This is a genomic window from Cryobacterium sp. PH31-L1 (assembly GCF_030063145.1).
Lineage (GTDB): Bacteria > Actinomycetota > Actinomycetes > Actinomycetales > Microbacteriaceae > Cryobacterium.
This window is the reverse complement of record NZ_JASISM010000001.1, coordinates 452,326-899,593: the sequence shown is the minus strand read 5'-3', so window position 1 is coordinate 899,593 and position 447,268 is coordinate 452,326. Positions and strand designations below refer to the sequence as shown.

General features: G+C 65.5%; 426 protein-coding genes, 1 tRNA gene, 3 pseudogenes and 1 riboswitch (1 of these 431 cut by a window edge). Of the genes and pseudogenes, 146 read left to right on the top strand and 284 right to left on the bottom strand.

The window, feature by feature from the left end:
- Positions 1-199 precede the first annotated feature (199 nt).
- Positions 200-739: a GNAT family N-acetyltransferase gene (locus QMF22_RS04350; RefSeq protein WP_283450710.1), complete on the bottom strand. Its 540-nt coding sequence runs from the start codon at positions 737-739 to the stop codon at positions 200-202.
- A 227-nt stretch (positions 740-966) separates the two neighbouring features.
- Positions 967-2,268, bottom strand: a complete 1,302-nt coding sequence (gene tyrS / locus QMF22_RS04345) for a tyrosine--tRNA ligase (RefSeq protein ID WP_283450709.1) — start codon at positions 2,266-2,268, stop codon at positions 967-969.
- Positions 2,269-2,412: 144 nt separating this feature from the next.
- On the opposite strand from tyrS, the gene QMF22_RS04340 reads away from it, so the two are divergent.
- Both QMF22_RS04340 and QMF22_RS04335 read left to right on the top strand, forming a co-directional pair.
- Complete coding sequence (locus QMF22_RS04340; RefSeq protein ID WP_283450708.1) at positions 2,413-3,030, top strand: DNA-binding protein; 618 nt, start codon at positions 2,413-2,415, stop codon at positions 3,028-3,030.
- Positions 3,027-3,626, top strand: a complete 600-nt coding sequence (locus QMF22_RS04335; protein WP_283450707.1) for a hypothetical protein — start codon at positions 3,027-3,029, stop codon at positions 3,624-3,626. Before QMF22_RS04340 ends, QMF22_RS04335 begins: the two co-directional genes overlap by 4 nt.
- Here QMF22_RS04335 and QMF22_RS04330 read toward each other — a convergent pair.
- The 8 genes from QMF22_RS04330 to argC form a co-directional block, all read right to left on the bottom strand.
- On the bottom strand, positions 3,623-4,219 hold the full coding sequence (locus tag QMF22_RS04330) for a DNA-3-methyladenine glycosylase (protein ID WP_283450706.1): 597 nt from the start codon (positions 4,217-4,219) through the stop codon (positions 3,623-3,625). The genes QMF22_RS04335 and QMF22_RS04330 overlap by 4 nt on opposite strands.
- Complete coding sequence (argH, locus tag QMF22_RS04325) at positions 4,219-5,649, bottom strand: argininosuccinate lyase (protein WP_283450705.1); 1,431 nt, start codon at positions 5,647-5,649, stop codon at positions 4,219-4,221. Before argH ends, QMF22_RS04330 begins: the two co-directional genes overlap by 1 nt.
- 8 nt (positions 5,650-5,657) lie before the next feature.
- The gene (locus tag QMF22_RS04320; RefSeq protein WP_283450704.1) at positions 5,658-6,857 is read right to left on the bottom strand and encodes an argininosuccinate synthase; all 1,200 of its coding nucleotides are present in this window, start codon (positions 6,855-6,857) and stop codon (positions 5,658-5,660) included.
- A gap of 181 nt (positions 6,858-7,038) precedes the next feature.
- On the bottom strand, positions 7,039-7,968 hold the full coding sequence (gene argF / locus QMF22_RS04315) for an ornithine carbamoyltransferase (RefSeq protein ID WP_283450703.1): 930 nt from the start codon (positions 7,966-7,968) through the stop codon (positions 7,039-7,041).
- Positions 7,969-8,074: 106 nt separating this feature from the next.
- Positions 8,075-9,256, bottom strand: coding sequence for an acetylornithine transaminase (locus tag QMF22_RS04310; RefSeq protein ID WP_283450702.1), 1,182 nt, complete (start codon positions 9,254-9,256; stop codon positions 8,075-8,077).
- Complete coding sequence (gene argB / locus QMF22_RS04305) at positions 9,253-10,167, bottom strand: acetylglutamate kinase (RefSeq protein WP_283450701.1); 915 nt, start codon at positions 10,165-10,167, stop codon at positions 9,253-9,255. Before argB ends, QMF22_RS04310 begins: the two co-directional genes overlap by 4 nt.
- A gap of 2 nt (positions 10,168-10,169) precedes the next feature.
- A complete protein-coding gene (gene argJ / locus QMF22_RS04300) occupies positions 10,170-11,351 on the bottom strand; it encodes a bifunctional glutamate N-acetyltransferase/amino-acid acetyltransferase ArgJ (protein ID WP_283450700.1) in 1,182 nt (393 codons plus the stop codon).
- A complete protein-coding gene (argC, locus tag QMF22_RS04295) occupies positions 11,348-12,409 on the bottom strand; it encodes an N-acetyl-gamma-glutamyl-phosphate reductase (protein WP_283450699.1) in 1,062 nt (353 codons plus the stop codon). Before argC ends, argJ begins: the two co-directional genes overlap by 4 nt.
- Positions 12,410-12,892: 483 nt before the next feature.
- Between argC and QMF22_RS04290 the strand changes: the two genes are divergently transcribed.
- Positions 12,893-13,894 carry a hypothetical protein gene (locus QMF22_RS04290; protein WP_283450698.1) on the top strand — a complete coding sequence of 334 codons (1,002 nt, stop codon included), beginning with the start codon at positions 12,893-12,895 and terminating at the stop codon, positions 13,892-13,894.
- A gap of 601 nt (positions 13,895-14,495) precedes the next feature.
- Here QMF22_RS04290 and pheT read toward each other — a convergent pair.
- From pheT to QMF22_RS04255, 7 genes are all read right to left on the bottom strand, one after another.
- On the bottom strand, positions 14,496-17,120 hold the full coding sequence (gene pheT / locus QMF22_RS04285) for a phenylalanine--tRNA ligase subunit beta (RefSeq protein ID WP_283450697.1): 2,625 nt from the start codon (positions 17,118-17,120) through the stop codon (positions 14,496-14,498).
- The gene (gene pheS, locus QMF22_RS04280) at positions 17,120-18,178 is read right to left on the bottom strand and encodes a phenylalanine--tRNA ligase subunit alpha (RefSeq protein ID WP_283450696.1); all 1,059 of its coding nucleotides are present in this window, start codon (positions 18,176-18,178) and stop codon (positions 17,120-17,122) included. The genes pheT and pheS overlap by 1 nt, the downstream gene beginning before the upstream one ends.
- 20 nt (positions 18,179-18,198) lie before the next feature.
- The gene (locus tag QMF22_RS04275; RefSeq protein ID WP_283450694.1) at positions 18,199-19,113 is read right to left on the bottom strand and encodes an amino acid ABC transporter permease; all 915 of its coding nucleotides are present in this window, start codon (positions 19,111-19,113) and stop codon (positions 18,199-18,201) included.
- Complete coding sequence (locus QMF22_RS04270; protein WP_283450692.1) at positions 19,110-19,757, bottom strand: amino acid ABC transporter permease; 648 nt, start codon at positions 19,755-19,757, stop codon at positions 19,110-19,112. The genes QMF22_RS04275 and QMF22_RS04270 overlap by 4 nt, the downstream gene beginning before the upstream one ends.
- 138 nt (positions 19,758-19,895) lie before the next feature.
- Positions 19,896-20,768, bottom strand: coding sequence for a glutamate ABC transporter substrate-binding protein (locus QMF22_RS04265; RefSeq protein ID WP_283450690.1), 873 nt, complete (start codon positions 20,766-20,768; stop codon positions 19,896-19,898).
- Positions 20,769-20,819: 51 nt separating this feature from the next.
- The gene (locus tag QMF22_RS04260; RefSeq protein ID WP_283450688.1) at positions 20,820-21,608 is read right to left on the bottom strand and encodes an amino acid ABC transporter ATP-binding protein; all 789 of its coding nucleotides are present in this window, start codon (positions 21,606-21,608) and stop codon (positions 20,820-20,822) included.
- 131 nt (positions 21,609-21,739) lie between these two features.
- A complete protein-coding gene (locus QMF22_RS04255; protein ID WP_349357070.1) occupies positions 21,740-23,191 on the bottom strand; it encodes an MFS transporter in 1,452 nt (483 codons plus the stop codon).
- A 142-nt stretch (positions 23,192-23,333) separates the two neighbouring features.
- Here QMF22_RS04255 and QMF22_RS04250 point away from each other — a divergent pair, with 142 nt between their 5' ends.
- Positions 23,334-24,185, top strand: a complete 852-nt coding sequence (locus tag QMF22_RS04250; protein ID WP_283450686.1) for a helix-turn-helix transcriptional regulator — start codon at positions 23,334-23,336, stop codon at positions 24,183-24,185.
- 51 nt (positions 24,186-24,236) lie between these two features.
- Here QMF22_RS04250 and QMF22_RS04245 read toward each other — a convergent pair whose 3' ends face one another.
- From QMF22_RS04245 to infC, 4 genes are all read right to left on the bottom strand, one after another.
- On the bottom strand, positions 24,237-25,037 hold the full coding sequence (locus tag QMF22_RS04245; RefSeq protein WP_283450684.1) for a TrmH family RNA methyltransferase: 801 nt from the start codon (positions 25,035-25,037) through the stop codon (positions 24,237-24,239).
- Between the two features lie 155 nt (positions 25,038-25,192).
- Positions 25,193-25,585 (bottom strand): 50S ribosomal protein L20, encoded by a 393-nt coding sequence (gene rplT / locus QMF22_RS04240; RefSeq protein WP_104196972.1) that lies wholly within the window; start codon positions 25,583-25,585, stop codon positions 25,193-25,195.
- A 36-nt stretch (positions 25,586-25,621) separates the two neighbouring features.
- Entirely contained in the window at positions 25,622-25,816 is a 195-nt protein-coding gene (rpmI, locus tag QMF22_RS04235; RefSeq protein ID WP_092341054.1) for a 50S ribosomal protein L35, read from the bottom strand.
- Positions 25,809-26,435: a translation initiation factor IF-3 gene (gene infC, locus QMF22_RS04230; protein ID WP_104127223.1), complete on the bottom strand. Its 627-nt coding sequence runs from the start codon at positions 26,433-26,435 to the stop codon at positions 25,809-25,811. The genes rpmI and infC overlap by 8 nt, the downstream gene beginning before the upstream one ends.
- A 289-nt stretch (positions 26,436-26,724) precedes the next feature.
- Between infC and QMF22_RS04225 the strand changes: the two genes are divergently transcribed.
- Entirely contained in the window at positions 26,725-27,090 is a 366-nt protein-coding gene (locus tag QMF22_RS04225) for a DUF1844 domain-containing protein (protein WP_283450676.1), read from the top strand.
- Positions 27,091-27,167: 77 nt separating this feature from the next.
- Here the strand turns inward: QMF22_RS04225 and QMF22_RS04220 are convergent, their stop codons facing one another.
- The 8 genes from QMF22_RS04220 to QMF22_RS04185 form a co-directional block, all read right to left on the bottom strand.
- Positions 27,168-27,956 (bottom strand): DNA-formamidopyrimidine glycosylase family protein, encoded by a 789-nt coding sequence (locus QMF22_RS04220; protein ID WP_283450674.1) that lies wholly within the window; start codon positions 27,954-27,956, stop codon positions 27,168-27,170.
- Entirely contained in the window at positions 27,949-32,565 is a 4,617-nt protein-coding gene (locus QMF22_RS04215) for an ATP-dependent helicase (protein WP_283450672.1), read from the bottom strand. The genes QMF22_RS04220 and QMF22_RS04215 overlap by 8 nt, the downstream gene beginning before the upstream one ends.
- A 45-nt stretch (positions 32,566-32,610) precedes the next feature.
- Positions 32,611-33,471 carry an SseB family protein gene (locus QMF22_RS04210; RefSeq protein WP_283450670.1) on the bottom strand — a complete coding sequence of 287 codons (861 nt, stop codon included), beginning with the start codon at positions 33,469-33,471 and terminating at the stop codon, positions 32,611-32,613.
- Positions 33,471-34,217: a bifunctional 1-(5-phosphoribosyl)-5-((5-phosphoribosylamino)methylideneamino)imidazole-4-carboxamide isomerase/phosphoribosylanthranilate isomerase PriA gene (gene priA / locus QMF22_RS04205; RefSeq protein WP_092341049.1), complete on the bottom strand. Its 747-nt coding sequence runs from the start codon at positions 34,215-34,217 to the stop codon at positions 33,471-33,473. The genes QMF22_RS04210 and priA overlap by 1 nt, the downstream gene beginning before the upstream one ends.
- A gap of 83 nt (positions 34,218-34,300) precedes the next feature.
- Positions 34,301-34,930, bottom strand: coding sequence for an imidazole glycerol phosphate synthase subunit HisH (gene hisH, locus QMF22_RS04200; RefSeq protein WP_283450667.1), 630 nt, complete (start codon positions 34,928-34,930; stop codon positions 34,301-34,303).
- Positions 34,927-35,550, bottom strand: coding sequence for an imidazoleglycerol-phosphate dehydratase HisB (gene hisB, locus QMF22_RS04195; RefSeq protein ID WP_283450665.1), 624 nt, complete (start codon positions 35,548-35,550; stop codon positions 34,927-34,929). Before hisB ends, hisH begins: the two co-directional genes overlap by 4 nt.
- A 4-nt stretch (positions 35,551-35,554) precedes the next feature.
- Positions 35,555-36,649 (bottom strand): histidinol-phosphate transaminase, encoded by a 1,095-nt coding sequence (locus QMF22_RS04190; RefSeq protein WP_283450663.1) that lies wholly within the window; start codon positions 36,647-36,649, stop codon positions 35,555-35,557.
- A gap of 45 nt (positions 36,650-36,694) precedes the next feature.
- Entirely contained in the window at positions 36,695-37,123 is a 429-nt protein-coding gene (locus tag QMF22_RS04185; RefSeq protein ID WP_283450661.1) for a LysM peptidoglycan-binding domain-containing protein, read from the bottom strand.
- Positions 37,124-37,412: 289 nt separating this feature from the next.
- Here QMF22_RS04185 and lexA point away from each other — a divergent pair, with 289 nt between their 5' ends.
- Positions 37,413-38,117: a transcriptional repressor LexA gene (gene lexA / locus QMF22_RS04180; protein ID WP_092341044.1), complete on the top strand. Its 705-nt coding sequence runs from the start codon at positions 37,413-37,415 to the stop codon at positions 38,115-38,117.
- A gap of 51 nt (positions 38,118-38,168) precedes the next feature.
- On the opposite strand, the gene metE is transcribed toward lexA, so the two are convergent.
- The 3 genes from metE to hflX form a co-directional block, all read right to left on the bottom strand.
- A complete protein-coding gene (gene metE / locus QMF22_RS04175) occupies positions 38,169-40,511 on the bottom strand; it encodes a 5-methyltetrahydropteroyltriglutamate--homocysteine S-methyltransferase (RefSeq protein WP_283450657.1) in 2,343 nt (780 codons plus the stop codon).
- Between the two features lie 88 nt (positions 40,512-40,599).
- On the bottom strand, positions 40,600-41,565 hold the full coding sequence (locus QMF22_RS04170; protein WP_283450655.1) for a methylenetetrahydrofolate reductase: 966 nt from the start codon (positions 41,563-41,565) through the stop codon (positions 40,600-40,602).
- A 219-nt stretch (positions 41,566-41,784) separates the two neighbouring features.
- Complete coding sequence (hflX, locus tag QMF22_RS04165) at positions 41,785-43,377, bottom strand: GTPase HflX (protein WP_283450653.1); 1,593 nt, start codon at positions 43,375-43,377, stop codon at positions 41,785-41,787.
- 41 nt (positions 43,378-43,418) lie between these two features.
- Between hflX and QMF22_RS04160 the strand changes: the two genes are divergently transcribed.
- Positions 43,419-44,027 (top strand): class I SAM-dependent methyltransferase, encoded by a 609-nt coding sequence (locus QMF22_RS04160; protein ID WP_283450651.1) that lies wholly within the window; start codon positions 43,419-43,421, stop codon positions 44,025-44,027.
- 166 nt (positions 44,028-44,193) lie between these two features.
- On the opposite strand, the gene dapF is transcribed toward QMF22_RS04160, so the two are convergent.
- The 15 genes from dapF to thyX all read right to left on the bottom strand — a co-directional run bounded on the left by dapF (position 44,194) and on the right by thyX (position 59,822).
- Complete coding sequence (dapF, locus tag QMF22_RS04155) at positions 44,194-45,075, bottom strand: diaminopimelate epimerase (RefSeq protein ID WP_283450649.1); 882 nt, start codon at positions 45,073-45,075, stop codon at positions 44,194-44,196.
- Positions 45,076-45,119: 44 nt separating this feature from the next.
- Complete coding sequence (gene miaA / locus QMF22_RS04150; RefSeq protein WP_283450647.1) at positions 45,120-46,103, bottom strand: tRNA (adenosine(37)-N6)-dimethylallyltransferase MiaA; 984 nt, start codon at positions 46,101-46,103, stop codon at positions 45,120-45,122.
- A 4-nt stretch (positions 46,104-46,107) separates the two neighbouring features.
- A complete protein-coding gene (gene miaB, locus QMF22_RS04145) occupies positions 46,108-47,712 on the bottom strand; it encodes a tRNA (N6-isopentenyl adenosine(37)-C2)-methylthiotransferase MiaB (RefSeq protein WP_283450645.1) in 1,605 nt (534 codons plus the stop codon).
- Positions 47,713-47,786: 74 nt separating this feature from the next.
- Entirely contained in the window at positions 47,787-48,539 is a 753-nt protein-coding gene (locus QMF22_RS04140; protein WP_283450643.1) for a regulatory protein RecX, read from the bottom strand.
- A gap of 60 nt (positions 48,540-48,599) precedes the next feature.
- Positions 48,600-49,745, bottom strand: a complete 1,146-nt coding sequence (gene recA, locus QMF22_RS04135; protein ID WP_283450641.1) for a recombinase RecA — start codon at positions 49,743-49,745, stop codon at positions 48,600-48,602.
- A 322-nt stretch (positions 49,746-50,067) separates the two neighbouring features.
- A complete protein-coding gene (locus QMF22_RS04130) occupies positions 50,068-50,292 on the bottom strand; it encodes a DUF3046 domain-containing protein (RefSeq protein ID WP_283450639.1) in 225 nt (74 codons plus the stop codon).
- A gap of 96 nt (positions 50,293-50,388) precedes the next feature.
- Positions 50,389-50,697 carry a helix-turn-helix domain-containing protein gene (locus tag QMF22_RS04125; RefSeq protein WP_092341034.1) on the bottom strand — a complete coding sequence of 103 codons (309 nt, stop codon included), beginning with the start codon at positions 50,695-50,697 and terminating at the stop codon, positions 50,389-50,391.
- A gap of 144 nt (positions 50,698-50,841) precedes the next feature.
- On the bottom strand, positions 50,842-51,408 hold the full coding sequence (locus tag QMF22_RS04120) for a CinA family protein (protein ID WP_283450636.1): 567 nt from the start codon (positions 51,406-51,408) through the stop codon (positions 50,842-50,844).
- On the bottom strand, positions 51,395-51,988 hold the full coding sequence (gene pgsA / locus QMF22_RS04115) for a CDP-diacylglycerol--glycerol-3-phosphate 3-phosphatidyltransferase (RefSeq protein ID WP_283450634.1): 594 nt from the start codon (positions 51,986-51,988) through the stop codon (positions 51,395-51,397). Before pgsA ends, QMF22_RS04120 begins: the two co-directional genes overlap by 14 nt.
- Positions 51,989-51,991: 3 nt before the next feature.
- The gene (locus tag QMF22_RS04110; protein ID WP_283450632.1) at positions 51,992-54,901 is read right to left on the bottom strand and encodes an FtsK/SpoIIIE family DNA translocase; all 2,910 of its coding nucleotides are present in this window, start codon (positions 54,899-54,901) and stop codon (positions 51,992-51,994) included.
- 108 nt (positions 54,902-55,009) lie between these two features.
- Positions 55,010-56,236 carry an ABC transporter permease gene (locus tag QMF22_RS04105; RefSeq protein WP_283450630.1) on the bottom strand — a complete coding sequence of 409 codons (1,227 nt, stop codon included), beginning with the start codon at positions 56,234-56,236 and terminating at the stop codon, positions 55,010-55,012.
- On the bottom strand, positions 56,233-56,943 hold the full coding sequence (locus QMF22_RS04100) for an ABC transporter ATP-binding protein (protein WP_283450628.1): 711 nt from the start codon (positions 56,941-56,943) through the stop codon (positions 56,233-56,235). The genes QMF22_RS04105 and QMF22_RS04100 overlap by 4 nt, the downstream gene beginning before the upstream one ends.
- On the bottom strand, positions 56,940-58,001 hold the full coding sequence (locus tag QMF22_RS04095; RefSeq protein WP_283450626.1) for an efflux RND transporter periplasmic adaptor subunit: 1,062 nt from the start codon (positions 57,999-58,001) through the stop codon (positions 56,940-56,942). Before QMF22_RS04095 ends, QMF22_RS04100 begins: the two co-directional genes overlap by 4 nt.
- Before the next feature lie 97 nt (positions 58,002-58,098).
- Positions 58,099-59,076, bottom strand: coding sequence for a 4-hydroxy-tetrahydrodipicolinate synthase (gene dapA / locus QMF22_RS04090; RefSeq protein WP_283450624.1), 978 nt, complete (start codon positions 59,074-59,076; stop codon positions 58,099-58,101).
- A 35-nt stretch (positions 59,077-59,111) separates the two neighbouring features.
- A complete protein-coding gene (gene thyX, locus QMF22_RS04085) occupies positions 59,112-59,822 on the bottom strand; it encodes an FAD-dependent thymidylate synthase (protein WP_283450757.1) in 711 nt (236 codons plus the stop codon).
- 127 nt (positions 59,823-59,949) lie between these two features.
- Here thyX and QMF22_RS04080 point away from each other — a divergent pair, with 127 nt between their 5' ends.
- The 4 genes from QMF22_RS04080 (at position 59,950) to QMF22_RS04065 (ending at position 62,372) form a co-directional block, all read left to right on the top strand.
- Complete coding sequence (locus QMF22_RS04080; protein WP_283450622.1) at positions 59,950-60,405, top strand: TlpA family protein disulfide reductase; 456 nt, start codon at positions 59,950-59,952, stop codon at positions 60,403-60,405.
- Between the two features lies 1 nt (position 60,406).
- Positions 60,407-60,886 (top strand): DUF4395 domain-containing protein, encoded by a 480-nt coding sequence (locus QMF22_RS04075; protein ID WP_283450620.1) that lies wholly within the window; start codon positions 60,407-60,409, stop codon positions 60,884-60,886.
- A gap of 154 nt (positions 60,887-61,040) precedes the next feature.
- Complete coding sequence (locus QMF22_RS04070) at positions 61,041-61,472, top strand: OsmC family peroxiredoxin (protein WP_092341026.1); 432 nt, start codon at positions 61,041-61,043, stop codon at positions 61,470-61,472.
- A 9-nt stretch (positions 61,473-61,481) separates the two neighbouring features.
- Positions 61,482-62,372 carry a TIGR01777 family oxidoreductase gene (locus QMF22_RS04065; RefSeq protein ID WP_283450616.1) on the top strand — a complete coding sequence of 297 codons (891 nt, stop codon included), beginning with the start codon at positions 61,482-61,484 and terminating at the stop codon, positions 62,370-62,372.
- Between the two features lie 8 nt (positions 62,373-62,380).
- Here the strand turns inward: QMF22_RS04065 and QMF22_RS04060 are convergent, their stop codons facing one another.
- Both QMF22_RS04060 and dapB read right to left on the bottom strand, forming a co-directional pair.
- Entirely contained in the window at positions 62,381-62,824 is a 444-nt protein-coding gene (locus QMF22_RS04060; protein ID WP_283450614.1) for a tetratricopeptide repeat protein, read from the bottom strand.
- Positions 62,821-63,588 carry a 4-hydroxy-tetrahydrodipicolinate reductase gene (gene dapB / locus QMF22_RS04055; protein ID WP_349357069.1) on the bottom strand — a complete coding sequence of 256 codons (768 nt, stop codon included), beginning with the start codon at positions 63,586-63,588 and terminating at the stop codon, positions 62,821-62,823. The genes QMF22_RS04060 and dapB overlap by 4 nt, the downstream gene beginning before the upstream one ends.
- A gap of 56 nt (positions 63,589-63,644) precedes the next feature.
- Here dapB and QMF22_RS04050 point away from each other — a divergent pair, with 56 nt between their 5' ends.
- Positions 63,645-64,184, top strand: a complete 540-nt coding sequence (locus tag QMF22_RS04050; RefSeq protein WP_283450611.1) for a GNAT family N-acetyltransferase — start codon at positions 63,645-63,647, stop codon at positions 64,182-64,184.
- On the opposite strand, the gene QMF22_RS04045 is transcribed toward QMF22_RS04050, so the two are convergent.
- Together QMF22_RS04045 and QMF22_RS04040 are read right to left on the bottom strand one after the other, a co-directional pair.
- Positions 64,181-64,783 (bottom strand): histidine phosphatase family protein, encoded by a 603-nt coding sequence (locus QMF22_RS04045; protein ID WP_092341105.1) that lies wholly within the window; start codon positions 64,781-64,783, stop codon positions 64,181-64,183. The two genes, QMF22_RS04050 and QMF22_RS04045, sit on opposite strands and share 4 nt — an antisense overlap.
- A gap of 64 nt (positions 64,784-64,847) precedes the next feature.
- The gene (locus QMF22_RS04040) at positions 64,848-66,191 is read right to left on the bottom strand and encodes a M16 family metallopeptidase (protein WP_283450609.1); all 1,344 of its coding nucleotides are present in this window, start codon (positions 66,189-66,191) and stop codon (positions 64,848-64,850) included.
- A gap of 212 nt (positions 66,192-66,403) precedes the next feature.
- Here QMF22_RS04040 and QMF22_RS04035 point away from each other — a divergent pair, with 212 nt between their 5' ends.
- Positions 66,404-66,994: a TetR/AcrR family transcriptional regulator gene (locus QMF22_RS04035; protein WP_092341016.1), complete on the top strand. Its 591-nt coding sequence runs from the start codon at positions 66,404-66,406 to the stop codon at positions 66,992-66,994.
- A gap of 11 nt (positions 66,995-67,005) precedes the next feature.
- Here the strand turns inward: QMF22_RS04035 and QMF22_RS04030 are convergent, their stop codons facing one another.
- Positions 67,006-68,022 (bottom strand): aldo/keto reductase, encoded by a 1,017-nt coding sequence (locus QMF22_RS04030; protein WP_283450605.1) that lies wholly within the window; start codon positions 68,020-68,022, stop codon positions 67,006-67,008.
- Between the two features lie 329 nt (positions 68,023-68,351).
- Here QMF22_RS04030 and QMF22_RS04025 point away from each other — a divergent pair, with 329 nt between their 5' ends.
- The gene (locus QMF22_RS04025; protein ID WP_283450602.1) at positions 68,352-69,965 is read left to right on the top strand and encodes a peptide chain release factor 3; all 1,614 of its coding nucleotides are present in this window, start codon (positions 68,352-68,354) and stop codon (positions 69,963-69,965) included.
- 66 nt (positions 69,966-70,031) lie between these two features.
- Here the strand turns inward: QMF22_RS04025 and QMF22_RS04020 are convergent, their stop codons facing one another.
- Together QMF22_RS04020 and QMF22_RS04015 are read right to left on the bottom strand one after the other, a co-directional pair.
- Positions 70,032-71,717, bottom strand: coding sequence for a ribonuclease J (locus QMF22_RS04020; protein WP_092341104.1), 1,686 nt, complete (start codon positions 71,715-71,717; stop codon positions 70,032-70,034).
- A gap of 272 nt (positions 71,718-71,989) precedes the next feature.
- On the bottom strand, positions 71,990-72,166 hold the full coding sequence (locus tag QMF22_RS04015; RefSeq protein ID WP_283450598.1) for a hypothetical protein: 177 nt from the start codon (positions 72,164-72,166) through the stop codon (positions 71,990-71,992).
- A 341-nt stretch (positions 72,167-72,507) separates the two neighbouring features.
- Here QMF22_RS04015 and QMF22_RS04010 point away from each other — a divergent pair, with 341 nt between their 5' ends.
- Positions 72,508-73,011, top strand: a complete 504-nt coding sequence (locus QMF22_RS04010; RefSeq protein ID WP_283450596.1) for a glutathione peroxidase — start codon at positions 72,508-72,510, stop codon at positions 73,009-73,011.
- A 128-nt stretch (positions 73,012-73,139) separates the two neighbouring features.
- Here the strand turns inward: QMF22_RS04010 and QMF22_RS04005 are convergent, their stop codons facing one another.
- Genes QMF22_RS04005 through QMF22_RS03985 form a run of 5 tightly spaced genes read right to left on the bottom strand, consistent with a single transcriptional unit; the run spans position 73,140 to position 79,414 of the window.
- Positions 73,140-74,078, bottom strand: a complete 939-nt coding sequence (locus QMF22_RS04005; RefSeq protein WP_283450594.1) for an HpcH/HpaI aldolase/citrate lyase family protein — start codon at positions 74,076-74,078, stop codon at positions 73,140-73,142.
- On the bottom strand, positions 74,075-74,572 hold the full coding sequence (locus QMF22_RS04000; RefSeq protein WP_283450592.1) for a MaoC family dehydratase: 498 nt from the start codon (positions 74,570-74,572) through the stop codon (positions 74,075-74,077). The genes QMF22_RS04005 and QMF22_RS04000 overlap by 4 nt, the downstream gene beginning before the upstream one ends.
- Before the next feature lie 22 nt (positions 74,573-74,594).
- The gene (locus tag QMF22_RS03995) at positions 74,595-75,761 is read right to left on the bottom strand and encodes an acyl-CoA dehydrogenase family protein (protein WP_283450590.1); all 1,167 of its coding nucleotides are present in this window, start codon (positions 75,759-75,761) and stop codon (positions 74,595-74,597) included.
- The gene (locus QMF22_RS03990) at positions 75,758-77,803 is read right to left on the bottom strand and encodes an ATP-binding protein (RefSeq protein ID WP_283450588.1); all 2,046 of its coding nucleotides are present in this window, start codon (positions 77,801-77,803) and stop codon (positions 75,758-75,760) included. The genes QMF22_RS03995 and QMF22_RS03990 overlap by 4 nt, the downstream gene beginning before the upstream one ends.
- 3 nt (positions 77,804-77,806) lie before the next feature.
- Complete coding sequence (locus QMF22_RS03985; protein WP_283450756.1) at positions 77,807-79,414, bottom strand: carboxyl transferase domain-containing protein; 1,608 nt, start codon at positions 79,412-79,414, stop codon at positions 77,807-77,809.
- A gap of 109 nt (positions 79,415-79,523) precedes the next feature.
- On the opposite strand from QMF22_RS03985, the gene QMF22_RS03980 reads away from it, so the two are divergent.
- A complete protein-coding gene (locus QMF22_RS03980; protein WP_283450586.1) occupies positions 79,524-80,132 on the top strand; it encodes an SACE_7040 family transcriptional regulator in 609 nt (202 codons plus the stop codon).
- Here QMF22_RS03980 and QMF22_RS03975 read toward each other — a convergent pair.
- The 3 genes from QMF22_RS03975 to QMF22_RS03965 are packed head-to-tail and all read right to left on the bottom strand — an operon-like array spanning position 80,119 to position 82,316.
- Complete coding sequence (locus QMF22_RS03975) at positions 80,119-80,892, bottom strand: ABC transporter permease (RefSeq protein ID WP_283450583.1); 774 nt, start codon at positions 80,890-80,892, stop codon at positions 80,119-80,121. The genes QMF22_RS03980 and QMF22_RS03975 overlap by 14 nt on opposite strands.
- Positions 80,889-81,656, bottom strand: coding sequence for an ABC transporter ATP-binding protein (locus tag QMF22_RS03970; protein WP_283450581.1), 768 nt, complete (start codon positions 81,654-81,656; stop codon positions 80,889-80,891). The genes QMF22_RS03975 and QMF22_RS03970 overlap by 4 nt, the downstream gene beginning before the upstream one ends.
- A gap of 36 nt (positions 81,657-81,692) precedes the next feature.
- Positions 81,693-82,316, bottom strand: coding sequence for a LysE/ArgO family amino acid transporter (locus QMF22_RS03965; protein ID WP_283450579.1), 624 nt, complete (start codon positions 82,314-82,316; stop codon positions 81,693-81,695).
- Between the two features lie 60 nt (positions 82,317-82,376).
- Between QMF22_RS03965 and QMF22_RS17355 the strand changes: the two genes are divergently transcribed.
- Together QMF22_RS17355 and QMF22_RS17350 are read left to right on the top strand one after the other, a co-directional pair.
- On the top strand, positions 82,377-82,934 hold the full coding sequence (locus QMF22_RS17355; protein WP_349357068.1) for a LysR family transcriptional regulator: 558 nt from the start codon (positions 82,377-82,379) through the stop codon (positions 82,932-82,934).
- Positions 82,868-83,275 carry an ArgP/LysG family DNA-binding transcriptional regulator gene (locus QMF22_RS17350; protein ID WP_349357067.1) on the top strand — a complete coding sequence of 136 codons (408 nt, stop codon included), beginning with the start codon at positions 82,868-82,870 and terminating at the stop codon, positions 83,273-83,275. The genes QMF22_RS17355 and QMF22_RS17350 overlap by 67 nt, the downstream gene beginning before the upstream one ends.
- Positions 83,276-83,278: 3 nt before the next feature.
- Here the strand turns inward: QMF22_RS17350 and QMF22_RS03955 are convergent, their stop codons facing one another.
- Positions 83,279-83,941, bottom strand: coding sequence for a 4a-hydroxytetrahydrobiopterin dehydratase (locus QMF22_RS03955; protein WP_283450577.1), 663 nt, complete (start codon positions 83,939-83,941; stop codon positions 83,279-83,281).
- 349 nt (positions 83,942-84,290) lie between these two features.
- Between QMF22_RS03955 and QMF22_RS03950 the strand changes: the two genes are divergently transcribed.
- Entirely contained in the window at positions 84,291-84,695 is a 405-nt protein-coding gene (locus QMF22_RS03950) for a hypothetical protein (protein ID WP_283450575.1), read from the top strand.
- 171 nt (positions 84,696-84,866) lie between these two features.
- Here the strand turns inward: QMF22_RS03950 and QMF22_RS03945 are convergent, their stop codons facing one another.
- The 3 genes from QMF22_RS03945 to pdhA form a co-directional block, all read right to left on the bottom strand.
- On the bottom strand, positions 84,867-86,273 hold the full coding sequence (locus QMF22_RS03945) for a dihydrolipoamide acetyltransferase family protein (RefSeq protein WP_283450573.1): 1,407 nt from the start codon (positions 86,271-86,273) through the stop codon (positions 84,867-84,869).
- Positions 86,270-87,229, bottom strand: a complete 960-nt coding sequence (locus QMF22_RS03940; RefSeq protein WP_283450755.1) for an alpha-ketoacid dehydrogenase subunit beta — start codon at positions 87,227-87,229, stop codon at positions 86,270-86,272. Before QMF22_RS03940 ends, QMF22_RS03945 begins: the two co-directional genes overlap by 4 nt.
- A gap of 89 nt (positions 87,230-87,318) precedes the next feature.
- Positions 87,319-88,431 carry a pyruvate dehydrogenase (acetyl-transferring) E1 component subunit alpha gene (pdhA, locus tag QMF22_RS03935; RefSeq protein WP_283450571.1) on the bottom strand — a complete coding sequence of 371 codons (1,113 nt, stop codon included), beginning with the start codon at positions 88,429-88,431 and terminating at the stop codon, positions 87,319-87,321.
- Between the two features lie 131 nt (positions 88,432-88,562).
- On the opposite strand from pdhA, the gene QMF22_RS03930 reads away from it, so the two are divergent.
- The 7 genes from QMF22_RS03930 to QMF22_RS03900 all read left to right on the top strand — a co-directional run bounded on the left by QMF22_RS03930 (position 88,563) and on the right by QMF22_RS03900 (position 96,271).
- The gene (locus tag QMF22_RS03930) at positions 88,563-89,024 is read left to right on the top strand and encodes an Lrp/AsnC family transcriptional regulator (protein WP_283450569.1); all 462 of its coding nucleotides are present in this window, start codon (positions 88,563-88,565) and stop codon (positions 89,022-89,024) included.
- Between the two features lie 201 nt (positions 89,025-89,225).
- Entirely contained in the window at positions 89,226-89,696 is a 471-nt protein-coding gene (locus QMF22_RS03925) for an NADH-quinone oxidoreductase subunit B family protein (RefSeq protein WP_283450567.1), read from the top strand.
- Entirely contained in the window at positions 89,693-91,711 is a 2,019-nt protein-coding gene (locus tag QMF22_RS03920) for a proton-conducting transporter transmembrane domain-containing protein (protein ID WP_283450565.1), read from the top strand. Before QMF22_RS03925 ends, QMF22_RS03920 begins: the two co-directional genes overlap by 4 nt.
- Positions 91,708-92,661 carry a respiratory chain complex I subunit 1 family protein gene (locus tag QMF22_RS03915; RefSeq protein ID WP_283450563.1) on the top strand — a complete coding sequence of 318 codons (954 nt, stop codon included), beginning with the start codon at positions 91,708-91,710 and terminating at the stop codon, positions 92,659-92,661. The genes QMF22_RS03920 and QMF22_RS03915 overlap by 4 nt, the downstream gene beginning before the upstream one ends.
- A gap of 12 nt (positions 92,662-92,673) precedes the next feature.
- The gene (locus QMF22_RS03910) at positions 92,674-93,333 is read left to right on the top strand and encodes a hypothetical protein (protein WP_283450561.1); all 660 of its coding nucleotides are present in this window, start codon (positions 92,674-92,676) and stop codon (positions 93,331-93,333) included.
- Positions 93,333-94,781 carry a proton-conducting transporter transmembrane domain-containing protein gene (locus QMF22_RS03905; protein ID WP_283450560.1) on the top strand — a complete coding sequence of 483 codons (1,449 nt, stop codon included), beginning with the start codon at positions 93,333-93,335 and terminating at the stop codon, positions 94,779-94,781. The genes QMF22_RS03910 and QMF22_RS03905 overlap by 1 nt, the downstream gene beginning before the upstream one ends.
- Positions 94,781-96,271 (top strand): hydrogenase large subunit, encoded by a 1,491-nt coding sequence (locus QMF22_RS03900; protein WP_283450559.1) that lies wholly within the window; start codon positions 94,781-94,783, stop codon positions 96,269-96,271. The genes QMF22_RS03905 and QMF22_RS03900 overlap by 1 nt, the downstream gene beginning before the upstream one ends.
- A gap of 34 nt (positions 96,272-96,305) precedes the next feature.
- Here QMF22_RS03900 and QMF22_RS03895 read toward each other — a convergent pair whose 3' ends face one another.
- The 3 genes from QMF22_RS03895 to QMF22_RS03885 all read right to left on the bottom strand — a co-directional run bounded on the left by QMF22_RS03895 (position 96,306) and on the right by QMF22_RS03885 (position 100,009).
- Positions 96,306-96,641, bottom strand: coding sequence for an ArsR/SmtB family transcription factor (locus QMF22_RS03895; RefSeq protein ID WP_198412796.1), 336 nt, complete (start codon positions 96,639-96,641; stop codon positions 96,306-96,308).
- A 51-nt stretch (positions 96,642-96,692) separates the two neighbouring features.
- On the bottom strand, positions 96,693-97,550 hold the full coding sequence (locus QMF22_RS03890; protein ID WP_283450556.1) for an SGNH/GDSL hydrolase family protein: 858 nt from the start codon (positions 97,548-97,550) through the stop codon (positions 96,693-96,695).
- 170 nt (positions 97,551-97,720) lie between these two features.
- Complete coding sequence (locus tag QMF22_RS03885) at positions 97,721-100,009, bottom strand: polyribonucleotide nucleotidyltransferase (RefSeq protein WP_283450554.1); 2,289 nt, start codon at positions 100,007-100,009, stop codon at positions 97,721-97,723.
- A 517-nt stretch (positions 100,010-100,526) separates the two neighbouring features.
- On the opposite strand from QMF22_RS03885, the gene QMF22_RS03880 reads away from it, so the two are divergent.
- Entirely contained in the window at positions 100,527-101,603 is a 1,077-nt protein-coding gene (locus QMF22_RS03880) for a GAF domain-containing protein (RefSeq protein WP_283450552.1), read from the top strand.
- Here the strand turns inward: QMF22_RS03880 and QMF22_RS03875 are convergent.
- The 4 genes from QMF22_RS03875 to rpsO form a co-directional block, all read right to left on the bottom strand.
- Complete coding sequence (locus QMF22_RS03875) at positions 101,593-102,375, bottom strand: hydroxypyruvate isomerase family protein (RefSeq protein WP_283450550.1); 783 nt, start codon at positions 102,373-102,375, stop codon at positions 101,593-101,595. The two genes, QMF22_RS03880 and QMF22_RS03875, sit on opposite strands and share 11 nt — an antisense overlap.
- Before the next feature lie 20 nt (positions 102,376-102,395).
- Positions 102,396-103,103, bottom strand: coding sequence for a substrate-binding domain-containing protein (locus tag QMF22_RS03870; RefSeq protein ID WP_283450548.1), 708 nt, complete (start codon positions 103,101-103,103; stop codon positions 102,396-102,398).
- Between the two features lie 87 nt (positions 103,104-103,190).
- Entirely contained in the window at positions 103,191-104,705 is a 1,515-nt protein-coding gene (locus QMF22_RS03865) for an amino acid permease (RefSeq protein ID WP_283450546.1), read from the bottom strand.
- Between the two features lie 312 nt (positions 104,706-105,017).
- Positions 105,018-105,287 (bottom strand): 30S ribosomal protein S15, encoded by a 270-nt coding sequence (rpsO, locus tag QMF22_RS03860; RefSeq protein WP_092112143.1) that lies wholly within the window; start codon positions 105,285-105,287, stop codon positions 105,018-105,020.
- 206 nt (positions 105,288-105,493) lie between these two features.
- Here rpsO and QMF22_RS03855 point away from each other — a divergent pair, with 206 nt between their 5' ends.
- Positions 105,494-105,826, top strand: coding sequence for a DUF7882 family protein (locus QMF22_RS03855; protein WP_283450537.1), 333 nt, complete (start codon positions 105,494-105,496; stop codon positions 105,824-105,826).
- Position 105,827: 1 nt separating this feature from the next.
- Here QMF22_RS03855 and QMF22_RS03850 read toward each other — a convergent pair whose 3' ends face one another.
- From QMF22_RS03850 to QMF22_RS03840, 3 genes are read right to left on the bottom strand one after another with little or no spacing between them, the layout of a single operon-like run.
- Complete coding sequence (locus QMF22_RS03850; protein WP_283450535.1) at positions 105,828-108,710, bottom strand: aminotransferase; 2,883 nt, start codon at positions 108,708-108,710, stop codon at positions 105,828-105,830.
- Positions 108,711-108,768: 58 nt separating this feature from the next.
- Positions 108,769-109,878: an AI-2E family transporter gene (locus QMF22_RS03845; protein ID WP_283450533.1), complete on the bottom strand. Its 1,110-nt coding sequence runs from the start codon at positions 109,876-109,878 to the stop codon at positions 108,769-108,771.
- Between the two features lie 59 nt (positions 109,879-109,937).
- Positions 109,938-110,822, bottom strand: coding sequence for an LLM class flavin-dependent oxidoreductase (locus QMF22_RS03840; RefSeq protein WP_283450531.1), 885 nt, complete (start codon positions 110,820-110,822; stop codon positions 109,938-109,940).
- 69 nt (positions 110,823-110,891) lie between these two features.
- Between QMF22_RS03840 and QMF22_RS03835 the strand changes: the two genes are divergently transcribed.
- The gene (locus QMF22_RS03835; protein ID WP_283450529.1) at positions 110,892-112,043 is read left to right on the top strand and encodes a M4 family metallopeptidase; all 1,152 of its coding nucleotides are present in this window, start codon (positions 110,892-110,894) and stop codon (positions 112,041-112,043) included.
- 9 nt (positions 112,044-112,052) lie between these two features.
- The gene (locus QMF22_RS03830) at positions 112,053-112,319 is read left to right on the top strand and encodes a protealysin inhibitor emfourin (RefSeq protein WP_283450527.1); all 267 of its coding nucleotides are present in this window, start codon (positions 112,053-112,055) and stop codon (positions 112,317-112,319) included.
- Positions 112,320-112,363: 44 nt separating this feature from the next.
- Here the strand turns inward: QMF22_RS03830 and QMF22_RS03825 are convergent, their stop codons facing one another.
- Positions 112,364-114,115: a BCCT family transporter gene (locus tag QMF22_RS03825; protein WP_283450524.1), complete on the bottom strand. Its 1,752-nt coding sequence runs from the start codon at positions 114,113-114,115 to the stop codon at positions 112,364-112,366.
- Between the two features lie 223 nt (positions 114,116-114,338).
- Between QMF22_RS03825 and QMF22_RS03820 the strand changes: the two genes are divergently transcribed.
- Both QMF22_RS03820 and QMF22_RS03815 read left to right on the top strand, forming a co-directional pair.
- A complete protein-coding gene (locus QMF22_RS03820) occupies positions 114,339-114,782 on the top strand; it encodes a pyridoxamine 5'-phosphate oxidase family protein (protein ID WP_283450522.1) in 444 nt (147 codons plus the stop codon).
- Between the two features lie 68 nt (positions 114,783-114,850).
- Positions 114,851-115,096 carry a DUF167 domain-containing protein gene (locus QMF22_RS03815; protein WP_283450754.1) on the top strand — a complete coding sequence of 82 codons (246 nt, stop codon included), beginning with the start codon at positions 114,851-114,853 and terminating at the stop codon, positions 115,094-115,096.
- Between the two features lie 30 nt (positions 115,097-115,126).
- Here QMF22_RS03815 and QMF22_RS03810 read toward each other — a convergent pair whose 3' ends face one another.
- From QMF22_RS03810 to QMF22_RS03800, 3 genes are all read right to left on the bottom strand, one after another.
- Positions 115,127-115,498 carry an FKBP-type peptidyl-prolyl cis-trans isomerase gene (locus QMF22_RS03810; RefSeq protein ID WP_104197031.1) on the bottom strand — a complete coding sequence of 124 codons (372 nt, stop codon included), beginning with the start codon at positions 115,496-115,498 and terminating at the stop codon, positions 115,127-115,129.
- Positions 115,499-115,699: 201 nt separating this feature from the next.
- Positions 115,700-116,911, bottom strand: a complete 1,212-nt coding sequence (locus tag QMF22_RS03805; RefSeq protein ID WP_283450517.1) for a PrsW family intramembrane metalloprotease — start codon at positions 116,909-116,911, stop codon at positions 115,700-115,702.
- 31 nt (positions 116,912-116,942) lie between these two features.
- Positions 116,943-118,328, bottom strand: coding sequence for an FAD-binding oxidoreductase (locus QMF22_RS03800; RefSeq protein ID WP_283450515.1), 1,386 nt, complete (start codon positions 118,326-118,328; stop codon positions 116,943-116,945).
- Between the two features lie 73 nt (positions 118,329-118,401).
- Between QMF22_RS03800 and QMF22_RS03795 the strand changes: the two genes are divergently transcribed.
- Positions 118,402-119,952: an AlkA N-terminal domain-containing protein gene (locus tag QMF22_RS03795; RefSeq protein WP_283450511.1), complete on the top strand. Its 1,551-nt coding sequence runs from the start codon at positions 118,402-118,404 to the stop codon at positions 119,950-119,952.
- 54 nt (positions 119,953-120,006) lie between these two features.
- Positions 120,007-120,882, top strand: coding sequence for a fumarylacetoacetate hydrolase family protein (locus QMF22_RS03790; RefSeq protein ID WP_283450510.1), 876 nt, complete (start codon positions 120,007-120,009; stop codon positions 120,880-120,882).
- Positions 120,883-121,333: 451 nt separating this feature from the next.
- Here QMF22_RS03790 and QMF22_RS03785 read toward each other — a convergent pair whose 3' ends face one another.
- Both QMF22_RS03785 and QMF22_RS03780 read right to left on the bottom strand, forming a co-directional pair.
- Positions 121,334-122,761, bottom strand: a complete 1,428-nt coding sequence (locus tag QMF22_RS03785; RefSeq protein ID WP_502846903.1) for an NCS2 family permease — start codon at positions 122,759-122,761, stop codon at positions 121,334-121,336.
- Positions 122,762-122,885: 124 nt separating this feature from the next.
- Positions 122,886-124,445: a carboxylesterase/lipase family protein gene (locus QMF22_RS03780; protein ID WP_283450508.1), complete on the bottom strand. Its 1,560-nt coding sequence runs from the start codon at positions 124,443-124,445 to the stop codon at positions 122,886-122,888.
- Positions 124,446-124,569: 124 nt separating this feature from the next.
- Here QMF22_RS03780 and QMF22_RS03775 point away from each other — a divergent pair, with 124 nt between their 5' ends.
- Positions 124,570-125,847 (top strand): uracil-xanthine permease family protein, encoded by a 1,278-nt coding sequence (locus QMF22_RS03775; RefSeq protein WP_283450506.1) that lies wholly within the window; start codon positions 124,570-124,572, stop codon positions 125,845-125,847.
- A gap of 155 nt (positions 125,848-126,002) precedes the next feature.
- Here the strand turns inward: QMF22_RS03775 and QMF22_RS03770 are convergent, their stop codons facing one another.
- Genes QMF22_RS03770 through QMF22_RS03760 form a run of 3 tightly spaced genes read right to left on the bottom strand, consistent with a single transcriptional unit; the run spans position 126,003 to position 128,003 of the window.
- A complete protein-coding gene (locus QMF22_RS03770; RefSeq protein ID WP_283450504.1) occupies positions 126,003-126,335 on the bottom strand; it encodes a peptidase in 333 nt (110 codons plus the stop codon).
- Positions 126,332-127,537, bottom strand: coding sequence for an inorganic phosphate transporter (locus QMF22_RS03765; RefSeq protein WP_283450502.1), 1,206 nt, complete (start codon positions 127,535-127,537; stop codon positions 126,332-126,334). Before QMF22_RS03765 ends, QMF22_RS03770 begins: the two co-directional genes overlap by 4 nt.
- The gene (locus tag QMF22_RS03760) at positions 127,530-128,003 is read right to left on the bottom strand and encodes an 8-oxo-dGTP diphosphatase (RefSeq protein ID WP_283450500.1); all 474 of its coding nucleotides are present in this window, start codon (positions 128,001-128,003) and stop codon (positions 127,530-127,532) included. The genes QMF22_RS03765 and QMF22_RS03760 overlap by 8 nt, the downstream gene beginning before the upstream one ends.
- 57 nt (positions 128,004-128,060) lie before the next feature.
- Here QMF22_RS03760 and QMF22_RS03755 point away from each other — a divergent pair, with 57 nt between their 5' ends.
- Positions 128,061-128,315: a mycoredoxin gene (locus QMF22_RS03755; RefSeq protein WP_092340957.1), complete on the top strand. Its 255-nt coding sequence runs from the start codon at positions 128,061-128,063 to the stop codon at positions 128,313-128,315.
- Between the two features lie 82 nt (positions 128,316-128,397).
- Here the strand turns inward: QMF22_RS03755 and QMF22_RS03750 are convergent, their stop codons facing one another.
- The 10 genes from QMF22_RS03750 to QMF22_RS03705 form a co-directional block, all read right to left on the bottom strand.
- Complete coding sequence (locus tag QMF22_RS03750; RefSeq protein ID WP_283450496.1) at positions 128,398-129,426, bottom strand: 6-phosphofructokinase; 1,029 nt, start codon at positions 129,424-129,426, stop codon at positions 128,398-128,400.
- A gap of 5 nt (positions 129,427-129,431) precedes the next feature.
- Positions 129,432-131,618, bottom strand: coding sequence for a DEAD/DEAH box helicase (locus tag QMF22_RS03745; protein WP_283450494.1), 2,187 nt, complete (start codon positions 131,616-131,618; stop codon positions 129,432-129,434).
- 293 nt (positions 131,619-131,911) lie between these two features.
- Complete coding sequence (locus QMF22_RS03740; protein ID WP_283450492.1) at positions 131,912-132,247, bottom strand: DUF6804 family protein; 336 nt, start codon at positions 132,245-132,247, stop codon at positions 131,912-131,914.
- Between the two features lie 11 nt (positions 132,248-132,258).
- Positions 132,259-134,166: a DUF2207 family protein gene (locus tag QMF22_RS03735; protein WP_283450490.1), complete on the bottom strand. Its 1,908-nt coding sequence runs from the start codon at positions 134,164-134,166 to the stop codon at positions 132,259-132,261.
- 54 nt (positions 134,167-134,220) lie between these two features.
- Positions 134,221-134,781 (bottom strand): GDSL-type esterase/lipase family protein, encoded by a 561-nt coding sequence (locus QMF22_RS03730; protein ID WP_283450488.1) that lies wholly within the window; start codon positions 134,779-134,781, stop codon positions 134,221-134,223.
- 98 nt (positions 134,782-134,879) lie between these two features.
- A complete protein-coding gene (locus tag QMF22_RS03725; protein ID WP_283450485.1) occupies positions 134,880-136,400 on the bottom strand; it encodes an SDR family oxidoreductase in 1,521 nt (506 codons plus the stop codon).
- Between the two features lie 75 nt (positions 136,401-136,475).
- Positions 136,476-137,339 (bottom strand): aldehyde dehydrogenase family protein, encoded by an 864-nt coding sequence (locus tag QMF22_RS03720; RefSeq protein WP_283450483.1) that lies wholly within the window; start codon positions 137,337-137,339, stop codon positions 136,476-136,478.
- On the bottom strand, positions 137,336-138,877 hold the full coding sequence (locus tag QMF22_RS03715; RefSeq protein WP_283450482.1) for an aldehyde dehydrogenase family protein: 1,542 nt from the start codon (positions 138,875-138,877) through the stop codon (positions 137,336-137,338). The genes QMF22_RS03720 and QMF22_RS03715 overlap by 4 nt, the downstream gene beginning before the upstream one ends.
- 9 nt (positions 138,878-138,886) lie before the next feature.
- The gene (gene deoC, locus QMF22_RS03710) at positions 138,887-139,900 is read right to left on the bottom strand and encodes a deoxyribose-phosphate aldolase (protein WP_283450479.1); all 1,014 of its coding nucleotides are present in this window, start codon (positions 139,898-139,900) and stop codon (positions 138,887-138,889) included.
- Entirely contained in the window at positions 139,897-140,853 is a 957-nt protein-coding gene (locus QMF22_RS03705; RefSeq protein WP_283450477.1) for a sugar-binding transcriptional regulator, read from the bottom strand. The genes deoC and QMF22_RS03705 overlap by 4 nt, the downstream gene beginning before the upstream one ends.
- A gap of 115 nt (positions 140,854-140,968) precedes the next feature.
- Here QMF22_RS03705 and QMF22_RS03700 point away from each other — a divergent pair, with 115 nt between their 5' ends.
- The gene (locus QMF22_RS03700; protein WP_283450475.1) at positions 140,969-141,913 is read left to right on the top strand and encodes an ROK family protein; all 945 of its coding nucleotides are present in this window, start codon (positions 140,969-140,971) and stop codon (positions 141,911-141,913) included.
- Positions 141,914-141,919: 6 nt separating this feature from the next.
- On the opposite strand, the gene QMF22_RS03695 is transcribed toward QMF22_RS03700, so the two are convergent.
- Together QMF22_RS03695 and QMF22_RS03690 are read right to left on the bottom strand one after the other, a co-directional pair.
- Positions 141,920-143,143, bottom strand: coding sequence for an MFS transporter (locus tag QMF22_RS03695; protein ID WP_283450472.1), 1,224 nt, complete (start codon positions 143,141-143,143; stop codon positions 141,920-141,922).
- 9 nt (positions 143,144-143,152) lie between these two features.
- Complete coding sequence (locus QMF22_RS03690) at positions 143,153-143,806, bottom strand: ScbR family autoregulator-binding transcription factor (protein ID WP_283450470.1); 654 nt, start codon at positions 143,804-143,806, stop codon at positions 143,153-143,155.
- A 119-nt stretch (positions 143,807-143,925) separates the two neighbouring features.
- On the opposite strand from QMF22_RS03690, the gene QMF22_RS03685 reads away from it, so the two are divergent.
- The gene (locus QMF22_RS03685; RefSeq protein WP_283450468.1) at positions 143,926-144,156 is read left to right on the top strand and encodes a hypothetical protein; all 231 of its coding nucleotides are present in this window, start codon (positions 143,926-143,928) and stop codon (positions 144,154-144,156) included.
- On the opposite strand, the gene QMF22_RS03680 is transcribed toward QMF22_RS03685, so the two are convergent.
- The 4 genes from QMF22_RS03680 to truB are packed head-to-tail and all read right to left on the bottom strand — an operon-like array spanning position 144,153 to position 146,888.
- The gene (locus QMF22_RS03680) at positions 144,153-145,100 is read right to left on the bottom strand and encodes a bifunctional riboflavin kinase/FAD synthetase (protein ID WP_283450466.1); all 948 of its coding nucleotides are present in this window, start codon (positions 145,098-145,100) and stop codon (positions 144,153-144,155) included. The genes QMF22_RS03685 and QMF22_RS03680 overlap by 4 nt on opposite strands.
- Complete coding sequence (locus QMF22_RS03675; RefSeq protein WP_283450464.1) at positions 145,097-145,534, bottom strand: hypothetical protein; 438 nt, start codon at positions 145,532-145,534, stop codon at positions 145,097-145,099. Before QMF22_RS03675 ends, QMF22_RS03680 begins: the two co-directional genes overlap by 4 nt.
- 59 nt (positions 145,535-145,593) lie before the next feature.
- Complete coding sequence (locus QMF22_RS03670; RefSeq protein WP_283450462.1) at positions 145,594-145,962, bottom strand: hypothetical protein; 369 nt, start codon at positions 145,960-145,962, stop codon at positions 145,594-145,596.
- On the bottom strand, positions 145,959-146,888 hold the full coding sequence (truB, locus tag QMF22_RS03665) for a tRNA pseudouridine(55) synthase TruB (protein WP_283450460.1): 930 nt from the start codon (positions 146,886-146,888) through the stop codon (positions 145,959-145,961). Before truB ends, QMF22_RS03670 begins: the two co-directional genes overlap by 4 nt.
- A 73-nt stretch (positions 146,889-146,961) precedes the next feature.
- On the opposite strand from truB, the gene QMF22_RS03660 reads away from it, so the two are divergent.
- A complete protein-coding gene (locus QMF22_RS03660; RefSeq protein ID WP_283450457.1) occupies positions 146,962-147,954 on the top strand; it encodes a ketopantoate reductase family protein in 993 nt (330 codons plus the stop codon).
- Here the strand turns inward: QMF22_RS03660 and QMF22_RS03655 are convergent.
- Complete coding sequence (locus QMF22_RS03655) at positions 147,951-148,553, bottom strand: nucleoside/nucleotide kinase family protein (RefSeq protein ID WP_283450455.1); 603 nt, start codon at positions 148,551-148,553, stop codon at positions 147,951-147,953. The genes QMF22_RS03660 and QMF22_RS03655 overlap by 4 nt on opposite strands.
- A gap of 23 nt (positions 148,554-148,576) precedes the next feature.
- On the opposite strand from QMF22_RS03655, the gene QMF22_RS03650 reads away from it, so the two are divergent.
- The 3 genes from QMF22_RS03650 to QMF22_RS03640 all read left to right on the top strand — a co-directional run bounded on the left by QMF22_RS03650 (position 148,577) and on the right by QMF22_RS03640 (position 150,910).
- Positions 148,577-149,476, top strand: coding sequence for an iron-sulfur binding domain-containing protein (locus QMF22_RS03650; RefSeq protein ID WP_283450453.1), 900 nt, complete (start codon positions 148,577-148,579; stop codon positions 149,474-149,476).
- Positions 149,477-149,633: 157 nt separating this feature from the next.
- Complete coding sequence (locus QMF22_RS03645; RefSeq protein ID WP_283450752.1) at positions 149,634-150,410, top strand: thymidylate synthase; 777 nt, start codon at positions 149,634-149,636, stop codon at positions 150,408-150,410.
- Positions 150,407-150,910: a dihydrofolate reductase gene (locus QMF22_RS03640; RefSeq protein WP_283450451.1), complete on the top strand. Its 504-nt coding sequence runs from the start codon at positions 150,407-150,409 to the stop codon at positions 150,908-150,910. The genes QMF22_RS03645 and QMF22_RS03640 overlap by 4 nt, the downstream gene beginning before the upstream one ends.
- A gap of 99 nt (positions 150,911-151,009) precedes the next feature.
- Here QMF22_RS03640 and rbfA read toward each other — a convergent pair whose 3' ends face one another.
- The 17 genes from rbfA to QMF22_RS03555 all read right to left on the bottom strand — a co-directional run bounded on the left by rbfA (position 151,010) and on the right by QMF22_RS03555 (position 168,767).
- Positions 151,010-151,501: a 30S ribosome-binding factor RbfA gene (gene rbfA / locus QMF22_RS03635; protein ID WP_105034386.1), complete on the bottom strand. Its 492-nt coding sequence runs from the start codon at positions 151,499-151,501 to the stop codon at positions 151,010-151,012.
- A 222-nt stretch (positions 151,502-151,723) separates the two neighbouring features.
- The gene (gene infB / locus QMF22_RS03630; protein WP_283450448.1) at positions 151,724-154,579 is read right to left on the bottom strand and encodes a translation initiation factor IF-2; all 2,856 of its coding nucleotides are present in this window, start codon (positions 154,577-154,579) and stop codon (positions 151,724-151,726) included.
- Positions 154,580-154,655: 76 nt separating this feature from the next.
- Entirely contained in the window at positions 154,656-154,913 is a 258-nt protein-coding gene (locus QMF22_RS03625) for a YlxR family protein (protein ID WP_105034388.1), read from the bottom strand.
- A gap of 8 nt (positions 154,914-154,921) precedes the next feature.
- Positions 154,922-155,959 (bottom strand): transcription termination factor NusA, encoded by a 1,038-nt coding sequence (gene nusA / locus QMF22_RS03620; protein WP_283450443.1) that lies wholly within the window; start codon positions 155,957-155,959, stop codon positions 154,922-154,924.
- Positions 155,960-156,157: 198 nt separating this feature from the next.
- Positions 156,158-157,921 carry a proline--tRNA ligase gene (locus QMF22_RS03615; protein WP_283450441.1) on the bottom strand — a complete coding sequence of 588 codons (1,764 nt, stop codon included), beginning with the start codon at positions 157,919-157,921 and terminating at the stop codon, positions 156,158-156,160.
- 47 nt (positions 157,922-157,968) lie between these two features.
- Positions 157,969-158,205: a hypothetical protein gene (locus tag QMF22_RS03610; protein WP_283450438.1), complete on the bottom strand. Its 237-nt coding sequence runs from the start codon at positions 158,203-158,205 to the stop codon at positions 157,969-157,971.
- The gene (locus tag QMF22_RS03605) at positions 158,202-158,522 is read right to left on the bottom strand and encodes an ArsR/SmtB family transcription factor (RefSeq protein WP_283450436.1); all 321 of its coding nucleotides are present in this window, start codon (positions 158,520-158,522) and stop codon (positions 158,202-158,204) included. Before QMF22_RS03605 ends, QMF22_RS03610 begins: the two co-directional genes overlap by 4 nt.
- Before the next feature lie 158 nt (positions 158,523-158,680).
- The gene (ispG, locus tag QMF22_RS03600; RefSeq protein WP_283450434.1) at positions 158,681-159,835 is read right to left on the bottom strand and encodes a flavodoxin-dependent (E)-4-hydroxy-3-methylbut-2-enyl-diphosphate synthase; all 1,155 of its coding nucleotides are present in this window, start codon (positions 159,833-159,835) and stop codon (positions 158,681-158,683) included.
- Between the two features lie 50 nt (positions 159,836-159,885).
- Entirely contained in the window at positions 159,886-160,962 is a 1,077-nt protein-coding gene (locus tag QMF22_RS03595; RefSeq protein WP_283450433.1) for an alpha/beta hydrolase, read from the bottom strand.
- Complete coding sequence (locus tag QMF22_RS03590) at positions 160,959-161,855, bottom strand: alpha/beta hydrolase (protein ID WP_283450430.1); 897 nt, start codon at positions 161,853-161,855, stop codon at positions 160,959-160,961. Before QMF22_RS03590 ends, QMF22_RS03595 begins: the two co-directional genes overlap by 4 nt.
- Positions 161,852-162,529: a TetR/AcrR family transcriptional regulator gene (locus QMF22_RS03585; protein WP_283450428.1), complete on the bottom strand. Its 678-nt coding sequence runs from the start codon at positions 162,527-162,529 to the stop codon at positions 161,852-161,854. Before QMF22_RS03585 ends, QMF22_RS03590 begins: the two co-directional genes overlap by 4 nt.
- The gene (locus QMF22_RS03580; protein WP_283450426.1) at positions 162,526-164,088 is read right to left on the bottom strand and encodes a class I adenylate-forming enzyme family protein; all 1,563 of its coding nucleotides are present in this window, start codon (positions 164,086-164,088) and stop codon (positions 162,526-162,528) included. Before QMF22_RS03580 ends, QMF22_RS03585 begins: the two co-directional genes overlap by 4 nt.
- Positions 164,085-165,170 (bottom strand): branched-chain amino acid ABC transporter permease, encoded by a 1,086-nt coding sequence (locus QMF22_RS03575; protein WP_283450751.1) that lies wholly within the window; start codon positions 165,168-165,170, stop codon positions 164,085-164,087. Before QMF22_RS03575 ends, QMF22_RS03580 begins: the two co-directional genes overlap by 4 nt.
- Positions 165,171-165,190: 20 nt before the next feature.
- On the bottom strand, positions 165,191-166,066 hold the full coding sequence (locus tag QMF22_RS03570; protein WP_283450423.1) for a branched-chain amino acid ABC transporter permease: 876 nt from the start codon (positions 166,064-166,066) through the stop codon (positions 165,191-165,193).
- Positions 166,063-166,794: an ABC transporter ATP-binding protein gene (locus tag QMF22_RS03565; RefSeq protein ID WP_283450420.1), complete on the bottom strand. Its 732-nt coding sequence runs from the start codon at positions 166,792-166,794 to the stop codon at positions 166,063-166,065. The genes QMF22_RS03570 and QMF22_RS03565 overlap by 4 nt, the downstream gene beginning before the upstream one ends.
- A complete protein-coding gene (locus QMF22_RS03560) occupies positions 166,791-167,546 on the bottom strand; it encodes an ABC transporter ATP-binding protein (protein ID WP_283450417.1) in 756 nt (251 codons plus the stop codon). Before QMF22_RS03560 ends, QMF22_RS03565 begins: the two co-directional genes overlap by 4 nt.
- A gap of 6 nt (positions 167,547-167,552) precedes the next feature.
- Positions 167,553-168,767: a substrate-binding domain-containing protein gene (locus QMF22_RS03555; protein WP_283450415.1), complete on the bottom strand. Its 1,215-nt coding sequence runs from the start codon at positions 168,765-168,767 to the stop codon at positions 167,553-167,555.
- Between the two features lie 204 nt (positions 168,768-168,971).
- Here QMF22_RS03555 and QMF22_RS03550 point away from each other — a divergent pair, with 204 nt between their 5' ends.
- Positions 168,972-170,156: an acetyl-CoA C-acetyltransferase gene (locus tag QMF22_RS03550; RefSeq protein WP_283450413.1), complete on the top strand. Its 1,185-nt coding sequence runs from the start codon at positions 168,972-168,974 to the stop codon at positions 170,154-170,156.
- A 6-nt stretch (positions 170,157-170,162) separates the two neighbouring features.
- On the opposite strand, the gene QMF22_RS03545 is transcribed toward QMF22_RS03550, so the two are convergent.
- From QMF22_RS03545 to QMF22_RS03530, 4 genes are all read right to left on the bottom strand, one after another.
- The gene (locus tag QMF22_RS03545) at positions 170,163-170,525 is read right to left on the bottom strand and encodes an SHOCT domain-containing protein (protein ID WP_283450411.1); all 363 of its coding nucleotides are present in this window, start codon (positions 170,523-170,525) and stop codon (positions 170,163-170,165) included.
- Between the two features lie 115 nt (positions 170,526-170,640).
- Complete coding sequence (locus tag QMF22_RS03540) at positions 170,641-171,315, bottom strand: response regulator (protein ID WP_283450410.1); 675 nt, start codon at positions 171,313-171,315, stop codon at positions 170,641-170,643.
- Positions 171,312-172,559: a sensor histidine kinase gene (locus QMF22_RS03535; protein ID WP_283450407.1), complete on the bottom strand. Its 1,248-nt coding sequence runs from the start codon at positions 172,557-172,559 to the stop codon at positions 171,312-171,314. Before QMF22_RS03535 ends, QMF22_RS03540 begins: the two co-directional genes overlap by 4 nt.
- 58 nt (positions 172,560-172,617) lie before the next feature.
- Positions 172,618-173,997: a M50 family metallopeptidase gene (locus QMF22_RS03530; protein WP_283450406.1), complete on the bottom strand. Its 1,380-nt coding sequence runs from the start codon at positions 173,995-173,997 to the stop codon at positions 172,618-172,620.
- Positions 173,998-174,067: 70 nt separating this feature from the next.
- On the opposite strand from QMF22_RS03530, the gene QMF22_RS03525 reads away from it, so the two are divergent.
- Both QMF22_RS03525 and QMF22_RS03520 read left to right on the top strand, forming a co-directional pair.
- Positions 174,068-175,300: a serine/threonine-protein kinase gene (locus QMF22_RS03525; protein ID WP_283450404.1), complete on the top strand. Its 1,233-nt coding sequence runs from the start codon at positions 174,068-174,070 to the stop codon at positions 175,298-175,300.
- Positions 175,297-175,764: a mucin-associated surface protein gene (locus QMF22_RS03520; protein WP_283450403.1), complete on the top strand. Its 468-nt coding sequence runs from the start codon at positions 175,297-175,299 to the stop codon at positions 175,762-175,764. Before QMF22_RS03525 ends, QMF22_RS03520 begins: the two co-directional genes overlap by 4 nt.
- Before the next feature lie 4 nt (positions 175,765-175,768).
- Here the strand turns inward: QMF22_RS03520 and dxr are convergent, their stop codons facing one another.
- The gene (gene dxr / locus QMF22_RS03515; protein ID WP_283450400.1) at positions 175,769-176,851 is read right to left on the bottom strand and encodes a 1-deoxy-D-xylulose-5-phosphate reductoisomerase; all 1,083 of its coding nucleotides are present in this window, start codon (positions 176,849-176,851) and stop codon (positions 175,769-175,771) included.
- A 211-nt stretch (positions 176,852-177,062) separates the two neighbouring features.
- Here dxr and QMF22_RS03510 point away from each other — a divergent pair, with 211 nt between their 5' ends.
- Positions 177,063-177,746 (top strand): lysophospholipid acyltransferase family protein, encoded by a 684-nt coding sequence (locus QMF22_RS03510; protein ID WP_283450750.1) that lies wholly within the window; start codon positions 177,063-177,065, stop codon positions 177,744-177,746.
- Positions 177,747-177,787: 41 nt separating this feature from the next.
- Positions 177,788-179,134, top strand: a complete 1,347-nt coding sequence (locus tag QMF22_RS03505) for an aminotransferase class III-fold pyridoxal phosphate-dependent enzyme (protein ID WP_283450399.1) — start codon at positions 177,788-177,790, stop codon at positions 179,132-179,134.
- A gap of 149 nt (positions 179,135-179,283) precedes the next feature.
- On the opposite strand, the gene QMF22_RS03500 is transcribed toward QMF22_RS03505, so the two are convergent.
- The 4 genes from QMF22_RS03500 to QMF22_RS03485 all read right to left on the bottom strand — a co-directional run bounded on the left by QMF22_RS03500 (position 179,284) and on the right by QMF22_RS03485 (position 181,588).
- Positions 179,284-179,427 carry a hypothetical protein gene (locus QMF22_RS03500; RefSeq protein ID WP_283450397.1) on the bottom strand — a complete coding sequence of 48 codons (144 nt, stop codon included), beginning with the start codon at positions 179,425-179,427 and terminating at the stop codon, positions 179,284-179,286.
- A complete protein-coding gene (locus QMF22_RS03495) occupies positions 179,424-180,539 on the bottom strand; it encodes a hypothetical protein (protein WP_283450395.1) in 1,116 nt (371 codons plus the stop codon). The genes QMF22_RS03500 and QMF22_RS03495 overlap by 4 nt, the downstream gene beginning before the upstream one ends.
- The gene (locus QMF22_RS03490; protein ID WP_283450749.1) at positions 180,536-180,895 is read right to left on the bottom strand and encodes a PadR family transcriptional regulator; all 360 of its coding nucleotides are present in this window, start codon (positions 180,893-180,895) and stop codon (positions 180,536-180,538) included. The genes QMF22_RS03495 and QMF22_RS03490 overlap by 4 nt, the downstream gene beginning before the upstream one ends.
- A gap of 207 nt (positions 180,896-181,102) precedes the next feature.
- The gene (locus QMF22_RS03485) at positions 181,103-181,588 is read right to left on the bottom strand and encodes an OsmC family protein (protein ID WP_283450748.1); all 486 of its coding nucleotides are present in this window, start codon (positions 181,586-181,588) and stop codon (positions 181,103-181,105) included.
- An 85-nt stretch (positions 181,589-181,673) separates the two neighbouring features.
- Here QMF22_RS03485 and gabT point away from each other — a divergent pair, with 85 nt between their 5' ends.
- Together gabT and QMF22_RS03475 are read left to right on the top strand one after the other, a co-directional pair.
- Positions 181,674-183,050 (top strand): 4-aminobutyrate--2-oxoglutarate transaminase, encoded by a 1,377-nt coding sequence (gene gabT, locus QMF22_RS03480; RefSeq protein ID WP_283450393.1) that lies wholly within the window; start codon positions 181,674-181,676, stop codon positions 183,048-183,050.
- Between the two features lie 5 nt (positions 183,051-183,055).
- Positions 183,056-184,048 carry an asparaginase gene (locus QMF22_RS03475; protein ID WP_283450391.1) on the top strand — a complete coding sequence of 331 codons (993 nt, stop codon included), beginning with the start codon at positions 183,056-183,058 and terminating at the stop codon, positions 184,046-184,048.
- Here the strand turns inward: QMF22_RS03475 and QMF22_RS17450 are convergent.
- The 5 genes from QMF22_RS17450 to QMF22_RS03450 all read right to left on the bottom strand — a co-directional run bounded on the left by QMF22_RS17450 (position 184,045) and on the right by QMF22_RS03450 (position 188,587).
- Positions 184,045-184,374 (bottom strand): diacylglycerol kinase family protein, encoded by a 330-nt coding sequence (locus QMF22_RS17450; RefSeq protein ID WP_502846902.1) that lies wholly within the window; start codon positions 184,372-184,374, stop codon positions 184,045-184,047. The genes QMF22_RS03475 and QMF22_RS17450 overlap by 4 nt on opposite strands.
- A 76-nt stretch (positions 184,375-184,450) precedes the next feature.
- The gene (locus QMF22_RS03465; RefSeq protein WP_283450386.1) at positions 184,451-185,257 is read right to left on the bottom strand and encodes an ABC transporter permease; all 807 of its coding nucleotides are present in this window, start codon (positions 185,255-185,257) and stop codon (positions 184,451-184,453) included.
- A complete protein-coding gene (locus tag QMF22_RS03460; RefSeq protein ID WP_283450384.1) occupies positions 185,254-186,171 on the bottom strand; it encodes an ABC transporter permease in 918 nt (305 codons plus the stop codon). The genes QMF22_RS03465 and QMF22_RS03460 overlap by 4 nt, the downstream gene beginning before the upstream one ends.
- Before the next feature lie 2 nt (positions 186,172-186,173).
- On the bottom strand, positions 186,174-187,373 hold the full coding sequence (locus QMF22_RS03455; RefSeq protein ID WP_283450382.1) for an ABC transporter ATP-binding protein: 1,200 nt from the start codon (positions 187,371-187,373) through the stop codon (positions 186,174-186,176).
- On the bottom strand, positions 187,373-188,587 hold the full coding sequence (locus QMF22_RS03450) for an ABC transporter substrate-binding protein (RefSeq protein WP_283450747.1): 1,215 nt from the start codon (positions 188,585-188,587) through the stop codon (positions 187,373-187,375). The genes QMF22_RS03455 and QMF22_RS03450 overlap by 1 nt, the downstream gene beginning before the upstream one ends.
- 249 nt (positions 188,588-188,836) lie before the next feature.
- Between QMF22_RS03450 and ald the strand changes: the two genes are divergently transcribed.
- Positions 188,837-189,952: an alanine dehydrogenase gene (gene ald, locus QMF22_RS03445; RefSeq protein WP_283450381.1), complete on the top strand. Its 1,116-nt coding sequence runs from the start codon at positions 188,837-188,839 to the stop codon at positions 189,950-189,952.
- Here ald and QMF22_RS03440 read toward each other — a convergent pair.
- The 7 genes from QMF22_RS03440 to QMF22_RS03410 form a co-directional block, all read right to left on the bottom strand.
- Positions 189,949-192,891 carry an FtsK/SpoIIIE domain-containing protein gene (locus QMF22_RS03440; protein ID WP_283450379.1) on the bottom strand — a complete coding sequence of 981 codons (2,943 nt, stop codon included), beginning with the start codon at positions 192,889-192,891 and terminating at the stop codon, positions 189,949-189,951. The genes ald and QMF22_RS03440 overlap by 4 nt on opposite strands.
- A gap of 108 nt (positions 192,892-192,999) precedes the next feature.
- Positions 193,000-193,587: an FHA domain-containing protein gene (locus tag QMF22_RS03435; protein WP_283450376.1), complete on the bottom strand. Its 588-nt coding sequence runs from the start codon at positions 193,585-193,587 to the stop codon at positions 193,000-193,002.
- Positions 193,588-193,596: 9 nt separating this feature from the next.
- The gene (locus tag QMF22_RS03430; protein WP_283450373.1) at positions 193,597-193,950 is read right to left on the bottom strand and encodes a zinc ribbon domain-containing protein YjdM; all 354 of its coding nucleotides are present in this window, start codon (positions 193,948-193,950) and stop codon (positions 193,597-193,599) included.
- Positions 193,951-193,973: 23 nt separating this feature from the next.
- Positions 193,974-194,507, bottom strand: coding sequence for an HAAS signaling domain-containing protein (locus QMF22_RS03425; protein WP_283450371.1), 534 nt, complete (start codon positions 194,505-194,507; stop codon positions 193,974-193,976).
- Positions 194,504-194,887 (bottom strand): PadR family transcriptional regulator, encoded by a 384-nt coding sequence (locus QMF22_RS03420; protein ID WP_283450369.1) that lies wholly within the window; start codon positions 194,885-194,887, stop codon positions 194,504-194,506. Before QMF22_RS03420 ends, QMF22_RS03425 begins: the two co-directional genes overlap by 4 nt.
- A gap of 75 nt (positions 194,888-194,962) precedes the next feature.
- Positions 194,963-195,763 (bottom strand): PP2C family protein-serine/threonine phosphatase, encoded by an 801-nt coding sequence (locus QMF22_RS03415; protein WP_349357065.1) that lies wholly within the window; start codon positions 195,761-195,763, stop codon positions 194,963-194,965.
- Positions 195,764-195,847: 84 nt separating this feature from the next.
- A complete protein-coding gene (locus QMF22_RS03410) occupies positions 195,848-197,284 on the bottom strand; it encodes a gamma-aminobutyraldehyde dehydrogenase (protein WP_283450367.1) in 1,437 nt (478 codons plus the stop codon).
- 123 nt (positions 197,285-197,407) lie between these two features.
- On the opposite strand from QMF22_RS03410, the gene QMF22_RS03405 reads away from it, so the two are divergent.
- Together QMF22_RS03405 and QMF22_RS03400 are read left to right on the top strand one after the other, a co-directional pair.
- A complete protein-coding gene (locus tag QMF22_RS03405) occupies positions 197,408-197,890 on the top strand; it encodes an Lrp/AsnC family transcriptional regulator (RefSeq protein WP_283450365.1) in 483 nt (160 codons plus the stop codon).
- Between the two features lie 3 nt (positions 197,891-197,893).
- Positions 197,894-199,324, top strand: a complete 1,431-nt coding sequence (locus QMF22_RS03400; protein ID WP_283450363.1) for an aspartate aminotransferase family protein — start codon at positions 197,894-197,896, stop codon at positions 199,322-199,324.
- Between the two features lie 75 nt (positions 199,325-199,399).
- Here QMF22_RS03400 and QMF22_RS03395 read toward each other — a convergent pair whose 3' ends face one another.
- From QMF22_RS03395 to QMF22_RS03380, 4 genes are all read right to left on the bottom strand, one after another.
- Complete coding sequence (locus QMF22_RS03395; protein ID WP_283450361.1) at positions 199,400-200,728, bottom strand: DUF4192 family protein; 1,329 nt, start codon at positions 200,726-200,728, stop codon at positions 199,400-199,402.
- 94 nt (positions 200,729-200,822) lie between these two features.
- Complete coding sequence (locus QMF22_RS03390; RefSeq protein WP_283450359.1) at positions 200,823-202,787, bottom strand: ABC transporter ATP-binding protein; 1,965 nt, start codon at positions 202,785-202,787, stop codon at positions 200,823-200,825.
- On the bottom strand, positions 202,784-204,517 hold the full coding sequence (locus tag QMF22_RS03385; RefSeq protein WP_283450357.1) for an ABC transporter ATP-binding protein: 1,734 nt from the start codon (positions 204,515-204,517) through the stop codon (positions 202,784-202,786). Before QMF22_RS03385 ends, QMF22_RS03390 begins: the two co-directional genes overlap by 4 nt.
- A gap of 157 nt (positions 204,518-204,674) precedes the next feature.
- On the bottom strand, positions 204,675-205,637 hold the full coding sequence (locus QMF22_RS03380; protein WP_283450355.1) for an aldo/keto reductase: 963 nt from the start codon (positions 205,635-205,637) through the stop codon (positions 204,675-204,677).
- 113 nt (positions 205,638-205,750) lie between these two features.
- On the opposite strand from QMF22_RS03380, the gene QMF22_RS03375 reads away from it, so the two are divergent.
- Positions 205,751-206,263, top strand: coding sequence for a methylated-DNA--[protein]-cysteine S-methyltransferase (locus tag QMF22_RS03375; RefSeq protein WP_283450353.1), 513 nt, complete (start codon positions 205,751-205,753; stop codon positions 206,261-206,263).
- Between the two features lie 21 nt (positions 206,264-206,284).
- On the opposite strand, the gene QMF22_RS03370 is transcribed toward QMF22_RS03375, so the two are convergent.
- From QMF22_RS03370 to prmC, 14 genes are all read right to left on the bottom strand, one after another.
- Positions 206,285-207,328, bottom strand: a complete 1,044-nt coding sequence (locus QMF22_RS03370) for a malate dehydrogenase (RefSeq protein WP_502846898.1) — start codon at positions 207,326-207,328, stop codon at positions 206,285-206,287.
- Positions 207,325-208,152 (bottom strand): YaaA family protein, encoded by an 828-nt coding sequence (locus tag QMF22_RS03365; RefSeq protein ID WP_283450351.1) that lies wholly within the window; start codon positions 208,150-208,152, stop codon positions 207,325-207,327. The genes QMF22_RS03370 and QMF22_RS03365 overlap by 4 nt, the downstream gene beginning before the upstream one ends.
- 16 nt (positions 208,153-208,168) lie before the next feature.
- Positions 208,169-208,441: a F0F1 ATP synthase subunit epsilon gene (locus tag QMF22_RS03360; RefSeq protein WP_283450349.1), complete on the bottom strand. Its 273-nt coding sequence runs from the start codon at positions 208,439-208,441 to the stop codon at positions 208,169-208,171.
- A 2-nt stretch (positions 208,442-208,443) separates the two neighbouring features.
- A complete protein-coding gene (gene atpD, locus QMF22_RS03355; RefSeq protein WP_283450347.1) occupies positions 208,444-209,907 on the bottom strand; it encodes a F0F1 ATP synthase subunit beta in 1,464 nt (487 codons plus the stop codon).
- A gap of 17 nt (positions 209,908-209,924) precedes the next feature.
- Positions 209,925-210,827, bottom strand: coding sequence for a F0F1 ATP synthase subunit gamma (locus QMF22_RS03350; RefSeq protein ID WP_283450346.1), 903 nt, complete (start codon positions 210,825-210,827; stop codon positions 209,925-209,927).
- Between the two features lie 56 nt (positions 210,828-210,883).
- Entirely contained in the window at positions 210,884-212,521 is a 1,638-nt protein-coding gene (gene atpA, locus QMF22_RS03345) for a F0F1 ATP synthase subunit alpha (protein WP_283450744.1), read from the bottom strand.
- A 102-nt stretch (positions 212,522-212,623) separates the two neighbouring features.
- On the bottom strand, positions 212,624-213,421 hold the full coding sequence (locus QMF22_RS03340) for a F0F1 ATP synthase subunit delta (protein WP_283450344.1): 798 nt from the start codon (positions 213,419-213,421) through the stop codon (positions 212,624-212,626).
- 3 nt (positions 213,422-213,424) lie between these two features.
- The gene (locus QMF22_RS03335) at positions 213,425-213,985 is read right to left on the bottom strand and encodes a F0F1 ATP synthase subunit B (protein WP_283450743.1); all 561 of its coding nucleotides are present in this window, start codon (positions 213,983-213,985) and stop codon (positions 213,425-213,427) included.
- A gap of 29 nt (positions 213,986-214,014) precedes the next feature.
- Entirely contained in the window at positions 214,015-214,254 is a 240-nt protein-coding gene (gene atpE / locus QMF22_RS03330; protein WP_134345972.1) for an ATP synthase F0 subunit C, read from the bottom strand.
- 53 nt (positions 214,255-214,307) lie between these two features.
- A complete protein-coding gene (gene atpB / locus QMF22_RS03325) occupies positions 214,308-215,096 on the bottom strand; it encodes a F0F1 ATP synthase subunit A (protein WP_283450742.1) in 789 nt (262 codons plus the stop codon).
- A 194-nt stretch (positions 215,097-215,290) separates the two neighbouring features.
- Positions 215,291-215,764 (bottom strand): Cg1360 family ATP-synthase-associated protein, encoded by a 474-nt coding sequence (locus QMF22_RS03320; RefSeq protein WP_283450340.1) that lies wholly within the window; start codon positions 215,762-215,764, stop codon positions 215,291-215,293.
- A complete protein-coding gene (locus QMF22_RS03315) occupies positions 215,761-217,041 on the bottom strand; it encodes an MraY family glycosyltransferase (RefSeq protein WP_283450338.1) in 1,281 nt (426 codons plus the stop codon). The genes QMF22_RS03320 and QMF22_RS03315 overlap by 4 nt, the downstream gene beginning before the upstream one ends.
- Positions 217,042-217,044: 3 nt before the next feature.
- Positions 217,045-217,881 carry an L-threonylcarbamoyladenylate synthase gene (locus tag QMF22_RS03310; protein ID WP_283450336.1) on the bottom strand — a complete coding sequence of 279 codons (837 nt, stop codon included), beginning with the start codon at positions 217,879-217,881 and terminating at the stop codon, positions 217,045-217,047.
- 62 nt (positions 217,882-217,943) lie between these two features.
- The gene (gene prmC, locus QMF22_RS03305; protein ID WP_502846897.1) at positions 217,944-218,828 is read right to left on the bottom strand and encodes a peptide chain release factor N(5)-glutamine methyltransferase; all 885 of its coding nucleotides are present in this window, start codon (positions 218,826-218,828) and stop codon (positions 217,944-217,946) included.
- A 105-nt stretch (positions 218,829-218,933) separates the two neighbouring features.
- Here prmC and cysK point away from each other — a divergent pair, with 105 nt between their 5' ends.
- Both cysK and epsC read left to right on the top strand, forming a co-directional pair.
- Positions 218,934-219,869, top strand: coding sequence for a cysteine synthase A (gene cysK / locus QMF22_RS03300; protein ID WP_283450740.1), 936 nt, complete (start codon positions 218,934-218,936; stop codon positions 219,867-219,869).
- A 21-nt stretch (positions 219,870-219,890) separates the two neighbouring features.
- Complete coding sequence (epsC, locus tag QMF22_RS03295; protein ID WP_283450334.1) at positions 219,891-220,478, top strand: serine O-acetyltransferase EpsC; 588 nt, start codon at positions 219,891-219,893, stop codon at positions 220,476-220,478.
- Positions 220,479-220,569: 91 nt separating this feature from the next.
- Here the strand turns inward: epsC and prfA are convergent, their stop codons facing one another.
- From prfA to argS, 8 genes are all read right to left on the bottom strand, one after another.
- Positions 220,570-221,649 (bottom strand): peptide chain release factor 1, encoded by a 1,080-nt coding sequence (gene prfA / locus QMF22_RS03290; RefSeq protein WP_283450333.1) that lies wholly within the window; start codon positions 221,647-221,649, stop codon positions 220,570-220,572.
- Positions 221,649-224,099 (bottom strand): transcription termination factor Rho, encoded by a 2,451-nt coding sequence (gene rho, locus QMF22_RS03285; RefSeq protein ID WP_283450330.1) that lies wholly within the window; start codon positions 224,097-224,099, stop codon positions 221,649-221,651. Before rho ends, prfA begins: the two co-directional genes overlap by 1 nt.
- A 297-nt stretch (positions 224,100-224,396) precedes the next feature.
- Positions 224,397-225,347, bottom strand: coding sequence for a homoserine kinase (thrB, locus tag QMF22_RS03280; protein WP_283450328.1), 951 nt, complete (start codon positions 225,345-225,347; stop codon positions 224,397-224,399).
- Positions 225,344-226,471 carry a threonine synthase gene (gene thrC, locus QMF22_RS03275; RefSeq protein WP_283450326.1) on the bottom strand — a complete coding sequence of 376 codons (1,128 nt, stop codon included), beginning with the start codon at positions 226,469-226,471 and terminating at the stop codon, positions 225,344-225,346. The genes thrB and thrC overlap by 4 nt, the downstream gene beginning before the upstream one ends.
- Positions 226,471-227,808, bottom strand: a complete 1,338-nt coding sequence (locus tag QMF22_RS03270) for a homoserine dehydrogenase (RefSeq protein WP_283450324.1) — start codon at positions 227,806-227,808, stop codon at positions 226,471-226,473. Before QMF22_RS03270 ends, thrC begins: the two co-directional genes overlap by 1 nt.
- On the bottom strand, positions 227,805-229,238 hold the full coding sequence (gene lysA / locus QMF22_RS03265; protein WP_283450322.1) for a diaminopimelate decarboxylase: 1,434 nt from the start codon (positions 229,236-229,238) through the stop codon (positions 227,805-227,807). Before lysA ends, QMF22_RS03270 begins: the two co-directional genes overlap by 4 nt.
- Before the next feature lie 135 nt (positions 229,239-229,373).
- The gene (locus tag QMF22_RS03260; protein ID WP_283450320.1) at positions 229,374-230,135 is read right to left on the bottom strand and encodes an LmeA family phospholipid-binding protein; all 762 of its coding nucleotides are present in this window, start codon (positions 230,133-230,135) and stop codon (positions 229,374-229,376) included.
- A gap of 2 nt (positions 230,136-230,137) precedes the next feature.
- On the bottom strand, positions 230,138-231,814 hold the full coding sequence (argS, locus tag QMF22_RS03255; protein ID WP_283450317.1) for an arginine--tRNA ligase: 1,677 nt from the start codon (positions 231,812-231,814) through the stop codon (positions 230,138-230,140).
- A 41-nt stretch (positions 231,815-231,855) separates the two neighbouring features.
- On the opposite strand from argS, the gene QMF22_RS03250 reads away from it, so the two are divergent.
- Together QMF22_RS03250 and QMF22_RS03245 are read left to right on the top strand one after the other, a co-directional pair.
- Positions 231,856-232,506 (top strand): iron ABC transporter ATP-binding protein, encoded by a 651-nt coding sequence (locus QMF22_RS03250; protein ID WP_283450315.1) that lies wholly within the window; start codon positions 231,856-231,858, stop codon positions 232,504-232,506.
- A gap of 69 nt (positions 232,507-232,575) precedes the next feature.
- Positions 232,576-232,647 (top strand) — tRNA-Arg (locus tag QMF22_RS03245).
- A 138-nt stretch (positions 232,648-232,785) separates the two neighbouring features.
- Here QMF22_RS03245 and QMF22_RS03240 read toward each other — a convergent pair.
- A complete protein-coding gene (locus QMF22_RS03240) occupies positions 232,786-233,148 on the bottom strand; it encodes a MerR family transcriptional regulator (protein ID WP_283450739.1) in 363 nt (120 codons plus the stop codon).
- A gap of 255 nt (positions 233,149-233,403) precedes the next feature.
- On the opposite strand from QMF22_RS03240, the gene QMF22_RS03235 reads away from it, so the two are divergent.
- The gene (locus tag QMF22_RS03235) at positions 233,404-234,924 is read left to right on the top strand and encodes a SulP family inorganic anion transporter (RefSeq protein ID WP_283450314.1); all 1,521 of its coding nucleotides are present in this window, start codon (positions 233,404-233,406) and stop codon (positions 234,922-234,924) included.
- Positions 234,925-234,929: 5 nt separating this feature from the next.
- On the opposite strand, the gene QMF22_RS03230 is transcribed toward QMF22_RS03235, so the two are convergent.
- From QMF22_RS03230 to QMF22_RS03215, 4 genes are all read right to left on the bottom strand, one after another.
- Positions 234,930-236,255, bottom strand: a complete 1,326-nt coding sequence (locus QMF22_RS03230; protein ID WP_283450312.1) for a flavin monoamine oxidase family protein — start codon at positions 236,253-236,255, stop codon at positions 234,930-234,932.
- 108 nt (positions 236,256-236,363) lie between these two features.
- Complete coding sequence (locus QMF22_RS03225) at positions 236,364-237,980, bottom strand: isocitrate lyase (protein WP_283450310.1); 1,617 nt, start codon at positions 237,978-237,980, stop codon at positions 236,364-236,366.
- A gap of 320 nt (positions 237,981-238,300) precedes the next feature.
- Complete coding sequence (locus tag QMF22_RS03220) at positions 238,301-239,461, bottom strand: threonine synthase (protein WP_283450308.1); 1,161 nt, start codon at positions 239,459-239,461, stop codon at positions 238,301-238,303.
- A gap of 9 nt (positions 239,462-239,470) precedes the next feature.
- Positions 239,471-241,207, bottom strand: coding sequence for an Ig-like domain-containing protein (locus tag QMF22_RS03215; protein ID WP_283450306.1), 1,737 nt, complete (start codon positions 241,205-241,207; stop codon positions 239,471-239,473).
- A 171-nt stretch (positions 241,208-241,378) separates the two neighbouring features.
- On the opposite strand from QMF22_RS03215, the gene QMF22_RS03210 reads away from it, so the two are divergent.
- The 4 genes from QMF22_RS03210 to QMF22_RS03195 all read left to right on the top strand — a co-directional run bounded on the left by QMF22_RS03210 (position 241,379) and on the right by QMF22_RS03195 (position 244,286).
- Positions 241,379-241,984 (top strand): gamma carbonic anhydrase family protein, encoded by a 606-nt coding sequence (locus QMF22_RS03210; protein ID WP_283450304.1) that lies wholly within the window; start codon positions 241,379-241,381, stop codon positions 241,982-241,984.
- Positions 241,985-242,204: 220 nt separating this feature from the next.
- Entirely contained in the window at positions 242,205-243,299 is a 1,095-nt protein-coding gene (locus QMF22_RS03205; protein WP_283450301.1) for a type I restriction endonuclease, read from the top strand.
- A 38-nt stretch (positions 243,300-243,337) separates the two neighbouring features.
- Positions 243,338-243,832 (top strand): hypothetical protein, encoded by a 495-nt coding sequence (locus QMF22_RS03200; protein ID WP_283450299.1) that lies wholly within the window; start codon positions 243,338-243,340, stop codon positions 243,830-243,832.
- Positions 243,833-243,848: 16 nt separating this feature from the next.
- Positions 243,849-244,286, top strand: a complete 438-nt coding sequence (locus QMF22_RS03195) for a hypothetical protein (RefSeq protein ID WP_283450297.1) — start codon at positions 243,849-243,851, stop codon at positions 244,284-244,286.
- On the opposite strand, the gene QMF22_RS03190 is transcribed toward QMF22_RS03195, so the two are convergent.
- Complete coding sequence (locus QMF22_RS03190) at positions 244,283-244,555, bottom strand: DUF2277 domain-containing protein (RefSeq protein ID WP_283450295.1); 273 nt, start codon at positions 244,553-244,555, stop codon at positions 244,283-244,285. The two genes, QMF22_RS03195 and QMF22_RS03190, sit on opposite strands and share 4 nt — an antisense overlap.
- Before the next feature lie 82 nt (positions 244,556-244,637).
- On the opposite strand from QMF22_RS03190, the gene QMF22_RS03185 reads away from it, so the two are divergent.
- The 8 genes from QMF22_RS03185 to QMF22_RS03150 all read left to right on the top strand — a co-directional run bounded on the left by QMF22_RS03185 (position 244,638) and on the right by QMF22_RS03150 (position 256,295).
- Positions 244,638-245,411 (top strand): putative protein N(5)-glutamine methyltransferase, encoded by a 774-nt coding sequence (locus QMF22_RS03185; RefSeq protein ID WP_283450293.1) that lies wholly within the window; start codon positions 244,638-244,640, stop codon positions 245,409-245,411.
- A 43-nt stretch (positions 245,412-245,454) separates the two neighbouring features.
- A complete protein-coding gene (locus tag QMF22_RS03180) occupies positions 245,455-246,111 on the top strand; it encodes an IclR family transcriptional regulator (protein ID WP_283450291.1) in 657 nt (218 codons plus the stop codon).
- Positions 246,112-246,134: 23 nt separating this feature from the next.
- Positions 246,135-247,799 carry a urocanate hydratase gene (gene hutU / locus QMF22_RS03175; RefSeq protein WP_283450289.1) on the top strand — a complete coding sequence of 555 codons (1,665 nt, stop codon included), beginning with the start codon at positions 246,135-246,137 and terminating at the stop codon, positions 247,797-247,799.
- A gap of 2 nt (positions 247,800-247,801) precedes the next feature.
- On the top strand, positions 247,802-248,992 hold the full coding sequence (locus QMF22_RS03170; protein WP_283450287.1) for an allantoate amidohydrolase: 1,191 nt from the start codon (positions 247,802-247,804) through the stop codon (positions 248,990-248,992).
- On the top strand, positions 248,989-250,311 hold the full coding sequence (locus QMF22_RS03165) for a formimidoylglutamate deiminase (protein WP_283450284.1): 1,323 nt from the start codon (positions 248,989-248,991) through the stop codon (positions 250,309-250,311). The genes QMF22_RS03170 and QMF22_RS03165 overlap by 4 nt, the downstream gene beginning before the upstream one ends.
- A complete protein-coding gene (gene hutI, locus QMF22_RS03160; protein ID WP_283450283.1) occupies positions 250,308-251,474 on the top strand; it encodes an imidazolonepropionase in 1,167 nt (388 codons plus the stop codon). Before QMF22_RS03165 ends, hutI begins: the two co-directional genes overlap by 4 nt.
- Positions 251,471-253,618 (top strand): S9 family peptidase, encoded by a 2,148-nt coding sequence (locus tag QMF22_RS03155; RefSeq protein WP_283450281.1) that lies wholly within the window; start codon positions 251,471-251,473, stop codon positions 253,616-253,618. The genes hutI and QMF22_RS03155 overlap by 4 nt, the downstream gene beginning before the upstream one ends.
- Positions 253,619-253,739: 121 nt before the next feature.
- Positions 253,740-256,295, top strand: coding sequence for a DEAD/DEAH box helicase (locus QMF22_RS03150; RefSeq protein ID WP_283450279.1), 2,556 nt, complete (start codon positions 253,740-253,742; stop codon positions 256,293-256,295).
- Between the two features lie 6 nt (positions 256,296-256,301).
- Here QMF22_RS03150 and mgrA read toward each other — a convergent pair whose 3' ends face one another.
- The 6 genes from mgrA to QMF22_RS03120 form a co-directional block, all read right to left on the bottom strand.
- Positions 256,302-257,327 carry an L-glyceraldehyde 3-phosphate reductase gene (gene mgrA, locus QMF22_RS03145; protein WP_283450277.1) on the bottom strand — a complete coding sequence of 342 codons (1,026 nt, stop codon included), beginning with the start codon at positions 257,325-257,327 and terminating at the stop codon, positions 256,302-256,304.
- On the bottom strand, positions 257,324-258,082 hold the full coding sequence (locus tag QMF22_RS03140; RefSeq protein ID WP_283450275.1) for a glycosyltransferase: 759 nt from the start codon (positions 258,080-258,082) through the stop codon (positions 257,324-257,326). The genes mgrA and QMF22_RS03140 overlap by 4 nt, the downstream gene beginning before the upstream one ends.
- Positions 258,079-259,479, bottom strand: coding sequence for a bifunctional PIG-L family deacetylase/class I SAM-dependent methyltransferase (locus QMF22_RS03135; protein ID WP_283450273.1), 1,401 nt, complete (start codon positions 259,477-259,479; stop codon positions 258,079-258,081). Before QMF22_RS03135 ends, QMF22_RS03140 begins: the two co-directional genes overlap by 4 nt.
- The gene (locus tag QMF22_RS03130) at positions 259,473-260,498 is read right to left on the bottom strand and encodes an acyl-CoA dehydrogenase family protein (protein WP_283450271.1); all 1,026 of its coding nucleotides are present in this window, start codon (positions 260,496-260,498) and stop codon (positions 259,473-259,475) included. Before QMF22_RS03130 ends, QMF22_RS03135 begins: the two co-directional genes overlap by 7 nt.
- 44 nt (positions 260,499-260,542) lie before the next feature.
- Positions 260,543-261,031 (bottom strand): Dps family protein, encoded by a 489-nt coding sequence (locus tag QMF22_RS03125; protein WP_283450268.1) that lies wholly within the window; start codon positions 261,029-261,031, stop codon positions 260,543-260,545.
- A 151-nt stretch (positions 261,032-261,182) separates the two neighbouring features.
- Positions 261,183-261,506, bottom strand: coding sequence for a hypothetical protein (locus QMF22_RS03120; RefSeq protein WP_283450266.1), 324 nt, complete (start codon positions 261,504-261,506; stop codon positions 261,183-261,185).
- Between the two features lie 137 nt (positions 261,507-261,643).
- Between QMF22_RS03120 and QMF22_RS03115 the strand changes: the two genes are divergently transcribed.
- Entirely contained in the window at positions 261,644-262,201 is a 558-nt protein-coding gene (locus QMF22_RS03115) for an MOSC domain-containing protein (protein WP_283450264.1), read from the top strand.
- A 103-nt stretch (positions 262,202-262,304) separates the two neighbouring features.
- Here the strand turns inward: QMF22_RS03115 and QMF22_RS03110 are convergent, their stop codons facing one another.
- Together QMF22_RS03110 and QMF22_RS03105 are read right to left on the bottom strand one after the other, a co-directional pair.
- Complete coding sequence (locus tag QMF22_RS03110) at positions 262,305-263,147, bottom strand: DarT ssDNA thymidine ADP-ribosyltransferase family protein (RefSeq protein WP_283450262.1); 843 nt, start codon at positions 263,145-263,147, stop codon at positions 262,305-262,307.
- Positions 263,148-263,311: 164 nt separating this feature from the next.
- Positions 263,312-263,986 (bottom strand): HAD-IA family hydrolase, encoded by a 675-nt coding sequence (locus QMF22_RS03105; protein WP_283450260.1) that lies wholly within the window; start codon positions 263,984-263,986, stop codon positions 263,312-263,314.
- A gap of 128 nt (positions 263,987-264,114) precedes the next feature.
- On the opposite strand from QMF22_RS03105, the gene QMF22_RS03100 reads away from it, so the two are divergent.
- Positions 264,115-264,858, top strand: coding sequence for a sulfite exporter TauE/SafE family protein (locus QMF22_RS03100; RefSeq protein WP_283450258.1), 744 nt, complete (start codon positions 264,115-264,117; stop codon positions 264,856-264,858).
- A 2-nt stretch (positions 264,859-264,860) separates the two neighbouring features.
- Here QMF22_RS03100 and QMF22_RS03095 read toward each other — a convergent pair whose 3' ends face one another.
- Positions 264,861-265,622 carry an endonuclease/exonuclease/phosphatase family protein gene (locus QMF22_RS03095; protein ID WP_283450256.1) on the bottom strand — a complete coding sequence of 254 codons (762 nt, stop codon included), beginning with the start codon at positions 265,620-265,622 and terminating at the stop codon, positions 264,861-264,863.
- A 141-nt stretch (positions 265,623-265,763) separates the two neighbouring features.
- Entirely contained in the window at positions 265,764-267,083 is a 1,320-nt protein-coding gene (locus QMF22_RS03090; protein WP_283450738.1) for a short-chain fatty acid transporter, read from the bottom strand.
- A gap of 209 nt (positions 267,084-267,292) precedes the next feature.
- Between QMF22_RS03090 and QMF22_RS03085 the strand changes: the two genes are divergently transcribed.
- Positions 267,293-267,892 carry a histidine phosphatase family protein gene (locus tag QMF22_RS03085; RefSeq protein ID WP_283450254.1) on the top strand — a complete coding sequence of 200 codons (600 nt, stop codon included), beginning with the start codon at positions 267,293-267,295 and terminating at the stop codon, positions 267,890-267,892.
- Between the two features lie 252 nt (positions 267,893-268,144).
- A complete protein-coding gene (locus tag QMF22_RS03080) occupies positions 268,145-268,921 on the top strand; it encodes an ice-binding family protein (RefSeq protein WP_283450252.1) in 777 nt (258 codons plus the stop codon).
- 53 nt (positions 268,922-268,974) lie between these two features.
- Here the strand turns inward: QMF22_RS03080 and QMF22_RS03075 are convergent, their stop codons facing one another.
- Positions 268,975-269,265, bottom strand: a complete 291-nt coding sequence (locus tag QMF22_RS03075) for a hypothetical protein (RefSeq protein WP_283450250.1) — start codon at positions 269,263-269,265, stop codon at positions 268,975-268,977.
- Positions 269,266-269,327: 62 nt separating this feature from the next.
- Between QMF22_RS03075 and QMF22_RS03070 the strand changes: the two genes are divergently transcribed.
- The 3 genes from QMF22_RS03070 to QMF22_RS03060 all read left to right on the top strand — a co-directional run bounded on the left by QMF22_RS03070 (position 269,328) and on the right by QMF22_RS03060 (position 270,347).
- Positions 269,328-269,624, top strand: coding sequence for a hypothetical protein (locus QMF22_RS03070; RefSeq protein WP_283450248.1), 297 nt, complete (start codon positions 269,328-269,330; stop codon positions 269,622-269,624).
- A gap of 47 nt (positions 269,625-269,671) precedes the next feature.
- Positions 269,672-269,944 carry a glutaredoxin family protein gene (locus QMF22_RS03065; protein ID WP_283450246.1) on the top strand — a complete coding sequence of 91 codons (273 nt, stop codon included), beginning with the start codon at positions 269,672-269,674 and terminating at the stop codon, positions 269,942-269,944.
- Between the two features lie 79 nt (positions 269,945-270,023).
- Positions 270,024-270,347, top strand: a complete 324-nt coding sequence (locus QMF22_RS03060; RefSeq protein ID WP_283450243.1) for a hypothetical protein — start codon at positions 270,024-270,026, stop codon at positions 270,345-270,347.
- A 155-nt stretch (positions 270,348-270,502) separates the two neighbouring features.
- Here QMF22_RS03060 and QMF22_RS03055 read toward each other — a convergent pair whose 3' ends face one another.
- The 6 genes from QMF22_RS03055 to QMF22_RS03030 all read right to left on the bottom strand — a co-directional run bounded on the left by QMF22_RS03055 (position 270,503) and on the right by QMF22_RS03030 (position 280,876).
- Positions 270,503-271,522, bottom strand: a complete 1,020-nt coding sequence (locus QMF22_RS03055; RefSeq protein WP_283450241.1) for an LLM class flavin-dependent oxidoreductase — start codon at positions 271,520-271,522, stop codon at positions 270,503-270,505.
- Between the two features lie 84 nt (positions 271,523-271,606).
- Complete coding sequence (locus tag QMF22_RS03050) at positions 271,607-276,448, bottom strand: NAD-glutamate dehydrogenase (protein ID WP_283450239.1); 4,842 nt, start codon at positions 276,446-276,448, stop codon at positions 271,607-271,609.
- Positions 276,449-276,703: 255 nt separating this feature from the next.
- Positions 276,704-277,585: an aggregation-promoting factor C-terminal-like domain-containing protein gene (locus QMF22_RS03045; RefSeq protein WP_283450237.1), complete on the bottom strand. Its 882-nt coding sequence runs from the start codon at positions 277,583-277,585 to the stop codon at positions 276,704-276,706.
- 342 nt (positions 277,586-277,927) lie between these two features.
- Complete coding sequence (locus QMF22_RS03040) at positions 277,928-279,334, bottom strand: M20/M25/M40 family metallo-hydrolase (RefSeq protein WP_283450235.1); 1,407 nt, start codon at positions 279,332-279,334, stop codon at positions 277,928-277,930.
- A complete protein-coding gene (locus QMF22_RS03035) occupies positions 279,331-279,729 on the bottom strand; it encodes a Zn-ribbon domain-containing OB-fold protein (protein ID WP_283450233.1) in 399 nt (132 codons plus the stop codon). The genes QMF22_RS03040 and QMF22_RS03035 overlap by 4 nt, the downstream gene beginning before the upstream one ends.
- Positions 279,722-280,876, bottom strand: coding sequence for an acetyl-CoA acetyltransferase (locus QMF22_RS03030; protein WP_283450231.1), 1,155 nt, complete (start codon positions 280,874-280,876; stop codon positions 279,722-279,724). Before QMF22_RS03030 ends, QMF22_RS03035 begins: the two co-directional genes overlap by 8 nt.
- 140 nt (positions 280,877-281,016) lie before the next feature.
- On the opposite strand from QMF22_RS03030, the gene QMF22_RS03025 reads away from it, so the two are divergent.
- The 8 genes from QMF22_RS03025 to QMF22_RS02990 all read left to right on the top strand — a co-directional run bounded on the left by QMF22_RS03025 (position 281,017) and on the right by QMF22_RS02990 (position 289,682).
- Positions 281,017-282,567: an AMP-binding protein gene (locus tag QMF22_RS03025; RefSeq protein ID WP_283450229.1), complete on the top strand. Its 1,551-nt coding sequence runs from the start codon at positions 281,017-281,019 to the stop codon at positions 282,565-282,567.
- Positions 282,564-283,841 carry a metal-dependent hydrolase family protein gene (locus tag QMF22_RS03020; RefSeq protein WP_283450227.1) on the top strand — a complete coding sequence of 426 codons (1,278 nt, stop codon included), beginning with the start codon at positions 282,564-282,566 and terminating at the stop codon, positions 283,839-283,841. Before QMF22_RS03025 ends, QMF22_RS03020 begins: the two co-directional genes overlap by 4 nt.
- Positions 283,838-284,668 (top strand): IclR family transcriptional regulator, encoded by an 831-nt coding sequence (locus QMF22_RS03015; protein WP_283450225.1) that lies wholly within the window; start codon positions 283,838-283,840, stop codon positions 284,666-284,668. The genes QMF22_RS03020 and QMF22_RS03015 overlap by 4 nt, the downstream gene beginning before the upstream one ends.
- A gap of 263 nt (positions 284,669-284,931) precedes the next feature.
- Entirely contained in the window at positions 284,932-285,864 is a 933-nt protein-coding gene (locus QMF22_RS03010; RefSeq protein WP_283450224.1) for a transporter substrate-binding domain-containing protein, read from the top strand.
- A gap of 2 nt (positions 285,865-285,866) precedes the next feature.
- Positions 285,867-286,829, top strand: a complete 963-nt coding sequence (locus QMF22_RS03005) for an amino acid ABC transporter permease (RefSeq protein WP_283450221.1) — start codon at positions 285,867-285,869, stop codon at positions 286,827-286,829.
- A complete protein-coding gene (locus QMF22_RS03000; protein WP_283450219.1) occupies positions 286,826-287,596 on the top strand; it encodes an amino acid ABC transporter ATP-binding protein in 771 nt (256 codons plus the stop codon). The genes QMF22_RS03005 and QMF22_RS03000 overlap by 4 nt, the downstream gene beginning before the upstream one ends.
- Positions 287,597-287,671: 75 nt before the next feature.
- Positions 287,672-288,886, top strand: a complete 1,215-nt coding sequence (locus QMF22_RS02995; protein ID WP_283450217.1) for a M20 metallopeptidase family protein — start codon at positions 287,672-287,674, stop codon at positions 288,884-288,886.
- Between the two features lie 247 nt (positions 288,887-289,133).
- Positions 289,134-289,682, top strand: a complete 549-nt coding sequence (locus QMF22_RS02990; protein WP_283450215.1) for an HAD domain-containing protein — start codon at positions 289,134-289,136, stop codon at positions 289,680-289,682.
- 6 nt (positions 289,683-289,688) lie between these two features.
- Here the strand turns inward: QMF22_RS02990 and QMF22_RS02985 are convergent, their stop codons facing one another.
- From QMF22_RS02985 to QMF22_RS02975, 3 genes are all read right to left on the bottom strand, one after another.
- Positions 289,689-291,341 carry an ABC1 kinase family protein gene (locus tag QMF22_RS02985; protein ID WP_283450213.1) on the bottom strand — a complete coding sequence of 551 codons (1,653 nt, stop codon included), beginning with the start codon at positions 291,339-291,341 and terminating at the stop codon, positions 289,689-289,691.
- 55 nt (positions 291,342-291,396) lie between these two features.
- The gene (locus QMF22_RS02980; RefSeq protein WP_283450211.1) at positions 291,397-291,945 is read right to left on the bottom strand and encodes a PadR family transcriptional regulator; all 549 of its coding nucleotides are present in this window, start codon (positions 291,943-291,945) and stop codon (positions 291,397-291,399) included.
- 138 nt (positions 291,946-292,083) lie between these two features.
- A complete protein-coding gene (locus tag QMF22_RS02975) occupies positions 292,084-292,536 on the bottom strand; it encodes a hypothetical protein (protein ID WP_283450209.1) in 453 nt (150 codons plus the stop codon).
- Positions 292,537-292,623: 87 nt separating this feature from the next.
- Here QMF22_RS02975 and QMF22_RS02970 point away from each other — a divergent pair, with 87 nt between their 5' ends.
- Both QMF22_RS02970 and QMF22_RS02965 read left to right on the top strand, forming a co-directional pair.
- Positions 292,624-292,854, top strand: a complete 231-nt coding sequence (locus QMF22_RS02970) for a hypothetical protein (RefSeq protein ID WP_283450207.1) — start codon at positions 292,624-292,626, stop codon at positions 292,852-292,854.
- Positions 292,844-293,158, top strand: coding sequence for a type II toxin-antitoxin system PemK/MazF family toxin (locus tag QMF22_RS02965; RefSeq protein ID WP_283450205.1), 315 nt, complete (start codon positions 292,844-292,846; stop codon positions 293,156-293,158). Before QMF22_RS02970 ends, QMF22_RS02965 begins: the two co-directional genes overlap by 11 nt.
- A gap of 13 nt (positions 293,159-293,171) precedes the next feature.
- Here QMF22_RS02965 and QMF22_RS02960 read toward each other — a convergent pair whose 3' ends face one another.
- The gene (locus QMF22_RS02960) at positions 293,172-293,447 is read right to left on the bottom strand and encodes a hypothetical protein (protein WP_283450203.1); all 276 of its coding nucleotides are present in this window, start codon (positions 293,445-293,447) and stop codon (positions 293,172-293,174) included.
- 27 nt (positions 293,448-293,474) lie between these two features.
- Positions 293,475-293,885: a DUF2256 and DUF3253 domain-containing protein gene (locus QMF22_RS02955; protein WP_283450202.1), complete on the bottom strand. Its 411-nt coding sequence runs from the start codon at positions 293,883-293,885 to the stop codon at positions 293,475-293,477.
- A 72-nt stretch (positions 293,886-293,957) separates the two neighbouring features.
- On the opposite strand from QMF22_RS02955, the gene QMF22_RS02950 reads away from it, so the two are divergent.
- From QMF22_RS02950 to QMF22_RS02930, 5 genes are all read left to right on the top strand, one after another.
- Entirely contained in the window at positions 293,958-294,332 is a 375-nt protein-coding gene (locus tag QMF22_RS02950) for a YccF domain-containing protein (protein WP_104133257.1), read from the top strand.
- A 245-nt stretch (positions 294,333-294,577) separates the two neighbouring features.
- On the top strand, positions 294,578-295,318 hold the full coding sequence (locus QMF22_RS02945; RefSeq protein ID WP_283450195.1) for a glucose 1-dehydrogenase: 741 nt from the start codon (positions 294,578-294,580) through the stop codon (positions 295,316-295,318).
- Positions 295,319-295,404: 86 nt separating this feature from the next.
- A complete protein-coding gene (locus tag QMF22_RS02940; RefSeq protein ID WP_283450193.1) occupies positions 295,405-295,992 on the top strand; it encodes a TetR/AcrR family transcriptional regulator in 588 nt (195 codons plus the stop codon).
- Positions 295,993-296,520: 528 nt separating this feature from the next.
- Entirely contained in the window at positions 296,521-296,853 is a 333-nt protein-coding gene (locus QMF22_RS02935) for a helix-turn-helix transcriptional regulator (RefSeq protein ID WP_283450191.1), read from the top strand.
- A complete protein-coding gene (locus QMF22_RS02930; RefSeq protein ID WP_283450188.1) occupies positions 296,846-298,072 on the top strand; it encodes a type II toxin-antitoxin system HipA family toxin in 1,227 nt (408 codons plus the stop codon). Before QMF22_RS02935 ends, QMF22_RS02930 begins: the two co-directional genes overlap by 8 nt.
- A 322-nt stretch (positions 298,073-298,394) precedes the next feature.
- Here QMF22_RS02930 and QMF22_RS02920 read toward each other — a convergent pair whose 3' ends face one another.
- The 6 genes from QMF22_RS02920 to QMF22_RS02895 all read right to left on the bottom strand — a co-directional run bounded on the left by QMF22_RS02920 (position 298,395) and on the right by QMF22_RS02895 (position 303,791).
- A complete protein-coding gene (locus QMF22_RS02920) occupies positions 298,395-298,652 on the bottom strand; it encodes a type II toxin-antitoxin system RelE family toxin (protein WP_283450186.1) in 258 nt (85 codons plus the stop codon).
- Positions 298,649-298,897 (bottom strand): type II toxin-antitoxin system Phd/YefM family antitoxin, encoded by a 249-nt coding sequence (locus QMF22_RS02915; protein WP_283450184.1) that lies wholly within the window; start codon positions 298,895-298,897, stop codon positions 298,649-298,651. The genes QMF22_RS02920 and QMF22_RS02915 overlap by 4 nt, the downstream gene beginning before the upstream one ends.
- A gap of 115 nt (positions 298,898-299,012) precedes the next feature.
- Complete coding sequence (locus QMF22_RS02910; protein WP_283450182.1) at positions 299,013-299,672, bottom strand: BRCT domain-containing protein; 660 nt, start codon at positions 299,670-299,672, stop codon at positions 299,013-299,015.
- A 145-nt stretch (positions 299,673-299,817) separates the two neighbouring features.
- Positions 299,818-301,026 carry a DNA cytosine methyltransferase gene (locus tag QMF22_RS02905; RefSeq protein ID WP_283450179.1) on the bottom strand — a complete coding sequence of 403 codons (1,209 nt, stop codon included), beginning with the start codon at positions 301,024-301,026 and terminating at the stop codon, positions 299,818-299,820.
- A gap of 254 nt (positions 301,027-301,280) precedes the next feature.
- Complete coding sequence (locus QMF22_RS02900; protein ID WP_283450176.1) at positions 301,281-302,384, bottom strand: HindVP family restriction endonuclease; 1,104 nt, start codon at positions 302,382-302,384, stop codon at positions 301,281-301,283.
- A gap of 486 nt (positions 302,385-302,870) precedes the next feature.
- Positions 302,871-303,791, bottom strand: a complete 921-nt coding sequence (locus tag QMF22_RS02895) for a nuclease-related domain-containing protein (RefSeq protein WP_283450173.1) — start codon at positions 303,789-303,791, stop codon at positions 302,871-302,873.
- 161 nt (positions 303,792-303,952) lie between these two features.
- Here QMF22_RS02895 and QMF22_RS02890 point away from each other — a divergent pair, with 161 nt between their 5' ends.
- Positions 303,953-304,450, top strand: a complete 498-nt coding sequence (locus tag QMF22_RS02890; RefSeq protein ID WP_283450171.1) for a DUF2510 domain-containing protein — start codon at positions 303,953-303,955, stop codon at positions 304,448-304,450.
- Between the two features lie 181 nt (positions 304,451-304,631).
- Here the strand turns inward: QMF22_RS02890 and QMF22_RS02885 are convergent, their stop codons facing one another.
- The 5 genes from QMF22_RS02885 to QMF22_RS02865 form a co-directional block, all read right to left on the bottom strand.
- Positions 304,632-304,913: a type II toxin-antitoxin system RelE family toxin gene (locus QMF22_RS02885; RefSeq protein ID WP_283450168.1), complete on the bottom strand. Its 282-nt coding sequence runs from the start codon at positions 304,911-304,913 to the stop codon at positions 304,632-304,634.
- Positions 304,913-305,173 carry a type II toxin-antitoxin system Phd/YefM family antitoxin gene (locus QMF22_RS02880; RefSeq protein ID WP_283450166.1) on the bottom strand — a complete coding sequence of 87 codons (261 nt, stop codon included), beginning with the start codon at positions 305,171-305,173 and terminating at the stop codon, positions 304,913-304,915. Before QMF22_RS02880 ends, QMF22_RS02885 begins: the two co-directional genes overlap by 1 nt.
- A gap of 81 nt (positions 305,174-305,254) precedes the next feature.
- Positions 305,255-305,800, bottom strand: coding sequence for a phosphohydrolase (locus QMF22_RS02875; protein WP_283450164.1), 546 nt, complete (start codon positions 305,798-305,800; stop codon positions 305,255-305,257).
- Positions 305,801-305,826: 26 nt separating this feature from the next.
- Positions 305,827-306,606 (bottom strand): TY-Chap2 family putative peptide chaperone, encoded by a 780-nt coding sequence (locus QMF22_RS02870; RefSeq protein ID WP_283450162.1) that lies wholly within the window; start codon positions 306,604-306,606, stop codon positions 305,827-305,829.
- Positions 306,603-308,054, bottom strand: coding sequence for an ADP-ribosylglycohydrolase family protein (locus tag QMF22_RS02865; RefSeq protein WP_283450158.1), 1,452 nt, complete (start codon positions 308,052-308,054; stop codon positions 306,603-306,605). The genes QMF22_RS02870 and QMF22_RS02865 overlap by 4 nt, the downstream gene beginning before the upstream one ends.
- A 90-nt stretch (positions 308,055-308,144) precedes the next feature.
- Here QMF22_RS02865 and QMF22_RS02860 point away from each other — a divergent pair, with 90 nt between their 5' ends.
- On the top strand, positions 308,145-308,771 hold the full coding sequence (locus QMF22_RS02860; protein WP_283450156.1) for an NrtR DNA-binding winged helix domain-containing protein: 627 nt from the start codon (positions 308,145-308,147) through the stop codon (positions 308,769-308,771).
- 182 nt (positions 308,772-308,953) lie between these two features.
- On the top strand, positions 308,954-309,757 hold the full coding sequence (gene heR / locus QMF22_RS02855; protein WP_283450154.1) for a heliorhodopsin HeR: 804 nt from the start codon (positions 308,954-308,956) through the stop codon (positions 309,755-309,757).
- Between the two features lie 31 nt (positions 309,758-309,788).
- Here heR and QMF22_RS02850 read toward each other — a convergent pair whose 3' ends face one another.
- The 5 genes and pseudogenes from QMF22_RS02850 to QMF22_RS02835 form a co-directional block, all read right to left on the bottom strand.
- A complete protein-coding gene (locus QMF22_RS02850) occupies positions 309,789-310,109 on the bottom strand; it encodes a hypothetical protein (protein ID WP_283450151.1) in 321 nt (106 codons plus the stop codon).
- Positions 310,110-310,206: 97 nt separating this feature from the next.
- Positions 310,207-310,869: an HAD family hydrolase gene (locus QMF22_RS02845; RefSeq protein WP_283450149.1), complete on the bottom strand. Its 663-nt coding sequence runs from the start codon at positions 310,867-310,869 to the stop codon at positions 310,207-310,209.
- Positions 310,866-311,474, bottom strand: coding sequence for a TIGR03557 family F420-dependent LLM class oxidoreductase (locus tag QMF22_RS02840; protein ID WP_283450737.1), 609 nt, complete (start codon positions 311,472-311,474; stop codon positions 310,866-310,868). The genes QMF22_RS02845 and QMF22_RS02840 overlap by 4 nt, the downstream gene beginning before the upstream one ends.
- 95 nt (positions 311,475-311,569) lie before the next feature.
- A pseudogene (locus QMF22_RS17445) lies at positions 311,570-311,830 on the bottom strand (LLM class flavin-dependent oxidoreductase); the annotation flags it as partial.
- 118 nt (positions 311,831-311,948) lie between these two features.
- A complete protein-coding gene (locus QMF22_RS02835; RefSeq protein WP_283450147.1) occupies positions 311,949-313,763 on the bottom strand; it encodes an HNH endonuclease signature motif containing protein in 1,815 nt (604 codons plus the stop codon).
- Between the two features lie 145 nt (positions 313,764-313,908).
- On the opposite strand from QMF22_RS02835, the gene QMF22_RS02830 reads away from it, so the two are divergent.
- Genes QMF22_RS02830 through QMF22_RS02820 form a run of 3 tightly spaced genes read left to right on the top strand, consistent with a single transcriptional unit; the run spans position 313,909 to position 315,639 of the window.
- Complete coding sequence (locus QMF22_RS02830) at positions 313,909-314,532, top strand: LysE family translocator (protein WP_283450145.1); 624 nt, start codon at positions 313,909-313,911, stop codon at positions 314,530-314,532.
- Positions 314,533-314,579: 47 nt separating this feature from the next.
- The gene (locus QMF22_RS02825) at positions 314,580-315,095 is read left to right on the top strand and encodes a hypothetical protein (protein ID WP_283450143.1); all 516 of its coding nucleotides are present in this window, start codon (positions 314,580-314,582) and stop codon (positions 315,093-315,095) included.
- 4 nt (positions 315,096-315,099) lie between these two features.
- Positions 315,100-315,639, top strand: coding sequence for a DNA alkylation repair protein (locus QMF22_RS02820; protein ID WP_283450141.1), 540 nt, complete (start codon positions 315,100-315,102; stop codon positions 315,637-315,639).
- On the opposite strand, the gene QMF22_RS02815 is transcribed toward QMF22_RS02820, so the two are convergent.
- Complete coding sequence (locus QMF22_RS02815) at positions 315,629-316,231, bottom strand: TetR/AcrR family transcriptional regulator (RefSeq protein ID WP_283450139.1); 603 nt, start codon at positions 316,229-316,231, stop codon at positions 315,629-315,631. The two genes, QMF22_RS02820 and QMF22_RS02815, sit on opposite strands and share 11 nt — an antisense overlap.
- A gap of 122 nt (positions 316,232-316,353) precedes the next feature.
- Here QMF22_RS02815 and QMF22_RS02810 point away from each other — a divergent pair, with 122 nt between their 5' ends.
- A complete protein-coding gene (locus tag QMF22_RS02810; protein WP_283450137.1) occupies positions 316,354-318,093 on the top strand; it encodes a CocE/NonD family hydrolase in 1,740 nt (579 codons plus the stop codon).
- A gap of 32 nt (positions 318,094-318,125) precedes the next feature.
- Here QMF22_RS02810 and QMF22_RS02805 read toward each other — a convergent pair whose 3' ends face one another.
- Positions 318,126-319,334, bottom strand: a complete 1,209-nt coding sequence (locus tag QMF22_RS02805; protein WP_283450135.1) for an Acg family FMN-binding oxidoreductase — start codon at positions 319,332-319,334, stop codon at positions 318,126-318,128.
- A gap of 117 nt (positions 319,335-319,451) precedes the next feature.
- On the opposite strand from QMF22_RS02805, the gene QMF22_RS02800 reads away from it, so the two are divergent.
- A complete protein-coding gene (locus QMF22_RS02800) occupies positions 319,452-320,429 on the top strand; it encodes an NAD(P)H-quinone oxidoreductase (protein ID WP_283450133.1) in 978 nt (325 codons plus the stop codon).
- A gap of 54 nt (positions 320,430-320,483) precedes the next feature.
- On the opposite strand, the gene ulaA is transcribed toward QMF22_RS02800, so the two are convergent.
- From ulaA to QMF22_RS02780, 4 genes are all read right to left on the bottom strand, one after another.
- On the bottom strand, positions 320,484-322,034 hold the full coding sequence (gene ulaA, locus QMF22_RS02795) for a PTS ascorbate transporter subunit IIC (RefSeq protein WP_283450131.1): 1,551 nt from the start codon (positions 322,032-322,034) through the stop codon (positions 320,484-320,486).
- Positions 322,035-322,082: 48 nt separating this feature from the next.
- Positions 322,083-322,355, bottom strand: a complete 273-nt coding sequence (locus QMF22_RS02790; protein ID WP_104089755.1) for a PTS sugar transporter subunit IIB — start codon at positions 322,353-322,355, stop codon at positions 322,083-322,085.
- Entirely contained in the window at positions 322,352-322,831 is a 480-nt protein-coding gene (locus tag QMF22_RS02785) for a PTS sugar transporter subunit IIA (protein ID WP_283450126.1), read from the bottom strand. Before QMF22_RS02785 ends, QMF22_RS02790 begins: the two co-directional genes overlap by 4 nt.
- A 134-nt stretch (positions 322,832-322,965) precedes the next feature.
- Positions 322,966-324,126 carry an ROK family protein gene (locus QMF22_RS02780; protein WP_283450124.1) on the bottom strand — a complete coding sequence of 387 codons (1,161 nt, stop codon included), beginning with the start codon at positions 324,124-324,126 and terminating at the stop codon, positions 322,966-322,968.
- A gap of 51 nt (positions 324,127-324,177) precedes the next feature.
- Here QMF22_RS02780 and QMF22_RS02775 point away from each other — a divergent pair, with 51 nt between their 5' ends.
- A complete protein-coding gene (locus QMF22_RS02775; protein ID WP_283450122.1) occupies positions 324,178-326,226 on the top strand; it encodes a transketolase family protein in 2,049 nt (682 codons plus the stop codon).
- Between the two features lie 78 nt (positions 326,227-326,304).
- Here QMF22_RS02775 and QMF22_RS02770 read toward each other — a convergent pair whose 3' ends face one another.
- Both QMF22_RS02770 and QMF22_RS02765 read right to left on the bottom strand, forming a co-directional pair.
- On the bottom strand, positions 326,305-327,966 hold the full coding sequence (locus QMF22_RS02770) for a tetratricopeptide repeat-containing diguanylate cyclase (RefSeq protein WP_283450120.1): 1,662 nt from the start codon (positions 327,964-327,966) through the stop codon (positions 326,305-326,307).
- A 190-nt stretch (positions 327,967-328,156) separates the two neighbouring features.
- On the bottom strand, positions 328,157-329,821 hold the full coding sequence (locus tag QMF22_RS02765) for an alkaline phosphatase D family protein (protein ID WP_283450118.1): 1,665 nt from the start codon (positions 329,819-329,821) through the stop codon (positions 328,157-328,159).
- Positions 329,822-329,929: 108 nt separating this feature from the next.
- Here QMF22_RS02765 and QMF22_RS02760 point away from each other — a divergent pair, with 108 nt between their 5' ends.
- Both QMF22_RS02760 and QMF22_RS02755 read left to right on the top strand, forming a co-directional pair.
- Complete coding sequence (locus QMF22_RS02760; RefSeq protein ID WP_283450114.1) at positions 329,930-330,418, top strand: 2'-5' RNA ligase family protein; 489 nt, start codon at positions 329,930-329,932, stop codon at positions 330,416-330,418.
- 42 nt (positions 330,419-330,460) lie between these two features.
- A complete protein-coding gene (locus QMF22_RS02755; RefSeq protein ID WP_283450112.1) occupies positions 330,461-331,123 on the top strand; it encodes a DUF7002 family protein in 663 nt (220 codons plus the stop codon).
- A gap of 65 nt (positions 331,124-331,188) precedes the next feature.
- Here the strand turns inward: QMF22_RS02755 and QMF22_RS02750 are convergent, their stop codons facing one another.
- Positions 331,189-332,013, bottom strand: coding sequence for a nuclease-related domain-containing protein (locus QMF22_RS02750; RefSeq protein WP_283450110.1), 825 nt, complete (start codon positions 332,011-332,013; stop codon positions 331,189-331,191).
- Positions 332,014-332,331: 318 nt separating this feature from the next.
- Here QMF22_RS02750 and QMF22_RS02745 point away from each other — a divergent pair, with 318 nt between their 5' ends.
- Positions 332,332-332,541 (top strand): hypothetical protein, encoded by a 210-nt coding sequence (locus QMF22_RS02745; protein WP_283450108.1) that lies wholly within the window; start codon positions 332,332-332,334, stop codon positions 332,539-332,541.
- Here QMF22_RS02745 and QMF22_RS02740 read toward each other — a convergent pair.
- Both QMF22_RS02740 and QMF22_RS02735 read right to left on the bottom strand, forming a co-directional pair.
- Positions 332,538-333,008 (bottom strand): heme-degrading domain-containing protein, encoded by a 471-nt coding sequence (locus tag QMF22_RS02740; RefSeq protein WP_283450106.1) that lies wholly within the window; start codon positions 333,006-333,008, stop codon positions 332,538-332,540. The genes QMF22_RS02745 and QMF22_RS02740 overlap by 4 nt on opposite strands.
- 21 nt (positions 333,009-333,029) lie before the next feature.
- A complete protein-coding gene (locus tag QMF22_RS02735) occupies positions 333,030-333,749 on the bottom strand; it encodes a hypothetical protein (protein WP_283450104.1) in 720 nt (239 codons plus the stop codon).
- A 160-nt stretch (positions 333,750-333,909) separates the two neighbouring features.
- Here QMF22_RS02735 and QMF22_RS02730 point away from each other — a divergent pair, with 160 nt between their 5' ends.
- On the top strand, positions 333,910-334,863 hold the full coding sequence (locus tag QMF22_RS02730) for a GmrSD restriction endonuclease domain-containing protein (protein WP_283450102.1): 954 nt from the start codon (positions 333,910-333,912) through the stop codon (positions 334,861-334,863).
- Between the two features lie 15 nt (positions 334,864-334,878).
- On the opposite strand, the gene QMF22_RS02725 is transcribed toward QMF22_RS02730, so the two are convergent.
- Positions 334,879-336,324, bottom strand: a complete 1,446-nt coding sequence (locus tag QMF22_RS02725; RefSeq protein ID WP_283450100.1) for a sensor histidine kinase — start codon at positions 336,322-336,324, stop codon at positions 334,879-334,881.
- Positions 336,325-336,400: 76 nt separating this feature from the next.
- Positions 336,401-337,075: a response regulator transcription factor gene (locus QMF22_RS02720; RefSeq protein WP_283450098.1), complete on the bottom strand. Its 675-nt coding sequence runs from the start codon at positions 337,073-337,075 to the stop codon at positions 336,401-336,403.
- Positions 337,076-337,231: 156 nt separating this feature from the next.
- On the opposite strand from QMF22_RS02720, the gene QMF22_RS02715 reads away from it, so the two are divergent.
- Complete coding sequence (locus tag QMF22_RS02715; protein WP_283450096.1) at positions 337,232-337,915, top strand: hypothetical protein; 684 nt, start codon at positions 337,232-337,234, stop codon at positions 337,913-337,915.
- Positions 337,916-337,992: 77 nt separating this feature from the next.
- Here the strand turns inward: QMF22_RS02715 and QMF22_RS02710 are convergent, their stop codons facing one another.
- A complete protein-coding gene (locus tag QMF22_RS02710) occupies positions 337,993-338,793 on the bottom strand; it encodes a nuclease-related domain-containing protein (protein ID WP_283450094.1) in 801 nt (266 codons plus the stop codon).
- 265 nt (positions 338,794-339,058) lie between these two features.
- Here QMF22_RS02710 and QMF22_RS02705 point away from each other — a divergent pair, with 265 nt between their 5' ends.
- On the top strand, positions 339,059-339,937 hold the full coding sequence (locus QMF22_RS02705; protein ID WP_283450092.1) for a hypothetical protein: 879 nt from the start codon (positions 339,059-339,061) through the stop codon (positions 339,935-339,937).
- Between the two features lie 162 nt (positions 339,938-340,099).
- Here QMF22_RS02705 and rraA read toward each other — a convergent pair whose 3' ends face one another.
- From rraA to QMF22_RS02675, 6 genes are read right to left on the bottom strand one after another with little or no spacing between them, the layout of a single operon-like run.
- On the bottom strand, positions 340,100-340,567 hold the full coding sequence (gene rraA / locus QMF22_RS02700; protein ID WP_283450090.1) for a ribonuclease E activity regulator RraA: 468 nt from the start codon (positions 340,565-340,567) through the stop codon (positions 340,100-340,102).
- A gap of 55 nt (positions 340,568-340,622) precedes the next feature.
- The gene (locus QMF22_RS02695; protein WP_502846896.1) at positions 340,623-341,480 is read right to left on the bottom strand and encodes an amino acid ABC transporter ATP-binding protein; all 858 of its coding nucleotides are present in this window, start codon (positions 341,478-341,480) and stop codon (positions 340,623-340,625) included.
- Positions 341,423-342,406, bottom strand: a complete 984-nt coding sequence (locus tag QMF22_RS02690; RefSeq protein ID WP_283450086.1) for an amino acid ABC transporter permease — start codon at positions 342,404-342,406, stop codon at positions 341,423-341,425. The genes QMF22_RS02695 and QMF22_RS02690 overlap by 58 nt, the downstream gene beginning before the upstream one ends.
- Before the next feature lie 4 nt (positions 342,407-342,410).
- Positions 342,411-343,358 carry an ABC transporter substrate-binding protein gene (locus tag QMF22_RS02685; RefSeq protein WP_283450084.1) on the bottom strand — a complete coding sequence of 316 codons (948 nt, stop codon included), beginning with the start codon at positions 343,356-343,358 and terminating at the stop codon, positions 342,411-342,413.
- 26 nt (positions 343,359-343,384) lie between these two features.
- Positions 343,385-344,494, bottom strand: coding sequence for an o-succinylbenzoate synthase (gene menC / locus QMF22_RS02680; RefSeq protein ID WP_283450082.1), 1,110 nt, complete (start codon positions 344,492-344,494; stop codon positions 343,385-343,387).
- Positions 344,491-345,357, bottom strand: coding sequence for a hypothetical protein (locus tag QMF22_RS02675; protein ID WP_283450080.1), 867 nt, complete (start codon positions 345,355-345,357; stop codon positions 344,491-344,493). The genes menC and QMF22_RS02675 overlap by 4 nt, the downstream gene beginning before the upstream one ends.
- A 105-nt stretch (positions 345,358-345,462) precedes the next feature.
- Between QMF22_RS02675 and QMF22_RS02670 the strand changes: the two genes are divergently transcribed.
- The 3 genes from QMF22_RS02670 (at position 345,463) to QMF22_RS02660 (ending at position 347,716) form a co-directional block, all read left to right on the top strand.
- Complete coding sequence (locus QMF22_RS02670; protein ID WP_283450077.1) at positions 345,463-346,683, top strand: PucR family transcriptional regulator; 1,221 nt, start codon at positions 345,463-345,465, stop codon at positions 346,681-346,683.
- A gap of 37 nt (positions 346,684-346,720) precedes the next feature.
- A complete protein-coding gene (locus QMF22_RS02665; RefSeq protein WP_283450075.1) occupies positions 346,721-346,990 on the top strand; it encodes an acylphosphatase in 270 nt (89 codons plus the stop codon).
- 72 nt (positions 346,991-347,062) lie between these two features.
- Complete coding sequence (locus QMF22_RS02660) at positions 347,063-347,716, top strand: Pr6Pr family membrane protein (RefSeq protein ID WP_283450073.1); 654 nt, start codon at positions 347,063-347,065, stop codon at positions 347,714-347,716.
- A 16-nt stretch (positions 347,717-347,732) separates the two neighbouring features.
- Here QMF22_RS02660 and QMF22_RS02655 read toward each other — a convergent pair whose 3' ends face one another.
- Positions 347,733-349,142, bottom strand: coding sequence for a flavin monoamine oxidase family protein (locus QMF22_RS02655; protein WP_283450069.1), 1,410 nt, complete (start codon positions 349,140-349,142; stop codon positions 347,733-347,735).
- 124 nt (positions 349,143-349,266) lie between these two features.
- Positions 349,267-350,067 carry an SDR family oxidoreductase gene (locus QMF22_RS02650; protein ID WP_283450067.1) on the bottom strand — a complete coding sequence of 267 codons (801 nt, stop codon included), beginning with the start codon at positions 350,065-350,067 and terminating at the stop codon, positions 349,267-349,269.
- 205 nt (positions 350,068-350,272) lie between these two features.
- On the opposite strand from QMF22_RS02650, the gene QMF22_RS02645 reads away from it, so the two are divergent.
- Positions 350,273-351,301, top strand: coding sequence for a hypothetical protein (locus QMF22_RS02645; protein ID WP_283450065.1), 1,029 nt, complete (start codon positions 350,273-350,275; stop codon positions 351,299-351,301).
- A 107-nt stretch (positions 351,302-351,408) separates the two neighbouring features.
- Here QMF22_RS02645 and QMF22_RS02640 read toward each other — a convergent pair whose 3' ends face one another.
- The 6 genes from QMF22_RS02640 to QMF22_RS02615 all read right to left on the bottom strand — a co-directional run bounded on the left by QMF22_RS02640 (position 351,409) and on the right by QMF22_RS02615 (position 358,030).
- Complete coding sequence (locus QMF22_RS02640; RefSeq protein ID WP_283450063.1) at positions 351,409-353,019, bottom strand: DUF7059 domain-containing protein; 1,611 nt, start codon at positions 353,017-353,019, stop codon at positions 351,409-351,411.
- 26 nt (positions 353,020-353,045) lie between these two features.
- On the bottom strand, positions 353,046-354,170 hold the full coding sequence (locus QMF22_RS02635; protein ID WP_283450062.1) for an FAD-dependent oxidoreductase: 1,125 nt from the start codon (positions 354,168-354,170) through the stop codon (positions 353,046-353,048).
- A complete protein-coding gene (locus tag QMF22_RS02630) occupies positions 354,170-354,868 on the bottom strand; it encodes a class I SAM-dependent methyltransferase (protein ID WP_283450060.1) in 699 nt (232 codons plus the stop codon). The genes QMF22_RS02635 and QMF22_RS02630 overlap by 1 nt, the downstream gene beginning before the upstream one ends.
- Positions 354,869-356,074: a type III polyketide synthase gene (locus tag QMF22_RS02625; protein WP_283450058.1), complete on the bottom strand. Its 1,206-nt coding sequence runs from the start codon at positions 356,072-356,074 to the stop codon at positions 354,869-354,871. It lies immediately after the preceding gene.
- Positions 356,075-356,143: 69 nt separating this feature from the next.
- The gene (locus QMF22_RS02620; protein WP_283450056.1) at positions 356,144-356,974 is read right to left on the bottom strand and encodes a phosphatase PAP2 family protein; all 831 of its coding nucleotides are present in this window, start codon (positions 356,972-356,974) and stop codon (positions 356,144-356,146) included.
- A 138-nt stretch (positions 356,975-357,112) separates the two neighbouring features.
- Positions 357,113-358,030, bottom strand: coding sequence for an NADP-dependent oxidoreductase (locus QMF22_RS02615; protein ID WP_283450054.1), 918 nt, complete (start codon positions 358,028-358,030; stop codon positions 357,113-357,115).
- Positions 358,031-358,221: 191 nt separating this feature from the next.
- On the opposite strand from QMF22_RS02615, the gene QMF22_RS02610 reads away from it, so the two are divergent.
- The gene (locus QMF22_RS02610; protein WP_283450052.1) at positions 358,222-359,160 is read left to right on the top strand and encodes a phosphodiesterase; all 939 of its coding nucleotides are present in this window, start codon (positions 358,222-358,224) and stop codon (positions 359,158-359,160) included.
- Here QMF22_RS02610 and QMF22_RS02605 read toward each other — a convergent pair.
- The 6 genes from QMF22_RS02605 to QMF22_RS02580 all read right to left on the bottom strand — a co-directional run bounded on the left by QMF22_RS02605 (position 359,090) and on the right by QMF22_RS02580 (position 366,553).
- Entirely contained in the window at positions 359,090-360,886 is a 1,797-nt protein-coding gene (locus tag QMF22_RS02605; protein ID WP_283450050.1) for a stealth family protein, read from the bottom strand. The genes QMF22_RS02610 and QMF22_RS02605 overlap by 71 nt on opposite strands.
- Before the next feature lie 271 nt (positions 360,887-361,157).
- Positions 361,158-363,131 carry a thioredoxin domain-containing protein gene (locus tag QMF22_RS02600; RefSeq protein WP_283450047.1) on the bottom strand — a complete coding sequence of 658 codons (1,974 nt, stop codon included), beginning with the start codon at positions 363,129-363,131 and terminating at the stop codon, positions 361,158-361,160.
- A gap of 36 nt (positions 363,132-363,167) precedes the next feature.
- Positions 363,168-363,842, bottom strand: coding sequence for a nicotinamide riboside transporter PnuC (pnuC, locus tag QMF22_RS02595; protein ID WP_283450045.1), 675 nt, complete (start codon positions 363,840-363,842; stop codon positions 363,168-363,170).
- Positions 363,843-363,985: 143 nt separating this feature from the next.
- Positions 363,986-364,819, bottom strand: a complete 834-nt coding sequence (locus tag QMF22_RS02590) for an aldo/keto reductase (protein WP_283450043.1) — start codon at positions 364,817-364,819, stop codon at positions 363,986-363,988.
- Between the two features lie 76 nt (positions 364,820-364,895).
- The gene (locus QMF22_RS02585; protein ID WP_283450040.1) at positions 364,896-365,648 is read right to left on the bottom strand and encodes an ABC transporter permease; all 753 of its coding nucleotides are present in this window, start codon (positions 365,646-365,648) and stop codon (positions 364,896-364,898) included.
- On the bottom strand, positions 365,645-366,553 hold the full coding sequence (locus QMF22_RS02580; protein WP_283450037.1) for an ABC transporter ATP-binding protein: 909 nt from the start codon (positions 366,551-366,553) through the stop codon (positions 365,645-365,647). Before QMF22_RS02580 ends, QMF22_RS02585 begins: the two co-directional genes overlap by 4 nt.
- Positions 366,554-366,627: 74 nt before the next feature.
- Here QMF22_RS02580 and hrpA point away from each other — a divergent pair, with 74 nt between their 5' ends.
- Positions 366,628-370,695, top strand: coding sequence for an ATP-dependent RNA helicase HrpA (hrpA, locus tag QMF22_RS02575; protein WP_283450035.1), 4,068 nt, complete (start codon positions 366,628-366,630; stop codon positions 370,693-370,695).
- Between the two features lie 262 nt (positions 370,696-370,957).
- On the opposite strand, the gene QMF22_RS02570 is transcribed toward hrpA, so the two are convergent.
- The 3 genes from QMF22_RS02570 to QMF22_RS02560 are packed head-to-tail and all read right to left on the bottom strand — an operon-like array spanning position 370,958 to position 373,616.
- On the bottom strand, positions 370,958-371,725 hold the full coding sequence (locus QMF22_RS02570) for an amino acid ABC transporter ATP-binding protein (RefSeq protein WP_283450033.1): 768 nt from the start codon (positions 371,723-371,725) through the stop codon (positions 370,958-370,960).
- Entirely contained in the window at positions 371,725-372,708 is a 984-nt protein-coding gene (locus QMF22_RS02565) for an amino acid ABC transporter permease (protein WP_283450031.1), read from the bottom strand. The genes QMF22_RS02570 and QMF22_RS02565 overlap by 1 nt, the downstream gene beginning before the upstream one ends.
- Before the next feature lie 17 nt (positions 372,709-372,725).
- Positions 372,726-373,616, bottom strand: coding sequence for an ABC transporter substrate-binding protein (locus QMF22_RS02560; protein ID WP_283450029.1), 891 nt, complete (start codon positions 373,614-373,616; stop codon positions 372,726-372,728).
- A gap of 163 nt (positions 373,617-373,779) precedes the next feature.
- Between QMF22_RS02560 and QMF22_RS02555 the strand changes: the two genes are divergently transcribed.
- On the top strand, positions 373,780-374,304 hold the full coding sequence (locus QMF22_RS02555; protein ID WP_283450027.1) for a GNAT family N-acetyltransferase: 525 nt from the start codon (positions 373,780-373,782) through the stop codon (positions 374,302-374,304).
- A 96-nt stretch (positions 374,305-374,400) separates the two neighbouring features.
- Here QMF22_RS02555 and QMF22_RS02550 read toward each other — a convergent pair whose 3' ends face one another.
- The 5 genes from QMF22_RS02550 to QMF22_RS02530 are packed head-to-tail and all read right to left on the bottom strand — an operon-like array spanning position 374,401 to position 379,424.
- The gene (locus QMF22_RS02550) at positions 374,401-375,408 is read right to left on the bottom strand and encodes an iron-siderophore ABC transporter substrate-binding protein (protein ID WP_283450025.1); all 1,008 of its coding nucleotides are present in this window, start codon (positions 375,406-375,408) and stop codon (positions 374,401-374,403) included.
- A gap of 50 nt (positions 375,409-375,458) precedes the next feature.
- Positions 375,459-376,322: an ABC transporter ATP-binding protein gene (locus tag QMF22_RS02545; protein ID WP_283450023.1), complete on the bottom strand. Its 864-nt coding sequence runs from the start codon at positions 376,320-376,322 to the stop codon at positions 375,459-375,461.
- A complete protein-coding gene (locus tag QMF22_RS02540; protein WP_283450736.1) occupies positions 376,322-377,401 on the bottom strand; it encodes a FecCD family ABC transporter permease in 1,080 nt (359 codons plus the stop codon). Before QMF22_RS02540 ends, QMF22_RS02545 begins: the two co-directional genes overlap by 1 nt.
- A complete protein-coding gene (locus tag QMF22_RS02535; RefSeq protein ID WP_283450021.1) occupies positions 377,401-378,450 on the bottom strand; it encodes a FecCD family ABC transporter permease in 1,050 nt (349 codons plus the stop codon). The genes QMF22_RS02540 and QMF22_RS02535 overlap by 1 nt, the downstream gene beginning before the upstream one ends.
- Positions 378,447-379,424 (bottom strand): siderophore-interacting protein, encoded by a 978-nt coding sequence (locus QMF22_RS02530; protein ID WP_283450019.1) that lies wholly within the window; start codon positions 379,422-379,424, stop codon positions 378,447-378,449. The genes QMF22_RS02535 and QMF22_RS02530 overlap by 4 nt, the downstream gene beginning before the upstream one ends.
- A 77-nt stretch (positions 379,425-379,501) precedes the next feature.
- Here QMF22_RS02530 and QMF22_RS02525 point away from each other — a divergent pair, with 77 nt between their 5' ends.
- Both QMF22_RS02525 and QMF22_RS02520 read left to right on the top strand, forming a co-directional pair.
- On the top strand, positions 379,502-380,710 hold the full coding sequence (locus QMF22_RS02525) for an MFS transporter (RefSeq protein ID WP_283450017.1): 1,209 nt from the start codon (positions 379,502-379,504) through the stop codon (positions 380,708-380,710).
- A gap of 9 nt (positions 380,711-380,719) precedes the next feature.
- Positions 380,720-381,535, top strand: a complete 816-nt coding sequence (locus QMF22_RS02520) for an aldo/keto reductase (protein ID WP_283450015.1) — start codon at positions 380,720-380,722, stop codon at positions 381,533-381,535.
- A 3-nt stretch (positions 381,536-381,538) separates the two neighbouring features.
- On the opposite strand, the gene QMF22_RS02515 is transcribed toward QMF22_RS02520, so the two are convergent.
- The 11 genes from QMF22_RS02515 to QMF22_RS02465 all read right to left on the bottom strand — a co-directional run bounded on the left by QMF22_RS02515 (position 381,539) and on the right by QMF22_RS02465 (position 394,203).
- Entirely contained in the window at positions 381,539-382,804 is a 1,266-nt protein-coding gene (locus QMF22_RS02515; protein ID WP_283450735.1) for an MFS transporter, read from the bottom strand.
- Positions 382,804-383,790 (bottom strand): aldo/keto reductase, encoded by a 987-nt coding sequence (locus QMF22_RS02510; RefSeq protein ID WP_283450013.1) that lies wholly within the window; start codon positions 383,788-383,790, stop codon positions 382,804-382,806. The genes QMF22_RS02515 and QMF22_RS02510 overlap by 1 nt, the downstream gene beginning before the upstream one ends.
- A gap of 64 nt (positions 383,791-383,854) precedes the next feature.
- Positions 383,855-384,712, bottom strand: coding sequence for a carbohydrate kinase family protein (locus tag QMF22_RS02505; RefSeq protein WP_283450010.1), 858 nt, complete (start codon positions 384,710-384,712; stop codon positions 383,855-383,857).
- Positions 384,713-384,804: 92 nt separating this feature from the next.
- The gene (locus QMF22_RS02500; RefSeq protein WP_283450009.1) at positions 384,805-386,109 is read right to left on the bottom strand and encodes a thymidine phosphorylase; all 1,305 of its coding nucleotides are present in this window, start codon (positions 386,107-386,109) and stop codon (positions 384,805-384,807) included.
- Positions 386,106-386,522 (bottom strand): cytidine deaminase, encoded by a 417-nt coding sequence (locus QMF22_RS02495; RefSeq protein WP_283450734.1) that lies wholly within the window; start codon positions 386,520-386,522, stop codon positions 386,106-386,108. Before QMF22_RS02495 ends, QMF22_RS02500 begins: the two co-directional genes overlap by 4 nt.
- Before the next feature lie 5 nt (positions 386,523-386,527).
- Positions 386,528-387,826 (bottom strand): ABC transporter permease, encoded by a 1,299-nt coding sequence (locus QMF22_RS02490; RefSeq protein WP_283450007.1) that lies wholly within the window; start codon positions 387,824-387,826, stop codon positions 386,528-386,530.
- Positions 387,823-389,115: an ABC transporter permease gene (locus QMF22_RS02485; protein WP_502846895.1), complete on the bottom strand. Its 1,293-nt coding sequence runs from the start codon at positions 389,113-389,115 to the stop codon at positions 387,823-387,825. The genes QMF22_RS02490 and QMF22_RS02485 overlap by 4 nt, the downstream gene beginning before the upstream one ends.
- Positions 389,112-390,632, bottom strand: coding sequence for an ABC transporter ATP-binding protein (locus QMF22_RS02480; protein ID WP_283450005.1), 1,521 nt, complete (start codon positions 390,630-390,632; stop codon positions 389,112-389,114). Before QMF22_RS02480 ends, QMF22_RS02485 begins: the two co-directional genes overlap by 4 nt.
- 94 nt (positions 390,633-390,726) lie before the next feature.
- The gene (locus tag QMF22_RS02475; RefSeq protein WP_283450003.1) at positions 390,727-391,833 is read right to left on the bottom strand and encodes a BMP family lipoprotein; all 1,107 of its coding nucleotides are present in this window, start codon (positions 391,831-391,833) and stop codon (positions 390,727-390,729) included.
- Between the two features lie 142 nt (positions 391,834-391,975).
- Positions 391,976-393,055, bottom strand: a complete 1,080-nt coding sequence (locus tag QMF22_RS02470) for a BMP family lipoprotein (RefSeq protein ID WP_283450001.1) — start codon at positions 393,053-393,055, stop codon at positions 391,976-391,978.
- Between the two features lie 26 nt (positions 393,056-393,081).
- Positions 393,082-394,203 (bottom strand): mannose-1-phosphate guanylyltransferase, encoded by a 1,122-nt coding sequence (locus QMF22_RS02465; RefSeq protein ID WP_283449999.1) that lies wholly within the window; start codon positions 394,201-394,203, stop codon positions 393,082-393,084.
- Between the two features lie 96 nt (positions 394,204-394,299).
- On the opposite strand from QMF22_RS02465, the gene QMF22_RS02460 reads away from it, so the two are divergent.
- The 10 genes from QMF22_RS02460 to QMF22_RS02415 all read left to right on the top strand — a co-directional run bounded on the left by QMF22_RS02460 (position 394,300) and on the right by QMF22_RS02415 (position 403,638).
- Positions 394,300-395,472 carry a glycosyltransferase family 4 protein gene (locus QMF22_RS02460; RefSeq protein ID WP_283449996.1) on the top strand — a complete coding sequence of 391 codons (1,173 nt, stop codon included), beginning with the start codon at positions 394,300-394,302 and terminating at the stop codon, positions 395,470-395,472.
- Positions 395,473-395,582: 110 nt separating this feature from the next.
- On the top strand, positions 395,583-395,996 hold the full coding sequence (gene sdhC / locus QMF22_RS02455) for a succinate dehydrogenase, cytochrome b556 subunit (protein WP_283449994.1): 414 nt from the start codon (positions 395,583-395,585) through the stop codon (positions 395,994-395,996).
- A gap of 11 nt (positions 395,997-396,007) precedes the next feature.
- Positions 396,008-396,460, top strand: coding sequence for a succinate dehydrogenase hydrophobic membrane anchor subunit (locus QMF22_RS02450; RefSeq protein ID WP_283449992.1), 453 nt, complete (start codon positions 396,008-396,010; stop codon positions 396,458-396,460).
- Between the two features lie 17 nt (positions 396,461-396,477).
- Positions 396,478-398,286, top strand: coding sequence for a succinate dehydrogenase flavoprotein subunit (sdhA, locus tag QMF22_RS02445; RefSeq protein WP_283449990.1), 1,809 nt, complete (start codon positions 396,478-396,480; stop codon positions 398,284-398,286).
- A gap of 1 nt (position 398,287) precedes the next feature.
- Positions 398,288-399,049 carry a succinate dehydrogenase iron-sulfur subunit gene (locus tag QMF22_RS02440; protein WP_283449988.1) on the top strand — a complete coding sequence of 254 codons (762 nt, stop codon included), beginning with the start codon at positions 398,288-398,290 and terminating at the stop codon, positions 399,047-399,049.
- A gap of 236 nt (positions 399,050-399,285) precedes the next feature.
- On the top strand, positions 399,286-400,365 hold the full coding sequence (locus QMF22_RS02435) for a YihY/virulence factor BrkB family protein (protein WP_283449986.1): 1,080 nt from the start codon (positions 399,286-399,288) through the stop codon (positions 400,363-400,365).
- 45 nt (positions 400,366-400,410) lie between these two features.
- Complete coding sequence (locus QMF22_RS02430) at positions 400,411-401,268, top strand: exodeoxyribonuclease III (RefSeq protein WP_283449984.1); 858 nt, start codon at positions 400,411-400,413, stop codon at positions 401,266-401,268.
- On the top strand, positions 401,265-402,269 hold the full coding sequence (gene trpS, locus QMF22_RS02425) for a tryptophan--tRNA ligase (protein WP_283449982.1): 1,005 nt from the start codon (positions 401,265-401,267) through the stop codon (positions 402,267-402,269). Before QMF22_RS02430 ends, trpS begins: the two co-directional genes overlap by 4 nt.
- Before the next feature lie 32 nt (positions 402,270-402,301).
- Positions 402,302-402,874 carry a GNAT family N-acetyltransferase gene (locus QMF22_RS02420; protein WP_283449979.1) on the top strand — a complete coding sequence of 191 codons (573 nt, stop codon included), beginning with the start codon at positions 402,302-402,304 and terminating at the stop codon, positions 402,872-402,874.
- Positions 402,875-402,888: 14 nt separating this feature from the next.
- Positions 402,889-403,638 (top strand): HAD family hydrolase, encoded by a 750-nt coding sequence (locus QMF22_RS02415; RefSeq protein WP_283449977.1) that lies wholly within the window; start codon positions 402,889-402,891, stop codon positions 403,636-403,638.
- Positions 403,639-403,795: 157 nt separating this feature from the next.
- Here QMF22_RS02415 and glpK read toward each other — a convergent pair whose 3' ends face one another.
- The 3 genes from glpK to QMF22_RS02400 all read right to left on the bottom strand — a co-directional run bounded on the left by glpK (position 403,796) and on the right by QMF22_RS02400 (position 408,046).
- Positions 403,796-405,310, bottom strand: a complete 1,515-nt coding sequence (glpK, locus tag QMF22_RS02410; RefSeq protein WP_283449975.1) for a glycerol kinase GlpK — start codon at positions 405,308-405,310, stop codon at positions 403,796-403,798.
- 71 nt (positions 405,311-405,381) lie between these two features.
- The gene (locus tag QMF22_RS02405; protein WP_283449973.1) at positions 405,382-406,116 is read right to left on the bottom strand and encodes an MIP/aquaporin family protein; all 735 of its coding nucleotides are present in this window, start codon (positions 406,114-406,116) and stop codon (positions 405,382-405,384) included.
- 187 nt (positions 406,117-406,303) lie between these two features.
- Positions 406,304-408,046, bottom strand: coding sequence for a glycerol-3-phosphate dehydrogenase/oxidase (locus QMF22_RS02400; RefSeq protein WP_283449971.1), 1,743 nt, complete (start codon positions 408,044-408,046; stop codon positions 406,304-406,306).
- A 181-nt stretch (positions 408,047-408,227) separates the two neighbouring features.
- Here QMF22_RS02400 and QMF22_RS02395 point away from each other — a divergent pair, with 181 nt between their 5' ends.
- The 7 genes from QMF22_RS02395 (at position 408,228) to QMF22_RS02365 (ending at position 414,719) form a co-directional block, all read left to right on the top strand.
- On the top strand, positions 408,228-409,130 hold the full coding sequence (locus QMF22_RS02395) for a sugar-binding transcriptional regulator (RefSeq protein ID WP_283450732.1): 903 nt from the start codon (positions 408,228-408,230) through the stop codon (positions 409,128-409,130).
- A gap of 59 nt (positions 409,131-409,189) precedes the next feature.
- Positions 409,190-409,326: riboswitch (FMN riboswitch) on the top strand.
- 90 nt (positions 409,327-409,416) lie between these two features.
- Complete coding sequence (ribD, locus tag QMF22_RS02390) at positions 409,417-410,451, top strand: bifunctional diaminohydroxyphosphoribosylaminopyrimidine deaminase/5-amino-6-(5-phosphoribosylamino)uracil reductase RibD (protein ID WP_283449969.1); 1,035 nt, start codon at positions 409,417-409,419, stop codon at positions 410,449-410,451.
- 7 nt (positions 410,452-410,458) lie between these two features.
- The gene (locus tag QMF22_RS02385) at positions 410,459-411,106 is read left to right on the top strand and encodes a riboflavin synthase (protein WP_283449967.1); all 648 of its coding nucleotides are present in this window, start codon (positions 410,459-410,461) and stop codon (positions 411,104-411,106) included.
- Positions 411,103-412,362 (top strand): 3,4-dihydroxy-2-butanone-4-phosphate synthase, encoded by a 1,260-nt coding sequence (gene ribB / locus QMF22_RS02380; RefSeq protein WP_283449964.1) that lies wholly within the window; start codon positions 411,103-411,105, stop codon positions 412,360-412,362. The genes QMF22_RS02385 and ribB overlap by 4 nt, the downstream gene beginning before the upstream one ends.
- Positions 412,362-412,838 (top strand): 6,7-dimethyl-8-ribityllumazine synthase, encoded by a 477-nt coding sequence (gene ribH / locus QMF22_RS02375; protein WP_283449961.1) that lies wholly within the window; start codon positions 412,362-412,364, stop codon positions 412,836-412,838. The genes ribB and ribH overlap by 1 nt, the downstream gene beginning before the upstream one ends.
- 24 nt (positions 412,839-412,862) lie before the next feature.
- Complete coding sequence (locus tag QMF22_RS02370) at positions 412,863-413,219, top strand: hypothetical protein (protein WP_283449959.1); 357 nt, start codon at positions 412,863-412,865, stop codon at positions 413,217-413,219.
- 141 nt (positions 413,220-413,360) lie between these two features.
- Positions 413,361-414,719 (top strand): MFS transporter, encoded by a 1,359-nt coding sequence (locus tag QMF22_RS02365; protein ID WP_283449957.1) that lies wholly within the window; start codon positions 413,361-413,363, stop codon positions 414,717-414,719.
- Between the two features lie 53 nt (positions 414,720-414,772).
- Here QMF22_RS02365 and QMF22_RS02360 read toward each other — a convergent pair whose 3' ends face one another.
- Genes QMF22_RS02360 through QMF22_RS02350 form a run of 3 tightly spaced genes read right to left on the bottom strand, consistent with a single transcriptional unit; the run spans position 414,773 to position 417,410 of the window.
- On the bottom strand, positions 414,773-415,597 hold the full coding sequence (locus tag QMF22_RS02360) for an ABC transporter permease (RefSeq protein ID WP_283450731.1): 825 nt from the start codon (positions 415,595-415,597) through the stop codon (positions 414,773-414,775).
- 11 nt (positions 415,598-415,608) lie between these two features.
- Positions 415,609-416,472: an ABC transporter permease gene (locus QMF22_RS02355; protein WP_283449955.1), complete on the bottom strand. Its 864-nt coding sequence runs from the start codon at positions 416,470-416,472 to the stop codon at positions 415,609-415,611.
- A complete protein-coding gene (locus QMF22_RS02350) occupies positions 416,469-417,410 on the bottom strand; it encodes an ABC transporter ATP-binding protein (protein ID WP_283449953.1) in 942 nt (313 codons plus the stop codon). The genes QMF22_RS02355 and QMF22_RS02350 overlap by 4 nt, the downstream gene beginning before the upstream one ends.
- A gap of 67 nt (positions 417,411-417,477) precedes the next feature.
- On the opposite strand from QMF22_RS02350, the gene QMF22_RS02345 reads away from it, so the two are divergent.
- Positions 417,478-419,403, top strand: a complete 1,926-nt coding sequence (locus QMF22_RS02345) for an ABC transporter ATP-binding protein (protein WP_502846894.1) — start codon at positions 417,478-417,480, stop codon at positions 419,401-419,403.
- On the opposite strand, the gene QMF22_RS02340 is transcribed toward QMF22_RS02345, so the two are convergent.
- The 3 genes from QMF22_RS02340 to QMF22_RS02330 all read right to left on the bottom strand — a co-directional run bounded on the left by QMF22_RS02340 (position 419,400) and on the right by QMF22_RS02330 (position 425,081).
- Positions 419,400-419,825 (bottom strand): YybH family protein, encoded by a 426-nt coding sequence (locus tag QMF22_RS02340; RefSeq protein ID WP_283449951.1) that lies wholly within the window; start codon positions 419,823-419,825, stop codon positions 419,400-419,402. The two genes, QMF22_RS02345 and QMF22_RS02340, sit on opposite strands and share 4 nt — an antisense overlap.
- Positions 419,826-419,857: 32 nt before the next feature.
- Positions 419,858-422,911 (bottom strand): alpha-mannosidase, encoded by a 3,054-nt coding sequence (locus QMF22_RS02335; protein ID WP_283449949.1) that lies wholly within the window; start codon positions 422,909-422,911, stop codon positions 419,858-419,860.
- A gap of 319 nt (positions 422,912-423,230) precedes the next feature.
- The gene (locus QMF22_RS02330; RefSeq protein WP_283449947.1) at positions 423,231-425,081 is read right to left on the bottom strand and encodes a phosphoenolpyruvate carboxykinase (GTP); all 1,851 of its coding nucleotides are present in this window, start codon (positions 425,079-425,081) and stop codon (positions 423,231-423,233) included.
- Between the two features lie 180 nt (positions 425,082-425,261).
- Between QMF22_RS02330 and QMF22_RS02325 the strand changes: the two genes are divergently transcribed.
- The gene (locus QMF22_RS02325) at positions 425,262-426,704 is read left to right on the top strand and encodes a helix-turn-helix domain-containing protein (protein WP_283449945.1); all 1,443 of its coding nucleotides are present in this window, start codon (positions 425,262-425,264) and stop codon (positions 426,702-426,704) included.
- Between the two features lie 198 nt (positions 426,705-426,902).
- Here QMF22_RS02325 and QMF22_RS02320 read toward each other — a convergent pair whose 3' ends face one another.
- The gene (locus tag QMF22_RS02320; protein ID WP_283449942.1) at positions 426,903-427,538 is read right to left on the bottom strand and encodes a TetR/AcrR family transcriptional regulator; all 636 of its coding nucleotides are present in this window, start codon (positions 427,536-427,538) and stop codon (positions 426,903-426,905) included.
- 72 nt (positions 427,539-427,610) lie between these two features.
- Between QMF22_RS02320 and QMF22_RS02315 the strand changes: the two genes are divergently transcribed.
- Together QMF22_RS02315 and QMF22_RS02310 are read left to right on the top strand one after the other, a co-directional pair.
- On the top strand, positions 427,611-428,582 hold the full coding sequence (locus QMF22_RS02315) for a nitrilase-related carbon-nitrogen hydrolase (RefSeq protein WP_283449941.1): 972 nt from the start codon (positions 427,611-427,613) through the stop codon (positions 428,580-428,582).
- Entirely contained in the window at positions 428,579-429,613 is a 1,035-nt protein-coding gene (locus tag QMF22_RS02310; RefSeq protein WP_283449940.1) for an agmatine deiminase family protein, read from the top strand. Before QMF22_RS02315 ends, QMF22_RS02310 begins: the two co-directional genes overlap by 4 nt.
- A gap of 29 nt (positions 429,614-429,642) precedes the next feature.
- Here the strand turns inward: QMF22_RS02310 and QMF22_RS02305 are convergent, their stop codons facing one another.
- Both QMF22_RS02305 and QMF22_RS02300 read right to left on the bottom strand, forming a co-directional pair.
- Positions 429,643-429,936, bottom strand: coding sequence for a hypothetical protein (locus QMF22_RS02305; RefSeq protein ID WP_283449939.1), 294 nt, complete (start codon positions 429,934-429,936; stop codon positions 429,643-429,645).
- Positions 429,936-430,241 (bottom strand): hypothetical protein, encoded by a 306-nt coding sequence (locus QMF22_RS02300; RefSeq protein ID WP_283449938.1) that lies wholly within the window; start codon positions 430,239-430,241, stop codon positions 429,936-429,938. The genes QMF22_RS02305 and QMF22_RS02300 overlap by 1 nt, the downstream gene beginning before the upstream one ends.
- 155 nt (positions 430,242-430,396) lie before the next feature.
- Here QMF22_RS02300 and QMF22_RS02295 point away from each other — a divergent pair, with 155 nt between their 5' ends.
- Both QMF22_RS02295 and QMF22_RS02290 read left to right on the top strand, forming a co-directional pair.
- A complete protein-coding gene (locus tag QMF22_RS02295) occupies positions 430,397-431,248 on the top strand; it encodes a hypothetical protein (RefSeq protein WP_283449937.1) in 852 nt (283 codons plus the stop codon).
- Positions 431,245-431,589 carry a transcriptional regulator gene (locus tag QMF22_RS02290; protein WP_283449936.1) on the top strand — a complete coding sequence of 115 codons (345 nt, stop codon included), beginning with the start codon at positions 431,245-431,247 and terminating at the stop codon, positions 431,587-431,589. Before QMF22_RS02295 ends, QMF22_RS02290 begins: the two co-directional genes overlap by 4 nt.
- Here the strand turns inward: QMF22_RS02290 and QMF22_RS02285 are convergent.
- The 9 genes and pseudogenes from QMF22_RS02285 to QMF22_RS02250 form a co-directional block, all read right to left on the bottom strand.
- Positions 431,549-432,331 carry a 3-hydroxyacyl-CoA dehydrogenase gene (locus tag QMF22_RS02285; RefSeq protein ID WP_283449935.1) on the bottom strand — a complete coding sequence of 261 codons (783 nt, stop codon included), beginning with the start codon at positions 432,329-432,331 and terminating at the stop codon, positions 431,549-431,551. The genes QMF22_RS02290 and QMF22_RS02285 overlap by 41 nt on opposite strands.
- Positions 432,332-432,374: 43 nt before the next feature.
- Entirely contained in the window at positions 432,375-433,559 is a 1,185-nt protein-coding gene (locus QMF22_RS02280) for a thiolase family protein (RefSeq protein WP_283449934.1), read from the bottom strand.
- A gap of 59 nt (positions 433,560-433,618) precedes the next feature.
- Entirely contained in the window at positions 433,619-434,425 is an 807-nt protein-coding gene (locus QMF22_RS02275) for a TrmH family RNA methyltransferase (RefSeq protein ID WP_283449933.1), read from the bottom strand.
- 208 nt (positions 434,426-434,633) lie between these two features.
- Positions 434,634-435,242 (bottom strand): annotated as a pseudogene (locus QMF22_RS17440) (DUF4397 domain-containing protein); the annotation flags it as partial.
- 213 nt (positions 435,243-435,455) lie between these two features.
- Positions 435,456-435,932: pseudogene (locus QMF22_RS17435) on the bottom strand (DUF4397 domain-containing protein); the annotation flags it as partial.
- 102 nt (positions 435,933-436,034) lie between these two features.
- Positions 436,035-436,874, bottom strand: coding sequence for an anti-sigma factor (locus QMF22_RS02265; protein WP_283449931.1), 840 nt, complete (start codon positions 436,872-436,874; stop codon positions 436,035-436,037).
- On the bottom strand, positions 436,861-437,415 hold the full coding sequence (locus QMF22_RS02260) for an RNA polymerase sigma factor (RefSeq protein WP_283449930.1): 555 nt from the start codon (positions 437,413-437,415) through the stop codon (positions 436,861-436,863). The genes QMF22_RS02265 and QMF22_RS02260 overlap by 14 nt, the downstream gene beginning before the upstream one ends.
- A 253-nt stretch (positions 437,416-437,668) precedes the next feature.
- A complete protein-coding gene (locus QMF22_RS02255; RefSeq protein WP_283449929.1) occupies positions 437,669-439,150 on the bottom strand; it encodes an NAD-dependent succinate-semialdehyde dehydrogenase in 1,482 nt (493 codons plus the stop codon).
- Between the two features lie 86 nt (positions 439,151-439,236).
- Complete coding sequence (locus tag QMF22_RS02250) at positions 439,237-439,866, bottom strand: hypothetical protein (protein WP_283449928.1); 630 nt, start codon at positions 439,864-439,866, stop codon at positions 439,237-439,239.
- A 153-nt stretch (positions 439,867-440,019) separates the two neighbouring features.
- On the opposite strand from QMF22_RS02250, the gene QMF22_RS02245 reads away from it, so the two are divergent.
- The 7 genes from QMF22_RS02245 to QMF22_RS02215 all read left to right on the top strand — a co-directional run.
- Positions 440,020-441,471 (top strand): fumarylacetoacetate hydrolase family protein, encoded by a 1,452-nt coding sequence (locus QMF22_RS02245; protein ID WP_283449927.1) that lies wholly within the window; start codon positions 440,020-440,022, stop codon positions 441,469-441,471.
- Positions 441,459-442,166, top strand: coding sequence for a GntR family transcriptional regulator (locus tag QMF22_RS02240; RefSeq protein WP_283449926.1), 708 nt, complete (start codon positions 441,459-441,461; stop codon positions 442,164-442,166). Before QMF22_RS02245 ends, QMF22_RS02240 begins: the two co-directional genes overlap by 13 nt.
- A 2-nt stretch (positions 442,167-442,168) precedes the next feature.
- Positions 442,169-443,683: a 5-carboxymethyl-2-hydroxymuconate semialdehyde dehydrogenase gene (gene hpaE / locus QMF22_RS02235; RefSeq protein WP_283449925.1), complete on the top strand. Its 1,515-nt coding sequence runs from the start codon at positions 442,169-442,171 to the stop codon at positions 443,681-443,683.
- A gap of 150 nt (positions 443,684-443,833) precedes the next feature.
- On the top strand, positions 443,834-444,910 hold the full coding sequence (gene hpaD, locus QMF22_RS02230) for a 3,4-dihydroxyphenylacetate 2,3-dioxygenase (RefSeq protein WP_283449924.1): 1,077 nt from the start codon (positions 443,834-443,836) through the stop codon (positions 444,908-444,910).
- Between the two features lie 12 nt (positions 444,911-444,922).
- Positions 444,923-445,708 (top strand): 2-oxo-hept-4-ene-1,7-dioate hydratase, encoded by a 786-nt coding sequence (hpaH, locus tag QMF22_RS02225; RefSeq protein WP_283449923.1) that lies wholly within the window; start codon positions 444,923-444,925, stop codon positions 445,706-445,708.
- A complete protein-coding gene (locus QMF22_RS02220; protein ID WP_283449922.1) occupies positions 445,693-446,514 on the top strand; it encodes an HpcH/HpaI aldolase family protein in 822 nt (273 codons plus the stop codon). Before hpaH ends, QMF22_RS02220 begins: the two co-directional genes overlap by 16 nt.
- A gap of 37 nt (positions 446,515-446,551) precedes the next feature.
- A protein-coding gene (locus QMF22_RS02215) for an IclR family transcriptional regulator (protein ID WP_502846893.1) crosses the window boundary here: on the top strand, positions 446,552-447,268 show its 5' portion. 24 nt of this gene lie beyond the right edge of the window; only the first 717 of its 741 coding nucleotides appear in the window; the start codon lies at positions 446,552-446,554; the stop codon falls past the right edge of the window.

Below are 447,268 nucleotides of genomic sequence, written 5' to 3'. Positions count from 1 at the left end.
CGCGCTATAAATGTCCCACTACATCCGGGGGGGGCCCCCCCCCCCCGCCGGGGCCCACCTGTCGGTCGGGGCCCCAAGAATCGAACTGGGCCCTTTTGCGGGCGCCGGGCCGGACACCCCCCCCCCCCCCCCCCCCCCGCACCGGGCCACGAACTCGGGACCGCGGGCCAGGGACCGCGGACTAGCTAGGGCTGCCGGGTTAGGACTCGGGGGCGAACGCCACGAAGAGTTCGCTCACGGAGTTGTAATACTGGTCCGTTCTACCCTTGTGTGTCATGCCTATACGCAGGCACACGCGCTGCGACGGACGGTTGCTCGGCGTGGTCACCGCCACCACCCGGTCGAGTCCCGTCTTCCAGCCTTCGGCCAACACAGCTGATGCCGCTTCAGTCGCGTAGCCGTGGTGCCAGGCGTTCGGGTGAAAGTGCCAGCCGATCTCGGTATCCCCCGACGGCACGAGCGGCGTCACCGGGCTCGACGCCGGAATGGACTTCAGGAGCAGGTTTCCGAAGATTTCGCCGGTGTCGGCATCCGTGACCGCCCGAATGGCATGAACGGGATGTTCCATTCCCTGCCAGCGATTGATCACTGCGATCGCCTCGGCGCGGTCGGTCATCACCCGCGGATGCAGCCCGATGTGTTGTTGCACGGACCACAGCGAATACAGCCCGAAAACGAAGTCGGTGTCATCAAGGGTCCAGGGGCGCAGCAGCAGGCGTTCGGTTCGAAGAGTTTCCACGTCGACATCTTGCCACCCGCACCTGCCCGCCCCCTACTACCGCCCCGCTCTCCAGCCAAAGACGGCTTCCACTCCCCGAGCGCGCGGCGGCGGCGGGGTTTTCCGCGGGGTTGCGAGTTTTCAGGGGTTGCGGGGGCCGCCGCACGCCTTTCGCGGTGGTCCCCGCAACCCCTCAATGTTTGAGCGAGGAGCGGATGACCCTGCCGCCGCCGCACCCCGCCAAACAACTATTCGACGAAAATACCCGCGAGAGTCTTCTTGCCGCGGCGCAACACCGCTACTCCCCCGGGCAGCACCGACCCTTCAATGGTCAGGTCGACACTGGTGACCTTCTCGTTGTTGAGGTAGACCCCGCCCTGTTGCACCGCACGCCGGGCATCACCGATACTCTTCGACAGCTCAGTGTCGACGAGCAGCTGCAGCACGGTCGCGTGCGGTGCCGTCGTTGTGTGCGGAAGTTCGCGCAGCGCGGCCTCCAGGGTGTCCGGGTCGAGTTCGGCCAGGTCGCCCTGCCCGAACAGTGCCTCGGCGGCGTGGATGGCAGCAACCGTCGCCGCCTGGCCGTGAACGAGGCTGGTCACCTCGAGCGCGAGCCGGCGCTGCGCTTCTCGGCGGAACGGTTCGGTTTCGACGAGTTCGGCGAACCGCTCGATTTCACTGCGCGAGAGGAACGTGAACACCTTGAGCCGAAAGACGACGTCGGCATCGTCGGTGTTGAGCCAGAACTGGTAGAAGGCGTACGGGCTCGTGAGGTTCGGGTCGAGCCACACGGCGTTGCCCTCGCTCTTGCCGAACTTGGTGCCGTCACTGTTGGTGATGAGCGGCGTTCCGATGGCGTGCACGGTGCCGCTTTCGGCGCGACGGATGAGATCGGTTCCGCTGGTGAGGTTGCCCCACTGGTCGCTACCACCGGTCTGCAGCACGCAGCCGTAGCTGCGGAACAGTTCAAGGTAGTCCAGGCCCTGCAGAATCTGGTAGCTGAACTCGGTGTAGCTGATACCGGCGTCGGAATTGAGACGCGCGCTGACGGCATCCTTCTTGAGCATGGTGCCCACGCGGTAGTACTTGCCGATTTCGCGCAGGAAGTCGATCGCGCTCAAGGGGGCGGTCCAGTCCAGGTTGTTCACCAGCGTGACGGCGTTGTCGCCCTCGGAGCTGAGAAAGCGTGAGACCTGCGCCTGCAGGTAGCCCACCCACTCGGCGACGGTATCGGTGGGGGTGAGCGTGCGCTCGGCGGTGGGGCGTGGGTCGCCGATGAGTCCAGTGGAGCCACCGACCAATCCCAGCGGATGATGCCCAGCCAATTGCAAGCGCCGCATCAGCAGCAGCTGCACCAGGTTGCCGAGGTGCAGGCTCGCCGCGGTCGGGTCGAATCCGCAGTAATAGGTGATCGGGTCACCATCGAGCAGCGCTTTGAGCTCGGTCTCATCGGTGGAGACGTGCACGAGGCCACGCCAGTTGATCTCCTCCCACACGGAATCGAAGGAGGGATCATTGGTCTGCTGGGCAAGAATGGTGGGGTCTGACACGCGTTCAGATTACCAGCCGGGGCCGCCTCGCTGAATCGGCGGCAGCATCCGCTCTCCTCGCAGGTTGATTCAGCCTAAAGCCTATATTGAGATTGATTTAGCCTGTGGGCTTAATTAGACTGAATGCAGGACGGAGCCTCACCCATGTTTGTCATCACCGCTGACCAGATCGACAGCCGCAACGATCACGATCGTGCGCGGGAGATGATCGCCCGACTTCTGGCGCAGAATCCGGATGCCTTCAGCCTGCCGCCCGACCAGACCGCCGGCGATGAGATTCAGCTGCTCGTGTCGGCGGCCGGGCCGACGCTCTCCACCATTCTCGCGCTGCATCGGTCCGGTCATTGGAGCGTCGGGCTCGGCGTGGGAAGCGTGCGCATTCCCCTGCCGGCGTCGACCCGGCAGGCCACCGGCGGTGCGTTCATCGCGGCCCGCGATGCCGTGGTGCGTGCGAAGCGAACCGAGGCGCACTTTGCGCTCGAGGTCAGTCCAGCCGATGCTGCGGCCCCGGGTATCGAGGCACTCGTCACCATGCTGTTGCTGCTGCGTCAACGCCGTACCCCCCAGGGCTGGGAGGCCGGCGACCTATTCGAAAGCGGGCTGGCCCAGACCGACATCGCTGCACGGCTTGGAATTACGACCGGGGCCGTGAGCCAGCGGATCAAGGCTGCGCAGTACCGGGTCGAGCAGGCAGCGCGGCCGGCCTTGGTTAGGCTGCTAGAGCAACTCGACCGCGACGCGAACGAATCGGAAACCCTATGACTTTCACCGCTCTGACGTTTCTGTACTGGGTCGCCCTGATTTTGGTCACCCTCGCCTCGCTCACCTGCGCCGCGATCGCCTTCAAACTGCACCGCCAGCTCTACGCGATCGCCGCCATGGCCACACTCGCCCTTGCCCTCGTGCTCGCCGCGGTCCCCATGGGCCCCGGCCCCAGCGCCTTCGGCATCGTGCTCGACCTGCTCGCGCTGGCCCTCGCAGTGATCGGCGGCGGCCCGGTCGCGGTGCTCGCCCTCGATCTCGCCACCAACAACTCGGTTCCACCTGGCCAGCACGGCGGAATCATGGTGCTGAACGCCGGCAAACCGGCCCCCAGCATGGCCGGGGTCAGTGACCCTGAGACGCAGGAGGTGCTGCGCGGCGGCGTGACCATCGGCATCCTGGAACGGCTGGCTGTAGCTGGCGCAATCCTCGCCGGTTTCCCCGAGGCCATCGCCATCGTCGTCGCCATCAAGGGTGTCGGCCGGTTCACCGAGCTCGCCGCGGCCGAATCGCGCGAGCGGTTCATCATCGGCACCCTGTCGAGCCTCATCTGGGCCTGCGCCTGCGCCGCCCTCGTGCCGATGGCTCTGGTCTAGCGACGCGCCTGCCGGGTTGATCGCCGATATGGCGAGACGGATGCCTCCCCCGGCACCCAAAACCGCCACGGGTACTCGCTTCCCCCGCCGAGGCCGCTCACCCCGGTGCGTGGCCCGGTCGCGAACTCAGACGGCCGCAGTGGCAGATCGAGGTCGAACGGCGCCAGGCTCAAATCGGCGCCGTCGTCGCCGAGCACGATTCCGAGGGCCTTGGTCAGCCGGGCTGGACCGCGCGCGAGCTCGGCATCCGTTTTCGCGGTGGGGCGGCGAAAGCGGGCCTCGTCGATTCCCGCCACGATCTCGCCGCCGCGCAGCAGCACGGCCGATGCCTCACCGTCCGGCGAGCAGATGACGTTGGCGCAGACGTGCATGCCGTAGCTGAAATAGGCGTAGAGATGCCCGGGCGGGCCGAACATTGTTTGCGTGCGGGGTGTGCGACCGCGAAAGGCGTGCGAACCAGGGTCGATCTCGCCGAGGTACGCCTCAACCTCGGTGATGCGCACGGAGACCGCCCCGCGGGTCAGTACCGCGCCGAGCAGCAGCGGGGCGACCTCGAGGGCGGGTCGCTCCAGCAGGCTCGGCGCGAACGTCACTACCGGCTGAGCGCGGCCGTCAGGTCGCGTACCCGGTTGACCAGGTTCGCACGCTGCTCGGCGACCCGCACCGGGGCGGTGCCGCCGGCGCCGTCACGGCTGTCGACCGATCCGCGAATGGTCAGCACCTCGCGCACCTCGGGAACGAGTTGCGGCGAGATCGCGAGCAGGGAAGCGTCGTTCACCTCGTGCAGATCGAGTCCGTTGGTCTCGGCGAACTTCACCAGGGAACCGGTGATTTCGTGCGCGTCACGGAACGAGACATGGCGTTTGACCAGCCATTCGGCGACATCGGTGGCGAGGGAGAAGCCCTGGGGCGCGAGTTCGGCCATCCGTTCGGTGTGAAAGGTGAGGGTCGCGACCATGCCGGTGAACGCGGGCAGCAGCACTTCGAGGGTGGTGATGGAGTCGAAGACGGGCTCCTTGTCTTCCTGCAGGTCGCGATTGTAGGCCAGAGGCAGGCCCTTGAGCGTAGTGAGCAGCCCGGTGAGGTTGCCGATCATGCGGCCGGATTTGCCGCGGGCAAGCTCGGCGATGTCGGGGTTCTTCTTCTGAGGCATGATCGAGGATCCGGTGGAATAGGCGTCGTCGAGGGTGACGAAACCGAATTCGCGGGTGTTCCAGAGAATGATCTCTTCGGCCAGCCGGGACATGTCGATGCCGATTTGCGCGGTGATGTAGGCGAATTCGGCGACCAGGTCGCGGCTGGCCGTGCCGTCGATGGAGTTCTCGACAACGGCCGCGAAGCCCAAGTCGGTGGCCACGAGTTGTGCGTCGAGACCGAGGGTGTTGCCGGCGAGGGCACCCGAGCCGTAGGGCGACGCATCCGCTCTTCTGCCCCAGTCCGCGAAGCGGTCGAGGTCGCGCACGAGCGGCCAGCAGTGCGCCAGGAGGTGGTGCGCGAGCAGCACCGGCTGGGCGTGCTGCAGGTGGGTTCGGCCGGGCATGATGGCGTCCTCGTGCGCTTCGGCCTGGGCGGCAAGGGCGTCGATGAGCTCGATCACGAGCGAAGCGAGAATGGCGGCGTGATCACGCAGCCACATGCGCACGAGCGTGGCGACCTGGTCGTTGCGGCTGCGGCCAGCGCGCAGCTTGCCGCCCACCTCGACGCCGATGATGTCGATCAGTCCACGTTCGAGGGCGGAGTGCACGTCTTCATCGGCTTCGGCCGGGAGAAAATCGCCGGCGACGACGGCGCGCTCGAGTTCTTCGAGCGCGCCGACCATCTGGGTCAGTTCGGTGTCGGTGAGATATCCGGCCGCGGCGAGGGCCCGCGCGTGTGCCCGGCTGCCCTGCAGGTCGTATTCGGCCAGCATCCAGTCAAACTGGGTCGACTTGCTCAGCCGCGCCAGTTCCGGCGACGGTCCCCCGGCGAAACGGCCGCCCCAGAGGGCGCCAGCTCGGCCGGCGCGGTTTTTCTCACTCGACACTCGATGCCCTACTTCGCGGCAGCGTCGCGGCGTGCGGCGACCTTGCTCGGCAGCGACCACAGTTCGATGAATCCCTTGGCCATGGTCTGGTCGAAGGAGTCACCGGTGTCGTAGGTGGCGAGGTTGAAGTCGTACAGGCTGGTCGTGCTCGAGCGGCCCGTGACGACGGCGCTGCCGGCATGCATTTTCAAGCGGATGTCGCCGGTCACGTACTTCTGCGTGTCCTCGATGAACACGTCGAGGCTCTTCTTCAATCCGGAGAACCAGAGGCCGTCGTAGACCAGCTCCGCCCATTTGCTTTCGACACCGCGCTTGTAACGGGCAACGTCACGCTCGAGCGTCATGTTCTCGAGCTCTTCATGGGCGGCGATAAGCGCCATTCCCGCGGGGGCTTCATAGATCTCGCGACTCTTGATGCCGACCAGACGGTCTTCGACGATGTCGATGCGGCCGACCCCCTGGTCGCCGGCGAGACGGTTCATGAGCTGGATCATCTGCAGCGGGGAGACCTTTTTGCCGTCGATGGCGACCGGCACGCCCTGTTCGAAGCTGATGACTACCTCGGTCGGGGCGCGGGTGATCGAGGGGTCCTGAGTGTAGGTGTAGAGGTCTTCGATCGGCGCGTTCCACGGGTCTTCGAGGAATCCGGTTTCGACGGCGCGACCCCAGACGTTCTGGTCGATGGAGTACGGGCTCTTCTTGGACTGCGCGATGGGCAGGTCGTGCTTGGCGGCGTACTCGATGGCTTTGTCGCGGGTGAGCTCGAAGTCACGCACCGGAGCCAGCGAGGTCAGCTCGGGGGCGAGGGCGGCGACGGCGGCTTCGAACCGCACCTGGTCATTGCCCTTGCCAGTGCAGCCGTGGGCGACGCTGTCGGCGCCGAGCTCGATGGCCGTTGAGGCGAGGTACTTGGCGATCAGCGGCCGGCTGATGGCCGAGACCAGCGGGTAGCGCTTCTGATACAGGGCGTTTGCCTTGAGCGTCGGCACAATGTAGTCGTTCGCGAACTCGTCCTTGGCATCGATGACGATGGATTCGACGGCACCGCAGTCCAAGGCTCGCTGACGGATCACGTCCATGTCTTCGCCCTCCTGTCCGACGTCGACGGCGAGGGCTACGACCTCTTTGCCGGTGGCATCCTTGAGCCAGCCGATACCGACCGAGGTGTCCAGTCCACCCGAGTATGCGAGTACAACGCGTTCCGCCATGGTTCTCCCTAAAATCTTGATCTGTCTAAAGTTTACGTGTTGGGCCGCCACCCCCCGGTCGCCCGCCCTGTTCTCTCACTCTGCCCGGGCCCGGTCCCGGAAAGCGGGCCCATGATCTATCGTGGTCCCAGTTTCCGGGCCCGGGCCCGGTCAAGAAGAATGAGAGCGGATGCTCGGCCGGTCAGGCGGCGTTTTGCGCGAGCAGCCAGACCAGCAGGGCCTTCTGGGCGTGCAGGCGGTTCTCCGCCTCGTCCCAGATGATGCTCTGCGGTCCGTCGATGACCTCAGCGGTCACCTCGTAGCCGCGGTCGGCCGGCAGGCAGTGCATGAAGTGCGCGCCCGGCTTGGCCAGGCCCATGAGCTCGGCGTCGACCCGGTACTGGCCCAGGTCACCGAGCCGCGCGGCCTTCTCCTCTTCCTTACCCATCGACACCCAGGTGTCGGTGATAACCACGTCGACTCCGGTGACGGCCTCACGCGGGTCGGTGAACAAGGCGACCGAGCCGCCGGTGCGCGCGGCGATGGCCGTCGCATCCGCTACGACTTGGTCGGTGGGCGTGTAGCCGACCGGTGACGCGATGCGCACGTGCATACCGGCGGTAGCACCCGCGAGCAGGTAGGACTGACCCATATTGCAGGCGCCGTCGCCGAGAAAAGCGAGGGTCTGGCCCGCCAGATCGCCACGGTGTTCGCGAATCGTGAGCAGGTCGGCGAGTAGCTGGCAGGGATGGAAGTCGTCGCTGAGCGCGTTGATGACCGGCACCGTGGTGCCGAGCGCCATTTCTTCAAGCCCGGCCTGGCCGTAGGTGCGCCAGACGATCGCGGCGACCTGGCGTTCGAGCACGCGGGCGGTGTCGGACGCGGTTTCCTTGCCCCCAAGCTGGCTGTTCGCGGTACTGATGATGAGAGGGCTGCCTCCGAGGTCGGCGATGCCGACGGCGAAGGAGACCCGGGTACGGGTGGACGACTTGTCGAAAATGACCGCGACGGTCTGCGGGCCTTTGAGCGGGCGCACCGCAAATCGGTCTCGCTTCAGCTCCAGGGCCAGATCGAGAATCTCGGCCTGTTCGGCCGGGGAGATGTCGTCGTCGCGCAGGAAATGGCGGGTCACGGTGTCACTTTCGGTTGTCGGTACTTCATTGGCAGAGCGGATGCCGCTCCCCCCACTAGACGCTCCACGCCGGCACGAGACCGGCGCAAAGTGGGATTCGTCCAGCCTAGAGGCTGGCGAGAGCGCGCCCGAACCGCTCCTGGAAGTCGGCGAGCTCACCGTCGCCCACGATCAGCGGCGGGGCGATGCGAATACTGGTCTCGTTGGCGGCATTGACGATGAGGCCCTGGGCCAGGGCGGCCGCGCCGAGCTTCAACGCGACCGGTTCGGTCAGGCCGACGCCGAGCAGCAGGCCGCGCCCGCGTACCTCCTCGATCAGCGGCGAGTGGAAGCCGAGGATGATCTCGCGCAGCTGTTGGCCGCGCATAGCGGCGTTTGCCGCGAGGTCGTCGCGTTCGATCACGCCGAGCACGGCGTTCGCGGTCGCAGTGACGAGCGGGTTGCCGGCGAAGGTCGAGCCGTGCTGGCCACGCCGGAACAGGTCGGACGCCCAGCCGAAGGTGACCAGCGCGCCAATGGGAACACCGCCGCCCATGCCCTTGGCGATGGTGACGGCATCCGGAAGGATCTCGGCGTGGTTGTAGGCGAACCACGCACCGGTGCGGGCGATGCCGGTCTGGATCTCGTCGATGATCAGCAGCACGCCGTGTTCCGTGCAGAGTTCGCGGGCGCGTTTGAGAAAGCCGTCGGGCAGGTCGATGACGCCGGCCTCGCCCTTGACCGGTTCGAGGAACAGGGCGGCGACGGTGTTGTCGATGGTCGCCTCGAGGGCTTTGATCGTGCTGTCGATATGCTCGACACCGCCGGGCACGGGTTCGAACGCCTCCCGCATGTGTGGCTTGCCGGAGAGGGCGAGTGCGCCCATGGTTCGACCGTGAAAGGAGTCGTGCAGCGAGATGATGCGGCTGCGGTGGCCCTTGTTGTTGAGACGCGCAAGCTTGAACGCGGCCTCGTTGGCCTCGGCACCCGAGTTGCAGAAATAAACCCGTCCGGCTTCGCCGGCTCCGGTGATGCGCTTCAGGCGTTCAGCCAGTTCGATCTGCGGCGGGGTGGCGAAATAGTTGGAGACGTGGCTGATCGTGCCGATCTGCTTTGTGACGGCAGCGACGACCTCGGGGTGGGCGTGGCCGAGCGAATTCACGGCGATGCCGGCCAGAAAGTCGAGGTACCGGGTGCCCTTTTCATCCCAGACGTAGCAGCCCTCACCGCGCACAAGCATCGCCAGCGGCGGGCTGAAAGTCTTCATCATCGCGTCGGCGAAGCGATTCTGCCAGGGTTGGTCGGTCATGCCGGTACTACCTCCGTGCCAATGCCGCTTCCAGTGAAAATTTCGAGCAGGATCGAGTGCGGCACTCGCCCGTCGATGATCGCGGCCTTGGCGACTCCGCCGTCGACAGCGTCGAGGCAGGCCGTCATCTTGGGAATCATGCCCGATTCCAGCTCGGGCAGCAGACCTCGTAATTCGGCCACGTCAATGATCGACACCAGCGAATCCCGGTTCGGCCAGTCCCGATACAACCCGGCGACGTCGGTCAGAATCACGAGCTTGGCCGCGCCCAGCGCGATTGCGAGGGCGGCGGCAGCAGCGTCGGCGTTGACGTTCAGGGATTGGCCGGGAACATCCGTATCGGGTGCGATCGACGAGATCACCGGGATCCGTCCGGCGGCGAGCTGGGCGAGCACTGCTTCGGGGTCGACGCCGATGACGTCACCGACCAGGCCGAGGTCGACCTCTTCGCCGTCGATAACCACGCCACGGCGCCGCCCGCGAAACAGGCCGGCGTCCTCACCGCTGAGCCCGGCAGCGAGGGGGCCGTGCTGGTTGATGTGACTGACCAGGTCCCGGTTGATCTGGCCGGTGAGCACCATACGCACCACGTCCATCGCCTCGGGCGTGGTCACTCGGTAGCCACCGCGAAACTCGCTCTCGATACCGAGGCGTTTCAGCATGGCCGAAATCTGCGGGCCGCCGCCGTGCACGACGACCGGGCGGATGCCGGCGTAACGTAGGTAGACCATATCCTCTGCGAAGGCCCGTTGCAGGTCCTCGCTCACCATGGCGTTGCCGCCGAACTTCACGACGATGATCTGGTCGTGAAAGCGTTTGAGCCAGGGCAGCGCTTCGATCAGCGTCGCCGCTTTAACGGATGCTTCGGCCTGGCTGGTCTCGTCGGGCTTCGTTCTGGGTGTCTCGGTCATGGTCAGCTCGAGTACGCGCTGTTCTCTTCGACGTAGTCGTGGGTGAGGTCATTGGTCCACAGTGTGGCCGTTTCGTTGCCGGCGTGCAGGTCGATCAGCACGGTGACGGCGCGCTTCGTGAGGTCGACGAGGTCGCGCGGCTGGTCGGGCTCCCCCGCGGTACACACCTGCACACCGTTGATGGCGACGTCGATTCCGTAGGGGTCGAAAGCGGCGTCCTTGACCGGGACTGTTCCGGCTGCGGCGAGCACGCGGCCCCAGTTCGGGTCGTTGCCGAAGATGGCCGACTTGAACAGGTTGCTGCGGGAGACCGCGCGGGCCACCGTGACGGCTTCGTCTTCGGAGAGCGCGTTGGTGACGGTGATCGCCACGTCATGCGCGGCGCCCTCCGCGTCTCCCTGCAACTGCAGAGTGAGGTCGCGGCAGATCTCGACGAGCGCGGCGGAGAATTCGGCCAGGTCGGCGCTAACACCGCTGGCCCCGGAGCAGAGCAGGCTCACGGTGTCATTGGTCGACATGCAGCCGTCGGAGTCGAGGCGGTCGAAGGTGACCCTGGTGGCCGCGTGCAGCGACGTGTCGAGCTCGTCCGAGTCCAGCACGGCGTCCGTCGTGATGACGACGAGCATCGTGGCCAGTCCCGGTGCGAGCATGCCGGCGCCCTTGGCCATGGCACCGATGCTCCAGCCGGCCGGGGAAGTGTGTGCCGCCTGCTTCGGTCGGGTGTCGGTGGTCATGATGGCCTGCGCGGCCAGGAGGCCGGCGGCGGGCGTGGTGGCGGCATCCGTTTTGATGGCGAGGGTGGCGTCCCAGACGCCCGCGCTGACGAGGTCGAGGTTGAGCTGCTCGCCGATCAGGCCGGTCGAGCAGACCAGAACGTCGCCGGACGAGATGTCGAGGCGCTTCGCGACCGCTTCGGCGGTGGCGTGCGTGGTCTGAAAGCCGATGCTCCCGGTATAGCAGTTGGCGCCACCGGAGTTGAGCACGATCGCGCTGACCTGGCCATCACTCATGACCTGGGTGCTCCAGATGACGGGGTTGGCCTGGCAGCGGTTGCTCGTGAACACGGTCGCGGCGTTCTGCAGCGGGCCGAGGTTCTGTACGAGGGCGAGGTCGAGCCCACCGGACTTCTTCAGGCCGGCAGTGACACCGGCAGCAGCAAAACCGGCGGGAAGGGTGACACTCACGGAGCAACTCCATTCATGGTCAGACCGAGTGTTTCGGTCAAACCGAGGGCAATATTGGCGGATTGGATGGCAGCGCCGGCAGTGCCCTTGACGAGATTGTCGATCGCGGTGATGGTGACGACCCGCCCGGCTGCTTCGTCGACGGCCAGTCCGATCAGGGCGGTGTTGGCGCCGAGCACGTCGGCCGTGCGCGGAAAGTGGCCTTCGGACAGCAGGTGCACGAACGGTTCGTCGGCGTAGGCGCTTGCCCAGGCTTCTCGCACGGCGGCGGCGGTCGTTCCGGGCACCAGGCGGGCGGTCGACGTCGCGAGGATACCGCGCGACATCGGCACGATCACCGGGGTGAAGGAGATGGTGGCGTCGCCTGACAGAGCGGATGCCTGGCTTCCGGCCCAGCGCAGCGACTGCACGATCTCGGGGATGTGCCGGTGCGTACCGCCGACGGCATACGGGTTGGCCGAGCCGAGTATCTCGGCCGCGAGGTTAGGAACTTTCAGGCTCTTGCCGGCGCCGCTCGGACCGACCGCGAGCACGGCCACGAGGTCTCGCGCCTCGATCACACCGGCGTGGATGCCGGGGGCGAGCGCCAGGGCTACGGTGCTGGCGTTGCAGCCGGGGGCGGCGATGCGGCGAGCGCCGACGATATGATCGCGTTGCTTGCCGTTCGCCATCGGCAGCTCCGGAACCCCGTAGGTCCAGGCACCGAAGTAGTCGCCGCCGTAGAACGCCGCCCAGTCGTCGGAATTCTCGAGGCGGTGGTCGGCCCCGCAGTCCACCACGAGCGTTTCGGCGGGCAGATGGGCCGTGAGCTGGCCTGATTTTCCGTGCGGCAGGGCCACGAACACAACATCGTGGCCGCTGAGATTCTCGGGGGTCGTGTCGACGAGGGTCAGGTGGGCGAGGGAACGCAGCGAGGGTTGTACGTCGATTAGGCGCTGCCCGGCGTTGCTGTGCGCGGTGACCGTGCGCACCTCGAATTCGGGGTGTCCGGCGAGCAGCCGCAGCAGTTCGCCGCCCGCATACCCACTCGCGCCCGCCACTGCCACCGAAAAAACCATGTGTTAAACCTAGCGCGGCCCCGGCGGCACCGTTTCCGCGCCGCTACGCGGCGTCACGCGCCAGCTCCCACGTCGCGAAACCCATTAGAGTTCGCGGCACCCCTACCAACGAGTGCACCGAACGTCAAAGGGTGCCGCGGGCGCAGCACAGGCCCGCAGCACCCGTCGCGGCACGCGTTAGAGTTCGCGGCCCCCTACCTAGGAGTGCTCACATCGCCGATGAGTGCCGCGAGGAGCGGACGCCGCGGGCCAGCCCGAAAGGTCGGCCAACGGCATCCACTACCCAAGCGCCGCGTCACCTGTCCCCGTCCCCGTCGCGGCACTCGTTAGAGTTCGCGGCCCCCCTACCTACCGGTGCCTCCATCTCCGAGCACTGCCGCGGGCGCGGCGAGCCCGCTCCTCCCCAGCGGACGCCCTCAGCCAGTTCTCCACAGATGTCACGCCACGCGAACACGGCATCCGATCCCGCGGAAGGCTGGGCACATGTTGGAGACCCTGGGAATGCAGGACGTGCTCGGCGATGGGCTGATCACCGCGGAAGCTCTCCGTTTTGCGGGCCTGAATGAGCATGCCGTCGCTGCCCTCGTGCAGCGCGGCGAGCTCAGGCGCCTGCGACGCGGCTGGTACACCCTCGGCTCGAAATGGCAGGCCATGGGACCCGACGGGAAGTACCGCTTATTCGTTCGCGCCACTGCCGCCGCGGCGGAGCGACAACTCGTGCTGTCGCATCATTCGGCGGCGGTGTTACATGGCCTCCCGCTCATCGGCAAGTGGCCTACTACGGTGCATGCCCTCCTGCCAGACGCCCGAGGCGGGAGCAGTCATCGACTACTGACCTCTCACCGAGCCGTGGCCGATCCGAACTCGACGTTCATTTCCGGTGTTGCGGTGACCAGTCTGTCTCGAACCCTCATCGACATGGCCGCCGGGTGCAGTCTCCTCACCGGCGTGACCATGATCGACCATGCGCTCAATCGGGAGAACACGGGCGCAGCCGGCGAGTACACCACGGGTGCGCCGCCAATCACGAAGGCGTCGCTCCTGACCGAGCTGGAGTTGGTGAACCCGCGCACCGGGCGGCACGCCGCCGAACGGGCCATCGCGTTCGCCAACGGCCTGTCGGCCAACGCTGGCGAGTCGCTCAGTCGAGTGCGTTTCGAGGAACTGGGGTTCCAGATTCCCGAATTGCAGGTGCGATTCGATGTCGCTGGCCGCACGTTCTATGTCGACTTCTTCTGGCGAGACGTGCGCAAGATCGGTGAGTTCGACGGGCACATCAAGTACACCCGCGCGGCAGTCATGAACGAAAAGGACGTGGTCGAGGTGGTCGTGGCCGAGAAGGATCGGGAGAGCCTCCTTCGCCCCGGCGTTGGTAGCTTCGATCGATGGGGCTGGAATCTGGCCCTCAACTCCACGGACTTCTACCGGTTTCTGCTCGAGAAGGGCGTGCCGCGCGCCGTTCCCGCCCATCGCGGCACTCGTTAGAGTTCGCGGCACCCCTACCAACGAGTGCCCTGGTATCTAACAAGTGCCGCAAGCAACGGATGCCGCGAGCCGCCCTGCAGAGGCCGTCCACCCGCCAGCCGCACTCGACGGCGTTTGTGGCGCACGGTAATTTTGCGGCCACTCGACGAAGTTGGCGGCACTCGTTAGAGTTCGCGGCACCCCTGCAACGCGAGCCCCAGACTGTAACGAGTGCCACGAGCAGCGGGTGTCTACGGACCTGGCCCAAAGGGTCAGGTAGCCCGCCGACCGGACTCGACGGCGTTTGTGGCGCACGGAAGTTCCGGGCAGCCGATGACGTTCGCGGCACCCCTTGACGTTCGCGGCACCCCTACGTAGAAGTGCCACCATCGCTAAAGGGTGCCCCAACGAATTGATGCCGCACGCCATCCCCACAGAGGCAGGTCGCCGGGCTGCAGGGCGCGCCTCGCGGCACTCGTTAGAGTTCGCGGCACCCCGACCAACGAGTGCCACCGACTCTAGCCAGTGCCACGACGAGCGGATGCCGCGGGCCGCCCCTGATCGAGCGACTCGCGGCACCCGCTGCCCGCGGGCGGCACAGGCACAGGCACAGGCACCAGCGCTACTCGCGCAGGGTGGCCCCGTAGCGGTCGGCGGCGAGGGCCACGCCGGCCAGACGGGCGGCGCTCGCCTCGGCGGCGGTCAGCGTGCGCTCTTCGCCGCGAAAACGCAGCGCGAAGGTGAGCGACTTCCGGCCGGATTCGACGCCGGCACCCCGGTAGTCGTCCACCAGCTCGATGCTCTCGAGCAGCGCACCCGCACCCTCGGCAACGGCCCCACGCAGGGCAGCAGCCGGTACGGAGGCCGCGACGACGAGCGACAGGTCCTGCGTGGCGGCGGGCATCGTGCGGATCGGCGTGACCGTGAGATCCGCGTCGGCCTGTGCGAAGACGAGCCCCAGGTTGATCTCGGCGACGGCGACGACGGCGGGCAGGTCGTAGTCGTCGGCGACGGTCGGCAGCAGTTCACCGGCGAATCCGACCGTTACCGTCGAAGCAGCAGCGGTCGCGGCACCCAGGGCGGTCACGAATAGTTCGGCGGTCCGGCCCGGGTGCATCGCCGGGTGCACGCCCTGGCGCACCTCGATGCGCACACCGGTGGCCAGCGCCACCTGCTGCACGGTGGCCAGCGCCGACTGCCAGCCGGCAGCCACAGCGGGCAGGCCCGGCTGGTGCCGCACGTCATTGCCCACCAGAACAACCCCGACCAGGAGCGGCTGCGGCACGATTCCCGCGTTCAGCGCTGCCTCCTGCTCGGTGCTCGGACGCGCTGCCCCGGCAGGAAGCACGGCCGTTCCGTAGGTGACGCCGGCTTCGGGCCGAAAGACCAGACCCTGCTCATAGATGGCGACGTCAACCAGCCCGCGAGAACGGTTGCGGTGCGCGATCTGCAACATGCCCGGCAGAATCGACGTGCGCAGGAACGGCGCCTCACCGTCGAGCGGGTTGACGACCTTCATTTGCGAAACCGGCACCCGCACAGCGGATGCCGCGCTCGCCTCGGCAACGCCACCGTCGGCATCCGTTTCGCTACCCACGACAGCGGTCGAAACCGGCATACCGAACAGGTTGTTCGCCTTCTCCGACACAAACGGGTAGGTCAGCACCTCGGTGTGACCGGTGGCCGCAAGGGTCTGCGCGACCGTGCGCCGCAGCGTCTGCGTGCGGGTCAGGCCACGGCCGGGCGGGGCGACGGGCAGCACCGAGGGGATGCGGTCGTATCCGACGATGCGGGCGACCTCCTCGGCGAGGGTCCACTTGTCCGTGAGGTCGGGGCGCCAGGTCGGGGGCGTGACCTGCAGCACGCCGCCGACATCGTGCAGGGAAGCACCGACCTCGACGAGTGCATCGCGCACCTCGTCGCCGGTATAGTTCAGGCCGATCAGGCCCGACACGAATCCGGTCGGCAACACAATCGGAACGGGTGCGGTCGTCATGTCGTACACCGAACCGAGGTCGTCGGCGACTCCCCCGGCGAGGTCCACCAGCAGCTGCATCACGCGGGCGGCGGCAGCGGCAGCAACCTGCGGGTCGACGCCGCGTTCGAACCGTTTGCTCGCCTCGCTCGGCAGCTTGTGGCGGCGGGCCGAGCGCGCGATCGAAACCGGGTCGAAGTTGGCGGCCTCGACCAGCACGTTGACGGTCTGCGCGGTGATTTCGGTGCTCGCCCCGCCCATCACGCCGGCCAGTCCTATCGGCCCGGATTCGTCGGTGATCAGCAGATCTTCAACATTGAGCGTGCGGGTGACCGCGTCGAGCGTGGTGAACTTCTCGCCGGGGGTCGCGCGCCGCACGATGATGCCGCCGGAAAGCTTGTCGAGGTCGTAGCCGTGCAGCGGCTGGCCCAGCTCGAACATCACGTAGTTGGTCACGTCGACGACGAGCGAGATCGATCGAATGCCGACCAGCCCGAGCCGGGCGATCATCCAAGCCGGGGTCGGCCGGGTGGGGTCGACGCCGCGCACGACGCGGGTCACGAACACGGTCGAGCCGATCCGGTCCCGAATCGGAGCCTGGTCGTCGATGGTGACCGGGAACCGGGTGACCGGGGCCACGACGGTGAGGGCCAGTGCGGGATCGCGAAACGGCACGCCGGTCGCGTGCGAGTATTCGCGGGCGACGCCACGAATGGAGAAGGCGTAGCCGCGGTCGGGGGTGACGTTGATCTCGACGGCGCTGTCGTCCAGGCCGAGCAGGGGAATCGCATCCGTTCCCACCGGCGCGTCGATACCAAGAGATTTCAGCAGCAGAATGCCGTCGTGCTCGTCGCCGAGGCCGAGTTCACGGGCCGAGGCGATCATGCCATCGGAGACGTGTCCGTAGGTCTTGCGGGCCGCGATCGGGAACGGGCCGGGCAGCGAGGCGCCTGGCAGGGTCACGACGACCTTGTCGCCGACGGCGAAGTTGTGCGCGCCGCAGATGATGCCGTGGATGTCCGGACCGCCGTCGGCGGCGAGCTCACCGTCGGGCGCCACGCGCACCTGGCACCAGTTGATGGTTTTGCCGTTGGTCTGCTCTTCACCGACGAATTCGAGTACTTCGCCGACCACGATCGGGCCGGAGATCTCGAAGCGGTGGATGTCTTCTTCTTCGAGCCCGACGCTCACGAGCGCGGCGTGCACGTCTTCCGGCGTGGTGCCGGGCGCGAGGTCGACGAATTCACCGAGCCAGCTCAGTGGCACCCGCATCAGAGGTTCATCCCGAACTGCTGGCTGAACCGGATATCGCCTTCGACCATGTCGTGCATGTCCTTTACGTCATTTCTAAACATCACTGCTCGCTCAACGCCCACTCCGAACGCGAACCCGGAGTACACGTCGGGGTCGATTCCGGCCGAGCGCAGCACATTCGCGTGCACCATGCCGCAGCCGCCCCACTCGATCCAGCGGGCACCGTCCTTGAAGGTGGGGTGCCAGACGTCGAGCTCGGCGCTCGGTTCGGTGAACGGAAAGTAGTTCGGGCGCAGGCGCACCTTGGCTTCGGGACCGAACAGTGCCTTGACGAAGTGGTCGAGGGTGCCACGCAGGTTGGCCATGGTGAGGCCTTTGTCGATGGCGATGCCCTCGATCTGGTGGAACACCGGCGTGTGCGTGGCGTCGAGTTCGTCGGTGCGAAACACCCGCCCGGGCGCGACGACGTAGACCGGCAGCTCACGGCTGAGCAACGCGCGCAGCTGAACAGGCGAGGTCTGCGTGCGCAAGACGAGGTGGGCATCCGTCGGCTCGACGAAGAAGGTGTCCTGCATTGCCCGGGCGGGGTGGTCCTCGTCGAAGTTGAGTCCGTCGAAGTTGAACCATTCGCTTTCGAGCTCCGGCCCTTCGGCGACTTCCCAGCCCATGGCCACGAAGACGTCGGCAGCTCGTTCGCTGAGCAGCGAAATGGGATGCCGCGCCCCGGCCTTCCAAGCGGATGCTGCTGCCGTCACGTCCACCGTTTCGGCGAGCAGCCGCGCGGCAGCTTCCGCTGTGCCGATCTCGTCTTCACGAGCGGTCAGCGCCTTGGTGACGACGCCGCGAGCCTGGCCGACGAGCTTGCCGGCGGCGGCCTTCTGGTTGCCGGGCACGCTGCGCATGAGCGCATTGAGCTTCGACAGCGGCGAAGCCTCACCCGCATGCTCGCTGCGTACGAGCTTGAGCGCGGCGGTCGTTGCGGCTACAGCGATGGCGGCCAGTGCGGCGTCAACCGCGGCGTTCACTGCCTCTTCGGTAATGGCGGGTGGGTCGATGGGACCAGCGGGATCAGACACAGTCCCTGAGTTTACCTGCCTCAGGCTCCCTGGCTTCTGCTCTGGGCACCCAAAATGCGCGGGTCGGCCTGCACTGGGTCAATTGGAGGCGCGGAGTCGTCCTTCGTGACGCTGCCGGCCTGCGGGCCGGTGCGCTTGGCAATTCTGCGTGCCAGCCAGGACAGCGACAGGTTCATGGCCAGATAGATGGCGAGCACAATGAAGAAAAACGAGAACTTGTACTGTTCGCCGAAGAAGTTGGCGAGCTGGTTCAGCCCGGAGCGGAGAAGTTCGTTGTAGCCCACGATAAAGGACAGCGACGTGTCCTTGAGCAGCACGACCAGCTGGGCGATGATGATCGGCAACATCTGGCGAAAGGCCTGCGGGAACTCGATGCGGAACCGGGTGGCCACCGGGGTCAGGCCGATAGCGAGTCCAGCTTCGCGCTGCCCCCTCGGCAGTGCGTTGATCCCGGCACGGAGCGCCTCACCGATGATGGCACCGTTGTAGACAGACAGGGCGGCCACACCAGCCCAGAACGATCCGGTGGAGAACACCAGCAGGATGAACAGCATCATGAGCAGCACGGGCATACCGCGGAAGAATTCGAGCAACACCGTGGTGGGCACCCGGATCCAAGCGGATGCCGACAACCGGCCGAAGGAGAACAGCACTCCGATCACCAGCGCGAAGACGGCGGCGACCGCGGCCATGCGCAGGGTCGCGAGTGCACCCAATCCGAGGGTGCGCCAGACCAGAAGGTCGTTGAAAACGTCCCAGCGACTGATATCCCAGAGGCCCGGCTGCACGGCCCCGTTAGCGCTGGTCTTGGGCAGGCCGAGCACCACAATCAGGGCGAGTAAGCCACCGGCCAAGATAATCGTGCCGACAATGGAAATGAGACGCGATCGCGCCCGGGACTTCGGTCCGGGGGCGTCGTACAGTACAGAACTCATCGGAGCACCGCCACCTTCTTCTCGATCCTGCCGGCAATCAGGCCGAGAGGAATGGTGATGACCAGATAAAACGCTGCGACTGCGAGCAAAATCGGGATGACGGCATCACCGCGGTCATTGGTGACCTTGCGAGCGGCGCCGAACAGTTCGAAGACGAAGAACGCACCGGCGACCGACGTGTTCTTGGTGAGAGCGATGAGCACATTGATTAGTGGTGGCACCACCATACGGATAGCCTGCGGCATCACCACGAACGTGAGGGTCTGTCCAAAGGTCAGGCCCACGCTGCGTGCAGCTTCGGCTTGCCCCACATGTACGCCGTTGACGCCGGACCGAAGTGCCTCGGCCACGAACGGAGAGGTGTACACCGTGAGCCCGATGGCCGCCAGCTGGAAGTACCCAGGGCTGAACTCCAGAAGGGGCAGGAGGTAGGCGCAAAAGAACAGCACGAGCGTCAGCGGGGTGTTGCGAACAAGTTCCGTGTAAGCGGTTGCGAACACACGAAATGACGAGATCGGCGAGATGCGCATCGCTGCGACAACCAGCCCGATAGTGGATGCGCCGACTCCGGCGATGAGAAGCAGGCCCAGGGTGTTCCGGAAGCCTTCCAGGAACAGCGGCAGGTTGTCGATGACTGCGTCCACAACTCACCTCCTCGTCTTTGTCTGTCTGTGGTCGGGCTGGAACATGCTGGTGGCCACCGTGGCGCCCCGTCCTAGGACGGGGCGCCACGGATCAATACTGATTAGCGACGCACTGCTTATTGATGTGCCAGGTTCGACCTAGTAGCGGTCGACCGCCGGCGGGGTGGGAGTGTCGAGCACGGTGCCCGCGGTGGATTCCCAAGCCGAGACCCAGCTTCCGTCCGCATAGGACTCTTCGAGGACGTCGTTGATGAAGTTGCGGAACTCGGTGTCGTCGTGCGCGAGGCCGATGCCGTAGGGCTCTTCGGTGAATGCGTTGTTGACGACCTCGAACTCACCGGCGTTCTGGTCGGCCAGGCCGGCCAGGATCACGTTGTCGGTGGTCACCGCGGCGACCTCGCCGCTGCGAAGCGGGCCGAGGCAGTTGGAATAGGTGTCCGAGGCGATGATATCGGTCGTAAACTCGGCGATGTTCTTCTCCGAGGTGGAACCGCTCACGGTGCACACCTTCTTGCCGGCGAGGTCTTCGGGACCGGTGATCTTGTCGGGGTTGCCCGCGAGTACGAGCAGGTCCTGTCCGGCGGAGTAGTACGGTCCGGCGAAGGACACGACCTCCTTGCGGGTGTCGTTGATCGTGTAGGTCGCGATCACCAGGTCGACTTGGCCGTTCTCAATGAACGGCTCGCGGTTGGCCGAAACGGCCTCGGTCCAGTTGATGCCCGAGGCTGGGATGCCGAGCTTGGCCGCGATGAGCTTGCCCATCTCAACGTCGAAGCCGACGGGTTCGCCGCTGGGGCCGAGCAGGCCGAACAGCGGCTGGTCGAACTTGGTTCCGATGTTGATGGAACCGGCGTCGGCCAGGCGGGCCATGGTGCTTCCCTCGGCGAACGACACGTCCGTCTCCACCGGGGCGGCGGCATCGGTGGGGGCTCCCGAGTCCGCGCAGCCACTGAGCACGAGCGCACTTGCGATCGCAACGGCCGAAATCACTAGACCTTTTTTGAGTCTCATGGTTTTTCTCCTGATTGCTGGTACTGCTGCTGTGTAAACCCTGCCCACCGATTAGTGGGCAAGTATTTTGGAGAGGAAGTCTTTCGCTCTCGTGCTTTGGGGGTTGGTGAAGAATTCCTCGGGAGTGGTCTCCTCCACGATCTCGCCCTCCGCCATGAAGATGACGCGGTCTGCGGCCTTGCGGGCGAAGCCCATCTCGTGGGTGACGACGATCATGGTCATACCGTCGTTGGCGAGGTCGACCATCACCTCGAGCACCTCGTTGATCATCTCCGGGTCGAGGGCGCTGGTCGGCTCGTCGAGAAGGATGACCTTGGGATCCATGGCGAGAGCACGAGCGATGGCGACGCGCTGTTGCTGGCCACCGGACAACTGCGCGGGCATCTTCTGCGCCTGATTGGCGACTCCGACGCGGTCGAGCAGGGCCATCGCCTTCTTCTCGGCGTCGGCTTTCTTCAGGCCGCGCACCTTGATCGGTCCGAGCGTGACGTTCTCGAGCACGGTCTTGTGAGCGAACAGGTTGAACGCCTGAAACACCATTCCGACGTCGGCGCGCAGAGTGGCGAGGGCTTTACCCTCTTCCGGCAGCTTGACGCCGTCGATGGTGATGATGCCGTCATCGATGGTCTCGAGACGGTTGATGGCCCGACACAGAGTCGACTTACCCGACCCGCTCGGTCCGATGACTACGACCACCTCGCCGCGGTTGACCACGGCGTTGATGTTCTTGAGAACGTGCAGTTCTCCGTAGTGCTTGTTGATGTCTTTGACGACGACTAGCGGTTCACCCCGACGGACGGTGATGTTCGACGTAGCCGGGGACGAATCTGATGGCTCCATACCTCCCAACTTAGGTCAGAACACGCGTCTCGTCGCGCCAAAGGCCCGGACAGTAACGCATTTGTAACAGTCCGGGCCGTGACGATCTGTGGTAGATAGCGGGTCAGCATCCGCTCACTGACGGGGAGAGTTCATACTTTCGGTGGGTTTGGTATGCGTAAAAAGATCGCGACCGCGAGCGCCGTGGCGACGCACAGCGCCGCGTTGACGACGATGGCACCGAGCACGCCGTCGAGTACCGTCGCCGGAGTCTCGATTCCGAGCCGGTGAACCCGCGCCGCGACGATCGCGCTCATGATGGGGATACCCATCGTGATGCCTGCCTGCTGGCTCATGGTCGCGAGGCCGGTGGCCAGTCCCTGCTCTCGGTCGGGCATGCCAGAGGTCACGGTGACCATGAACCCGACGATGACGACCAGGTTGGCCACACCGCCCACGAAGGTGGCGATGAGCAGCAGCACTATGGAACTTCCGTTCGTGCTGAGCAACAGCAGGGATCCGGTGGCCACAGACTGAACGACAAAGCCCCACACGATCGACGTCTTCGTGCCCCAGCGACCGATGATGCGAGGGCCAACGATTCCGCCGAGTACGGTCCCGATCCCGAGAACGGCGAAGGAGAGACCGGCCAGCAGGGGCGAATAGCCCAGCGTTTTCTGCAGGTAGAGCGTGAGCAGAAACACCAGGGAGGTCTCCGTGACGAAGGCGAGAATGCCGGCGATGTTGCCCCAGGCAATCGTGCTGCGTCGCAAAACGGCAAATGCTACCAGCGGATGCTCCGCCTCGCGTTCGACTGCCCAGAAAGCCACCAGGAGCACGGCGCCGACTGCGAGCGACCCCACGGTCACCGGGTGAGTCCAGGACGTCTGGGCGGCTGAGGACAGTCCGTAGACCAGCGCGAGGAGCGCGGCCGTAACCGTGATCGCTCCCGGAATGTCCATTCTTGATCGATTGGCCGGTCGCGATTCGGCCACTACCAGGGGTGCCAGCACAACGACAGCCAGGGCGATGGGAATGTTGATGAAGAACGCCCAGCGCCAGGACAGCAGGTCGGTCAGCACGCCACCGAGAATCGCTCCGGTGGTGAAGCCGGCGGCCATCAGGGCGCCGTTGAGCCCCAGTGCCTTCTCCCTCAGCTTCCCTTGGGGGAACGAAGTCGTGAGCAGGGACAGCGCGGCAGGGACCACGGCGGCCGTGGCCAGTCCCTGCAGAATCCGCGCGATGAGCAGCAGCGCGGGTGTCGTGGCCAGTCCCCCGATGAGCGAGCCGATGCCGAGCAGCGCCATGCCCAGTACGAAGAGCCGGCGGCGGCCCACCAGGTCTCCGACGCGGCCGAAGAGCAGCGTGAACCCGGCCGCGCACAGTGCGAACGATGTGGCCACCCACTGCAGGGTGTCCAGTCCGAAGCCGATCTCGGCGCCAATGGCCGGCAGCGCCACGTTGAGAATGGAGAAGTCGACGGCGAGCGTGAAGCTGGCGGTCAACAGCAGCAGCAGAATTAGTCTTTGCCGGCCGGCCATGGTGGCGGATTTCGCCGGGGGCCGTGCGGCGACGGTCTCGCGCAGGTCGTTCGTTTGGGTCATGGGTGCACCTGTTTCGTTGCCAGAAGCGGTTGTCGCGTTCTGACCCCAGCCTGTGCAGGTCGGGCGAAAACAACCACACCACGTCGCGCCTAGCCCTCGCAGGGGTAGGCAGATGCCGGCGCGCTAGGTCAGACTGAAGAATATGACTGGCCCTACAGAGCTCGGTGAATTCCTCCGAATTCGGCGATCCGCCCTGCAGCCCGAAGACGTGGGACTGCAGAACTACGGCGTCCGCCGGGTTCCGGGGTTGCGCCGGGAGGAACTCGCCATGCTCGCGGGGGTGAGCATGACCTACTACACCCGTCTGGAGCAGGGCCTGAGCGCCAACGCGTCGCCATCCGTTCTGGAGGCCATCACCCGGGCGCTGCAGTTGAACGAGGCCGAGCGCGCGCACCTGCTGGATCTCGCCACGCCGACCCGCCCCACACGTCGTGCCAGCACGAAACCCGACCGTGCCAGGCCCGGCACGCTGCGACTGATCACTTCCATGTCGAACCTGCCGGCAATCGTGCTGGGACGACGCAGTGAGGTTTTGGCCTGGAATGCTCTCGGCCACAAACTGGTCGGCTCGCACCTCGACTTTGAGAGTCCGCAGAGCACGCTGGATCGACCGAACCTCACACGGATGCTGTTCCTCGACGCCCACACGCGCGAGCTGTGCGCGCGCTGGGGCGAGGAAGCGACCAGGGCCGTGTCATCGCTGCGACTTTTGGCCGGGCGACTCGACGACGATCAGCAGCTCATCAGCCTGGTCGGCGAGCTCACCGTGAAAAGCGCGGAATTTGCGGGACTGTGGGCGAAGCATCCGGTTGCAATCTGCCTGGAGGGGCTCAAATACTTTCAGCATCCGATCGTCGGGTCGCTGGAATTGCACTTCGAGGTGCTGACTACGCCCGACGATTCCGGCCACCGCATCTTGATCTATACTCCTGAACCCGGTTCATCGAGTGCAGCCGCGCTGCAACTGCTGCAGAGCGCACCCGCCTGGAGCTAGAAACGCCCGAGGCCCGGCAGATAGCCGGGCATCGGGCGACGGTGCTGTGGCTCAGGCGCGCTGGGCGAACGCGCTCTCGTACAGGCAAACGGATGCCGCGGTCGCCAGGTTCATCGACTCGGCTTCACCGTAGATCGGCACGCTGACGCTGCGGTCGACCCGGGCGAGGTCTTCGTCGGTCAGGCCGCGAGCTTCATTGCCGAACAGCCACACGGTCGGAGCCGCGAGCAGCCCGTCGTTGCGGGCGGTGAGCAGGTCGGAGCCCTTGATGTCGGCGGCGAACAGCTGCAGGCCGGCGGCACGGGCACGGTCGAGCACGTCGGAAAGGTCGGCCGCGATGGCAACGGGGAGGTGAAAGATGGAGCCGGTCGAGGAACGGATGACCTTGGGGTTGTACAGGTCGACACTGCGACCGGTGAGGATGACGGCGTCGGCGCCGGCGGCATCCGCAGCGCGAATGATGGTTCCGGCGTTTCCCGGGTCGCGTACCTCTTCGAGGATGGCGACAAGTTTGGGTTCGGCGTTGAAGATCTTCTTCACCGACGTGGGGAATTGGTGGCAGACCGCAACGAAGCCCTGCGGGGTGACCGTGTCGGCCATGGCCTCGAGCACCTCTTCGGAAACGAACTCCACCTCAACCTGAGCGTCGACGGCCTTCTGGGCCAGGTCGGTGTAACGGTCAAGCGCGGTCGGCGTGGCAAACAGCTCCACGACCAGCTCTGGACGAAAGGTGAGGGCTTCGGAAACGGCCTGCGGGCCTTCGAGCAGAAACAGACCGGACTCGAGGCGCGCGTCGCGCTTGGCAAGTTTTGCGACGGCACGGACGCGCGGTGAACGTGGATTATCAAGCATGTCGTTAAGTCTAGGTGCGCGAAGTTTAGGTGCACGACGAATGGGGTACAAAAAAGGAGCGGGCGACCAGGCCACCCGCTCCTCAATGAAGCTGCCGAGTGTTCAGCACGTTCACGCCCAGGAGGCAGACGATGCGAAGCAATCGAGATGAAGCATTACGCCGTGACGGCGACCTTCGGTGCCGAGGTGTCGGCGGGAAGGGCTGCCTTGGCGCTCTCAACGAGGGCAGCGAACGTCGCTGCCTCGTTGACGGCCAGGTCGGCGAGGATACGACGGTCAACCTCGATGCCAGCCAGGCCGAGGCCCTGGATCAGACGGTTGTAGGTGAGGCCATTCGCGCGCGACGCAGCGTTGATCCGCTGGATCCACAGGCGACGGAAGTCACCCTTGCGTGCGCGACGGTCACGGTAGCTATAGGTGAAGGAGTGAGTGAGCTGCTCCTTCGCCTTGGTGACCAGGCGTGAACGCTGTCCGCGGTAGCCCTTGGCGCGTTCGAGAATAACGCGGCGACTCTTGTGGGCGTTTACGGCCCTCTTTACTCTTGCCATTTTCTACAAATCCTTATTCGTTACGGGGGCCTGGTGTTACAGACCGAGAAGCTTCTTGATGACCTTCTGGTCTGACTTGGCCAGCACCTGGTCCTGGTTCAAACGGGACTTGCGCTGCGTGCTCTTGACCTCGAGGTTGTGTCGAAGTCCGGCCTGCTGCTTCATGATCTTTCCGCTGCCGGTGACCTTGAAACGCTTCTTGGTTCCGGAGTGGGTCTTCATCTTAGGCATGTGGTTCCTCCTGTTTCGCTGCCTTATCGGCAACCTTGTCTGCCTTATCGGCTACCTTGTCTGCCTTCTCGGCAGCCTTGTGGGCGTTGATCTCAGCCTTGGCTTCTGACTTGTTCTTCAACGGGCCAATCACCATGACCATGTTTCGACCGTCGATCATCGGAGTAGATTCCACGGAACCGTACTCGGCGACATCCTCGGCAAATTTTTGGAGCAGTCGTACGCCCTGATCGGGTCGGGACTGTTCACGGCCACGAAAAAGAATCATGGCTTTGACCTTGTCACCGCTCTTCAGGAAGCCTTCGGCGCGTTTGCGCTTGGTCTCGTAGTCGTGCGTATCAATCTTGAGACGGAAACGAACCTCCTTGAGGATCGTGTTCGCCTGGTTGCGCCTGGCCTCCTTGGCCTTCTGCGCAGCCTCGTACTTGAACTTGCCGTAGTCCATGATCTTGGCCACGGGTGGCTTGGCTTCGGGTGCAACTTCGACGAGGTCGAGGTCGGCATCCTGTGCCAGGCGCAGGGCAACATCAATCGCCACGACCCCGACCTGCTCGCCGTTGGGACCAACGAGACGAACTTCGGGGACGCGTATACGGTCATTTGTACGGGGATCGCTGATGCGTCTCTCCTCTTGGTTAACTTCGTGATCACAACCAGCCAGCGGATGCTGACCGGGGACGAAGAGAGGAAAATCACGCGTTTCTCCTACCAACACTTTCGTTGGCCTGGTTCACACGACACCCTGTCTACCCTCGCCCTGTCACCGTCCCGGAGGAGGTGATAACGCGACGGCGGAGTGCAATCTACCCGGTAACCTTGATGAAGCGGTATGCGCGGGTGGGAGATTCTCCACTTTCGTACCGAGACTATTGTCCCGGAACCAAAGATGAGCCTAGCAGAGGAATGCAGTGAGCCCTAGTTTTGAGCAAGATACAGGTTTTGAGCAAGATGCAGCACAAGCAACACGCGACATTGCCGATGTGGCCGCTGTGGAAATCATCACCACAGCCGCGGTGCACCTGATGAGTGCGGCCGCCGTGAAGTGCGGACTGGCCGACGATCCCGATGCCCAGATCGACCTTGATGAGGCACGCAAGCTGATCACAGCCCTCGCCGGCCTCGTCACGGCCGCCGCTCCGGACATCGCGGACATGCATGCCCGCAGCCTGCGTGACGGACTGCGTTCCCTGCAACTCGCGTTCCGCGAGGCATCCGCCATTCCCGACGCCATCGGCGAGGGCCCCGGCGAGAAGTACACCGGACCGGTCAACTAGCCTTTTTCGAGCGGATGCCGTGGTCGCCCCGACCGACGGCGTCCGCTTTGTGTTGTGAGCACCGGAGCGCACGCGAGCTAGGTCTGGCAGCGGGGGCACCAGAAGGTGTTGCGCTGCTCGACATCGCTCCGGCCCAGGGTGCCGCGACTGATGCGTGTACCGCAGCGCCGGCACGGCTGGCCGCCTCTCCCGTACACCCACACTTGCGCTCCGCGGCGCAGGTTGCCGGTGGTCGTGCGTTCGTCGCGGTCTTTGTTGGCCAGAAGCAGGCGGCGGGCCAGCGCGACGAGCCCGGCGATATCGCTGACCTCGGCCATGGGCCGGGTCGGCAGCAGTCCACGCAGAAAACAGAGCTCGTTGACGTAGACATTGCCGAGTCCGGCGAGATTGCGTTGGTCGGCGAGCGCGAGAATAACCGGTTGGTCGGGCCTGGCAGCGAGTCGACTGGAGGCCTCGACACCGTCGTCGGCGCTCCAAACGGGACCCAACAGGTCGGGCCCGAGATAGCCGACCACCTCAGACTCGGCGTGGGTCGGCACGAGCTCCAGAATGCCCAGCTCGAAACCCACGGCGACCCACGCTGGTGTCTGCAGCACGATGCGCGCCTGGAACGCCGGCCGCTGCCAGCGTGTGCCCGGCCGGTAGAGGTGCCAGGCACCCTCCATTTTGAGATGCGAGTGGATGCTGGTCTCGCCCACCCGGTGCAGCAGGTGTTTGCCGTAACTCACCACTTCGTGGACGGTTTGCCCGGTCAGGTCGACGGTCGCGAAGGCCGGTACCCGAATGTCGCAGCCGGTCAGGATGCTTCCGCGCAGGGCCTGGTCGAGGGATCGAGCCGTGCGGTAGACGGTATCGCCCTCAGGCACGCAGCCTCAACCCCTTCGGCGTCTCGGTGAACCCGGCGGCGCGCAGGGCCGCGCCGAGCTCGGTGCCGATCACGAACGCGCCGTTGGCCGTTTCCACGGCGATCTTCTGAATGCGCCCGGAGGTGACGAGGGTGGCCAGACTTGCTGTCGCCGCCGCCAGCAGGCCTTCATCCGTGTCAAAAGCCACCACGGTCTTACCGCCGCGCTCGACATAGAGTACGAGTGCTCCATCCACGAGTACGACGAGTGCACCCGCCTTGCGGCCCGGGCGATGCGTCGTTTCGCCGGGCAGGATCGGCCACCCAAGCGCGGCACCATAGGCGTTCGCCGGATCGGTGGCGGCCAGGGTCACTGCGGCGACCGGCGAGGTTCGCCCCGCGGGAGTGTCCCCGGAACTGGCGGCGAAGGTGCGCAGCCGGTCGATGGTGCCGCCGGTGGCGAACTGGGCCGCGCCGAGCCCCTCGATGAAGTAGCCGCGGCGGCACCGGGCCATCTCTTCGAATCCGGTGAGCGTGCGGTAGACGAGCGAGAACCCCCCGGTGACACCCTCGGCCATCACCGCGCCACGGGTCACGACGCCGTAGCGTTCCAACAGGGTCTCCCCCAGCGCGTGCGCACGACGGGTCGGCGAGTCATCGGCCACCGGCAGGATCGACCAGCGACCCGACACTGTTGGTGGTCCGCTACGACTCGGCAGGCTGGGCCGCGGCATCGACCGCCCGCGATGCAGGTGGGCCCGAGGCACGGCGCGGCTCTGCCGGTGCGCGGTATGCCCGCCGGCCAGGAGCGAGCGAACCGGGGCGAAGGTGTCGTTGTTGATCAGCCCGGCCCAGACCAGGTCCCAGAGCGCCTGCACCAATTCCTTGTCGTCATGGCTGCCCACGGCATCGGCGAGCTGGCGAAAGAAGTAGGCCCCGCCGCTGCCGAGGGTGGCGAGAATCTCCTGCTGCAGGGGCGTCGTGTCCACATCGATGGGCAGTGGCAGCGTGAGCTGGGCGGTTTCGGCGAGGTGCAGGCTGATCCAGCCGTCGTTGCCGGCGAGGGTTCCCGCGCCCGCCCAGAGGACTTCGCCCGCGTTGGTGAGTTCGTCGAGCATGCCTGGCTGGTAGTCGCTCACACGGGCTGGCAGAATGAGCGTCTCCCAAGCGGACGCCGGGATGCGCGCCCCCTCGAGCTGTTCCACAACGGATGCGACGCCGTCGATACCGCGCAGCTTGCCGCCCACGTGTTGCCAGGCCGGCAAAAACCGGCCGATAGCCTTCTGATCGACGGGTTCGACCTCGTGCCGAAGCGCGGCGAGGGAACGGCGGCGGAGGCGGCGCAGCACCTCGGAGTCGCACCATTCCGGGCCGGTGCCGTTCGGCCGAAATTCACCCGCCAGGATGCGTCGAGCATCAGCGAGGCGGCCGAGGGCAATCTGCACCACGGCCTCGCCCAGCCCGAACCGCTCAGCGACAGCCTGCGTGGTGAACGGTCCATGCGAGCGCGCAAAGCGGCTTACAAGATCGCCGAGCGGGTCCTTGACGGATTCGTTGAACGCGGCCGGTACACCGATTGGGAGCGGAACCCCGAGTGCGTCGCGCAACCGGCTGGCGTCTTCGACGGCTGCCCAGCGGTCGTGGCCGCCGATGCTCACCCGGATAGCGCGGCGGGAGTCGACGAGTGCGCGCAGGGCATCCTCGGCGACGAGCGGGGCGGGCTGCGACTCGGGCGTGAGCATCCGCTCGGCCACTTCGATGGTGCTGAGCGGGCCGAGGGTGCGCAGCAGGTCGGCGACGCCTTCCATGCCCTTCGCTAAATAGTCGGGGGCGAGCCGTTGCAACTCCCGGTCGGTCTGATCGATGACGGCGGGGTCGAGCAGTTCACGCAGTTCCACCCGGCCCAGCAGCTCGGCGAGCAGGCTCGAGTCGATTGCGAGCGCTGTGGCGCGCCGCTCGGCCAGCGGAGTGTCCCCCTCGTACATGAACGCGGCCACGTAGCCGAACAGCAGGGTGCTGGCGAACGGGCTGGCCGTCTCAGTTGTGGTTTCGACCAGGCGCAGTTCGCGGGAGGCGATCTGGCGGGCGAGCGCCCCGAGGGCCGGCAGGTCGTAGACGTCCTGCAGGCATTCTCGCAGGGTCTCGAGAATGATCGGAAAGGTGGGAAAGGTACGGGCCACGTCGAGCAGCTGCGCGGCTTTTTGCCGCTGTTGCCAGAGTGGCGAGCGGGCACCCGGCTTGTATCGAGGCAGGAGCAGGGCCCGAGCGGCGCACTCGCGAAACCGGGACGCGAACAGAGCGGAGCCGCCGACCTCGTCGGTGACCAGTTGTTCGAGCTCGTCGGGGTCGAACACAAAGAGTTCGCTGCCGGGCGGTTCAGTTTCGGTGTCGGGGATGCGTACGACGATGCCGTCGTCGCTTGCGACGCAGGAGCCGTCGATTCCGTAGCGCTCGCGCACGCGGGCGCCGACTGCGAGGGCCCACGGTGCGTGCACCGGGGTGCCGAACGGGGAGTGCAGCACCACGCGCCAGTCCCCGAGTTCATCGCGGAACCGTTCCACCACGAGGGTGCGGTCGGTCGGCAGCTGGCCGGTTGCACCGCGTTGTTCGCCCAGGAAGGCCAGCAGGTTACTGATGGCGCGCTGGTCGAGGCCGCCCGCGGCACAGCGCTCCCGCGCCGCATCGGCCGGCAGGCTTCCGACTTCGCGCACGAAAGCACCGATGGCCTGACCGAGTTCGACCGGGCGGCCAAGGCCGTCACCCTTCCAGAACGGCAGCCGGCCCGGCTGCCCGAACGCGGGCACGACGAGTACCCGGTCGTGGGTGATCTCCTGGATGCGCCAGCTTGTGGTGCCGAGCGCGAAGACATCGCCGACGCGCGATTCATAGACCATCTCTTCGTCGAGTTCGCCGACCCGTTTGCCGGTGATCTGCTCGCCGCCGACCATGAAGACGCCGAACAGACCGCGATCGGGAATCGTGCCGCCGCTGGTGACGGCCAACCGCTGCGCTCCGGGACGACCGGTGAGGGTGCCGGCGTCTCGATCCCAGACGATGCGCGGGCGCAGCTCGGCGAACTGGTCGGACGGGTAGCGGCCAGCGAGCAGATCGAGGGTGGCCTCGTAGGCGGAGCGCGGCAGGGTAGCAAATGGTGCGCTGCGCCGAACCATGTCGAACCAGCCTTCAACGTCGATCGGCTCAAGCGCGCAGGCCGCCACCGTCTGCTGGGCCAGGATATCGAGCGGGTTGGTCGGAACCCGCAGCGATTCGATGGCGCCCGCGACCATCCGCTCGGCGGCGACTGCGGCGTGGATGAGGTCGGCCCGGTGCTTGGGGTAGATCACCCCGCGGCTGATCTCACCGACCTGATGCCCGGCGCGGCCAAGCCGTTGCAGCCCGCTCGACACCGACGGCGGCGACTCGACCTGTACGACCAGGTCGACCGCGCCCATATCGATGCCGAGTTCGAGGCTCGACGTGGCGACGACACAGCGCAGCCGGCCCGATTTCAGATCGTCTTCAATGAGCGCACGCTGTTCTTTGCTGACCGAACCGTGATGGGCACGGGCGAGCAGCGGCTCGGCGCCCTCGGTCTGGCCGCTCGCCCCCATGAGTTCGGCCGGCGGGCGAACGGCCGGAGGACCGCCCACAACGCCTCCGTGCACGACGGGCACGAGAGCGGATTCCGCCAGCCTCTCGGCATAGATTTCGTTGAACCGGGCCGTGAGCCGTTCCGTGAGCCGTCGCGAATTGGCGAACACGATGCTCGAGGCGTGTGCCAGCACTTCGTCGACGATGGCCTCCTCGACGTGGGGCCAGATCGATCCTGTCTGCGGCGCCGCGGCCGACGTGACCCCCTCACGTTGCGGCACGGGCCCTAGGTCGCTCATGTCGTCGACCGGCACGACCACGCGCAGATCGAACCGTTTCAGCGCGGGCGGTGCCACGATCTGCACCGGGGCGGCGCCGCCCAGAAACCGCGCGACTTCGCTCTGCGGGCGTACCGTGGCCGACAGCCCGATGCGCTGGGCCGGCCGATCGAGCAGTGCGTCGAGTCGTTCGAGGGACACGGCCAAGTGGGCGCCGCGTTTGCTCGCAGCGACCGCGTGCACCTCGTCGATGATGACTGTCTGCACGCCGCGCAGCGATTCACGGGCCGCCGACGTCAGCATGAGAAACAACGATTCCGGGGTAGTGATGAGAATGTCGGGCGGCGAGGTGACCAGTTTGCGGCGGTCGGCGGCCGGGGTGTCTCCGGAGCGCACCCCGACCGAGACGTGCGGCGGCTCGAGCCCGAGCCGCCCAGCGGCGCGGCTGATGCCCACGAGGGGTGCCGTGAGGTTGCGTTCAACGTCGACGCCGAGGGCTTTGAGCGGCGAAATATAGAGCACACGAGTAGCGGGAGCATACTCGGTCTGCTCTGTTCCGGGTGCTGGCTCGGTGTAAAGCCGGTCGATGGCCCACAGAAACGCGGCCAGGGTCTTCCCCGATCCGGTCGGTGCCACTACGAGGGCGTGCGAGCCCTGCGAAATAGCGTTCCACGCCCCGAGTTGCGCCGCGGTCGGAGCGTCGAACGCTTCGGTGAACCAGGCCCGGGACGCCGAGGAGAAACGATCGAGAACGTCGGTCATAGGATTATTGTCGCCTACCCCACCGACATTCGTGCTGCGCACAATCTACGCCGAGGCGATGAGCTTCACGCGCAGCGAATCAACACCGGTCGTAATGACCTCGCTCTCCGACCAGCGGGTGCCGAGCCGGCTCAAAATGGTGTCCAGATCGGGCTGGGTGAGGCCGTCGACCAGTTCCAGTTGCACCACTAGCTCGGGCCCCTCCAACCGCCCTAACGGGTCGCCGGCCGCGAGCTGAACGGTCAGCACCGACAGCTCCGTTGCGATGGATGCGGCGAACGCGTCTGCCACATGTCGGCTGGCATAACTCGGTGTCCAGGGCAGCGATTGGGCGATCGCCCAGAGCGCCGGTCGCCGGATGACGAATTCGCCCGGCGTGGTGGGGTCGAGCACCACGAGATCGGTGTTTTCCTGCGCGGCGGCCAGAGCGACGCGCACGGCATCCGCTGGAACGGGTCGCGCGAGGGGATTCCACGCAGTCATGGCGGCCGTGGAGGAGAAGGCGGGCAACACGGTGCGGCCGTCGGGGCCAGCCACGGTGATGATCGACAGCTCCTGAGTCTTATCGATCGTCTGCCCGCGTGCGTTCAGGGCGGCCTCGCCGAGCTTCGTGACCAGCGGAATCAGCAAGCGGGAACCGCGGATGGCGTCGATGACGCTTTCTTCGCCGGCCTCCCTGGCCTGAAAACGGGTGAGCGCCTCGGCCAGCGCGGCGGGGGCTGACCCGTCATCGCCGGCGCCAAGATTGGCCTCAAATTCTCGGCCGGCCCAGGGCTGCCCGGCCGAGTCGGCCAACTCGCCCGGCTCACCGGGCTGGCCCGGCGAGCTTTGGGAACCGGGCTCGCTCTGTGAACCCGGTCGACCGGAGGGATCGCCCGTTGAGCCGAGGTTGCGCGCCTTAGCCATTAGTCCCCCGCGACGTCCAGGGCCTCGGCCAGGGTGAACGCGCCGGCATAGAGCGCTTTGCCCACGATGGCACCTTCCAGGCCGAGCGGCACGAGCTTGCGCAGCGCTTCGATGTCATCGAGGCTGGAGATACCGCCGGAGGCGATGACCGGCTTGCGGGTGCGATCGAGGACCTGGCGAAGCAGGTCGATGTTCGGGCCTTGCAGGGTGCCGTCCTTCGTGACGTCGGTCACGACGTATCGAGCACAGCCGGCTTCCTCCAGGCGTTCGAGCACCTGCCAGAGGTCGCCCCCGTCCTTGGTCCAGCCGCGGGCGGCGAGGGTCGTGCCGCGCACGTCGAGTCCCACGGCCACGGCCTCGCCGTATTGCGCGATCACGCTGGCCGCCCACTCCGGGTTTTCCAGGGCCGCAGTTCCGAGGTTGATGCGTTTGACGCCCGTTGTCAGTGCTGCTTCCAGCGATGCGTCATCGCGGATACCACCGGACAGCTCGATGTTGACACCCTTGACCTGGCGAATGACCTTCTTGATCACGCCGGTGTTGGTGCCGCGGCCGAACGCCGCATCGAGGTCCACGAGGTGGATCCATTCGGCGCCCTGCCGAGCCCAATCGGCCGCAGCATCGACGGGGTCACCGTAATTCGTTTCCGTACCCGCCTCGCCCTGCGTCAGGCGCACGGCCTTGCCTCCGGCCACATCGACGGCGGGCAGGAGGACGAGCCTCGGTGTCTTGTTGAACTCGCTCATTGGTGTCCTCGGTTGTGCGGTCGCAGACTGCGGCCAATTTCATGGTGGTGGGGCGGGTTGTGAAGTCTAGGCGCGCAGTCCTGTTAGCGCAGGGTACCGATCCAGTTTTTCAACAAGCGGATTCCCGCCTCGCCCGATTTCTCCGGGTGGAACTGGGCTGCGGTGAGCGGACCGTTCTCGATCGCGGCCAGGAACGGCGCTCCGTGTTCGGCCCAGGTGAGCCGTGGTTCGGGGAACGGGGGCATGACCTCGAGCGTCCAGGACTGCGCGGCGTAGGAGTGCACAAAGTAGAACCGCTCGTCTTCGATGCCGCGAAACAGCTCGGAGCCCGGTGCGCTCGTGACGGTGTTCCAGCCCATGTGCGGCAAGATCACGGCGGGAAGTTCGGTGACCGTTCCGGGCCATTCGCCGAGACCCTCGGTGTCGATTCCCCGTTCGACTCCGTGCTCGAACATGACCTGCATACCCACGCAGATTCCGAGCACCGGGCGATCGCCAGCGAGTCGACGATCGACGATCTCGTCGCCGCGAACCGCTTTAAGGGCTCGCATGACGGCGCTGAACGCGCCAACACCGGGCACGACGAGGCCGTCGGCTTCAAGCGCGACCGTGCGGTCGCTCGTCAGGGTGACGTCAGCGCCGGCCAGTTCGAGCGCTTTGACTGCGGAGTGCACGTTGCCGGTGCCGTAATCGAAGACGACGACCCGGGTCACAGGGCTCCCTTGGTGGAGGGGATGCCCTGCACGAGCGGGTCGAGGGCCTTGGCGAGACGGAACGCACGGGCGAAGGCCTTGAACTCTGCTTCGGCGATGTGGTGCGGGTCGCGGCCGCCCAGCACGGTGACGTGCACGGTCAGCCCGGCGTGAAAGGTGATCGCTTCGAACACGTGACGCACCATGGAGCCGGTGAAGTGTCCGCCGATGAGGTGGAATTCGAAGCCGGCCGGCTCGCCGGTGTGCACGAGGTAGGGGCGGCCGGAGATGTCGACGACAGCTTGGGCGAGCGCCTCGTCGAGTGGCACGAGGGCATCGCCGTAACGGGAGATGCCCGACTTGTCGCCGAGCGCTTGGCGAATGGCCTGGCCGAGTACGATTCCCACGTCTTCGACGGTGTGGTGCACGTCTATTTCGATGTCACCGCTGGCGCGCACGGTGAGGTCGGTCAGGGAGTGTTTGGCGAATGCTGTCAGCAGGTGGTCGTAGAACGGAACCGACGTGTGGATATCGCTGACGCCGGTGCCATCGAGGTTCAGTGAGAGTTCGATGCTCGATTCACTCGTCTCCCGTTGCAGGTGTGCGACTCGGGGCGCGGAAATGTCAGCAGATGAGCTCATACCGCTAGTTTATCGGTCGCCCGAGGCGGGCCAGGGCGTCGAGGAACACCGAAGTCTCCTTCTCGGTGCCCGCCGTCACCCGCAAGTGGTTCGGGATGCCGACATCACGAATGAGAATTCCCTCTGCCAACAGCGCCTCAAAGGTCTGCTGCGGGTCGGCTACTCCCCCAAATAATACGAAGTTGCTCCAGCTTCGGTGCGGGGCATAGCCCAGTCCGGCCAGTTCCACCACGAGCCGATCGCGCTGCCCACGAATATCGTCGACCATCGCGAGCATCTCCGAGCTGTGCGCCAGGGCAGCGTTTGCGGCCGCCTGGGTGAAGGCGGAGAGGTGGTACGGCAAACGCACCAGGCGCAAGGCATCCGTTGCCGCCGGATCGGCGGCCAGATAGCCGACCCGCGCACCGGCAAAGGCGAAGGCCTTGCTCATTGTGCGGGAGACCAGAAGCCGTTCCCGGCCGGGGAGGAGGGTGAGCGCACTCAGGGTTCCAGTGGGCGCGAATTCGGCGTAGGCCTCGTCGACGACGACGATGCCGTCGGTCGCGTCGTAGGCGGCGGCGATGGTCTCGAGCGAGAGCGGGGTGCCAGTGGGGTTGTTCGGTGAGCAGAGGAAGACGATATCCGGGCTGGTGCGGGTGATTTGCGTCACGGCGGTGGCCGGGGAGAGCTCGTAGTCGGCGTCGCGCGTGCCGGCAATCCAGGTGGTGTCGGTTCCAGCCGCGAGGATCGAATACATCGAATAGGTCGGGGCAAACCCGAGCAGGCTGCGTCCGGGCCCACCGAAAGCCTGCAGTACCTGCTGGAGCACTTCGTTGGAGCCGTTGGCCGCCCAGATGTTGTCGGAGGTGAGTCCCTCGCCAAGATACTGCGCCAGTGCCTCGCGCAGGGCGGTGAATTCACGGTCGGGGTAGCGATTCACCGAACGGATGGCCTCGGCCAGGCCGGCGAGAATATCGCGGGCCACTGCGTCGGGAATGGGGTGCGTGTTCTCATTGACGTTCAAGGCCACCGGAACGTGCAGTTGCGGAGCACCATACGGGGTTAGGCCTTGCAGGTTGGTGCGGAGCGGGAGATCGTCGAGAGTGGTCACACTCTCCATGCTACGACCCTGTACCGGCGTGCACGGCTACCCGCCCATTAGTGCTCAGGAGTTGGCGGGCAGTTCCAGCCGCTGGCCTGGCTGCAGCGTTTCCACGGTGAGCGCATTCAGTCGTTTGATGTCGGCGACGACGTCGCGCGGGTCGGCGGACGGCGAGATCTCTTCGGCGAGGTCCCACAGGGTCTGGCCGGGTTCGACCGTAACGAACCGGGAGGACCCGACGTCGATCGGAGAGTAGGCCAGCGTCGCCACGATTCCGGAGTCGGTCGTGTACGACGTGAGGTCGATGCTCGTGGCGGAATTGGATGCGCCGGCCGCTCCCCCGTTGAGGGCGAACGCGACGGCGCCGATGACGAGCGGCACGGCCGCAAGGGTCGTGAACACCACTCGCCCACGCCGAGTGAGGTGGAGACGGGCGACGGGGGTGCCAGAAGCGCCGTATTCACGGGCTGAGGGTGCAAGTGCTGTGGTCATGTCAAACCTCCAAGGTAGGCGGGCTGCGAGTCTCGTACCGGCCCTCGGCCGGGAAAGCCGGATACGAAACTATGTTCCGAATATAACTTCGAACAATCGAACATGCAAGCTTTTTCTGATCCTCACCCGGATTTTCGCGCAACACACTCGAATAAGTGTTTGTTTCAGGGCTCGGTACTGGATAAACTTTCGATAGGACAATTGCTTGATTTACACTCAACCAGACACCACCGACATCCCCGTGTGACAGGGTTTCAGACAATGCGGGCCAACTCCAGGAGTGCACATCGTGACACAGGACACCAGCGGTACCCGCGACAAAGGCGGCACCCGGCGCCGCAAGAGTTTGAGCCAGCGGCAGCTCGCTATTCTCGACGTGATTCAGCGTTCGGTGAGCTCGCGCGGCTACCCGCCGAGCATGCGTGAGATCGGTGACGCGGTCGGGCTCGCCTCGCTGTCGAGCGTGACCCACCAGCTCAACCAGCTCGAACTCAGTGGCTACCTGCGCCGCGACCCGAACCGTCCGCGGGCACTTGAAGTTCTCATCGAGATTCAACGCGCTCCCGAAGATGTCGGTACCGGCGACCAGGACAGTTTCCACCCCGGCGTTCAGGTCGGCGACGCCGCGATGGTGCCCCTTGTCGGTCGTATCGCCGCGGGAATCCCGATCACGGCCGATCAGCAGATCGACGAGATTTTCCCGCTCCCCCGCCAGCTCGTTGGTCAGGGCGAGCTGTTCATGCTCAAGGTCGTGGGCGAGTCCATGATCGACGCCGCCATCTGCGACGGCGACTGGGTCGTGGTTCGCCAGCAGAAGACCGCGGAGAACGGCGAGATCGTCGCGGCAATGCTCGACAACGAGGCCACCGTGAAGGTTCTGCGCAAGCGCGATGGCCACACCTGGCTGCTGCCACGCAACAGCAACTTCGAACCGATTGTCGGCGACTTTGCGGACATCCTCGGCAAGGTCGTCGCGGTGCTGCGATCGGTTTAGTCGACGTAGGCCCGACCACCAACCGTTGATCGGGCCTTTTCGGTCTGCCCGCTAGACGCCGGCAGTGGCACCGAGGCGTTCGCGCACCACGCGAGTCGCGGCGAGCATGTTGTGCAGCGACAGCACCGTCTCGTCATAGCCACGCGTTTTCAGCCCACAGTCCGGGTTCACCCAGACCTGGCGTTCGGGAATGGATTCCAAAGCGGTGTCGAGCAGGGTCGTCAATTCGTCGACGCTCGGTACCCGTGGCGAGTGGATGTCGTAGATGCCGGGACCGATGCCGTGGTCGAAGCCGCCCGCCTCGATTTCCCGCACAACTTCCATGCGCGACCGGGCCGCTTCGATGCTCGTGACGTCGGCGTCGAGGTTGCGAATGGCTTCGATGACGACGCCGAATTCTGAGTAGCAGAGGTGGGTGTGGATCTGGGTCGCATCCGCCACCCCGGCCGTGGCGAGGCGGAAGGACCCGACCGACCAGTCCAGGTAGTCGGCGTGATCCTTCTTCTTCAGCGGCAGCAGTTCGCGCAGAGCCGGTTCGTCGACCTGGACGATCATGATGCCCGCGGTCTCGAGGTCGGAGATTTCATCGCGCAAGGCCAGCGCCACCTGGCGGGCGGTCTCGCCCAGCGGCTGGTCGTCTCGCACGAAGGACCAGGCCAGAATCGTCACCGGCCCGGTGAGCATACCCTTGACCGGCTTGGTGGTGAGGCTCTGCGTGTAGACCGACCAGTCGACGGTGATCGGTGCCGGGCGCGACACGTCACCCCACAGAATGGACGGCCTGGTGCAGCGGCTGCCGTAGGACTGCACCCAGCCGTTCTCGGTCACGGCGAATCCGTCGAGGTTCTCAGCGAAGTACTGCACCATGTCGTTGCGTTCGGGTTCGCCGTGCACGAGCACATCAAGTCCGATCTCCTCTTGCAACTGCACCACGCGGCCGATCTCGGCGCGCATCAGCTCGCGGTAGGCATCCGCTGCCAGAGTTCCCTTGAGGAACTGTGCGCGTGCCCGGCGAATGTCGGCGGTCTGCGGAAAGGATCCGATCGTGGTCGTCGGCAGTGGCGGAAGGTGGAGCGCCGCCGCCTGGGCGAGAAGTCGATCGGCGTAGTCGCCACGAGTGAAATCAGCCTCGGTCAGCGCGGCGGCACGACCGCGCACGGCTCCGTCACGCACGCCAGGAGCGCTGCGCCTCGCCGCCAAGGCCGCCTCGGCCTCGGCCAGCGGCGCAGCAATGGCGTCCCGACCGGCGACAATACCGAGCGCGAGGGTCGCGACCTGACCGACCTTCTGATCGGCGAAGGCCAGCCAACTGGTCAGCAAGCTCGGCAGCGACGTTTCATCGGCCACGTCGTGCGGCACGTGCAGCAGCGACGTCGACGTGGACACCGTGACCGAGTCGGAGAGGGCGCGCACGCTCTCGGCGGCCTCGAAGGCACCGGTCAGATGGCCGCGCCAGATGTTGTGCCCGTCGATCACGCCGGCGACGAGGGTCTTGTCGGCCAGTCCCGGGACGGCCTGGGGCAGGGTTCCCCGCACCAGGTCAAGACCGATCGCCTCGACGGCGGTGGCCGCGAGAACGGGCAGGGCGTCGCCGAGGCTGCCGTAGGGCGCGGCAACGAACAAAGCGGGCCGGCCGGTCAGCCGTCCGAGCACTCCATAAGCGGATGCGACGGCCGCCAGCGTCTCCGCGCGCGGCACGTCGATGGACTCGCTGACCAGGCCCGGCTCGTCGAGCTGCACCCAGTCGACTCCCGCATCCGCCAACCGCGCCAGAAGGGCCGCGTACACGGGAAGGAGATCGTCCAGCCGCGACAGCGGCGAGAAACCGGATGGGGCTTCGGCGCTGGCCTTGCTGAGCAGCAGGAAGGTGACCGGGCCGACGAGCACCGGGCGGGTGAGGAACCCCGCTGCTTTGGCCTCGATGAATTCGCTCACGATGCGGTCGGCGGCCAGCGAGAACACGGTCTCCGGCCCGATCTCAGGAACCAGGTAGTGGTAGTTGGAGTCGAACCACTTGGTCATCTCGAGGGGAAGGTTCTCGCCCTCGCCGCGGGCGAGCGTAAAGTATCCAGCCAGGTCGAGGGTGCCGTCAGCAGCGACGAGCGAGGCGAACCGGACGGGAATCGCGCCGACGGCAACGATGGTGTCGAGCACCTGGTCGTAGTAGGAGAACGACTCGGGGATGGACGAGTCGGTGCGGCCCAGGCCGAGACTGGCGAGCCGGTCGCGGGTGGACTGCCGCAGGCCGGCGGCGATGGCCTCCAGAGCCGGCGCGTCGATCGTTCCCGACCAGAACGCTTCAACGGCTTTCTTCAGTTCGCGCCGTCGGCCGATGCGTGGGTAGCCGAGGATGGTGCCGGTGGGAAAGGTGCTGGAAACTGGCGAAATGGGCATGGTGATTCCTTCACTGGAGCGATGATGGCTGGAACGATCGGAGGAACGAATGTGGTGGGTGGGCCTCGGCGCCTGAGCGTCGTGCGGCCTAGGGCATGGCAGCGGGCACTGGCAGTGCCCCACACCCTTCCAAAACCTTCAGCACGGTATCGTGCTGGTTGAAGGCGTAGAGGTGGAGCCCGGGGGCGCCGCCCGCGAGAACGTCCTGGCCGAGGCGCACGGCGTAGTCGATGCCGATCTGGCGCTGGCCTTCGTCGGTCGGTTCGACCTCGAGCTGGATGGAGAGTTCGGCCGGCAGCTTTTCACCGGATAACTGCAGAATACGGCGCAACCGGTTCGGGCTAGTCACCGGCATGATGCCGGGAAGGATCGGGAAGAGCACTCCGGCCGAGCGCGCCCGCTGGATGAAGCTCAGGTAGTCATCGGCGTGGAAGAACAGCTGGGTGATCGCCAGGTTGGCGCCTGCGGCCTGCTTGGCCAGCAGAGTGTCGATGTCTTGGGTGACCGACCGCGAGTTCGGGTGGCCGTTAGGGAAGGCCGCAACGCCGATGCGTACCTTGCTGCGTTCCGTTTTCACCCCGCGGGCGCCGGGCAGACCCGGAATCACCGTCTCGATGTACGGCACCCGTTCGGTCTGCACCCGATGGATGAGCTGCACCAGCTCGCCCGCACTGTGTAGGTCGCCGAGAAAGGTGGTGTCGCCCTCGTCCACACCCTGGGGTGCGTCGCCGCGAATGGCCAGAAAGCTGCGGATGCCGGCGTCGAGGAACTCGCGAATGAGGCGGCTGGCTTCTGCGTGCGAGGAGCCGACGCAGGTGAGGTGAGCCATGGCATCCACTGAAGTGTGGTCTTTGATGTAGCGCAGCACGTCGAGCGACGAGTTGCGCGACGAACCGTTGGCACCGTAGGTGACCGAGATGAACTCGGGGCCGGCGGCGGCCAGATGATCGATGGTGCGGGTGAGAGCGGATGCTGCGGCCACCGATTTCGGCGGGTACACCTCGAACGAGAACGCCGGGCGGGCGTTACACGCGGAAGTCCCTATCGCGGTCATGGTTCCTCATTCGGCAGAAGCTGTGCAGCGGTGGTGGCCGGGCGGCCGCGGACACACCAGAAGACTGGTGGGTTTTCGCGGGCGGATGCCGGGCTCGGCTGTCGCTCCATGCCGGGGAAAGAATCCGTCGGCAACGATTGATTAGACACTAACAACACCAGCGCTGGGTCGCACCAATGTGACAGTTCGTGTCATTGGTGCGCCGACGGGCGGTGGAAATCAGGCGGAGAGCGCGGGCAGAATGACGAACGGGGCGAACTGGGGCTCGATCTCGGGAGTGACGAACGCGGTGACGTGGGTGCCGGTCTCGATGTACTCGGTCGTCCCGATGCGGCCCACGTCGTGCAGAACGGCGATGAGGTCGCCGCGATCGTAGGGAATGAGCAGGTCGAGTTCGATCTGCGGTGTCGGCAGCAGCAGAGCAACGGCGGCGAGTACGGTCTCTATGCCCTCACCGCTGCGTGCCGACACGAACGTTGCCTTCGGCTCCAGTCCGCGCAGTACCAGCCGGTCGTCGTCGCTGATCAGGTCGCTCTTGTTGAAGACGACCAGTTCAGGAATATCGCGGGCGCCGACCTCGGAGATGACGTCGCGCACGGTGGCGAGCTGGGCCACGGGGTCGGGGTGGGAACCGTCAACGACGTGCACGATGACGTCGGCGTCGGCGACTTCTTCCAGGGTTGAGCGAAAGGCTTCGACCAGCTGGTGCGGCAGGTTGCGCACGAAACCGACCGTGTCGGTGAGGGTGTACAGGCGCCCGTCGGCGGTCGTCGACTTGCGTACGGTGGCGTCAAGGGTCGCGAACAGGGAGTTCTCAACCAGCACACCGGCCTTGGTGATGCGGTTGAGCAGGCTGGACTTGCCGGCATTGGTGTACCCGACGATGGCGACCGAGGGAACGGCATTGCGCTTGCGGTTGGCGCGCTTGGCCTCGCGAGCCGGCTTCATCTCGACCATCTGCTTACGCAGTTTGGACATCCGGGTGTGAATTCGACGTCGGTCGAGTTCGATCTTGGTCTCACCGGGGCCACGGGAGCCCATGCCGGCACCGGTGCCACCGACCTGGCCACCGGCCTGGCGGGACATCGAGTCACCCCAGCCACGCAGGCGCGGCAGCATGTAGGCCATCTGGGCGAGTTCGACCTGCGCCTTGCCCTCACGGCTCTTGGCATGCTGGCTGAAAATGTCGAGGATCACGGCGGTGCGGTCGATGACCTTCACCTTGACCACGTCTTCAAGGGCACGGCGCTGGCTGGGTGCCAATTCAGTGTCGGCGATGACGGTGTCAGCGCCGAGCGCCTTCACGATGTCGGCCACTTCCTGGGCCTTGCCCTTGCCGAGGTAGGTGCTCGGGTCGGGCGTAGCCCGACGCTGCAGCAGACCGTCGAGTACGGTTGCCCCGGCGGTTTCGGCGAGGGCGGCCAGTTCGCGCATGGAGTTCTCGGCGTCATCGACCGTGCCGTGCGTGTAGACACCCACGAGAACGACGTTTTCGAGCCGCAGTTGGCGGTACTCAACCTCGGTGACATCTTCCAGCTCGGTCGAAAGCCCGCCGACTCGCCGCAGGGCGTTGCGGTCAGCACGTTCGGACTGCTCGCCGTCGTGCTCGCTTCCGTCATACTCGCCGGATGCGTGAGTTTGCAGGGCCTGGGCTGCCCCGCTGCGGAACAGGGAGTACCCGGCAGCTTTGCTGTCCGCGCTGGCCAACACGCGCGCGACGACATCGTCTGCGTCTGGGGCTTCTGCGCCTGTGTTTACTGCCGCGGTGTTTTCTACCGCGTCGTTGCCCGAGGGCGCCGTTGGATCATTCATCCCATTAACCTTAGTTCAACGAAGTTGAAAGGTTCCCTCCTATGTCGTCCGACCACTATTTTTCTCCGGCACCCGGCACCGTACTGAAAACCCGCCAGATCTCGGTGCAGTTGCACGGTCAGGATCGGCTCCTGACGACCGCCAATTCGGTCTTCAGCCCCGCCCACATTGACGGTGGTACCGAGGTTCTGCTCAAGTACGCCCCCGAGCCGCCCCTCACCGGTCACTTTCTCGACCTCGGTTGCGGCTGGGGTCCGATCGCCCTGCACCTCGCCATGGCCTCCCCCGACGCCACCATCTGGGCTGTCGACGTCAACGAGCGTGCCCTCGATCTCGTGCGCACGAACGCCGCCTCGCTCGGTCTGACCAACATCAACGCCGTGCTCGCCGCCGATGTGCCCACCGACATCAGCTTTCGCACCATCTGGTCGAACCCGCCGATTCGCGTCGGCAAGGACGAACTGCACGGGCTCATGACGACCTGGTTGCCCCGCCTCGAATCAGAAGCGGATGCCTGGCTCGTCGTGCAACGCAACCTCGGTTCGGATTCGCTCCAGCGTTGGCTCGCGGCCGAGCTCCCCGACAACTTCGAAACCACGCGTGAGGCCATCAGTAAGGGCTTCCGAGTGCTCCAGGTACACCGCTCTTAATCCCAATTTCCGGTCAACCGGTCGTAGAGGCGGGGTTTCCCGCGGGGCTGCGAGTCTCGCGGGTAAGCAAGGTGCTCCGCACGCCTTTTGCGGAGTGCCCTGCGCACCCGCTATGTCTGAGCGATGAGCGGGTGACCCCGCCGCCACGGCCCCACCCGAAACCGAACTACCCTAAGTTCAGAACCCCGTCGAAGACGAGCTCGGCCGGCCCGGACAGCGACACGTGCTCGCCGTCCTCGGCCGGAAACATGCGCACCCCCAGCACGCCGCCGGGAACCTCAACACGCCACTGGTGCGGCGCCGACTTGCCGGCCCAGTGCCGGGTGGCCAGGGCGGCCGCGACCGCTCCCGTGCCACAGGACAGCGTCTCCCCGCTGCCGCGCTCGTGCACGCGCATGCGGAAGCGTCCGACGCCGTTGACAACCAGCGGTTCGTTGGGCACGACGAATTCAACGTTCACGCCGTCGACCGGTTCCGGATCGAGTTGCGGAATGAAGGTGAGGTCGGCCGCATCGAGTTCGTCGTCATCGGCTAGGGCGACGACCGTGTGCGGGTTACCCACGTTGATGCCGAGGCCCGGGCGCGCCACTGGCAGGTTCTTGGTGCGCACGAGCGGTTCGGTGCCGTCGAGCTTCCATCGGCCGAGGTCCACCTGAAAGCCGGAAGCGTTGCGCTGAACGTCGCGCACGCCGCCGCGGGTGCCGATGGTCAGGGTATCGCCGGGAAGCAGCTCGGCGAGGTCGTTCTCAATCAAGAATTTGGCATAGACACGGATGCCGTTGCCGCACATTTCCGAGACGGTCCCGTCGGCGTTCCAGTAGTCCATGAACCATTCGGCCGCGTCGTCTTCAGCGAGGGCGGCCGCGCCGTCGGGCAGGTTCTTGCTACGCACCGCGCGGATGATGCCGTCCGCACCGACGCCGAACTTGCGATCGCACACAGCCCGAATCTGCGCCGGAGTGAGCTCCGTTGTTCCGTCGGGATCAGCGAACAGCACGAAGTCGTTGCCCGTGCCGTGGCCCTTGGTGAAGTTCAGAGTGATGCCCATGCTGCCAGTTTACGGGGCGGCCGCTGCAAGAGCTTCCGGGCAGCTCAGCGCTTGCGTGCCGGGAGGGCACTGGGCGCACTGCCCCGGTCAAAGTGGGCGAGAACATCATCGACCCGGTCAGCCGCATCGGATTCCACCCAGAGGGCGTGCGCGTAGCGTTTGAACCAGCTCACCTGGCGGCGGGCATAACGTCGGGTCAGCTGTTGGGTTGCTTCGACGGCCTCAGCCTGGCTGAGCGTACCGTGTACCTGGCCGAGCGCCTGGGCGTACCCGATCGCGCGGCTCGCCGTCACTCCGTTTTCGATGCCGGCCGCGAGCAGCCCTCGGGCTTCGTCGACGATGCCGGCCGCCCACATCCGCTCGACCCGGGCGTCAAGCCGCGGGGTGAGCTGTTCGCGCGGAGTGCGCAGGCCGAGCAGCACGCTGGGCTGCCAGTAGATCGGTTCCTCGGGCAAAGCCGCCAGGTGCGGGGCTCCGGTGAGTTCGACGATCTCCAGGGCCCGCACCAGTCGGCGACCGTTGCTCGGGCCAATGCGTAGGGCGGCCTGCGGGTCGACGGCCTGCAGCCGGCTGTACATCAGGCCAGGTCCGCTCGCGCTGAGTGCGGCTTCGAGCCGGGCACGCAATACCGGATCGGTTCCGGGAAACTGAAAGTCGAACACGACCGAGGAGACGTACAGGCCAGAGCCGCCGACCAGGATGGGCACGGCCCCGCGCGCGCGGATCTCGGTGATGGCGGCGCGGGCATCTGTTTGGTAATTGCTGACGGTGGCTTCGTCGGTCACGTCGAGCACGTCGAGTAGGTGGTGCGGAATGCCGCGGCGTTCGGCAACGGTGAGTTTGGCGGTCCCGATGTCCATGCCGCGGTAGAGCTGCATGGCGTCGGCGTTGACGATTTCGGCTGGCTGGCCGCGTTGGATCAGCCGTTCGGCCAGATCGAGCGACAGCTCAGACTTGCCGGTGCCGGTCGACCCGACGATCGCGATCAGAGCCGCTGGGTCGGCTGTCCCCGCTGGTACAGGCGACAAGCTCCTAGCGCTCGTCGTCGTTCACGTTGTAGATGGGGATGGTGGTAGAGCCACCCTCGAGCCGCAGGCCGATCGTCGGCAGACCAAGCGAAACGGGGCCGGTCCCACCGGTTGCACCGCCATGAGCGGGTACCCCGCAGGATTCGGCTTCCATACGGTCCCACGCGTCGCCGGCCCGCGTCGTGCGGATCCGGAGCGGCGCACCGTCGCTGGAGTCGGCGATGAGGTGGAACGGTGCGGCCTGGGTGACAACCACGGTGACCATGTCGCCGGGCCGAGGCCGCGGCGAGCCGGCAGGCACGTCAAAGTGCACGAGACGGCTGTCGGGAGCGCGCCCGCTCAGCCGGTGGGTGTCGCTGTCCTTGCGGCCCTCGTTGGCGACGAGGAGTTCAACCTCGCGGCCGATCATGGCCTGGTTTTCTTCGAGGGAGATGCGCTCTTGCAGGGCCGCGAGTCGCTCGTAGCGATCCTGCACGATGGCCTTGGGCACCTGGTCGGGCATGGTAGCGGCGGGCGTGCCCGGGCGAATGGAGTACTGAAAGGTGAAGGCCGTCGCGAACCTGGCCTGTTCGACAACCCGCAGGGTTTCCTGAAAGTCCTCTTCGGTCTCGCCGGGGAAGCCGACGATAATGTCGGTGCTTATGGCGGCGTTCGGCATCTGGGCGCGCACCCGGTCGAGAATGCCGAGGAACTTCGCGCCGCGGTAGGAACGCCGCATGGACTTGAGGATACGATCGGAGCCCGACTGCAGCGGCATGTGCAGCTGCGGCATGACGGCCGGCGTTTCGGCCATGGCGTCGATGACATCGTCGGTGAATGCGGCGGGGTGCGGGCTGGTGAAGCGGATGCGTTCCAGCCCCCCGATCTTGCCGGCCGCACGCAGCAGCTTGCCAAACGCGAGCTTGTCGCCGAATTCGACCCCGTAAGAGTTGACGTTCTGGCCGAGCAGGGTGACTTCGATTGCCCCGTCATCAACGAGGGCTTGGATCTCGGCGAGGATCTCGCCCGGGCGGCGGTCCTTCTCCTTGCCGCGCAGGGCAGGAACGATGCAGAAGGTGCAGGTGTTGTTACAACCAACCGAGATGGAGACCCAGCCGCTGTAGCTGGAGTCTCTCTTGGTGGGCAGGGTCGAGGGAAAGGTCTCGAGGGATTCGAGAATTTCGAGTTGAGCCTCACCGTTGTGACGGGCCCGTTCGAGCAGGCTGGGCAGGGAACCCATGTTGTGGGTGCCGAACACGACGTCGACCCAGGGTGCTTTCTCGAGGATGGTCGTCTTGTCTTTTTGAGCGAGGCAGCCACCAACGGCGATCTGCATGCCGGCGTGCTTGCGCTTGACCGAGGCGAGGTAGCCGAGGTTGCCGTAGAGCTTGTTGTCGGCGTTCTCGCGAACGGCGCAGGTGTTGATCACAACGATGTCGGCTTCGCCGCCGTCGGCCGAGACGTAGCCTGCTGCCTCAAGTGAACCGCTGAGTCGTTCGGAGTCGTGCACGTTCATCTGGCAGCCGAAGGTGCGCACCTCGTATGTGCGCGCGCGCCCCGACTCGTCGATCGCGGCTGCCGAGGGTGTGATCACGGTTCGGCGGGCTAGTTCGGGGGCGACGATACTCATAGTGAGAACAGTTTACGCGAGCAATTCGGTGTGCGGGCCGTGAGCCGGACCCGCGCCGGCATCAGTGGCCAGCATCAGCGAAACCGTACTCGGGATGCGCCCCCGCCGCCACGGCCGTCCATGGCGGCTTTGACGGCGAGTCGTACCGCTGCCGAGCTGTAGCCCTTACGCATGAGAAAGCCGGTGAGGCGACGGTCGATGGTCTGATCGTCGAAGCGTTCCATTTGCCCAATGCGCTTGGTGGCCAGGTCGATGGCGCGTTCTGCCTCGTCGTCGGGAAGTTCTTCGAGCTTGTCCATCATGACGCCCGGGTCGAGTTTGCGCCTGCGCATTTCGGCTTCAACGCCGGTGCGGCCCAGGCCCTTGCGCACGTTGTGGCTGTGGATGATCTGATCGGCGAGCTTCGCTTCGTCGAGGTAGTTCAGGTCAATGAATTTCTCGATGATCTCGCTGGCTTCACGGGAGTCGACCCCGGTAGCGTTTAGTACCAGGCGGGCTTCGACCGTGGAGAGGGAGCGACCGCGAAGCCGGTGCAACAGCACCTTTTCGGCCCGCTCCCGCTGGTCCCCCGCATCAGCAGCAAAGTCTGTTGCTGTGGATGCGTCGTCGACCTGGTCGCGGTCGATACCCGCGGCCTCGATATCGGCGGCGGACTCTGCCTCCCGAGCGGCAGCCGCCGCGGCGGCGAACCTGTCGACCTCCGCCGGGCGGGGATCGAGCGGCGAGCGGCGCTTCATGCCCGGTGCCGCACCGGGCAGATAGGTCACTGGAGCCAACCCGGAGTCGGCGAGTTCTGCTGCATCGTCCTGAGGTTCGAAGTGCACCATTGGCGTGACCTACCTTCCGTTGTCGTGCTGCGGTACTGCTGTTTTTGTGGCGCGGCCTGGTTAGGCGGTCTTGCGGGCGGGGGCCGCCTTGGTGACGACCGGGCCGCCGCCCAGCAGAGCTGCGGCATCCGCTTCGGCCTTGGCCTTGGTTTCGGCCTCCAGGGCGATAGCGGCAGCGGCCTTTTCGGCGGCCTTGGCAGCGATGCCCTCTGGACCGACGCCGAGCTTGATCAGAATCTTGCGCTCGATCTCGTTTGCCATGTCCGGGTTCTTGAGCAGGAAGTTGCGCGAGTTCTCTTTACCCTGGCCGAGTTGGTCGCCATCGTAGGTGTACCAGGCGCCGGACTTCTTGACGATGCCCTGATCGACACCGAAGTCGATCAGGCTACCCTCACGGGAGATGCCGATGCCATACATGATGTCGAACTCGGCCTGCTTGAAAGGCGGCGCCATCTTGTTCTTGACGACCTTGACCCTGGTGCGGTTACCGATGGCATCCGTGCCGTCTTTGAGAGTTTCAATGCGGCGAATGTCGAGTCGCACCGAGGCGTAGAACTTGAGGGCTTTACCGCCCGAGGTGGTCTCGGGGCTGCCGAAGAACACACCGATCTTCTCGCGCAACTGGTTGATGAAGATCATTGTGGTGTTGGTCTGACTGAGGCCACCGGTGAGCTTACGCAGTGCCTGGGACATGAGCCGGGCCTGCAGGCCGACGTGCGAGTCCCCCATCTCGCCCTCGATCTCGGCGCGCGGCACCAGGGCGGCAACGGAGTCGACGACGATGAGGTCGATGGACCCGCTTCGCACGAGCATGTCGGCGATTTCGAGGGCCTGCTCACCGGTATCGGGCTGGGAGACAAGGAGGGCATCGATGTCGACGCCGAGCTTCTTGGCGTACTCCGGGTCGAGAGCGTGCTCGGCGTCGATGAAGGCGGCAATACCGCCGTTCTTCTGCGCGTTCGCGATGGCGTGCAGGGTGAGGGTGGTCTTACCCGAGGATTCCGGGCCGTAGATCTCCACGATGCGACCACGCGGTAACCCGCCTATACCTAGTGCGACGTCGAGAGCAACCGACCCGGTAGAAATGGTCTCGACGGGGGCGCGTTCGTCGCTGCCGAGGCGCATAACCGATCCCTTTCCGAATTGACGATCGATTTGCGCGAGGGCGGTTTCGAGGGCCTTCTCGCGGTTCGCTTGTGATGCCATGGTGGTGATCTCCTTGGGTTCTGCACTGTCGCCGATTGTGAACGGCGCTGCGGGTGTGCGTGGTGGCGCCTGTAGGCTGTCGGCCCGCGCAGGGTAGGACCCTGATGCACGTTTCGACAAGGCATTTGCCGACTTTCTCTGACAGATTCGACTGTACGCCGCACCTCCGACACTGGTCGGGAGCACGATCAAACGGTGCGCAATCTGTCAGATTGTCTGCTGTGGAGGAGCCTATCAAGCCCGAACAGATATTCGAGCATTGTCGGAGACGTTTTTGCGGCGTGTCGAAATATCGGCCTATTTCGAGGACGGCTGATCGGCGCTACTGGCGCGGAGCAGGAATGCCGGCACCGTGCCAGCGGCTGCGCGGCACGTCGACTTCCGCGCACAGCGCCAGCCAGACGTCGCGGGCGGGAACACCAGCAGCGAGGGCCTGGTCAGCGGTACGCCCATCGAGCGGGGAGAGAACGAGGTCACGTGTGAGCACGCGCCCGTAGGCGTCGCCGAACTCTTCTTTCATCGCGGTGCGAAATTCGCTGAGCCGCACGACACTCCTTCAACCTGAAATGACAACCACCGCCGACACGCTGTGTCGACGGTGGTTGATGATGCTGAAAATCCTGGGAACGCTACCGGTTGGTGACTAACGCACCATGAGATCGGCATCGAACGTGTTGACGAACTCGTCCGGTACCGTGTCGGGGAACTGATCGATTCCCTCGATGACGGCGAGACGGTCACCAACTTCGCGCATGATTACCGAGATCGGGGTTTCCAGTGCATCGGCGACAGAAGCGAGAATCTCCGAAGAAGCCTCTTTCTGTCCTCGTTCTACCTCACTGAGGTAGCCGAGCGCGACGCTGGCTTTGCTTGCGACCTGACGCAGGGTACGCCCCTTTTGCAGGCGGAAGTCCCTGAGCACATCGCCGATTTCCTGACGAACAAGAATCATCGGAACCTCCTTCTTATGCCTAATAACTACCGGAATGCGGTGCTGGATGCTCACAATACTGCATTCATCCGACACTTGGACACTACCGAGAATCACTGGGCTTTGCTTGTGAATGTCTTCGATGTAACCAGCCCGTAACAGGAACTATTCCGCGTCACCCTGCGCTATCAGCGCACGCACAGCATCAATCGCCTGACGCACGGTTTCGGCTCGAATCTCGCCCCGGTCGCCATGAAGGTGAAGCGGAACAGCCCAGGAACCGGTGCCCTTGGAGAGGCCGATGAAGACAGTTCCGGCGGGGTGTCCCCCGTCGGGGCCGGGCCCGGCTACTCCGGTGGTCGACACGCCGATGTCGGCGCGGACATCGTTCACCGCGAGCAGGGTTCGTACCCCGCCGGCCATCTGCTTGGCGACGTCGGCGTGGACGGGGCCGTGCACGTTCAGCACACTGCTGTCGACGTGCAGCAGGCTACGCTTCAGGGCGGTGTCGTAGGCGACGACTCCCCCGCGCACCACAACGGATGCCCCGGGAATGCGCACGAGCTCAGCTACGAGCAGCCCGCCGGTAAGCGACTCAGCCACGGCTATGGTGAGGTGATGGGTGGTGAGATCGGTGATCAGCTCTGCCGTCGCATCCGTTGGCCCAGCCGACTCGGCCGGGTGAGTAGCGGGGAGCGAACCCGTGACCGCGGCCGGGTCAGGCAACGGCATCTTTTCGCAGCCGCCAGGCCGAGACGAGATAGTCGAGGCCCGAGACTACGGTGAGCACGAGCGCGATGGTCATGGTGGCCGTGTTGAGCCAGTCCACCCAGTCGCCGAACACCTGATTGAACGGCAGCAGGGCGAGCGAGATCGACACGGACTGGGCGATCGTTTTGAGCTTGCCGCCGCGACTGGCTGGAATGACCCGGTCGCGAAGCATGACGAAGCGAAACACTGTGATGCCGATCTCTCGCACCAGGATGACGATGGTCACCCACCAGGGCAGCTCCCCCAAAATAGACAGGCAGACCAGGGCACCACCGGTGAGGATCTTGTCGGCGATCGGGTCGAGAATTTTGCCGAGGTCGGTGACCAGGTTGTGGCGGCGGGCGATCATCCCGTCGATGCCGTCCGTGGCGATGGCGATGATGAACAGCACGGCGGCGACCCAGCGCAGGGCATCCTGAGGGCCGTCGGCGGCCAGCAGCATCCAGATGAAGACGGGGGCGAGCAGGATGCGTACGACCGTGATCAGATTGGGAACGTTCCAGTTACTGGGCCGGGTGACGGATTGGTGCGGTGTTGCCATGGTTCAGTCCCTGCCGGTTAGTTTCCAGGCATCCTCGTCGTCCTCGGTGCCGTCTACCTCAGGATACCCCTGTGACATTTTCTCGACCGGGTCGTCGGCGTAACGCGGGTCGGGTGCTGAGGCGGCACGCGAATCGTCGGACTGCGCTTTGAGGGCGTGCTGTTCGTCGTCGGAGCCGCGGAGGCGGGCGAGCACACTCGGCAGCTGTTCCGCGTTCACGAGCACGTCGCGCGCCTTGGAGCCTTCTGAGGGGCCGACGATCTCGCGAGATTCGAGCAGGTCCATCAGGCGACCGGCCTTGGCGAAACCGACACGCAGTTTGCGCTGCAGCATCGATGTGGACCCGAACTGGGTCGACACGACGAGTTCCGCCGCGGCGAGCAGCACCTCGAGGTCGTCGCCGATGTCGGAGTCGATTTCCTTGCGCGGGGCGACCATGGAAACGTCGGGCCGATAGTCCGGACGAGCCTGCATGGTGACATGCTTGACGACCTTCTCGATCTCTTCCTCGGTGACCCAGGCGCCCTGCACGCGAACGGCTTTGGAGGCACCCATCGGCAGGAACAAGGCGTCGCCCTGCCCGATGAGCTTGTCGGCGCCGGGCTGATCGAGGATGACCCGGGAGTCGGTGACGCTCGTGACGGCAAAGGCGAGGCGCGAGGGCACGTTGGCCTTGATCAGACCGGTGACGACGTCGACGCTCGGGCGCTGGGTGGCGAGCACGAGGTGAATTCCCGAGGCGCGGGCCAGCTGGGTGATGCGTACGATGGAGTCCTCGACGTCGCGGGGGGCAACCATCATGAGGTCGGCCAGCTCGTCGACGACAACCAGCAAGTAGGGGTAGGGCTTGAGTTTGCGTTCGCTGCCGACCGGGAGGACGATCTCGCCGTTGACGACGGCCTTGTTGAAGTCGTCGATGTGGCGAAAGCCGAAGCTCGCAAGGTCGTCGTAACGCATGTCCATCTCTTTCACGACCCACTGCAGCGCTTCGGCGGCTTTCTTCGGGTTAGTGATGATGGGCGTGATGAGGTGGGGCACGCCGGCGTAGGCGGCGAGCTCGACCCGCTTCGGGTCGATCAGCACCATGCGCACGTCGCTGGGCTTGGCGCGCATGAGCAGGCTGGTGATCATGGAGTTCACGAAGCTGGACTTGCCCGATCCGGTGGAGCCGGCGACGAGCAGGTGGGGCATTTTTGCGAGGTTGGCAATGACGAAACCACCGCCGACGTCCTTGCCGACACCGATGGTCATCGGGTGGGTGGCATTAGTGGCGGTGCTCGAACGCAGCACGTCGCCGAGGGTGACGATTTCACGATCGGTGTTGGGGATCTCGATGCCGATGGCGCTCTTGCCGGGGATAGGCGAGAGGATGCGCACTTCATTCGAGGCGACCGCGTAGGAGAGGTTCTTGCTGAGCGCGGTGACGCGCTCCACCTTGACGCCCGGGCCGAGTTCGATCTCGTACTGGGTGACCGTCGGGCCACGGGAGAATCCGGTGACTTTTGCGTCGACTTGGAACTGGCGCAGCACCTCTGTGATCGACTTCACGACGTCGTCGTTGGCAGCCGAGCGGGCTTTGGCCGGCGGGCCGGCGGTGAGGGTGGATGCCGCGGGCACGAGATACGGAATGGCCGGGTGAGGGTCTGTGGACGCGAGAGGGGGCAGGGTTGCGCCATCGGCATCCACTGCCTGGCTGAGTTCGGGGAAGACGTCGTCGAAGCCGGGCAGCACCTCGGTGTGCCCGGCCGGGTCGTCGGAGTGCAGGCCCGTGGATGGACCGGTGCCGAGGTCGACTTCGCCGGTGAACCGCTTGACGGCGAGTTCGGCCTTGCGCAGGTCTTCGAGTACCTCGGTGCCGTAGTGGTCTCGTTCCGGCGGAGCGGCATGGTCGGTGACCTCGGGTTCGATGGCGCTGTCGAAGCCGCCGCGCGACTGGTTGCCGCCGAGCAGCACGCTGAGCGGGTCTGGCGTCACCTCAGCCGGGCCGGCCTTCGACTCGGTCGACAGGGCGCTGCCGAAGTCGGGATCTTCCTCACGCTTGCTGTTGTTGCGCCGCCACCAGGGCAGCGCCCCCTCGGATTCGTCGGCTGAATCGTCGTCAACGCCGTCGAGCTCAACCTGCGCGGTCTTGCCCGGCTTGGCACCCTTGGCCGCTTTCGCCGACGCTTGCTCTTCGTCAGCCGTCAGCTGGGCGCCGAACAACCAGTCGTAGAGCTCCCGGGAGCGCTGACCGACCCGGTTCGGCGGGGTCTTGGTGATGATGAACAGGCTCAGAAGCAACAGCAGAATGACGACGATCGTGGCACCGATCGACGTGGTGAGCATGATCAGCGGGGCGGCGATCATCCAACCGATCACCCCGCCGGCCAGCGCGAGGGCTGGCATGCCGTCTTGCGGCTGCGGCTGCACGCCGAAAATATGGCAGAGCCCGGAGATGGTCACGAGTAGCAGGCTGAGTCCGATGCCGATGCGGCCGTTGTCGTGCACCGAACTGGGTTTGCGAAACAGCCAGACCGAGAACAGCAGCAGAATGACCGGCAGGGCGAAGGCGACGCGGCCGAACAGGCCACCGAAGGTATAAGCATCGAGCTGCTGGGCGACGACGTTGTTTATGAGAAACCATTCGACGATGGCACCCGAAATGGCGAGCAGAACGAGAAAGAACGGCAGGCCGTCGCGGCGTTCGTCTTTGGAGAGCTTTTCGGGGCCGAGGGCACGGGCGGCACCGCCGGTGAGGTGGGCCAGGCCCATCCAGGCGCGGGCACCCAGGCTCGGCTTCACGTCGACGGCGGTGAACTTGACGGTTTTCTGCGCGGCGGTACCGCCGGCGCTCGTCGCCCTCGGTTTGCGCGCCGGGGCGCCCTTCGCTGCCGAGGTGCGGGCACGCCCGGTCGACTTAGTGCTCGTAGCCATGAAATAACGCTACCAAGCACCCCCGACATTCGGCCGACCCCACGCCCAACGGCCCGCGCGACCGGCGGGTATTGCGCACGCGGCAGCATCCGTTTGTCGCGCGTTGGTTTAGTAGCGGATGGCGTCGATCACCTTCACGCGCACCGCGACCAGTGCTGGCACCAGCCCGGCCAGAGCACCGACAGCGGTGGCGCAGACCAGACCGAGAACGGCCGCTTCCACCGGGAACGGCGGAAAGTCGGTGACCTGGCCCTGGCTGATGAAGTCCTCGACGAACGGACTCTCCACGATGAGTACGGCGGCGATCACGCCGACAATGCCGGCGACCACGGTTGCGACGACACTTTCCATCATGACGGCAAAGAACACCCGTCCGGCGGTCGCCCCGAAGCTGCGCCGAATGCCGATCTCCCGAATGCGCTGCTTGAGAGTGACCAGGGCGATATTGACCAGGCCGAGAGCTCCGAGCAGCAGCACCAGGCCGGCGATGGCACCGACCGTGAGCTTGAGGGAGAGGTAGGGGTCGCCATCTTGGAAGGCCGCGAAATCTTGCCGGTTCACCTGCACGAACGCGTCAGTTCCCAGTGCACCCTGCACGTCGCGTTGCAGCACGGTGACCAGCTGCTCTGAGATGTCAACGGGTACCCACAGCTCGTAGGACGGGGGTCCGAATTGAGAATTGGGGTCGGTGACGACCGGCGTGATGGCGGTGAGTGCGTCGGCGAGCATGTACATCGCCGGCTCGGTCTCGTAGGAGAGGGCCGCATAGACGCCGGTGACGACGGCCGTCGTAGAGCCTTCACCGAGAAGGGTGGTGGTCGGATGGGTGGCGAGGTCGGGTCGGCCGAGGCGGTCCCAAAAAATTGAGTTGATGAGCACAGCCGGAGCGAGCCGGGTCTGGTCGTCGTCGGTGAACCAGCTGCCCTCCTCGAGTGTTATGCGGTGCATGGTGCCGTACGGCGGATCGACCCCGATCGTCTGAACCGGTACGGCGCCGTCGGCGAATTGCACTGTTTGCTGCGTATTGACGACACGGCTGGCATAGTCGATTTTGTACCGTTCGAGCGCGGTGCGCCAGATTTCAGGCATCTCGGTGGGGGCGGAGCCATCGCCCATCGACGCAGACAGATAGAGACTGGCCGGGCGGCCTCCCGATCGTTCGTTGGATTCCACGGTGGCCTGCTGCGCGACCCCGCCGAGACCGACCACGGTCGTGATGGCGCAGACGGCGACGGCCACCCCGATCAGGGACAGCATGACGCGGGTCTTGTGGATGCGTACTTCCTGCCAGGCCTCGATGACAGCGCCGACCAGGTTGCTCGCGAGGCGCTTCATGCCGGCACGCTACTGGCGGGCACCGTGCTGGCGACCTGCAAAACGCCGTGATCGAGCCGCAGATGTCGGGTGGCGCGGGCAGCTATGGCCGGATCGTGGGTGATAGTCACGAGGGCAGCGCCGGATTCGGTGGCGACCTCGTCGATGAGGTCCATCACCGTCTCGCCGGTTTCGAGGTCGAGGGCGCCGGTCGGTTCGTCGGCGAGAATCAGTCTCGGGCCGCGCACCAGGGAGCGGGCGATCGCGACGCGCTGTTGCTCGCCGCCACTCAACCGGTCAGGCAGGGCGGCGAGGCGGTCGCCGAGGCCGACCCGTTCAAGCATCTCGGTGGCGATGCGCGAGCGCTGCCAGAACTGACGTCCCTCGGCGTAGAGCAGCGGGGTCATCACATTTTCGAGTGCGGTGCGGCCCTGCAGCAGGTTGAACTGTTGAAAGATGAAGCCGACTTCACGGCCGCGGAGGCGGTCGCGTGCGCCGGAGGACAGCGACTGCACGGGGCGATCTTCGAACAGCATGGTGCCGCTCGTGGGGGCATCGAGCAGGCCGAGTAGGTTCAGTAGGGTGGTTTTGCCCGAACCTGAGCGGCCGACAATCGAGACGCGGTCGCCCACGTTCACCTCGAGGTCGATACCGGACAGAATCGTCAGCGGCGGCGCATCGATGAGCTGCACAGTACGGGTCACGCCCTCAAGGTGCAGCAGGGTCACTTGGAGATCCCGGTGCTGGAGATGCTCGGCCCGAAGCACGCCGTGCTGCCGTCGGGCTGTAGGTCGCAGCCTTCTCCGGGGCCAACCGCACTGGCACCGGGCACGAACTGGTTGATCAGGTCGCCCTCGACGAGGCCATCGATGACCTGTACGTTGATGCCGTCGGTCATGCCGAGCGTGACCGGTCGTTCTTCGGTGCCGCCGTCGGGCATCACGAACCAGACGACGCCGGTTTCGGCGGACCCTTCGACCGCCGTGGTCGGAACGACGAGCACGTTTTCGGCGAGGCCCGCGGCGATCGTGATCTGGGCGGCCAGGCCGGAGAAGACGGTCACCTCGGCCGGAATCGCGCAGGTGACGGTCGTGCCGCTCGTGCCCGTCTGGCCGCCGGTCGCACTGTCACCGCCGGCCGCTTCCCCGGCCAGCGGTGTCGTGATCGTCAGTCCCGTGCAGGTGAACGGCGCCGGCCCATTGGTGATCGCGACGGATGCTTCGGTCGGCTTCGACAGCAGCCGATACTGCTGCTCGGGGCTGAGCGAGCCACTCACCGAGAAGCTCGGCGGGGCCACCTGGCCGGTGGCATCCCCCACGGCCACACTCTGGCCGTGGATCACGGTGAGCGAGCTCAGGATGCCGGTGATCGGGGCCAGTACTTTGGCGAAGGTGATCACCGGTTTGGGCTGGGTGATGGTGACGTTACCGTCGGCATCCGTTGTTTCGACCGGGTCTTTGATCGTCTCGACCCGAATGTCGTAGATCTTGTCGTCTTTGTTCACGGTCTGGCCAGCGGCTACGAAGATCTCATCGACCGTGCCGATGGCGGTCGCTTTGACAGCGACGGCCGGGTCGGCGCTGACCGTTCCCGGCAGGGTGACGTCGTTGCTGATGGTGCCGAGGGCGACCGGAATCTGGGGTTCGACGATGATCCCGGTCGGTTCGGCGGGACTACTGTCCACCGCGTTGTCCGGGTAGAACGCCAGCTTGACCAGCGCTACGGCGATGGCCGCGATGACAATCAGTCGAAGAATGGGAAAGACCCATTTACGTGCAACGTTCACGACACTCCCCACACGGCTGACCCGACGTGGTCAAGCTCGATGGGCTGAGCCTAGCGTTTCACGAGCGTATGCGCCTCAGCCGACTCCGGAGCACGATCTAGCGGGTGGTACCGGCGACCTTCGGCAGCGACCCGCCAGCGGCCGCGTTGCGGTCGGGGCGGAAGTTGGAGAAGTCCACGCCGGGAATGTTCTGCACCAGCGACAGCTCGTCCTCGATCTGGGCGGCCTCGGAGTCTTCAGGGCCGACCAGGGGCAGGCGAACGCGTGGGCTGCCGATGCGGCCGAGGCCGTGCAGGATGTACTTCACCGCGACGGTGCCGGGAACGTGGGTCATCACGGCGCGCACGAGCGGTTCGAGCTGCTGGTGCGCTGCCGTAGCCACCTTGAGGTCGCCGCGATTGACCGCGTCGACCATGTGCCGGTACGGGGTCGCCGTGATGTTGCCGGTGACTCCGATCAGGCCGGTCGCGCCGATCGACAGGTGTGCCAGAACGTTGGGGTCGTCGCCGGAGAAGTACATGAGGTCGGTCTGGTTGAGAACCCGGCTGACCTGCGCAAAGTCGCCCTTGGCGTCTTTGATGGCCAGGATGTTGGGGTGTTTGGCCGCGCGCAGGATCGTCTCGTAGGCGATTGCAACACCGGTACGGCCGGGGATGTCGTAGAGGATGACGGGCAGGTCGGTGGCATCCGCGATCATGCGGAAGTGTGTGAGGATTCCGGCCTGGGTCGGCTTGTTGTAGTAGGGGGTGACGATCATGTTGCCGTCGGCGCCGGCCTTTTCGCTCTGCCGGGCGAGCTGCATGGCGTGCGCGGTCTCGTTCGAGCCACCACCGGTGATGATTTTGGCGCGGCCGTTCGCGACGGACTTGCCCACCTCGACCAGGCGGATCTTCTCCGGGTCGGTCAGGGTGCTCGTCTCACCGGTTGTGCCGGTGACGACGATGCCGTCGGCACCGGCGTTGATGACGTCGTCGATGTGCTTCTCCACCCCGGCCCAGTCCACTTCGCCATCAAAGGTAAAAGGGGTGACCAGTGCGACCAGCACCTGGCCAAAGGGATTCGTAGAGGTAGACACGAAGTACAGGCTATCGCCTCCCCGCATCCGCTCTGCTACGGGGAGACTCGGCCGTTCTTATTGAAAGCGGAGTAGGTGAGGGGCATCAACGCCTCGAAGTGGGTTTCCATCTGCTCGGCGCACATTTCGATCTCGCGCTGCGGGAACGACGGGAACTGACTCCCCTCCCGCTTGGTGCGCAGGCTGAGAAAGTTCATCAGCGAGCGCGCATTGAGAGTGACGTACATCGAGGAGTAGATGTTCAGCGGCAGCACGATGCGGGCGACTTCGCGCGCAACGCCGGCTTCCAGCATCCGCTGATAGGCCTCGTAGGCGTGAATCGCGGCGGCGCGGGTCTGCTGCTGCACCAGCGCGGTCTGCTCTGCGGTGCCGGGCAGAAAGTCGTAGGCACCCGCTTTGCCGACCTGCACGAGGTTGCGCTCCGCGGACGGCACGTAGAAAACGGGGTTCAGCTCCCGGTAGCGGCCCGATTCCTCGTTGTAGGAGGCGATGCGGTGCCGCATGAACTCACGGAACACGAAAATGGGCGCGCGCACGTAGAACGTCATTGAGTTGTGTTCGAACGGCGAACCGTGCCGGTCGCGCATGAGGTAATTGATCAGCCCACGGTCACGCTTCTCGTCGGCCTCGCTCGCTGAGCCGTCGAGCTGGCTCTGCTCCAGGGTCTGCTCCCCGAGGGTCGACACCCGGGCGGCAAACAGCACATCGGAATCGTGGGCGCTGGCACGCACCAACTCCACGGTCATTTCAGATCGAAACTCAATTTCAGACACCGCCTCAGGCTAGCTGGTCTGCTCGCCGGCACGCCGGGCGCGGACGTAATCTCTTGTCACAGTCCCCCGAATGGGCCCGCGCCCACGTAACGTCGACACCATGAACCCACTCGAAGCGATTGGACTGCTGCTCGCCCTGTTAGCCGCAACGACCGGTCTTGGGCTCGTCTGGCGAGCCCGCCAGGGACGTGTGGCCCGCGTCGCCGGCGACGTCATCACTCCAGCGGATGTCGCGGCCTCGGCCCAGTTCGGCCCCGCCGCCACCCTGCTGCAGTTTTCGACCGAGATGTGCTCCCGCTGCCCCGGGACCCGTCGCCTGCTAGGCGCCGTGGCCGCCGAGCGCCCGGGCGTCGTGCACGTCGATGTCGATCTCACCCACCGCGCCGATCTCGCCAACCGCTTTTCGATTCTGCAAACTCCGACGACCCTGATTTTGGATGCGACCGGGCGAGTGCGAGCTCGCGTGGGCGGCGCGCCGAACCGGGCTGCGATCGCCGCGACCCTCAACGCGATCACGCAGGACACCCACTCCCTCACCACAACTCAACGGAGCTGACATGTCGACGTCGTCCCGCCCCCCGCTCGATCCGCGTGGACCCCGCTTCGGAGCAGCCATCACGGCCATTCTGTTACTCGCGGTAATATTTTTGTCGCTGACCGCGGCATCCGCTGCCGCGCTTGCGCTGCTCGCGATCATTGCGGCACTATTCGCCTGGGGTGCGTTCGCCGGCGCCGGCCGACACCCCTACGGACTCGTGTTCAAGCGGTGGGTTCGCCCACGCCCGGCACCGCCGACCCACCTCGAAGACGCGGCTCCGCCCACCTTCGCGCAGGGCGTCGGCTTCGTGGTGACCTTGATCGGGCTGGTACTGGGCCTGGCCGGAATACCCGGCGCTGTCCCGATCGCGGCGGCCGCAGCATTCGTCGCGGCCTTTCTCAACGCCGTCTTTGACTATTGCCTCGGCTGCCAGGTCTACCTGCTGCTCGTGCGATTCGGTGTGCTCAACCGGGCCGGCCGAACCGTCGGGAACGCCTGAGCCACCCAGCCCAATGCTGCCAGGACACGCCCGGCAGGGTGCCCCGCCTGCTCCCCGGGCATGTCGGCTGGCTCTCAGGTAATTCCCAGACTAGACTCGTTCGCAGGGCAGGTGAGACGGTTAGGGTGGAATCCAATCACCTGGAGGTAACACCATGCCCACGACGCTCACCAGTGAAGCAACCACCGTCTGGACCGGCGATCTTCCGACCGGCTCCGGCACCGTCACCCTCGATTCCTCGCACGCAGCCGAATTCTCGGTGAATTGGAAAGCCCGCGCCGAGGGAGTGTCGAACACGACCAACCCCGAGGAACTGCTCGGTGCAGCCCACGCGGCCTGCTTCTCCATGGCCCTCGCCAACGCACTCGGTTCGGCCGGCCACACTCCGGAGAGCATCCAGACCACCGCCGCCGTCACCTTCGCGGCCGGCACCGGGGTCATTGGAAGCCACCTTCTGGTCAGCGCCAAGATTCCGGGCCTCACCGAGGCCGAGTTCGAGGTGTTCGCCCAGGACGCCAAGGACAACTGCCCGATCTCCAAGGCACTCGCGGGCATTCCCATCACCATTGAAGCCGAACTGGCCTAGGCCGCCGGCGTGCGCGTTCTGATCGCCGGCGCCTCCGGCCTCATCGGTCGGGAGCTCAGCCGCCAGCTGGCCGCAGCCGGGCATATCCCGGTGCGGCTCGTTCGACGAGAAGCACTCGGCAAAAACGAGGTGCGGTGGGATCCAGCCGCGCACGCCCTCGATGTGAACGTTCTCGACACCATCGACGCGGTGGTCAACCTGTCGGGCGCATCGCTGGCACGGCTGCCGTGGACGACCGGGTATCGTACAGAAATTCTGAGCTCACGGCTGTCGGCCACGCGCACGATCACCGATGCCCTAGCCCAGGCCGCGGCGCCCCCGACGGTTCTGCTGAACGGCTCTGCCGTGGGGGTCTACGGCGATCGGCCCGGGGAGGTCCTGAGCGAAGCATCCGCTGTGGGAAGCGATTTTCTGGCCGACGTCGTCACTCAGTGGGAGGCTGCTGCCCAGCTGGCGCCGGAGCCGACCCGCGTAGTGACACTGCGCACCGGCCTCGTGCTGGCCATGGGCGGCGCGCTGAAACCGGTGCTTCCCCTGGCCAAGCTCGGCCTGGCCGGACCACTCGGTGGCGGAGAGCAGCACTGGGCCTGGATCAGCCTGCACGACGAGGCCGCGGCCATCGTGCATTTGCTGACTTCGACGCTGTCCGGCCCGGTCAACCTGGTCGGGCCCACCGCGGCGACCTCGAACGACATAATCAAGACCCTCGCCACCGCACTGCACCGGCCGTTCGTCGTGCCGGTCCCCAGGCAGATCCTGACGCTGCTGCTACAGGATGCCGCCCGCCAGCTGCTGCTCGCCGACCAGCAGGTCAGCCCCCAGAAGCTGCTGGACGACGGGTTCGAGTTCTTCCATCGCAATCCGGCGACCGCGATCGCCTGGATGCTGCGCCAGCCCTAACCGTGCCACTACTTCGGGGTGCGCTCGAGTGCGATCGCGGTACGGATCGCGCCGCGAGCGCGCTTGCGGTCGCCTGACGCGTCGTAAGCGAGGCCGAGGCGTAGCCAGGCGTGCCAGTTCTCGGGCTCAGCTTCGACCGCAGCCTGTGCCGCGGGAAACTGCTCATCGGCGGCATCGCGGTACGGGCGACCACTCGGACGCACGGGAAGCTCGGTGCTGGGAAGCTCGCCCAAATCGTCGAGCTGACGCACCAGGCGCTCAGAGCGGATGCCGAACGCGACTTCACGCGCGAGGGCCCAGAATCCGATCAGCGGCAGAATGAGCAACGCGAGCCCGATGGCAATGCCGAGCGGTTCCCCGCTCTGGATGAACGCAACGGCTCGCACTCCGGCGAGCACCAGGTAGAAAACCAGCAGCACCGCCATGACGATGACCGCGATCTTGCCCTTCATTTGGAAACTCCCGACCCGGCCGCGTCGGAGCCGAAGCCCAGGTCGACGATCTGGTCGAGGCCGACCTTCACGCCGGTGATGGTTCGCGCGGCCTCCAGCGCCAGCAGGATGCCGGCCTCGTAGGAACTCGGCGACAGCGTGTTGTGGCTGATGGTGAGCGTCTCGCCGGTGCCGCCCAGGAAGACGTCCTGGCGAGCGATCAGGCCGGACACGCGCAGACTGTGCACGGGCACGCTCGACACCTGCTGGCCGCGGGCGCGCTGGTCGGTGTGCGGCGCCGAGACCGGCCCCAATTCGGCCCGCGCCCGGCCGATCAGTTCGGCGGTGCGCACGGCCGTGCCAGAGGGCGAATCCACCTTCGACGGCTGGTGGGCTTCGACGATCTCGATGGAATCGTAGAACCGGGCGGCGAGGGCCGCGAACGTCGTAGCCAGCACCGATCCGATCGAGAAGTTCGGAATGATGATCACGCCGGTATCGGCGCGATCGGCGAGGCGACGGCTGAGCGAATCGACGCCATCCTGGCTCCAGCCTGACGTGCCGACGAGCACCCGCAGACCGTGGTCGGTGGCGAAGTCCACTACGCCGCGGCTCACGTCGGGGCGGGTGAGATCGACGGCGATCTCGGCACCGAGCATCTCGCCCAGCTCGCTGTGCGAGTCGAGCCTGGCCACGACCTCATACCCGTCGGTTCGGTCGATCAGGTCGGAAACCAGGCGGCCCATTTTGCCCGTTGCGCCAATGATGGCCACCGTCGTTGTCATGAAACCAATCTACCAATTGCTGCGGGCAGCGCATGCCCGCGCAATATCCTTAGGGAATGCCTCAGTTTCACACAGTGTCGGTCGCGGATGCCGCGGCCCTCACCCTGCTTACCGAGTACTTTCGCAGTCCCGAACTGGCCTTTCGGCAACCGCAGGGCACCTACCACCCGACCTATCCGGTGGTGGAGCAATTCGTGCCGCCACAGGGCGTGTTCCTCGTCGTACTCGGCGACACGGCCAGGGACGATTCGGACAGCGACGATGCCGACATCGATGACGAGGCGAAGATCCACTCGAGCGGCGCGTATGTCGGGTGCGGGGGCATCCGTCGTCTGGACAATGCCGAGAACGAGCCCGTTCGCTTCGAGGTCAAACATTTGTGGATTCAACCCACAACGCGCGGGCGTGGATGGGGGCGCCTGCTGCTGGCCGAGTTGGAGCGGCGGGCGGCAGAACTCGGGGGCACCGAAGTGGTGCTCGACACCAACGTGAGCCTCGCCACCGCCGGGGCGCTGTATCAGAGCACGGGATACGAAAACATTCCGTCGTACAACGACAATCCCAATGCCACGCACTGGTATAGCAAGCGACTCTAGAACATCAGGGGTTCCGGCAGCCCGGTTCGCAGCTCGACCGGCAGGTGGCCGAGGTCATTGTGGGTGACCAGCGTCCACGGACGGCCCGGCTTTTGCTGGAGCACGGTCAAGCCGCAATTGGCCTGATTGATGCCGACCCAGCGCCAATCGGGAGCGCCGAGAACCTCACGCACAAACCAGGCGATCACGAAATTGTGGGTGATCAGTAGGTCGTGCCGCTGGCTGCGGCGCGGTTGTAGAAATTCGGCGACGGCGTCTTCCATCTGCGCTCGTCCGGCGGCGATCTCATCGTCGGTGACGGAGCCGAAAAACGGGTCGTAGGCCGACGGCGTTTCGGCTGCCCGGCCAGAGGGGATGCAGTCGAACAGCAGCGCCGACGATTCGCTGTGCAGGGCGGGCAGTCGCTCCGCCATGATCTCGGCCGTCTCGGCAGCCCGCTGCAGCGGTGAGTGCCAGGCGCCCGTGAACGGAACTCCGCTGAGGCGGTCGGCAATCAGCAGCGCCTGGCGTTTGCCGCGCGGTGACAGCGGGCCGTCGTGCAGGCCGTGTTCGGCATCCTGCTGCTCGCCGTGGCGTACCAGGTAGATGTACTGGGGCATCATCGTCCATTTCAAAGTTCAGAAGTCCGCCGGGGCGGATAGTGCACAAGCTGTGGGGTGAAGGTCAGCCCGGGAGGATCGCGGCGAAGGCGTCATCCTCGAGGGCCCCGACCGCGGCGATCGAGACTGGACCGCTCGCGAGCTCAGCGGCGAGCGCCTGCACATCGGCCGCGGTGACCAGTGCGAGGCGGCGCAGTGCTTCGTCGAGATCGGCGAACTCGCCGAGGGTGATCTCGGAGCGCCCCAGCCGCGACATGCGGGTGTCTGAGTCTTCCAGGGCCAAAGCGGATGCCCCACTCAGCTGGCCGGATGCCCGCTTCATCTCGTCGGCGGTGACACCGTCAGCGGCGAGGCGGTGCAGTTCGCTCAGCATGAGCTCAGCGACCTGGCCGGCCTTGGCCGGTGTGCACCCGGCATACATGCCGAATAGGCCGGCGTCGGAGTAGCCGGGCGCGAACGAGTACACCGAGTAGGCCAGGCCGCGCTTCTCGCGTACTTCCTGAAAAAGCCGGCTCGACATTCCCCCGCCGAAGATTGAGGTGAGCACGCTCATCGTGACGCGACGGTCGTCCGTTGCCAGCAGGCCGGGCATGCCGAGCAGCAGGTTGGCTTGTTCGAGGGGACGTTTCACGATGGTCAGGGCCTGACCCTGGTGAATCTCGGCTGGGACGCCGCCCCGACGGCTGACCGGGATCTGGGGGACGCTGAGGTCCCAGCCGGCCCGTTCGAGCGCGCGGGTGACGGCGGCGACCAACTGGTCGTGGTCGACAGCACCGGCGACCGTGACGACGAGGTCCTGCGGGCGATAGTTGGCCTGGTAGTGCTCCCACACTGCCGTGCGGGAGGCCGCGCGAATGTCATCGGCGCTGCCGCCTATCGGGCGGCCCAGCGCATGCTTTCCCAGCACGGCTTCGAAAAATCTCTCGTTCGCGACATCGGCCGGGTCATCGTCGGCCATGGCGAGTTCCTCGAGAATGACGCCTCGCTCGGTTTCGAATTCACCGTCATCGAGTTTGGAGGACGTCAACATGTCGGTGAGCACGTCGATGGCCATGCCCAGGTCGCGATCCTGCACCTTGGCGTAGTAGCAGGTGTATTCCTTGGCGGTCATGGCGTTGTGTTCGCCGCCGACCGCGTCGAACGAGATGGCGATGTCCAGGGCCGACCGCGTCGGCGTGCCCTTGAACAGCAGGTGCTCGAGAAAGTGCGTGGAGCCGAAATGCCCCGGTTGTTCGTCGCGCGAACCGACAGCCACCCAGTAACCGATCGTGAGGCTGCGGGCGCCCGGCACCTGCTCGCTGAGAATGCGAACACCGCTCGGCAGAACGGTGCGCCGCACGAGGGCATCGCCGGCGGCCCGAAACGAGAGTTCGGCCTGGTCTAGGGGAAAGTCGACTGCACCGTTCATATCATCCACCACCTTACAAGACCCGATCGGGGCGGCCGGCTCCCCGCGGGAACTCGCAGACCTACCCCCAGTTTGGCCGGAACGGTCCGTGGGGCTGATTGCGACAGACTGGTCTGTCTAGGGTGTGTTACAGTCTGGGAGCCGACCGGGGAAAACTCCCGGATTTGCGCTCATCCGGGGCCGTTTTCTGCCCCCAAATAAAGGAGTGCCGCATGACCACGCTGACAGCTGAAGCCGTTCGGCCGGCGACACATGCCAAGGTGCGCATCCTCGCCACCGCCGACCGGCTCTTCTATACCGAGGGTGTTCACACCGTGGGTGTGGACCGCATCATCAGCGAGTCCAAGGTCACCAAAGCAACCTTTTACAAGTACTACCGCTCCAAGGATGCCCTCATCGTGGTGTACCTGCAGGGCCGCGACCGCCTGGCTCGCGATTTTCTCGCCAGCCTTGACACTCGATACGACACCCCGGAGCAGCGATTGCGCGGAGTCGTCAACGAGATCTCGGCACAGGTCATCCGCGAAGGCTTCCACGGCTGCCCGTTCATTAACGCGGCCGCCCAGTTCACCGACCCGGCCCACCCTGTACGCCAGGCCGTGTCCGCACACCGGGACTGGTACGGGCGCTCGATCGAGGACATGTTCCGCGGCATGGGGCACGCCCGGCCCGGAGACGCCGCCGACGACTTCTTTCTCGCCCGCGACGGCGCCTTCGCCGGCGCCAACCTCGGCGACCCGATCGGTGCCCACACCGCCCTGCTGCGCGCCATTCAGCGCGTCCTCGACGAGTCGGGCGCCTAAAGCTTGCGAACTCAGTAGCCCGATACCCGGTCGAGATCGAGGAGGTCAGTACGTCCGAGACGGATGCCCGCCGCCGCGACCAAAGACTGCACCTGATCGGCCCGGCCGGCGCCGGCCACCGGCGCCACAACGTCGGGCCGCGCGAGCAGCCAGGCCAGGGCAATCGACGCCGGGGCCATGCCCTGCGCGGCGGCGATGCGGTCGACCACAGCGAGTACGCGCAGCGAGCGACGGTTGAGGTAGACCTTGGCGAGCTGACCGCGGGCCGTGCCGGCGACATCCGCTTTGGTTCGGTATGCGCCGGCCAGAAAACCGTGGGCGAGAGCGAACCCGGGCATCAGGGCCAGGTGCTGGGCGCGGGCCACAACGGCGACGTCTTTTTCGAGTTCGGCGCGATGCACGAGGTTGTACGGGGTTTCGGCGGCAACGAACTTGGGCAGGCCGACGGCTGAGAGCACCCGGGCTTCCATGAGCCGTTCCGCCGAGAAATTGCTGGCACCGAGATAGCGCACCTTGCCGGCGCGCATCAGGGCTTCCACGGCAACCAGGCTCTCTTCGAGCGCAACGGTCTTGTCGTCGAAGTGAAAGTAGAGCAGGTCGACGTAGTCGGTACCGAGCCGCACCAGGCTGGCCTCGACCGCCGCGACGATGCTGCGCTGGGTCAGACCGGGGTTGTCGAGATTGCGGCCGATTTTGGTGGCCAGCACGGTCTCGGCCCGCGCGCCCCGAGAACGCAACCACGACCCGATGATCACTTCACTGCGCCCGGCCGCGAAGCTGTCGGCAGTGTCCAGAAAATTACCGCCAAGATCGCGGTGCGCATCAAGGATGGCCAAGGACACTTCATTCGTCGCGGTCCAGCCGAAAGCGTTGCAGCCCAGGGCCAGCGGATGCACGCGCAGCTCGGTTCCCGCGATCTGCCGGCGCACCGGTCGCGAACCCACGGTCGTCTCGGACGGCCCCATCTCGGCCGGTACGCGGTCGACCGACATCGCATCCAGAGACGATGAGACCACCTGTCGGGGCATTTGCGTTCTCCTCCCAGGGTGCTCGCCCGACCTGTGCTTACCGCCGGGTTTTCTCGTCGTAAAGTGCTCTTGGCCCGACTTTAGGCGAGGCCACCGACATTTCCCGGCGGCACGCTAAACCGTTACCAAAATGTACGTCGCGAGCGGCCGAACAGGGGGCGGTGGCTGCAGGCCGCCAGTCGGTGCGCCCCCGATTTGTTAGACTGAAGATTGCGCAAAAATTGGGCTACCTGTGCAGGTGCACATCCGCCCTGGGCCGCCGGCTGTCGAATCACGTGATCGATCGACTGGCTAGGTATCCTGCCCGAATCAGCCGCAGGAAAGCAGCCATGACCACCGACGCCTCCGTGCCCAACCCACAGGTTCCCCGCGAGGCCCTCCGTCGCCGCACATTCGCGGTGATCAGCCACCCCGACGCGGGCAAGTCCACTCTGACCGAGGCCCTTCTGCTGCACGCCCGCGCCATCACCTCAGCCGGTGCCACCCACGGCAAGGCCGGCCGTAGCGGCACCGTCTCGGACTGGATGGAGATGGAAAAGGCTCGCGGTATCTCGGTCACCAGCGCCGCCATTCAGTTTGAATACCATGACGCCGTGATCAACCTCGTCGACACCCCGGGCCACGCCGACTTCTCCGAGGACACCTTTCGAGTGCTCTCCGCAGTGGATGCCGCGGTGATGCTCGTCGACGCCGCCAAGGGTCTCGAGCCGCAAACCATGAAGCTGTTTGCCGTTTGCAAGCAGCGCGGCCTGCCGGTCATCACCGTCATTAACAAGTGGGACCGCCCCGGCGACACTCCCCTGGCCCTGATGGACGAGATCCAGACCCGCACCGGCCTGCTGCCGACCCCGCTGAACTGGCCGGTCGGCGAAGCCGGCGACCTGCGCGGCGTGCTCGATCGCCGCTCCGGCGACTTTCTGCGCTTCACCCGCACGGCGGGCGGTGCGACAGTGGCCGAATCGGTGCGGCTGGATGCCGCCGATGCGGCGATCGAGGAAGGCCCGGCCTGGGCATCCGCTGTCGAAGAATCCGAGCTGCTCGACGTTGAGTCGCAAAATCACGACTCCGAGCTGTTTCTCGACGGTCAGACCACCCCGGTGCTGTTCTGCGCGGCCGTGGCCAACTTTGGCGTGCAGCAGCTGCTCGACACCCTGGTGGAGTTCGCGCCGCCGGCCGAAGCCCGCATCGACATCGACGGCAACCCGCGAAAGGTCACCTCACCGTTCTCCGGTTTCGTGTTCAAGGTACAGTCCGGCATGAACTCCGCGCACCGCGACCACGTGGCCTTCGTTCGCGTGTGCTCGGGCGAATTTCGCCGCGGCATGATCGTCACGCACGCGGCGACCGGGCGGCCGTTCGCCACCAAGTATGCCCAGCAGTTGTTCGGCAAGGAACGCACCGTCACGGACCAGGCCTGGCCCGGCGACATCGTGGGGCTCGTCAACGCGTCAGCGCTGCGGGTGGGCGATTCGATCTTTGAAGACGAGCGGGTGGAGTTTCCGCCGCTGCCGCTGTTCTCCCCCGAACATTTTCGGGCGATCCGCCCCGTGGACTCGAGCAAGCACAAGCAGTTTCGCCGCGGCATCGACCAGCTCGACCACGAGGGTGTCATCCAGGTGATGCGTTCCGAGGTGCGCGGCGAGCAGGCTCCCGTGCTCGGCGCCGTCGGACCGATGCAGTTCGAGGTGGTCGAAGACCGCATGGTGCACGACTTCCACGCGGATATCCGCATGGAAGCCCTGCCCTACCAGGTGGCCCGCAAGACCGACAAGGAGAGCGCGCTCGTGCTCGCCGGCACCCGCCAGGTGGAGGTATTCACCCGCTCCGACGGCACCCTGCTCGCCCTGTTCAGCACTCCGTGGCGCCTGCAGGCCATTGCCAAGGAGAACCCGAAGCTTGTGCTGATCGACATCGCGAACGCGACCGCCGAAGTCTTCATGTAGCTGGTTCTTTCAACCAGAAAGGGCCGCATCCTCGTGGAGGATGCGGCCCTTTCTGTTCGGTGCTGCTTACGCGTCGACCACCACGGAGGTGATGACGGGGCTGCGACGGTACTTGCGGTTCATCCAGCGGCTCACGGACTGCGTGAACAGGTCTTCGAGCTCGGCGCCGTCGACGATCTTGATGCGGTTCGCGGCCTTCATGGCCTCGTCGATGACCTTGGTCGCTCCCTTGACCCATTCGTCGTCGTGCACGAATCCGCGCGCCAGGAACTCGACCGGCTCGGAGAGCGTGCCGGTCTTGGCGTTGAGAATTCCGAGGATGGTGATGGTGCCGTCCTCGGCGAGCTTACGGCGATCTTCCATCGCAGCGGATGCTGCCCCGCCCACGGTCATCCCGTCGACGAAGACGTAGTCGGCGACGACACGGCCGGTGACCTTGGCGTGACCGTCGATGAGGTCGACGACAACGCCATCTTCGACGACGATGACGTTCTCTTCGGCCACACCGGTCGCGATGGCGAGGTCGGCGTTGGCTGTCAAGTGACGCCATTCGCCGTGGATCGGCATGACGTTGACCGGCTTGACGATGTTGTAGCAGTAAACAAGCTCGCCGGCACTGGCGTGACCGGAGACGTGCACCTTGGCGTTGCCCTTGTGCACGACGTTCGCGCCCCAACGGATCAGGCCGTTGATGACGCGGTAGATGGAGTTCTCGTTGCCGGGGATCAGCGAGCTAGCGAGCAGCACGGTGTCGCCCTCGCCGATTTTGATGACGTGCTCGCGGTTGGCCATGCGGGACAGGGCGGCCATCGGCTCACCCTGCGAACCGGTGCAGATGAGAACGACCTTGTCGTCCTTCATGCGCTCGAGTGCCTTCATGTCCACGAGCAGGCCCTTGGGAATGTTGAGGTAGCCAAGCTCGCTCGCGATGCCCATGTTGCGCACCATGGAGCGGCCGACGAAGGCCACCTTGCGGTTGTGCTTGACGGCAGCATCGATGACCTGCTGGATGCGGTGCACGTGGCTGGCGAAGCTCGACACGATGATGCGGCGCGGGGAGGTGCGGAACACGGTGTCGATCGCCGGTCCGATGTCCTTCTCGGCGGTGGTGAAGCCGGGGACCTCGGCGTTGGTCGAGTCCGTCATGAACAGGTCGACGCCCTCTTCGGCCAGGCGTGCGAAGGCGCCGAGGTCGGTGAGGCGCTTGTCGAGCGGGAACTGGTCCATCTTGAAGTCACCGGTCGCGAGAACGAGGCCGGCTTCGGTACGAATGGCGATGGCCAGGCCGTCGGGGATGGAGTGGTTGACGGCGATGAACTCGAGGTCGAACTGGCCGATCGTGCGGCGCTCGCCCTCTTTCACCTCGATGAAGTTCTGGCTGAGGCGGTGCTCCTGCAGCTTCGCAGCGAGGAAGGCCAGGGTGAGCTTGGAACCGACGACCGGAATGTCGCCGCGTTCTTTGAGCAGGTACGGAACTGCGCCGATGTGGTCTTCGTGGCCGTGGGTGAGCACGATGGCCTCGATGTCCTGCAGGCGGTCACGGATGGCGGTGAAGTCGGGCAGGATCACGTTGATGCCGGGCTGGTTGTCTTCGGGGAAGAGAACGCCGCAGTCGATGATGAGCAGCTTTCCCTTGTGCTCGAAGACGGTCATGTTGCGGCCGATCTCGCCGAGGCCTCCGAGCGGGATGATACGCATGCCGCGAGCCGGCAGTGCCGGCGGAGTGCTCAGGTCGAGGTAGTGGTTATTCATGAATCTCATTTCGTTGTCTGCGGTACTGCATGTCCAGGTGTGTGGGGACCGAGATCGGGCATACCGAAAGCCAGCGAGCAATACTCAGGGGGCTTCAGCGCGCATACGCGTACCTCGTGTCGTGCCTGGCGGGCAAGCAAAATACCGGCCAGATACCTCACTAGTCTACCGATGCATCAACACGCGGCGTTTTCGGTCACAAAAAAGGGACCCCGCGCGTGGCGGAGTCCCTCTTTTGGTGTTGCTCACCGCTCAAGCGGCCTGGCCGATGGCTACGCGGAGCGGTGCCCGGCACCGCTCGGCTGCGGGGAGACGTAGTCGCCGGCTTCGAGGTGCTGCGCGGTGCCGCTGACGTAGCCGGTTGCAGTGATCGCGCGACGAACGTCGTGCGTGACGTACTCGTTCGCGCTGGTGCTGCGCTGGGTGGACTTCGATACGTAGGAATTCATGGTGCTCCTGGTGCGATTAGTACTAGCGGATGCCGACGACTAGTCAGAGCACACAGTCTCGTTCGAGAGTGACAGCGGTACGCATTGGCGTAGCTGATTCGAGTGAAACAGGGGTGGTGGCCCGGTCGGCGGAAAGAATGCGCTGCGCCGCGCGGGCTGCAGAAACCCGGATCCTCTAGTGGACCGCCATGATTTCTGAGCTGATACCAGATTACCCGAGCCTGCCACCCATTTGGGGGAAACGCAGGATCTACACAGGCACCGTGCAGGTACATCGACGGCCTGCAGCTACACAGGTGCCGTGCAGCCAGCATGGAGGCTTTCGCAGATAAAATCTTCCAATGACTTCATCTGCGCTGTACGACATCCCCCTCACCCTCATCGACGGAACAGAAACAACCTTCAGCGCCTACCAAGGCAAGACTGTTCTCGTGGTCAACGTGGCCTCGAAGTGCGGTTTCACCCCGCAGTACGCCGGACTGGAGTCGCTCTACCAGCGCTACGCCGACGAGGGACTCGTCGTGCTCGGGCTGCCGAGCAACCAGTTCATGGGCCAGGAGCCAGGAACCGAGGCCGACATCTCGGAATTCTGCGGCATGACCTACGGGGTGACCTTTCCGATGACGGCCAAGGTGGACGTGCGGGGCAAGCACCAGCATCCGCTCTACGCGGAGCTCACCAAGTTCAAGCAGGGACTGCTGCCCGGCCTGATCAAGTGGAACTTCGAGAAGTTCCTGGTCACCCCGACCGGTGAGATCGTCGACCGTTTCGCCTCCTCGGTCGAGCCGGAGTCGACCGAGATCGTCGAAGCCATCGAGAAGGTCCTGCCCGCCAAGGCCGCCTGACCTGCGCTTCCATTCTTTCCGGGCCCGGGCCCGGAAACTGGGACCACGATAGATCATGGGCCCAGTTTCGCAAGATGGGCCCGGCCCGCAAATCGGGCGTTCGCCAACACGTGAGTGCGTGATGGCGGTCAGCGGGCGGCGCGGCGCAACACGGCCTCGGCGTGACGCAAGACCGGGCCGTCGATCATGCGGCCCTCGTGCTGGAAGACGCCGCGCGCGCTGGCGGCGGCCTCGAGCAGACCGAGGGCATAGTCCACCTCGGCGGCCGTCGGCTGGTAGGCGAAGCGAATGACGGCGACCTGGCTCGGGTGGATGCACGCGGTGGCGGTGAAACCGCTGGCGACGGCATCCGCTGCCTCGAGCTCAAGCCCGGCCGTGTCGGTGATGTCCAGGTGCACCGTGTCGATCGCCGCCTTGTCGTGGGCACGGGCGGCCAGCAACACCTGGGAGCGCGCCTGACGGGCGACGTCACGATAGCGACCGTCCGGGAACCGGCTCGACGTGCCTCCGAGCGAGGCCACGAGGTCTTCGGCGCCCCACATGAGCGCGACGACGTTGCGCTCGGCGGAGATTTCGGTGGCCGAGAGCACACCGGCGGCGGTTTCGCACAGGGCAATCACCCGAAACCCGGCCAGTCGTTCGACCTGCCCGGCGCTGACAGTCTTGGCCAGCATGACCTCGCGGTAATCGGTGCGTTCGAGCGCAGCCAGATCGAGCGCGAAATCTTCGGTTTCGGCCGGGTTGATCCGCACGATCGTGCTGGCCGGGTCCAGCGGATGCTCGACCAGCGACCGCCGCGCCGCTGCCCGGTCGGCCGGCGCGACGGCGTCTTCCAGGTCGAGAATGACGGCGTCGGCGCGCTCAGCGGCCTTCTCGTAGCGCTCGGGCCGGTCGGCGGGACAGAACAGCAGTGCGGGGCCAAGGGTGAACGGGGCCGGGGTGAACGGGCTGAGCCCGGCGGGGCTGTCGTCAAACGGATCGGGTCCGACCGGTTCGCTGTTGTAGTCGAAGGTACCCTCGTCGAACGGGTCACCCCCGAATGGGTCTCCATTGAACGGGCCGCTCATGCTGTGCCCCCGCGGCACCAGACCAGCACGGTGCGCACGGCCGAGCCGACGACCACTCCGTGTTGGTTACGGCCGGTGTGTTCGAGCGTGATGATGCCCTGACCGGGGCGGCTCTTCGACAACCGTTTATCGGTGACGATGGTCTCCGAGTAGAGGGTGTCGCCGTGGTGCAGCGGATGCGGAAACGTCACGGTCGAAAATCCCAGGTTCGCCACGATCGTGCCCTGAGTCAGCTGGGCGACGGAACTGCCGACCATCGTCGACAGGGTGAACATGGAATTCACCAGGCGTTCGCCGAACGGCTGCGTGGCCGACCACGCCGCATCGAGATGCAGCGCCTGCGTGTTCATGGTCATTGTCGTGAACAGCACGTTGTCGGCCTCGGTCACCGTGCGACCGGGGCGGTGCTGGTACAGGGCATCGAGATCGAACTCCTCGAAGTAGAGACCGCGCTGCTGAACCAGGTGGCGTGCTGGGGTACCGGGGTGGGTCATCCGCTTCTCCAATTCGATCAGGTCAGCCGGCGAAGCCCAGGGCCCGCGAGATGACCATGAGCTGCACCTCGGTCGTGCCCTCGCCGAGCTCGAGCACCTTCGAATCACGATAGTGCCGCGCGACCGGATTCTCGTTCATGAAGCCGTATCCGCCGAAGATCTGCGTCGCGTCGCGGGCATTGTCCATTGCAGCTTCGCTGCCGACCATTTTGGCTATCGAGGCCTCCATCTTGAACGGCTTGCCGTTGATCATCTTCAGTGCGGCGTCGTAGTAGGCAAGGCGTGCGGTGTGCACGCGCGCCTGCATCCGGGCGATCTTGAAGGCGATGTGCTGGTTGGAACCGATCGACCGGCCGAAGACGTTGCGGCTGTTCGCGTAGCGGATCGACTCTTCGAGGCAGCCCTGCGCAGCGCCCGTGCAGAGCGCGGCGAAGGCGATGCGGCCCTCGTCGAGGGTCTGCACGAAGTTGGCGAAGCCACGACCGCGCTCGCCGAGCAGGTTGGCGCCGGGCACACGCACGTTGTCGAACACGAGCGGATGCGTGTCGGAGGTGTGCCAGCCGACCTTGTCGTAGGGCGGTAGCGCGGTGAATCCGGGGGTCGGGGTCGGAACCAGGATCGCGGTGAGTTCCTTCTTGATCGAGCCGTCGGCCCTGGTCGACTCTCCCGTGACGGCGGTCACCGTGACCAGCTGGGTGATATCGGAGCCGGAGTTGGTGATGAACTGCTTGGTGCCATTGATCACCCATTCGCCGTCTTCCAAGGCGGCGGTGGTCTTGGTGCCGGCGGCGTCTGAACCGGCATCCGCTTCGGTGAGGCCGAATGCGGCGAGCGCGGAGCCGCTCGCGAGGCGGGGAACCCATTCCTGCTTCTGTGCCTCGGTGCCGCTGCGGTAGACCGGCATGATGCCGAGGCCAACGCCGGCCTCGAGAGTGACGGCGATGCTCTGGTCGGCGCGGGCGAGCTGCTCAACGGCGAGGCAGAGCGCGAAGTAGTCCTTGCCCTGGCCGCCGTACTCGACGGGGAACGGCAGGCCGAACAGGCCCAGCTCCCCCATCTGCGCGATGATGCCGTAGGGCAGGCTCCGCTTGGTGTCGTACTCGTAGGCGGCCGGGGCGACGACGGTGTCGGCGAAGTCGCGCACGGTGTTGCGCAGGGCCTGGTATTCGGGGGTGAGTTCGTAGCTCATGCTGAGCCTTCCTTGTCTGCTTCTTGGGTAGTTACCGTTGCGACGATCTGGTCGAGTGACACGAGGTCGCCGGTCTTGAGATTGACAGTGACGCGGCCAGCGGTGGCGGCCACGAGTTTGTGCTCCATCTTCATGGCCTCGACCACGAGGATGGTTTGGCCGGCCGTCACCACGTCGCCGGTGGCGGCGTGTACCGCGATGACGGTGCCGGGCATCGGTGAGCGCACGTCGGGGCTGACCGCACCGGGCACCCGGCCGCGGCTGGCGAGGTGTTCCGCGAGCTGTTCGGCGCGGGAACGGTGTCGCAGCTCGAACGAGAAGCCGTCGGCACCGAGGTACATCCGCGTTCCGGACTGCTCGATGGCAAACGTGCGGGTCTGGCCGTCGTAGTCGACGCTGAACGCGCCGTCTCCGACGCGGACCAGTCCGGCTTCTTTGGCCGGCCCGCCACCGATCGAAACGGATGCCGCCCCCGGCTCACCCACAACCTGCACCTCAACGGATTCGGTCGCGCTCACCCCCAGGGAGTAGCGCACCGGACGCGGTGAACCCGCCCGCCACCCGCTCGGCCGCGTCCACACGCCGTTCGCGTCGGACAGATCGGACTCGGCGAGCGCCCGCGCGACCGCCCGACCGTGCAGGAACAGGGCCGCGGCGGCGAGCACCTGTTCGTCGGCCCCCTGAAACGTGAGGCCCGGAAGCTTGCGTTCGATCAGACCGGTGTCGAGGCGGCCGACGCGCACGTCGGCATCCGCTAGCAGCAGCCGCAGGTATTCGGTGTTGGTCTGCACGCCGAGCACAACGGTGTCGGCGAGCGCCCGGTCGAGCCGGTTGAGTGCCTCCAGCCGGGTGGGAGCCCAAGCGATCACCTTGGCGAGCATCGGGTCATAGTGTGAGGCGATCGCGAGGCCCAACGTCAGCGAGCTGTCCACCCGCACTCCATCACCGGTAGCCTCGTGCAGCTGCAACACCGTGCCGGTGGTCGGCAGAAAACCACGCTCGGGATTCTCCGCGTAGACCCGCGCCTCGATGGCATGACCCGTGAGGCAGATATCGCGTTGGGCGACCGTGAGCGGCTCCCCCGCTGCGATGCGCAGCTGCCAGTCCACGAGGTCGAGGCCGGTGACCAGCTCGGTGACCGGGTGTTCAACCTGCAGGCGGGTGTTCATCTCCATGAAGAAGAATTCGTCTGGCGCGGCCGCGGAGACCAGAAATTCCACCGTGCCGGCTCCGCTGTAGCCCACGCTGCTGGCGGCGGCGCAGGCCGCCTCCCCGATGCGCGACCGAGTGGCCTCATCGAGCAGGGGCGAGGGCGCCTCCTCGATCACCTTCTGGTGCCGACGCTGCAGCGAGCACTCGCGCTCGCCGAGGTGGATCACGGCGCCGTGGTTGTCGGCGAGCACCTGCACCTCGATGTGCCGCGGGGTCGCCACGAGGCGTTCGAGCAGCAGGGTGTCGTCGCCGAAGGCGCTGAGAGCCACGCGCCGTGCGGTCTCCAGGCTGGCGGGCAGATCTTCGGCCCGTTCCACCACGTGCATACCCTTGCCGCCACCACCGGCCGAGGGCTTGATCAGCATCGGATAACCGACGTCGACGGCCGCCGCGATGAGCTGCTCGTTACTCAGGCCCGCCTCTGCCACCCCGGGAATGATCGGCACTCCGTAGCCGGCCACGTGGTTTTTCGAGCGGATCTTGTCGCCCATCACGTTCAGCGCGTGCACGCTCGGCCCGATGAACACGATGCCGGCGTCGGCGCAGGCCTGCGCGAAGGCCTGGTTCTCGCTGAGAAATCCGTAGCCGGGGTGGATCGCCTGGGCGCCGGTTCGCGCCGCAGCAGCCAGCACCGCCGCGATGTTCAGATAGCTGTCGGCCGGGGCGGCGCCGCCGAGGCGCACCGCGGCATCCGCCAGCGACACATGAAGAGCGTCACGGTCGGCGTCGCTGTACACGGCGATAGAGCGGATGCCGCACTCCCGCAGCGTGCGAATGATGCGGCAGGCGATCTCGCCGCGGTTGGCGACCAGCACGGTGTCAAAGGTCATGTCTCACATCCTGAACAGGCCGAAGGCGGACTCATCGAGCGGCGCGGTGGCACACACGGACAGGGCGAGGCCCAGTACCGTGCGGGTGTCGGTGGGGTCGATGACGCCGTCGTCCCAGAGCCGGGCGGTGGAGTAGTAGGGGCTGCCCTGGGTCTCGTACTTCTCGAGGATCGGCGCCTTGAAAGCGGTCTCGGCCTCGGCCGACCATGTCTCGCCGCCGCCCTCGATCTGCTCGCGTTTCACGGTGGCGAGCACGGAGGAGGCCTGCGGGCCGCCCATCACAGAGATGCGGCTGCCCGGCCACATCCAGAGGAAGCGCGGCGAGTAGGCGCGGCCACACATCGAGTAGTTGCCGGCGCCGAAGGAGCCGCCGATGACGACCGTCAGTTTAGGCACGCGGGCGGTCGCTACGGCGGTGACCATTTTGGCGCCGTGCTTGGCGATGCCGCCGGCCTCGGCGTCGCGTCCCACCATGAACCCGGAGATGTTCTGCAGAAAGACGAGCGGAATGCCGCGCTGGTCACAGAGCTCGATGAAGTGCGCGCCCTTCTGCGCGGAGTCGGCGAAAAGGATGCCGTTGTTGGCGACGATGCCCACCGGGTGGCCGTGGATGTGCGCGAACCCGGTGATCAGTGTGGTGGCGTATTCGCGTTTGAACTCGTGGAATTCGCTGCCGTCGACGATGCGGGCGACGACCTCGTGCACGTCATATTGGCCCTGCACATCGACGGGGACGGCTCCGTACAGTTCGCTCTCGTCGGCGACAGGGTCGACCGTGGGCAGCACCTGCCAGGCCGGGGCTTGGGCGGGTGGCAGGGTAGAGACGATGTCGCGCACGATTTGCAGGGCGTGCTCGTCGTTTTCGGCGAGGTGGTCCGTGACGCCGGAGACGCGGGAATGCAGCTCGCCGCCGCCGAGTTCCTCCGCGGTGACAATCTCGCCGATGGCAGCCTTCACGAGCGGCGGGCCGCCGAGAAAGATGGTGCCCTGGTCACGCACAATCACGGTCTCGTCGCTCATGGCGGGCACGTAGGCGCCGCCGGCGGTGCAGGATCCCATGACCGAGGCGATCTGCGGGATCTTGGCCGCGGACATCCGCGCCTGGTTGTAGAAGATGCGTCCGAAGTGGTCGCGGTCGGGGAAGACTTCGTCTTGCATGGGCAGGAAGGCGCCGCCGGAGTCGACGAGGTAGATGCAGGGCAGTCGGTTTTCGAGGGCGATCTCCTGGGCCCGCAAGTGCTTCTTCACCGTCATCGGGTAGTAGGTGCCGCCCTTGACGGTGGCGTCGTTGGAGATCACGAGCACGTAGCGGCCGTGCACGAGGCCGATGCCGGCGATGACGCCCGCACCGGGGCTGTCGTCGTTATACAGGCCGGTCGCGGCGAGCGGCGCGATCTCGAGAAATGGGCTGCCGTCGTCGAGCAACTGGTCGATGCGCTCGCGCGGCAGCAGTTTGCCGCGGGCGAGGTGGCGCTGCCGGGACTTCTCCGGTCCGCCGAGTGCGGCCGTGGCGAGGCGCTGTTTCAGGTCGGCCACGAGCTGCCGCTGGGAAGCGTCATTGGTGACAAAGGCTTGAGCAGAGGAGTCGAGCCGACTCGCGAGTGTCTCCATCGACATCTTCCCATTGGGCCGGAGCGCCCGGCATCAACTACAGTTAGTGATTACTAACTGAAGATAAGGTTAGTCAGGATTAACTGAAATGTCTAGTTGAAAGGTTGGTATGAGCGCCCCGACAGAAACGACGCGGAGTCGGGCCAAGGCCGACCGACGCTCCGCCCTGCTCGATGCGGCCGCCACGCTCTTCTCCCGGTCGGGATTCAACGGGGTCTCCATTGAAGACCTCGGCGCTGCCGCCGGTGTGAGCGGTCCGGCCGTCTACCGGCACTTCAGCGGCAAGCAAGCCGTGCTCGCCGCCCTGCTCATCGACGTGAGCCAGGACCTCGTAGCCGGCGGCCAGGCCGTCGTGACCGAAACGACGGATGCCGCGGCCGCCCTGGGCGAACTGGTGCGCTTTCACGCGCACTTCGCCCTCGCCAACCCCGATGTAATTCGGGTGCAGGACCGCGACCTGGACAGCCTGGCTGAGACCGACCGGCACCGGGTGCGCCTGCTGCAGCGCGAATATGTGGAACTGTGGGTGGCGGTGTTGGGGCACGTGCACCCCACGGTGGATGAAGCTCTACTGCGCATTCGCGCCCACGCCACCTTCGGGCTGCTGAACTCCACCCCGCACAGCGCCCGCACCGCGGCGCGGCCCGCCGTGCGCGCCCTGCTCGAGGAAATGGCGCTGGCCGCCCTGGGCCTGCCGAGCACCGCTACCGACGCGTGAGCTCGGCCGTCTTCCACCAGCGACCGGTGACCCAGACCCCTGCGGCCCCGACCGGAACGGCCAGGAGCAGTTGCAGCGGCGTCACCTGGCTCGCGGCGGGGCCGCCGAGCCCCATCCAGAGTCCGGGGGCCGCGTAGGGAAACCAGGCTCCTCCGCCAAACGCCGTCACCACCTGGGTCACCACGATGACCAGGATCAGGGCCCCGACAGCGGCGAGGTAGCCGCGGGCCGCGCTGGCCACCCAGGCCAGCGGGCAGGCGAGCAGGGTCGTGAGACTCCACGTGACGAGAATCCGCGCTCCGACCGAGAGCGCGGCGGAGTCTGGCGGACCGAGACCGATCGCGAGTCCCAACGGCAGGGCAAGCAGTATGGTGACGAGGCAGAGCAGCAGCGACCAGGCGATCACCACGATGAATTTGGCGTAGGCGAGACGGCGGCGGCTTACCGGCAGAGCGAAGAGGGCCGAAAAGGTGTGATCGGTGAATTCGCGGCCGAAGCTCCAGCTCAGCACGAACCCCACGCCCAGCAGCACCGCCACCGAGAGCACCATGCCGACGGTACTGAGGTAGCCGTTCCAGCCGGTTCCGATGACCATCGCGCTGGCCTTGAGCGCGATCGGCGTGACCGAATCGCTCGTCGCGGCCACGGTGAGTGCAGCGGCGAGCGCCGGAACCACCGCGCCGAGGAGCGCGGAGATCACGCGCACGGTCGGGGCGCGCAGAAACTTGCAGGCTTCGAATTCGAGTTCGGCGGGAATCATGGCCGGGCCTCGTTGGCGGAGTCGGCGCGCAACACGAGGTCGAAGAACTGCCGTTCGAGGTCGATCGAGCCGGGAGCGAGCGACCCGACCATGACCCCACCGTGCAGAACGGTGATGCGGTCCGCCATGCGTGCGACCTCGTCCAGGTGGTGGCTCGACACCAAGATGGCGGCGTTCCGCTCGCGGGCGGCGGTCTGCAGCAGTTCCCGCAACACGATCACGCCGCGGGGATCGAGTCCCCTCGACGGTTCGTCGAGCACGATGACAGTTGGCGCGTGCACGAGCGCGGCGGCGAGGCCGACGCGCTGCCGATTTCCGGTGGAGAGGATGCCGGCCCGGCGCATGTCGTAGGCCGACAGGCCGAGGGAGAGCACGGCATCCGTTGTCGCAGATCTGGCCCGTGGGCGACTCAGCCCGTGCAGACGCGCAGCGGAGTACACGTTCTCTCGCACGGTGAGCTCCGGGTAGGCGAATGGCACCTCGAGCATCTGGCCGACGTGCGACCAGCCAGCTGCCGACAGGGCAGCGACGGGCTCGCCGAACAGGCTGACCGTGCCGCTGGTGGGCGTGAGCATGCCGAGCAGGGTACGCATAAGCGTGGTCTTGCCGGCTCCATTGAGCCCAACGAGCGCGTGAATCTCCCCGGGCTGCACCGTGAGCGACACGTCGCGCAGCACGACGGTGCCGCCTAGGCTCACTCCCAGGTGATCAGAACCAATCCCCGCGCTCGGCCCGGTCATAGCTTCGCCCAGCTCATGGTCCATTGTTGGTCCGTGCGGGCCGGTGGCACAAGGGCCGGGCTAGTGCCCGAGTGCCAGGCGCACACCGAGGGCGATCATCACCACGGCGATCACCGCATCAAGAACTCGCCAGGACGCCGGCTTGGCGAACATCGGCCGCAGCAGGCGCGCCCCGAAGCCGAGGGCGCAGAACCAGACGAAGCTGGCCGCAATGGCGCCTCCCGCCCACCACCAGCGTTCCGTTGCACCCTGCTGGTTGGCGACAGCGCCGAGGAACAGCACGGTGTCGAGATAGACGTGGGGATTCAGCCAGGTGAGGGCCAGCACGCTCACGACGGCGACCCGCATGCCGGTTGATGCCACGACCCCTGAGACGACGAGCGCCCCCGGGCGAATTGCACGGCGAGCCGCGACGAGCCCGTAGACGATCAGAAAGGCCGAGCCGAAAACCCGGATCACGATGATCGCCACCGGCGCTGCGGCGACGACTACCCCGAGCCCGAGCACGCCGGCCAGGATGAGCACGGCGTCCGACACCGCGCAGATCGCGACGACGGGAACGATGACCCTGTTGCGCCCCTCGATGCCGAGTCGCAGCACGAATGCATTCTGGGATCCGATCGCAATTATGAGGGAGAGCCCCGTGGCAAGGCCCAGCAGGGCTGGCAGAAAAGTTGAGGTCACTGGTGCAACGCTAGGCGCTCGCTCTAATTCAGTACAGCTATCGTTTCATAAGCTGATCTAATGCAACGATTTACGCTCGAACAGCTCGCGACCCTGCTCGCGCTCGTGAGCGAGGGGTCGTTTGAGGCGGCCGCTGCCCGACTGCACGTGACGCCGTCCGCAGTCTCGCAGCGCGTCAAGGCGATGGAGCAGACCAGCGGGCGGGTGCTCGTGCAGCGCACGACCCCGGTCCGGCTCACCGACGCTGGCGACGTGCTGTTGCGCTACGCGCGCCAGGTGGAGCTGCTCGAGGCCGACACGGTGCGCCAGTTGCACGAGGGCAGGTCCGACGGTCGGGCGTTTCCTGTGTCGCTCGCGGTGAATGCGGACAGCCTCGCCACCTGGTTTCTCGATTCCCTCGCCGGATTCGGGGAGACCCTCGGTGTGGCCTTCGACCTGCACCGAGAAGACCAGGAACACACGACGAGATTGCTGCGCGCTGGGACGGTCATGGCCGCGGTGACCTCCACGCGGAGGCCATGCAGGGTTGCGTCGCCGAGCCGCTCGGTCAGATGCGCTATCACGCCGTCGCAACGCCCGCGTTCATCGAGCGCTGGCTGCCGAACCATGGCGGCCTGATCGCCCTGCCCCGAGCACCCGTCGTCGCCTTCGAGCGCAACGATGACCTGCAGGAATCGTTTCTGCGTGACCATACCGGCGGTGGCAGCAGCGGGCCGATCCACTACATCCCGACGTCGAACGATTTCGTGCGGGCTATTCTGCTGGGCTTTGGCTGGGGCATGCTCCCCGAACAGCAGTGCGCCGTCGAGATCGCCGATGGTCGTCTGGTCGACCTGGCCCCCAACTCGGCCGTCGATGTTCCCCTGTTCTGGCAGCGGTGGAACCTCTCTTCGCCCCTGCTGGATGCTGTCTCGGCGGCGGTGCGGGACGAAGCCCCGGCGATCCTCCGGCCGTTCTAAGCGTCAGAAGGCGGCGGTGCAGACGCAGAGCTCGTTACCCTCGACGTCGGCGAGCACCCACCAGTCGGGTGCGTGTTCGTCGGCGAGCAGCACTCCGCCGACTTCAAGCACGGCAGCGACCCTGTCCTCGGCGTCATCACTCGGCACATAGACGTCGAGATGGATCCGGTTGCGGTCGGTGCGGGCGATCTCCATATGCTGGAACCAGACCTTGGGCGACAGTCCGCGTGGGTCGACCAGTTCGATGCCGTCGTCGCCGGCCACCTCGGTATAGCCGAGGCCGACCCGCCAAAACGGGCGCACGGCATCCGTGTCGGTGCAGTCGATGGCGATGTCGTAGCGGGTCGGCTGCTGGTCGTCGGCAGTCGCTTCGAGCATGTCGGCAATCTGTTGCACTTGGGCGGCGAGCTGCAGATCGCGCGCGGTTACTCCCCCGGCATCGTGCGAGGTGAGGGTGAGCGAGACGGTGCCGTAACCAAGGCGCAGATCGGGGTGGTGGTTCATCTGCTCGGCCACTGCGCCAACGCGGTTGACCAGTTCCAGCGCGGAAGCAAAGTCCTTGGTGCGAAAGGCCGCGTGCAGGCATCCGTCGAGGTGCACAAATGCGCCGCCGGTCAGCTGCTTCTTCGTCGTGAAGGGGGCAAGGAGTTCGCCTCGAGCATTCATGCTTCCACTCTGCTACGCCTCACCAGCCCGGTCAACTGCCCGCGTCGACTGAAACCCGATTGCGCAAGCTCCAATGTTGATCCGCCTCCCTCCTACTGGCCCATCAATCGAAGCCATGACGGACGGTCAGGGGTAGGCCGTCACGACCCTGCCCGGGCACTACGGCGTTGCGTGTATGCCTGAGCTTGCGAGAGCGCGGCAGAGGTTGCTCCAGGAGGGACGATATGACCGTTCAACCGCTCGCGTCTGTGGGAAGAAACTTCTGAACTCTTTTCTATTTTTTACTGAGATTCTATCGCCTTTATGGGTGACTCGAGCTACAATTGTGGGTGAAAGAGGCACCGACGCCATGACCCTCACCGCCCCGCCCGCCGAACCGGGCTCGATTCCGCGGGGTTCTCGCGTTGAGGCGGTGACACTGGCCGGTGCCATTCTGGCGGAAGCGTTCGACGATGTGCGGTTCGGCCACCTCGACGATGCTGAAGCTGTGGCGGTCATGACGGCCCTCGAAGAACTCGGCCGCAAGGTCGATGGGGCCCAGTACCAATTAACCGCGCACGCTCCACCACCGACATCGGTATGCGCGCCGAAACCGACCTCGGCAACGGGTCGCTGGCCTACCAGAACGGATGCCGCAACCGGGTCGAATTCATCACCCAACTCGCCGGAATCTCCAGCCGCGAAGCCAAACGTCGCCTCCTCTGCTGGTTCCACCACCACACCATCGACACCAGCGGATGGACAATCCGCATGAGCGCAGGCCGACCCCAAGTACGCGGCCCCCTACTCTGGGACCCGACCCAGACCTGGCGGCCCGCCCAGAGCCACCGCGCCAACACTCCCAGCCCCGAACCACCAACCCCCCTGGCGCACCTAAGCAATTTCCGGGGGATTTGGGGACGTGCGCGTCACGTACCGACCAGGCTTAGACCATGGTCAGCACGCGGGCCGGGTCGGCGAGAATCGTGCCGATGTCGGCGAGAAAGCGGGACCCCTGCTCGCCGTCGACCAGTCGGTGGTCGAACGACAGGCTGAGGGTGAGCACCTTGCGCAGCGCGACCTCGCCGCGAAACTCCCACGGCTGAGAACGGATGGCGCCCATCGCCAGAATCGCCGCCTCGCCCGGGTTCAGGATGGGCGTGCCGGCGTCGATGCCGAACACTCCGATATTGGTGATGGTGATCGTACCGCCCGACAGTGCAGCCGGGGTGGTCGTGCCGGACCTGGCGGCCGTGGTGAGTTCGGCGAGAGCGGCAGCCAGGCCGCGCAGGTCGAGTCGGTCAGCATCGACGATGTTCGGCACGAGCAGTCCACGCGGGGTTGCCGCGGCGATTCCGAGGTTCACGTGGTGGAACTGCACGATCTCACCGGCCGGCTCGTCCCAACGGGTGTTGACCGACGGAGTGCGGCCCACGGCGAGGCAGAGCGCTTTAGCCACGACGGTGAGAATTCCGATGCCTGCGCCTTCGAACTGCCGGTCTGAACGCAGGGAATCGAGTAGTTCGACGGTCGGTGTGACGTCAATGGTGAGGAACTCGGTCACGTGCGGCGCGGTGAACGCGCTCTGCACCATCGCTGCCGCGGTGAGCTTGCGCAGGCTCTTGATCGGCGTGCGAGTCTCGCGCAGGTCGTCGCCGCGGCTCGTGGCCGGTGCCGCGGTAGGCGATACATGCGTCCCGTGCAGGGCGGGAGTCGGCACCGATTCAGTGATGTGCGCGCGAACGTCGTCCCGGGTGATCAGGCCGTCCTTTCCGGTTCCGGTCACCGTAGAGAGGTCGATGCCGAGGTCGCGAGCCAGGGCACGCACCGGCGGCGTCGAGCGCGGGCGTTCGGCAAGGGGTGCCGAGACGGGTGCCCCGGCGGGCTGATCGGTGGATACCGCGGACGGCGTCACCGCGGGCACCGGCGAGGCTGTCGTCGGAGCTGCGGCCGCGGGCGCAGATTCCGCACCACCCGCGCGGGCCCGACGCTGGGGGTGGCCGCCGCGCTCGACGGCGGGGCCATAGCCGACCAGGTTGGCTTCGCGCTGCCCGGCCGGCGCGGCGGCCGGAATGGCAGCATCCGTTGGTGCCATGGCAATCGGTTCGGCCGCGCCGCCGATATCGAAGCTGACGATGGGTTCGCCGACGTGCACGACCACACCGGCCGGCTGGTGCAGCACGCTGACCACTCCGGCGAACGGGCTCGGCAACTCGACCACGGCCTTGGCCGTTTCCACGTCGGCGATGTGCTGGTTGAGCGTGACCTCGTCGCCCGGAGCTACGAGCCAGGCCACAATCTCACTCTCGGTGAGACCTTCACCGAGATCGGGCAGCTTGAATACCTTGATCATCGACGCCCCATAACCCGGTCGACACCGTCGAGAATGCGGTCCAGGTCGGGCAGGTGGTGACTCTCCAGCTTGGCTGGCGGGTAGGGCACGTCGAAGCCGGTCACCCGCACTGGGGCGGCCTCCAGATAGCTGAAGCAGCGTTCGGTGATGGTCGCGATGATCTCCCCGCCGAGTCCGCCCGACTGGGCCGCCTCGTGGGTTACCACCAGACGCCCGGTCTTACGCACGGATGCCTCCACCACCGCATAGTCCACCGGTGACAGCGACCGCAGGTCGATAACTTCGATCGAGATTCCCTCGTCGAACGCGGCGAGCGCCGCGTCCTTCGCGGTGGACACGAGCGCGCCGTAGGTGAGGAGCGTGACATCCGTTCCCGGAGACACGATCACGGCTTGCTCCATCGGGGCGCCGAGCTCCGGCACGACCTCACCCTTCACGTGATAGCGACGCTTGGGTTCGAAGTAGAGCACCGGGTCGTCGCTCGCGACGGCCTGACGGATGAGGCTGTAGGCGTCCTGGGCGTTGGAGACGGCGATCACGCGCAGACCGGAGGTGTGGGTGAAGTAGGCCTCGGGCGATTCGGAGTGGTGTTCGGCCGCACCGATTCCGCCGCCGAACGGCACCCGGATGGTGATCGGCATGCGCACTGCGCCCTGGGTGCGGTAGTGGAACTTCGCGACCTGGCTGACGATCTGGTCGAAGCCGGGAAAGATGAAGCCGTCGAACTGAATCTCGCAGACCGGGCGGTAGCCCCGGTAGGCCAGGCCGACTGCTGTTCCGATGATCGCGGATTCGGCGAGCGGGGTGTCGATGACGCGGCGAGCGCCGAACTGGGCGAGCAGGTCGCTCGTGACCCGAAAGACACCGCCGAGGGCGCCGATGTCCTCGCCGAGGAGCACCACCTTGGGGTCGTCGAGCATGGCCTGGCGAAGGCCCTCGTTGATGGCCTTGCCCATGGTGAGGTTCTTCGTCTCGGTCAACGGGACCGGCTTCGGGGCATCAAGGCCGGGCAAGCTGGTGGCGGTCATCAGGGTGGTCATGGTCATCACACCGTTCCATTGTGTTCAGCGATATCGAATTGTGTTCCAAAACTCGTGAGGTACCCGGCATAGTCGGCGCGCTGGCGCTCCAGGGTGGCGTTGGGAGTGGAGTAGACATGGTCGAACACGCTCAGCGGCTCGGGGTCTGGCATGCCGATGCAGCCGGCGCGCAGTTCGGCCGCTGCGGCATCGGCGATCGCCTGGGTGGCCGCCTCGACCTCGGGGGTGAGTTCACCGAGGCTGGTCAGCAGCCGGTGCAGGCGCAGCAACGGGTCGCGGGTCTTCCACTCGGCCAGTTCGGCCGGGTCTCGGTAGCGGGTGGGGTCATCCGCTGTGGTGTGCGGACCCATGCGGTAAGTGACCGCTTCAATGAAGGTGGGTCCATCGCCGGTGCGAGCCCGATCAAGGGCGATGCGGGTCGCGGCCATGACCGCGATCACGTCGTTGCCGTCGATGCGCAGGCTCGGGATGCCGAAGCCCGGCGCCCGATCGGCGATGTTGCGGTGCGCCTGCACCCCGACCGGTTCGGAGATGGCCCACTGATTGTTCTGGCAGAAGAAGACCACCGGTGCCTGGAAACTCGCCGCGAAGACCATGGCCTCGTTGACGTCGCCCTGGCTGGTGGCGCCGTCACCGAAGTAGGTGATGGCCACGGCATCGATGTCGTCGCGCTGGGCGCCGAGGGCCCAACCGGTGGCGTGCAGGGTCTGCGCGCCGATGATGATGTTCGGGGTGGCCATATTGACCGTGTAGGGGTCCCAGCCGGACTGGGCGTTGCCGCGCCAGACCTTGACGATGTCGGTGAGGTTCACGCCGCGACAGTAGGCGACAGCGTTCTCGCGGTAGCTCGGAAAGATGAAGTCGTCGCTGCGCAGCGCACGCGCTGAGCCGACCTGCGCGGCTTCTTGGCCGAGCAGCGGCGGCCACAGGCCGAGTTCACCCTGGCGTTGCAGGGCGGTCGCCTCGGTGTCAATGCGGCGCACCACGACCATGTCGCGGTAAAGGGCCAGCAGGGCAGACCCGTCGAGATCATCGACCCACGGGTCGAAGTCAGGCCGGGGCATCCGCTCGCCGTCAATCGAGAGAAGCTGCACCAGCTGGGGGGAGAAATCAATCATGGGTCGCTCCGAGCGTCATTGCTAAAGTTGACGTGAGCCTATGTCGACCGAACAGGGAGCACAACCACTGTCAAAAATAGTGAGCAGAGTGCCCTATTCAGGCTTGCCAGACCGTGTTAATGTTTTGCACTATGTACAGCCTTGACAAGACCGACACGAAGCTCCTCCAAGCGCTCTCCGCCGACCCGCGCAGCACCTTCGTCGCGCTCGCCGACACCCTGGGCCTCTCCCGCAACACCGTGCAGGCGCGCATGAAGCGATTGGAAGATTCTGGCGCCTTTCTCGGCTTCGATCGCCGCATCAATCCGGCCGCCCTCGGCTATCCGCTGACCGCGTTCATCGAGGTGCACGTGCAGCAGAAACGGCTCGCGCAGATCGTGATCGACCTCGCGCTGATCCCGGAAATCGTGCAGGCGCACGGCATGAGCGGGCAGGCCGACCTGCTCGTGCGGGTGGTTTGCACCGATGCCGCCGATCTGTTTCGGATCGACGGCACGATCCTCGCCTGCGAGGGTATTGAACGTACAGAGACATCGCTGGCCATGGGTGAGGTCATCCCGTATCGCCTCACCCCGTTGCTCGACCGTGGGTAGTGGTCGAGAGCTATTTGCTAAAGTCTTCATATAGTTATATAAAGAAGTAATGAAGTTAACGGCGCTGGTAGTCTTGCACTCACCCAGACGCACCGCAGAATCCGTCGCCTGCCCAACACCTTCGACTTTCGCGCTCCCCACAGAAGGCACCAGCTTCGTGAACATGCATGCACACCGGGGACTCGTATGAGTTTCCTGCGATTGACCACCCTTATTCGTCACGGCTCACGTATCGCTGAGCCGGCCCCGCCCGCCCCGCCGCTGTTGGCGGGAGCTGAAGTGTTCGGTGGCAGCGTACAGGTGCGTTTCATCAACGCCGGCGGCTGCAACGACTGTGCCCTCGAAGTGTCCGCAGCCTTCGGCCCGGTCTACGACGTGGAACGCTACGGCGTGCGCCTCGTGCCCTCACCGCGGCACGCCGACGTCCTTCTCATCGTGGGCAGTGTCACCCGCAACATGGCGGAGCCGCTTCGCCGCACGATTGAGGCCACCCCGACCCCCCGGTTTGTGATCGCGGTCGGCGACTGTGCCTTGCATGGCGGTGCCTTCCGCGACGGCTACGGCATCATGGGGCCCGTTTCTGATTTCGTGCACGTCGATATCGAGGTGCCGGGCAGTCCGCCGGAACCGACCGACATCGTGCGCGCCCTACGTCGAATGACTGGCCGATGACCGGCATCGGAGCTGGGCTCGTCCTGCAATTAGGCCTCGGCGCGCTGGCCGTCGCAAGCGCCCTTCTGGCAGCACCGTCCCTGCGGTCACGGGCGGGCGGCATCCTCTGTACCCTCATCGCCGTCACCGGCTTTGTGACCGGCGTAGCCGCCCTGCTCGGCGCCACCGGCGGCCTGCTCATTCCAATCGCCCTGCCGATGGACCCGCTGCTGCTGGCCCCCGACCGCCTCGGCGGCCTGTTCATGCTGATCGTCTCCGGCGTCGGCATTCTCGTGTCGCTCTACTCGATGAGTTCCACCCGCGGCCCCGACGCGAGCCGCACCGCCTGGGTCGCTATGCCGGTGTTCCTCGTGGGAATGCAGCTGGTACCGGCCGCGACCGACTCGGTCTCGTTCCTGTTGGCCTGGGAGATCATGACCCTCGGCTCCACCGTGCTGCTGCTCGCCGACCATGCCAGCCGCGCCACCGTCGCCTCGGCCGGCATCTGGTACTCGGCCATGTCCCAGTTGAGCTTCTTCTTCATTCTGGCTGGATTCGCCGTGCTCGCTGCCGCTTCGGGCGGAACCAGCTTCACCAATCTGCAGGCGATCGAACCCGGCTCGTGGGCGGCCAACGTTGCCTTCGTGCTGTTCCTGCTCGGCTTCGGCGGCAAGGCCGAATTGGTGCCGCTGCACGTCTGGGTGCCTCGGGTGCTGCCCGAAGCGCCCAGTCACGTCTCGGCCGCGATGAGCGGGGCCATGGTCAAAATCGGCGTCTACGGCGGCCTGTTGGTCTGCGTGCGCCTGCTGCCCGACGGCCCGGCCTGGTGGGGCATTTCGATCATGCTGGTCGGTGGCGCATCCGCTCTTTACGGAATTTTGCAGGCGTCAGTGTCGAGCGATCTCAAGGTGCTGCTCGCCTACTCAACCACCGAGAACATGGGCCTGGTCTTTCTCGGCCTCGGCGCGAGCATGCTGCTGCGCGGCTACGACGCCAGTGCGGCAGCGGATGCCGCCCTCGTCGCCGCCCTGCTGCTCGCCGTCAGCCACGCCGCGTTCAAATCCACCCTGTTCCTCGGCGCCGGCGCCATCATCCACGCCACCGGTGAGCGTAACCTCGACCGGCTCGGCGGGCTCGGCGCCCGCATGCCGGTGACGGCCGCCGCGTTCGGCATCGCGAGCCTCGGCGCCGCCGCCATCCCGATCACCAGCGGCTTCGTCGCCGAGTGGATGCTGCTGCAGTCCCTCATCCACGGCGGTCGCCTCGATGGGGCGGTCGTCTCGGTGGCGGCATCCGTCGCCATGCCGCTGGCCGTGGCCGTGATCGCCCTCACCGCGGGTCTGGCCCTGCTCACCTTTGTCAAGGCCTACGGCATCGCCTTCCTGGCCCGCCCCCGCAGCGCCCCAGCAGCGGATGCCCGCGAGGTGCCGCCGCTCATGCAGCTCTCCCTCGCGCTCGGCGCCCTCTCCGTGCTCGCCCTCGGGCTGCTCCCTGGGCCGATTGCCGCGCTGGTGGCAAACACGGTCAGCTCGAACCCGACGGCCGCGGTGCAGTCGGTCGGCCTCGGCGGGGTCTCGCTGCCCGGTATCGGGGCGGTACTGGACCCGATCATGCTCGTCGTGCTCTCAGCCCTCGTCGCCATCCCGGTGTTCGTGTCGATCGTCGTGTCGGCGCGCCGGCATCCGCATCGCACCGTCGACCTGCCCTGGGGAGGCGGCGGTTCCCGGGCGCGGCCGCGCATGCAGTACACGGCGACGTCCTACGCCGAACCGCTCGTGCGGGTCTTCGACGACGTGCTCAAGCCGTCCCGTGATGTGCAGGTCACCCACGTGGCCGAGTCGCGCTATCTGGTGGAAAAAGTGCGGGTCGAACAACACGTCTCCGACGTGATTGAAACCCGGCTGTATCGGCCGGTACTCAACCTGTTCCAGCGTTACGGCATTGTCGTGCGGCATGTCGCCAACGGCAGCATCCACCGCTATCTGTCCTATTCTTTCGTTGCCCTGCTGATCGTGCTGATTGTGGTCTCGCTGTGAACGCCGTCGTCAGCGCCGTCATCATCGCGTTCGTGCAGGTCCTGCTGTTTGTCTTCCTCGCCCCGCTCCTGATGGGCGTGATCCGCCAGGTGCGGGCCACCGTCGAAGGTCGAGCCGGTGCCGGAATCTGGCAGCCGTGGCGCGACGTGCGCAAGCTGCTTGCCAAAAATCCGGTGCGTGCCGAAGGCAGCAGTTGGATGCTCAAGGCCGGCCCGGTCGCCCTGATGGTCTCCAGCCTGCTGCTCTGCGTGCTACTGCCGCTCGTAGGGACCATACCGTTCCCGTGCATTCCGAGCGACCTGTTCGTGATCGTCTCGGTCATGCTCATCGGCGTGGTCGCGCTCGCCCTCGTCGGACTCGACGGTGGTACGGCCTTCGGCGGCATGGGATCCAGCCGGCACATGACCGTCGCGGCCCTGGTCGAACCAACCCTGTTGCTCTCGGTCTACGCGCTGTCGATTCCGGCCGGCACCAGCACGATATCGGCGATCGTCGAGACCCGGCTGTTCTCCCCCGAGGTGATCATCTCGCCGGTGAGTGTGCTGGCGCTCGTGGCGCTGTCGATTGCGATCATGGCGGAAACAGCTCGGCTGCCCGTCGATAATCCTGGTACCCACCTCGAACTGACCATGCTGCACGAGGCAATGACCCTCGAAGCGAGTGGCCGCGACCTGGCCTGGCTCGAGGTCGGCTCCTGGCTCAAACTGGCCGCCCTGCTCGGTCTGGTCAGCAACTTAGTCGTGCCGTGGGGCGTCGTCACCGACTTCAGCGCCCTGGGCCTCGCGATCGGCGTGGTCAGTATCGCCGTGAAGGTGCTCATGCTCGGTGTTCTGCTCAGTGTCGGCGAGATCTTTTTGGCCAAGGTGCGCCTGTTCCAGGTGCCCGAGCTGCTCGCTGGTTCCTTTGCCCTTGCCTTTTTGGCCGTCACCGCCTCCTACCTGGTCGCCTGAGGAGCATCCGTCGTGTTTGAAACTTTCTACCCCCAACTGATCGGCCTCTGCACGGGTGCCCTGCTGCTGACGAGCGCGCTGATGGTCTGGCGTCATTCCCTGCTCGCCTCGATTCGCCTGCTCGCCCTGCAGGGGGCAGCCCTCGCCGCGCTCGTGGCGGTGATCGGCATCGCCGAGGGCGAGTCCGAACTGGTGCTGGTGTCGCTACTGATTCTGTCGGTGAAGGGCGTCGGCCTGCCCTGGGTGCTCGCGCACCAGTCCAAAGCGTCGATCAAACAGATTCAGGAATCGCCCCGGCTCAACCCGACCGCCGCGCTGCTCGCCGTCACCCTGCTGACGATTCTCAGCTATGTAGTGGTCAGCCGCGTCTTCGGCCTCGGTGACAGTGAGACCGGCCACGCAGCACCGATCGGCCTGGCCATGGTACTGATCGGCTTTCTGCTGCTGATCAGCCGACGCCGTGCGCGCTCCCAGCTCATCGGCTTTCTGCTCCTCGACAACGGCATCGCTACCATCGCCTTTTTGACCAGTGGCGGTGTGCCGATTCTGCTCGAGTTCGCCGTTTCCCTCGACGTGCTCCTGGTCGTGCTCATTTTGCACGTGTTCGCCGGCCGCATGCGCACCAAGTTCGGCGGCACTGCCGTCGATCAGCTCAGAGAGTTGCACGACTGATGTCTTTTGTTCTGTGGATCCCCCTGGTCGGCCCGCTGGCCTTCGCCGGGCTCAGCCTGCTGCTGCGCGGTTCGGCGCACCGCCGTTTCGTCGGCGTTGCCGCCTCGAGCGCTGTGCTCGTCTCCGGCCTGCTCCTGGTCAGCGCGGTGCTCGACGGTGCCGTGCTCGAAAGCGGCGGCGGCATGCTGCGTGCCGACGCCCTCTCGGCCTACATGCTCAGCGTCGTGGGAGCGGTCGGACTCATCTCCACCTGGGGTGGCCTCAGCAGCGCGGCGTCGAGCCGCACCAGGGATGCCGCCGGCTACGAGGCGCTCATCGCCCTGTTCCTGGCCGCGATGTCCCTCGCCGTGCTGGCCGACAGCATCGGCCTGATGTGGGCCGCCGTTGAGGCAACGACCATCGCTACCGCATTTCTGGTCGGACACCACCGCACCCGCCGGTCCCTCGAAGCAGCCTGGAAATACGTCATCCTCGGCTCGGTCGGTGTCGCCATCGCGCTGCTGGGTATCGTGCTGATCTACGCTGCCTCGGTCGGTACCGATACCCCGACCCTGTCCTGGGTGCTCCTGAGCCAGGCCGACCTGGGCCTCGACCCGGCGCTGATCACCGCCGGTGGCGCCTTGGCCGTGCTCGGTTTCGCCACCAAGTCGGGTCTCGCCCCGATGCACAGCTGGCTGCCGGATGCCCACAGCCAGGCCCCAGCTCCGGTCTCCGGCCTCATGTCGGGTGTGCTGCTCTCGGTCGCGCTCTACGCCATCCTGCGCGTCCAGTCGATCACCAACCTCGTGATCGGTCCGGAGTTTCTGCGCGCCATGCTCAGCATCGGCGGCCTGCTCTCCCTGCTCGTGGCCGCGTCACTGCTCATTTGCCAACGTGACTATAAGCGGATGCTCGCTTATTCCAGCATCGAACACATGGGCCTGATGGCGATCGGTGTGGCGATCGGTCCGGCCGCGCTCCCCTCAGTGTTGCTGTACATTCTTGGTCACGGCCTGATCAAGGCCACCCTGTTCGTAATCTCCGGGCGCATCCTCAAGGTCGAGGGAACCCCGGTCATCTCGGACGTACGCGCCCTGCTGGTGCGACGGCCGGGCCTGGCCGTACCCTGGCTCATCGCCATGGCCGCCATCGTCGGATTTCCCCCGTTCAGCATCTTCTTCTCCGAGGTCGGCATCATCATGGCCGGCTGGTCGGTGGGCCTCGGTGGCGTTGTCGGAGCGGCCCTCGTGCTGCTGCTGGTGATTTTCGCCGCGTTCACGCGTCTCACGGTGCAGATGACCATCGGCGCTCCCCCGGACGGTGCCGCGTTCACGCCGGACTACTCGGCCCACGGCCCGCGCCTGCCGATCATCCTGGCCCTGGCCACGACAGCCACGATCGCTTTCGTGGCCGAACCGGTCGGCATTTTACTGTTGCAGGCAACGGCAGTTCTCGGAGGTACCAAATAATGGCTGACGAACTAGTGCCCGGCGAACTCCGCCACCTCGACCGTTCGGAACTGCCGGCCGCCGCCGGGGCGCTGCTCGATGCCGGTAGCCGCCTGGCCCTCGTCGCTTGCCACGAAGACGACGACCACTTTCGCATCGTCTATTCCTTCGTCGGGGCAGCATCGCTGCGTGCCGACCTGATGGTCACGGTGCCACGGGACGACGCCTGGATTCCCAGTCTCGCCGAGATTTCCCTGTCGGCCGGCAACTTCGAGCGCGGCATCCGCGACCTGTACGGCGTCGTTCCCCGCAACCACCCGCAGCCGCACCGTCTGGTGCGCCACGGCCACTGGCCGCGCGGCTGGTACCCGATGCTGCGCGCCAACGCCGTCGTGCCCGAGTTCGAGCCCGACGTCGAGTCATTCCCCTTCGTGCCGGTTGAGGGGCCCGGCGTCTACGAGATCGCTGTCGGTCCCATTCACGCCGGGATCATCGAGCCCGGTCACTTTCGCTTCTCGGTCGTCGGCGAGACCATCGTGCGAATGGAAGCCCGCCAGTGGTATCTGCACCGCGGTGTCGAGAAGGTTTTCGAGGGCAGGACCGCGGCCGAAGGCGTGCTTCTGGCCGAGCAGATCAGCGGCGACACCGCCGTCGGTCACTCCCTCGCCTTCGTCATGGCTGTCGAGCAGGCCGCCGGTATCGAGGTATCGGAGCCCGACCGGCTGCTGCGCGCTCTGCTGCTGGAACTCGAGCGTCTGTACAATCACGTGACCGATCTTGGTTCCCTGGCCAACGACGTGGGGTTCGGCATCATTGACGCTCACGCCCAGGGGTTGCGCGAGCAGCTGCTGCGCATCAATAAGTCGGTCACCGGCCACCGCCTCCTGCGCGGTGCCCTGAGCGTCGGCGGCACCCGGGTGAACGCGCTCCCCGAAGCCGCCGATTTGGTGCGTATTGCCGCGGCCATGGCCGAACTGGCCGGCATCACGCTCGGCCATGCCATCGTGCGCGGCCGTTTCACCGGCACGGCCCGGCTCTCCAACGCGCACGCGACCCAGATCGGAACGCTCGGCTACGTCGCACGCGCATCGGGCATCGACACGGATGCCCGCAACGAGCATCCGTTCGTCAATCTGGGCGAGGTCTTCCACGTCGTGACCGAAGACAGCGGCGACGTCCTTGCCCGGTACACCGTGCGCGCCCGCGAGGTCGAGGTATCGACCGCGGTCGCCGTCGACCTGCTCCGTCGCCTCCAGGGCCACACCGGAACCGCGTTCAGCGTGAACCCGACGACCGCCGGCACCGGACTGGCTCTGGTCGAAGCGTGGCGCGGAACGGCAACCCACCGGGTTGAACTCGCCGCCGACGGCACGCTGGCCCGGGTCAAGGTCGTTGACCCCTCGTTCCTGAACTGGCCGGCCGTACCGGATGCCCTGTCGGAAACTATCGTTCCCGACTTTCCGCTGGCCAATAAGAGCTTCAACCTCTCCTACGCCGGCAACGACCTGTAGGCCCGCTCAGGCCCGCTCGGACCCAAATCGGCAACTACTCCTGCTCGAGGTGGCGGAGCAGGGCGTGCGAGTCGGTGAGGTTGGCCAGCACCATGCGCTTGGCCGCGGCCAGCAGCTCAACCGCACTCGGGTCGCGCAGTGCATAGAAGATGGAGTTTCCCTCTCGGCGGGTGACAACGACGCCGGCCCGGCGCAGCACGCCGAGCTGCTGGGACAGGTTGGACAGCTCGCAGCCGAGTGCTTCAGCGAGTGACCCCACCGATCGCTCGCCGGCGACGAGCTGTTCCAGCACTTGCACGCGCAATGGATGCCCGAGTGACTTGAACAGGTCGGACTTCAATTGGGCGGCGGGCAAACCAGAAGACAACACAGGTTTAGTATATCGTTACCTTGTGATTCTTTCAACTAGATAGGGCCGCTCTCACGGGCGGCGCAGCACCCCTTCATTCACGAGGGCCCGCGCGTACCCGAGGCTGTTGCCGAGGACGTTCGGGTGGAAGTTGGCCGGTGCGAGCGGGTTCAGCGGATCAAACGCGAAGTACGGAACTCGCGACCCGATACCGTGCCCGGCGAATTCCTGGGAGGCATCAACGAAGCGGATGCGCGGTGTCGCCATCGCAGCAACGGATCCGGCTATTACCGTGTTCAGCGCGTCTGTGGCCCCATTGAGTACATCGCCCAGCGGAGAGAAGCCGGGCTTGAACTGGCGCGGGTAGCTCAAGACCGCGATCTTCGCCTTCGGCAGCGTTGCCGCCACGAGTCCGTAGGTCGCCACGAGTTTGGGGGCGAGGACACTTAATTGCGCGACGCTGTTGTTGATGGCACTGAGGCAGACCGGGCTGGCCGGGTCGGGAGCACATGCCGCCAACACCACGTTGGAGCCCGCGTCGATGCCGCCAACGGTGAGGGTGACCAGAGCGGTGCTCGGGCTGACTGCGAGAAGCTGGGCCGGGACATCCGCTGTGCTGGCACCGGAGCAGGCATTGTTCGACACGAGTCGATAGGGGCTGACGACTGCCGCGAAGATCGGGTAACTCGCCCGTTTGGAGCGCAGGCACGCGGTGCCGTCGAGCACGTACGGCGGGGCACCCTGACCCGAGGTGAATGAGTCGCCCAGGGCGACATAGCCGTGAGCGGATGCCGCAACCGGGGCTGCAGAACCGGAATTGGTCTCGGCCAGGGCCGGGGCGCTCACCGCCCCGGCGAGCAGGGCTCCCGTGATCACGGCGACGGCACCGAGGCGTGGCAGAAATCGGGATGCGAATCGTTGATTTGTCATGCCGCGACCGTAGACCCGGTCATCGGACCCGGCAAGGCGTGTCGACGACTCGGATTCGGGCGGCGCGCGCGAAAAGGCCCGCACTGCAAGCAGTGCGGGCCTTCCGTCTACCCGATGCGACCTGGCGAGAGGTGATCGGGAGATCTATTGGGGCAAACTAGACCGCGGTATTAAACCTCGACCGAAGCGTCGGCGCTGTCGGAGGCCGCAGCGCGACCTTCGGTGTCAGCGGCCTCTTCGAGTACCGGGGCGAGCGACAGCTTGCCACGGTCGTCGATCTTCGTGATTTCCACGAGAACCTTCTGGCCGACGCCGAGCACGTCTTCGACGTTCTCCACGCGCTTGCCACCAGCAAGTTTACGCACCTCAGAGATGTGCAGCAGACCATCCTTGCCCGGGAGCAGCGAAACGAAGGCACCGAACGCGGCGATCTTGACAACGGTTCCGAGGAACTGCTCGCCAACCTCGGGGTTGGTCGGGTTCGCGATGGCGTTGACCTGGGCGCGTGCGGCCTCGGCCGACGGTCCGTCGACGGCGCCGATGTACACGGTGCCGTCTTCCTCGATCGAGATGTCGGCACCGGTGGTGTCCTGGATCGAGTTGATCGTCTTGCCCTTCGGGCCGATCAGCTCGCCGATCTTGTCGACCGGGATCTGCACGCTGATGACGCGGGGCGCGGTCGGCGCCATCTCGTCGGGAGCGTCGATCGCCGCGTTCAGTACGGAGAGGATCGTGGTGCGGGCATCCTTCGCCTGCGTCAGCGCGCCGGCCAAAACCGAGGCGGGGATGCCGTCGAGCTTGGTGTCGAGCTGGATCGCGGTGATGAAGTCGCTCGTACCGGCAACCTTGAAGTCCATGTCGCCGAGGGCGTCTTCGGCGCCGAGGATGTCGGTCAGGGCCGCGTAACGGGTCTGACCGTCAACCGTGTCGCTGATCAGTCCCATAGCGATACCGGCGACCGGGGCGCGCAGCGGCACTCCGGCGTTTAGCAGCGACAGGGTGGAGGCGCAGACGGAACCCATCGAGGTGGATCCGTTGGAGCTGAGCGCCTCGGACACCTGGCGGATGGCGTAGGGGAATTCCTCACGCGTCGGCAGCACGGGAACCAGGGCACGCTCCGCGAGCGCTCCGTGGCCGATCTCGCGGCGCTTCGGCGTTCCGACCCGGCCGGTTTCACCGGTCGAGTAGGGCGGGAAGTTGTAGTTGTGCATGTAGCGCTTCTTGGTGACCGGGCTGAGCGAGTCGATGGACTGCTCGAGCTTCAGCATGTTCAAGGTAGTGACGCCCAGGATCTGGGTTTCGCCGCGCTGGAAGATGGCCGAACCGTGTACGCGCGGGATGACCGCAACCTCGGCGTCGAGCGGACGGATGTCTGCCAGCCCACGACCGTCGATGCGGATGCCCTCGTTGAGTACGCGTGAGCGCACAACGAGCTTGGTGACCGACCTGTAGGCCGCGTTGACCTGGTTGTTGGCGCTCGCGTCGAGCTCGCCAGCGTCGACCTTGGCCGCGATGGCGGTCTTGACGGATGCCTTGAGCGCGTCGTCAGCGTTCTGACGCTCGACCTTGTCGGCGATCGTGTAGACCGTCCCCAGCTGGTCGTAGGACAGCGCAGCGACGGCGTCGTAGGTGGCCGGCTGGTAGGGCGGGAACAGGGCGAAGTCGGCGGTCGGCTTGGCTGCGGCATCCGCCACCTGCTGCTGCGCGAAGACGAGCTGCTTGATGAAGGGCTTGGAGGCTTCGATGCCCTCTGCAACGACGGCTTCGTTCGGCGCGATGGCGCCGCCCTTGATCAGGTTCCAGGCGGCGTCCGTGGCTTCGGCCTCGATCATCATGATCGCGACGTCTTGCGCGCCGGCGGCATCCGTGACAACGCGGCCGGCGACGACCATGCTGAAGACGGCATCGTCGAGCTGCGAGTGCTTCGGGAAGGCAACCCACTGGCCGCCACCGTTCTCGTCGGGAATGAGGGCGACGCGAACGCCACCGATCGGTCCGGAGAACGGCAGGCCGGCGAGCTGAGTCGACATGGAGGCCGCGTTGATCGCGAGCACGTCGTACAGTTCGTCGGGCTCGATGGCCAGAACGGTGATGACAACCTGGATCTCGTTGCGGAGACCGTCGACGAACGACGGGCGCAACGGCCGGTCGATCAGACGGCAGGTGAGGATCGCGTCGGTCGAGGGACGACCTTCACGACGGAAGAAGCTGCCCGGGATGCGCCCGGCTGCGTACATACGCTCTTCAACGTCGATGGTGAGCGGGAAGAAGTCGAAGTTGTCCTTCGGCTGCTTGCTGACGCTCGTGGCGGAGAGCAGCATCGTCTCTTCGTCAATGTAGGCGGCGGCAGAACCCTGCGCCTGCTGGGCGAGACGGCCGGTTTCAAAACGGATGGTGCGCTTGCCGTACTTGCCGTTATCGATGACGGTCTCGGCGAACGTGATTTCTGGACCCTCCATGTGGGGGTTTTCTCCTTTAAGTTTGCTTCTCGCCATGCTGGCGACGAAGGCTCGCGTGCCCGTATGACAGACGAGTGGGACGAGGAGCCCGAACAGGCAAGACTAAGCCGCGTGTCAACATTTTCTGTATAAACACTGTCGCTTTGCTGGCCACCAGTAGAAATTCACCAGAAGCCGCGCGCCTCAAAAAAAACGCGATTCTGGGAAACCACCACCGAGGACCAGCTTCCTGCCAGCTGCGCTCCGGTTGCTCGGTCACTTCCGAAGAAGGACCGTATCCAGCTTATCAGACGCAGAATCAGCCCCGAACTGGTGCCACGAAGTCGGCGGGTGTAGGCGGAGTCTCGGGCAAAGTAATAGGGACTGAAATGAGAGTGGCGCGGTGCAGGGACTCAGACGACTGCTGGTTGTCGGGATCATGCGCGCGTGGATGAAACTGGCTCTGCAGGACAGTGAGTCTGTTCCACGCCCGACCGGACCGCCACAGGCCCACTCGCCAGGGACAAACAGCGATCGTGTGCTTATTCTCGGCGGCGGTCCCGCGGCCGGCTGGGGAGTCACGAGCCACGATCTGGCGCTGCCCGGATCGTTGGCCCGTGCACTATCGACTCGAACGGGCCGGGGCACGGATGTGACCCTGGTGGCCGACCCGTTTGGACTTCTCGACGAACTCCCGAATCTGCTCATTGGGCAGGATCTGAGCCGAATCAATGCGGTCGTCGTGTTTGTCGGCGTGAACGATGCCCTGAATCTCACCGCTGAAAAGGCATGGGAGCGAAACATGGGCCTCCTGCTCCGGGCCCTTGAACGGGAAACGTCCAACGAAACGTCCGTTTATGTGATGGACATCCAACCGATTCGATCAATCCCGGTTTTTGACAGCTTGCTCGGGTCCATCGCCAACGCGCACGCTCGTCGCTTGACCGCGCGCACGGAGCGCGTCTGCCGATCCATCCGACGAGCGGTCTATCTACCACTGATCGAGAAGACAATTCTGGTCTCCGCCCCGGTCTCGGGCCGGTATCGAAATTCGTCGGACTACCGACTGTGGGGGGAATTCCTGGCCGGCGAAATGGCCGCTCGACTCGATCTGGCCCACGACCGCCACGGGTCGAACATGGGCAGTCCGGTGCAGATCACAGCGCCGCCCGAAGTCGAAGCCGGTGTGGAATCATACGTGCGCGAGACCCGCTTTGATCCTATCCTCGCGTTGGCGCAACAGTCCTTCGGTACCGAGTCCGCGGCCTTCGTCCTTCGCGACCATTCCGGTTTGCGAGTGGTGGCCAGTGCTGGGGCCACGGGTGACAATCCGACGAGATCCGATTCGATGTCGGCGACGGTCGTTATCCAGCCGGGAGCACTCGTCGTGGGCGACACCGAGACAGACGAGCGTTTTCGCGGCAAACCCTACGTATTGGGTGCACCGTTCATGCGATTTTTCGCGGGTTTTCCGATCGAATCACCGTTGGGTGAACGAATCGGAGTTCTGTGCGTGTTCGACCCACAACCACGCAGTCGTGCGGATACTGACATCGTGCTCCTGCGGCAACTGGCCCTCATGATTCAGAACGAACTGCAGGCGATCAGATCGTAAAGGCATCACGCCAGGCCAGGCCAGCGACGGTCTCCTCGGCTGGCCGATACTCCAGACCGATCCATCCGTCATAACGAAGAAGGCGCAGTTCGGCAAAGAACGAATCCCAGCAGATCTCGCCGGTGCCCGGCTCAGTCCGGCTGGGCGGGTCGGCGATCTGCACGTGGGCAACGTGCTGAAAGAGATTGCGCAGGCGGCTGATCACATCGCCCTGCTGCACCTGGGCGTGGTAGACGTCATAGAGGATTCCGAGGGACTCGCTGCCGATGGCATCAACGACCGAAGCGGCCTGCTCAACGGACTCGAGCACGAATCCGGGAGCATCTCGCTGATTCAAAGCTTCGAGCACAAGGATGACGTCGGTCGACGCCGCCTGCTCGGCGGCCCAGGCCAGGTTGGTCACATAGGTCGCGAATGCGCGATCCCACCGCACACCCTCGGGGACGCGGCCGCCCATGACGTGGATGCGCGTCGCACCGAGACCGGTGGCGTATTCCAACGATCGGGAGATGCCAGCGCGAAATTCGCCGACCGAGTCAGGAACGCAGGCATAGCCGAACGTCGACGGTCCTGGCGTATTGATCAGCACCTGGTGCAACCCGGCGTCCGCCAGGCACCGGCGCAACTGCGCGAGTGGAAAGTCGTAGGGGTTCGCGTATTCCACGCCGGCGAAACCGGCCGCGGCCGCGGCATCGAAGCGTTCCAGAAACGGTCGTTCCGTGAAGAGCCATTTGAGGTTCGCATCCAGGCGCAGCGGAATGAGTTCGCGCATCGTTCGTTCTCCGTCGGCAGTTAAACGGCGCGAAGACCGCTGCGTTCGTAGGCGGCACGGGCGACGTCACCGTTCAAGAATTCCAGCAACGCCAGTGCCTCCGGCTTCGCCGCCGCGGTGCCTAGGGCTGCTGCGAATTCGGTGAGGTGCTGCACCTCGTCGGGGAATGGTCCGACAATGGCAATTCCGGGCACGAAAGCGAGCTCGCTGAGCTGCTGCACCGCGAGATCAGCACGGCCGTCACGGACGGCCACGCCGGTGAATCCCTTCGCGAGTGGCGTGGCTCTGGCATCCACTTCAGCGGCGATGCCGAGTCGCTCGATCAGTGTGCGAAAGTAAATGCCGCTCTGACCGGCTTGGGAGTAGGCGACCGAACGGGCGTTGCGCAGTGCGCTGGTGAGCGCCGGCACGGTCGAGATGTCGGGTTTGTCGGCACCGTCGGCCACTCCGATTCCGATGCCGGTCGTCACGAGGGGGACGACGGTTGATGGGTCGATGACACCGTCGGCCGCCAGACTCGCGAGAGCCGGGGTCGCGACAATGACAAGGTCCGGCCGCTCGCCAGCAGCGAAGCGGCGTTGCAGTTCGGTGGTGGGGTCGAAGTGGGCATCGATCGCTATGCCTGTTTCAGCAGTGAACGCGGCGAAGATTTCGGCTTCGAGGGCCTTCTGAGTCGCCAAGCCGCTGAACAGGACGACGCTTGATTTCGTGTCGATCGGGTTGCTCATGATAGACGTCCTGCCGTCGTTGGTGGATTTTCTGGCCGAGCGAGCACATATTGCTGACGCCCTCCAACTATAGGGGCACTTTATATCCTATAGCGGCTGTGAAGAGTCGACCGGAGGGTTGCGAGCGGCGGCACGCTGCTTGATCCCGAGCACGGAGTGGCTGCGTCCGTAAGCGAAGTACACGATGAAGCCCACGACCAACCACACCGCGAAACGCACCCAGGTGAGGGTCGTGAGGTTCAGCATCAGCCACATGCACAGCACGGCCGAGAGAATCGGGAGCACCGGCGAGAACGGTACCTTGAAGGCACGCGGCAGGTCGGGGCGCTTCTTTCTCAACACAACCACCGCGATGCTGACCAGCACGAATGCCGACAGGGTCCCGATATTGATCATTTCTTCGAGCACGCCCACGTCGGTCAGGCCGGCGATCACGGCGACGGCGGCGCCGGAGATAATTTGAATGCGCGCCGGAGTGCGGCGTTTCTCGCTCGTCACGCTCAGCCAGCGCGGGAGCAGGCCGTCGCGACTCATCGCGAACAGCACGCGGGAAAGGCCGAGCAACAGCACCATGATCACCGTCGTGAGACCGACCAGAATTCCGATCGAGATGATCTGGGCAGCCCAGCCGGCGCCGACTGCGACGAAGGCCGTGGCGAGGGATGCCTTCGGATCGTCGGCCAGCACCGTGTACGGCACCATGCCGGTGAGCACGAGGCTCACACCGAGGTAGAGCACCGTGACGATGGCGAGCCCGGCGAAGATGCCACGAGGCAGGGTTTTCTGCGGGTTCTTGACCTCTTCGGCGCTCGTGGCCACGACGTCGAAACCGATGAACGCGAAGAACACCAGGGACGCACCGGCGAGCAGGCCGAAGAGGCCGTACTGGGCGGGAGCTGCACCGGTCATGAAGGAGAACAACGACTGCATCCAAACATCACCCTCGCCGCCCGTCGTTGGCACCTCGGCCGGAATAAACGGAGAGTAATTCGCCGTGTTAATGAAGAATGCGCCGACGATGATGACGAAGACGACGATGGCGACCTTGATGATCGTGAATACGCTCGCGACCCGGGCCGACAACTGGGTGCCGAGCACGAGCAGCGTGGTGAAGATCGCGACGATGACGAAGGCGCCCCAGCTCACGTCGAGGCCGAGCAGGCTGATCGTGGAGGGGACGTTCCAGCCGGCCAAGTCGAAGACCGTGCTCAGGTAGATTCCCCAGTATTTGGCGATCACGGCGGCCGCGGTGAGCATCTCCAGGATGAGATCCCAGCCGATGATCCAGGCCAGCAACTCTCCGAGGGTGGCGTAGGTGAAGGTGTAGGCGGAGCCGGCGACGGGCACGGCCGAGGCGAATTCGGCGTAGCACATGATCGCCAGCGCGCAGGTGAACGCCGCCAGCAGAAAGGCAAGAGTGACCGACGGCCCGGCGTAGCTGCCGGCGGCCTTGGCGCCGACCGAGAAGATTCCCGCTCCAACGGCCACGGCGACACCCATGATCATGAGGTCCCAGGTACCGAGGGTGCGTTTGAGGCTGTGGCCCTTCTCCAGCGAGTCCGCTATCGAATCTTCAATACTCTTGGTGCGCCAGAGACTCATACGTCGTGGTATCCGTTCGTTATTGCCAACCCCTCATGCTAGCAACCCCGTTCTATCCCCCGTTTGGTGCCTAAATGCGGCGGGCAGGACGGCATCCGCTCTGGTGCGCGCCTCGCGAGGGCAAAGCGGATCCGACACCACCAGCTCCAGATTGGCCAGTGGCCCGGCGGCGGGCATGTCACGAGCCGTTCGACGTGGCGTCGCGCCGCCTGCGGGCACGCAGAACGGGCCGCCACCCGAAGGTGACGGCCCGTTCTGAAGAAGTTCGCGTTGTCAACGCTGCGCTGCTTTCTGCAAGTGAATTACAGAACGTTAGCGACGCAGGCCGAGACTGCCGATCAGTGTGCGGTACCGAGTGATGTCGATGTCCGACAGATAACCGAGCAGACGGCGACGCTGACCAACCATGAGAAGCAGGCCACGACGTGAGTGGTGGTCATGCTTGTGCTCTTTCAGGTGCTCCGTGAGGTCGAGAATGCGCTGCGTCAGCATTGCAATCTGAACTTCCGGGGACCCGGTGTCGCCTGGGTGGGTAGCGTACTTTTCGATGATCGCCTTCTTAGCATCTGGTTCGAGTGCCATAAAGTGGGATCCCCTTTCTCTCACTGCGCGGTGCCCTTGGCTGAATGCCTGAGCTCTCTTTATCCGCGGCCGTTGAACGGCAACCTACATACTTTAGCAGAGTGGGCGGCCGACGCGGTGACGCTGGGGGAATTGGCGTCCAGGAGCCGGTCTGTCCCCTCCCCCGGCTACCGCTACAGTGGTGGAATAATCGAGGAGGTGCACGTATGGGTACATTGCTTTACGGCAATCCGGGCATCGTGATCACCTTCGACGATCGCGCCCTCATGCACTTGCAGATCGTGATCAGCACCAAGCTGCGCCGACGTGAAAGTTTTGTGTTCACCTGGACCGATTCCGCCGACGTCGGCAGCGGCCGGAGCGCGATCTGGCTCGACCCCACGAGCACGCTCTACTACCGGTATTTCGGCAGTCGAATCCCGTCGATCAATCGGGACTGGATCGAAGCGCTCATGCTCTCGGCCAACAGTGCCGGTGGCCTGGTCTTCATCGCCGAGCCCGAGCCGACTCCACCCCTCCCCGCGAAAACGCGCCGCTAGGTCAGCCCGCCAGCTGCTCGAGCACGTCTTCGAGCGCGTGCAGAAAATGGTCGGCGCTGGCGACGGTGAGGCAGAGCGGCGGCTTGATCTTGAGCACGTTCTTGAAGTCGCCGGTGGGCTGCACGATGACGCCCCGCAGCAGCAGTTCGTCGCAGAGCCGGGCGGCCACAGCGGTGGCCGGAGTGAAATCGGCCCGGTCGAGCACCAGTTCGACGCCGAGGTAGAGCCCCATGCCGTAGACCGCGCCGACCAGGTCGAACCGCTCGCCGAGCTGTTCCAGTCCCTGCTTGAGGTGCCCGCCGACGACCTCGGCATTGCCTTGCAGGCCCTCATCGCGCATGATATCGAGCACGGTCAGACCGATGCGGCAACTGAGCGGGCTGCCGCCAGCCGAGGAGAAGAATGGTCCCTCCTGGGCGAAGCGATCGGCTATGTCGCGGCGGGTGATGACCGCGCCGAGCGGATGCCCGTTGCCCATCGCCTTCGCGATGGTGACGATGTCGGGAACCACGTTCTGCTGTTCAGTACCCCAGAAGTGCCGGCCGAGGCGCGCGTAGCTCACCTGGACCTCGTCGGCGATGCACAGCCCGCCGCGTGCACGCACCTTCTCGTAGACACCGGTCAGGTAGCCGTCGGGCAGCAGCACACCCCCGGCGTTGCCGAACACCGGCTCGGCGATGAACGCGGCGACCGTGCGTCCCTCGTCGGCGAGGTCCCGCAGGTCGCCATCGAGGTCATCCAGGTACTGCGGCGCCGATTGCATACCCCGATACTTGCCGCGCACGGCGTTGGGCGCCTCGACCAGATGCACCCAGTTCGGCCGGCTCTGAAGGGCCCTGGGATTGTCGGCGACCGAGGAGGAGACGGCATCCGCTGCCATCGACCAACCGTGGTACGCCTCCCGCACCGAGAGTACGGTGTCATGGCCGGTGTACGTGAGCGCCAGGCGCAGGGCGAGGTCGACGGCCTCGGTGCCGCTGTTGACCAGAAAGACGGTGTCGAGCGGGGCCGGCGCGAGCTGGGCAAGTCGTTCGGTGAAACGCACGAGCTCGTCGTAGTGAAAACGCGAGTTGGTGTTCAGCAGCGACCACTGGCTTCGGGCGGCTTCGGCAATGCGCGGGTGTCCGTGGCCGACGGTCGTGACATTGTTGACCATGTCGACGTAGCTCTGCCCGTGCGTGTTGATGAGGTGGTGCTTCCAGCCGCGCTCGATCTGCGGCGGGGCCGCGTAGTAGTGCTCCTGCACACGCGCGAACGACGCATCACGGCGCTCAAGCAACGCCGCCGGGTCGGCGAGTGGTCGGGCCGTCTCCAGCCCGATCAAGGCTGAGGAGTCAGGGCAGACCCGCTGCCACAGCGCCGCGCCCGAGGGTGCAGCGAAAAACGGCGGGTGGATGCCGCGCAGCCGGCTGGCTTGCACGGTCACCCGGGCGCCGGTCGTTCCGAGGTCGGATCCGGCCTGAATCCGCTGGCCATCGAGCCCTCCCCCGTGAACCCCGGTCAGCCACAGGTCGTAGTCCGCGCCCTCGAGCCGCACGGTGTCGGCATCCACCACCACCACGGTCCCGTCGATCGGCGCTGTCACCGGACTGCCGACCGGCAGATACATCTCGATCCCGAGGGCCAGGGTGACCGACTCCTCGGCCGTGTCGATGCGGGTTTGCGACAGGCGATACTCGCCGTAGCGGGTGACGGCATGGCCTGAGCGGTCGACGGCATCCGCTGCCACCCGCCCGTCGATGCCGGGTTCGAGCCAGACTCCGGCGTCGAACGCTGCGCTGGTGACCGACAGATCGATGATCGCACGCGAGTCGAGCAGTCCGGCCAGGGGATGATCGGTGGCCACGATCAGCGACGGCTCGCCGGCCGCCACAAAGCGAATGAGGGCCTCGAGTTCAGTGCCGTTCTGCTCCGCCGCCGTGGCGAACGCGAGCCACTCGCGCGCGCGGTTGGTGTCGGCATAGTCGTTGTCGTGATCGAGGTACACCTGCTGCTCGCCGCTCACCACGAGCACCGCGGCGCGCAGCACGATCAGCGGCCAGAGGGCGGCGAGTTCGGTGTCGGACAGCGGTACCCGCTGGGTGAATGCCTCGATTGCGTCGAGGACGGCGAGCGGATGCCGCGGGCTGCGATACAGCACGCAGGCGCAGGTCGCGGCCAGTTCGGCGACGAGCCAGCCCTGGGCCACATCACCGAAGTCGATCACTCCGGTGATCGTCTCGGCATCAGGTCGGCTGACCACGTTGTCGTCGGTCAGGTCACCGTGGATGGTCTGCACGCGCAGGTCGGCCGCGACGCGGTCGAGCTGCTGCCGTGCGGCGTCGGTGACGGTGCGGATCCGTTCGCGGCGCACGTCGTCGTCAACGTAGCCAAGGAGGGTATCGATGACCGCCCCGCCACGCCGCAGATCCCACTGCGAGAAGCGGTCCGTCCCCGGGTGCTCGAAGTCGGCCAGGCCCTGTGCCAAACGCCCGGCCACGTCACCAAGCGCGCAAATCTGCCCGACCGACAGGCGCACGGCGTCGGTCAGCGGATGCCCGTCGACGTAGGTCAGCAGGCGCAGGTCGAGGTTCTGCCCGTCTATCGTGACGCGCTGAAGCTCGCCTCCGTCGATCCCGGCGATCGCAGCGGGCAGGTCGAGGTCCAGGTTGGCGAGGTGCCTCAGCGCGGCGTTCTGGGCCTCGAGCTCCAGCGTCGTGATGGCGGGGTTGGAAACTTTGAGAACGAGCGAGCCGGCATCCGTTTCGATCCGAAAATTGCGATCCTGATTGCTGCCGAGCTCGGTGACAACGCCCGATACTCCGAACCGGTCTCGAGCCAGCTCGGTCGCATGCTCGGGCGTCAGGCGCGGGCGCGGCAGGTGAAATGGGCTCTGCTCGGTCATGGTTCTCCAGTCACGCAGGGGGGCAGCGATGGCACGAGCAGTGTTGAACGGATGCCGGTCAGCGCTTTCGCACGCGACGCTTCGGCGGGATGGCGCGCGGGGCATCCGGAGTGTTCCAGGCCTTGGCGATGGCCCAGGCGACGGCCGCGATCGGCACCGAGAGCACTGCGCCGACAATGCCGCCGAGAATGGTTCCGGCGGTCAACCCGACCAGAATGACCAGCGGATGCAGCTTGAGCGACTGCGCCATCACGACCGGCTGCAGAAAATTACCCTCGAGCTGGTTGACAGCGATCACAATGATGATGACGATGAGCGCGACGCCCGGCCCACTCGCGACGAGGGCCACCAGGGCGGCGAGCACGCCGGCCGCGGTCGCGCCGATCAGCGGAATGAACGCGCCGAGGAAGACGATGACCGCCAACGGCAGAGCCAATGGAACCTGCAAAACGGCCAGGCCGATACCGATCGCCGTGGCATCGACAGCGGCGACGATGGCCGTGCCGCGCACGTAGCCGCCGAGCACGCGCAGCGAGGTGTGGCCGATGCGGCGTCCACGGGCGAGGCGCTCACCCTTGAACGGCGTCAGGAAGAAGTTCCAGATCTGGCCGCCGTCCTTGAGGAAGAAGAACAGAATGACCACGAGCAGCACCGCGCCGGTGATCAGTTCGAAGACAGCGGATGCGCCGGCGAGCGCCCCGGTGCCGAACTGGCTACTGGTGAGAAAGTCCACGACGGCGGTGCGGGCGTCGTCTATCTGCTTCTCGTCGACCTGAATCGGTCCATCGGTCAAGAGCTGCTGCAGATGGTCGATACCCTGCGAAGCCGAGGAGAACAGCTCGTTCCACTGGTCGCGCACCGCGAGAACGATGAGCGTGATGATTCCGCCGAAGACGACGATGCCGCCGAGCAGGGTGATCCAGGTGGCCAGGATGGCGGCGACTCCACGCTTGCGTAGCCCGTTGATGACCGGACTCAGCGCCGAGGCGAGGATGATCGCGATCAAAACCGGGATGACGACGAGCTTCAGCTGCACCAGGCCGAAGATGACCACGGAGGCCAGCAGGATGACAAGCAGAATCTGGCCGCTGCGCAGGCCGAGCCAGCCGAGCCGATCAGTCAGCGGGGTGCGGGGAACCAGGGGCGTGGGGTCGTCTTGTGCTCGCATGAACCCAGCCTAGACATCCGCTGGCCGGAAACCCCGATCGACCGGCCTCTTTGGCCGATTCAGCTCAGGGTTGCCGCGACCGTATCGAGGATGGATTCGTCGCCAGCGTAGATGCCGTGCTCGCGCGGCCAATGGCTGATCACGTCGGTGAAACCGAGTTCGGCGGCCCGGCCGACGGCATCCTCAAACGCGTTCATGCTCTGCAAGGAATATGTTCCGCCGCTGTCGAGCGAGAGGTACCGGTCGATCGTGGCCGGGTCGCGGGCGGCGCCTCTGACGACGTCGTCGAGTCGGTCGGAGAGGCCGCGCAGGCCCTCCCACCAGCTCTCCCCCTCGGCACCGTCTGGCCCGGTGGTCACCCAGCCCTGCCCGAACCGGCTGACCAGACCAAGGCCCTTCGGCCCGTTGGCGGCGATCAGGAACGGTACTCGCGCCCGGTCAGAGAAGCCCGGTGTCACCATGCGAGCATTCTTGGCGGTGAACCACTCGCCGGCGAAACTGATTCCGCCAGTGGAGCCCACCTCCTCGCCGCGCAACAGCAGGTCGAGGCCCGTGACGAATTCGGCGAAGCGTTCGTGGCGTTCACGCGGGGTGTACTCCGGCTGGCCGAGCACGCTCGCGTCGAAGCCGGTGCCGCCCGACCCGATGCCGAGCAGAAACCGCCCGCCCGAGACGTCGTCGACCGTCGCGACATCCTTGGCGAACGGCACCGGATGCCGAAAATTCGGCGACGAGACAAAGGTCCCCAGTGCTATCCGTTCGGTCACGGCCGCAGCGGCGGTGAGGGTGGGGATGGTCGCGCTCCACGGCTCGTCAGCGAGCGAGCGCCAGGACAGATGGTCGTAGGTGAAGGCGTGGTCGAAGCCATACTGCTCGGCGCCGAGCCATTTTCTGCGGGCTACCGGCCACGGGTCCTGGGGAAGGATGACGATTCCAAAGCGCATGAGGCGAGTCTATTCAGCGTGACCAAGACGCGCGGTTGCAATGTCGGCGGCCGGTGCCAGACTCTGCACATGGACACTCGCGAGCTCCACACCCCGTGCACGATCGTTCCGCCCTACCTGCTGGTTCGGCTGGCGAAACTTGATGATCCCCGATTTGCGCAGGCCGCGGCGGCCGCCCGGGCTTCGCTGCTGCGGGACTCCCAGATTCGCGAGTTACGAGGCGGGGCGCATCCGTTTCCCTACTCGGGGGCTCGCCCGCTGCCGGCCCGAACCCCCGGAGAGTCTGACCGCACCATTTCGGATGCCGGGGGCCAGGAACGCCTGCCCGGTCGCCGGGTGCGTGCCGAGGGTGCGCCTGCCGGCAGCGACCAGGCCGTGAACGAGGCCTACGACGGGCTCGGTGCCACCCAGAACCTGTTCTGGACGCAGTTCGGCCGCGACAGCATCGACGGTAATGGACTGCCGATGGACGCGACCGTGCACTACGGCAAGCAGTACGACAACGCCTTCTGGGATGGCGAACGCATGGTGTTCGGCGATGGTGACGGTCAGGTTTTCACCCGCTTCACGATTTCGCCCAGTGTGATCGGGCACGAGCTCACCCACGGTGTCACCCAGTTCACCGCCAACCTCAACTACCAGGGCCAGTCGGGGGCAATCAACGAGTCCATCTCCGACGTGTTCGGTGCCCTGGTCGAGCAGCATCTGAAGAACCAGTCGACGGCTGAGGCCAGCTGGTTGATCGGCGAAGGGCTGTTCACGGACCAAGTCGAGGGCGTAGCCCTGCGTTCGATGAAAGCGCCAGGCACTGCATACAACGACGATGTGCTCGGCAAAGATCCACAGCCAGACACCATGGCCGGGTACGTCGAAACCGAGGACGACAACGGTGGTGTGCACCTCAATTCGGGCATACCGAATCGCGCGTTCTACCTGGTCGCCGATGCCCTCGGCGGCAACGCCTGGGAGACGCCGGGCCACATTTGGTACGACACGCTCACCGGCGGTGCGCTGACCAGCACGAGCGATTTCGCGGCGTTCGCCGCGGCCACGACCGATACCGCGGCTCGGCTCTACGGCACTGGCGGCGCCGCCCACGACGCGGTGATGCGCGCTTGGGCGACGGTGGGCGTGGTGGCAGCGATTCCGTCGCCGGTTCCCCAGCAACCGGCCCCGCCAGCGCCCCCGAGCCGGCCAGGCGTACCCCCGCCACCGGAGTAGCATCGCGGTATGAAAGTCATCGTCTCCCGCAGCGGCGGGATGGCGGGAATCCGCCTGACCTGGGAAGTACGAGTTGAAGAACAGCCCGACCCGAACACCTGGGCGGAGTTCCTGAACTCCCTGCCCTGGGATGACGTCACCGACAGCGAGGCCACCCCCGACAGGTTCGCGTACCGTATTCGGTGCGCACCGCACGAAGTGGTGCTCGCCGAACCCCAGGTTAACGGGCCGTGGCGCGATCTGGTCAACCGGGTCAGAGCCGCCAACGGCATGTAGCAGCCCTGTCCCGTCGCAAACCCTGGCCCCGGTGAGTGCTGCGATTAGGCCTTCGGGCGACGGCCCCAGCGTGGTCGGTGAGCCGGATCGTCGGTCAGCGCTGCCTCGATGTGGCCGTCGACCTGATCGCCGAAGTGGTCGTCGAAGTTCTCCTCGAGATGCGCGGTGACGGTCTTACCGATGCGGCGGGCCATCTCCTCCCGGCGCTGGCGGCGTTCGGCAGCCACCAGAACCTCGTGCTCGATTCGGAACGCCTTGTAGGTGGCGATACACATACCGATCATGACTATGCTCACCGGAATGGCGGTCAGAATCGCGCCGGTCTGCAGAGCGGCCAGTCCGCCGGCCAGCAGCAGGGCGATGGCCACGAGCCCGCCGAGCCCGGCCCACATGATGCGGCTCCACTTGGGCGGATTGGTGTCTCCGCCGGAGGCCAGCATGTCGATCACGAGCGAACCCGAGTCGGCCGAGGTGATGAAGAAGATCGCAATGACGATCACCGCGAGCACCGACAGGATCACGCCGAACGGCAGGGTACCCAACAGGTTGAACAGCACGTTCTCGGGCACGATGCCCACTTCGGGGTCGAAGAGACCGCCGCCGTCGCCTTCCCAGGCCTGACGGATAGCACTGCCGCCCATCACGGCGAACCAGATGAATGTCACGAAAGTGGGAACGAGGAGCACTCCGGCGATGAACTGTCGAACGGTGCGGCCACGAGAGATACGTGCGATGAACACGCCCACGAACGGGGCCCAGGAGATCCACCAGCCCCAGTAGAAGACGGTCCAGCCGCCCTGCCAGTCGAGACCGGCCTGACCGGTGTATGCGCTGGTCGCGAAGGTGAGACCGACGACATCCTGGAAGTAGCCGCCGAGGGACTGCACGAGAACGCGCAGCAGGTACATCGTCGGGCCGAGCAACAGCACGGCGACGAGCAGCAGTCCGGCCATGCTGAGGTTGATGTTGGAGAGCCATTTGATGCCCTTGCCGACACCGCTGACGACCGAGGCCGTCGCGACGATGGTGATGACCACGATGAGGATCACCAGCAGCGTGTTGGTGACGTCGCCGACGACTCCGAGATAGCTCAGGCCTGCCGCGATCTGCTGCACGCCGAGGCCGAGCGAGGTCGCGACACCGAACAGGGTGCCGACGATGGCGATCACGTCGATCACGTCGCCGAGTCGTCCCTTCACCCGGCGTGTGCCGAGCAGCGGTTCCAGCGCCCAGCGGATGGATACCGGGCGGCCCTTGCGGTGGATCGAATAGGCCAACGAGAGACCGACGACGGCGTAGATGGCCCAGGCGTGGAATCCCCAGTGCAGGAAGGTCTGCGACATGGCCGCAGAGGCGAGCTCGGCGCTGTCGCCCTCGACGCTCGGCTTCGGGTTGGTGAAGAAGGTCAGCGGCTCGGAGGCACCCCAGAAGACTAGGCCGATTCCCATGCCGGCGGCAAAGAGCATCGAGAACCAGCTTATGATGCCGAACTCGGGTTCGTCGTCGTCCTTGCCGAGCTTGATGTCGCCGAAGCGGCTGAGGCCCATCCAGATGGCGAACACGACGAAGGCCGCCACGATGATGACGTAGTACGGGCCGAGGCCGGCGACAACCCAACCCTGCAGCAGGGCGAGAACGCTGCCAGTGCGCACCGGAAAGGCGATGGCGATCACAACAACGGCCAGAATGATGCCGAGCGCCGGATAGAAAACCCGAGGTGCTGCGACAACGAAGCGACGGGATTTGGGTGGACTGCTGTTCGGCGTTTTCGCCGGTACTTCGGGTAGTGCACTCACGGTGGAACTTTCTCAAAGAAATAGTTTGCGGCGCACGGCAATTTCACTGTGGACCAAGTCGCTCTGGCGCCGACAGGTGCCTGCCCCGCTGGGCAAATTTCCAGCTTACAGGTAAACCACCCCGCGTTGGGGGGCAATATGTTTTCGGTGCCAGTTTGCCTGCCAACGTGCAAAACGCGATTCTCCCGCTCGCCCTGAGGCTCGGGGCGTGTGACGATGGACCATGACTTTCAACGACGTGAACGCGGCTGCATCGGCCGTGCAGAATCTCAGCGAAGAGGAATGCTGGAATGCCCTGCTGTCGGCCAGTCTGGGCCGCCTCGCCGTGGCCGTCGGTGGCATCCCGGATATTTTTCCGGTCAATTTTGTGGCCGCCGACCGGCATCTGCTGTTTCGCACCGCGTCGGGCACCAAACTGATCGAGCTCACGGTCAACAACCGAGTCGCGTTCGAAACGGATGGCGTGGGTCGCAACGACGCGTGGAGCGTCGTCGTGCACGGGACAGCCAGAGCGCTCGATACCCAGCGGGAGATCGACGACGCCGCCGCCCTACCGTTGCGGCCGTTGATCCCCACGGTCAAGCCGGTGTTCGTCGAGATCGTGCCGGAGTCGATCACCGGACGACGTTTTCTACTCGGCCCGGAGCCAACGACGGCTTTGCTCTGACCTCAGCACGCTAGCGTTGTAGAGCGCCCTTCACCACGAACCGGGCAAACAGGAGTGCCGTGCCCGCCATGCTCGATCTCACGGTGCACGTGAAGCCCGGCAGTCGGAAGGGTCCGCTCGTGGTGGACGATCCGGAGAGCGCGCCGGAACACGCATCCGTTACGGTCTTTCTTCAGCAGCGTGCCGTGGAGGGCGCCGCGAACGACGCCCTCGTGGCTCTGCTGGCCAAGCACTTCAAGGTGGCTAAACGCGACGTTAGCATCATCCGCGGTCACACCTCGAAGATCAAACACCTGCGTATCGACCGGTCATAGCAGGGCCGGTCACAGTCTGGGTCGAACGGCTCAGCTCACGCCGAGCAGGTCGATCACGAAGATCAGGGTCTGGCCGGAGAGGCGGTGTCCGGAACCGGCCGGTCCGTAGGCGAGGTGCGGGGGTACAACGAGCTTGCGGCGGCCGCCGACCTTCATGCCGGGAATACCTTCCTGCCAACCGGCGATGAGTGAGCGCAGCGGAAAGTTGATCGACTGGCCGCGGTTCCAGGACGAGTCGAACTCGTCGCCGGACGCAAACTCTACGCCGAGGTAGTGCACGTCGACGGTCGCGCCGGCGGTAGCCTCGGCACCGTCGCCGACGACGACATCGGTGATCTCGAGTTGTTCGGGCGCAGCGCCCTCCGGGAAGTCAATTTCGGGCTTGGAATTCAAATCAGTCATACCCCCATCCAACCGGATCGGCCGCAGAAATGCACACCGGCGGCCCACCGGGCAGGTCGGAAAAAATAATGCTTGCGCCGGCCCGCTCGCGGGTGCACTCTTGGTGTACACCAACTCGTCGCATCGGGAGAGTCGTCGGCACTGCCACACCACCGAAGCGGCGAGTTTCTGTTGGTGCTGCGCCTACGGGACTGCTGCCGCCTAACCCGGCCGCACCTGCCCCAGCACGTCGGCCCGATGATTCATCAATCGTCCGAGCAGGCGAGCCTCGTGGGCGTGCAGCGCCGGAGTGCTCTGGCCACGCACCAGGCGGTCACGCACGAAGGCAAGGCGGGTCGCATCCGCTATGAACAGGCGCATGGCAAGCTTTTTGGGTCGTTGCTGGCGGCGGCCCCAGGCGAGCGCCTGACGTCGGCCGGCGCCGGTGCCGAGCATCGAGATCTCCGCGGCGGTGAACCAGCCGGCCTGCGAATATTCGTGCAGCCGCCGCAAAGTGATGCGGGCTTCCTGCCGCCGCAGCAACACCACGACGAGAATGACGACGACGAACAGCGGTACCTGCACGACCGCGTAGTAGATGAGCACGGAGGCGTCACCGTTGAGTACAAAAGTGGAACCGTTCCACAGTGCGTGCAGAAGGATGGCGGGGATGAGGCCGAGCAGAAAATAGCCGACCGCCCCGCCCTGGCTGGCGCTGCGCCGAGCGGCAAGTCCGAGGGCGAGCCCGGTACAGATCGTGAACGTGACGTGGGCGAACGGCGAAAAAACCCCGCGCAGCAGAAACGTGATGCCGAGGCCCTGCGCGTTGCCCTCGGTCATGGCCAGGCCGAAGTATTGAATGTTCTCCGAGAATGCGAAGCCGGCCGCAATCGTCGCGGCGTAGACGACGCCGTCGACCGGGCCGTCGAAGTGTCTCCGCACGGCCCAGAACAGCACGAGAATGCCGAAGCCCTTGGCGGCTTCCTCCACGATCGGGGCTTGAATGACAGCGGATCCGAAATCACTCCCGGTCAGTGCCCCCGCGCTGGCCGCGATCGTGATCTGAACGCCGAGGTCGAAGAGCAGTGCGGTGACGATGGAGATGCCGGCACCCCACAGCAGGGCGAAGATGAGGGCGGGCCGCGGCTCCGGATCCCAACGGTCGATCCAGCGCACCGCAAGCAGCACGACAGCAAGCGGCAGAAGCGCCAGGATCAGCCCGACGAGCAGGGCACCGGTTCCGAGAAACGTGGTGAGGTACAAGAACACGGCGAGCAGGGCGAGCCCGGCGAGAACGATGCCGATCACGGCCAGTACGATCGGGCCGGCGCGAGACGGGCGGACCGGCTGGCTCCAGACCGGCTGCACCGGGGCCGGACTCGCCTGCACGGGCTGCGGGGCTGGCTGCTGGCCTGGTGGCTGGTCGAGGCTCATTGTTCGAGAATACCGGCCCGGGCGGCTCAGCTCAGGCCGCGAACATGGTGCCGGCGTTCAGAAGACCGAGCGGGTCGAAGACGGCCTTGAGCTGGCGTTGCAGCTCGAGGCTCGTGTCGCCGATCTCATCGCGCAACCAGCGGCGCTTCAGCACACCGACGCCGTGTTCCCCGGTGAGCGTGCCGCCGAGGGCGAGCGCGGCCTGGAACATCTCGTCCGCGGCGGCCCAGATCTCGTCTGGCACCGCGGCATCCGCTTCCCCGCCACGGGGAATGACGAAGTTCGGGTGCAGGTTGCCGTCACCTGCGTGAGCGACGGTGGGGATGGGGATGCCGGTGCGGGCGCTGATCTCGGCGATCGCGGCGAACATCGCGGCCATGCGCGAGCGCGGCACCGACACGTCTTCGATCAGCACCCGGCCGTGCTGCTCCAGGGCCGGGTGCATGGCGCGGCGGATGGCCAACAGGCGGTCGCCGGAGGCAGCATCCGTTGACAGGCTGGCTTCGCCGCCGGACGCCCGCAGCACGGCAACGGTCTGTTCGGCTTCGGCGAGCGCCGCCGGACCGTCGGTCTGCACCAGCAGGAACGCGCCGCGACCGAGCGGCAGACCGGCCGAGCCCTCAGGCCCGAGGTACGCGGCCACCAGACCGAGCGCGACCGGGTCGATCAGTTCCATCACAGCGGGGCGGATGCGTGCCGCCGTGATCGCGGCGCTGGCTGCGGCCGCCGCCGTGACCGTGTCGAAAACCGCACCGATAGTGGCGACGGTGCCCGCGGTGAGCGCGCGCACCCGCACGGTCGCCTCGACTATGACGCCGAGGGTGCCTTCGGAACCGGTGAGCAGCGCCGTGAGGTCGTAACCGGTGACGCCCTTGACCGTGCGATGCCCGGTGCGCAGCAGGCTGCCGTCTGCGAGTACGACGGTCAGGCCGAGCACCGCCTCCCGCGTGACGCCGTACTTGGCGCAGAGCAAGCCACCGGCGTTCGTGGCGATGTTTCCGCCGACGGTGGAGATGGCTTTGCTGGCCGGATCGGGCGCAAACCACAGGTCATGCTTGGCGAGCTCGTCGTTGAGGTGCTGGTTGATCACTCCGGCTTCCACGACGGCGAGTTCGTCGTCGGCGTTGATTTCGAGAATGCGGGTGAGCCCGGCCACGCTCAGCACGATGGCACCGTCGGTGCCGCAGGCTCCGCCGGACAGTCCCGTTCCAGCTCCGCGGGTGACCACCGGCACCCGGAATTCGGTGGCGATGCGCAATACGGCCTGCACGTGGGCGACCGTGGTGGCCCGCACCAGGGCGAGGGGTATGCCATCGGCGATCCAGCCGGATTTGTCGGTGCGGCTGGCCGCGAGGTCTATTGGTGCGGTGCTGACGATGTCGCCAAGCTCGGACTGGAGGCGCAGCAGTGCGTTCATCCGTTCAGCCTATCTAAGGCACCATGTCCGATTTTCGCTACCAGTGCGAACCCGGGCGTGGCAGGCTGAGGGAATGAACCGTTCCGCCGCCGCGCCGCCCGTGGCCGACCCGGTCTTCGCCGAGCGCTACCGGGCCATGTCCGCCCGCGACGCGCGCTTCGACGGCCAGTTCATCACCGGTGTGCACACGACCGGCATCTACTGCCGACCGAGCTGCCCGGCCACCACGCCCAGGCCCGGCAACGTGTCGTTCTACCTCACCGCCGCAGCCGCGCACGAGGCGGGCCTGCGCGCCTGCAAACGCTGCCTGCCCGATGCCGTTCCAGGCTCGCCGGCCTGGAACATGCGCGACGACCTAGCCGCCCGGGCGATGCGGCTGATCTCCGACGGCATCGTGGAGCGGCAGGGTGTGCCGGGACTCGCCGCCCGGCTCGGCTACACCCCCCGGCACGTGACCCGCGTGCTGGTCGCCGAGCTCGGTGCCGGGCCGCTCGCGCTGGCCCGCGCGCACCGGGCGCAGACGGCGCGCCTGCTGCTGCTGAACACGGAGCTGCCGATCACGGACGTGGCATTTGCTGCCGGTTTCGGCAGCGTGCGCCAGTTCAACGACACCGTCGTCGCCGTGTATGAGCGCACGCCCTCGGAGGTGCGTGCCACGCGTCGCGGCCCACCCGCACACGAGGACCAGAGCGTTGACCACGCCGAGACCAAAATTTCGCTCCAGTTGCCGGCCCGGGCGCCGTTCGACGGCACTGGAGTGCTGCGCTTTCTAGCCACCAGGGCCCTGCCCGGCGTTGAGGTTGCCACCGATTCCAGCTACGCCCGCACGGTGCGCCTGCCGCACGGCACGGCAGTGCTCGAGGTGACCCTGGCGGGAACGGATGCTGCCCCATCGGTGGCCTGTAGCATCCGCCTGTCGCATCTCGCCGACCTGGCGCCGCTGGTGAGCCGGGTGCGGCGTCTGTTCGACCTGGACGCCGACGCGCTGGCGATCGACGCGCAGCTCGCCGCCGATCCGACGCTCACGGCGTCGGTCGCCCAGACGCCCGGCCTGCGGGTACCGGGAAGCATGGACGCCGAGGAGACGGTCTTTCGGGCGCTGATCGGGCAACAGGTGTCGGTCGCTGGCGCGCGCACGGCGCTCACCCGACTGGCCGACGCGCTCGGTGAGCGCATGCCGAGCCCGAGCGGCGAACCCGGCCTGCTGTTTCCGACGGCGGCGCGGATCGCTGAGGAAGGGCGGGCGGTGCTGCGCGGACCGGGCGCCCGGATCGACACGATTCTGCACGTGGCCCAGCTGCTGGCGTCGGGCGAACTGTCGCTCTCGTTCGGGCAGAGCCGGGCCGACCTCGAAGCCAGCTTGGTGGCGCTGCGCGGCATCGGCCCGTGGACGGCGGGGTACGTCGCGATGCGGGTGCTCGGCAGCCCGGACATTCTGCTCACCAGCGACCTGGCCCTGCGGCAGGGCGCCGGGCGGCTCGGTCTGCCGGTCGAGCCGCGCGCGCTCGCGACCCGCGGCGCGGGCTGGGCGCCGTGGCGCAGTTACGCGGGAATGCATTTGTGGCAGGCGGCCGGGGCGAAGCCCGTTTCCTCTGTTTCCGTTTCCTCCAAGCAGACCGGATGAGGGTTGGAGCACCCCACAGGGCATTCCCTCGGCCCGGCCAGCTAGCCTAGAAGAGTGAAATTTGCGCATCTCAGAGTTGACGGCCATTCCATTCCCCGATTGGCCGTGGTCTTTGACGACGCGGCACTGTTTCTCGACGACGTCATGAACGACGCCCCGCGAGACCTGCAGGACCTCCTCGAACGTGGCGACGCCGGCTACGAACGGGTGCGCGCGATCAGCCTCGACGCCGTTTCAGCCGGGGCGGCGCTGATACCGGTCGATGAGCTGCGGCATTCCTCCGCGGTGCTGCGCCCGCCGCAGATCATCGCTATCGGCGCCAATTACGCCGCGCACTCCTCCGAGCTGAGCCTGCGTCTCGAGACTGCGGCGACGGTGTTCTCGCTCTGGCCCAACTCCCTCACCGGGCACGGCTCGACCATCACCTGGCCGCGCGACCTCACCAAACAGGTTGACTACGAGGCCGAACTCGGCGTCATCATCGGCCGCCCGGCCCGCAACGTGGCGGTCGCCAACGCCCTGGACTACGTCTTCGGCTACACCGTCGTCAACGACATCACCGCGCGTGACCTGCAGTTCTCTGAGGCGCAGTGGTCTCGCTGCAAGTCGTTCGACGGTTTCACCCCGACCGGCCCGCTCGTCGTCACCGCGGATGAGATCGGCGACCCGCAGAACCTGTGGTTGACCACCCACGTTGATGGCCGCATTCTGCAGGATGCCTCGAGCGGCGATATGGTGCGAACCGTTGCGGAGATCATCTCCTACCTATCCAAGACGTCAACACTCCTGCCGGGAACCCTGATCTCCACCGGCAGCCCGGGCGGCGCCGGCTACAGCCGCAAACCCCCGATCTTTCTACGCGACGGGTCGACGGTGACTATCTCGATCGACAAGATCGGCATGCTCACGACGCACTGCCGCGAAATCTAGTCGCACCAGTAGTCACCCGACAGGAATCCCCATGACGGACACCACCCCGAGAACCTATCCGCAGGGCGTGCCCTCCTGGATCCGGCACCGATTCCGCGGTCCGGAACACCTACATCGCTGTGACGGATGCCGACGCCTCAGCCGCCACCGTCGCCGCGGCAGGCGGCACCGCGCTGGCCCCGCCCGCCGATGCCGGATCCGGCGGACGAGCCGTCGTCTGCGCTGATCGCAGCGGCGCAGACTTCGGCCTCTGGCAGGCCTATCGTCGCTTGGGCGCGAACCGTCAACGTTCCGGGCAGCTGGGAAGACTGTGGCCTCGCAGTTTGCCCGCAAACCATGGAGCCGAACGTGGCGGTTCGTGGTCCGTGCTCTCTCGCCCCGTCGAGGCGACGGCACCGCGCTGCTGCGGTGTCTCGATGAGGCGAGCGAGAGCATCCGCTCGCCCGGCAACTCAGCCGATCAGAGCCTCGACCGGACCCCGCACGAAGTACAGCACGAAACCGACCGCGACGACCCACAACAGCGGGCTGATCTCGCGGCCCTTGCCGGAGAGGCTGCGCACGAGCACCCAGCTGATGAACCCGGCGCCGATGCCGTTGGCGATCGAGTAGGTCAGCGGCATCACGATGATGGTCAGAAAGATCGGCAGCGTGCTGGAGAACTCGGTGAAGTCCAGGTGGCGAATCTGCGAGACCATGAGCGCTCCCACGATCACGAGGGCGGCGGCGGCCACTTCGAGCGGCACGATCTGGGTCAGCGGCGTGAAGAACATGGCGGCCAGAAAGAGGATGCCGGTGACCACGTTGGCCGCGCCGGTGCGAGCACCCTCGCCGATTCCAGCACCGGATTCGATGAAGACTGTGTTCGAGGAAGCGCTCGTGGCACCGCCGGCGACGGCGCCGATGCCCTCCACGATCAGGGCGGACTTGAGCCGGGGAAACTTGCCGTCCTGGTCGGCCAGACCGGCTTCACTGGCGAGGCCGGTCATGGTGCCCATGGCGTCGAAGAAGTTCGTGAACACGAGGGTGAAGACGAGCATCACGGCGGCGAGCATGCCGATGCGTTCGAACGCGCCGAAGGAGACTTGGCCGATCAGGCCGAGGTCGGGCAGGGCCACGACGCTCGTCGGCAGTACGGGCGCGTTCAGGTTCCAGCCGGCCGGGTTCGTGCCGAGCGAGGGGCCGACCTTGAAGATGGCCTCCAGGATCACGGCGATGGCGGTGGTCGCGACGATGCCGATCAACAGCGCTGCCTTGACTTTGCGGGCCAAGAGCACGCCGATGATGATGAGCCCGATCACGAAGACCGCGGTCGGCAGGGTGGCGATCGAGCCGGCGTCGCCGAGCTGCACGGGCGGTGAGTTCGCGCCGCTGGCCCGCACGAAGCCGGAGTCGACCAGTCCGATGAACGCGATGAACAGGCCGATGCCGACCGTGATGGCAATCTTCAGCGGACGCGGGATCGCGTTGAAGATGAGTTCACGCAGGCCGGTCGAGGCCAGCAGCACGATGATGAGGCCGTTGATGACGACCAGGCCCATCGCTTCGGCCCAGGTGACCTGGCCAACAACGCTCACAGCGAGGAACGAGTTGATGCCGAGCCCGGCAGCGAAACCGTAGGGCAGGCGGGCGATGAGGCCGAACAGGATGGTCATGACGCCGGCGGTCAGGGCGGTGACGGCGGCAACCTGCTCGTTGGGCAGCCAGCCGCCTTCCACGTCGACGGCGGCTTGGTCGGCGCTGAAGCCGCCGAGAATCAGCGGATTCAAAATGACAATGTAGGCCATCGTCACGAAGGTCACTACGCCGCCGCGAAATTCCCGAGACCAGGTGGAGCCGCGACTGGTGATCTCGAAGTACGAGTCGACCCGGGCTTTCAGGCCACGTGCTGCCGGTTGGGGCGAGGCCGCATTGGTGGGTGTTTCAGTGCTCGAAATGGTGTGCTCCCGGTGCCGTGGCCTTTAACGCAAGGTTCCAGTCTACGACCAGGCCAGCCAGGTCAACTCAAACGTGCGGTACGAACCGTCCCCAGGCCAGTCGCCGCTCTCGGTGCGGGTCGGATTCGACGTGGTCTGTTTGGTCGATGATGAGAGTTTCCCGGGTGCTTTCGTCGTAGAGCGGCCAGGCCGCCGACGGTACCCCGCCGGTTACGAACCCGAGCCACCAACCCTGCATCCTGGTGCCGATGTCCAGAAAAGTGCGGCGCCCGCCGAGCGCCGTCATGCCGCGGCCGAACCACCCGTCGAGCCGGTCGAACAGCGGAAACAGTTCGAGCCCGTGGGTCGCGTCGAGGCCCATCAGACGCAGCAGCCGCGGGGCGGCGTCGAAGCGGTAGAAGTACACCGGCGCGTAGCGGGAGTGTCGTTCTGCGACCTTCACGCTCGGGTACCAGAACGAATAGTCGCCGCCGAAATCGAGCGACGCCCGCAACGCGGGAATACCCGGGTATTGCGCCTTGAGGGCCTTTTTGGCCTTCTTCTTGGTTTTCTTGAATATCGCGCGGATCCGCGCCGGTGTCGTGGCCAGAATGTCGATCCGGCCGCTGAACAGCGACCCCTCGCGCGCGTTGGTGCCGATGATCAGCGGGATACGCGCGGCCCGACCGTCCCGAAATGCGTCGAGCGGCCGCTCCGGCAGAAAATTGCCGTCGATCACGGGGCAGAGTGGAATCGTGCCCGGGTCCTGGTCAGGCGTGCGCACGGTCAGCGCGGTCGTCGCTGCGGCAAGCTGCGCCGGGCTGGCCGCCAGGAGCAGGCGGACGGCATCCGCGTCGCTGTGCGGGCCGTCGGTCAGGCTGTCCACGAATTCGCCGGCCCAGCGCGCGGTGAGATCGCTCGGGTAGACCGCGTTCGGCGGTGCACTCTGCGCGATGGCCCGGTGGAACACTCCGGCCGCGCTCGGCACGGTCATCAGCGTGGTGACCGCGTTGCCGCCGGCCGACTCGCCGAACAGGGTGACGGCATCCGGGTCACCGCCGAAGGCGTGAATGTTCTCCTGTACCCATTGCAGGGCGGCGACCTGATCTCGTAACCCCAGGTTGCTCTCAAACGGATGCTCCGCCGTGGCATAGCGGGAGAAGTCCAGGTATCCGAGGGCCCCGAGTCGGTAGTTGAGGCTGACGTAAACGATGCCGCCCCGCAGCACGAGGCCTTCGCCCTGCCGCGGAACCTCACGGCTGGAGCCGACGCTGTAGGCGCCGCCGTGGATGAACACCATCACCGGCCGCAGCGCGTCCTGAAGCTGCGCGCCGGGGCGCAGCCGCTCGTCTGGTGCGATCACGTTGAGGTTGAGGCAGTCTTCGCCCTGCGGAATGCGCGGGTGAGCGCCGCGAAACTGGCCTCTGTGACTCTGCGGAGCGATCGGGCCCCACTCGGTCGCGTCGCGCACGCCGTGCCAGGTAGGCGCCGGTTGCGGAGCACGAAAACGCAGCTCACCCACCGGAGCCGCCGCGTAGGGAATACCGCGCCAGGCCAGCACGCCGCGCTCGCGCACCCCGCGGAGCAGTCCGGTGGCCACTCTCACCTCCAGCCCCGCCTCGGTGGTGGGATCAGCGAGTTGACTCATGCGCCCGAGTCTATTCCGCCGTGCTGTGAGGCCGTGCTGTGAGGGCCGGTTGTCGGCTGCGACTACGCTCGACTGTGATCAGGCAACAGGACTGATCACGCAGCATAAAGAAACGAGAACCACGATGGCACTGCCCTGGACCCTGCACGGCGACGGAAAAACAGTCGGGGCCCAGGAGGTCGTCGGTCCGGGCGAACGCCTGAGCTGGCCGCTCACCATCGGCATCGGCTCGCAGCACGTCGTGGCCATGTTCGGTGCGACCTTTCTGGTGCCGCTACTCACCGACTTTCCGCCGAGCACTACGCTGCTGTTCTCTGGCATCGGAACCCTGCTGTTTTTGCTGATCACCGGCAACAAACTGCCCAGCTATCTGGGCTCATCGTTCGCCTTCATCGCGCCGATCACCGCGGCTACCGCCTCGGCAGGAATGGGCAGCGCCCTGTTCGGCATCATGGCCGTCGGTGTGCTGCTCGCCCTGGTCGGCGTCATCGTGCAACTCACCGGAACCGGCTGGATCGACCGGCTGATGCCGCCGATCGTCTCTGGCGCTATCGTCGCGCTGATCGGTTTCAACCTCGCCCCGGTGGCCAAGGACAACTTCGACACGGCACCGCTCACCGCGCTGATCACGCTCGTCGCGGTGATTCTGTGTACGGTGCTGTTTCGCGGCATCCTCGGTCGCCTGTCGATCTTTCTCGGCGTGGTCGTGGGCTACGTCGCGGCCGTCTTCTTCGGCGAGGTCGACTTCAGCCGGGTCGCCGACGCCGCGTGGATCGGGCTGCCGCCGTTCACCGCACCCGCCAACCCGTTTGAGAACCCAGCCGCCGTCTTCGGGGTGCTGCCCGCCTTTATCCCCGTCGTCCTCGTGCTGATCGCCGAGAACGTTGGCCACATCAAGGGCGTGGCTCAGATGACGGATGCGAAGGTGAACCGGCTCACCGGGCGGGCCCTGCTGGCCGACGGCCTCGCCACGATGCTGGCCGGTTTCGGCGGCGGCAGCGGAACCACGACCTACGGCGAGAACATCGGAGTCATGGCGGCGACTCGCATTTACTCCACCGCGGCGTATTGGGTGGCCGGCATCGTGGCGATTCTTCTCGGCCTCTCCCCCAAGGTCGGCGCGATCATCTTCACGATCCCCGACGGGGTGCTCGGCGGTGTGACCACGGCGCTCTACGGGCTGATTGGTGTGATCGGCGTCAAGATCTGGCTCGATAACAAGGTCGACTTCTCCAAGCCGGTGAACCAGTTCACTGCCGCGACCGCCCTCATCATCGGCATCGCCGACTTCACCCTGAACGCGGGCACCCTGAGCTTCAACGGCATCGCTCTCGGCACCGTCGCCGCCATCGTCATCTACCACCTGATGACCTGGCTGGGCCGCCTGCGCCAGACCGCCTGACCCACCCTCACACTGCACGGGGCCGGGGCCCGTCCCCGGAGCCGGCGCCGAGGCATCCGTCAGTCCAGCTCTCAGCAGGCGGACCTGCGTCAAGACACGGGAGTTCCGCGTCGCGCGCCGCGACGCAACTCCCGCGCGGCGTGAAACTGCAGTCGCTATTGGTGCAGGGCGGGCACGATCAGGTAGACGCCGTACAGCACGGCGACGCCGCACAGCACGAAGCAGGCAAAGCCGGCGTAGAGCGCCAGGCGTTTCAGCCCGGGCGTGAGCGGGTTGGCCGCGGCGGCCTTGCGCGCTCGTTTGACCTGTTTCGCTGCCTTCTTCGGGCTCAGCACGGTGATCGCGCCAGTGAATTCGTGCGGCTCGACCAGAGGGATGCGACCGGCCGTGGTGAGCAGGCGCAGGCCCAGCGAGTAGAGACTCACGAGCAGAGCGGCCGCGAGCAATGACGCGACCGAGACGATGAGAAATGCGCTCCAGTCGATCACAGCGACACCTTTCTGCGGTCGCCGCGGCCACGACGCGTGGGCCGGCGCGGCGTCTTCTTGATATTGACCACCCGTCCGGCGTCATCGATGTCGTTGAGCAGGGTGTGGTGGGTAACCCGGTTGCGGCGAGACCAGCGGAACAGAGCCATGATCACGATCGTTCCGATCACCATGTCGAGCACGATGCCTACGGGTCCGAGCAAGGCCAGCCCGGCGGCGAACGCACCCATGATGGCCGAGGCCGGCAGCGTCATGACCCAGCCGAGAGCGATGCGCCCGGCCATTCCCCAGCGGATGGTCGACCCGCGGCGGCCCAGGCCGGAACCGATCACCGAACCGGAGGCAACCTGGGTGGTGGATAGCGCGAATCCGAGGTGGCTGGAGGCGAGAATGGTCGCGGCCGTGCTGGTCTCGGCGGCAAAACCCTGGGCCGGCTTGATCTCGGTCAGGCCGGTTCCCATGGTACGGATGATGCGCCAACCGCCGGTATAGGTACCGATGGCAATGGCGAGGGCGCAGGCGGCGATGACCCAGAAGGTGGGTCCGCTGCCGACGGCCTGAAACCCGCCGGCGATGAGGGTGAGGGTGATCACTCCCATGGTCTTCTGGGCATCGTTGGTGCCGTGGGCCAGAGCTACGAGCGAGGAGGAGAAGATCTGCGCGTATCGGAACCCGCCCCGACCGTCTGGCTTGCCGACATCGCGCCGGGTGATCATGTAGGCCAGGCGGGTGGCGACGAGCGCCACGCCTCCGGCGATCAGCGGGGCGATCAGCGCGGGGAGAATAACCTTGGCGGCCACGACGTTGTAGTCAACGGCCTGGGTGCCGACGCCGATGATCGTGGCGCCGATCAGGCCACCGAACAGGGCGTGGCTCGAGCTGGACGGCAGTCCCATCAGCCAGGTGACCAGGTTCCACACGATAGCGCCGATCAGCCCGGCGAAGATGAGTTCGGGGGTGATCAGTATCCCGCCGTTCCCCTCCTTGATGATGCCGCCCGACACGGTGCGCGCAACCTCAGTGGAGAGAAAAGCCCCGACCAGATTGAGAATGGCGGCAACACCCACGGCGACCTTGGGCTTCATCGCGCCGGTCGCGATCGGGGTGGCCATGGCGTTCGCCGTGTCGTGAAAACCGTTGGTGAAGTCGAAGATGAGTGCCAGGGCAATTACCAGAACGATGATGAGGCTGAATTCAGGCACGCGACACCACGCTTTCCAGATCGGCTCCGAAGGTGAAGGTGGCGCGCACCGGCACTCCGTCGAGCACCCCGGGCAGCCAATGCCGGGCGTCGTCCCACATCTCATCGACCGGCAGGGTCGCCACGTCGAACCAGACGGGGTTCAGCTCGTTCGATTCCCGCGGGGTTCCAGACCAGTCGGTGCAGACGAACACGGTCGATTCCTGGCTCCACTTCTGCCGGTGCGGAAACAGGTAGGTGAGGTACCCCAGTTCCGTCAAAGCGGATGCCGCCACCACCAACCCGGATTCCTCCTCGATTTCGCGCACCGCAGCATCCACTGCGCTTTCGCCGATTTCGAGCTTGCCGCCGAGGCCGACGATGTTGCCCACGCCGAGGCCTTTCTTCTTGCGCCCCAGCAGTACCTGCCGGTTGCCTTCTGGAGATAGTCGGGTGAGGTAGCACACGCATACCTGGGGCAAAGTCATTGCTTCATCTTAACCCGCATGCGGTTCATTCGGAGGCGGCTCGGATAAGCTCGCGTCATGGACTTTGTACCCGCTACCGGAACCATCACCATGTTCACCACCGACTGGTGCGGCTACTGCAAACGATTGAAGAAGCAGCTCGACACCGCCGGCATCGGCTACACCGAGGTGAATATCGAGCAGGTTGACGGCACACCGGAACTCGTGATGAGCCTGAATAACGGCAACCAGACCGTGCCGACCATTCTGTACCCCGACGGATCGGCCGCGACCAACCCCTCACTGGCTCAGGTGCAGGCCAAACTCGCCTGACCAGCCCGCCGCGACTTTGCACCTCGCGGCACTCGTTTGAGAAGCCGGCACTGGTTGGAACAGGTGCCACGAGCTCACTCGTCTAGCCGAACAGTACGGCAGCCTCGTCGTAGCGGGCCGGTGAGACCCGCTTGAGGCCGATCGTGGCCGACGCGATGCTCACGACGTCGATCTCGGTGCCGCGCAGCGACACCATTGAGCCCCACTGCGAGTTGTGGATCGCGTCGACCGCAGCCATGCCGAGGCGGGTGGCGAGCACCCGGTCGTAGGCAGATGGTGCACCGCCGCGCTGGGTGTGGCCCAGCACCGTAGCCCGGCTTTCGATGCCGGTGCGTTCCTCGATCAGCGGAGCGATGATCTCGCTGATTCCACCGAGACGGGGCCGATGAAAGGCGTCGAGGCCCTTGGTGGAGTGCGCCTCCTCCATGCCGGAGAGCAGAAAACCCTCCGAGACGACGATGACCGGGGCACGGCCGCGGTCACGAACGTGCTCGACCCAGTCGCATATCTGCTCGATTGACTTGGGCTGCTCGGGAATGAGGATGGCGTGGGCGCCGCCGGCCATGCCGGAGTGCAGAGCGATCCAGCCGACGTGGCGCCCCATGACCTCGACGACCATGCAACGACCGTGCGATTCGGCGGTGGTGCGCAGGCGGTCGATGGCTTCGGTGGCGATTTCGACGGCGGTATTGAATCCGAAAGAGTAGTCGGTGGCCTCGAGGTCGTTGTCGATGGTTTTCGGCACGCCGACAATGTTGAGTCCGGCCTCGGTGAGGCGGTGCGCTGCGGTCAGCGTGCCCTCCCCGCCGATCGCGATCACGGCATCGATGCCATTGGCGTCCAGGGTGCGCTGGATGTTCGCCGGGCCGCCATGCTCGCCCTCGAACGGGTTGGTGCGGGAACTGCCCAGAATGGTGCCGCCCTGGCGGGACAGGCCGCGCACGCTGTGACGGTCGAGCTCCATGAACTCGCTCTGCACGAGTCCGCGCCAGCCATTGCGGATTCCGACGAACTCGAAATCATGCGTGCGAACACCCTTGAGCACGGCACCACGAATAACCGCGTTCAGTCCGGGGCAGTCGCCACCGCTAGTGAGAATACCGATCTTCATGCGGGTTACAGCTTTCCGTCGAGGGCCTGGGTGAGCAGGTAGATGAGCGCACTTGCCTGCACCGATTCGGTGGCTGAAAACTCTGCCTGGGACCCGTCGAGGGCCCGAGCGGCCAGACCCTCTTTGCTGCCGATCAGATCGGCGATACGTGCATCGATGGTGTGCGCGGCGATGATGCGCCACGCGGTGACCGGCTCGTCCTGGCCGATGCGGTGCACCCGGTCGATGGCCTGGGTCTGCTCGGCTGCGGTCCAGCTGAGTTCGGCGAGCACCACGTTGGACGCGGCCTGCAGGTTGACGCCGACACCGGCCGCGGTGAGCGAACACACCGCGATCGCAACGTCAGGATCGTTGTTGAAGGCGTCGATCGCGGCCTGGCGGGCCAGGGCGCTCTGGTCGCCGCGCAGCGAAACGGTTTTCAGGTCGCGCTTGGCGAAGATCTCCTCCGCGGTGTCCATGACGTCGATGTGCTTGGCGAAAAACACCACCTTGCCCACCGAGCGGGCCAGTTGCGCAGCGTAATCGGCTGCGAGCCCGGCCTTGGCCTGCCCGATCTTGCGCACCATCGTGAAAACGTTTTCGCCGGTGGTCTGACCCTTGGAATCTTCGAGCTCGGCGTGGGCGACGGCGCGAATGTAGGCATCCCGCTGGTCCTCGTCGGGCACAGCCGGGCCGCCGGATCCGGCGTGACGGGCTGCAACGAGGGCCTGGTAGCGGGTGACCAGGCGGGCACCGAGTTCACGTTCGGCCTGACGAATGGATCGGCCGAGGTCATCGTCGAGTTCCACCGGCAGGTCGGCGATGCGCTTGGCCGGCAGGTCGGCGGCGACGTCGACCTTGCGGCGACGCACGATGCCCATATCAATGACAGCGGCGCGGGCTTCTTTGTAGAAGCCCATGTCTGCGGGGGTCAGCCCGGTCTCCTCGAGACGCTTCAGCAGGGCGGGGGCCGGCTTATCGCCGTCGATCCAACCGAGGAACTGCCAGATGGCTCGAAAATCATCGACGTCGTTGATGAGCGGGGTGCCGGTGAGAGCCATCAGCAGCGGGTTGCCGCCCGGAGTACGGCGGCGGATCTGGTCAGCGAGCGACAGCACGTGCTTCGAGCGCTGCGACGACAGGTTCTTGATGAAGTGCGCCTCGTCGACGACCATGCCCTGGAACCCGAGCGTGCCGAGCCAGGCCAGGTGGCGGTCGAGCACGTCGTAGTTCACCACGACCACGTCGGCGAACGCGTCGAGGGTATCGCCGTCGCCATGGATGACGGTGGCCCGCCGGTTCGGCGTCCACAGCTCGACTTCGCGGGCCCAGTTCATCTTGACCACGTTCGGCACGATAGCCAGCAACGGGTAGGCGTTGGCAACGGATGCCGCCAGCAGGCTCTGCGCCGTTTTGCCGAGGCCAGGCTCGTCGGCGAGCAGGTAGCTACGGTGGCCGAGGCGGGCACTCTCGATGAAACGTGCCTGATGGCGCATGAGCTCCATGCCACCCGGGGAAAGCCGATCGAGGCGGGGGGCTTCCGGCATGTCCATGCTGGCCGCCTGGCCGCCGGAACCGTACTCGAAAGATTTGAACAGGGGGCCGAGCAGTTCCCAATTGGCGAGTCGACGCGGGTGCACGATCGGCTGGGCCCCTGCACTGAAGTCGGGGGCCAGGAACGGGTTAGCCAGCTGCCGGGCTTTCACCGACTGCGGGATGACCTGGTTCTGCAGCACCACCGGTGCCGCCTCGGGCTCACGGGTGATGATGAGTTCGTCGGGGCTGAGTTCGGCACCGGATTCGAGCAGCCAATCGCGCCGAAACCGCTGGGCGACGGTGGAGACGCCGGCATCGGGTTCGAGCAGTGTTATCAGGCTCGTGTCGCGGGCGGCCGTCTTGGCCAGAATCTGGGCGATCCCATCGAGGCGTTTGAGCAGCTCTGCTCGGTTCGCGTCGGAGAGCTCTTTGTCGCCCTTGACCCGGGCGCGTTCCTCCCGCATCAGCAGGGCGATGACCTGGTATTTCGTGCGGTTGGTCGGCCCGAGCTTGCTACCGGACTGCGCCTTCGCTTCGACCTCGCGCACCTTGCGGGCGAGAATCGGAATGATCGGCGCGTCATCGTCGCGGGAACGCGGGTGGGCGCGATTGCGGGTGGACCCACTACGACCGAGGTTGTTCCGGCTGCTCGAGGCATCGGTGCGGGTATAAGCCATTGTTCTCCACTTCGAAGCAGCACGGTACGGGTACCGGCTGTACCTATCCGAGCGTGCCGGTCACGGCATTCTGGTGTTACCGAAACGCGCAGTGTACGCACACCGTTTCTCCGGCGTGCGGAAACAAGTGGTACACGAAACACAGCACGGGCCCTGATCATGACGCCGGACCCAAGGTCAAGCGGATGCTGTCGCAACGGTTTTGCAGATGTGACGGGTACTGCCACCGAATGCGAGAGCCAGTAGAGATCTGATCGAGTTCTCTCAACGCGATAGTAGTCTACGCCCGACGTTCATTCCTTGCGAATTGGCACTTTGGTGCGCAGACCGACGACGATGAAAATGATCGCCGCAATGAACTGAGCCGAGACCCAGCCCTGACCGCTGAGGTCGATGATCACCACCGGGTTCCACAGGACAGCCATCGGAACGAGACCGATCAGCCAGTACCAGGACCGGGCCTGAATCACGAAGACGCAGATGATGAGCGCCAGAATGCTGACCGCGTAACGAATGATGATGAAACTCTCGCCATCCAGAAGCGCGAGTCCGGCAAGCAGTACGATGGCGCCCAGCAGGCCAGGCGCGAGAGCCGAGCGGGTGAACGTCGGTGCGGCTGGTGTGCCCATAGCCCGTGCCATCAGACACCTCCCCCGCCGCCGCCGCCGCCTCCGCCGCCCGAGAAACCCCCGCCGCCGCCGGAACTCGACGAGCTCGTGGCGCTGCCCGACCAGGACGCCGTCGTGGCAGTCTGGAACGAGCTGATCGCACCCGCGAAGTAGGCCGCCTGGAATATTCCGGAACCATAATACCAGTCGGGCTGGGTGTTGCTCTCGGCGTAGTACTGGCTCAGCACGCCGGACCAGTCCTTCTCCTGCCCGAACAGTACGGCCAGGGGCAGCACGCGTTCGTAGAGTTTCACGATCTGCACGGCGGGGGCATCCGCTGTCGCGGTGCCACGGCCGAGATTTGGCCGACCGTTTTCCGGCCGATAGACGGAACGCACGGCTCCCTCCGGACTCTGCAACACTCGCAGCCGATCGGCTTCGGCGAGACCTATATACAACTTGACGCCCTTCAGATAGTCACGCAGTTCCGCACCACTCTCGGTGAGCGTTCTAAAATTGGCGACCAACGCGATCGTGGCAACGGCGGCCACAAAGCCCAGCACGATGATCAGCAGGGGCCAGAACCCGCCCACCACGGTGATGACGGCGCCCACGCCGGCCACGACGGCGACACCGCCGCTGACCACGGCAAGCCCGATGAGCCCACTGCGCAGGGCGACGTTTTTCTGTTCCCGCAGACCCAAACGCAGAGATTCCGCGTGGCTTGCCGTGCGTTCCTTCGCCAGCGCTTTGCTCAGCGAAGTGCTCTTCTTTTTCAGGTCACGCTGGTCGCCGGGCTGGAGTCCGGGAAAGAGCTTGCCGAGAATGCGACTCTCGGTCTCGTCGAGGCCGTCGGCGTGCACGAATTCGAGCAGAAAGTGACTCTTCTTGTCGCCGGCCTCGAGAATGCGTACGTTGCCACGCACCGCGAAGCTGATGAACTGGGCCGCCATCGCCTTGCTGGAGGCACCGACGATGTCTCCGGAGGTGAGCAGGTTCACCCCTCGGGGCGGAAGATACTCGGCGATGATGGTGAATCGACCGCGCGCGTCGCGCAATCGGGTGGCGCGTAAAAGTGCGGCCAACAGGGCGGTCAGCAACGCCACGATGGCGGCGACCAGCCCAATGCTGGGGAGGGCGTTGGCAGTGAAGGAATCATCGCGCGGCACGAAGGTACCCGGCGGAAACTCGACGTCAATGGTCAGGTTCTCCTGCGGCCCGAGATCGAGAGCAAGCGCGGAGACGGTCGGTTCAGTGTCGGACCCGGTGAAACGGATGCTGTCGCACGGCAACTCGGAATCTTCCCGCCCCTGAAAACACCGCAGCTTGCCGCTCAACCGGTCGACCAGCTCCGGATCGAAGCGCACCGTTGCGGTGACCCGGCCGAACGGCTGGTCCCATCCGGTGCCGTTCACGTCCCAGTAGAACTCTTCGGTTTCGGCGCTGTCGGGATACAGCGTGACGTTGGATTGCGCGTACGTGATCACGTAGGTCTGCGCGCCGTGCACGAATTCGTCGGCGGCACTCGTCACCACGAGAAACTCTTCATCGCGGTCTTCGCTGGTGGTCTCGGTGTCAAACGGTCGGGGCGTGCCGTTCTCGTCGGCGACGCTCTCGATCACGATATCCGTGGGGCGCCCCTGGTAGTGCGTGGGGATGGCGCGCTGAATGCCGTGGTTTTGGTCGACCTCTGGGAACCGGGCCACGATGGTCTCCACGGTTGTCAGCGTTGACCGGCCGTCAGCGTCCAGGCCGAGGTCGTATTGGGCGTCGAAGGAGTCAAAGCTGAAGTCGTTGACGTCTCCGACCACCAAACTGAGCGGTGCTGTGGCCGCCTGCGCAGGCGGTGCCTCGGCGAGCACGGCTCCCCCGATGACCAGAACTCCACTGATCAGCGCACCGAGAGTAAGGAAGAGTGCGGGGCGAACCGATCTGAGCATGAGTCCACTCTACCGAGCGTGCCGGGCAGCCAGCTGCGCGGTCGCGCCGGGAGCTCAGGCGTGCTGGATGGGAATCGACGTCGTCGACGGAGGGCGTTCGAACAGCATCTCCAGCCCCGGCTTCAGCTCGGCCAGCCAGGCCGCATACCCGGCCGGATTCAGGTGCAGGCGGTCGATGCCTAATGCCGGGTCGAGCTCGCCGTCCGACAGGGCGAGAGCCGGCCACAGGTCGAGGTATTGCACGTGCTCGGTGGGCGCATACTGCCAGACGTGCCGGTTTATTGAGCGGATGGTCTCGGCGAAATCGCTGTCGCGCGGCAAAACAGACAGAACCATGATGCGGGTCTCCGGCAGGGCGCGGCGCAGGGTATGCAGGATGGTTTCAATGTTGCGCACGACGTATTCGTCGGACTTGCGCCAGCCGAGATCGTTGGTTCCGACCCCGATCACGATGGCGTCCGGCCGCAATTCGATCACGCGCTCCATCTGCGCGATCACCTCATCGGTGGTGTTCCCGCTGGCCGCCAGGTTGTGCACGTCGTGCTCGGGAAACCATTCGTCCCATTGACCGCCCGCAACGAGGCCGTCCCCCAAAAAGGCGAGAGAAACAGACATAGTGACCTCCTACTCGTAACCATCATGCCCCGAACCGGGCCGAGTAGCCAGAATTCCCAGACTATACGCACGTTCTACCCACATCGCTGACCGCGGTGTCAGCCCTCGTCAGATCGAGAAACTGCGGCGAGCGGATGCTCCGCCTCGGCTTTGCGCTCGGCCGCAGCCGTCGCGGTGATGCGCGTAGCCATGCCCTCGAAGATGATGCCGTGGAACGGCAGGATCGCCACCCAGTACAGCCGACCACCGAGGCCGCGAGGGAAGAACACCGCGCGCTGGCGGTAGAGCGAGCCGCCGGCATCCGTTGGTGTGACGCTCATTTCGAGCCAGGCCCGGCCGGGGACGCGCATTTCGGCCCGCAGGCGCAGGAAACTTCCGTGGTCGATCTGCTCCACCCGCCAGAAGTCGAGCACCTCACCGTTGTGCAGGTGGTCGGGGTTGCGGCGGCCGCGGCGAAGGCCGACCCCACCGACGGCTTTGTCCATGAGACCGCGAACGGCCCAGGCCAGCGGAAAGGAATACCAGCCGTTTTCGCCGCCGATGCTCTCGATGACCCGCCAGAGCGCGGCGGGGTCGGCCGACGTGGTCTTCTCGCGCAGGTCGGTGTACACGGCATGGCCGGCCCAGTCCGGGTCGCTCGGCAAGGGGTTGCTCGACGCACCCTCGATGGAGGAGTTGCGCCAGCTCGTCTCCACGTCGCCGTCGCGCATTCGGCCGAGGGCCATGCGCACAGCGCGACGATAGCCAGTGAGGCCACCCTCCGGCTGCGGAATGAAATCGTCGATATCGCTCTCGTGCACGACGCAGTCGTACTGCAGCGACGCGATGATGGGAATGGCGAGGTTACGCGGAATCGGCGTGACCAGGTTCACCCACTGCGAGGCGAGCCACGGGGTGAGTACCGGCAGGGCCGCGATGGCGCGCTGCTTGAGGCCGGCTTCGAGGGCGTAACCGTTCATCATCTGGCCGTACCGCAAGACGTCGGGACCGCCGATATCGAAGGTGCGATTCACGTCGGGGGCCAGGTCGGCCGCCGCCTGCAGGTAGTAGAGCACGTCGCGCACTGCGATCGGCTGGATCTTGTTGCGCACCCATTTGGGCGCGGGCATGTACGGCAGCACGTCGGTCAGGTGGCGGATCATCTCGAACGAGGTGGAACCTGAGCCGATGACGACGCCGGCCTGGAACGCGATGGTCGGTACGCCGCTATTGATCAGGATGCGGCCCACCTCCATCCGGGAGCGCAGGTGGGCCGACAACGTATCCGTGTCAGGGTGCAGCCCGCCGAGGTAGACGATCCGCGCGACGTGGGCCGCCGCGGCCGCCCGGGCGACGTTCTCCGCCGCCGTGTGCTCGGTTTTCTCGAAGTCCCCGGCCGCACCCATTGAGTGCACGAGGTAGTACAGCACGTCGATATCGACACACGCGCGCTCAACCGAGGCCAGGTCGCCGAGGTCTCCCTCGACTACCTCGACCTGATCAGCCCAGGGAACATCGCGCAGTTTCGACGGCGTGCGCACGAGCACCCGCACGGAAAAACCGGCCTCGAGAAGTTTGGGAACGAGACGTCCACCGATGTAGCCCGTTGCGCCGGTGACGAGTGCTCTGCGTAAGGTCATGGCGCAGAGTTTATCGCGTTCCCCCGAGTACCCGACGTGACGCCACAACGTCACAGCGGATGCCCGGGGAACCGACTAGAGGATGGCCTTCGTGTGCCAGACCGTCTTCAGCTCCGTGAAGGCGAGGATGCGCGACAGTGCCGGGGCTGCGGCATCCGCTCCCGACTCGGGCGGGAGCACCCGCTTGAGCGTTTCGGCCGCGCTGATCTGCAGCTCCACCCAGTCGAGGTCGCCGGCACCGACGAGGTCGAGGGCGTTGACGTCGGCGTGGCTGGCCAGCCACGGGGCGATCTCAGCCGGGGACCCGCTGACGATGTTGACCACTCCGCCGGGAACATCGCTCGTGGCGAGCACCTCGCCGAGACTGATCGCCGACAGCGGGGCGAGTTCGTTGGCGACAACGACAACGGTGTTGCCCGCGACGAGGGCTGGCGCGATCGCAGAGACCAGGCCGAGCAGCGACTCGCCGCCCTGCGGGGCGATGATCGCGACGACGCCGGTCGGCTCTGGCACCGAGAGGTTGAAGAACGGGCCGGAGACGGGGTTGGCGTTGCCGGCGACCTGCACGTACTTGTCGGCCCAGCCGGCGTACCAGACCCAGCGGTCGATGGCCTCATCGATTTGGGCACTCGCTGCGGCGGCGTTGACGCCCTCGCAGCTCTCGATCTCGTCGATGAATTGCGCACGGCGGCCCTCGAGCAGTTCGGCGATGCGGTACAACACCTGGCCGCGGTTGTAGGCCGTGGCGCCGGCCCAGCCACCGAGGGCGCTGCGGGCGGCGACGACGGCGTCGCGGGCATCCTTGCGGCTGCCCTTCGCGGCATTGGCGAGAAAGTCGCCCTGGTGCGAGAGCACCTCGTAGACGCGGCCGGATTCGCTGCGCGGAAACTTGCCGCCGATGTAGAGCTTGTACGTCTTGGGAATGGCGAGGCGGTTCACTTGGCGGCCTTCTCTGCGGATGTGGACTTCTTGCTGGCGGATGCGGACTTCTTGGTGACCGGAGCGTGTTCCGCGGCCGGGATCGACCGCGATCCCGTGCGTACGGCGGGCTTGAGATACGCGGCGAGGCCGTGGCGGCCGCCCTCACGGCCGTAGCCGCTCTCCTTGTAGCCGCCGAACGGGCTGGACGGGTCGAACTGGTTGAAGGTGTTCGCCCAGATCACGCCGGCACGCAGTTTGTCGGCGACGGCGAGGATGCGGCTGCCCTTGTCACTCCAGATTCCAGCGGAGAGACCGTACGGGGTGTTGTTCGCCTTGGCAATTGCTTCGGCCGGGGTGCGGAAGGTCAGCACGGAGAGCACCGGGCCGAAGATCTCGTCGCGCGCGATGCGGTGGCTGGTGGACACGTTGGTGAAGATGGTCGGCGCGAACCAGAAACCGTTCTCGGGAATGACGCAGTCGGTGCTCCAGCGTTCGGCGCCTTCCTGCTGGCCAAGATCGGACAGTTCGCGAATACGGGCGAGCTGTTCTGCGCTGTTGATAGCACCGATGTCGGTGTTCTTGTCGAGCGGGTCGCCCAGGCGCAGCGTCTGCATGCGGCGCTTGAGCCGCTCGATGACGTCGTCGTGGATCGATTCCTGCACGAGCAGGCGGCTGCCGGCGCAACAGACGTGACCCTGGTTGAAGAAGATACCGCGCACGATGCCCTCGACGGCCTGGTCGATCGGGGCGTCGTCGAAGACGATGTTGGCACCCTTGCCGCCGAGCTCGAGGCTGAGCTTTTTGTCGGTTCCGGCGACGGAGCGGGCGATGGCCCGACCGACCGAGGTCGAACCGGTGAAGGCGACCTTGTTGACGCCGGGATGGTTGACCAGGGTCTGCCCGGTGCTTCCGTCACCCGTGATGATGTTCACGACGCCGGCGGGCAGGTCGGCCTGCTGCAGAATCTCCGCGAACAGCAGCGCGGTGAGCGAGGTGGTTTCGGCGGGCTTGAGCACAACCGTGTTGCCGGCGGCGAGGGCAGGGGCGATCTTCCAGGCGAGCATCATGAGCGGGAAATTCCACGGGATGACCTGCGCCGCGACGCCGAGCGAGGCCGGGTTCGGGCCCACTCCGGCGTGGTCGAGCTTGTCGGCCCAGCCGGCGTAGTAGAAGCACCAGGCGGCGACGAGGGGGATGTCGACGTCGCGGCTTTCCTTGATCGGCTTGCCGTTGTCGAGGGTCTCAGCGACGGCGAGTTCGCGGGCGCGTTCCTGAACCAGGCGCGCGATGCGAAACAGGTACTTGCCCCGGTCGCTGCCGGACAGGCGGGACCAGACGCCATCGTAGGCGTGACGGGCGGCCGCGACGGCGGCGTCGACATCCGCTTCGTTGGCGGTGGCGATCATGGCAATCTGCTGCTCAGTGGCCGGGTTGATGGTCTTAAATGGGGTGCCGCGGCCGGCTGTGAAGTCGCCGTTGATGAACAGTCCGTAGTCGCTTTTGAGGTTCAGCAGGGCCTGCGACTCTGGGGCAGGGGCATAGTCGAGAAATTTCATGGTCGTTCCCTAATCGATCGTCACGTAGTCGGGGCCGGAGTAGTGCCCGGTCGTCATCTTTTGACGCTGCAGAAGCACGTCATTGAGCAGGCTGGAGGCGCCGAAGCGGAACAGGTGGGGCGTGAGCCACTCCTCCCCCACGGTTTCGGCAACCGTCACGAGGTATTTGATGGCGTCCTTCGAGGTACGGATGCCGCCGGCCGGTTTCACGCCGATCCGCACGCCGGTAAGGCGGTGCCAGTCGCGCACGACCTCGAGCATCGACAGCGTCACGGGCAGCGTCGCTGCCGGGGCCACCTTGCCGGTGGAGGTCTTGATGAAATCGCCACCGGCCAGAATGGCCAGCCAGGAGGCGCGGCGCACGTTGTCGTAGGTGTTCAGTTCGCCGGTCTCAAGAATCACCTTGAGGTGAGCCATCGACCCGTCGGCGCGGCGGCAGGCGTCTTTCACCGCGACGATCTCCTCGTAGACCTGGCCGAAACGGCCGGCCAGAAAAGCACCACGGTCGATGACCATGTCGATTTCGTCGGCGCCGGCCGCGACCGAGTCGCGCACGTCGGCGAGCTTGATCGCCAGAGAGGCGCGGCCGCTCGGAAAAGCGGTGGCGACGGCGGCTACGTTGATTCCCTCCGTGCCGCCGGCGGCGTGGGCCGAGCCGAGCGCGGTGACGGCGGTACCGACCATGTCGCCGTAGACGCAGACCGCGGCCACGCGGGGGGTACCGGGGTCGCTCGGGTCTGGCACAAGCGCCTTGGCCACGAGGGAGCGCACCTTGCCCGGGGTGTCCGCGCCCTCGAGGGTGGTGAGGTCGATCAGGCCGATGATGGTGTCGATCGCCCAGCGTTTGGAGCTGGTTTTGATCGAGCGGGTGCCGAGGTCGGCGGCGCGGGCTTCGAGGCCGACTGCGTCGATTCCGGGGATTCCGTGCAGGTACCGGCGCAGGTTGGCGTCGGTGGCCTCCCCGCCGATCAGCGCGAGGGCACGCTGTTCCGGCTGGTAGGTAGCCAGGGGGCTGTGAGTCATGGGGTGTCCTTTTCCTGGAGCAGAGCGTTCGCGGTGTCTTCGTCGGTCACCAGCACGGTGCACAGGCCGTTACGCACGACGGCGCGAGCGATGGCGTGCTTGTTGTTTCCGGAGATGACGGCGATGGTGAGCGGGGCGCGGCGCAACTGGTCGATCTGAATACCGACCGTGCGTTCGTTGAGTTCGGGGTCGACGATGCGGCCGTTGGCATCGATATAGCGGCCGACGACATCGCCGACCGCGCCGCGGGAGACGAGTTCGTCGATTTGCTCGACGGTGAGGTAGCCGCTGTCGACGAGGGCGGAATTCGCATCCGCTTGCCCGGCGCTGAAAACGTAGGCCTGCGCGTTGCGGGCCAGGGCGAGCACCCCGGCGACGGTGCGGTCTGCTTCCATCGCCTGCTTGGTCTCGAGGCGTTCGAAGATGGCCGGACTCGGCAGCAGGGTGGCCGAACCGTCTGCCTTGTGGGCGATGGTGACGGCAGTGGATGCCGCGGTGCCGGTGCGCTGGTTCAGGCTGACGCCGCCGTTGATCTGCACGACGTTGACCCCCGGCGCCCAGCCCTGTTTGAGGTGCAGGGAGACGTCGTGCAGGGTGCGCCCCCAGCTGATGCCGAGGGTTCGCGGAATCGGGCGGAGGCTGGTGAGGTAGTCGGCGGCGGCCTGCGCGGTGCGGGACTGCAGTTCGGCGTCACTCGACACGCCGGCGGAGGAGACCACGATGGCGTCGGTGAGGCCGGTCGATTCACGCAGGCGGCGTTCGATCGGCAGCCGTCGGGCGCGCGGGTGCACGATCTCGATGCGGATGAAGCCGTTGGCCTTGGCACTGGCCAGCAAGCGGCCGACCTTCCACCGGGTCAGGCGCAGAATCACGCCGATCTCGTCCTGGGTCTGGTTCTCTTCGTAATAGAGTTCGGCGGCGCGGATGGACAGGAGTTCGTCGATGTCGCTCATGGAAAGATCGCGGTCCAATCGTTTGAAGCCAGCCTACGACGGTCCGCCGCAGGAATCAACAGTCGTAGGCATTGTTGCTCATCTGAGCAGAGGTGCGATCTTCTACGATGAATGCATGCCCGCCATTGAAGCCTCCACGTACGTTCTCGCCGTCGATGTCGGGGGCACCAAGGTGGAAGCAGCCCTGGTGGATAACCTCGGAGTCGTGCTCAGTACCAGCCGACACCGCGCACCCACCGGGGGGCGCGCGACGAGCGAACAACTGGCATCCGCTGTCCAGGGTGTGGTGCTCCAGACCCTGGCGAGCCTGCCTCCGGGATATCCGCTGGTCGGGGTTGGTATCGGCTGTGCCGGGCCGATCCACTTGCGACAGGGGGCGGTGTCCCCGTTGAATCTGGCGGTCTGGCGCGAGTATCCGCTCAAGGAGCTGGTGGCCGGCCTAGTTCCCGGCCTGCCGGTGCGCCTGCGCATGGACGGGCTCTGCATCACCCTCGCCGAGCACTGGGTGGGCGCCGGCCAGGGCGTCGACAACCTGATGGGCATGATCGTGTCAACGGGCATCGGCGGCGGCCTGATCCTCGGCGGCGTGACCGCGTCGGGGCCGACCGGCAACGCGGGGCATATCGGCCACATTGAGGTCGGCGGTTTTGGCGACCCCTGCGCCTGCGGTGGCGTGGGCTGCATCGAGGCCATCGCCTCCGGTCCGAAGACCGTCGCCTGGGCGCGTCGCCAGGGGTTCACCGGCGAGTCGGGCGAAGACCTCGCGGCAGCCTACGCGGCCGCCGATCCGATCGCGGTCGCCGCCGTCGCACGCAGCGGCGGGGCGCTCGGCCAGGCCATCGCGTCCGCAGCGACACTGCTCGACCTAGACCTGGTGGCCATCGGCGGCGGCTTCTCCAACGTCACCCCCGACCTGCTCGAGTTCGCCCGCGAGGCGATCAAACGGCGGGTGCAGTTCGCCTACGCCACCCGAGTGCGACTGGTTCCGTCAGCCCTGTCGGGCGACGGGCCGCTGATCGGTGCTGCGGCACTGATCCACCGAGCCGAACTGGTGCCCTGAGGTCCGTCAGCGGGAGCGTTCCAGATCGTCTTCGAGCATGTGCGGACGACCGATCACGGTACCGGCGATGATGATGGCCAGAGCGGTGGCGAGCAGAAAGCCGAGCGGCCAGGTCCAGCCGCCGCTGAGCTCGTGCAACAAACCGAAGACCAGCGGCCCCAGGGCTCCCAGGGTGTAGCCGACGCTCTGCACAAAGCCACTGAGAGCCACAGCGCCAGCGTGGGTACGGGTGCGCAGGTTGATCAGCACGAGCGCGAGCGGAAAGAACAACGGCCCCAGGCCCGCAAAACTTACCCAGAGCCAGGTTAGGGTCTCCGGCGCGAACAGCAGACCGAGATCACCGGCCATGAACAGGAATACCCCGATATAGACGAGCGGCCCGACATTGGCCATGCGCGCGGTGAGCACCGGGATGATCAGCGCGCACGGGATTCCCATGCCGGCATAGACCGCGAGCAGCGTGCCGGCCTGGGCCGGACTGACCCCCGCCGTATCGACGAGCAGTTGCGGAAGCCAGGCGAACATGGCGTACGCGTTGAGAGAGGAGGCCGCAAACACCCCCGCGATCGCCCAGGCGATGGAGGATTTCCACAGGCGACCGAGAATGGCAGCGTCAGCCTCGTCCACGACCGGGCCGGGCGTTTGCGTGGTGCGATGCCGCACCAGCATGGTGATCCACGGCACCAGAGCGAGCAGGGCAAGCAGCATCCACATGCCGAGCGAGACCCGCCAGCCGGCGGCATCCGCTACCGGAACGGCGATCAGTGGCGGCACCAGGGTACTCAGGGACACCACGGTCACGTAGACGCTCGTCATGAGGCCGACACGGTCCGGAAAGTATTTCTTGACCAACGGCGGCAGCAGCACGTTGCCGACGCCGAGTCCGGCGAAGGCGATGACGCTGCCGATGATGAGCATGGTGATCGAGCCGGACAGGCCTCGAGTGACGTGACCGAGAAGAATCGCGACGAGGGCGAGCACGAGTGGCACTTCGAGACCGTGGCGGCGGGTGATCATGGGGGTGAAGATGCCGAACAGGGCAAAGCACACCGGTGGCAGCATGCCGAGCACCCCGATCGACACCGCGCTCAGCGGGATATCGACGTTGATCTCGGTCACGATCGGCGAGAGTGCGGCCACCGCGTTGCGCAGGTTTGCCGCGACGAAAATGATGCCCAGCAGGGCGAGGCCGCGCCCCGGCCACAGTCGGCGGGAGACGGCAGTATTCACTCGGTCAGTCTAGGGCTGCGGCTTCCTGCGTTCCTGCTGCACCTCGGTGGCCAGATTCTTCAGGTCGTCCCAGCGTTCGGGGGCGACGAGACCGGGCAGCATCAGCGCCCACATGTCGGTCAGTCGTTGGTCGATATCGCCGCGCTTGGTCAGCACGTCCGAGACGACCTGCACGCCGGTGAAGCCGGCGGTGAAGAAGCGTGCCGCAGCCGCCACATCGATCGTTGGAGCCACGTCCCCCTCGGCGATTCCCCGGCGCAAAAACTCCTCGCAGGCGACCATCCAGTCGAGATAGGGAGCCGACACCGGAGTGGAGAAGTTCACCGCCTCAATGGTCAGGCGCACTCCGGCGCTGACGATGAGGTCATCGCGAAGCTGACGAGCCAGCTCGTAGGACATGGAGACGAGGGCGCGCAGGCCTGGCACGTTTCTGTCGAGCAGCGCTCGGCCGGCACCGACCGATTTCTCGTGCTGGGCATCGATAATGGCCACCGCGAGGGCTTCCTTGGAATCGAAGTGAAAGTACAGGGCCCCCTTGGTTACCCCGGCGGCAGCGCTCACCTGCGCGAGGGACGTGCTCCCGTACCCGCGTTGCTCGAAAGCTTCCGCGGCACCGCGAATTATCGCCGCGCGCGTTTCTATCGCTCGTGCTTGTTGTGACATAAAACCCCCAGGAATTTACTCTTGTTCCCAGCGTACCGGGGCGAACTAGCCCCGACGCGATGACCCAGAGACCTCCACCATTCTCCCTTTGTGGCTGTACAATAAAAATACTATTTGGTATGGTTTCTGCTATGGGGAATGTGGGCGATAACGGCTGGGTGGGCATCATTTTGGCGGTGTTCGCGGGCGTGATGGTGCTGACGCTGTCGCTCGTCGCCGTGGTTCAGATCGGGCGGGCCGCGCACCTCTGCCCCACCGTTCGCACCAACTGGGTACTGGCGGTTTTGCTCGCCCCGTTGTTCGGCGCGACGGCCTGGTTCGCCGTGGGCAACCGGCTGCGGCTGGACTAGTGCGCGTTCGTGCGGCTGAGAATCATTCGAACCCGCGCGACGTCGTCACGGATTTGCGCGATCAACGGGTCGATGCCCGAATAGGCGACCATGCCGCGAATCCGCTCCACGAACGATACGTCGACGATGTGGTCGTAGAGGTCAAGATCCACTTCGTCGAGCACGTACGCTTCTACCTGTTTCTGGGCCACGCCGTCGAAGGTCGGGTTGTTACCCACCGAGATGGCGGCCGGGTAGCGGGATCCCGCATCGCTCAGCCAGCCGGCGTACACGCCGTCGGCGGGAATCAGGCCGTCGGAATCGGCTGACAGGTTGGCGGTGGGAAAACCGAGCTCACGGCCCCTGGCGGCACCGTGCACGACGACGCCGCGAACGGTGGGCAGGTGGCCGAGCAGTTCGCCGGCTTCGGTCACCTCGCCGCTCTCGAGCAGCTCGCGGATCCAGGTCGACGACACCCTTCGGGCGCCGTCGGGCTTCACGTCGTCGATCAGGCGCACTTCGTAGCCGAACTCGGCGCCGAGCTCACGGAGCAGGGCAACGTCGCCCGCGCCCTTCGCCCCGAACCGAAAGTCGCGACCGACCAGCACAAACCGGGCGTGCAGGGCGGTGACCAGGATGCGCTCGATGAACTCACGCGGAGGCAGGCTGGAGAGTGCCTGGTTGAATTCGAGCAGTAGCGTGGCATCAACGCCGGTCTCGGCGATCAGGTTGAGTTTCTGCTCGGCGCTGACCAGCATGCTCGGGCAGGTGGCCGGCGAAAGCAGGGCCAGCGGATGCCGGTCGAACGTGACCACGGCGGCCACAAGTTGTTCCCTGGCCGCGATGGCCTTGAGTTCGGCGATGACCGCGCGATGCCCGGCGTGCACACCGTCGAACTTGCCGATGCTCACCGCAGAGGCGGGCCAGTCGCTCGGCACCGAGTCGACACCGTAGAGAATTTTCATGCGCGCGCCTCGGCCAACGTGACCGGGTGACGTCGAAGCCACCACATGCCCAGCAGCGGGAGTACCAGCGGAATGAAGAGGTAGCCGCTGCCGTAGACCGACCACACGGTGGCGTGCTGGAACAGGGCCGGGTCGACCAGGCTCAGCGTTCCCACGACGAGCACCCCGAGCAGTTCGAAGCTGATCGTGATCCAGGCGATGCGATACCAGAGGGCGCTGCGTTTGACCAGGGCGACCGTGGCCACAATGTAGACGACGGCCGCGAGAGCCGACAGCGTGTAGGCGAGCGGGGCTTCATCGAAAGCCCGCACGATCTGCACGAACGAACGCCCGGTGGCCGCGAGGGCCAGCACGCCATAGACGGCGATGAGGAGTCGGCCGATGCCGCTCACCCGGCTGGAGGGGGCTGGCGTTTCGGAGTCTGATTGTGTCATTGCTCGGCATTCATCTGGTTCGATAATTATTGCAGCATCCGCAGCGGACCTGGAACCGTCTAGCTGCCCTGCACGTTCCAGATCTGGTTCATGCGGTACAGCATGACGGCGACCGACAGGGAGGTGACGCCGAGGATCACCGTGCTCCAGCGGCTGCGTTCGACCAGGGCCCAGAATCCGGCCGCGACCGGCAGCAGGATAGCACTGATCAGGTAGGTATAGAACTCCAGAAGGCTGCCGGTGGCCGTATTGCCGGCCAGCGGCGCCGCGATCGCGGCCGCGAGCTGCACGATCAACAGGAGTTCGACCAGGGCGGTCGCGCCCATAGTGAGGTCGGTGGGTTTGCGCCCGAACAGGCCGAGGACGACGCAGAGAACGCCGCCGGGCACGGCGATGGCCAGTTGCAGCCAGGTGAACCATTCGATCATGGGGTGGGGGTCGATTCGCTCGGGTGGGGTGCTATCGGTTCATCGGGTGGAAAGTTCAGCAGGGACTTGGCCTGGTCGCCACGGTATTCCACCAGTCCGATCAGGCGGCCGTCGGGAGCGATGGCGGCGACCGGTCCGGTACGGGCGGCATCCGGCTCGACCGTGATGCGTTTGCCATGACCGAGGTCGACGGCCTGCTCGCGGGTCAGCGTGAGGCTTGGAAGCAGGCGGGTCGCGGCATCCGCTGGCGAAATGAGCTGGACGGCGACGTCGACTCGTTCGAGGGTCGCCGCATTCTCGATGCGGAACGGACCGATGCGGGTGCGGCGCAGCACGGTGAGATGCCCGCCGACGCCGAGCGCAAGTCCGAGGTCGCGGGCAAGGGCCCGAATGTAGGTGCCGGAGGCGCATTCGACGCGCACCTCGAGGTCAAGAGATCCGTCGTGGCGGGTGCTGGAGAGCAGGTCGAATTCGCTCACGGTCACCGGCCTGGACGGCAGCTGCACGTCTTCGCCGGCGCGAACCCGGGCGTAGGCACGCTTACCGTCGACTTTGATGGCGCTGACCGCGCTCGGCTGCTGGCTGATGTCGCCCGTGAGGTCTTTGATGCCGGCGGCGACGGCCGCGGGGGTGATACCGGCGACCTGCTCGGCGGTGGCGCGGGTGAGGCAGTCGCCCTCCGCGTCATCCGTTGTGGTGGACTGACCGAGGCGGATGGTGGCGAGGTATTCCTTGTCGAGGCCGACGACGTAGGTGAGAAGCCGGGTCGAGCTGTTGATGCCGAGTACGAGCAGGCCGGTGGCCATGGGGTCGAGGGTGCCGGCGTGGCCGACCTTGCGGGTGCCGGCCAGACGCCGGGTTCGGGCGACAGCGTCATGGCTGGTCCAGCCCTGCGCCTTGTCAATGAGTAGAAGGCCGCTGGTCACTCCCTGAGGGTACCAGCGTGCGACTGGGCCTCGGTGCGAATCCTCCGATGGTGGGCCCCGTAGTATGTGAGCCGTGAGAATCGCGGTGATCGGTGCTGGCGCCCTGGGCAGCACCTTCGCCTGCCTGCTGGCGGCCGAGGGGCATGATCTGGTGGTGACTGCCCGCCGGGCGGCGCTGCCGGCTGTGTTGGCGGACGGCATCCGCTTGAGCGGTGGTTTCGGTGACCGGGTCGCGCGGCCGCAGGCCGTTGAACGGCTGACGGAACCGTGCGATCTGGCGCTGATCTGTACCAAGGCGCAGGATGCCGCTACGGCAATCACCGAGAATGCTGCCGTGCTCGACGGCACGCCCGTGATCGTCGTGCAGAATGGGCTCGACGGGGTCATGACAGCGCGCGGGCTGCTCCCCCACTCGGACTGTTTCGGGCTGATCACGATCATCGCCGCGCACTACGAGGGGCCGGGTCGAGTGCGGGTCACCACGGCCGCCCAGAGCTATCTCGGCCGCGGCGATGGCAGAGTGGATGCGGCCACCCGGCGCTGGCAAGCGCTGCTGGACGCCGCCGTGCCCACCCTGGCCCTGGAAAATTTCGTTGGTGCGCAGTGGACCAAGCTCGTCGTCAACATGCTCAACGCCCTGCCGGCCATCATCGGAATGAGCGTGCAGGACGTGATTGGGCGGGCCGGCCTTCGCCTCCTCATGACCCGAAGCATGCGCGAAACCGTGCGGGTCGGCCTGGCCAGCGGAGTACGGTTTGGCTCGTTGCAGGGGCTGTCGCAGTGGCGCCTGCGTCTCTTCGCGCTCACGCCGGTCTGGGCCGGGCAGGTGCTGCCACTCTCGATGCGCGCGCGCATGGGCACCGTGCCGAATCAGGGTTCAACCCTGCAGAGCCTCGCGCGCGGCCAGCGCACCGAGATCGATTTTCTGAACGGCGCGGTGGTGCGGGCCGCCACGGCCACCGGAACGACCGCGCCGGTTAACGCACGGCTCACCGAGCTGGTGCACGAGGTCGAGCAGAGCGGTGTGTTTCTGACGCCGGCCGAAGTGCGGGGCCGGTTTCGCTAGCAGCGGTCGGTCAGCACGCGGCGCGGGGTCTGCGGGTTGGTCTCGTCGACCACAGCCGACACGATATCGCGCGGGTGCACCTCAGCGAGGTAGCGCCTTTGGGACTCGCTGCCGGGTTCGCCCTCGAGCAGCACGCTGAACAGCCAGAGCCCGTGCAGTTCGGGCCGGTTGATGTAGTCGCCGTCGATGATCAGCGTGGCATCGGCGGGCGCGCTCTGCCAGGTCGGCTGAATCCAGGCGTCGCGGTCGGGGTCGAATTCCTCGGTGACGAAGCCGGTGCTTCCGCCCATCCGAAACGGTTCGACCAGTACCCGGCGGAGCGCGGAGTAATCGTAGCCGACTCGGTAGAGCCGGTCTGGTGTGTCGGGTGCGAGGCGCTCTTGTTCGGCGCGGGAGTGCTGAAAGTAGCGCAGGCTGGCTCGAAACACGTGCCGTTCCTGTTCCCGAAAGACCGCGGCGAGGTCGTCGGCGAAGGCGGCGCGACCGGCGGCATCCGTTCCGTCGATGGCGATGATGGTGCGGCCGCGGCCGTAGTTGTGCAGGATCTCGGCGGCGAGGGTGCGCAGAAAATCGATGCGGGGCGTGGAAACCAGCTTCATGAATCGAGCCTAGGTTAGAACGGATGAACGTCACACCCTCTCCGCAGACCAATGCGGCCTCTGTCAGCGCCACGCTCAACGCCTGGTTCACCCAGAACGCCCGCGACCTGCCGTGGCGCCGCGACGGCTTCGGTGCCTGGGGCATTCTGGTGAGCGAGTTCATGCTGCAGCAGACGCCGGTCAACCGGGTCATTCCGCGGCTGGAGGAGTGGCTGGCACGCTGGCCGACACCGGCCTCGCTGGCCGCGGTTCCGCCGAGTGAGGCGGTGCGGGCCTGGTCCAGTCTCGGCTACCCGAGGCGCGCGCTCTGGCTGCACGCCGCGGCGGTGCAGATCACCGAGCTGCACGGGGGTGTGGTGCCGTCCGACCTTGACGATCTGCTCGCCCTGACCGGCATCGGGGATTACACCGCGCGGGCGGTGGCGGCGTTCGCGTACGGCCATCGGCATCCGGTCGTGGATACCAACACGCGGCGGGTGATTGCCCGGGCCATTGCCGGCGCCGGCGAACCCTCCCCGCCCAGCCGCGGCCGCGACCTCGAGGCGATGGGCCTGCTGCTGCCGCAAAGCGCCCAGGAGGCCGCCCTGTTCAACGCCGCGATCATGGAACTCGGTGCTGTCGTCTGCACCAGCCGCAGCCCCCACTGCGATGTATGCCCGATTCGGAATGTGTGCGCGTGGCGGATCGCTGACTACCCGGAATACACCGGCACCCGCAAGGCCGTGCAGAAGAAGTTCGAGGGCAGCGACCGGCAGGTGCGCGGCCTGATCATGGCCGAGCTGCGGTCCACCCACCACTTTGTGACGGATGCCGAAATCACCACACTCTGGCCGGATGCTGCCCAGCTGCAGCGCGCGCTGGCCAGCCTCGTCGCCGACGGACTGGCCATGCCGGCCGCCGACGGGTACACGCTGCCGGACTAGCAGGCCATACCCGCGTACGATTGTGCTGGTGACCTCAACGACTTCTCCTGCCGATCTGCCCGGCGTTGCCTCGGCTGGTTCTTCGGCTGGTTCCTCGGCTGGTTCTTCGGCTGGTTCCTCGGCTGGTTCTACCGCCGCCGATGCCCAGTATTCTGCGCTGCTCCACGACGTCCTCGACAACGGTGCCCGCAAGGCTGACCGCACTGGAACTGGCACCCGCAGTGTGTTCGGCCGTCAGCTGCGCTTCGACCTGGCCGCAGGCTTTCCGCTTGTGACCACGAAACGGGTGCACTTCGCGTCGATCGCCTATGAGCTGCTCTGGTTTCTGCGCGGCGACTCCAACGTGACGTGGCTGCAGGAGAAGGGTGTGCGCATCTGGAACGAGTGGGCCGACGACAACGGCGAGCTCGGCCCGGTCTACGGGGTGCAGTGGCGGTCCTGGCCCACTCCCAATGGAGAGACCATCGACCAGATCAGTCAGGTGCTCGACACCCTGCACACCGATCCGGATTCACGGCGTATGATCGTCTCGGCCTGGAACGTGGCCGACCTGCCGAAAATGGCCCTCGCCCCCTGCCATGCCCTGTTCCAGTTCTACGTCGCCGACGGCAAGCTCTCCTGCCAGCTGTACCAGCGCAGCGCCGATTTGTTTCTCGGAGTGCCCTTCAACATTGCCAGCTACGCCCTGCTCACCCAGCTCGTCGCCGAGCAGGCCGGCCTCGAACTCGGTGAGTTTGTCTGGACCGGTGGGGACTGCCACATCTACGACAATCACATCGAGCAGGTCACCGAGCAACTTTCGCGTGCTGCGTTCCCCTCCCCCACGCTGCGCATCAAGCCGGGCCGCGCGAGCCTGTTCGACTACGAGTACGACGACCTCGTGCTGGAGAACTACCAGCACCATCCCGCCATCCGCGGCGCGGTGGCGGTATGACCCTCGGCCTGATCTGGGCGCAGACCCTCGGCGGCGTCATCGGGGCCGATGGGGTCATGCCCTGGCACCTGCCGGAAGACCTCGCCCATTTTCGTGCCGTCACCAGCGGCAGCGCCGTCATCATGGGCCGCCGCACCTGGGATTCCCTCCCCGAACGATTCCGCCCCCTGCCGGGCCGCAAGAACGTGGTGATCACCAGGCAGCGCGGCTGGGCCGCGGCGGGGGCATCCGTCGCCCATACCCTGGAAGACGCTCTCGCCCACACCGAGGGTGACCTGTGGGTGATCGGCGGCGCTGAAATCTACGGGCTCGCTCTGCCCTACGCCGACGTGCTCGAGGTGACCGAGATCGATGCCTCCATTGCCGGCGACACCTTCGCGCCCGCCATAACCGCCGCCTGGACCCGCGTGACAGCAAGCCCGCCAAGCGGATGGCTCAGCTCGACCACGGCACTCCCCTACCGTTTCGCGCGTTACCAGCGCGCCCCCGCCCGCCGCTAGCAGCCTTAAACCTCTCCGGGCCCGGGCCCGGAAAGCGGGCCCATGTTCTATCATGGGCCCAGTTTCCGGGCCCGGGCCCGGTCGGTGATGCTGGTCGCGCTAGTGCTTCGCGGTGCTCGCGGCGTCGGACTCGTCAGACTCATCGTCATCAGAGTCGTCGTCGAGGTCGTACTCGCGCGGCTTCTTGTACGGGTCGGCGTCGCCGGCGTACGTGGCTGTGCCCTTGCTGTCCTCGGTCGCCGTATCGCGGTCGTGCGCTTCGCGCAACAGATCGTCGATGAGCGCCGCATTCTCCGGGATACCGTCCGCGATGAACTCGATCGACGGAGTCAGCCGCGCGGTGATATTCTTGCCCACTTCGCTGCGCATCAGCCCGGTCGCAGCCTTCAACGCCGCTGCGCTGTCGGTGCGCTCCTCGATCGAGCCGTACACGGTGTAGAACACCGAGGCGTGCTGCAGATCGCCCGTGACCTTCACGTCTGTGATGGTCACGAACCCGAGCCTGGGGTCGCGAAGTCCCCGTTCCAGCCGCTTGGCAATGATGACCTTAATGCGGTCCGCCATCTTCCTGGCGCGTTCCGGATCTGCCATGACTTACTCCTTGTTAGCCGGCACCGAAGCGCCGGGTACTTCTACGATTTCATGCCGTCTTAGACGGATGTTGCCTACCCACTGAGGTCGGAGCAGAATTTTGCATTAAATGGGAATCGGGGTAGGGGTCCTGCGCTCTCTTCCCGTTTAACGGAAAATTCCACGGAGACCCGACCCCAACGGGGTCGGATTCCCAACGGAACCCGACCCCCCAAACCAACGCTAGACGCGCGGCTTCTCCTTCATTTCGATGGTCTCGATCTCATCACCAATCCGGATGTCGTTGAACTTGCCCAGTCCGATACCACACTCGAAGTCCGTACGGACCTCCGTGACATCGTCCTTGAAGCGACGCAGCGACTCGATGCCCAGGTTGTCCCCCACCACGATGCCCTCGCGAATAACGCGAGCCTTGGCATTTCGGGTGATGGTACCGGAGCGCACGATGACACCGGCGACGTTTCCGAACTTCGACGAGCTGAAGACCTCGCGAATTTCGGCGACACCGCTCTGGATCTCTTCGTACTCGGGCTTGAGCATTCCCTTGAGGGAATTCTCGATGTCCTCAAGGGCGGAGTAGATGACGGAGTAGAAGCGCACGTCGACGCCTTCGCGAGCAGCACGCTCGCGGGCTTTCGTGTCAGGGCGAACGTTGAACCCGATGATGATGGCGTTGTCGACGGTGGCGAGGTTGACGTCGCTTTCCGTGACCGCACCGACACCACGGTGGATGATGCGCAGCTGAACCGAATCGTCGACCTCGATCTTGAGCAGCGACTCTTCCAGGGCCTCAACGGCACCGGAAACGTCACCCTTGATGATGAGGTTGAGCGACTCGACCTTGCCCTCTTCAAGGGCGCGGGTGAAGTCTTCGAGGCTGATGCGCTTGCGAGCCTTGGCCAGCAGTGCGTTGCGCTCGGCGGCTTCACGCTTCTCGGCGATCTGACGGGCTGTACGGTCTTCCTCGATGACGAGGAAGGTGTCGCCGGCGCGGGGAACGCTCGACAGACCCTGCACCTGAACCGCACGGGACGGCGTGGCGGCGAGAACGGCAACTCCGTTTTCGTCGGCCATCGCACGAACACGGCCATAGGCCGTTCCGGCGACGATGGAGTCTCCGACGTGCAGCGTTCCGGACTGGATGAGCACGGTTGCCACCGCGCCGCGGCCCTTGTCGAGGCGAGCCTCGATGGCGACACCACGGGCATCCTTGTTGGGGTTGGAGCGCATGTCGAGGGCAGCATCGGCGACCAGGAGCACAGCGTCAAGGATTTCCTTGATGCCGGTCTTGTTCTTGGCCGATACGTCGACGAACATGACGTCTCCGCCGTACTCTTCGGCGACGAGTCCGAATTCGGTGAGCTGCTGGCGCACCTTCTGCGGGTTGGCGCCCGGCTTGTCGATCTTGTTCACTGCAACCACGATCGGCACGTTGGCGGCCTGGGCGTGGTTGAGTGCCTCAATCGTCTGCGGCATGATGCCGTCATCGGCGGCGACCACGAGGATGGCGATGTCGGTGACCTGCGCACCACGAGCACGCATGGCGGTGAACGCCTCGTGGCCCGGTGTGTCAATGAAGGTCATGGCACGGTCGATGCCCTCGTGCTCGGTGATGATCTGGTACGCACCGATGTGCTGCGTGATGCCACCGGCTTCACCCTCGGCAACCTTGGCGTTACGGATCGCGTCCAGAAGCGCGGTCTTACCGTGGTCGACGTGGCCCATGACGGTGACGACGGGAGGACGAATCGCGAGGTCTTCGTCGGTTTCGTCTTCGAGTTCTTGGTCGATATCGATGTCGAACGCGAGCAGCAGTTCACGGTCTTCGTCATCGGGCGAGACCATCTGGATCTTGTAGCCGAGCTCACTGCCGAGCACGTCGAACGTGGCCTCATCGAGGGACTCCGTTGCCGTTGCCATTTCACCGAGGTGGAAAAGTACGGTAACGAGGTTTCCGGGGCTGGCGTCGATCTTGTCGGCAAAGTCCGTAATGGATGCTCCGCGACGCAGACGCACAACGGTTCCGCCGTCGCCGCGGGGTACGGATACTCCACCCAGCGACGGGGCCTCGCGCAGCTCGAACTCTGCTCTCTTCGTGCGCTTCGACTTACGCGCCTTGTTCTTGCCGCCACCGCGACCGAAGGCACCAGCGGTGCCACCGCCCGGACCGCGACCGCGACCGGCTCCACCGCCGCCACCGGCGGGACGAGGCGGGCCGAAACCGGGAGCTCCGGCGGGAGCACCGGGACGAGTGAATCCGGGGCGTGCTCCACCGGCTCCACCCGGAGCCCCGCCTGGACGCTGGAAAGCGCCCGGACGCTGACCGAAACCGGTCGGGCGTGCAGCCTGGCCGGGTCCGCCGGGGCGCGGCGCGCCGGGGCGAGGCGCCGCAGGACGCGGAATGTTGCTCGGGGTGGGTGTTGCGGGGCGCTGGCCCATGCCCTGCGCACTCGCGAACGGGTTGTTACCCGGACGCGGCGGCTGGGCCGGACGCTGACCCATGCCCTGGTTGCTGGCGAACGGGTTATTGCCCGGTCGTGCAGCTCCGGGGCGAGGCATACCCGGCTTGACCGGCGTAGCCGATCCTTCCGTGGTCTTCGCTTCAGGGGTATCGGTGCTGGGCTTGGCGGCGGCCTCAGCGGCAGCGGCCTTGTCGGCAGCAGCAGCCTTCTCGGCGGCGGCAGCCTTCTCGGCCGCCTGCGTCTGGCGCTCGGCGACGGTGAGCGGCGCGACCGGAAGGGGCGCGGCATCCGCTGCGGGAGCGACCTCGGACACGGCCGGGGCAACCGGTTCGGCAGCGGGCTTCGGGCCCGGACGAGCGCCCGGCTTGGCGCCGTGGCTCGGACGAGCCGACGTTGCAGTACTGGCAGCAGCACTGGCAGCGGGCGCGGGCGTTGCAGCCTTGGCGGCGGCGCTGACGGCTTCGAGGGCGACGCGAAGGCGACGCGCTACGGGCGGTTCAACACTGGAAGACGGTCCTTTAACGAACTCGCCCATTTCTTTCAATTTAGCAAGGACATCCTTGCTTTCGAGTCCGAGTTCGGTAGCGATCTCGTGCACGCGTGGTTTCGCAGCCACAATTCTCCTGTTCCGGGTCTGCACCCGGAAAGGGGCAGACCGTTAGTAACGGACGGGTCTCATTTCGAGCCGCTCATTAGTTATCCATAAGCCAATTCAGCCTGTTCTCTAGTTGTTTCGCGTCCAGTGACCTGGTCACGCGAAAGGCACGCCCGAAAGCGTGTCGCCTTACGGCATCCTGAAAGCACGATTCACGGGCGTGCAGCCACGCACCTCTACCGGGGATTGTGGCGGTTTCATCCACTACAATTTCTGATTTCCCAGCAACGATCCGCAAAAGTGAGGATCGAGGGGCGCGCGAACGGCAGCCAATACACGTTCTTACGGAGTCCATCGTACCCCCTATTCGGCATCCTCCAGAATGCTATCCGGCTGAATGTCGATTTTCGCGCCGGTGAGCTTGGCAGCGAGGCGAGCATTCTGGCCCTCTTTACCGATGGCGAGCGAGAGCTGGTAGTCGGGCACGAGGGCTCGCACGGCCTTGATCGACTCGTCGATCACGTAGGCGCTGGTCACCTTGGCCGGCGACAGCGCGCTCGCGACGAAGGTCGCGAGGTCGGGCGAGAAGTCGACGATGTCGATCTTCTCGTTGCCCAGTTCCACGGTCACGGCGCGCACGCGCTGGCCGAGCTCGCCGATGCAGGCGCCCTTGGCGTTGACGCCGGGCTCGGTCGCGCGCACGGCGATCTTGGTGCGGTGACCGGCTTCGCGGGCGAGTGACACGATCTCGACGACTCCACTGGCAATCTCGGGGACCTCGAGTGCGAACAGCTTGCGCACGAGCGACGGGTGGGTGCGCGACACGGTGATCTGCGGGCCCTTGAGTCCGCGACCGACGGCCGTGACGAACACGCGAATGCGCGCTCCGTGCACGTAGCTCTCGGTGGGAACCTGCTCCTCGGGGGGCATGATCGCTTCGATGGTACCGAGGTCGACGTGGATCATGCGCGGGTTCGGACCCTGCTGGATGATACCGGCGACGATGTCGCCCTCGCGGCCTTTGAACTCGCCGAGCACGGCATCGTCGGCCAGGTCGCGCAGACGCTGGTTGATGACCTGCTTGGCAGCGAAGGCCGCAATACGACCGAAGTCGGTCGGGTTGTCGACGGCTTCGCCGATGACGTTGCCCTCGTCGTCGTGCTCGGGAATGTAGATATCCACGTGCCCGGACTTGCGGTCGAGAACGACACGCGCTTCGGGCACTTCCTGGATATCGTGCTTGGCTTCAGCAATCTTCGAAGCTTCAAACTTCGTGACGTCCTGCTGGATGTGCTTGACATAGGCGGTCAGAATCGCCTGTTCGATGATTTGCACGAGTTCCTCGAAGGGAATCTCTTTTTCGCGCTCCAGTAGCCGCAAAACACTGAGGTCGATGTCCATGGCCGGCCTCCTCTACGTACGATCTAGTCGCATGATCTTGCCGCCGCGAAACCGCGCAGCGGGCTGAATACTACGGTACCCGAATCTGCGGCGCCCCGTCACCCACTCGCCCGGACTGGGCCGGTTACGGCGGGTTCGCTGCAGAACGGATGCTGCCGGCGGGGCCAGCCGGCAGCATCCGTTCTCGATACTGACTCGTTAGACGAAGTGCTTGGCGACGTCAGCGACGTCGACCTGCTCGCGGTCGCCGCTGCGGCGGTCCCACAGCTCGACGATGCCGTCGGCGGCGCCGCGGCCGACGATGACGATCCACGGCACGCCGATGAGCTCGGCGTCACCGAACTTGACACCCGGCGACACCTTGCGGCGGTCATCGTAGAGCACCTCGCGGCCGGTGGCCTCGATGGCAGCAACGACGGCCTCCGAGGTGTCGAAGACGATCTCGTCCCGGCCGGTGGCGATCACGTGCACGTCGAATGGCGTGACCGATTCGGGCCAGATCAGGCCCTTGGCATCGTTGTTGAGTTCGGCGATGACCGCGAGGATGCGGGTGACGCCAATGCCGTATGAACCCATCGTGACCGTGACCAGCTTGCCGTTCTCATCGAGAACCTTCAGGCCGAGCACTTCGGCGTACTTGCGACCCAGCTGGAACACGTGACCGATTTCCATGCCGCGGATGAGTTCGACCGGGCCACTTCCGTCGGGGGCCGGGTCGCCGCCGCGCACGTCGGAGGACTCGACCACGTCGTCGATGGCGAAGTCACGGCCCGCGACGAGGCCGAACACGTGCCGATTGTCTTCGTTGGCGCCGGTGATCCACTCGGTGCCGGCGACCACGCGCGGGTCGACCAGAAAACGGATGCCGGTGGTCGATTTGGTACCAAGAACGGCACCCTGGGCGCTCCACGGGCCGATGTAGCCCTTGACCAGGCCCGGGTTTTTGGCGAAGTCACCCTCGTTTGCAGCCTCGACCTCGGCGGGAGCGAACGCTACCTCGACGCGCTTCAGGTCGACCTCGCGGTCGCCGGGAACGCCGATCGCGATGAGTTCGCGCGTTCCGTCAAGACTGGTCAGGGCGAGTACGACGTTCTTGAGCGTGTCGGCTGCGGTCCACTCGCGCCCATCGAGGCGGGGGTGCTCGGCGTTGGCCTTGTCGACCAGCGTCTGGATGGTGGGGGTGTTCGGGGTGTCGAAGACCTGCGCGGCGGGGAGCCCGCCGAAGTCTTTGCTCTCCGGAACGAGGGTGCGGAACGCCTCGATGTTGGCCGCGTAGCCGCCGGGGCTGCGCACGAAGGTGTCCTCGCCGACGGGAGTCGGGTGCAGAAATTCTTCGCTCTTGGAGCCACCCATAGCGCCGGCATCCGCTTGAACGATCGCGTATTCGAGGCCGAAGCGGGCGAAGATGCGCTCGTAGGCGTCGCGCTGCTGCTGGTAGCTCAGGTCGAGGCCGGCGTCGGTGTAGTCGAAGGAGTAGGCATCCTTCATGGTGAACTCTCGGCCGCGCAGCAGTCCGCCGCGGGAGCGTGCCTCGTCGCGGTACTTGTCCTGGATCTGGTAGATCGACAGTGGCAGGTCCTTGTAGCTGCTGTACAGGTCTTTCACGAGCAGAGCGAAGACCTCTTCGTGCGTCGGCGCGAGCAGCATGTCGGAGCCCTTGCGGTCCTTCAGGCGAAACAGACCCTCGCCGTATTCGTCCCAGCGACCGGTCAGTTCGTAGGGTTCGCGCGGCAGCAGGGCCGGGAAGTGCACCTCGTGCGCGCCGGCCGCAGTCATCTCTTCACGGATGATGCGCTCCACTTTCGCTTTCACCCGCAGGCCGAGCGGCAGCCAGGCGAAAATGCCCGGGGCTTGGCGACGGATGTAGCCGGCCCGCACGAGCAGGCGGTGGCTGGTCACCTCGGCGTCGGAGGGGTCTTCGCGGAGAGTACGGAGGAAGTAGTTGGAGAGACGTGTAGGCACCCGTCTACCTTACGCGCGCGCCGCGATCCGCTCCCCCACTGCTTGGTTCAGCCGACCTCACTTAGGGTGCGCTCGATGGCGACCAGTCTGGCATCCATCGCGGTTAGTTTTTCTAGGAGGGCGGCGTTGGTCGCAGCGCTCTCCGCCAGCGCGCGCGTCAGGGCGGCCGACCCCTCGGAACCGGCTGCCTGCCGACGTGACCGGAAGTGCAGCTTGAAGATCGCGTAGGTGATTCCGCCGATGATCGCGACGATGGGAACGAGATACGCGAAGTCGAAGTTCATGGTGTTTGCCCCTGTTGGTTGATTACCGCAGCGTTTGCCACGGCCTCGGCGATGGTGTCGATGGTGACGATGATTGAGAATGGCGCCAAGGCGACGTGCTTGAGCGCGGTTCCCTCCCGGGAGAGTTCCAGCGACGTCGTGACAAATCCGCTTGCCTCGAGTTTTGCCAGGTGCATGTAGAGCAGGGCACGAGACATACCGACGCGACGCGCCAGCTCGCTGATGTGCACACGCCCGCCCTGCAGTTCGGCGAGGATCAGCATCCGTTGCGGACTGGCGACCGCCGCGAGGGTTGCGCTCAGCTGTTCGGTGTTCACTCGACACCTCCTGATGGGTGCAAGTATATTCTTACACCTGCAAGATGCGCAACCCGCGCTTCACCCAACAATCGGATGCCGCGTCCTGCGAAAGCGGGTGAACTGTTGCCTGGCGTGTGCTCAAGCGACCGTTCACCCGCTTTCGCGAATCGGGAATGCTACTTCGCGCCGACGGAGACCGTCGGACTGCCCAACTCGGCAGCGGGCATCTCGGCTGCGAGACGGTTGGCTTCTTCGATGAGCGTCTTCACGATCTCGGACTCCGGGACGGTCTTGATGACCTCGCCGCGCACGAAGATCTGGCCCTTGCCGTTTCCGCTCGCGACACCGAGGTCGGCCTCGCGGGCCTCGCCCGGTCCGTTGACGACGCAACCCATGACCGCGACGCGCAGCGGCACAGTCATGCCCTCGAGCCCGTCGGTGACATCGTTGGCGAGCTTGTAGACGTCTACCTGGGCCCGGCCACAACTCGGGCAGGAAACGATCTCCAGCTTGCGTTCGCGCAGGTTGAGCGACTGCAGGATCTGCAGGCCCACCTTGATCTCCTCGACCGGCGGGGCGCTCAGCGACACGCGGATGGTGTCTCCGATACCCTCGCCGAGCAGGATGCCGAAGGCCGTGGCGCTCTTGATGGTGCCCTGAAAGCTCGGGCCGGCCTCGGTCACTCCGAGGTGTAACGGCCAGTCGCCGCGCTCGGCGAGCAGCCGGTAGGCCTTGACCATGATGACCGGGTCGTTGTGCTTGACCGAGATCTTGAAGTCGTGAAAGTCGTGCTCCTCGAACAGGCTCGCTTCCCAGACGGCGCTCTCCACGAGCGCCTCCGGGGTGGCCTTTCCGTACTTCTGCATGAGGCTCGGCTCGAGCGAGCCGGCGTTGACGCCGATGCGCAGGCTGACACCGGCGGCCTTGGCTGCAGCAGCGATCTTGCCGACCTGATCGTCGAACTTGCGGATGTTGCCAGGGTTGACCCGCACGGCGGCGCAGCCGGCGTCGATCGCGGCGAAGACGTAGTTCGGCTGAAAGTGGATGTCCGCGATCACCGGGATCTGGCTCTTCTTCGCGATGATCGGCAGGGCTTCTGCGTCATCACGCGTTGGCACGGCAACCCGCACGATGTCGCAGCCGGTCGCCGTGAGCTCGGCGATCTGCTGCAGCGTCGCGTTGATGTTCGTCGTCGGAGTGGTCGTCATCGATTGCACGCTCACTTGAGCATTGCCACCGACCAGGACCTTTCCGACCTTGATTTGACGGGATTTACGTCTGGGAGCGAGTACCTCAGGTACTTTGGGCATCCCCAAGTTGATTGCAGCCACTTGCCTAGCTTAGTTGTCATAACCCCAGCCAAGCTGAATGCCGACCCGGATCAGCGCTCCAACTGGGCGAGCAGCGCCGCGAGGAATGCGGCCGGGTGCTCGAGGTGCGGCGAGTGGCCACAGTCGGCGAGTTCCAGCTCGGTCAGGTTGCCGCCGGCGGCCCGGTAGGCGCCAAGCACGGCCCGGGTCTGCTGGATCATCGGCTGGGGAGGGGCCACATCAGCGCCGGGCCAGCCGGGAATCACGCCGAGCTGCCCGAGATAGTTGAGGTCGAAGAACGAAGTGTCCGACACGATGACGTCGTCGCTGCCGTGAATCCAGAGAATGGCCGGCTTCTCGGCCAGGTCGACAATGCCGCTCGTGTTGAAATGAGCGGGAGACATGGTATTGAGCACGCCACAGTCGCCGGGGGCGAATCCGGGCCAGTTCTCTGAAACCGTCGAATCCCCGGGGTAGTTACCGACGCCGGTGGCCGTGGTCAGCATGGACTCGATCCAGATTTCATCGTGCTCAGAGCTGAACGGCGGCTTGACGTACGTGGTCTGGTAGACGGTGCGAGGGCTGGTCGGGTCAGCGCCGTGGTCGCCGTCATGCAGCCTGGCGACGAAGTCGGGGTTGGCCCCGCCGGCGCCCGTTCCGGCGTCGTCAACGCTCAGCCGATGGCCATCCGTTCCCCCGGTGCCGCCGAAGCCGTAGGGTGAAACCGGCGCGACCAGGGTCAGGGTCGCCGCCAGGCTGGGGTGATCGAGCAGTAGCTGCATGGTCACACCGCCGCCCATACTCCAGCCCACGAGGTGTGCCCGGTCGACGCCGAGTTCTGAGAGCACAGCGGCGATATCGTCGGAGTAGTCGGCCAGTCCGCGGGTGGCATCGACCGGCCGGGTTTCGCTGGTGCCGAAGCCGCGCAGGTCGATGGCGAGCGCACGCACCGTCGCGGGCAGAGCCAGCATGAGCGGCTGCCAGAACAGCGATGACGACACGTTGCCGTGCACGAAGACAACGGGCGTCGCGGTCATTACTGTTGCCGGCCGTTCGAGCACTCCGGCGCGCAGGCGCGGGGTGACAACGCTGTGCGCCGTGATGCCGTCGAAAATGTTGCCCGTACTGGTGGTGATGGTGTCGCTCATGATCGGGGTCCTCTCGGGTAGCTGGCGGGGGTAGACAGGTTCACGGCCCGGGCGACCTGGTCGGCGCCCCGGTCACTCATCACGATCGTGTAGTGGTTGACGTCGTCGACCTCCCGAACGGTCAGCTGCGGCAGTCGTGTCGCCCAATCCGCGACAGCCGCCCGTTCGTACAGTGCAGTCGGCTCGTCCAGCAGCCCGCGCGGGGCACGCAGAAATTCGATCGGCAGACTGAGGCCGGCGAGCGCGTCCGCGTAGCCGTCGGCACCGTTGAGCTCCATCGCATTCGCGGCCACCGCCTCCAGCCGCGCTGACGGGTGCAGAGCCGGCGCCGTGCCATCGAGGTCGTAGCGGGCAAAATCGGCCACCCGCGATGACCAGTCTGCGACGAACGCGGGGTGGTTCTGCCAAAAGTTCTGGTAGGCCTCGACCGTCTCGAAGGTCTGCGATAGCCGTTTGGCGGCCGGGCCGAGCATGAGCAGCGGATCAATGCCCACGTCGCGTGGAATCGGCAGGCCACCGTCCACCAGAACGAGCGAGTCAACCCGGTCGGGGTAGAGGTGCGCGAGCCACACGGCGACAAACGCGCCCATGGAGTGCCCGACCACGACCGTGCGGTCGACCTCCAGAAAGTCCAGCAGCCGGGCCAGGTCTTCGGCATGGTGCCGCAGCCCGTAGGGCGCGGGCAGGGCATTGCTGCGAGCGCGACCCCGCAGGTCGGGAGCGATCACCCTCGAGCCGGGCAGGCGTTCCACCAGCCACGGCCAGCAGCGGTGCGAGGCTGTGATGCCGTGGATGGCTAGCACCGTCGACTGCCCGTGGGCAGCGCGCCACTGGCCACCACGCAGGTCTCCCCCGGCGACCGGAACTCGGAACGGCTGATAGTGCTCACTCATCGCTGCCTCATTTCCACGTTGTTGCTGGAGACGGTGTTGCCGGTACCCAGTGCACCCTCGATGAACCGCATCATCTGCTCGAAAACGTGCTCGGGCACAGCGCGGGTTCCGCTCGCGAACGGATCGGCCCCGGCCCCTTCGAGCGCCTCGTCATCTCCCCAGAGAACCCAGCGCATGCCGATCATCTCGCCGATTCCCATGAGCGCCCAGGCCGCAACGGTGGGATCGATGTCGCTGATCTCCCCTGCCGCGCCCGCCGTGCGCAGCCCCGCTATGTAGCCCTCGACGATGCGCGTGTAGTGCAGCCGCAGAGCGCCAGGCGAGACGAACTCTGCCTCACGAATCACCCGGTACAACGCGGGGTGGTCAGCGGTGAATTGAAAGAAGGCCCGAAATCCGGCGCGCTCCGAATCGATCCGATTTTCCGTAGCAGCGGATGCCGCACTCATCGCCAACCGCACCCGGTGGTTGAGGTCTTCGACCAGTTCGTTGAAGATCTGTAGTTTCGAGTCGAAGTAGAGGTAGAACGTGCCCTGGCCGATGCCGGCGGTATCAGTTATCCGCGAAATCGACGCATCGGCGTACCCGACGCGCGAAAACACCTGCTCGGCCGCTTCGATGAGTTTGCGCTTGGTTTCTTCTCCTCGGGCGGTTCGCGGCATTCCGGCGCTCATTGTTTGTTTCCTATCTTTTCGAAATCAAGTCCTTGTTTCCAGTTCTCCAGCAGCTGGCGCCGCAGCACCTTGCTGCCGAGAGATCGCGGAATTTCCGGTACGAAGCGCACGAACGCCGGAACCTTGAACGCGGCCAGTTGGGTGCGGGAGTAGGCAAGAATGCCGAGCTCATCGGCCGCGAATCCGGGTGCCAGCACGATGAAGGCCACACCGACCTCTCCCCACCGCTCGTGCGGCACCCCGATGACCGCCACCTCGGCGACCGCGGCGTGTTCGATCAGCACGGTCTCCACCTCCGCCGGTGCCACGCTCTCGCCGCCCGAGATGAAGATGTCGGTGAGCCGGTCGATCACGGCAAAATAGCCGTGCTCGTCGCGGCGCACGAGGTCACCGGTGTGCAGCCAGCCACCGCGCAGGGTGCGAGCGGTCTGCTCGGGAGCACGAAAATAGCCCGAGAACACGCCGGGCCCCCGCACCAGCAGTTCACCCGTCGCGGCCCCGCCGAGCAATTCGCCGGTGATCGGATCGGCCACGGCGACCTCGACGTGCGGATACGGCTTGCCGGCGTAGCCGACCATGCTGCGCGCCTCGTCGTCGGGCAGACACAACACGTTCGGGGAGGCCTCGGTCAGACCGTACCCCTGCGTGAGTGCCACACCGCGGGCGTGCCAGGTACGCAGCAGGGGCGCGGGCATCGGTGCGCCACCAACCACGGCGTGATTCAGGCTGGACAGGTCGGTCGCAGCGAAATCAGGGTGCTGAGCGAGGAACAGGTAGTTCGCCGGAACGCCCATCATGGTCGTGATGCGACGATCTTTGATCAGGTGCAGCACCCGGCCGGGGTCGAAGGTGCGCTCGAGCACGACCGTGGCGCCCATCCACCAAGCCAATAACGGCTGGATGTTCCAGCCGCCAACGTGATACTGCGGCATGACCGAGAGCACCACGTCTTTGCTGGTGATTTCGGTGATGCGCGAGAGCGACAGGTTGGTCCAGAAACAGTTCGCGTGGGTTAGAACCGCGCCCTTGGCCGGGCCGAGCGTGCCGGAGGTGAAGACGATCAGCAGCGCATCATCGTCTCGAACCGTGCGGGTCACCAGCTCATCGTGCGGGCCGTGTCGCGGGGCCGGTACAAAGTTTTCCACACCCCGCACGCCGACCAAGGTCGAAGGGAGGGGCAGGGGAAGTCGACCCTGGGCATCCGTTGCCAGGGTCTGGAACTCGTCTTCCACCAGCAACAGTGCCGGGTCGGCGAGTTGCAGCTGTGCGGCGAGCTCGCGTGGTGCGAGCCGCCACGACAGCGGCACGAGTACGAGGCCGGCCTGCGCGCAGGCGAAGAACAACACGACCTGGTCTGAGCTGTTGCCGGTGATGGTCGCCACCCGATCGCCGACGCCGTAGCCGGCGGCGCGAAAAGCCGCGGCGAGGTCGCTGGCCCGGTCGTCGAGGTCGCGGTAGCGCAGTGTGACGCCGCGGTCGTCGACGGCGACTCGTTCGGGCGTGGCCCTGGCGCGGTCGCGGGTCCATCGGCCCAACGTGTGCAGGCCGTCATCGGTCATGTCGTCTCCTCTGCGTCATGCATGCGCTCCCGACCTCGAGCCCGAGGCCGTTGCGGCCGGCCGTTGCGCCGGGTCAGCCCAGCCAGCCCACCCGGAAGAAACAACACCACGAGAATAAACAGTGTGCCGAGAATGAACAACGGCTGCGACAAAGGAATCCGCAGAACGTCGGGCAGACCGGCGATCAACTCCGACCCGGCCAGGGCGGTCAGCCGCTGGTCGAGCAGCGTGTAGACCAGCGCGCCGAGGACGGCGCCCCAGCGCAGCCCGACGCCGCCGAGCACGACGATCACCAGCAGGGTCAGCGTGAAGTCGGGCGTGGCGACTCGCGGCGAGACTCCGCTCTGCAGCAGCAGGAACGCCGCTCCAGCGAGGACGGCGAGCGCCCCGGCAATGCTGAAGATCAGCAACCGCACAAAATAGGGACGGATGCCGAGGACCCGTACCCGGAGTTCGTTTTCGCGAGTCGCGGCCACGACATGGCCCGCGCGGGATTTCTCCACCCACAACACCACGAGGTAGACCGTGACCAGAACCGCGAGCGACAGCCAGTACAGGTTGCGGGTGTTGAGCACGCCGACCAGAGCGTCTGGCACATGCGCGACGTCGAGTGTGAGCCCCTCGTCCCCGCCGGTCTGCCCGCCCGGGTTGCGCCGTACCACGACCGAGCCGGCCTGCGCGAAGGCGAGCGTGACCATGGCAAAGGAGATACCGGTGACCCGCAGGCTGACCGAACCCACGAGTGCGGCCACCACGAAGCCGATCAGCACCGTGATCAGAATCGACGCAACGAACGTCGCACCGGCTGGCAGCCAACTCGGTGAGAAGTTGCGCAGCACGATGCCGAGGCCGTAGGCGCCGGCCGCGAAGAAGAGAGCGTGCCCGAACGAGAGCATGCCGGCCAGGCCGAACAAGAGGTGGTAGCTGAGCGCGAGAGCCGCGATGAGCATGGCGTAGGCGAGCAGTTGCAGGGTGCCCGGCGTGTAGGTCGCGCCCGGAAAGACACCGGGAATCGTGATGTTCAAAAGCGGCAGCAGCACCATGAGCAGCACCAGCGCCGCGCTGGCGGTGATTTTGGTCATTGGCCTGGCCCAGAAGGCGCTCATGCTTTCGCTCCCATCAGTCCGCGCGGACGCAGCAACAGCACCGCGGCCAGGGCCAGCACCACGGCGAGGTCGCCGGTTCCGCCCAGATAGAAGTTCGCGAACTGCTGCAGCACCGCCACCAGAACGGATGCTACGGCCGCCCCGGCCAAAGACCCCAGCCCTCCGATAACCGTCACGATGAAGGCGAAGATCAGCAGGGACCCGCCGATGTGCGCCGAAACGTAGCCGTAGTAGATCGAGGCGAGCACTCCGCCGAGTCCGGCGGCGGCGCCACCGATCGCGAACACCAGGGTGAAGGCGCGGCGCACATCGATGCCGAGCGCGGTGACCATGAGCCGGTTCTCGACGCCGGCCCGAATGATCAGGCCATACCGGGTGAACTTGAGGAACAACACGATCGCCACGAGCACCAGCACCGCCACCAGGATGAGCATGAACCGGTTGTTCGGAATGCGCGCGCCGAGAATCTCGGTGGTCTGCCCAAGCCAGGACGGGCTCGTCACGTAGGTCGGGTCGGTGCCCCAGATTCCCTCGAACAGAGCTACAGAGGCCAGGGCGAGGCCGACCGTCACGAGTACCTGTTCGATGTGCCGGTTGTACAGCCGCCTGATCAGGAAGAATTCGGTCGCGGCTGCGACGAGCGCCCCGACCACGGCGCCGGTCAGCATGGCGGCGACCAGTGCCCACCAGGATCCGTCACTGAGGCGGCGGGCGACCTCCCAGCCGATGAAGGCGCCGATGGTCAGAAAGGAGCCGTGCGCGAAGTTGAGCACGCCCATCAGGCCATAGATGAGAGAGAGCCCCGACGCGACCAGAAAATACAGGGCCCCGAGGCCGAGGCCGGTGATCAAGAGCAGAACGATGGTGCTCATGCGTTAACCTCCGCGCTGCCGCTGTGCACGCCGAGGTAACGCTGGATGCGTTCCTGATCGTCGAGCAATTCGGCGGCTTCGCCGGTGAAGACGACGCGGCCGCCGGAGAGCACGACCACCCGGTCGGCGAGTTGGCGAATCACCTGCAGGTTCTGTTCGACCAGAAGGATCGGCACTGTTTTGGCGGCGGCCAGTAAGGCCTGGCTGACCTCGGTGACGATTTTCGGCGAGAGTCCCTTGGTGGGTTCGTCGACCAGGAGCAGCCGGTTTTGGTTGAGCAGGGCTCGGGCGAGCGACACCATCTGCTGCTGCCCTCCGGAGAGGGTACCGGCCAGTTGGGCGTGGCGTTGCACGAGGTCGGGAAAGAGTTCCTCGACCAGGGCGCGGTTCGGGTGGGTGGAGCGTTCGGCCAGTTTCAGATTTTCGGCGACGCTGAGTTTGCCGAACACCTCGCGATCTTCGGGCACGTAGCCGACGCCGAGCTGCACGACCTTGTGGGTGGGCAGCCGGTCGACCCGGCGCCCGGCGAGGGTCACCTCACCGGTGCGGTCGATCAGGCCGAGGATCGATTTGATGGTGCTGGTTTTTCCGACGCCGTTCCGGCCGAGCAGCGCGGTGACGCCGGTGTCTGGTACGTCGAACGAGACGTCTTCGACGACCTGCTGGCCCTCGATGCGTCCGTACAGGTTGCGTACGGTGAGGATATTGGTGCTTGATGTGGTGCTCATACCGGGTCTCCGAGGTAGGCGGACTGAACCGTGGGATTATTCATCACCGCGTCGGGGGTGTCGCAGGCGAGCAGCTCGCCGTGGTGCATGACCGCAACGCGGTCGACCAGGCCGAGCACGACCTCCATGTGGTGCTCGACCATGAGCACCGTGCGGCCGCCGTGGTGCAACGCGCGAATGACCTCCATCAGGCCGGGCACGTCGCCTGAGCCGACGCCGGCCATCGGCTCGTCGAGCAGGATGACGCTCGGGTCCATCGCGAGCAGCATGGCTATCTCCAGCTTGCGCTTGTCACCGTGCGAGAGGCCACCGGCTTTGGCGTCGGCAAGGTCGGCCAGCCCCACCTCGTCGAGGCGATCGGCGGCGAGCCGGGTGGCGGCATCCGTCCTCTTCGGAAACCGGGTGACGAGGCTGCCGCCACCGGCCTTGGCTTGTGCGGCCAGCCGCACGTTTTCGGTGGCGCTCAGCCCGTTGAACAGGCTCGAGGTTTGAAACGTGCGACCGAGGCCGGCCCGTGCCCTGACGTGGATCGGTTCCCGGGTCATGTTGCGGCCGTTCAGCTGCACCACGCCTTCCGTGGCAAACAGCACACCGGAAATCAGGTTGAACAGGGTTGTCTTACCGGCCCCGTTGGGGCCGATCACACCGAGCATCTCGCCCCTCGGGATCGACAGCGACACATCGTTGAGGATGCGGGCACCGCCGATCTGCAGGCCCAGATGCTCGATACTGAGCACGGGCTGGTCCGGCATCGCGATCTACTTTGCTGCGACGATAGGCGGCGCGACGGTCTTGGCGTCGACAGTCTCGATCAGTTCCGGCGCCCAGGTGCCGTCGGTGCCTTCCTTGAGCGTGGCCTGGAACATCGGCTGCAGCACGGCGTGGTCTTCGGCACGAATGGTGATCGAGCCCTTGACCGAGTCGAACGTGTAACCCTCGAGCGAGGCGATCATGTCATCGACGTTGTCACCACCGCCCTCGCCAACGGCCTGAACGAGCATCTGGGCGGCCACGAAACCGTCGGGCGAGAACAGGTCTGCCTGTGCGTCGTTGGCTTTCAGGTAGCTGATCATGGCCTTGCTCTGCTCGTTGTCGGTGGCCGACGCAAAGTAGTGCGAGAGAAAGCTGATCTTGCCGCTCGCGGCACCGTAAGCGCCGTAGGTCGAGACATCACCGAGGCCGGTGACAACCGGAACAGCTTCGAACACGCCCTGCTGCTGCAGCGCGGTCCACATGGCACCGGTGCTGGCGCCGGCCCAGGCCACGAAGACCAGGTCTGGTGAGGCGTCGAGCAATTGCTGCGCGAACGGGGTGAATTCGGTTGCGTCTTCGGCGACAAGTACACCGTCGACGATTGCGCCCTTGGCCCCGAGCACGGCCTTGACGCCGGCCAGGTTGCCCTGACCGAAGGCGTTGTCCTGGGCGAAGACGACGATTTTCTTGCCGCTCGGGTCGCCGATGAACGTTCCGGCTGTCGCAACGTCTTCATAGGTCTGCCGGCCGGATCGGAAGGTGTACTGGTTGATGCCGGTGATGGCATCGGCGGCTGCCGGGCCCGAGATGTAGAGAATCTTGTTCTGCACAGCTTGCTCGGCCAAGGTGACGGCGATTCCCGACACGACGGTGCCGGCCATAATCTGGTATCCCTGCCCGATCAGGTCTTTAGCAACCGAGACCGCGGTGTCGGGGTTGCCCTGGTCGTCTTTCCAGGTGATGTCCAGTTCGCGGCCGTCGACAGTGCCCGTGCCGTCGGTGGCGTAGTCGAGGCCGGCCTCGAACCCGGCGGTGTACGCGGCACCGTAGGCGGCGAGCGGGCCGGTCGCTGAGGTGATCATGCCCACCTGCACCGCGGGCTTCGTGGTGGAATTGTCGGTGTCTGCGCCGCCGGTCGTGGCCGTGGGGGCGCATCCGACCAGGGTCAGGGCTGCGACGGCGAGAATTGCCGGGGCCAGGAACATCTTTGTTACCCGCATGAAATTTGCCTCTCGATCAGTTGAGTGCGTGCTGTTGAGGTGGGGCGTTCTGAAACGCTATGGCGCCAAACCTGACAGGTGGTTCAGGTATCAGGAATCTATGGGCGATCGCCGGTACTGTCAAGAGGCAGGAGTGAACCGATACCCAGACGTGGCCAATATGCTGGGGTGGCACGCATCAATATTTTTGACAAAGGAGTCCTGATGACCGAAACCGACGTCGTAATCCTGGCCGGATCACGCACCCCGCAGGGTCGCGTGAACGGCCAGCTCTCGTCCCTCACCGCCGTCGACCTCGGCGCCGCCGCCATTGCCGGCGCCCTCGCCCGCGCTGGAGTGGCACCGGAGCAGGTCGACTTCGTGCTCATGGGTCAGGTTTTACAAGCCGGGTGTGGGCAGAACCCGGCCCGGCAGTCCAGCGTGGCTGCGGGCATCCCGTGGAATGTGCCGGCCATGACACTCAACAAGGTCTGCCTGTCCGGCCTCGCCGCCGTCATCGATGCCGCCCGCCTGGTGCGGCTCGGCGAAGCGGATGTCGTCGTGGCTGGCGGTCAGGAATCCATGTCCCGCGCGCCCCACCTGCTGCCTGGCTCCCGCCAGGGCTGGAATTACGGAACCGTGTCAGCGCTCGACCACGCCGCTCACGACGGACTCACCGACGCCTTCGACGGCCTCTCGATGGGACTCTCCACCGAGCGCGCCAACGTTGAACTCGGACAGACCCGCCTCGAGCAGGACGAAATCGCCGCTGCCTCGCACCAGCGTGCCGCCGCTGCCGCCGCTGATGATGTGTTCAGCGACGAGATCACGCCGATCAGCGTGCCACAGCGGAAGGGCGAGCCGCTCCTGATCAGCACCGATGAGGGCGTTCGCGCCGAGAGCACGACCGAGACGCTCGGCCGCCTGCGCCCGGCGTTCGACCCGGCGGGAAGCATCACGGCCGGCAATGCAGCCCCCCTCAGTGACGGCGCGAGCGCCGTCGTCGTGACCAGCCGCGCTTGGGCCGAGAAGCACGGCCTGCCCTGGCTCGCCGTGATCAACGCGAGCGGCCAGGTGGCCGGGCCCGACAATTCCCTGCACTCCCAGCCGGCCAATGCCATCGCACACGCCCTCAAGCGCGAAGGCTGGACCGCCGCAGATCTCGACCTGGTTGAGATCAACGAGGCGTTCGCCTCGGTCGTGGCCCAGTCGTCGAAGGTGCTCGGCGTGTCGGCCGATGTCGTGAACATTCACGGCGGCGGCATCGCCATCGGCCACCCGATTGGATCGAGTGGCGGGCGCATTGCACTGCACGCGGCCCTCGAACTGGCCCGGCGTGGCACCGGCAAAGCCGCCGTCGCGCTGTGCGGCGGCGGCGGCCAGGGTGAGGCGCTGCTGCTGTCCCGGTAACGGCTACTAGGCCGGCGGGGCCTGGCTGTCCGGCCGGTTCGCGCGCAGCACTTCGAGCCGGGCGCGATACTCGACCTCGTCGATGTCGCCCTGGGCGAAGCGTTCGGCGAGCGTCTTCTCGGCGCTCGTGGAATCCGCCTGGCCTTGCCAGCCGGGGTGCCGGTTTCCCTCTCGCATGCTGCGACGCCAGCGGCGACCGAAGATGGCGAACAGTACGGCCACGACGATGATCCAGAACAACGGGATCAGCACGAACCACCAGCCGAAGCCGAACCCGCCGTTCATCATTCCGCCATGGCCGTAGCCGTCGCCGTCGCCGGGACGGGCAGCGAGCGCGGTCAGTACTCCGTCGCGCAGTGTGGTCAACATGGCCTGTCCTCTCGTTCGGTGAAGTACAACCAGTCTTGACGACCCACGATACGAGCGCATCGGCTCCCGGGCGTCAGTTGCACTACGCCCGCGGGTGTATCAACGACTTGAGCGATCAGCTGCTGGGGCTGACCAGCCCTGCTTCGTAGGCGATGATCACCAGCTGCACCCGGTCGCGGGCGGCGAGCTTGCTCATGATGCGGGACACGTGGGTTTTCGCTGTCAGCGGGCTGAGGAACAGCTCCGTGCCAATCTCGCCGTTGGTCAGCCCCCGGCCGACCAGACCGAGCACCTCACGTTCGCGATCGGTCAGGCTGGCCAGCAGCGCGGCATCCGCTGTGTGGGAATCGGGGCGCTGACGCAGGCCGGCCGCCATCCGTTCGAGCAGGCGCCGGGTGACTCCGGGCGAGAGCAGGCCGTCGCCGTCAGCAACGACGCGCACCGCGCGAATCAGCTCGGTCGGCTCGGTGTCCTTGACCAGAAAACCGCTGGCCCCGGCGCGAATGGCGTGCACGACGTATTCGTCGAGCTCAAACGTGGTCACGATCACAATGTGCGTGCCAGACAGTCGCGGGTCGCGAACGATCTGTTCGGTCGCCCAGAGGCCGTCACCGCTCGGCATGCGAATATCCATCAGCACGACGTCGGGTCGGTGTCGGCTGACCTGCTCTACCGCCTCGGTGCCCGTGCCCGCCTGGCCGACGACGGTGATGTCCGGCTCGGATTCGAGCAGGGCCGCGAATCCGGCGCGGATCAGCTGTTGGTCGTCGGCGATGACGACGCGAATCACCGCTCGCCGCGTCTCATCGGAATGCGCGCCGCTATCTGCACGCCGCCGCGCGCACTGCGGAGCACTTGCAGGCTGCCGCCGAGCAGTTCCGCGCGCTCCCGCATGCCGAGCAGTCCGCCGCCGGAAGTGAGCGGCCAGGCAGGCGCCAACCCGTCGTCGGTGACCGTGAGCAGGTAGTCGCTGTTCTGGCTCGCCAACACAACGGATGCCTCCCCCGCCCGCGCGTGCCGCAGCACGTTCGTGAGGGCTTCCTGACAAATGCGATACAGCGCCAGTTGCGTTGCCGCCGGCATCTCCGCCTCGGTGTCTCCGGAACGCGCTTCCAGTGCGTCAACCAGGGTCACCTCCAGTTTCTGCGCGCGGAAGGTCTCCACGAGCGCCGGCAGGCTGGCCAGGTCGGGCTCAGGGGTCAGCGGCGCAGTGCCCGGCTCGTTTCCTGACCGCAGGATACCGAGTACCAGACGTACCTCTTCGAGCGCGGTCTTACTGGTGCTCTTGATGCTCGCGAGCGCCTGCGCGGCCTGCTCCGGCTGGCTCTCGATCAGGTGCAGCCCCACCCCGGCCTGCACGTTGATCTGCGACAGGGAGTGCGCGAACACATCGTGCAGTTCGCGCGCAATGCGCACGCGTTCTTGCTGTTCGGCCGACATACGACGGGCGTCAAGCGTGCGCCGCAGCTCGGCAAAACGTTCCCGACGCGAGCGGATGGCCTCCCCGATTCCCATGAACACGGCCAGCGCCAGGGTGGTTCCGGCGATCCGCAGCGGATGGAGCCCCACCCCGAACGCGGCCGCGAGCCCCAGCACCAGGACCCAGGCCGCTGCGACGGAGCCGTACACCCAGACGCGTACCCCACGCACGATGCCGAGAACGATCGCAAGAATCAGCGCAATGTAGGGCACACCAATTTCGGGACGCACGAGGGTGAAAGAACCGGCCGCGACGGCGACAACGGCCACGACCGGGCCGGGAAACCGCCGGGCGCCGATCAGGGCGAGCGGGCCGATCAGAGCCAGGCCTACGGCAAGAAACCAGCCGGCCAGCGCGAGTCCCGGACGCTCAAAGTCCGGGAGCGGACCCGGGCCTCGCATCATGTCGAAGTGATCGAAGCGGCCCCGTCCAGGCCAGGCCAACACGGCCACCGCCGGTACCTGGATCATTACGGAGATCACCACGGGCAACCACAACCGAATGGGCCGCGGCATGCCGTACCCGTTCCCGCTGGACTCCCCGTGTGGTGGCATGGCTTGATGCTACTTCCGTGCGCCGGGCGCCGCATCCGCCCGCGGGAGTAGCTGCCCGCTACCCGAAGAAGTTGATCGGCTTGACGATGTCCGCGTAGATGAGCAACAGGCTCATCCCGCCGAGCAGAACCACGACCGCCAGCGTGAGCGGCATGAGCTTGGCCATGTCGACCGGTCCGGGATCGGGCCGTTTGAACAGCTTCGCGAAGAATCGACGGATGCCTTCCCACAGTGCACCGGCAACGTGGCCGCCGTCGAGTGGCAGCAGGGGCACCAGGTTGAACACGAACAGGGCGATATTGAGCGATCCAAGCAGCTGCAGCATGCTCGCGACCTTCGTAGCGACCGGAATGGTGTCCATGCTGGCCAGTTCGCCGGCGACCCGGCCGACACCCACCACGCTGATCGGTCCGTTCAGGTCGCGCTCGCCCGGGCCGAACGCGGCCTTGGCCACAGCCACGAGCCGGTCGGGCAGGTTGAGAATCACGTGCGCGACGGCGGAGATGTTGTCGCCGACCATTGGCAGCACGGCTGTCGCGGGCTGGGGCACCAGTTCGCTCGCCGCTCCGATGCCGACGAACCCGACTTCCTCGGTAACGGCAGCGCCGGAGGCATCCGTTTTGATCTTGTTGTCAGCGGTATACACGTAGCGTTCGGTGAGTTTGGGGGTGAGCGAGAGGTCGACGTCGGTGCCGTCACGCTCGACCACCACGGCGAGGGTGCGTCCGGGCGCCGAGCGGATGACCTCGGTCGACTGCTCCCAGTTCGATATGGCTGTTCCGCCGATGCTGACCAATCGGTCACCTGGCTTCATTCCGGCAGCGGCACCGGGCGAGGCTTCATCGGTTGACTCGCAGGCCTGCCGGTCACTCGAGGCGGGGAGCACGCACTGGCTCACGCTGCCGATGGTCGTGCTGATCTGCGGGCTGCCGAATCCCATGACCAGAATGGAGAACATCACAATGGCAATGAGTAGGTTCATGGTGGGCCCACCGAGCATGATGATCACGCGTTTGTAGACCGACAGCTGATAGAACGCGCGGTGCTCTTCACCCTCGCCGATGGTCTCGGCGCTGGCTTGGCGGGCATCGTCGACCAGGGTGGACAGGGCGCTGGTCTTCTTCTCCGGTTCGCCCTCCTGAACCATCTGGTCGAAGAACCCGGTGGTGGTGGTACGGGGGGCTCCGCCCTTTTTCGACGGTGGAAACATGCCGATCATGGCGATATAGCCGCCGAGGGGCAGCGCCTTGACGCCGTACTCGGTCTCGCCCCTGGTGCGCGACCAGACTGTCGGGCCGAAGCCGATCATGTACTGGGTTACCTTGACGCCGAACAGCTTGGCGGGCACGAGGTGGCCGATTTCGTGCAGGCCGATAGAGACGGCGAGTCCCACGACCACGATTGCGACGCCCAATATGAACAGAAGTACGGTTTCCACTGTCGTAGAGTAACCGCATCAAGCTGCAAAGCGGCTGGCCGTGAGGCCGAACCTCCCCATCAGGGGGCACATGTGCTTTGCTAGAGGGTGGACGCCCCAGGAGGTCCCCCTGTCTTACGAACCAATTCCCACCCAGCAGCTACCGAGCCCCGGCCCGGTGGGCAGCCTGCTCGCCGACCGTTTTCTGATCGAGACCCTCATCGGTACCGGCGGGATGGCGTCCGTTTATCGGGCAACGGATACCGCGCTCGGCCGTACAGTGGCCGTCAAACTGTTTCGGGCAGACGGCGGCGCCGCTGAGCCGGAGCGTCAGAGCGGCGAGATCGCCCTGCTGGCAAGCCTGAACCATTTCGCCCTGGTCACCCTGTTCGACGCCGGCACCGCCATCGTCGACGGCGTGCCGCGAACCTTCATCGTGATGGAACTCGTGGACGGCCCCGATCTGCGCGCCCGCATCGCGACCGGCCCGCTGCCGAGCCGCGAGGTGGCCGCGATGGGTGCCGATCTGGCCGAGGCACTGCACTGCGTGCACGAGCAGGGCATCATCCACCGCGACGTCAAGCCGGCCAACGTACTGCTGTCCCCCTCCGGCTTTCCCGGCCGCAGCATGCACGCCAAGCTCGCCGATTTCGGCATTGCCCGGCTGCTCGATGAGACCAGGCTCACCGCGACCGGTTCGCTGCTCGGCACGGCGAGCTACCTGAGCCCGGAGCAGGCGCTCGGCGCTGCGATCGGTGCACCGACGGATATCTATTCGCTCGGCCTGGTGCTGCTCGAATGCCTCACCGGCGTGCGCGCCTACCCCGGAACCGCCGTGGAGTCGGCGATGGCGCGGCTGCAACGCCAGCCGGGGATTCCGAGCACGCTGGACCGGGACTGGACCGAGTTACTCGCGGCCATGACCGCCCGCGAGACCGCGGATCGTCCGAGCGCCGCCGAGGCGTCCCTGCTGCTCCGCGCGCTTGCGACCGGAACCGAAGACCAGGCCGTGGCCACGCTGCTGCTACCCGCTCACGCGGGTGAGGCCGCTGCGACCGAGGTACTGCGTGCCGGTCCGCCCCCCAGCCCCAAACCGTCAACTGCAGCCATCTCCTGGAAGCAGACGGGGACCACGCCTGCACCGCGCCGCAACCGGGTTATCCTCTGGATCGTCCTGGCGGCCCTAGTGGTCACCGCGATCGTGCTCGGTGCGCTGTTCCTGGGCGGCGGAGACGATCCACCAGCGGTTCCGCCGAGTTATCCGGCGGTCGACGGCACCCTCGGCACGCACCTCGAACAGCTTCAGGAAAGCGTGAACCCGTGATGCTCAAACGACTGACCCTCGCGCTCGTTTCCGGATTACTTCTGCTCTTGCCGCTGGCCGGTTGCGCGGCTGAACCGGTCGAACTTCAGGCCACCACAGCCGAAAATCTACAGTCTGCAATGCTCGGCATCACCGAGGCGGCGGCGGACGGCAACTTCACCGAAGCCCAGTCGCTGCTCACCGCCATGCAGGGCAATTTGCGCACCGCAGCCGCCGGCGGCCAGGTCAGCGCCGCACGGTCGGAGTCGATTCAGACCGCGATCAACCTGGTCAGCGCCGATCTGACGGTTGAGATCGAAGCTGCTGCTGTCGCTGCTGAAGCCGCTGCCGCAGCGGCGGCCCTCGCCGAGAAGCAGGACGCCGAGAATGCCAAGGATGCCAAGGATGCGGCAGAAAATGCCAAGGACGCACGCGAAGAGTGCCAGGACGGCAAGGACCGGGTCAAGGCGGGCGAGTGCAACTAAGCCGTCAGCGTGCCGCGATCCGCTGATCGGCGGCGGCCCTCGCCCAGAGTTCGGCCTCGGCGAGTGACTCGAGGGTGAGTTCAAGGTCGTGTTCATGGCTTTCGACCACGTGCAGCACGGTGTCGACGATGTCCAGAAAGCCGATGCGCCCGGCGTGAAAAGCGGTGACGGCCTGCTCGTTGGCTGCGTTGAACACGGCCGGATAGGTGCCGCCCAGTCGGCCGACCTTTTTGGCCAGTTCCACCGCGGGAAAAGCCGTGTCGTCGAGCGGTTCGAAAGTCCAGCTGTGCGGTACGGTCCAGTCGATCGGGGCGCCGACGGCGGCGACCCGGTTCGGCCAGTCGAGACCGAGTGAGATCGGCAGCCGCATGTCCGGCGGGCTCGCCTGTGCGATGGTCGACCCGTCGACGAATTCGACCATCGAGTGCACCACGGATTGCGGGTGCACGACGGCGTCGATGCGGTCGTATTCCACGTCGAACAAGAGGTGCGCTTCGATGATCTCGAGCCCCTTGTTCACGAGGGTGGCCGAGTTGGTGGTTACCACCAGGCCCATGTCCCAGGTCGGGTGGGCGAGGGCCTGCGCGGGCGTCACCCGGGCAAGCTGTTCCCGGGTGAAACCGCGAAACGGCCCACCGGATGCCGTGAGCACGAGTCGACGCACCTCGTGCGGCGTTCCCGACCGCAATGCCTGCGCGATGGCGGAGTGTTCGGAGTCGACCGGAACGATCTGCCCTGGCGCAGCAAGATTCTTCACGAGATCGCCGCCGACGATCAGCGACTCCTTGTTGGCCAGAGCCAGAGTTCGCCCGGCTTTCAGCGCGGCCAGGGTGGGGCCGAGACCAACGGAACCGGTGATGCCGTTGAGCACGACGTCGGCTTCGATGTCCCGCACGAGCTGCTCCGCAGCATCCGCTCCCAGTGCGGTGTGCTCGACCTGAAAGTCCAGGGCCTGCGCATCGAGCCGTTCTCGGTTGCTGCCGGCAGCGAGGCCTACCACCTCAAACCGCTCCGGATTGGCACGAATGACGTCAAGCGCCTGGGTTCCGATCGAGCCAGTTGACCCGAGAATGATTACTCTGCGCATACCTCCATGCTAGGTGCCGGGCGCGGCGTATGTTCGATGCCGGCCAGTGGTGGCGTAGTGTCGACGGGTGACTGGTGCCGATGCAGAACCCAAAGACAACGCCGAAACCATCACGATCGATAGTTCTGATCAGGGCGTTCCGGCCCTCGAGCCCGACGACCCGGAGCGTGTCAAGCGACCGGGATTCGTCTATTTTCTCGGCTACGGCATCATGGCCCCCGTCGCCCGAGTTGTTTTTCGCCCGAGCATAATCGGGCGCGAGAATATCCCGGCCACCGGCCGCGTCATTCTCGCCAGCAACCACCTCTCCTTCATCGACAGCATCGTCATTCCCCTCGTCGCGACCCGCCGCGTGCAGTTTCTCGCCAAGTCGACCTACTTCACCGGTACCGGCTTCCAGGGCTGGGTATCACGAACCTTCTTCACCGCCATCGGCGCCATCGGTGTGGAACGCGGAGCCGGCCAGGCCGCTCAGGTCGCGCTCGACGCCGGCCGTGCCGTGCTCGAGGCCGAGGGCGCATTCGCGATCTACCCCGAGGGCACCCGCTCGCTCGACGGACGCCTCTACAAGGGCCGCACCGGCGTCGCCTGGCTCGCCCTCACCACCGGCGCGGTCGTCGTTCCGGTCGGTTTGATCGGCACCCAGGAGATTCAGCCGGTCGGTGCCAAGGTGCCGCGTATCCGCAAGGTCACTGTCACCTTCGGCGAACCGCTCGACCTCGGCCATCACGGCCCGGCCACCTCCGGCAAGGCACGCCGGCAGGCAACGGATGAGATCATGGCGGCCATCCACCGACTGTCCGGTCAGGAATTAGCCAACTCCTACAACGAATCGCCACCGGTCGGCACCCTCAATCGCCTCGCCCACCGGGTCTTTCCGCGCGAACGCCTGTAGCCGCGGTCTTGCCGTCGGCCCGGCGGTCATAGGCTGGAGCAATGACTGTTACGTATTCGGTGCCCCAGAAACGCAAGCTCGTGACGGCTCTTCCCGGCCCCAAGTCGGTCGAGCTTCAGGCCAGGCGAGAGAAAACGGTGGCCCGCGGTGCCGGAACGCTCGCCAACATTTACATGGACCACGGCGCCGGAGCGATTCTGGTCGACGTTGACGGCAACCAGATCATCGACCTCGGCTGCGGTATCGGGGTGACCACGATCGGTCACGCGCATCCGGAGGTCGCGGCGGCAGCATCCGCTCAGGCAGCGAAACTGACCCACACCCTCTTCACGGTCACGCCCTACGAGAACTACGTGGCGGTCGCCGAGAAACTTAGCCAGATCACCCCCGGCGACTTCGAGAAGCACTCGGTGCTCGTGAACACCGGCGCGGAAGCGGTGGAGAACGCGGTGAAGATCGCCCGCAAGTTCACCGGCCGCCGTGCCATCGTGGCCCTCGACCACGCCTTCCACGGTCGCACCAACCTCACCATGACGATGACCTACCGGCCCTGGCCGGAACGCGCTGGAATGGGCCCGTTCCCCGGCGAGATCTACAGTGTGCCGACGAGCTACCCGTTCCGCGACGGCCTGAGCGGTCTCGAAGCGGCCGAGAAGACGATCGACTACATCAACACCCACATCGGTGCCACCGAGATCGCAGCGTTCTTCGTCGAGCCGATCCAGGGCGACGGCGGCATCGTCATCCCCGCGCCCGGTTACTTCAAGCGCATTCGCGAATTCTGCACCGAAAACGGCATCGTCTTCGTCGCCGATGAGATTCAAGCCGGCATCGCCCGCACCGGAGTCTGGTACTCGATCGAGCACCACGACGTCGTGCCCGACCTTGTCACCACTGCCAAGGGCATCGCCGGCGGCTTCCCGCTGGCCGCCGTCACCGGCCGGGCCGACATCATGGACTCCGTGCAGCCCGGCGGCATTGGCGGCACCTTCGGCGGCAACCCGGTCTCCACCGCGGCCGCCCTCGCGGTGTTCAACCTGATCGATCGGGACAACCTGCTCGGTGAGGCCAAGCGAGTCGAGGCCGCACTCTGGGCGCGCATCGGCGACTGGGCTGAGAAGTTCTCCATCGTCGGGGAAGTACGCGGCAAGGGTGCAATGTTCGGCGTCGAGCTCGTGCACCCCGGAACCAAGAAGCCCTACCCAGAGGCTCTGACCGCGGTGATCAAACACGCCACCACGAACGGGGTCATCGCGTTGGATGCCGGTAGCTGGGATTCGGTGCTGCGCATCATGCCGAGCGTCGTGATCTCCGACGAGCTTATCGATGACGCCGCGACCGTGCTCGAAGAGGCCCTGACCGCCCTCGTGGCGGCATACCCCGCGTAAACTGCTCGCGTCGCCGGTCTGCCGTCGCCAAGCAGTGAGTTTCGGTGCCCTGCGCCTCGCGGCACTCTTTACCGTTCGTGGCACCCCTACCAACGGGTGCCGCGAGCGCTAATGAGTGCCGCGAGCACCACTCACGGCTCGGCAGCGCCCTAGGCTCGATTAGGGTCGAGGTTGGCACCCGACCGGCCGTCGTCCGCCCCGACCCAGTCCGTGATGTCAACGGACTTGGTCGCCGGCAAGTCGATGGCTGACGGGCTGATGACCGCCACCAGATCCGCCGCACGCCGCATCACGGTTCGGCCACCGGTGCAGCGGATGCCGTCGGTTCTGGTATCAGCGTCGGTGTTGGCGACGGTGACGGTGACGGTGACGGTGACACCGTCAACGGCTCTTCAGCCAACGGCCGCACCTGGGCGAACGGGAAAGGCGAGGGTGCGGCATCCGCTTGGTAGGCCTGACCGAGATAGTCGTAGGTGTAGTCGACATCTTCGGAAGTCACCAGCCGCAGCGGGTACACATTCCAGCCGAGGCCGCCCGGCACCATCAGACTCGGCACGACCATGTCCTGCTCGCCGGCCGAATCAAGCTGCGGCAGGTACTTGGTGTGGACCGGGTCGTTGACCACGTTGAGCGCGCGGCCGCTCTGGTCGAACAACTGCACGTCGGTGAGCGGCTGGCCGTCGGCGTCGTAGGCGAACACGTTCGTCACTTGCTCACCATTCTGCAGGAGTCCGGGAGTCGGAGCCGGGTTGTAATCCACGTAGGCGCTGTTCTGGGCTCCGGCATTGTGGGCCGTGGCCGACAGCACGATCGGCAGAACGACAACCGCGCACACGCTGACCACGGTTCGAAAACCGGGAAGCCAATGCCAGGGCAGCCACCGGCCGCGCCCCCACTGCACGCTCAAGACCACAAAAGCAGTGAGCACGACCCACCTCAGTGGATCGGTCGGCACAGTGCTGATCCCGCCACCTGCGAGGACTGCGACGACCGCATAGACGACCCAGCCGCGCAGCACCCACCACGCGGGGCGCAACGCGAGGAGAAAGTCGAGGGCCGCCGCACCGGCGGCACTCGAACGGATGCGCCGGGCCGCGCCAGCCCGCGCATCACCGAACCGGGTGTGCAGCCGGCGCAGCCGCGGCACGCGGGCTTCGGGCGTCGCTCCCCGCATCGGAAGCCCGGCAGCACCGCGCAACTCGTCGGCGTAGGCGACCGGATGGCCGAGGTCAAAGCCGGGCGCAGCGGCATCGCCGGCATCCACGTCGGCGGCCTGCTCGGTGAGGTCGGCTTCGAGGCCGTCGGTGAGGTCGTCGACGTCATCGGCGGGAAGATCGTTCAGGGCTGCTCGCACGGCCAGGGCGAAATCAGAAATTGATTGGGGCGTCGTAGCTGTGTCGCTCATGATTTGTCGCCGATCGTGGGTAGGAGAGCGGAGCGCTGCGGATTCTCGAGCAGCTGGGTGAGGGTGTCGGCGAAATGAGTCCAGTTCGCACGCTGTTCGGCGAGCATGGCGCGGCCATTAGCATTCATTCCGTAGTACTTACGGTGTGGCCCGCCGTCGGACGGCACGACATAGCTCGACAACGCCCCCGCGCTGTACAGCCGGCGCAGGGTGCCGTAAACCGACGCGTCCCCGACCTCATCGAGTCCGGCGGCCCGCAATCGGCGCACAATGTCATAGCCGTAGCCGTCGTCGTCAACGATGACGGCCAGAACGGCCATGTCGAGCACCCCCTTGAGTAACTGGGTGGTATCCATCGGCATCCCCTTCATCGGCTCGAGCGTTTGCTCGCGCATTCAACGGATCCCACACTACTATGCAAACCGCACTACTGCGCCATGCGCAATTTCGACCGCCCGTGCCGAGCCGTGAGTTTTGGCCGCCAAATGTGATTTGGAGCCATTTCAGCGGTGAAATGTCCTCAAACTCACACCTCGGCGATGAAATCGGTGGCGAGCTCGGCCTCAGGCGACCGTGACCGGCTCGTGCACGACCGGAAAGTTCACCGAGGCTCCGATGAAGCATTCGCGGGCTGCTTCGGCGTGCAGCGACTGCGCAAATTCAACCTGGGTGGGGTCGGTGATCGTCACGCGGGGGCGCAGGGTAGCGGATGCGAAACTTCCGCCGCCGCCCGGCCGCTGGCGCATCACACCGACCGCGGAGTCGGTGTAGGCGGTGACCGTCACCCCGTGCCGCACTGCCACGTGCAGGTATGACAACATGTGGCACTGGCTGAGCGCGGCGAGCAGCAGCTCTTCCGGGTTCCAGCGTTCGGCATTTCCGTGAAAAGTCGGGTCGCTCGATCCCTTGATGACGGCCTTGACCTCAGCACCCCTGCCAACCGGCGTGATCGTGTGCTGTCGACCGTAGGCCCGATAGTTGCTCGTACCAGTGCCCTCATTGCCGGTCCAGTCGACCCGTACCGCGTAATTGTGCTCGCCGAGCATGATTCCCCCTCGAAATCGCTATCTCCTGCAGCAATTCTGGCAGCACAAGCAGCCCCGTGGGGAATGAGATCGGTAAAGTGGATGCATCATGACTGACACCCTCACAAATTCTGCTACCACTTCCGCTGCGACCACGTACTCCGTCGCGCAAGAACGAAAGATCGTCACGGCCATTCCCGGCCCGATCTCTGCGGCGTTGCAGGAGCGGCGTCGAGCGGTCGTCTCCGACGGCGTCAGCTCCATGCTTCCCGTCTACATTGCCAAGGCCAACGGGGCGATCCTCGTTGATGTTGACGGCAACCAGTTCATCGACCTCGGTGCCGGAATCGGCGTCACCACGATCGGCCACACCGAGACCAGCGTCGTTGCCGCGGCCATCGAACAGTCCCAGGATTTCATCCACACCCTGTTCACCGTCACCCCGTACGAAGAGTACGTGCGCGTCGCGGAGCTGCTCGCCGAGCACACCCCTGGCAATTTCCCGAAGAAGAGCGTGCTCATCAACTCCGGCGCCGAAGCCGTCGAGAATGGCGTGAAGATCGCCCGCAAGTACACCGGACGCCGTGCGGTGGCCGTACTCGACCACGCCTACCACGGTCGCACGGTGCTGACCATGGCCATGAACTACAAGGCGATGCCCTACGCCACGGGCTACGGCCCGCTCGCGAGCGATGTCTACCACGCCCCGAGCTCCTACCCGTATCACGACGGCCTGACCGGTGCCCAGGCGGCGGCCCGCACTATCGCCTACCTCGACAAGGTGATCGGGGCATCCGATCTGGCCTGCCTGGTCGTCGAACCCATCCAGGGCGAGGGCGGTTTCATGGTGCCAGCGGATGGCTACCTGCCCGCTCTGCAGGAATGGTGCACCGCGAACGGTGTCGTCATGATCGCCGATGAGATCCAGAGCGGCATGGCGCGCTCGGGCAAGTACTACGCGAGTGAGCACTTCGGCTGGATCCCCGACCTCGTGCTCAGCGCCAAAGGCATCGCCGGCGGCTTCCCGCTCGCCGCAGTGACCGGCCGCGCTGAAATCATGGATGCTTCCCAGCCCGGTGGCCTCGGCGGCACCTTCGGTGGCAACCCGGTCTCCTGCGCAGCGGCGATCGCCGTGTTCGACGCGATCGAGGCGAACAACCTGCTCGGCGAGGCACAGCGCATCGAGAAGTCCCTCACCGCGGGCCTGACCGCGCTCAAGAACAAGTACGACATCATCGGCGAGATTCGCGGCCACGGTGCCATGATGGCGATCGAACTGGTACAGCCCGGTACCGGTGACACGACGAAGGCGCCGAACGCCGCCGCGGTGAGCGCGATTTCGACCTACGCCGGCCAGCACGGTGTGCTGCTGCTCACCGCCGGAACCTACGGCAACGTGCTGCGTTTTCTGCCGAGTCTCGCGCTTTCCGATGCCCTCATCGCCGACGCCCTCTCCGTGATCGACGACGCCATGGCCACGCTGTAGCCACCGTGACTGAAACCTTTACGGTCGACGATTCCGTCGAGCTCGCCGTTGTTGAGCGCAGCGGCTTCGTCGAATCCCGTCACGCCGGTTCGGCGATCGTGCTCGGCACCAACGGCGAAGTCCTTCGGGCGCTCGGCGATGTCACCAGCCCCGTCTTTCCGCGCTCGGCAATGAAACCGTTCCAGGCCGTCGCCGTCATGGCCAGTGGCGCCGCCCTGCGGGGAGCGGATGCCGCCATCGCGACCGCGAGTCACAGCGGCACCGCTGCGCACATCGAACTCGTTCGCGGGCTGCTCTCCCGGGCCGGAGTGCCGGAGACGGCCCTCGCCTGCCCTGCTGCCTGGCCGATCGACTCCGCCGCCCGAGATGCGCTCGTGCGCCTCGGCGCCACCAAGGCACCGGTGTACATGGAGTGCTCGGGCAAGCACGCGGCTATGCTCGTGGCCTGCCAGCAGAACGGCTGGGCGCTGGACGGCTATCTGGACCCGGCGCATCCGCTGCAAAAGCGCATTCTCGATGTGCTCGAACGCTTCACCGGCGAACGGCCGGTCGCCTCCGGCGTCGACGGCTGCGGCGCCCCGGTGCACGCGATCTCCCTCACGGGGTTGGCTCGCGGTATCGCACGCATCGCCACCAGCAAGTCCAACTCCCCCTTTGCGATCTACCGCGAGGCCGGATTTCTGGCCGAAGCGGTGCGCGCCAACGGCTGGGTGGTCGCCGGACCGGGTCACTCCGACAGCATCGTGATCGACCGGCTCGGTCTGTTCATGAAGGGTGGCGCGGAGGGAATCATGGTCGCAGCCGCGGAAAACGGTACCACCGTCGCGCTGAAGATACTCGACGGCAATCTCCGGGCCGCCGCTGCGGTTGCGCTCAGCCTGCTGGCGGATGCTGGGGCGATCCAGCGAGCGGATGTCGCGCAGTTGCTTCCCGAGCTCGGCCTCACGATGACCGGCGGCGGCCGTCCAGTCGGAGAGATTCGCGCCAGCTATATTTAGCGAGACCCGCCGGGCGCGATCACGTTGAGTGCGCCCGGTCGCACGGCGGCATGAAACAGTAACGGGCGACCGCCGCAGCGTCGCCGGGGATGCCGAGCTGGCGCAAAGTCATTTCCCCGACCCAGCGGTACCAGCCCCAGGGTTCCGCCCGCAGCGACGACAGCACCCGCCAGGGCACCGACGGTGCCAACCGCGACAACCGCGACAACCGCGACAACGATATCGCCCCGGCCGGCGGCTTCGGTCGCCAGTTGGCGACCGTGCGCGGCGCTGCGCGTGTGGGTGACGGTTACCCCGGCGCCAGCATCACGCAGGTGCCGCGCCACCTCGAGGCCCCGGCCGGCGGCCGCGGGCTGGCCGGCCGCCCGGTTGATCACAAGCTCGAAGGATCTCACTGGGCGTTCAGGTGAGCTTGGCCAATCGCCGCGCCTTCGCCGCCCCGGACACCTGCACCGTCACGACCACGACCAGCGCGAGAATGAACACGGCCGACGCGAGCACGTTGGCCTCCGCCGGAATTCCGCGTGCCGCTGAAATGTAGATGTATTTGGGGAACGTCGTCACCGCCCCGGAGTTGAAGTTCGTGATGATGAAGTCGTCAAACGACAACGCGAACGACAGCAGTGCCGCCGCGAGAATGCCGGGCAGCAGCAGCGGAAAAGTGATGCGCGCGAACACCTGCCAGGCGGAGCCGTACAGGTCACGGCCGGCCTCTTCCAGCGCCGGGTCGAGGCTCGCCACCCGCGCCTTCACGGTGACCACGACGAAGCTGATGCAGAACATGGTGTGTGCCAGAATGATCGTCAGCATGTCCTTCGGCACACCAAGCGATAGAAACTGGGCCGCCAGACCGGCGCCGAGCACGACCTCCGGGGTGGCCATCGGCAGAAACAGCAGCAGGCTGGTCTGGGACCGAAACTTGAATCGGTAGCGCACGATGGCGATCGCGATCATGGTGCCGAGGGTGGTCGCGACAACCGTGGCTACGGCCCCGATGAACAAGCTGTTGCCGAAGGCCTGGCAGACGGCGCCGTTTTGTACGTTGCAGACGTTGAGCCATTTGTCGAAGGTGAATCCGCGCCAGGTGATGTTCGATTTGAGCGAATCGTTGAAGGAGTAGACGAAGGTGTAGCCGATGGGAATCATCAGAAAGAGCAGCGCCAGGCCGCTGTAGACGGGCAGCAACCATTTGCCGAGGGAGAGCTTCACAGCAGTTCCTCCGTTCCGGATCGTTTCACGTAGATACTGACTATGACCAGGATCACGGTCATCAGGATGATGGACAGTGCCGCCGCCGAGGGGTAATTCTGCAGCACCAGAAAGTTCGCCTCGATCACGTTTCCCATCATCTGGGTGCCGGTACCGCCGAGAAAGTCCCGGCTCGCGTTGATGTAGTCACCAGCAGCCGGAATGAATGTGAGCAGGGTGCCCGCCACGATGCCGGGCATCGACAGCGGGATGGTGACCTTGCGGAACACCTGGAACGGGCTGGCGTAGAGGTCGTTGCCGGCCTCGAGATAACGCACGTCGAGTCGTTCCAACGTCGTGTACAACGGCAGGGTCATGAACGGGATGAAGTTATAGGTGAGTCCGAAGATCACCGAGAACGCCGTACCGGTCACGTGGGCTTCCGGCCCGAGCAGCGAGAGCGCTTTGAGCGACTGCACGACGAATGACTCATCGGAGAAGAGCTGCTTCCAGGCCAGGGTGCGCAGCAGAAAGCTGATGAAGAATGGTGCGATCACGAGCACGAGCATGAGGCTTTGCAGCAGCGGCCATTTGCGGGCTGTCACCCCGATGAAATAGGCCAGCGGGTAGCTGATCACCAGCGCGAAGAACGTCGCGGCCAACGCATAGCTGAAAGATCGCACGATGTGCGGCCAGTAGGTTGTGATGACCTCGGTGTAGTTCTGCCAGCGGAAGGCATAGTCGTACTGGCCGATGTCACCGAACTCCCGCGGCGTCTGAAACGACGTCAGCAGCAGAGAGACCAGCGGGGTCAGAAAAAACAGCACCAGGTAGAGGATGCCCGGCAACAGCAGAAACAGCGCCACCGGGCTGCGACGCCGGGCGACGGAGTCGGTCGACGGCGCCGTCGCGGTCGAGAATGCGGCGAAGGCCATCCTTAGGCCTCCTCAAGCTCCGTGACGAGCGACGACCGGCGCTGCTGCGCGATGGTCTTGGTGTCGAGGTCCGCCTCGAACCGCGGAGCATCGGCCGGATCGTCGTCGAGCCCGAAGCCGTGCTCGACGTTCCAGCTCAGCCACACCTCGGCACCGACGTGCGCGGCCGGGCCGAAAGCCATGTTTTGGGCGAACACCACGAGTGTTCCGACGCCGGGAACGGCGACAAGGTACTGCGTGCTGACGCCGCTGAACGACACGTCGATGACCTTGCCCGGGCCCATCGTATTGCGGCCGGCGTTGTAGGTTGGCTCTTCGGCGTGGAGGGTGAGTTTTTCGGGGCGCACACCGATAGTGACCTCGCCCGAGATTCGGTGCGCACGCTCAAGCGGCACCACGATCTTCTGCCCGGACACGTCGACCGCGATCGCGGTGCTCGTGGTGGAGACGACGGGGCCGGTGAACAGGTTGGACTGGCCGAGAAAGTTGGCCACGAAGGCGGTCTTCGGCAGTTCGTAGAGCTGCTGCGGTTCGCCCATCTGCTCGATGCGACCCTTGTTCATGACCGCGATGGTGTCGGCCATGGTCATGGCTTCCTCCTGGTCGTGCGTCACGTGCAGAAAGGTCAGGCCGACTTCCTCTTGGATGGTCTTCAACTCGAGCTGCATCTGACGCCGCAGCTTGAGGTCGAGGGCTCCGAGCGGCTCGTCGAGCAGGAGCAGCGCCGGACGGTTCACGATGGCGCGGGCCAGTGCAACTCGCTGCTGCTGGCCGCCGGAGAGCTGCTGGGGTTTGCGGTGGGCCAGGTGATCGAGCTCCACCAGGAGCAGCGCCTCGTGCGCTTTTGCTACCGGGTCGCCAATCTTGCGGCGACGCAGCCCGAAGGCGACGTTCTCCAGCACGGTCATGTGCGGAAACAGGGCGTAGCTCTGGAACACGGTATTGACCGGGCGCTGGAAGGATTTCTGGTTGGTCACGTCCGCACCACCGATGAGGATGCGGCCGCTGGTGGGTTCTTCCAGCCCGGCGACCAGCCGCAGGGTGGTCGTCTTGCCGCAGCCCGAGGGACCGAGCAGCGCGAAGAACGACCCGGCCGGAATCGTGAGGTTGAGATTTTCAATTGCGGTGAACCCGGGGAACCGTTTCTCGATGCCGACCAGCTCCAGGTCGGCGCCACGATCAGCGAACGCACCGACGGCCATCAGGCTGCACCCAGCAGGATTGCCTGGAACTGAGCGTTGAAGGTCTGCTCCTCGGTGCCGTCAAGACCCCGGAAGACGTAGGCATTGGCGAGGGTTGCATCGTCGGGGAAGATCAACGGATCTTCGGCCAAAGTCGGATCGATGGCCATCATGGCTTCCTTGGCACCGACGACCGGCGTGATGTAGTTGACATACGCCGCGACCTCGGCGGCGACCGCCGGGTCGTAGTAGTAGTTGATGAGTTCTTCGACGTTCTTCTTGCCGGGAGAACCGATCGGAACGACGAAGTTGTCGTTCCAGAGCGTTCCACCCTTTTCGGGAACGATGAAGCCCCACTTGTCGCCGTTCTCCGCGTTGAGCTGCACGATGTCACCGGACCAGACGATGGCGGCGAGGGTATCTTCGTTGGCGAGGTCTTCCTTGTAAGAGTTGCCCTTGATGTTGCGGATCTGGCCGTCGGAGACCTGCTTCTTGAACTCGTCGATGGCTGCCGTGAACTCCGCTTCGCCCCAGCTGCCGGAGATGTCGACACCCTGGTCGAGCATGATCAGCCCCATGGTGTCGCGCATTTCGGAGAGCACGCCGACGCGGCCTTTCAGGTCCGGTGCCCACAGGTCTTCGACCGATGTGACGCCCTGTGGATACTTTTCCTTGTTCCAGGCCAGGCCGGCAAAGCCGCCCTGCCACGGCACGCTCATGGCGCGGCCCGGGTCGAAGTCGACGTCCTGCAGCGACGGCAGCAGGTTGGACAGGTTGGGAATGTTGGCGTGGTCGAGTTCCTGGGTGTAGCCGAAGCGAATCATGCGGCTGACCATCCAGTCGGTCAGGCAGGCGACGTCGGCGCCGATGTCCTGACCGAGGGCGAGCTGGTCTTTGACCTTGCCGTAGTACGAGTTGTTGTCGTCGACGGCTTCGGTGTACTTGACCGAGATACCGGTTTGCGCTTTGAAAGCGTCGAGGGTTGGGTAAGTACCGGCATCGTCAACATCGATGTACAGCGCCCAGTTGTCCCAGCGGATGGTCTTGTCGGTGGCCGACGTGTCGGCCGCAGCGGTGGGCTTTACCGCAGCCCCGGAAGAGCACGCGGCGAGCGCGAGCGCGGTCGCACCGGCCCCGGCTCCGGCCAGCAGGGTGCGACGGCCCATCTGGGCGTTCTGCGCTTGGCGAATGAGCTGGCGAATCATGGGATCGGCGGGCAGTGGCTTGGACTTCATCATGGTTCTCCTAGCATTCTGGGCACGCACACGGTCAAACTCGCTGCGTTGCGAGTTGGTCGATAATTGCACATATCGGTGGTAAAAACACCTAAAAGGGTTCAAAACATTGATCTTGCAACCGATTTGTCACGAAATCAGCACAAACTCGCAACATTCGCCCTCGAAATCGTCGGTGCGCCACGACTAGGGTGGTGGCGATGAGCCGCTGGACCTCGGCCGAGGAGCGCGCTTCGAGAGAGGAACACCATGAGGATCGCCATCCCCACCGAGATCAAGAACAATGAGTTTCGGGTCGCGATCACCCCGGCGGGCGTGCACGACCTCGTACTGCACGGTCACGACGTGCTCGTGCAGTCCGGCGCCGGCGTCGGTTCCTCGATCAGCGACGAGCAGTATGTCGCGGCCGGCGCGATGATTCTGCCGGACGCCGCGAGCATCTGGGCGGCCGCCGACCTGCTGCTCAAGGTCAAGGAACCCGTCCAAAGCGAGTACGGCTATTTTCGCGCCGACCTGGTGCTGTTCACCTATCTGCATCTTGCTGCAGAACCCGAGCTGACCCGGGCCCTGCTCACGAGCGGAGTCACCGCGATCGCCTATGAAACCGTGCAGTTGGCCTCCCGAGCGCTGCCGTTGTTGGCACCGATGAGCGAAGTGGCCGGCCGCCTCGCGCCAATCGTCGGTGCCAATGCCATGCTCAAACCGAACGGCGGCCCTGGCCTGCTGGTGCCCGGCGTTCCTGGCACCCACCCGGCAAAGATCGCCGTGCTCGGCGGCGGGGTCGCCGGCACCGCCGCGATGCAGGTCGCGCTCGGGCTCGGCGCCGAGGTGACCGTGCTCGACACCAACCTGTTCCGGCTGCGCGAGATCGATGCCCTGCATTTTGGGCGGGTCAAAACCATTGCTTCGAACAGCTTTGAGATCGACAAGGCCCTCGTCGAAGCTGATATGGTCATCGGTTCGGTTCTCATTCCGGGAGCCAAGGCTCCCAAACTGGTCAGTAACGAGCTCGTGTCGCGTATGAAACCGGGCAGCGTGCTCGTGGATATCGCCGTGGACCAGGGCGGTTGCTTTGCCGACAGCCACCCCACCACGCACGCCGACCCCACCTTCACCGTGCACCGGTCGTTGTTCTACTGCGTGGCGAACATGCCCGGCGCGGTGCCGCACACCTCGACCTATGCTCTGACGAATGCGACCCTGCCCTATGTGCGCGCACTCGCCACGCTCGGCTGGGTCAATGCGTTGCGCGCGGATTCCGCCCTGGCCCAGGGGCTCAATACCTTCGCCGGGCACGTGACCAGCACTCCCGTGGCGCTCGCCCACGGGTTGCCGCACCAGCCTGTCGCCGAGGTGTTGGTCTAGCCGGGGAGGATCGCCCTGGTCACGTCGCCTCCCGGGTGCAACACCCAGACCCGCCCGCGCCCGGGTGCCAACGGCGGCGGCAACTCCCGGCGGTGGCTGATCAGCCGAAAATCCGACAGGCTGCAGCGGTCGAAGACCAGGCTGGCCGCAGTGTTGTTGGCCGTTGGGCCCTGCAGCCGGGCCAGCAACGTCCAGTGCGCCTGCCAGGTTTCGGCGTCACCGACGACGATCAGCTGGCCCGCAGAATCCGTCTGGCCTGCGTCACCGGAAACCTGCAGCGCGGATGCCGCCAGCCCGCTCGTTCCCGCCAGTTCCAACACCGGCACGCCGAGGACGGTGCGCAGGCGGGCGGCTGCGCTCGTCGGCGACGATGACACGATCAGGAGCGGGCCACCAGTGGCCAGCGCATCGGGCAGCCTGGCTGGAGGTACGACCGGGGCCGCAGTCGGAGCCAGCAATTGCACGCGCAGACCGCGCCAGACGCCCCCGCCCGGCGGCAGCGCGGCGGTATAGCTGGCCGATTGCCCACCGGCCGCGAGGTGGTCCTGCACGCTCGGCAGTTTCAACAGCAGGGAGCTCTGGCAGAGTGCAGCCAGCCCGGGAACCACGCTGGTGTGCCGTTGTACGGCAACAACGACGTTTACCCCCGCTGCCGGGCCGTCCCGCAGCAGCCCGACGAGCAGGTCGACGGCGGCGAGCCGGTGGTCGGGCTGCCAGCGAGCGCAGACGGAATCAAAATCGTCGAACAGTATCAACCGGGGTGAGGCCGCAGTCTGCTGCCCGGTTTCCACGCTGGTGCTGAAGCTCGCAAGGGTATCCCAGGCCGATTCGACGTCGGCCGTGACGAGGTGGACCCCGGTGTGAGTTTCGGCCGCACCGGCTACTGCCTCAGCCAGTGTGCGCAGCAGGGCGGATTTACCCGAACCGGCCCCGCCGACGACGAGCAGATGCCCGTCGACCTGCGGGTCGTAGGCGAACACGCGGTACCGTTGACGCTCAGGTTCGTCGAGTAACCCCAGCGGAAAGCCAGATGCCGCCGACGCGCTCGCCAGGTCTGCCGCCGTGACCACCGGCGGGAGCGCATCGAGCCAGGGCCGCCTCGGGACGAATCCGCCCGCTGACGACAAAACCGGAAGTGCCGACAGCGGCGCGGCAGCGATGCCGGCGATGTCGAGTTCCCTGGTCGTCGCGACCTGGCAGAGCACCGGTTCTCCCGTTTCGGTGGCGACCAGGCACCGGCCGGGCTGATTCGGTGCCAATTCGGCTGCAGCATCCGTACCGATCACCGCCTGACTGTCGGCACGGTTGTTCACCCGCAAGGACAGGCGCAGGCTGCAGTTGGCCAGCAGGGCGTCGCGTACTACCCCGGCGGGTCGTTGGGTACAGAGGATGAGGTGCACACCAAGCGACCGCCCCCGCGCGGCGATGTCGACGAAGAGGGCGTGCAGCTCGGGAAACAGCCCGAGCATGGTGGCGAATTCATCGACGACGATGACCAGTCGGGGCAGCGGATGCGTCAGGCGCGCGTCGGTTACGTCCCGCGCACCGGCCGAGCTGAGCAGGCGTTCCCGGTAGCGGAGTTCGGCCCCCAGACTGGCCAGGGCTCGGGTAGCCGTGGCCGCGTCGAGGTCGGTGATGAGGCCAACGCAGTGCGGCAGTCGAGCCAGCGGTTGAAAGGCCGAACCGCCCTTGAAATCGACCAGCAGAAAGTTCACTTGGCCGGGCGAATAGGTCGCGGCCAGCGCTGCCACCCAGGTGGTCAGGAGCTCGCTCTTGCCGCTGCCAGTGGTGCCGCCGACCACGGCGTGCGGCCCGGATCGCACCAGGTCAACGTTTACCGGACCGTCTCGTCCGACACCGATCGGGCAGTCGAGGCTCGGCGGCGCTGTCCCGCCGGTGATTTCCGGGGCATCGCTGCCGTCTTCGAGCAGTTCGGCCAGGGTGAGCGTGGTCGGGAGCGCCCCGGACTCCCCTGCCATCCCGGCGGCACGCGCCTGCTCGGCGAGGGCCACCGCGAAGTCGATCGCCTCGGCCTGGGTGAGCAGCTCCGGGCAAAAGTCGAGGGGCGGCGCGCGATTGGGCGCACGAATGATCTGCGCCCGGGTCGGCCCAGCGATGCGCACGACCGTACCGCAACCCGGGGGCAGATCCTCGAGCCGCGTCGCCACGGCCAGGAGCAGCAGCCCACGATCGGGTTCGTCTCCGAGCGCATGCACGGAGGTGACTGTTCGCAGCAGCAACGTGAGCCGTCGCGGCGTTGCTCCGGCCTGCGGCAGCTGCGCTGCCCGGGCCCAGTCGGTGGTCTGGGCGTCGGTTGCGAGGGCGACTCCCAGGTCGGTCGGCGGCAGAGCGAAGCACAGTTGTACGAGCACGGCCCGGGCAACGGCCGCTGCGAGTGGCATCGGTCCGACGATACCCATTCCGGAAACCAGGTCGACGACGACCGGGGCACCGGTGACGGTCGAGGCCCACTCCCGAAGTTCCCGGTGCTCGTTCGGGGCGCTTGCACCGCCCAGTCGAATGCCGCTCGGGACCGAGCCGACGCCCAGCGCGACCAGCGTGGCATCCGTTTGGCGCCAGCGCGCCGCCGCAGCATTTCCCAGCACAATTTGTCGGGCAGATGGAGTGTGTTGCCAGGCCTCGGCGCGCCAGCGGGCCTGGCGTTCAGTGATGACCGTGCGCAGCAGTGCCAAGGCTTCGGCGTGCGCGGCCGATTCGACCCGGCGGCGTTTGCCGCCCGAGCGCTTGGAGTCGAACATGCTGGCCACCGCGATGATCGGGCTGAGAACGGCGAAGATCAGCGCGAAGGCCGAGCCGGTGATCATCCAGATCAGCCCGGCAGCGACCAGAGGCGCCACGCAGGCAAGCAGGGGAAATCCCGACGGAGGCAGAGGGGCTGGCGCGGGCGGCAGCGCGAGGGTTTCATCGACGGTGGACACGAAACCAGCAGACCAGACTGCAGCCCCGCGAACATCCTCGACGGGGCTATCGGTGCACGATCACAGATTGTGCGTAGCTGTGGAGGAGGTGGCCTGGCTGACCGGCACTCAGTCGATGTTGAAAGAGTTGTCGGCGATCTCCACCCGGGTGCCGCGCGGAAGAACGTACCGTCGCCCCGGTTCGAGCGCCTCAGCCGTTTCACCGGGGCGGCGAATCACCGTGCCGTTGCCCGAGACACGGTCGCTGACCCAAAACTCGCCGTCGTGCTGGCCGAACTCGAGGTGTGTCTTGGAGAGCGAGCGGTCGGCATCCGCTACCCGTATGAGTTCGTCGAAAATCTCATCGGGTTGGGCCAGGGGTTTGCGGCCGATCAGGCCTGAGCCCTGCACGGTTACCCGCTGGCCGGTGCTGAAAGTCAACACGAAGGTCGCCCGGGTCGGCATCACTGCGGCGGGGAGTGCGGGCGGGGCAGCGGTCACCACGGCAATGGCCCGTACCGGAGCCGGCACCTGAGCGGGAATCGGTACGGAGATGACGACGGGCGCGCGCGGTAGGCGGGCAATAATCGTCGTGTCGTTCGGGCGAGGGTCGGGACGCTTGCGCGACTCCACGGTGGCGGTGCGGGAGCTGCCGCATTCGCCGCAGAACATGGCCCCGACCGGCAACCAGGCCCCGCAAATCTGACACGTCGCCATCGAAAGAACCTAGACCTTCTTGACCACACTGGACTTGAGCTGCATGAATCCGAAACCATCAACCTTGCAGTCGATGTCGTGACCGTCGACCGGGTCAACGAGGCGAATGTTGCGCACCTTGGTTCCGACCTTGATCGACAACGCCTGGCCCTTGACCTTGAGGTCCTTGATGATCGACACGGTGTCACCGTCGGTCAGCACGGTTCCGAACGCGTCTTTGACCTGGGCTTCCTGCTCTTGCTCAACCGGCTCGTTCGACCACTCATGGGCGCAGAGCGGGCACACCAGCAGGGCGCCCATTTCGTAGGTCAGGTCGCTGGAACATTCAGAGCATGGGGGCAGGGTCTCATTCACTTGTTCCATAATACGCGACTGATGCTTTGCGACTATCGGCGGCCGATCCGCACGCGCCAGAGCCGCCCGGCGAGGATGGCAGCAGCGATCATGACCATCAGCGGAATTAAGGCAACGACTGAGGATGCTTCCCAGCCGATCCCGATTCCGGACTCCCGGTTGAACGCCGATACCGGCAGCCCGAGAAAGGACGACTCGGCCGACTCGGCGCCGCTGTCCAGCAGCGCAGAGAGCATACCGGCCGTGTAGGTGAAGGCCAGGGTCCACCAGAGCATCAGCAGGCCGGTGAACCAGTAGATCGCCCGATTCCAGGAGGGGCGGCTGCCGCGGCCGGTCTCGGCGAAACTTCGGGCCAGGGTGCGGGGTGAGCCGAGGGAGTCGAGGGCGGCGTCGATGCCGCGGGCTGCGGCATCCACCGTGACGTTGTCGCGAATCTCGCGCAGGATCGATCGGCGCTCGCTTGAAGATAGGGACTCTTCCAGCCAGAGTTCGAGCCGGAACAAATAGGACTCGCGGCGACGCCAGACTCCGAAGGAGGATCTGGCCTCGATGGTTTGCGTGTTCATTTCTGATCCTCTCCGGCTAAATCTTCTGTGGTGGTGACGCCGAGGCCCGTCTCCACGATCGCCGTCAGGGAGCGCCAGCGCGCCGTGGCGAGATCGAGGGCCGCCTCCCCCGCCTCGCTGAGCGAGTAATACTTGCGCGCCGGGCCCGCAGTGGATGCCACCAGGCGGCTGGTGAGCGAGCCGTCCTGTTCCAGGCGCGACAGCACCGGGTAGACCGTGCCGGTCGCGAGGTCGGTGAGGCCGATGTTCTGCAGCCGAACAACGAGTTCGTATCCGTACGACTCGGCAGACTGCAGCTGGCACAGAATGAGCATGGGCAGCACCCCACGCAGGGACTGCGCGTCTTGTGGCACGGCCGGCGTGCGCGATGGCTGGGTCATAGCTACTACCTTACGACAGGTAGTAGGTAATGCCTAATAGCTGCGCACGCCTGCTAGCGCGCTGTGCTCACCTGATTACTCTGGCGCCTTGTAGGGCTCGACCGCGAGCACGTCAACCACGATCGCGGTGACGTTGTCACGGCCGCCGTTGTCGAGGGCCGCTTCGACCATCGCGGCGACGGCATCCGCTGCCAGCTTCTTTTCGAGCAGGAAATGCCGGATGCCGTAGGACGTGAGCTCCTTGGTGAGCCCGTCAGAGCAGACCAGAATGCGCATGCCGGCCTGAATTTGCAGGATGCGGTAGTCGGGAATCGGTGGTTCGTGAAAGCCGACGGCGCGCGTGATGATGTTGCCGTGCGGGTGCACGTCGGCCTCTTCCCGGGTGATGCGCCCGGCGTCGACGAGTTCCTGCACGACCGAGTGATCATTGGTGACCTGTTCGAGTACACCGTCGGTGAGCTGATACACCCGGGAGTCGCCGATGTTGTAGACGATCCAGCTGACCGCATCCGAGACCAGGGCCAGCGCGACGCCGGTCACCGTGGTGCCCGTTCCCTGATCGGTGACGCCGACCCCCTGCGCCATATCCTCGACCGCGAGCGCGAGCGCCCGATCGATCGAACCGGCCTCGGCCACTAGGGTTCCGGAAAGTTCGGCGAGCCGGGTCACCACGGCCGAGCTGGCGAGGTCACCGGCCGAATGACCGCCCATGCCGTCAGCGACTGCGAACAGAGGCGGTACAGCGAGCAGGCTGTCTTCGTTGACCTCACGGCGATGACCGACATCGGTCAGGGCTGCCCACGCCAGCGTTAACGTCGTTGCAACGCTGGGCAGTTCGACACGAAATTCGGTCGAACCTTGACCAATCTGGGTCACGGGTGGTGCCTTCCGAGTGTGGTTCCAACGTTCGCCGAAGGACTTGGACCATAATAACGTCACCGCTTGGGGCCACCGCACCGCCTAGTGTCCGATATAGCTCATCACGTGCTTGACCCGGGTGTAATCCTCGAACCCGTACATCGAGAGGTCCTTGCCATAGCCGGAGTGTTTGAAACCACCGTGCGGCATCTCGGCGACGATCGGAATGTGTGTGTTGATCCAGACGCAACCGAAGTCAAGGTGCTTGGCGAAACGCATCGCGCGACCGTGATCGCGGGTCCACACCGACGAGGCCAGGCCATACTGCACGTCGTTCGCCCAACGCAGAGCCTCGGCCTCATCGGTGAACCGCTGCACGGTCATCATCGGGCCGAAAATTTCCTGCTGCACCGCCTCATCCGTCTGTTTGAGGCCGCTCACAATGGTCGCTTCGTGAAAATAGCCGGCACTGCCGATCCGATGTCCGCCGAGTTCGAGCACCGCGTGGTCGGGCAGCCGGTCGACGAAACCGGAGACCTGGGCGAGCTGGTTGACGTTGTTGACCGGTCCGAACAGGATTCCGCGCTCGCTCGGGGCACCCGTACGGGCATTCTCCCTGGCATGGGCGGCGAGCGCTGCGACGAATTCGTCGTGGATGCCGGCCTGCACGAGCAACCGGGTAGCCGCGGTGCAGTCCTGGCCGGCGTTGAAGAAGCCGGCGGCGACGATGCCGGCAACGGCGAGCTCGATATCGGCGTCGTCGAACACGATCACCGGTGCCTTGCCGCCCAATTCCAGGTGCACGCGCTTGAGGTCGTGTGACGCAGCCTCGGCAACGGCCATTCCGGCACGCACCGAACCGGTGATCGACACGAGTTGCGGGGTCTTGTGGTCTACCATGGCCGCACCGGTCGTACGGTCACCGGTGATCACGTTGAGCACCCCGGCGGGCAAAAATTCCGCCGCGACCTCGGCGAGCAGCAGGGTCGCACTCGGGGTGGTGTCCGAGGGCTTGAGCACGGTTGTATTCCCGGCGGCGAGCGCGGGCGCAAACTTCCATACCGCCATGTTCAACGGGTAATTCCACGGAGTGACCTGGCCCACGACACCGATCGGCTCACGCCGAATGAACGAGGTGTGGTCCGTCATGTACTCGCCGGCCGCACGCCCTTCGAGGTTGCGCGCGGCGCCGGCGAAGAAGCGGATCTGGTCGACCGAGAGCAAAATCTCGTCGTCCACCAGGGTCGAGCGCGGCTTGCCGGTATCGAGCGACTCGGCGTCGGCGAATTCCTCGGCACGCGCCTCAATCGCATCCGCTATGCGAAACAATGCGAGCTGCCGCACGGCCGGGGTGCTCTCGCCCCAGATTTCAAAAGCGGATGCCGCTGCCCGGTAGGCCGTGTCGACATCCGCCGCGGTCGACACCGGGCTGCTTCCGTAGATCGCTTCGGTGGCAGGGTCGATGAGGTCGAACCGATGCGTCGCGGTGGAGTCGACGTACCGGCCATTGATGAAGTTACGAAGTTCGGGGGCGCTCATGCGGCCAAGTGTACCTATTTCAACGTGAGATGCACCCAGATTCACAAATGAAATCCGCAGTGATTTGCATAATGTTCGACGGATTCGCTTGCCGAAGTGCATTTTGACTGACACAATCGATGCATGAATGGACAAAGGCGCGGTCACCCGCCCAAGCCGGCCCAGCTCGACGATGTGTCGAAAAAGATCATCGAACAGCTGCAGGCCGACGGACGTCGGTCGTACGCGGAGATCGGCAAGGCCGTCGGTCTCAGCGAAGCGGCAGTGCGTCAACGGGTGCAGAAGCTCACTGACTCGGGCGTCATGCAGGTCGTCGCCGTGACGGATCCGATGCAGCTGGGCTTCTTTCGCCAGGCAATGATCGGAATTCGCGCGTCGACCGATACTCGCGTGCTGGCCGAGCAGCTGGCCGAGATCGATGCCGTGGACTACCTCGTGCTGACGGCCGGCACCTTTGACATTCTCGCCGAGGTCGTCTGCGAAGACGACGACGAACTGCTCGAACTGCTCAACTCCAAGATTCGCAATCTCGATGGAGTCCTCTCCACCGAGACGTTCGTTTATCTCAAACTCCACAAACAGTTCTATAACTGGGGAACACGGTAAAAAATGACTCTCACCACACCCATCGATTCACCGACCGCGTACAGCGACGCCCACAACGCCGAGCTGCAGCAAAAGGCCAAGGATCACCTCTGGATGCACTTCTCCCGTCAGTCGGTGATGGAATCCGGCGCTGGAGTTCCCATCATCGTCAAGGGCCAGGGCCACCACATCTGGGATTCCAAGGGCAAGCAGTACATCGACGGACTGAGCGGTCTGTTCACGGTCAACGCCGGCCACGGCCGCAAGCGTCTCGCTGAGGTGGCCGCCAAGCAGGCCGAGGAACTCGCCTTCTTCCCGATCTGGTCCTACGCCCACCCGAATGCGATCGAACTCGCCGACCGGCTCGCCAGCTACGCCCCGGGCGACCTCAACCGCGTGTTCTACTCCACCGGCGGCGGTGAAGCCGTAGAGACCGCATTCAAGCTCGCCAAGTACTACTGGAAGCTGATGGGTCGCCCGACCAAGCACAAGGTCATCTCCCGCAACGTTGCCTACCACGGCACCCCGCAGGGAGCGCTGGCCATCACCGGCATCCCGGCGATGAAGGAGATGTTCGAACCGGTCACCCCGGGCGGTTTTCGCGTTCCCAACACGAACTTCTATCGGGCCGACGAGATGGGCCCTGGCCTCGGCCTCGGCGACAACCTCGAGGTGTTCGGCCAGTGGGCCGCGAACCGCGTCGAAGAGATGATTCAGTTCGAGGGCCCCGAAACTGTTGCAGCTGTCTTCCTGGAGCCCGTGCAGAACTCCGGCGGCTGCTTCCCGCCGCCCCCCGGCTACTTCAAGCGCGTACGGGAAATCTGCGACAAGTACGATGTGCTCCTGGTCGCCGACGAGGTCATCACCGCATTCGGCCGCATCGGCAACATGTTCGCCTCGACGACCTATGACATCCAGCCCGACATGATCACCTGTGCCAAGGGCATGACCAGCGGATACTCGCCGATCGGCGCGACCATCGTTAGCGACCGCATCTACGAACCGTTCAAACACGGCGACACGACGTTCTACCACGGCTACACCTTCGGCGGCCACCCGGTCTCCTCGGCCGTTGCCCTGGCCAACCTCGACATCTTCGAAGAGGAAAAGCTCAACGAGAACGTTCGCGAGAATTCGCCGCTGTTCCGCAAGGAACTGGAGAAATTGCTCGACCTGCCCATCGTCGGTGACGTGCGCGGTGCCGGGTATTTCTTTGGCATCGAACTGGTCAAGGACAAGGGCACCAAGGAAACCTTCAACGACGAAGAATCCGAGCGTCTGCTGCGCGGGTATCTGTCGAAGGCGCTCTATGAAGCCGGCCTGTACTGCCGCGCCGACGACCGCGGCGACCCGGTCATCCAGCTCGCTCCCCCACTGACCGTGGGCCCGAAAGAATTCGCCGAGATCGGTGAGATTCTGCACGGCGTGCTGGCGGAGGCGCCGAAGTACATGTAGCGCAACCGCTCAACCCGCGACCCGGTCTGGCATTCAAACGGATGCGAGACCGGGTCTGGTCGTGCTGCACCCGCGTCATCCGTCAGCTGCCCGCTCGTCGTCGTAATCTGCGTCGTCGTTCTCGCCTTCGAAGAACCAGAGGGCGTCGTCGCTGGGCGTCGCGCCGTCGCCGAAGTCCTCATCGTTTTCGTAACCATCGCCCTCAGCATCGTCGTCGTCGTCAGCGCGCGGCACCGCGAAGGCCCATTCCGGCAGGTGCCCGGACGTGAGCAGCAGGTTCAGCAGGGTGGCCATGCTGTACTGCGAGTCGATGGCGAGGGCCTGGTCGACGAAGAAACCGGCCACGGAACCACTGCCGAGCGCCCACGACAGCCACGCCAGCATGCACAGCGGCGCCGGCCTCGCCGAACGCGGCGCCATGGCGACGACGGTGCGCAGCAGGGTGATCGCGATGCGAATGCGGTCGACGTCGGGTCGTTCCGTCTGCAGGCCGAGCATGATGTCGCCGGTGTGTTCGGCGGTCGGTTCGCCGGAGTCGATCTCTGCCGCCACCAGGTCATCGAGGCTTCGCCCGGTTTCGTGCTGGAGTTGCGCGTACCGCCGGTTGATTTCGTACGCGCGCACGCCTTCGTCACGCCCGAACGCGAATTGCACCATCATCTGGTCGCGGTTCGGCGGGGACTGCACGAGCACGAGCAGCGTTGCGGCGTTCTCCTCGGTGGGTGGGTTAGGCCAGGTCAGAGCGTCCTCGGCAATCGCTACCGGGTCGAGGGCAAGGCTGAGAGCGGCGAACAGCTGTGGAGTGTTCTCGCCCCGCGCGAGCAGACGCCGATACCGCCGGTACAGGCGGGCCAGGCGTTCCCTGCTCGCCAGATTGACACCGATCGGGTCAGCGCCGGTCTGCAGTGTGCCCAGTGGGCGCGGCAACTCGAGGGCGACTTCAGGGGGCACCGCCTCAAAGATCGGTGACTCCGTGATATCGCTGAGTGGGTGCCCAGCGGCCGGGCAGTCCGGGTCGAGGTAGCTGCCCCAGGCATCCGCTGCAACGCACAGGGAATCTCGCAACAGAAATCCGCTCAGCTCGAGTCGCCGATTCAGAATCTCGGCGAACTGTTCGCGCGGAATGCCGACCGCAGCGTTGAAGGAATCGTCGGTGTAGATGACCGGGACGACGGCGTCGACTCCAGGAATCTTGCACAGCATTCCGGCCAGGGTCGTCGCAATGCGCTTGTACACCTTGTGGGGTGCGCCGTCTTCGGGCAGGTTGAAACGCAGCGCGCCGCAGGTGCGGTTGCCACGAAACGCCACCAGAACGGCGCTGGACTCGGCAACGAAACCGAGCAGCTGGGGAACGAGTGCCAGAAAGTCCTGAGCCTTCTGGGCTTTGACGATGGTGGGATGCATGCCGCCACTGTGCCAGCGTGGCCCGCACCGCCGCCGGTGCCTACCCGAATCTGGGGATGACACGGGCAGGCGACGGGTTGGGGAGGAGCCCGGGCTAGACCTCGTCGGCGACGGGCGCGGCGAACTGTGCGGCGTACAGCGCCTGATAGGCACCGTTGGCGGCGAGCAGCTGCACGTGGTTGCCTTGCTCCACGATGCGCCCCGATTCCATCACCAGAATCAGGTCGGCGTCCCGAATGGTCGAGAGCCGATGCGCGATGACGAAGCTCGTGCGCTCGGCCCGAAGAGCGCTCATCGCCTTCTGAACGAGCACCTCGGTGCGTGTATCCACCGAGCTGGTCGCCTCGTCGAGGATGAGCACGCTCGGCTTCGCCAGGAATGCCCGTGCGATGGTGAGCAGCTGCATTTCACCGGCACTCACGTTGCTGCCCTGATCGTCGAGGACGGTGTCGTACCCGTCGGGCAGCGAGTGCACGAACCGATCGACGTAGGTCGCGGTGGCGGCTGCGAGAATATCCTGCTCCGTCGCATCCGGTCGACCGTAGGCGATGTTGTCGCGGATCGTGCCGCCGAACAGCCAGGTGTCCTGCAGCACCATGCCCATGCGGCTGCGCAGGTCGTGCCGGGTCATGGTGGCCACGTCGACTCCGTCGAGCAGGATGCGCCCGGAGTCGATCTCGTAGAACCGCATCATGAGGTTCACCAGTGTGGTTTTGCCGGCTCCGGTCGGGCCAACGATGGCGATGGTCTGCCCGGGCTCAGCCACGAGGCTGAGTTCTTCGATCAGCGGCTTGTCCTCGGTGTACCGAAAAGATACGTTCTCGAAGACCAGACGGCCGTGCACCTCTGTTGGGGTCTCGGCCGGATCGGGGTCTTCGCTCTGTTCGTCGGCGTCGAGCAGGTCGAACACGCGTTCAGCGGATGCGACACCCGACTGCAGGAGGTTCGCCATCGACCCGAGTTGCGCGAGCGGCTGGGTGAACTGGCGGGAGTATTGAATGAACGCCTGCACGTCTCCGAGTTGCATGGCACCGGAGGCGACCTGCAGGCCGCCGACCACAGCGATGGCGACATAGACGAGGTTGCCGATGAAGGTCATTGCCGGCATGATCATGCCGCTGATGAACTGTGCACCGAAGCTGGCCTCGTACAGGTCATCATTCTTCTGCTTGAACCGGGCGTCGACCTCCTTCTGTCGGCCGAACACCTTGACCAGGGCGTGGCCGGTGAAGGTCTCCTCGATCTGACCGTTCAGCTCGCCGGTGTTGGCCCACTGGGCCACGAACAGTTTCTGCGAACGCTTGGCGATGAACGCTGTGATCACCAGCGTGAGCGGCACCGTCACCAGGGCGATCAAAGCCAGCAGCGGCGAGAGGATGAGCATCATCACGATTACACCGATCACAGTCAACAGGCTCGTCACAACCTGGCTGAGCGATTGTTGCAGGCTCTGCGAGATGTTGTCGACGTCGTTGGTGACGCGGCTGAGAAGTTCACCGCGCGGCCTCTTGTCGAAGTAGCTCAGCGGCAGGCGGTTGATCTTCGCCTCGATCTCTTCGCGCAGGCGGTAGACCGTGCGCTGCACGACTCCGTTCAGCACATACGCCTGCATCCAGCTGAACACGCTCGACAGCACGTAGAGTGCGAGTGCCCAGAACAACACGGTGGAGAGCATGGCAAAGTCGATGCCGAGGCCCGGCGTGAGCGTCATGCCGCTGAGCATGTCGGCCTGGGTACTGTTGCCGGCTGCCCGCAGGCCCGCGATCACGTCGGCCTGGCTGCTGCCGCTCGGCAGGGACTTCGACACGATGCCGGAGAAGATCAGGTTGGTGCCCTCACCGAGCAGGCGCGGGCCGAGCACCGAGAAGGTCACGCTGATCACGGCGAGGGCCAGTACGAGCATCAGCCAGAGGCGCTCGGGGCGCAACTTGCCGAGCAGTCGCTTGCCCGACGCGGTGAAGTTCATCGACTTCTCGGCCGGCAGGTTCATGCCGCCGAATGGACCACCTCCGCGCTGCGGACGCGGAGCCGGCTTGTCGTCGGCGTGGGTCTCGCTCATGCTGCTTCCTCCGCGGTGAGCTGGGAAGACACAATTTCTTGGTACGTGGTGTTCGAGTCGAGCAGCTGCTCGTGAGTTCCGCGGCCGACGATGCGGCCGTCTTCGAGCACGAGAATCTGGTCGGCGTCGATGATGCTCGACACCCGCTGGGCAACGATGACCATCGTGGCGCCGTTGGTGCTCTGCTTGAGCGCGAGCCGCAGCCGGGCATCCGTGGCGAGGTCGAGGGCTGAGAACGAGTCGTCGAAAATGTACAACTCCGGTCGTTTCACCAGGGCGCGCGCGATGGCGAGGCGTTGGCGCTGACCGCCCGATACGTTGGTGCCGCCCTGGGCAATCTTGGCGTCGAGCCCGCCATCCATTTCGGTGACGAAATCCCGCGCCTGCGCGATCGTGAGGGCCTGCCAGAGTTCGTCTTCGCTCGCGTCGGGTTTGCCGTAGAGCAGGTTACTGCGCACCGTTCCGGAGAACAGATACGGCTTTTGCGGAACCAGGCCGATGTGGCCCCAGAGCAGGTCGGGGTTCAGCTCACGCACGTTGACGCCGTCGACCAGCACGGAGCCGGTCGTCGCATCGAAGAGCCGCGGCAGCAGGTTCACCAGAGTGGTCTTGCCGCTGCCGGTACTGCCGATGATCGCGGTGGTCTCGCCGTGGCGGGCGATGAAACTCACGTTGCGCAGCACTGGTTGTTCCGCGCCCGGATAGGCGAAGCCCACGTCGAGCAGTTCGAGTTCGCCCTGACCGACCGTTGCGTTCACCGGGTTGGCCGGCGGTACGACGCTCGATTCGGTGGCGAGAACCTCACCGATGCGGTCCGCCGACACGGCCGCGCGCGGAATCATGACCGCCATGAACGTGGCCATCATGACGGCCATGAGAATCTGCATGAGATAGCTGAGGAAGGCGATGAGCGTGCCTACCTGCATAGATCCGTCATCGATGCGAAACGCGCCGAACCAGATGACGGCGACGCTCGAGACGTTGAGCACGAGCATGACGATGGGAAACATGAGCGCCATCAGGCGACCGGAGCTGAGCGCCACCTCGGTGACGTCGCGGTTGGCCTGGGCGAATCGGGCCGCCTCTTGCGTCTCCCGCACGAACGCGCGCACCACGCGGATGCCGGTGAGCTGCTCCCGCAGCACCCGATTGACGGTGTCGATGCGGGTCTGCATCTTGCGGAAGAGCGGCACCATCTTCACGACGATGAGGCCGACCGCGATGAGCAGAATCGGCACGCTCACCGCGATGAGCCAGGACAGCTGCACGTCCTGGCGGATCGCCATGATCACACCGCCGATGCTGAGGATGGGTGCGGAGACCAACAGCGTGCACGTGGTCAGCACGAGCATCTGCACCTGCTGCACATCGTTGGTGGAACGGGTGATGAGCGAGGGCGCCCCGAACCGGGTGACTTCTTGTTCCGAGAACTCACCGACCCGGCTGAACACCGCCCCGCGCAGGTCACGGCCGACCTTCATGGCAACCTTGGCTCCAAAATACACGGCCACGATCGCGCAAATGATCTGGGCGAGGGTGATCAGCAGCATGAGGCCGCCCACCCGCAGAATGTAGCCGGTGTCACCGGTAGCCACACCCTCGTCGATGATGTCAGCGTTGAGGGTGGGGAGAAAGAGCGAGGCGATCGACTGGGCCAGTTGAAAGACAATCACCCCCAAAAGCAGCTGCCAGTATGGACGCAGGTAACGCACGAGCAAGGACCACAGCACGAAGTTCTCCTATTACAAGACGGATGCCCGCCCGACCGGATGGGTCGGCGCAGCCTCCACTCCTGCAATAGTGCACTCATTCCGGCAGGTCGTCGACTAAAAACATTGCGCTACGCGCAGAAAACGTCGACTATTTCGCCAACTTCACACCGTGTGTTCAGGCGAAAAGGTTTGAAATGTAGGCAACCTCATCGACCGACGGCTGCCACGACGTCGCCGCGTCCGCGTTTTGTCGAATCTGCTCAGGCTTGGTGGCGCCGGCGATAACGCTGCTCAGGCCCGGCTGGGCCAGAAGCCAGGCGAACGTCGCCGCCAGCATGGTCACGCCGCGCGCGTCGCACCATTCCTGATACTGCTCGATCACGTCCCACGGGGCATCGTCGGCGAGATGGCGCCTGATCATCATGATGCGGCTGTCGGCCGGCCCGCCCGAGCGGGAGAATTTGCCGGTGAACAAGCCGTTGTAGAGCGGGAAGAAGGGCAGAAACCCGAGACCGAACGCGTTCACCGCCGGCAAAACCTCGTCTTCGACATCGCGCACGAGCAGACTGTATTCGTTCTGGCTTGAAATAAACGCTGGGTGCCCGTTCATGCGAGCGGTGAAGTCGGCCTCGGCGATCTGCCACCCGGCCAGGTTGGAGTGACCGATGTAACGGATCTTGCCCTCGGTGATGAGGTCGTGCAGGGTGGACAGGGTCTCTTCGATGGGTGTTGACGGGTCGGGAACGTGCAGCTGGTAGAGGTCGATCCAGTCGGTCTGCAGCCGACGCAGCGATGCCTCAACGGCCAAGCGGATGTACCGGCGAGAGCCCCGCGCGCCCCAGTCCGGACCGTTCAGGCCGCCCATGTCCATGCCGAATTTCGAGGCGAGCACGATCTGGTCGCGCTTGCCGCGCAGCGAGTGCCCCATGAGTGTTTCGCTGAGGCCCCGCTCGGCGCCGTAGATATCGGCGGTGTCGAACAGTGTCACCCCGGCTTCGAAGGCGGCGTCGATCACCGCCGTCGTGCCGTCCTGGGTTTCTGACGCAGTACCGGTGCGCCCGAAATTGTTGCACCCGAGCCCGATCGTCGAGACGGTCAGTCCGGAGGAGCCAAGTCTGCGATATTCAATCTGAGCCATCCCTACAGACTAGGGGCGCAGCCACCTCCTGCACAGGCGCAGGCATTCGGTGGTTGTGCACCGATGTCCGAAACCCGCGAGGCGACGCCGGGGGCGGCAGCTACAGTCGAATCATGGACAGCATCCCGACTGCACTCACTCCCCCGCACCTACTCCGCCTCCCCAGCCCGATCGGCCGGCTCGAACTCACCGCCGACGATGAGGGCATCCTCTCCCTCTCCATCGAAACCGACGGCCAGCTGCCGCTCGACGCGACCCCAGAGGCGCCGTCCGCGGTATTACAACGGGCGGCCGAACAGCTGGGCGAGTACTTCAACGGAACCCGGCAGACATTCGACCTGCCCGTACACCTCACCCGCGGCACCGAATTTCAGCGCAGCGTCTGGGCGCGGCTGGCCAGCCTCAAGTTCGGCGATGTCATCTCGTATGGTGCGCTCGGCAACGACATTGGACGGCCAGGATCGGGCCGCGCCATCGGTGGGGCCGTTGGCGCGAATCCGGTGCCGATCATCATCGGCTGCCACCGAGTGCTCGCGACCAGTGGCCAGATCACCGGCTACAGCGCAGGCGAGGGCATCCCGACCAAGGCCTGGCTGCTCAGCCACGAGGGCATCGCACACCGGTAACCGACCCGTGAGGCCGCGGTTTCAGCGGCGGCCGAGAGGCAGCAGGCCGAGGGCCCGTACCGCGTCACGCTCCTCCACGAGTTCGGCAACAGACGCCGCGACTCGTCTGCGCGAGAATTCGCCGTGTTCCAGCCCGGTCACGATGCGCCACTGCCCATCAACAGAGCGCACCGGAAACGAACAGACCAGTCCGGACGGAACGTCGTACGAGCCATCGGAGACTACCCCGGCGCTGGTCCAATCCGTGCCGCGGCCGGTGACCCAGTCTCCGACGTGGTCGATGGCCGCGTTGGCGGCTGAGGCGACCGATGAGCCGCCCCGCACGGCGATGATCTCCGACCCGCGCTGAGCGACGCGCGGAATGAACGTCTCCGCGAGCCACCTTTCGTCGACCAGGTCACTCACCGCTCGACCCTGGGCGGTCGCGTGGAAGACATCCGGGTATTGAGTCGCCGAGTGGTTTCCCCACACGGTCAATCCGTGAATCGCCCCGACGGACACGTCAAGGTGGTTGGCCAATTGCCCGACGGCGCGGTTGTGGTCGAGCCTCGTCATGGCGGTGAAGCGGTCACTCGGCACGTCGGGCGCGTGCGCGGCCGCGATGAGGGCATTCGTATTGGCGGGGTTGCCCACCACGAGCACGCGCACGTCGTCGGCGGCGCCGGCGTTGATGGCCGCCCCCTGCGGCCCGAAGATGCGACCGTTGGCGCCCAGCAGATCGGCACGTTCCATACCCGGTCCGCGCGGCCGGGAACCGACCAGAAGCGCAATGTTCACTCCATCGAACGCGACAGCGGGGTCATCGGTGACCGTAACCCCGCGCAGCAAGCTGAAGGCACAGTCCTCAAGTTCGAGTGCGGTGCCCTCTGCAGCTTTCAAACCCTGCGGTATTTCCAGCAGGGTGAGACGGATCGGCGTCGTGGGTCCCAGCAATGCGCCAGCGGCAATCCGGAACAATAGGGCGTAGCCAATCTGTCCGCCGGCTCCGGTGACGGTCACGTTGACCGGCTGCCGAAGAATGGGAACGTTGACCGCTGGGGAAAAGATGCTGGCGTCTATACTCACGCGCCCAGCCTAACCCCGGTATAGATGGTGGATGCGGCCGGCCGCCCCGCCGCAGCGAGGTGTTGTTCAACGACGAGCTCCAGTTCGCCGGGTGCACCATGACCGAGGCGGATTCCGACCGATTGGGTCCAGTCGATCAGTTCGCTCGCCGTCGTGAAGTCGTGTTCGTGCTGAAGAAGGGCGCGCGCGAACTCGCCCTTGGATTTCTTGTTGAAGTGGTTCAGGGCACGCTTCTGACCGTCTCCGGAATCGGCGACCACCCGCAGGTACAGAGAATCCGGCCGCACGGGCCTCGCTCCCAACGCGACGTAGGCCTCGGACCGCAGGTCGAGTAGCAGTTCGTCGGTCTGGCCGAGGAGCGTCGCCAGCGCGGCACTCCAGTGCTGTTTGAGCGTCTGGCTGGCCAAGGTCACGTTCGGCACTCGTGAATCGTGCGACAGCCGATATGCCGGAATGGGGTCGAGGGCGGCGAGCGGGCCGAGCAGTGCGGAGTGCACAACCAGATGGGCGTGCGCGAACCCGCGCTGCGCGGCCGACAGGGTGGCAACATTCAGCCCGTCGAAGAGGACCCCGGTGTAGCGGTCGATCACCGGCAGCGTCGGCGACGTCATCAGCTCACGGTTGCGGTCGATTTCGAACAACTGGGTGCGCCCCAGTTTGAGGGCGGTGCGGGCTTCCTCCGGATGCCGCGACAGGGCGACCAGCGCACGCGCCAGTACCCGACGTTTCGCGGTCAGGGCCGGATAAGCGAGTGTGGTCCAGTCCAGTGGTACAGCTTCGCCGCCGGAGCGTTTAGTCTCCGACGGCGGAAGCAGTATCAGCACTGGTGGTTCAGACGGGTTATTTGGAACCCACGAGTTCAGCCTTGCGGGCCACGATGGTGACCATGTCGTTGTCGACCGACAGGAATCCATCCTCGGCCTGGGCCAGAATCTTGGAGCCATCAGCCAGGGTAAGACGAACGTCACCCGCGGCCAGGATCGCCAACATCGGTTCGTGACCGGCCAGGATGCCGATCTCGCCCTCGACGGTCTTGGCGACAACCATCGTCGCCTCGCCCGTCCACACCTGGTGGTCGGCCGAGACAACGCTGACGGACAGCGACTTCGCCATGCTTAGTCGTTCTCCTTCTGAATCTGAGCCCACTTCTCTTCGACGTCGTTGATGCCACCGACGTTGAAGAAAGCCTGCTCAGCCACGTGGTCGAAGTCACCGTTGGCAATTGCCGTGAACGACTCGATGGTGTCCTTGAGCGGAACAGTGGAACCCTCGACACCGGTGAACTTCTTCGCCATGTAGGTGTTCTGGGAGAGGAACTGCTGAATACGGCGGGCACGCGAAACTGTGACCTTATCTTCTTCGGAGAGCTCGTCAACACCGAGGATCGCGATGATCTCCTGGAGTTCCTTGTTCTTCTGCAGAATCGCCTTGACTCGCACGGCCGTGTTGTAGTGATCGGCACCCAGGTAGCGGGGGTCGAGGATACGGCTGGTCGAGGTGAGCGGGTCGACGGCCGGGTACAGGCCCTTCGACGCGATTTCACGAGACAGCTCGGTGGTGGCGTCGAGGTGGGCGAAGGTGGTCGCCGGTGCCGGGTCGGTGTAGTCGTCGGCGGGAACGTAGATCGCCTGGAGCGAGGTGATCGAGTGGCCACGGGTCGAGGTGATGCGCTCCTGCAGGATGCCCATCTCGTCGGCCAGGTTGGGCTGGTAGCCCACGGCGGAAGGCATCCGGCCCAGCAGGGTCGACACCTCGGAACCGGCCTGGGTGAAGCGGAAGATGTTGTCGATGAAGAGCAAAACGTCTTGCTTCTCCACGTCGCGGAAGTACTCGGCCATGGTGAGGGCGGAGAGCGCGACACGCAGACGCGTTCCCGGCGGCTCGTCCATCTGGCCGAAGACGAGGGCGGTCTTGTCGAAGACGCCGGCTTCTTCCATCTCGGCGATGAGGTCGTTGCCCTCACGGGTACGTTCGCCTACTCCGGCGAACACGGACACTCCACCGTGGTCCTGCGCAACGCGCTGGATCATTTCCTGGATGAGGACGGTCTTGCCGACTCCGGCACCACCGAACAGGCCGATCTTTCCACCGAGAACGTACGGCGTGAGAAGGTCGATGACCTTGATGCCGGTTTCGAACAGCTGAGTCTTTGACTCGAGCTGGTCGAAGGCCGGCGGCTTGCGGTGGATGGGCCAGCGCTCGGTGATCTCGATCTTCTCGCCCGGCTTGGCGTTGAGGACATCGCCGATGACGTTGAAGACCTTGCCCTTGGTGACGTTTCCAACCGGAACCGTGATGGGGCTGCCGGTGTCGCGCACTTCCTGGCCGCGGACGAGTCCGTCAGTCGGGTTGAGCGCGATGGCACGAACCAGGTCGTCACCGAGGTGCAGGGCAACCTCGAGGGTGATCTCGTTCGACTCGTCGCCGATGATGATCGTGGTCTTCAGGGCGTTGTAGATGCCGGGGATCGAGTCGTGCGGAAACTCGATGTCGACAACGGGGCCCGTGACACGGGCGATGCGGCCAACAGAACCGGCAGTATCCTCCGCGCGGACTGGCGCGGTTGCGGTGTCAGTCATTGCTCTCTCTTCTCTGGTTACTTCTTGGCGGATGAGAGCGCATCGGCTCCACCCACGATCTCGGAAATCTGCTGGGTGATCTCGGACTGCCGCGCGTTGTTGGACAGGCGGGTGTAGTCCGTGATCAGCTTGTCGGCGTTGTCGCTGGCCGACTTCATTGCCTTCTGACGGCTTGCATGTTCAGATGCCGCCGACTGCAGCATCGCGTTGAACAGGCGACTCTCGATATACACCGGGAGGAGGCTGTCCAGAACCGTTTCGACGTCCGGTTCGAACTCGTAGAGCGGAAGAACCTTGTTGTCGCCTGGTTCTTCCACTCCCTCGACAACTTCGAGGGGCAACAGTCGAACGACTTCTGGCACCTGGGTGACCATGCTCACGAAACGGTTGTAAACGATGTGAATCTCGTCGACGCCGCCGTCGGAAGCGTCCCGCAGGAACGACTCCAGCAGGGCCTCACCGATTTCCTTGGCAGTCTCGAACTGCGGCTGGTCGGTGCCGCCAGTCCAGATTCGCTCCGACGCGCGGTTGCGAAAACTGAAGTAGGCGATGGCCTTACGGCCGACCAGGAAGTAGACGATGTCCTTGCCCTGGCTGCGCAGCAGTTCGCTAAGCGACTCTGCCTCACGCAACACTTGGGAGCTGAAGGCACCCGCAAGGCCACGATCCGAAGCGAAGATGACCACCGCAGCACGGCTGATCGTCTCTGGTTCGGTTGTGAGCACGTGTTCCACGTTGGAGTACGTGGCCACGGCCGATACGGCGCGGGTGACCGCTCGCGAATACGGGGTTGACGCAGCGACTCGCGCCTGCGCTTTCTGGATGCGCGAGGCGGAGATCAGCTCCATGGCCCGAGTGATCTTCTTGGTCGTCTGGGCAGACTTGATCTTCTGCCGGTAGACCCGAAGTTGCGCTCCCATGTGTGTGCTTCCTTGTCTTTCAGTTTGGCGTCGTCAGTTGCTGCAAGTCGTATCGACTAGCGGCGGTGCTTGACGATCTTTTCCTGGTTGACGTCTTCAACTGCGATGGCTTCAAACTTTTCTTTACTGACCGAAGCGAGCGGCTTGCCCTCGCCGGTCTGGAACTCGAGCTTGAACTTGTCGACACCGGCCGTGAGAGCGGTGACGGTCTCATCGGAGAGAACGTTTGTCTCGCGCAGGTTCTTCAGGACCTCAGTGTTGCGACCGAGGAAGTCGAGCAGTTCGCGTTCGAAGCGCAGTACGTCGGGAACCGGAACTTCGTCGAGCTTGCCGTTGATGCCGGCCCAGATCGAGACGACCTGGTCCTCAACGGGGTACGGCGAGTACTGCGGCTGGCGCAGCAGTTCGGTGAGGCGGGCACCACGGGCGAGCTGACGACGGCTAGCCGCGTCGAGGTCGGAGGCGAACATGGCGAAGGCTTCGAGCGAACGGTACTGGGCCAGCTCGAGCTTGAGGGTTCCGGAGACCTTCTTGATCGACTTGACCTGCGCGTCGCCACCGACGCGGGAGACCGAGATGCCGACGTCGACGGCTGGGCGCTGGTTGGCGTTGAACAGGTCGGACTGCAGGAAGATCTGGCCGTCGGTGATCGAGATCACGTTGGTGGGGATGTAGGCGGCAACGTCGTTCGCCTTGGTCTCGATGATCGGGAGACCGGTCATCGAGCCGGCGCCGAGCTCATCGGAGAGCTTGGCGCAACGCTCGAGCAGGCGGGAGTGCAGGTAGAACACGTCTCCGGGGTACGCTTCGCGTCCCGGCGGACGACGCAGCAACAGCGACACTGCACGGTAGGCCTCGGCCTGCTTGGACAGGTCATCGAAGACGATGAGAACGTGCTTGCCGGCGTACATCCAGTGCTGGCCGATGGCCGAGCCGGTGTACGGGGCGAGGTACTTGAAGCCGGCCGGGTCAGAGGCGGGAGCGGCGACGATGGTGGTGTACTCCATCGCTCCGGCATCCTCGAGCGCACCCTTCACCGAAGCGATGGTGGACCCCTTTTGGCCGATTGCGACATAGATGCAACGAACCTGCTTGTTGCTGTCGCCCGACTCCCAGTTGGCCCTCTGGTTGATGATGGTGTCGATGGCGATCGCGGTCTTGCCAGTCTGGCGGTCACCGATGATCAGCTGACGCTGGCCGCGGCCGATCGGGATCATGGCATCGATGGCCTTGATGCCGGTCTGCATCGGCTCGTGAACCGACTTGCGGCTCATGACGCCGGGAGCCTGCAGCTCGAGGGCACGACGGCCTTCAGTTGCGATGTCACCGAGTCCGTCGATGGGGGCGCCGAGCGGGTCGACAACACGTCCGAGGTAGCCGTCGCCGACGGGAACAGAGAGAACCTCGCCGGTGCGGTGCACCTCCATACCCTCAACGATGCCCCCGAACTCGCCGAGTACGACGACGCCGATCTCGTCTTCGTCGAGGTTCTGGGCCAGGCCCAGGGTGCCGTCGGCGAATTTGATGAGCTCGTTCGCCATCACGCCGGGCAAGCCCTCAACGTGGGCGATTCCGTCGCCGGCCGTGGTGACGTAGCCGACCTCGGTCGTTGATGTCTTGTTCGGCTCGTAGGACTTCACGAAGTCCTGGAGAGCGCCACGGATCTCATCGGGGCTGATCGTTAGTTCTGCCATCATCTTCCCTTTTCTGTACGAAAGTACAGGTTCTGTCTGTTCGAGGACGCTGCCGCCCTGAGTCATCTGGTACTGCTGGGGTTGTGGTGCTGCTGAGGTGACTCAGCGAGCGAGCTGGAGTCTCAAATCTGCCAGGCGGGTTGCAATGCTGCCGTCGATGACCAGGTCGCCGATTTGCACGCGCACTCCGCCGACCAGTTCCGGGTCGACGACCTGGTTGATGGTGAGTGCTCGGCCGTGACGCAACTGGAGGTTCGTCTGCAAGCGGGCGAGCTGATCGGCCGTGAGAACGCTCGCCGACGTGATGGTGGCGATCGACGTGCCGGACTCGTCCGCGACGACTGCTGCCGCGTGTCGCAGCAGTTCGCCGATGCGGCGGCCGCGAGGCTGCTGCACCAGGTGACGAACAATGGCGAGCGTCTGACCGGAGACTTTACCGGCCAACAGCTTTTCGGCCAGGGCTGCCTTGGCGCCAGGCTTGCCGAGCTTGCTGGCCAGGGCCAGCTCCAGCTCAGCATCCGAGGACACCGTGTTGCCGAAGGCGAAGAGCTCGCCCTCGATCGACGTTCCGGCCGGAATAGAGAGCGCGGATGCCCGTAGGCCGAGTTCTTCGATCCCAGCGAGCAGGTCGTCGTGGCTGGACCAACGTTCGGAGACGGCCGCTGCGAGCAGGTCGAGTGCCCGAGGCGTCACGTTGGCACCGAAAACGGCGCGTACGAGGGTGACCTTGGCCGCTGCATCCGCTGAGGCGTCGCCGAGTGCTGACAACAGCTGGGACGACGACCCGATTACTCGACCGGCGCCGAACAGGCTTTCGCTCGTCGCCAGATCAGACGTGCCGCCCGGGACGGACAGTGCCGCCCTCGAGGTGGCGAGTGCTTCTCTGGTGGCGCTTCCCATTTGCTAGATCTTTCCTGCTGTAGGTGCTTCGCTGGCTTCGAGTTCGGCCAGGAAACGATCGACAATGGCGCTGGCCTTGGCATCGTCGGACAGGCTTTCACCGATGACACCCGAAGCGAGGTCAATGGCAAGAGTGCCGACCTCGCTGCGAAGCGAGACAACGGCGGCCTGGCGTTCGGCCTCGATCTGCGTCTTGGCACTGGCCGCAATGCGACCGGCCTCGGCCGCAGCCTGCTCCTTGTGCTCAGCGACGATGCGCTGGCCGTCGGTACGGGCCTGTTCACGAATGGCACCGGCTTCGGCACGAGCGTCAGCGAGCTGGGCCGTGTACTGCAAGAGTGCAGCTTCGGCCTTGCGCTGAGCGTCATCGGCCTTGGCGATGTTGCCCTCGATGGCTTCTGCACGGTCGTCAAGAAGCTTCTGCATTCTGGGCAGCACAAGCTTCCAGAAGAAGAACAAAATCACGACAAAGCAGACCGCCGACCAAATGATGTCGTAGATCTCCGGAATGAGCGGGTTTCGCGCCGCTTCTTCCGTCGCGGCTGCAATTACTGCGTGAAGCATCATGCCTCCTAATTAAGTAGTAGTGAGGTTTAGACGCCGGTGAAGATGAAGTAGGTGGCGATACCGATGAAGGCGAGCGCCTCGGTGAAGGCGATACCGATGTACATCAGTACCTGCAGTCGGCCGGCCAGCTCAGGCTGACGTGCGACACCCTCGATGGTCTTGCCAACGACGATACCTACACCGATTGCCGGGCCGATGGCTGCCAGGCCATAACCGACGGTCGCGATGTTTCCGTTGATTTCCGCGAGAACGGTTGTTGCGTCCACGTATGTTTCCTTCCGTGATGGTGAATTCGGCGAGTGCCGGATTCCTAAAGTGTCTAGTGTTCCTCAGCCAGCGCGAGCTGGATGTAGACGGCGGTGAGTAGGGCAAAAATGTAAGCCTGGAGGACGGCGATCAGCACTTCGAAGAGCGTGAAGGCGAAGCCGAAGACGAGGGTGCCAGCGCCGAAGAGCTTGAACCCGCCATCCGCAGTGAAGAAGAAGAACTGGGTAGCGCTGAAGAACAGCACGAGCAGAAGGTGCCCGACGATCATGTTCATCATCAGTCGGAGCGTCAGGGTGACCGGTCGTACCAGGAACGTCGAGATGAATTCGATCGGCGTCACGATGATGTACAGAAACGGAGGTACTCCGGGCGGGAAGAGCGAATTTCGGAAGAACTTCGCCGGGCTCTTCTTGACGCCGGCGTAGATGAACGTTCCGTAGGAGATGACTCCGAGAAGCAGCGGCACTCCGATCACCGAGGTGCCGGCAATGTTGAGCAGCGGAATGATTCCGGTGATGTTCATGAACAACACCATGAAGAAGATGGTCGTCAGAAGCGGCAGAAAACGCCTGCCGTCTTTCTTACCGAGCAGGTCTTCAGCGATGTTGACGCGAACGAAGTCGAGTCCCATCTCGGCCAGGCTCTGGCCGCGGGTCGGAATGATCTTCATGCGTCGGGTGCCGAGCCAAAAGACCAGCATCAGAACCGCCACCGCGAGGAAGCGAATCAGAATGATGCGGTTGATTTCGAACGGAGTGTCCGCGAAGAAAATTACATCGGGGAAGAACTCATTGATGGAGGGACCGTGAAATTCACCGTCGCCGGTGGCAGACGGGACCATCAGGTTTACGGCGATTTCTAGCAGCGCTTTCTCCTGTTTCGGGGCGGTGAGCTCTGCTCGCGCATCGACGAATATGGGCAGGTTTACGACGCTGTAAAGCATGTGCAAACCGGGTGGGATCGCTGTTTACTCTAGCAAAGATCAGGCGCTGAGCCGAATCGTGAGCGGGATCCGTGGGCAGATGGGTCGTAGGGTTACTCGTCGACCGGGGCCGGGGGCAACATGGCGTCGCTGACGTATGGCATACGGCTCTTCATGACGACGACGGCATCGACGACGAGCGATCCGACAACCCCCGCAATAATGCAGAGGAACAGCACCATCGGCTGGATCCACTCGCGGTCCTGCAGCACGACCAGCAGCACCAGGAACACCACGAACTTGAGCAGCCAGCCGCCCATGATGATGCCAAAGAAGCCACCGATGGCGGACTCGGTGCCGGCGACCCGATTGGCCAGCAGAATGCTGCCAGCCGTGATACCCATGAACGCAACGGACATGGCCGTACCGATCAGCGCGCTGAGCACACCGGTGCCGCCGTCGACGAGATAGCCGATGATCGAGCCGACGACGGCGATGGCGATGGCGACCCAGCCGCCGTAAATCAGGATGCGGCGCAGCACCGGGATCGATGTGGGCTGGGTGCGGACGGTGTCGTTGGTGCTCATACGTTCTCCTCGGCAGGCGCCGCCACGATGGCGGTCGCTCGTGTCGTGTGTGGTTCTGATGTGGCAGGGGTCGGCGCGGCCTGGGCGGCCTCGTCGAGCGGGTCGAGCTCGTCCAGCACTGCCAGCTGCACCGGCGCGGACTGGCTGAGCCATTCCCCGGTCTTGCGGCGGCCGAGCGGGGCGAGGGTGACGATGGTGCAGATCAGCAGCGACGTCACCAGGAAGATGGTCGCGTACCAGGTCGGCAGGCCGAAGTAGACCGGCAGGATGTAGTAGAGCAGGCATCCAATGGATGCTGCGGACGTCCACCCGTAGAAGATAAGTACGGCGTGCAGGTGGGAGTGTCCCATATCGAGCAATCGGTGGTGCAGGTGTTTTCGGTCGGCGCTGAACGGGGATTTACCGGCTCGTACGCGCCGGAAGACGGCCAGTCCGAAGTCGAGCAGCGGAATGATCATGATCGCGACCGGCAACAGGATAGGGATGAAGGCCGGGAACAGCTGCGAGCGGTTGATGGCGGTCGGGTCAATCTGGCCGGTGATAGCGATCGCGCTGGTCGCCATCAACAGGCCGACCAGCAGCGCGCCGGCATCTCCCATGAACATCTTGGCCGGATGCCAGTTCAAGGGCAGGAACCCGACACAGGCGCCGACCAGGATGGCGGCGATGAGCGAGGCAAGGTTGAAGTAGTTGGTCGGCGAGGTGTCGCGCACGAGCAGATAGCTGTAAAGGAAGAACACCCCGTTGGCGATGAGGGCCACACCAGTCACCAGACCGTCGAGGCCGTCGATGAAGTTGATCATGTTCATGACCACGACGATGGCGACGACCGTGAACACGATCGACATCCAGCCGCTGCCCACCGTCAGTCCGCCGATCGGCAGGGAGTAGATTTGCACGCCCTGCCAGGCCACGAGGCCGGCGGCGATGAACTGACCGGCGAGCTTGGTCATCCAGTCAAGGTCCCAGATGTCGTCGGCGACGCCGACCAGCACGATCAGTAGGGCAGCACCGAGAATGGCCAGAATCTGCTGCGGGTCGGCGAAGACCAGCCGCAACGGGGCGAACGGAGCGGCAATGAGGTAGGCGACGCCGAAGGCCACGAGGATTCCGAGGAACATGGCGATGCCACCGAGACGCGGAGTGGGCCGGGTGTGCACGTCGCGTTCGCGAATTTTCGGGTACAGGCGGTACTTGTGGCTGAGTCTGTAGACCACGATCGATAGCACGAAGGTGACGATCGCCGAAACGAGCGCGAGTAGCAGGAAGAGAGTCATGGGCTACCGGCTGGCGTCCGTTTCATCCTGAATCTCGTCAGTGCGGTCGTCCTGGGACGGGGCGGCAAGGGTTGGTGCCGCATCCGCGTCGGCCGAGATCGTCGGAAGCCCGGGAACGGCGGGGGCGGCCGCGAGCACGTCACCCACGACGGCCTCGATGGCGTCGCGGGAGATGACGCCGTTGCGCACGATGTGCAGAAAACCGCCGTTGGTCTCGAAACCGGTGGCGTCCACGATCGTCGATGATCCATCGCCCGTCTGACCGAACACGCTCTCATAGGTGCTGCCAGCGGTGCCGCCGTCGAGGTACACGTCGACGCTCTCGCCGAGGGCCGCTTCAGCAGCCTGGGCGTCAGTGGTGGCCGGCATCCCGCTCAGGTTGGCGCTGGACACCGCGAGCGGGCCGGTTTCGGCGAGCAGGTCGAGTGCAACCTGGTTGCTCGGCATGCGAAGCGCCACGGTGCCGCGGGTTTCGCCGAGATCCCAGACCAGCGAGGGCTGGGCGTTGACGATGACGGTGAGTCCCCCGGGCCAGAATGCTGCGACCAGGTCGCGGACCGGCTGCGGCACGTCGACGGCGAGGGCGTCGAGGGTGGGAATACCGGGAATGAGAACCGGTGGCGGCGACTGCCGGCTGCGGCCCTTCGCGTCGAGGAGCAGCTGAACGGCCTCAGCGTTGAACGCGTCAGCGGCCACTCCGTAGACCGTGTCGGTGGGGATGACGACGAGCGCCCCGCGACCGATAGCGGTGCGCGCCAAGGCGATATTCGCGCTGTAGTTTTCGCCCGTAGTGGATTCGCTCGTGGTGGATTCGCTCGTGCAATCGTAGATGCGTGTCATTTCCGGCAATTCTAACCCAGTGCTGTCGTGAAGAGCGTATGCGCCGACTGGCGGGGTTCTTTTTAGGGGTGCAGTGCTGTTGTGGCCCGGTCCCGACTGGTGTAGTCGCGGTGGGTGGCCGGGGCCCGCCAGCCATCGGCTGCCAGCAACTGACGGATCGCGGCGCCCTGCAGCTCGCCGTGCTCGATCACGAGAACCCCGCCGGCGCGCAGTAGGCGCAGCCCGGTTGCTGACACGCTGCGCACGACGTCGAGTCCGTCCGAGCCACCGAACAGGGCGTGGGCAGGGTCAAACAGGCGCACCTCTGGGTCGCGGGGAATCGCATCCGCTGGAATGTAGGGCGGATTAGAGATGACGACGGCCACAGTGCCGTCCAGTTCAACGAAGGCGTCGGCGAGGTCGCCGAAGGCGAGGGTGGCGTTGGCGGCGCCGACCTCGATGAAGTTGCGGGTGGTCCACGGGAACGCTTCCGGCGAGTTCTCGATCGCGAAAATGTGCGCGTGCGGCACCTCGGTCGCCAGGGCCAGGGCGATCGCGCCGCTTCCCGTGCCGAGGTCGATACCGATCGGCTCCGGATCCGGCATGGAACGCAGGGCGTCGATGGCGAACTGGGCAACCTGCTCGGTTTCGGGGCGCGGCACGAACACGCCGGGGCCCACATTCAGCGAAAGGGAACGGAACGGTGCTCGCCCCGTTATGTGTTGCAGGGGCTCGCGCCCGCTGCGGCGGGCCAGCAGGGCGATGATGGTGGCGGCATCCGCTTGACTAACCGGTCGATTCAGGATGCTGCCGGCCTGCACTTCGCCGCGGCTCTGGCCGAGCACGTGGCCGATCAGCAGGTCGGCGTCGACCTTCGGGTCGGTGATACCAGCAGAGGTCAGCGCTCTGATCGCTCGATTTCGTAAGGAAGTGATGGTCTCGGGCAGGGCAGAATCTGAAGAAGGCACGTAGTGAAATGTAACCCACCAACCGCTTTTCGGCCGGGAGACATAGGCTGGAGGCGGCCCCCCCACCGAATTTCACCGAATGAAAACCGAATGAAAGTTGCCCCCGTGCCCAAGATCTATTCCGACATCACCGAAGCCGTCGGTGGGACCCCCCTCGTCAAGCTGAACCGTTTGACCGCCGGCCTCGGCGCCACCGTGCTCGCGAAGCTCGAGTTCTACAACCCCTCCAGCAGTGTCAAGGACCGCATCGGCGTCGCGATCATCAACGCTGCCGAGAAGGACGGCTCGCTCAAGCCGGGCGGAACCATCGTCGAAGCCACCAGCGGCAACACGGGCATCGCCCTGGCTATGGTCGGCGCAGCCCGCGGCTACAAGGTCATTCTGGCTATGCCGGAAACCATGAGCAAGGAACGCCGCGTCATGATGCGCGCCTACGGTGCCGAAATCGTGCTGACCGCTGGTGCCGACGGCATGCGTGGCGCGGTCGAGCAGGCCGCCGAGATCGTCGCGAACACCCCGGGCGCCGTTCTGGCCAGCCAGTTCACCAACCCGGCCAACCCGGCCATCCATCGTGCCACGACCGGCGTGGAGATTTGGACTGACACCGAGGGCACCGTCGACATTCTCGTCGCGGGCATCGGCACCGGCGGCACCATCTCCGGCGCCGGCGGATACCTCAAGGACCAGAAGCCGGGCCTCAAAGTTGTCGGTGTCGAGCCGATCGACTCGCCCATCCTCACCGGCGGCAAGCCGGGTCCGCACAAGATCCAGGGTCTCGGCGCGAATTTCGTGCCGGAAACCCTCAACCGCGAGGTCTACGACTCGATCACCGATGTGACCCTGGCCGACTCGCTCGCCACGGCGCGTTCACTCGGCACCGATGAGGGAATCCTCGGCGGCATCTCCGGTGGCGCCGCCGTCTGGGCTGCGCTCGAGCAGGCAAAGCTCCCCGAGAACGCTGGCAAGACCATCGTCGTGATTGTTCCCGGCTTCGGCGAGCGGTACATTTCGACGGTGCTCTACGAAGACCTGCTGGACTAAGTGAACGCTGTCTGCCCTTAAATGAATCCCTTACGGCGCCTCCGCGAAGATATCGCGGCTGCGCGCACCCACGACCCCGCCGCGCGCAGCAACACCGAGGTTTTCCTGGCCTACAGTGGGCTGCACGCGGTCTGGTCGTACCGGATCGCTAACCGTTTGTGGCGCGCCGGGCTTCACCTCCCTGCTCGCCTGCTGTCGCAGGTGAACCGGTTTCTGACCGGGATTGAGATTCACCCCGGGGCGACAATCGGGCGCCGATTGTTCATCGACCACGGCATGGGCGTCGTGATCGGTGAGACGGCGATTCTCGGCGACGATGTGATGCTGTACCACGCGGTGACGCTGGGCGGTAAGAGCCGTCACGGGCATGCGCGCGGGGTGCGGCGGCATCCGTTTCTGGATGACGGTGTCACTGTCGGAGCCGGCGCCAAGGTGCTCGGCCCGATCACGATCGGTGCCTGGAGCACGATCGGCTCGAACGCCGTAGTGACTAAGAACGCTCCCCCGCGGTCGCTGCTCGTGGGAGTGCCGGCGACAATTCGCCCGCAAACTCCCGCGACGGTTGAGTCAGCCCGTGGAGGCACCCTCGACCCCGAATACTACCTCTAGAAATACGACCGGGCCCGGGCCCGGAAAGTGGGCCCATGTTCTATCGTGGGCCCGGTTTCCGGGCCCGGGCCCGGTTAGGTTGATGCAGGAGCTACTCGGGGTCGCCGAGCTCAGCCAGGCGGGTTTCCTCGTCGGCGTGGATGCAGGAGTCGATGACGGGGCCGAGGGCTCCGTTCATGACGGCGTCGAGGTTGTACGCCTTGTAACCGGTGCGGTGATCCGCGATGCGGTTCTCCGGAAAGTTGTAGGTACGAATGCGCTCTGAGCGATCCATGGTACGAATTTGCCCCTTGCGCACGAGCGACGCTGCCGCATCGATCTCTTCCTGCTGACGGGCCAGAACGCGAGCGCGCAGTACACGCATGCCGGCTTCCTTGTTCTGTAGCTGCGACTTCTCGTTCTGCATGGCCACCACGATTCCGGTGGGAAGGTGCGTGATGCGCACTGCAGAGTCGGTGGTGTTGACCGACTGGCCACCGGGGCCGCTCGACCGATACACGTCGATCTTGAGGTCGTTCGGGTGCAGCTCGACTTCTTCGGGCTCGTCGACCTCGGGGAAGACGAGCACGCCGGCCGCTGAGGTGTGGATGCGTCCCTGCGATTCGGTGGCAGGCACGCGCTGCACGCGGTGCACACCGCCCTCGTACTTGAGGTGCGCCCACACGCCTTCGGCCGGGTCGCTCGAATTACCCTTGATGGCGAGCTGGATATCTTTGATACCACCGAGGTCGCTCGAGGTCTGCTCGATGATCTCGGTTTTCCAGCGGTTCGACTCGGCGTAGTGCAGGTACATGCGCAGCAGATCGGCGGCGAACAGTGCCGATTCCGCGCCGCCCTCCCCCATCTTGATCTCCATGATCACGTCGCGGGCGTCGAGTTCGTCGCGCGGGATCAACAGACGGCGCAGCTTTTCTGCCGTCGTGTCGAGCTGCTCCACGAGGTCCGGGATCTCTTCGGCGAAGGCAGCGTCTTCGTCGGCGAGCTCACGAGCGGCCTCAAGGTTGTCTTCAACCTCTTTCCACTCGTGGTACGCCGCGATGATACGACTCAACTCGGCGTAGCGCCGGTTGACCTTCTTCGAACGGGCCGGATTCGCGTGCAGCTCCGGATCCGCCAACTGCGACTGCAGGTCGTCGTGCTCGGCCAGCAGCGTGAGGACGGATTCGAACATTACTTGTCCTTGTCTGACCCGTTCAGGGTCGGCATCGACTTCTGAACCTGCATGAGGAATTCAACGTTCGACGAGGTCTCCTTGAGACGGCCGAGGATGAGCTCAAGCGCCTGCTGCTGTTCAAGCCCGGCCAGGGCGCGGCGCAGCTTCCAGGTGACCTTGACCTCATCGGCGCTCATCAGCATTTCTTCGCGCCGAGTTCCGGAGGCGTTCACATCGACGGCCGGAAAAATGCGCTTGTCGGCGAGCTGACGCGACAGGCGCAGTTCCATATTGCCGGTGCCCTTGAACTCCTCGAAGATGACCTCGTCCATTTTGGATCCGGTCTCCACGAGTGCGGAGGCGAGGATGGTGAGCGAGCCACCGTTCTCGATGTTGCGTGCCGCACCGAAGAAACGCTTCGGTGGGTACAGAGCGGATGCGTCGACGCCGCCAGAGAGGATGCGGCCGGAGGCCGGGGCCACGAGGTTGTAGGCGCGGCCGAGGCGGGTGATGGAGTCAAGCAGCACGACGACGTCGTGGCCCAACTCGACCAGACGCTTGGCACGCTCGATGGCGAGCTCGGCGACGACGGTGTGGTCTTCGGCGGGGCGGTCGAAGGTGGAGGCGATGACCTCACCCTTGACCGTGCGCTGCATGTCGGTGACCTCTTCGGGACGCTCGTCGACCAGCACGACCATGAGGTGGACCTCGGGGTTGTTGGTGGCGATGGCGTTCGCGATCTGCTGCATGACAATGGTCTTGCCGGCCTTGGGCGGTGCCACGATCAGGCCGCGCTGACCCTTGCCGATCGGGGCGACGAGGTCGATTATGCGCTGCGTGAGCTTGCCCGGCTCGGTCTCGAGGCGCAGGCGCTCGGTGGGGTACAGCGGGGTCAGCTTGTGGAAGTCGACGCGGGCCGCGGCCTCTTCAACGGTCTGGCCGTTGATGGAATCGACCTTGACGATGGCGTTGTACTTCTGACGGCCGGACTGGTCGCCCTCGTGCGGCTGACGGATCGAGCCGACGACGGCGTCACCCTTGCGCAGATTGTACTTCTTGACCTGGCCGAGCGAGACGTACACGTCGCTCGCACCGGGCAGGTAGCCGGAGGTGCGCACGAACGCGTAATTGTCGAGCACGTCGAGAATACCGGCGACGGGAATGAGCACGTCATCGTCGTTGACCTCGGGTTCGAAGTCATCGCCCTGGTTCGGGCCGCGACGCTTGCGGTCACGGTACCGGTTGCGGTTGCCGCGACCGTTCAGGTCGTCGTCGAGCTGGTTGCGTTCCTGGCCCTGGTTTCGGTCCTGACCACGGTCATTCTGACCCTGATTGCGGTCGTTCTGGTTCTGGTTGCGTTCCTGGCCGCGCTCGTTCTGACCCTGGTTTCGGTCCTGACCACGGTCATTCTGACCTTGGTTGCGGTCGGCTTGTGCCTGCGCGCGCTCTTGGTTGCGTTCCTGGTTGCGCTCGTTGCGAGCCTGACGCTGGCTCTGCGCCCGCGTCATGCCCTCGTCGTTGGTGCCGTTCTGGTTGCGGTCGTTCTGGCCACGGTCGTTCTGGTTCTGCGCGTTCTGGTCGCCCTGGTTGCGGTCTCCGCCCTGCGCACGGTCACCACCGCGGCTGCGGCTGCGGCTGCGGCCCTGACGCGGTGCACCGGAATCGTTCTGCTGATCATTCGACTGGTCGGTCGACTCGTCCGTGGATTCATCCGACGTGTCGGTCAGGACCTCTGCAGAATCGGCGACATCGTCAGACCCAGCAGGCGTCTCGTCGGTTACAACGGCGGCAGTGCGCTGCGACGAAGCCCGCCGGGATGGACGGCGAGCGGATGACGCGACCTCTACGGGTGCATCGGCGGGCGCGTCAGCGGTGTCGGCGACCACAGCGGCAGCGTCGTCGAGGTGCACCGGTGCGACCTGCACGCGCTTGCGTGCCTGGCGAACCGGCTTGTCAGCATCCGCTGTGGTAGCGGCAGCATCGTCGCCAGCGGGGGCAGCAATGGTGGACGCCACAACGCCGCGGGCGTTGCGAGCGATGCGCGAACCGGCGGCCGGAGCGTCGGGCAGGATGATGCCGAATCCGGTGCTGGCGTCGGCGTTGACGTGGGACTTGGCGGGAGCGGCGGTCGCGGTACTGGCACGACGCGGTGCACGCTTGCGCGGGGCCGTTTCAAGGGCCTCGGCGAGGCTCTCGACCGGTGCGATCTCGGGAGCGACCTCGACAGGGGCAGCCTCGACAGGGGCCGCCTCAGCTACGGGCGCAGCCGCGACTACGGGAGCCTCGGCGGGAGCAGCGGCGCTCGTGCCGGACTGAGCCGTTTGGATGGCCTCCACGAGCTCTCCTTTACGAAGTTTGGAAGCGCCGGGGATTTTCAGTTCAAGGGCCAGAGCCTGAAGCTCGGACACGCGAAGGGTACTCAGGCGGGGAAGATCCGAGCCAGCGGCGCGGAGGTTGACATCAGTCACGAAGGGGGTTCCTTTCCCCTGCCGAACAAAAATTCAGGTCAGGAGAGATGTATGCAGCGAGAATTGCGCTGCGGGTGATCCAATCCGACAAATGGAGGGGATTGGTGTAAACACCCACCGCTACGCAGAAAATCGCAATAACAGTGAGGTACAGGGAATGCACCGGAGAAGATGTCGCTCAAGGCGGTTTCTATCGGGTGCACAACAACCATAGCACTCTGGAGCCAGTCGCTTCGACAGCCCGCGGACCGGCCGAGCGTACGCGCGCCGCGCATGCCGACTCGACTCGACTGCTCGCTACGCGGCAGTCTCCGCCGGCGTGAGCGAATGCACGGTCGCACCCTGCACGTCGACGGCGAGCATGAGTGCTCGCCACGGGGTATCAGAGTTGCTGGCCACGAGTTCGGCAGCCACCAAGCGCTGACTCGGGTCGCTCGCCAACACCAGAATGGATGGCCCGGCGCCGGACACAACCGCAGCGAAGCCGGCCGCGCGCAAGAGGGTGATCAGCTTGTTCGTCTCCGGCATCGCAGCAGCACGGTAGCTCTGGTGTAGTTTGTCCTCGGTCGCGGCCAGCAGCAACTCGGGGCTCTGGATGAGCGCGGCGATCAGCAGCGCTGAACGCGACAGGTTGAACACGGCGTCTTCGTGCGGCACCGAGGCCGGCTGCAGGCTGCGCGCGAGGGCGGTAGACATCTCCTGCTCGGGCACAAAGACGAGCGGCTTGACACCGCGGTGCACCATGAGCTTCTTGTGGCGAGGTCCCTCCGGCGTCGTCCAGGCAATGGTCAGTCCGCCGAACAGAGCGGGTGCCACGTTGTCGGGGTGACCTTCCATCTCGGTGGCAAGAACGAGCAGCATCTCGGCGTCGATATCGACGATTCCCTCGAGCAGGCCCTTGGCCGCCATGATGCCCGACACGATGGCAGCACCGGAGGAACCGAGGCCGCGCCCGTGTGGGATGACGTTATGCGCGACGATGTCCAGCCCCGGCAGGGGCTGGCCGACAGCGTTGAAGGTGTGGATGATGGCCCGCACGACAAGGTTGGTTTCGTCGGTGGGAACCACACCGGCACCGACACCGTGCACCTCGACGAACACGCCGGGTTCGCTCCGCACGGTCACCTCGAGCTGGTCGTACTTGGCCAGCGCCAGACCTAGCGTGTCAAAGCCGGGGCCGAGGTTGGCCGTCGTCGCCGGAACCTGCACCGAGACAGCGCGGCCGATCAGGGAGACAGAACTGGTCATGCCTTGCCCAGGCCCAGAACGCTGGCGATTTCAGCGGTGTCCACCGGAACGATGGTGGGTACGACATCGGAACCGTCCGCGGTGCGTAGCGCCCACTGCGGGTCTTTCAAACCGTGGCCGGTGACCGTGATGACCACGGTCGATCCCTTCGGAATGAATCCGGCTTCGGCACGCTCGAGCAGGCCGGCGACTCCGATAGCGGATGCCGGTTCCACGAAGATGCCGACCTCGGCCGAGAGAATGCGGTGGGCTTCGAGAATCTTCGGGTCGGTGATAGCGCCGAAGTAGCCGTCGCTCTGCTCACGGGCGTTCAGTGCGAGGTCCCACGATGCCGGGTTGCCGATGCGGATGGCGCTCGCGATGGTGTCGGGGTGCTCGACGCGGTGGCCGAGCACGATCGGGGCGCTGCCGGAGGCTTGGAAGCCGAACATGCGCGGCAGCTTCGTGGTGGCGCCGCGGGCGACCTCTTCGCTGTAGCCGCGAAAGTAAGCCGTGTAGTTGCCGGCGTTGCCGACCGGAACGAACTGAAAGTCGGGGGCGTCACCGAGCACTTCGACGACCTCGAAGGCTGCGGTCTTCTGGCCTTCGATGCGGTCGGGGTTGACCGAGTTGACCAGGTGCACCGGGTAGTTGGTGGCGAGATCGCGGGCGATGTCGAGGCAGTCATCGAAGTTGCCCTGCACCTGCAGCAGCTGGGCGTTGTGCGCGACGGCCTGGCTGAGCTTGCCCATGGCGATCTTGCCTTCCGGCACGAGCACGGCGGCGGTGATGCCGGCGTGGGTGGCGTAGGCGGCAGCTGAGGCGCTGGTGTTGCCGGTCGAGGCGCAGATGACGGCTTTCGCACCGTCTTCCATGGCCTTGGAGATGGCCATGGTCATACCGCGGTCTTTGAACGACCCGGTCGGGTTCATTCCCTCAAACTTGATCCAGACCTTCGCGCCGGTGCGCGCGGAGAGCGCGGCGGCCGGAATGAGCGGCGTTCCACCCTCACCCAGGGTGATGATCGGAGTCGCGGCCGAGATGTTCAGTCGGTCGGAGTATTCGTTCAGCACGCCGCGCCACTGGCGGCAGACGATCGCCGCGGGGTTGGTCAGGCTGGCACTGGTCTCGCTTGGGCTAAACATCAGACTCCTTCAACTCTCAAAACGGATGCGACTTCGCTGACGACACTGTTGGTGGCCAGGTCCTGCACGGTGGCGGCGAGTGCGGCCTCCGTTGCGTCATGGGTCCCGATTACTAGGGTAGCCGTGGCCGAGCGGGCTGCGCGACTCGCGGTGCCGATCACGGCGGGTGTCATGGATTGTTCCACGAGCGCGAGGGAGACCTTGCGCTTGCTGAACACGCTCGCGATGGTCGCGAGCACGCCGGGTTCGTCGGTGACTTCGAGGGTCACGGCATAGCGGGTGGTGACCCGCCCGATGTCGAAAACGGACAGTTCGGCGTGGCTCGACGCAGCCACTCCCGGCCCGCCGGCGACGTGACGCCGGGCGATCGAGACGACGTCGCCGAGTACGGCAGAGGCCGTCTCCACTCCCCCGGCGCCGGCGCCATAGAACATGAGGCTTCCGGCGGATTCCGCCTCGACGAAAACAGCGTTGTTGGCGCCATGCACCGAGGCCAGCGGATGACTGCGCGGAACCATCGCCGGGTAGACCCGCGCCGACACCCCGTCGACCCCGTTCTCATCGGTGACCCGCTCGCAGATGGCCAGCAGCTTCACGACATAGCCGGCCTTGCGGGCCGATTCGATCTGCGCCGGCGTGACCTGCGTGATGCCCTCGCGATAAACGGATGCCAGCGGCACCGTCGTGTGGAATGCCAGACTTGCCAGAATGGCCGCCTTCTGCGCCGCGTCGAACCCGCCGATGTCCGCGGTCGGATCGGCTTCTGCGTAGCCGAGCGCGGTGGCCTCGGCCAGCGCGTCTTCTAGACTGGACCCTTCGGTATCCATCCGGTCGAGAATGAAGTTCGTGGTGCCGTTGACGATACCGAGGATGCGCTTCACCTGGTCGCCGGCGAGGCTTTCCCGCAGCGGACGCACGATGGGAATAGCCCCGGCGACGGCGGCCTCGTAGTTGATCTGGGCGCCGACCTGGTTCGCCGCGGCGAACAGCTCTGGGCCGTGCAGGGCGAGCAGCGCCTTGTTGGCGGTGACGACATCCGCTCCGCTGCTGATCGCCAGCAGGATATGGCTACGGGCCGGCTCGATGCCGCCCATGAGCTCGATGACGATATCGGCCCCGAGGATGAGTTCTTCAGCGTTGGTGGTGAATAGTTCGCGCGGCAGGTCGACGGTGCGTTCCGCGTTCACGTCGCGCACCGCGATGCCGACCAGTTCGAGCGTGGCCCCGACCCGGTTGGCAAGCTCAGGGCCCTGTTCGAGCAGCAGTCGGGCCACCTGGGCGCCGACAGATCCACCGCCGAGGAGGGCGACGCGCAGATTGCGGTATTCGAGCTTCAAGATTCTCCTCCGTTTTTGGTGCCTGATTGAGGTATCCCGGTATCCCGCGCGAGCAGGTCGGCAATCGTTTCGCCGCGCACCAGAACACGCGCTGTGCCATTCAACACAGCGACGACGGGCGCGCGGCCCTGATAGTTGTAGTTGTTGGACAGCGCCCAGCAGTAGGCTCCGGTGGCGGGCACGGCGAGCAGGTCGCCCGGGGTCACATCCCCGGGCAGATAGTCAGCGTCGACGACGATGTCGCCGCTCTCGCAGTGTTTGCCGGCGATACGCACGAGCACCGGAGGTTCGGTCGACGTACGGGCGGCGAGGCGTACGGCGTAGTCGGCGCCGTAGAGGGCCGGGCGCACGTTGTCGCTCATGCCGCCATCGACGCTGACATAGAGCCGCTGCGTACCCGAGACGTCGACGGCTTTGGTCGTGCCGACGCGGTACAGGCTCACTCCGGAACGACCGATGATGACCCGGCCGGGTTCGAAAGCCACGACCGGCAGCGGGATGCCCAGCCGATCGCACTGGGCGGCGACGATGTCGGCCAGAGCGCGAGCGAGTTCGTGAATCGGAGTGGGTTCGTCGGCGCTCGTGTAAGCGATACCGAAGCCCCCGCCCAGGTTGAGTTCCGGCACCGGACCATCCGCCAGCAGGGCGGCGTGCAGGTCGAGCAGACGTGCGGCCGACTCGGCGAATCCGTCAGCGCCGAAGATCTGCGAACCGATATGACAGTGCAGGCCGACGAAGTTGAGCGCCGGTTCAGCGCGAATCAGCGCGACCAGCCTGGGCGCGTCACTGAGCACGATGCCGAACTTCTGATCTTCGTGCGAGGTGGCCAGAAAATCGTGGGTGTGCGCGTGCACGCCACTGTTCACGCGTAGGCGCACATTTTGCACGCGGCCGTTGCGGGCTGCCGCTTCGGCGACGCGGCCGATTTCGACCTTGCTGTCGATCACGATCGTGCCGACACCGACCCGGGTGGCCTCATCGAGTTCGGCCAGGGATTTGTTATTGCCGTGAAAACCGAGCCGGACGGGGTCTGCACCGCCGGCCAGCGCGACGGCGAGTTCTCCGCCGCTGCACACGTCGATGTTGAGGCCGGCGGCGGTCATCCACCGCACGACCTCCGTGGAGAGAAAGGCCTTGCCGGCGTAATACACCTTGGCGCTCGTGCCGATGCGTGCGAACTCGGCCTGGAACACGGCGAGCAGCTCGGCGGCGCGGGACCGGGCATCCGTTTCGTCGATGACATAAAGCGGGGTGCCGAATTCGGCGGCGAGGGCCGTGGCGCTCACTCCGCCGACCACGAGTTCGCCGGTGCCGCTACGAATGGTCGAGGCCGGCCAGAGTCCGGGGGTGAGCGCGTTGGCGTCAGCGGGAATGTGCAGCCAGTCGGGTGCCAGTGGGTTGGACGAGCCGTCCGAGGGATCAAGTGTCACGGGAAGTACCTCACGAGAGTCGAAGGGGAATCTCAGCGAGCGAACCCGGATTGGTCCCTGAAGCCGGAAAATGAGCCAGCCCGCGAATGGGGCGTGCCTGACTGGATTCTACCGCCGCAGGTGGCGAGGTTCGAATTAGCCGGAGCAGGTGCCGAGGGTGGTCAGCGACTGCCGGGTGAGCATGAGCGTGCTCGACTCCAGCGTAACGCGTGCCCGCTCGGGGGAAATGTCGACACCGTTCAGTTCGACGCCTTCGGGCAGGTACCCGGCGACGCAGACGCTGATGGGCGCCTGCTGGAGAATCAGATTGACCAAGGGTGTCGCGTCGATATCGCCGACTCCGCTTGTGACGGTGGCTTCGGTGGGTGCGATGTTCAGCGTGTCACCGGCGGCGGTGGCCGTGGCGGTGGCGCTGTAGCCCACGTTGAACTCGAACAATTTCACCGTGCCGGTGTAGGTGACGACTTTGTCACCGAGTGTCATCACGGCGTCGGCAGGCGCGGTGCCGGAGGCTTGCACCAGCTGATTGAGCGCGGCCTGGTCGATGTCTAGGGTGGCGGTGAGGGAGCCGATGGCCTTGGCGGTGTTGGTCGACACATCACGAGCCACGACGTGAACGGATGCCGGCACGCCGTCTACCGTGAGGCTGGGTGCGGTCAGTTCCACCTGGTCGAAGCTGCCGGCGATGAACTGGGCGATCACCGAGGTGCCGCCGATGGTGACATTGACGTCACCGGTCACCGAGGCGGGCATGCTCTTGGTGATTTCTTTCTCGGCCGTGTCCTGCGCGAAGGCGCGCAGCCCGCCGTCTACCAGAAAGTAGGCAACGACGAGCAGCACGGCGAGCACGCCCACAATGATCAGCGGAACGAGGCCGCGACGTTTGGTTCTGGCCATGATTACATGCGCTCCGGGGCGGTCACGCCGAGCAGGCCGAGACCGTTGCGAATCACCTGGCCGGTGGCGTCGTTGAGCCACAGTCGGGTGCGGTGCAGGTCGGTGATCGGTTCTTCGCCGAGCGGAATGACCCGGCAGTTGTCGTACCAGCGGTGATAGTAACCAGCGACCTCTTCGATGTAGCGGGCCACGCGGTGCGGCTCCCGCAGTTCGGCGGCCTGGGCGACGATGCGCGGGTATTCCTGCAGCACGCCGAGCAGCGCGGATTCGCTGTCGTGCACGAGCAGTTCGGGGGCGAAGACGATTCGTTCGACGCCGCTGGCCAAAGCGTTGCGCGCCACCGCCGACGTGCGGGCATGGGCGTACTGCACGTAGAAAACCGGGTTGTCGTTGGTGCGTTTGCCGAGCAGGTCGAGGTCGATGTCGAGCTGTGAGTCGCTGTTCGAGCGCACCAGGGCATACCGCCCGGCATCGACCCCGACGGCGTCGACGAGGTCGTCGAGGGTGACGATGGTGCCGGCGCGCTTCGACATACGCACGGGTTCGCCGTCTTTGAGTAGGTTGACCATCTGGCCGATCAGAATCTGCAGGTTCATGCCGGGTTTGTCGCCGAAGGCGGAGACCATCGCCATCATGCGGCCGACGTAGCCGTGGTGGTCGGCGCCGAGCATGATCAGGCACTGGTCGAAGCCGCGCTCACGCTTGTCGAGGTAGTAGCCGAGGTCGCCCGAAATGTAGGCGGGTTCGCCGTTGGAGCGGATGATCACCCGGTCGCGATCGTCGCCGAAAGTGGTCGTGCGCAGCCAGATGGCGCCATCCGCTTCGAAGATGTGGCCCTGTTCGCGCAGGCGTTCGATGGCGCGGTTGACGGCACCGGATTCGTGCAGGGAATCTTCGTGAAAGTACACGTCGAAGTCCACGCCGAAGCCGTGCAGCTTCTCCTTAATCTCGGTGAACATGAGGTCGACTCCGATGGAGCGGAACACTTCCTGCTGTTCGTCCCGGGGCAGGGCTGAAACGTCGCCGTCGTACATCGCGAGCACAGTCGCTGCGATGTCGCCGATGTAGGCTCCGCCGTAACCGTCTTCGGGGGTGGGCTCGCCGAGGTAGCTCGCCAGCACGCTGCGGGCGAAGCGGTCGATCTGCGAACCATGGTCGTTGAAGTAGTACTCGCGGGTGACGTCGGCGCCCTCGGCCTGCAGCACGCGAGCGAGGCTGTCGCCGACCGCGGCCCAGCGCACGCCGCCCATGTGGATCGGGCCGGTGGGGTTGGCCGAGACGAATTCGAGGTTGATCCTGAGACCGTCATAGAGGTGGCCGGTGCCGTAGGTGTCGCCGAGGGTCACGATGGTCTGCGCGAGTGCGCCGGCCGCCGCCGCTTCGAGGCGAATGTTGATAAAGCCCGGACCGGCGATTTCAACGGAGGCCACATCGCTCAGCTGTTCGAGACCGGCTGCCAGTTCGGCGGCGATTTCTCGCGGGTTGGCACCGAGGGGCTTGGCAATCTTGAGCGCGATGCTCGAGGCCCAGTCACCGTGGTCGCGGTTGCGTGGTCGCTCGACGGCGACGTCGGCGAGGGTGAGTCCGAGGTCTACCCCAACCGTGTCAGCCTCGCGTCGGCGCTCGCTGACGTCGAGAATGAGGTCAAACAGGGACTGGGAGAGTTCGGCAGGAGTCACCGGTCAATCGTACCGGCCCCTCCAGTTGGTAAGGTCAACGCGTGACTGATACACGCGTCTACCCCACTCTCGTTCGTTCCGCTCGTGGCCGGACCGGCGTCCTGCTCGCCGCTGGCACCCTGTTCGCCCTCGTTCTGACCGGGTGCAGTGGTGGTGACCAGCCCAAGCCGACGAATTCCGCGTCCGCGACCAGCGGGGCATCCGCTGACCCCGCCGAGAGCGCTGCTCCGTCATCGTCTCCGACGCCGACGGCGGAAGCGACCGGATCCGCGATCACACAGACCTGTGGCGATCTGCTCACCCTGCAGGATGTCTACGATTTCAACCCCAACTACGGCACCGCTCCCGATTACTCGCCGAGTGCCGGCAGCCTGGGCGAGACCGCGGCAAAGTACAACGGCCTCACCTGCGGCTGGTCGAACCAGACCAGCGGCGAGCTCATCGAGATCTCGGTCGTGGCCCCCAACGATGTGCTGATAACCACGCTCAAGCAGCAAGCGGATGCCGATAGCCAGGCCGTTCCCAGCTACGGCACCCCGCCGACCGTGGACGGCTTCTTCACCTACGCGAATGGCGTCGGTCAGGCCCAGGTCTTCACGGAAAAGTACTGGGTCACGCTCAGCACCTCCGCGTTCTTCGAACCCGGCGATGCCGAGCCACTCATCTCGACGGTAATGTCGCACCTCGGCTAGCAGATTTTGTCGGCTGGCCCGTGGTGGGTCTTGGCAGCCGGGGCATGATGCTAACCTTGAACCACCCTGGCCCCCATAGCTCAGGGGATAGAGCACTGCCCTCCGGAGGCAGGGGCGGCAGTTCGAATCTGCCTGGGGGCACACTCGTTAGATCCGCGTAATCACGCGGTTCTAAGCCCCTTCTGCAGCTGCCGCCAATGCGGGCAATCCGTCGATGCCCGCATTTTGCCCATCCACACCTATCGTGGAATTCGCTGGTTGTTCGATCTCGGGCAGCTGCTATTGCGCGCGCAGTAGCTCGAGAAACTCGTCGGCCATGCCCAGCTGATCCTGAAGCCTCTGGCGGCGCTCAACAGTGTCGGTGATGAAGGCATCCAGCTGCTGCCTTGATTCGGGAGTGTCGGCATCCGCTCCACCGCCTTGCCGGGAGTCGATGACCGCCAGCAGCGCTGTCATCTCGTCGAGGGTGAAGCCGAGCGGTTTCATGCGACGAATGAGCATCAGCCGAGTGAAATCGTCGGGCGAGTACAGCCGAAACCCGCCCTCGGTACGAGCGGATGCCTTGAGCAGGCCGACCTCGTCATAGTGCCGAATCGTGCGCAGCGAGAGCCCGGTCTTGTCGGCGAGTTCGCCGATATGCATCGTGACCGCAGGGCCTGTCGCGCCTGGTTCCACCGGAAGCCTCTTTCTTTGGGGTCACATTCAACCCTTACGTTAGGGTAGTGTTGCAGAAGTCGGCTGACATTCAACTGTGAGCCCACTCTCCCACCATTGTCCTTGATAGCCCTGCCCGTGCGGGTACGGCCTCAAGGTCCGGTGGAGGTGCGCACTGCGGCGCCCACCCAACTCTTACCTATCCATTTCGGCCGCATTGTCGGCCCAGCTTCTGGAGGCCTCATGGCCGTCGTTCAAAAATCCGCTGCATCCAACCGCTATAAGGCGGAACCCTCGGTGCTCACCGCGCTGCGCACGCCCCGCCTGCTCACCCGCGAAGTGCTCGCCGGACTGGTCGTGGCGATGGCCCTGATTCCGGAGGCCATCGCCTTCTCGATCATCGCCGGCGTCGACCCCCGCGTCGGGCTGTTCTCCTCATTCGTCATGGCCGTCACCATCGCGTTCGTCGGCGGACGCCCGGCCATGATCACCGCCGCAACCGGCGCTGTCGCCCTCGTGATCGCCCCGGTCGCCCGCGACTACGGGATGGAATACTTCGTCGCCACCGTCATTCTCGCCGGGGTGTTCCAAATCGTGCTGAGCCTGGTCGGCGTCGCCAAGCTCATGCGGTTTATCCCGCGCAGCGTTATGGTCGGCTTCGTCAACGCCCTCGCGATCCTCATCTTCACCTCACAGCTCCCCCAGCTGCTCGACGTTCCGTTCCTGGTGTACCCGCTCGTCGCCGCCGGCCTGATCATCATGATCGTGATGCCACGCATCACCAAGGTCATTCCTGCACCGCTCGTCGCGATCGTGGTACTCACCGTGGCAACCGTGGTCATCGGCCTCAACGTGCCGACGATCGGTGACCAGGGCGAACTGCCGAAGAGCCTGCCCGAACTGTTCCTCCCCAGCGTTCCTCTCAACTGGGAAACGTTCACCATCATCGCGCCGTTCGCGCTCGGCATGGCCCTCGTCGGCATTCTCGAGTCCCTCATGACGGCGAAGTTCGTTGACGAAATCACCGATACTCACTCCAATAAGACCCGCGAGACCTGGGGTCAGGGCGTTGCCAACGTCATGTCCGGCATCTTCGGTGGCATGGGTGGTTGCGCCATGATCGGCCAGACCATGATCAACGTGAAAGCCTCCGGTGCTCGCACCCGCATCTCCACCTTCCTCGCGGGCATTTTTCTGCTCGTGCTGGTTCTCGGGCTGGGCGAAGTGCTCGCCGTCGTGCCCATGGCCGCGCTGGTGGCGGTGATGATCATCGTGTCCTATCTCACGTTCGACTGGCACAGCATCCGTTTCTCAACCCTCAAGCGGATGCCGAAGAGCGAGACCACCGTCATGGTCGCCACGGTCGTCGTCATCGTTCTCACCCACAACCTGGCGATCGGCGTCGTCGTCGGGGTCATCGTTGCGATGGTCGCGTTCGCCCGCCGCGTGGCCCACCTCGCTCGGGTGGAACGCACTGCAGAACTCGACCAGCCCGTTCCCACCGCGTATTACACGGTGACCGGAGCGCTGTTCTTCGCCTCCAGCAACGACCTGATGACCCAGTTCGAGTACGCAGACGACCCCGACCGCATCGTCATCGATATGTCGGCCTCACACATATGGGATGCCTCGACGGTCGCCACCCTCGACGCCATCACCTACAAGTACGCCCGACACGACAAGCACGTTGTGATCGAGGGCCTCAACGAGGCCAGCCACGAGCTGCACACCCGTCTCGCTGGCAACCTTGGCGGCGGACACTGACTGATTCAGTCGGCCCACACCTGCGCGATCGGGATCTCTTGGTGCAGAATATTCGACGCCGCTCGGTGTCCGGAGCAGAAGGCTGCGGTAACCGTCGCGGGATCGTCCGTCCAGGTTGCCTCACCGGCGAGATGGAGCGCCCCACCGATTGGCGTAGCGAGATCGTCGTGGTCAGCCGTCGTCGAGCCGAGCTTCATGTAGGCGTACGAACCTCGAGCGAAGGGATCGTCCTGCCAGGCGGTGATGTGCACACTGGTCGGCTGCTCCACCCGGGCGCCATAGAGTCGCCGTAATTGCGCGAGGATCGAGTCGACCACCTTTTGTTCTGACCACTCACGAATCTCACTGGCCACCGGCCCCGCTGCAAACGTCAGCAAGGTCGGCGTTCCGTGCAGGGCCGTGAGGTCGTACCAGGAGTGCCACCGACATCCTTCGGCCCCCTGCTGCCGGATTGCATAGACTCCCTCGTCCCAGAACTTGTTCGAAAACCGCAGAAAGACCTTCTCGAAGGCGTTCATTGTGAGTCGCCCCAGAGCGCTCGCGTTCGGTTCGGGGAGCGCCGGTTCAATGATGAAATCGGTTGACTGGAGCACCCCGATTGGCACCGTCACGACCGCGGTTCCCGCAGTCAGCGTGCCGCCCCCTGTCGTGACAGTGACGCCCTCCGCCGACCAGTGCACCCGGGTGACGATCTGGTCAAAGCGGATGTCCAGCCCGGCCGCCAAACGCCCGGGCAGCTGGTCGTAGCCGTTTGGAAAAACCACCTCATCGCCGTCGATGAGATCGTCGTCGAGACCGTGCGCGGCCAGATCCTCGATCCACGCGCCGTATTGCTCTTCGCTTCGGTGCTGCAAAAATTCACGCACGCGCTGGGTGCGTTCCCCGCCCCAGGCCTGGTCGGCCAAGGCCGTCTCGGTCGCGTCGCGGTAGGAGGCATCCGCTTTCGAGGCAGCGACCGCCGGGACGAGCACGGCATCGACCGCCCGCACGTCGTCGGCGAAGGCCCGCGCGGCATCATCGCCCAGACGCTGGCCGGTCGGACCGTAGTAGGCGATCGGGCGGCTGTCCGGCTGGTAACCCCCGACGGTGAACTCCACGGTCGGCAAGCCGAACGCCGCGGCCGCCCCCGCCACGGGGTTGTCCGTCACGCCGTGGATCCAGGATGCGCCCAGATCGGTGACCAGCCCGTCGGTGCGGTCTGTGCACACCCTGCCACCGACGCGGTCGCGGGCCTCGAGCACGACGACGCTGCGCCCGGCTTGCGCCAGCAGTCGAGCGGCAGCCAACCCTGCTACCCCGGCGCCGACCACGATGGTGTCAAAATGTTCCATGCCTGACTTTGGCACACTTCTGCCATCGCGACCTTGTCTGAAGTCCGGAAGGATACAACAAAGAAGCCCCAGTCTTTCGACGGGGGCCTCTTTGTCACTCAGTGGGAGTTAGTGGCTGCTCAAAGCCGGTTCCTCGAACTGGTTGCTCGTGTTGTTCACGCCGCCAGCCTTGAGGGCTGCTGCACCGGCGAAGTACTCCTTGTGGTTGTCACCGAGGTCGGAACCAGACATGTTCTGGTGCTTGACCGTGGCGATTCCCTCGCGGATTTCACGACGCTGCACGCCCTTGACGTAGGCGAGCATGCCCTGGTCGGCGAAGTAGCCCTTGGCCAGGTCATCCGTCGAGAGTGCGGCCGTGTGGTACGTCGGCAGGGTGATGAGGTGGTGGAAGATACCAGCCTCTTTCGAGCTGTCGCGCTGGAAAGTGCGGATCTTCTCGTCGGCGTTCACGGCAAGTTCGGTCTCGTCGTAGTCGACGCTCATGAGCTTGGCACGGTCGTAAGCGGAGACGTCCTTGCCCTCGGCGAGGAGTGCGTCGTAGGCCTGCTGACGGAAGTTCAGGGTCCAGTTGAACGACGGGCTGTTGTTGTAGACCAGCTTGGCGTTCGGGATGGCCTTGCGAACCTCGTTCATCATGCCGGCGATCTGGCCGATGTGCGGCTTCTCAGTCTCGATCCAGAGCAGGTCGGCGCCGTTCTGCAGCGACGTGATGCTGTCGAGCACGCAACGAGCCTCCCCGGTTCCGGCACGGAACTGGAACAGGTTGCTGGCCAGGCGTTTCGGGCGCAAAAGCTTGCCGCCCCGCTTGATGACGACGTCGCCGTTGCCGAGGTCGGCCTCGGTGATTTCGTCCACGTCGAGGAAGGAGTTGTACTGGTCGCCCAGGTCGCCGGGCGTGTACGTCACGGCGAGCTTCTGGGTGAGGCCGGCACCGAGCGAGTCAGTGCGCGAGACGATGATGCCGTTCTCGATGCCGAGCTCGAGGAACGCGTAACGAACGGCGTTCAGCTTGGCGATGAAGTCTTCGTGAGGAACGGTGACCTTGCCGTCCTGGTGGCCACACTGCTTCTCGTCCGACACCTGGTTCTCGATCTGGATGGCGCAGGCGCCGGCCTCGATCATTTTCTTGGCCAGGAGGTAGGTGGCTTCCGGGTTACCGAAGCCGGCATCGATGTCGGCGATGATCGGCACAACGTGGGTCTCGAAGTTGTCGATCTTTGTCTGGATCGCAGCTGCCTTGGCGTCATCGCCAACGATGCGGGCGTTGTCGAGGCCGGTGAACAGCAGGTCGAGCTCGCGGGCGTCGGCCTGGCGGAGGAAGGTGTAGATCTCCTCGACGAGAGCGGGAACGGTCGTCTTCTCGTGCATGGACTGGTCGGGGAGCGGACCGAATTCGCTGCGCAGCGCCGCAACCATCCAGCCGGACAGGTACAGGTAGCGCTTGTTGGTCGTCTTGAGGTGCTTCTTGATCGAGATCATCTTCTGCTGGCCGATGAAACCGTGCCAGACGCCCAATGACTGGGTGTAGACGGAGGAGTCGGCGTCGTACTCGCCCATGTCTTTGCGCATGATGTCAGCGGTGTACTGCGCGATCTCGAGGCCGGTCTTGAACCGGTTCTGGGCACGCATGCGGGCGACGGACTCGGGGTTGATGGCGTCCCAGCTGCTGCCGACCTGCTGCTTGAGGGCTTCGATGTCCTCGATGTCTTTCTGGTACTCAGTCATGTTCATTCCTTCGACGTATGAGTTGGGCTGAGCCGGGACTGCTGACTCAACTGGCCGGTATCGGCTGCTAAACCCAGATTGGCGCAAGAACAAGCGGTCTTCTCAAGAAAGTTCATCAGAATAAACGTGATTCTTCTGCAATTGAAAAGTTTTTCGCTACGGATCGGCCTGTTCCGGCCAGAGGCCGGGTATGACGATAACCAGTCGGCATCGTGGGCACCGATGGCAGGATTCCAGCCCCTCGGCGGTGTCAACGCCGTCGGTGATCATCGTGGTGCCGCAGGCGGGACACCGGGGGGCGTCCGCAAATTCTTCGTCACTCATGAGTTCGCTGTGGTTGACCCGGGCGATTTCAGGCCGGCACCGCAGAGCGGCACGACCACAGACTCGGCCGCGAGCAGGCTCGCCGCGACCGCCCAGGTGTGGCTGGCGGAGTCGAACGTCGAGTCGACGGCGGCGCGCACTGCGGCGAAACACACGGCCGAGGTCGGCTCCACGAAGAGTCCCTCGTCGGCCAATTCCTGGCGCGCGGCCGCGGTCTGCCGGTCGGTGACGGAGACGATGGTGCCGCCGGTCGCGCGCACAGCCGCGAGAATTTGTCGTCCCCGGGGCGGCGCGGCAATGGCGATCCCCTCTGCGATCGTGCCGGCGACGTCAACGGCCACAGGCGAGTCGAGTCCCTGCGCCACGGCCTGTTCCAGCGGCGCACAAGCGGATGCCTGCACCGCGACAATCCGCGGCATCCGCTCGGCGAGACCCGCAGCCACCAGCTCGCTGAAGGCGAGGTAACAGCCGAGCAGCATGGTTCCGTTGCCGACTGGAACGACCACGGTCTCGGGTAGAACCCGCCCGCGCTGCTCCCAGATTTCGTAGCCGTAGGTTTTGACGCCGTGCAGAAAGTACGGATGGTAGACGTGGCTCGCGTACAAAACGCCGGGTCGCCCGGCCGCCTCCAAGGCCGCCACGGAGGTGTCGGCTCGCGAACCCGGTACCAGTTCAACCGTGGCGCCGTGGGCGCGCATCTGCGCGAGCTTGCCGGGCGAGGTGGATTCGGGCACATAAACCGTGCAGTCGATGCCGGACCGACCGAAGTACGCGGCCATCGCGGTGCCGGCGTTTCCGCTGCTGTCAACCATGGCGCTTCGAACATTCAGCCGTTTGGCGAGGGTCGCGAGCACGACGGCGCCGCGGTCTTTGAACGAGAGCGTTGGAAGCAGAAAGTCCAGCTTGAGCTGCGCGTTTGGGAGCGCGCTGGAGGGCACGAGCGGCGAGAAGCCCTCGCCCAGGGTGATGGTGGGGTCGGCGGCCATCGGCAGGGCCTCGGCGTAGCGCCAGAGCGAGGGGGCGCGGCCGGGCAGGGCCGCGGCATCCACGTCGGCATCAAAGGCAACTACGTCGAGCATGCCGCCGCAGCTGCAAAGCCAGACCAGGCTCTCCACCGGGTAGATAGTGCCGCAGTCGGAGCAGACGAGGTCGGGCATCTCTCCAGACTAGCTACCCGTGGTGAACTTCCAGCTGGCTGTTGATACTGGGTTGCCGGCCAGGTCACGCGCGCCCGATGTGCCGCCGGTGACCGTGACCGTGAAACTGGTCCTGGCCGGGAGCGTCGCGGTGGGGTTCAGGATCCACTTGTTGGTCGTACCGCTGCGCGACACGCTGGCAGCAATCGAAGCGCCGGTCGCCGTGTTCTTCAGCGTGTAAGTGGATGCCGCCACCCCCGCCATCGCCTCACTGAACGTCACCGAGACACTCGCGGTACGACTGGCGCCGGTGGCTCCGCTGGCCGGCGTACGGGCGGTGATCGTGGGCGCGGGCCCGGTCGTGAAGCTCCACCCCGTTGACCTCAGCGGGGTTCCCGCCGTGTCGCGGATAGCGGAGGCCCCACCGGTGAGGCTCACGCTGAATTTCGTGTCGGCCGGGAGGGTGGCACTCGGATTCAGCGTCGCGACGCGGGTGGCCGTGTTGTAGCTGACCAAAGCGGACAGAACCGTGCCGGCCGGGTTCTTCAGCCTCATGGTGGTCGCCCCGACGCCCAACACGGCTTTACTGAACGTAGCCGTCGCATTGGCGGTCTGTGCGACTCGAGTGGCCAGGGTTCCCGGTGATTTGGCCGTGACGGTTGGCGGTGCCGTCAACGAGACGATCGGGCTCAGGAACCCGCTGTTGGCGGTGTTCCAGTGGGTGGCGAGGTAGTTCGAGGCGGGTGGCGTGCCCGGGTAGTAGTAGTCCTCATCCTGGCAGTCGATGGCCGATTCGGGGCCCGCGCAGGTAAAGGTCAGCCCGCCCCCGAGGGCGAAATACAGGCCGCCATCGTCGTAACACATCAAGTCGGCCTCGTCGTAGCAGTGGCCGCCCTGGGTCGAGTGCGGCGCCGAATCCTGCACCGCCCCGAGGTTGTGGCCGATCTCGTGAGCGATCACCGGCATGTCCAGATACGCCGACATGGAGTAGCGCGGCCGCGAGTCATTGTTGGCATTGGCGGCTGGGCTGGGTTGATCGTCGCCGGTCAGTTCGCCCTGACCGCCGAAGGGGTAGACGTCCTGAATCTGGTCGATATAGGCGATGTACAGGCGGTCGTTGGCGATGTAGTTCACCGGCCCCAGCCCGAATTCGATCTGGTTCTGCATGCTGATCGCATAATCGTCGAACGTGTAGGTTGCGTCGTTTCCGACCGGGGACAGTGTCACGTTGCGCACCGTCACATCCACACCGTTCGTGCACAGAAAGCGGTAATTCTGGCTGGTGGCGGCATCCGCTGCCTCGAGGTTGTTGTTGACGTGCCGCATGATGTCGCGCAGCGGGGCCAGCATTTGGGCGTACCGGTTGGTGCGATCCTGCGGTACGCCGTAAATCACCTCGATGCGCTTACCGCTCACACCGCCGGCGCTGCACAGCGCGGTGAGCTCTGAGCCGGGCGCCGCGGTGACGCGGTGTTCCTCGGCAGTGGATGTCTGCTTCAACCTGGCCGCACCGCCGAATGCATCGACGGGGTCGGGTCCGTGGCTGCACAGGGTGGTCTTGGCGACCGTGATCTTGAGCCGGGCGCAGAGTTTCGCGAGGTCGAGCGCGGTCTGCACCGTGGTCACGGTTGAGGCGTTTGTGCTGGAAGCGCCGGCGACGGTGCTCGGCACCAGCGCAAACGACGTTGCAACGAGGGCACCCAGCGCGAGCATGGCCAGGGTGCGACGGATGGTGCGGGACGGCTTCGGAGCACGAACAAATGTCATTCTCGTGTCCTTCCGGTGCTGGCCACGACGTGACCGCTACAGTAATGCGGTTCGCCCGATGGGACAAGGCCTCAGCCGTCTGCGGAACGCCCACCCTGGCGGTCAGATTTTGCCTGAGAACCATCGGATCAAAATCGGGCGAGGAGGCTCGAAGGTCGATATTGTGTTTGCATGCTGATCGAACATCGCGGAAACCGGCCGGTCGTGCACGAGTCCGCCTACATCGCGCCCACCGCGGTGGTGAGCGGCGAGGTGACGATCGGTGCCGGGGTTCGTATCCTGCACGGGGCCGTGGTGACCGCCGAGGACGGCCCGGTCGTGTTGGGTGAAAACGTGGTTGTGATGGAGAATGCCATAATTCGGGGCAGGGCGGGGCATCCGTCGCTCGTGGGTAACTCGGTCATGATCGGGCCGCACGCGCACGTGAACGGATCGACCATTGGAGCGGATGCCTTCATAGCGACCGGCGCAGCGCTCTTCCCCGGTTCGGTGATCGGCAAACGCGCCGAGGTGCGCATCAATGGGGTCGTACAGATCAAGAGCCGGCTGCACGACGGTGCCGTGGTGCCGATCGGGTGGGTGGCCGTGGGCGACCCGGCGCAGATTCTGTCGCCGGATCGTCACGACGGGATCTGGGCCATTCAGCGCGGACTCAACTTCATGAGCATTGTCTACGGTGTGAGCCGGGACGAGTCGATGCGCGAGGTCATGTCGCAGCAGTCCGACTACTACGGCGCACACCTGAGCGATCGGGTCATCGACCCCGACACCGACTGAACTACGCACTGGCCGCTACTGGCGGTCAAGGCAAAGCTTTGTATACAAATTGAGAATTTCGTATATGCGTATGTGGAGGTACTTGTGGCCGTCACCAGCATCGACATCGATCCTGACCTGTGGCGTGAGCTCACGGAGGCCTACGTGAGGCTTTAGGCTCGTCCGGGACGCTGATTGTTTCGATAAGGTCGAAGGTAGCGATCCACAAACCGGGGGAATTATGGAATTTGCAGAACTAATTGGGGCATTGGCTCTCAAGGTGCGCAACCAGCGCGCAGCAATTCAGACTGAAGAAGCAACCAAAAACGCGTTTATCATGCCGTTCATCTCGACCATTTTGGGCTACGACGTTTTCAATCCATTGGAAGTTGTCCCCGAATTTACGGCCGATGTCGGCGTGAAAAAGGGCGAGAAAGTTGACTATGCGATTATGCGCGACGGTGAGGTCCAGATCCTCATCGAATGCAAGAAATCCACGGAAGCGTTGAAGATAGAACACGCCTCGCAACTCTTCCGTTACTTCGCGGTCACCAATGCGCGTATCGCCGTTCTCACAAATGGCGAGATTTACCAGTTCTACACGGACCTGGATGCACCCAACCGCATGGACGAGAAGCCGTTTCTGGTTCTCGACTTGATGGACATCGACGACACACTGATTCCGGAACTGCGGAAACTCACCAAGGAAGTCTTTGATCTGGACTCGATCATCAACTCGGCTGAAGAGCTCAAGTACATTGGTCAAATCAAGCGCACTATCGCAGCTCAGTTCACGGAGCCCGAGGATGACTGGATTCGATTCTTCACGACACGTGTCTATGAGGGTGCGTTTACGCAGAAAGTCCGAGAGCAGTTTACTTCCTTGGTCACAAAGTCTACGAAGCAGTTCCTGAATGACCAGGTTAATGACCGCTTGAAGACGGCGTTAGGCGGGTCGAACTTCTCAGGAGCCTCAGCAACAGAGGGCGGTGTCATCAACAGCCACGACATTGTTGAAGTTGATCTCGCCCGTGACACCGAGATCGAGACGACCCTTGAGGAGTTGGAAGGGTATCAAATCGTTAAGGCGATTGCCTGCAGCGAGGTGAAGCCTCAGCGAGTGATGCACAGGGATTCCAAGTCGTATTTCGCCGTTCTTCTCGATGACAACAATCGTAAGCCGGTCGCTCGACTTCACTTCAACGGAAAGAAGCAGAAGTATCTCGGAGTCTTCGACGCTGAGAAGGTTGAGACTCGCCACCCTATTGAAAGTCTCGATGAGATCTATCTATTTGCGAATGACATCCGCGAAACGATTAAGAGTTATCAGGACTAGGTAGGTTCACGTCGATCTCCGCATTTTAAGTTCGAGGCATGATGGTTCACCGTTACTGGCCTGTTGTGCTTCTGGCTCCGGTAATCGGGTTTCTACTGGCGGCCGTCGTGTTCGTCGTGATGGCCCTGGGCGGTAATGCTTGGATCCGTTCCGGGGCGAGTGTCGAAAGCGTCGCGCGGGCGATTCTGTTCTTCGGTTCCGTCGGTCTGGCGGTCAGTCTCGCCGCTCTGATCGGCGGCATCATCGTGGTCGCGTGCGTCGACCGGCCCCTCGAGAAAACGTCGGGTGCGCGCACAGCATCGGCCGCTCTGGGGGCGGCCAGCGGCGTGCTGGTGCTCGGGATCGTTTTCGCGACGGTGCAAGGAACAATTGGCGAGAGTTGGGCATACCTGATCATCACCTTCACCCTGGTACTCGCCGCTGCGGCGGGCATCGTGGCCGCGCTTCTGGTGTACCGGGCGGAACGGCGGAGCGAGCGCCCCCCGCCGACGCGAGGGGAGCATCCGCTGCCCCGTGCGTGGGTGGAGTTCTAGAACGTAGGGTGGGCACATGATTATTCGGCGTTACTGGCGCATCGCGGTGTTCGCACCGTTCGTGGGGTTTCTCCTCGCGGCTGTCGTGGCGATCATCATGACGAACGCCGGGAGCGGAGAAACCGAGTATCGATATTGGTTTCTGGTGCTGTCGATGGCAAATTACGGCGTGATCGGCGCGGTCATAGCGCTGTGCGCGATGCTGGGCGGGCTAGCCGCCGTGGCGATTCTCGATCGACAACTCACGAAATCGCGACGTACGCGCACCTTCACCGCTGCTTTCGGCTCGGTCGTCGGCGTGCTGCTGTTGTCGGGAGTGGTGGCCGTCGTACTGACCGTGCTCGACGATGCGGCCTACACCGGCATCACTATCGCCTTCGGCCTGGTTTTCGGCCTCGCTGCCAGCGTCGTTGCCGCCGTCATGGTGCTCTGGGCGGACTGGCGCAGCCTCTAGGCGGCGGCAAACCGCTTCTGGGATCGCGCTTTGGCCTTCTCAGCCTCGATCTCACGGTTCTTCGGCGGCGCGACACTCACCAGGTCTTCGAGCAGGTGCCGGGAAATGTGCGCGATCTCGCGGACAGCACGGTCGAACGCCTCGGCGTTCGCCTTCGACGGATGCGTGGAGCCGCTGATCTTGCGCACGTATTGCAGCGCGGCCGCGTGCACCTCGTCGTCGGTCGCGGCCGGCTCAAAATTACTCAGGACATGAATGTTTCGGCACATACTTTCAGGGTAATCACGCTTCGCCCCGCCTTCAAGACCCGGGCGTAGGATGCCTCTGCTCGGCTTCGACAGGAGACGTCCTATGCCCGTACCCGACCTGGCTTCTCTCACTGCCCAGCTGCGCGCCGCTGGCTGCGTCTTCGCCGACGAGGAGGCGGGCCTGCTGCTGTCGGTCGAGCAGTCGCCGGGCGACCTCGCCGTCATGATCGCGCAGCGCGTGCACGGGGTGCCGCTCGAGCAGATTCTCGGCTGGGCCGAGTTCTGCGGCCTGCGTATTCTGGTCGGTCCGGGAGTGTTCGTGCCGCGGCGACGTACCGAGTTTCTGGTGACGCAGGCACTCGAGCTGTGCCCACGCGACGCTTTTGTCGTGGATCTGTGTTGCGGATCCGGCGCCGTGGCGACCGCGCTGGCCACTGTGCGACGCGACGTGAGTCTCTACGCGACCGACATCGACCCGGTGGCCGTGGCCTGCGCCCGTCGCAACCTGGTCGATCGCGGTCAGGTGTTCGAGGGCGACCTGTTCGCGCCGCTGCCCGCGTCGCTCCGGGGCCGGGTCGACGTCATCGTGGCCAATGCACCCTACGTGCCGACCGATGAGATCGAGCTGATGCCGATGGAGGCTCGCGACTATGAGCCGCGGGCATCGGCCGATGGCGGCGATGACGGCCTCGATATTCAGCGAGGCATCGGGGCATCCGCTTCGCAGTGGCTCTCCCCCACCGGCTGCCTGCTCGTTGAAACCGGGCAGCGCCAGGCCCCGCAGACCGCGGAGATCTTCAGCCGGAACGGGCTACTCCCCCGCATCGTTCGGAGCGAGGAGCTGGACTCGACCATCGTGATCGGCCTTGCCATCTAGTGAAATCAGTGTTTTACTGAGTGCACATGAAGGGACGAGATCGATGGAGAAGGCCGACAGCACAACCCGCACAGCGGAGCGCGCCCTGACACTGCTGAGCGTGGTCTGCGAGGGCGGTTCGGTCACCCTCGGCGACGCGGCCAAGGCCGCCGACCTGTCGCCGAGCACAGCGCTGCGGCTGCTGCGAACTCTCGAATCGACGTCGTTTGTGCGGCGAGACGATGCCGGACTCTATCGGCCCGGCACGGCCATCGTTCGGCTCGGTGTGCTCGCGCTCAGCCAGGAATCACTCGTCGCCGTCTGCCGAGAACCGATGAATCGCATAGTTGGAGAGACCGGTGAATCCGCGTATCTGAGCGTTGCGGCCGGCGACGGTCAGGGGCTCTACATTGCCATCGTCGAAGGCACCCACTCGGTGCGACACGCGAACTGGGTCGGCCGTCGCTTTCCCGTGGAGTCGAGCGCGTCGGGCCGGGTGCTCGCCGGTGCGACCGACGACAGCGGATACTGCGTCGTCAGCGATGGCGTCGAACAGGACGTCACCGCCATCGCCGTGCCCATCCGGGTGGGTGAGCGCGTCGTCGGAGCCCTGAGCGTGGTCGTCCCCAGCTACCGAGTCACCGCGTCCAGCATCGAGCACATGGCGCGGGTCCTACTCACTGAAAGCAGCGCGCTGTACCGCGCCGAAGCATCCGTCTAATTCTGTAGTCAAAGGAGATTCGCATGACGACCACCCACACGGCACGCCCCGTTCGCGCCGCGCGCGGCACCGAACTGACCGCGAAGAGTTGGCAGACCGAGGGCCCGCTGCGCATGCTCATGAATAACCTCGACCCTGAGGTTGCCGAGCGCCCCGACGACCTCGTCGTCTACGGCGGAACCGGCAAAGCCGCCCGCAACTGGGAGTGCTACGACGCGATCGTGCGCACCCTCGAAACCCTCGAAAAAGACGAAACGCTGCTCGTGCAGTCCGGCAAACCGGTCGGGGTGTTTCGCACCCACGAGTGGGCGCCGCGGGTACTCATCGCAAACTCCAATCTCGTGGGCGACTGGGCCACCTGGCCCGAGTTTCGCCGACTCGAGCACCTGGGGCTCACCATGTACGGGCAGATGACCGCCGGATCCTGGATCTACATCGGCACCCAGGGCATTCTGCAGGGCACCTACGAAACCTTCGGCGCCGTCGCAACGAAGAGGTTCAACGGCACCCTCGCCGGCACCCTGACCCTGACCGGCGGGGCCGGCGGAATGGGCGGCGCGCAGCCGCTCGCCGTCACCATGAACGACGGCGTCGTGCTCATCGTCGACGTCGACCCGGCGCGGTTGCAGCGCCGCGTCGATCACGGTTACCTCGACGAAATGACCGACGACATCGACGATGCCATCTCCCGGGTGCTCGCGGCCAAAACCGAACGCCGCGCCCTGTCGGTGGGTTTGGTCGGCAACGCCGCGACCGTGTTCACCGAGTTACTCGACCGCAAGGTGCCGATCGATATCGTGACCGACCAGACCAGCGCGCACGATCCGCTCTCCTACCTGCCCGAAGACGTCACGGTTGAGGAATGGCACGCCTATGCGGCCGCGAACCCCGACGAGTTCACCGTGCGCGCCCGCGCCGCGATGGCCAAGCAGGTCAAGGCCATGGTCGAATTTCAGGATGCCGGAGCCGAAGTTTTCGATTACGGCAACTCCATTCGGGCCGAGGCGAAGCTCGGCGGTTACGACCGGGCTTTCGACTTTCCGGGGTTCGTGCCGGCCTACATTCGACCGCTGTTCGCGGAGGGCAAGGGGCCGTTCCGATGGGTGGCGCTCTCCGGTGACCCGGCCGACATCGCGGCCACCGATAGAGCCATACTCGAGCTGTTCCCCGACGATGCCGGGCTGCACCGCTGGATCACCAAGGCCGAAGAAAAGGTGCAGTTCGAAGGACTGCCGGCCCGCATCTGTTGGCTGGGCTACAAGGAACGTCACCTCGCCGGCCTGAAATTCAACGAGATGGTCGCCTCTGGCGAACTCCGCGCGCCGATCGTGATCGGCCGCGACCACCTCGACTCCGGCTCGGTTGCCTCGCCCTACCGCGAGACCGAGGGTATGAAGGACGGCTCGGACGCGATCGCTGACTGGCCGCTACTGAACGCACTGCTCAACACCGCGTCCGGCGCGACTTGGGTGTCGATTCACCACGGCGGCGGCGTCGGAATCGGCCGCAGCATCCACGCCGGGCAGGTCATCGTCGCCGACGGCACGGCGCTGGCCGCCGAGAAGATTGAGCGCGTACTCACCAACGATCCCGGCACCGGCGTCATGCGTCACGTCGACGCGGGCTACGAACGGGCCGAAGACGTGGCCCGTGACCGCGGTCTGCGTGTGCCCATGTGGGAAGACTAAGCATGCTCACCGGTCTCGCCGAGATCACTGATGTCGGCCGCGACCCCCGGCGCGGAGGCTACTCGCGCCACCTCTGGCAGGCGGCCGACCTCGAACTGCGCTCCTGGTTCATCGAGCGCGCCGAGCGCCTCGGCCTCGATGTCGAAACCGATCGCAACGGCAACCTCTGGGCCTGGTGGGGCCAGCCCGGAACGGATGCCGTCGTCACCGGCAGCCACCTGGATTCAGTTCCCGGCGGCGGCGCCTACGACGGGCCGCTCGGCGTGGTGTCCGCCCTGGAAGCCATCGGGCGGCTGCAGGCGAGCGGATTCGTGCCGTCGAGGCCGTGCGCCATTCTGATGTTCGCCGAAGAAGAGGGCTCCCGCTTCGGCGTCGCCTGCCTCGGCTCTCGGCTGTTGGCCGGCGCCATTGACGCCGACCAGGCCCGGGCGCTCACCGACCGTGACGGGGTCACGCTCGCCGAGGCCGCGCAGAAGGTCGGCGTTGACCCGGCGCACCTCGGCGTCGACCGCGATGCGCTCGCCCGCATCGGACTGTTCCTCGAACTGCACGTTGAGCAGGGCCGCGGCCTGATCGACCTCGGCCAGCCCGTCGCCGTGGCATCGTCCATTCTCGCTCACGGACGCTGGCGACTCAGTGTCACCGGCCAGGGCAATCATGCCGGTGGTACCACCATGAGCGAGCGCCGCGACCCGATGGTCGCCACCGCCGCCGCCATCGTCGGCGTGCAAACCGCCGCCCGGAATCGTCCCGGCACCCGGGCGACGATCGGTCGCATCGAAGCCATGCCGGGCGGCACCAACGTCATCGCCAGCCGCGTCACCGCCTGGCTGGACGCCCGCGCCGAAACCGACCAGGAAACCCGCCTACTCGTGGCCGACATTGCAGAGCGCGCCCAGCAGGCCGCCGCGCAGAACGGATGCTCCGCCACCCTCACCGAGGAATCCTGGGCCGGCGCGGTGCAGTTTCAGCCCGGCCTGCGCGCGCGGTTTACCCAGGCCCTCGGCCAGGTTCCCGAACTGGCCACCGGAGCCGGCCACGACGCCGGCGTGCTCGCCGCCCAGGTGCCGAGCGCGATGCTGTTCGTGCGCAACCCCACCGGCATCTCGCACGCGCCGGAGGAATTCGCCGAGATGGCAGACTGCGTGGCCGGCGTCGATGCCCTGGAACTGTTGCTGAGAGAACTACTGTGAGCGGATTCTGGTGCGAGAACCTGCTGATCGACGGCCGGGCCGTCGCGGGGGTGCGGCTGGAAGTTGACGCCGACGGACGCCTCGCGCGGGTTCAGCCTGGGGCGGTGGCGGAGGCGGCGGACATCCGTCTGGGTATGGTCGTGCCGGGGTTTGGCAATGCGCACTCGCATGCTTTTCACCGGGCGCTGCGCGGCCAGACCCACGCGGAGGGCGGAGACTTCTGGCTCTGGCGTGAGCGGATGTATCGGGTCGCCGCCCAGCTCGACCCGCCAAAGTATCAGGAGCTGGCCACAGCGGTGTTCGCCGAGATGCTTGTCAGCGGTTACACGGCGGTCGGCGAGTTCCACTATGTGCATCATCACGACGATGGCACACCGTATGCGACCGAGCACGCCATGGAACTGGCGCTTGCGGCGGCGGCGCGGGCCGTCGGCATCCGTTTGGTGCTGCTCGACACCGTCTACCTGCAGGGTGGCATCGGTCGGAAACTGGCACCGGAGCAACAAGCGTTTGGCGATGGCAGTGCCGCCGGCTGGCTGGCCCGCTGGACGTCGCTGAACAAAGCGCTGGCCGGCGACGATCTGGTCACCGTCGGGGCGGCCCTGCACTCGGTGCGCGCGGTCACGCCCGACGCGATGCGCGAGGTGCTCGCCGGGCTGCCCGGCGAGATTCCCCTGCACATTCACCTCTCCGAGCAGCCGCAGGAGAACGCGGATTGCCTGGCGGCGTACAGTTTGACCCCGGCCGGTCTGCTCGATTCCCTCGGGGCACTCGCGCCGCGCCTGAGCGTCGTCCACGCGACCCACCTCAGCGACGACGACCGAGCACGTCTCGGCGACGCGGGGGTGAGCGTCGTCATGTGCCCGACCACCGAGGCTGACCTCGGCGACGGCATCGGCCCGGCGCTCGCCCTGGCAGTAGCGGGTGCCCCGATCGCGCTCGGCTCCGATCAGAACGCGGTCATCGACCCGTTCCTAGAGATGCGGGGCCTGGAAATGGGCGAACGGCTCGCCTCCCACCAACGCGGACGGTTCACGCCGGCCGAGTTGCTGAACGCGGCATCGACCGCCGGCTATGCCGCCCTGGGGCTCGGCCGCCACCGGCTGCAGGTCGGTGATCCGTGCGATCTGGTCGAGATCAGCACGACCGGCGTGCGCACGGTCGGGTCGTCGCCGGAGCAGTTGCCGCTAACCGCGACGGCCTCCGACCTGCTGCGCGTGTTCGTCGGCGGGCGCCTGGTCGCCGAGTGCGGTCAGCTGGTTGGCGGCGAGCGACCGGCAACGCTCCTGGCCGACGCGCTCGCTAGGCTCGACGAATGACCGAGTTGATCACCGGAATCGGCGAACTCACCACGCACGACGACTCCGGCGAGCGCCGGCACGACGCAGCCCTCGTGATCGGCGACGGTCGCATTCTCTGGATCGGCCCGGCCGCCCACGCTCCCGCCGCCGATCGCCAAACGGATGTCGGTGGCCGCGCCGTTCTGCCCGGCTGGGTCGACACGCACACCCATCTCGTGTTCGGCGGGGACCGCTCGTCCGAGTTCGAAGCGCGCATGACTGGCCAGGCCTACGCCGCCGGCGGCATCAACACGACCGTCGCAGCGACTCGCGCAGCGAGCGAGACCGAGCTCGTGGCCACGGCCCGCAGCCTGCGCCACGAAGCCGAAACCCAGGGCACGACCTTTCTGGAGACCAAGACCGGGTACGGGCTCGACGTTGAAAGTGAGGCTCGGTCGGCGCGGGCCGCCGCCCAGGTGGCCGATGTCGTGACCTTTCTCGGTGCCCACATCGTGCCCACCGGCATCGATCGTCGGGACTACCTCGAGCTCGTGACCGGGCCGATGCTCGCGGCTGTACTTCCCTCCGTGCAGTTCATTGATGCGTTCTGTGAGCAGGGCGCATTCGATGTCGAGGAGACCCGCGAGGTGCTGCTGGCCGGCCGTGCCGCCGGCCTGGGATTGCGGGTGCACGGCAATCAGCTCGGATTCAGCGGTGGTGTGCGGCTCGCCGCCGAGCTGGGCGCCCACAGCGTTGACCACTGCAACTACCTGGAACCGGCCGATATCGACGCGCTGGCCGCATCGACCACGGTCGCCACCCTGTTGCCGGCCTGCGATCTGTCGACCCGGCAGCCGTTTCCGCCGGCCCGCCGGCTGCTCGACGCCGGCGTGAGCATCGCCCTCGCGACCAACTGCAATCCGGGCACCTCGTACACGACGTCGATGCCGTTCTGTGTGGCGACCGCCGTGCTGCAGATGGGTCTGACCGTCGGAGAGGCCGTCTGGGCGGCCACCCGCGGGGCAGCCCGGTCCCTCGGCCGCGACCAGGGAGCGGATGCCGTCGGCTCCCTGGTCGTCGGTGGCCGCGCCGACCTGCAGGTTCTGAATGCTCCGTCGATCTCACACCTGGCGTACCGTCCCGGAGTGCCGTTGACCGCTGGAGTGTGGAAGCAGGGCGTGCGAACTACGCTGGGGGGATGACCTCTGGCCCGATCACCCCTCCCGTCGCCGCTCCCGTCGCCACCAAGAAGCCGCACCGCCGCGAACACCACGACGACGTCTACATCGACGACTACGAGTGGTTGCGCGACAAGGACAGCCCCGAGGTCATCGCCCACCTCGAGGCCGAAAACGCTTACACCGAGGCCCGAACGGCCAATCAGGAGCCACTCCGGCAGCAGATCTTCGACGAGATCAAGAACCGCACCCAGGAGACCGACCTCAGCGTTCCGGTGCGTCGAGGCGATTACTGGTACTACACCCGCACCGTCGAGGGTCAGGAATACGGCATCCACTGCCGGGCATCGATCAGCGGCCCGGATGACTGGGCGGCGCCGGTACTCGGTGACGCTCAGCAGAGTGTCCCCGGCGAGCAGATTCTGCTCGACGACAACGTTGAAGCCGAAGGCCACGAGTTCTTCTCGCTCGGCAGCTTCGATCTGAGCGACGACGGCACCCAGCTGCTCTATGCCGTCGACGTGGAGGGCGACGAACGCTACACGATTCGGGTGCGCACGATCGCGACCGGCGAAAACCTCACGGACACGATCGAAAACACCAGCGCCGGCGCCCTGTTCGACCCGAGTGGACGCTACGTCTTTTACACAACCGTCGACGACGCCTGGCGCCCCGACACCGTGTGGCGGCATGAAATTGGCACCGCACGAGACACTGATGCCAGCATTTTTCACGAACCCGACGAACGATTTTGGGTGGGAGTCGGAATCACCCGCAGCCGCAAGTTCCTCATGATCGAGGCCGGGTCGAGCGTCACGACCGAGTCCTGGGTGCTCGACGCGAGCGACCCGACCGGCGAGTTCACCGTGGTCTGGCCACGGCAGGACAACACGGAATACGACGTTGAGCACGCCGTCATCGCTGACGAAGACCGCCTGCTGATCGTGCACAACAGCGGCAGTGCAGTGAACTTCGAGCTGGTCAGCGTAGCCGCCGAAGACCCGCAGGGCGCTCAGCGGATGCTGCTGCCCCACGACCCCGAGATCCGCCTCGAAGGCGTCGACGCCTTCGCCGACTTTCTCGTCGTGGAGTACCGCCGGGACGGCCTCACCCGGCTCGCCATCGACCGCCAAGACGCGAGCGGACTCACCGAATTGGACTTCGACGAACCGTTGTTCGCCGTCGGCTCGGCCGGCAACCCGGAGTGGAACCAGCCCACCCTGCGGTTCGGTTTCACGAGCTTCGTCACCCCGTCAACGGTCTACGACCTCGTCGTTGCGACGGGCGAGCGCCGCCTGCTCAAACAGCAGCCCGTGCTCGGCGGCTACGACGCAACGCTCTACGAACAACGCCGGGAGTGGGCCACCGCCGACGACGGCACCCGTGTGCCCATCTCGCTGGTCTACCGCCGCGACCTCGTCACGCCCGGCACCCCGGCGCCGACCCTGCTCTACGGCTACGGATCGTACGAGCACAGCATCGACCCCGGGTTCGGCATCGCCCGGCTCAGTCTGCTCGACCGCGGCATGATCTTCGCCATCGCGCACGTGCGCGGCGGCGGCGAGCTCGGTCGTACCTGGTATGAAAACGGTAAGACGACGACCAAGCGCAACACCTTCACCGACTTTGTCAGCTGCGCCCGGCACCTCATGGACGCGGGCTTCACCACCCCCGACCAACTGGTCGCCGAGGGCGGAAGCGCCGGCGGCCTGCTCATGGGCGCCGTCGCGAACCTCGCGCCCGAGCTGTTCTCCGGCATTCTCGCCGAGGTTCCGTTCGTCGACGCCCTCACCTCGATTCTCGACCCGTCGCTTCCGCTCACCGTGATCGAGTGGGACGAATGGGGCGACCCGTTGCACGACGCGGAGGTGTACGCCTACATGAAGTCGTACTCCCCCGTCGAGAACGTGCGACCCGTCGCCTATCCGGCAATTCTGGCCGTGACCAGCCTGAACGATACCCGGGTGCTGTATGTCGAGCCGGCCAAGTGGGTGGCCAAGCTGCGCGGAGTGGGTGCGGATGCCCTGCTCAAGACCGAAATGTCGGCCGGCCACGGCGGCGTCTCCGGTCGGTACAGTGCCTGGCACGAGCGGGCATTCAACTACGCCTGGGTGCTCGATGCCGCCGGCCTGCTCGAGAGTGACCGCGCGGGGAATGCCAGAAGCTGACGACACCCCGGCTTGGAAGCGGCTAGTGCTGCCGCCGGAAGCGCCGCGCGGGGCATCCGCTTTACCGCGAATTGGCAATTTTGGGCAGCCGCGACCGCCAACCACTGGCCCGAAAGTGCCGATGGGGCTGCAGTTCGAGCTGCGGGAGCAGACTCCGCGCACCAACGACCGTTGGCGGGGGCCGACCGCCAAGGCCGTGAAGACCCTCGTGGCCGGGCATGGCGATTACCGGCTCGGCGTACGGCCGGTCATCCACAACGCCCAGGGTAACTGGGTGCGCAGTAATGTCACCTGGAGCCACCTCACCTTTCAGCTGAACCGGTTCAACCTCGATCCAGAGCACCACCGTTGGATCTCGCAGTTTGCCGCCCTCTACAAAGCCGTGCGCGAGGTCTACACCAGCCAGGAAACCGACTGGATCTACCTTGACAACTTCACCAGCCCACTGCTCTGGCCGCTGCTGGGTGAAGCCGAACAGCTCGGCATCGGCTTCGTCGGCAACAAGAAGGATGTGATCGTGCGGGTCGGTTCGCTCGCCGAAATCAGCCTCGATGCTTCCCAAACGGATGCCGCCGGCCCGCTCACCCTGCAGGCCCGCCTGCAGATCGACGGAGCCCCGCACCCGCTCTCAGCCGCCGGAATCATTGCTGGCCACGGCCTCTACAGCGTGCGGTTCGGCACGCCGACCATGTTCACGCTCGCGCCGACCGCCGGCCCGCTGAGCGACGAGCAACGTCACTTGGTCGGGCAGGTCGACGCGGCGAGTGTTCCCGCCGCTGACACGGCCGAGTTTCTGGGCACCGTGTACCCGTCCCTACAGCGCCGGGTCGCGGTCACCAGCACGGATTCATCGGTGCACTTTCCCGCGGTGCTGCCCGATAATTTTGAGCGCACTGAAACGCCGCACCTCGTGATCACGACCGTGGAGACCGACCAGCGGGACTGGTTCGACCTCGGCGTGATCGTTACCGTCGGCGCGATCACCGTGCCGTTCGGGCCGCTGTTCAAGGCACTCGCGAAGGGCCAGACCCGCCTGAAACTGGTGGACAATAGCTATCTCTCGCTGCAGCAACCCGAGTTTGAGCAGCTCCACGAGCTCATCAACGAGGCCCGAGCCCTGCAGGAATGGGAAACCGGCCTGCGCATCAGCCGCTACCAGGCCAGTCTGTGGAGCGATTTCGAGGATCTCGCCGACGAGACCGTGCCTGCCGTGTCGTGGCGGGCCGCCGCTGCCGGGCTGAAAGACCTGGCCGGAATCGACCCGGTTGAGGTGCCCGCCGACGTGCAGGCCACCCTGCGCCCGTACCAGCAAGAGGGCTTCGCCTGGCTCGCCTTCCTCTGGAAACACCAGCTCGGCGGGGTGCTCGCCGACGACATGGGGCTCGGCAAAACGCTGCAAACCCTGGCACTGTTGGTGCACGCGCGCACGTCGCGACCGGGGCCGTTTCTGGTGGTGGCGCCGACATCCGTTGTCACGAACTGGCTCAACGAGGCGACCCGGTTCACGCCCGGGCTGCGCGTGCGCACACTCACCGCGACCGAGGCCAAGAGTCGTACCCTGATAGCCGATGTCGCCGCCGACGTCGACGTGCTGGTCACCTCCTACGCCCTGTTCCGGCTCGATTTTGACGCCTACCAGGCGGTGTCCTGGGCCGGGCTCGTTCTGGACGAAGCCCAGTTCGTGAAGAACCGCACCAGCCGTGCGTATGCCTGTGCGAAAGAAATCAACACACCGTTCAAGCTTGCGATCACGGGCACCCCGCTCGAGAACAATCTGATGGACCTGTGGTCGCTGTTCAGCATTGTGGCACCGGGCCTGTTCGCGTCGTCGCGCAAATTCACCGAGGAGTACGTGCGCCCGGTGACGCGCGGGGAGAGTCCGGAGCAACTCGCGAAGCTGCGCCGGCGCATCCGCCCGCTGATTTTGCGCCGCACCAAGGAGGTCGTCGCGCGCGATTTGCCCCCTAAGCAGGAACAGGAACTGCAGATCATTCTGAATCCGGCGCACCAGAAGCTCTACGACACCTTCCTGCAGCGCGAAAGGCAGAAGCTCTACGGTTTGATCGAGGAGCTCGACAAGAACCGGTTCATCATTTTTCGCTCGCTCACCCTGCTGCGGCTGCTCAGCCTCGACGCCTCGCTCGTCGATAAGAAGTATGCCGGTGTGCGCTCGAGCAAGCTCGACGCCCTGTTCGAGCAGCTCGACGATGTCATTGCCGAGGGGCACAGGGCCCTCATTTTCAGCCAGTTCACCTCCTTTCTCAAGCTCGCCGCCGCCCGGCTCGACGCGAAGGGCGTTCCGTATTGCTATCTCGACGGGTCGACGCTGCGCCGCAGCGAGGTGATCGACCGGTTCAAGAGCGGGGCCGCGCCGGTGTTCCTGATCAGCCTCAAGGCCGGCGGCTTCGGTCTCAACCTCACCGAAGCCGACTACGTGTTTCTGCTCGACCCGTGGTGGAACCCGCAGACCGAGACACAGGCCATCGACCGCACGCACCGCATCGGCCAGACCCGAAATGTGATGGTGTACCGGCTGGTCGCCACCGGCACCATCGAGGAGAAGGTGGTGGCGCTGCAGAAGCAGAAGTCCCAACTGTTCAGTTCAGTTCTCGACGACGATGCCATGTTCAGCACCGCGCTGACCGCCAATGACATTCGCGGTCTGCTCGAGCCCTGACCGGGGCTAAACGTCGCTCGAAGCCGCCCACAGGTTGATGCCGTTGTCGACGGCGTGCACGTCGATGGCGGTGAGTTCCTCGGCGCTGAACTCGAGGTTCTGCAGCGCCCCGACGTTGGTTTCGAGCTGGGCGACCGACGAGGCCCCGACCAGAGCGCTGGTCACTTCGGAATTGCGCAGGATCCAGGCCAGTGCCATCTGTGCGAGGGACTGGCCACGCCCGGAGGCGATCTCGGTCAGCGCCCGAATATGCACGAGCGCCTCGGGGCTCACCATGGACTTGTTGGCCGATCCGTCCCTGGCGACCCGGGAATCGGCCGGGATACCGCCGAGGTAGCGGTCGGTGAGCAGTCCTTGGGCCAGCGGTGAGAACGCGATGCAGCCGGCGCCGATGTCTTCCAGGGTGTCGAGCAGGTCGCCCTCGACCCACCGGTTGAACATGGAAAACGAAGGCTGGTGAATCAGCAGCGGCGTGCCGAGATCGGCCAGAATCGCCGCGGCCTCGCGGGTGCGTTCCGGCGAGTAGGAGGAGATTCCGGCATAGAGGGCACGGCCGCTCGTCACTGCGGTGTGCAGGGCGCCCATGGTCTCTTCGAGCGGAGTGTCGGGGTCGGCGCGGTGGGAATAGAAAATGTCGACGTAGTCCACCCCCATGCGGGAGAGCGACTGGTCAAGGCTCGACAGCAGGTATTTGCGGCTGCCGAAGTTGCCGTACGGGCCCGGCCACATGTCGTAGCCAGCCTTGGTGGAAAGCACGACCTCGTCGCGGTGCGCCGCGAAGTCTTCACGGAACAGCTGACCGAAGTTGGTTTCGGCCGATCCGTAGGGGGGCCCGTAGTTGTTGGCGAGGTCGAAATGGGTGATGCCGAGGTCGAATGCGCGGCGCAGGATGGCTCGCTGCGTTGCGAGCGGCTTGTCATCACCGAAGTTCTGCCACAGGCCCAGCGAAATGGCGGGAAGCTTCAGGCCGCTACGTCCGGCGCGGCGGTAGGGCATGGACTCGTAGCGGGATTCATTCGGAAGATAGGTCATCGGTTCATCATTCCATTCTTCCGGTCGGCGTCGACATGATCACGCAGGTATCCGGCGAAACCGGCCGGGGCCCGACCGATTCGTCGCCCAGAGGTCAGCACGGGAATCAGGGCCGTGCGGGCCTCGACCACCCCGAGATTGCGCAGCGCTGCCACGAGCAGAACGTCTTCGTCTCGGTCGACGGGCGCAAATTCCCCGGCAGCATCGTAGCTGTCGGCCCGCACGCCCAGGTTGGCGCCGTGAACGTGCGGATGCCCCTCGCCGATCGTGTGCAGCTCCTCCCAGCGCAGCAGTTCGTGTGCGGCCAGATCGTCGTCGGGCTGCACGGTTCCGAGCACGAGCTCGGCCCCGTTACGGGCCAGGGCGAGTTGGGTGACCAGCCAGTTCGGCGGCACGGCCGAGTCTGCATCGGTCGTCGCGATCCAGATCTGCGAAGCGGATGCCAAGCCATCCGCTCGTGAAGGCCCAAGCCGCCCCAGCGCGCGCCGAATACCGTCGCGGCGGGCGACGCCGACCGCTCCCGCCGCGATCTCGTGGCGATGAAAAGCGGTCCAGTGGGCGGCGACGCGCACGGACAAGTCGGTGCATTGGTCGAGCACCAGAACCACGAGTACTCGCGGCCGTTCCGGCTCCGGCACGACACTCAGCGCGTCGATTGCCGCGGACAGCGCGGTCAGGCAGCGCGGTAGCAGCCGCTCTTCGTTGCGCACGGGAACGACGATGACCACGTCTGTGATCGGCAGGGGTCCGGTCACGGCACCAGCCCGTCGCGCTGGGCCACCGACAGGGCCGGCCGCTGCTCGTAGACTTCCAGTACGAAATCACGTTCCAGATGGTGCACGGTGCGCTGCAGCCCCACCACGTGGGTCAGTTGAGCGTGCACCGCGTCGCCGGTGAGCGGGTAATCGGCGACCGGATGCCGCCAGTGGCAGGCCACGAGCACCCCGCCAGCAGCGAGACTGGCACGGCATCGTTCGAGAAGGCGGCGCAGGTCCACAGCCGAGCAGTAATACCCCACCTCCGACAGCACGATCAGCCCGAACTCGCCCTCCGGCCAGTCCCCCGGCAGAGTTCGGCGCTCAAAACTCACTCCCGGGCGGCCCGCGAGCCGTTGCCTGGCAATGACGAGCGGCTGCTCGACCAGATCGACTCCCAGCACGGTGTCACAGCGGTCGGCCAGTTCAGCGGTGAGCACACCGGTGGAGCAGCCCAATTCCAACGCTGTACCAAACCGCTGTCGGGGCAGGGCCGCGATGAGGGCCGCTCGCTTACGTTTCTCATACCACCGGGTTTCAAAACCCCACGGGTCGGGGCCGGACGAGTAGACGGTGTTGAAATACCCAGCGGTGAGGGTGCGGTCGGGGTTGGCGCGGGCATCCGCTGGTGAGTTGGGCCGCGAACCCACCTCGATCAGCGTTTCAAATTCGCGCGCGAAGTGCGCCCGAAAGCCGGGCGGCACGACGGCTTCATCGCCGGGGGAATCCGACAGGGGCCCCACCTGGCTGCGATGCAGGGCGAGGGCACGAGCTTTGGCCTTGCGTTCGGCGGGCTTCAACTGAAAGAGCCGAACGGTTTCAGCAGACCACACCGCATCCTCGGGGCTCGACCAGTGCCAGGCCCAGATCGGATATTCGAACAGGCGCGCCCGGCGTTCACGCACGGCGCGTTCCGCGGCCGCACTGGCTGCAGCATGATCCGGATGCCCGTCGGCGTGCCACGGCGCTACCACCCAGGTCGAGTCGCCCGCATCACCGATCGCCTCGGCGATCGCGCCCTCGGCGACGGCCACGTGCTCCGCCAGCTTGCCGTCGGGAAGTTCCAACAGGTGAACCTGAGCGTTCGGGGCGAGGTGAGCGAGGGCATCCGTCACCTCAATGCGGCGGATCTGCGCGAGTCTGGCCGCGTCGTGGGTCTGCGATTTCGGGTGCGACGCCTCGCCGTTACTGAGGACGATCACGACGATCGGCAGCCCGAGCCCGGCGACATGGGCGATGAGGCCGCCGACACCGAGACTCTCGTCGTCGGGATGCGCTGACACGACGACCAGACGCTTGAGGGTGTCGAGGCCAAGAGCACTGAACCGATCGGGCCAGTGGGCCGCCTCCCAGGTCTTCTCGGGCGTACCGCTGTCGGAATGATTGAACGTCACCATGGCGCACTCCCCCTCGTCACGAGCAGGTGGCCCAACGCCGCATCGTCGCGCTCGGCGTGATGCTGGCGCACATACAGCTGCAGGTCGGCGAACCGCTGGGTATGCCGGGCATCGAGTGCCAGTGGGGCCGGACCCAGCGCATGCCCAATATGGAATATAACCTCGTCGACGGTATGCGCGACGAGTCCGCGCACGCGTGCGGCGAGCAGGGCACCGGCCGGCCCGTCGGCGGCACCTTCATCAATGGCTGCTGCGGCTGCCGCGAGTACCTGTTCGCATCCGGTCACGGCCAGATCGACGGCCCCGAGGTGGGCGAGAGCGATCTGGTCGGGAGTGCGGCTGTGGACGGAATCGAACAACGTGCGGGCGAGGCCGACGGCACCGCCCCACCAGACGGCGGCCACACCGATACCGCCCCAGGCGAATCCCGGTCGGCTCAGGTACCACCCGTCGCCGCCGACCGGATCGGCAGCGACGTGCGAGAAATCGACCGGGCCGCTCGTAACCTGGGCGAGTCCGCGGGCCACCCAGGCGTCGTCGTGCACGGTCAGCCCGGGTTGACGGAGATCGACGGCGAACAGCCGTCGGCCGATGGTGCCGTCCGGGCGAGCAACGTGCGCGGTCACGAGGGCGTGGCTGAGAAGTCCGGCGAGGGAACACCACGGCTTGACGCCGTCGAGTCGCCATCCGCCATGGCCTGGCGTTGCTCTGAGCGTCATTTCTGGTCCTTCGGCCGCAAAGACACCCCAGGTTTGGTCGGGCCGGGCCGGGTAGCCCGCCTGGTGGAGTATCGCCAGCGCGTCGAGGTGAGCTTCGACGACCCGTGCCGCGGTGAGGTCAGCGGCGCCGACCGTCGACAGGGTGTCAAAGAGCAGTGCGGTGTGTCCCTCCCCGGGTCGGGGAACGGATGCGAGAGAGCTCGCGAGCGTCAGCGCCCGCCGCGCGTCACCGTTGACCGCGCCGGACGCGGTGGCCAGATCATCGCGAACAGCCGGACGCGGATGAGATTCAAGCCTCATGACAACCCTCTCGACTCACGAAGCCTCGTTGTGTGCAGTGCTCGTCAGGAGGAGCGGTGGGCGGACTTCACCGCGGACCGCTTGCGCGGTTTGCGGTTCTCGGCGCTGACCATCCAGGAGTACTGCTCGAGCTTCTCGATAAATGCGTGCAGGATGTCCGCGCTGGTGGGGTCTTCCTCGTCGACCTCATCGTGCACCTTGCGCATATTGTCGACGACGGCATCGAGGCGTTCGGTGATGAGCGTCACCGTCTCGGCGGTGTCGACTTCTCCGTCGGGAAACTTGGGCAGGTGGGTGGTTTTGGTGACCGTCTCGCTGCGGCCGTCGGGCATGGCGTCGAGGGCGCGCATGCGCTCGGCGACTTCGTCGGAGAATTCGCGAGCGTCGATGATGATTTCATCGAGCTGCAGGTGCAGGTCGCGAAAGTTCTTGCCGACGACGCTCCAGTGGGCTTGCTTGCCCTGAACGTGCAGCTCGATCAGGTCGACCAAAACGGACTGCAGGTTGTTGCTGAGAGTTTCGGAGGCGTGCATGGTGTCCTTTCAATCGGGGAGATTTGCCTCGAGACCATATCACCGCCGCGGAATCTGGGCCACAATGCCATCACCCGACCGAGGGCCGCAGACCCGACGTGCGGCCCCCGGCAGCCGGGCGGCACGTGCCAGACGGGTGACCGCGTCAGACTCAGTCGGCGGAAGCCGCACGTGGTGGCCGCGGTTTGCTGTACTTCTTGTGCGCGGTCTGCGGGGCGGTACCGAGGATGCGTGCGATATCGGCCCAGGTGCCGCCGCCGTCGTGCATGGCGGTCACGGCCGCGGTAACTCGAAGGTTGACCTCGGCCCGGTCGCGCACCGCTCGTTCCAGTTCTCGCTCGAGCGCGCGGTAGGGGCGCGCGATATACGGTGCCGGTTCGTCTGCGCGTTCGACGGTTGGATCGGTTCCAACCGGCGGCGCAGGTGCGGTCACGGTGCGGTACTCGTCGGGCTGGCCCGGGGCAACACTGGTCATCGGCAACCTTTCCACTGATGCAATGTAGGCCCGGCAAGTTGCCGCGTCAACTGCTTGACACAAACATTTTGACGCCTGCGCTGTCGGTGTTGTCCATGTCTCTTCGAACGTGCGTGCGCTGTGGCAGAATCGGGGGCATGACAAGTGACGGACCCGCTGGCACGGTTGTTTCCGTCAGCCGTGATGACGAGCACCGCTTCAGCAAGCCGGTGGTGAGCAGCATCCGTTTGCTGGCCGGATTCGGCGTCGAGGGTGACTCGCACTCTGGTGCCACGGCGCAACACCGCTACCTGAAGAAGCGCAACCCGTCGGCTCCGAACCTGTGCCAGGTGCACTTCATTGCAGCCGAACTCTTTGACGATCTCATAGCTACCGGCCACATCGTGGCTCCGGGCGAACTCGGCGAGAACGTGACGACTGCCGGAATCGACCTGATGCAGCTGCCACTCGGAACCCTGCTGCACCTCGGTGCCGAGGCTGTTGTGTCGATCACCGGCATGCGCAGTCCGTGTTCGCAGATCAACGCGTACCAACAAGGCCTGATGAAGCAGCTGATCAAAACGGATGCCGCCGGTACCGTCGAGCGCCGCGGCGGCATCATGGGCGTCGTGGTCACCGGCGGTGTCGTGCACCCGGGCGACGGTATTCGGGGGGAGCTGCCCGCCGGCGAGCACCTGCCCCTCGGCGTGGTCTAGTCTCGAACGTTTGCGCGCCGGCCCGCCACCGGGCCACCTTACATCCGCGGGCCCAGTTTACAAACGGGCCCGGGTCCCGTACGGAAAAAGTGGCCCGACCTTACTACAGGGCGTCAGCGGAAGTGTGGAACCACGGCGGGTAGACCGCGACCTTGGGCTTGAACGCGCTGAGCTTCAGGGTGCCGCGCACGGTCTCGCGCACGTTGTCGTTGCAGACGCCGATCAGCGTGATCAGTTCCATCGGCACGGCGCCCGGAACGAGCAGTTCGGCGTCAAGAATCATCGCGCCGTCGGCCTCGGCGCGCAGGGTCTGCAGCATGCGCTCGGCGGTGGCCGGCGTGGCGCCGAATCTGGTGAGCGCTCCGGCGGCGTCACCGTTGGTGACGGCGACCACGCTGGGAACGAGGGGAGCCCCGTCGTCGGCCGGAGCTGCCACTGCTGCGAGACCGTCGTTGATCTTCTTGACCGTGCTGACGAGCATGACGAAGTCGAAGGCCTCGGAACCGTGTGCGTCGAGCGCCAGGCGCGGGTCAGCGGCTTCGGCGCGCACGCTCTCCCACACGGTCGCGTTGGGCGACAGGAAGAACGGCACGTACTCGGCAACACTGCGACCGTCGCCGGCCACCAGCGCCGCCCGGCGCAGCTCGCGCGTGGCCGGGGCTGAGATGTCCACGACCGGACGGGTCGACAGGGCGTCGTCGGCCAGCAGGCGCCCGTCCTGCAAAATCGCGGCGAGGTTGCTGATGTGGGTGAGGTGATACACGCGCTGCTCATCGACATTGTCGGTGGAAACCTTCTCGGCCCGCACCGGACGCGGGGCTCCGGCGACGCGAACCGGGCGAGGCGCGCGAGCGGCGGGCATGGCCGCGGTCGGCAGCGGGTCGCGCAGTGAAGACAGCTTCGGCGCGCGGGTCTTCTTCACCGGGGTGAGGGGTTCAGTGACCACTTTGGGATAGCACAGGGCGCACAATTGGCCCTCGAGTCCGTGGATGCATTCGTCGTCCAAGAGGGTAGAACCTTTCGTTTTGCGTACTCGCGCCACTCGGAAAAGCCGAACGCGCATACCGCCTATCAACGTTACGTTCATTTGAGTGGTGGCGGTGACCGTTCTTAGCTTTTGGGCGGCACGAGACGAAAAATCAGGCCGTTCGGGGTGACTTCCACTCGCAGGTGATCAAGTCCCGGCACGATGAGATCAGCGTCAAGCTCGGCGGCCGCATAGGTTCCGGCGACGCCGATCGTGGTGCAGCCGGCGGCCCGGCCGGCCTGCAATCCGGCGGGCGCATCCTCGATCACGAGGCACCGTCGCGGGTCGACTCCGAGCCGCGCGGCTCCCGCGAGAAACGGCTCGGGAGAGGGTTTGCCACGCGGGGTGTCATCGATGGTCACGATCACCATCGGTGCCACCAAAGCGGATGCCCCCAGCCGCGCGACCGCCAATGGCCGCGCGCAGGACGTGACAATGGCCCGTCGACTCTCCGGCAGGCTGTTCACGAGCGCGGCGGCGCCGGGCAGCACGGTGATGTCGTTGGTGTCGGCGGTTTCGAGCTCGAGAATACGCGCGATCGCTTCGTCGACACGTTCAGGCGGCACGAGTTCCTCGATGATGTCGCGGGCCGGGCGTCCGTGGGACGTCTCGTCTTTAGCCACTCCCCATTCTTCGGCCCAGGCTGCCCACGAGCGGTTGACCGCGGGCGTGGAATCGATGAGGGTGCCGTCCATGTCGAAGAGCACGGCATCGAAGGTGCGCCCGTGCAAAACGTTCTCGATACCGGGGTCGGGCATCCGCTGTCCTTTCGTCGTACCGGCTGGTGCCGTTCCTCAACGGTAGGCCACCCATCAATGTCCACGCCATTCGGTGGGGCGCAGGCCGGTATCGTGGATAACAAACAACCGAGCTGGGAGACCGTACCGTGTGGACGACCGTTCTGGTGATTGCGGCCGTTCTGATCGGCTCGAGCATGCAGCGCATCACCGGCATGGGGTTCGCCCTCGTCGCCGCCCCGTTTCTGGTGCTGTTGCTGGGGCCGGTCGATGGCGTCATCCTGGTCAACGTGTGCGGGGCGCTCACCGCAGGCATCATTTTGCTGCGAGTCTTTCGCCAGGTGGACTGGCGCCGCTGCGGCATTCTGGCGATCTGCGCTGTCATCGCCATTGTGCCGGGCTCCTACGTGCTGCAGTTCGTGCCGGTGGCTTGGCTCGAAATTTCGATCGGTGTGCTCGTGGCCGTTGGCCTGACCATCTCGGTCAATCTGGGTCGCGTTGTTCTGCGCGACCGATTCAGTTTTCGCGTGCTGGCCGGCATGGCCAGCGGGTTCATGAATACCACTGCCGGCGTCGGCGGCCCCGCGGTAAGTATTTACGCGATCGCCACGGGGTGGCCGCAGCGGTCGTTCGCCGCAACAATGCAGCCGTACTTTCTCACGATCGGGCTGGCGTCCCTGGCCTCAAAATTCACCCTGGGATCGGCCGACCTGCCGCACCTTCCCGTGATCGTCTGGGTGCTGATCGGGTGCGCCTGCGTTGTCGGGCTTCTCGTCGGCGATCGGCTGACGACGGTGATCGAGCCACACGTGGCCCGACGCCTGCTCGTCATCGTGGCCTATCTCGGGTCGTTCGCGACCATCGTGCGCGGAGTGCTCGAGCTGCTCGCCTGACCTCAGATCGTGAAATCGACGCCCTCGACCGACACCGACTCGTCGCGGGCCGGATTGCGGAGGTGATGCGCGGCATCCGCTTGCGTTATCTGGTCGTCGGGATAGCTGGCCGTCACCAGAATCGGCATGTGGTCCGAGGTTCCCTGCGGGAGGGTCTCGACGTTGGCGATCGTCAGCCCCATCGAGGTGGCCAGGTCGAAGTGCCCGCGAAAGAACTTGTACCGCGTGTAGGTGCGCGTGTCGCTGAGCGTCAGGTCGTACCCGGACTGGTTCACCTTGGTGCCGAGTTTTCCCTGGAAGATCGGGTAGTTGTAGTCGCCGACCATGAGGGTCGGCAGACCGGGGCCAAGAATGCTCAGTTCTTCGTGCGCGGTGCGGATCTGGTTGCGGCGCAGGGAGTTGAGCGCGGTCAGCGGAGCCGCGTGAAAGGAGGCGACGACGAGCTCGCGCTGCGCCACGTTATCGATGAGGCGGGTGGCGATCAGTCGCTCGTGCGCGGGCGCGGCTACGCGATCGTGCAGCGACTTCTTGAGCGCAAAGGTCTGCGTCTTGATCGCCGTGAATCGATCCCGGTTGTAGTAGATGGCCAGGCCAAGCCGGTTGCGGTGGGTCGAGTCGGCGAGGTGCAGATGCCCGACCTCGGCTGGCAGATCGACGGTGTTGCATTCCTGCAGGCACAGGATGTTTGGACTGTAACTCTCGGCCAGGGCTACGAGTTCGCCGCTGGCACGATTCTTGCGGAGGTTGTAACTAATGACCCTCATGGCACCCGTCTCGGACTTGTCGGCTATGCCTCAAGCCTACGACTCTCACCGGGGTCGAAATTGAACATCCGGGGTCAGTTGGCACATGCGCAGGTGGCATCCAGCCTGCTGACCCCCCCAGCAGGGTCTAGCCGACAAGGGCTACCCGGCGCCGACAATGAACATGGTCGCGATGAAGACCAGGCCGGCCGCGAGAAAGGTGATCGTCGTGTAGCCGAGGATGTCGCGCATCTTCAGCCCGGCGATCGCCAGCAGCGGCAGCGCCCAGAACGGCTGGATCATGTTGGTCCACTGGTCACCGTAAGAGACGGCCATGATGGCCACCGAGGGGTCGACGCCGAGGCGTTCCGCCGCGTCAAGCATGATCGGGCCCTGCACCGCGAATTGGCCCCCGCCGGAGGGTACGAAGAAGTTGACCAGTCCGGCCGAAAGCAGCGCCATGACCCCGAAGGTTGCCGGGGTCGACACGTTGACGAAGAAGTCGGAGAAGACGCCGATCAGACCGGAACCGACCATCATGCCGAGGATGCCGGCATAGAGCGGAAACTGCAACAGAATATCGCCGACGTTCGACGCCGCGTCTTTGCTGAGCCTGATGAGTTCGAAAGGGTTGCGCACGAGCAGAAAAATGAGCGCAAGAAACGACCAGTTCACGATGTCGAGGGTGAGTGTTCCCCCTTCGACGAAGTGAATGACGAGGTACGCCACCAGCGCGAGACCCACGATCAGGGTCAGGATGCGACTGGCATCCAGCCGGTCAGCGGGCGTCACGACGGATTCCTGGGCGACCTGCTTCTCGCGTGCATCAACTTCGAGCACGAAGACCGGGACACCCCGGCGCGGGGCGACCAGCGCCAGGGCAAGGCCCACAACCACGATCGTCGCGATGGCCGCCGTAATATTCCACGCGGAGAATGTGGTGTCGGCCAGCGAGATCGTGCGGCCGAGCTGCTGGGCCAGAAAGGAGCCCTCGGTGGCCGCGGTCAGCGGGCCCGAACCGGAATAGCCCATGTGCCAGATCACAAAGCCCGAGTATCCGGCGGCGACCAGCAGGGGAAAGTGCACCGGTACGCCCTTGGCCCGCAGCTGAAAGGCCACCTCCTTGGCGAGCAAACCGCCGACCACGAGGCCGAGGCCCCAGGTGATCAGGCAGGCAACCGCGGCGACGGTGAACACGAAGATGTAGGCCTGCAGCGCCGTTCGGGGCACACCACCGAGCCGCACCAGCAACCGGTGCACCGGTGTCGTGTTGGCCAGAATGTGCCCGAGCAGCAGCACGAGCGCCATCTGCGTCATGAAGGCGAGCAGTCCGGCCAGGCCGTCACCCCAGCTGCGCACGACGTCGATGGGGCCGGAATCGGTGAGGATCAGGGCGAGAACGGCCACGATCACGGTCAGCGCGATGACGAACACGAGGGCGCTCGGGATGAACCGTTCGACGAGCGAGTTGATCGGGCGCATGAACGCGGCGGCCGGGCCGGTGGCGCGTTTTTCAGTGGCAGTTGACACGAAGGTCCCCCTGGGTTGCTACAACATTGTGGCTCAGGGCGTCTGCACTGACCGTATAAACGTAGCAGGCGGGTCGTCTACTCCCCCGGTCGGGGCTGCCCCGACGCACGAACGTAGACTTGTCAGGCCGCCGCGTTCCTGTGGCACAGTGAGGGAGCCGCATGACCCAGAACGACATCGTTCTCATTCGCCACGGACAGACCGAGTGGAGCATCTCGGGTCAGCACACCGGGCGTACCGACGTTCCGCTGACCGATTTCGGTCGCCAACAAGCGGATGCCCTCGGCGAGATGCTCGACGGCGAACACTTCGATCGGGTCTACTCGAGCCCGCTGGTGCGCGCCTGGGAGACCATGGAACGGGCTGGCTACGGCGGGCAGGGAGTAGCAAGCGACGACGTGCTGGAGTGGGATTACGGGGTGTATGAGGGTCGCCGCACCGTGGACATCCGCTCGGAAATTCCGGGCTGGACCGTGTGGGGCAACCCGATTCCGGGGGGCGAATCCGTGGACGAGGTGGGCGCTCGCGCCGATCTCGCCATCGAAATGTGCCTCGCCGCCGAGGGCCGGGTGGCCGTCTTCGCCCACGGACATTTTTTGCGCATCATGACGGCACGTTGGATGGGCCTGCCAGCGGTCGCCGGCAAGAGCCTCAGCCTCGGCACCGCAACCGTGTCCACACTCGGTTGGGAACGCGAGAACCGGGTCCTGCAGATGTGGAACGACGCCTGCCACCTGAGTTCGATGGACCCCGTCGTATAACTTGTACCGCAACAGCCCGGAGTACCCCTAGTCTGGGGTTAGACAGATTCTACTCGTTGGAACCATTGTCGTGGGGTCGCACGAACAAACGTGCGGATTGCGCCCGGAGGGCACGACCGGTGGGGGCTTGGGGGCGTCACACGCTCGCGATCCCGGTCAACGGGAGAACCCGATGTGCAGCATCGGCGACCACGCCCGCGCGTGGCCCTGCCCCGACCCGTATCGTGCGGGTCTTTGGAGAGGGAGAACACCATGAGTACGTTCACACAGCTTTCACCGTCGCGCAAGCGACTTCTCGGCGCCCTTGTGGTCGTCGGCATTCTTGGAGCCGGCAGCATCGGAGTCGGCGGAGCCGTCGCCGCCGAGACCACCCCGCGCGCAGCGGTCGACCTCGGCGAGGCCGGCACATTCGCCGTACTGTCGAAGTCGGGCATCACGGATGTCTACGCCTCGTCGGTCAGCGGCAATGTGGGCGTGAGCCCCATCACCGGCGCGGCAATTCACCTCACCTGCCCCGAGGTGTCCAATGGAACGATTTACAGCGTCGACGCCGAAGGCCCCTCCTGCAAGGTAACCGACGACACCTACCTCACCACTGCCGTCAGCGACCTTGAGATCGCGTACACCGATGCTGCCGGGCGCACGACTCCCGACTACATCAACCTGGGCGCCGGCGAAATCGGAGGCCTTACCCTCACCCAGGGCCTCTACAAGTGGGGCACCGACGTGAATATCTCCACCGATGTCACCCTCACCGGCACTTCCGATGATGTCTTCATCTTTCAGATCTCCAAGGACCTGGAACAGGCCTCAGCCCAGAACGTGATTCTGGCCGGCGACGTGCAGGCGAAGAACGTGTTCTGGCAGGTTGCCGGATCCGTCGCCATCGGCACCACCGCGCACTTCGAAGGCACCATTCTCAGCCACACGATGATCGCCATGAAGACCGGTGCGACCATCAACGGTCGTCTCCTGGCCCAGACGGCCGTCACCCTGCAGAGCAACACGGTCACCGCGCCCGTCGAGTAACAGCAGCACGCAGAACGGCGCGGGTGACTTCTGGTCACCCGCGCCGTTCGTCGCTAACGCACCGGCACCCAGGTGCCCTTGATCCGCTCGGTGACCAGGGATGCCCGCAGCTCAGCAACGACGCGCAGGTCGGCCACCACGTGCGCGCCGATCTTGAGGGCCGACGCCGCGTCATCCGCTGTGAAACGCACGATGACCCGGGCTGCTCCCGCGACGATAGTGAGATCAGAAGCCTCCACCGTGGTGAATTCCGCCGCCGCCGCCGCGGCTCGGGGCACGACCGAAGCGGGCGCGGTTCCCGGGTGCAGGGATTCGATACTCATGGTCACGCGATAAGAAGGCATGGTTTCAGGGTACGGGTCCTGCTTTACTGTACGAGTCCTCTTCCCCTCAAGTTCGGAGACCCATGACCTTCACGGCCACGATCGTTGCCCAGGTTCAGCGCACCAAGCCCGATGCCCTCTGGGCCATCGCGACCGCCCTCAGCACCAGAGTTGAGGAGGAGACCGGAGCGAACGCCTTCATCGCACTACCCGACGGCGGCCGGATCGACGTGGAGATTCCCAAGTTCGGTGAGAGCCTGCCGCTGACCATTGACGTGGTGGACGCGCGCAGCCAGGCCGAGGCACGGGCATCCGCTCAAAATATTCTGGATTTGCTGGAGCAGTCCACCGGCTGGCAGGTCGACCACCTGCACGCATAAACGGATGCCCACCCGCGGCACACAGGCGCGCCGCCTAAGCTCGGTGCATGACTGAAACCACTGCCCCTGCACCGCGCATCACGATGTATGGGGCGGAGTGGTGCGGCGACTGCCGCCGTTCCAAGTCTCTGCTCGACCGCCTCGAGGTGGACTACGACTACGTGGACCTGCTGCTCGTCGAAGACGGTGCCGACCGCGCCCGTGCCATCAGCGGACGCACCAATATTCCCGTCATCGTGTTTCCCGACGACACCCACCTGGTCGAGCCGAGCGACGCCGAGGTGCGCACCAAGCTCACGCAACTCGGCCGTATCGGCTAACCGTCGCCGAATACCCCCGATAGGGACAGGGCCGTTCGTGCTACTGTCAAAAATCGTAGATACCAACGGGGGTCGCACCATGCACGCAACGCTTATATCGACGACACGGCGCGTTCCCATTTCGCTGTGGATCAGCGCGGTGCTTTTCGTGGTCTACAGCGCGCTCGGCGTAGCCGTCGCCATGGCCGTGCGCACCGACGCACTGAGCATCATCGCCCTGTTGACCGTGTCACCGCTGATGTTCGTGGGCATGGTCGTATCCGTGGTCGACATCGTGCGCACCCGCAAGCGCGGCGACGCCGACCGGGCTTACATCCGGCTGCAGTGGATCGGCCTCGGGCTCATGGTCCTGGCCATGCCGATCTGGATGGCCGTCGCGATCGCGATCGCCTACCTGCCCTGAACTTTGAGCCGGGAGTCGATCTGGGCTTCAGTGGGCTCCTTGACCACCCGGAGCGGTTCAGGAAAGTTGCAGCCGGTGACAACCCCGCAGTCGACCGCTCTCCATCAGCTGGGACGCCTGAGCGCAGTCAGGAGGCCTCGGTGCGCCCAGCTGCGTCAGCGCCAGCCGAGCTCGGGTGCGATGTGCTGCACGATGGTCTCGAGCAGGTGGGAGTTGTAGTCCACGCCGAGCTGGTTCGGGATGGTGACGAGCACGGTGTCAGCGTCGTGCACCGCAGCATCCGTTTGGAGCTGATCGACAATCGCGGATGGCTCCCCGACGTAGCTCTTACCGAAACGGGCCAGGCCGCCGTCGAGGTGGCCGACCTGGTCGTGACTGCCGGCCGCCGCTTCGCGACCGAAGTAGGCCCGGTCAAGATCGCTGACGATCGGCAGGATGCTGCGGCTCACCGACACGCGCGGCGTGCCTTCGTGCCCGGCATCGGCCCAGGCTTGCCGGTAAATGGCGATCTGTTCGGCCTGAAGATCGCCGAACGGCACCCCGGTGTCTTCGGTCAGCAGGGTCGAACTCATCAGGTTCATGCCCTGCTCCCCCACCCACTTGGCGGTCTTGCGGGTTCCGGCGCCCCACCAGATGCGCTCGCTGAGCCCGGGCGACTGGGGCGCTATGGCCAACAGACCGGTGCGCCCGGTCATCTGCGGGTTGGCCGGGGCCATTCCCTCGCCGCTGATTGCGGCCCGAAAGATGGCGGTGCGTGCACGAGCGTCATCGGCGTCGCTGCTGCCCTCCGCCAGCACATAGCCGAACGCCTCGTAGCCGCGCAACGCGGTCTCGGGCGATCCGCGGCTGATGCCGAGTTGCAAACGACCGTTGCTGATGAGGTCGGTGATCGCGGCTTCCTCCGCCATGTACAGCGGGTTCTCGTAGCGCATGTCGATGACGCCGGTGCCGAGTTCGATGCGGCTGGTTCGCGCGGCCATCGCGGCGAGCAGGGGAAACGGCGACGCGAACTGCGGAGCGAAGTGGTGCACTCGAACGTAGGCGCCGTCGATTCCAAGTTCCTCGGCGGCCTGGGCCAGGTCGATCGTCTGCAGCAGGGCGTCGGTCGCCGTGCGCGCCTGCGATCCCGGTACCGGTTGGTAGTGGCCGAAGGAGAGAAATCCGATGCGCTTCATACTCAGTGCAGCGTCGGCGCCGGCTGAGCTATTCCCTCGCCTTCAGAGCAGGGCGCCCCCGTGTGGGGCGCCCGGCTCACCAACTCAGCGACGCACGATGGAGCGCAGCAGGCGCACGGCCACTGACAGCGACGCCATGTCGTCCTGCGCGAGCGAGTTGACCTCTTCGAAGACGCTGCGCGCGCGGCCGAGCTGTTCGGCGTTGAGCGCTTCCCAGGCCAGGAGGCGGTCGTCGGCAGCAGCGGCATCCGTTTCGTCGAGAACTGACCGGGTCATGTCGGCGACGGTTGAGTACAAGTCGTCGCGGAGTGCGGCGCGGGCGAGTGCCTGCCAGCGGTCCTTACGTGGCAGCTTGGTGATGCGCTCAAGCAGGTTGTCGACACCGAAACGGTTGTAAACCGTGTAATAGATCTCAGCGACCTCGGTGACCTGCACGTTCGCCCGGGCAGCGACCTTGGCCACGTCGAGCAGCGCGTACGCTTCGAACAGTTCCGACCAGCGGCGACCGAGGTCGTCGGGCAGGCCCCATTCCCTGGCCTTTTCCTCCTGCGTTTCGAGGCGACCCCGGTCGGTGCCTTGCAGGTATTCGCCGAGGTGCTCCCGCATCAGTGCGATCTGCGGCTTGTACTTGGCGATCACCGCGCCGACGGGCATGTTGCCGCCGTGGTTGACCTGCCAGCGCACCGCCCGGTCGAGTAGCCGGCGAATGTCCAAGTGGATCGCCGTCCACTTCTCGGTCGGGAACGACGACGGCAGCGCGTTGAGCTCGCCCACCATTGTGTCGATGTCGAAGATCTCGCGCAGTGCCACGAAGGCACGCGCGATCGTCGCCTGGTTGGCCGAGGTCTCTTCCATCGTGCGGAAGGCGAAGGTGATGCCGCCGAGGTTGATCATGTCGTTCGCGACGACCGTCGCGATGATTTCCCGGCGAAGCGGATGCGTGTCCAGCTCGGCATCGAACCGCTCCGACAGGTGCGTCGGGAAGTAGCGGCGCAGGGTACTGCCGAACCAGGGGTCGTCGGCCAGGTCGCTGTCGCGCAGCGCTGTGGCCAGTTCGATCTTGGCGTAGGCGGCGAGCACGCTCAGCTCAGGGCTGGTCAGGCCCTGGCCGCGGTCGAGGCGTTCCCGCAGTGTTGCCGTGGTCGGCAGGGCTTCCAGCTCGCGCTGGAGGTCGCCCGATTCTTCGAGCCAGTTCATGAGGCGCTCGTAGCTCGGGCTCCAGTTGTTCACGAGCACCCGGTCGTTGAGCAGCAAAATGTTCTGGTCGACGTTGTCCACCAGAACCAGACGTCCCACCTCGTCGGTCATCTCGGCGAGGAACGCGGCGCGTTCGGCCGGGTCGAGCTTGCCGGCGGCGACCATGCGGTCCACGAAGATCTTGATGTTGACCTCGTGGTCGGAGCAGTCCACCCCGGCCGAGTTGTCGATCGCGTCGGTGTTGAGGATGACGCCGGCGAGCGCGGCTTCGATGCGACCGAGCTGGGTGAAGCCGAGGTTGCCGCCCTCCCCGACGACTTTGACTCGCAGGTCGCGGCCGTCGACGCGAATTCCATCGTTGGCTTTGTCGCCGACCTGCGCGGCCGTTTCGCCGCTGGCCTTGACGTAGGTGCCGATGCCGCCGTTGTAGAGCAGGTCGGTCGGGGCCAGCAGAATGGCCCGCAACAGTTCGGGCGGGCTCAGCTGGGTGGTGCCCTCCGGAAGACCGAGTACGACCTGTACCTCGGCCGAGATCGGAACGACCTTGGCCTGACGGGGAAAGACCCCGCCGCCGGTGCTGATCAGGTCGGTGGAATAGTCAGCCCACGACGAGCGCGGTAGTTCGAATAACCGGGCACGTTCCTCAAAGGAACGCGCCGGGTCGGGGTCGGGATCGAGAAAGATGTGGCGGTGGTCGAATGCCGCGACGAGTTTGGTGTGTTTCGAGAGCAGCATGCCGTTGCCGAACACGTCGCCCGACATGTCGCCAACGCCGACGACGGTGAAGTCTTCGGTCTGGGTGTCGACGCCGAGTTCGCTGAAGTGGCGTTTGACCGACTCCCAGGCGCCCTTGGCGGTGATGCCCATCTCCTTGTGGTCATAGCCGACCGAGCCACCGGAGGCGAAAGCATCGCCGAGCCAGAAACCGTACTCGGCGGCGAGGCCGTTGGCGATGTCGGAGAAGGATGCCGTGCCCTTGTCGGCGGCCACGACCAGGTAGCTGTCGTCGTCGTCATGACGCACCACGCGGTGCGGCGCCACAACATGCTCACCATCCGTTTCGGCGACCAGGTTGTCGGTCAGGTCGAGCAGACCGCGAATGAAGGTCTTGTAGCTGTCGATACCCTCGGCCATCCACGCCGCACGGTCAAGGCTCGGGTCGGGGAGCTTCTTGGCGAAGAACCCACCCTTGGCACCGGTGGGCACGATGACGGCGTTCTTGACAGTTTGCGCCTTGACCAGGCCGAGCACCTCGGTGCGGAAGTCTTCACGACGATCTGACCAGCGCAGGCCTCCGCGGGCCACCTTGCCAAAGCGCAGGTGAACGCCCTCGACGCGCGGCGAGTACACCCAGATCTCGAACATGGGCTTGGGCGAGGGCATCTGCTCGATCTGGGAGGGGTCGAGTTTGATGCTGAGGTAGGGCTTGTACTGAAAAAAGTTGGTGCGCAGCGACGCTTCGATCAGCGTGATGAGGGTGCGCAGCACGCGGTCGGCGTCGAGGGTGGCCACTTTCTCCATCGCGACGCGCAGCTGTTCGCGCACGTCGGCTACGCGCAGCATCCGCTCGTCGTCGGCGAGGTCTGGATCGAATCGGGCCTCGAACAGGGCCACGAGCGCGCTCGTGACGGCCGGGTTGGCCAGCATAACGTTGGCGACGAAACCGTAGGAGTTGGTGTTGCCAATCTGACGCAGGTACTTGGCGTAGCTGCGCAAAATGACTACACGGTGCCAGGGCATGCCGTCTTGCAGAACCAGACGGTCGAGGCTGTCGGATTCGATGGCTCCGCTGATGGCCGCGCCGAACGAATCGGCCAGTAACGTGCCGGTCGCAACCGGGTCGACGCCGGCCGGATAGTGCAGGCCGAGGTCATACAGGTAGAAGCGACGCCCGTCGGTGGTCTTAATTTCGAACGGCACCTCATCGAGCACCTCGATACCGAGATTCTGCAGAAACGGCAGAATCTGGCTCAAGCTTTTCGGTTCGGTCATGTAGAGCTTGATGCGCGCATCTTCGCCGGGGTCACCGGCAGTTTTGGGTAGGTACACGTGCAGCCCCGGGCGGGTGTGCCCCTCAGCGGATGCCCCGACCTCCGCGGCGCAGGCCTCAAATCGGGAGATGTCTTCGAGGGCATCATCGATTTCGTAGTCGACCCGGTAGCTGTCGGGAAAGGCGCCGGCCCAGATATTGGCCAGCCGCTCGGCTTCTTCGACCGAGTGTGTTTCGCGAAGTTCGTCGCTGATACCCTCCGGCCACGAGCGCACGGCCATGGCCAGGCGGTGTTCCAGCGCGGCGATATCGACGGAATCCGCCGAGACAGCCTTGGGTAAGCGGATGCGATAGAACAGTCGCGCGAGCGCCGATTCGGTCATGCGCGCTTCGAAGTCAAGCGACTCAGAGCTGAAGGTCTCTTGCAGCTCCTTCTCGATGCGCAGCCGCACGGCGGTGTTGTAACGGTCACGCGGCAGGTAGACCAGTGCCGACATGAACCGACCGTAGATGTCTGGTCGCAGGAACAGGCGGGTACGACGACGTTCCTGCAGCCGCTGGATGGCGAGCGACGCGGTGACCAGGTCGGGCACCTCGATCTGGAACAGCTCGTCACGGGGATAGGTTTCCATGATGCCGAGCAGGTCTTTACCACTGTGCGACTCGAGCGGAAAACCGACCTCGTTCATGACGGCTTTGACCTTTTCGCGCAGTACCGGAACGGCCGTGACCGAGCTGGTGTAAGCGCTCGCGGCGAACAGGCCGATGAAACGCTGCTCACCGTTGACCTGGCCGGCGGCATCGAAACTCTTGATTCCGATGTAGTCGAAGTAGGCGGGACGGTGCACGGTGGAGCGGGAGTTGGCCTTGGTGATCACCAGTGCGGTGCGCTCGCGCGCTTTCTGTCGGCCGGCATCCGTCAGGTGCTGAATCTGGTGGCGGTCCTCTGCTGAGCGCAGCAGGCCGAGGCCGCTGCCCTCGATCAGGGTGAGCACGTCTTCGCCGTCCAGCGTCTCGAGGTTGTACTCGCGGTAGCCGAGAAACGTGAAATTGCCCTCGTCGAGCCAGTGCAGCAACTGCTGGGTCTGGTGGAGGTCTTTGATCTGGTCGCCACCGGCGACGGTGTCGAGGGTGTTGGCGATCTGCATGGCCTTGGTGCGCATGAGCGGCCAGTCTTCGACGGCGGCACGAACGTCGCTGAGAACGGCGGCCAGCCCGGCGATGAGGTTGGCCTGTTCCTCGTCGCTCGCGCTGTCGATCTCGATGGCGATCCAGGACTCGAGGTGTGAGGCATCATCACCGGTCGCGATGAGGTGCGCGATGTTCGGCATGGCCGAGGTATCGCCGCTGGAGACACCGGCGCTGGCCGGGATTCGGTTGATGTCGACAAGATCGTTCGTCGCCTTGCTGCGGGCCACGATCAGCAGGGGGTGCACGACCAAATGGATGGCTGAGTGCTGGCGCACCAGCTCGGCCGTGACCGAGTCCACGAGAAAGGGCATGTCGTCGGTGACGATATAGACCACACTCCGACCGGATTCACTGTGAATCTCGATCGTTGCCGTCTTGGGTACTCGGCGCTGGGCGACCTGCCAGTGCGTGCGGGCCCGGGATGCAAGAAGCTCCGGGGCGTAATTCGCGGCATCTTCGTCTGTTAGATGCTCATAGTAATCAACTATGAACGTTTCGAGCGTGGGATCTGACGGGGACAGACCCGTTCGGGTGAAACCAGACGACATCGAAAAAACGCCTCCATCAAATTCATCGTCGTGCGGTACGAATCGACACAACGAAATACGTGTGCAGGACTCCTGCGCCGGGCACGTCGGTGTGCCTGGTCGAACTCAATCATGGAGATCCCTTGCTCGCCCATCGTACCGCCGGGCCCCGCACCCGGGCTGGCCGCCGCAGAACCTGCGGCCAGCCGCGAAGAAACGGCCCGCGTATCGCCGATTCGCTCGTGACCGGGGCATAAACTGCCTAAAAGTGTTGAGCTAGTACCAGCCGACAGCCTGCGAGTGCGACCAGGCGGCGCACGGCGTGCCGTAGGACGAGGCCTTGATGTAGCCAAGGCCCCAGGCGATCTGCGTGGTGGCATTCGTGGCCCAGTCGTTGCCGGCCGACGCCATCTTGCTTCCGGGCAGCGCCTGAGGAATTCCGGTCGCCCCACTGCTCGAATTCACCGCCGCGTAGTTCCAGCGGGATTCCTTCTGCCAGAGCCGGTCGAGGCAGCTGAACTGATCCGCGCCCCAGCCGTACTGCGAAGCGGCCATCGACTGTGCGGTGGCGCGGGCACCGTCCACGGTGTTGCCGCCGGCCAATGACTCCAAGCGCGCGGCTTCGGCAGCCGCCTGGGCGGCAGCAGCGGCCGCCGCAGCAGCCGCAGCAGCCTCGGCGGCGACGCGGTCGACTTCCGCGGTGGCGGCAGCGACCGAGGCGGTCTCCGCCTTCGCCTCAGCCGTGAGCGACTCCACCAACTCGATGGGCATAACCGCGTAGCTGGCGAGCGAGCTGGCTACCGAGGTGAGCGTGGTGGCATCCACTTTGCTCTGGCTGGCAGCGATGACGACATTGGCGGCGCTGAGCGCAACGGATGCGTTGTCGCGCGAGATCGACTCACCGTGCGCCGCGTAGAAGTCGAGCTGGTCGCTCTGCCGGCCGGTGCTTTCGGCGAGCACGGTCGTGGCGGCGATACTGTCCTGCCGGGCATCGGCGGACTGGGCGACGAATCCGCTGCTGGCGACGAGGCCGGCGATAACGAGCGCGGCGCCGGTGGCAACGAAGATCTCATGCCGGCGGGTGCGTGGTTTGCGGGGCTTCCGCTGCGTTCGAGGGGCAAGGTGGGCATGGGGCGTTTCAGTGTGTTTTGGGCGCATGTCCTTCATCTGGCGCGAATGATGGACGCTAGGTACGCCCGTTCGCTGGGTGTCGAGCCCGTGCACTTCGGGGTGGCGCGGGCGAGTTGGCCAGCATGCCCGGCCTGTTTGAATGAAACCTCACGATTTTCTCCGAAACCCCTGATTTTCGGTCACACACGCCGTGCCATGGCATACTTTGCGATTTCCCGCGGGCAGGTGCACAACAGATGTCAGGTGATTATGCTGATCACAGTCGCATTATTCAGTGGGACGCGATTCGATCGGCGGGGCCTTGCAGCCCACAACATGTCAGATTTAATCTTTTGCCGCGAGAGCGAGCAGGCGACCCAGCGCGTGATTTCACTCGACGCGCTCCTGCTCCGAGCGCACAGGTCCCTCCCAGCGCTCAACGGTGTGATGGCCGACATGATCGAGGATGGTCGCGCAAATTCTCATGCCGTCCTTGAACCGCGACAGCTCGAAATTCTCGTTGGGGGCGTGATTGTTCTGGTCGGGGTTGGCGTAGGGCACCAGAATTGAGGGAATGCCGAGAATGTCGGTGAAGACGTAGTTCGGCAGGGAGCTGCCGAGGCTGGGCACGACGAAGGGAATCACCCCGGTCGCCTGCTCCACGGCGCCGGCCAGAATCGCAACGTAAGGATTGTCGAGGGCTGTGCGCGAGGGCGGAATCGAGCTGAGTCGCGTCAGCCCCACCATCGGGGCATGCTGCGCCAGGTGCACCTGTAGCAGACGAAAGATCTCGTCCGGATGCTGGCCGGGCACGAGTCGCATGTCGAGGTGGGCTCTAGCGCTGTTGGAGATGACAGTTTTCATGCCCGGGCCGGTGTAACCGCTGGTCAGGCCGGTGATTGTCATCGTCGGTCGCAGCATCAATCGTTCGTAGTAGTCGTGCCCCTCCGGCGAAGGTAGCTCCGTGATGTCGTAGTCGTTGAAGTGGTCGTTCAGATCGAGGGGCAGCCCGGCAAGATTCGCACTTTCAGCGGGCGTTGGCGGTCGCACGCCATCGAAGAAGCCCGCCACGGCAATCTCGCCACTCGGTTTCCACAGCGTGGCCAGTGCCTGAGTGAGCTGCTGCGCGGCGTCGGGCAGCAGACCGCCAAGGCTGCCCGAGTGGGCATCTCGATTCGCCCCGCGCGTGCGTAGCTCGACGCCGAGCTGCCCGCGAGTGCCCAGCACGAGCTGGGGCGTGCCGCTGCGATGCACGGGACCATCCGAGGTTATGGCCAGATCAGCGGCCAGGAGATGGCGATTTTCTCGAACAAGTTCGGCCAGGTGCGGGCTGCCGATCTCTTCTTCTCCCTCGATGAGCACCTTGACGTTCACCGGCAGCTCGCCGTGTGCAGCCAGCGTTGCCCGGAGAGCCCAGAGCTGCGCGAGATGCTGGCCTTTGTTGTCACTGGTGCCGCGCCCGTACATGCGACCGTCGCGAATGGTCGGCTCGAACGGGTCACCCTGCCAGTGCGCGCTGGTTTCGGCCGGCTGCACGTCGTAATGCCCGTAAATGAGCACCGTCGGCCCCCCGGGGTCGACGATGCATTCGCCGTACACCGCCGGCGGCCCAAAGCCCTCGATCAGGTGCGTGCGCAGGCCACTCCCGCACACGCTGTGCTGCACTGCCTGGGCGCACAGGGCCAGGTCGTCCGTCGGCGAAGCGCTGACGCCGGCGATGCCAACGAGGTAGGCGAGTTCTTCGAGCGCTGCCTCGAATCCGGCATCGATGTGGGCGTAGACGTCGTCAATGCTCACGGTGTCGCCAGCCCGAAGACTGGCACCGGCGCCTGCCCCGGCCGTGATCGCCAGCTGACCTGCACCGGGCTGCCGATTCGGCAGGCTTCCCCGGTGAGGTTGGTCAGCAAGCGCGGCCCCTCCTCGAGCTGTACGACCGCCACAACGTACGGGGTCACCAACCCGAGTTCCGGCGCGGCCTTCAGATGTACGGTGGTCTGCGAATAGACCGTTCCCTGGCCGCTCGCCGCGACCCATCCGATGTCATCGCTGTCGCAGGCGAGGCAGAAGGGACGCGGATAGAACTGATACTGCCGGCAGGCTCCGCATTGCTGGATCACGAGCTGTTCCTTGCTGGCGGCCTCCCAGAGATGGGCGGTCGTGGGGTCAGCCCAGTCGAACACTGACTCAACCACGAACCAAAACCGCCGTCGCTGCCGTGGAGAAGAGTCCACCAATGCCATGCACCAGTCCGACCGTCGCACCGGGCACCTGCCGCGCTCCGGCCTGGCCACGGAGCTGCCGCACCGCTTCGATAACCAAGAGGATGCCCAGCGCCCCCGGATGGCAATAGGACAACCCTCCCCCCGAGGTGATCGAGGGGAGGCTGCCGGTGGCGGTCAGATTGCCCTCCTGCACAAACGCGCCAGCGTCGCCGCGCGCGCAGAACCCGACGTCTTCGAGCGCGAGCAGCACGCTGATCGTCGACGCATCGTAGGGCTCGAAGACGTCGATATCGGCGTGCCCGACCTCCGCCATCTGCAGCGCGGCACGAGCGGCCGCGACCCCCGGCGACGCCTCGAGACTCGGCAGCTGCGGAATATGCCATTGCCTCGCACTCTCCCCGGTGCCAGCCACTCGAATCGGCGTATTCGCCGAATCCCGGGCACGGTCCCCGATCGTCAACACGATGGCCCCGCCGCCGTCGGTGACCAGGCAGCAGTCCAGGCGGTGAAGCGGAGCACAGATCAGGCGCGACTCGAGCACATCGTCGATGGTGAGCGGATCACGCTTCCAGGCCTTGGGGTTCAGGCCCGCCCACTGTCGTGCGGTCACGGCCACGGATGCCAGCTGTTCGGGTGTGGTTCCATACTCGTACATATGGCGGGCCGCGAGCAGCCCGAACTGACCCATCGGGGCCGGCAGACCGTACGGCTGTTCAAACTGAGGCGACGTTGCTTTCTCATTCCAGTGATTGAGCTTGCGGGTGGCTCGGGTGCGCTGCCGGGACGCGTACACGATCAGGGCGACCCGGCAGCGTCCGGTCTGCAGGGCGGCCGAGGCATGGCCGAGAAAAGCCACGAAGGCGGCTCCGCCGAGATCGCTGGAGTCGGAGTAACTCGGCTGGATTCCGAGATACTCGCCCACCTGCACCGTGCCCTCCTCGCCGAGGTAGTTCACGAACAACCCGTCAACATCACGCAGGGTCAGACCCGCATCGGCGAGCGCCTCCCGCGCAGCGAGCGCAATCATCGACAGCTCGGAATGGTCGCGCACCTCACCCAATGGCGCTTCGGCTACCCCCGAGATAAATACCTCACGGTCAGGTCCTGTAATCAACATTGCATAACCCCTCGGCGAGCATCGACTGCCATTTCTGTTCATCATATAGACATGTCATCTATCCAGGGATACAGTTTGAGAAATTCCAGGACGCACGAAACACCGACTCACCCGAACCAGGCGACACGGAAAGCGACACCATGACCGCAGACTCACCTTCCATCACCTCGCCGGTCTCCTACGCGCAGCGCATTGCTGACCTCGCCGCCGTACGCGGTGAGCGCACCGCGCTCATTTTCGTCGCCCCCGACGGCAGCGAGAGTTCCCTCAGCTGGGCTGAGCTCGATACGCGCGCCAATCAGATGGCACGCCTGCTGGCGGGCCACGGCGTTGGCCCGACGACCCTGCTCGCAATCTGCCTGCCCACCCGCGCCGAACACATTGTCGCCGCAATCGCCGCCTGGCGACTCGGCGCCTGCACGCTCCCGGTGTCGCCGCAGATGCCGGAGCGGGAACGTCGCGAAATTCTCACGGTGACTGAATCGTGGCGCACCACCGTCATGCTCGTGGAACACGAGGGGCGGTATCCCGGCGATATCGGACTCGACGAGCTTTCGGCACTCGACACCGTTGACGGGTCAGCGCTTCCAGCCATCACCGCGTGGCCGGGAAAGGCGATCTGCTCCGGAGGCTCCACGGGCCGGCCCAAAATCATTCTCGACGACCGACCGTGGCAGAAGATCCCCGGCCAGGGTAGCTCCCTGCACCGGTTCGGCCTGCGCGCCGACCAGACCCAGCTGATCACCGGCCGGCTTTATCACAACATCTCCTTCAGCCTCACGCACAACGGTCTCTTCGAGGGCCACACGGTGATTCTGCTGGAGAAGTTTGATGCCGCCCTCACCGTGTACATCATCGAGCGGCACCGGGTCACTTTTCTCGCCATGGTGCCCATCATCATGCAGCGCATCGCGCGACTGCCCGATGTGCTCACCCGCGACTTCTCCAGCATCGACGCTTTCTATCACAGCGGCGCGGTCTGCCCGGTGTGGGTTAAACGCGTCTGGTTGAAGCTGGTCGAACCGGCGAAACAATACGACTGTTATGGCGGCGCGGAGGGCACCGGAGTGGTCGCTATTCGCGGCGACGAGTGGATGCTCCGCGAGAGTAGCCTGGGCCGGCCGATTGACACGCGACTGAGCATCCGGGACAGCGCCGGGGCTCCGCTGCCGGCCGGCGAGATCGGGGAGATCTTCACCGGGCCCGAGGGCGCCCCCATGACGTTCCGGTATCTCGGCGCCGAACCACCGGCATCCACGGCCGACGGACTGGTCACGCTGGGAGATCTCGGCTGGCTCGACGAGGACGGCTACCTCTTTCTGGCTGATCGACGGGTCGACCTGATCATCACCGGCGGCGCCAATGTATACCCCGCCGAAGTCGAAGGGGTGCTCTCGGAACACCCCGGAATCGCAGACGCCGTGGTGATCGGCGTCGACGACGACGAGTGGGGCAAACAGGTCTACGCCATCCTGCTGCCCACCGACCCGGGCGCGCCGCCCGACGTCGACGAGGTTCGGGCATTCTGCCGGGAACGCCTCGTGCCCTACAAGGTGCCGAAAACTTTCGAGTTCGTCAGCACGAGCTTCCGCGACGACTCGGGCAAGATGCGCCGATCGGCGCTGGCGAGCGATCGCAACCAGCGCCAGGCATCCGTTCTGGTTACGACCTCCGGAGACGATCTCTCATGACCACCCAGCTACGCGCCTTGGTCAATGCCCGGCTCATCGACGGCACCGGTGCCCCGGCCCGCGAGCGGTCGACCGTGATCATCGATGGCGAACGGATCGTCGAGGTGACCGACGACCGCCCTCTTCCCGTCCCGGTTGAGGTCGTCGACCTGGGCGGCGCCACCCTGATGCCCGGCCTCATCGACTGCCACACCCACCATGCTGCCTGGGCGCAGAGTCTTGTCACCCATCCGGAACCGCTGGGGCTGCTGATGTCCCAGACGGTGGCGGCCCTGAAGACGACCGTGGAGGCGGGAATCACGACGGCGCGGGACCTCGGCGGTCTGGAACGAGGCTTCGTTCTGGCCGTGGACCGCGGCGTGATTCCCGGTCCGCGTTTGCAGACCTCGCTGATCATCGTGTCGCCGACCAACTCCCTGATGGACGCCCACCCGGTGTCGGGCGGTGCGATCACGTCCCGCGGACGATACGAGATTCTGCCCGGCCTCCCCGAACCCTGGTGCGACGGTCCGGTCGCCGCGCGGGCCAAAGTACGGGAGGTCATTCGCATGGGTGCCGACGTCATCAAGGTGGCGATGACCGGCAGCATGACTTTCGCGGCACGCCGCCCGCACCGCCCGCTGTTCACGCCGGAAGAGCTCGCTGCCATCGTGGACGAGGCCCATCTGGAGGGAATCCCGGTGTGCGCGCACGCCCACGGCGATCCAGGCGCGATCCTCGCTGTGCGTGCCGGCGTCGACACGATCGAGCACGGAACCTACCTGACCGAGGAGTGCGCACGCGAAATGGCTGATCGGGGCACATGGTATGTTCCAACAATGTGCATCTCAAACTGGCACAGCACCCTGTCCCAGGAAAGTGTGCGAGCCCACACCGTTGACATGCCGGCGCGTCATCGCGAAAGCCTGGCCCTGGCCGTTCGACTCGGCGTACGCATCGCTGCCGGAACCGACACCAACCCGTTCCACGGTTTCGGCCGCACCGGCATGGAACTGGAACTGCTGGTCGAGGCCGGTATGACCTCAGCCGAAGCGATCCGAGTCGCCACCGACCAGTCCAGCCAGTGCATGGGCGTTTCAGCAGACGTTGGCACGGTGGCCGCGGGTAAATTCGCCGACCTGCTCATTGTCGACGGCGACCCGCACCGGGACATCCGCTTGTTACAGGATGCGAAACGGCGCACCGCCGTGTTGAAAGGCGGCCAATTTATGAGCGGTTCACTCCTCTCTATAGCGGATGCCCACAGTCGGCAAACAATGGCGGTCACGGCATGACAACGCACGCCACGGACGGCTCGGAGACCCCCGCCGTCCCAACCGCACTTGCACCAGCCGGCCCCACCACCGATTACATGATCGGGCCGGTCGCTGCGGCCCTGGATATCATGCTCGAGTTCGAGAACGGACAACAGGAGCTGCGCGTCGCGGACATCGCCCGCCGAGTTGGAGTGACCCGCAACAAGGCGTTTCGTCTCATCAAAACCCTCGAATCGCGCGGCTTTCTGCAGCGCTCCGGCGACCACTACCGGGTGGGCAGTCGATTGCTAACACTCGGCGAAGTTGCAGCTCAGCCGATCGAAGCGTTGCGTGCCGCCGCGCAGCCCGAGCTGGAGGCGCTGCAGGCAGAGACCAATGAAACGATCTACCTGCTGGCTCCGGTCGGTACCGAGGCGATCTGCATTTCCCGCTTGGAGAGCACACACTCGCTGCGCATCTCGGTCGACGTTGGAAACAAACGACCGCTGGATTCGGGGGCCGGACAGAAAATGCTGCTCTCAGGCCAGGACGAGCAACGCCTGAGCCAGGTGCTCAGCCACCGCGGGCCGGCGTTCACCGAACACACCATCACCGGCGAGGCCGAGTTGCGCCAAGAACTACAGGAGATTGGCCGCCGCGGTTACAGTCTCAGTCTCGGTGAAGTCGACGCCGGGGCCGGTGCCGTCGCCGCGCCCGTTTACGACTATTCGGGCGAAATGATCGCCGCTCTGGTCATAGGGGGGGCGATGTCGCGGGTGGCAGGCAATCTTGAGGGTGCTTGGAAAGATTTGGTCGTCGGTGCTGCCCACCGAATTTCGACGAGGCTGGGCTTCCACCGACCCTAGCGACGCTTCTGCCAGAGAACCAGAGCGGGTCGCCGTGCCGCAGCTTCGATGCGGTGGCTTCAGCGACCCCGATTAATCGTCAGGCCCGTACGCTCGCCAAAGCAATCAACAGATATACCAAATGTCTATACAGTGATTCACTCCCATGATACGCTCAGCCCCAACTTGTTTGAAACGAGAGTGGGCCGGGCAGCATAAGAAACCACATTTCCAGCAGGCGCGTTGAGTTCAGCCCAATCAACTACAGCAATGGAGCACCGACAATGAACCGTATCCAGGTCGCGAAAACCCTCTGCCTAGCCCTATCAGTCTCGCTCTTAGCCGGCTGCAGTGCAGCCGTCGAACCGGAGAAACCGGCAGCATCCACTCTGATGGACCAAGCCATCCACGATGCCCTACCGCAGGTCATTCAGGACGCCGGCGAACTCACGGTCGTCACGAGTGGCGCAAACCCGCCGTGGTGGGTCACCACGCCCGGTAAAACCGGTGAGTACACCGGTGCCGGCGCCGAGCTGATGGATGCTGTCGCCGAAGTGATGGGCGTCGAGGTCAAGATTGCAACCGTGCCGGACATTTCCGGAGCGTTCGCCGCGATCAGCGCCGAACGTTACGCCTTCGGCTTCTTTCCCTACGCCGACTCGGTCGGTGGTCCCAAGGAACGCCCGGGTGCCGAATTCGTGGACGTTCTGCAGGAGGTCGTTCCTTTTCTGGTCGAAAAGGGCAACCCCAAGAACGTCACCAACATGGACGAGCTGTGTGACGTCACCGTTGCCGCGCTTGCTAATGCCGCAACCTATAGGGTTGCCGAGGCTCAGGCCGTGAAGTGCCAGGAGCAGGGCAAAGACCTCACGGTGCTGAGCGTCGCGAGCGTTCCCGACGGCGTGCTAGCGCTGCGATCGGGCCGAACGGATGCCTTCTTCACCGGCGGGGCCTCGTTGTTCTACGCGGCCAAGGAATCGAACGGCGAGTTGGAAGTCGTGGGAGACGAGTTCTCGAACGGGTTCGCCGGTCAGTTCATGGGTGCTTTGCTCCCCAAGGGCTCCGAACTCTCCGCTCCCCTACTGGCGAGCTTTCAAGTACTCTTCGACAACGGTGACTACGAGAAAATCATGACCAAGTACGGCCTCGACCGCGAACTCATCGACCAGCCCGGCATCAACCTGTACGCCGACTGGCTCGTCGAGAACCCGCAATAGTCATGGCAACTCTGCCGAGTAACCAGACCGACGTCGAGCTCCCGGTCACGCATCAACCCGTGGACGTAGCCCGGGCGCTGTCACCACGCCGCCCGGCCACCTGGGTACTCTCCGTCATCACCGTGGTCGTCGCCGTACAACTCGTGCACCTGTTCCTGACGAACCCCAACTTTGAATGGGACGTTGTCGCACAGTATCTCAACAGCGAAACCGTACTTCAGGGCGTCGTCATGACTCTCTTTCTTACGGTGACGGCGATGACAATCGGTCTGGTTCTCGGCGGCATTCTGGCGGTGTGCCGCTTGTCGGACAACGCCCTCCTGCGCGCGCTCGCCTCGGCGTACATCTGGTTCTTTCGGGGTACACCGCAGCTCGTGCAGCTGATTTTCTGGTTCAACATCGGCTTACTCGTGCCGGTCCTGAGCATCGGCATACCGTTCGGTCCGACCTTCGCCTCGATCGAGTCCAACTCCCTGGTGACACCATTGTTGGCGGCTATCGTGGGTTTGGGTCTGCACGATGCCGCGTACCAGGCGGAGATCTATCGCGCCGGGCTGATTTCGGTGGACGAGGGGCAGCTCGAGGCCGCCAAGGCCCTGGGCATGAAGCCGGTGCGGGTGTTCTTTCGAATCCAGCTGCCGCAGGCCATGAGATTCATCGTTCCGCCCACCTTCAACTCCATCATCGCGCTGGTCAAGGGCACGTCCCTGGTCAGTGTGATCGGGGGTGCCGAGTTGTTGTTCTCGGTCAAGGAGATCTATAGCCAGACTTACCAGACGGTGCCGCTGCTGATCGTCGCGAGCATCTGGTATCTGTTCATCACGACGGTGCTCAACGGCGTGCAATTCTTCATTGAGCGTCACTACGGCCGGGGTTCCAGCCGCAATGGCAGCTCCTCCCCCGTCGTGCGTTTTCTCGATCGACGGGCAGCCGAACGCAATCTGAATCGAGGGATGGAATCATGACGCAGCCCATTCTGCGCATCAGCGGATTACGCAAGCAATTCTCCGGGGTCGAGGTGCTGAAGGGCATCGATCTCAAGGTGCGGGTCGGCGAGACCGTCGCGATTCTCGGCTCGTCGGGGTCGGGCAAATCCACGCTGCTGCGCTGCGTGAACTGCCTCGAGGTTCCCAGCGGCGGGTCGATCTGGCTCGGCGACGAGCTGATGGGCTACCGGCAGGAGTCCGGCGGGGCCGTGCGTCGACTCACCGAAAGTCAGATCGCCGTGCAGCGTCGCAAAGTGGGAATGGTTTTTCAGAACTTCAACCTGTTTCCACACTGGACCGTTTTGCAGAACATTGCCGACGGACCCCGCTCAATTCTCAAACTGAGCAAGGCCGAGGCCATCGAACGCAGCATGACGCTGCTGACCCGGGTCGGCCTGGCCGACCGCGCTCATGCCTATCCGCGTCAGCTGTCCGGAGGGCAGCAGCAGCGGGTCGCCATCGCTCGGGCCTTGGCCCTGGAACCGGCCGTACTCCTGTTCGACGAACCGACCTCGGCCCTCGACCCGGAGAACGTCGGCGAAGTCACCGACGTCATGGCCGCTCTGGCGGCCAGCGGCGCCACCATGCTCGTGGTGACCCACGAGCTCGGCTTCGCTCGGGCCGCCGCCGATCGGGTTGTCTTCATGGACGGGGGCGTCATTCTGGAGCAGGGAACGCCGACCGAGGTGTTCGACAACTCGCAGCAAGCGCGCACTCGGGAGTTCATGCGCAAGACCCTGGTCTGATTCGACAAGTCTCCCGCGGCGGCTCACACTAGAACCACCAGTCAGTCGCATTCAGTCGCATTCAAAGGAGAAACCGTGACCGTACTCGCCGACGCCCGTGAACTTGCCGGAGACATCACCGACCTGCGCCACCGGCTACACCGGGAACCGGAGATCGGGCTCGACCTGCCACGCACGCAGGAGAAGGTGCTCGAGGCGCTCAGCGGCCTGCCCTATGAGATCAGTCTCGGTACCGACACCACCTCGGTGACGGCGGTGCTGCGCGGAACTGGCGCCGGGGCATCCGCTTCACGGCCCGTTGTACTGCTGCGCGGCGATATGGACGCGCTGCCGGTGCAGGAACGCACCGGGCTGGACTTCAGCTCGCGCATTGACGGTGCCATGCACGCCTGCGGACACGACCTGCACACCGCCATGCTGGTGGGCGCGGCGACGCTGCTCGCGCACCATCGAGATCAGCTGGCCGGTGACGTGGTGCTCATGTTCCAGCCGGGCGAAGAGGGCTACGACGGCGCGGGTGTGATGATTCACGAGGGCATCCTCGACGCTGCCGGGCGCCGCGCTGACGCCGCCTACGGTCTGCACGTCATGTCGGCCGGCGCGCCCAATGGGCAATTCCTCAGTCGCGCGGGCACCCTGATGTCGGCCAGCGATGGCCTCACGGTGACGGTACACGGAGCCGGCGGGCACGGTTCGGCGCCGCATCAGGCGCAGGATCCGGTGACGGTGATCGCCGAAATGGTCACAGCCTTACAGACAATGGTCACCCGCCAGTTCGACATGTTCGACCCGGTGGTGCTCTCGGTCGGGGTGCTGCAGGCCGGTACCAAACGCAATATCATTCCCGATTCGGCGCGGCTGGAGGCGACCGTGCGTTCCTACACGCCCGAGTCGCGAGCCAAGCTCGCGCGCGTCGTACCGCGACTGCTGCAAGGCATCGCGGCCGCGCACGGCGTGGAGGTGACGGTGGACTATGTCACCGAATATCCGCCGACCGTCACCGACGCCGGCGAAACCAGCCGGGCCGAGCGTGTGGTGGGCGAGCTCTTCGGCGGCGAGCGTTTCACGCGCATGGTCAACCCGCTGGGCGGCTCCGAAGATTTCTCGCGCGTGTTGCAGCAGGTGCCCGGGACCTTCGTGTTTCTCTCGGCGGTGCCGCGACAGGCGGATGCCCAGGCCGCCGCGTTCAACCACTCCCCCAGGGCGACCTTCGACGACGACGTGTTGGCCGACGGCACCGCCCTGTACACGCAGCTGGCGCTGTCGCGGATGGCTGAGTTGTGCGGCTGAGGCCGCCACCCCTAGCCCGCTGCTGCACAACTGCCACGGATCAGCGGCACGACACGGCACCAAAGTTCACCCAGTTCGCGGGGAGGCGCATGTTGGCGGGGAGTGCTTAGCTGGAGCCAGAAGCAAATTTTGGGAGCAAGAGAATCTACAACCTCACGATGAACAGCGATAGCACGATGGCCGATTTTGCACAGCAACGGCTCATCGTCGTTGCGGGCTACTCCACTTGTCACGACGGAGAGACAAAATGAGCGTTCCACGCCTCTACCTCTCTGTCAACGGATGCCTCTGCCCCCGTTCGGAACCCGACCCCGCCTGGGGTGATGTGGCGAAAGCCTCGATCAGTGTCGAACACGGCGACGGTCACGCATCCACTCGGGATGTGCACTGGGCGCCCCGCCTGATCACGGCACTCGACTCCCTGCTGATGCAATACGGCGTCGAGCTGGTCTGGCTCACCTCCTGGAACGAGCTGGATGCCACCCGGCAACTGCTTGTACCGGAACTGCACGGCCTGTCCGGCGGACGGATGCTCGACGTGACGACTCCGCCGAAAAACCCCGGCCAGACGGATGGCGAGACGGGACTCTGGAAGTCGCAGCGCATCGAAGAAGATCAAAGCGTGCCGGCACCGTTCATCTGGATCGACGACGCCGATGTGCAACTTCACGGCGACAAGGTTCTCACGGCAACGCAGGAGACGCCGTCGCTGCTCATTCCGCCGCACTCCGAGGTGGGTATCACGGTCGACGACATCGCCAGGATGCGTACCTGGCTCGAGCAGCTGCCCGCCTGATAGCAGTCAGACGCGACGGCCCGCGAACAGCGCGTGCAACAGGGGCGCGACCGACGCAACAATTAGTACGGTGCCCAGCACCGCATCATCCGCTCGCAGTAATACTCCCGCGATGAGCAGGGCGCCGAACAACAACGCCGACACCACCTGGCGTGCGGTGCGCTCGAGGCGCGCGATGCGCTTCTCGAGGGCGGGACTGGTGACCGCCACCGTGCCGTCTTCGAATCGGGTGATGAGCTCGTCGAGTCGCTTCGGCAGACGAACGGCAATGCCGACGGTCTCCATCGCCTGCTTCGCGAAGTCCTGCACGAGGTTGCCACTCTCGTCACGCAGCAGCTGCGCGGCGTAGGGCTCGACCGAATCCCAGAGGTTGAACGCCGGGTTGAGCGCGCTCGACACCCCGGAGGTGAGGGACATCGCCCGAATGATCAACAGAAAGTTCTCGGGCAACTGGAACGGCAGCGAGCGCACGACGTCGCCGAACTGCACCGCGAAGTCGCGGAATTCCCGCGGATCGACCTCGCGCAGCTCGGCGAAACCCATGCCGCCGAAACGGGCGAACAACTGCGTCATCGCCCGTTCAAGCTCGGTGGTCTCGGCCGAGGCCAGAAGCACGCCCACGTCGTTCATGGCGTTGACCAGCCCGCGTCCATCGCGCGAAGCGGCCGCGATGAGCATCTTTCGCAGTCCGGTGCGCGTGCTGGTGGGCACCTCGCCCATCATGCCGAAGTCGATGAAGGTCAGCTTCCAGCCGCGCTCGGTGTCGGCGTCGGGGGTGACGAAGATGTTGCCCGGATGCGGATCGGCGTGGAAGAAACCCATGGTGAACATCTGGTCGAACATGACCTCGGCGAAGACGGGAGCCACGTCGGCCGGGGCGATGCCGGCCGCTCGCAGACCATCGACGTCGGTGATCTTGATAGCCGTCACGTCTTCGAGGGTGAGCACCTTGCGAGTGGTGCGCTCCCAGACAATGCTGGGCACGCTCACCCGGTCGTCATCGGGAAAAGCCGCCGCGAAGCGCTCCGAGCTGGCTGCCTCGTGCAGGTAGTCGATCTCTTCGAGGCTCGTCGCCGCGAATTCCTCGACCAGGGCCGGCATGTCGACCCGGTTGTAGACCAGTCGCACATGGCTGAGCCAGCCGCCTACCTTGCGCAGGGCGGCGAGGTCGACGTCGATGATCTGGTCGATGCCCGGTCGCTGCACCTTGATGATGACCCCGTCGAGCCCGGTGTCAGCGGCATCGAGGGCGGTTAACCGAGCTCGGTGCGCCTGCCCGAGCGATGCCGCCGCCACCGGCGTCTCGTCGACCGATGTGAAGGCCCGCTCGAGCGGCATGCCCAGCTCCGCCTCGACAGCAGCGCGGATCGCCGGGAACGGAACCGGGGCGACTTCGTCTTGCAGCCCCTCGAGCTCCTTGGTGATCTCGGGCGGCAGCACGTCGAGGCGCGATGACATGAACTGCCCGACCTTGATCATGAGGCCGCCGAGGTCAGCCGCGAGCACGTGAAATCCCTTGGCGAAACGCTGCATGCGCTTGGAGCGGGTGCGTTCGGCAATCTTGATCAGCCCGATGCGAGGCAGGAACAATTCGAACCACCACGTGATCGCGAGATACCAACTGGCAAATCGCAGAATGCGGCGGTACCGGGCGCGCATATTGCCCGCGCCCGAATTCGAATCGTAGCTACCTCGTCGAGCCAGTGGCACCCGGTCAGTCCTGGGCGAGGATCGAGTAGAGCTTGCGACGCGCCTCGTCGAGAACGGCCACGGCCTCTGTGACTTGCTCGGGCGAACCGGTGCGCCCTACCTGGGCGGCAGCCTGTGCAAGCTCGATGCCGGCCTTGGGCAGTGCAGCGTGGCTGCGGCCACCGGTCGACGCGGAAGCTTCCCACGGCGCGCTGGTGTCGGTGTCAGCGACAGCCTCACGTCCGGCATCGGTGAGCGAGTAGATCTTGCGACCGTTACTCTCTTCGGCGCTGATCAGGCCCTCGTCAGCAAGCAGTTGCAGCGTGGGATAGACCGAGCCTGCGCTGGGCTTCCAGCTGCCGCCGCTGCGCTCCTCGATCTCGTGGATGATCTGGTAGCCGTGCATCGGCTGCTCAGCGAGCAGCGCGAGCACCGCGGTGCGCACCTCGCCGCGACCGGCGCGGGTACCGGTGCTCGATTGCTTCTCGAAGCGGGAGCGGAACTGCTCCATCGCCTGCCAGATGCCGTCCATGTTGCTGGCGTTGAATCCGCCGGTTGGGTATGAATTGCCCATGATTGCCTCCTTGTTATGAAGTGCGAACGATACTCAACGATACCGAACGATGCCCGCGAGCGACCTATCCAAACGGATGCTCAGGGCGAGCTCCCAGACACCGCGTCGCGGTCGGTGTGGCGTTTCGTCCGGTGCGCCCTAACGCTCGTCGGAGGCGGCGTAGGCGTGCGCTCGCGCAGCCATCCGCTTGGCACGGGCACGCAGGAAGAGCAGGAAGAAGACGACGACGGCCACAGCGCCGACACCGCTGATCCACCACGTGTACCAGGTTTGCCCGGCCACGAGGAAGGTCAGCGCACCGGCCGTGATCAGCAGGGACAGCAGGGCCAGGGTGAGATAGCGGCCGTCGGCCTTCTCAAACGGATTTCGTAGTTCGAGTGGCGGCTGGGTCACCGGCGCCCAGACCACGATGAGGAACGTAGCAACGGGTCCGAGAAACAGCGAGATCACGAACCAGTTCCAGCGGGAACGGTTCTTCTGTTCGGCCAGGCCCGCATTTACCAGGGCCAACACGAGCCAACCGCCGCCATTGAGCCACCAGTTGTCCTGCTGCACGGCCTGATAGACGATCTCGTTCCCGAAGTTGGACATGCGTCATGGTCCCACGTATGGCGGGAGCGCGTTGATGCATGACGACCAGTTCTAGCGGTGTCTTACATGTCGTACTACGCTCGTTTCATGGCCATAGTCAACTTTCGCACCGACGAACTCACGCAACAGGCTCTCGATGAGCTCACGGCCGACGGCGCAACAGTCTCTGCCGCGATTCGTCAGGCCCTGCTCGACGCTGCACGCCAGAAACGGCGTGACCTTATGCGGCGTGAGTCCACCGCTCTGCTGACTGACGCTGCCGACCTCGCAGAAAGCCGAGCCGTGCTCAGTGACATGGACGACCTGCGTGCGTGGTGACATCCACCGGTTGCGCGCAGCACGGGGCACGCGTGGCCACGAACAAACTGATGAGCGTTTCGCGGTCATCCTGCAGTCCGACGATCTCATGCTGTCGACCGTCCTGGTGGCCCCGACGTCCCGTTCCGCTCGGCCCAGAAGCTTTCGCCCCACCATTTCGATCGGTGGCGAACTGACACAGGTGCTCGTCGAGCAGACATCCGCTGTCGCGCCGGAACGTCTCGGCGTGCTCGTGGGACACGTCAGCCGGGAAGAACTCGAAAGCATCGACGATGCGCTGCGCCTCGCACTGCAACTGGACTAGCAGCGCAGCCCGCTCAGCGCGCCACCCGATAAGTCACGTGGGTGACCAGTTGCCGCTCAACTGAGCTGAGCTTCTCAAGCTTGAGGTCGTCCAGTCCCGCCAACAACGGCTCGCCGGCGCGCAGCACCGCGGTCGCAATGGCGGCGATTTCAGCGGCGTTCTCGTCGGGCCGCTCAAACCGCCAGCGGGCCAGTCGGTCGCCGCCTTCTCCAAGCGGATGCTGAAGGCTCTGATTCACGCCCGCCGCGTAGCCGTCCTCCGAGACCATCATGACGCAGGTCACTGTCATGTCGATCGCTCCTCCTAGTGGTAACGCTTAGCGCGGCGTTCGCAACCGAATCGCGCCCTTGGCGGTTGACGGGTCGACCACCACGCCGCCCTGGGTGATCTGTAATTCGCCGCGGGCGACCATGCGTCGTGCGGCCCGGCGGGCGGGCTCCATCAGGTCGCGCCACTCCTCGCCGCCGATTGCCCGCGCCGCATCCGACGGGCAGATCGTGGCATCGTGCGCGCGAGCCTGAAGCAGCGCCGCGATGGTCGCTTCGAGCTGCAGGTCTGTCTTGCTGACCCCGTGTGACCGGCACGCTGCCGAGCAGTACTTCACCGAATCCCAATTGTGGGCCCACTTGGCGCGCCACTCAATGCGGCGCCCGCACGATGCGCAGGTCTTCTGCGCCCGGTCCATTGCGGGGTCAGCCTCGGCTGGGTGTCGTTGACGGTGGGCCATGACGACCATCTTGCCCGCAGAACGGGGATCGTGCCGTACCCGGCGGCAGCCACCTGAGAGAATAGTGCCACCATGAAGACCCTCCTCAACATCATCTGGCTCGTGCTTTCCGGCTTCTGGCTGTTCCTCGGTTACATGCTCGCTGCCGCCATCATGTGCATTCTCATCGTGACCATCCCCTGGGGAATCGCCGCGGCTCGCATCGGCGTCTACGCGCTCTGGCCGTTCGGTAAGACCGTGGTCGACGCCCCGGGTGCTGGTGCCGCGTCACTTTTCGGCAATGTCGTCTGGGTCATTCTGGCCGGCTGGTGGATCGCCCTCGAACACCTGCTCTCCGGCATCGCGCTCTGCGTGACGATTATCGGCATCCCCTTCGGCATCGCCAACTTCAAGCTGATCCCGGTCGCACTCATGCCCCTCGGCAAGCAGATCGTCGACACGCCCTAACGCGCGCTGACTTCTGAGGCAGGTCAACCACCGAGTACCGCTGCACCGCCGCGACTCCCAGTACCGAAGGTGTCAACGTCGCGCGGCGCAGACAGTCGTGCGGATCACACACCGGCATCTCCCAGAAACTTATTCGACACTAGTAGAATAGATACTGACGGGGAAACGTGATTCGACCTACAGAATCAGATTCCGCCGATGCCACGCCCGCCCCGCAGTCTTCAATCGACAACAGGAGGATTCACATGGCTCGTGTCACAGGAAAAGTCGCACTCATCAGTGGTGGAGCACGCGGAATGGGCGCCTCGCACGCTCGGCTGCTTGCGAAAGAGGGAGCGAAGGTTGTCATCGGCGACATCCTCGACGCGGAAGGCGCCGCCCTTGTCGCAGAAATCGGGGACTCCGCTCGCTTCATTCACCTCGACGTAACGAAGTTCGAAGATTGGGAAGCCGCCGTGGCACTGGCTGTCACCGATTTCGGCGGACTGGACGTATTGGTCAACAACGCTGGCATCGCCAACTTCGGCCCGATTGCCGACTACACGATCGACGCGTGGAACGCGATCCTGGCGATCAACCTCACCGGCCCCTTCCTCGGCATCAAGGCGGCCGTTCCTGAGATCATCAAGTCGAAGGCCGGCTCAATCATCAACATCGCTTCGACTGCAGGCATCCAAGGTTACGAGGCTCTGCCCGGTTACACCGCCACGAAGTTCGGCCTGCGCGGCCTCACCAAATCGGTAGCGCTCGACCTCGGCCAGTACAACGTGCGGGTCAACTCGGTGCACCCCGGCGTCATCAAGACCCCGATGACCGAGGGGCTCGACCAGTCTCAGAACCACGTGGCTCTGCACCGCGCGGGCGAGCCGCAAGAGATCTCCAACCTCATTTTGTTCCTCGCCAGCGACGAGTCCAGCTTCTCCACCGGAGCTGAGTTCATTGCGGATGGCGGAGAAACCGCCGGACTGTCACACTACACAAGCTGATCGGCACGGTGACCGGCGCATCACGGCATCGGTCACCCCCTTCGGCCCCGAGCACTGAGCCGATAGCGAATAACGGAGGAGCCGCCATGAAGATTGATCCACGCATGGCGCGCACCCGCCAAGCGCTGACTGAAGCCCTGCTGCGACTGCTCGACAGCACCAACCTCAACAGCATCACTGTCGCCGGCCTCTGCCGGGAAGCGGGGGTGCACCGCACCACCTTCTACGGCCACTCCCCCGACGTGGTGAGCTTCGCGGCGGCACTTTTCGTGGGTGAACTTGACTCGATCGCCCGCGTCGACATCGATCCGGCGAGAGCCGGCACCCCTGAATCGATCAGCACCGCCTACGCCGCATCCCTGCGGCAGCTCCTCGAGCACGTGGCGACGAGACGCCCCGTCTACCGCGCCTTGTTCACCTCGCCGGTCGGGTCGGGTTTTCGCGTCCACCTCACCGAGCGCATGCGTGACCGCGCCCTCACTGCGATGAACAGCTGGAGCCAGCAGGGCATCGCGACCGCCGTCGACAACGAGAGCGCGGCTGCGTTCATCAGCGGCGGCCTGGTCGGATCGATCGAATACTGGTCGGCATCGAACCGCACGGATGCCGCCGCCTACGCTGCGGCGATCGCTGACCTCATGCCGGGCTGGTGGCCCCGACCGACCAGCCTCTAGAATCGGCACTCCCGCCGTGAGCGAGAGCACGCACCCGGCCGCGTTCATCTCTCTCGCCTGAGATGCGGGCCGTCGTGTCCCTTCGGAGTCCGCACCGGCGCGGAGTTCTCCTTGGGTCGACGGTGGCGGGTGGAATAAAGTACACAACGTTGTCTGTCACAACCACGTCCCAGCCTTCTCGATGGATCTTGTGATGGCAGGCTCTGCAGCGATTCGAGGGTCATCCGCACGATGATCGTGGTGCAACCGAGAGTTCCTAGCCCCTCCGTGATCAAGTGTTCCTGTGCACAACACGAAAAGAGTCAGGCCTGTGGAGGAGAACCCAACGGGCCGCAGGACGGTCGACCGGATTGGCCGTCAATGACATTGACGCTGACCACGGTCGATGAAATCGGCTCAGCCCGGGGGTCGCGGAGTTTTACACGCCCTGTCTGGTTGGTGTTATTTTCATTCGTATTTAATGCTCGTTTGTCTGCGCATTATCATTTGTAATGTGTATTCTAGTAAACATAAAGGAGGTTTACCGCCGTGCCAGAGAAGCGACGGACACCCATTCCCGTTCGTCGCGCCATCCGCGAACTCGGAGCCGACGCTCAAACCTGGCGCAAGCTTCTTGGCTTGACCATGGAGCAGGTCGCCGACAGGGCCGGCGTCAGCCGGGGCACCCTCGCCAAACTGGAATCCGGCAACGGCGGCGTCAGCCTGGAAACAACGCTGCGCATCTTCCGAGCCCTCGGAATCATGGACACGATCGTCTCGAGTGCCGACCCGTACCGCAGCGATCTGGGCCGGCTCCGATCCGAAGAGATTCTGCCGCAGCGGGTGCGACAAAGCACGCCAAAACGGGTGTCTCATGACTGACGCCGAAGTGTGGGTACAACTGAACGGCTCCGACGTGCGGGCCGGAACCGTCTATTCACACCGTCGACGGGGATCCGAGAGTGCCACCTTCGCCTACACACCTGAGTATCTGGCAAAGCCGGGCGCCTACTCTCTCGATCCTGCCCTTCCGATGTCGTCGGGCGCGTTCAATACAACGGATGGTCATAGCCTGTTCGGCGCATTCACCGACTGCGCTCCTGACAGGTGGGGGCGGCGACTCCTCGAACGGTCGGAACGCCGTCGCGCTTCCAGAAATGGTGTCACTGAGCGCAGTTTCGGCGAACTCGACTTCACCCTCGGCGTCAGGGATGACCTGCGCCAAGGAGCCATTCGATTCCGCATGCCTGACGCCGCTGCCTGGCAAGCCGAAGAGGCCGGGAGTGTGCCACACCTCGTTGACCTGTCGCGACTGCTCCGTGCCGTCGAATCGGTGGAGAGTGAAAACCCGGATGACGAAGCTTTGCGCTTGCTGTTGGGTGCCGGAAGCTCGATCGGAGGCGCACGTCCAAAGGCGGCCGTCGTAAACGGTCGCGGTGAACTGTTGATAGCGAAATTCCCACGCGTGGGCAGTGACGAATGGGATGTCATGGCCTGGGAGCACCTATCCCTCACTCTCGCGTCCCGCGCCGGCATCAACACACCGCGTCACGAGTTGATGAACGTTGCCGGACGAAACGTGCTCCTCCTCAATCGGTTCGATCGGCAGGAGTCACACCGAATCGGATACGCGAGCGCGATGACCATGCTCGAAGCGGTCGACGGTGAGCGGCGCAGCTATTTGGAAATCGCCGAGGTCATCGAACAGTCATCGTCGTCGGCTACGAGTGAGCTCAACGAGCTGTGGCGGCGGATAGCATTTTCCATCCTGATCTCCAATACCGACGATCATCTTCGGAATCATGGCTTTCTACGGTCCGACTCCGAAGGCAGTTGGAATCTGTCGCCGGCGTTCGATCTCAACCCCAATCCCACACCAGGGACCAAACACCTGTCGACCGCCATCGACTTCGACACCTACACGGCAAACACCGACATGCTGCTAGACGTGGCGCCCTATTTTCGGGTGCGCAACCCCCGGGTGGTCCTCGCTCAGATTGCCGATGCGGTCTCCGGTTGGGCCGCCGAAGCGCGCCTGCTTGGCATTGCTGAGAGCGAGATCGACCTGATGTCCGGGGCTTTTGCGGCAGGAGAACGTTAAGACTGAGCTCGCGTGAGAGCAGGTTCACTTTGATGTCACCGAGCGACAGCGGCAGGACCGACAGCGTCACGGAGCGTTGCTGGTGGATCTCGCTTGGGTCGGAGTCGCTCACGGTGCTGCCGGCGAGAATGGAGCCCATGCGGGTGAGGGCGCCGGTGGCCACGAGCAGCGCTTGCGCGAGCATAGTCCCGGCGTCCGAGCGGCCCACCAGGGCCACGTTGCGAATCTTCTCGAGGCGTCGAGCAGCACGAGGTCGTCCTGCTGTGACGTCGAAGGCGGCGCTGTGGGCAACGATAACGCGGCCGTCGAGCAGCACCACGCGCTACTCGTACACGTCCCGGCGATGACCGACGGTGACCACGACCACCACAAGGACGTCGTTGCGAATGGTGTAGATAATGCGATAGCTGCCCACCCGCACCCGATAGCCGTCCCGGCCTTGCAACGCTCTCGCCCCGGGCGGTCGAGGGTCTTCGCCCAGCAGGGCGATGGCACCTTGTACCCGACCGCGGTCCTGCAGATCAATACGACGTAAAGCTTTGACCGCTGCCGGGCGCAATTCGATGCGGTACTTGCTCACACCCAACCGAGATCCGCTTTGACCTGCTCCCAGGGAATGTTGTCGCCCTCGTCGGCCATCGCCACGTCAAACGCCGCTACATCCTCAGCCTCCTCAAGCGCTTCTTGCATGCGCGCGTAGTGCTCGGGGCTCACCAGCACAGCAGCGACTTTTCCGCGACGCTCCAAGAAGACGGCCTCTGAGGCGGCCTGGGCGATCAACTCGGGCAGGCGCGCCCTAGCGTCGGTGACACTTGACTTCGACATTCCTCAAATGTACATCCGTGTGATCGCGATGTACATGTGTCCGGCCGGTATGCAGCTGACCGCAGAGCGGCGCGCGGCCAGCTGCGGTCGTTAAACGCCGAAACGTTCCCGGCATTCAGCGCAGCGGAAACGCTCCGGCCAGCCGGGCCAGGGCGGCCTCCCCCACGATCGGAATTCCGTAATCGCGAGCCTTGCGGGCCTTGCCCGAGAGGGAGTCCGGGTCGGCGGCGACGAGCAGCGTGACCTTCTTGGTCACGGCGTTATTCGGGGCGAAGCCGCGGGCCAGCAGCTCCGACTCCCAGTCACTACGGGGTCGCATCATCTCGCCGGTCAGCACTACGAGGTCGCCCAGGTGCAGCTCGAAATGCGCGCTGGTTACCACCACCACCGTCGGCTCGGGCTGGTCGAGCGCGGCGTCCAAGGCATCCGCTGAAATGTCGAGCAGGTTGGCGACGTCGACGAGGTCGGCCATCTCATGCGTTGTGAGTACGCCGTCGGCCCAGGCGATGCGGGCCAGCGCGGCGAAATACTCGCCGTGCAGCAGCTCGCAGCGGTGCCGGCTCAGGCCGAGCTCCGCGGCGAGTTGCACGAGCGCCTGCGCTTCGTGCGCCGAGAGCTGCCGGTCGAGCAGGCAGCGATCGAGCAGAGCGAGGTAATCCTGGTGTTCAGCCGGCCCGGTGATCTCGGGCAGTCGCACGCTGATGCGTTCCAGAAAAGCGGATGCCGTCTGCTCGGTCGCAAAATCCGGCCGCGCGAACCGCTGCAACACCATCATCCGGATCCCATTTCACACAATGGCCATCGTGCGCAACTTCGACCGAGTTACCTGACGCGGTGATTGAACTTCGCGCGCCCTGCAAAATCACTTCTGCACACCTGAAGCTCAGTCAAATATCGACCGATGCCACGACGAAACGAAACTAGACCACCACGTTTTTAGATTCGGGGGTCGCGGGACGCGATAGCTTACTTTCACCACCTGAAGGAATAGGAGTCATGAACTCTACATACAACTTTGCGGCTCGACGAAGTTGAGATCGGACTGCCGGAACCAATTCTTGGAAGCCAACTCCGGCTGCTAAATCAACTAAATATTGGAGATCTGGGTATTCGGGAAAAGGCTGAAGTTGATTGGCTCTGCGAACTCGCGACACTACGTCGTTCAAGGACCGCGAATGACCATCAGCTGATCGCGCTTCAAGCCAAACAAGGAATTCATCCAACGAATTCTCATGCTGGGATCGAGCATGGTCCATCACATATCGGCCAATAAATTCAGCAAGCTTAACTGGAACCGCATTGCCAATGAGTTGCTCAACATGTGTCTTTGGTCCTTCCCAAATAAAACTGGACGGGAACGTCTGAATGCGTGCTCTCTGCTCCGTCGTAATAGCCATCACCGAACCATCCAACTCATGACTATCGCCGGAATGACCCGGATAACCGCCTGGGATAGGGCGATTCACTCCCCGCATCGTCGGGGCAGGCTCATCGATCGAAAACACAGCTCTGCGGCTGTAGTTGCGAGGATGACGATAATAATGGTCACCGCCAAAAGATTCTCCAAAGTAGTCGCGAACCGTCATTGGCTTCGTAGAGGCCAAGGCTTCTGGCGGGACGCTAACAAATGAATCTTCTGCCCCAAGGCGTCCAATACAGAAGAATCGCTTGCGCTTCTGCGGTGCCCCGTAGAAGCTTGCATCCAGAACTGTCTCAATGAGACCATACCCGGCCTCTTTGAAGTTCGCACGTGCGTCTTGATATGCCGCGCTACCTCTTGCTCGTTCAACGTTCTCCATTACGAAGTAGGCCGGTCGAACCTTTGAAACAATTTGAGAGAATGCCACAGTGAGGTCTGCACGGCCCTGCTCGATGCGCTTGCCGGCACTCGAGAAGTCCTGACACGGGGGCCCGCCAATAATCATGTCTGGAGCAAAATCACTTTTGAGAAGGGACGACACTCCTTCAACATCTGAGAGATCCATCTTGAAAATTGGGTGATCAAAGTTCTGGCGATATGTCGCGATCGCCGGATCCCAATTCTCGAATGCAGCGACAACATCCACCCCCGCATCCGCAAATCCCCTCGACAACCCCCCACAACCGGCGAAAAGGTCTACAGCACGCATATTTCCTACATTCTTTGACGTCAACTACTTGACGTCAAGTCTACATGCCTCAGGGCCGGTAGAGCTCGAGTATTGGCGTGCGTGATCCGGCCCGTCGGGTCACGTCCCGTCGTGCGTGCAGAAGAGATCGAGTCACCTCGCAAACATCGTCCTTGCCCACTTGCACACGTGCCAAACATCCCATTGCCCGGTTCTTACTGCCTTGGATGCGCTGAAGTCGCGGTTGGCAGTTTAGAGGACAGGTATTCCGCATGCTATTCGACTGGCCCGCCAAGCGCTGCCGATGGCTTGACACTGTCACGGATCACCTGAATGAAAATCGCTGCATCAAGCCGACGCTCTGGGGCGAGGAATTTCACCCCGTCACCGAGAATAATATTCGATAGCGCTGACGCGGGGATGCGTGGTGAGGATAGGTATTGTCCACGAAGGTGAACAATGGTCTTGTTGCCTGCAAATGAGGCAGCCTTGTCCGTCTGCTTATTGTAGGTAATGGACTCGAAGGTATTTGCTCTATCAAATGAACCCTGCGTCGAATAGTCCCAGAGCATTTTCACTAGCCAAATAATGGAGCGCTGTGGCCGAGATATCTCGTCTCGAATCGTCCTAGACGAGTCAAGGAGCAGCTGGCTCCACGCCAGGTCAGTCCAGACGAAAACATCAAAACAATCGTCCTCAAGCACAGGCGTTTTGCCCACAGTTCTCCATATCGGGTGAAGAACCATCGGAGTCTGGAGTTCGAGTCCTCGCCGGATAACTTGTTCAACGGCGTTAAGAATTTCAGGCAGTCGTGCCAGCATCTTGGGCTCGTCCGGCCAGGGCATTTGGGCAGGATGAGAAATGAACTCATTTAACAATTCATTTAGAATACGACGCCGCTTCAGCCCAAAAGAGGCGCATATTGTGACGGCGAGCTGTTCAATCATAAGCGGGCGCGAAACTATTTCGCAAGATTGTTGATCGTGCGGTTTTTCGGCTGATGAGCTATCGGGGACTGTCGTAAGTTTTATTTCTAGAGCACGCCTGTGGCTGCCGTCAGTAGCTGCGATGACAACATCGGATTTCTCGGGTGCATCTTTCGAGAATGGAATATGTCGGCTGTAAATTGTTTCGAAAAGAAATCGGGCCTTGTCTGGTTCAACATTTAGAATTTGGCTGAGTGGAGTCAGCGTTTGGCGAGTTGCGATCCGGCCAGCTGATGTCTCGTACGCGCTGATCAAGACAGGGTCCAGACCCTCGCTGTCCATATATCGAGCAAGAGCGATTGGGAGGCTGTTCGTGAAAACATTCTTTCCCCAAGAATTTGCCTGGGCAAAATCACGACTGCTACTCCCGAGCCCAAAAAGTCCTGCTACCAAGATTGCCCCCTACATTCAATAACAGCGCTCTCGCGCCACTTTTTTTACGCATCCATTGCACGAAAGATACTTGATGCCGCCATAAAATCGACCCGTCGCCCAGAGGTGGAGTCGCTTCGTGACCACTAATCTCTACTATGCCGTATTGCCCGGGCGGTGTTGGATTTGCTTCTGGGGCGGTCACCTCGCTGGGCACACGGTCGACGATGGGGAAGTCTCTGCTCCACTCTTGTCTAACCACGGCCTGAACGCACCAGGTGCCACGCAACCGCAAGGGTCGTCGGGCCAAAGGGTTTGGGCGTTGCCGAGATTGCTTTTCCAAAAGTGCTCAGCGTGTGATGACAAAGGAAGCGACTCTCGCCATCGAGTCAGCAAGCCTTGCGCCTGGGGGAGATGTCGACCCGAGTTTGCGTTGGTGATCGAGCATCACATGAAGCGGCTTCACCCCGTGGTGTAGATAGCTTGATCTGTGTGCTTACCGGTGCATCATCCCGTGAATTTTGCTGTCTCAGGTGCCGTCCAGGTCTTCTTCCAAACCGGCGTGCGAGGAACGGCGACACCTACCGCGACATCTAGCGCCAAGTATGGGTCGCTAGAGGGCGCCGAGAATCCCAGGGCAAACTTTTCGTAGAGCGGCACACCGACGAAGACTACGAGCGTGGCCACCGTCGCGAAGCTGAGCAGGGTCCATGTGACGCGTCGTACCCTCGCCGTCTTGACTTCACCGTCGATAAGAGCGAATTGCGCCATCAAGTCGGAACTCGTTGGCGACGCGGGTGCAGACCAAGATGCGGGCGCGTCGATTATGGCAGCGAGCTCGACCAGCTGGACTTCGTCGAGCTGCACCGGCCGTCTTAGGAGCCAGCGCCTCAAATCCGTGGCATCCAGAACACTGACGCCATCAGGCTTCTTCTTGATCGTGATCGACGCGGGGTTGACCAGCGCGATCACGGCCTGCGCGGGCGGGAGCTGCGGCATCCGCCCGTGAAGCTTTTTGGTGACGCGCGTGGCCTCGAATGTGGAGTTTCGAAGGTACGGCTGCTTTTGGCCGTTGACCAGGAAGGACCGTTCGGCGATCCAGATCTTCTTGCCGCGGTGGTGCTTGGTGTTGATGGTGAAGATTCCGCCGGGACCAACTACGAGGTGGTCGATGTCGGCGCTGGCTTTGCCGATGGGGAGAGCGTGGAAGACTCGCCACTCGGGCGGGAGCCGGCTGAGAATTTTGCCGACCTCGATCTCGCCCTGGGCGCCGCGATACCAGGCGACGCTGTCGGCGGCCAGCGGGTTGATTCCCCAGAACCGGGCGAAACGCGTGCGCGGTGGCATCGTCAGCTGCTGGCGGAGCAACTCTTCGATGACCGATTGGGCGGCGATCTGGTCGCGCATGCCCGGTTGCTGTGTTGTCATTCATCCCCCGCTGATCACAGCCAATCTAGCGTTTATTGTGTCGCCACTAAATCGAGCGAGGGTGAGTAGGCGTATTCCCCGTGTTGGGGGCGGCAGCGGGCTGCGGTTCATCCCTATTCTGGGGAGGACGACGCACTCACCGTCAGAACGAGGATGTAGACGTGACCACTCCAGGACCCGGTTGGTACCCAGACCCCAGCGGGACTCCGCAGAATCGCTGGTGGAATGGCACCGAGTGGGCTGAACCCCCGCAGCCGGCCCCGCGCGAATTCGCCCCCGTCGAAACGCCCGCTGTTCCGACCTATGTACCCGCAGCGGGAGGGTACGTTCCGATGGCTCCCCTGCCACCCGCGGCTCAGCAGCCGATGGTCGGGAGTAGTTCCCGCATGAAGCGCATTGAGAAGGATCGGCAGTTGCGCCGAAATAACCCCATGGCCTACACGGGCATCGTGCTCGCACTCATCGGCATGATCTTCAACCCGCTCGCACTGCCCAGCATTCTCGGCGTCATCTTTTCGAGCATCGGGTTGTCGAAATCATTCACTTTAGAGGGCCTCGGGTATCGAGTTGCCGGCCGCGGCATCGCCATAGCCGGACTTATCTTGGGAATCTTGGGACTTGGCTTCTTCCTGTTCAGCTTCGTTGACGTGTTCAGCTAGCAGTGCTGCGGCGGAATCGCGCGAGTAGCAGCATGCGCTTGTTTGATGATTGATTAGGCGAGTTGGGTGAGCCGCACGAGGAAGTCGACCAGAAGCGGAATCACGACGAGTCCGAAGGCAACGTGCGACAGGATCAGACCGAACCTCGAGGCCTCCTGCGGGCCGTGAGGTCTCGTGCCGTTCAGCGCGATCCGTACGCGTCGGCGCGGTGCGCGATGCGCATTACGAAAACGACGTGCGCGTCTTCATCGACCTCGACCAGAACGCGGTAGGCGATTCCAACGTAGCCACTTCGCATACCGGCGAGTTCGGCACCAAGCGCTTTGGTGACGCGCAGCGGGTTCTCCGCGAGGGGACCCTCGCAGAAGCGGAGGACGGCGTCGGCAAGTTTGGTCGGCATCCGCTCGAGGGCAAGAACGGCGGGACCGGTCAGCCGCACTTCAAATGGTTCGCCGACGGTCACTACCGGCGCGCCAGCTGTGCACGCACCTCTGCGAGGCTCAGCGTGCGGCCGGCCGCGAGGTCAGCCTTGGCTTCATCAACTTCAGCATGATGGAGAGGATCGGTGAGCCACCGCAGTGTCTCGGTCAGCGATTCAAGGTCGTCCGGGGAGATCATCACAGCGGCTGGCTTACCGTGTCGCGTGATGACCACCGCGTCATGGGTTGCCTCGACGCTCTCAACGAGGGCAGAAAGTTTGTCTTTCGCTTCACTAACTGACATAGTCCGCATGCTGGAATTTTAGCCGATATTTTGGCTATTTCTCTAGCCGTTTTATAGCCAAAGCGTCGATTCCTGCGCTGGCTATACCGCGTGCTGGGCGAGGATCTCTTCCAGCGTCGTGCCCAGATACCCCGCCGACCTCTCGTACTTCTCCGTGAGCCGCGCCCGCGCCTCATCCGACAGCCCGGCCTGCCGCAAAGGGTCGGCGTTGTGCGAGATGTCGGCCCGCTTCACGATGAGCGCGAGCGGGTCGGCGGCAACGCGGGCCATCGACTCGGCGAGCGGTTCTCCTTGTTTCTTGGTAATGGCACCCACTGCTCGCACGATGTGTTCTGAGAAGCCGAGGGCGCGCAGGTAGTCGAGCGTGACGGCGGTGTCTTCGACCACGTCGTGCAGGGCGGCCACGATCTTCTCGTCGTCGGTGGTGACCCGGCGCATCACGGCGAGCGGGTGGCAGATATACGAAACGCCCAGCTTGTCGCGCTGGCCGGCGTGCGCCGAACGGGCGAGGTTGACGGCGACGTCGAGCATCGACGCTTGCGGCGTCGCGAGCATGTAATCAGCGACCGATGCTTGCACGTCGACCAACGTATTCGCTAGGGGCGTCTTCGGGGCGGGGTTGGACACGGTGGCGCTCCTTGGTTCGGTGGTCGTCAGGGCAGGCTGAGGCCGAGCACGCGGGCCGTGGTGAAAGCGAGCCGCCGCCCAAGCTGGTCATAGGTGGGCATCAGCTCGACCGGCCCCCATTCGGTGTGGATCACCCCGGCCGAATCGAAGATGGCGACCGGCTCGAGGTTGCACAGCAGCGCCCAGAACGGTTGAAAGAAGTGGATGTCGCGACCGGTCGCGAGAATCTGGGCATCCGCTGCTTCTGCGTAGTCGTCGCGGGCCTTGCGTGCCGACGCGAACGGGGCAAAGTAGGGGCAGTCGGGGTCGTCGTAGGGACGCATGGGCGCAGGCACGGCGTACCACTCGTGGCGGTCGTCGACCGCGGTGGCGAGCGCGCTGGCCATGACGCGGTAGGTGAGCGAGTGTGGTGTGGTGACCGGCACGGCCTTGGGAATGCCAAGCCCGGTGCCCACCTCGATGCGTTTGAGGGTTTCGTGCGGGCTCACCGCGGACATCATCTCAATCCAGCTGATGCTGGTGACCGCGCCGTTCACGAGGTACTTGCAACCGCCCACGAGATCCCACTGGATGCTCATGCTGTCTTGCTCGTCGTGCACGATCACCAGGCGGCCCTCGCCCTCGACCTCGTGGCCCGACACGCGCAGGTGCGGGTGCCGGCGCACCAGTTCGCTCGCGAGCCACCAGATCTGCGCGGTGAGAAATCGGTCGGCCGGCGGAGTGTATTCCTCGTAGCCGTCGCCACCATCTTCGTCACCGTTGGTGGACGAGTTGTTTCCGGAATCATTGGATGCTGGGTTGGTCATTTGCTCGTCTCCTCGGTGGTGGCGAGGCGCGTGATGGCGTCTCGCAGAAACCGCTTCGGCGTGGTGCGCGGCAGAACCTCGAGCACCTGCCTGAGTGCCCAGTCGATCGCTACCCCGCGGTGGAGTGCTGCATACAGTGCCGCGACCGACGGCGTGCGGCTCTGCGCCTGCGCGCAGTGCACCAGCACCGTGTGCCCCTCGGCCCGCAGCGCGGCGATGGCATCCACCGTGTCGACGAGCACGAAGTCGAGATTGGGATTCTCTGCGGGGTCGTCTTTGTCGATCAAGCGCACCTCCACGTGGTGACGGATGTGCGGGGGCACCTGCTTTGTGCCCACTCGACAGAGCGAGACCACCGCGTCGACCTCGGGCGGCAATGCTTCGAGGGCTCCCGCGGCGCCGATCCAGACCCCTTCGTCGTGCGGGTGCTGCAGCAGGGTCGAGACGTCACCGAGGTAGCTGTAGTCGAACCGTTCCTTCTGCGCGTCGCCACAGATTCGTTCGCCGAGCCGCACCAGATCGGCGCCGGTCAGGCTCGCGCCGTTGACTTTCGGCCAGCCGTGCACGATGCGGCGCCACTTTGCCGGCACAGCGGATGCGCCCCACCGCGCCCCCAGCAACCCGCCGGCGATCGCCGCCACGGTGTCGGTGTCGCGACCACCGCGCACCGCGGCTTCGAGTGCGAGACGCAGGTGTGTCGCATCCAGTTGGCTGGTCGTGCTGATGGCCGACCAGGCGCCCTGCAGGGCCTCGACCACCCAGCCGTTGTGCGCGAAGTCTTTCGGCTCGCTGGTTTCGGCAACCGCGATGCGGCCTTCCCAGAGCTCCCGGCGGTCGGCGGGAAGGGCGGCCAGCCCCACGCGCACGTCGAATTCGCCGTGCAGCACCGCGTGCCGAATCGCGAGGCACCAGAGCACGCAGGCGTCGCCAGCATCCGCTTCGTAGTGAGTGAGGCTGCTGAGGGTGCGGGCCGCCTCAGCGAGCGCCGCCGGGTCGTGCAGGTAGGCGAGCGCCACCGGGGCCGTGCGCATGAGCGAGCCATTGCCTCCGCTTCGTCCATTGCGTTCGTGGTGCGCCTTCGCCACCGCACGCACAGCGGATGCCGTGGGCTCGGTTCGCGACAGAATAGCCCGCAGCTGGATCCCCACGTCGGGTGCGGTCTTGGCCCAGTTGACCCACTGGGCCACGATGCCGTCGAGCACCCTCTCGTCGCGGAGGTCGAGGCCGGCGGCGGCGGCCTGGGCAATGGGAACGGCCATGGAGGTGTCGTCGGTCCACTCCCCCGGTGACCAGTTGAAGCCGCCGCCACCCTTCATGACCACGGGGGTGCTGCTCTGCAGGGGCGGGCCGAATTCGTAGCCGGCGCCGAGCGCGTCACCGCTGGCCAAGCCGAGCAGCACGCCGGCAGCGCGATCTTTCTGAGCGGCGGTGAGTTTTTTCTGTGTCATGTGGTCTCCCCAAGTAATAAGATCAAAGTTCATCTATTGCCAACGTAGCACACTTTTGAATAATTGGCTCAACTCTGCTTCAATCAACCTATGACCGAGTATCGAGACAGCGCCAAGAAACTTCTCACCGATTACCCCCGCCCCTCCGTGGCCGTGGATACGGCCGTGCTCACCGTGAAAGACGGCGCTCTCTGCGTGGCCCTCGTACAGAACAAAGAGGGCTGGCGTCTGCCCGGAACCTTCCTGCACGAGCACGAAACCCTCGCCGACGCTGTGCTCCGCTCCCTGCGCGACAAGGCCCATATTATTGGCCTGCGCCCGCGCCAGCTGCATGTTTTCGATGCCCCAGAACGGGATAACCGGGGCTGGGTGATCTCGGTGGCGCATCTCGTGGCGGTACCTGAGGCATCCGTTTCGCAGATTGAACTGACGCCCGTGTCTGAGGCTCGCGACCTGGTCTACGACCACAGGGAAATACTTCGGATGGCGGTAGACACCCTGCGCAACTCCTATCAGGCCTCGCCCGACCCCGAGCTCCTGCTCGGCCTGGAGTTCACGCTGCTCGAACTTCTGCGCCTGCACTCCGCGATCGCGGGTGAACCACTTGGCAAAGACACTTTCCGTCGGCGCGTGCTGCCCCAACTCAGCGAAACGGATGCGTACAAGCCCGGCCTCGTGGGCAAGCCCGCGAAGCTGTTTCGGCACGCTGCGCTCTGAGGCTCCGCGAAGCCCGTCGCTGAGTCGACGTCGACGTCGACGTGCAGCGATATTCGGCTTTCCGACGACGAGAAGACCACCCGAGGCCGCATAAACTCGTGGTAGCACGGTTTCATACCTCACGATGCTCGTCGACGGGTAATTCGTTGGCCGCTCTTCCCCTCAAACAGCATGAGAGACGCATGATGGCACGCAAGGTTCGCAGCACTGACCAGCAGATCTCCCGCCTACGCCGGTACAACATCGTTGCCGGTTCCCTGCACCTGCTGCAGGCTGTCGGCTTCGCTTATGTGCTGACACTGCTGAGCACGCAGGTCACTTTCGCCGTCACGGCCGATTACCTGGGCGGTGCCCCGGGCGCTCCGGTGCCGCCCGAACGCGTCACCCTGTTCGATGTCAATGTGGGCATCGGCGTCGTGGCGTTTCTCGCACTGTCTGCCCTGTTCCACTTCCTCATCTCTTCACCCGGGTTCTTTCCCCGTTATTCGGCGGGGTTGAAGCAGAACCATAACTACTTCCGATGGGTCGAGTACGCCCTGAGCTCCTCGATCATGATCTGGTTGATCGCCCAGATCACCGGCATAACCGACATTGCGGCGCTGTTTTTGATTTTCGCGGCCAATGCCGCGATGATTCTGTTCGGGGCGCTGCAGGAGAAGTACGAGACGCCGGGTAGCCGACAAATGTTGCCATTCGTCTTCGGGTCGATGGTGGGCTCGGTGCCGTGGATCGTGATTCTGATCTACGTCGTTGCGCCGGGCTCCAACAGCAACGTGTCACCGCCTGCCTTCGTCTACGGGATCATCATTTCGCTGTTCCTGTTCTTCAACACCTTCGCGGCGAACCAGTGGCTGCAGTACCGCCAGGTCGGTGCCTGGCGTGACTACCTGCAGGGCGAGCGCGTCTACATCACGTTGAGCCTCGTGGCCAAGACCGCACTGGCCTGGCAGGTGTTCTCCGGCGCGATCATCCCCGCTCTGACGTAGAGCAGCAGCATCCGCTCGTCTGAGACGTCGATCAGGCGAGCTGGGTGATCCGCACGACGATGTCGAACAAGAGCGGAATGACGACGAGACCGAACGCAATGTACGACAGGATCAGACCGAACTTCGAGGCCTTCTGCGGGCCCTCGCGGCGGCGCGCGTTGTGGCCGACGACGATGCCGACAACCGGCAGGAGGTAGCAAAGCACGGTCACGACGCCGATCACCACGAGATTGCCGGGCAGCAGCGCCAGCAGGATCGATCCGACGATAAACACGACAATGGCGGCCACGCCGATACCGAGAGCCACGGAGCTGTGCGAGTTCGTGGTGCGGGTTGCCTGCTGGGTGGACATCGAGACCTCCATGTTCGTCACGGAGCGAGATCAGTCGCCCCGAGGGTGCCTGACTACGCTAGCCGACGCCGCGTCGAAGGTCGAGTTGGCGCCGCGTTCAGCCACCGAGCCCGAGGTCGGGCAGTCGCGCCAGAAGGTCGGCCGGGTTTTCGAAGATGGCGGCAGCACCCGCTTCGATCAGCATCTGCTCGGCGATGCCGCCGCAGAGCATGGCGAACGGCTGCACTCCGGCGCGGGACGCCGCCACCATGTCCCAGACCGAGTCGCCGATGAAGACCGCCTCCGCTGGCTCCACGCCGGCGCGATCGAGCGCTACCCGCACAATGTCGGGCTCGGTTTTGGCCACTTCCACGTCGTCGGAGTTCGTGGTGGCGTGAATGGCGTCAGCTGAGTCGAGCAGGTCGAGCAGAATCTGCAGTTCGTCCTCCGGTGCGGAGGTAACGAGCACGACGATGTAGCCCTGTTCGGCGAGCGCGCTCAGCAGCTCGCGGGCCTGCGCGAACACTCGTAATTGCGGGGCCAGGGCTGCATAGCTTTGGGCATGCAGGCTTTTCGCCTCCGTCAGCCAGTGCGTGTCACGGTCGCCGACCAGCGAGTCGAGCATTTGGCCGGAATCCTGACCGATGGAACGGTGAATGCGCCACGCCTCAACGTCGACGCCCAACGTTTGGAACGCCCGGTGCCACGCCTCAACGTGCAGGTAATTCGAGTCGACCAGGGTTCCGTCGATGTCGAACAGCACAGCGCGTCGGCGCGTCATCGGCTACCCGCGGAGAGCAGGCGGGGCCGCAGCGTGCTTTCGAAGAAGTCGAAGAAGCCGTCTTGGTCGGGCCCGGCGTTCATGAGCGCGACGTGGTCAAAGCCGGCATCGGTGAACTGGCCGATCACCTCGAGGTGCCGCTCCACGTCGGGGCCGCAGGCAAACTGCTCGCGGATGTCTTGCTCGCGAACCGTTGCGGCCGCCGCCTCGAAATTCAGCGGGTTGGGCAGTTCAGCCATCACCTTCCAGCCGGTGACCGACCACGCATTCGTTGCGTGAGCTGCCGTCACGGCGGCTTCTTCGGTGGGTGCCCACGCGAGTGGAGCTTCGCAGTAGAGCGGCCCGGTACCGCCTGCGTCGCGGTAACCGTCGACCAGCTCACCCTTCGGTTCCACGGCGAAGAGGCCATCACCGTGTTCGGCGGCCAGTGCGACGGATTTCGGGCCGCTGACGGCCACGGCCAAGGTCGGCAGTGTGTCGGGCAGGTCGAAGATGCGGGCGTCTTCGAGCTTAAGGTAGCGGCCGTCGTAGTTCTGATAGCCGCCCTGCCAGAGCAGCCGGATGATGTCGAGCGCCTCGTCGAACATGGCGTGCCGTTCGTGGATGCCGGGGAACCCGCGACCGACGATGTGCTCGTTGAGCCGTTCACCGACCCGACACCGAGCGTGAAGCGACCGTCGGAAAGCAGCGCGAGCGTTGCGGCCGCTTGAGCGATGATCGCCGGGTGGTACCGCACACTCGGGCAGGTGACACCTGTGGCGATCTCCAGCGTCGTGGTCTTCGCGGCGATAGCGCTCAGCACATTCCAGACGAATGGCGAGTGCCCCTGGGCTTCGACCCAGGGATGAAAATGATCGCTCATCTCCACGAAGTCGAATCCGGCTTGTTCGGCACGCACGGCCTGGCGAACGAGTTCCTGCGGCCCGAAGCTCTCGGCGATCAGCTTGTATCCGATTTTCATGCTCGCACCTTATGCAGGTCGGCAAGCTGCGGCAAGGCCGTTACACGTCGGGCGACGCGTCGACATAATGGCCGTCGCGCGAGAATCGCCGGACCTGGACAAGTCTGGGATCGCGGGGTTAGAACGGGGTTGGATCTGCGTCGTCGATATTCCAGGTGGCGGGGTTCCACGGGTCGCGCGGGAATTCCGGCTGGTGTGGCGCTGCTGCCTGTGACGATGCGACGGCCGGTGGCGCGGTTGGTGGTCGCGGAAAGCTTATGCGGGTGGCGGGGTCGGTGGCGTAGTGTTTGCCGGCTGGGCTGGTCCAGTGAAGGGTACCGTCGGGGTCGGCGACGGTTTTCCAGTCGCTGAAGTGCTTCAGATTGTGGTGGGCGGGCGAGAGAAAGTGCAGGTTCGTCGCGGTGGTGGGGCCACCGAATTGTTTATCGATGGTGTGGTCGAGGTCGCTGTGGCCGGCGGAGCGGTTGCAGCCGGGGAACCGGCAGGTTCCATCTCGGAGCCGGAGGTATTTCTTCAACGCGGCCGGCACCCGGAACGGTTCACTGCTGACGTCGAGCACGACACCGGTGTGCGGGTGCGTGAGAACTCGCAGCCAGCTGGTTGCGGTGCCGGCCAGCTTGCGGGCGGTCTCCGGGTCGATTGGGCCGTAACCTTCGAGGTCGCCGGGTTCCTCGCTCTTGCCCATCAGGGTGAGCACCGGAACGGTGATGTTGACGTTGGCGGTGAGGCCGGCGCCGAGGCCGGCGCTGGTGACGCCCTGCTGGAGCAGGTCGACGGCGACATCGGCGCGGAGTTCGCTGAGGGTGCGGGGTTCATCGGGGCCTTGCAGGCTGATCGCGGCGTCGGTGACGCGGGTGTAGATGCCCTGCAGGTCGTCGCCGGCACCGCGCAGCCAGAGCGTGGCCATGCCATCTTTGTCGGGAAAGAACAGCACTTTGCGATCGGACAGGCATCGGGCGCGGCGCACGGTAATGCTGTCGGGGTGGAAACGTTCCCTGAGTTTGCGGGCCTTGCCGTCGAATTGCGTGGGAGTGAGACGTTGGGCGTGGGGCAGCAGCACCGTTTCCAGCTGGTCGCGGGCGGATTCGGGCACGGAGTCGAGCTGGTCCAGTAGTCGGCGGGCGTGCCGGAGCGAGATATCGCCGGTGCGGAGCGCGGTGAGGGTGTCGGGACGCTCGACCACCAGTTGGCGGCTCTCCCGGAACAAGCCGGACGCGGAGCCATTCGGGATGCGCAGCGCGCACGCCATCTCCGCGACCAGGCCCTGCTGCGCGGCAAAGGCGTCGTCCCAATCGTGCTCGTGCCCGGGACCGGCATGCGCGCGCCCGGTCTGGGCGGTCTGGGTGGTGTAGTCCCACGCTTCGGCGAGAACCTCGGCTTTGCTGGCCTGCGCCCACGCTATGACTTTCTCGAGGAACAGCACCCGATCGACTAACTGCGCCTGATGCCGCTGAAACGGAGTCAGGCCCTCGAGCGGGTTCGGCCCCGCCGGGCGTTCGTCGGCCGGGCCCGCGTGGGCCGGATCGTCAGGGGCCCAATCGTCGGGGGCCCAATCGTCGGAGGCCTGACCGAATGGGTCGAACCGGGCATGGTCGACATAGAGGGTATGAGCGACGTAATCGGCGTACAGGGCCTCTTCGCGGAGGTTCTCGTCGAACAGGTGCTCGGGCGGCACCGCCGCGAACACCTCTGTCAGGTCGAGACCGGCCGGGATCGGCGGGCCATCAGGTAGCTGCGGAGCCCGTGCCTGCGCGGCCGCTTCGGCTTCGGCTTCGGCTTCGGGCTCGGCCGGGCAGGCCGCTTCGCACTCTGCCCGGAACGCCTCAGCCCAGACGCGGTTTTTTGCAGAAATGAACCATTCGGAATCGGGCAGACCCTGCACGAAACGATCGATCACTCCCTGGTGCTGGGGGGTGTCGCCGCTCTGGCTCATAGAACAAGTGTACCAAGGACACCCCGTGAAGTCGAGGGATTCTCACAAATATCGGGAATTCTGTACGAAATTGCATACGAACACATGACGGGATTTCGCCGCTCGGGCATCCGCTTTCTCAGCGGCACCCGCGCTACGCTAACGTGTGCAACTTTCCCTCTGGCTGGCCCTCGTCGGCGCCGGCGTGCTGATCAGCTTCACCCCGGGCGCTGGCGCGATCAACACTATGAACAACTCGCTGACCAGCGGGTTTCGTCGCTCGATCTGGGGAATCCTCGGGCAGCAGGCGGCACTCGTAGTGCACGTGGCTGTGGTGGCGCTCGGCGTGGGCGTGCTCGTGGCCAATTCTCCCGTGCTGTTCAATGTGATTCGGTATGCCGGGGCAGCTTACCTGGTGTTTCTGGGCATCCGTTTATTGGTGCAGAAGCCCGACCCAACGCGGGACCTGGCTGCACCGCGCACACGCGAACCGGCCGGGTCGATGTTTCGCCGCGGCCTGTGGGTCAACCTGCTGAACCCCAAGGCGCTCGTGTTCTTTCTCGCGTTCATGCCGCAGTTCATTCGGCCCGAGCAGCCGCTGCTCCCCCAGTACCTCGTGCTCACGGTCACGGTGGTGCTGATCGACGTGATCGTGATGTGGCTGTTCTTCGCGGTGGCGGCGAAGACGTTTCAGCGCTTCACGAACACCGCTCGCGGGCAGCTGATTCTCAACCGCACGTTCGGCGTGCTGTTCGTGGCCGTCGCGCTGCTGCTGGCGCTGGTGCATTGAAATGCCGGCAGCAGCTCCTCTAAGCGGATGATCGGTACGCTTACTTGATGAGTACCACCGAAACACGACCACCGCGTCTGGCGGTACTAGCGGGGATCGTGGGCTTCGCGGTCGTTGCGGTGTATGCAATTACCGGGGCGCTGCAGATTCTGGTGTGGAATCCGCTCGCGGCGGTGCCGGACGCGACGCTCGGGCAGATCCGCGCCGACATGGCCCTCGCCGGTGAGAGCCTCAGCGCAAACGGAGTCGTCACCTGGGCTGGCCTCGGGCTGCTGCTGGCCGGGGCGATCCTGCTGGTCGCGACCATGCGCCGCACCAGTCGGGTGTGGCCGGTCGTGGCGGCCTATCTGGTGCTGCTGGTGTTCGCCGCGCCGGGGCATTTCTTTGTCTCGTTCGGCCCCGGCATGTCGCTGGCCGACACGTTCATGATTTCGGGCGGGGATCACACCCCGTGGGGCATGGTCTTGTACCTGGTGAGTGCGGCTGCCCTGCTGGCCCTGATCGTGGTCATCATTCGGTCCGCTCGCGCTGCGGCCGATTTGGCCGCGATTCGCGCAGAATAGACGGATGACTGACGCCGGCGACTTTGTAGACCGCACGCTGCAGTACGAATCCACCTGGGAACGGGCTGCCGAGTGGCAGGCGCAGCTGGGTACCGAGCTCGACGTCTACGGCGCCTCCGTGGGCGCCGTGCGTGGAACCATTCGCGACCTGGCCCGCCGCCACAGGAACATGACCCACGACGAGGTGACCGCGCTGAGTTCCGAATTGTGGAACATGCCGGTCTTCGAACGACGCCTCGCCGCGATCGTACTGCTGCAGTCGAACGTGACCCGGCTCGACAACACCGATCTCACGCGCATAGAGGGATTTCTGCGCGGTGCTGCTGTGCCCGAACTTGCGGATCCGCTCACGTTCGACGTCGTGTTCCCGTTGGTGCTGCACCTGACCGGACCCAATCGATCAAGAGCGGATGCAGCGCTGGCCCGGTGGGCGCGAGACGGCGACCCCTGGCTGCTCCGTGCTGCACGCGGCGTGAGCGCGCGGATCGTGAGCGAGCAGCGGTCAGGGCCCGCAGCATCCGCTGCGTGGAAGGTTATGCCTTGAGCTCCTGCGGCACCAGAATCTGTTGGATCGCGGGCGCGACGATGCCCACGAGCGTGTCGGTGTCGGCAGAGGCGAGCAGGGGCACCCCGATGATGCGCCGGCTCGTAACGATGCCCACGAGCATGGAGGAGGCCAGGCCGGCTCTCAGGGCCGCCTCGGGCCCGGCGCTGGCCCGAGTGCCGCTCTCCAGTCGAGATTCGATGAAACCGCGCAGGCGTTCACTGGCCTGCTCGTTCACGATCGCACCGCGCAGCATGGCCATGAGAGGTTCGGACTGCTCGGGCGCGCCCTCCCAAGCGCTGAGGTAGGCGCGCACCACCCGCTCGCCGAGGTGTTCGTCGGGCCCCTGGAACGCGGTGTTGAACAGCTCGAGGGCGGTCGGCGGAATGGCCATGACGGCCGCGAACAGTTCATCTTTCGAGCGGAAGAACTGCATGACCTGCGACGCGTCGACGTCGGCATCCGTTGCGACGACTCGAATGGTGGTTGCCGTGAAACCGTCGCTGGCGAACCGGGCGCGGGCTGCGTCGAGTATGGCCTGGCGGGTGCTGCTCACGCCGGGTCGACGGCCGCGGCGAACTGTCTGCTTCATGTCTCTAATCTAACTCGTGGCAAGAAATATATCAACGCCTGTTGAGTTTAAGGCCCGGCGCACGTACGCTCTCAGTCAGGCAGGCACGAGCTCGCCCCGCGAAGCCCACGAAGGAGTTCACCATGAGCGACGACCAGAATATTTTTGTACCGTCCCACCCGCTGCCGCCTGGCCGAACGGGTGCGCTCACCAGCTTCGATGCCGGCACGCGAACGCTGAAGGCGGGCTTTCAGATCGCGCCACAGTTCGCCGCCATTCCCGTGGACATCGTTCTCGAAAAGGATGTCGCGGTGCAGCTGCGCGACGGCGTCACGATTCACGTCGACATTTTTCGCCCGGCCGGCGCGGAGAAAGTGCCGGTTATCGTGGCCTGGAGCCCCTACGGCAAGGGTCAGGGCACGTCGATGAGCGTGATGGGCGTGTTCGGATTGGTCGGGCTCTCCAATGGAATCGTCTCGGGCCTGGAGAAGTTCGAAGGGCCGGACCCGGCCTACTGGTGCGCGCAGGGCTACGCGATCTGCAATCCCGACATCCGCGGCGTCGTCGACTCGGACGGCAACAGCGTGGTGTGGGATCGCCAGGAAGGCCGCGACTGCTACGACCTGATCGAGTGGCTGGCCGAGCAGGCGTGGTGCAGCGGCAAGGTCGGCATGAGCGGTACCTCCTACCTCGCCGTGGCGCAGTGGTTCACCGCGGCCGAACAGCCGCCGCACTTGGCCGCGATCAACCCCTGGGAGGGCGTGAGCGACGTCTACCGCGACCTCGTGCTGCGCGGCGGCATGCCCGACACCGGCTTTGCCGGCATGCTGCAGAACGGCAGCTTCTTCGGCAAGAACCAGAAGGAGGACATCCTGGCCGAGGCCGAGCGCTACCCGCTCATGACCGAGCTCTGGGAGAACAAGATTCCCGACTTCGCCAAGATCACCGTGCCGGCCTACGTCGTGGCCAGCTACTCCAACACGCTACACACTGCTGGCACGTTTCGGGCCTGGCGCCGCATGGCCTCAACCGACAAGTGGATGCGCGTGCACAACAGCCAGGAATGGCCCGACTACTACGACGAGGCGAACCGGGAAGATCTGCGCCGCTTCTTCGGCCACTTTCTCAAGGAGGAAAACAACGGGTGGGAACTGACGCCGCGCGTGCGCTATTCCGTACTAGACCTCGAGGGCGGTGACCGAGTCAACCTGACCGCCGACACTTTCCCTCCCGCCGACGTCACCTTGACCAGGTACTACCTCAACGGCCGTTCGCGCGCCCTGACCACCGAAGCGCCCCTCGATCAAGCGTCGGCGACCTACAACGTTGCCGCCACCGCCAACGCAGTGTCGTTCATCACCCGATTCGCTGAAGAGACCGTGCTGGTGGGTTATCCGAAGGTGCACCTCTGGGTCGAAGCCCAGGGCTCCGACGACATGGACCTGTTCGTGCTCGTGCAGAAACTCGACGCCTTCGGCACGCCGCTGCAGGCATTCACCGTGCCCAACCAGAGCGCCATGGCCCACGATCTCACCGACCACGGCGCCACGATTCTTCGGTACAAGGGTTCCGACGGTCGGTTGCGGGCATCCGCTCGCCATCTAGACGCGACGCTGGCAACGGATGACGTGCCCGCGCACAGCTTCGACCGCACTGAGAAGCTCACTCCCGGCGAGATCGTGGAGCTGCAGATCGACCTGTTGCCGATCGGGCTGGCCTTTCACCCCGGCGAACAGCTGCGCTTTGTCATCAGCGCCCGCAACCTGCTCGGAACGATGATGCCCGGCATTGCCGAGTATGTCGGCGCCAACGCCGGGCAGCACATCATTCACACCGGCGGCGAGCACGCCTCCTATCTGCAGCTGCCGGTGCAGGGCGCCTGAGCCGTCTCGCCGTCGGCCCGGAGGCATCCGCTTTAGGGAGCGTGCACGAGCGCTTTCGCGTCTCGGCGCATCGAGGTGGGGTATTCGATCGTGGGGGTTCCGACGCGCACGAGCATCTGGATGGTTTCGCCGCCCGACGCGTACTGCTCGTGAATGGCTTTGTAGGGAACCGCCATGGTCGGGTATTCCTGCAGCACCTGGCTGAGCGGCTGCATGACGAGCCCGAGGGTGCGGGCTTTCAGGGAGAAATGCGCGAAGAGCACGCCCGCTTGTACCTGCTCCGTGCGGGTATTGCCGCCGGTGCTAACGAGCCCGTAGGCGGCGGTGTGGTCGACGGCGGCTTGGGTCATGGCGATGGCATTCTTGGCGCCGGCTGCGTCACCGTTGAGCGAGGGAATGATGGTGATGAGGCCCTGCAACAGGTACTTCATGAATCCGTTCGTGCCCTGGCCCTCAACGGCGAACCCGGAACGGGCGTCGTTCTTGTCACCTTCCGTGGAGTGGAAGACGGCGGCGCTCTCGGCCGTGGCCGCGGCGTATTCGGTCTCGATCAGGGTTCCCTCGACACCATAGGCCGCGAAAGTTGTCTGGTCTGCGTCGTCGGTGAGCAGTTGCAGCGTCGCGCCGGTCTCGCTGATCGCAGCGAGCTCAGTGAGCTGATCGGCCGTTAGCGCTGCGTCGGCGTACGGCGCCCGGTTCGTGTCCGACCGGAACAGCGACGCATAATCGGGCGCAGCGGCCTGGGCATCGGCGGCAAGGGTGATGCGGGCAACGGGCAGCGCGCTCATTGATGCTTCGAGATCGGTTTCGTCATAATCGCCGTCGGGGAAGAGATCAAACGCCGTGGCGTAACCGAGCTCGGCGGCAGAAACGTGCAGGTACTCTAGAAATGTCCCCTGCGAGACCATGACCTGGCGAGCGAGCGGGTCGACGGCGGGCGACAGCCTGGTCGGGTCGGCATACAGGTAGAGCACATCGGGGTTGGACTCGTCGAGGGTGATGGTCCAGGGCTGCATGTTGTGCCCGCTCGGCGCGAGCAGAGCCTGGGAGACCACCTTCACGCGCGGGTCAGGAAACTGGTCGGCATACGAAGTCGCCCAGGGCTGCAGGTAGGTCGCCGGCACGAAGATTCCACCGACCGTGAGCACAGCGCCGAGGGCGAGGGCGACGACTCCAACGACCGACCCGATCGTGATGAGGATGACTCGTCGGGCCCGGTGTGGTCTGCTGGTGCGGAGCATTTTTGCCTTCGGTGGGGAACAGGAACAGTTCCAGTCAACTCCGGCCGGGGCCGTGGGTGTAGTGCCGAAGGTCCCGTTTGAGGGCCCCGTGTCACACGGCACGCGTAGGCTGCGGGCATGCGCGCAATCATCGTCAACTCCCCCGGCGGGCCAGAAGCCCTCACCCTTTCAACCGTGCCCGACCTCGAGATGGGGCCCGACGACATTCGAATCAAGGTGGCCGCCGCGGGTGTGAACCGCGCTGACATCATGCAGCGCGAGGGCCACTACCCCTCGCCTCCCGGCTCACCGGAATGGCCCGGGCTCGAGGTCTCGGGTGTGGTCACCGAGGTCGGCGATGACGTGACCCGGTTCGGCGTCGGCGACCGGGTCTGCGCACTACTGCCCGGCGGCGGTTATGCCACCGAGGTCGTGGTGAACCAAGGCCTCGCACTGCTCGTGCCGCTGTCGATGGACCTCGTCGACGCTGCTGCCCTGCCCGAAGCCCTGGCTACGGTGTGGTCGAACGTGTTCATGAGCGCCGAACTCGCCCCGGGCCAGACGCTGCTCGTGCACGGTGGCGGCAGCGGAATCGGCACCACCGCAATTCAGCTCGCTCGCCTGATGGAGGCCCGCGTGGCTGTGACGGCCGGCTCCGCAGAAAAGCTCGCCGTGTGTGAGAGGCTCGGGGCCGAAACCCTGATCAACTATCGCGAGCAGGATTTCGTCGCCGAAGTCAAGGCCGCCACCGACGGGCGCGGCGCCGATGTTATCCTCGACATCATGGGCGGCGGCTACGCGGCACGCAACATCGAGGCGGTTGCGGTGAACGGCACCATCATGGTGATCGCCAACCAGAGCAACGAGCCAGCCACGTTCGAACCGATGCGCCTCATGCAGAAGCGTGCCCGATACTGGGCAACCACGCTGCGTGCCCGTTCGCTGGCCGAACGAATTGCCGTCGTGCGATCGCTCGAGTCGGCGGTCTGGCCCTGGATCGCGTCGGGCGACTTTCGACCGGTGGTCGACGGCCGATTCTCATTCGCGAACGCAGCGGATGCGCAGAGCCGGCTGGAATCATCCGCTCACGTCGGCAAAATCGTGCTCGTGCCCTGACCGGCGCAGAAGCGGGGCCGCACCGATCGGTGCGACCCCTTTTCGAGTAAATAGCTACGCGGGCTTGTCGGCCGACACTGCGGTCTCGGCGGCGGCCAGGCGTGATGCCTTGGCCTCGGCCTTGGCTGCCGCAGCGGCTGCCTTGACGTCGGCTTCGATAGCGTCGACGAAAGCGGTGTGCTTGGCGCCGGGCATCCAGCCCGTGTTGGTGACCTTGACCTGGAAGATGATCGCAGCGACGACCAACACCACGCCGATGAGCACGGTGAGCATCACGCCGATGGCGGTGTTGTCGCCGAGCAGGCTCACGCCGATGAGCGTGCCAAACCAGCCGAAGTCCGCGTCGCCGAAGGTGCTGTTGGCGAAGCCGAAGCTGCCGAGCACCAGCAGCAGAATAGCCGGCAGGATGGTGATGAGGATTCCGTTGACGAAACCACCGACCATGGCACCGATGCGACCACCGGTGGCGTTGCCGTAGACACCGGCACCACCGCCAGTGAAGAAGTGCGGCACCATGCCGGGCAGAATCAGCGCGAGACCGAACACGGGGCCGAGCCAGATGGCCAGCACACCGAGGCTGATCAGGCCGCCGGCGAAGGACGCCAGAAAACCGATGAGTACGGCGTTGGCCGCGAACGGGAAGACGATCGGAATGTCGAGCGCGGGGCGGGCTCCGGGAACGACCTTTTCGGCGATGCCCTGGAACGCGGGTACGAGCTCGCCGAGGATGGTGCGCACACCGTAGAGGATGATGGCCACACCCACGCCGAACTGCAGGGCCTGGGCGAAGGCGGCCATGATGAACGCGCCGCCGTCGACGGAACCGAAGATAGCGAGGGCATCCGCTCGAGGAAGGGCGATGAGGCCCCAGACGGCGAAGACCATGTAGATGGCGACCATCGAAACAGAGGTAGCCACCATGGAGTCGCGCAGAAAGCGCAGGTTCTGCGGAAAGTTGATGTGCTCGGTGCTCTTGCTACGCTTGCCGACTGCCTGACCGACGGCGCCGGCAGCGATGTAGCCGAGGGTGCCGAAGTGGCCGATGGCGATCGTGTCATCACCGGTGATGCGCTTGGTCCACGGCTGGGCGAAGGCCGGCATGACCACCATGATCACGCCGAGCAGGCCACCGCCGATGACGACAACGAGCCAGCTGAGCTCGGATCCGAAGCCGACCGAGAGCACGACCGCGAGCATCATGGCCATGAAGACCATGTGGTGCCCGGTGAGGAACACGTACTTGAGTGGGGTGAATCGTGCCAGAAGCAGCATGACGATGAATCCGACGACGAGCACGTAGGCGCTGGTCGCTCCGAATTCCTCGGCGGCGAGGGCCGTGATGACCTCGTTGGTCGGAATCACGCCCTGCGCGCCGGTGACCTTGAGAATCAGGTCGCCGAGCGGGGTGAGTGAGGCGACAACCACACCGGCACCGGCGCCGAGAATGAGAAAGCCGAGGGCTGCCTTGAGGCTGCCGCCGATGATGGTTCCGACCGGGCGGCGCAGGGCGATGAGCCCGACGGCCGTGATGATGCCCACCAGGTAGGCCGGCACATTCAAAATCTGCTGGCCGATGAAATCCAGAATGACTAAGAACCACTCCATGTCGGGGTGCTCCCTTTCTTACTCAGACGTGCGGTTGATAAAACAGGATTATTCGAGTGCGTCGGTGAGTTTCTGGGTGATTTCTTCAAGGTCGAAGAAGTTGTCGATGACGATGACCTGGGCCTCGACATCGCCGATCTCCTCGGCGAGCTCTTCGCTCGTCAGTACGATCTCCGCGTCGCGCGCCATGCCGCGAGCCACGCCAATGTCGGCGGCCTCAACGTCGGCGTCGATGCCGAGTGTGCGCAGCACCTTCTCGGTGTTCATTTTCAAGAGAACGGATGTACCGATCCCCATTCCGCAGACCGCAATGATCTTCATGAGTGTGCCTTTTCTGTGAGCAGTTCGGGGTTGGACATGAGCGCGAGAACCTCGGCCGGCGAATCGGACGCCTTGAGCGCGGCGAGCAGGTCGGCGTTCATCAGCACCCCGGCGAGGGCCTGCATCATCTCGAGGTGGCCGTCGTGGTCGGGGGCGGCCAGGCCGATAACGAGCGAGACCGGGTCGTTCTTCTTGTGGCCGAACTCCACCGGCTCGTCGAGGGTGACCCAGCTGAGGCCGGCGCGCAGCACGGCGGGAGATGGGCGGGAGTGGGCGATGGCCAGGCCGGGCGCGATGACGATGTAGGGGCCGAGCTTGTCCACCGCAGCAATCATCTCGGCGGTGTAGTCGTCGGTCGTGACGCCACCGGCCACGAGCGCATCGCCGGCCAGGGTGATCGCGGCCTGCCAATCGGCGGCGACGACGTGGGTGCGAATGGATGCCTGGTCGAGTTCGTCGGCGAGATTGACTGCCATGCCTGACTCCTTGGTTCGGGCCCTCAAACTGCAAGACCACGTCGTCTGCCCCAAATATTTGGTGCCGTGTCTCCGAGCCTAATGTGAAATCGGAACTTTTGTCTACAAGTGATCCGAAGTCGGGACGAAAGTACTCAGCGCGTGAGGTGACTGATGCGGTCGGCCTCGAACAGGGCGTCCTGCGCGATGAGCGAGGCCCCGAGAACGCCGGCCTTGTTGCCGAGCCGGCTCGGCTCCACGGTGAGGCCGGTACCGGAGAAGGCGCGCACGTGCGCGAGCAGGGCCTCCCGCAACGACGATAGGTAGGGGTCGCCGGCCTCGGCGAGCTGGCCACCGATGACGATCATTGCGGGGTTCAACAGCCCGGCAACGTCGACGAGGGCGTGGCCGATCTCGGCGCCGGCGGCAGCGAGCATCCGCACGGCGTCCGGTGAGCCCATGCGGGAGAGCGACACGATGTCGCCGGTGGTGCGAATTCGGTAGCCGAGGGCGTTGAGCTCGCGGCGAATGGCATAACCGCTCGCAACGGCCTCGAGGCAGCCGCGCTGCCCGCAACTGCACAACTCGTCACCGTAGCGAAAGATGTGGGAGAAGTCGCCGGCACCGCCGCGGGCACCGCGGTAGACCCGGCCGTCGAGCACGAGCGCGCAGCCGATGCCGAGGCCAACCTTGAGCACGGTGAGGTCCCGGTGTTCCGGCCAGCCGAGCCGCGATTCCGCGACCGCCATGATGTTCACGTCACGGTCGACGGCGAAAATGGCGGTGTAGTCGGCCGGAAAATAGTTCTGCACGAGCACGTCATTCCACTGCGCGTCGATCTGGGGGGCGGCGAGCCGGCCGGTCGCGGCATCCACTGGACCGGGAACGCCCACGCCGATCCCCCGCACGTCGGCGTGGGTCTTGCCGAGCTGGCGCAACAGGTAGTCAAATACCTGGTTGGCCCAGGTGAACACGGTGTCCGGGCCTTCCCAGAGACCGATGTCGGCCTGGTCTTCGATGAGAATGGTCGAGACCAGGTCGGTCACGGCGACGCGGGTGTGCGAGCCGCCGATGTCGACGCTGAGCAGCAGGCCGGCGTCCCTGTTGATCGCGAAACTCTCGGCCGGACGACCGCCGCGGGAATCACTCTGTCCGGAGACAATGATGATGTCGGCCGCGAGCAGTTCGTCGAGCCGGCGGGCGAGGGTGATGCGCGACCAGCCGAGCTCGTCGATCAGTGCCGGGCGAGTAGTCGCGGTGCCCGCGCGAATGAGGTCGAGCACGACACCCGACCCGGTCGACATGGCGTGGGCCACTCGGAGCTCCTCTGATTGACTTAAGTATATTTATATACCAATGTGTGCAGTATGACTGTGAATTCTCGTTCTGTCATCATCGATGCCGATGTTGATCGCTCCGCTGAAGCTCGGGCGGTTGCCGCTGCCATTGCCATTCCTGCCCACGTGGTACAGTCGAAGGGCCATGGCCATGGCGGCACCGCGATGGCCATGGCCCCACTCTCGCACGTGCTGTTCTCCCGCGTGATGCGGCACAGCCCGAGCAACCCGCACTGGGTGGCCCGCGACCGGTTTGTGCTCAGCGCCGGGCACGCGAGCCTGCTGCTGTACGTGCAGCTCTTTCTCACCGGCTACGGCCTGACCCTCGACGATATTGCGGCCAGCCGCACGCTCGGTTCGCGTACTCCCGGGCATCCGGAACACGGTCATACCGTGGGTGTCGAAATGAGTACCGGCCCGCTCGGGCAGGGGGTGGCATCCGCTGTGGGAATGGCGATCGCCGCCCGCAAGGAGGCCGCCACCTTCACGCCGGGCTCGGCTTTGCTCGACCACACCGTCTGGGCAGTGGCCGGCGACGGCTGCCTGCAGGAGGGCGTCTCGGCCGAGGCGTCGAGCGTGGCCGGCACACTCGGTCTCGAGAATCTCGTGCTGATCTGGGACGACAACGGCGTGACCATTGACGGGCCGACCACGGATGCCTTCGCCGAAGACGTGCGCGCCCGCTACCGCGCCTACGGCTGGCGTGTGCTGGAGATCTCCGACGCCACCGACCTCGACGGCATCGAACGGATGCTGCGCCTCGCCGCCACCCGCACCGGTCGCCCCACCCTCGTGGCCGTGTCCACCACTATCGGCGCCCCATCGACCGTGTTCGGCGGACAGCCGGCCGCGCACTCCGGCGGATTCGGGGCCGAAGAAATCGCCGCGGTGAAAGTCTCCCTCGGGTTCGAGGCGCACGCCACGCTCGCGCAGCTCGTTTCGCCCGAGGCGCTCGCCTTCTGCCGCCGTGCCGTGCAGCGCGGGCTCGATCTGGAGGCGGGATGGGGCGAGGGCTTCGCTGCCTGGGCCGGCTCACACCCGGAAGCGGCGCAGTCCTGGCTCGCTTTTCACTCCGGCACCGACCAGCAGGCGGCCACCGCGGCGCTCGATGCCGTAGAGGTGCCCGCACCGGGCACTCTGGTCGCTACCCGCAAGACCAACGGAAAAGTCATCCAGGCGCTCACGCCCGCGCTGGCGCTCTGGGGCGGATCGGCCGACCTCAGCGGCTCTACCAACGTGACCGTGCCAGGCACTGCCGTTTCGGCGACCAACCCCGGCGGGGATTTCATTCACTTCGGCATTCGCGAGCACGCCATGGCCGCCATTCTGAACGGCATCGCCCTGGCCGGTCCGTGGCGGCCGTTCGGCTCGACCTACCTCGTGTTCAGCGATTACCTGCGCCCGGCGATGCGCCTGGCGGCGCTCATGCGCCTGCCGGTGCTCTACGTCTTCACCCACGATTCGGTCGCGGTCGGCGAGGATGGCCCCACCCACCAGCCCGTTGAGCAGATCGCCTCGCTGCGCACGGTACCGCGCCTGGCCGTCATTCGCCCAGCGGATGCCGCCGAAACCGTAGCCGCCTGGCGTCGCCTCGTCGCCCGCCCCGACGGGCCGGCGGCACTCGTACTCTCCCGGCAGGACGTGCCGGTCCTCGGCCTTCGCGACGGCCTCGATGCCGGCGTTGCCGCCGGCGGCTATGTGGCCTGGCAGAGCGGAACCGGCCTCGACCTGGCGCTGATCGCGACCGGCAGCGAGGTCTCCGTGGCCATCGCGGCGGCCGAACAGCTCAGTGCTGACGACCTCGCGGTGCGCGTGGTATCGATGCCGTGCGTGGAGTGGTTCGCCGACGCATCCCCGGCCTACCGCGACAAGGTACTACCGCCGAACCTGCACGCCCGGGTGGCCGTGGAGGCTGGGCGCGGTGACGGCTGGTGGCGCTGGGTCGGGCTTCACGGCGAGGTCGTCGGCATCGACGATTTCGGCGAATCGGGCAGCGGCGCCGAAATCATGACGCTTACCGGTGTGACCGTGGAGCACGTGGTTGCGGCGGCGCGGCGCACGCTCGACATCCGTTTGTAGCAGCGTCACGATCTGGTCGAGGCGGGCGAGGTCTCGCAGGCCCTCCGAAATGCAGCGTGCGTCGAGAGAATACCCCCTTCAAGGAATGGTCTCGGCGTCGCGTTCGTCCACGTGAACGCGATCGCGCCCGGTGCTCTTCGCTTCGTAGAGAGCGGCGTCTGCTCGAGCTAACCATCCCGAGGCGGATTCGTGCGAACCGAATGCCGCGAGGCCCACACTGACCCTGCAGGCCAGTCCCAGTGCCAGTGCGTTCCAGTCATATGCTCGCACAGAAGTCATGAGCCGATCGCAGACTGCCGAAGCTTCGGCCAAGCTGGTATCGGCTAGGACGAGCAGAAATTCCTCGCCGCCGACTCGCACCGCGAGGTCAGTTCCGCGAGTTATTGTGCGCAACATCGAGGCCATGACCGTGAGCACCTGGTCGCCCATCGCGTGGCCGTGGGCATCGTTCACCTGTTTGAAATGATCGAAGTCGATCATGGCGGCGCAGAGCGGGCGCCTGTCGTTCTCGGCGCGCCCTGTCATCCACGGCAATTCACGGTCGAGTGCGCGACGATTCAGCAAGCCCGTGAGCGGATCGGTATTTGCTTGGTCGTCGAGTTCCTCGGCACGGGAGCGTTCCACTCGCACTTCCAGTTGAAATCTCTCCACCTCGTGGCGAGCGTGCTCGATTTCAATGGTGTTTATGAGCATCTGCGCCTGCAGCCCGGCGGTCTGAACTGTCGTGAGCAAGGTCACGGCATACAACCGTTCGTGGTGGGCCAGCGCCTGGGCGAACCGCCCGCCCGCCTTGTGCATCTCGTAGAGCGACCGATGCAGCTTTGCGAGCAAAGCCGGCTCGTCGTCGACGTCGGGATTGGCGAGCTGCGCTTCCATCATGGCCGTGGCCTCCTCGAAGCAGCCCGACGCCCGCACCAACTCAGCAAGCTGGGCGTCGATGTCGATCTCGAGGCTGCGATAGCCGTGCAATTTACTCAGAGCCTTGCCCTGGCGTCCTTGCTCGCGAGCTTCGTCGAGCTGCCCAAGTCCGATCAGGAGGCTAACCAGGTTGGTCCGCGCTATCGCTTCACGAAATGGGTTCTGTTGTTCTTGCGCCAAGCCGACGGCCTCACGCATGAGGATCAATCCTTCAGCGAAGGGCTGCGACGCAACTTCCTGACGCGACAGCATGGTGCGAGCGATGGTGAGATAGGTGTCGCCCAGGTTGTTCAACGCCGTGAAACTCGTGTCGGGGTCGTGCAGGGTTTCGGCGAGGGCCAGGGCCTGCTTGCCCAAATCCACCGCGCGCTCCGCATCCCCCATGGCCCCGTGCACCAGCGATGAGCGGCTCAGTGCCCAGAATTCGGCCGTCGGGTTGGCACAGGCTCTGGCGGTCTCGACGGCTCCGAGTACATGATGCAGCGCTGTTTCATTCAGCGCCGTGTCGGAAAATGCCAACGCGAGCGTGCAGTGCACGTTGGACGTGGCGAGCAGGTTTCCATTGGCCGTGAAATACTCCAAAGCCAGAAGGCCATGCTTGACTGACGACTGGTAGTCCCCCAACCGGAGCCGGTGCAACATCAGGAGCTCATGAGCACCGGCTTGCTGCTCGGCAGTCGCTTCGCTACGGGCTAGCGCCTCTTCGGCCTGATCTGCACCGCGACGATGATCACCCTGCGAGCTTGCTCGTTTGCTGCTCGCGAGAAGGTCGCCAACGCTCGTATGACGTGGCACTGCTACATCGGTGTCAACAGGAATCATGATGCAGCCCCCAGAAGTCTGCGGCTCAGTAGGAACCGGTTAACGGTTCGCGTGCGCGCACCGTCACTGAGCCAGTTCGCTCACATCAAGCATAGGCAGGAAGCGGGCCGAACAGGGCTCCAACAGAGAATGAGCATCTGCGCCTCCGCAGTGTGCTGCAGAGCTGCGGACTTCGGCCTCGTTCAGCCACTCATCGCGGTCGAGGAGAGACTGTCACTGTTGCCACGGTTTCCACCAACGGATGCCCGTGGTCGCCGTTCGACACAACGCCCTTCTCCCACTTCAGAACGAGTCCGGCTGGGGTGTCTTCGAGATTCGCCAGGCAATTATCGAACCACGGGCCCTTGACTCCCGCCCAGTGAAACGGCGGCGACTTGACCCCGGCGGATCGGGCCAGCAGCGCCGCCAGCCGGGTGGCAATGGTGTAGGCCAGCACCGCGGAGAACGAGCGCATGATGATGGGCAGCGGATTGCGGATCGGCGAGCAGACGGCCTGCACGATGCGACTCCCCGTCGCGCGCTGCACCTCGGAGACCGTTGAGTAGTGCACGTCGCCTGACAGGAATGTCACGGTCTGCGGAGCCGGGCCGCGGCGGCCGTCGGCCACCTCTGTGGCCATGCGTGCCAGCTGACGAAAACTGCGCTCAAACGCGGCCCAATGCTCCAGATCGACGAGCCGGCGCAGGCGCTCGCCCACACGGGCCGCGGGCCTGCCCCACGCTCCTTGGGAGACCGCTTCATCCCACGATTCGAGGTGGTGAAGGCCGGGCGGCAGGAGAAAGGGCAGTGAGGTGCCGACCAGCAGGTGCCGAAAGCCGCCGCGCATCCGCTCGTCGAGCCAAGCGGTTTCGTCGTCGTCTAGCAGAGCCCGCCGTGCTGGTTCGAGCTCGCGGGCGGCGCGGGAGTCGACCACGATCAGCCGCACGTCGTTGATATCGCGGCAGTAGCTCCACCGGTAGCTGGCGGGCTCCTGATCGCACCGGTCGGCGAATGCGTCGAGCCGGGCGGTGAGATCGAGTTCGGTCTCACCGGTGTGGGCCGCGATCTCCCGCCAGATCTCGTCGGCGGCGCGTTCCACCGGCGACATGTTGCCGAGATGCTGGTATACCCAGTAGGAGGCCAGCCCCGCCACGATGCGGCCGTGCCACCATTGCGTCGCCTCCATGTCGCGCTTCCAGGCCAGGGACGTGTTCCAGTCGTCGCGAATGTCGTGGTCATCGAAGATCATGGCCGTCGGCACGGTCGCAAGCAGCCACCGGTTCGCTTCGTCTGACCAGGCCAGGCTGTAGAGGTGCGCGTACTCCTCGAAGTCGGCCAGTTCCTTGCCGGGCGGCTGGCTCATGTCACGTCGGGCGCGAATGAATTGCTGCATCTTCTCCGTGGTCAGGTCGGCGTAAACTTGGTCGCCGAGAAAAAGAATCAGATCCGGGCGCGGCACATTGTTATCGGGCGAAGCGAGCCGCAGGGCACACGCCCGCAAGGCATCGACGCCGTGGGTGCGATTTCCCTCGGCATCGTGGGGAACGCTGGTGCGGCAGGAGCCGAATGACAGCCGCAACGGATGCCCGCTGCCGAGCGTCGGGATGACGGACGCCGGCAGCGACGACTCCGGATCGGGCCAGACCGGGGTCCCGTCGATCTGAACCGTGTACGGCAGTGCAGCGTCGGGTGGCAGGCCGTCTACGTGCACCAGCGCGTAGTGGTGTCCGTGCACGGCAAAGGTGCGCGCCTCCCAAGAGCGCCCAGCGGCCGTCACCACGACTTCTCCAGCATCCCGCGTCTCGAACCAGATGCTCGCGGACACGTCGTCGACGTACCGCATCATGGGGCCGAGAAGGAGCGGCGAACTGGTCATGCGTCAGTTGTACCGCTTCGACGGGGGCACGGCTACACCCCGTTCTATTTGCCGTGCCGCTTGACGAAGCCGACCGGTCACGCAGATCGGCCCGTTTAGACTCGGCGCATGCCCCGCCTCGTTGTCGTTCTGCCGCTCACTCCGCTCGAAGCCGGCGCGAGCTTCGCGGTTGAAGCCTGGCCGCTGCACATCACCGTGCTTGCCCCGTTCGAAACGGATGCCGCACCCGACGAGATCGCGCGCGTCAGCGCCGCCGCGCTGGCCGGGTTCGGTGCGCTGACCGTGGTCGCCGGGCAGGACGAGCTGTTTGGCCGACACCATGACATTTCCGTGACGCTGATCGACGAGAACGCCGCGTTGACACGGCTGCACGACCTGATCGTTGCTGTACTGCGGCCGCTGGCCAACTCTCCGACCGAGTCGGCGTTCGCCCGGCCGGAGTTTCGGGCTCACGTCACCATGAAACTGCAGGGGCGCGTGCATGCGGGCGACGAACTGCGGTTGACCCAGGTTGCGCTCGTGGACATGGTGCCGCCTGCGGCGGCGAGCGGTCGCACAGTGCTTGTGACGTTCGAGCTCGCTTCGACCAGTGACTAGGGCGTGGCTCGGGCCTGCTGTGCCGAAGAGTACGCTCGAAACGTGCTGTCCCGCGATCTGATTCGTCTGTACCCGGAGCTTTACCACGTGGCCGCCGACGGCAGCTGGCCCGCCATCGAGCGGCACGGGCTGCTCAGTCCGAGCGCGCTCGTGACCCGCTGGGGCGTCAAACAGGGCGCACCCCAGGCCGCCATTCTCGGCAAACGGCGAGGCGAGTCACGCGTGCTGGAGCATTCGGAATTCGGTCTCGCGGTCATCCGTCATCAGAAGGCCCTTCACGAACCGTCGCTCGAGGACGCCCTCGACGACATGACGCTCGCTGAATGGTGCGCAGCCCTGAACGACCGGGTGTTCTTTCACCTGCAGCCGCGCATGCTGCGCGATCTACTGAACGCCCGCACCTACCGCGACGACGCCCAGACCGTGATCACCCTGAGTACCAAGAGCCTGGTCGCAGCGCACGAGGACGAGATCGAGCTGAGCGCGATCAACTCCGGCTTCGCCCAGCGGCACAGCAAGGAACCGCGCGGTCGGGACACCTTTCAATCCATCGAGGACTACAAGCACCCGACCCGGTCGCACGCGGTGACCAAGGGGCAGGACGTGGCCGAACTGGCCATCCCGCGCGGAGTGCGCGACCTGCGCGACCACGTCGTTCGCGTCGAGCGGATGCGCGAGGGCACGGTTCTCGAGCGCCTCGCCTGACGTCGTGGCTCGTGGACGCGCGAACAGCCAGCTTCGGCCCCATCAGCCCGCCCTGACAGGGAGGGTCAGCGCACTGCGAGATACTCGACGGCAGCGACGATCAGGGGTGAGGTGGCGACAGCCAGCACCGTCGCAGCAGCTGCACCGGCGAGCACCGTGAACGTGGTGCGCCGGGTGCCGGCTGCGGCGACCTGCTGTTCGAGTGCGGTGAACCGTGCGTGCAGGTGGGCCGGTGCGAGCGGCTGGGCCGCTGCGCGCCAGGTCGCCGGGTCGTCAATGGCCGCGGTGAGCGCGGCCTGCTGCTCGGGGCTGAATACCGGCGGGCGGGCCACGAGCCACCGGCGCAGGCGCGGGGAGTCGATGACCGTTACGGCATCCGGTTTGCGGGCCAACAGAATCTTGTGCGGGTTGACCAGCACAATTACGGGTTGAACCACGGTGGTGGCCGGCAATACCTGCGCCAGCAGCGCGGTGATCTGGGCCGATTCAAACGGGGCATCGCGCAGGTACGGCATGGCGTGATCGTTGATCGGAATCGAGCGCAGCGACCCGGTCAGGTCGCGATCCCAGTGCGTCTTGGAATTGATCGAGAAGATTCCACCGGGCCCCACGACGAGGTGGTCGACCCAGAACGCTGTATTGCGAATGGGCAGGGAATGGTAAACGCTGTAGCCCTCAGGGAGCCGACCGAGAATATCGCCGACGATCATCTCGGCCTGCGCGGCGCGCAACCAGCTGAGTTCGTTCGCGTCAAGCGGCGGGGCTCCCAGGGTGCGCGCGAGCCGGGAACGTGCCGGCCGATCGGCGTGCTGGCGAAGCAGTTCTTCGACGACGGACTGACCGGCAAACCGACCGGGAGCAGTGGGGACCAGAGGTGTGATTGGCGTCACGGAGGCCACGGACTCGTGATCACGCGCCCGCATTCCAGGCCTAAGAGTTGTCATAGCCACGTTCACTTGCCTCACCACGGGTTCGCGCCCCGTACTATCGTGCCACCGACATCTGCCGATTCCGCGTTAACAATCGGCCGGGTCGCAACATTGGTTAGCAACAAATAAGTATTGCTCATTCGTGCTGAGGAGGCGACGTGCGAGGCTGGCGCGGAGCATCCGCTGTAACCCTAGGCGGGCGAGTCGCGCCGGTGCCTCCCCCACTAGGTAGGGCAAGGTCGGCTAGCCTGAAAGCCACCCCACCGATTGGAATAGTACGTGAAACACCTGACGTTCAACGTTTGTGCGATCTCAGGGCTCGCTTTCAGCGGCCTGGCCGTTCTGCTGCTGCTGGCCAACCTGCTCTCGGGCAATCAGTTCGTCGACGTCATTCTGCCGGCGGCCGTGGTGTCGCTCGTGATCGGCGGTGCGTTCTCGGTGGGCGCCCGACTGCTCTCAGCCAAGGGTCACCGGCCAGCCAAGCGTTAAGCGGCCAACTGCGCCAGCAGCGCCTCGACGACGAGGGCATGATCGTCGAGCTGCGGCAGCCCGGAGACGCCGACCACGCCCACCATCGACCCGCGCACGATCAGCGGAAACGCTCCCCCGTGCGCCGCGAAGCGTGTGGGGTCGAGTCGCGCATCAACGTCGAAGTCGACGCCGCGGCTGCGAAATTCCACGCCGACGGCGAGCGATGAGTGCCCGTAACGCCGCACGACGGCGAACTTGCGCTCCAGCCAACCGTCATTATCAGCGGATGCTCCCGCCAGGCCGGCATGGAACACCCGCTGGTCACCCAGCACGATCGAGATCGCTACCGGCAACGCCCTAGCTGCGGCGATCGTGCGGAGGCGGGTACCGAGCGCCCACGCATCGTCGTGACTGAACGCGTCGAACTGCAGGGCGCGTTCCTGGTCGAGCAGAATCTGCAGCTGGGCGAGGTCGTCGGTGTGCATCGAGGGTCCTATCCGGGGGGGTCATTGCCTACCACCTCGGTCGCCGGGTGGCTGGTCCCCCACGTTACCGGGCCGGGGCAGGATTGTCGGGCGACTACCCCAGGTGAGCGGGTTGTCGATCACTGCGGCCAGTTCCATGCGTTCGATCGGGCGCAATACCTGCGGGCGCGCGGCCAGCCAGTCGCCGAGCGTCGCCGCCCCGAGCACCGGCACGGGCGTTCTGCCCGACAGCCGGCTCGAGCGGCCGGTGACCCACAGCGCGCGAGCGCCCAGCAGCACGAGCGCCGGCTGCACCGCGGTGCGTAGCGGCAGCCGCCCGCGAATCAGTGTGGTGAGCCGATTCGCGCCGGCGGCGGCGACCGCGAGATCCGGCGACCGCTGCCCGACGACGAGCACGCTCTGGCGATGCACCCAGGCGATCTGGCCGTCGCAGAGCTGCGCGTGCAGGGCGAGAACCCCGCCGGGGCCGACCAGCAGGCGCATCGACCTCGGGCCATCACCGCCGAGTGTCGGCAACGTGAAGGCGGCCCAGTGTTCGGGCAGCGTCGCGAGCAGCGTGTCGACGGCGGATTCACTCCCCGCGCGAGCCAGTGCCAGGTCGGTCGGCGTCGCGGCGGGGCGAGGCGTACGGCCGAGCAGCCAGGCTGAGCCGGGTGATAATCGGGGCGCTCCGGTGCGGGTCGATTCGGGTAGTACCGGGGGCGTCGACAGACGCCGCCGCGTGGAGAGTATGTGAGTCATCAGTGCTCCTCGCCGGGTTCTATATCTTGCCAGTGCCGCCCCCGCCGCAAGACCCCCAGAATGGGTGACTTTTCACCAAGCGAATGCCGGCGAGTTTCGAGACGCCCGGGTCGGACCACGTATATTCGAATGGTCGTGCCGCGCGGCCATAAGGAGCCCCATGACCGTTCGACGCCCGACCCGATCGTTCCTGCTGATGGGGTTGATGGTGGGTGTGCTCGCGGCGATCCTGGTGGGAACGTCGGTGGCGGGGTCATCCGTTTCGTCGGATCCGGCCAGTCCGACCAGCAGCGGGGCACCGACGGCGACCGCCGAACCCACGGCGACGGCGACGGCGACGGCGACGGCGACACCCTCTAGTACGCCGCCCGCGACCGACACCGCGGCCCTCGCCGTGCTGGCGACCCTGCCGGTGAAGGGGCGCGCGCCCAAAACCGGCTACCACCGCGAGGGAAGCTTTGGTTCGGCCTGGCAGGACGTCGACGAAAACGGATGCGACACCCGCAACGATATTCTGGCCCGCGACCTGACCGTGCTCGTCGTGGACACTGATTGTGAGGTGCAGAGCGGGGTCCTGCTCGGTCCGTACACCGGACTGATCATTGACTTCGTGCGCGGCCAGACGACCTCGTCGCTCGTGCAGATCGACCACGTCGTCGCTCTGTCGAACGCCTGGCAGACCGGAGCGCAGCAGCTGTCGCAGAAGCAGCGGGTGGCGCTGGCCAACGATCCGCTCAACCTGCTCGCCGTCGACGGCGTCACCAATTCGCGCAAGGGGGATGGCGATACTGCCACCTGGCTGCCGCCGCTGAAAAGCTATCGGTGCGCCTATGTGGCCCGGCAGATTTCTGTGAAGGCGACCTACGCGTTGTGGGTGACGACGGCCGAACACGATGCGATGACGCGCATCCTGTCGGACTGCCCGAACGAGATCGCGACGGGCACCGACCCCGTCGTGGTACCGGCACCGGCGCCGGTCGCCGACACGCCGAGCGACGTCTACTTTCAGAACTGCACGGCCGCCCGCGAGGCCGGCGCGGCCCCGGTGCACGTTGGCGAGCCCGGCTATGGACGCCATCTCGACCGCGACGGCGACGGAACCGGCTGCGAATAGATCGGCGCGCAGAGTTTATTCAGCGGACGCCAGGGGCAGCGTCAGCGCAAAGCGCGCACCGGGCAGCGCGCCAGGGCGGGCGATCGGTCCCAGGCACGCCAGGGTTCCGCCGTGCGCCCTGGCGAGAGCTCGGGCGATCGACAGGCCGAGGCCGGAACCGCCGCGGTTGCTCGCCCGCGAGGGGTCGAGGCGCACGAAACGTTCGAAGATGCGCTCGCGGTCGGCCTCGGGCACACCGGCTCCAGAGTCACTCACCGTCAGCTGCGCCGCGCCGTCCACAACGGCCAGATCGGTGCGGATGCTGCCGCCCAGCTCGGTCGCGTTCCGCGCGTTCCCGAGCAGATTGGTCGCAATCTGGGCCAATCGCTGCGCGTCACCGCTCACCCAGACGTCGGGCTCGATGGTTAGCGTGAACTCGCGGCTGGCCCCCAGCATCCGCTGCTCGGCCAGGACGCCGCGCATGAGTGCGGACAGGTCGACCGGTTCGAATGCCGTTCCCTGGTCGCCCTGGTCGAGCCGGGTCATGAGCAGCAGGTCGTCGACCAGTCGGGCAGCTCGTTGGGTCTGCTGGATCATGCCGACCGTGAGGCTTTCCCGTTCAGCGCGAGGCGGGTTGTCTCGCAGCAGGGTCTCCGCGCTGGCCTGCAGACCGGCGACGGGGGTGCGCAGTTCGTGCGAGACGTCGGCGAGAAGCTGGCGCATCCGCTCCTCGGCGGCGGCCGCAACCTGCGCGGCCTCGCGGGCCGTTGCCTCGGCGGCCTGTGCATCGGCCGCGGCCTCACGCGACGTATTCTCGGCAGTTTCGAGTGCCTGCAGCATGTCGTCGATGGCCCCGGCGGTGCGCCCGATTTCGGTGCGCGGGTTGCTCGGGCGCAGCCTCCCGCCGCGGCCACCCTGGGTGATGGCCAGCGCGAGCGCGGTCATGCGGGTGAGTGGACGCAGGGCGACTCCGACCACACCGGTTAGCAGCAGCCCGGTCACCACGATGGTGAGCAGACCGGCCACGACCTCGATAGTGCGCAGCTGGGCCAGAGTCGAATCGATGCCGGCCTCACTCGAGCTGAGGGTGAGGGTTCCGCCCGCGACGGTCTGGGTGACCGATAGGCGGTCGCCGCTCTGCGTGACGACAGCGCCCGGCACCGATTCGGCGTGTGGCGGCGCGCCAGGCCCGCGGTCTGCGCCGGGATTGGGGTCGGCCCTGCCATAAACCGTGTCGCCGCCGACCGAGTAGGTCACGGTGACGTCGTCGCCGGTGAGCCGGTTCGCCAGGCTCTGCGCCGGAAGGCCCTGCTCCGCCAGAATCTGTGCGTAGCCGGCCCGGTCGATCAGCCGCTGCTGCAGGTCGGCGCGCAGCTGCCCGCCGAGAACGAGGTTGATCAGAATACCGACCGCCACCAGCACAATCGTGAGCATCGCCAGAACGGCGGCGACGACTCGCAGTCGCAGTGAGGTGGTGCGCATGGGGCGTACTTTCGTAGAAGGGAAACGGATGCCGCGTGCGCGGCGGGCGGGCGGCATCCGCTGGTATCGGTGCCGGTCAGGCGGTGAGGCGGTACCCGATCCCCCGCACGGTGTGGATGAGTCGCGCACCGTTGGCGTCGAGTTTTCGACGCAGCGTGCTCACGTAGGCCTCGACCAGGTTGGGATCGTAGTCGTCGTAACCCCACACCTGAGTGAGGATCTGGGTTTTGGAGAGGGTGCGTCCGCGGTTGTGGGCGAGATAGGTGAGCAGGCGGCGCTCCGTGGCGGTCAGGTCGACCAGAACCCCCGCCCGGGTGGCGGTCGCGGCCTCTTCATCGATGACGAGGTCGCCGATCTGCATGGTGGGCGAGACCAGGCGTCCGGTGCGGCGGAGCACGGCGGTGACCCGTGCCACAAGCTCGGCCAGTACGAAGGGCTTCATGATGTAGTCGTCGGCACCGGCCTGGAACGCGGCGAGCCGATCGTCGACAGCGTCCCGCGCGGTGACGAAGAGCACGGGAGTGTTGCCGGCGGCCCGCAGCCGCTGGGCCAGATGCAGACCGTTTTCGCCGGGCAGCATAATGTCGAGGACCGCGGCATCGGGCCTGAATCTGGCGATGCGCTCGGCGAAGTTCTCGCCGTCGGGTGCGGTGTCGACGACGAAACCGGCCTGAACGAGTGCCTGGCCGATCGCGCTGCGCAGCGACTCCTCGTCTTCGACGACGAGAACGCGGGCAGGTTCGGTGGGCACGGTTTAACAGTGCGGGGCGAAGCTGAGCGTTTACTATACGCCCGCTGACCGTTTAGCGGCCTCCGGCAGGATTCAGTTCGTCTTCAGATTCGCACCCAAGGCTGAAAAAAGAGAAGCCCCAAGTGGGCACCCACTAGCTCACGCGTAGGAGACATTATGACCCGCACCAACGATTCCCAGCCCACGGACCCGACCGACGAGACCACTGCGTCCAGCGCCTCTGAGGCCGCAGCGGCAAAAAAAGAAGAAGAAACGGCCGCGACCGAAGTCTTCGACTCGCAGTCGAGCCTGCCCTTTGACGCGCAGGCCACCCTGCCATTTGATTCGAACGCGACGGTTCCGCTTTACGATGTGCCGAACGCCGAGCAGCCGCTGGCCAGCGATGCGAACGCGACCGTTCCGTTCGCGGCCGCCGCGAACGGCTACGCCACGCCGAACGCGCCGTACGACCCAGCCGCACCGAAGAAGAAGACGGGAGGCTCCTGGTACCGCAAGCCCGTTCTCATCGGAAGCGTTGCCGCGGCGGCGCTGCTCCTCGTAGGCGCCGGGATCGGTTTCGGTCTTGGCACCGGCGTGGGTTCGAACGCCGAATTGGCCTCGAATAACTCCAGCATCTCCAACGGTCCCGGCGCCGAAGCTGATGGCGACGGGGCCACGGAGCCCGGGGCAGGTCGCCCCGGTGGCGACAACGGTCCCCACAACGGTCCGGGCCAGGGTGGCCCGCGGGGAACGGATGACGGCACCGCGCCCGTCGCCCCGACGCCGCCGACGGATGCCCCGACCGCGCCGACCGACGCCCCCGTCGCGCCGACGGACACTCCCGACGACCCCACCTCCTAACCGGCGCGAGCGGAAGCCGCTTGGTGACGTGCGATTCGCGCGCGCCGAGCGGCTTCTGCCGTGTAGCGCCGAGCGGGTTAGAGCGCGCTGACGAGCTGCGGCAGCGTCAGCAGCATTTCCAGGGCACCGAGTGTCGTGAGAAGCATTCCGAGCGGCCACCACAACAGCCGAGTACGACGCGCCCGCGCCACTTCTGACTCGAGCTCGTCGAAGCGCAGCAGAATCTCAGCCGGTTCCAGAGCCACGAGGGCCTGCCAGAGCGCGGGATTCTCTACGAACCCGGCAATTTCCAACCGGTCGAGAGGGGCAAGCACCGGAGGGAGCCCCTGCAGCCAGGCACACAGATCTACGGCCTCGATCACTTTCACCCGGGACGGCTGGGCCTTCACCGTCACGCTCTTGGTATCGACGAGGACGACCACTCCGTGCACCGACGCGGCGTGCGGCATCCGCTCCGACAGCAGAGTGGTGAGGCTGACCGCTTCGAATTCGGCCTCCCTGATATAGGGAATCTTGCGGGCACCGACCAGCACGCTGCGCCCGGCGACCAGTACCGACTTGCGCGCCTGACGGTCGGAGTGCAGGGCAAATACCCCGCCCGGTCCGATCACGAGGTGATCGACGTCGGTGCCGCGTTCGCCCACCGGCAGGGAGTGGAAGACGATCCATTCCCGCGGCAGCTCGGCCAGAGCCAGCCCCACGGCGATTTCAGCGCGCGCGGCGTCAAAGCAGCGCGCGCTGTCCGCGCCGAGCGGCGACCGACCGACCAGGCGTTGCACCGGGCTGCGGGGCGCAACCAGGCGTTGCTCCAGCAGGAGCACTTCTATGATCGACTGCGCAGGGCAACGCTGTCGCATTATGGGAGCGTCGATGGTCACGGTTCTCCTCTTCGGGGGTTTGAACTTAGCCGTCGAACGGCCGGCTCCAGCAGCCCCCGATCGGGAGCTTGCGCGCGGGTCAAATGCCTGATTTATCGCACTGGCCGGGCTTTGTCCACCCCAGTACGGGGGCGGCACCGGCTCGACTGGACTTTTACCGAATGAGTTGTGCCACGATGACATTGCCCGGTTGTTCGACAGCAACCCCACGGCACGACCAGCCCGGCATATTGCCGTTCGTCGTAGAAATGTCCGGGGGAAGTTCATGATCGACAATGATCTGTCGCGCGCGGTCACAAATACCCAGTCCGCGGCGACGGCCGCCGTCGCCGCATTCAATGCCAGCACCTCCCCGGAACAGCCGGAGGGGCTCCAAACGTCGTTCACAACGACCGCTCGGGCGACCGCAGCTGCTTCGGCAACGTCCTATGCCACCTGGCAAGGTGTCAGTGAGCAACGCCACATCAACTATCGGTTGTGGGTGCAATCACCAGACGGTCAGCGATACTGCGATTGGGCCCCGAGGGCGTCCCTGTTGAGCCAGGCGATCGCAGCTCGCCACGAAGCCATCTTGGCCGCCTGGCGATTTGATGCCAGCCAAGTTATCTCGCCGGCAGAGCAGGAGGCCTTCGCCGCCAGCCAGGCCGGCACAACCACGCTCCGGTCGAAGCGGTCACGATCCATTCGTCGAGGCGGCATCGCCCTCATGCTGCTGTCGCCCGTGGTCTGGGTCTTCGCCTACTTCTTCGTTCTGCTCACCGGCGGCGAAATCAGCATGCAGGCTATCCTGCCCGTCGCCTGGCTACTGCTCGGTGCCGGAGTGGTCTTCGCCGGAGCACGAATGGCTCGCCCACTACCCACGGACGACTCCGACCTAGCAGCGGGATCCGCAAACCGGGTCGCCCTGCTCGGGTTCGATCCACTCACCGAGCCGGCTCGGCTGCCGCGGTTATGGACGGAGGATCCAAAGGTGGGCGAGCGCCTCGACCAATTCATGCGCGACGCCTACACGAATTTTCCGACGCCGAGCGAGCTGCCGGCTCTGCGCATTCCCGACGTACGATCGGGGCGCACCGAGGCGTCGATCCAGGTGCGGGCGGTGCTCGAACAGTTCGCCGCAACGGATGCGTTGAATCACCTCTGACCGATCGGTCGCGCGAGCGCCGCGGTAGCAGCCCCCGGACCACGTTTACGAGGTTGAGGTCACCCTCGACAACGGAAGCGACCGCGACGTAGAGCTCGACGCCAACTTTGTCGTCGTGCGCATCGACGACGTTCAGCAGTAACAGCCACACTCGAGCAAGGGTTAGCGTTCGACGAGAATGCCGTCTTCGTCGCAATAGACGGTGCGCCCGGGCGTGAAGGTCACGCCGGCGAACTCGACCACGGCATCCGCTGTGCCGGAACCGGTCTTGGAACTCTTGCGCGGATTGCTGCCGAGAGCTTTCACGCCGAGGTCGAGGGCGCCGATGGCGACCCGGTCACGCACGGCACCGTTGATGATGGCGCCGGACCAGCCGTTCGCGACGGCGAGGTCGGCGATCATATCGCCCATCAGCGCCGAGTTGAGAGAGCCGCCGCCGTCGATGACGAGCACGGCGCCGTCGCCGGGCGTGGACAGGATCGACTTGAGCAGGGCGTTGTCTTCGAAGCAGGTGACCGTGCGAATCGGGCCGCCGAACTGGGCTCGCCCGCCGATCGTCTGAAACTGCAGTGGTACGGATTGCAGCTCGTCGCCACGCTCGTCGTACAAATCGGCGGTCAACACGGTCATTGTTCCTCCAGGGTTGCGTTGCTTCCAGAGTAGGCCCCGGGAATACCGCTCGGTGTCACATGACGCTGTCGAGAAAGGCCTTCGTGCGCGGGTTCTGCGGATTGTCCAGCACGCTCGCCGGCGGCCCGCTCTCCACCACTACCCCGGCGTCCATGAAAACAACCTCATCGGCCGCGCCCCGGGCGAAGCCGATCTCATGGGTGACCACGACCATCGTCATGCCGTCTGCCGCCAGCGCCCGCATGACGTCGAGCACGTCTCCAACCAGCTCCGGGTCGAGCGCGCTGGTCGGCTCGTCGAACAGGAGCAGCTTGGGATCCATCGCGAGTGCACGTGCGATCGCGACGCGCTGTTGCTGCCCGCCGGAGAGCTGAGCCGGGTAGGACTGCGCGAGGTCGGCCAGGCCGACCCGGTCGAGAAGCGCGCGGCCTCGCGACAGGGCAGCCGGTTTCGGCACTCCTCGTACGCCGATCGGCGCCGCCGTGATATTCTCGAGGGCGGTCATGTGCGGAAACAGGTTGAAGCGCTGAAACACCATTCCGATCCCGCCGCGCTGCCGAGCAACCTCGCGCCGGTTCATCTCAAAGATGCGTCCGTGCCTGGCGGCGTAGCCGACCAGTTCGCCGTCGACCGAGATGCGACCGCCGTCGATGCGTTCCAGGTGGTTGATGCAGCGCAGAAACGTGCTCTTGCCCGAGCCGGACGGCCCGAGCAGACACATCACCTGGCCGGCCGCAACGTCGAGGGAGATGCCTTTGAGCACCTCGACACCGCCGAAGCTCTTGCGCACCTTGCGGGCGCTCAGCAGCGGTTTAGGAGCGGATGCCGTCGGGTCCGGTTCGCGCGTTGTGTCGGTCACGGGGCATCCGCTCTGTTGGTGGTGGGGCGTTGCGTTGGACGCAGGGCCGCCCATACCCGGGCGAGCGGCGTCGGTGGCAGGGTGCGGGCGTTGCCGCGGCCGTAATGACGCTCGAGGTAATACTGCGGAATCGACAGCATCGAGGTGAGAAACAGGTACCAACAGCTGACCACGACGAGCAGTTCCACCTGGCGTAGGTTCTGCGAGGAGATCTGGGTGGCGACGGTGTACACCTCGAGCACAGCGATGACGGAGAGGAGAGAAGTGTTCTTGAGCATCGAGATGGTCTCGTTACCCATCGGCGGGATGATCACCCGCATGGCTTGCGGCAGCACCACCTTGAACAGGGTGAAGGTGGGGCTCATGCCGACCGAGTAGGCGGCTTCGTACTGGCCCTCGTCAACCGAGAGCATGCCGGCCCGCACGATTTCGGCCGAGTACGCGGCCTGATTGAGCGTGAGGGCGAGCAGCCCGGCGGTGAATGCCGGGATGAGCGTGTTGGTGTCCACCGAAAACAGGCTGAAGTCGGTGAACGGAATCCCCAGGGTGATCTGCGCATACAGCAACCCGAGGTAGCCCCAGAACACGATCTGAATGAGCAACGGCGTGCCGCGAAAACCCCAGATGTAGAGCCAGGACAGGGCGTTCATCACCGGGTTGTTGGACAGGCGCATGACCGCCAGCAGCACCGCGAACACGGTTGACACGGCCATCGACACGATCGTGAGCACGAGGGTGAGCACGACGCCGTCGAGAATGCGCCGGTCGAAGATGAACTCGCTGATCGAGGGATGGTTCACGTTGTCGTTCTGCCAGAGCGAAACGGCTACGGCAGCGAAGACGACGAGGAGCAGCATCGCGATGACCCAGCGCCACGGATGCCGCAGCGGAACCGCATCGATGTCATCGGGGTCGCTGCCGGCCGGCACTGCGGCGGGTGGGGCCGTCGGGCCGGGCCGCACGAGCGGAAGATTCGGCATCAGGTCACGCACCGAGGTTGAAGCCGGCCTCGTCGAGCCCGTAGTTGGTGAGGTCGTACTTGGCCAGAATCTCCGCGTAGGTGCCGTCGGCGATGGTCGCGACCAGCGCGAGGCGGATGGCTTCACTCAGATCACTGTTCTCCTTGAGAATGCCGATTCCGCTGTAGACCGGGCTGTACCCGTTGGGGTTGGCGTCGTCGGTGACGACCTCGAACATCGTTCCGTCACCGGCGGTCTGCGCGGTATACGCCGCGACGGCCGAGTCAACGACCTCGGCCACGGCGCGGCCGGACCGCACTGCGGTTTGCACCTCGGTTTCGCCGGGAAGTTCGGAGATGATCACCGGGCCGGGGCCGGCCGCCGTGCATTCCTCGTCGTAGCTGCGCAAAATGTCGGCCTGCACGGTGGCTTTGGGCACCGCCACGTCCTTACCGCAGAGGTCGAGCACTCCGGTGATGTTGTCGGGGTTGCCGGCGAGCACGAGAATCGAGAATCCGGCGTGGAAATAGTCGACGAAGTCGAGGGTGCCCTGACGTTCCTTGGTGTCGTTCATGCCCGACATGATCACGTCGTTCTTGCCGGCCTGAAGCGACGGAATCGCGGTGGCGAACGCCTGCTTCTGCAGTTCGAACTTCACGCCGAGCTTCACGCCGAGGGCTTCGGCGAGGTCGTGGTCGAAGCCCGTGATGTTCTGCTCGGCGTCGTACATTTCCATGGGCGGGTACGGGATATCCGAGGCGGCCTTGATGATTCCGGCCTTCTTGAACGACTCCGGCAGGGCGGCAGCTGCCACCGCATCGACGTCACCCGCGACCGCGGCAGGATCGGAGCTGTCGCCGGTGCTGTCAACGGCGGCGGAGCATCCGCTGAGGGCGAGGCCGGCGACGAGGCCGACCGACGCGAGCAGTTGCCAGCGCGGGCGGGGCGAAACTGTGTTCAGGTGCAAGGTCATGGCGGTCTCCTCTGGTTCGGGAAAAGCTAGAAACGGATGCTGTCGGTGCTGGCGGTGACGCTGGCCAAGACGTCGGGCAGCACCTCCACACCGATGCCGGGGCCCGTCGGTACGCGCAGGTGCCCGTTCTCGAGCTCGAAAGGTGCGGTGAGGTCCTGCGCGAAGTACCGGCTCGACGCCGAGGTATCACCCGGCAGCACGAAGTTCGGCAGGGCGGCGAGGGCCACATTGGCGGCCCGGCCGATGCCGGTTTCGAGCATGCCGCCGCACCAGACCGGCACGCCGTGGGCGGCCGCGACGTCGTGGATGCGCCGAGCCTCGAGGTAGCCGCCGACTCGGGCGGGCTTCACGTTGATGATGCTGCAGGCGCCGAGCGTAATCGCCGTCGCAGCGTCGCGGGCCGATTCAATCGACTCATCGAGGCAGATCGGCGTCTGAATGAGCTTGGCCAGGTTGGCGTGGCCGAGCATGTCGTCTTCCTTCATCGGCTGTTCCATCAGCAGCAGGTCGAACGGGTCGAGCACGGAGAGGTGGCGGGCATCGGCGAGGGTGTAGGCCGTGTTGGCGTCGACTTGTAGCAGCATGTCGGGGCCGAATTTCTCGCGCACGGCTTTGACAGGTTCGAGGTCCCAGCCGGGTTCGATTTTCAGTTTGATGCGCAGGTAGCCCTCGGCGAGGTAGCCTGCGACGGCATCGAGCAGTTCGGGGATGGAGTCCATGATGCCGACCGAGACGCCAGCCGGTACGCTGTCGCGCACCGCGCCGAGGTGACTACCGAACGAGACGCCGGTGGTCTTGAGTTGCGCGTCGAGAATGGCCGTTTCGAGCACGGCCTTGCTCATCATGTGGCCCTTGACCGGTTCGAGCGCGGTCGCAACCAGTTCGGCGCTGAGCCGGTCGCCGAGCGCCTGAAGCCGAGGCACGAGGTGGTCGCGAATGACCAGGTCGCTGGCGTCCAGAAATTCTGAACTGTACAGGGGGTGGGCGTCCGCGGCGCACTCGGCCCAACCCTCGGCATCCGCTGTGATCACGCGCACCACGGTGACTTCCCGCTCGGTGGACGTGCCAAACGAGGTGCGGAACGGCCGCACCAGCGGCATGTGCACGCGGCGTAGCTCGATGGTCTCGATTTTCATGCTGTTCCTCCTGGTGCGAGTCGGTACCAGCCGTCACGGCTGACCCCGCGGGCTATATGCCCGGAAGCGAATATGTCGGTAAAAATGGAGCGGATGCTACGTCGCCACTCGGCCGCGAGCTGCGGGTTCTGCCCACGCAATGCCACGATGTCGGCGGGAACCCGGCACCACAGGTCGCCGTCGGCTGCCACGAGCACGGGGTCACCGTCTGGGCCGATTTTCAGCACGTCGTTCGGGGTGAAGTCAGGACGTTCGACCGCGATCGGGCGGTCGTCGCTGCAGGCAGCTGACTCGTCACTGGTGAGCGGCCAGACGGCCACCAGACGGTCACTTTCATCGTTGGCATTCATCTCGCCCTGCATGGGGCCGTAAAAATCGACGGCGTACTCGCTCACCTGAGCGCCGAGCTTGGTGAGGTTGAACCGGGCGTTTCGGCTGACCAGGGGGTCGAAGGTCCAGGTCATCTCAGTCAGGTCGCGGGCCAGGCCCCAGGCACGCTGGTGCTGTTTAAGGGCGAACCCCACTCCGCGGTCGCTGATGCCAGGGAGAACACCGGCGATCAGGGAGTACATCGATGTCGATTGCGGCGTGACGATGGCCGCGGCGGCACCGACCAGCCGGCCGGCCGGGTCGCGGGCTGCGGTCACGTTACAGCCGGCGTGGCTAATGCTGCGCAGCAGTTCGGAGGGGATTGCGCTCTCGCCTGGCGGCAGGAGCCAGACCCGGTTGAACAGGGCTTCAATCTCGAGAAAGCCGGCGAGGCTGTTTTCGTCGCTCACCTTCACGCCGGCCGATTCGGCCGCCACCCGGGCTGCGGCCTGAGCCTGTTCCGTGACGGCGGCGAGGGTGTGGGAGGGCGACATCTGCCCAGTGTGGCCGCCTCGCAGGTCGCGATCTTTAGCGTTCAGCACAAATAACTTGGTTGTTTATGGTTGTCGAGCACAATGCCGGTTCGCTACGGTGGACGGATGACTTCCCTGGGACTGCCGGTCGGCGACCTGTTCGCCCTGGCCAACGCCATCGCCGCGATGGTCGGCGGAGCGACAGCGATCGAAGACGTGCAGACCCGGGTGCTGGCCTATTCGACACTTCCCGACCAGCCCATCGACGACACCCGGCGCGATGGCATTCTGGGCCGTCAGGTGCCCGACCTGCCCGACAATGATGAGGCCTATGCCTCGCTGTTTCGGGCGCGCGGCGCCGTGCGGCTGCCCGGGGCCATGACGTCGAACCTGCCTGGTGAACCGGCGGTACCGGTGGGATTGGCTCGGCTGGCGGTCGCCGTGCGGGCGGGCACCGAGCCGCTCGGATCGATCTGGGTGGTCGACGCCACTGGGGAGCTGGACGCCGCTGCCGCGGCCGAACTGGAACGCGCAGCAGACATCGCCGCGCTGCATATTCTGCGTGCCCGCAGCGCCGCCGACTTAGCCCGGGCGCAACGCGCGGTGCTGCTGCGGCGACTGCTCGACGGTGACACGGATGCCCGCCTCGTCGCCGCCCAGCTCGGCCTCGACCCGGGCGGTCAGTTCGTGGCCCTCGCTTTTCAACCACAGTTCGGCCCCGCCGGCGATGAACTGCGAATGAATCGGCTGGTCGACCTCGTGGCGATGGCCTGCGAGGCGCACCAGAGCGGCACCGAGTGTGTCGCCATCGGCACCACGGTTTATGCACTGTTCTTCGGCCGGCAGCTGAATGATGCACAGTTGATCAGCATCGAAGCGATGGCCGCTCGTCTGGTCGCACGGGCGACCATTGCGATGCGGATCGCGCTGCGGGCATCCGTTGGATCGCTGGTGACCGGAGTCGACACGATCGCCCGGTCACGGCGGGATGCCGATCTTGTCCTCTTGCTGACGGATCCGGCTGGCCCGGTCGTGAGTGCGCGCAATGTGGGCAGTCGGCTGAGCCTGCTCGAACTCGGACAAGTGCTGCGGGACACTCCGCGGTTGTTCTCGTCCCAGGCACGCGCCGTTCTCGATCTGGATGAGCGTTCGGGCACCGAGTACGCACTCACCCTGCGTACCTACCTTGATTGCGGGCGGGACTCGGCCAGAACGGCCGCATCGCTGTCGGTGCACCAGAACACACTGCGCTACCGCTTGCGCCGGGTGCATGAGCTGTTCGGTACCAACCTCGACCACGCCGACGACACGCTCATGCTATGGCTTAGCCTGCGCGTGGCCGACTAGCTGTTGCGCCAGCGCCCACCGGGCGCACAATAGTGAGGTGATTCGCAAACGAGTGCTCGCCCGCGGCGAGGTGCAGGGCGTCGGGTTTCGTTACCACGCCCGGGCCCATGCGCTGCACCTCGGGCTGGTCGGGTACGTTCGGAACCGGCCCGACGGGTCGGTGGAACTCGAGATCGAGGGGCGGGAGGCATCCGTTTCGCGCATGTTGCTCTGGTTGGAAACCGGCCCGCGGTATGCCGTCGTGACCGCCGTCGAGGTGAGTGATGTCGCCGTAACCGGCGAGAGCCAGTTTCAGATCACCGACTGAGGTCAGGGGCCGCCCGGCGCTGGCGTAGCGTTAGCCTATGACCGCGCGCACGAGCCCCGCCGGGGGACGGGAATGAGGGCGCGCACCGCGTTCGGTGTGGCGCGCCTCGGCCTGACCTCGGTCGAACTCGTGGCCTTGATCGGCTACTTTGAATACACCCTCGGAGTGACCACCTTCGCCATTGCGAACTTCTTCAGCTACTTCACGGTGCAGAGCGCCATCGCATCGATTTTCGTCTTTCTGACCGCCGCGATCGTCGCCTTGCGGCGCCCGACCGACCCGCCCTGGCTCGACATGTTGCGGGCGATGGTGACGACCTACATTCTGGTCTCCGGGGTCGTCTACGGCATCATCGTCTGGCAGTCGTCGAGCGCGAACTATTCGATCGAGGTGCCGTGGTCGAGCCAGCTGTTGCACTTCGTGATTCCGGTCCTGGCCCTCATCGACTGGATCGTCGACCCGTTCAAAGCCCGCCTGCCGTGGAGGTATCTCGGCTGGGCCATCGTCTTTCCGCTGTTCTGGCTGGTCTTCACCCTGGTTCGAGGGCCCATCGTGGGCTGGTACCCATACTTCTTTCTCGACGCCCGCCAGGTGAGCGGCCCGGGCGAGACCGTGTTCTACTGCCTGATCATCGTGGGAATCATCACCGGCATCGCAGCCCTGCTCACCTGGATAACCCGCTTAAAGCGGATGCCCCGCCACCTGCTTCCGCCCTGGCGCGCCTGAGCTGCCGCGGACACCGCTACTGGCCGGGGACCGCGAGGAACGGCTCGAGCGCGGTGAGGGCCGCAGCAAGAAACTCGTCATCGTCGAGCTCGCTCAGTCTCGTCGCGTTTTCGGCGGCGATCAGACCCATGAGCACCGGTTCGCCGGTGAGCGGCATCATGTTGACCCAGACCGCAAAGTCGGCGTCTTCACCGACGATGGTCCAGAGCCGTGCCTCGGTATCCCAGAACGGCACGTCGAAGCGCAACCAGATCTTGTCCACCACGCCCATACCGAGCGCGCCGATCGCCCCCCGGTGGGCAAAAGGCAGGGCCGGCGAGAATTCGATCGCCGCGTCTTTCAAGACACCGAGTGGCACCGTCACGATGACCCGATCGGCCGACAGCGATTCACCGGTGCCGAGGCGCAGGCTCACACCACGGTCATCATGGGCGACACGGTTGACCACATTCGACAGCAGCAGGTCGAGGCCCTCCGCGTCACTCGCCAGCAGGGTCGAATAGCCGCCCACCACGAGCTGGTCGTCGTCGGTGCTCGCGATGTCGGCCGTGTACCAGGCCGATTGCTGGCTCGGTGTGGCCCCGGTCCCGACCTTGAGTTTCGTGGCGATCTCGTACTCGAGCCAGTCGGCATCCGAGAGGCCTTCGGCGTTCGGGGTCTTCGACAGGCTGGCTTCGCCCGAATCGACCAGGGCACGTTCAACCGAGACATCCTGCTGCTGATTGGCCGCCCAGCTGAGGGCTCCGGCCACGGCCTGGGTGCCGAGTGGTGACACCTCGACGATCGCCCCGGCTCGGGTTCGCACCTCGGGCGTGCGCACGAACGGCAGCAGCTTGACCCCGAGGGCCGTGAGCTCGTCATCCAAGAAATTGTCCGAGGTGTTGTGTACGAACGAGGGACCACGTTCGATCGGAAAGGGCCAGTCGTCGCTGACGGTGTCGATACGCCCACCGATGCGGTCGCGCGCCTCAATCACGACCACGTTGAAGCCATCGTTGACGAGTTGACGGGCCGCCGTTATCCCGGCAATTCCGGCACCGACAATCGTGATGCGTTCCCCCGGAGCCGCGACGTCCCTCACCTGGCTGGCCGCCAGCAGACCAGAAGCGCGGGCACCCTGCACGGTGCCGGGCTCATCAGCCGCGGTCGCTTCGCCCGCGAAGAACACTCGGGCGTCGACGGCCTGGCCGAGCGCGGCTCGGTGCTCTGGGGTGGCACCGACAGCGGCGTAGCTGAAGGATCCGCGGGAGAAAGGGTCGGCCGACCAGTTGGTTCTGGAGACCGTGAGCGGCTGCGGAACCAGCGAGGGGGTGAGCGTGGTTGGCGTCGGGGATGTCGTCGGAACCGGCGCCGGGGACACGCACGCCGCGAGGGCCAACACGGAAAAACCCGACGCTGTGCCGAGCAGAAAAGTGCGCCGCTTCACGATCGGTCTGCTTCAGAACGGCGGATCTCGGGCGCGCGCCCGCAGTGGTTCAGTACGGCGCCAGTCATGAGACCAAACTACCGCAGACCGTGCCGGTTGACATTTTCTTCTCTACGGGAGCAGGCTACCGGCGGCGCTCCTCGGCCACGGAGTTACCGCCGTCGACGACGATCACCTGCCCGGTGACGTAGGCGGCTCCTGGCGAGGCAAGAAACGCGATAACGGATGCAACCTCCCCCGGCGTTCCGCTGCGCCCGGCGGGTACGAGCGCACCTTCCAGTGCCTCGCTCGTGAGTTGGGAGCCGGTCGCGATCCAGCCAGGTGCGACGGCGTTCGCCGTGATGCCCACTTCGGCCTCGTCCACGGCGAGCGCCCGCACCAGCCCGACCAGCCCGGCCTTCGCTGCGGCGTAGGCGACATCATTGCGGCTGGCCATGATCGCCCCGCTCACGCTCGACACCATCACGATGCGGCCCCATCCGGCCGCGCGCATGAACCCGATCACCGTGCGAGTGGCATGAAATGCTGTGGACAGGTTGATGGCGAGGCCGTGTTCCCACTCGGCCGGACTGGTCAGGATATCTCCGTGACCCATCTCGGCGTCGCCGACCGCGACCATGCCCGCGTTGTTCACGAGGACCGTCGGTTCGAACCCGCCCGAGGCGAGGGCCGCCTGAAGTTCCGCGGCGCCGGCGTCCGAGTCGAGGGTGCAGACGATTCCGACAGCGTCGAGGCCGTCTGCGGTGAGTTCCCGCGCTCGGTCGTGTACCCGCACTGTCGTACCAGTGAGAATCACCCGGGCGCCGAGTTCACCGAGCATCCGTGCGGCAACAAAGCCGATACCCGTGGCGCTGCCCGCCCCGGTGACGAGCGCTGTACGCCCGCCGAGGTCGAAGGCGGCCGGGAGCGCCGGTGCAGGAGTCATTGCGTCAGGTTAGCGCCCGCGCGGTCGGCCGATCGCCGAGAGGCCCTACTTTTTCCGACAGTCCCTGTTCAAACGAGGACTCTGGGCAAAAAGGGGGTACCTCGGCACGGTCGGACGCCCTCCTCCACACGCGGTAAGTGGATGCGTTGTGCACGGAGTGAGGCGGCACCGCCCCGACCAGGCGGTAAGCGGTAACGATGGGCGTATGACACCGACTCAAGGATCAGCATCCGAGGATACACCCGGGGTTGCGGATGCTGCCATGAAGGGCTGGCTGCCATTGCAGCTGCGCCGGGACCTGGACCTCGTTGGTGCCGACGGCCGTGCTCTCAACCGCTCGGTGGCGGCGGGCGACAGCATCCGTTTGCGTCGTGGCGTGGTGGTGAACGCGGCCGGGTGGGACGAGCTCCAGGCCGTGGAGAAATACCTGCTGCGGATGCGCGCCGTTGCCGCCACCCGACGTGCACAACCGGTCTTCTCGCACCAATCGGCGGCCGTGCTCTGGGGGCTCCCGATCGTTGGCCGTTGGCCCGACGCGGTGCATCTCATGGTGGGTGCCCCACGATCCGCGCATTCCAAAAATGGTGTGATCTGGCATCACGACGTACTCACCGACGAAGATGTCGTCACAATTGACGGGATGCTCGTGACCAGTTTGGTGCGCACCCTATTAGATCTGGCGCGCACCACACCGTTTCTCTCCGCTGTGGCCAGCCTCGATCACGGCACTACCGCAAAATTGATCCTGCCGAACCGATCTGTCGTCGCCGGAGTGTCAAAAGAGGAGCTGCTGGATCGGCTTAATCAGGCCGGACCACGCCGCGGCAGTCGGGCCGCCTTCGAGGCGATCTCATTCAGCGACAACCGCTCCGATTCACCTGGAGAATCGCTGAGCCGTGGCCAAATCCACCTGTGCCATTTTCCGGCCCCCGATTTGCAGGTTACTTTTGCAAGCAACGATGGGCACAACGACACCGTCGACTTTCGCTGGATTCAGCGTCAGGAGCTGCGCACCGTCAAACTTCTCGGAGAATTCGACGGCTTCGTCAAATACACCCGCGGTGAGTATTTGCGGGGCCGCACCATGGACCAAGTGGTCTGGAACGAGAAAGTGCGCGAAGATCGCGTTCGACTCACCTCGGGCCACGGTATGGCTCGGTGGCTGTGGGACACCGCGCTGCGCGCTGATCGGCTGCGCGCTCTGCTGCTTCAGGCTGGCCTGCGCCCGGAGTGAGAACGCCCGCTGCGGCTCCCAGAGTCCCCCTTTGTGCCGAGAGTCCCCGTTCGAACGCGGACTCTCGGCAGAAAAAGAGCATCTCGGCGCAGGGGGCACGCGCGAGGCTACGGCACGGTCAGGAAGCCATCGGCTAAGAGGGCGCGCACCTTCGGGAGTAGCTCGGCGCTCAGCGCTGCCTCGTCGGCGTCGAGCAGCTGGGCGAGGGCGCCGATGATGGCGCCGACGGCGAGTTCACCGTCGCAGGCACCGACCAGCCCGGCCAGGGCGGTGTCGAGCGGCACCGAGCGGCCGAATCCGCTGCCCTGATGCAGGGTCATGAGCGTCGGATCCTGCTGTCCGGGCCAATAGTGGCGCTCCTCGGTGACGTCGGAGGCCACCGTGAGATTCGTGCGGAACAGGCGCGCGTCATCCGTTGCCGCCTGCCAGTCGTGCGCGGCGAGACACTCCGCGAGGTGCGAGCCGAGGCCGGCCGGGTTATGGCCCAGGGCATCGGGCATCCGCTCAAGCCGGCGCAGGGTCGGTGCAGCGGACGGCCGGCGCAGCAGCAGGTAGCCGAAGCCGACCCGGCTCACTCCGCGCGCCTCGAAGTCGTTCAGCCAGGCGTCGTACAGGCGGTCGAAGTCGGGGCCGGGGCGCGTGCCGCCGTCGCGGATCCAGGTCTCGGCGTATTCGCCCGGCGACTGCACTTCGCGCTCGATGATCCAGGCGTCGAGCGCTGGTGGAGCGGATGCGACAGGTGCGGCCGGCGCGCCGACCGTCGGATCAACCGAATCCGAAGCGTTCGATTCTGCGGCCGCCCCAGCAACCGGCGTGAGCCAGCGCTCGAGCCGCTCGAAGGCATCCGTTTCACCGTGGTATTCCCAGTTTCCGAGCAGCTGAACAACTCCGCCGGGAGTGAGGTGCTCGGCGGCCCCGCGCACAACCGCCTCGACCAGGGCGTCACCGACCATTCCGCCGTCGCGGTACTCGTAGCTCGGCACTCCCTCGGCCCGCGGGGTGATCACGAACGGCGGGTTCGAGATGATGTGGTCGAACCGCTCCCCCGCCACCGGGTCGAACAGGCTGCCGAACCTAAACTCGATGTTGTCGATCTCATTGAGCTCGGCGTTCAGCGCCGCGAGCTCGAGCGCACGCACCGAGATGTCGGTCGCAACGACATGCTCGGCGTGCCGGGAGGCGTGCATCGCCTGGATTCCGCAGCCGGTGCCAATGTCGAGCGCCCGCTCAACCGCGTGCGGCATCATGAGCCCGCTCAGGGTGCGCGAGGCGCCGCCGATGCCGAGAACGTGCGTTTCGCCAAGCGGATGCCCGAGCGCCAGCTCCCCCAGATCGCTCACGATCCACCAGCTGCCGGCACCGTGCGCGTCGATGAAGCTGTACGGACGGAGGTCGACGAGCGGGCGCACGAGCGCATCGACGGCGGCCACGAGCCCGAGTCGTTCAGCTCCGGCTGCCCCGAGGGTCGGCAGCGCGGCATCGAAATCGGCACGCGGCACCGCGTCCCCGAGCAGGAACAGCCGGGCCAGGGTCGCGGCGGGCTCATTCCGGCCCAGTTTGGCGGCGAGCGTGGCGAGTGCCCGCTGGGCCGGGACCCGCTGATTCCGGCGGAGGGCGGCATCCGCTTCAATGCCCCACAGTCCGGTCAGGCCAGGAACCGAGAAATGAGCGGCGGCGAGGTCGGTGCGGAGGCGGGGAACGAGAGTTGCAGGAGTCACGGTTCTATTCAACTCGATGCGCGCGGTCACAACCAACGCATGGTGAACGCCCGGGCCACCAATTCGTTGGCCGGCGGCAGCGTGAGACTGCGCACGACGGCGTTGCGAACGCCGAGTCGCAGACCGTGGGCTGGCCGGCCCATCTCCATGTTGAATCCGGCTTGCAGGGCCGCTCGCCGGGCGGCGCGGCGGCGCGTGCGGTCGAAGCGGGCCAAAACGGATGCCGCCGCTGACGGTTCGAGAAGCGCCCGCTGCAGCGCCGGCGCGAGGGCCACAGCGTCGAGCCAGCCGAGGTTCATGCCCTGCCCACCGATGGGGCTGATCTGGTGCGCCGCATCGCCGGCCAGCACCACGCGGCCCGCGCGCATGCTCCCCGCGAGCCGCTGCTGCACGGCGAAGGCGCTGGCAGCGCCGAGCGGCTCGGCAACGCTGACTCCCGTTCGGTGACGGATGAGCGCGGCGAGGTCGGCGCTGTCGGCATCCGTTGCGAGAAAATCCGTCATCGCCACCCATCGACGCCGATCGCCGGGCAGCGGAAAGGACTCAACCACACCGCCGCGCTCGAAGTAGAGCACCGCGTCGGTATCTCTGGGGTCAGGATCGGCGAAGTCACCCATGAGATACGTTTCACGCCGGCCGAGCTCCCGCCAGGCGATGCCGGCCGCCTGACGCACGCGGCTGCGCGCGCCGTCCGCGCCGATCACGTAGCGGGCCTCGATCGGGCCGGCGTCGGTCGTGAGTTTCAGGGCGTCGCCGCGATCGGACATCCCGGTCACCGTCACGCCGCTGCGATACCGGCCGGGGCGGAGTCGCTCGAACCGATCGCGCAGCAGGGCCTCCGTCTCGTATTGCGGCAGGGCGACCACGAACGGATACGCCGGAGCGGCCTTCTCGAACGACATCTGCCCGAGCCTGCGCGAATCGCAGCGCACCTCTCCCGTGCGAATGCGCACGGCCCGCTCGAGCAGGGCGTCGGTGATGCCGATGGCGGCGAGGGCGGCGAGCGACGGAGGGTGAATACCGATCGCCCGCGACCGGAGGGACGGTGTCTCACGCTGCTCCAGCACCTCAACGTCGAGCCCGCCGACGGCGAGTACGCAGGCGAGCATGGTGCCGACCGGGCCGCCACCCACGATGATGACGTCACGCATCAGGCGGCGTCCCAGCCCAGCACGAGCCGCGACGGCAGGCCGCGCGATACCGTCCACCCGGCGGGCACCGCCGCCCGCAGCTCGACGGCCGTGTAGCTGCGTTGAATCGAGGTGAGCCCGTCCGGGCGAATATAGGAGTGCCGGAAAAACGGCCAGGTCGCCGCCGCGAACCCGAGGTAGGCGTAGTTGGAACGCTCCAGATCGGCGTGCAGCACGCGCACCCGGGCGAGATCCTCCGAGTCCGCCAGCAGCCCCTTCAGCTCGTCCGCGCTCAGATGGTGCAGCACGTGATTGGACACCACGAAGTCGAAGCGCGCGCCCTCCGCGACGAGATCAGAGCTGAGTGCTCGCCGAAACGACAGGCCGGCGATCTTCGACTGGCTGGTAGCGAAAACGTGCGCCCGGGCATCCGGATCGATGCCGGTCACGGTGAGCCGCAGTCCGTCACGCGCCGCCCAGCGGGCCAGCGAGCGCGAGACATCGCCGCCGCCGGAGCCAACGTCGAGCAGCGTCGTCTCGGTGGTGGTGGACAGGGTCGGGCGGATGCTGCGGCGGTAGATCCCCGGCCAGCCAGATACGACCGCATTGACCACCCGAAAATCCTGGTAGGTGCGGGTGAGCATGGCCGGGTCGCACTGGGGGGAATCCATGATCTCGCGGGCCCCATGCGCCCGCACGCGCAGTGACGGAAGGGCCATTCAGCCCTCGATCACGGTCATCAGGCCGGACTCCACGGTGAGACCCGGTCCGAACGCCATGGCGCAGACCCGTTCACCGTCGGCGGTGGCGGGGCCGTCGAGAATGGCCTTCATGACGAAGAGAATGGTCGCGCTGCTCATATTGCCGTTGGTGCGCAGGGTCTCGCGCGAAGGCAGCAGCTGGTCCGGGCGAAGTTGGAGTTTGGCCTCGGTCTTGTCGAGAATGCTCCGCCCGCCCGGGTGGATCGCCCAGTGCTCGATCACCGAGCTGAGCGTGGCCGGCGGCGCGAGCGTGAGAACCGGGGCTGCGCTGGCTGCGGCATCCGCTTCGAAGGGGACGGCCGCGAGCTGCCCAGTGATCGACACGTCGCGGGCAAACAGGGGCGCGAGGGCACCCTCGATGTGTTCGTCAATGATGTGCGGGACGTAGGTGCTCAGAATCATTTCGAAGCCCTCATCGCCGATTTTCCAGGCCATGTCGCCCTCACCGACCGGGGTGATGACCGTTTCGAACAGGTCGAGGCCGAGAGCTTTCTCCCCCGGCAGCGGCACCCGGGAGCTGACGATGCCGGCGGCCGCGCCGTCGGAGAACAGCGACGAGGCGACGATGGTGTCCGGGTCGCTCGAGGTGCGCAGGTGCAGCGAGCAGAGTTCGGCGCTGACCACGAGAACGACCGCATTCGGGTCGGCCTCGACGAACTGCTTCGCGGTTCGGAGGGCAGGCATGGAGGCGTAGCAGCCCATAAATCCCAGGTGGTAGCGCTGGGTGCTGGCATTCAGGCCGAGTTCGCGAACGAGCATGTAGTCGGGGCCCGGGGCGTAGAACCCGGTGCAGGAGACTGTGACGACGTGGGTCACATCTTCCGGGCGAATGTCGGGGCAGGCGGCGAGCGCCCGGCGGCCAGCCTCGACAAAGAGTTTGGTCGCTTCCGTGATGTAGAGCTCGTTACGCACCCGGGTACTCGGCACCAGCAGAAGTTGCTGCCGCGCATCGAAGAACTGCGGATCGGCCGAATCGTTGTCGACGGTGAGCTCGGCGATCACGGTATGTCGGGTTTCAATACCCGACACGTTGAAACTCGTGCTGACCAGCCGTTGCGCCAGTCGACTGAGTCCGGGCTGGGCGGCGAAAATGTCCCGCACCTGCTCCTGGATCAGAATCGTCGGGGGAACTACGGTCTGGAGCGCTCTCAGCGTGACGGCCATGAGTTAGTGTCGCACGTGGCTTCGATTGAGTACACCCCTCCGAGGCCGAATCTGGGGGCTTTGGCGAATCTAGGGCAGTCGAGCGAACAGCCGGGTTCCACTGAGCGCGAGCAGTAGTCCGGCGGTCACGATGGCCGCAACCCCGCCCAGGTAAGCCACGACGGTGCCGAGCGTGCCGACGCGCTCGAACAGGCTGCTGTCTAGAACGAGAGTCGCGATGAACGCCACGGCGGAGATCGCCCCGCACCCGATCGACAGCCAGCGCACCACGCGAATCGTCGACTGTCGCAGCCCGGTAAAGGCTGGCCATCGTGAGCTGGGGGCGGCAGCATCAGTTTGCGGCACGACACCTACCGGCGGCCAGGCCAGCACCGCCCCGGCAAGGCACCCCCAGAATGCGACCCAGAGCAGGGCGGCAATCACGTCGCTCGGACGATGCCACTGGTTGGCGAGCGTAGCCACACCGGCAAGCACGGCGAAGGCGGTACCCCACCCGGCGACCATCGGGCGCATGCGCGGGCTCGCGACCAGAAAAACCACCAGAGCGGATGCCGCCGCCACCGTCGTATGCCCCGACGGGAAGGAGTTTCCGGCGTAGCCCTCGACCGCGAGGTCGGGACGGGACAGGATGCCGTACTTCAGCAGTTGGGCCGAGGCAGTGGCCGCCCCAGCCGCGACCAGGGCAACCACGAGGGTGCGCCAGTTGCGGCGCACGAGCGCGATGACGGCGGTCAGCACCACGCCGAATGCCACGGCGATGTCTGGAACGGAGTCGAGCACCCGACCGGTGAACGGGGTGATGCTGCGACGGCCGAATTCGGCGCCGTCATAGGCAAGCTGGTCGGCTTCCTGGCCGGCATGGCTGCGCACGAAGAACAGGTAGAGACCGATGAAAGCCACGGTGGTAAGCGCGGCCCCGGCAACATACCCGAGCGAACCCTGTTTTAGGGAGCTTCGAGGGGGCCATGTGCGCACGATCTAGCATGCCACAGTGTTTCTGTGAGACGCGGCTTCTGGGCCCGCGGTTTTTGGGGCCCGCTACCGGGTTGCGAGAACGACTTTGCCGCGCAGGTGGCCCGCCATGAGGTAGCGGTAGGCGTCCTGTACCTGGTCGAGCGGGAACACCCGGTCGATCGGCAGCACGATCTCACCGTCTGCAACCAGCGTGGCGAGCGCCTCGAGATCATTGAGGTCCGCGAACTGTCCGCCCACCTCGGTCACGCCCGCGCCGGACCTATGGCCGCGTGCCGCGATTGTATTGATGCGGGTGCCGGGCACCCCAAGCTCGAGGGCCGCGTCGATCGTGGCTGCACCGTTGTAGTCGAGGGCTGCGGTAACCGTCGGAACGGCGGCACGTACCCGGTCGACGAGTCCGTCGCCGTAGGCGATCGGAACGACGCCGAGTCCGCGCAGAAAGTCGTGATTGACCGGGCTAGCGGTACCCACCACGGTGGCACCGGTGCGGAGGGCCAGCTGGCAGGCCAAGATGCCGACGCCGCCCGCTGCAGCCCCGATCAGCACGGTGTCGTCAGCGGTGAGGCCGATCGAGGCGACGCTGGCCCAGGCGGCGCGCCCGGCGATGTCCAGGCCGCCGGCCTGCTCGAAGCTGAGTGCAGCTGGCTTTTTACGGATGCGGGAGGTGTCGACGACGACGAAGTCGGCCTGGGCGTGCATCCGCTTGCCGCCGAACGCCGCGTCCCCCAGCGCAAAACCGGTGACGCCGTCGCCGAGCTCATCGATGACGCCGGAGAAGTCGTTACCGTTACCGCACGGCGGAACCGCCTCGTAGCGCAGGGCAGCCGGGCCGCCGTGAAAGATCTTGTAGTCGACCGGGTTGAGGCCCGCGACGCGAACGCGCACCCGCACCTCACTGCGCCCGGCTTGCGGCTGCTCATCGTGCACGATGCTCAGCACCTCGGGGCCACCAAATTCGTCAATGCGTACGTATCGCGCCATGCCGACAGCCTAGAGGCACGCCCGCACGTCACAGTTCGACGTCATCACCGCTTGCCTTGCCCATTTACCCCAACTGATGCACGATTGATGCGTGGCGTACACCCGTTGTTCAAGAACTTCTGATCGAATGGTCTCTACTACCGAAAGGGCGCGCCGAAACAGCGTGCACCCGACAAACGAATGGACGCTCCGTGAGCATTCGAACGGCTGAGTACCCCCGGCCGGACCACTTCCTGTTACACCTGAGCGACACCCACCTGCTGGCGGGAGGCTCGAAGCTCTATGGCAGCGTTAACGTTGAAGCACACCTGGCCGATCTGTTCGCCGAGGTCGAGGCATCCGGAGCCCGCCCCGAAGCCATCGTCTTCACCGGTGATCTCGCCGACAAGGGCGAACCGGGTGCCTACGAGCTGTTGCGCGAAATCGTCGAGCCGGCCGCGGCCAGGCTTGGTGCCCGCGTCATCTGGGTGATGGGCAATCACGACAATCGTTCGGCGTTTCGCGCCGAGCTGCTCGACCAGCTGCCGAGCGAGGCCCCGATCGACCGGTCCTACGACCTCAACGGCCTGCGCCTGATCACCCTCGACACCTCGGTGCCCGGCCACCATCACGGCGCGGTGAGCGACCAGCAGCTGCTCTGGCTCGCCGACGAGCTGCGGGTGCCGGCGCCCGACGGCACGATTCTCGCCATGCACCACCCGCCGATTCCGAGCGTGCTCGACCTGGCCAACGCGGTGGAGCTGCGCGACCAGGGTCGCCTCGCCAGCGTGCTCCGCGGCACGGACGTGCGCAGCATCATCGCCGGACACCTGCACTACTCGTCCATGGCCATGTTCGCCGGCATCCCCGTGTCGGTGTCGTCGGCCACCTGCTACACCCAGGACCTGAACGTTCCGGTGGGCGGCACCCTGGGTCGCGACGGCGCACGAGCCTTCAACCTCGTGCACGTCTACCCGTGGACCGTGCTGCACTCCGTGGTGCCGCTCGGCCACTATCCAACGCTCGACTACGTCGACGCCGCCGAAAGCGCGCGTCGTCTGCGCGCTTCCGGCGTCGAGATCACGCCATCGGAGACTCTGCCCGCACTGCGTGAGCCGCCAATGACCCGACCGATCCCAGTTCTGCGGTAGTGGCAACACTGGCCCGTTCCCACGGTGCCACGATCGGAAAGTACAGTTCCAGAAATTCGGTGACCGCAGCGCGGCGCACCTCGGTGGAAATCTCCGGGTGACTGCCGTCGTTCAGGCAGAACATGTCCTGATCTCGACGCTTGCGCAGGTGATTCATCTGGCGCAGGGCGATGCGCAGTGTCGTCTCGATGTAGAGCGAACGCACCTGGGTCTGGGCGACAGCACGGCCGGTCATCAAGGCGTAATAGTGGTACAGCGAGTTGGTGACCGAGATGTCGGTCGCCGAACGAAAACGACTCGCCGCGGTGCGGCTGAAGTCCTCGGGAAATTCCTGTTCCAACTCGAGCAGCACACTCTTGCGCATGGGAGCCGGCGTGTGCTCGAGGTGGCGGGTGGTGACCTTGCCGAAGCGCCCACGCAGCAGCGCCCGGTTCACGCGAGCGGCGTTCTCGAACCCACTGCGGGTCGGATCGTTCTCGCCGAGGCCGATCCGAGTGGCTGCCTCCACAAACTTGGTCACCCCGCCGGGTGAGAAGAACAGCTCCGGACCGACCGGACGACCGAAGAACATGTCGTCGTTGGAGTAGAGAAAGTGCTCGGCGAGCCCGGGAATATGGTGCAGCTGGCTTTCCACGGCGTGCGAGTTGTGGATGGGCAGCACGCTCGTGTCGACGAAGAAGTCCTCGCTGCGCATGATGGTGACGCGGGGATGCTCGGAGAGCCACTCCGGCGCCGGCGAGTCGGTGGCGATGAAGATGCGGCGAATCCAGGGCGCGAACATGTAGACACTTCGCAGGGCGTACTTGAGCTCGTCGATCTGGCGAAAACGGGCGTCGGAATCGTCACCCTCCCCGACGACATAGGCCTTCATACGCTTGGCACGTTCCCGCTGAAACTCGTCGCTCGAGCCGTCGACCCAGCTGAATACCAGGTCGATGTCGAAGGACACGTCGCTGGCCAGGTCGTCAAACATGTTCTGCAAGGTCAGCCAGGTACGCCCATACAGGTCGATGGTGGTTTCGCGGGCCTCGGAACGTGGCAGCCGGGTGCGCATGAGCGCGTTTTCGACCGGAGCGATGATTTCATCTTCGCCGAAACGCCACAGCTCAAATTGGAACGCGGTCTGGGCGCCGTAGCGCAGGCGGCCGATCGGTTCGATGCGCGGCCGGTAGACGCGAAAAACGGACGACTTTCGCAGCGTCATGAGCGCGCCGTCGGCGAGCAGAAACTGCTGGCCGACGTTGCCATCGAGCGGCTTGGCGTAGAACGGCTCGTTGGCGAATGCCGCAGTCAGGACCTTGGTGATTTCCTTGCGACGCTTGCGGTCGACGGCAATCACCGGACGGTTGTGGTCGCCCCGCACGAGCAAAAAGTCGATGCCGGCGTTGGTGAGGGCGTCGTAGACGGCCACGAGGTCCTTGACCATGGACTCGTGCGGAGTGTAATGACCGTTGATGAGTGCGATCTCACCCTTGCGCACGACGAGGTCGTCGCGGTCGAACCGGCGCGTACGGGCATCCGGTGTGATCAGCACCAGCTCCGGCTCGCTGCTGAGCGAGAGCGTCCGGATCAGGCCGGTATTCGTGGGTGGTTCGGGTTCGCTGGAGTCGTAGCCCACGGAGTCGGGGCGAAAGGCGTCGGTGTCGAAAATGTCACCGCCGAACGAGTCGGGGTAGCCGTGCTCGCCGGTCTCCGGTTGTGCGTCCGGGATATCGCGTGTCGCCATGGTCCTCCTTGAGAAAGTGGAGCACTCCAGCGTTAGCAGCCGGGGGCTGAAACCGAGGAGTGCGGCCGAAACTGCCGGCGTGAATGGTTCAGAGTGTTTCGCAGCGACGATCTTCTCGAGAAGTGACGAGGTTCTCGATGAGCGACTGGCGTTTGGTGAAACGCGGGGGGGCATTTGTCTTTAGTGTACGTCGCGACGTCGGTAGTTTACTGCGGCGCCGGACCGCCGAGAGATGCGAAACGAGAGTGAGGGGCGAGGTTGTACCCCGATGTTAGTGCTTGTGCGGCCGCACAGATTGTTGCGTGTCGGCGGCAATTTCGGTCAGGAGCCTGGCCGTGCCCGCGATCGGCGGCAGCTGGGCCGGGTCAGTGATCGGCAGCTGGCAGACGAAGTCGCGGCAGAGGTACGCGGTGGGCTGGTTTGCTTTGGCCGTCCGCGCCAGGAACAGGTCGAATCCGGCCGCCGCGAATGCTTGCGCCTGTGACTCTGAAACGGATGTGACCACTCCCGCCGCGTGGCGTCGGGCGAGGTCGTGCAGGGTGATGCCCGGGCGGTTTGCCGCGGTGGCACCGAACTGGTCGGGCGAGACGATCACGAGCTGATCGATCGGGGCGTTGAGTTCGTCGAACAGGCGCAGGGCGGCGCCGTAGGCCAGTGGCCGGCTCGGTGCCAGAGTTGCGACGAGGCCGAGGCCGACCTGCGCGGCCAAACGATAGCGGTCGTCGCCGATGAGGCTGTGCAACAGAAGCGCGGCGTCGGCTGTGGCAGAGAGCCCGGAGGGGTAGGCGCCCTCGGATGGGTCGATGGCGCTAACCAGTCCCTGCCTGCTGAGCACGGGATCCGCGCCGTTCGGAGAGCGGAAGGCGGGCGTGCCCGTATCGGTGTCGGGGGCTGCCGGTAGCGTGCTGTCGAGCAGGTGACGAGCCTGGGTGGCGTAGCAAACGTCACCGGTGACGAGTGCGAGTTCGAGGAGTCCGCGTGCGTACATGCCGTAGTCCTCCAGCGTGGCGTTCGCTGTGGAGGTGCGTGCGGCAACGGAGGCGCGAACGAGGGTCCCGTCGAGGCCGACGTGGTGCTCGCGCAGGTAGTCGGCCGCGCGGCGGGCCGCGTCGATGAGACGGGGCTGGTCGAAGGCGAAGCCGGCCCGGGCGAGAGCCTGAATCGCGAGTCCATTCCAGCCGGTGAGTACCTTCTCGTCCAAGGCCGGCGGGGTCTGCCGCAGGCGGTCGTCCAGTTCGAGGGCGTAGTAGCCGCCCTCGACCCGATGGCCGTCGACCGTGCTCTCCGAATCCTGGGCGCTGGCAAAACCGCCCCCCGGCAGCTGCATGATGTCACAGAGAAAGCGGGCGATTCCCTCGGCGACGTGGCGTGCCCACGGTGCGCCGGTGAGCATCCAGGCGCGGGTGTAGAGGCCGAGCAGCTGAGCGTTGTCGTAGAGCATCCGTTCGTAATGCGGGTCACTCCAGTCCCGGTTGACCGCATAGCGAAAGAAACCGCCCTCGATCGGGTCGCGGAGCGGTGACGCGCCCATGAGCTTCAGCGTGCGCAGCGCGAGCATGGGCCCGTCGTCGTTCGCCTCTCCGTGCGCGAGCAGAAACGAGACGGCAGGGGCCACCGGAAACTTTGGTGCACCGCCGAAGCCACCGAAGCTGGCGTCTTCATAACCGACCAGGTCGGCGACCGCCCGGTCGAGCACTGCCGTGCTGGGCCGGGCGATCACCTCGGAGTCGGACGCGAGCTCGCTCGCCGATTCGGCGAGTAGGTCGGCCACCTTGGCGGCGCCGGCCGTGACCTCAGCGCGCCGGGTCTGCCAGGCCGTCGTCACCGCGGTCAGGACGTCGCGAAAGGACGGATGCCCCGCCATGGCCACCGGCGGAAAGTACGTTCCCGCGTGAAACGCCTGCCCGTCGGGGGTGACGAACACGTTGAGCGGCCAGCCGAGTCCCTCAATGAAGGCACTCGCGGCAGCGAGATAGCTCGCGTCGACCTCGGGGTGCTCCTCCCGGTCGACCTTGATGTTGACGAAGTGGATGTTGAGATACTCGGCGATCGCCGGGTCGCTGAAACTTTCGCGCGCCATCACGTGGCACCAGTGGCAGGTGGAATAGCCGATCGACACCAGCACGGGCACATCGCGCTCGCGGGCTTCGGCGAAGGCTTCATCGCCCCAGCCGAACCAGTCGACCGGGTTATCGGCGTGGCTGCGCAGGTAGGGGCTGATGGCGTCGGCGAGGCGGTTGGGCATACTCCATTGTGCGCCCGGTTACCCGGGCGGGAGAGGTCAGGGCAGCTGGACAGCCTCGAGCAGAGCGTTTCGGCGGCGTTGAACCCGCACCCAGACCACGAAACCCACGAGGGTGAAGGCGCCGTAGAACAGGTAGAGCACGGCCGAGGCGTAGTAGCCGGCGCTGATCAGCAGAGGCACGCCGACCACGTCGACGGCCACCCAGATCAGCCAGAATTCGGTCCACCCCTTGGCCATTCCGTAGGTGGCGAGCAGCGATCCGGTGAAGATCCAGGCATCGGCCCAGACCGGTTCGAACGAGCCGAGGGCGCGAAAGATGGGGGTGAGCACGAGCGTACCGGCGACGAGCCCGAGCCCCAGCAGAATGCGGGTGCGGCTACCAGCCCAGTGCGGGGCGACGGCAACGTGCACCGCCGAATTGCGGCTGCGCTGCCACTGTACCCAGCCGAAGATCGACACGACGATGAACATGATCTGCCGTCCGGCCTGCCCGAGCAGGTTGACCGGGTTGGGAGTACCGAACACCGCACCGAGAAAAACGGTGAACAGCAGGGCGTTGCCGATGATGCCCACCGGCCAGGCCCAGATCTTGCGCCGCATGCCGCCGACCGCGCTCGCGATGCCGAAGACGTTACCGACGACCTCGCGCCAGAGAATGGTCTGGGTACCGATCTGTAACTGGGCGTCGAACAGCCATTCAATCGGATTCATGGGGATCTTTCTGCGCGCGCGGCATGTGCCGCGCCTAACGAAGCGCGGCGCGTCCAATCTACGCCGCTGCCCGGGCCTCTGCGGCCCGATGACAGAGCGGTGGCCCCGCAGAGTCTGCGGGGCCACTCAAACGGATGCTTGGGTCAGTTCACCTCGTTGGGGTGCGCCGAAACGCGGCCGGCCCGTTCGAGCGCGGAGATCATGGTGACCTCGGTGTGGGTGAGTTCGAAGTCGAACACGTTGAAGTTCTCAATCATGCGCTCCAACCGGTTCGACTTGGGGAACAGAATGTTGCCCATCTGCAGGTGCCAGCGAATGACGATCTGCGCGGGCGATTTGCCGTGCGAGTCGGCAGCATCCGTGATGATCTGCTCGTCGAACAGGGGGTACTTGCCCTGGCCGAGCGGGCCCCAGGCCTCAATGTTGATGCCGTTCTCGCGAGCGAACGCGGTGACTTCCGGCTGCTGGTGCGCCGGGTGCAGTTCGATCTGGTTGACGGCCGGCACGATGCTGGTCTCGTGCAGCAGGCGGTCCAGGTGCGGCACCAGAAAGTTGGAGACACCAATCGAGCGGGCGCGACCCGACTCCTGGATCTTTTCCAGGGCACGCCAGCTCTCCACGAACTTGTCGTTCGCCGGAGCCGGCCAGTGGATCAGGTAGAGATCGACGTAGTCGAGGCCGAGCTTCTCCAGGCTCTCCTCGAATGCGTCGAAGGCCGACTGGGTGCCCTGACGGTCGTTCCACAGTTTGGTGGTGATGAACAGCTCGGAACGGTCGATGTTCGAGGCGCTCAGGGCCTTGCCCACGCCCTCCTCATTGCCGTAAATGGCAGCGGTATCGATGTGGCGGTAGCCAACCGAGAGCGCGTCGGCCACGATGCGGGTGGTTTCGTCGGGCTCGACCTTGAACACGCCGAAACCGAGCTGCGGAATCGTGTGGCCGTCGTTGAGGGTGATGGTGGGAACAGATTTCGTCATACATCAACCATATTGGCCGCGCGTCGTGACCTACCCCCCAAACGCCCAATGTTCACTGACCGCGAAAGCGCGCGACTCAGCGAAAGCGGTGACCTTCGTCTCGGCGAAAGAGAAACAGGGCTAGCCCGAGCATGAGCGCGGTCCAGACCACGACGCCGATCCAGACCCACGGTTCGAGCGTGCCGCCCTGCACGGCCCAGATCACGAGTTCGCGCGCCTGCCGGGACGGCAGAAACTTCGACAGCGTGTTCAACCAGTCGGCGAACAACACCGGCGGCAGAAAGAGCCCGCCGGCGAAGGCCAGGGCGAACATGACCACCTGCACCACGGCGATCGCGGCCTTGGCTGACAGTGCGTAGCCAATGCAAATGCCGATCAGCATGAACGGCAGCGCCCCGACCGACAAGGCCACGAGGCCGAGCAGAATGTGCGGCAGGGATGCCGACGCCGCCGTGAACAGGCCGCCGATCACGATCACGGGAATGATCGCGGCCACACCCAACGTGCCGGTGGAGAACACCTGGGCGAAAACGCGGGCTAGTCCGGGCGCCGGCAGGGTGCGCAGATACGGGTCCCACGGTTTCTCCCGGTTTTCGGCGATATTGAGACCGAAGCTGAACAGGGAATTCGACATGATGGCGAAGACGGCCAGAGAGACGACCGCCTGGGTGGCGAAGTCCGGATTGTCGGCGACCGTGCGCTGCGGAACCACGAAAAAGAGCAATGCCAGCGCCGGAAACACGAGCGAACCGATCAACGCGACCGGGATGCGCGCGGTCTCGATCAGGTTGTACCTGGCATGCACGAACGTGAGGGACAGCGTGCTCATCGAACGACCTCCGCCTGGCTCTGGGGTTTCGGTTCGGTCAGCGTGAGGAACGCTTCCTCCAGGGTGGCTCCGCGCACGGTCAGACCGGTGAAGCGGATGCCCGATCGCACCAACTCGACGATCATGGCGTCCGAATCCTGCACGTAGAAGGTCGTGGTCCCGTCTCCCGTAAGCTCCTGGCGCACCACACCGGGCAGTCGACCGATGCGATCCGCTTCGTCGGAGGTGAGTCGCACCTGGCGCAGCCCCACCTGGGCGAGAATCGCCGGCAGGGTGTCGTCGGCGAGGATGCGGCCCTGGCCCATCACGACGACGCGCTGGGCGAGGGCTTCGATCTCCTCGAGGTAGTGGCTCGTGACCACGACCGTGGCACCACGCTCGTGTTGCCGGCGCAGCGCATCCCAGAGGGTGCGGCGGGCATCCACGTCCAGTCCGGTCGTCGGCTCGTCCAGGAGCACAAGCTCCGGCTGCCCCACGAAGGCGAGCGCCACGCTGAGCCGGCGTTTCTGACCGCCGGACAGGGCTCCCGTTTGACGTTTCAGCAGATCACCGAGGCCGAATTCTTCGGCGACGGCCGCCTTCGGAAGCGGGTTCTCAAAGTGTTTGCTGACGAAGTCGATGACCTCGCCCACCCGCAGGGTCGAGGGCAGTGCGGTCTCCTGCGGCGTACTGCCGAGCCGCTGCCGATTGCGGTAGTCCGCCGGGGAGCCACCGAACAGCTCAACGGTTCCGCTGCTGGGCCGACGAAGTCCTTCAAGCAGCGAGATCAGGGTGGTCTTGCCGGCGGCGTTCGGACCGAGCAGGCCGAGAATGGTGCCCGATTCAATGGTGAGACTCACGTCGTCAACAGCGAGAACCTGGCCGAAGCGGCGCGTGACGTGGTCAAACCGAGCAAGGGTGGGCATCCGTTTTCTCTCTCTGGTCGTACCTGTCAACCTAGCGGCCCTGGACCTCGGGTGAGAAGTACGATGGAAAGTCCATGGACTCCGTCAACATCACCTTCCCGCCCGAACTGCCGGTCAGCCAGCGCCGGGAGGACATCGCCCGCGCCATTCGCGACCACCAGGTGGTGATCGTCGCCGGGTCGACCGGGTCGGGCAAGACCACCCAGCTGCCCAAGATCTGCCTCGAGCTCGGCCGCAAGAACATCGGCCACACCCAGCCGCGCCGGCTCGCCGCGCGCACCATCGCCGAACGAATCGCCGAGGAACTCGGCCAGGAGGTCGGGCAGCTGGTCGGCTACCAGGTGCGGTTCACGGACAAGGTCGGTGCCGACACCCGGATCAAGCTGATGACCGACGGCATCCTCTTGAACGAGATCCACCGCGACCGCATGTTGCGCAAGTACGACACGATCATCATCGACGAGGCGCACGAGCGCAGCCTGAACATTGACTTTCTGCTTGGCTACCTGCGGCAGCTGCTGCCGAAGCGACCGGATCTCAAGCTCATCATCACCTCGGCCACCATCGACCCGGCCAGTTTCGCGAAGCATTTCGCGGCGGCCGACGGCACCCCGGCGCCGGTCGTCGAGGTCTCCGGGCGCACCTTCCCGGTCGAGATTCGCTACCGGCCGCTCGTCGCCGAGCCCGGCATTGACGATGATGACGACACCACGGATGCCGCTCCTCCGGTCGACCGCGACTACATCGAGGGCATCACCACGGCCCTCGACGAGCTCGAACGCGAGTCGAACGGCGACGTGCTGGTCTTTCTCTCCGGCGAGACCGAGATTCGCGATGCCGCCGACGCGCTGCAGGGCAAATACGCCTCCTCGGCCAGCCGCAACCCGACCGAGGTGCTGCCGCTGTACGGCCGACTGTCGTCGGCGGACCAGCACCGGGTGTTCCAGCCGTCGACCGTGGCCGGGGTCAAACGGCGCATCGTGCTCGCGACGAACGTGGCTGAGACCAGCCTGACGGTGCCGGGCATCCGCTACGTGATCGACGCCGGAACCGCGCGCATCAGCCGCTATAGCGTGCGCTCCAAGGTGCAGCGTCTGCCAATCGAAGCCATCTCGCAGGCCTCAGGCAACCAGCGCAGCGGCCGCAGCGGCCGCACGAGTGACGGTATTGCGATTCGGTTGTACTCCGAAGAAGATTATATGCGACGTCCGGAATATACCGAGCCGGAAATTCTGCGCACCAACCTCGCCGCGGTCATTCTGCAGATGATCTCACTCGGCCTCGGCGACATCGCCTCGTTCCCGTTCCTGACTCCGCCGGACTCCCGCAATATCAAGGACGGCCTCGATCTGCTCGCCGAACTCGGCGCCATCGAGGCCGAGGGAGCCGGCCGCACCAAGAGCGGCCGCGGGGCAACGGATGCCGCGGCCCCGGCCGGCCCGGCCACCCCGCGCCTGACCCGCATCGGCCAACAGCTCGCGCAACTGCCGATCGACCCGCGGTTTGGCCGCATGGTGATCGAGTCGAAAACGCAGGGCACCAGCCGGGAAGTCATGGCGATCGTGGCCGGGCTCACCATTCAGGATCCGCGGGAGCGTCCGCTGGAGCGTCGGGCTCAGGCCGACCAGTTTCACGCTCGGTTCGCCGACCCCACGAGCGACTTTCTCAGCCTGCTCAACCTCTGGAACTACCTTGAGAAGCAGCAGTCCGAGCTGGGCTCGAGCGCCTTTCGGCGGTTGTGCAAGAACGAGTACCTCAACTATCTGCGGGTGCGCGAATGGCAGGACGTGCTGCGCCAGTTGCGTCAGCTCGCCAAGCCGCTCGGCCTGCACCTGGGCGAGCCGAGTGCGAATCCCGACGGCGTGCACCGTTCGCTCCTGGCCGGCCTGCTTTCCCACATCGGATTGAAGGACGTCGCCAAGAAGGACTACGTCGGGGCGAGGCAGCAGCGGTTCGTGCTGTTTCCCGGCTCGACTCTGGCCAAGAAGCAGCCAAACGCGGTGATGAGCGCCGAACTGGTCGAGACCAGCCGACTGTTCGCCCGCATGAACGCTGTCGTCGACCCGGCCTGGGCCGAGTCGCTCGCCGGCGACCTGTGCAAGCGCAGCTATTCCGAACCGCACTGGGAGATGAAGCAGGGCGCCGCCGTCGTGTACGAACGTGTCACCCTGTACGGCGTGCCGATCGTGGCGCGGCGCCGCGTGCAGTTCTCCCGCATCGACCCGGCCTATGCCCGCGAGCTGTTCATTCGGCACGCATTGGTCGAGGGCGAGTGGGACCGTGCATCGGGGCCGCAATCGGTGGCGGCGGAGAAGGAAGCCGATCGCGGTGGTCGGGGGCCGTCCCGCAACGAACGCGTGAGCATCTCGGTCGATGGGGGCGACGCCTCCGGCGGGCGCGGGTCCGGCGGCGCCCCCGCGGTCGGCTCCAGCGCGAGCCGCGGCGGAAGGCCCGGCCAAATCGGAGACCCCGGCATGTGGGCGTTCGAGCGCGCCAATGCGCGGCTGCGGGAGGAACTCGCCGAGCTGGAGGAGCGCACCCGGCGCCGGGACATCCTCGTTGATGATGAGGCTGTCTTCGACTTCTACCAGCGGCGGATTCCGGCCGACGTCTCGTCGACCAAGAGCTTCGAGGGCTGGTGGCGCACGGCCCGGTTCGACACCCCCGACCTGCTCACCATGACGGCCGACGCTCTCGTCGCCGAGGACTCCCCCGAGATCGACGAGGGGCTGTTTCCGCCGAGCTGGCAGCAGGGTGATCAGCGTTTGACGCTCGGCTACCGCTTCGAACCCGGCGAAGAAGACGACGGTGTGACCGTGCGTATTCCGCTCGCGCTGCTGGCCCGCCTGTCGCCGCACGGTTTCGACTGGCAGGTGCCGGGCCTCCGCGCCGAGCTCGTGACAGCCATGATCAAGTCGCTGCCGAAAAGCATCCGGCGCAACGTCGTTCCAGCCGCCGACTGGGCCGCTCGACTCCTCGGCGAGCTGCCGGGCGAGCCCGGGATCGTGGAGACCCTGCCGACGCCGGTACCCGAGGCTTCGTTCGCTGAGACGCTCGCCGCCCTGATTCAGAAGCTCACCTATGTGCCGGTTTCGTCACGCGACTTCGAGCTCGGCCGGGTCCCGTCGCACCTGCGCATGACCTTTGTGGTCACCGACGAGCGCGGGCGCACGGTCGCCGCCGACAAGGACCTCACCGACCTGCAGCGCCGCCTGGTCACCCGGGTGCGGGAGAGCGTTGCGAAGGCGACGAGCGCCGCGGCGCCCAGCAATGCGATCGAGCGCGGCGGAATCACCACGTGGGACCTCGGCGAACTCCCGCGCTTTCTGGACACCAAGCAGGGTGACAACACGATTCGCGGGTATCCGACGCTGGTCGATGACGGGGCATCAGTTTCTATTCGCATGATGAGCACCGAGCTGGAGCAGGCCCGATCACTGCCCCTCGGGGTGCGGCGTCTGCTGCTGCTCGCGACGCCGTCGCCGGCCGCGTACGTGCAGCAGCACCTGACTGCGACCGAGAAACTCAGCCTCGCCACCGGCCCATACAGGTCGACCCAGGCCCTGTTCGAGGATTGCCTCGCCGCCGCGGTCGACGACGTGCTGTTTCGGGTACGTCCCGACGGGCAGGTGTTCATGAAGGCCGAGTTCGACACCATTCGCGACCGGGTGTCCGGCGTCGTGATGGATTCCATGTTCGAAACCGTCGGGCTGGTGGCCCGCATTCTCACGGCTCAACGTCTGGCCGACAAAGCACTCAAGGCCGCGACCAGCATGGCGCTGCTGCCCGGAATCAGCGACGCCCGCCAGCAACTCACCGCCCTGGTTTATCCCGGATTCGTGAGCGAAACCGGCCTGGCACAGCTGCGCCACCTGCCGCGGTACCTCAGCGGCATCAGCGCACGGGTGCCGAAACTGGTCGACAACCCCAGCCGCGACCGGGTCTGGATGAACGAGACCCAGGCGGCGACCACCCGCTTCGAGAACGCCGGCGGCACCATGCCGCTCAAAGCGGATGCCGCGGCGCCGGTTCTGCGCGCCCGCTGGATGATCGAGGAACTGCGCATCAGCCTGTTCGCGCAGGAGCTGAAGGCCGCCGAGAGCGTGTCACTGCAACGCATTCAGAAGGTGCTCGCCGGCTAAGTAGCCGCCCGGCCGGGTGTTCTGCCGCCCGGGCCCACCTTATGGAACCGGGCCCATGCTCTATCATGGGCCCGCTTTCCGGGCCCGGGCCCGGAAAATGAACGAGCCCTGCGAGCACACAAGGCACGACCCGGACCCGCACCACCGGCCGGCGCACCCGCTGGAGCTCCGAGCCCGCCCGGGCCCACCTTATGGAACCGGGCCCATGCTCTATCATGGGCCCACTTTCCGGGCCCGGGCCCGGAAAGTAATGAGCGCGGGGCTAGAGCACCTTGGAGAGGAAGGCCTGGGTGCGATGGTGCTGGGGGTTCGCGAGCACCTCGGTGGGAACGCCGCTCTCCACGACGACTCCGCCGTCCATGAAGACGAGCGAATCGGCGACTTCACGGGCGAATCCCATCTCGTGGGTGACCACGATCATGGTCATGCCGTCGCGGGCGAGGCCCTGCATGACGTCGAGCACCTCGCCGACGAGCTCGGGGTCGAGCGCACTGGTGGGCTCATCGAACAGCATCAGCTTGGGTTCCATGGCGAGGGCACGCGCAATCGCAACCCGCTGCTGCTGGCCGCCGGAGAGGTGCGCCGGGTAGTAGTCGGCACGTTCAGCCAAGCCGACCCTGGCCAGCAGGGCGCGCGCGTTGGCTTCGACCCCGGCCTTGGACAGGCCCTTGACGCGGATGGGTGCTTCCATGACGTTCTGCAGCGCGGTCATGTGCGGAAACAGGTTGAACCGCTGGAACACCATACCGATGTCGCGGCGCTGCCGGGCGGCCTCCTTCGGGCGCATCTCGTAGAGCTTGTCATTGGCCTCGCGGTAGCCGATGAGCTCACCGTCGACGCTGAGCCGACCGGCCGAGACGACCTCGAGGTGGTTGATGCAGCGCAGAAAGGTGGACTTGCCCGAACCGCTGGGCCCGACCAGACACATGACCTCGCCCCGCTTCACCTCGAGCGAAATGCTCTTGAGCACCTCGTTGGAGCCGAAGCTCTTGGAGACGCGGTCGGCGACCACCATCGGGGTATCGGGCATCAGCGGTCTCCCTTGTGCGGGTCGGTGGGCGGCAGCACTACGGTGGGTTGACCGCTGCCGACGACCGGCGTGACGCCGGTCATGGCGGCGGTGGCGTCATCCGCTTTCTTGTCCGGGCGGCGATCGCCGATGCCGCGCGCGAAGCGCTTCTCCAGAAAGTATTGGCCGACCATGAGAATGGAGGTGAAAAACAGGTACCAGATCGACGCGACAATCAGCAGCGGAACGGTCTCGAAGGTCACGGCGGCGATATCGCGGGAGCGGGTGTAGAGCTCGAGGGTGAACGGGATGGCCGTCACGAGCGAGGTGGTCTTCAGCATCGAGATGACCTCGTTGCCCGCCGGCGGGATTATCACCCGCATCGACTGCGGAACGATGACGCGCACCATTGTCTGGAACCAGCTCATGCCGAGCGCTGTCGCGGCTTCTTCCTGGCCACTGTCGACCGAGAGCAGCCCTGCACGCACGATTTCGGCCATGTAGGCGGCCTCATTGAGCGCGAGCCCGACGATCGCGAGGACGAAGGCGGACAGCGCAACCCGGGTCGGAAACGACACCCAGGGTTCTGTGAACGGCAGCCCGATATCGATGGATTGGTAGATAGTTCCGATCAGGCCCCAGAACACCAGCTGCACGTACACCGGGGTTCCGCGGAACACCCAGAGGTAGACCCAGGCGATGCTGTTGACCACCGGGTTCGGCGACAGCCGCATGATGGCGAGCGTCACGCCGAGGATGATCGCGATGATCATGGAGTACACGGTGAGCTGCAGGGTGACGAAAGCCGCCTGCGAGATGCGCTGGTCGAACAGGTACTTGCCGACCGCCGGCCAGTCGTAGGCCGGTCGCATCGCCGCATCGACGACGAACAGCGCAACGATGAGCAGTAACACAACCGCGAACGTATTGCGCCACGGGTGGCGCAGGCGAATCGCCTTAATTCCGGGTTCCGTCTTGCCGCCGCTCACGGCAGTGTCAGTCATGATGAAATTCGCGCTCTCTAGCCGTTGGACGCGGCGTTGATGGTTATGGTGTCGATGCCACCATCGGTGACGCCCCACTTGTCGAGGATCTTGCCGTAGGAACCGTCGTCAACCATCGACTGCAGGGCAGCCTGCACGGCCTTGGTCAGGTCGGAACCCTTGTTGACGGTGATGCCGTAGGGAGCAGTGTCGAAGCTCTCGCCGGCCGGCTCCAGCTTGCCGTCGGCCTTGGAGATGGCGTACAGGGTGACGGGCGAGTCAGCGCTGAGGGCGGCGGCCTTGCCTAGAATGACGGCGTTGGTCGCTTCGTCCTGCGAACCATAGGGCAGAACCTCGATCTTTTCCTTGCCGGCGGCCAGACAGGCATCATTCTTGGCGGGGAGCTCGTCGGTGTATTCGACCGTGCCCGACTGCACAGCGACGGTCAGGCCGCAGGCGTTGTCGGGGTCGACGGTCGTTCCGGTGGGCGAGGCCCAGAGAATGCCGGCGTTGTAGTAGTTGACGAAGTCGACCTGCTTCTCGCGCTCGAGGTTGTCGGTGAACGACGATTCGCCGATGTCGACGGTGCCGCCGGTGATGCTCGGAATGATGTTGTCGAACGACGCGATCTGGTACTTGGTCGTCAGGCCGAGTTTGGCGGCGATACCGTCGGAGAGTTCAATCCCCCAGCCGATCGGGGCGCCCGACTCGTCTTTGAACTCGTTCGGCGGGTACGCGGCATCGGTGCCGATGATGAGCACGCCCGCGCTCTTGATCGAGGCGGGGAGCAGCGCGACCGCGGTGGCGTCCGCGTCAATGGTGGCGGCGGCATCCGTGGTGGTGGCCGCCGGAGTGGAGTTGTCGACACAGCCGGTCAGCAGCAGAACGGCTGCGGCGGCGAATGCCGGAACAATGTAGCGTGCGCGCATGGCACTTCCTTCTATATGTGTTCGAAAATGCGCGGATTCGCCAGTGAATCCGCACGCGGATAAGACCTAACGAGCCTAGTGCACCCTCGTACGCACCAGATTCGAGAGTGTGCCCGTAGGTCGAAATTTTGACGAGCGGATGCCCGGGATCTATCGTCGAGTAGTGCCCACCCCCAGACCGAATATTCTGTTTACCTCCCCCACCGACCCGCTCGCCGCTCCCCTGGTGGCCGAGCTGTCACGGGAGTACGACGAGCGCTACGGTCTGAACGACGGCGTTCCGTCGTCGGTCGAACTCAGCCGGTATCCGGCGCGGCGATTTCAGCCGGTTGACGGCGGCACTTTTCTGCTCCTGGTCGAAAACGGGCAGGCGGTGGCCGGCGGAGCATTCATGCGGGCCGATGAACCTGACTCGGTCGAGGTCAAACGGGTGTGGACGCACTCCGCGCACCGCCGCCGGGGGCTGGCCCGCCTGGTGATGGCCGAGCTGGAGGCGGAAGGCCGGCGGCGCGGCATCCGCTCGATCGTGCTGACCACCGGTGCACGCCAGCCGGAGGCCGTAGCGCTCTACCGCGCGCTCGGCTACGAACCGCAGTTCGACCTGGACAAGGACTGGGAAGCGATCGGGTACCTGGAGTTTCAGAAGCGCCTCGACGTCGTCGACGAGTCGGGCGAGTCAGACTTCTAGGTACTGGTCCTGTCGACGGCTTGATATGGGCGCAGCCATATGCAAAGCGGATGCCGCGCGCCCGGTAGGCGCCGCGGCATCCGCATTCGAGATGCGCTATTGGTTGACGGCGGCCGCGAGCAGGGTGACGTAGTCGTCGAGGCCCCAGCTCAGCGAGAGCCCTGTGGGCGGCGAGACCGAGCTGATGAACGCGGCGCCGACCGGGCTGGCGACCGTGCCGGCCTGCACCTGCATCATCGCCTGGGAGTAGCTCGCGTCCAGGAACGCATCCGACTGTTCCTGAGTGGAGCCGAAGTTGACCAGCAAATCACTGGAGAGCCGATCGAGCTGTTCGTAGCTGAGCGTGTAGTAGAAGCTGGCCTCGTCGGTGGCGAGCTCGTCCACGGCGGGGGCGCTGACGAAGCCAAGGCCGAGCGTGAACGCGACGCGCGGGTCTTCCTTCTTATAGACGTAGAAGGTTCCGTCGCTGTCGCTCGTCAGGGCGATGGTCTTGCCGACGAATTCGGGGTGCGCGGCGGCCTGGTCGGCGATTTCGGTGTCGATCGACGCGAGCAGAGCGGTCGCCTCGGTGCTCTTGCCGAGTGCGGTGCCGGTGATCTCGATCAGGTCGCGCCACGGAGTGGCCCAGGGCTCACCCGGGTAGGCGACGACCGGAGCGATCTTGCTGAGCAGGTCATATTCCTCTTCGGTGATACCGGAATACGCGGCGAGAATCACGTCGGGTGCGGCCGCGGCGATGTCCTCGTAGGGCGGCTCCTCGGTGTCGGGCAGAACGACCGGCATTTCCTCGCCCTTGAGCGCATCGGCGATCCATGGCAGTAGGCCGTCCTCGTCGCCGCCGTAGCTCTGGAACGGAATCGCCACCGGCGTCACGCCGAGCGCGATCGCGTCATCGGCACTTCCCCAGCCCCAGGCCACGACGCGGGTCGGCTGCTCGTCAATCGTGGTCTCGCCGAAGGCGTGCTCGATGGTGACGGGAAAGCTGCCGGATGCCGCGGCGTCGGCGGCGCCAGCCGTCGGGTCATCGGCGGCGGTGCATCCGCCGAGCCCCAGAGCGAGGATGCTCGCTGCGGCAGCGAGCGTGATGGTCAGGCGTCGGGACACGAAGTTCTCCAGTTCGTTAACTTTATTACTTAGGCTAGCCTACCCTAAATTTATACCTGCTGCTGTACCCGGGAACGAGTCGACGGTGCAGGATCGACGGGCGCTGGATCAGTGTCGGCCGCTCGCCCATGGAACCGGCCGATCGGAACGACCATGGGCGCACCACAGACCGGGTCTGGCACAATCCGTGCCTCTAGGTCGAAGGCACAGCGCACGATCTCGGCGGTGAGCGTGTCTGCGGGCGCGCCAGTCGCGACGATTTTGCCGGCGCGCATGACGACGAGGTGGTCGGCGTAGCGGGCGGCGAGGTTGAGGTCATGCAGCACCATCACGACGGTCGTTCCGTGTTCGCGGTTGCGCTCGAGCAGCAGGTCGAGCACCTCTATTTGGTGGGTCACGTCGAGAAATGTCGTGGGTTCGTCAAGCAGCAGAATCTCCGGGTCCTGGGCGAGGGCCATGGCAATCCAGACCCGCTGCCGCTGCCCGCCGGAGAGGTCTTCGAGGCGGCGGGCAGCGAGCTCGTGCGTGTTGGTGGCGACCATCGCCGCGGCGACGATCTCGTCGCCGGTGCTCGACCACTGCCGAAACCAGCCCTGGTGCGGGTAGCGACCGCGGCCGACCAGGTCGGCCACGGTGATGCCGTCGGGAGCGACGGGCTGCTGCGGCAGCAGTCCGACGACGGTCGCAACCTTTTTTCCGGGCAGCGCGGCGATGTTGCGGCCATCCAGGGTGACTTGGCCGGCATCCGGTTTGATCAATCGGGAGAGTCCCTTGAGCAGGGTGGATTTGCCGGAGGCGTTGGCGCCGACAATGACCGTGATCGCACCGGGGATAACCTCGAGATCGAGGCCGTCGATGATGGGCGTGTGGTCGTAGCCGAGGGTAATGCCTTCGGCGCGCAGTCGCGGGGTCATCAGGCACCCTTTCCGGTTTTGTTGCTGGTGGCGAGCAGCCAGAGCAGATAGGGTGCGCCGATCGCGCCCGTGATGATTCCGGCGGGGAGTTCGAGCTGCCCGGGCAGCAGGTGCTGGGCCGTGAAATCGGCCACGGCCGTGATGAGCGCTCCGATCAGTGCCGCGGGAATGAGGGCGAGGCCGCCGGTGCCGAGGACTCGTCGGGCGATCGGAGCCGCCACGAAGGCCACGAAGGCGAGCGGGCCGACCGCCGCGGTGGCCGTCGCAGCGAGGGCCACGGCGATCACGAGCAGCAGGAGTCGGGTGCGTTCGGCCCCGACGCCGAGGCTCGAGGCCAGGTCATCGCCGAGTTGCAGGGCGCGCAGAGGCCCGCTGAGCAGGCGAATAACCGGCAGCAACACGAGCAGAACGAGGGCCACGACGGCGATGTCCTGCCAGCGGGCGCCGCTGACGCTGCCGACCAGCCAGAGCAGCGCGCCCTGGGCGTCGTTCAGGTCGGCGCGCGACAGCAGGTAGCCGAGCAGGCCCTGCACCATGAAGGCGACGCCCACGCCGATCAGCACGAAGCGGTAGCCGACCACGCCGCCGCGCCAGGCCAGCAGGTAGATGGCGCAGGCGACAATGATAGCTCCGGCGAAGGCGGCGAGGGAGGTGGCGACGCTTCCAAAGCCGAGGATGAGCATGCCGAAGACGGCGGCGGCGCTCGCTCCCCCGGTGACTCCGATGATGTCCGGGCTGGCGAGCGGGTTGCGCAACACGGTTTGGAACACGGCGCCGGAGAGCGCGAACGCCACACCGACGAGCACTGCCAGGGTCAGTCGGGGCAGGCGCAGCGAGAGCACGATGAAATTCTCGCTCTGGGTTCCCTGACCGGTCAGGGTTCGCAGCAGGTCGGGAACGCTGAGCGAGTACGCGCCGACGGCGAGGCTGAACGCCGCGACAACCACGAGGGCAGCCAGAAGTACGAGCACGACGCTCCGGCTGCGCCGGCCGCGCTGGGCGCGCGCGTGGGCCAGAAGGGGGACGGCGCGAGGGGGGACGGCGCGCAGGGCGGCATCCGCTTTCTGCGGCAGTGTCATCACAGGCCGGCCAGTTTCACGCGACGCACCAGAGCGATCAGCACCGGCGCGCCGAGGAACGCGACGACGAGACCTGCCTCGATTTCGCCGGGCTGGGCGATGAGGCGTCCGAGCACGTCGGCCGCCACGAGCAGGGTCGGGCCGAACAGCGCCGAGAACGCGATGATCAGCCGGTAGTCGGGGCCGGTGATCCAGCGCGCGACGTGCGGCACTGCGAGGCCGACGAACACGATCGGGCCGGCCATCGCCGTCGCCGCGCCGCAGAGCAGCACGATGGCGACGGCGCAGACGATTCGGGCGACCACGAGGTTCTGGCCGAGGCCGCGGGCGAGATCGTCGCCGAGCGCGAGGGCGTTGAGCATGCGGGCGGCCACAATCGCCAGCACCAGACCGACCACGATGAACGGCGCGAGCGGCAGGGCCGCGTCGAGGCCTCGTGCCACGAGGGAGCCGGCCGCCCAGAACCGGTAGCGGTCGAAGGTTTCGGTGTCGGCGAGCAGCACGATGGTGATGAGCGAGGTGAATGCTGCAGTGAGCGCGGTTCCGGCCAGGGCGAGCTTGACCGGCGTCGCGCCTTCACGGCCGAGCGAACCGATCAGATACACGATGGTGGCAGCCACTGCGGCGCCGGCGAAGGCGAACCAGACGTAGCCCAGGGAGGACGTCACGCCGAACCAGGCGATCCCGGCGACGACGAACAGCGAGGCGCCCGCGTTGACGCCGAGCAGGCCCGGGTCGGCGATGGGGTTGCGCGTGACGCCCTGCATGAGGGCGCCGGCCAGGCCGAGGGCGAGGCCGGCGAGCAGGCCGACGACGGTACGCGGTACCCGCAAGTCCAAGATGACGACATGGTCGGTCAGGGTGCGGTCCGGGCTGAACAGGGCGGTCCACACGATGCCGGGCGCGATATCGCGGGTGCCGACCAGGAGCGATGCGGCCACGCTGAGCGCGAGCAACACGACGGCGAGCGCGAAGCCGATGACGACCCGACGCGGGCGGGCGCGCGGTGACACGGGCACGGCCACGGGTCGTTCGAGAGCCAGGGTCATTGAGCTTCGGACCGGCCGAGCCGCCAGTAGCCCATGAAAGCCACCCTCGAGCGGTCGATGCCGGTCTCGCTAACCAGAAAGCGTCGCAGGAGTTTGATCGTGCAGGATTCTCCGGCGAGCCAGGCGTAGAACCCGGCCCCGTTCTCTTCGGTGGGCGATTCCCAGAGCAGGTCACAGTCCACGTCGACCTCGGCGAGCGGCTGCGCAGCCGCCGCGACCGCGGCCTCGACCAGGGCGCGATTGCTCGCGACCCAGCCACGCACGGCGGCGTCGAGGCGCTCTCCGTGCGGTGCCCGATCGCGGGCCAGCCAGGTGATCTCGCACCCCGCGGGCGGAACGAGGGGCAGGGCGTCCGCCCCGGTGGGCATCTCGATGAAGGCGCGGGCGCGGCGGCCGGCAGGCAGGCTTTCGAGGATGCTGCAGATGGCGGGGGCGGCGGTCTCGTCGCCGGCCAGCAGCAGGTCGGTCGCCTGGCCCGGGTGCCAGTCGAGGCCGATCGCCCGGCCCGGGCTGCGCTCGTCGGGCCCGACGATGAGAACGTCACTGCCGATGGAAACGGCCTGTAGCCAACTCGCGGCCGGGCCGAGCGGGCCGTGACCGGCGTGGGTGACGAAGTCCACGTCGAGTTCACGCTGCTCGGGGCGCACGGCACGAATCGTGTAGGTGCGAAACGGGTTGCGATCGGCGTCGGGCAGCGCACGCCAGCGGTCATACCAGCGGCCCGTGGCAATGGTTTCCTCGTGGTCGGCGCCGATGTCGGAGAGACCCCGGCCCGGAAGCGGAAACACGATCTTGACGCGCTGGTCGAGCCCGGCCGTGCCGAAGGTGTCGAAGTGCGCACCGAAGAAGGTCACCCGGGTGAAATGTTCACTCAATAAGCGGATGCCGACGACCGTCGCGCGATAGGGGCGGTAGGCCGGGCGGTCGGCGACCGCCGTAGCGCCGGGACCGGTCACGATCGGTAAGGTAAGCATTACCTTAGTATGGCATGCCTGGCCTCACGGTGGGGGTCGGACGCAAAGTGACCGACCGACCCTAGACTGAAATCATTGTGAAAAGTTACTGGACTCTTCTGCGCACTCCGGGCGTATCCCGCCTGATCGGCGCGCAGTTGACGGCGAGGTTTCCCTTTGGAATGCTCTCCCTCGCCTTTCTCATTCACATCGAGCGCATCTTCGATTCGTACGGTGCAGCGGGGCTCGTTCTCGGCGCGATGAGCATCGGCCAGGCCATTGCCGGTCCCCTCACCAGCCGGCTGATGGGCCGGCTGGGCATGCGCCCCGTCATCATCGCGACCATGTTCATCTGCGCCGTGTCGATCGTGGTCATGGCCCTCGTTCCGCTGTCGGTGCTGAGCCTGATGCTCATCGGATTCGTCGCCGGGCTGTCGACCCCGCCGATCCAGCCGGCCGTGCGCACGATCTACCCCAAGATCGTCAACTCCCGCCAGCTCACGCCGCTGTTCTCGCTCGACGCCTCGGCGCAGGAGATCATCTGGGTGCTCGGGCCGGTGATCGCGACCTTCGTGGCGCTGCAGGTATCGACGACCGCCGGCATCCTGCTCGCCGCATTCTTTCTGGTGGCCGGCGGAATCTGGTTCGTCTCGCTGCCCGAGGTCGGCCGGGTCCGCATCCCGCGCAGCCGGCGCAAGCTCGGCGTCGTGCTCAAAAAGCCCGAGGTACTGCTCAGCACCATAGTCGGGTTCACGCTGGTCGCGGCCTGCGCCGCGGTAGAGGCGGGGGTCGTCGCGGTATTCGGTCACGGCAGCGCCGACGCTGGCTGGGTACTCGGCATCTTCGCGATCGGTTCGCTCATTGGCGGGCTCGCGCTCGGCCACGCCCCGATCGGCCCGTGGGCGCTCGCTGCCCGCATGCTCATCGTCACGATCGGCCTCGCCCTGGCCAGCCTGTGGCTCACCTTCTGGTGGCTGTCCTTTGCCCTGCTCCTGGCCGGGGTCGGCATCGCCCCCGCCTTCGCCGTTCTGTTCGGCATCGTCTCGGCGAGCGTCAAGTTCAGCGACACCGCCGAAGCCTACGGCTGGGTCGGCACCGGCCAGCTGATCGGCGCCGCCATGGGCTCCGCCATCGCCGGGTTCTCGATCGACCACTCCGGCCCGGTCTCGGCCATCTACGTCGCCGCGAGTTTCGCCGCCCTCGGCTGCATCATTCCCGCGCTAGGCCGTCGCTGGCACCCCGACCTGCGCGGCCGCGACGTGAGCCCCATCCCCGACACCGAGCCCATTCAGATTCAGGTCTCCTAACATTGAGGGATGACCTCCCTCACCCTCAATGACGGCCACCTGATCCCCCAGCTCGGTCTCGGGGTCTACAAAGTAGCGGATGCCCTCGCCGCCGACACCGTCGAGGTCGCCTTGGCCGCCGGGTACCGCCACGTCGACACCGCAGCCCTCTACGAGAACGAGGTCGGCGTCGGGCAGGGGCTCGCGCGCTCGGCCGTGCCCCGCGAGGACGTGTTCGTGACCACCAAGGTGTGGAACGATCGCCACGGCTACGACGAGACGCTGAAAGCGTTCGACGAGAGCCTGGCCAAACTCGCCCTCGACTACGTCGACCTCTATCTGATCCACTGGCCGGCCCCGACCCAGAATCGCTACGTCGAGACCTATCGGGCGCTCGAGGCCATCCGGGCCACGGGCCGCGCCCGCTCGATCGGTGTGTCGAACTTTCATCCGCACCATCTCGACCGACTGCTGAATGAGACCGAGATAGTGCCGGTGCTCAATCAGGTGGAGTTGCACCCGTGGCTTCCGCAGGCGGGGGTGCGCGCGTATGACGCGGCCCACGGCATCCTGACCGAAGCGTGGTCGCCGCTGGCTCGCGGGCGTGCAATCGGCAACCGGGCCCTTGATGCGATCGGTGCCAAACACGGCAAGTCGGCCGCGCAGATCGTGATCGCCTGGCATCTCGCGCTTGGCAACGTGGTCATTCCCAAGTCGGTCACACCGGCGCGCATTCGCGCCAACATCGATGTGTTCGACATTCGGCTCGACGCCGACGACCTGGCGGCCATTGCCGGTCTGGAGAGCGGCGAACGCACCGGCAAGGATCCCGACGACCTCGATTGAGCCCTAGAGGGGAACGAGGGCGTCCGGCCCAAGCGGGTCTGGCACGTCTTCGGCGTTCGGCAGCCGGCTGACAAACCGGTAGAACACGAGGCCGAGCACCGTCGCGACCACGCCGCCGATGATGAACGGCAAGGCAAGATCGATGCGCCCGACCAAGCCGCCGAGCACGCTCCCGATCGGTGTCGCTCCCCAGAGCAGGGTGCGCCAGGTACCGTGCACGCGCCCGAGCAGGTGTCCGGGGATGATGCTCTGCCGCAGGGACATCACCAGAATGTTCCAGACAGTCACCGCGCCACTGCTGACCGCGAAGAAGATCACGGTCACCCAGAGGTTGGGCCAGAGGCCAACAATCAGGAACGCCAGGCCGCTCAGGACGAGCATGATCGCCATGGTCGGCCCGGCATTCAGGCGGTTCTTGAGCGTAGCGGTGAGAACGGATCCGACGATGCCGCCGATCGCGCCGCTCAGCATGAAAACTCCGAACCAGGCCTCCGGCACCTCGAGCGGTCCCAGCACGAACAATACAAAGCTGGCCGTGGCGAACGAGAACGCCAGCCCAACCACCGTGCTCAGCAACCAGAGAATCACGAGCATGCGGCTCTTCACGATAAACCGGTAGCCGTCGACGAACTGGCGATACCAGGCCGCTTCGCTTCTGTCGCCGACCAGAGCGTGCTGCCGGCCCGACGCAATCTTGGGCAGGAACAGCGCCAGCGCTGCAGCGACCAGAAAAGCCAGCGCATTCGCACCGAGCGGAATGAGCACTGACACGGCGAACAGCAGGCTGGTGAGCGGTCCGGCCAGAAAATTCTGCACCAGGAGCTCGCCGGCCTCGATGCGGGAATTGGCCCGGGGCAGGTCGGCGCGGCCGATGATGCTGGGAACGACCGCGCGGGTCGCCCCGTCATACACGGTCTCGAACGCGCCATAGATGAATATGAGGGCGTACAGCCAGACGATGGTGAGGGCATCCGTCGCGGTGAGCACGCAGAGGGCGACGGCGAGGATCATGCGCACGGTGTTGGCGAGCGCGAGCGCGATCCGACGGTCGATTCGGTCGACCAGAATTCCGGCCGGGATGGCGCAGAGCAGCCAGGGCAGCATGGCCATGGCAGCGATACCGGCGATCAGCAGAGGATCGTCGGTGAGCCGCGCCGCGAGCAGGGGCAGCGCCGTACGCGCGATACCGTCCCCAAGATTGCTCGCGAGGCTCGCCGTGAACAGGTTGTTGAAGGCAGGCCCGAGGCCGCCCGACAGGCGACGCCGCATCACCAGCGCGGGTGAATCTGCTCCCGCAGGAGCCGATCGTAGATATCTTGCACGCCCTCGTTGAAAGCGAGGTCGAGTGGTTCGGCAACGCCCGCCGTGGCATTGCCCTGCGCCTGCGCGACCGAGCGAGCCCCGGGAATGACGGCGCTCACGCCGTCGATCTGGGCGACCCAGGCCAGCGCTGCCTGCGCCGGGGTCAGGCCGGCCGGAGCCAGGGCGGCGAATTCGGTGGCGGCCTGAAGGCCCACCTCGAAGTCGACGCCGGAGAAGGTCTCGCCTACGTCGAAGTGGCTGCCGTCACGGTTGAAGTTGCGGTGGTCGCTCTCGGCGAACACGGTTTCGCGAGAATATTTGCCGGTGAGCAGTCCGCTGGCCAATGGAACCCGCGCGATGATGCCGACCCCGGCCGCACGCGCGGCCGGCAGCACCTCGTCGAGCGGCTTGAGCCGAAACGCGTTCAGGATGATCTGTACGGTGGCGACGCCGGGGTGGCCGATCGCGGCGAGCGCCTGATCACAGGTCTCCACGCTCACCCCGTAGTTACTGATGACGCCCTCATCGACGAGGGTGTCGAGTGCGTCGTAGACCTCGCCGGAGTCGAAGACCGCGCTCGGCGGGCAGTGCAGTTGTACGAGATCGAGGGTGTCCATGCCCAGGTTCGTGCGCGAGCGGTCGGTCCAGGAGCGAAAATTGGTGAGCACAAAATTCTCAGCGAGTTGTTCGGCGCGGCGCCCCATCTTGGTGGCGACCGTGATCTCAGCGCCCGGGGCGTCATTCGCAAGAAATTGCCCGATCAGCCGCTCGCTGCGGCCGTCACCGTAGACATCCGCTGTGTCAAAGAAGGTGATTCCCGCATCAGCGGATGCCGCCAGCACCCCGGTCGCCTCTGCATCAGACACGGCGCCCCAATCGGCGCCGAGCTGCCAGGTTCCGAGGCCGATCACAGAAACGGTGCGGCCGGTTCGTCCGAGGGTGCGCTTGTGCATAGCTCCAGCTTAGGCATCGGGTGGCTTGGGTGCCGGGACAATTTCGTGCCCGGCCTGACGGTGCTCAGACCGGGCGACCGCCGACGATCGCGATGGCGCGGGCGGCGAGGCGACTGCCGGCATCCGCTGCTGACGTCATCGACGCACCCTCAAGCCACGCTGCGACGAAGCCGGCACCGAAGGCATCGCCGGCCCCTGACGCGTCGGTCCGGTCACCGCCTGCGGCCGGAACCATCACCGGAGGCTGTCCGTCGACTACCACGACCGCGCCCTCTGCCCCCATGGTGAGTGCGACCAGCCCAAAACTCTCGGCGAGACGCGTCGCAACGTCGAACGGATCGTCGAGCCCGGTGAGGGCACGCCCCTCGGGAAGATTGGGCAACAGAACGGATGCCCCCGCCACCGCCCGCAAGAAATGCGCCACACCGAACTCCGCCAGTTGACCACCCGAACCCGGGTCCACGACGACGGGAACGCCGCGCTCACGGCACCGACCCAGAAGGTGTTGGGGGAAGTACAGCGCCGCAGCGCCATCGAGCAGGGAGTCGGGCACGTCGTTCGGAGTCAGAACCCGGTTGGCACCGCGTTCGATCAGCACGGTGCGGCCCTCGTTCTCATCCACAATGACGATGATCGTGCCCGTAGGACGGGTCGCGTCGGGAGTGAGGTGAGCCCGCACACCAAAATCAGCGAGAAAGGCGGCGTGGTAGTCACAGTCAATGGCGCCGACCCGGCCGATGAAGTCCACAGCTACCCCGGTACTTCCGAGCCAAGCCGACACGTTGGCCGCCGCACCGCCCGGAACCTGACGAATTGATGACTGCGTGTCGGTGTCGACCAGCGGCTCCAGATGCGGTTGCACCACGATGTCGTCGATGACGTCGCCGAACACCACGACGCGTGGCCGTGCACCATCGCTCAAGATATCCCCTTTGAATTAGTGCCGACCGGAATTCATCGTGGTCGGCCTGGCCAAGCCGCACCGACCCCCGAATGGCCGCGCATGCAATGAGCCTAGCGGCCCCCGATGCGCTCCGCGATCAGCGGACCGCCATCCTGCACGGGTGCCCCCGGGTCGCCGATGCGCCAGGCTCCCGCGACGGCCTCGAGCGCACGGGCGAACCGCGCGGGCTCATCGGCGCTGAGCGTGAACAGGGGCTGCCCCTTGACCACGGCGTCGCCGGGCTTGGCGTGCAGGTCGATGCCGGCGGCGTGCTGCACCGGATCCTCCTTGCGCGCCCGGCCAGCGCCGAGCCGCCAGGCCCCGATGCCGAACGGCAGGGCCTGCTGTTCCACCAGCACACCACTTCGCTCGGCGAGTACGACGTGGGTTTCGCGGGCGACCGGCAACGCGGCATCCGGGTCGCCGCCCTGCGCCCGAATCACGGCGCGCCACTTGTCCATGGCCCGACCATCGTTCAGGGCAGCCGCCACGTCGACGCCGGTGATTCCGGCCAGTGAAAGCATCTCCTCGGCCAGCGCCACGGTGAGTTCGACCACGTCTTTCGGCCCGCCGCCGGAGAGCACCTCGACCGATTCGCGCACCTCATTGGCGTTGCCGATAGCAAAACCGAGCGGCACGTTCATGTTGGTAAGCAGAGCGGATGTCGCCACCCCGGCATCCTCGCCGAGCTCCACCATGGTGCGGGCCAGCTCCCGTGACCGCTCGATGTCTTTCAGAAAGGCGCCGGAGCCGAACTTCACGTCGAGTACGAGGGCCCCCGTGCCCTCGGCGATCTTCTTTGACATGATCGAGGAGGCGATCAGCGGGATCGCCTCGACCGTTCCGGTGATGTCGCGCAGAGCATAGAGCTTGCCGTCGGCCGGAGCCAGGCCGCTGCCGGCCGCGCAGACCACGCCGCCGATCTCCTGCAACTGCTTGAGCATCTCGGCGTTGCTGAGGTTGGCGCGCCACCCCGGAATCGATTCGAGCTTGTCGAGGGTTCCGCCGGTGTGCCCGAGGCCCCGGCCGGAGAGCTGCGGTACAGCCGCGCCGAACACCGCGACCAGGGGCATCAACGGAAGGGTGATCTTGTCGCCGACGCCGCCGGTGGAGTGCTTGTCGGTGGTCGGCTTGCCGAGCCCGTCGAAGCTCATGCGTTCGCCGCTCGCGAGCATCGCCATGGTGAGGGCTCGAATCTCGCCCCGGCTCATGCCGTTGAGAAAGATGGCCATGGTCATAGCGGCCATCTGCTCGTCACCGATATAACCGCGCGTATAGGCGTCGATCAGCCAGTTGATCTGCGCTTCGCTGAGTTCGCCGCGGTCGCGCTTGGTGTGGATGAGGTCGACAGCGTCGAACGCTTCGATGGTGGTCATTCCGTGTCTTCCTTTACAGCCTGATACTCGGCGAGCTGGCGGGGCCCGAAGGCGTCCGGCAGCACCTCGTCGATGGTTTTCACGCCGGAGATGGTCTCGAGCAGCATGCCCGGCGCGGAGTGTTCATAGAGAAGCTGCCGGCAGCGACCGCACGGCATGAGAATGCCGCCGTTGCCGTCGACGCAGGTGAAGGCCACGAGGTGGCCGCCGCCGCTCCGGTGCAGAGCGGAAACCAGACCGCACTCGGCGCAGAGGGTGAGGCCGTAGGACGCGTTCTCCACGTTGCATCCGCTGATCACTCGTCCGTCATCGACCAACGCCGCGACGCCCACCGGAAACTTGGAGTACGGCACGTAGGCGGTCTTCATGGCGGCGAGGGCCTGCAATCGCAGCGCTGCCCAGTCGACGGTCACCGAACTCACTTGATGTACGGTTTTCCGTCGGCGGCGGGTGCCCGGGAGCGGCCGACGAACCCGGCAACGGCGAAGATCGTGACGACGTAGGGCAGCATGAGCATGAATTCGCTCGGCACCGGCGATCCGATGATGCCCAGCACGTTCTGCAGGTTGGTGGCGAAGCCGAACAACAGGGCCGCGAGGGTTGCCTTGATCGGATGCCACTGGCCGAAGATCACCGCGGCGAGGGCGATGAAGCCCATGCCGTTGGTCATCTCCTTGTTGAACGCGCCGACAGCGCCGAGGGTGAAGTACGCTCCGCCGAAGCCCGAGATGACGCCACCGAGAGTGACGGCAACGAAACGGGTGCGGTTCACGTTGATGCCGACCGTGTCGGCGGCCTGCGGATGCTCACCCACAGCCCGCACGCGCAGGCCCCACTTGGTGCGAAACAGGCCGAAATACACCACGGCAACGGCTACATACATGACGTAGACGATGATGGTCTGGCGGAAAAGCACCGGGCCGATGATCGGGATTTCGCTGAGCAGCGGAATGTTGAGTCGGGGAAAGACGTCCGGTGAGTTGAGGTTGGCACTGGGGGCGAGCACCTGCGAGTAGAGAAAGCTGGTGAGCCCGATCACGAGCACGTTGAGCACGACACCGACGATGACCTGGTCGACGAGATACTTGAGCGCGAACGCGGCGAGCACCATGGAAACGAGCGCACCGGCCACCATTGCGGCGAGCAGGCCGATGTACGGGTTGCCCGTTGCGGAGGCGACGACCGCTGAGCTGAACGCCCCGGCCAGCAGCTGCGCCTCGATGGCCACGTTCACGACGCCGGCCCGCTCAGACAGCACTCCGCCGAGGGCACCGAAGATGAGCGGGGCACTCAGGGTGACCGTACCGATGAGCAGCCCGGGCACCGGAATGGTCGAACCCGATGCCGCCCAGGCCAGAAACCCGACCAGGAACAGAAGGGCGAACAGAATGGTCAGCACGATCGAGATCTTGCGGTGGCTGTACACCAGCCAGGCCGACACCGCGGCCAGCAGCACGAGCACGATCGCGACAAACACACCGGTAACGAAGGTCGGCAGGGCCACCTCGGGCAGCTGGATGAGATCGCGACCTTCGGACAGTCGGAAGGTGCTGAGCTCGCCGCGCTGGCCTCGTCCGAGCCCGACGAACAAGATCAGCGACAGAACCGCGAAGCCGCCGAAAGTAATCGGAATCTTCCAGCTGCGAATTTTCACCGTCGGTTTCACGATCGGAGCCGAGGCCGGAACCGGAGCCGTGCCCTCTGTCAGAGTGCTCATTTGGCCACCACCTCGTTAGTCTTGCGCGATTTGACGGCGCGGATTTTCGGCTTCTTGGTGGTGCCCGGTGTGGGCAGGTGGAACATGGCACGCACCAGCGGCGGCGCCGCGATGAACAGCACGATCAGGGCCTGCACGACCACGACGATATCGATCGGCACGCCCTCAGCGGCCTGCATGGCGAAGCCACCGGCCTTGAACGCTCCGAAGAGGATGCCGGCGGCGAAGATACCCCACGGCTTGGACCGCCCGAGCAGGGCGACGGTAATGGCGTCGAAGCCGATGCCGGCGTCGATGCCGGCACCGAAGCCGGTGGTCACCGTGCCGAGTACCTGGTTGATGCCGGCCAAACCCACGAGCGCGCCCGAGATGGCCATGGCGTACATGTAAACGTTCTTCACGTTGATGCCGGCGACGCGGGCCGCGTTCGGGTTCTGACCGACTGCGCGAAACTGGAACCCGAGGTTGGAGCGGCTGAGCAGCCACCAGACGAAGATCGTGGCGGCGATGACGGTGAGAAAACCGGCGTGCAGGTTGTACCGGGGGCCAAACAGGTCGGGAAACACCGCGGTGGGCAACATTGCCGGAGTCTTCGGGTTGTTGCTCCCGGGCGCCTGCAGGGCGCCCGGCGTGCGGAGCAGAAACTGAATGAGATAGAGCGCCACGAAGTTGAGCATGATCGTGACGATCACCTCGTGGGCACCGGTGCGAGCCTTGAGCAGGCCCACGATTCCGCCCCAGATGGCACCGCCGAGCAGTCCGGCCAGAATGGCGACAATCAAATGGATGCCGGCCGGCAGCTCGACCGCAAAAGCAACATAGCCAGCGGCCCCGGCAGCGATCAGCATCTGCCCACGACCACCGATGTTGAACATTCCGACCCGAAAGGCGAGCCCGACGCCGAGGCCGGCCGCGATCAGCGGCGTGGCGAAGGTGAGGGTTTCGGTCAGCGGACGTATTGCGGTGAGAAAGTTCTTGGACCGAAAGTTGTAGATCGAGCCCTGGAACAGGGCGGAATAGGCGCCCGCGACGGCGTCCCAGACGGCCTGCAGCAGGTCGGCCGGCCGGGAGAAGAAATACCCGGCGGTCTCCTGCACGCGTTCGTTGGTGAAAGCGATCAAAATGGCGCCGACCACGAGCGCGAACACGACGGCGAGAATGGAGATCATCGCGCTGCCGCCGGTGATATCGCGCAGGGTTTGGGTCCAGCGATCAGACCCATCCTTCCGGCCAGGTTCGGCAGCCGGAGCGGCCGGAGCCGGTGCTGCCGATGCCGTCAGGTCGCTCACAGTACGGCCTCCGTTGCCGGAGCGTGTTCGCCGGCCATCATGAGGCCGAGAGTGGCGCGGGGGGTTGTACCGGGCACGATTCCAACGATTTCTCCTCGATACATCACCGCGATGCGGTCAGCCAAAGCGACGACCTCGTCGAGCTCGGTGGAGACCACAATCACCGGAATTCCGGAGTCACGGGTTTCAATAATGCGGGTGTGCACGAATTCGATCGAGCCGACGTCGAGCCCGCGGGTCGGCTGCGCCGCCACGAACAGGCGCAGGTCCCGGCTGAGTTCTCGTGCCAGCACGACCTTCTGTTGGTTGCCACCGGAGAGCCGGCCAGCTTCCATGTCACTGCCCTGCGAACGAATATCAAATTCGTGAATCTTCTCGGCGGCGAATTTGGCTCGAAATCCCAACTGGAGGTTTCCGCCCTTCACGAACGGTGCACCGGAGCTGCGGTCGAGCATGAGGTTCTCAGCGATACTGAAGTCGGCGACGAGGCCGTCTTCGGTGCGGTCCTCGGGCACGAACCCGACACCGGAATCGAGAATGTGCCGCACGCTGTGGCCGCGCAACGGTTTTCCGTCGAGTTCGATCGACCCGGTCACGTGGTGCTGCAGCCCGATCAGCGCTTCGGTCAGTTCGGTTTGGCCATTGCCCTGAACGCCGGCAATGGCAAGCACCTCACCGGCCTGCACGTCGAAGCTCACATTGTTGACGACGACCTGGTTGCGAGCGTCGATGACCGTAAGATTTTTCACCGACAGTGCGGTACCACGAAGCTCCGGCGCGTTCTTGTGCACGGTCAGTTCGACGGCACGACCCACCATGAGTGAGGCCAGCTCGGCGTTAGTCGCGGTCGGCGAAGCTTCACCGACAACGGTACCCAAGCGGATGACGGTGATGCGGTCGGCGACGGCGCGCACCTCCCGCAATTTGTGCGTGATGAACACGATTGACGTGCCGGACTCGGCGAGCTGGCGCATGATGATCATAAGCTCGTCGGTCTCTTGCGGCGTGAGCACGGCGGTGGGTTCGTCGAACACCAGCACCTTCGCATCCTGCGAGAGGGCCTTGATGATCTCCACCCGCTGCTGCACACCGACCGGTAGATCTTCGATCAGGGCGTCCGGATCGATATCGAAGCCGAACCGGTCGGAAATTTCGCGCACCTTGGCGCGGGCCGCACTGAGATCCAGGCGTCCGCCGAAGGTGGTCTGTTCGTGGCCGAGCACGACATTCTCGGCGACGGTGAACACCGGAACGAGCATGAAATGCTGGTGCACCATGCCGATTCCCGCGTTCATGGCATCACCAGGACCGGCGAATTTCTGCACCACGTCGTCGAGCAGAATTTCGCCCTCTTCGGCGATGTACAGGCCGTACAGCACGTTCATCAGGGTTGACTTGCCGGCGCCGTTCTCACCCAGGAGGGCGTGAATTTCACCCGACTCAACGGTGAGGGAGATGTTGTTGTTGGCGACCAACGCACCAAAGCGTTTGGTGATGCCGCGGAGTTCGAGCTTCATTCATCCTGAATTCTTGAGTCGAGCACGGCGGGACTGCACGAGGGTAATGAAATGGGGAGGCCGAAAATTCGGCCTCCCCATTTCAAATAGCCTATTACTGCTTGGGCGAAGCGGGCGATTCGACCGTGATCGAACCGTCGATGATGCCGGCCTTGATGGCGTCGACGTCATCGGTCATGGTTGCGGGAACCTTGGACTCGAAGTCGTGGAACGGTGCAATGCCCACGCCGTCGTTCTCGAGGGTTCCGACATACGCATTCGCGTCGAACGTGCCGGAGCCGGAGGCGGTCACCACGTCGGATACGGCGAGCTTGATGTCCTTGAGGATGCTGGTGAGGAACAGGCTGGAACCGGCCGGATTGGTCTCGAACAGGTCGGCGTCAACACCGATCATGGCGATGTCCTTGCCCGAGCTCTTGATCGCTTCGATCGCGCTCAGGAAGATCGGTCCACCAACGGGCAGGAGCACGTCGGCGTTCTGGTCGATGAGGCCCTGCGCTTTGGCGAGGGAGTCAACACCGGCAGCGAAGCCACCGGTGAAGGAACCGGTCTGCGAGGCGACGTCCCAGCCGATGGTCTGAACGGCGGTGTCGTTCTTCTCGTTGTAGTACGCGACGCCGTCAGCGAAGCCGTCCATGAAGATGGTGACCGGCGGGATCTGCAGTCCACCGTAGGTGCCGACAACGGCCGTCTTGCTGTACCCGGCAGCGGCGTAGCCGGCCATGAAACCAGCGGGGGCGGTGTCGAACAGAATGGGCTTGATGTTCGGGGCGTCGACCTTGCCGTCGAAGTCGAGGTCGGCATCGTTGTCGATGATGGCGTAGTTTACTTCGGGGTTCGCGAGGGCCGACTCAACGGTCGCGGCGGCGAGGTTGAACCCGACGGTGACGATGAGGTTGCAGCCCTGGTCAACCAGGTTCTGCACGTTCGACTGGTAGTCGGTCTCCGCGGCGGATTCGACCGTTTTCGGCGTCACGCCGAGGTCGGCTGCGGCCTCGTTGAGGCCCTCGAAGCCGAGCTGGTTGAAGGACTGGTCGTCGAATCCACCCTCGTCAGACACCATGCAGGGGAGAAAGTCGTTAGCGGCGGCGGCGTTGGTGTCATCGGTGGCGGCGGGAGCCTGGGCACAGGCCGCGAGCATCGCCACGGTGCCGAACATTGCAAGACCGGCAAGTACGGTCTTACGGGTCGAAATTGTCAAGAGGACCTCCAGTGTGCTGCCCAGCGCGATCGCACGGGCGTCGTGCGATCCACGTTACCGAATGTGACGCTGCGCAGATGAGCATTGTGCGTGCGCGGGCGAGTCGTTACCAAGCCGCGACATTGCCGAAACAATTCTCCCCTTATTGGGGCGAACTCGGGCCGTCTACCTTGATGATCCCGGCTATAATCGCGGCCCTGATCTGGTCGAGTTCGTCGCTCAGCTCGGGCGTCACCAGCGCGGCCAGGTCGTGGAAGTCGGCGATCTCGACGCCCCCGTTCTTGAGGGTTCCCACGAAAGCCGTGTTATCGAATGTGCCGTCCAGGTCGGACCCGATGGTCTCCACCACGGCGTCCGAGGTGTTCTTCAGCACGCTCGTGAGCACGACCGACTGAAATTGCTCCGGCAAGGTCACGTAGCCGTCGTTGTCGACCCAGATGATGGAGACGCCTGGGGTTTCGATCGCGGCGGCCGCCGCGCCCTGCCCGACCTGGCCGGCCACCGGCAGAATGATGTCGGCGCCCTGATCGATGAAGGACTGGGCCAGGGCCTTACCCTTGTTAACGTCTTCGAAGTCGCCCGTGAAGCTGCCGTCCTGGGCGTCTTTGTTCCAACCGAGCACCTGCACGGCAGCCTTGTGCTTGTCGTTGTACATGGCGACGCCGTCGACAAAGCCGTCCATGAACAGGGTGACGGGCGGCTGGTTGCCGCCGCCGAAGGTGGCCACCTTGTCGGTCTTGGTCACGCCAGCGGCGAGGTAGCCGGCCAAAAATGAGGCCTGGGCGGTGTCGAACACGATCGGTTTCACGTTGGGGGCATCGACGACCTCGTCGACGATCGCGAAGTGCACGTCGGGGTTCGCGGTGGCCTCGGCGAGGGTGGCGTCGGCCAGTTCGAAGCCGACCGTGAGCACGAACTGGCATCCGGTGGCAACGGCCTGGCTCACGTTGGGTGCCAGGTCGGTCTCCGAGGTCGACACGATCGCGTCGGTGTCAATGCTGTACTTCGTCGCGGCCTCCTGCAGCCCTTCCCAGCTGGACTGGTTGAAGGACCGGTCTTCGAGGCCGCCCGAGTTCGTGACCATGCGGGCGCAATAGTCGGGCGCCTTCGCATCCGTTGTTGCGGTGGGGGTCGGCGCCTGCGCGCACCCGGCCAGCAGCAGAGCGGATGCCGCGAGGGCAGAAACAGTGATCAAGCGACGCATGGACACTCCCTTAAGCATGAACTGGAATTCTACTCAGGTCGGGCCTAGAGCACGTCGCTGGAACCGGACAGCTTGAGCGCGTCAACGACCGCTTTAACCTTCTGGGCGTTCGCGCTGGTGGTGACCAGCAGGGCATCCGGGGTGTCGATCACGACGATGTCTTCGACGCCGATGAGTGCGATCATGCGACCGGTGTGGCTGACCACGATGCCGCTCGACGAGTCGGCGAGCACTCGCGCGCCCTCGCCGAGGATGGCCAGGTTGGATTTGCGTCCGCCGGAGTGCAGCTTGGCAATCGAGGCGAAGTCGCCCACGTCATCCCAGTCGAACTGGCCGGGAATCACGACGAGCTTTCCGGCAGCAGCGGCGGGTTCGGCGACCGAATAGTCGATGGCGATCTTCTTGAGGCGCGGCCAGATCTGATCAACGACGGCACCACGCGCCGGGGTGTCCCAGGCTTCGGCAAGTTTCATCAGTCCGGCGTGCAGCTCGGGCTCGGCCGACGCGATCTCGGCCAGCAGCAGGTCGGCGCGCGCAATGAAGATGCCCGCGTTCCAGAGGTAGTTGCCATCGGCGACGTACTGCTCAGCGACCTCGGGGCTCGGCTTCTCGACGAAGGAGTCGACGGCGAGGGCGGTCGGGGCTCCGTCGATCGGCAGGGACGCCGCACTTTTGATGTAGCCGAAGCCGATCGCGGGCTCGGTCGGCTGGATGCCGATCGTGACGATGTACCCGGCATCCGCTGCCGCAACCGCCGCGGTCACCGCCGAGCGGAACAGGGCGTCGCCCTTGATAACCTGGTCGGCCGGGAACGATCCGATGATCACGCCGGGTTCGCGCCGCTGCAGAATGGCCGCGGCGAGGCCGATCGCGGCGGTCGAGTCGCGCGGTTCGCTTTCAAGAACGACGTTCGGGTCGGCCAGTTCGGGCAGCTGCTGCTCGACCGCAGCGCGGTGGGCACGCCCGGTGACGACCATGATGCGCTCCTCGGTCGACAGCGGAACCAGGCGATCCCAGGTATCGCGCAGCAGGGTGTGGCCGGAGCCGGTGAGGTCGTGCAGAAATTTGGGGGCATCCGCTCGCGACAGCGGCCACAACCGGGAGCCGATTCCGCCGGCGGGAATCACGCTGTACAGGCGGTCGATGGGCTCACTGGACGTAATCATTGGATCAGACTATCGGGCGGCCCCAATGCGAGTGCCGGACACCACTGTTCATGCGCGCGTCACCCGGCGGCAATCATCGCGACTTAGCCTCGAATCATGCGGATCGCAGTCATTAGCGAAAGTTTTCTCCCCACCGTGAGCGGGGTGACCACGAGCGTGTGCAAGGTGCTCGATCACCTGGCCGCCACCGGACACGAGGCCATGGTCATCGCCCCCTCCGGCGCCCCCGCCGAGTATGCCGGTTTTCCGGTGCACACCGTCTCCGCCGTGAACTACCGCGAATTTCCGGTCGGAATGCCGAGCCCGCAGGTGCAGAAGCTGCTCGCCGATTTTCGCCCCGACGTGCTGCACGCCGCCTCGCCATTTCTGCTCGGCGCCCAGGGCATCAGCGCTGCCAACCGGCTAGACATCCCCTCGGTCGCGATCTTTCAAACGGATGTCGCCGGTTACGCTCACCGAAACCACCTCGGTCCCGCCACGGCCCTGGCTTGGCGATTCGTGAAGTGGGTGCACGAGGGCGCCACCCGCACCCTCGTGCCATCATCGTCGTCGATGGCCGCCCTGCTGCGCCTCGGCGTTCCCCGCCTGGCCATGTGGACCCGCGGTGTCGACCTGACCGGTTTTCACCCCAATCTGAAGAACGATCCGGCGGTCGCCGCGCTCCGGGAACGGATCGCACCCGCGCTCAGGACGGACGGCCAACGCGATGTGATCGTGGGCTACGTCGGTCGCATGGCCCCGGAGAAGCAGGTGGAGCGGCTTCGTGCGCTGCGCGGGGTGCCGGGCATCCGTTTGGCTCTCGTCGGAGACGGACCGAGCATACCCTCTATACAGCGCGCCCTCGCGGGCATGCCGGTCACCTGGCTGGGGCGGCTGTCTGGCCGCGAACTGGCCATCGCCTACGCGAGCTTCGACGTGTTCGTGCACGCCGGCACCGAGGAGACCTTCGGCCAGACTCTGCAGGAGGCGCATGCCGCCGGGCTGCCCGTCGTCGCCCCGCACGCCGGCGGGCCGATCGACCTGGTGGCGCACGGCGAGAACGGCTACCTGTTTCGACCGGACGACGACCGGGACCTTCGGCACTGGGTCTGCCAGCTTGCACTCGACCCGATGCTGCGGGCGCGTATGGGAGAAGCCGGGCGTCGCGCGGTGCTTGGGCGCTCGTGGCCGACGGTGTGCGCCGAGCTGGTCGACTACTACGAGCAGGCCATCGACGAGCGTCTGGCCGTACGCGCCGACACTCATGTACCGCCGTCGATGCAACGTTAGGTAACCCTAACTGACACGAGTGGGTGGCGCGCTTGTAGAATGACGACATGTGCTCATAGCGCATTCTCGGTCTCACCAAAGAGCCACTATTCAGCCAGGGAGGGTTGTTCATGCCACAGACGGCAGGAACCCTAGATTCTCAGCAGAAGACGACGTCACGTCGCCCCGCCGGCACCCTGTATCGGGGTAACACGGGCATGTGGTCGTGGGTATTGCACCGCATCACCGGCGTCGCAATTTTCTTCTTTCTGCTCGTTCACATTCTCGATACGGCGCTAGTTCGGGTCAGCCCCGAAGCCTACAACGCGGTCATCTCGCAATACCAGACGCCGATCATGGGCCTCGGTGAGGTCGCACTCGTCGGCGCCATCGTGTTCCACGCATTCAACGGGCTGCGCATCATCCTGATCGACTTCTGGAACGCCAAGTACCAGCGGGTGCTGTTCTACGTCGTCATCGGCCTGTGGGTCGTCACCATGCTGGGCTTCGCGCCGCGCCACCTCATCAACGTGTTCAGCCACTAGGGGGCGACAAAATGACTTCAACAATCGACGCTCCCCGCAGCCCGTACACCCGCTCGACCAAAAAGAGCAGCATCAACTGGGAAAAATGGGGCTGGATCTACATGCGCGTTTCCGGCGTCGTGCTGGTCGTGCTGATCTTCGGTCACCTGTTCGTCAACCTCATGATCGGTGAGGGCGTGAGCGCCCTGAACTTCGCGTTCGTCGCTGGCAAGCTGACCAACCCGTTCTGGATGGTCTGGGACGTCATCATGCTCTGGCTCGCCCTGATTCACGGCGGCAACGGCATGCGCACGCTGGTCAACGACTACGCCACATCCCGCATCAGCCGCGGCATCCTGAAGGTCGCGATCCTGGTCAGCGTCGTCTCGCTGATCACCCTCGGCACCCTCGTGGTGTTCACCTTCGATCCCTGCCCCGCCGGTGCACCCGCCGACCTGGTTGCCTCGTTCTGTAAGACTCTCTAGGAGACGCTCACACCCTTATGACGACACCTGCACCCGTACCCACCTCCACCCTCGTGGATGGCGTTCACTACCACCAGTTCGACATCGTGATCGTGGGAGCGGGTGGAGCCGGCATGCGTGCCGCCATCGAAGCCGGACCCCACGCCAGCACAGCCGTGATCTCCAAGCTCTACCCGACGCGTTCGCACACCGGTGCGGCGCAGGGCGGGATGGCTGCGGCCCTCGCCAACGTCGAGGAAGACAACTGGGAGTGGCACACCTTCGACACGATCAAGGGTGGCGACTATCTGGTCGACCAAGACGCCGCTGAGATTCTGGCCAAGGAAGCCATCGACGCGGTCATCGACCTCGAGAACATGGGCCTGCCGTTCAACCGCACGCCTGAGGGCAAGATCGACCAGCGTCGGTTCGGTGGTCACACCCGTGACCACGGCAAGAGCCCGGTGCGTCGCGCCTGCTACGCCGCCGACCGCACCGGCCACATGATCCTGCAGACGCTGTATCAGAACTGCGTCAAGCGTGGCATCAACTTCTTCAACGAGTACTACGTTCTCGACCTCGTGATGACCAACGTCGACGGCGTCGACCAGCCGTCGGCTGTTGTGGCCCTCGACCTGTCGAGCGGCGAGCTGCACGTGTTCCAGGGCAAGGCGTTCATCTTCGCCACCGGTGGTTTCGGCAAGATCTACAAGACCACCTCGAACGCCCACACCCTCACCGGTGACGGCGTCGGTATCGTCTGGCGCAAGGGCCTTCCGCTCGAAGACATGGAGTTCTTCCAATTCCACCCGACCGGCCTGGCCGGTCTCGGCATCCTTTTGACCGAGGGAGCCCGCGGCGAGGGCGCAATCCTGCGAAACTCATCCGGTGAGCGCTTCATGGAGCGCTATGCACCGACCATCAAGGACCTCGCCCCGCGTGACATCATCTCGCGCTGCATGCTCAAGGAGGTTGCGGAGGGTCGCGGCGCCGGCCCGGAAAAGGACTATCTGTACCTGGACTGCACGCACCTCGGCAAGGAACTGCTCGAGACCAAGCTGCCCGACATCACCGAGTTCGCGCGCACCTACCTCGGTGTCGACCCGGTCACCGAGCCGGTGCCGGTCATGCCGACCGCGCACTACGCGATGGGCGGCATCCCGACCAACGTGAAGGCTGAAGTCTGGCGCAATAACGAGGTCGTCGTTCCCGGCCTGTATGCCGCCGGCGAATGCGCCTGCGTCTCGGTGCACGGCTCGAACCGCCTCGGCACCAACTCGCTGCTCGACATCAATGTTTTCGGCAAGCGTGCCGGTAACAACGCTGTCGAATACGTCAAGACGGCCGAATTCGTTCCGCTGCCGGAAGACCCGGCCAGGGAGGTGCGCGAACTGCTGGAAGGCATCCGCTCATCGACCGGAACCGAACGAATCGCAGTGCTGCGCAAGATTCTGCAGGAAGAAATGGATAAGAAGGCCCAGGTGTTCCGCACCGACGAGTCTTTGGCTTCTGTCACCGAGACCATTCACCTTCTGCGTCAGCGTTACAAGAACATCGGAGTGCAGGACAAGGGGCGCAGGTTCAACACCGACCTGCTCGAAGCCGTCGAGCTGGGCTTCCTGCTCGACCTCGCCGAGGTTGTCGTCTACTCCGCCCGTAACCGTAAGGAAAGCCGCGGCGGACACCAACGCGAGGACTACCTCGTGCGCGACGACGAGAACTATCTCAAGCACACCATGGCGTACCTCAAGGGTGACGCTATGTCGGCGGACGCCGCCGACCACATCAAGCTCGACTGGAAACCGGTTGTCATCACCCGCTACCAGCCGATGGAGAGGAAGTACTGAGTTGAGCAACGCCACGATTGACCAGAAGCCCGTCGTTCCCGAGGAGATAAAGTCCTTCACGGTCACGCTCATTGTTCGTCGTTTCAACCCGGAGGTGGACGAAGAGCCGCACTGGCAGGACTTCGACGTGCAGCTTTACCCGACCGACCGGGTGCTGGACGCGCTGCACAAGATCAAGTGGGAGCAGGACGGGTCGCTGACCTTCCGTCGCTCCTGCGCGCACGGCATCTGCGGCTCGGACGCCATGCGCATCAACGGGCGCAACCGTCTCGCCTGCAAGACGCTCATGAAGGACCTCGACGTCACGAAGCCCATCTACGTGGAGGCCATCAAGGGCCTGCCGCTGGAGAAGGACCTTATCGTTGACATGGAGCCGTTCTTCGCGTCCTTCAAGGAGGTGCAGCCGTTCCTGATGAACAGCGTCACCCCGGTGAAGGGCAAGGAACGCATTCAGACCGTCGCCCAGCGTGCGCGTTTCGACGACACGACGAAATGTATTCTCTGCGCAGCATGCACGTCGAGTTGCCCGGTGTTCTGGACCGACGGTCAGTACTTCGGTCCGGCCGCCATCGTCAACGCGCACCGTTTCATCTTCGACTCGCGCGATGAGAATGCGGCCGTGCGCCTCGACATCCTCAACGACAAAGAGGGCGTGTGGCGCTGCCGCACGACCTTCAACTGCACGGATGCCTGCCCCCGCGGCATCCAGGTGACCCAGGCCATCGCCGAGGTCAAGCAGGCCATCATGCGTGGCAAGGCGTAACTGCCCTCTTTGCGCTGAAGACACCCCCGTCGATACGACGGGGGTGTCTTTGCGTGTGTAGCGGATGCCGGCCTCTCGCGGCACGGACGATAGCGTCCGCGGAGGCTCGCGGCACTCATTAGCGCTGCCGGCACCCGAAGGTAGGGGTGCCGCGAACTGTAACGAGTGCCGCGAGCGTGGCGGCATCCGTTTGCGGAAGGCGTAACTGCCGCTTTGACTCTGGTTAAGCTAACAGTGTGAAAGAGTTGGTAGAGCGCATTCAGGCCTGGCGTCCCGTGCGGGTGCTCACCCACTTCGGAAGCGTGGGTGGCAGCATCCTCGCGGCCGGAATGTCGTATCAGGCGATCTTCGCCATTTTCGCGGCCGTCTGGGTGGGCTTCTCCATCGCCGGGCTGTTCCTGACCGCCAATCAAGGCCTGCTGAACGCGCTCTACGCGATCATCAACCAGTCGATTCCGGGGCTGATCGGCACGGACGGCATCATCGACCCCGAGCTGCTGGCGACGGCCGGCATTCTCACCTGGACCGGCGCAATCGCCCTGATCGGTCTACTGCTGACCGCGCTCGGCTGGCTCTCGGCGACGGCGCAAGCGGTGCGCACCGTCTTTGACATGCCGCAGCAGACGAGGTTTTTTCTGCTGGTCAAGCTGCGCGAGCTCGGCCTCGGGCTGGTCTTCGGTCTGGCCCTCGTTTTGTCGGCGATCGTCTCGCTCGCGAGCACCGCGCTGCTCGGCCTGCTCTTTGGCATCTTTCAGATACCGCAGGACTCGTTCTTCTATGAAGCCTCGGCCCGCGCCATCGGCCTGGTGGTCGTACTCGTCATCGACACCCTCACCCTGGCCGGCCTGTTCCGGGTGTTGTCGCGGGTACGCATTCCCGTGCGGCGATTGTTCTCCGGCGCACTGCTCGGCGGGTTGGCGCTCGGCCTGCTTAAGATTCTCGGTGGTGCGCTGCTCGGCGGCGCCAGCCGCAACCCGCTGCTGGCAACCTTTGCGGTGATCATCGGACTGCTGATCTGGTTCAACCTCGTAAGCACGGTCACGCTGATCGCGGCGTCGTGGATTGCGGTGGGTATGAACGATGCGGGGATTCCGCCCCAGACGCTCAGTGCCGATGAGGCAGCGGAAAACCAGGCGAAACGCATGCACGACGCCCTGCGGCTGACCGCGCGGGGCGAGCTCACCGCAGCCAGGGCCGCCGTCGATTCCTCGCCCTGGTACGCCCGCTGGAGCGCCCGGCGGCGGCTGGGTGCGGCCGAGTCCCGGGTACGGGAGTTTGCAGCGGCGGACGACGCGGCGAGGGCTCCCGAGCACTGAAGCGAACGGGCCGGGACTGTCGGTGGCCCTAACTAGACTTGACCCATGTCTTCTGCCAAACCCCTCCGTATTGCCAGCATCAACACGAACGGGGTACGAGCCGCGTACCGCAAGGGAATGGGTGACTGGCTGAATGCACGGGATGTTGATATTCTCGCGATTCAGGAGGTGCGTGCCTCCACCGAAGACCTCGAGGGGTTGCTCGGGCCGGACTGGAACATCCTGCACGATGCCGCCACCGCCAAGGGGCGGGCCGGGGTCGCCCTGGCGAGCCGGGCCGGGGCATCCATTCACCGGGTAGCTCTCGGTGCCGAAGAATTCGACAGCGCCGGCCGCTGGCTCGAAGCCGACTACGAGGTCAACGGGCAAATCGTCACAGTGGTGAGCACCTACGTGCACTCCGGCGAGACCGACACCCCCAAGCAGGTCGAGAAGTACAAGTTTCTGGACGCCATGCTCGCCCGGCTGCCCGAGCTCACCGCGCACAGCCCGCTCGCGCTCGTACTCGGAGACCTGAACGTGGGCCACCGTACGCTGGATATCAAGAACTGGCGCGGAAACAAGAAGCACGCCGGCTTTCTGCCGGAGGAGCGGGAGTATTTCGACCGTATCCTCGGGGCGGAAGCCGACCCTTTGTACAACGCGGGTGCCGGACTCGGCTGGGTGGATGTCGGGCGCAAGTGGGCCGGTGAGGTTGAGGGACCGTACACCTGGTGGTCGCAGCGCGGCCAGGCCTTCGACAACGACACCGGGTGGCGGCTGGATTACCACCTGGCCAGCCCGCAGCTGGCGGCATCCGTTGTTTCCTACGCGGTCGACCGGGCTGCGGCGTACGACCAGCGCTGGAGCGACCACTCCCCCGTCGTTGTCGACTATGACCTTTCTGGAGCGTTGAACTCATGACCAAACCCCGCCTGTATTCGGGCATGCAGCCCTCCGCCGAGTCCCTACAGATCGGCAATTACATTGGCGCGCTGCTGAACTGGAAGTCGCTGCAGCAGACGCACGACGCGTTCTTCTCCATCGTCGACCTGCACGCGATCACAGTCTCGCAGGAGCCCTTCAAGTTGCGCGAGAACACGCGCGGCACGGCGGCGCAGTACATTGCGGCCGGCATCGACCCGTCGGCGTCGACGCTGTACGTGCAGTCGCACGTCGCCGCGCATGCCCAGCTGGCCTGGGTGCTGAACACCATCACCGGCTTTGGTGAGGCCAGCCGCATGACGCAGTTCAAAGACAAGTCCGCTCGGCACGGCGCCGACGCGACGACCGTGGGTTTATTCGCCTACCCGACACTGATGGCCGCGGATATCCTCTTGTATCAGACCACTGTTGTGCCGGTCGGGGAGGATCAGCGCCAGCACGTCGAACTCACCCGCGACCTTGCACTGCGCTTCAATTCGCGGTTCGGCGACACCTTCACCATCCCCGAAGTGGCGATAGTGAAGGACACCGCGAAGATCTACGACCTGCAGAATCCCACGTCGAAGATGAGCAAGTCGGCCGAGTCCCACGCCGGAGTCATCTGGCTGCTTGACGAGCCGGGCGTCACCAAGAAGAAGATCATGCGTGCCGTGACGGATGCCGATGGCGGCGTGGTCTTCGACCGCGAGAACAAGCCGGGTGTGGCGAACCTGCTCACGATTTACTCCGTGTTGGCTTCCCGCACGATCGAGTCGCTTGAGAACGAGTACGCCGGCCGCGGCTACGGCGACCTGAAGAAGGGCCTCGTCGAAGTTGTGCTCGGCACGTTCGACCCTATTCGCGAGCGCGTCGCCGAACTGCTCGGCGACCCGGCCGAGCTCGACCGGGTGCTGGCGTCGAACGCAGCGAGGGCTGACGACGTGGCGAACGCGACCCTGGCCACGGTCTACGACCGGGTCGGCTTTCTGCCGCGCCGCTGATGCGTCCGTTCGTGCTGTCGTCGCCCCTAGTAGTGCTCGATCATCCGGTGGCCGGCGACGCCGATCGGGTCTTTGAGTACTGTCAGGACCCGATCTTCGAGCGTTTTCTGACCGTTCCGTGGCCGTATTACCGTGAGCATGCCGACGGATTCCTCAACGAGTATGTTCCCTCCGGATGGATGTCGGATCGGGAATATACCTGGGCGCTGCGCGATACGCCCGGGGCGGAGCTTCTGGGCGTGATCGGACTGCGCCTGACCGGCGATTCCGTCGCGGCCGACGCATCCGTTCACCGGCTGGGATCCATCGGCTTCTGGTTGGGTACCCCGCACCGTGGCCGAGGCCTTATGCCTGAGGCGCAACGGCTCGTGGCGGACTGGGCGTTTTCGTCCGGAATCATTGATGTTCTGCAATGGGAGTGCCTACTTGGCAACGTCGCCTCGGCGCGTGCAGCCTGGAAGTCGGGGTTTCGGTTCTCCGGGGTGCGGTCATCTGTTGCCCTGTACCGGGACGGAAGCTACCCCGACTCCTGGCAGGGTCACCTCGCTGCCGGGGACGACCGTGCTCCGCAGCCGGGCTGGCCTGCCGAGGCCCTGGCCCCGTGATGCCCCCAAGGGTCGTGCTATTCGACCTCGACGACACCCTGTTCGCGCACCGAGCCGCGGTCGCTGACGGTATTCTGCTGCACCTCGATCGAATAGGTGGTGCCTCAGCAACCGGGGACCGGAGCGCGTCGACGGCGCTGTGGGATGCCCTCGAGGAGAAGCATTATCACTCTTACCTCACCAATGATTTGGACTTTGCCGGCCAGCGTCGCGCCCGCGCCCAGGATTTCGCTGCTTCGTTCGACATCGCGCTGACCGATAATCAAGCGGATGTTTGGTTCGACCAATACTTTGAGAGCTACCGGGCCAGCTGGCGGCTACACGACGACGCTCTTCCTTGCTTTGATGCCCTCGCCGAGCAGATTCCCGGAGTTCGTTTCGGCCTCATCACGAACGGCGACCCGGTGTTTCAGGGGGACAAGATTCGTCGTGTTGGCCTCGCTGACCGGTTCGACCACGTCATTGCATCGGGTGCGCTCGGCGTCACCAAGCCCGACGCGCGCATCTTCGAGCACGCCTGCGCCCTGTTCGGCGTGCCCGTGTCAGAGGCGGTCTATGTCGGGGACCGGCTCCGCACCGATGCTCTGGGCGCGGCCGCTGCGGGACTGACGGGAGTCTGGCTCGACCGCGCCGTCGCATCCGCTGCCCCGCTTGCGCCGGCCGACAGAATAGACGCCTCGCGCCTCCGTATTCTTCGGATCGAGACCCTGACCGAACTCACCAGTGCGCTCAGCGGGCAGGCAGTGGAATGGCTGCCGGCATAACTCCAATTCGCGGCCACAAATTGCAGGAGTTATTCGGCTGGGCCAGGTGGAGAGGGGAGGCCGGACGGCCGACTGCTCGACGAGGGAGGCGAGATGCCGAAAGCCCGGCCCCGCGTGGACGGGGCCGGGCTTTCGGGCTACACAGGATGGGCAAGAACTAGCGCACGTCTTCGTCTACCCAGTCCAGGGTCTTCGTGACGGCCTTCTTCCAGTTGCGCAGCAGGCGGGCGGCCTCCTCCGGGTCCATGGACGGCTCCCAGCGGGAGTCTTCCTGCCAGTTGGCGCGCAGGTCGTCGAGGCCGCTCCAGAAGCCGACAGCGAGTCCGGCCGCATACGCTGCGCCGAGGGCGGTGGTCTCGGCGACGACCGGACGCACGACGGGAACGCCGATGATGTCGGCCTGGAACTGCATGAGCAGGTCGTTCGCCGTGGCGCCGCCGTCGACCTTGAGTTCGGTCAGCGGCACGCCGGAGTCTGCGTTGACCGCGTCGAGTACCTCGCGGGTCTGGTACGCGATGGCTTCGAGCGCGGCACGGGCAATGTGGCCCTTGTTCACGTAGCGGGTGAGTCCCACGAGGGCACCGCGCGCATCGGAACGCCAATACGGTGCGAACAGGCCGGAGAACGCCGGTACGAAGTAGGCTCCGCCGTTGTCCTTGACCGTCTTGGCGAGGTCTTCGATCTCGGAGGCGTTCTTGATGATGCCAAGCTGGTCGCGCATCCACTGCACGAGCGAGCCGGTGACCGCGATCGATCCCTCGAGCGCATAGTGCACGGGGGCGTCGCCGAGCTTGTAGCCCACGGTGGTGAGCAGGCCGTTCTTGGAGTGAATGATCTCGGTGCCGGTGTTGAAGATCAGAAAGTTACCGGTGCCGTAGGTGTTCTTCGCCTCGCCCTGATCGAAGGCGGCCTGGCCGAAGGTCGCGGCCTGCTGGTCGCCGAGGATGCCGGCGATCGGCACCTCGCGCAGCAGGCTGTGCCCGCTCGCGATGCCGTAAACCTCGGAGGAGGACTTGATCTCGGGCAGCATCGACTTCGGCACGTCGAAGATGGCGAGGATCTCGTCGTCCCACTGCAGGGTCTCAAGGTCCATGAACATGGTGCGGCTCGCGTTGGTGACGTCGGTCGCGTGCACGCCGCCCTCGATGCCGCCGGTGAGATTCCACAGCACCCAGGAGTCGGTGGTGCCGAACAAAAGGTCGCCGGCATCCGCTTTGGCGCGGGCACCCTCAACGTTTTCGAGGATCCAGACGATCTTGGTGCCGGAGAAGTAGGTGGCCAGCGGCAGGCCGACCTTGTCCTTGAAACGTTCGACGCCGCCATCCGCTGCCAGGCGATCGACGATCGACTGCGTGCGGGTGTCCTGCCAGACAATGGCGTTGTAGACGGGTACGCCGGTGTTCTTGTCCCAGACGACAGCGGTTTCGCGCTGGTTGGTGATGCCGACGGCCTCGATATCGTGGCGGGTGATGTTCGCCTTGGACAGCGCCTGGCCGATGGCCTCACGGGTGTTGTCCCAGATTTCCTTCGGGTCATGCTCGACCCAGCCGGCCTGCGGCAGAATCTGTTGGTGCTCGAGCTGGCCGGTCGAAATGATCGACCCTGCCTTGTCGAACACGATCGCTCGGGAGCTCGTGGTTCCCTGGTCGATGGCGAGAACGTACTTGGCCATGTGTAACTCCTTTGTTGTTCCAGGTGGAATAGCTAAGTTTAAAGCGGATGCTGCAGAATACGTCGAATGCTTTAGCCCAGGATGGGTAGCAGCACTCCCGACGAGGCACCGGCGAGCACGCCACCGATAATGGGGCCGACGACCGGTACCCAGGAATAGGACCAGTCACTGCCGCCCTTGCCCTTGATCGGCAGCAGGAAGTGCGCGATGCGGGGTCCGAGGTCACGGGCCGGGTTGATCGCGTAGCCGGTGGGCCCTCCGAGTGAGGCGCCGATGGCGATCACGAGCAGGGCCACCGGCAGGGCGCCGAGCGCGGCCAGACCGCCGCCGTCGCCATTGCGGCCGAAACCGATGACGACGAAGACGAGCACGAAGGTGCCGATGATCTCGGTGACGAGGTTCCAGCCGTAGGAGCGGATAGCCGGCCCGGTGGAGAAGACGCCGAGCTTGTTGGCGGCTTCCGGCTCCTGGTCGAAGTGCTGCTTGTAGGCGAGCCACACCACGACGGCGCCGAGGAAGGCACCGATCATCTGGCCGCCGATATAGGTCAGCGTCGATACGACATTGACCGGCACGCCCGAACCGAAGGTGTCGGCCCCGCTCGCGACGAGACCGAGGGTGACGGCCGGGTTCAGGTGGGCACCGGAGTTGTAGGCGGCGATCACACCGGCGTAGACCGCAAGGCCCCAGCCAATCGTGACCATGAGAAAGCCGCCGCCGAAACCCTTGTTCTTGGCGAGGGCCACGTTGGCGACAACGCCACAGCCGAGCAGAACGAGGATGGCCGTTCCCACGACCTCTGACATAAAGACGACACCGAGATTGTCCACATTGACCTTTCAGATGGGGTGATGCTGTTCACCGACTCGACCTTGTTGTCGAGTGCGGCTGTCGTGCGTAGTGTCTAAAACGTATCGGCGCGCGGGCTGACGCAAGCCGGTTTTCACTGCACGTTCGTGCAGATTGTCGGCAATCGTCAGCCCTGGACGGGGGTCAAGCGACGAGGACGGCGGCCTCACCGACGGCAGCGAGGTCGACCCCGTGCACGTCGATCAGGATGCCGCGGGCCAGCTCGATTTCTTCGGCCCGGCGTTCTGCGTTCCAGCCGAGCACCGGGGCGACGACGAGGGCTAGCTCTTCGATCAGCGGGGTGGTCACGGCACCGACGAAGGCCATGCTGGTACGGCGCAGCAGCACGTCGATCAGGCGCACGACGCTCTCGGTCGATGCCAGAAACTCGATCTCGCGTCGGCTGTAGGCCGCGTTGTGCTGGAGCGGGGCATCCGCCGGACCGCTTGGGTCGGTCAAGAACTCGATGACCTCGCTGGCCCGCGTTCCGTACCGGGCGAGCAGGGCTGCGGCGCGGTCGGTGCCGACCTCGTCGCCGTGGGCGGTGACCCAAACCTGGTGGGTGGCATCCGTAGCGGGGAAGTTGCGCCCGCCACCGATGGCGAGGCCCTCGGTGGAGACGGTGCGCGGCAGGCCGAGCAGCTTCAGAATGTCGGTGCTCAGGTTTTCGGCCAGGGCACGGAACGTGGTCCATTTGCCTCCGACCAGGCTGAGCAGGGTGCCGTCCTCGACACCGGCACGGGGCAGCGGACGAGACTCGATGCGGTAGTCGCGGGAGACGAAACCGGGGGCCTCATCGTCGTGGCGGGGCAACGGACGCACACCGGCAAAGCGGAAAACGATGTGCGAACGATCGACCTTCACCGTTGGGAAAACGTGCGCGACCAAATCGAAGAAGTAATCGGTCTCCGGTTCGGTGCAGCGAATCGGCTTGCTCATGTCGTGCTCGAGGTCGGTGGTACCGACCAGAACGCGGCCCTTGAGCGGGTAGATCAACACGATGCGACCGTCTTCGTGCTCGAAGAAGATCTCGCGGCCGCCGGTCGCCGCGAGCAGCTCGGGGTTATCGAGCACAATGTGTGAGCCCTTGGTGCCGCCCATGAACGTGCTCGGCTGGCCGAGGGCGTCATTGGTGAGGTCAGTCCAAGGACCGCTCGTGTTGACGACGACGTCCGCTTGGAATCGGAATTCTTCGCCGGTGATCGTATTGCGCAGCAGCACGCCGTTCTCGTCCATTCCGGCGGCTTCGACGTAGTTGGCGGCGCGGGCATGCGGGCCGGCGTCGAGGCCGTCGCGCAGTACGTCGAGGGCGAGGCGCTCAGGGTCGTGCATGGCGGCGTCGTAGTAGGTGGCCGTGTATTTGAGTCCGGGGTTGAGCAGGGGAAGCGCGGCAAGGGCCTTGGTACGGCCTTTGAACTCGTGGCGCGGCACCGTTCCACCATCGCGGGAGAAGGAGTCGTAGATCATCATGCCGAGCTTGATGAGCATGGCACCACGTTCGACGTGCTTCTTGCCCTGCTTGTGGGTGAGAAACCGCAGCGGCGCGGCCATGACGCCGGAGAAGGTGGAGAAGATGGGAATCGTGGTCTGCAGGGGCTTCACGTAATGCGGCGCGATCTTCAGCAGGCTGTTGCGCTCGGTCACCGATTCCTTGACCAGGCGGAATTCGCCGTTTTCGAGGTAACGCACTCCGCCGTGGATCATGTGTGAGCTCGCCGATGATGCACCCGAGACGTAGTCGTTCTTCTCGACGATGACCACGTCGACGCCCTGCAGGGCCAGATCGCGGAAGGTGGCGATGCCATTGATGCCGGCGCCGATGATGAGAACCTGAGCGTTCGGATGAGCGGAGATCGCGGTTGAAGTCTGTGAGTTTAAGAACGACATTGTTGTCACCTCTGTCTCGGGCTTGCACTCGGCAAGCCATGTGAATAGATTCAGTCTGACAGTCCGACACAATTTCTCAACCGGATTGAACATACGTGCAAGGAGCGCCGTGACCTTCGATCTCGATCCCGTGCAGTCCGATCGCAGCCGTGACGCCCTCACTGCGGCCCACCTGTACTACATGCAGGACCTCACGATGGATGCCATCGCACAGGAGCTGCATACCTCCCGTTCGTCCGTTTCCCGCCTGCTCAGCCACGCTCGAGAGACCGGCCTGGTCGACATACAAATCAAGTCCCCGCTGGATGCCCCGAGCCACCTCGAGCAGCAGATCGAAGCTCGATTCCAGATCACGGCGCACGTCGTTCCGGTTCCGGACAGCGCTAGCGATGTCGATCGGCTCGAGCGTGTCGCCCTGTCTGTTGCACGAATTCTCGGCCAGTACTTCGATTCGAACATGACCATGGGTATCGCCTGGGGATCCACCATGAACGCGATCAGCCGACACGTGACGCCCAAGCAGACGCACAACTCGCAGATCGTGCAGCTCAATGGGGCGGGAAACATGCGTACGACCGGTCTCGGCTACGCGAGTGAGATTCTCGGCCGTTTCGGAACGGCCTTCGGCGCGCACGTGCAGCAGTTTCCGGTGCCGGCCTTCTTCGACGACCCGGCGACCAAGCAGGCGCTGTGGGGTGAGCGCAGCATCAGCCGACTGATCGATATGCAGTCAATCATGGATATCGCCCTGTTCGGCTTGGGTTCTCCGTTCTCCGGCGTGATCAGCCGGGTCTACGCCGGTGGCTACCTCGAGCAGGCCGAATTCGACGCCCTCAGCGCGGCTGGCGTGGTCGGCGACGTTGCGACAGTGTTCTACCGCGCCGACGGTTCAGCCGACGATATCGCCATGAACGAACGCTCCACCGGCCCGGACTTCACCGTGCTGCGCCGCACCCCGCGCCGCATCTGCGTCGTGGCCGGCCGTTCCAAGCTCGCGAGCCTCCGCGGTGCCCTGGCCGCGCACCTCATCACCGACCTGTTCGTCGACGAGAGCACAGCCCGCGCCCTGGTCGAGGCAAACTGATCGGATATTGAACGGAATACCACGGCTCGCAGGCTGTTGCACTATAACTAGAAGTACTACACGTGCTCCGGGGTCGGTGTAATTCCGAACCGGCGGTTAAAGTCCGCGACCCGTTAGCCCCTGTCACGAGGGACCGACGGTTGAGCTGGTGAAACTCCAGCACCGACGGTCAAAGTCCGGACGGGAGGCGCACGAGTTGGTTGGCACCTGCGGTCGACCGACGGGTTTTAGGCATGATGATGCACACCCACACCCCCGGAGCTCGTCCGACACGGATGAGGGCGGGATGACCAACAACGCGGCGGTGAACGTGGGTCTGCAGAGCGCCTTGCTCCGCGCCCTCGAACTGGCCGCCCAGGGCCCCGCCACCGGAGTCAACCCGCGGGTGGGTTGCGTCATCCTGAACGCCAACGGCGAGACCCTCGCGGAAGGGTGGCACCGTGGTGCCGGCAGCCTGCACGCGGAGGTCGACGCCCTCGCACAGCTCGACGCCGGCGCCGCTCGCGGAAGCACCGTCGTTGTCACGCTCGAACCGTGCAACCATGTCGGCCGCACCGGTCCCTGCGCAGAGGCCCTGATCGACGCCGGCGTGGCTCGCGTCGTGTACTCGGTGACCGACCCGGGCGAGCACTCCTGCGGCGGGGCCGATCGGCTGCGCGCCGCCGGCATCGAGGTGCAGGGCGGACTCCTCGACGATGTCGGCGAGGCCTTTCTTGGCGACTGGCTCGTCGCAGCCCGCCTCGGTCGGCCGTTCGTCACGCTCAAATGGGCATCGAGCCTCGATGGTCGGGCCGCCGCCGCCGACGGCTCCAGCCGCTGGATCACCGGCGCCGAAGCTCGCCTCGACGTGCACCGACGTCGTAGCGCCAGCGATGCGATCCTGGTGGGCACCGGCACCGTTCTCGCCGATGACCCCGCCTTGACCGCGCGCGACACCGACGGTGGGCTCCTCGCCCGACAGCCCGTGCCCGTGGTGGTCGGGCGACGTGAGGCGCCGGCATCCGCTTCCCTGTTTGCGCACCCGCAGCACCCGCTGTTCTTCGACGGCCTCGACCTGTCGGGCCTCCTGTCCGACCTGCACAAACGCGCCATACGCAGCGTATTCATCGAGGGCGGCCCAACCGTGGCGAGCGCGTTCGTGGGCGCCGGGCTCGTCGACGAATACCTCGTCTACCTCGCGCCGACCCTGATCGGCGGCCCGCGCCTGGCCCTCACGGACATCGGTGTCGCCGCAATCGGTGAGCAGCGCCGCCTTTCTATTCATTCCCTCGACCGCCTCGGCGACGATGTTCTCATCGTGGCCCGACCGCTCACACCCTAAGGAACCCATGTTCACCGGAATCATCGAGGAGCTCGGCCAGATCGAGCGCATCGAGACCACAGCGGATGCCGCCCGCCTCACCATCCGCGGCCCACTCGTGGTCGACGGGGCGCTGCGAGGCGACTCCATCGCCGTAGCAGGCGTCTGCCTCACCGTCGTCGAACGCACCTCCGACACGTTCACCGCGGATGTGATGGCGCAGACCCTGTCGATGTCGACCCTGTCTGACGCCAGAGTCGGCTCCACGGTCAACCTCGAACGAGCCGCCCTCGTGGGCGGACGACTCGGCGGCCACATCGTGCAGGGCCACATCGACGGCACGAGCACCGTTCTCACCGTCACCCCCGGTGAGGCCTGGCGGGTGCTGCGGTTCAGCCTCAGCGCCGAGCTGGCGCCGCTCGTGGTCGGCAAGGGGTCGATCGCCATCGACGGCGTCTCCCTCACCGTGAGCAACATCAGCCCGGCCACCGATGTGAACCAATGGTTCGAGGTGTCGCTCATTCCGGAGACCCTCACCGCCACGACACTCGGCGAACGCGCCGTCGGCGACCGGGTCAACATCGAGACCGACATTCTGGCCCGACACGTCGAACGGATGCTGGCCCTCGCCACCCACAATTTCCAGCCCGAATCAGCAACAAGGAGCGCATCATGAGCCTGGCCGATATTCCCTCCGCACTCGACGCCCTGCGCCTCGGCCGACCGGTCATCGTCGCCGACGACGAGGGCCGCGAAAACGAGGGCGATGTCATCATCTCCGCCCAGCTGGCCACGCAGGAGTGGATTGCCTGGACCGTGCGCTACTCCTCCGGATTCATCTGCGCGCCGATGACCAACGAGATCGCCGACCAGCTCGACCTGCCGGTGATGGTGCTCAACAACGAGGACCCACTCGGCACCAACTACACGGTGAGTGTCGATGCCGCCGACCGGCTGTCGACCGGTATCAGTGCCGCCGACCGCGCGCACACCCTGCGGGTGCTGGCCGACCCGCAGTCTGCCCCGGCCAGCCTGCACCGCCCCGGCCATATCCTGCCGCTGCGGGCCCGCGACGGCGGCGTGCGCGAGCGCGGCGGCCACACCGAAGCTGGTGTCGACCTCATGAAACTGGCCGGCCTGGTTCCGGTCGCCGCGATCGCCGAGATCGTCGCCGAGGACGGCGAGATGATGCGTCTGCCCGGCCTCCTCGAACTCGGTGTGCGCGAGGGGCTGCTCGTCATCACGATCAAGGACCTGATCAGCTACCTGGACGAGTTCCACCCGAACGAAGCCCTGCCGACCATCGCCCCCATCATCGAGGCGCCGCGGGTGGACTTCGAGGTGGAGACCACGGTGCCCACCCGGCACGGGGCCTTCCGGGTGCGCGCCTACCGGGACCGCTCCACCGGTGCCGACCACGTCGCTTTCGTCGCCGGAACCCCGGTCAATGGCGCCATTGTGCGGGTGCACTCCGAGTGCCTCACCGGCGAAGCGTTCGGCTCGCTCAAGTGCGAGTGCGGACCGCAGCTCGACGCTTCCCTCGACATCATCCAGGCGGGAGGGGGCGTCGTCGTCTACCTACGCGGGCAGGAGGGGCGGGGCATCGGCCTCATCAACAAGCTGCGCGCGTACGAGCTGCAGGAAGACGGCCTCGACACGCTCGACGCCAACCTCGCGCTGGGATTGCCCGGCGACAGCCGCGATTATGGCGCGGCCACCAGCATCCTGCACGATCTGGGTCTGCAGTCGGTGCGGCTGCTCACCAACAACCCGGAGAAGGTGCGTCAGCTCGAACTACACGGCGTCGCCGTGTCCGAACGGGTGCCGCTCGTCGTGGGTATCGGCGAGTTCAACGAGGAGTACGTCGCCACCAAACGGGACCGAATGGGTCACCACATTTCCAACATCGAAATCATGAACGGAATCGCCTAATGGCTGGAACCGGACCCACAATCAGCGTTGACGGGCGCGGCCTGCGGATCATCATCGTGGCCGGTCTGTGGCACACCGGCATCACCGATGGCCTCATCGCCGGCGCGACCCGAGTGCTCGAAGCGAGCGGAGCTGAATTCACGCTCGTGCGCGTTCCGGGCAGCTTCGAACTGCCCGTCGCCTGCAAGGTCGCCCTCGAAAACGGGGCCGACGCGGTCGTGGCACTCGGCGTGATCATTCGCGGCGGCACCCCCCACTTCGAGTTCGTCTCCAACGCCGCAACGGATGGCCTCACTCGCGTCGCCCTCGACGCCGGCAAGCCCGTGGGCTTCGGCGTCTTGACGCTGGACGACGAGCAGCAGGGCCTCGACCGGGCCGGATTGCCCGGTTCGAAGGAGGACAAGGGTGAGGAGGCGGCATCCGCTGCCCTCGCTACCGCTCTCGTGTTGAGGGAGCTGCGCGGGCACATCGGGTAATTTGTGGTGCCATAGGCTGAACGCATGGACCTTCTACGCAATATTCTGCTCATTTTGCACTTCGTCGGCCTCGCCTCACTGCTCGGCGGCTTTCTCGTGCAGATCAAGCCGATCATTGCCGGCAAGGGCACCGTCGTCGCCGCGATGTTCCACGGTGCTCTGACCCAGCTGGTCACCGGCGTGCTGCTCGTCGGCATCATCGAGATGGGTTCGCTCGGCCACATCGACAATGCCAAAATCGGCGTCAAGCTGGTCGTGCTCATTGTGATCACCGTGCTCGTGATCGTCAACCGCAAGAAGCCTGCCGTGTCATCGCTCGTGCTCTGGGCCATTGGCGCCCTGACCCTGGCCAACGTAGCCATCGCGGTGCTCTGGAAGTAACTGCGCGAAAGCGGGCTAAGGTATTTTGTGACCTCTACACGCGGCCACACCACTATTCGTGCGTAAACGCTTCCGCGGGAAGTCTGATCGACTTGCGGGTTTCGTCGGCGCCCAGCCATCCCACCGGAGCGTTCCACCCTCATGTCAACATCCACAGCGTCAGTTTCGACGCCGACCACCCCGCTGAATCCGAAGAGCCGCGTCATCATGGCGAGCCTCATCGGCACAACCATTGAGTTCTACGACTTCTACGTCTACGCGACGGCCGCAGTGCTGGTCTTCCCGCACCTGTTCTTTCCCACCGGCAACGAAACGACGGCCCTGCTGGCCTCCTTCGCCGTCTTCGGCGCCGCAATGGTGGCCCGCCCGATCGGCGCGCTGTTCTTCGGCCACTTCGGTGACCGCAAGGGACGCAAGGCCACCCTGGTCGGCGCGCTGCTCACGATGGGAATCGCGACCTTTTTGATCGGCCTGCTGCCGACCTACGCCATGATCGGCTGGTGGGCACCGCTGATGCTCGTCATCCTGCGCCTCGCCCAGGGCTTCGCCCTCGGCGGGGAGTGGAGCGGCGCGGCGCTGGTTGCAACAGAGAACGCTCCGGTCGGCAAGCGCGCCTGGTACGGCACCTTCCCGCAGGTCGGCGCCCCGCTCGGCTTCATCATTGCCAACGGCCTGTTCCTCGGCCTCGCCCTCGCCCTCGCGCTGCCGTCGACCGACCCGACCCGTCCGTCTGAGGCGTTCCTCGAGTGGGCCTGGCGCGTGCCTTTCCTGTTCTCGGCCGTGATGGTCATCGTCGGACTCTGGGTGCGTCTGCGCCTGGTGGAAAGTGACGTCTTCACCAAGGTCGTCAAGGCTGACAGGGTTGAGAAGCTGCCGCTCGCGGCCGTGTTCAAGAGCAACTGGCGCGAACTCATCCTCGGCACGTTCATCATGCTGGCCACCTACGTGCTGTTCTACCTGATGACCACCTTCACTCTGAGCTACGGTCGTGCCGCCACCGATGCCGAGGTTCCCGGGCTCGGCTTCACCTACAACAGTTTCATTCTCATGATGATTCTCGGCGTAGTGTTCTTCGGAATCTTCACCCTCGCCTCCGGACCCTGGGCGGATAAGCACGGACGTCGCAAGACGCTCATCATCGTGACCCTGTTCATCATCGTGTTCGGGTTCCTCTTCGTACCGTTGCTCGGTGCCGGTGACCTCAGCGTGATGCTTTTCCTCATCGTGGGCTTCTCGCTCATGGGCATGACCTTCGGCCCGATGGGCGCACTGCTGCCGGAGCTGTTCCCGACGAATGTGCGCTACACCGGCTCTGCGTTCGCCTACAACATGAGCTCCATTCTGGGTGCCGCCGTCGCCCCGTTCATCGCCGTCTGGCTCTGGACGATCGGCGAGGGCAGCCCGTTCTGGGTCGGCATCTACCTCTCGGTAATGGGTGTCATCACCCTGATCGCGCTTATCCTGAGCCGCGAAACCAAGGATCTAGACCTGCACCGCTGAATTCTCTCGGTACGGCATCCGCTCCCCTCACGCTCGGCGTGGGGGGAGCGTTGTCAGTTCAGGAAGAGGGCTTTGAGGCGGCGGGTGGTCGCGAACAGGCCAACCACGATCATCACGGCGTAGTAGAGCACGTGCCAAAGCAGCCCAAGGTTGACCTGGCCGGTGGTCAGGGCCCGCACCAACTCCACGCCGTGCCAGAGCGGCAGCGCCTGGATCACATATTGGATTCCCTGCGGGTAGACACTCAGCGGGTAGAACGTGGCCGAGAACAAAAACATCGGCAGCAGCACGAAGTTGATCCAGTCCATCTGCTGAAACGTCTTCATGTAACTCGTGACCGCCATGCCAACGCTTGCGAATCCGAACGCGATGAGTAACACGGCGGGTAGGGCGAGCAGCGCCCACCAGGACAGGTTCAGGCCAAGCGCCTGCATCACGAGCATGAATCCGGTCGCGTAGAGCAGCCCGCGCAACAGGGCAAGCGAGATCTCGCCGAGCGCAACGTCGAGCGGGCCGAGCGAGGTCGACAGCATCCCCTCATAGAGCTTGGCGAACTGCATCTTGAAGAACACGTTCCAGGTCGAGTCGTAGATCGCGCCGTTCATCGCGGCGACGGCGAGCAGGGCCGGGGCGATGAACGCCGCGTACGGCACCTGGGTGCCGTCGGCGGTCTGCACCTGCCCGATCAATGCCCCGAGGCCGACACCCATCGACAACAGGTAGAAGATGGGCTCGACGAAGCCGCTCAGCACGACGAGCGAGTTGGTGCTGCGGGTGGCCCGCCAGCCGCGCGCCATCACACTGCGCGCGTTTCCGGCATACAAACTGCCCAACGCCCGCGGCGGACGAACGCCCGCCGCGATCGTCGACGGAGACAGCTGCGGCCCGGTCACTTGTTCAGCCTGTCGGCCGTGAGGCGGCGAGCCCAGATCCAGCCGATGGCCAGCAGCGCAGCGAGATAGAGCGCGTGCACGAGGCTCAACCAGATCGGCTCCGGCATACCGTAGGCGAAGACTCGAGAGAGTTCGGTGCCGTGCCAGAGTGGCGAGATCCAGCCGATCCACTGCAGGTACGGCGGCAAAACGTCGAGGGGAAAGAACGTGCCGGAGAACAGGGTCATCGGCAAAATGATGAAGCGCTGCACCATGGCGAGCTGCCCCGTGTCGTCCTTGAGGGTGGCCGTGTAGGCCATCACGAGCGCCCCAAAGGCCAGGCCGGTGAGCAGCGCCACGAGCACGGCAACGAACCCGAGCAGCCCGGGTACCGCCCCGAAGACCAGCATGAAGATGTAGAAGATGGCGCAGGTGAGCAGCATGCGCGCCGCGACCGAGATGACGATGCCGTTGATGATCTGGCCGGGCTGAATCGAGCTCGCATTCATGCCGAAGAAGGTGGGGTTCCACTTGAATCCGAGCATGATCGGGTAGGTGAACTCTTCGGATGCGACCGCGATCGCACTGCTCCCGAGCAACGCCGGGGCGAGAAAGGCGAGGTAGCTCACCCCGTTCACGGCGTCGTCGCCGAGATTGCCGTCGACCAGGCTCGCCAGGCCCACCCCCATGGCGTAGAGGTAAACCAGCGGGCTGCCGATTGCCGTGAACAATACGGTTTGCGCATACGACCGCATCACCCGAAATCGGTGTTCGGCCACGTACCAGGAGCCGTAGCGGCGGGTACGCGCGGCCTGAGCGACCGCCGCCGCGAGCGCATCAGAGCGGATGCCGTCGCTCGTGTTGTCGGAAAGCGTGCTCATTCGATCAGGTTTCGGCCGGTGAGCCGCAGGAACACATCTTCCAGGCTGGAGCGACGCACGAGGCTGGTGATCGGGTGGAGGCCAGCCGCGGTCATCCGCTCCAATTCGTTCTCGCCGCTGTCGCTGTAGACCAGGATGCGGTCGGGCAGCACGTCGACCCGCTCACCATAGCCCTCGAGACGGCCGGCGACCTCGGAATTTTGGGTGGACCCGAACCGCACCTCGAGTACTTCGCGCGAGGAGTACCGGCGAATGAGGTCGGCCGGGGACCCCTCTGCCATGATGCGCCCCTTGTCGACCACGACGAGGCGGTCGCAAAGCTGCTCGGCTTCGTCCATGTAGTGGGTGGTGAGGAGCAGCGTCGTGCCCTGCTCTTTCAAGCGGAACAGGCGGTCCCAGAGAATGTGGCGTGCCTGCGGGTCGAGCCCGGTGGTCGGTTCGTCGAGCAGCAGGATGCGCGGGTCGTTGATGAGCGCCCGGGCGATGGTGAGGCGACGCTTCATGCCACCGGAGAGGTCGTCGACCTTGGCCGTGGCCTTGTCGGCGAGCTGCGCGAACTCGAGCAGTTCGTCGGCCCGACGGGCCACCCGAGCGCGCGGCAGCCCGAAGTAGCGGCCGTAGACCAGCAGGTTCTCCCGCACCTTGAGTTCCATGTCGAGGTTGTTCTCCTGCGGAACGACGCCGAGCTGGGAGCGAATCTCGGGGCCATACCGATTGGGGTCGAGGCCGAGCACCGTCAGGTCGCCGCCCGTACGGGTGGAGACCGCACCGATCATGCGCATCGTCGTGGATTTACCGGCGCCGTTGGGCCCGAGCAGCCCGAAAGACTCCCCCGGCGCAACCTCAAAGCTGATGCCGTCGACGGCGACGAAATCGCTCGAGCTTTTGACCTGATAGCTCTTGACGAGATTCTGGGTGGCGATGACAGGCTCTGGCACAGTTCTAACCTAGACCGCACCGGTGACACTGGGGATAGTTCGCATCTTCGGCGGCTACGATTCTCTGGTGACTACCGCTACCCGTGTGCCCGAATCTGCTGCTGCATCCGCTTCCACGCCCACGTCGAAGCCGCCGCGCGGCCGACGGGGCCGCCCCGTTCCCGCCGGTCCCCGCGCCACGTTCAGCCAGTTGCTGCCCTACCTGTTCGAGCACAAAAAGGTGCTCAGCGTCGTCATCGTGCTGAGCGTGCTGGGCGCCGCCGCGAGCCTGGCCCAGCCGCTGCTCGTGAGCCAGGTCATCACGATCGTGCAGGCGAATGACCCACTCGGGTCACTCGTTGGTGTGCTGATTGCCCTTGTGGTCATTTCCGGGCTGATCAGCGGTTACCAGCACTATCTGCTGCAGCGCACCGGCGAGGGCGTCGTGCTCTCCAGCCGACGCAAATTGGTCGGGCGATTGCTGCGCCTACCTATCAGCGAATTCGACGCCCGCCGCACCGGAGACCTCGTCTCCCGGGTCGGCAGCGACACCACCCTGCTGCGCGCGGTGCTCACCCAGGGCCTGGTCGAAGCGATCGGCGGCTCGCTCACCTTCATCGGCGCACTCGTGGCGATGCTCATCATCGACCCGGTGCTGCTCGGCCTGACCGTTCTCGTGATCGCAGTATCAGTGGTCACCGTCACCCTGTTGTCGCGGCGTATCCGCACCGCCAGCACGGCCGCCCAGGTTAAGGTCGGCGACCTCGCGGCGAGCGTCGAACGCGCCATCAGCGCCATTCGCACCGTGCGCGCCGCCAATGCCACCGACCGTGAAGTCGCGGTGATCGAGGAAGACGCCCGCGGTGCCTGGCGCATGGGCATCAAAGTCGCCAAGATCAGCGCCCTCGTCGTACCGATCGCAGGCATCGCCATGCAGGTGTCGTTTCTGGTGGTTCTCGGCGTCGGCGGCTTTCGGGTCGCGAGTGACGCCATCACCATCGCCGACCTGGTCGCGTTCATACTCTTCCTGTTCATGATGATCATGCCGCTCGGCCAGTTCTTCGGCGCGATCACCTCTGTCAACTCGGCGCTCGGCGCGCTCGGTCGTATCCAGGAGATCATCGATCTGCCCGCCGAGGACCAGTTCGACCGGGACATCGCTCCGCTCGCCATGACGGTCGGCGCCGCCAACGAAAAGGTGCGCCCGGAAGCCGCCGCGATCAGCTTCGAGAACGTGCACTTCGGCTATGCGGTCGCTCCGGTTGACCCTGATTCCAGCAAAGCGGATGCCGGCGCCACCGATATCGAGACCGCTCCCACGTCAACGGACCTCCGGCCGGTGCTCAAGGGCGTCTCCTTCGCCGCCCCGCGCGGACTGCGCACGGCGCTCGTCGGGCCGAGCGGGGCGGGCAAGAGCACGATTCTGGCCCTGATCGAGAGGTTCTACGACGTTTCGGACGGCACCGTGCGACTGGGCGGGCTGGACATCCGCTCGCTGGATCGCGCCGCGCTGCGCGCCCAGATCGGCTACGTCGAGCAGGACGCCCCGGTGCTCGCCGGGTCGCTGCGGGACAACCTCACCCTCGCAACCCCGGACGCCACCGACGAGGACTGCATCACCGTGCTGCACGCGGTCAACCTCGGCGAGGTCCTCGACCGTGACCCGGCCGGCCTCGGTGCTGCGGTCGGCGAATCGGGCGTCAAGCTCTCCGGTGGCGAGCGCCAGCGGCTTGCGATCGCGCGGGCGCTGCTCGCTGCGCCGCCGATTCTGCTGCTCGACGAGTCCACCTCGAGTCTCGACGGCAAGAACGAGCAGATGATGCGCGAGGCCATCGACGCCGTCGCGGCGGACCGCACGCTGATCGTCATCGCGCACCGCCTGTCAACCGTGGTCGACAGTGACCAGATCGTCGTGCTCGACCACGGCGAGGTCGTCGGCGTCGGCACCCACTCCGAGCTCGTGGTTTCGACTCCCCTGTACCGAGACCTGGCCAAGCACCAACTGCTGGTTTAGCCGAAGATTGCCTGGCCCGTTTTCATGTCGATGGGCAGCGAAGTATGTTCGTGGACGATCTTCCAGCTGACGCTGCGCCTTTCTAGATTGACCGTCAAGCGATTCGACAGTGAACGCTGGCGCTCGCCGGCCGGGGAGATCGCCGTGAAGGTCACAAACGCGTGTCCGAACGCCAGGTCGGCGCCGACCGTCGTGTGCACATCGGCAAAGACGACCTCTTCGGTATCTCTTCCGAGGCCTCTGAACCAGTCCGTCACCATTGCCCGCCAGGCATCAAGACCCGAGTATTTCCACTGCCCCCAGCAATCGAAGACGGCCACATCGTCGTCGTACAGGGCCACGAAGGCTTCCACATCCTGAGCAGCCACCGCCGCCACGTAAGCGTCGAAGGCACGGATCACCGGGTTTTGTTCGGTCGTCATGCCACCATCCTGTCAGGAGTCTCGAGCGGTGCCTAGCTCGGGCCGGCATAGCGCAGAGTCACGAGTTGGAACGGGCGCAAGCGCAGGGTGAGTTCGGGTCCGTCAGCGGCGACGACGGCGGCCGAGGCAACCTGGCGCTCAAGCAGGTCGGTCTCGAACATACCGGTCGCCTCGAATGAGCGGATGACGCGGGCCAGGGCCCGGGTACCGTGCGCCTCATAGACCCGCACGATGACGTCGCCGCTGCCGTCCTCGGCGAGCTTCACCGCCTCGATCACGACGGCAGGGTTGTCGACGGTGATTAGAGGCTCGATTGGCGTGGATCCGACGCCGGTTACGGTGCGGATCGGCAGGTTCAGCCTGTAGCCCTCATATACCGCGTCGGGAATACTCGCGCCCACGCGCAGGGCCACTCGCAGATTGTGAACACCCTGGTCAGCGGTGGGATCGGGAAAGAGCGGCGCGCGCAGCAGGGAGAGCGACACGGTCGTGCCGACGCGGGGTGCGGCATCCGCTTCCGATGCAAAGGCGATGCGGGTAATCGCGTGCCCGTAGGTGGAATCGTTGGCGACCGCCACGCCGAAACCGGGTTCGCCGACGTGCACCCAGCGGTGGGCGACGGTTTCGAAGCGGGCCGCATCCCACGAGGTGTTTGCATGCGTCGGACGGAATATATGCCCGAACTGGATCTCGGAAGCGGCCCGGTCAGCGGCGACATCGAGCGCGAGGTTCAGCCGCAAGAGCTTCTGGCGCTCGTGCCAGTCGATGCTGAAGGCGAGGTCGATCGCACTCGACTTGCCGGCCAGGGTCACGTTTTCGGTGACCGTCGAGGCGCCGAATTGGCGCACGACACGCACCCCGACCGTGCCAGGCGGCAGGGCGGAGAGCTCGACTTGTTCGACCGATTCGGCCTCGGTCAGTTCCTCGAACAGGCGCGCGTTGGGGGTATCGATGTCCCAGGCATCCCACTGGGTGGGGTTGTCGCGGTGCAGGGTCAGCAGGTTGGCCCTGGCGCCGGGCGGTACGACCTCGCGGTCGGCGTGGCGATCGTAGATCGAAGTGAAGAGACCGTCGGCGTCGATGGTCACGCGCACGTCCCCGTTCGACAGCACCCAGCCCTCGGGGGTGTGTGCGATCGTGGCACCAAGAAGGGAATCCTCAACCTGGGTGACACCGCCGAGGGCGGGCACACCCTCCTGGGCATAGGGCCCCGCGTTCAGCAGGATCGCGTCCTTGCCCGGCCCAGACAACGCGCGAACGCCGACCTCGATCACCCCCTCGAGCACCGCAGCGACCCGCGCATATTCGCACTCCGCCTGCTGGTGAACCCACGCGATCGACGAGCCCGGAAGAATGTCGTGAAATTGTTGCAGCAACACCGTCTGCCACGCGTTCTCGAGGGCCGCGCGCGGATACTCCGCCCCGGCTCGCACCGCGGCCATTGTCGCCCACAACTCCGCCTCGCGCAGCAGGTGTTCGCAGCGCCGGTTGCCCCGCTTGGTGCGGGCCTGTGAGGTGAGCGTGCCGCGGTGAAACTCCAGGTACAGCTCCCCGGACCACACCGGCGGCGCCGCGTATTCGGCCTCGGCCGCCTCGAAGAACCGCCGCGGACTCGACAATTCGACCGTCGGCGACCCCTCGAGCGACGCGGTGCGGTGGGCGGCGGCGATCATCTCCTCGGTCGGTCCACCGCCGCCGTCGCCCCAGCCGAAGGGCACGAGCGAGGTGTTCGCGACACCCTTTTCGCTGTACAGACGTTCGGCACGGGCCAGTTCGAGCCCGGACAGCTGTGCGTTGTAGTCGGCGACCGGCGGAAAGTGAGTGAAGATGCGGCTGCCGTCGAGGCCTTCCCAGAGAAAGCTATGGTGCGGAAACACGTTCGTGTCGTTCCAGGACAGTTTCTGGGTGAGAAACCAGCGGCTGCCGGCGGCCCGCACGATTTGCGGCAGCGCCGCCGAGTAGCCGAACGAATCGGGCAGCCAGACCTCGAGCGGTTCCACCCCGAACTCCTTGATGAAAAACGATTTGCCCGCCACGAACTGCCGGGCCAGCGCTTCACCGCCGGGCATGTTCGTGTCGGATTCAACCCACATTCCGCCGGCAGGCACGAAGTTACCGGCCTGAACGGCCCGCCGCACACGCTCGAATAGCTTCGGGTAGCCGTCCCGCAGCCAGGCGTACTGCTGCGCCGACGAGGCCGCGAACACGAAGTCGGGGTGACGGTCGATCAGATCGAGCACATTGGAGAACGTGCGCGCCACCTTGCGCACGGTCTCCCGCACCGGCCAGAGCCAGGCGCTGTCGATGTGTGCGTGTCCGACAGCGTGCACCCGGTGCGCGCTCGCGTTCGCCGGGCTCGCGAGCACCTCGGCGAGAGCGGCCCGACCGTGCGAAGCCGTGCCGCCGACATCGTCCGGGTCGAGCAGATCCAGGCACCGTTCCAGGGCGCGCAGAATTTTCGCCCGTCGCGGTGCCGAAGCGGGCAGCTCGCGGCGCAGGCCGTCGAGCGCCATGACGTCCTGCAGAAGGTGCCAGGCCTGTGTGTCGCGCAGGGCGACATCCGCTTGCCGCAGTGTGTAGAGCGGCGTGGTTCCAGCGGTCGCCAGATCGCCCAGTGGGGTGGGAGTGAAGCTGAAGTCGGCGGCGATATTGGGGTTGGCGGCGGCCTCGATGTAGAGGTCGATGCGAGTATCGGTCACCGCGACCGTGCGGTTCAGGGATTCAATGCCCTTGAGCAGGCGGCCGTCGGCGCTGTACGCGCTGCCCTCGGCCTGGAACCCCGGCACGGCCATCGTGAAGCCGAGGTCGAGCACAACCTCGATGCGGGTTTCGGCCAGGCCGGCCCACTTGGGCGGCACCGTTCCCGTCAGGTGAAACCACACCGTGCCCCACGGTGGACCCCACGCCTCGCCCACGACAAACGGCGTGAACGGATGCGAGACCGCCTCCGCAAACGAGACCGGCTCCCCAGGTGCCACCCAGGCCGTGACCGTGAGCGGCGCGGTAGCCCGATAGATCGCCGGCTGAAGCCGTTCGCGAACGAATCGGTTCAGCCGGGCCTCGACGAGTGCGCTGTCGTCATGCATGCTCGCATCCTATGACGGTCGCGTGCCGGTCGCGTGACAGCCTCGGAGCGAATACTCGTGGCGAATGCAGGAAAACCGGCCACGGGCCTCCGCTTTCGCCGCACTGGTCGCGGCCTGGCGCAACCCCGCACGGAGGATTTCCTGAATTCGTCACCGTAGACGTACCGGAGGGGTGAGGCGCCGGGCCCACCTTAGGAACGCGGGACCATGATTGATCATGGGCCCAGTCTCCGGGCCCGGGCCCGGAAATCACCGCACGCCGGGAGAGACACGAACGGCCCCGCCACCAGGGGGGACGGGGCCGTACCTGCTGCGGGAATTAGTCCTTGAGGTGGTACCGCACGCTGGCGAGCTCAGCACGCAGGGCCGGCGGAACCTTGTCGCCGAACTTGTCGAAGTATTCCTCGGTCAGGTCGCACTCGGCGAGCCAGCTGGTCTGGTCGATCGCGAAGAGCTGGTCGACGGCTTCCTTCGACAGGTCGAGACCGTCGAGGTTCAGGCCGTCCTCGGCCGGGAGCAGGCCGATCGGGGTGTCGACGGCGTCGGCCGTGCCCTCGATGCGGCGGATCATCCACTCCAGAACCCTCGAGTTCTCGCCGAATCCGGGCCAGATGAAGCCGCCATCGGGGCCCTTGCGGAACCAGTTCACCTGGAAGATCGCCGGGGCGTTGGTGCCGAGCTCCTTGCCGACCTTGAGCCAGTGACCCCAGTAGTCGGCCATGTTGTAGCCGCAGAACGGGAGCATCGCGAACGGGTCGCGACGCAGCTCGCCGACGATGCCGTCAGCGGCCGCGGTCTTCTCGGACGAGATCGTCGCGCCCATGAACACGCCGTGCTTCCAGCTGCGGGCCTGTGCCACCAGCGGAACGTTGGTCGCGCGACGGCCGCCGAAGACGATGGCGTCGATCGGCACCCCACCGGCTGCTTCCCAGTCGTCGGCGATCGACGGGCACTGGGCGGCTGCAACGGTGAAGCGGGAGTTCGGGTGGGCGGCGGTGCGACCGGAATCGGGCGTCCAGTCCTTACCCTGCCAGTCGATCAGGTGGTCGGGAGCCTTGTCGGTCAGGCCTTCCCACCAGACGTCTCCGTCGTCGCGCAGGGCGACGTTGGTGAAGATGGTGTTGCCCCACATGGTGGAGACGGCAGTCGGGTTGGTGGTTTCACCGGTTCCGGGGGCGACTCCGAAGAAGCCGGCCTCGGGATTGATCGCCCAGAGACGGCCGTCTTCGCCCTGGCGCAGCCAGGCGATGTCGTCGCCGATGGTCTCGACCTTCCAGCCGGGGATGGTCGGGCGCAGCATCGACAGGTTCGTCTTGCCACAGGCCGACGGAAAAGCGGCGGCGACGTGGAACACGCCGCCTTCCGGGGAGATCAGTTTGATGAGCAGCATGTGCTCGGCGAGCCAGCCCTCGTCGCGGCCCATGACCGACGCGATGCGCAGGGCGAAGGACTTCTTGGAGAGTAGGGCGTTTCCGCCGTAGCCGGAACCGTAGGACCAGACCTCGCGGGTGTCGGGGAACTGCACGATGTACTTGTCATCGTTGCAGGGCCATTCGACGTCGGGACGGGTGATGCCCGACGCGTCGACGAGCGGGTAACCGACACTGTGCACGGTGTGCACCCACGCGTCGCCGGCCTCGATCATGGTCAGCACGGTCTCGCCCATCCGGGTCATGATGCCCATGTTGAGCACCACGTAGGGGGAATCGGTGATTTCGACGCCGAGCTGCGAGATGGGGCCGCCGAGCGGGCCCATCGAGAACGGCACGATGTACATGGTGCGGCCGCGCATGCTGCCGGCGAAAACGCCGCGCAGTTCGGCGCGCATGGCGGACGGTTCGGCCCAGTTGTTGGTGGGACCGGCATCCGCTTCATCGTTGGAGCAGATGAAGGTGCGACCCTCGACGCGGGCAACGTCCTTCGGATCGGTGCGGGCGAGGAAGCTGTTCGGACGCCATTCCGGGTTGAGACGGATGAGCTGACCGGAAGCAACGAGCAGTTTGGACAGCTCGTTGGCCTCGCGCTTGGAACCGTCGCACCAGACGATGGCGTCGGGCTCGGTCAGGCGAGCAATCTCATCGACCCACGCCTGCAGGTTGGGGTCGGTGCTGCCCGTACGTGACGGGTACGCATCCCCGTTGGTCTGGAGGGAAGAGTTGGTGAGAGTCATATTCTGGCCTTTCCGTACTGCTCGGGTAGGTGCAAATTTATGGAACGTCGGGGCTGCGTTGCTGACTTGACGTTGCGTACGGCCATAATTTCGGCCACAAACCAAGGATGGCCCTCCCTAGAGACGAGAACCGGCGATATTGCTAGTTAAGAACTGGCGTTTTTTAGATATTATTAAGTAATGTCGCCTCAAGCCTCCGATCTGATCACCCTCGGCCATCGCATCCGCCATTTTCGAAGCGAACGCGGCCTCACGCTCGACCAGCTCGGTGAGCGAGTCAGTCTCGCGGGCAGCCAGCTGTCGCTGATCGAGAACGGCCGCCGGGAGCCGAAACTCTCGACGCTGCAAGAACTGGCGACCGCACTGTCAGTCGACCTGGCTGAACTGCTGCGCCGGGAAGCGCCGAACAATCGGGCGGCGCTCGAAATCGAACTCGACCGGGCGCAGAAGAATCCGCTCTACGGTGCCCTCGGCCTGCCGGTCGTGAAGGTGACCAAGGGGATGCCGCTGCCCGCGATCGAATCACTGCTCGGCCTGCACCGCGAGCTGTCCCGTCGGGCCAGCGAGGCCATTGCCACCCCGGAGGAGGCCCGCCGCGCCAATACCGAATTGCGGGAGCGTATGCGCGAACAGGGCAACTACCTGCCAGCTATCGAAGAGCTCGTCGAGGAACGGGTGCGCGCGAGCGGCCATATCTCCGGCGCCCTCACCCACCGCGAGGTGAGCGTGATGGCTGATCAGCTCGGTTTCAGTTTGATCTACGTGAATGACCTGCCCAACTCCACCCGGTCGGTCACCGACCTCGCCAACGGGCGTATCTACCTACCGCCGGCCTCGATTCCCGGCGGGCACGGCCTGCGGTCGATGGCATTGCAGGCCATGGGTCACCGGTTGCTCGGGCACGAACGGCCCGGCAGCTACGCCGAGTTCCTGTGGCAGAGGCTCGAGATCAACTATTTCGCGGCGGCCTGTTTGATGCCGCGCGAGGCATCCGTCGCTTTTCTCGCCAACGCCAAGCAGGAACGCGAGCTGTCGGTCGAGGACTTTCGCGACACCTTCGGCGTCACCCATGAGGCGGCGGCGTTGCGGCTGACCAACCTTGCCACCAGCCACCTCGACATGACGCTGCACTTTCTGCGCGTCAACGGCGACGGCGCCCTGCAGAAGGGGTACGAGAACGACGACCTGCCGTTTCCAGTGGACGTCACCGGGTCGATCGAGGGCCAGTACGTCTGCAAGCAGTGGAGTGCCCGCAGCGCCTTCACCCACACCAACCGCACCACCGAGTTCTACCAGTACACCGACACCCCGGCCGGCACGTTCTGGTCGGCCACGCAGACCGGGTCAACGGATGCCGGCGAATTCTCGATCAGCGTCGGCGTTCCGTTCGCGCAGGCGAAGTGGTTTCGCGGGCGGGAGACGACCCAGCGCACGGTGTCCCGCTGTCCAGACGAGTCGTGCTGCCGCCGCCCCGACGCGGATGCCGCCGCGCGCTGGGCCGGCCGGGCCTGGCCGAGCGCCCGGCTGCACGCGCACGTGCTGTCGCCGCTGCCGTCCGGGACGTTTCCCGGGGTCGACGACTCCGAGGTGTACGCGTTCCTGGAGGCGCACGCCGCGGAGTAGTCGGGGGCCCGGCGTTCGGCCAGCACCGACGCTGGCGTTCGCTGCAGCCGCGGCCCCGAGCACGCCCGACTCGTGGTCACCGCGCACGTTGCGGGTCGCTGCGGCACCTAGAGCTGGCGCGGCGACCGGGAGCTGGCGCGGCGACCGGGAGCTGGCGCGGCGAGCGAGCGCCGCCGGCGTCCAGCGCGCGACCGCAGGTTAGGGAGCGGCGGCGGCGCCACTCAGCGCGCCGGCCGGCAGAGCGAGTTCATGCTCGGCGATGGTACGCATGAGTGGGCGCTGGGTGCGTGCGTCGCCGTATCGCACGGTGGCATGTGCATTGAGGCCGTCGATGATGCCGAGCAGCTGCCAGGCCAGGGCGGGTGCATCGTCAGTCACGAATTCGCCGCGGGCCACACCAACTCGCAACTGGGCGACCAGAAAGCCCTGCCAGGCGTCCATCTGGCGACCCACCTCCGCGGCGAGTGCAGGATTGCGGCGCCCGAGGCTCCAGGCATCGAGCCAGATCTCCGTGACCGCGCTGCGTTCCGGGCCGAGCAGGGTGTCGATCAGCACGCCGAGGGCGTCCACTGACGTCTGGCACGGGCCGAGTTCGGCGGCCACTTCGTCGATCTCCGCCGCAACGATCGCGCCGAAGGTGGCCGCAACCAGCACATTCATGCTCGGTTGGTAGTGCGCCACGAGGGCGGGGGTCACGCCGACCCGGGAGGCGACGGCCCGCACCGTGATGGCAGCGAGCCCGTCGGTCAGGGCGATCTGGCGGGCGGCCAACGCAATCTCCGTGACACGCTCGGCGGGGGCCTTGCGCCGATTGCGGGCGGAAAGTGTTGACATGGGACCCCAGTGTATATAGTTTGATCAGAGATTGTTGATCACTTGATCAATAAGAATCGCCAGGAGAACAGCATGCGCCTGATCGAGGCCCCGTCCAGCCCCGCGTCGCCCACCCGGGTCAGCGAGCCCGACCGCCTCCCCCTGCGCGTCGGCCTCGTGCAGCATCGGTGGCACGCGGACGCGGCGACGCTTCGGGCGGAGCTGGCGGAGGGCATCCGGTTGGCGGCTGAGGCCGGCGCCCGAATCGTGTTCCTGGCCGAACTGACCCTCAGTAAGTACCCCGGAAACGTGCGGGCCACCGGCACACCCAAAGCGGATGCCGAACCACTCCTGACCGGCCCCACCTTCGAATTCGCGACTGCCCAGGCCCGGCTGCACAATGTCATCGTGCACGCGTCCCTGTTCGAACGACCGGCTGACACCGACGAGCCGACCGATCCGCGCGGCTACAACACGGCCATTATGGCGTCGCCGGCCGGCGAACTGCTCGGCCGCACCCGCAAAACGCACATTCCGGTCACCGCGGGCTACTACGAGGACACCTACTTTCGGCCCGGGCCCGCCGCGGACGCCTACCCGGTCTACACAGTGGCGGGTGCCCGCCTCGGCCTGCCGACCTGCTGGGACGAGTGGTTTCCCGAGGTCTCCCGGCTGTATGGGCTCGGCGGCGCGGAGATTCTCGCCTACCCGACCGCGATCGGCTCAGAGCCGCTCTTTCCAAACTTTGACACCCAGCCGATCTGGCAGCAGGTCATCGTGGCCAACGGCATCACCAGCGGACTGTTCATCGTCGTGCCGAATCGGCACGGCGACGAGGGCGACCTCACCTTCTACGGTTCGTCGTTCATCTCCGACCCGTTCGGACGCGTGCTGGTGCAGGCGCCGCGCGGCGAATCCGTCGCACTCGTGGCCGACCTTGACCTGGCCCAGCGCGAGGAGTGGCTCACCCTGTTCCCGTTCCTGGCCACGCGCCGCCCCGACAGCTACGCCGGCCTGACGGCGGCGGCCGACCCGGCGCATCCGTTTGGGTCGGAGCGCGCATGACCTGGCGGATGCCGGCCGAAACCGCGCCGCAAGAGAGGGTCTGGATGGCTTTTCCGGCCGGCGGCTACACCCTCGGCGATACCGCTGAGTCGGCGCACGAGGCGCGCCGAACCTGGGCTGCCGTCGCGCATGCGATCGCCGATTTCGAACCGGTGACCATGGTCGTCGACCCGGCCGCCCGCGCCGACGCCACGCGCTACCTCGGCAGCGAAATCGAAGTTGTGGAAGCCGAGTTGAACGACAGCTGGATGCGCGACATCGGCCCGAGCTTCGTGCGCAACGTGGACGGCCGGCTGGGGGCCGTGGACTGGACCTTCAACGGCTGGGGCGGCCAGGACTGGGCCAGCTGGGATCACGATTCGAAAATCGGCCGTTTCGTAGCGGATGCCGCCGGGGCGGTCGCCGTGTCGTCGCCCCTTGTGAACGAGGGCGGCGGCATCCACGTCGACGGCGCGGGCACAGTGCTGGCGACGGAGAGCGTGCAGCTCGATCCCGGGCGCAATCCCGGCGCAACACGCACCTCGGTCGAGGCGGAACTGCGCCGCACGATCGGTGCCGAGCACGTCGTCTGGCTCCCGCGCGGCCTCACCCGCGACCAGCAACGCTTCGGCACCCGCGGGCACATCGACATGGTCGCAACGATCTCGTCGCCGGGCACGATTCTGCTGCACGCGCAGAACGATCCCGCGCATCCCGACTACCCGCTGACCCGCGAATTCCGGGCGCTGCTGGCGGCAGAACACGATGCGGCCGGGCGATCGTTCACGATCATCGGTCTGCCGGCACCCGCCGTGTTGCGCGACGACGAGGGGTTCGTGGATTACAACTACGTCAACCACCTCGTGGTCAACGGCGGCGTCATTGCCTGCAGTTTCGGTGACGAGAGAGCCGATGCCAAGGCCCGGGACCTGCTCGCCGCCGCCTACCCGGGGAGACGGGTGGTGTCAGTCGACGCGCGGCCGTTGTTCGCGCGTGGGGGCGGCATCCACTGCATCACGCAGCAGCAGCCGGCGGCGGCGCTAGCGTCCTGACCCTGACGTCTGAGTCAGTGCGAGCCTGATCAGGCGTTAGCCGGCCGGCGCGCGTTGCGCCACAGGCCGAAGACGAGCGGCAGCACGATAACGACCCCGAAAATCAGATACGCCCACTCGCCCAGTTCGTGGCGCAAGATCCCGACGCCGGATACCAGGATCGCGATCTGGAGCATTCTCCAGAACAAACTCGGCGGCTTCTGGCGACCGGCAGCCCGCACAAATGTTTCCGAACCCCGGTTCTGCCCCGATAATTTCGCGGCTTCCACCAGGCCGAGGGCTGACGCAACGACAATGAGCACGACGCCGAGCAGCAAATCCATCAGCGCTGCGCCAGCGCGTCAACCCGCGCATTGTGCCGGAACCGCACCAGATTGAACGGCACCAGAACGGCGATGAACAGCAGCACGAACGCCCACGGGCCGACCTCGGCCGTCATGAGGTTGGCACCCCAGATCACGAGAACGACCGCACCGATATTCAACAGAGTGGATGCCCGTGGCTGGGTCGGCGCCGTGCGCATCAGTGGGATCACGACCCCGGCGTTGGCGCGGGACAGCCAGACCGCGTAGGCGATCCCGCAGGCGAAGCCGAAAAGAATGAGGATCGCGCCGAATATGACTGCCATGCGATGGTGCTCCCTGCCGAGTCGTTACTTCGACACTAACCGCTCGGTGGCGCCGGTCACGATTCACTTTCCATATGGAAAGTACCTGCTAGCCTTCAAGCAGGCAGCCAGGGCGGGCATCCACTCGCCGCACCGGCACGAGGTAAGGAAACACCATGAGTCCGACCGATGGGCAACGTATTGACGCAGCGGGTGCCGCGCACCTGCTCGAGGCCGGCGCCGCCGCGAGCGCCCGTGCCGACGCGGCTGTCGATCATCGCGTGCTGGCCCGAACTCAATTCGGTATCGCTGCGGCGATGTTCATCTACCTCAGCGTGTTCCTGCTGCTGTTCGGCAACCAGACGCAGGAGGCCGTGTCGGGAGCAGGACCGGGCGGCTATGCCTACGGCACCATGCTGCTTATTCCCTTTCTCGTGCTCACCCAGTTGGTCATGGGGGTGCGCGACCGCGTTGGGGTAGTTCGCGCGCATCGGCCGTACCTCGTCTCTGCGCTGATCGGGCTGATTCCGTTTCTGCTCCTCGCCGGGCTGAGTGTCCTGGACGTGAGCTATCCGTGGGGCTTGAACCTCGTCGCCGCTGCGGCGCCGGCCGTTCCGCTGGCCGGGCTGGGCCTGAAAGCGGCCCGCCGGGCCGGGCCTCGGTCGAGACCGGTCGCGCCCATCGAACCGGGCCGTCCGGCCCGCATCATGACCGCGAGCCTCGGCCTCTATCTGGGCCTCACCGGCATGCTCGCGACCTTCAGCTGGTCCGCCCTCACCGGGCTAGCGCTGGTCATCGGGCTGGTTATACTCCTTGCCCTGATCTCATCCCGCTGGGGGCTGCCGAGCCTCGGAGCAGTGTGGGGCAGCCGCGAGTGGGCCGCCTACGGCACCTCGTTCACCCTGCTGGTGACGCTGGCAGTCGTGCTCGCCCGCACCCCCTGGAATACCCCGCTGGTCGGCGTGGTCGGTGGCCTGATCGTGGCCGCGCCGCTGGTGGTCGCCGCCGTTCGCGGCGCCCGATCATGACCGAGCGCCATCATCCGCGGCACGGACTCGATGACGCCCTGCTGACCCCGTTGCGCTTTTCGCTCATGGCCGCGGTCGGGCCCGATGCCGAAATCGACTTCGCCACGCTGCGCGACCTGCTCGAGACCGACGATTCGGCGCTCAGTAAAGCTATTGCCACGCTCAACGCGGTCGGCTATGTGGGCGTGCGTAAGGGCTACGTGGCCAATCGCCCGCGAACCTGGCTTCGGGCGACTCACGGTGGCCGGGCAGCAATGCGCGTGCACGTCGCCGCCCTGCAGGCCATCGCTGGCGGGCTGACTACTTCGGCTGCATCCGAATCGCCCCGTCAAGTCGGATAGTTTCTCCATTGAGCATGGGATTTTCGATGATATGCCGCACCAGGAATGCGAACTCAGTCGGGTCGCCGAGCCGGGACGGATGCGGCACCTGAGCGCCCAGGGAGTCCCGCACCGGCTGGGGCAGCCCCTGCAGCATGGGGGTGTCGAAGATGCCGGGTGCAATCGACATCACCCGAATCAGGCTCTGCGCGAATTCGCGAGCCAGCGGAAGGGTCATCGCGGCGACGCCGCCCTTGGACGCGGCATAAGCCGCCTGCCCGATCTGACCGTCGAAGGCGGCGACCGAGGCCGTGTTCACGATGACGCCGCGTTCAGCGCCGCCCTGACGGTCCGGGCTCCCCACGGGTTCAGTGCGCTGCATCGCGGCGGCGGCCAGCCGCACGACGTTGAAGGTACCGACCAGATTGATTCGGATGGCCCGCTCAAAGTCTTCGAGCGGCAGCGGTCCATCCCGGCCGACCGTGCGAGCGCCGGGCGCAATGCCGGCACAGTTGATCACGATACGCACCGGCCCCTGCGCCACGGCGGCGTCGACGGCACTCTGCACGTCGCCCGCGCTCGTGACGTCGCCGGCTACAAACCGGGCGCGGTCGCCCAGGGAGGCCGCGATTTGTTCGCCGGGAGCGCCCGGCAGGTCGAGCAGCACCACGAAGGCCCCGGCCGCGTGCAGCGTGCGAACGCAGGCTAGACCGAGGCCGGAGGCGCCTCCGGTAATGAGGGCAGAGCATCCGTCAATCTGCATCAGAGCCTTTCCATCAAGCGTGTGGCGATCGCGAAATCGCGCATCAGAGCCTCTCAATGAGGGTGGCGTTAGCCATGCCGCCACCCTCGCACATGGCCTGCAGGCCCCACCGGCCGCCGGTCATTTCGAGGTGGTTGAGCAGCGTTCCGAGCAGTCGGGTGCCCGAGGAACCGAGCGCGTGGCCGAGGGCAATGGCGCCGCCGCGCGGGTTGAGGCAATCGGGATCGGCACCGATCTCGCGCAGCCAGGCCAGCGGCACGCTCGCGAACGCCTCGTTGATCTCGTACGCGTCGATGTCGTCGATGCCGAGGCCGGACCGCGCGAGGATGCGCTGAGTCGCCGGGATCACGCCGGTCAGCATGAGCATCGGGTCGCTCCCCACAACGGTGAAACTATGGAAGCGGGCGCGGGGGTTCAGCCCGAGCTGCGCGGCCCGCTTGGCGCTCATGATCAGCGTCGCCGAGGCCCCGTCGGTGAGCGGGGACGAATTGCCGGCCGTGACATGCCAGCCGAGCTTGGGAAACCGGGCGGCGAGCGCATCGGTGCGAAAGGCGGGGCGGAGGCCGGCGAGCCCGGCGTGCGAGGTGCCGGGTCGGATGGTCTCGTCCTCGGTGACGACGGTGCCGTCCGGCCGGGTGACGGCCACGATTTCGCCGCCGAAGTCGCCGCGTTCCGCCGCAGAGGCGGCCAGACGGTGGGAACGGGCCGCGTAATTATCGAGGGCGTCGCGGCCGAGGTTGTATTTCTGGTTGATGAGCTCGGCTGACACTCCTTGGTTGACCAGGCCGTCGGGGTAACGCTCGTGCATGAGGGTGCCGAACGGGTCCTGTCCGCCGGCAGTGGAGCCGAGCGGCACCCGGCTCATCGATTCAACGCCGCAGGCGATGACCACGTCGGAACTGCCGCTCATCACAGCCTGGGCGGCGAAGGCGGCGGCCTGCTGGCTGGACCCGCACTGGCGGTCGATCGTGGTGCCCGGCACGGTGTGCGGAAATCCGGCGGAGAGCAGGGCTGTGCGGGTGACGTTGTTGCCCTGCTCTCCGGCCTGGCTGACGCAGCCGCCGATGACGTCGTCGATCAGTGCCGGGTCGAGGTTGTTACGGCTGACCAGTTCGTGCAGAACGGTGGCCAGGAGGTCGGCCGGATGGATTCCGTCAAGGGCTCCCCCGGGCTTGCCCCGGCCCGAGGGGGTGCGCAGAACGTCGATGATGACAGCTTCATTGCTCATGACCCCAGCCTAGGCCCGCGGCGGACCCACGGTCTCGACAGCGGATGCCCGCACGCCGGTTAACCCGACAGCGCCCACATCGCGACGGCGCTCGCCGCGGCGACGTTGAGCGAGTCGATACCGTGCTTCATCGGAATTTGCACCACGCTGTCCGACAGGGCGAGTGCCTCGGGGGTGAGCCCCTCACCCTCGGCGCCGAGCAGCAGGGCCAGGCGATCATGGCTGGTGCCGTCGAAGTCGCGCAGGCTGACAGCATCAGGCGTCAGCGCGAGGGCGGCCACGTGAAAACCATGCCGGGTGAGCAGGGCACGGGTGTCGGTCCAGTCGCCGACGCGGGTCCACGGCACCTGCAGCACGGTGCCCATCGACACCCGGATGGCCCGGCGGTAGAACGGGTCGGAGCAGCGGGGCGTGACCAGAATCGCATCCGCTCCAATGGCACCGGCCGAGCGAAAGATGGCACCGACGTTGGTCGGATCCGATACGTTTTCGAGGATCACGATGCGGCGTGCACCGGCAAGCAGGGTGTCGGCGCTGGGCAGCGCGGGCCGGTTCATCGACGCGATCAGGCCGCGATGCAGAATGTACCCGGTGAGGTCGGCGAGCATGTCGCCGGGGCCGACGAACACGGGCACCTCGGCCGCGTAGACGCCGAGCACAGCGAGAGCCTCATCGGCCGTGTTGCCGAGCGCGAGCACCGACCGCGGAATGTGCCCAGCGCGCAGGGCCCGCTCGAGCACGAGGGCCGATTCGGCGATGTAGAGCCCGTGCTCGGTTCCGCGGGCCTTCTTCAGCGCGACATCGGTGAGGTGGGCGTAGTCGACCAGTCTCGGGTCGCTCAGGTCGTCGATCGCGATCAGGGGCATCCGCAAAGTCTAGCCAGCGGTCCGTCGCCCGAGTCCTGGCCCCGACTCCCAGCACCTTCTGGGGGCGAATTCAGGAAAATAGGCGACGCCGGCATCCAACGCGCCCGGAAACACCCGGTACGACAGATGCACCCAGCTGGATTTCCTGAATCAGCCCCCGACGGGCGATGATACAAACGAACTTCGGAGGCCGGAGCTACTTCGTGGACACGGTCTGCACGGCCAGGGCGAGGGTGCCATCTGCGAGGCTGCCCCAGGCGTAGACGATGGTGTTCGTGTTCACTGCAATTTCCACGTCCGCCGGGCCGATGAGCGCCGCCGTCGTTCCGGCGGCCGCGACCGAGGCTGAGATGGTGCCGACCGGCAGCACCAGAACGGACTCGTTCGGGTTGGTCAGGCCGGTGATGGCCGGGACGCCGTTGGCGAGCACGTCCACGGCGGGAGCCGCGGCCACATGGCGAACCGTCAGTCGACCCTGGCCGGCGCCGGGCGCCGACCTGTCATTGGTGAACAGGGCCGCGGTGGGCAATCCGGCCTCGCTGAGGTGAGCGACCGCCGTGTAATTACCACCGGACGCGACCGTGAGATCGACCGGGCCGATCACGGGAGCGCTCGCGTCGGGGGCATCCGCTGCGGTGATGGCAAGAGTGTAGCTGCCGGCCGGAATGCGGAACGTTTTGGTGAGGGTGCCGGGTTCGAAGTCGTCGATGACCTTCGTGTTGTCGACATAGACGTCGACCACGACGCCCGGGATGGCGTGCAGCACCGAAACTGATGCCGGCGCTGCGGCCCGCGTGCGCACCGTCTGCACGAACAATGCGAGGTTGCTATCGGCGAGACTCCCCCAGGCATAGACGATGGTGTTGGTGCGCGGGGCGATCGTGACGTCGGCCGGGCCGAGCAGCGGAGCAGTGGTTCCGGCGGCGGCAACGACGGCACTGATCGAGCCGACCGGCAGGTCGAGCACGGTCTGCGACGGGTTGATCAGGCCGGCGACGGCGACCGCGCCGTTCGCGAGCACGTCGACGGCGGGTGCGGCCGCAACGTGCCGCACTGTGAGGCGACCCTGCCCGGGCGCCAACGGCGTGGTGTCGTCGTTGAACAGGGTGGCGGTGGGGAGGCCGGCGTCACTCAGGTGGGCCACGGCCGTGAAGCTTCGATTGGCCGTGACCGTGACGGTGGTTGAACCACTGATCGCAATCGCCGGCAGCGGAACGCCGTTCGCGCCCACGCCCACCTCGAGCGGGTTCGACGCGGAGATGTCGACGGTATGGGTGCCGGCCGCGATCTTCAGCGGGCCGAGCAGGGTTCCCGGCATGAAGTCGTCGACGACGACGCGGCCGTCGACCGAGATGTCGAGGGAGAGCCCGGGAATGGCGTGCAGCACCGAGACGGATGCCGTACCCGGCGAAGCGGATGCTGCCGGCACGGCCGCCTGGGCCGGCGCGAGCCCGGCGAGGGCGACGAGAAGGCCGGCGGAGATTCCGACGGCGAGGGACTTGCGCATTGCTACCTCCAGTGGGTCGATACGGAAGGCGGCTGTGCCTTCCTGGTAACAACTTCTCCGGCCGGGCGCGTTTCGGATGCATCGGCAGCAAGTATTTCGCAATCAGAGTTTGTGCAGCGCTCCGCGCACGATCGAGTCACCGGAGTGGGCCGGGTCACCGTCGGCCGGTTCGGCCGACACGTCGACCAGCGGGTACTGGGTGAGGTCGACGCTGGCCGGGATGGCGAAACGGCCGGTGGAGCCGTCCAGGAATCCGATGCTGACCAGGCCGGAGGCATCCGCTTTGAGCAGCCAGACCTCGCGCGAACCCGAGCCCTGGATGGCTGGCGCATCGAGGTCGACCACGACCGAGCGGCGGCCGTCGGCTGCCTGCTCTACCCGGGCCGAGCCGCTCGCGGCCCAGCCGGGCAGGGCGTCCAGGGCCGCTTCGGCCACGATCCGTTCAGCCGGCGGGCCGGCCGTACTCGCGACACCGAAGGCGATGCCGCCGACCAGGCCGATCACGCCGGCGGCCGCCGCGAACGGCACCCAGCGGCGGCGCGGCAGCGAGCGAACCGGTGCCGGCGCGACCGCGGGCGCGCTCAACGGTTCGGGCGTCGATTCGACCGGAAGGGACGCGGCGACCGGCGAAGCGGATGCGCGGGGCTGGGCCGCAGCAGCCGTCACGTCAGGGGTCGTTGCGAAGGGAGGTGGGGTGCGCACGGCATCGCTCAGCCCGAGCTCGACATGAATGAGCGCCCAAACACCCGCCGGCGGCATGAGCAGCGGATCAGACCCGGCGGCCCGACCGAGTTGCACGACCTGCCGCAGGGCGAGGTATTCCTCCGCGCACTCGGCGCAGGCGGCGAGATGGGCACGCTCGCCGGCGCTCGCGCCCTGTTCGGCCAGAGCGAGCAGGTGCAGGTCGTCTGCGGAAATGTGGGCGCCATCAATAGGAGTCATCGGACACCTCCAGCCGGGTGCGGAGGCGGGTCAGGCTGCGCCGCATGTGGCTCTTCACCGTGCCGAGCGGCAGCCCGAGACTGTCGGCGATCTGCACCTGGGTGAGATCATCGAAAAAGGCCAGGCGCATCACCTGCCGTGGCACTGGTTCGAGCCGGTCGATTTCATCGCTGACCAGCACGCGATTGACCACGCTCACGCTGTCGTCGACCCGATGGGCCGGGATGGTCGCCGCGAGGGACTCTTCGAGCCGCCGCTGTCGGCTGCGGGCCTCATGCGTGTCGGCGACCACGTGCCTCGTGATGCCGATCAGCCAGGCTGGCAGTCGAGAACGGGCCGGGTCGAACCCGGCGCGCCCCCGCCAGGCGGCGATGAACACCTTCTGGGTGACGTCCTCGGCGTCAGCCGCATTGGCGAGGGAGCGCACGGCGATCGTGAAAACCAGGGGCGACCAGCGCGCGTAAGCCGCAGCGAGGGCACGCTCCTCACCGTCTTGAAAGGCGCGGGCCAGAGCCGCGTCATCGTCGGTGGGTGCGCTCACGTGAGTGTGGGTCCTTCGGGCCGAAACACGAACCGGGCAGGGGCGCTTCGGCCGGACACTCCGAGTGTCGACCTCCGCGCGCACCAGCATAGTGAGTTTCCTTCGACTCGGTTGCAGTACCCCCTCGAGCAAAGGGGCCACAGCAGCAAACCCGACGTCGCTTGCTGTGGCCCTTCCCGGGGCGGGAAACCACTTACTCCTTTATTTCTCTCGTCGAGGGCGAAACGGATGCACCCTGCCGCAACTCGCGGTTTTACGGCGTCGGCGTGAGCGTGTACTTCGTCGAGAGATACTCCTGGATTCCCTCGAGCCCGCCCTCGCGGCCGAGGCCGGACTGCTTGACGCCGCCGAACGGTGCGGCGGCGTTGGAGACGACGCCGGTGTTCAGACCCATCATGCCGGTCTGCAGCTTCTCGATCATGCGCTGGCCGCGCGCGAGATCGGTCGTGAACACATAGCTGATCAAGCCGAACTCGGTGTCGTTGGCGAGGCGCACGGCATCCGCTTCGTCAGTGAACGTGCTGATTGCCAGCACGGGGCCGAAGATTTCGTCGCGCAGAATATCGCTGCCGGCCTTGACGTCGGTCAGCACTGTCGGCGCGTAGAAGGTGCCCTCGCGCTCGATCGCGACGCCGCCGGTGAGCAGGGTCGCGCCGCGGGTCAGGGCATCTTGTACCAGGGAATCGGCCTTGGCGACGGCCTTGCCATCGATCAGCGGGCCGATGGTGATGCCAGCCTCGGTGCCGCGGCCGATCTGGAACGCTTCAACGCGTTCGGTGATTCGCCGGGCGAATTCGGCGGCGACGGACTCGTGCACGATGAAGCGGTTGGCCGCGGTGCACGCCTGGCCGATATTCCGGAATTTGGCGATGAGCGCGCCTTCCACAGCCTTGTCGAGGTCGGCGTCGGCGAAGACGACGAACGGGGCGTTGCCGCCGAGCTCCATCGAAGTGCGCAGCACGTTCTCGGCGGAGAGCTTGATGAGCGATTTGCCAACCGCGGTCGACCCGGTGAAGCTGAGCTTGCGGAGGCGCGGGTCGGCGATGATCGGCTCGGAGACCACGCCGGACTGAGACGTCGTGATGACGTTGACGACGCCGGCGGGCAGGCCGGCCTCTTCGAGCAGGGCCACGAAGTGCAGGGTGGTCAGCGGGGTGAGCGCGGCCGGTTTGACGACGACGGTGCAGCCGGCGGCGAGCGCCGGGGCAATCTTGCGCGTCGCCATGGCGAGCGGAAAGTTCCACGGGGTGATCAGAAAGCATGGGCCGACCGGGTGCTGGGTGACGATCATTCGACCGGTGCCCTCGGGGTTGGTGCCGTAGCGGCCGCTGATGCGCACCGCTTCTTCGCTGAACCAGCGCAGGAATTCGCCGCCGTAGGCGACCTCGCCGAGCGCCTCGGGCAGTGGCTTGCCCATTTCGATGGTCATGAGCAGGGCAAATTCCTGCTTACGTTCCTGCAACAGGTCGAAGGCGCGGCGCAGGATTTCGCCCCGCGCGCGGGCGGGCGTCGCGGCCCAATCGGCCTGGGCTGCGTCGGCGGCGTCGAGGGCTGCGGTGCCGTCGGCCACGCTCGCGTCGGCGATGGTCTTGATGACGCGGCCGGTGGCCGGGTCGGTGACATCGAGGGTGCGGCCTCCGGTGGCGGCGACCCATTTGCCGTTGATGTAGAGCTGGTTCGGTACACGAGCGAGCAGCTCGGATTCGTTCGTTGGCGCTTCGGTAACAACCGTCATTGCATCTCCTAGTACTTTGTCTGCCCGTCGATCTGACGGTAATAGCCTAGCTGCGCCCACCGACAGGGTTGCTGGCGGCCAGTGTTTCAGCTGAACATCAAGGGAACGATCATGCCGACGGTCATCGCCGACATGGCCAGGCCCATGCTGGCGTGTTGCGCGGCCGCCCAGCGCTGCCGGGTTCCCGAGCGGCCAACCGGCCAGCGCGGTACTCGAATGACGAGAACAACGACGAGAACGGAGGCCGCAACCAGCACCCAGCCCAGTGGCAGCAGTAGCGACCCGGCCGGGTGGGTGTGTGCCGCGTGCAGGGTGGCGCCAGCTGCGGCATCCGCTGGGCCGGAGGATGTAGCCGTCAGCATGGCCAGCCACATCACCGACATGAAGAGCAGCCCGGCCGCGTGTTGCGCTGCGACCCTGCGGGCGCCGCGCGCTCCGCCTGGCCGAATTCCGGGCAGGCTCGCGAGCATCAGCGCCAGCAACACTGCGGCCCAGGCCAGCGGTGAGAGCAGCCGTCCCGGCAGGGCCATATCCACCGTCGAGATGACCATCACGATCAGGACCGTCGCAGCCATGAACGCCCGCCACGGGCAGCGAGGTCGCCGCCAAGCGGCGAGCCCGCAGACGACGCTCGTTCCGGTGAGCATGAGTGCAATGGCGATCCAGGCCTCGCCCCAGAGGTCGTTGCCCCCAGCCATGCCCACCATTGCGCCCATGTCAGCACGCTACGCGCGAACCCAGTGGCCGGCTTGTCGACCGGCGCACGGTTGGGGTGTAGCGGCGCACCCTCACGGCGATGAGGGGGTTGCATCTTCCGGGTGATCGTATATGATTTCAGATACACACGCAGCGCCGCGAGAGGACATAACATGCAGAACCCCACACCATTCACCGGTACCCCCGGCAAGGTGATCGCCCTGCACCTCAACTATCCTTCCCGCATCGCCCAGCGCGGCCGCAGGCCGGAACAGCCGTCATACTTCCTGAAGCCCGGTAGCTCGGTGAGCGCCTCCGGCACCCCGATCGAACGCCCGGCCGGCACCGAACTGCTCGCCTTCGAGGGCGAGATCGCCCTGATCATCGGCCACAGCATCCGTCGGATAAACCCGGAGCAGGGCTGGGCGGCCATCTCCGGCGTCACCGCCGCCAACGATTTCGGCGTCTACGACCTGCGCTACGCCGACAAGGGCTCAAATCTGAAGTCCAAGGGCGGCGACGGTTTCACCCCGCTCGGCCCGAGGGTGATCGATGCCACAGACATTCAACCGGATGCCCTCCGGGTGCGCACCTGGGTCAACGGCGCGTTGGTGCAGGACGACACCACGGCGCACTTGGCCTTCGGGTTCGGCCGTCTGGTCGCCGACCTCTCCCAGCTGATGACCCTCGAACCGGGCGATGTCATTCTCACCGGAACCCCCGCCGGTTCCTCCGTCGTGCAGCCCGGCGACGTGGTCGAGGTCGAAGTGGATGCCCCCACCGCGCCCGGCGCGCCCAGCACCGGTCGACTGGTCACGCCCGTCGTCGCCGGCGCGATCGCCATGGCCGAATACGGCGCCGGCCCGAAGATCGACGATCTGCAACGGGCCGAGGCGTGGGGATCAGCGGAGGCGGCCGGGCTACCCACGAAGACACTTCTGACTGACGAGCTCAAGGCTAAAATCAACTCGGTCGGCACCGCCACGCTCAGCTCCCAGCTGCGCAAACGCGGCCTGAACAACGTCTCCATCGACGGGCTGCAGTCCACTCGCCCGAGCGCGCGCCTGGTCGGGCTCGCCCGCACGCTGCGGTTCATTCCCAACCGGGAAGACCTCTTCATCTCTCATGGCGGCGGCTACAACGCCCAAAAGCGCGCCTTCGACTCCCTCCGCCCCGACGATGTGCTCGTGATCGAGGCCCGCGGCGAGACCGGCACCGGCACCGTCGGCGATATCCTCGCCCTGCGCGCCCAGGTGAACGGCGCCGCCGGCCTGGTGACGGATGGCGGGGTGCGCGACGTCGCCGCCGTCACCGCCCTAAAAATGCCCACCTACTTCGCCAACGCGCATCCCGCCGTACTCGGCCGGAAGCATGTGCCGTGGGATACCGACCTCACCATCGCCTGCGGCGGCGCGGCCGTGCAGCCGGGCGATGTGATCGTCGGTGACGCCGACGGCATCCTGGTGATTCCGCCGCACTTGATCGAGGAGGTCGTCACCGACGCGATCGAGCAGGAGCGCGAGGAAACCTTCATCGCCGAGATGGTCGCCGCCGGCGAGGGCGTCGACGGGCTGTACCCGATGAACGCAAAGTGGAAGGGACGGTACCAGCAATGGCTGCAGTAACAGCGCCGTCGGTCAGCAAGTCGCAACTGGCCTATCAGTGGGTCAAAGCGCGCATCTCCGACGGAACGTTCACGCCGGGCTACCGCTTGGTGCTGGGCGCAATCGGCAAGGAGCTCGGTGTCAGCGTCGTCCCGGTACGAGAGGCGATTCGTCGCCTCGAAGCGGAGGGACTGGTCACCTTCGAGCGCAACGTCGGCGCGCAGGTCGCCATGCTCGAGGAGACCGAATATCTCTACACGATGCAGACCCTGAGCGTCGTCGAGGGCGTCGCGACCGCGCTGTCGGCACCGTTCATCACCGCCGCCGACATCGAACGCGCCCGCTCGGTGAACCAGGCCATGGCAGCCTCCCTCGAAGACTTGAACCCACACCGGTTCACCGAACTGAACCTCGACTTTCACTCGATCCTGTTCGAGAACTGCCCGAACCCGCACATCCTCGACCTCGTGCACCGCGGGTGGAACCGCATGAATGTACTGCGCGACTCGACCTTCAGCTTTGTGCCCGGCCGCGCACGCGACTCCGTTGCGGAGCACGAAAACCTGCTGCAGCTGATCGAGTCGGGCTCCGACGTGCTCACGCTCGAGCTGGCCGCGCGCGCGCACCGCACCGGCACACTGGATGCCTTCCTCGACTACCAGAAATCGCTTCCCCCCCACTCAGCCCCCGAACCGTCCCCGAGAAAGAGAGCCTGACCATGACGCAGACGTCTGTCCAGACCACGCACTACGTGCCCGCTGACCTGCCCACCAGCATCCGTCATTTCATCGGCGGCAAATTCGTCGACAGTGTCGGCGGCGAAACCTTCGACGTGCTCGACCCGGTGTCCAACCAGACCTACGCCACAGCGGCCGCCGGCCAGCAGGCCGACATCGACCTGGCCGTCGCCGCCGCCAAGAACGCCTTCGATAACGGCCCCTGGCCGCGCATGCTGCCTCGCGCTCGCGCTCGGGTACTGCACGCGATCGCCGACGCCGTCGAGGCGCAGGATGCCCGGCTGGCCGAGCTGGAAACCTTCGACACCGGCCTGCCGATCACCCAGGCACTCGGACAGGCGCAGCGCGCGGCCGAGAACTTTCGCTTCTTCGCCGACCTGATCGTGGCGCAGGCCGACGACACCTACAAGGTGCCAGGCCGGCAGATCAACTACGTCAACCGCAAGCCGGTCGGTGTCGCCGGGCTGATCACCCCCTGGAATACCCCGTTCATGCTCGAAAGCTGGAAGCTCGCCCCCGCGCTCGCCTCCGGCTGCACCGTCGTGCTGAAGCCGGCCGAATTCACGCCGCTGTCGGCAAGCCTCTGGGCCGAGATCTTATCCACCGCCGGGGTACCCGACGGCGTCTTCAACCTGGTTAACGGCATCGGTGAAGAGGCCGGTGATGCGCTGGTCAAGCATCCGGATGTTCCGCTCATCTCCTTCACCGGCGAGACCACGACCGGCCAGACCATCTACCGCAACTGTGCCGCGAACCTCAAGGGCATGTCGATGGAGCTCGGCGGCAAGTCGCCCGCCGTCGTCTTCGCCGACGCCGACCTCGACGCCGCGATTGATTCCACCCTGTTCGGCGTGTTCTCACTCAACGGCGAGCGTTGCACAGCGTCGAGCCGCATCCTGGTTGAGCGCTCCATCTACGATGATTTCTGCGCCCGCTATGCGGCCCGCGCCCAGGCAATCGTGGTCGGCGACCCGCACGATCCGAAGACCGAGGTCGGCGCGCTCGTGCACCCCGAGCACTACGCCAAGGTCATGAGTTACGTCGAAATCGGCAAGACCGAGGGCCGTCTGCTTGCCGGCGGCGGTCGACCGGAAGGCCTGACGGAAGGCAACTATGTCTCCCCCACTGTCTTCGCCGACGTCGCTCCCAGCGCTCGCATCTTTCAGGAGGAGATCTTCGGCCCGGTCGTGGCCATCACCCCCTTCGACACGGATGCCGAAGCGCTCGCCCTCGCCAATGGCGTGAAGTATGGGCTGGCCGCGTACATCTGGACCACGAACCTGACCCGCGCCCATAACTTCGCGCAGTCGGTCGATGCCGGCATGGTGTGGCTCAACTCGCACAACGTGCGCGACCTGCGCACCCCGTTCGGCGGCGTGAAAGCCTCCGGCCTCGGCCACGAAGGCGGCTACCGGTCGATCGACTTCTACACCGACTCTCAGGCCGTGCACATCACGCTCGCCCCCGTGCACACGCCCCGCTTCGGCGGCAACTAGCCCCTCACCACCCAGGGACGGGGCCCGGCTGATAAACCGGGCCCGCGTTCAGAAGGTGGGCCCGGCCGCAGGACCAACGCTGGCTGTCTTGATAGCCAGCCCTACGCATCCGCTTATCTGTACTCAACGAACCTCAACGAGGAGAAACCCATGACACTCAGCCCGATCCCCACCCCCACCGCAACCCCGCCTGACATCCTGCGCTGCGCCTACATGGACATCGTCGTGACCGACCTGGCCAAGTCCCGCGAGTTCTACGTCGATATTCTCGGCCTCGTCGTCACCGAGGAGAGCGATACCGAAATCTACCTGCGCAGCTTCGAAGAATTCATCCACCACAATCTCGTGCTGCGCCAGGGGCCCGTTGCCGCCGTCGCCGCGATGGCGTTCCGGGTGCGCAGCCCCGAAGACGTCGACCTCGCCGAGGCCTACTATGAGGAACTCGGCTGCCGCACAGAACGCCGCACTGAGGGCTTTGTCAAGGGAATCGGCGACAGCGTGCGCGTCGAAGACCCGCTCGGCTTCCCCTACGAATTCTTCTTCGCCACCACCCACGTGGAACGCCTCGCCTGGCGCTACGACCTGCAGGGACCGGGCGCGCTGGTGCGCCTCGACCACTTCAACCAGGTCACGCCCGACGTCGGCCGCGGCCGCAAATACCTCGAAGACCTGGGCTTCCGGGTCACCGAAGACATCCAGGACTCCGATGGCGTCACGTACGCGGCCTGGCTGCGCCGCAAGGACACCGTGCACGACACCGCGCTCACCGGCGGAAACGGGCCGCGCATGCACCACATTGCGTTCTCGACCCACGAGAAGCACAACATCATCTACATCTGCGACAAGCTCGGCGCACTGCGCCAGAGCGACCTGATCGAGCGCGGACCGGGCCGCCACGGCGTCTCGAACGCGTTCTACCTGTACCTGCGCGACCCCGACGGCCACCGCGTCGAGATCTACACGCAGGACTACTACACCGGCGACCCCGACAACCCCGTCGTCACCTGGGACGTGCACGACAACCAGCGCCGCGACTGGTGGGGCAACCCCGTCGTGCCCAGCTGGTACACGGATGCCTCGCTCGTGCTCGACCTCGACGGCAACCCGCAGCCGGTCATCGAACGCACCGAGTCCAGCGAGATGGCCGTGACCGTCGGCGCCGACGGTTTCTCCTACACTCGCAAGGACGACGAGTTGGCCGGCTTCAAACTCGGCACCACCCTCTAGGAGACAGTGCGCATGCTTGACCAGCCAGTCATTGAAGAGATCGTCGACGAACTCGTCGCGGCCGCCACAACCCGGTCGACGGTTCCCCTGCTGACCACCCGCTACCCCGACATGACCGTCGACGACGCCTACGCCGTGCAGAGCCTGTGGAAGGAACGCGGCATCACGGCCGGCCGAAGGCTGGTCGGCCGTAAGATCGGCCTGACCTCCAAGGTCATGCAGGTCGCCACCGGCATCACCGAGCCCGATTACGGTGTGATCTTCAGCGACGAGGTCTACGAGAATGGCGCGAGCATCCGTTTCGACAGCTTCTCGAACGTGCGCATCGAGGTCGAGCTGGCGTTCGTGCTCGGCAAGCCGCTGTCCGGCCCCAACTGCACGCTGTTCGATGTGCTGGACGCCACGGACTACGTGGTTCCGGCCCTCGAGATTCTCAGTTCGCGCATTGAGATGGCCGGCCGGACCATCGTCGATACCATCTCCGACAACGCGGCGATGGGCGGAATGGTTGTGGGCGGCACGCCGGTGAAGGTCGGCGACATCGACCTGCGCTGGGTGTCCGCCTTGCTGTATCGCAACCAGACCATCGAGGAATCCGGCGTGGCCGCGGCCGTGCTGAACCACCCCGCGGCGGGCGTCTACTGGTTGGCCAACAAGCTGGCCCAGCACGGAACCAGCCTCGAGGCCGGGGAAATCATCCTGGCCGGCTCGTTCACCCGCCCGATGTGGGTGGAGCAGGGCGACACCGTGCACGCCGACTATGGACCACTGGGAGCCATCACATGCCGATTCGAGTAACAGCAGAGCCGACTTTCCGCGACGTTCTGGCCGGCTCCGATCGTGCGCAGATCGGCATGTGGGTGTGCTCCGGCAGTCCACTCGTGGCCGAAATCTGCGCCGGCAGCGGGCTCGACTGGCTTCTGATCGACACCGAACACAGCCCCAACGGACTGGAGTCGACCCTCAGCCAGCTGCAGGCCGTGCACGGCTACCCGATCGTGCCGCTGGTGCGCGCTCCGACCGGCGAGCGCGTCATCGTGAAGCAACTGCTCGACCTCGGCGCGCAGAACCTGCTCATTCCCATGATCGACACGGCCGAGCAGGCCCTCGACATGGTGGCCGCGGTGCGCTACCCGCCGCACGGCGTTCGCGGCGTGGGCAGCGCCCTCGCCCGTGCCTCCCGGTGGAACCGCATCGACGATTACCTGGCCAGCGCCAACGAGACGATTTCGCTGTTCGTGCAGATCGAGACGACGGATGCCGTGGCCAACGTTTCCGAGATCGCCGCCGTCGACGGCATCGACGGCCTGTTCATTGGCCCCTCCGACCTGGCCGCGTCGATGGGCCTGCTCGGCCAGCAGGATCACCCGGACGTCGTCGCCTCGGCCCTTCGCTGCATTCGCGCCGTAACGGCGCTCGGCAAACCCGTGGGAGTGAATGCCTTTGCTCCCGCCACGGCTGAGCGCTATCTGGCGGCCGGCGCCAGTTTCGTGCTTGTCGGTGCCGACGTGGCCATCCTCGCCCGGGCCTCGGAGAAGCTCGCCGCCACGTTCATCCGCCCAACGGACTTGGCCGGGCCCGGAGATCCGCGGCCGAGTTACTAGAGCGGCAGACCGGCAGACCGAATGCGAGAATAAGAGGGTGTCGATTCCAGAATTCGCCGAGAGCTCCGGCAGGCCCCAGCCGGCACCCGCCGCGCATTCGCAAACCCTGTCCCGCGGCATCCGGGTGCTGGAGATTCTCGCCGAAAGGGACGAGCCGATGACCATCGTCGCTCTCGCCGCTGCCCTCGACGTGCATCGCTCCATCGCCTATCGCATCCTCCGCACCCTGGAAGATCATGGCCTCGTCGTTCGCGACCCGGCCGGACTGGTGCGGCTCGGTGCGCGTCTGGCGGCGCTGGCCCGCGGGGTGTCCCGCGATCTCCAGGCCGCGGCCCTGCCCGTGCTCACGCGCATCGCCAACGAGCTCGGCATGACCGCGTTCGTCGCGGTGCTCGACCAGGGCGAGATCTTCACTCTCGTGAGTATCGAACCGCGCAAGGCCCACGCGACGGTCGCGCAACAGCCCGGCACACGGCATCCGCTACACCGGGGCGCACCGGGAATCGCCATCCAGTCCGGTCTGAGCGCCGCACAATGGGCCGCACTCGGCCACCCCGAAACTCGCCGCAGCGAGGCCGGTGAAGTTGCAGCGCTCGGCTACGCCTCCAGCCACAACGAGGTCATTCCCGGCCTGTCGTCTATTGCCGTGCCGCTGCTCGTGCCCGGGGAATCGCCCGCCTCCCTCGCCGTCGTCTATATCTCGAGTCTGCACTCCCCCACCGACATCGGTGCCGTGCTCACCGCTGCCGCACGT

Bases quoted from the DNA above. Each gene is read 5' to 3' on its own strand.
- nusA (WP_283450443.1), bottom strand. From the start codon at position 155,959: ATGGACATCGACCTCAGTGTTTTGCGGCTACTGGAGCGCGAAAAAGAG.
- QMF22_RS04125 (WP_092341034.1), bottom strand. From the start codon at position 50,697: ATGATTCTTGTTCGTCAGGAAATCGGCGATGTGCTCAGGGACTTCCGC.
- QMF22_RS03745 (WP_283450494.1), bottom strand. From the start codon at position 131,618: ATGGCTTATACCCGCACCGATGCCTCGAGCAGCCGGAACAACCTCGGT.
- QMF22_RS02395 (WP_283450732.1), top strand. From the start codon at position 408,228: ATGCAGGACCTCACGATGGATGCCATCGCACAGGAGCTGCATACCTCC.
- QMF22_RS03740 (WP_283450492.1), bottom strand. From the start codon at position 132,247: ATGGGCACACCAGCCGCACCGACGTTCACCCGCTCGGCTCTCGCGCCT.
- QMF22_RS02985 (WP_283450213.1), bottom strand. From the start codon at position 291,341: ATGCGCGCCCGGTACCGCCGCATTCTGCGATTTGCCAGTTGGTATCTC.
- QMF22_RS03200 (WP_283450299.1), top strand. From the start codon at position 243,338: ATGATGGTTCACCGTTACTGGCCTGTTGTGCTTCTGGCTCCGGTAATC.
- QMF22_RS03060 (WP_283450243.1), top strand. From the start codon at position 270,024: ATGCACGCAACGCTTATATCGACGACACGGCGCGTTCCCATTTCGCTG.
- hpaH (WP_283449923.1), top strand. From the start codon at position 444,923: ATGCTTGACCAGCCAGTCATTGAAGAGATCGTCGACGAACTCGTCGCG.
- QMF22_RS03655 (WP_283450455.1), bottom strand. From the start codon at position 148,553: ATGAAGCTGGTTTCCACGCCCCGCATCGATTTTCTGCGCACCCTCGCC.
- QMF22_RS02715 (WP_283450096.1), top strand. From the start codon at position 337,232: ATGACCCGCACCAACGATTCCCAGCCCACGGACCCGACCGACGAGACC.
- QMF22_RS03840 (WP_283450531.1), bottom strand. From the start codon at position 110,822: ATGCGCTTTGGAATCGTCATCCTTCCCCAGGACCCGTGGCCGGTAGCC.
- QMF22_RS03395 (WP_283450361.1), bottom strand. From the start codon at position 200,728: ATGCATCCCACCATCGTCAAAGCCCAGAAGGCTCAGGACTTTCTGGCA.
- QMF22_RS03970 (WP_283450581.1), bottom strand. From the start codon at position 81,656: ATGGACCATGAGCTGGGCGAAGCTATGACCGGGCCGAGCGCGGGGATT.
- menC (WP_283450082.1), bottom strand. From the start codon at position 344,494: ATGAAAATCGAGACCATCGAGCTACGCCGCGTGCACATGCCGCTGGTG.
- QMF22_RS03180 (WP_283450291.1), top strand. From the start codon at position 245,455: ATGGAGAAGGCCGACAGCACAACCCGCACAGCGGAGCGCGCCCTGACA.
- QMF22_RS03230 (WP_283450312.1), bottom strand. From the start codon at position 236,255: ATGGAACATTTTGACACCATCGTGGTCGGCGCCGGGGTAGCAGGGTTG.
- QMF22_RS02785 (WP_283450126.1), bottom strand. From the start codon at position 322,831: ATGGCAGTCAATCTCGCCGACGAACTCGACCAGGCATCCATTCGCACC.
- QMF22_RS02370 (WP_283449959.1), top strand. From the start codon at position 412,863: ATGGACCTTCTACGCAATATTCTGCTCATTTTGCACTTCGTCGGCCTC.
- thrB (WP_283450328.1), bottom strand. From the start codon at position 225,347: ATGACCAGTTCTGTCTCCCTGATCGGCCGCGCTGTCTCGGTGCAGGTT.
- QMF22_RS02735 (WP_283450104.1), bottom strand. From the start codon at position 333,749: ATGACTCACATACTCTCCACGCGGCGGCGTCTGTCGACGCCCCCGGTA.
- QMF22_RS03495 (WP_283450395.1), bottom strand. From the start codon at position 180,539: ATGAGCGACACAGCTACGACGCCCCAATCAATTTCTGATTTCGCCCTG.
- argC (WP_283450699.1), bottom strand. From the start codon at position 12,409: ATGGTTTTTTCGGTGGCAGTGGCGGGCGCGAGTGGGTATGCGGGCGGC.
- QMF22_RS02805 (WP_283450135.1), bottom strand. From the start codon at position 319,334: ATGCTCCGCACCAGCAGACCACACCGGGCCCGACGAGTCATCCTCATC.
- QMF22_RS03715 (WP_283450482.1), bottom strand. From the start codon at position 138,877: ATGAAATTTCTCGACTATGCCCCTGCCCCAGAGTCGCAGGCCCTGCTG.
- QMF22_RS02280 (WP_283449934.1), bottom strand. From the start codon at position 433,559: ATGAGCAATGAAGCTGTCATCATCGACGTTCTGCGCACCCCCTCGGGC.
- QMF22_RS04275 (WP_283450694.1), bottom strand. From the start codon at position 19,113: ATGAGTTCTGTACTGTACGACGCCCCCGGACCGAAGTCCCGGGCGCGA.
- recA (WP_283450641.1), bottom strand. From the start codon at position 49,745: ATGGCATCACAAGCGAACCGCGAGAAGGCCCTCGAAACCGCCCTCGCG.
- QMF22_RS03800 (WP_283450515.1), bottom strand. From the start codon at position 118,328: ATGAACGCACTGCTGCGCCTCCAGTCCGAGCTTGGCGACATCGTCAGC.
- QMF22_RS03435 (WP_283450376.1), bottom strand. From the start codon at position 193,587: ATGGCGACGTGTCAGATTTGCGGGGCCTGGTTGCCGGTCGGGGCCATG.
- QMF22_RS02355 (WP_283449955.1), bottom strand. From the start codon at position 416,472: ATGAGCACGCTTTCCGACAACACGAGCGACGGCATCCGCTCTGATGCG.
- QMF22_RS04110 (WP_283450632.1), bottom strand. From the start codon at position 54,901: ATGGCTACGAGCACTAAGTCGACCGGGCGTGCCCGCACCTCGGCAGCG.
- QMF22_RS04060 (WP_283450614.1), bottom strand. From the start codon at position 62,824: ATGAAGGGCAAGATCGCGGTCATCGTCATGGCGGTGCTGCTGGTTTTC.
- QMF22_RS03380 (WP_283450355.1), bottom strand. From the start codon at position 205,637: ATGGCTCAGATTGAATATCGCAGACTTGGCTCCTCCGGACTGACCGTC.
- QMF22_RS02470 (WP_283450001.1), bottom strand. From the start codon at position 393,055: ATGCTTAAGGGAGTGTCCATGCGTCGCTTGATCACTGTTTCTGCCCTC.
- QMF22_RS03450 (WP_283450747.1), bottom strand. From the start codon at position 188,587: ATGAAGTCCAAGCCACTGCCCGCCGATCCCATGATTCGCCAGCTCATT.
- QMF22_RS02625 (WP_283450058.1), bottom strand. From the start codon at position 356,074: ATGGCCGTCACGCTGAGAGCGCTCCAGACCGTAGTTCCCCCGACGATT.
- QMF22_RS03780 (WP_283450508.1), bottom strand. From the start codon at position 124,445: ATGAGTCAACTCGCTGATCCCACCACCGAGGCGGGGCTGGAGGTGAGA.
- QMF22_RS03340 (WP_283450344.1), bottom strand. From the start codon at position 213,421: ATGGGAAGCGCCACCAGAGAAGCACTCGCCACCTCGAGGGCGGCACTG.
- QMF22_RS04040 (WP_283450609.1), bottom strand. From the start codon at position 66,191: ATGAACGGTGCAGTCGACTTTCCCCTAGACCAGGCCGAACTCTCGTTT.
- QMF22_RS02650 (WP_283450067.1), bottom strand. From the start codon at position 350,067: ATGACTCCTGCACCGGCGCTCCCGGCCGCCTTCGACCTCGGCGGGCGT.
- QMF22_RS03590 (WP_283450430.1), bottom strand. From the start codon at position 161,855: ATGAGTGAGCACTATCAGCCGTTCCGAGTTCCGGTCGCCGGGGGAGAC.
- glpK (WP_283449975.1), bottom strand. From the start codon at position 405,310: ATGGCCAAGTACGTTCTCGCCATCGACCAGGGAACCACGAGCTCCCGA.
- QMF22_RS03585 (WP_283450428.1), bottom strand. From the start codon at position 162,529: ATGAGCGCCGGAATGCCGCGAACCGCCCGAGGAGAAGAAACCAAGCGC.
- thrC (WP_283450326.1), bottom strand. From the start codon at position 226,471: ATGTTTAGCCCAAGCGAGACCAGTGCCAGCCTGACCAACCCCGCGGCG.
- QMF22_RS03830 (WP_283450527.1), top strand. From the start codon at position 112,053: ATGAAAGTCATCGTCTCCCGCAGCGGCGGGATGGCGGGAATCCGCCTG.
- QMF22_RS03455 (WP_283450382.1), bottom strand. From the start codon at position 187,373: ATGGCCGTCGGTGCGTTCGCTGATCGTGGCGCCGACCTGGAGCTGGTC.
- QMF22_RS17350 (WP_349357067.1), top strand. From the start codon at position 82,868: ATGCGCTATCACGCCGTCGCAACGCCCGCGTTCATCGAGCGCTGGCTG.
- QMF22_RS02430 (WP_283449984.1), top strand. From the start codon at position 400,411: ATGTCTTCTGCCAAACCCCTCCGTATTGCCAGCATCAACACGAACGGG.
- hisB (WP_283450665.1), bottom strand. From the start codon at position 35,550: ATGAGCTCATCTGCTGACATTTCCGCGCCCCGAGTCGCACACCTGCAA.
- ribD (WP_283449969.1), top strand. From the start codon at position 409,417: ATGACCAACAACGCGGCGGTGAACGTGGGTCTGCAGAGCGCCTTGCTC.
- deoC (WP_283450479.1), bottom strand. From the start codon at position 139,900: ATGACTCACAGCCCCCTGGCTACCTACCAGCCGGAACAGCGTGCCCTC.
- gabT (WP_283450393.1), top strand. From the start codon at position 181,674: ATGACTGACACCCTCACAAATTCTGCTACCACTTCCGCTGCGACCACG.
- QMF22_RS02315 (WP_283449941.1), top strand. From the start codon at position 427,611: ATGCGCCTGATCGAGGCCCCGTCCAGCCCCGCGTCGCCCACCCGGGTC.
- QMF22_RS02500 (WP_283450009.1), bottom strand. From the start codon at position 386,109: ATGACCACCATCGAAGCGTTCGACGCTGTCGACCTCATCCACACCAAG.
- QMF22_RS03030 (WP_283450231.1), bottom strand. From the start codon at position 280,876: ATGTTGATTACAGGACCTGACCGTGAGGTATTTATCTCGGGGGTAGCC.
- QMF22_RS03185 (WP_283450293.1), top strand. From the start codon at position 244,638: ATGCCCGTACCCGACCTGGCTTCTCTCACTGCCCAGCTGCGCGCCGCT.
- QMF22_RS03135 (WP_283450273.1), bottom strand. From the start codon at position 259,479: ATGGTGACGTTCAATCATTCCGACAGCGGTACGCCCGAGAAGACCTGG.
- QMF22_RS02545 (WP_283450023.1), bottom strand. From the start codon at position 376,322: ATGACCCCGCGACTGCGCGCCGAAGGCATTACCCTCGGCTACGACCAC.
- dapF (WP_283450649.1), bottom strand. From the start codon at position 45,075: ATGGGCATCACTCTGAACTTCACCAAGGGCCACGGCACGGGCAACGAC.
- QMF22_RS03980 (WP_283450586.1), top strand. From the start codon at position 79,524: ATGAGCGCCCCGACAGAAACGACGCGGAGTCGGGCCAAGGCCGACCGA.
- dxr (WP_283450400.1), bottom strand. From the start codon at position 176,851: ATGCGCAGAGTAATCATTCTCGGGTCAACTGGCTCGATCGGAACCCAG.
- hpaE (WP_283449925.1), top strand. From the start codon at position 442,169: ATGACGCAGACGTCTGTCCAGACCACGCACTACGTGCCCGCTGACCTG.
- QMF22_RS02915 (WP_283450184.1), bottom strand. From the start codon at position 298,897: ATGTCGAAGTCAAGTGTCACCGACGCTAGGGCGCGCCTGCCCGAGTTG.
- QMF22_RS02300 (WP_283449938.1), bottom strand. From the start codon at position 430,241: ATGGCAGTCATATTCGGCGCGATCCTCATTCTTTTCGGCTTCGCCTGC.
- QMF22_RS02605 (WP_283450050.1), bottom strand. From the start codon at position 360,886: ATGGCGACACGCGATATCCCGGACGCACAACCGGAGACCGGCGAGCAC.
- QMF22_RS02340 (WP_283449951.1), bottom strand. From the start codon at position 419,825: ATGACGACCGAACAAAACCCGGTGATCCGTGCCTTCGACGCTTACGTG.
- QMF22_RS04015 (WP_283450598.1), bottom strand. From the start codon at position 72,166: ATGAATTCCTACGTATCGAAGTCCACCCAGCGCAGCACCAGCGCGAAC.
- QMF22_RS02220 (WP_283449922.1), top strand. From the start codon at position 445,693: ATGCCGATTCGAGTAACAGCAGAGCCGACTTTCCGCGACGTTCTGGCC.
- QMF22_RS02725 (WP_283450100.1), bottom strand. From the start codon at position 336,324: ATGCGCACCACCTCACTGCGACTGCGAGTCGTCGCCGCCGTTCTGGCG.
- QMF22_RS02870 (WP_283450162.1), bottom strand. From the start codon at position 306,606: ATGACCAACCCAGCATCCAATGATTCCGGAAACAACTCGTCCACCAAC.
- hflX (WP_283450653.1), bottom strand. From the start codon at position 43,377: ATGAATGATCCAACGGCGCCCTCGGGCAACGACGCGGTAGAAAACACC.
- QMF22_RS04080 (WP_283450622.1), top strand. From the start codon at position 59,950: ATGAACCCACTCGAAGCGATTGGACTGCTGCTCGCCCTGTTAGCCGCA.
- QMF22_RS03755 (WP_092340957.1), top strand. From the start codon at position 128,061: ATGGACTTTGTACCCGCTACCGGAACCATCACCATGTTCACCACCGAC.
- QMF22_RS04035 (WP_092341016.1), top strand. From the start codon at position 66,404: ATGACCACGCTGACAGCTGAAGCCGTTCGGCCGGCGACACATGCCAAG.
- QMF22_RS04075 (WP_283450620.1), top strand. From the start codon at position 60,407: ATGTCGACGTCGTCCCGCCCCCCGCTCGATCCGCGTGGACCCCGCTTC.
- QMF22_RS03985 (WP_283450756.1), bottom strand. From the start codon at position 79,414: ATGGAGACACTCGCGAGTCGGCTCGACTCCTCTGCTCAAGCCTTTGTC.
- rpmI (WP_092341054.1), bottom strand. From the start codon at position 25,816: ATGCCTAAGATGAAGACCCACTCCGGAACCAAGAAGCGTTTCAAGGTC.
- QMF22_RS02515 (WP_283450735.1), bottom strand. From the start codon at position 382,804: ATGCGGCGTCGCCTGTCGGGCGGCCTCGGGCCTGCCTTCAACAACCTG.
- QMF22_RS03930 (WP_283450569.1), top strand. From the start codon at position 88,563: ATGTACAGCCTTGACAAGACCGACACGAAGCTCCTCCAAGCGCTCTCC.
- ribB (WP_283449964.1), top strand. From the start codon at position 411,103: ATGAGCCTGGCCGATATTCCCTCCGCACTCGACGCCCTGCGCCTCGGC.
- QMF22_RS03020 (WP_283450227.1), top strand. From the start codon at position 282,564: ATGACCACCCAGCTACGCGCCTTGGTCAATGCCCGGCTCATCGACGGC.
- QMF22_RS04340 (WP_283450708.1), top strand. From the start codon at position 2,413: ATGTTTGTCATCACCGCTGACCAGATCGACAGCCGCAACGATCACGAT.
- QMF22_RS03625 (WP_105034388.1), bottom strand. From the start codon at position 154,913: ATGGACTCCGTAAGAACGTGTATTGGCTGCCGTTCGCGCGCCCCTCGA.
- QMF22_RS02950 (WP_104133257.1), top strand. From the start codon at position 293,958: ATGAAGACCCTCCTCAACATCATCTGGCTCGTGCTTTCCGGCTTCTGG.
- QMF22_RS02240 (WP_283449926.1), top strand. From the start codon at position 441,459: ATGGCTGCAGTAACAGCGCCGTCGGTCAGCAAGTCGCAACTGGCCTAT.
- QMF22_RS02810 (WP_283450137.1), top strand. From the start codon at position 316,354: ATGAGCGACGACCAGAATATTTTTGTACCGTCCCACCCGCTGCCGCCT.
- pgsA (WP_283450634.1), bottom strand. From the start codon at position 51,988: ATGGCAACACCGCACCAATCCGTCACCCGGCCCAGTAACTGGAACGTT.
- QMF22_RS03170 (WP_283450287.1), top strand. From the start codon at position 247,802: ATGCTCACCGGTCTCGCCGAGATCACTGATGTCGGCCGCGACCCCCGG.
- QMF22_RS03940 (WP_283450755.1), bottom strand. From the start codon at position 87,229: ATGGGCAAGGCCATCAACGAGGGCCTTCGCCAGGCCATGCTCGACGAC.
- QMF22_RS02790 (WP_104089755.1), bottom strand. From the start codon at position 322,355: ATGAAGATCATTGCGGTCTGCGGAATGGGGATCGGTACATCCGTTCTC.
- QMF22_RS03505 (WP_283450399.1), top strand. From the start codon at position 177,788: ATGACTGTTACGTATTCGGTGCCCCAGAAACGCAAGCTCGTGACGGCT.
- QMF22_RS03360 (WP_283450349.1), bottom strand. From the start codon at position 208,441: ATGGCGAAGTCGCTGTCCGTCAGCGTTGTCTCGGCCGACCACCAGGTG.
- QMF22_RS03670 (WP_283450462.1), bottom strand. From the start codon at position 145,962: ATGATCGAATGGTTCACCTGGCTGCAACTGGCCATCGCCGTGCCCGGC.
- QMF22_RS02930 (WP_283450188.1), top strand. From the start codon at position 296,846: ATGACTGACGCCGAAGTGTGGGTACAACTGAACGGCTCCGACGTGCGG.
- priA (WP_092341049.1), bottom strand. From the start codon at position 34,217: ATGAGCGAGTTCAACAAGACACCGAGGCTCGTCCTCCTGCCCGCCGTC.
- QMF22_RS03095 (WP_283450256.1), bottom strand. From the start codon at position 265,622: ATGAGGGTCATTAGTTACAACCTCCGCAAGAATCGTGCCAGCGGCGAA.
- QMF22_RS03595 (WP_283450433.1), bottom strand. From the start codon at position 160,962: ATGAGCGACACCATCACCACCAGTACGGGCAACATTTTCGACGGCATC.
- QMF22_RS04030 (WP_283450605.1), bottom strand. From the start codon at position 68,022: ATGCCCCGACAGGTGGTCTCATCGTCTCTGGATGCGATGTCGGTCGAC.
- QMF22_RS04320 (WP_283450704.1), bottom strand. From the start codon at position 6,857: ATGGCGGAACGCGTTGTACTCGCATACTCGGGTGGACTGGACACCTCG.
- QMF22_RS03995 (WP_283450590.1), bottom strand. From the start codon at position 75,761: ATGAGCTACGAACTCACCCCCGAATACCAGGCCCTGCGCAACACCGTG.
- hutI (WP_283450283.1), top strand. From the start codon at position 250,308: ATGACCGAGTTGATCACCGGAATCGGCGAACTCACCACGCACGACGAC.
- QMF22_RS02685 (WP_283450084.1), bottom strand. From the start codon at position 343,358: ATGACCTTGCACCTGAACACAGTTTCGCCCCGCCCGCGCTGGCAACTG.
- QMF22_RS02465 (WP_283449999.1), bottom strand. From the start codon at position 394,203: ATGATTACGTCCAGTGAGCCCATCGACCGCCTGTACAGCGTGATTCCC.
- argB (WP_283450701.1), bottom strand. From the start codon at position 10,167: ATGACCGAGACACCCAGAACGAAGCCCGACGAGACCAGCCAGGCCGAA.
- QMF22_RS02460 (WP_283449996.1), top strand. From the start codon at position 394,300: ATGCGGATCGCAGTCATTAGCGAAAGTTTTCTCCCCACCGTGAGCGGG.
- QMF22_RS03425 (WP_283450371.1), bottom strand. From the start codon at position 194,507: ATGAACACGCAAACCATCGAGGCCAGATCCTCCTTCGGAGTCTGGCGT.
- QMF22_RS04335 (WP_283450707.1), top strand. From the start codon at position 3,027: ATGACTTTCACCGCTCTGACGTTTCTGTACTGGGTCGCCCTGATTTTG.
- QMF22_RS02630 (WP_283450060.1), bottom strand. From the start codon at position 354,868: ATGGCCCTTCCGTCACTGCGCGTGCGGGCGCATGGGGCCCGCGAGATC.
- QMF22_RS04000 (WP_283450592.1), bottom strand. From the start codon at position 74,572: ATGACCCACCCCGGTACCCCAGCACGCCACCTGGTTCAGCAGCGCGGT.
- QMF22_RS02765 (WP_283450118.1), bottom strand. From the start codon at position 329,821: ATGACCAGTTCGCCGCTCCTTCTCGGCCCCATGATGCGGTACGTCGAC.
- QMF22_RS02740 (WP_283450106.1), bottom strand. From the start codon at position 333,008: ATGCACACCGACGACCTCGCCCAGCTGCAGATTCTGCTCGACCAGGAA.
- QMF22_RS03705 (WP_283450477.1), bottom strand. From the start codon at position 140,853: ATGAGCGACATCGACGAACTCCTGTCCATCCGCGCCGCCGAACTCTAT.
- QMF22_RS04265 (WP_283450690.1), bottom strand. From the start codon at position 20,768: ATGAGACTCAAAAAAGGTCTAGTGATTTCGGCCGTTGCGATCGCAAGT.
- QMF22_RS02320 (WP_283449942.1), bottom strand. From the start codon at position 427,538: ATGTCAACACTTTCCGCCCGCAATCGGCGCAAGGCCCCCGCCGAGCGT.
- epsC (WP_283450334.1), top strand. From the start codon at position 219,891: ATGAATCCCTTACGGCGCCTCCGCGAAGATATCGCGGCTGCGCGCACC.
- QMF22_RS03775 (WP_283450506.1), top strand. From the start codon at position 124,570: ATGGCACTGCCCTGGACCCTGCACGGCGACGGAAAAACAGTCGGGGCC.
- heR (WP_283450154.1), top strand. From the start codon at position 308,954: ATGATGGCACGCAAGGTTCGCAGCACTGACCAGCAGATCTCCCGCCTA.
- QMF22_RS03725 (WP_283450485.1), bottom strand. From the start codon at position 136,400: ATGACCTTACGCAGAGCACTCGTCACCGGCGCAACGGGCTACATCGGT.
- atpA (WP_283450744.1), bottom strand. From the start codon at position 212,521: ATGGCAGAACTAACGATCAGCCCCGATGAGATCCGTGGCGCTCTCCAG.
- QMF22_RS02690 (WP_283450086.1), bottom strand. From the start codon at position 342,406: ATGCCGAATCTTCCGCTCGTGCGGCCCGGCCCGACGGCCCCACCCGCC.
- QMF22_RS03350 (WP_283450346.1), bottom strand. From the start codon at position 210,827: ATGGGAGCGCAACTTCGGGTCTACCGGCAGAAGATCAAGTCTGCCCAG.
- QMF22_RS04050 (WP_283450611.1), top strand. From the start codon at position 63,645: ATGCCTCAGTTTCACACAGTGTCGGTCGCGGATGCCGCGGCCCTCACC.
- ribH (WP_283449961.1), top strand. From the start codon at position 412,362: ATGGCTGGAACCGGACCCACAATCAGCGTTGACGGGCGCGGCCTGCGG.
- QMF22_RS03260 (WP_283450320.1), bottom strand. From the start codon at position 230,135: ATGGCCAGAACCAAACGTCGCGGCCTCGTTCCGCTGATCATTGTGGGC.
- QMF22_RS03420 (WP_283450369.1), bottom strand. From the start codon at position 194,887: ATGACCCAGCCATCGCGCACGCCGGCCGTGCCACAAGACGCGCAGTCC.
- prfA (WP_283450333.1), bottom strand. From the start codon at position 221,649: ATGTTCGAATCCGTCCTCACGCTGCTGGCCGAGCACGACGACCTGCAG.
- QMF22_RS02945 (WP_283450195.1), top strand. From the start codon at position 294,578: ATGGCTCGTGTCACAGGAAAAGTCGCACTCATCAGTGGTGGAGCACGC.
- QMF22_RS03730 (WP_283450488.1), bottom strand. From the start codon at position 134,781: ATGTCTGTTTCTCTCGCCTTTTTGGGGGACGGCCTCGTTGCGGGCGGT.
- QMF22_RS03675 (WP_283450464.1), bottom strand. From the start codon at position 145,534: ATGACACAATCAGACTCCGAAACGCCAGCCCCCTCCAGCCGGGTGAGC.
- QMF22_RS02275 (WP_283449933.1), bottom strand. From the start codon at position 434,425: ATGCCCCTGATCGCGATCGACGACCTGAGCGACCCGAGACTGGTCGAC.
- QMF22_RS03900 (WP_283450559.1), top strand. From the start codon at position 94,781: ATGGCTGACGAACTAGTGCCCGGCGAACTCCGCCACCTCGACCGTTCG.
- QMF22_RS03690 (WP_283450470.1), bottom strand. From the start codon at position 143,806: ATGTCACAACAAGCACGAGCGATAGAAACGCGCGCGGCGATAATTCGC.
- QMF22_RS04105 (WP_283450630.1), bottom strand. From the start codon at position 56,236: ATGAAGCGCCTCGCGAGCAACCTGGTCGGCGCTGTCATCGAGGCCTGG.
- QMF22_RS02955 (WP_283450202.1), bottom strand. From the start codon at position 293,885: ATGGCCCACCGTCAACGACACCCAGCCGAGGCTGACCCCGCAATGGAC.
- QMF22_RS03795 (WP_283450511.1), top strand. From the start codon at position 118,402: ATGAACCGTTCCGCCGCCGCGCCGCCCGTGGCCGACCCGGTCTTCGCC.
- QMF22_RS02910 (WP_283450182.1), bottom strand. From the start codon at position 299,672: ATGATGGTGTTGCAGCGGTTCGCGCGGCCGGATTTTGCGACCGAGCAG.
- QMF22_RS03015 (WP_283450225.1), top strand. From the start codon at position 283,838: ATGACAACGCACGCCACGGACGGCTCGGAGACCCCCGCCGTCCCAACC.
- QMF22_RS03875 (WP_283450550.1), bottom strand. From the start codon at position 102,375: ATGCGCGAACTCATTCCGCTGCGCCTGGATGCGAACCTCAAATGGCTC.
- miaB (WP_283450645.1), bottom strand. From the start codon at position 47,712: ATGAGTATCGTCGCCCCCGAACTAGCCCGCCGAACCGTGATCACACCC.
- atpB (WP_283450742.1), bottom strand. From the start codon at position 215,096: ATGGTCCCGTCTGCCACCGGCGACGGTGAATTTCACGGTCCCTCCATC.
- QMF22_RS03545 (WP_283450411.1), bottom strand. From the start codon at position 170,525: ATGTTGACCACACTGCGCGACGGAGTACTGACCGCGCTCGCTGCCCGT.
- QMF22_RS02510 (WP_283450013.1), bottom strand. From the start codon at position 383,790: ATGCACAAGCGCACCCTCGGACGAACCGGCCGCACCGTTTCTGTGATC.
- QMF22_RS03885 (WP_283450554.1), bottom strand. From the start codon at position 100,009: ATGGAGGGTCCAGAAATCACGTTCGCCGAGACCGTCATCGATAACGGC.
- sdhA (WP_283449990.1), top strand. From the start codon at position 396,478: ATGACGACACCTGCACCCGTACCCACCTCCACCCTCGTGGATGGCGTT.
- QMF22_RS03990 (WP_283450588.1), bottom strand. From the start codon at position 77,803: ATGACCTTTGACACCGTGCTGGTCGCCAACCGCGGCGAGATCGCCTGC.
- QMF22_RS03310 (WP_283450336.1), bottom strand. From the start codon at position 217,881: ATGACACGCATCTACGATTGCACGAGCGAATCCACCACGAGCGAATCC.
- QMF22_RS04005 (WP_283450594.1), bottom strand. From the start codon at position 74,078: ATGAGCGGCCCGTTCAATGGAGACCCATTCGGGGGTGACCCGTTCGAC.
- QMF22_RS03210 (WP_283450304.1), top strand. From the start codon at position 241,379: ATGCTGATCGAACATCGCGGAAACCGGCCGGTCGTGCACGAGTCCGCC.
- QMF22_RS03555 (WP_283450415.1), bottom strand. From the start codon at position 168,767: ATGCGGGTAACAAAGATGTTCCTGGCCCCGGCAATTCTCGCCGTCGCA.
- QMF22_RS03815 (WP_283450754.1), top strand. From the start codon at position 114,851: ATGCTCGATCTCACGGTGCACGTGAAGCCCGGCAGTCGGAAGGGTCCG.
- QMF22_RS02305 (WP_283449939.1), bottom strand. From the start codon at position 429,936: ATGGATTTGCTGCTCGGCGTCGTGCTCATTGTCGTTGCGTCAGCCCTC.
- QMF22_RS04255 (WP_349357070.1), bottom strand. From the start codon at position 23,191: ATGACCCAAACGAACGACCTGCGCGAGACCGTCGCCGCACGGCCCCCG.
- QMF22_RS02400 (WP_283449971.1), bottom strand. From the start codon at position 408,046: ATGTCGTTCTTAAACTCACAGACTTCAACCGCGATCTCCGCTCATCCG.
- rpsO (WP_092112143.1), bottom strand. From the start codon at position 105,287: ATGGCACTCGAACCAGATGCTAAGAAGGCGATCATCGAAAAGTACGCT.
- QMF22_RS02730 (WP_283450102.1), top strand. From the start codon at position 333,910: ATGACCGTTCGACGCCCGACCCGATCGTTCCTGCTGATGGGGTTGATG.
- QMF22_RS02800 (WP_283450133.1), top strand. From the start codon at position 319,452: ATGCGCGCAATCATCGTCAACTCCCCCGGCGGGCCAGAAGCCCTCACC.
- QMF22_RS02540 (WP_283450736.1), bottom strand. From the start codon at position 377,401: ATGACACTGCCGCAGAAAGCGGATGCCGCCCTGCGCGCCGTCCCCCCT.
- QMF22_RS02695 (WP_502846896.1), bottom strand. From the start codon at position 341,480: ATGGGCGGCCCTGCGTCCAACGCAACGCCCCACCACCAACAGAGCGGA.
- QMF22_RS04210 (WP_283450670.1), bottom strand. From the start codon at position 33,471: ATGGCTAAGGCGCGCAACCTCGGCTCAACGGGCGATCCCTCCGGTCGA.
- QMF22_RS03405 (WP_283450365.1), top strand. From the start codon at position 197,408: ATGAATGGACAAAGGCGCGGTCACCCGCCCAAGCCGGCCCAGCTCGAC.
- QMF22_RS02660 (WP_283450073.1), top strand. From the start codon at position 347,063: ATGAGGGCGCGCACCGCGTTCGGTGTGGCGCGCCTCGGCCTGACCTCG.
- QMF22_RS03075 (WP_283450250.1), bottom strand. From the start codon at position 269,265: ATGCCTTCTTATCGCGTGACCATGAGTATCGAATCCCTGCACCCGGGA.
- pdhA (WP_283450571.1), bottom strand. From the start codon at position 88,431: ATGATTGATTTCTCCCCCCAGCTGGTGCAGCTTCTCTCGATTGACGGC.
- QMF22_RS03025 (WP_283450229.1), top strand. From the start codon at position 281,017: ATGACCGCAGACTCACCTTCCATCACCTCGCCGGTCTCCTACGCGCAG.
- QMF22_RS02905 (WP_283450179.1), bottom strand. From the start codon at position 301,026: ATGCGTGCTGTAGACCTTTTCGCCGGTTGTGGGGGGTTGTCGAGGGGA.
- QMF22_RS03735 (WP_283450490.1), bottom strand. From the start codon at position 134,166: ATGCTCAGATCGGTTCGCCCCGCACTCTTCCTTACTCTCGGTGCGCTG.
- rbfA (WP_105034386.1), bottom strand. From the start codon at position 151,501: ATGGCAGATCCGGAACGCGCCAGGAAGATGGCGGACCGCATTAAGGTC.
- QMF22_RS03050 (WP_283450239.1), bottom strand. From the start codon at position 276,448: ATGTCGTCTGGTTTCACCCGAACGGGTCTGTCCCCGTCAGATCCCACG.
- thyX (WP_283450757.1), bottom strand. From the start codon at position 59,822: ATGACCGTGGAGTTGGTGCGTGCCAGCGCCCACGATTCCGATGTGCTG.
- QMF22_RS03150 (WP_283450279.1), top strand. From the start codon at position 253,740: ATGGGGCTGCAGTTCGAGCTGCGGGAGCAGACTCCGCGCACCAACGAC.
- QMF22_RS03005 (WP_283450221.1), top strand. From the start codon at position 285,867: ATGGCAACTCTGCCGAGTAACCAGACCGACGTCGAGCTCCCGGTCACG.
- QMF22_RS02570 (WP_283450033.1), bottom strand. From the start codon at position 371,725: ATGCCCGATACCCCGATGGTGGTCGCCGACCGCGTCTCCAAGAGCTTC.
- QMF22_RS04250 (WP_283450686.1), top strand. From the start codon at position 23,334: ATGACTGGCCCTACAGAGCTCGGTGAATTCCTCCGAATTCGGCGATCC.
- QMF22_RS02615 (WP_283450054.1), bottom strand. From the start codon at position 358,030: ATGGCGCGATACGTACGCATTGACGAATTTGGTGGCCCCGAGGTGCTG.
- QMF22_RS02960 (WP_283450203.1), bottom strand. From the start codon at position 293,447: ATGACAGTGACCTGCGTCATGATGGTCTCGGAGGACGGCTACGCGGCG.
- QMF22_RS03855 (WP_283450537.1), top strand. From the start codon at position 105,494: ATGGGTACATTGCTTTACGGCAATCCGGGCATCGTGATCACCTTCGAC.
- QMF22_RS03400 (WP_283450363.1), top strand. From the start codon at position 197,894: ATGACTCTCACCACACCCATCGATTCACCGACCGCGTACAGCGACGCC.
- QMF22_RS02845 (WP_283450149.1), bottom strand. From the start codon at position 310,869: ATGACGCGCCGACGCGCTGTGCTGTTCGACATCGACGGAACCCTGGTC.
- QMF22_RS02585 (WP_283450040.1), bottom strand. From the start codon at position 365,648: ATGAGCACGCTGTCCCTCACGTTCGTGCATGCCAGGTACAACCTGATC.
- QMF22_RS03905 (WP_283450560.1), top strand. From the start codon at position 93,333: ATGTCTTTTGTTCTGTGGATCCCCCTGGTCGGCCCGCTGGCCTTCGCC.
- QMF22_RS02860 (WP_283450156.1), top strand. From the start codon at position 308,145: ATGACCGAGTATCGAGACAGCGCCAAGAAACTTCTCACCGATTACCCC.
- QMF22_RS02705 (WP_283450092.1), top strand. From the start codon at position 339,059: ATGATCGACAATGATCTGTCGCGCGCGGTCACAAATACCCAGTCCGCG.
- QMF22_RS02980 (WP_283450211.1), bottom strand. From the start codon at position 291,945: ATGGGCAATTCATACCCAACCGGCGGATTCAACGCCAGCAACATGGAC.
- QMF22_RS04140 (WP_283450643.1), bottom strand. From the start codon at position 48,539: ATGGTGCACTTCGAACCTCAGGACGATGCAGCAGAACTCGCCGACTCC.
- QMF22_RS02310 (WP_283449940.1), top strand. From the start codon at position 428,579: ATGACCTGGCGGATGCCGGCCGAAACCGCGCCGCAAGAGAGGGTCTGG.
- QMF22_RS04025 (WP_283450602.1), top strand. From the start codon at position 68,352: ATGACCACCGACGCCTCCGTGCCCAACCCACAGGTTCCCCGCGAGGCC.
- QMF22_RS03410 (WP_283450367.1), bottom strand. From the start codon at position 197,284: ATGAGCGCCCCCGAACTTCGTAACTTCATCAATGGCCGGTACGTCGAC.
- QMF22_RS02635 (WP_283450062.1), bottom strand. From the start codon at position 354,170: ATGCGTGACGTCATCATCGTGGGTGGCGGCCCGGTCGGCACCATGCTC.
- QMF22_RS03010 (WP_283450224.1), top strand. From the start codon at position 284,932: ATGAACCGTATCCAGGTCGCGAAAACCCTCTGCCTAGCCCTATCAGTC.
- sdhC (WP_283449994.1), top strand. From the start codon at position 395,583: ATGCCACAGACGGCAGGAACCCTAGATTCTCAGCAGAAGACGACGTCA.
- QMF22_RS03190 (WP_283450295.1), bottom strand. From the start codon at position 244,555: ATGTGCCGAAACATTCATGTCCTGAGTAATTTTGAGCCGGCCGCGACC.
- QMF22_RS02600 (WP_283450047.1), bottom strand. From the start codon at position 363,131: ATGCCCAACCGCCTCGCCGACGCCATCAGCCCCTACCTGCGCAGCCAC.
- QMF22_RS03950 (WP_283450575.1), top strand. From the start codon at position 84,291: ATGACCCTCACCGCCCCGCCCGCCGAACCGGGCTCGATTCCGCGGGGT.
- QMF22_RS02535 (WP_283450021.1), bottom strand. From the start codon at position 378,450: ATGACCCTGGCTCTCGAACGACCCGTGGCCGTGCCCGTGTCACCGCGC.
- QMF22_RS02970 (WP_283450207.1), top strand. From the start codon at position 292,624: ATGGCCATAGTCAACTTTCGCACCGACGAACTCACGCAACAGGCTCTC.
- QMF22_RS02330 (WP_283449947.1), bottom strand. From the start codon at position 425,081: ATGACTCTCACCAACTCTTCCCTCCAGACCAACGGGGATGCGTACCCG.
- QMF22_RS02290 (WP_283449936.1), top strand. From the start codon at position 431,245: ATGACCGAGCGCCATCATCCGCGGCACGGACTCGATGACGCCCTGCTG.
- QMF22_RS02295 (WP_283449937.1), top strand. From the start codon at position 430,397: ATGAGTCCGACCGATGGGCAACGTATTGACGCAGCGGGTGCCGCGCAC.
- QMF22_RS03805 (WP_283450517.1), bottom strand. From the start codon at position 116,911: ATGAGCCTCGACCAGCCACCAGGCCAGCAGCCAGCCCCGCAGCCCGTG.
- QMF22_RS02675 (WP_283450080.1), bottom strand. From the start codon at position 345,357: ATGTCGCCCTCCCACACCCTCGCCGCCGTCACGGAACAGGCTCAGGCC.
- QMF22_RS03490 (WP_283450749.1), bottom strand. From the start codon at position 180,895: ATGGATACCACCCAGTTACTCAAGGGGGTGCTCGACATGGCCGTTCTG.
- QMF22_RS02760 (WP_283450114.1), top strand. From the start codon at position 329,930: ATGCCCCGCCTCGTTGTCGTTCTGCCGCTCACTCCGCTCGAAGCCGGC.
- QMF22_RS03390 (WP_283450359.1), bottom strand. From the start codon at position 202,787: ATGAGCGAGACCCACGCCGACGACAAGCCGGCTCCGCGTCCGCAGCGC.
- QMF22_RS03865 (WP_283450546.1), bottom strand. From the start codon at position 104,705: ATGAGTCTCTGGCGCACCAAGAGTATTGAAGATTCGATAGCGGACTCG.
- QMF22_RS03090 (WP_283450738.1), bottom strand. From the start codon at position 267,083: ATGCGCCCGATCAACTCGCTCGTCGAACGGTTCATCCCGAGCGCCCTC.
- QMF22_RS03205 (WP_283450301.1), top strand. From the start codon at position 242,205: ATGGAATTTGCAGAACTAATTGGGGCATTGGCTCTCAAGGTGCGCAAC.
- QMF22_RS02850 (WP_283450151.1), bottom strand. From the start codon at position 310,109: ATGTCCACCCAGCAGGCAACCCGCACCACGAACTCGCACAGCTCCGTG.
- QMF22_RS03115 (WP_283450264.1), top strand. From the start codon at position 261,644: ATGACAAGTGACGGACCCGCTGGCACGGTTGTTTCCGTCAGCCGTGAT.
- QMF22_RS04190 (WP_283450663.1), bottom strand. From the start codon at position 36,649: ATGGAGAGTGTGACCACTCTCGACGATCTCCCGCTCCGCACCAACCTG.
- QMF22_RS03080 (WP_283450252.1), top strand. From the start codon at position 268,145: ATGAGTACGTTCACACAGCTTTCACCGTCGCGCAAGCGACTTCTCGGC.
- QMF22_RS03130 (WP_283450271.1), bottom strand. From the start codon at position 260,498: ATGAGGCTTGAATCTCATCCGCGTCCGGCTGTTCGCGATGATCTGGCC.
- QMF22_RS03105 (WP_283450260.1), bottom strand. From the start codon at position 263,986: ATGCCCGACCCCGGTATCGAGAACGTTTTGCACGGGCGCACCTTCGAT.
- QMF22_RS02865 (WP_283450158.1), bottom strand. From the start codon at position 308,054: ATGACACAGAAAAAACTCACCGCCGCTCAGAAAGATCGCGCTGCCGGC.
- ald (WP_283450381.1), top strand. From the start codon at position 188,837: ATGAGGATCGCCATCCCCACCGAGATCAAGAACAATGAGTTTCGGGTC.
- QMF22_RS03850 (WP_283450535.1), bottom strand. From the start codon at position 108,710: ATGACCGAGCAGAGCCCATTTCACCTGCCGCGCCCGCGCCTGACGCCC.
- QMF22_RS02480 (WP_283450005.1), bottom strand. From the start codon at position 390,632: ATGAAGCTCGAACTCCGCGGCATCACCAAACGCTTTGGTGCGTTGGTC.
- QMF22_RS02670 (WP_283450077.1), top strand. From the start codon at position 345,463: ATGACTTCCCTGGGACTGCCGGTCGGCGACCTGTTCGCCCTGGCCAAC.
- QMF22_RS03375 (WP_283450353.1), top strand. From the start codon at position 205,751: ATGGACAGCATCCCGACTGCACTCACTCCCCCGCACCTACTCCGCCTC.
- QMF22_RS03235 (WP_283450314.1), top strand. From the start codon at position 233,404: ATGGCCGTCGTTCAAAAATCCGCTGCATCCAACCGCTATAAGGCGGAA.
- QMF22_RS03750 (WP_283450496.1), bottom strand. From the start codon at position 129,426: ATGAAGATCGGTATTCTCACTAGCGGTGGCGACTGCCCCGGACTGAAC.
- QMF22_RS03240 (WP_283450739.1), bottom strand. From the start codon at position 233,148: ATGCATATCGGCGAACTCGCCGACAAGACCGGGCTCTCGCTGCGCACG.
- QMF22_RS04120 (WP_283450636.1), bottom strand. From the start codon at position 51,408: ATGCCGTTGCCTGACCCGGCCGCGGTCACGGGTTCGCTCCCCGCTACT.
- QMF22_RS04170 (WP_283450655.1), bottom strand. From the start codon at position 41,565: ATGACCGCGATAGGGACTTCCGCGTGTAACGCCCGCCCGGCGTTCTCG.
- QMF22_RS02565 (WP_283450031.1), bottom strand. From the start codon at position 372,708: ATGACTGACACTGCCGTGAGCGGCGGCAAGACGGAACCCGGAATTAAG.
- dapB (WP_349357069.1), bottom strand. From the start codon at position 63,588: ATGACAACGACGGTGGCCATCATTGGCGCAACGGGCAAAATGGGCCGC.
- QMF22_RS03225 (WP_283450310.1), bottom strand. From the start codon at position 237,980: ATGACTGAGTACCAGAAAGACATCGAGGACATCGAAGCCCTCAAGCAG.
- QMF22_RS03760 (WP_283450500.1), bottom strand. From the start codon at position 128,003: ATGACTTTGCCCCAGGTATGCGTGTGCTACCTCACCCGACTATCTCCA.
- QMF22_RS03070 (WP_283450248.1), top strand. From the start codon at position 269,328: ATGACCTTCACGGCCACGATCGTTGCCCAGGTTCAGCGCACCAAGCCC.
- QMF22_RS03460 (WP_283450384.1), bottom strand. From the start codon at position 186,171: ATGGCCTTCGCCGCATTCTCGACCGCGACGGCGCCGTCGACCGACTCC.
- QMF22_RS02825 (WP_283450143.1), top strand. From the start codon at position 314,580: ATGAGTACCACCGAAACACGACCACCGCGTCTGGCGGTACTAGCGGGG.
- QMF22_RS02990 (WP_283450215.1), top strand. From the start codon at position 289,134: ATGAGCGTTCCACGCCTCTACCTCTCTGTCAACGGATGCCTCTGCCCC.
- QMF22_RS02520 (WP_283450015.1), top strand. From the start codon at position 380,720: ATGACCTCCCTCACCCTCAATGACGGCCACCTGATCCCCCAGCTCGGT.
- hrpA (WP_283450035.1), top strand. From the start codon at position 366,628: ATGGACTCCGTCAACATCACCTTCCCGCCCGAACTGCCGGTCAGCCAG.
- QMF22_RS03220 (WP_283450308.1), bottom strand. From the start codon at position 239,461: ATGCCCGACCTCGTCTGCTCCGACTGCGGCACTATCTACCCGGTGGAG.
- QMF22_RS04260 (WP_283450688.1), bottom strand. From the start codon at position 21,608: ATGGAGCCATCAGATTCGTCCCCGGCTACGTCGAACATCACCGTCCGT.
- QMF22_RS03890 (WP_283450556.1), bottom strand. From the start codon at position 97,550: ATGACAAATCAACGATTCGCATCCCGATTTCTGCCACGCCTCGGTGCC.
- pnuC (WP_283450045.1), bottom strand. From the start codon at position 363,842: ATGAATCCGATTGAATGGCTGTTCGACGCCCAGTTACAGATCGGTACC.
- QMF22_RS02385 (WP_283449967.1), top strand. From the start codon at position 410,459: ATGTTCACCGGAATCATCGAGGAGCTCGGCCAGATCGAGCGCATCGAG.
- QMF22_RS03700 (WP_283450475.1), top strand. From the start codon at position 140,969: ATGCCCGCCATTGAAGCCTCCACGTACGTTCTCGCCGTCGATGTCGGG.
- QMF22_RS03640 (WP_283450451.1), top strand. From the start codon at position 150,407: ATGACCCTCGGCCTGATCTGGGCGCAGACCCTCGGCGGCGTCATCGGG.
- QMF22_RS03870 (WP_283450548.1), bottom strand. From the start codon at position 103,103: ATGAGCAACCCGATCGACACGAAATCAAGCGTCGTCCTGTTCAGCGGC.
- QMF22_RS02940 (WP_283450193.1), top strand. From the start codon at position 295,405: ATGAAGATTGATCCACGCATGGCGCGCACCCGCCAAGCGCTGACTGAA.
- QMF22_RS03525 (WP_283450404.1), top strand. From the start codon at position 174,068: ATGTGCTTTGCTAGAGGGTGGACGCCCCAGGAGGTCCCCCTGTCTTAC.
- QMF22_RS03335 (WP_283450743.1), bottom strand. From the start codon at position 213,985: ATGCTTCACGCAGTAATTGCAGCCGCGACGGAAGAAGCGGCGCGAAAC.
- QMF22_RS02590 (WP_283450043.1), bottom strand. From the start codon at position 364,819: ATGACGAAATCTGTTCCCACCATCACCCTCAACGACGGCCACACGATT.
- QMF22_RS03945 (WP_283450573.1), bottom strand. From the start codon at position 86,273: ATGATCAAGGTATTCAAGCTGCCCGATCTCGGTGAAGGTCTCACCGAG.
- QMF22_RS03125 (WP_283450268.1), bottom strand. From the start codon at position 261,031: ATGCACGCCTCCGAAACTCTCAGCAACAACCTGCAGTCCGTTTTGGTC.
- QMF22_RS04310 (WP_283450702.1), bottom strand. From the start codon at position 9,256: ATGACCGACCAACCCTGGCAGAATCGCTTCGCCGACGCGATGATGAAG.
- QMF22_RS03955 (WP_283450577.1), bottom strand. From the start codon at position 83,941: ATGAATGCTCGAGGCGAACTCCTTGCCCCCTTCACGACGAAGAAGCAG.
- QMF22_RS03045 (WP_283450237.1), bottom strand. From the start codon at position 277,585: ATGCGCCCAAAACACACTGAAACGCCCCATGCCCACCTTGCCCCTCGA.
- QMF22_RS03510 (WP_283450750.1), top strand. From the start codon at position 177,063: ATGGCCCCCGTCGCCCGAGTTGTTTTTCGCCCGAGCATAATCGGGCGC.
- QMF22_RS02245 (WP_283449927.1), top strand. From the start codon at position 440,020: ATGCAGAACCCCACACCATTCACCGGTACCCCCGGCAAGGTGATCGCC.
- QMF22_RS02335 (WP_283449949.1), bottom strand. From the start codon at position 422,911: ATGCATGACGACAGCGCACTCGTCGAGGCCCGGCTGAACCGATTCGTT.
- mgrA (WP_283450277.1), bottom strand. From the start codon at position 257,327: ATGACCTATCTTCCGAATGAATCCCGCTACGAGTCCATGCCCTACCGC.
- QMF22_RS02560 (WP_283450029.1), bottom strand. From the start codon at position 373,616: ATGCGCGCACGCTACATTGTTCCGGCATTCGCCGCCGCAGCCGTTCTG.
- QMF22_RS03320 (WP_283450340.1), bottom strand. From the start codon at position 215,764: ATGAGCACCAACGACACCGTCCGCACCCAGCCCACATCGATCCCGGTG.
- QMF22_RS03810 (WP_104197031.1), bottom strand. From the start codon at position 115,498: ATGACTGATTTGAATTCCAAGCCCGAAATTGACTTCCCGGAGGGCGCT.
- QMF22_RS04245 (WP_283450684.1), bottom strand. From the start codon at position 25,037: ATGCTTGATAATCCACGTTCACCGCGCGTCCGTGCCGTCGCAAAACTT.
- QMF22_RS02820 (WP_283450141.1), top strand. From the start codon at position 315,100: ATGACTGACGCCGGCGACTTTGTAGACCGCACGCTGCAGTACGAATCC.
- QMF22_RS04160 (WP_283450651.1), top strand. From the start codon at position 43,419: ATGTCGTCCGACCACTATTTTTCTCCGGCACCCGGCACCGTACTGAAA.
- QMF22_RS02325 (WP_283449945.1), top strand. From the start codon at position 425,262: ATGTCGCCTCAAGCCTCCGATCTGATCACCCTCGGCCATCGCATCCGC.
- QMF22_RS02250 (WP_283449928.1), bottom strand. From the start codon at position 439,866: ATGGGCGCAATGGTGGGCATGGCTGGGGGCAACGACCTCTGGGGCGAG.
- QMF22_RS02365 (WP_283449957.1), top strand. From the start codon at position 413,361: ATGTCAACATCCACAGCGTCAGTTTCGACGCCGACCACCCCGCTGAAT.
- QMF22_RS02530 (WP_283450019.1), bottom strand. From the start codon at position 379,424: ATGCTTACCTTACCGATCGTGACCGGTCCCGGCGCTACGGCGGTCGCC.
- QMF22_RS03570 (WP_283450423.1), bottom strand. From the start codon at position 166,066: ATGAGCACCATCGTTCTGCTCTTGATCACCGGCCTCGGCCTCGGGGCC.
- QMF22_RS02975 (WP_283450209.1), bottom strand. From the start codon at position 292,536: ATGTCCAACTTCGGGAACGAGATCGTCTATCAGGCCGTGCAGCAGGAC.
- QMF22_RS04185 (WP_283450661.1), bottom strand. From the start codon at position 37,123: ATGACCACAGCACTTGCACCCTCAGCCCGTGAATACGGCGCTTCTGGC.
- QMF22_RS02645 (WP_283450065.1), top strand. From the start codon at position 350,273: ATGACACCGACTCAAGGATCAGCATCCGAGGATACACCCGGGGTTGCG.
- QMF22_RS02255 (WP_283449929.1), bottom strand. From the start codon at position 439,150: ATGACGGTTGTTACCGAAGCGCCAACGAACGAATCCGAGCTGCTCGCT.
- QMF22_RS02265 (WP_283449931.1), bottom strand. From the start codon at position 436,874: ATGACTCCTATTGATGGCGCCCACATTTCCGCAGACGACCTGCACCTG.
- QMF22_RS04070 (WP_092341026.1), top strand. From the start codon at position 61,041: ATGCCCACGACGCTCACCAGTGAAGCAACCACCGTCTGGACCGGCGAT.
- QMF22_RS03680 (WP_283450466.1), bottom strand. From the start codon at position 145,100: ATGAAAATTCTCTACGGTGTCGACTCGGTGCCGAGCGACTGGCCCGCC.
- QMF22_RS03315 (WP_283450338.1), bottom strand. From the start codon at position 217,041: ATGACTCTCTTCCTGCTACTCGCGCTCGTTTCGGCGATCGTCACCTTC.
- QMF22_RS03550 (WP_283450413.1), top strand. From the start codon at position 168,972: ATGACCGAAACCGACGTCGTAATCCTGGCCGGATCACGCACCCCGCAG.
- QMF22_RS03085 (WP_283450254.1), top strand. From the start codon at position 267,293: ATGACCCAGAACGACATCGTTCTCATTCGCCACGGACAGACCGAGTGG.
- QMF22_RS03565 (WP_283450420.1), bottom strand. From the start codon at position 166,794: ATGAGCACCACATCAAGCACCAATATCCTCACCGTACGCAACCTGTAC.
- QMF22_RS02815 (WP_283450139.1), bottom strand. From the start codon at position 316,231: ATGAAGCAGACAGTTCGCCGCGGCCGTCGACCCGGCGTGAGCAGCACC.
- QMF22_RS03215 (WP_283450306.1), bottom strand. From the start codon at position 241,207: ATGACATTTGTTCGTGCTCCGAAGCCGTCCCGCACCATCCGTCGCACC.
- QMF22_RS03195 (WP_283450297.1), top strand. From the start codon at position 243,849: ATGATTATTCGGCGTTACTGGCGCATCGCGGTGTTCGCACCGTTCGTG.
- rplT (WP_104196972.1), bottom strand. From the start codon at position 25,585: ATGGCAAGAGTAAAGAGGGCCGTAAACGCCCACAAGAGTCGCCGCGTT.
- hutU (WP_283450289.1), top strand. From the start codon at position 246,135: ATGACGACCACCCACACGGCACGCCCCGTTCGCGCCGCGCGCGGCACC.
- QMF22_RS04020 (WP_092341104.1), bottom strand. From the start codon at position 71,717: ATGAATAACCACTACCTCGACCTGAGCACTCCGCCGGCACTGCCGGCT.
- QMF22_RS03000 (WP_283450219.1), top strand. From the start codon at position 286,826: ATGACGCAGCCCATTCTGCGCATCAGCGGATTACGCAAGCAATTCTCC.
- QMF22_RS03055 (WP_283450241.1), bottom strand. From the start codon at position 271,522: ATGAAGCGCATCGGATTTCTCTCCTTCGGCCACTACCAACCGGTACCG.
- QMF22_RS02580 (WP_283450037.1), bottom strand. From the start codon at position 366,553: ATGCCCACCCTTGCTCGGTTTGACCACGTCACGCGCCGCTTCGGCCAG.
- metE (WP_283450657.1), bottom strand. From the start codon at position 40,511: ATGCCCATTTCGCCAGTTTCCAGCACCTTTCCCACCGGCACCATCCTC.
- pheT (WP_283450697.1), bottom strand. From the start codon at position 17,120: ATGCGGGTGCCACTGAGCTGGCTCGGTGAATTCGTCGACCTCGCGCCC.
- QMF22_RS03120 (WP_283450266.1), bottom strand. From the start codon at position 261,506: ATGACCAGTGTTGCCCCGGGCCAGCCCGACGAGTACCGCACCGTGACC.
- QMF22_RS03845 (WP_283450533.1), bottom strand. From the start codon at position 109,878: ATGCGAGCACAAGACGACCCCACGCCCCTGGTTCCCCGCACCCCGCTG.
- QMF22_RS04045 (WP_092341105.1), bottom strand. From the start codon at position 64,783: ATGCCCCAGTACATCTACCTGGTACGCCACGGCGAGCAGCAGGATGCC.
- trpS (WP_283449982.1), top strand. From the start codon at position 401,265: ATGACCAAACCCCGCCTGTATTCGGGCATGCAGCCCTCCGCCGAGTCC.
- QMF22_RS03650 (WP_283450453.1), top strand. From the start codon at position 148,577: ATGAACGTCACACCCTCTCCGCAGACCAATGCGGCCTCTGTCAGCGCC.
- QMF22_RS02490 (WP_283450007.1), bottom strand. From the start codon at position 387,826: ATGAGCACTCTGACAGAGGGCACGGCTCCGGTTCCGGCCTCGGCTCCG.
- QMF22_RS04010 (WP_283450596.1), top strand. From the start codon at position 72,508: ATGACTTCATCTGCGCTGTACGACATCCCCCTCACCCTCATCGACGGA.
- QMF22_RS03430 (WP_283450373.1), bottom strand. From the start codon at position 193,950: ATGGAACAAGTGAATGAGACCCTGCCCCCATGCTCTGAATGTTCCAGC.
- QMF22_RS03065 (WP_283450246.1), top strand. From the start codon at position 269,672: ATGACTGAAACCACTGCCCCTGCACCGCGCATCACGATGTATGGGGCG.
- ulaA (WP_283450131.1), bottom strand. From the start codon at position 322,034: ATGGAGTGGTTCTTAGTCATTCTGGATTTCATCGGCCAGCAGATTTTG.
- atpD (WP_283450347.1), bottom strand. From the start codon at position 209,907: ATGACTGACACCGCAACCGCGCCAGTCCGCGCGGAGGATACTGCCGGT.
- QMF22_RS02770 (WP_283450120.1), bottom strand. From the start codon at position 327,966: ATGATTCCTGTTGACACCGATGTAGCAGTGCCACGTCATACGAGCGTT.
- QMF22_RS03610 (WP_283450438.1), bottom strand. From the start codon at position 158,205: ATGAACTTCGACTTCGCGTATCTCGTTCCCATCGTCGCGATCATCGGC.
- QMF22_RS02285 (WP_283449935.1), bottom strand. From the start codon at position 432,331: ATGCAGATTGACGGATGCTCTGCCCTCATTACCGGAGGCGCCTCCGGC.
- QMF22_RS02775 (WP_283450122.1), top strand. From the start codon at position 324,178: ATGACTGTGAATTCTCGTTCTGTCATCATCGATGCCGATGTTGATCGC.
- QMF22_RS03155 (WP_283450281.1), top strand. From the start codon at position 251,471: ATGACCTCTGGCCCGATCACCCCTCCCGTCGCCGCTCCCGTCGCCACC.
- QMF22_RS04290 (WP_283450698.1), top strand. From the start codon at position 12,893: ATGTTGGAGACCCTGGGAATGCAGGACGTGCTCGGCGATGGGCTGATC.
- hpaD (WP_283449924.1), top strand. From the start codon at position 443,834: ATGACACTCAGCCCGATCCCCACCCCCACCGCAACCCCGCCTGACATC.
- QMF22_RS03820 (WP_283450522.1), top strand. From the start codon at position 114,339: ATGACTTTCAACGACGTGAACGCGGCTGCATCGGCCGTGCAGAATCTC.
- QMF22_RS03535 (WP_283450407.1), bottom strand. From the start codon at position 172,559: ATGCCACCACACGGGGAGTCCAGCGGGAACGGGTACGGCATGCCGCGG.
- rraA (WP_283450090.1), bottom strand. From the start codon at position 340,567: ATGACCGTGTTGACCGCCGATTTGTACGACGAGCGTGGCGACGAGCTG.
- QMF22_RS17355 (WP_349357068.1), top strand. From the start codon at position 82,377: ATGCAACGATTTACGCTCGAACAGCTCGCGACCCTGCTCGCGCTCGTG.
- QMF22_RS04215 (WP_283450672.1), bottom strand. From the start codon at position 32,565: ATGACCGACGTTCTCGATCGTTTCTCCTCGGCGTCCCGGGCCTGGTTC.
- QMF22_RS03975 (WP_283450583.1), bottom strand. From the start codon at position 80,892: ATGATTCCCGCCGAACTCGAATTCGAAGCCTGCAAGTTTCTGCGCGCC.
- QMF22_RS02405 (WP_283449973.1), bottom strand. From the start codon at position 406,116: ATGTCAGAGGTCGTGGGAACGGCCATCCTCGTTCTGCTCGGCTGTGGC.
- QMF22_RS03560 (WP_283450417.1), bottom strand. From the start codon at position 167,546: ATGCCGGACCAGCCCGTGCTCAGTATCGAGCATCTGGGCCTGCAGATC.
- QMF22_RS02880 (WP_283450166.1), bottom strand. From the start codon at position 305,173: ATGTCAGTTAGTGAAGCGAAAGACAAACTTTCTGCCCTCGTTGAGAGC.
- QMF22_RS02835 (WP_283450147.1), bottom strand. From the start codon at position 313,763: ATGAGCCAGAGCGGCGACACCCCCCAGCACCAGGGAGTGATCGATCGT.
- QMF22_RS03685 (WP_283450468.1), top strand. From the start codon at position 143,926: ATGGTTTCTGCTATGGGGAATGTGGGCGATAACGGCTGGGTGGGCATC.
- QMF22_RS03835 (WP_283450529.1), top strand. From the start codon at position 110,892: ATGGACACTCGCGAGCTCCACACCCCGTGCACGATCGTTCCGCCCTAC.
- QMF22_RS03920 (WP_283450565.1), top strand. From the start codon at position 89,693: ATGACCGGCATCGGAGCTGGGCTCGTCCTGCAATTAGGCCTCGGCGCG.
- QMF22_RS03575 (WP_283450751.1), bottom strand. From the start codon at position 165,170: ATGACCAAAATCACCGCCAGCGCGGCGCTGGTGCTGCTCATGGTGCTG.
- QMF22_RS03580 (WP_283450426.1), bottom strand. From the start codon at position 164,088: ATGACCGATGACGGCCTGCACACGTTGGGCCGATGGACCCGCGACCGC.
- QMF22_RS02895 (WP_283450173.1), bottom strand. From the start codon at position 303,791: ATGACAACACAGCAACCGGGCATGCGCGACCAGATCGCCGCCCAATCG.
- QMF22_RS02450 (WP_283449992.1), top strand. From the start codon at position 396,008: ATGACTTCAACAATCGACGCTCCCCGCAGCCCGTACACCCGCTCGACC.